We start from the raw sequence: 353,927 nt of genomic DNA, 5'->3' as shown, positions 1-353,927 counted from the left end.
CGACGGCGCGGCCAACCCTGTGTTGGCCAGCATCTACGCTGCGCTGATGAGCAAGGTCCACCGCGCGCGCGGTGCCGCCAATGCCGACATGCTGCGCTGGCAGGAGTCGCACGAAGAGCACGAGGCCATCATGGCCGCGCTGCGTGAGCCGGGCCGCCCGCGCTTGGCGCAGGTACTGCGCGAGCACTCCGAGAACACCGCCAAGGAAGTGCTGAGCGTGGTCGCGCGCAGCTTGTCCGAACCGGCCCGAACCAAAAACGAAGCCAAAGGAAACCGATGAAACTTGTACGTGTGGGCCAACCGGGGGCGGAGCGCCCCGGACTGATCGATGCGCAAGGGCGTGTGCGCGACCTGAGCAGTGTGCTGAGTGACGTGGGGCCGCAGCAATTGTCCGATGCTGCGTTGGCGCAACTGGCGCAAGTCGATATGGCGGCGCTGCCCCTGGTACAGGACGCGCGCTTTGGCGTGCCATGGCGCGGCATCGGCAAGATCATCGCCATCGGCCTGAACTATGCTGACCATGCCGCTGAAGCCGGCATGGCGCCGCCTGCAGAACCGATTGTCTTTCTTAAGGCCAACAGCGCGTTGAACGGCCCGAACGATGCCGTCATGCTGCCGCGCGGTTCGGAGAAGACTGACTGGGAAGTCGAGTTGGGTGTGGTGATCGGCAAGACGGCGCGCGATGTTTCACGCGAAGAGGCGCTGTCGCACGTGGCGGGCTATTGCGTGGTCAATGACGTTTCCGAGCGCGAATTCCAGCTTGAGCTGGGCGGCACCTGGGACAAGGGCAAGGGTTGCGACACCTTCTGTCCCGTTGGCCCTTGGCTGGTCACGCGCGATGAGGTGCCCGACCCGCAGGCGCTTGGCCTGTGGCTCGAGGTCAACGGCGAGCGCATGCAGAAGGGCAACACGGCGACCATGGTGTTTGGCGTGGCACACCTGGTGAGCTACGTCAGCCGCTTCATGACGCTGCACCCCGGCGACCTGATCTGCACAGGCACCCCCCCTGGCGTGGGTATGGGCTGCAAGCCGCCGCGCTTTCTCAAGGCCGGTGACACCATGCGCCTGGGTGTCGATGGCCTGGGCGAACAGATGCAGGCAGTGGTGGCCTACGCCAAAGGTTGACGAGCCGGTCGGCTACTGCAGTGCTCCCAGCGCCGCTGCCATCCGATCGGCCGCCAGCGCAAGCTGCGCATCCGACATTGCATACGACAGCCGCAGGAAGCCCGTCATGCCAAAGCCCGACCCCGGTACCACGGCCACGCCCTGCTCCAGCAGATAGGCTGCCAGCGCGACATCGTCATTCACCTTGCTGCCGTTGGGCGTGGTACTGCCAATGAAGGTGCGCACATCCGGAAACAGGTAGAAGGCACCCTCCGGCTTGGGCGTATGCAGCCCATCGATCGCGTCAAAGCGCTGCAGGAGGAAATCCCGCCGCGCCTGGAAGATGCCGCAGCGGCGCACGATCTCATCCTGTGGCCCGTCCAGCGCCGCCACCGCCGCCGCCTGCGACACCGACGAGGTATGCGAGTTGATCTGCATCTGGATCTTGGTCATGGCCTCGATCAGGGTGCGCGGCCCGCTGGCGTAGCCCACGCGCCAGCCCGTCATCGAGTAGGCCTTGGACACGCCGTTCACCGTCAGGATGCGTGGTGCCAGATCCGGCGCAACGGCTGCCAGCGTGGTGGCTTCGCGCCCGTCGTAGAGGATGTGCTCGTAAATGTCATCCACGAGAATGAAGAACCGCTGGTTGGCGCTCTTGCGCAGGATCTCGGCAAAGCGCAGCAATTGGTCGGCCGTGTATGCCGTGCCGCTTGGGTTGCTGGGCGAGTTCAGCACCAGCCACTTCGTGCGCAGCGTGATCGCCGCTTCCAGGGTCTCGGGCTGCAGCGCGTAGCCGGTCCCGGGTGACGTGAGCAGCGGCCGCAGCGTGCCGCCGTTCATCGAGACGATGTCGGCATACGACGCCCAGTACGGCGCGGGAATCAGGACGTCATCCCCCGGGTTCAACGTTGCCAGGAACGCCTGATAGATGACCTGCTTGCCGCCGCAGCCCACGCTGATGTCGGCCGGCGTATAGACCAGGCCGCTGTCACGCAGCAGCTTGCGCACGATGGCCTCACGCAATTGCACCGTGCCGTTGATGGGGGTATAGCGGGTCTGTCCCTCGGCTATCGCGCGCACGGCGGCCTCGCCAATGTGCTCGGGCGTGGGAAAGTCGGGCTCGCCCAGCGTCATGTCGACGACGCTATGGCCGGCTTGCTGCGCCTGACGCGTACGTTCCGCCATGACCTGGATGGGGGAGGGGCGAAGGGTGGAGACGGTCTTGGAGAACATGCGGGAGGCCTTTCGATCTGCGTGATCCATGGGAATGCGCGCTAATCTAGAATTCATGTTGTTCAATCTCAATTGAGTTTTACTTCAACATGAAGAACGCCCTTGCGCCGCACCCTCCGACGCTTCGTCAGCTGGAACTGCTGCTGTCACTGGCCGGTGCAGAAGGCATTGCCAATGCCGGCGCCCGGATCGGCATGACACCGTCCGCAACAAGCCATGCATTGCGCGCCCTGGAAACCGCGCTGGGCACGGCGCTGGTGGATCGTAATGCGCAAACGGTGGAGTTGACGCACGCAGGGCAGCAGATTCTTCCGCATGTGCGGGATCTCTTTGCCGCGCTGAACCTGATTCAGGCCACGGCCAGCGCCAGTGCCGGCCTGCAGAGCGGTGTGCTGCGGATCGGATCGTTTGGTGCCAGTTCATCGCTGCGGCTGCTGCCACCGCTGCTGGAGCGTTTTCAGGATCGCCATCCGGGCATTGAGGTGTACGTCACGGAAAAGCCCGATGCGGAGATCGAGCAAGCGCTGGTTGAGCGTCGTATCGAGCTTGCCGTTGTCACCTTGCCCAAGCCGCAGTTCGACACACTGCCGCTGGCCGTGGACGAGCTTGTTGCCGTCGTGCCGGCACAGCATCCGCTGGCGCAGGCCGATTCCGTCGACCTGCGCGCGCTGGCGCGGCATCCGCTGATCCTCACCCATGCCGGCTCGCAAGACTTGGTGGCGCGCATGTTTGCGCGGGCCAACGTGCAGCCCAAAGTCACGCATGAACTGTCGCAGTTGCTGTCGATTCTGGAGTTCGTGGCACGCGGGCAGGGTGTGTCGATCCTCGCGTCGCTGGCGTTGCCCGAGCGGCACGAGGGCGTGGTGGTGCGCAAGATCACGCCGCGCACGTCGCGCCGCGTGGGGCTGGCCTGCCTGAACCAGCGCAGGCTATCGCCGGCTGCTGCGGCGTTGTGGCGGCAAGCCCTGGCCATCAAGCTGCGCCGATAACGTTGGCGCGTGCACGCCATGCGCTATCCTCATCCGATCGAACCTCGCTCCCGATCATGTCTCTACGCGCATTGAGAACGCTCGTCACCATTGCCCGCCACCGGACGTTTGCCCGCGCTGGCGAAGCCATTGGGTTGACACAATCGGCCGTCAGCCTGCAGGTCAAATCGTTGGAAGAGGAGTTCAACGTCCGCCTGTTCGATCGCTCGCGCCGCGAACCTTCGCTGACGGAAGCGGGGCGCATTGTGCTTGCGCAGGCCGAGCAGATCCTGGCACTGTATGACCGCATTCCCGATGCACTGAGTGACGAAAAATCGCTGGTCGGCCGGTTGCGTATCGGCGCGATCCAGACCGCGATGTCCGGGCCGATGCCCAATGCGTTGCTGACCCTGCGGTGCGATCACCCCGGGCTGCGTGTGCACGTGGCGGCCGGCATGTCGGCCGAGCTTGCGCAACGTGTGGCGGACGGCGAGCTGGATGCCGCCATCACCTCGCAGCCCGTGCGGCCGCATCCGGCAGAGCTGGTGTGGTCAACGCTCTATGAAGACCGCTTCTGGCTGCTGGCACCACCGCAGTATGCGAAGTACGACGCGCGTGCGCTGCTGACGGAGCTGCCGTTCATCCGCTTTGATGCGCAGGCCTGGGCCGGTCGCATGATCGCCGCGGAATTGCGCCGTCTGGGCGTGCGGGTGCGTGAAGAGATGGTGCTCGACAGCAAGGACACCATCGTGCGTATGGTGGCGAGTGGCCTGGGCGCGGCCGTGGTAGCACTGTCCGACTCGGTGCTGACGCAACTGCCGCCCATTACGCGACTGCCCTTTGGCCAGCCACAGACGCGCCGCGCAGTCGTTCTGCTTGAACATCAGTCGCGCCCGGCACAGCGCTTCACGCAGGCATTGGCCGATGCCGTGGTCGAATCTGCCATGAGTATTTCTCGTTGATCATACGATCAATCACAATCATTGCTGCTATCACGGCGTGATAGCTTGGCGGTGTTCCTGTTTCGATCGAGCATTGCCATGTTGCCCCGCCTCTTTCCCCTGGTCTTTTCCACACCAGGCATGCATCGCCGCGCAGGAGTACGGCGATGACCGCCGCGATTCTGCTGGCGCTGGCACCCGTCGCCCTTCTGGTCGCGCTCGGTTATGGGCTCAAGCACACCGGCTTCATTGCCGATGCGTTCTGGCCGCAGGCAGAGCGGCTTTGCTATTACATTCTGCTGCCCGCGCTGTTCACACACGGATTGGCAAGTGCGCACCTGCAGGCGTTGCCTGTGCTGCCGCTGGCCGGCACGCTGATCGTTGCAACGGTGGTGGTGGCGCTGGCGTTGGTGCTGACACGGCCCTGGATGCGTGTGGACGGCGCGGCCTTCACATCGGTATTCCAAGGCGGGGTGCGCTTCAACAACTACGTGGGCGTGTCACTGGCGGCGGGGCTCTTCGGCGCGAAGGGTATCGCGCTGGCCGCCGTGTGCAATGCGGCCATTGTGCCGACGGTCAATCTGCTGTGTGTGCTGGTATTCGCGCGTTTCGGTTCGGTGCGGCTGAGCGGCAAGGCGCTCGTGCGCCAGATCGTGACGAACCCGCTGGTGGTGGCGTGTGTGCTGGGCATTGGCATGCAGATCGCCGGCCTGCAGGTTCCAGGTTTGATCGAGCCTGCGGTGCGTTCGCTCGGTGCGGCGTCGATGCCGCTCGGCCTGCTGTGTGTGGGTGCGGCGCTGAACTTTAGCGGCGTGCGCTCGTGGGTGCAGCCGGTGGCCGTGTCGTCGCTCGTCAAGTTTTTGGCCATGCCGGTGCTGACACTGATGATGGGCCATGCCATCGGGCTGACCGATGTTGCGCTGATGGTCGCGCTGCTGTTTCAGGCACTGCCGACGGCGTCGTCGTCTTACATCATGGCGCGCCAGCTCGGCGGCGATGCGCCGCTCATGGCGGGCATTACCGCAGCGCAGACAGTGCTGGCCGCCGCCGCCATACCGGCGGTGATGACGCTGCTGGTGGTGACGCGCGGGTTGCCGCAGGGGTTGGTCTCGGCCTTGTGAGCGGCCACGGTTGGCGGTGGGTGGCGGTGTGCACACACCGTCACCGTTGTTACGTTTTTGTCACGCGGGACGGGCGGTCGCGTGCTATTGGTTGTCGTGGCAACACCAACGCTGGCGCAGACGACGCCGGCTACGACAACCAAGCCCCCACGAGCTCAACATGACCCCTCTCACAGCCAACACCTGCCGTCTTGCGGCATCCGTTGCCTTGCTTTCCACCCTTGCCGCTTGCGGCGGGGGTGGTGGCGACGGAACCGCCAACGCCGCCTCCACCAGCCTGAGTGGAACTGCCAGCCCCAGCCCTGGCGTCAGCCCCGGAACAACCGCCAACGCTACGCCGCCTTATGGCGTGCAAGCCTGCGCCACCCCCAACGCCTGGGGCAGCAGCACGGCCCATAGCGCGTGGGTGTATCCGTCCAACAACTTGCTCGCTTACAAGACGCTCAACGCCAACGGCGACACGGTCATGGATTACTCGTCCGCCGGCTACATGGGCGGTGGCGTGACACTGCCCGCGCCTGCGGCCGCCGTCACCGTCAACCCGCTTGGTGGCGGGCAGGACGACACGCAGAACATCCAGAACGCGATCAACCAGGTGGCCGCCTTGCCGGTTGGCAGCAATGGGTTGCGCGGCGTGGTGTTGCTGGCGCCGGGCGCCTTCTCGGTGGGGAGCACGCTGACGATCTCGGCGTCGGGCGTGGTCTTGCGCGGTAGCGGGTCCGGTACCAACGGTACCGTCGTCAACGACACGAGTCCGCTGCAGAACGGCACGTCACCAGCCGTGCCGACGCCCGGAACGGCCACCGGGCAGACGCTGCTGCAGGTGGGCGGCGCGGGCGGCAACACCAACATGTCGACCACGGCCAGCGTGACCGACACCTACGTCCCCGCGGGCGCGCTGTCCTTCACGCTCGACAATGCCAGCGGTTTTCATGTGGGCGATGCGGTGCTGATCCAGCGCCCCGTCACGCAGGCCTGGGTGAACTTCATGCAGATGGCCAACATGGGGCCGGGCAAGAACTGGATCTCGGTCGGCTCCACGCTTAACACACCGCGCAAGATCACGGCCATCACCGGCAACAAGATCACGCTGGATGTGCCGGTGACCGATTCGTTTGATGCAACCTACCTGAACCCGCCTGGCACGAAAGTGAGCCTCTACACGCTGGGCGGCCAGATCCAGCAGGTTGGCATTGAGCATCTGCGTCTTGTCGGCGTGCCGCGCACCAGCTACACGAACAACAACATGCTGGCGATGGACAACACGTCCGATGCCTGGGTGCGCGACGTGGTGGGCGACAACTTCACCTCGGGCCTGATTCTCGGCAGCAAAGCCTCGCGCCTCACCGTTACGCAGGTCGCCCTCACGCACGAGAACAACGGTGCCGATGTGCCGTGTACCGGTGCGAAGTTTGCGGAGATCTCCGTTGGCGGCTCGCAGGTGCTGGTGGACCGCACGTCTTCAACCGGCGCAGCCGCGTCGTTCTACTACGCCACCGCAGCGCGCGTGCCGGGCCCCAACGTACTGCTCAACTTCAAGGGCACGCCCGACGGTGTGTGCGGCTCCAGCTCGATCCAGCCGCATCAGCGCTGGGCCACGGGCTTGCTGATTGACGGCGCCACGCTCGCGGCCAACCCAGTCAGCGGCAACAGCTACTCGATCGACTTGTCGAACCGCGGCACGGCGGGCTCTGGCCAGGGCTGGGCAATCGGCTGGGGCGTGGTGTGGAACTCGACCGGCACCTTCAACATCCAGGCGCCGCCGGGTTCGATGAACTGGTTGATCGGCAGCACCGGTACCACGATGCCGCAGACCACGGAAACACCGGGCGATGTCGATTCGCCCAACGTGCCTGTCGCACCGAAGAGCCTCTATCTTGCGCAGCTCTGCCAACGTAACGGGCCAACGGCATTGAGCAACATCGGCTACTGATCGCGTAGTTGCATCGGAGGGATGAGGCGTTGCCTCATCTCTCACCCTCAAAGCCGCACCACATCCAGCATCGCCTGCACAAATGCCTTCGGTGCTTCCTGCGGCAGGTTGTGCCCAATGCCACCGCCGATGTTCCGGTGCTGGTACTTGCCCGTGAACTTCTTCGCATAGGCCGATGGCTCTGGATGCGGTGCGCCGTTGGCGTCGCCCTCCATGGTGACGGTGGGCACCGTAATGGCGGGCGCGTCGGCCAGGCGTTTTTCCAATGCATCGAACTGCGATTCGCCCTCGGCCAGCCCCAGGCGCCACCGGTAGTTGTGGATGACGACGGCCACGTGGTCCGGGTTGTCAAACGCGGCGGCGCTGCGGTCGTAGGTGGCGTCGTCAAACTTCCACGTGGGCGAGGCGAGCTTCCAGATCAGGCGGTTGAAGTCTTTGCAGTTGGCGGCATAGCCCTGCGCACCGCGCTCCGTCGTGAAGTAGAACTGGTACCACCACGCAAACTCTGCCGCCGGTGGCAGCGGCTTGCGGTTCGCCTCCTGGCTGCCGATCAGGTAGCCGCTCACTGAAACCAGCGTCTTGCAGCGCTCCGGCCACAGCGCCGCGATGATGTCTGCCGTGCGTGCCCCCCAGTCGTAGCCGCCAAAGTGGGCCTGCTTGATCTTGAGCGCATCCATGAACGCGATGATGTCGACTGCCAGCGCCGCCTGCTGCCCGTTGCGTGGCACGTCTGCCGAGCGGATGCGCGTCGTGCCATAGCCGCGCAGGTACGGCACGAGCACGCGATAGCCGGCTGCTGCCAATGCTGGCGCCACCTCCGCATAGCTGTAGATGTCATAGGGCCAGCCGTGCAGCAGGATCACGGCGGGGCCGTCCTTGGGGCCAAGGTCCGCATAGCCGATGTTGAGCACGCCTGCATCAATCTGCTGCAGGGTACCAAAGGGGTTGGCCTGACTCGCCAACGATGCACTCGATGTGGAAGGCGCGGGCTGCGCATGCACAAGCTCGGTCAGCCCGAGATCAAGCACGCCAATGCTGGCAATGGTGGTGCCGAGAAGGCGGCGGCGACGGAGGTTGATGGGGTTCGACATTGGGGACGCTCTTCAGATGGTCAGGTGAATACGGTTACTGGACGCGTTGGACGAGCGGCTCGCCTTTTCTGACCACATAGGTCGCTAGCTCCGATGCCTTGCCGCTGCCGACGTTTCTTGCCGAGTGCGCGACACCGGCCGGAATGAACAGCGATTCACCGGCCTGTAGCGTCACGGGCGCCTTGCCGTCCAGCCGGTACTCAAGCGCCCCGTTCAACACGTGGGCGATCTCTTCGCCCGGATGTGCGTGGTTGGGGGCAAACGCCTTCTCATCAAAATCGACCCGCACCTGCAGGGTCTCGTAGCCATGCGCACTGAGGTCTTGGTGAACGAGGTCGGTGCGTTGCACGCCGTCTGACTGGGCCAATGCGCTGTGGGAAGCAAGGGTGCCGCTGAGCACGAGCAGGGCGGCGGCGATTCGAATCTGTTGCATGGGAGCTCCTGAATTCAAGGGTGGATGACGAGGGAGGGTCCAGGAGTGGTCCGGCCGGCCTCGTTCCCTGCATTAGGCGATCGCGGTGTATCCCGCATGTTTCACGGTTCTGCCGATTTGTATCGCTGTGTAGCAATGGGCTTCGGCGACGGGGGTTTTGTATGCGCATGTATCCGGCCAAGGCGACGGTACACGGTCAGACAAAACGGGCTGCTTGCTGCTACGTGCGGGATACGTCGGCCCGCTTAAATGCATTCCGTGGCCCGACGCTGAACCGGTACGAAGCAACGCCGGGCCGCGCAATCCCTAACCCATCCTTCTGAGGAAAACGATCATGACCCGCAATCTCGCCATGTCTTTCGCTGCTGTTGCCCTCGCCGTTGCCGCCGCCGGTGCACACGCTGCCACTTCGTTTGGCGGTGCACGCGACCCATACACCGAAGGTGCCCGTTCAGTTCAAGAAGCACGCGACGTGTACACCGAAGGCGCCCGCGCGACCGACATCTACACGGACGGTGCCCGCTCGGTCGATGCCTATACCGACGGCGCTCGCAGTGCCGACCCGTACCACGACGGCGCCCACGCCTGACGCAGCGCGTGCCCCGCAACCACCCCATCCACTGAATATCCGCTCAAAGACTCAGGAATCGACATGTTGAAACGCAACGCTGTCTCCTTCGCATTGCTCGCACTGGGCATGGCCGCCAGTGCGCCCCTCCTGGCTGCAGACGCAGACCAGCCTTCCGTGGTGATCGTGCACGGCGCCTTTGCCGATGGCTCGGATTGGGCCAAGGTCATTCCGCTGCTGCAGGCCAAGGGCCTGAAAGTCCAGGCTGTGCAAAACGGGCTGAACTCGCTGGCTGACGACGTGGCCGCCACGCGCCGCGCCATCGGTAACCAGACCGGCAAGGTCGTGCTGGTGGGGCACTCGTGGGGCGGCACGGTCATCACCGAGGCCGGCGCGGACAGCAAGGTGGCCGGGCTGGTCTATGTGGCGGCCTTTGCACCGGATGCCGGGCAGTCGACGGAAGAGGTCGGCAAGGACTATGCACCGGCGCCCGGCATCGGCAAGCTGGTAGCGGATGCCAACGGCTATCTATCGCTACCTGCCGCGGCGCTAGCGAGCGACTTTGCGCAGGATGTGCCGGCCGCGCAGGCCCGCGTGATGGCGGCCACGCAAGGACACATCAAAGCATCGGCATTTGGTGAGCGGACCACGGTGGCCGCATGGCAGAGCAAGCCCTCGTGGTTTATCGTCAGCGAGCACGACCGGATGATCCAGCCGGACTTGGAGCGTGCCATGGCCAGGAAGATTGGCGCCAAGGTGACGAGCTTGCCGACCAGCCACGTGCCGCAGCAGTCGCGGCCGCAGGATGTGGCGAAGGTCATCCTCGATGCCGTGCATGCGGTCGAGGTGCGTCACTGAGGTGCGCGTGTGGTGCGAAGCGGTGACGGCCAGCGCGTCAGCTTGGCCGCTCACCCATCGCACGCAGAAAGGTCTGCTGTGCGGCCAGGAGTTCTGGATAGGTGAGCGTGCGGTAGTCGAGGGCATGCGTGCGCGCCACCTCCGCCACGCGTGCAGCCAGCGCCGGATAGTGGCGGTGGCTGTACGTCGGAAACAGGTGGTGCGTGAGGTGCCAGTTCAGGCCGCCCAGCCAGTAGCCGACCCATGCCGGTTGCGGCCGCCAATCGCATGCGGTGTGGAAGGCATGTTCATGCCACGTGTGCGGCAACTGACCGGACTCGGGCGGCAGATAGAACGTTACGTCGGCCCAGTGCGTGCCCAGGATCAATGCCACCAGCACGCACGATGCCAACATCTGCCCGACAAAGTAGCCGAACGCCACCCAGCCCCAGCCAAGGCCAAGCCGATGCGCCACCCAGGCCGGCAAGGCCACGGCCACCAGCAGATGCAGCGCCTTGGCGCACAGAAAGGTTGCCCAGCCACGCAGGCCCGGCAGCACGCGGTCTGCTTTGAGTGCGGTGAGCCCGAGTCGGTCCGACCAGTCGTAGATCCAGTTGATGTACGGCAGCGACAGCGCAGCGATCAGCGGCCAGTAGCGATGCTGATATCGAAACTGCGGATACCACGGCTGAAACGGCGTCTGCCGCAGGAAGCGGTTGGCGGCGGTGTCGAGGTCGTAGTGCTCGATGTTGGCGTGCGCGTGGTGATAGTGCACGTGGCGCACCGTCCAGTATGCGGGCTCAATGCCGAGCGGGATGGCGGTGAGCCGGATCATGGCGCTGTCCAGCCATGCCCACGGCGACAGCGCCCGGTGCGCGCCGTCGTGCAGCACGTTCATGGCCAGCATCATCGCGAAGAACGGAAATGCGAGATACGCCAGCACGAAGACCACCGGGCGCGTGGCTGTGACCATGGCGGCATAGAGCAACGCCGCGCAGGTCGCGAGGAACAGGCCCTTGACGATCAGACCGAGGTCCGCAAAGCGGTGGTCGTCGTTTGTCTGCAGGTGATCGTGCGCGGCCCGGCGCAGGTCATCCGCCAGCGTGAATGAACGCGGCGAAGCGTAGCGGAGCTTACTGAGATTCGCCATGAGGTGAAGGTTGCAACGGTGTGCTTGTACGCAGCGCATGCCATAAGCTACAGGCGAGACCATGCACGCCAAGCGCGATGGCCAGACCATTGGAGAGCGCATCCCCCGCGCCGCACACGCCGATCATGAGCGCAGGCAACGCCAGTGCCAGCAATGCCCACAGCCAGCGGCCCCATGCGCGCCCGTCCGACAGACCACCCAGGGCGACCGTCAGCAGCAGGATGAGTGCGAACCACATGGCCTGCCAATGCCCAGGCCAGAAGCCGTCAGTGCGCACATAGTCGATCACCACGCCAAAGAGCAGCACGCCACCGGTGGCAATCCAGCCGGCCGGTGTCACGCGCGTGTCGCGCTGCAGATGCGGCGCACGCAGGCCGAGCCAGTGCAGTGCCGGCACGATGTTGGCCCAGAACGGGTTGTCGCTGTGCGTTGGCTTGTGTACGCCATAGCGGATCGGCACATCGGGCAGGGCGCGCTGGTAGGTGCCGAACAGCTTGTCCCACAGCAGCAGCGTGCCGCCGAAGTTGCGGTCGATGTATTCCGGGTTGCAGCCGTGGTGCACGCGGTGGTTGGCCGGCGTGACCATGAACTTGTCGAGCACGCCCGAGCTGCCCACCAGCCCGCAGTGGTTGTAGAACTGCACGGAGTAATGCAGGCCCGACACCGCCACAAACATCTCGGGTGTGACGCCCAGCAGCGCCAGCGGTACGAAGAACGGCAACGACGTCAGCGACGACAGCCACGCATTGCGCACGCCCAGCGACAGGTTGAAGTGCTCGCCCTCGTGATGCACCGCGTGGATGGTCCACAGGAAGCCGAACCGATGGTGCATGCGGTGCAGCCAGTAGAAGCCCAGGTCCCACGCCACGAAGGCGAAGGCCCAGCCGATGACCGGGTGCCAGCCATCGACCCAATGCAGGCTGGCGTTGGCGTACAGCCAGGTGAAGCCGGCTACCTCCAGGCCGCGGCACAACCACATCAGCACGTGGCCGGAGTTTAGGTTGAGGATCACGTCACGCCACGGTAGTGGCTGGCCGCGCCACCACTTGAGCGCAGCCAGCTCCAGCAGCACGCAGCCGAGCATCAGGGCCAGCGGCAGGGCAAATGCATTCATGTCGATACGGGTTCAATCGAGAGGGTTGGAGCGCGCCGCACCAGCCAATGGCGTACGGCTACACCGCACAGCACGCCCACCGCCACGCCGGCAGACAGATCGAGCGCAACGTGCCGGCGCGTCTGGATGGTTGCGTACAGCACACCAAGCCCCCACGCCGTCGCCAGCAGCGTGCGGACTGGCTTGCGTGCATCGGCCAGCGCCCAGACGGAGAGCACCGTGAGCGCACCATGCAGGGATGGCAGGCAGTTCTGGCTCGAATCCATGGTCATCAGCATGCGCTGCACGCTGGCCGGCAGAGATCCGTCTGCCAGCGGCGGGTAGTGCAGCGTGGTCGGCCAGAGCAGGAAGACTGCGCCGCTCACCAGGGCACTCATCTGCATGGCACGTTCCAGCCAGCGCAGCCGTTGCATGTCGGCCAGCAGATACGCCAGCGGAATCAGTGCAAAGAACGACAGGTACAACCAGATGCCCGACGTGCTGAACGGGATGGCACGGTCCAGCGCCGTTTCGGGCACCACGGTGCCTGCCCCTTGCAGCACACCGCACGTGCCGTAGACGAGGCCGACCGAGCACCAGCCCAATGCCATATGACGCAGGCGCGTAGCGAGCGGGCTCATTGGGTGGCTCCCGACGCTGCAAGCCGGACGATGCGACGCCGCTTGGTGGTGAAGTCGATCGCAATGTCTTGCGGTGCGGGGTGCCATGTCACGCGTGTCATATCGACACCCTGGCAGGCAAGGACGTCCGCCAGATGCGCCTGGCAGGCGCGGGCGATGTCGGCATCGGCGAGGTGGACGGAGAGCGCCAGCGTTTGCGCATCGGTCTGCACGAGGCGGTAGTCGGCCTGCAGCGGTAGCGCTTGCGCCAGGGCGCGCGAGCACACATCGGCAAACACCGTAACGGTGCCGCCGCCGTGTGCGGGCAGGACGAGCGTGTCGTCGCAGCGGCCTTCGATGCGCTCAATGGCCATCGCGGGGTTGCCACACGGGCAGGGCGGCAGTGCAGGGTCGCGGCGGATGAGGATGTCGTCGAGCCGGTAGCGCACGATGGGCTGCGTGCTACGCGTGAAATCGGTGACGATGGGCGCAAAGCGACGGTCGTCCAGCCACTGCGGCTCAATGTGCACGTGTGCCTCGTTCAGGTGCAGCGTGCCGTGCAAGCAGGTGGCGCCCAGGAAACCCTCGGTGGCCTGGTAGACCTCACCGACGTTGCCAAACGCCTGCGCCAGCAGCGCGCGGTCCATCGGTTCCAGCACCTCGGCGCCGGACAACACTTGCACCGGCGCGATGTGGAGCCGGCCGGCCAGCTTCTCCAGTGCCAGGGCGCGCAGCACCTGCGCTGGCCCCACGACGATGGTGGGCCGCAATGCCTCCAGCGGCGCGCGGTGCGACTCGAACGGTGCGAACAGATCGAAGAACGCAAACGTCAGCCACGGGTTGCGTACCGCCGTGTACAGATTGTTGTTGGCACGCAGGAACAGGGCGACACGTTCACCGTGCAGCAGCCCGCGCGGCAGCAGCTTGCCCAGCAGTATGCCGGCCCACTGGGCCCGTTCCCTAGGGCTGACGACAAACACGCCGCGCCCGCCCGACGTGCCGGAAGACAGGCCCACCGAATACGGCCCGACCATCGGCCGGAAGTCGCGCGACTGCTCGGCCTGGCGCGCGCAGGCCAGCACGTCGTCCAGGCGCAGGCCGGCGGTGTTCATGTCGTCGAAGTTGGCCATCATCGTGGCCTTGTCCATCAACGGCCACTCGCGCATCGGCTTCGATGCGAAGGCGCGGAAGTACGGGCTGCGTGTGAGCACACGCTGCGTGAAGCGCGCAATCTGGTGCTGCTGGTGCGCCTCCAGCGCGGCACGGTTGGCTGGCCGCAACCGGAGCGTCTGCCAGTACGACCACAACAGGCGATGAAGTACCGTCACAGCGCACCCTCGTGCGTGAGCAGGATGCGTACGTGGCCGCCTGCGTCCAGCGCGTGCAGTTTGTGCAGCGTATCGAAGTAGGCGTGGCGGTCTTCCATGATCGAATAGGCCAGCACTGACGGCCCGCGCAGTTCGCGATAGCTCAGCGGAGACCACGCCGCATCGGCCGCCAGCAGTACCCAGCCATCGTGTGTGCGGACGAAGGCGCCGATGTGTCCGGCAGCATGGCCGGGCAGCGGTACGAGCAGCACGTCGCCGTTGCTGTCGGGCACCGCCCATGCCGATGTGAACGGTGCCAATTCGGGCGGCAGCGCGACTTGCTCGAACTGCTCGACAAAGCGCGTGCGTGTTTCGAAATCTTCGGGAATCAGCCCCGGCACGAAGGCACGCCGCAATGCGGAGACACCACGCAGCGCGCGCAAGTGCATCCAGCCCTCGCCCGAGCAGATGACGGGTACCCCGGGAAAGTCGCGCAAACCAGCCACGTGATCACCGTGGAAGTGCGAGACGATCAGCCCGTCCAGATCGGCTGGCCGCAGCCCCTGCTGCGCAAGCTGCGCCGCCATCGACTCGGAGGTATCGAAGTACACCGGCGTGACCTTGCGGTAGATTGCAAACAGGCCGCTGCGCGTGTGGTCGTGAAAGTGCGAGGCGTAGCCCGTGTCCCACAGCCAACGGCGGCCAGCGACTTCGATCAGCCACGCACGTGCCGGAAACGCACACGTGCGCAGGCCTGCGCCGCGCAGCGCCACGCAGGCCGTGTGCGTGCAGTAGCCGGCTTCAAAGACGGTCAACGTTGCCATGTTCGCGTAACCAGTGGGCTGTGCGGCAGATGCCTTCCGCCATGTCGATGGGCGGCGCGTAGCCGAGTTCGGCGCGCGCACGGTCATTGGCGAGCGTCATGTCGTAGTGCAGGGCGGCGGCGCTGTAGCGCGTGAGCAGCGGCTCGCGGTGCGAGAAGTTGCCGGCCGATTCCATGAGGCGTGCCGCCAGCGCCATGGCCGGATACGGCACAGCGCGAATGCGGTAGCGCAAGCCAAGCTGCTGCCCCAGCAACTGGTCCAGCAGATCGCGCAGCGTGGCAGGCGCGTGGTTGGTGATGTTGTACGCGGCGCCACTGGGCACGTCGGCCGTGGTGGCGCATTGCATGGCGTGCACCACGTTCTCCAGGTAAGTCAGGTCCATGCGCGCGGCGCCACCGCGCGGCAGGGGCAGCGTGCCGCCACGCAGCTTCAGCAGATGCAGGATGCGCGGCAGCACCACGCGGTCGTGCGGGCCGAACAGCCCGCGCGGGCGCAGGATGACGAAGCGCGTGGTGTCTTGCGCGGCTGCCTGTTGCTGAATCGCGTCTTCCGCCAGCATCTTGGTCGCTGCATAGTGGTTGGCGAAGCGGGCGGGGCGATAGGTCTCAGGCAGGTTCGCGTGGTGCTGGTAGTCGAAGTAGATCGACGGCGTGGAGATATGTACGAAGCGCCGTACGCCGCGCTTGACCGCGCCTTCGGCCAGAGCAGCCGTTGCGCATACGTTGGCCGCGTAGAAATCGTCATACGCGCCCCACGGCGACGACAGCGCCGCGCAATGCCAGACCGTGTCGACACCTTCCAGCAGCGCATCCAGCGTGGCGGGCGTAAGACGGGCGAGATCGGCCGGCACGTAGTCGGCACCGCGCGCAAGAAAGGTTTCTCGCTGCGCGGCATCGCGCCCGGTGGCACGCACGCGCGCACCCTGTGCCAGCAACGCGTCGACGGCGTTGCGGCCGAGCCCACCCGTGGCACCGGTCACCAGTGTCGTCATGTGGTCAACACCATGCCGCCGAGTGTCAGGCCTGCCGCGGTGCCCACCAGCAACACCGGGCGCCCCGGTTCAATGCGCCCGCGCGTGACGGCTTCATGCAACGCGGTGGGAATCGATGCGGCTACCTGGTTGCCGTGCTGCGCATAGATGTCGACCACGCTGGTCTCGGGCACGCCCAGCCGCTTGCGCAAATGCTGCATGCCGAGGTGGCTGGCCTGGTGCGGCACGACCACGTGCATGTCGCGCAGTGTGTAGCTGCACCCCGCGAACAGGCGATCGAGAAAGCCATCCATCAACTGCGAGGCCAGCTTGAACACGCGTTTGCCATCCATGTGGAACAGGTAGTCCGACGGCTGCGCGCCCGTGCGCGGGTTGCGGCGCGTGCCACCGGCGGGGATTTCGCAGAAGGTCTTGCCGGCCGGGTAGGTCTCCATGCGATAGGCATGGATGCCGGCGCCGGACGCGGCTGGTGCGGCCTCGACAATCACGGCGGCCGCGCCATCGCCAAAGATCAGCGCGGTTTCCGCATCGCTCCAGTTGATACCGCGCGAGGCAAGGTCTGACGCCACCACGGCAATGCGCCGGTAGGCGCCCGTCGTCAGCAGATTGGCTGCCACGTGCAACGCGGTGACAAAGCTCAGACAACTGGCGTTGACGTCAAACGCGGGCGTGCCGGCGGGCAGCCCCGCGGGCTGCAGGATGCGCGTGGCCGTGTTGGGCAGCGCCTGCTCCTGCACGCCCGAGGCGGAGATCAGCAAGTCGATGGAAGCGGCGGGCACATTGGCGCGGCGCAGGGCATCGCGCACGGCGGCGCCGGCAAGTTCTGACTGGTGCTCGGCAAGCGTAGCGTGGTGTCGTACGTCAATGCCGGATTTCTTGCGCACGTAGCCGGCCGTGTGGCCCAGGCGGGTGTCCAGCTCTGCGGACGTGACCCGTTGCTCCGGCAGCGCCTTGCCGGTGGAAAGCAGATGAATCGGCAGCATAGATGCAGGCGCGCGGGTGCGCACCCTGTTCCCTCTTCCGGCTGCGGTGCACGATACGTGGTACGCAAGCCGCAGCGTAATGATCTTGTCTTGTTGTGCCGCGATTCTAGCGGTTGCAGGCCGCTCTATCGGATGAAGATTCGTTAACAGAGGCGGGCGCCATCAGGCGCCGTAGCTGCGCAGGCGCTCCAGGTCCACCACCGTCACGCCGCCATATTCCAGCCGCACCACACCGTCTTTTTCCAGCGCCTTCAATGACTGGTTGGCCACCTGCCGCGTCATGCCCGAGAGCAGGCCGAGCTCTTCCTGCGTGATCTCCAGATGATCGCCCGCGCCGGGGTAGAGCACCGGGTTGAACAGCGAGGCAATGCAGCGCGCCAGGCGCGGCGTGACATCGAGCAGGCGGTCGTATTCGAGCAGCGCCATGAAGTGGCCGAGCCGCTCATTGAGCTGCTTCACCAGGAAGCGGTTGAAGGCCACGCTGTTCTCGACCAGCCACATGAAGGTGGCGCGGTCCATGAAGGCCATGCGCGTGTCGCGCAGCGCAACGATGTCGTAGCGGCGCGGCTCGTTCTTGAGCACCGTGCCTTCGCCAAACCAGCCGCCGGCCGGTACGCCCGTGAACGTGACGCTGCGGCCCTCGGGCGATACCGTGCCGATCTTGATGAGGCCCGTGACCACGCCGGTCCAGCTTTCCAGCAGCGTGTTCTTCGGGCAGATGCAGGCGCCGCGCGCGTAGGTCTTCTCGACGATGCCAGCGCAGGCACGGTCGGCTTCGTCGCCGGGCAGGTCGATCGACCAAGCGGCAATATGCGCCAGCCGCGCGCGGCTGATACCGGGGCGCGAATTGGTGTCGTGTTCAGCCACGCTGGATACCCACCGGCAACGTGGTCACGCGTTGCACTTCGGGTGTGGCAAGCCAATCGGTGGTGAGGCACCGCACGAACATGTCGGTTGCGTCTTCACCCCAGAACAGCTCGCCGTGGTGCACCAGCGTGGGCACGCCAAACACGCCGAGCGCGATGGCGGTATCGGTGTGCTGGCGCAGAGCATCTTTCACAGCAGGTTGCTCAACGGCGGTGACACCTTCCGCAAAGCCGACCGCCTCGCACAGCGCTGCAAAACCCTCGGACGATGCGACATCGTTGCCATCCCGCCAGATGTGCCAGAACACCGCGCGCACGGCATCGAGCGAGCCATCCATCGCAATCGTCAGCCGCAGTGCCTTGATCGGGTTGAACGGATGCGCGGGCGGCATGCGGAACGGAATGCCAAGCTGTTGCGCGCGGAAGAGCGCATGCCGATAGGTGAACACCCGCTTGGCGCCGATCTCTGCCGGGCCCTTCTGACCCCAGTGGTTCAGCAGTGCACCCAGCACAATCGGGCGTGGGCAGATGACGATGTCGTGCTCGGCCTGCAGCCGGTCGAACTGCTCAAGCTGCAGGTAGGCAAACGGCGAGATGACATCGAAGAACCAGTCGACGGTGGTGGGCATGAACGTTCCTCAGGCCTCAAGCGGTATGGGCATCTGCAGCAGCGGCGCCAGTGTGAAGGGGGCCGCCGTCATGGCGCGAATGTCGTCGAGTGTCGCATGCGAGAGAATTTCGCGCAGCACGAGCCCCGTGTCGGTCACATCAAACACCGCATGCTCAGTCACGATGACCTTGACGCAACCCTGGCCCGTGAGCGGCAGCGTGCAGCGCGGCAGGATCTTCGAGTTGCCGTGCTTGTCGGTATGGGCCAGCGCGGCAATCACCTTGCGGGTGCCGTAGCACAGGTCCATCGCCCCGCCGATGCCGGGCCACCATTTGCCGTTGCGGTCACACGCCCAGTTGGCGAGGTTGCCCAGCGCATCCACCTGCAGCGCGCCGAGGATGGTCACGTCGATATAGCCGTTGCGCATCGCGCCCAGCGACGTAGCAAGGTCCATGATGGCTGCGCCGGGCGGCAGCGTGATCGGCTCGCAGCCGGCGTTGGTGACGTCGCTGTCGATGGCGTCCAGCGCCGGGCGGCCGCCAAAGCCGAAGGCGCCATTCTCGGTGTGGAAGATGACGCCGGCATCGGCATCCAGATAGTTGGCCGTGAGCGTGGGGATGCCCAGTCCGAGGTTGACGACTTCGCCAGCGCGCAATTCCTGCGCGCAGCGGGCGGCAATGCGTTGTTTGGGGTGCTCGGGCAGCGGGTGCATGGCGGTCTCCTTGTCGTTGTGATCGGGTGATCAGGCCTGGGCAGCGGCAGGCAGTCGCCCGAGCTTGGTCCAGTGCTGTTTGTAGAGCGCATGCTGGTCTTCCAGCGACAACCCCTGCACCACCGCATTGACGAACACACCAGGGCACCCCACGCGCTCGGGCGGGATCGTGCCCACTTCCACGATCTCGTTCACCTCGACGATGGTGTAGTCGCCCGCCATGGCGATGTCGCGCTGGTTCTGCAGCGCCGTGCCGCGAAACTCCACGTTGCCGAAGGTATCGGCGCGCCAGCCCTTGATGATCGATACATCGGCGCGCAGGGGCGGCTCCACGAAGCACGTCATGCCGTCCACCATGATCGTTGGCTTGGGGGCGCCCCGCTGGGGAAACATGCCCGGCTGGTCGAGGATGCCCACGCCCACCGGCACGAGTGCGCCGCCCAGGCCCAGCGCGCCCGCGCGCACTTTCTCGGCCCAGGTGCCCATCGGGAAGAACTCGGCCACACGCACGCTGTCGCTCAGGTAAGCCTGTGTCGATTCATCCGTAGTGCCGACGTGCGTGCCGATGTACTCCGCCAACTGGCCCGAGGCAAACAGTCTGGCCTTAAGGAAGCCGCCGCGCAGGCCAGATGTGTTGGCGATGAGCGTGAGCTGGTTGATGCTGCTGGCGAGTAGCGCCTCGATGCAGCAGGCGGGCTCGCCGGCGCCGACGAATTCGCCCAGCATCAGCCGGCTGCCGCTGCGGACGTGGGCAATGGCTTCGTCCACGGAAAGGACTTTGTTGGCGTAGCGCATGTGTTGTCTCCTGGTCTGCCCGGCGCGAGCGGGTCTGCGGCGCAGTGTAGGAGCGGCGCTGCGGCGGCGATGTCTTCTGCATGACATTTGCTTTGTAAGGTTTGCCAAGCCGCATCCCTTATAGTTGTGACGCAAGTGAACAAATCGGCACCGCCGTTGTCGCACAAGGGCCCGCAGGCCCGATCCCGCTGTTCCGCTGGTCCACCCCGTCTTTCCATCCGCCCCAACTTCACAGGAACGCATGCACGTCGACACCCCACTCATCTCCACCGTGATTGGTGGTCTCGTGCTGGCTTTCATCTTCGGCACCATCGCGCATCGGCTGCGCTTGCCGCCGCTGGTGGGCTATCTGGTGGCAGGTGTGGTTGCCGGGCCGTTCACCCCAGGGTTCGTGGCGGACCAGAGCCTCGCGCCGCAACTGGCCGAGCTGGGCGTGATCCTGTTGATGTTTGGCGTGGGGCTGCATTTCTCGATGAAGGAGCTGCTGGCGGTCAAGGCCATCGCCATTCCGGGGGCGCTTGGGCAGATCGCACTCGCCACGCTGATGGGCATGGGGCTGGCGTGGCTGCTCGATTGGAACTGGGGCCCCGGGCTGGTGTTCGGGCTGGCGCTGTCGGTGGCCAGTACGGTGGTGCTGCTCAAGGCGCTGGAAGACCGCGGCATCGACAACTCGCATGAAGGCCATATCGCCGTTGGCTGGCTGATCGTGGAAGACCTCGTGATGGTGGTGACGCTGGTGCTGCTGCCGGCGCTCTCGGGTGCGCTGGGTGGCGCAGGCAGCACGACCGTGGGCGCGTGGGACATCATCAAGGTGCTGGCCATCACGCTGGGCAAGGTGGTGGCGTTTGCCGCGCTGATGCTGGTGGTGGGCCGCCGCGTGATTCCGTGGATGCTGGAGCGCATTGTCATGACCGGCAGCCGCGAGCTGTTCCGCCTGGGGGTGCTGGCGACCGCGCTGGGTGTGGCTTATGGGGCGACGGTGCTGTTTGGGGTGTCGTTTGCACTGGGCGCCTTCTTCGCGGGCATGGTGCTGGCCGAATCCCCTTTCAGCCAGCGGGCGGCGGAAGAGTCGCTGCCGCTGCGCGACGCCTTTTCGGTGCTGTTCTTCGTGTCGGTCGGCATGCTGTTCGACCCGAGCGTGTTGGTTGACGACACCTGGGCGGTGCTGGGCACCGTGCTGATCGTGGTGGTGGGCAAGTCGCTGGCGGCATTTGCGGTGGTGCGCGCCTTTGGTCACGCCAACCGTACGGCGCTCACAATTTCCGCCAGCCTCGCGCAAATCGGCGAGTTTTCGTTCATCCTGATTGGTCTGGGCATTAGCCTGGAGATCCTGCCGGTGCGTGCCCGTGGCCTGCTGCTGGCGGCCGCCATTCTGTCGATCCTGCTGAACCCGTTGATGTTCGGCCTCATTGACCGCCTGAACAAGCGCGCTGCGCTGGCCGAGCCGGCGCGCGCGGAATAGGGCGCTGCCCCTGAGGCCGCGCAACGTTCAACGCCACCCCTGAACCTTTGTCGAGCGAGGAGTCCTCATGAGCAATCTGACTATTGGTGTCATCGTCGGTAGCCTGCGCAAGGCGTCGTTCAACCGCCAGCTGGCGCATGCGCTGATTGGCCTGCTGCCGGCAGGCGCCACTGCCAAGATCATCGAGATTGGCGAGCTGCCGCTGTACAACCAGGATCTGGACGGCAGCCTGCCCGAGCCGGTACAGCGCTTCAAGGCCGACGTGGCGGGCGTGCAGGCGCTGCTGTTTGTCACGCCGGAATACAACCGTGGCATTCCGGGCGTGCTGAAAAATGCGATCGACTGGGGTTCGCGGCCGTACGGCCAGAGTGTGTGGGGCGGCAAGCCGGCGGGCATTGCGGGGGCGTCACCGGGGGCGATCGGCACGGCCCTGGCGCAGGCGCAACTGCGCAACGTGCTCTCGGCCGTGGGCGTGCAGATCGTGCCGTTGCCGGAGGTGTTCTTCCACTTTGCGGGGGAACCGTTCGACGCCGAGGGCGGAGTGACGGAGGCGCGCACGCGCCAATTCCTGCAGGGGTTTGTCGACCGATTCGTCCAGTGGGCGGGGGCGAAGGGCGCCTGAGACGCGCCTGACGAACCAATCGACTTGAATTCCAGGCCGGGCGGGAAGGGGTCCAGCTCGGCCGTTCTTGCTTCCGGGGCGGGGCTCCCGGCTTTACCTGGGGGTTAGGCCAGGAAGGAGGCTGCGCTGATGAGCCAGCCTGCTGCGACGCAGCTTGCGATCCAGGCGGCCATGACGGCGCCAATATCCAACCATTTCATGATTGTTCTCCTTACAACACTTGCATGTATGTCCAGGCAATCGATGTCTGAACAACTGTGCGAAGTTTAGGTGTTGCAATGCGGAAGAACAATATGGTGGGGGGTGAACAGACTGTTCCAAAGGTAACAACAAATTTCAGGCCTTGCGTGGCGCGGCCTGCGCTTGTGCGCCGGCGGGCCGCCACCCGCGCAAGTGATGTTGCTACGCAACAAAATAGATTGCCTACTTCGTGCGGAAGGTGGCGGCCACCGCATCGGCAAAGCGGGCTTCCTCGGAAAATTCCGTCTGGTTGTGCCCAGCTGCCCCAAATACCCGCAACAGGTAGACGGCACCGTTGCCGAAAAAGGCATAGCCTCGGACCATCGCCGTGTGGTTGTTGGAGGTATGCCACTCGCCCTCCCAGTAGATGACGCTGTGCTCGCCCAGCCGCCGTTGCATGGGTGGTTTGCCGCGGATCAGGCGCACGGCCCAGCTCGGGCGATCCCCATGCACGCGCGACTCCATATGGTTGAGCAGGATGGCGAGATCGCGCGGGGGGATGGTCTCCAGGTACAGCGGCGCGCCTTTTTCGAAATCGGATTTGCGCACGGTCACCAGGCTAAAGCCTTCGGATGGTGTGGCCTGTTGCGCAAACACGAGCCGTGACGGCCCGAACGGCGAGTTGATCGTCCCGGCAACAGAGGGGATGGGGGCTTCCTGGTCCAACCGAGGCGGCCCCCACGTACGCGGCAGGGCAACGGTTGCACCGGCGTCAATGCGCATGGTGACCAGATTGGCGAACTTGGGGCCAGCCAGCGCAGGGTTGCATGGCGCCAGGCAAGCCAGGGCAACCCACAGCATGAAGGCGTATCCGCATCGGATGTGCCGGCGAATCCACCTGTTGAACAATGGCGCCACGCGTGAGCTCCTGAAAGAAGACAGCTGGCCGAGGCGTTGGCCGATGAACGGTGCATCTCGAATGCGGACGCTCGCTTTGCGAGCGGCAAAGCGCGTGCCCGCGCCGTTTCCTGGCGCTGTCCTCCCCCGCCGTCAACATATCGACGCATGCCGTTGGACGCTATTGCCACGTAGCGGGGCGCCGAACGGACTAATCCACATCAGGTGCTGCCGGCCGTGGTTCTATCGCGCTGAGGGGGGATGGCTCTTCTCACAGAACCATGAGGTTCGGTACGGTGGTGCTGTATTGATGTCCGGCCCCTGGTTTCGTATGACTGCCACTACCCTTAACCCTTATCAACAACCCATCGGCAACGCTTTGCCGGACTGGAGCCCCCGACCGCTACCGCCGCATGTGCCGTTGGCCGGCCGCTACTGCCGGTTGGAGCCGCTGGATGCCGCGCGCCATGCCGACGCATTGTTCGAGGCATTTGGCCAAGCGCAGGACGGCCGCGACTGGACCTATCTGATGGAAGGTCCGTTTGCCGATGCCGGTGCGTTTCGTGCCTATATCGAGCGCATCGCGGCCAAGCGCGATCCGCTGCAGTACGCGGTGATTGACGCACGCACCGATCGCGCGGTCGGCACGCTGGCGCTGATGCGCATCACGCCGGATCACGGCGTGGTGGAGGTCGGGGCAGTCACGTTCTCGCCGTTGCTGCAGCGCACGCCGGCATCGACCGAGGCGCAGTTCCTGCTGATGAAGCACGTGTTTGACGACCTTGGGTATCGCCGTTACGAGTGGAAGTGCGACACGCTGAATATGCCGTCGCGGCAGGCTGCGCTGCGGCTGGGCTTCGAGTTCGAGGGCATCTTCCGTCAGGCGGTGGTCTACAAGGGCCGCAGCCGCGATACCGCGTGGTTTTCCATCATCGATGCCGATTGGCCCCGGCTGCGCGCCATGTTTGAGCAATGGCTGCTGCCTGACAACTTTGACGCGCAAGGCCGTCAGCGGGTGTCGCTGACCGCGTTGCGCTCGGCTTAGCGCGGCGGCCTGACCTCTCCATCTCGCTGCGCTGATCGCTTGCACGCAATTTGTTGGCTTGTGCTATTCACTCCAGGACAGACGGAGGAAGACATGGGAACCGACAGCAGTGTTCTGGAAGCGATCGTGCGCGGCGTGGAAGGCCTTCGGATTCCCGCCTCTACCGATTGGCCCACGGCCAGGCAACACCTTGCAGACGACGATGGGCAATGGAAGTTTTCTGCGGTTCTGGTGCCGATCGTGGCGCGCAGCGAGCCGACGATCCTGCTGACCAAGCGTTCGTCGGGGCTCAGTGAATATTCTTCGCATGTCAGTTTTCCCGGTGGGCATCCTGAAGCATCCGACAGCACCGTTGGTGCGACGGCACTGCGTGAAGCGCTGGAAGAGGTCCGCATTGTGCCCAGCGCCGTCCAGCTGATTGGATGCCTGCCGCTGCACAAGACAAGAAAGCGCAATCACGCGATCTTCCCTGTGATTGGCATCGTGTCAGCGGCGGCCGAGTGGGCGGCTGCGCCTGCAGAAGTCGAGGAGATCTTTGAATTTCCGCTGGCCACGCTGCTCAATCCGGATCTGCCACGGCAGTACGTGGACGGGGAACGCGCTGGCTCCTGGTATTGGGCAGATCAGGCCCATGACATCTGGGGCGTCACGGCGGTCATCCTGAAATCGCTGGCGGGATTGGTGCTTGCCTCGGCGCGTGACGAGGTGCGCGCCAGTCAGTGAACCGGGGCGGGGCCTGTGCTCATGCTGGCGGACGCTCACCGCGTCATGACAAGCAGGTGCGCCGGCTGTGGCGCCAGCATGCCCCCGCACTCTAGCACTGGCTCTGCGCCCCCTCTCTCCAGAACGAATGAGATTTACAGGTCCGGGGCAGATGCAGCTGCGTACATGCCGCGCAATGCGAGTGCGCGCTCGGTTTCCGGCAGGGCCAGGATGGAATGCGCGAAAGCGATCAGTGCCTGGCAGCGCTCGGCGGGTGGCGTTGTGTGCCGCAGCGTAGGCAGGGTCAGCACGCGTTGCTCCCGCAGTGGCAAGGCCGCCACGGCCAGTTGCAGCGCGGGCAGGGCCTGCGCGCGGGTGACCACGGGTACGTGTTCCGGGTCGGCGGCCTGTACCAGATCGGAGAACAGGGTTTGCTCGCGCGCGATCAATGCACGCGGCAAACGCGCGGCGGCGGCACCTGCGTCGGCCGTGCCATCCAGGTAAGCGACGCAGGCTTCGGGGCTCAGGTTTTGCAGTGCCCGGGCTTCGTCAATGGTCAGCTGCGCATTGGCAAACAGCAGCACATCTGGCGCGGTCGGGATCAGCGCGCGATAGAGCTTGGCCGATTGCGTGCGCAGCAGCGCCGTGACCTCGGCGTCGCCGGCATTGCGCCGCAGGGCCTGCCACACGGTGTCGAGCAGGCGGCTGAAGTGTGCGGGGTATTTGCGTTCCAGCGCCGCATAGAGCGCGCCGCTGCGCAACTCGGCGGCCAGCGCATCGCGCGTGGTGAGTTGCGTGGCCATGGTCGCGTATTCCCCGCCGGGCGAGACGCGCGTGACGACATGGTTATCCAGCAACTCCTGCGCGGTGGGGAACCACATCTGCTCAAACGGCGTGTTCTGCACGTGGCGAATGAACGCATCAGACAGGCCGGCGGCAGCATAGGCGCGCCACAGCTCGCTGTCGGTGGCGCCGGGCGTCTGATCATGCTCGGCGCCGACCGCGCGCGGCCGATGGAAGCCGATGCGCGCGCCTGGCGCGGCGGCGCGGTCCTCACCCGCCAGGAAGGCGATCGTGCAGGCAGAAGCGCAAGCGCGTTCCACGTACGTGCGTAGATGGTGGCGGCGGATGACGTCAGCCACCAGCGTGCCCTCTCGCAGCCAGCCGCCTTCAGAGCGGAGCACGACGGTGGTGGCGTTGGGTGCGCGGCGCAGCGCATCTTCCAGCGCATCGGCGGCGCCGTCGTTCATGCCGCCGGTAAAGAGGACCGCGTGTCCATCGCGTTGCGGTACCACGGTAAAGGGCGAGGCGGCTTGCTCGCCGAGTGCAGTGCGCAGATGCGCCTGCAGGCGCGGCAGATCGTTGATCACGCGCGAGCTTGTGCCGATGGCGCCCAGTGCAATCATCAACTTGGCGACGAACGGCCATAGGTTGCTCATCCCCGTTAGCCGGTTGCGTGCCTGTTCATGCTCGGCCGAACGCCACGTGCCGACCACCGCCCAGATCCACAGAACGATGCCGAGCACATAGATCACCAGCAGCGCTGACGAGGCCGCGCGCGCGGGCGCGTTGTGGGCCAAGGCGTGTGTGACGCCGGCACTCAGCGCCATCACGCCAAATTGCATCAGCGCGGTGTGCAGCCAGTACGAGCGGACGAGGCTGTAGTCACCACGCCAATGACGGGCGAAGAAGTTGCGGGACGGCGCGCGCACCGGCTGCGGGTCGGTGGGTGCGTTCGGGTCTGTCGGGTGGGCGGGGGGCAGGGCGTCGCTGGCGGCGGTCATGCGGGTTCTCGATTCCGCATAGATCGCGGCGGCGCGGCGATTGTCGCTGGTGCCGATGCGCGCCGGCCTCCCCTCATTGGGAGGGTGTGACCGGTGAGCGAAGCGGAGATCGGCCGGTGCGCCATCAAAGCACGGCAGCCGCCGGGGTGCTGCCGGTCAGGCCCTGACCGAAACCAGGGGCGGCTCTGCCGGTTCGATGGCTTCGGCGCTGGCCGGGTGGGCTGCCTGGGCGGCTTTCTGCGCTTGCAGCCGGGCATCGGTCAATGACGACGAGCCGGTGATCTTGTCAGTCGTCCGTGCCTTGACTGCGACTTCCGTTTGGCTGGAGCTCGATTCGCTGTGACGGTTTTCGAGCTGGGTTTCGGCCTGCTCCAGACTCTTCTGGGCCTGCAGGCGTGCGATTTGCGCCTGCACGATCTGGATCTGCTGGCTCAGGAGCTGGGCCTGCTCTTTGGCTTGGTCGGGGGGCAGCCCTTGGTTGGGCAAATCCGCCATCGACTTCTGCAGGTTTTTGAGCTGGCGCTGCAGGCGTTCGATTTCTGTGGCCGAACTGCTTCCGCCGCCCGAGGCGCCGGTGCCCGCAGTGCTGGAAACGGAGGGGGAAGAAAGTTGCATCGCCATCTCGCTAGTCAGTACGTCCTTGAACGGGAGGCGGTCGGAAAACTTTAGGGTCGGCTTAAAAATATTTCCCGCCACCTGGATTTTTTGTGAGTTCTATTAGATAGAACTATGTTCCTTCATAAGGAATGTGAAGAGGCAAATTTCGCGTGATTCATGCGCGGGATCCAAGGTGGCTTGCCTCGTTTACGGGTTTACGCGCCTTATTCTGGTTGATTGTGCCGTATAAAATAGAACTATATTCTATCAAACAGAACGCTCAATGATCGGGCGTTCAAGGAGACGCCCTATGCTTTCTTCTTCCCAGGCCGCCAGCGGTCGGCTGCACGCCGGCTTGCCAGCGGTACAGCTCAATCAGGTATCGGTGCGGTTCGGCAGCTTCACGGCGGTGCAGGGCGTCGATCTGTCGATTGGTGAAGGCGAGTTTGTCGCGGTGGTGGGGCCCACCGGCTGCGGCAAGAGCACGCTGCTCAACGCCGTGACGGGGCTGCTCAAGCCGGCCGGCGGCACCGTCAACGTGTTTGGCGAGCCGCTGACCGGGCTCAATGGCAATGCCGGTTTCATGATGCAGCAGGACTCGCTGCTGCCCTGGAAGACGGCGCTGGACAACGTCGCGCTGGGCCTGGTGTTCCAGGGCATGTCGGTGGATGAAGCCCGCGAACGCGCCCGCCCATGGATGAAGAAGGTCGGCCTGGCGGGTTTCGAGGCGCGCTACCCGCACCAGCTCTCCGGCGGCCAGAAGAAGCGCATCAGCATGGCGCAGACGCTGATCCTCTCGCCCAAGATCGTGCTGATGGACGAGCCGTTCTCCGCGCTCGATGTGCACACGCGCCACCTGATGCAGAGCGAGCTGCTGCGCCTGTGGCAGGAAGACCGCAAGTCGCTGCTGTTCATCACGCACGACCTGGAGGAAGCCATCGCTTTGGCTGATCGGGTGGTCGTCATGTCCGCCGGGCCTGCCAGCCGCCCGGTCGGCGATGTGGAAATCACGCTGCCGCGCCCGCGCAACGTGTCTGAAATCAACATGTCCGACGCGTTCATCCGCCTGTATCGCGAGATCTGGTCGATCCTCGGCACCGAAGTGGAGAAGAGCCATGCCGTCCAGCACTAACGTCGCGCCTGCTATGAGCACGCCGCGCGCCGGTCTCGCGCACAAGACCAAGATCCGCCTGTTCCAGCTTGCCGTGGTGGTGGTGCTGTTCGGCTCGTGGGAGGGCTTTGGCCGCGCCGGCATCATCGACCCGTTCTATTTCTCGATGCCGTCGTCCATCGTCGCGCGCGTCTGGGAGTGGTTCACCGGCGGAGACATCTACACGCACCTGGCCATCACGCTAGCCGAGACGATTCTGTCCTTCGGCATCGGTACGCTGATGGGGATCAGCCTTGGGCTGTGGCTGGGTTTGTCCAAGTTGGCGGCTGAGGTGCTGGACCCGTTCATCAAGATCGTCAATGCGATCCCGCGCATCTTGCTCGCGCCCATCTTCGTGATGTGGTTCGGGCTGGGGTTGACCTCCAAGGTGGCGCTGGGCGCGACGATGGTGCTGTTCATCACCTTCTTCAATACGTACCAGGGCGTGCGTGAAGTGAACCCCGTGATCCTCGCCAATGCGCGCCTGCTCAAGGCCAGCCGCATGAGCCTGCTGCGCCATGTGTATGTGCCGTCTGCTACGAGCTGGATTCTCTCCAGCCTGCGCGCTTCCGTGGGCATGGCGGTGATGGGCGCGATCGTGGCCGAGTACCTCGGCTCCTCGGCGGGCCTGGGCCACCTGATTGCGCAGGCCGAAGGCGTCTTCGATGCCACTGGCGTGTTCTCGGGGATCGTCGTGCTGTCCGCCTTCGTCATCGCCCTGGATCGCAGCGTCGATGCGCTCGAAGGCAAGTTGCTGGTGTGGCGCCCGAAGGCTGATCCGGAAGCCGGCGCCTGACCCAATACAAACATCTACGGAGACAACCATGAAGCGATGGATTTCGGCCCTGCTATGTGCGGCCGCCTGTACGGCAGCCAATGCCGCCGAGCCGGAAAAGAAGGACGTGAGCCTGTCGGTCGGCTCGATGATCCTGAACTACATGCCGGTACCGCTCACGCAGTCGCTCGGCAACTTCCAGAAGGAAGGCCTGAACGTCAAGGTGGAGAACTTCCAGGCCGGCGGCAGCAAGGCGCTGCAGGCGCTGATTGCCGGCTCGACCGATGCGGTGGTGGGCTTCTATGACCACACCATCCACATCCAGGCGCAGGGCAAGGACATCGTGTCGGTGGCGTTGCTCAACATCACGCCGGGCATCGTGCTGGCGGTGCGGCCCGACCTCGACATCAAGAGCGGCAAGGACCTGAAGGGCAAGAAGATCGGCATCACCGCACCGGGTTCGTCCACGGACTTGTTTGCGCGCTACTACGCCATCAAGAACGGCCTGCAGGTGAACGACGTGTCATACATCGCAGTGGGGTCGGGCGCGCCGGGTATGGTGGCGCTGGATCGCAAGGAGATCGACGCGCTGGTCAACTTCGACCCCGTGGCCAGCCTGCTGGAGAAGCGCCGTGCCGCCAAGTTCCTCGTCGATACGCGCACCGATGCTGGCTCCAACGCCGTGTTCGGTGGCCGCTACCCGACCGCCACGCTGTATGTCACGCGGGACTTCATGACGAAGAACCCGGAGACCGTGCAGCGCCTGGTGAACGCCTTCATCCGCACGCTCAAGTGGATCGACGCCAGCACGCCCGAGGCCATTGCCGACAAGATGCCCAAGGAGCAGCAGGTGGGCGGGCGCGATGTGTTTGTCGATGCATTGCGCCATTCCAAGCCGATCTTCTCTAAGGACGGCCTGATGACCGATGCGGATGCCAAGGTGGCCCTGACGGTGCTCTCCAGTTACGACGAAAAGATCCGCAATGCCAAGATCGACCTGAGTAAAACGTACACTAACCGCTTCGTCGACCAAGCCTTGAAGACGGTCCAGTGAGCCGTCTTCCCCCAATCGTCATGACTGCAGAACGCCAAACCGCGCAGAACGAAACCACGCCGGCCGCCAATGAGGGCGATGCCGCTACGCCGGGGCAATCGGGCGTGGCCGCGCTGGACCGTGCGTTCTCGATCCTGTTTGCGTTTCGGCCGGGCGACTACGCGCTCACGCTGGCCGAGCTGGCCGCACGTACCGGGCTCTACAAGAGCACGATCCTGCGGCTGGCGGGCTCGCTCATCCAGCACCGCATGCTGTTCCGCCTGGAAGACGGTCGCTACCAGATTGGCGCGGCACCGCTGATGCTGGGCGCGCTCTACCAGCGCAGCATGCGTCTGAGCGATGTGGTCCTGCCGCACATGCGCGCGCTGGCTGAAATGACGGGTGAAGCCGTGTCGCTCTACATCCGTGAGCGCGACGTGCGTGTCTGTCTGCACCGCGTGGATTCGAACCACTCGATCCGTGACCACGTGCGCGAGGGCGACGTGCTGCCGCTGGAACGTGGCTCAGGCGGTCGCGTGCTGTGCGCGTTCTCGGGCATGCAGGGTGCCACGTACGACGCGATCCGGCGCGACTACTACTACGTGTCGATTGGCGAGCGCGATCGGGAAACGGTCGGTATCTCGGTGCCGGTGTTCGGTGCGCAGCAGGCGCTGCGCGGGGCGCTGTGCCTCGCCGGCCCTGCTTCGCGCATCGATGGGTCGTTGCTGCAATCGTGGCGCGGCCCGGTGCTGGAGCACGCCGCGCAAATTACCTCCACGCTGGGTGGCGACCCTGCGCCCTTGCGCCACGCCGCTCAGCTCATCCAGAAAACCTAGGTTCCGCCAACACGCCCCAGACGGCGAAGGGGCGGAGCCGCTGTAGTTGTAGGAGTTGTTTCCATGGCTTTGCCTCTTGCGGGTTTGCGCGTGCTCGACTTATCGAACGTGCTGGCCGGGCCGTTTTGCGGCTATCAGCTGGGCTTGCTCGGCGCGGAAGTCATCAAGGTCGAAGTGCCTGGCAATGGCGACTTGGCTCGCCGTCTGGGCGCCGATCCGGAACAGGCGCGCCGCAAGATGGGCGCCTCGTTCGTCGCCGTCAATGCGGGCAAGCAGTCCGTCACCGTCAACCTGAAGCACCCGGAAGGGCGGGCGATTCTGCTCAAGCTGGTGGCGCAGGCGGATGCCCTGATTGAAAACTACCGCCCCGGCGTGATGGATCGCCTGGAACTCGGCTACGACGTACTGCGCGAGGTCAACCCACGCCTCGTCTACTGCGCCATCTCCGGCTTCGGCAAGGACGGCCCGTTGAGCGGGCGACCCGCGTACGACCAGATCATCCAGGGCATTTCCGGCGTGATGAGCGTGACGGGCGATGATGAATCGGCCCCGCTGCGCGTCGGCTACCCGATCAGCGATACGGTGGGCGGCATCACGGCGGCATTGGCTGTCACGGCCTGCCTGCTCGGCGCCCAGCGCACGGGCGAGGGCCAGATGGTGGACGTGTCGATGCTGGAATCGACGCTGGCCACCATGGGCTGGGTGGTGTCGAACTACCTGAACGCCGGCGTGAGCCCGCGCCCGATGGGCAATCAGAACTTCACCGCTGCGCCGTCGGGCACGTTCCGCACGGGCGATGGGCTCATCAACATCGCCGCCAACGAAGACAAGCAGTTTGCCGCGCTGTGCCGCGTGATTGGCCAGCCCAGCTTGGTCACCGACGCGCGCTTTGCCGAGCGCCAAGCACGCAAGGAACACCGCCAGGCGCTCAACGACGCGTTGGAAGCCGCGCTGGCCGAGCGCCCCGCTGCCGAATGGGAGCCGCTGCTGATCGATGCCGGCGTCCCGGCGGGGCTGGTGCTGGACGTGCCCGGCGTGCTCGCGCACGAGCAGGTGACGGGCCGTGGCTTCGTCACTTCGTTCCCGGACGAAGGGCAGCGCGTCACGCGCGCGGGCTTCCGCCTCTCGGGCGAAGACCCGTGCCCGCAGACGCCCGCCCCGGCGCTGTCAGCCCATACCGACGATTGGCTCGCCAAGCTCGGCTACCGCCCCGATCAAATCGAAGCGCTGCGTACGGAAGGCGCCATCTAACCATGACCTCGAATCTCTCCCAAGACGCCGCCGGCCTGGCGGCCGACTACTGGCGCACCGATATCATCGACATCGAACCCGGCCGCATCCACGTGCGCGGCTACCCGATCCAGGAGCTGATCGGCAACATCGGCTTTGCCGAAATGATCTGGCTGATGCTGCGCGGCGAGTTGCCGAATAAGCGCCAGGCGGCATTACTGGAGGCGGCGTTGGTGGCGTCGGTGGACCATGGTCCGCACGCACCCTCCATCGCCATTGCCAAGATGGCAACGAGCTGTGGGTTGCCGCTCAACGGTGCGATGGCGTCTGCGTTGAATGCGCTGGACGACGTGCACGGCGGGGCAGGGCAGCAGGCGGTGGAGTTGTTCCACGACATCGAGGCGCGCATGTTCGACGGCGCATCGCTGGAGGCCGCCACGGCGGCGGGTGTCGATACCTTCATCGCCGAGCATGGCAAGTACCTGCCGGGCTTTGGACATCGCTTCCACCCGGTTGACCCGCGTGCAGGCCGCTTGCTCGCGCTGGTGGACGAGGCTGCGCAGGACGGCGTGGTCGGCGGCCGCTATGCCGCCATCGGCCGCGCCATTGAAGCACTGCTTTCGGGCCGCAAGAGCAAGCCGATCCCGATGAACATCGATGGTGCCACCGCCGTCATCTATGCGGAATTGGGCTTTGCGGCACCGCTGGCACGCGGGGTGTTCTGCCTGTCGCGCGCAGTTGGCATCCTGGCGCACGCGTGGGAGCAGAGCGGTCGCGGGGAGCGCAACAAGGGCCCGATGCCGCGCCAGGTGCCGTACCGCTATACCGGCGCCGCCACGCGGCATCTGGCAGAAACCGAATGACGTACTTCAACTGGCCTACCGTCGACACCACGGTCTTCACCGAAATGCCGGCCGAGTTGCGCCGCCCCGTGCCGACTGAATGGTCGCGCGCCAACAAGGGAGGAGCGCCGGTCGATTGCTTTCTTGAAGGCCCGTGTTGGGATGCGGATGGCAATCTGTGGCTGGTCGATATTCCGCATGGCCGGATCCTGCGGGTTTCGCCGCAAGGCAACTGGGAGGCGGTGGCCGAATATGACGGCGAGCCGAACGGCCTCGCACTGCGCCACGACGGCACGCTGCTGATTGCCGACTATAAGAATGGGCTGCTGTCCCTCGACCCGGCGACCGGCCTGGTCAGTCCCTTCCTCACCCGCCGCAATAGTGAACGCTTCAAGGGCCCGAACGACCTGGTCGTCGCCCGCAATGGCGATGTGTATTTCACCGATCAAGGCCAGACCGGCCTGCACGACCCCACCGGTCGCGTGTACCGCCTGCGCCTGGATGGCCGGCTCGATTGCCTGCTCGCCAACGGCCCAAGCCCGAACGGGCTGGCGCTCACGCCGGATGAATCCACTCTGTTCGTGGCCATGACGCGCGACAACGCCGTCTGGCGCCTACCGCTGCTAGCGGATGGCAGCACCAGCAAGGTGGGCCGCTTCGCGCAGTTCTACGGCACCAGCGGCCCGGATGGCATGGCGATGGACGCCGCCGGCAACCTGTTCGTGGCGCATGCCTCACTGGGTTCGGTCTTCGTGCTCTCTCCGCATGGCGAGCCACTGGTGCGCATCGCGTCGTGCCGGGGGCGGACCACGACCAATGTCGCGCTGACACCCGACGCGCAATCACTCGTTATCACCGAATCTGCCACGGGCACCGTATTGCTAGCCCGCTGGACCTCGCCCCGCCACACCTGAGCACACCTGCACGCGCGGGCGCTGTCCTACAGCAGCGCCCGCGTGCAATCGCAGAAATTCCGACGTTTTCCCACGGGCGGTAGACCATGCTGCACTTTCCGGCGCGGCCTTGCCAGGCAAGTGCTGCCACCATCCTTTCTCGCCCTGACAAGCTTGTCGAAGCGGTCATTTTTGTCTCTTTATAGAAGACACGTCTCTAATAGAGATACATTTTGGTAGGAGATGTCCTACAAAATCGACATTCGACTGTAGGAGTGATCCTACAAAACTGGCTGAAAAGCGGTCGGAACTGTCCTACACGACCTGTAGGACTGGGTAAGAAGTGTCCTACAAACCGTTAACCCGGCATCCCATGCTCACAGTGGCAGAAGTGCCACGCCTTCTTTGTCGATTGCAGGCTTCTTTAGGCAATAATATTGCTATTTTAAGCCGAACATTAGGGTAAAACCGTGTCAAACGACCGCTTTAGCGCATGGTCTATCCAGGCTCGCTGCGTCGGCAAGGGCTGTGTTTACAACATTTATTAACAGTTTTGTAGGAAAATGGCCTACAAGAATTTGGCTTACCTCACCCCTCCGACGTAGGGGGCCACCCTTCTTTACTTACCCCGATCGGAAACCCACAATGTGTTCAACAGAAAACAACTTCGCCATGTCTTTAGCGACGTGAGTAAGAAGGAGGCAGGAAGTGCCGGCAACGGTGCCCACTGCCAAGAACATCCGATCTGTGGGGATTGGTGACCGCCCGGCGAGGGTAGGCGTGAAACACAACAGCGCCACCGGGCAGCACCATGCGGGATTGGATGCAGGTTGTACTTTTACTGCACACGACGGGACATACATGGACACGCAAGACATTGTTTCCGAGATCAGCGAGCTGAATCTCACCTATTTGATGCTTGCCCAGCAGATGCTGGCCAAGGATCGCGATGCCGCTCTGTTTCGCCTCGGCATCTCTGAAGAATTGGCTGACATCCTGCAAACGATGTCGCCCGCGCAGATCGTCAAGCTGGCCAGCACGAACATGATGCTGTGCCGCTTCCGCTTTGACGATCACGCCATCCTGGGTCTGGTGACCCAGCCGCACCGTGACAAGGGTCTGCAGCAATCGCAAATGTCGATTCTGCTGGCGCGTCAGGCGGTTGAACAGATCAACTAAGCCATTTGCGGCGGGTGTTCCGCCGGGTTTAGCGTGATTCGGATGGGTAGCAGAAGCAAAGCGGGAGCAGTGCCATGCGTCATACCAGCGTCATGAATGAAGTTCAGCAGATCCACCTAGCAGCGGAATTGATTTCGCTCGGTGCGCGTCTGCAGCTGCTGGAACAGGAAACCACGCTCAGCCGTGAGCGTCTGGTCAAGCTGTACAAGGAAATTCGCGGGGAATCGCCGCCCAAGGGCATGCTGCCCTTCTCGGCAGACTGGTTCCTGACGTGGTCGCCGAACATCCACTCGTCGATTTTCCTGAACATTTACCGTTTTCTGGGTGAGAACAGCCGCAGCACGGGTGTGCGCCGCCTGATCTCGGCCTACAAGCTGTACCAGGAACACATTCACGTTCACGAGCAGGAAGAGGTGCTGTCCATCACCCGCGCGTGGATGATGTTGAAGTTCTTCGAGGGGAAGATGCTGCACACCGTGAAGTGCACGCGCTGCACCGGCCATTTCGTGGCCCACGCAGAAGACCTGCACCATGGTTTCGTGTGCGGCGTATGCCAGCCGCCTTCACGCGCAGGGAAGAAAAAGCGCGTCGCGGGCCAGGCAGATGCGGTCGCAGACAAGACGATCGACGCCTGAGCAGTACCAACGGGAACGTGGGACACGGGACGTACGGGAACGCTCGCCGGGGAATGACGGGAAATACGGGAACACAACAAAAATAGCCGGCAAGTCCGGCACATAACAAGACAGACCAGAACACAGAGCAGGAAAAAGCACAGGGGCTCAGACAGTACAAAAGGGGAAGGGGGTAGGCCGGTCGTCGCAGGAAGCTGCGGACCGGCATTTTTTTGCCGCCGCGCGTGAAGGCAGGGGGAAAAAAGGGACGGAAAGCGTTTTTCCGTCCCTTTTTCTTTTGTTTTGCCTCCTGCCGGGGTGGGGTGGTGCTCAAGCCGCCCGCTTTACTGCCGTTTTTGGTGGAGAAGGGCGCGGTGCACCGGTTTCCGACAGCCTTTTCCTGCGCGGAAAGGCAGCAAAACCCGGTGCCAAGCCTTCAGTAAACCGGGCTGATGCCGTTAATCCCCCTTGTATTGATCGCACGAGTTGACGTGCGGTTGCCCATTCAGGAGTTTGCCCCGTGCTAGTCGCCATCGGTTACATCGTGATCATCGCCTCGGTGTTCGGCGGCTACATGCTGGCCGGCGGTCACCTCGGGCCCCTGTTTCAGCCGACCGAACTGCTGATCATCTTCGGTGCCGGCGTCGGCGCCTTCGTGGTCGGCAATGACAAGAAGGCCATCAACGCCACCGTCAAGGCTATTCCGGGTCTGTTCAAGGGCTCGAAGTACACCAAGGCCCTCTATATGGAAGTGATGGCGCTGCTGTATGTGGTGCTGTCCAAGATCCGCCGCGAAGGGATGATGTCGATCGAAGCCGACATCGAAGCCCCGCACGAAAGCGCACTGTTTGCTAATTACCCCGCCATCCAGGGCGATCACCATGCGCTGGATTTCATCTGCGACTACCTGCGCCTGATGGTGGGCGGCAACCTGAATCCGTTCCAGATCGAAGCGCTGATGGATCAGGAAATTGACACCCACCACCACGAAGCCGAACAACCGGCCCGCATCATCACCAAGGTGGGCGACGCCATGCCGGCCTTCGGCATCGTGGCCGCGGTGATGGGCGTGGTGCACACCATGGGCTCGGTCGGCCTGCCGCCGGCGGAGCTGGGCAAGCTGATCGCCTCGGCACTGGTCGGTACGTTCCTCGGCATTTTGCTGGCGTATGGCTTCATCGGGCCGCTGGGCTCGCTGCTGGAGCAGCGCGCCGAAGAATCGACCAAGTTGTTCCAGTGCATCAAGGTGACGCTGCTGGCCAGCATGAACGGCTACGCCCCGGCCATTGCCGTGGAGTTCGGCCGCAAGGTGCTGTTCTCGACCGAGCGCCCGTCGTTTGCCGAGCTGGAAGACCACGTACGTGGCGCCAAGACGGCCTAGCCATGCACCACGATTTGAAGAGTGCGGCCAACGAGCCGCGCCATTAACGACGCAGTACTGACCGACGGGAACGGACCATGAGCAAGTCCAGCACGCCGACTTTCATCGTCATCCGGCGCAACAAAAAGGCAGCGCACGGCCACCACGGTGGCGCGTGGAAGATCGCCTATGCCGACTTCGTGACCGCCATGATGGCGTTCTTCCTGCTGATGTGGCTGCTCAGCTCGGTCACCAAGGCCGAGCTGTCGTCAGTAGAAACGTATTTCCGCACGCCGCTGAAGGTGGCGCTGTTTGGCGGCGCCGGTTCGGGCGACCAGTCCAGCATCCTGAACGGCAGCCCTGCGATCAAGCAGAACATGCCGCAGCCGAACCCGAGCCCAAGCCCGACGGTGCAGCGCCAGCGCAATATCCGCGACGAGTCTGACGACGCCGCGCTGAACAAGCTCAAGCAGAAGATTGCCGAGATGGTCGAGACCAATCCGGTGATGAGCCAGTTCAAGCACCAGTTGCTGATCGACATGACTAGCGAAGGGCTGCGCATCCAGATCGTCGACCAGCAGAATCGCCCGATGTTTGCCAACGCCAGCGCCGAGGTGCAGCCGTACATGCGCACCATCCTGCGCGAGCTGGGTTCGGCACTCAATGACGTGCCCAACCCGATCAGCCTGTCGGGCCACACCGACGCCACGCAATACGCCACCCAGAACGGTTACAGCAACTGGGAGCTGTCGGCCGACCGTGCCAATGCCTCGCGCCGCGAGCTGATTGCCGGCGGCATGAAGCCCGAGAAAGTGAGCCGCGTGGTGGGTCTGGAGGCCTCGGTGCCGCTGGACAAGACGAACATCTACAACCCGATCAACCGCCGCATCAGCATCGTCGTGCTCAACGCACGCGCCGCTGAGGCCGCGCGCTCGGGCGGGGTCGAGCCGGTGGCCGATCTGCGCAACGACGGTAAAGACACGCTGCCCGATGCAGCCGCACGTGCAACAGGAGTGGCCGATGCCGCTGCTCCGGCCAAGCCATAAGCGCCCAGGGGGAGAACGTAGCCAATGAGCGAGAAACACATCCTGGTGGTGGACGATTCCACCTCGATCCGCCGCATGATTGCCGCCTGCCTGCGGGAGTGCGGCTTTGCCGTGACGGAAGCCGCTGACGGCGCTGCCGCGCTGGAAACCGTGCGCAAGCAGACCGACGGCACCCACCACCTCGTGATTACCGACCAGGTGATGCCGGCAATGGACGGCCTCACCCTGATCCGCGCGCTGCGATCGCTGCCGGCCTACGCCGACACGCCGATCCTGATGCTGACCACCGAGGCAGACGGCACGATCCGCGAGCAGGCGCGTGCCGCCGGCGCGACAGGCTTCCTGCCCAAGCCGTTCGACCCGGAAGGCCTGACGGATTCGGTGATGCAGCTGTTTGAATGGCATGCGCAGACCCACGGGTCTGCATCGACGCATTAAACGACCGAGACGACAGATATGAACCTCGACCTTAGCCAGTTTTTCGGCGCCTTCTTTGAAGAGGCGGAGGAGCTGCTCGTCGACATGGAGCGGCTGCTGCTCAATCTCGATGTCGCCAACCCATCTTCTGATGATCTGAACGCCATCTTCCGCTGCGCGCACTCCATCAAGGGCGGCGCCGCAACCTTCGGTTTCACGCACATGACGGAACTCACGCATGTGGCGGAATCGATTCTGGACCGCGCCCGCACCGGCACCCTGCAGCTGCGCGAGAACATGGTGGATGCCTTCCTGGAAACGAAAGACGTGTTGAAAAGCCAACTTGATGCCTACCGGCAAGAGCACCCCATCGATACGGCCACGCTCGAATACATGGTGGCCAAGCTCAACAGCCTGGCTGCCGAGGATGGCGGCGCAGCTGCGCCGGCGGCGCCTGTAGCCGCACAGGCTCCGGTGGCGGTCGAACCCGTTACGGCGGCGCCCGCCGTGGTGGAGGCACCGGCCGCTGCGCCGGCGGTGGCCATCGACGGTGGCCTGGACATCAAGCTCATCAACGTCTCCAATGAAGACTGCGAGCTGATTGTCACCGAGCTCAAGCACCTGGGCACGCTGGTGAGCCACGCACGCACCGGCCGCAACAGCGACATCGTTCTGCAAAGTACCTGCACCGCCGACGACATCATTGCGGTGAGCTGCTTCATCATCGATGCCGACCAGATCATCATCACGCCGCATGTGGGTGGTGCCGCGCCTGCTGCTGTGGCGGCTCCGGTGGTGGAAGCTCAGGTTGCCGCCCCGACGCCGGCCGCCGCGCAAACCGAAGTGCATGCGCCGGCCGCCAATGAAATCGCCCCGACTGCTCCGGCCGCTGCTGTGCCGATGCCGTCGCGCCCCGCCGCCGCTGAAAAGCCGGCAGTGGCTGCCGAAACATCGATTCGCGTGGGTGTGGAGAAGGTCGACCAGCTCATCAACCTGGTGGGCGAGCTCGTCATCACGCAAGCCATGCTGGCGCAGACCGCGTCGTCGTTCGACCCGGTGTTGAACGAGCGCCTGTTCTCTGGTCTCTCGCAGCTCACGCGCAACGCACGAGATCTGCAGGAAGCCGCCATGTCCATCCGCATGATGCCGATGGACTATGTGTTCAACCGCTTCCCGCGTCTGGTGCGTGATCTGGCGCACAAGCTGGGCAAGCAGGTCGAGCTGTCGACATTCGGCAAGTCGACCGAACTGGACAAGGGTCTGATCGAACGCATCATCGATCCGCTCACGCACCTGGTGCGCAACAGCCTGGACCACGGCATTGAACTGCCTGAGGCCCGTGTGGCTGCCGGCAAGGATGCGACCGGTCAACTGCTGCTGTCTGCGGCCCACCAGGGCGGCAACATCGTCATCGAGGTGAGCGACGACGGCCAGGGCCTGAACCGCGACAAGATCCTCAAGAAGGCGCGCGAGCGTGGCTTGCCTGTGTCGGACAACATGACCGACGACGAGATCAACCAGCTCATCTTCGCGCCGGGTTTCTCCACCGCCGACCAGGTGACGGATGTGTCCGGCCGCGGCGTTGGCATGGACGTGGTCAAGCAGAACATCCAGTCGATGGGCGGCTACGTCGAGATCCAATCGCAGAAGGGCAAGGGCACGACCATCCGCATCGTGCTGCCGCTCACGCTGGCCATTCTGGACGGCATGTCGGTCAAGACCGGCGATGAAGTGTTCATCCTCCCGCTGTCGTGCGTGGCGGAATCGCTGCAACCGCGCCCCGAAGACATCAAGGCCGTGCCGGGTGGTGGCCGCCTGCTGAAGGTGCGCAACGAATACCTGACGCTGGTGCCGATGTACGAGCGCTTCCGCATCACGCCGTCTCTGCCCGATCCGTCGGAAGGCATCGTCGTCATCCTGGATTCGGAAGGCAAGAAGATCGCCCTGCAGATTGACGAGCTGGTCGGCCAGCAGCAGGTGGTGGTCAAGAACCTTGAGACCAACTACCGCAGGGTGCCGGGCATCTCGGGCGCAACCATTCTGGGTGATGGCAGCGTGGCGCTGATCGTGGACGTATCGGCGCTGATGCGCGAAGCCCGTGAGGGACGGTCGGGCCATTCAGAAAACGCCATGCGTGCCGTTAGTGCCGAGAAGCAAGAGCTGGCACAGGCACCGGGTGGTCGGTTCTCGACCGAGGCGATGGCCGCAGCATGAACCTGCTCACGATCCTGCTGCGCGCCCCGATCTTGGCCCTGTGATGCTCGCCGTACCCATGTACGGCTGCAGGGTTGGATTAACGCGTCGGACCAACCTCGGGCCGCTCGCTACGGATCGTGAACAGGTTCAAAACAGCCAAGTTGGCTTGAGCGGGATCAGCCGCTTTGCAACGAATTCAATCTAGTGGCCCGACGGGGCCGAGGGGAGCCGCAATGGAAGTCAAGGAACATGCGATCGGCGAGGAAACCGGCGGGGAGGAGTACCTGGCCTTCACGCTCGGTCGCGAAGAGTACGGCATCGATATCCTGAAAGTGCAGGAGATCCGTGGCTACGAGACCGTCACGCGCATTGCCAACGCACCCGACTTCATCAAAGGTGTGATCAACCTGCGCGGCATCATCGTGCCGATCGTTGATCTGCGCATCAAGTTCCAGCTCGACCGCGTGGAGTACAACCAGTACACCGTCGTCATCATCCTGAACCTGAAAGACCGCGTGGTCGGCATCGTGGTGGATGGCGTGTCGGACGTGCTGACGCTGCAAAGCCAGCAGATCAAGCCGGCGCCGGAGTTCTCAGGCGCGCTGGATACGGAGTACATCCGTGGCCTGGGCTCGATCGACGAACGCATGCTGATCCTGGTGGACATCGAGCGCCTGCTGATGTCGGCCGACATGGCGCTGTGCGACGAGGCCGAAGCCGCCTGATCACAACAGGAAAGTGTGGCCGGAGTACGCAAACGCGTGCATCCGGCAGGCGACAAGACACCTTGCGGCGGGCGCTCAAACGCCCGCCGTATCACAGGTGCGGCGCTGAAAGGGGAGGAAATCCATGTTCAGCAAAATGACCATCCGGCTCCGGTTGGGGCTGATGATGGCGGGCATTGGTGTGCTCGCCGTCATCGTGGGTGTGACGGGCCTTGTCGGCATGCGTCACGCCAACACACGCTTGCAGGACACGTATGCCGTGCAACTGGTGGGCGCGGTGGCATTGGCTGATTCTGATTCCAACCTGCTGAGCTTGCGCATCGTGCTGGATCGCGCTGCGATGGCACCGGGCGCACCCGGCATGGACAAGACGATCGAGCGCGCCAGGATGTTCCTCGACAAATCCGATGCGGCCTGGAAGCGTTACCGTGCGCTGCCGACGTCATCGGAAGAGCGCAAGCTGGCCGACGAGGCCGATGGGTTGCGCAACACCTTTGTGCGCGACGGCGCCGAGGTGCTGATGCGCGCCATTCAGGCTGGTGACCAGACGTCCGTCACCAAGACGGTGATGGACGTGATGCCCGCCCTGTATCGCCCGCTGGGTGACAAGGTGGCAGCGCTCAACCGCATGCAACTGGAGTCCGCCAAGTCTGGCTATGAAGCCGGCCAGCGTGAGCACGACAGCCTGAGCGCGCTGACAACCAGCCTGCTGCTGGGCGGCATCGTGGTGGGCGGGTTGTTGACGTGGGCGCTGCGCCGCTCGATCACGCTGCCGCTCATGCGCGCCATCGAGCAGGCTGAACACATCACGCAGGGTGATCTCACGCACAGCATCCAGGTGACTCGTGCGGATGAAACCGGCCGCCTGTTGCTGGCCCTGCAGCACATGCAGGAGAGCCTGCAGAAGATGGTGGGGCAGGTGCGCTCGGGTTCCGATTCGATTGCCAGCGCCACGCAGCAGATCAGCGCGGGCAATGTGGACTTGTCACAGCGCACCGAGCAGCAAGCCTCGTCGCTGGAGCAGACCGCGTCGAGCATGGAGCAGCTCACGAGCATCGTGAAGCAGAACGCCGACAACGCCCGTCAGGCCAGCACGCTGGCGGGCAACGCGTCGGACATCGCCGTGAAGGGCGGCGAGGTGGTGGGCCGGGTGGTGGACACCATGGCCGGCATCAACGAAAGCAGCAAGAAGATCGCCGACATCATCGGCGTGATCGAAGGGATTGCCTTCCAGACCAACATCCTCGCGCTGAACGCGGCTGTGGAAGCGGCACGCGCGGGTGAGCAGGGCCGCGGCTTTGCGGTGGTAGCGGGCGAGGTGCGCAGCTTGGCGCAACGCTCGGCCACGGCAGCCAAGGAGATCAAGGAACTCATCAGCGATTCGGTGGGCCGCGTTGAAAACGGCACCACGCTGGTGGCCGAAGCCGGCAGCGTGATCGACGAAGTTGTTGTGGCCGTCAAGCGTGTGACCGACATCATGGGCGAGATCAGCTCGGCGTCGGACGAGCAGAGCGCGGGTATCGAGCAGGTCAATCAGGCTGTGACCCAGATGGACGAGGGCACGCAGCAGAACGCGGCGCTGGTGGAGCAGGCAGCGGCGGCGGCCATGTCGCTGCAGGAACAGGCCGACGGACTGCGTCAGGCAGTGGCTGCGTTCCGCACGAATGCCGCCACGCAGATCGAACCAGCCCAGCCTGTTGCCAGCGCGCCTCGCATGGCCAAGCCGGCAGTGGTGAAGCCGGTTGCGCGCCGCGCGGCAACCAGGGTTGTGCCAGCTCGCAAAACGCTCGCAGCCGTGCAGCCGACCAACGAACAACCCAAGCCGGCCGCTGCGGAAGCGGCCGCAATCGAACAACAACGCGTGCGACCCGCAGTTGCCAAGCCAACTGCGCAAGCTCCCAAGTTGCAATCGCCCAAGCTCGTTGCCGCAGGCGGTGACGATAGCGACTGGGAAACCTTTTAACCATGTATGCACGGGATCTTCGCTGCTCGCGAAAGCTCTCTCGTGTGTGTTTGTGGTGTGCAGCCTGCCCTTCGGGGCAGGTTTTTTTTTGCCTGGGCAAGTCGTGCTGACGGATGAAGGGGAGATCCCCCTCTGAAGGGGCATGACCCCTCGGCGGTTCTAAAGAGCCGTCCCCTAAGAACCGATAGCGGTTACAGGGGCATATAAAAAATGAGAGGTAGACAACATGGGTTGGATCAAGCGTTTGCCGGTGTCCACGGTACTGACCGGCGGATTCCTGATCGTGGCCGCCATGGGCGCGGCCATCGGCGGGTTGGGCATTTATACGATTACGCAGTTGACCCGCGCCAGTGAGGAGCTGGCGCAAAAGCAGATGCGCGCCATCACGCAGATGGGCAGCGCAGCCAACAGCCTTGCGCATGCCAGCCGTGCGCAGACGGCACTGTTGATTGCTACCACGCTCAATGAGCGCAAGGCATTGAGCGGTGAGATCAACACCAGCATGCAGCGCCTGAAAGACGGCGTGGAGAACGTGCGTCCGCAGTTCGTGTCGGACGAAGGCAAGAAGATGATCCGCGAGGTGGATGCCATCTACCCCGTCTGGAGCAAGCGCATGACGGACTTCGTCGCGCTGATGGACAGGCAGGGCCTGGACCCGACCCAGTTCGACAGCCGCGTCACAGCAGAGAACGTGGGCTTGCTGGACGACACCGCGGCCTTTGAGAAAACGCTCGACAAGATGGTCAAGCGCGTGGAGGACGTCTCCGCAGCGTCTACCGCCCGCGCGCGTGAAGACGCGCAGCGCTCGCGCCTGTTGATGATCGTGATGGCGGCAGTGGGTGCGGTGCTGGGCATCGTGCTGGGCATCGTTATCGCACGTCGGCTGTCGCGCCAATTGGGCGGTGAGCCGTCCTATGCGGCCGACGTTGCCCGCCGCATTGCGGCCGGTGATCTGGCTGTACAGGTGCAGACCCGCCCCGGCGATCGGGACAGCATGCTCTTCGCCATGTCGCAGATGCAGCAGCAACTGACCGGCACCATCAGCAATATCAAGAGCTCGGCGGATTCGATTGCCAGCGCGACCAAGCAGATCGCTGCCGGCAATGCCGATCTCTCCCAACGCACGGAAGAGCAGGCCAGCTCGCTGGAGGAAACCGCTTCCAGCATGGAAGAGCTGACCAGCATCGTGAAGCAGAACGCTGACAACGCCCGCCAGGCCAGTGCGCTGGCCGGCAGTGCATCGGACATTGCCGTCAAGGGCGGCGAGGTGGTGGGCCGCGTCATCGAGACCATGTCGGGCATCAACGCCAGTAGCAAGAAGATTGCCGACATCATCGGCGTGATCGAGGGCATCGCCTTCCAGACCAACATCCTGGCGCTCAACGCCGCAGTGGAAGCTGCCCGTGCGGGTGAGCAGGGGCGCGGCTTTGCTGTCGTGGCCGGTGAGGTGCGCAGTCTGGCGCAGCGCAGCGCCACGGCCGCCAAGGAGATCAAAGAGCTGATTGGCGATTCCGTCGGCCGCGTACGCAACGGCTCCGCCCTGGTGACGGAAGCGGGCGGGGTGATCGAAGAGGTGGTGGTGGCCGTCAAACGCGTGACCGACATCATGGGCGAGATTTCCGCCGCCTCGGATGAGCAAAGCTCCGGCATCGAACAGGTCAACCAGGCTGTCAATCAGATGGACGAGGTGACGCAGCAGAACGCCGCGCTGGTCGAACAGGCCGCCGCTGCGGCGCTGTCCCTCGAAGAGCAGGCGCACCTGTTGCGCAACGCCGTGTCAGCGTTCCGTACCGATGCGTCTGCCGAGCTGGCGGCGACGGTGGTGCCGCATCTGCCGGTCGAGCCTGCCAAGCCGGCGGTGCGCAGTGAAGTTCACCCCGAAGGCAAGACGCAGATCGTGCGTTCGGTGGCCCGCGCGATTGCTTCGCGCAAGGCGGGGCAATCAGCCAAGCCGGCACCGGCTGTTGCGCAAGCCCCGGCTCCGGCCGAAACGCCCGTCGTTGCGTCCGATCAAGGCGTAAAAGAGAATCAAGAAGCACATTCCCCGGTTGCACCTGTCGTGGCAGCAGCTGTTTCGGTGGCCGTAGCAGCGCCAGCCCTCAAGCTGTCCGCCGCTTCTGCCGATGATGATGAATGGAGCACCTTCTGACGCCATCGCCCGGCCAGCATTACCAGCAACATCTGCGGCGCGGCACCAGAAGCCCGGTGCCCGCCAATCGACTGAAAGCGGGCGCCAAGACTCGCGCAATTACGGGGTAGTTATCTAATGGCACAAACGGCACAAACCTTGGCGCCAGTTTCGCCGACGCTCGCGTCGCGTGAGTTTTCGTTTACCGCGGCAGATTTCGCCCGCATTCGCGATCTGATCTATCGCCGCGTCGGCATTTCGCTGTCCGACCGCAAGAGCGAGATGGTCTACAGCCGCTTGGCCCGCCGCCTGCGCGTGGTCAACCTCGGCTCGTTCCGCGATTACCTGGATGCGCTGGAACACGGCCATCTGCCCGACGAGTGGGAAGCCTTTACCAACGCGCTCACCACCAACCTGACCGCGTTCTTCCGCGAGCAGCACCACTTTCCGCTTCTGGCCGAGCACGCCAAGGCCAAGCGCGCGCCGTTTACCGTGTGGTGCTCGGCCTCGTCGACGGGCGAGGAGCCGTACTCGATCGCCATCACCCTGGCTGAGACCTTCGGCACGATGTCGCCGGGCCAGGTGAGCGTGATTGCGTCCGACGTGGATACCAATGCGCTGGCCCGTGCACGCGCCGGCATCTACCCGATGGAGCGTGTCTCGGCGCTGTCCACCGACCGGCTCAAGAAGTATTTCCTGCGCGGTACCGGCAAGCAGGAGGGCTACGCACGCGTGCGGCCCGAGCTGCAGGCCATGATCGATTTCCGCCAGATCAACCTGCTCGACCGCGACTGGCCGTTGCAACAGAAGTTTGACGTGATCTTCTGCCGCAACGTGATGATCTATTTCGATAAGCCGACGCAGGCCAAGATCCTTGAGCACTTCATCGACGTGATGAAGCCCGACGGCCTGCTGTTTGCCGGCCACTCCGAGAGCTTCCTGCAGGTGACCAAGGCATGGTCGCTGCGCGGCAAGACCGTGTACGAAATCGCGCCCGAACTGCGCGCGAAGATGACGGGGGCGAAATGATCGAACTCGGCAAGAAAGCAAACGCACACGCAACCTTGCGCACCGCGGCCGACTCCGTGCGCAGCGACAGCGGCATGACGGTCGGTGCCATGGCCACGCTCGCGCAATCGGCCGCCAGCACGCACGCCTACTACGACACCACTTTCAGCCGCCGCGCCATGAAGGTGCTGCCCGGCGAGTACTACGTCACCACGGAAGACCTGATGCTGGTGACGGTGCTCGGCTCGTGCGTGTCGGCCTGCGTGCGCGACAAGATCCTCGGCATTGGCGGCATGAACCACTTCATGCTGCCCTCGCGCAACGAGGGCGAATCGATTCTCTCGCCCTCTATGCGTTACGGCACGCACGCCATGGAAGTGCTGCTCAACCAGCTCTACAAGGCCGGCGCCCGCCGCGAGCACCTGGAGATCAAGGTGTTTGGCGGTGCCGCCGTGCTGGCCGGCATGAGCACGCTGGACGTAGGTGAGCGCAACGGCAAGTTCGTGCTCGAATTCCTGCGCAACGAAGGGCTGGCGGTGGCCGCCAAGGACCTGTTCGACGTGCACCCGCGCAAGGTGTACTTCGTGCCGTCTACCGGCCAGATCATGGTGCGCAAGCTGCGCTCGCAAAACTCGGCCGCCGAGTTGGACAGCGAAGCCCAATACGCCAGCAAGCTGTCGAAGTCCATTGCGACGAAGCCCACTTCACGCCTGCAACTGTTTACGTAATTCCTGACCTTGCCCCCCAACAATATGAACGAAAAACGCAAGATTCAGGTGCTGTGCATCGACGATTCCGCACTGATCCGCAGCATCCTGAAGGAGATCATCAACAGCCAGCCCGACATGGAAGTGGTGGGTGTGGCGCCCGACCCGATCATCGCGCGCGACCTCATCAAGCAGACCAACCCGGACGTGCTCACGCTGGACGTCGAAATGCCGAAGATGGACGGCCTCGACTTCCTGGAAAAGCTCATGCGCCTGCGCCCGACACCGGTGGTCATGATCTCGTCGCTGACCGAGCGCGGCTCGGAAGCCACGCTGCGCGCGCTGGAGTTGGGCGCGGTGGATTTCGTTGCCAAGCCCAAGCTGGGCATGCGCGACGGCATGAACGAATATGCCGACCAGATTGCCGACAAGATCCGTGCGGCAGCCCGTGCCCGGTTGCGTCCGCGTGCGGCGGCACCCGCCCCGACAGCGGCTTCGGCCAACGGCGCACACGTTCGCGCGGAGCACGCACCGGCCGCTCCGGTGGCGTCCGCCCCGGCCCGTACCCATTTCTCGTCGACGGAAAAGCTCATCATCGTGGGCGCGTCCACCGGCGGCACCGAGGCCATCAAGGATTTCCTGCTGGAAATGCCGCCCGATTGCCCCGGCATCCTGATCGTGCAGCACATGCCGGCGGGGTTTACCACCTCGTTTGCCAAGCGGCTCGATGGCCTGTGCCGCATCCGCGTGAAAGAGGCCGTGCACGGTGAACGTGTGCTGCCCGGTCACGCCTACATTGCCCCGGGCGACATGCACCTGTCGCTGGGCCGCAGCGGCGCCAACTACGTCACCGAGCTGGACCAGGGGCCGCCGGTCAACCGCCACCGCCCGGCGGTGGACGTGCTGTTCCGCTCGGCAGCGCGCAACGCCGGCGCCAACGCGCTGGGCGTGATCCTGACAGGCATGGGTAAGGATGGCGCGGCCGGCATGCTGGAAATGCGCAACGCGGGGGCGTATAACGTCGCCCAGGACGAGGCCTCGTGCGTGGTCTACGGCATGCCCAAGGAAGCCGTGGCCCATGGCGGCGTGCATGAGGTCCTGCCGTTGCACCAGATCGGCCCGCACGTGCTGGCCAAGCTGTCGGCGCATGGTCGTGTGACGCGCGTGTAACCGGCCCACGATCCTACTGCGCGCCCCGATCTTGGCCCTGTGATGCTCGCCGTACCCATGTACGGCTGCAGGGTTGGATTAACGCGTCGGGCCAACCTCGGGCCGCTCGCTACGGATCGTGAACCGGTTACTCGCCCGTGTGGCGCTCAAGAAACGGCCCCAGGCGCCGATAAGACTGCCAAGGAAGCCCGAAACCCCCCAATTCAGTTAGTTTGCGGAGATTGTGTCCATGGACAAGAGCCAGTACCGATTCCTCGTCGTCGACGATTTCCCGACGATGCGCCGGATCGTGCGTAACCTGCTCAAGGAACTCGGTTTTGCCAACGTCGACGAGGCCGAAGACGGCGCCGCCGGCCTGGCCAAGGTCAAGGAAGGCCGGTTCGATTTCGTGATCTCGGACTGGAACATGCCCAACATGGATGGCCTGCAGATGCTGCAGAGCATCCGCGGCGACGCCAACCCGGTCATCAGCAAGCTGCCGGTGCTGATGGTGACGGCTGAAGCCAAGAAGGAAAACATCATTGCCGCCGCCCAGGCCGGTGCCAACGGCTACGTGGTCAAACCCTTTACCGCTGCCACGCTGGACGAGAAGCTGGGCAAGATTTTCGAGAAGCTCGAAAAGGGGGCGTGATGAGCGAGATGCATGATGGCGCGCATTCCGGCACCCAAGCGCCAGCCGCAGAAGGCGTAGACCACGGTGACATGCCGGAAATGCTCCAGCGCATCGGCCACCTCACGCGCATGCTGCGCGAGAGCATGCGTGAGCTGGGTCTGGACAAGGGCGTGGAGAAGGCCGCATCGGCCATTCCCGACGCACGCGACCGCCTGAACTACATCGCCAACATGACCGAGCAGGCGGCTACCCGCGTGCTCAACGCCATTGATGCGGCCCGTCCGGTGCAAGACGCGCTGGAATCCGACGCCGAGGCGCTGGTCAACCGCTGGCAATCGTGGATGGACCGCCAACTGGGCGACGAGGAAATTCGCGAGCTCGTCGGCCAGACCAACGGCTTCCTGCGCAGCGTCCCGGAAAAGACGCGCGACACGAACCAGCAGCTGATGGAAATCCTGATGGCGCAGGACTTCCAGGATTTGACCGGTCAGGTGATCAAGAAGGTGCTGGATGTCGTGCAGCTGATTGAAAGCCAGTTGGTTGGCATCCTGCTGGAGAACGCACCTGAGCATCTGCGCACGGAAGCATCGTCGTCGTCGCTGCTGAATGGCCCGCAGATCAACCCGGACCACCCCGACGTGGTCGGTAGCCAGGAACAGGTGGACGACCTGTTGGAAAGCCTCGGCTTCTGAGATCGGGTTACGAATCGGCTGCCAACGCTCCCCGTTTGCTGCCAGCGCCCGCCACTTTGGCGGGCGTTTTCGTTTCCGGAGGCCCTATTCAGTCGCGCAGAATCGTCCGGAACCCGATATGCGCAGCAGGCAGGTCAGCCTCCTGTGCCTCGCGTGCCGAGGCCCGATAGCGCACGCAAAAATCCGGCGAGCACAGGAACGAGCCGCCCTTGATCACCGTTGGCCGGTTCGGCTGGCTGCCATTCGGGCCGAAGCGTTGCGGCTGGTCCAGCGCCGCTACCGCGCGCGTGTCGCCATTGGCGTGCGACTGGTGCGGGCCGGTGTACGCATCGCGCGTCCATTCCCACACGTTGCCGATCATGTCGTACAGCGCGAAGCCGTTGGCGGCATAGCAGCCGACCGGGCCAATGCCGGCGCGGCCATCCTCCGCTGTGTCGAGCACGGGGAAGATGCCCTGCCAGTAGTTGGCACCGGGTTTGCCGTTACCGTCGCGCGGGGCTTTCTCCAGGTCGGCACCGTCCTGCCCCGCCTTGCCGGCGTATTCCCATTCCGCTTCGGTCGGCAGGTCGTGGCCGAGCCAGTGTGCGTAGGCCAACGCATCGGCCTGGGTGACGCGCGTCACGGGCTGGTTGTCGGCATCGACGAGCTTGCTGTCAGGCCCCGTCGGGTGCCGCCAGTCCGCGCCCTTCACCCAGCGCCACCATGCGTACGGGCGCGCCTGCAATTCCGCAGTGTCCGGCACGTGAAAGACCACCGCGCCACCCTGGCGCTCGGCGTCGGTCACGTAGCCGGTGGTGGTTACGAAGGCGGCGAACTGCGCGTTGGTGACTTCCGTCTGGTCGATCCAGAAGCCGCTCACGCGCGTCTTGCTGGCACCCTGGGCGGGGCGCTCGTCCGGGTAGCCGAGCGTTGTGCCAAAGGTGAAGCTGCCGCTGCTCACATGCACCATGCCGGCCCGCGTGTCCTGGCGCCAGCCGGGCGGCAGGCCGGCGTAGCGGCCGCAGGCATCCGCCGTGCCCAGCGGCAGGCGCGGTGCAGTGTGCGCGCTGACCACGTTGGCCGCGCGTGCCGCCATGTTGCCGCCGGCCGGGTGCAGCAGCACGGTGCCGGCTGCTGCCAGCGCCGCGCCCGCCAGCACCCAGCGCACGCGCTTGCGAAGGTTGACGCTGGCACCCATCAGTAGAACCCGCGTGGGCGCAGGGGCTCCACACCGCCGACGCTGTTCATGTACTGCTGCCATTGCTGGTACAGCGTGGCCGCCACATCCGGATACTGCGCAGACACATCGGTGGTCTCGCCGCGGTCCTTCGAGATATCGAAGAGCTGCCAGTGGCCATCCGCCACGCCCAGCGGCGGTTCGGTCCACAGCGCCTTCCAGCGGCCGTCAGCACTGCGCAGGTAGGCGCGGCCGTACGACTCGTCACCGAAGGGCTGCGTGTGGATCGGGCCTGCATCCGCAGATTGCTGGATCGATGCCAGCAGCGACACCCCCGTCACCGGATACACCGCGCGGTTGCCGTATTGCACCTTGCCCTTGTTCTGGTCGACACCGTTGCCATCCACGGCTGGTTGCGCCGGCGTGCTGGGCGGCGCAATGCCGGCCACGGCCAGGAAGGTGGCAGTGTTGTCCGTCACATGCGTGAAGCGCGTGATGGGCGGCAGCGCCTGGGTCTGGCCCGGCAGGCGCACGATGGCCGGCACGGAGACACCGCCTTCGGCTGCATGCCCCTTGACCAGGTTGAACGGCGTGGCGCTCACCTCGGCCCAGCGCAGGCCGTATTGCAGGCGTTGCGCGGCGGACAGACCGTTGTCGGAGCCGAGCTTGGAGTAGACCGGGTCGGTGGCGTTGGCTTCGTCGGTGGCTTTCGGGTCCGCGCCCGAGTCGATCGGCCAGCCTTCAGCGCCGTTGTCCGACTGGAACATGATGAAGGTGTTGTCGTACTCGCCAATGTCCTTCAGGTGCTGGATCAGCAGGCCGATGTTGTAGTCGAGGTTCTCGACCATGCCGGCGTAGATCTCCATGTAGCGCGCCTGCGCCTTGCGCTCCAGTGGCGTGAGGTCGCTCCATTTCTTGTTGACGTAACCGGGGCCGTAGTCGGTATAGCCTTGCGCGGGGCCGTGGTTGGCATTGATGTAGCGCGCGTTGGCCGTGCCGTTGTTGGGCGATGCGGGCGAACGCGTGGTCGTGCCGGGCAGGCCGGCAAACGGCGTGAAATCGGCCGGGATGATACCCAGCGCCTTCTGCCGCGCAATGCGCGCATTGCGGATGGCGTCGTAGCCCGCGTCATAGCGGCCGGCGTACTTGTGCAGCCACGGGTCCGGCACCTGCAGCGGCCAGTGCGGCGAGGTATAGGCCGCATAGGCGAAGAACGGCTTGCCGTCGCCCTTGTGCGAATCGATGTAGCTGATCAGCTTCTGCGTGTAGAAATCCGTCGAATAGAACACCGCCGGGCTGCCGCCGGTGCCGCCCGGTTGTCCCGGCTGGCCGGGTTGCACGTACGCGCCGTCTTCCGTGTAGTTCTTGGCGTTGGCGTTCTCATGCCCGAAGTGGTTGGCGGCCGCGCCCGGCAGCAGCGCGTACGAGCGCTCGAAGCCCCACTGGTCGGGCGTCTTGCCCAGGTTGGCCGCGCTGCCCGGAATGCCGTTGCCCAGGTGCCACTTGCCGGCCATGTAGGTGTGATACCCGCCGTCCTTGAGCAGTTGCGCGACCGACAGCGAGCGGTCGTTCAGATAGCCCTCGTAGCCCGGCAGCCCTGCGCGTTCGTCATTGGGCGCGCCCATCGTGCCTTCGCCGACGAGGTGGTGATCGGTGCCCGAGATGAGCATCGCGCGCGTGATGGCGCAGACGGTGCCGGCATGGTGGTTGGTCAGCAGCCGGCCCGACTGCACGAGCGCATCGAGGTTGGGCGTGTCGATCTCCCCGCCCATGGCGTGGATGTCGGAATAGCCGAGGTCGTCGGCCATGATGTAGAGGATGTTGGGCTTGCGCGCGGGTGTCGTGGGCGTGCTGCTGTCGGTTGCGCTGGCCGACGACGTGGTGGGCGGTGAATCGCTGCCGCACGCAGTGAGTGTGGCAATGGCGCCGGCAAGCAGCGCCGCCAGCGCGCGTTGGCGCAGGGGCAAAGCAGAGGAGTTGGCTCGATCGGGTGACATGACGGTTGGTCCGTTCTGGTCTGAAAAGAACGGGTCATGCTATGGATGCACCCGGTATAAGGCGACGAAGTTTTCCGCAGGTCGATATGACGCGGTAAGCGTCTTGTTGCTGCGGTGCGGGCGTGCGGCGCGATTACGAACCGCACGTCCGTTCAGTCCTGCGTTCAGTTGCGCGCCTGCTGCGATACCTGCTGCAGGATCTGCCCCGCCGCGCTGTAGCTCGTGTTCATGTAGATCTTCGCGAACGAGTGGCCCAGCACGTCCGACAGCGGGTGCCAGCCGAGCGAGTAGTTGGCGGGCAGCACCGTCTGCACCAGGCTCAATGCGCCGATCACCGTATCCGAGTGCGAGGTCAGGTAGGTCGACCCCGGCAGTTGATAACGCGCCGCATTGCCCACGTTGACCGCGCTGATCTTGCCCTGCGCTTGGTCCGGCCCCGTCACCAGCAGGTTGATCTCGAAGTTGGTGTACAGCGTGCCTTGCGAATGGCCGACCAGCACCACCTTGCGCTGCGCCTTCAGATAGTTGCGGTACTGGTTCAGGTGGTCCGGCAGTTCGGGGATGTCGTTCTTCGTAAGGAGGTCGATGTACTTCTGCTGGAGTGCCGCGTTCATGCCGCCGGCCGGCAGGCTGTTGCCGTCGATGGCGCGCCAGAAGTCGGCCGGGCTCGAGCCTTCCACGCTCTTCTGCTTGAACACCTGGTAGATGTCGCTCAGGGCGCCTTGCGTGGCGTTGTAGGCGTTGCCGTAGACGTAGGTGTTGTTCTTGTCGCGCGCGTTGAGCTGGGTCTTGAGCACCTGCAGGCTGGCCACCGCATCATCGAACGTGTTGTTGATGCCGTTGACGAACACGATGGCAGACCCTGGGGCAGCCGAGATGGCACTCAGGGGCGCGGCGAGCAGCGAACCGGCGAGCACGGTGGTGGCAAGTCTCTTCATCTTCTTCATGCAGCAGTCTCCTTGGTGGCGTGGGCGAAGTCAGGCGGGAAACTCAGTTCGGCAGCGTGGCCGGGTCAAAGCTGCACGAGGCGGCGCTGGGGTCGTCGAAGTACTGGCCGCCGGCCAACGCCTGGAAGCGCAGATAGGCCGTTGTGTCGCTGTCGTTGTCGAGCATGACGGCGCGCGCGGCCTTGATGCGGTCGAGCATCGTCTGCTGGTCGACGCCGGTCCTGGCCAGCACGCCCGGGCCCAGCGCGCAGGCGATGCCCCGAGCGATGTCGTTGCCTGCCAGCTTGGCATCCTGCGGGCCGCGCACATCGTTGACGGCCTCGCTCCAGCCGTAGGCGATCTGCGTGAGGGCCTGGCGCGTGGCGGCGGAGTTGGGGTACTCGCGGGCGAGGTAATCGGTAAAGCGGGGAGGCAGCGGGCGCTCGGGCGGCGGCGGTGGCTTGTAGGCGGGGGCGGCCTGGCGTGGTGGCACGCCGGCGGGTGTCGGGGCGGGGGAGGTGGGCGTGGCCGCAGCAGCTTGTCTTGATGGATCGGCGGGCGTGGCGTCCGCCGCATCGGCCGAAAACAGCCGTACCCCTGCAAACACCAGGACTGCCGTCGCCAGGATGGCCCCGGCCTTGACCTGCCACCGCATATCCCCTCCTGCATGACGAGGCTGGACTGCCCGACGTACGACGCGCAGCGGGTACGGCGAGTACCGCAGCGCATGTGACTGCGGCGCATGGTAGTGGCCGGTGGAGGGTGTTTTGTTAAGCCAGTGTTATCAAGCGGTTGTTTTGAGACTTTGGCGGTTGGGCGGGGCATTCGGGCGGGTCATTCCACGGAAAAAGCCTGCCTGAGGCGGTTTTCTCCACGCTTTAGCAGGCGCGTGGTGCCGGAATAATGCGAGCGTCTAGTCATCCATCTCTCGCACGCCCGGCATGTCCGACGATAGCGATCTCGAAAAAACCGAACCCGCCTCTCCGAGGCGCCTCGAGCAGGCGCGCGAAGAAGGCGACGTTCCCAAATCACGGGAACTGGGTTCGTTCGCCCTGCTGGCCGTCAGCGCCGGCGGGCTGTGGGTGATGGGCGATTCGATCGTGCGCGCAGCGTCGTCGTTTCTGGCGCGCTGCCTGGAGTTCCACCGCTACGACTACACCCGGGCGCAGGACCAGTGGACCTACATCGGGGCGCAGTTCACGCCGCTGGCCATGGTGCTGGGCGGGTTGATCCTCATGCTGATCCTGGCCGCGCTCACGCCGCTGGCAATGACGCGCGGGGCGATTTCGTTCAAGCCGCTGGAGCCGGACATCTCGCGCCTGTTCAAGCTGCAGGGCCTGACGCGCATGTTCTCGGTGGAAGGGCTGCTGGAGCTGCCCCGGCTGCTGCTCAAGCTGGCGCTGGTGGGCGGCGTCGCCTGGGGGCTGATCGTGCACTACCGGGGCGAGTTCATGGAGCTGCCCCAGCAGGACCTGCGCGCCGCCATGGGCGACGTCATGCACGTGGCCGGCGTGGCGTTCCTCTGCATGGCCGCGGTGATGCTGCTGGTGGCCGCCGTGGATGTGCCGCTGGCGCTGTGGCAATACGCCCGCAAGCACCGCATGACCAAGGAAGAGGTGCGCAAGGAGCACCGCGAGTCGGAAGGCGACCCGCACCTCAAAGGCCGCATCCGCGCCATGCAGCGCCAGGCGGCCCAGCGCCGCATGATGGCCGACGTGCCCAAGGCCGACGTGATCGTCACCAACCCGACGCACTACGCCGTGGCGCTGCGCTATTCCGAAAAGGAGGGCGGCGCACCGCGCGTGCTGGCCAAGGGCGCCGATCTGGTGGCGGCCAAGATCCGCGAGCTGGGCACCGAGCACAAGATCCCCATCCTGGAGGCGCCGCCGCTGGCCCGTGCGCTGTACCGCCATACCGAGATCGGCCATCAGATTCCCGAGGCGCTTTACGCTGCCGTGGCGGAAGTCCTGGCCTACGTCTATCAGCTGCGCCGCCTGCATCAGGTGGGCGGCCGTGCCCCTGTGCGCCCGACCGACCTGCCGGTGCCCGCCGATATGGACCCGGGGCCGCAACCCGGCCCGGAAGATGAAGAGGAGCTGGATTAAATGACGCAGAGCGCGCGTGCACCGTGGATGTTGGCAGCCAGTGATTTGAAGAAAGATGCTCTGTTTTTTGTGACAGTGGGGTTCATTTGCGGACTGATTCAGCTTCTTGGTTACCGTTATTTTGACAAGGCGAACTGGGGGGCTGATTTACTTCAAGAGCACATTGCATTCCAATCGTTGTTGCTCTTGGTCGCATTCCTGTGGCTTGCCAAAGGGTTGACTGAATGGACGTGCTCAACGCGAGAGCTGAAGCTGACGCGCGTTAGAGCGCTCATTGGTCACATCGCGGGGCGAACCGTGGCATTCGCGTCAGTCGCGGCATTTGTCGTAGCAGGATTTGCGATTGTTACCGGGTTGTCTGGCGCATATTTTCATGCCGGCGTGTTTTTGGTCTTCTGTGTTTATCTTGTCTCTTTCGCGGAGATTGCGGCAAATCCCTGGCTCCGTTCGGGCCAGTCTCGGCTCTACCGGGTCGCCCTAGTTATCGTCATCTGTGTTCCCGTTGGTGCGCGCTTATTCGCATGACGGTGGTGGGAGGGACATGTTTTGTCAGTGTGCCTGCCACCCTGGCCCCCTGAGGCGGCGCCATATGCTGCTTCCACACCCCCCGCTGGGAGGGTATTTCAAAGAAAAGCCGCCTTTTGGGCGGCTTTCTCGCTTCTTCGATTTGGCGTCTCCCCCGGCAAGATGGCATCCATCGAAAAGCCCCCCGCAGCCCCCAGCAGATCCCCACGACGATGAACGCCGCACTGCTCCGAGTCTCCAGCTTCCTGCGCCAGGGCGACTACCGCTCCGCCGCCGGCCCGGTGCTGATCATCCTGATCCTGGCGATGATGGTGCTGCCGCTGCCGCCGTTCATCCTCGACCTGCTGTTCACGTTCAACATCGCACTGTCGATCATCGTGCTGCTGATCAGCATGCACACACTGCGGCCGCTGGATTTCTCGTCGTTCCCCAGCATTCTGCTGATCACCACGCTGATGCGGCTGTCGCTCAACGTGGCCTCCACCCGCGTGGTGCTGATGGAAGGCCACACCGGCCCGGATGCGGCCGGCAAGGTGATCGAGGCGTTCGGCCACTTCCTGGTGGGCGGCAACTACACCGTCGGCATCGTGCTGTTCGTCATCCTGGTGATCATCAACTTCATGGTGATCAGCAAAGGTGCGGGCCGGATTGCCGAGGTCAGCGCGCGCTTCACGCTGGATGCGATGCCCGGCAAGCAGATGGCGATCGACGCCGATCTGAACGCCGGCCTGATCCGTGAAGACGAAGCCCGCAAGCGCCGCACCACGATCGCCCAGGAAGCCGAGTTCTTCGGCTCCATGGACGGTGCCAGCAAGTTCGTGCGTGGCGACTCGGTAGCGGGGATTGCCATTCTGCTGATCAACATCATCGGCGGCCTGGCCGTGGGCGTGCTCCAGCACAACATGGACATCGGCCACGCCGCCACCAACTACACGCTGCTGACCATCGGCGACGGCCTGGTTGCGCAGATTCCCGCGCTGGTGATCTCCACCGCGGCGGGCATCATGGTCAGCCGCGTGTCCACCGACAAGGACGTCGGCCAGCAACTGTCGAGCGAGCTGTTTGCCATGCCGATGGTGCTGATGACCACGGCGGGCGTGCTCGGTCTGCTGGGCCTGGTGCCGGGCATGCCGCACATCCCGTTCATCCTGTTTGGCGGCGGTCTGGGCTACCTGGGCTGGTATTTGAAGAAGCGCCGCGAGATTCCCGAGCCGGAACCGGTGCTGCAGGCCATCGCCCCCGTCGACACGCCCGAAGCAAGCTGGGACGACGTCTCCTGGGTTGACGTGCTGGGCCTGGAGATCGGCTACCGCCTGATCCCGCTGGTCGATAAGAGCCAGGACGGCGAGCTGCTGCGCCGCATCAAGGGCATCCGCAAGAAATTCACGCAGGACATGGGCTTCCTGGCGCCGGTTGTGCACATTCGCGACAACCTGGAGCTGGGCCCGTCGTCGTACCGCATCACGCTCAAGGGCGTGGAAATCGGGCAGGGCGAGGTGCAGCAGGGCAAGTTCCTGGCCATCAACCCGGGTGGTCAGGACGGACGCGTGGGCACGCAACTGCCGGGCATTCCCACCGTGGACCCGACCTTTGGCCTGCCAGCTATGTGGATCACCGCCGATGTGCGCGATCGCGCTCAGGCCGAGGGTTATACCGTGGTCGACTGCAGCACGGTCATCGCCACCCACGTCAATCAGTTGATTTACACCCATAGCACCGAGCTTCTCGGCCGTTTGGAAGTGCAGCAGTTGCTCGATCATTTGGCCAAGGAAGCACCGAAGCTGGTCGAAGACGTTGTGCCCAAGCTGTTGCCCGTCGCGACCGTGCAGAAGGTGCTGCAGAACCTGCTGGACGAAGGCCTGCACATCCGCGACATCCGCACCATCGTCGAGACGCTGGCGGAGCACGGGGGCAGGACGCAAGACCCCGCCGAACTCACCGCCGCCGTGCGGATCGCGCTGGGCCGGGCGATTGCCCAGCACCTGTTCCCGACCAAGAACGAAATGCAGGTCGTCACGCTCGACCCGAATCTGGAGAACATCTTGCTGCAAAGCATCGTTGGCGCGCATGGTGGCGCGCCCGGCCCGATCGAACCGCAACTGGCCGACTCGCTCATGCAAGCGGCTGCGGATTCGTCGCGCCAATACGAACAGATGGGCCAGACGGGCGTCCTGCTCGTGCCGCCCGCGCTGCGCCCCATGCTGGCCCGCTTGTTCAAGCGCGCCGCACCCAGCCTGCGCGTGCTGTCACACGCTGAAATTCCAGATCACCGAACGATTAAGGTTGTCGCCATGCTTGGAGGCCGCGCATGAAAATGCATCGATTCACCGGACTGACGTCGCGCGACGTGTTGCGTAAAGTGCGCGACCAGTTGGGCGACGACGCGCTGATCCTCTCGAACCGCGCCGTGCCGGGCGGCATCGAGGTCATCGCCGCCTCCGATACGCACCTGGATGCGCTGGTCGATACGCACTCGACCGCACCGAAGGCCGCACAACGCCGCCCGAGCATGCCGGCTCCGATTCCCGAGCCCGCACCGGTGGCCGAGGCAGCAGCTCAGGCACCCGCCGAGCCGCAAATGCAAGCTGTGGCCCAGGCCGAAGCCTCGGCCGCACCGAATGCACTGGCCCGTCTGCGCAACCGCTTTACCGCCGCGCGCCGCGCTGCCGTGCAAGCCCCGGTGCAGGAAGACGCGCTGGCTGAGCCGGCCGCCGGCCGCAAGCTGCAAGCCCGCGTGGATGACGACGTGGAGCTCGGTACATCGGAAACGCTGCTGGGTGTGGACCCGCTGGTGGCCTCCACCCGCATGCTGGCAGGCCTGTCGCTGGAGCGCGCCAACGAAGATGCCGCCCAGACGCTGGCCAGCACGGCCCAGTTCATCGCCCGCCGCACCGTGGTGCCGGAAGACGAACCCGTCGAGCAGATCAAGCGCCCGGCCGCCCGCCGTGAGCACGATGAGCAGCCGACCACGCTGCGCTCGTTTGCTGAGCGCGTGGAAGCCCAAGCGCGTGCAGCCCGCGCCGCCGAGCAGCAGATTGCCCGCCCGCAACCGCAAGTTGAGTCCGCCAAGCCGGCCGACATCTTCGTCCGCATGGAGGATTCGATGGCCAAACCTGACGCTCCGCGCGAAGACGTGAGCCTGCAGCGCTCGGCCATCCAAGCCGACATGAAAGAGAGCATTCGGGCCGAAACCGACGCGATGACCCGCCGCATGGTCAGCGAGATCGACGTGCTCAAGAGCACGCTGAACGACGCCATGTCGAGCCTGGCTTCGCTGGGTGTGAAGCTGGGCGATCCGGTGCGCACGCGCCTGTTCCAGACCATGCTGAACGCGGGTTTCTCGGCACAGCTCACGCGCTACGTGCTGGAGAACATGCCGCAGCACGACACGTATGAAGGTGCGCTGGATTTCGTGCAGCGCGCCATTGAAAAGAACCTGACCACCGTGTCGGATGAAAACAGCCTGCTCGACCAGGGCGGCGTGTTTGCCCTGATGGGCCCGACCGGTGTGGGCAAGACCACCACGACCGCCAAGCTGGCTGCGCGCTTCGTGCTGCGCCATGGCGCATCGCGCGTGGCGCTGCTCTCGACCGACAGCTACCGGATCGGCGGCCACGAACAACTGCGCATCTACGGCAAGATCCTGGGCGTCTCGGTGCATGCCGTGAAAGACGCGCAAGACCTGAGCCTGGCGCTGAACGATCTGCGCGAGAAGCACGTCGTGCTGATCGACACCATCGGCATGAGCCAGCGTGACCGCGCGGTGTCCGAACAGATGGCGATGCTGCACGCCGTGGGCCCGTCCATCAAACGCCTGCTGCTGCTGAATGCCGCGAGCAACGGCAAGACGCTCGATGAAGTGGTGGGCGCCTACCGCGATGCCAACCTGGCTGGCTGCATCCTGACCAAGATCGACGAGGCCGCCTCGGTGGGCCACGCGATGGACGTGATGATCCGCCGCCGCCTGCCGCTGCACTACGTGTCGTACGGCCAGCGTGTGCCGGAGGACATTGCAGTACCGAACAAGAAGCTGCTGATCCACCGCAGCTTCCGTGCAAGTGCCGAGCAATCGTCGTTCGCGCTGGATTCGGATGAATCGCTGCTGGTGGCGCAAGGCGCCGCACGCGGCCGCGAACCGGGCCTGGCCGCTTTCGATTTCGCATAACAAAGAGGGGCGACCATGACGACCCCATTCGCCAAGGATCAGGCCGCCGGACTGCGCCGCATGCTCGGCCAGGTGGCCAGCCGCCGCGTGCTGGTGATCGGTGCAGAAGAGCAGATCGACGACTTTGTCGACAACCTGCGCATTGCGTTGTCAGCCATGGGTCGCGACGCTGCCGTGGTGAGTGCCCAGACCATGCTGGCGGTGGCCGGCATGCTTGAGCAGCACGACGACAGCGCCGACGTCACCCTGGTGGCCGCGCATTTCGGCAGCCGTGCGCTGGGTACGGTGGCCGAAGCCTGCGATGACGTGCTGCTGGTGTTCTCCGATGGCCCGGAAGGGATCAAGAGCGCGTACACGCTGCTCAAGAAAACCGCGGGGCTGCAGGGTGGTGCTGGTATCCGCACGGTGGTCTGCGGCGCGCATTCGGTCGACTCCGCCGTACGCGTGTTCGGCAACCTGGCCAACACGGTGGGTCAGTACCTGAACACCCGCATCGACTTTGCCGGTTATCTGCCGGAAGACCGGCACGTAGAACTGGCGCTCTCGCTCGGCAAGCCCGTGGCGAGCGCGTTTCCCGCATCGCCTTCGGCCATGGCCTTCCGCCAGCTTGCCGAAGAGATGCTGAGCTGGGCCAGCGCCGAGGCCCAGGCCGCAGATGGCACCGACAGTGCTGTGGCATCGCGGGTGATGGTATCGGCGCAAGAACCGACTCAGGCTGCGCCGGATGCGGCGGCCCATGAGGCGGCACAAACAACGTCGATCCTGACGCCCCGCGCCACCGCGCGCGCGGCCGAGATGGTTTATTGAGGCGCACCATGAACGAAGCGCCAAAGGCAGGCATGGATATGTACACCGCAACCGGTCGCAAGACCAAGTCCGACGAGATGGCGACGTACGCACCGCTGGTGCGCCGCATTGCCAACCAGATGATGGTGAAGCTGCCGGCCAGCGTCGAACTCGACGATCTGATCCAGGCCGGCATGATGGGCTTGCTCGATGCGCTGTCGCGTTATGAAGAAACGCAGGGCGTGCAGTTCGAGTTCTATGCGGCCCAGCGTATCCGTGGTGCCATCCTCGATGAGCTGCGTGGCTCCGACTGGCTGCCGCGCGGCCTGCGCCGCAACGCCCGCACGATCGAGCAGGCGATCCAGAAGCTGCAGCAGCAAAAGGGCCGCGCGCCAACCGAAACCGAGATTGCCACCGCGCTGGGCATGTCGCTGGCCGACTACCAGAAGCAACTGGTCGACCTGCAAGGCAGCCAGCTCCTGTACTACGAAGATTTCGACCGCGAAGACGCCGACGCCTTCATCGAGAACCGCGCCGCCGAGAACGATTCCACGCCGCTGGACCAGTTGCTGGACCACGACCTGCGCGAATCGGTGGTGGCCGCCATCGAGGGCCTGCCCGAGCGCGAGAAGCTCATGATGAGCCTCTACTACGAGCAGGATCTGAACCTGCGTGAGATCGGCGCCGTGATGGGCGTGTCGGAATCGCGCGTGTGCCAGATCCACAGCCAGGCCATCGCACGCATCCGCGCCCGTCTGCGTGACCGTGCATGGCTGCCGACACCGACCTGATGCCGGCTTAGTCCGTAGCGTTACCTGCCAGAGTTTTACTGCGCGGCTAGCGAGTCATCTCGCGGCCGCGATTTTTCTTTGGGCAATGCGGTGACGAGGCGTTGCGTCGCGGCATCCCACACGCGTGTCTCGCCATGCTTGAAAAGGGCGAAGCGCTCTGCGGGCACATCGGCGGCCTTCAATGCATGGGCCAGATCGGCGATGGGCTGGTCGAGCGGTTCGTCCGTCAGCGCGAACGTGCCCCAGTGGATGCCCACCGCCTGCCGCGCGCCGACGTCATGCATGACCTGCACCGCCTCGGTGGGGTCGATGTGCTGGGCCTTCATGAACCAGCGCGGCTCGTAGGCGCCCACGGCAATCGCGGCCACATCAAAGTGGCCGAAGCGTGTGCCGATGTCGCGCGTGTCCTGCGAATACCCCAGATCGCCCGAGAACCAGAAGCGCAGGCGCGGATGCAGCAATGCCCAACTGCCCCATAGGGTCTGGTTGCGGTCGTACAGGCCGCGTGCGGACCAATGCTGCACGGCGCAGAAGTGCGCGGTGAAGGGGCCGAAGTTGGCCTCGTCGTCCCAGTCGAAGGCGCGTACGTTGGCGCTCATGTTGCCCCCCTCACCCGTGAGGCGCGTGCCCCGCACGTTGCGCGCGAACCAGTGGTCGATGCCCAGCGGTACGAAAAACATCGGTGCACCGCCCGGCTGGCGCATCAGCGCACGCACGCTCGCTTTGTCCAGATGGTCGTAGTGGTTGTGCGAGATCAGCACCAGGTCGATATGCGGCAGTTGCTTGAGTGACAGGCCCGGCGGCTGGTGCCGGCGCGGGCCGGTAAACGACAGCGGCGAGGCGCGCTCGGAGAACACCGGGTCGGTCAGCACGTTCAGCCCGTCAATCTGCAGCAGCAGCGTTTCATGCCCGATCCAGGTGAGCTGCGGCACGTCGGGCGGCTGGTGTACCGCGCTCAGGTTGGGTGCAATGCAGGAGAGGTCCAGCGTGGGCGGCTTGGGGAGCCCGGCCTTGCGGCGCTCACGTTGCCATTTCCAGAAGTCACCGCCGGGGCGCGGGTGAGGGTAGCGGTTGCGGAAGCCGTCCGGCGTGTGGTGGGGCTTGGCCGGATCGTAGTGAGGGTTCTTCATGGCATCGCTGGGGATGGACGAGTCCCGCACTTGAGGGAGCCCGCTTGAATATCAAGGAATATCAAGTTGTGTTGTTTCTTGAACATCGGGTTGGGCGCTGCCTAGGCTGAAACCGCCTCGCTGAGGCGCACTGCGAAGCACATTCCGCTACGGAGTGCGGCAGTCAAACCTTCCTCAAGGACCACCATGGATTCAATTCACCACTTGGCCGGGCAAACCGACGTTACGGACGCGCACGACGCGCCTAAAAAAGGGGACCGCCCACAATTTGACAGGTTGTCAGGAACCGCAGGTATGCGGGCAGCCAATCCTGCTGGCCGATGCCCGGGTTGCCACGTTTTCCACAGAATCATTGCCTGCCTATCGTAGTGCGCCACCTCGCTTCATGCTGGGCAACGGGGCACGACAGATCAGCGGCAGCGCCGCATGGCTGGCGCAATTGCCCTCGGGCGCCATCGTCGGCATCAACGACTACCGGCTGGTTGGCGACGCCGCCGAGCTGGCCGATCTTCACCACCACCGCGGTTACATGCATGGGCGCTGGACGCGCGGCACAGTGCGCTTTGGTGCGCAAACGTTAGCGGTGGGCGGCAACGCCGGGGACTACCACTACGCCGTGATCGATCAGGCCGATTTGACGCTGCGCCAGCAGACGGTGCTCGGGTGTCGCGGCATATTCACGACGCCCACCGTGGTAGGCGGATGCGGGCCGGTCGGCCGCGTGAGCGGTACGTTGGACATGATCTGGAAGGACGGCACCCTGCGCCTGATTGGCAATCTGGAGGTGCTGGCCAATGGAAACCGCGTGAATTTGTCGATCCGGCACTATCAACCCGACATTGGTGCCACCAACCACGGTGGCAGCCCGTTTGGGAGCACCACTTACCATCTCACGCCCGTGGTGGCCGAAAACGGCATGCTGCGATGTGTCGTCCTATACCGCGTGCGGCTCGATTCCGGGGTGATCTACCAGGGCGTGGCGATGTTCGAAGCGCACACGCATTTCGGAACGCAAAATATGTACACAAAAGACGGTATGAATTGTTGACATAATCCGGGCTGCGATCCAAGATGCCGGCAAATGTGTGACATCACGTCACGCAAATGTCGGCAGACGGTGGCTGTGCACCCGGCCTGCCGATGCACACCAGGCACGCCTCCGGCACGTACACGGGGGCGGCTTCAGGAGACAAGACATGCGCCAATCCCCCGGCCAACCCTCGCCGTCATCCTCGACCTGCGTCGATCCTGTCAACGAACGCCTGCCGCTGCCGCGCCTGTTTGCGCTTGGCCTGCAGCACCTGCTGGTGATGTACGCCGGTGCGATCGCCGTGCCGCTGATTGTTGGCAATGCACTCGGCCTGTCGAAGAGCGATCTCTCGTATCTCGTCAATTGCGACCTGTTTGCAGCCGGTATCGGCACGCTCATCCAGTCGCTCGGCTTCCTGATCTTCGGGATCCGGCTGCCGGTGATGATGGGGGTGACCTTTGCCGCCGTGGCACCGATGATCGCCATTGGTGTGGAGCCCGGCATGGGGCTGCCCGGCATTTTCGGGGCGTCCATTGTCTCGGGTGTGTTCGGCATTGCCATTGCACCGCTGATGGGCCGGCTGCTGGGCCTGTTCCCACGTGTAGTGACGGGCACGGTCATTATGCTGATCGGCTTTTCGCTGCTGAGCGTGGGCATCAACTGGGCCGCCGGTGGCCAACAGATGATTCCGCAGGTGGTGGACGGTGTGAAGCACATGGTGCCGAACCCCGCCTTTGGCGATCCGTTCGGCTTGGCCATCGCCGCGCTGGTGCTGGTGACGATCCTGCTGCTGACCAAGTTCGGCAATGCGCTGCTGTGCAATATCGCCGTGCTGCTGGGCATCGTGATCGGCACGCTGGTGGCCGCCGCCTTCGGCAAGGTGTCGCTGGCCGATGCGAGCGCCGCGCCGCTGATGACGTTGGTGACGCCGTTCCACTTTGGCATGCCCAAGTTCGAGCTGTCGGCCATCATCTCGATGTGCATCGTGATCGTGATCACGCTGGTGGAGTCGACCGGCATGTTCCTCGCGCTGTCGCTCGTGGTGGGCAAGCCGATCTCGCGCAATGAACTGACGAATGGTCTGCGCGCCGATGGCCTGGCGACGGTCGTGGCCGGTGTGTTCAACACGTTCCCGCATACGTCGTTCTCGCAGAACATCGGGCTGGTGTCGATCACGGGCGTGCGTTCGCGCTACGTGGCGGCGGCCGGCGGTCTGCTGCTGATCGTGCTGGGGCTGTTCCCGAAGCTGTCGTACGTGGTGGCCTCGGTGCCGCAGTACGTGCTGGGCGGCGCGGGGTTGGTGATGTTCGGCATGGTGGCCGCGGCCGGTATCCGCATGCTGGGCATGGTGGATTTCCAGCAGCAGCGCCATAACCTGCTGATCATTGCCGTGTCGGTGGGTTTTGGCATGGTGCCGACGCTGGCGCCGGCCTTCTTCCACCACTTCCCGGAATGGACGCACCCGATTACCCACAGCGGTATCGTTCTGGGCACGCTGGTGGCGGTGGTGCTCAACGCGTGGTTCAACGGTATCCGTGGTTCGCACGAGGTGATGAGCGGGGCCGCCGCAGCGCACTGAGTAGCGCAACCCGCATCCATGCAACACCCCGCTTCAGGCGGGGTGTTTTGCTTTGGCGACATCAATCTGAGCGCAAGCGTTTGCTTATCGATTTCACAGTGCCAGCTGCGCAGTTTCACGGTTCTGCAAATTAAACGCCTTAGGTTGTCCCCAATCTTCGGGGGGAAGAGGGGGGACCTATGCAAGGGCTATCTGCACGATTCGAAAAAACAGACGCGGGGCGCCGTGAAATCGCCACGCGCAACGGCGCGCTCAGCCGCTCAAGCCGCGCGCTGCTCATCATGGTGGATGGCCTGGTCACGGGCGAGGATCTTGCCGTGCGTGCCAGCCAGTTGGGTCTGCAAGCGCAGGCCGTGTTCGATCTGGTACAGGCGGGCTTCATTCAGAGCGCAGCGGATATGGCCGGCGAGCCAGCCTTTGTTCAGGTTGAACCGCAGCCCGAGGCGGCCAAGCCCGTAGCCGCCAACCGCAAGCGCTCGCTGGCCGCTGCGCGCATGTATCTGATGGACATTGCCGCACGCACCTTCAGCTCGGCAGAGCATCCGATTCGCCAGCGGCTGGTTGAGGCGACGGATCGCGCCTCGGTGGAGGGCGCGTTTGAAGCGTTGATGGCCGCCCTGCGTGAAGCCACATCGGCGTCGATGGTGGAGCAGGTCGAGGTGTCCTTCCGCGGTTTCCTGCCTGCCGAAGAGGGCGCACCAGGCTGAACGAAAACACCCCGCGCAAGGCGAGGTGTTGGCCTTGGTGAAAACGCCGCGCGATCAGGCTGCCTTCTGCGCCACTTCATCCTTGAGCAGACCACGCGCCCGCTGATTGGACTTGTAGATGTTGTCGCGCACCGGCGCTGCGCCGGTCTTCACGCTGTGCACCCAGTCCTGGGTCGACATCACCGCTGCAAAGCGCGATTGCAGCACCACGCTGAACACGCGATGGATCTCTTCCGCGCTCGCGAAACCCGCCTGGTTCTGATACGGCACGGCGCCCGACGCATCGTGCAGAAACTCCACTGCCGTACCGTTATGCAGCGCGTGGTTGATGGTCGACGCATCGCAGTTGTGGGTCATGTAGCCGACCACGGTGAGCGTGTCGATGCCGCGCGCTTCCAGCCATTGCGCCAGGTCGGTCTCCGGATACGCGCTGGGCAGCAGCTTGCGCAGGTAGTGGTCGTGCGGGCGCGCGGCCACCACCGGATGCAGCTGCCAGCCATCGGTATCGATGGCAAACAGCGGTGAGCTGGCGGGCGAGGTCTGCTGCACGATGATCACCGGAATACCCGCCTCGCGCGCCGTATCCATGGCGACGCCGACATTGGCGACGGTCTGCTGCGGGTCCGGATACTCGATCGGCAGGCCGCCGGTGAAGTACTCGTTCTGCACATCGATGACGATCAGGGCGCGCTTCGGGGTAACGGCAGGGATGGTGTTGGCAGTCATGGCAAGACTCCTCAGGATGGTTGGATCGGGCATTTGCGTGAGCCCGTGGACAGCATCTTCGTGCATGGCTATCCTTCTCGATAGTGGCCCGAAAGACATTCATCGATGAAATTGGGCCAAGTGTGCGGAGCCTCCATGCAACCCCAGGAAATCGCCGTTCTGGCCTTCAACGACATCAGCCCGTTTCACCTTTCGGTGCCGTGTCTGGTATTCGAAGACCGCATCTGGGCGGGGCTGCCTGCCTACAACCTGCGTATCTGTGCGGGTGAGCCAACCAGAAACGGCGGCCTGCGCACCACGGCCGGGTTTGCCGTGCAGACCGACCTGACGCTGGAAGACGCCGCCCGCGCGGACGTGCTGATCGTGCCGTCCTGGCGCGACACGCAAGAGCGCCCGCCCGCACCCATGGTGAATGCCGTGTGCGCTGCATACGAGCGTGGCGCCACGGTGGTCGGTCTGTGCCTGGGGGCGTTCGTGCTGGCGGAGGCGGGTGTGCTCGATGGCCGCGAGGCGACCACGCACTGGAGCGCGGTCGATGCGTTCTCACAGCGCTATCCGCGCGTGAAGCTGGTGCCCGATGTGCTGTATCTGGATGCCGATGATGGCCGGCTGGTGACATCCGCCGGCACCGCTGCGGGGCTGGATTGCTGTCTGCATCTGGTGCGTCGCTGGCATGGTGCAGAGGTGGCGAATCGCATTGCGCGGCGGCTGGTGGTGGCGCCGCATCGGCAGGGCGGGCAGGCGCAATATATTGAGCAACCGCTGCACGACGCGCCGGGCGGGGACCGTCTATCCGATCTGCTGAACTGGGCGGTCGCCAACCTGGCCGAGCCGCATACGCTCGACTCGCTGGCAGAACGTGCCGCCATGAGTCGCCGCAATTTCACGCGGCGCTTTCGTGAACTGACGGGGGCGACCGTCGGCCAATGGTTGCTCGGCCAGCGCCTGGCCTATGCGCAGCGCATGCTGGAAACCACGCGCCAGCCGGTGGAAGCGATTGCGCAACTGGCGGGCTTTGGCAGCGCGGTGTCGCTGCGCCAGCATTTCAGCCGTGCGTATCACACCTCGCCCAGCGCGTATCGCGCACTGTTCGCGCAAACCTGAAAGGGGGAAGGCTGGGTCTTACTGGCCAAGCTCGTGGCCGATGATGGCGCCGGCGGCTGCACCGCCGATCGTGCCTGCCGGGCTGTGCGTCAGTTCATGGCCCGCCACGCCGCCGGCCACTGCGCCGCCAAGCGTGCATGCAGACAGCACGGGCATCAGCGCAACAACCATCGAAACCAGCACTGTTTTCCATGTGTTCATCTGTGCTCTCCTGATAGGACCGGCGCAGTACGTACACCGGCACCTTCAGTCGAGCAAGGCGCGTGCCGCGCTCAGAACCTGTTCACGATCCGTAGTGAGCGGTCCGAGGTTGGCGCGAGAAACGCAACCGTACACGTGTACGGTGAGCATCGCAGGGTCAAGATCGGGCCGCGCAGTAGGATTGTGAATAGGTTCTCACATGAACAGCGGCGAGAGTGACAGATGCGACAGCGCGATCACCAATACCTGCGCAATCACCAGCAGGATCAGCGGAGAGAGATCCAGCCGACCGCCCAGCGGTGGCACCACACGGCGGATCGGGCGCAGCAGTGGGTCGACCAGCGTATTGAGCACCGCGCCCATGGGCGATGCCGGGCCCATCCACGACAGGATGGCCGATGCAATGGTCACCCACACCAGCACGTTGAATGCCCACTTGAGCACCGTGAACAGCGCTGCCACAAAGCCCCACGGCAGGAGCGCCATCGGGCTCACGCCCACGGAAGCCAGCAGCAGGAACAGATACACAAGCGCGGTGGCATAGGCCGCCACCAGCGACGACCAATCGATATAGCCCGTGGCCGGAATCACCCGGCGCAGCGGATGCACCAGCCAACCCGTCAACTGAAAGATGGCCTGCGACAGCGGATTGCGCGGTGACAGTCGCACCGCTTGCGTCCAGGCGCGTATCAGCAGCGCTGCGCCAAAGAGCGAGAAGATCGTGTCGAGCAGAAAACGCGTGATGTCGCCGAACATGCGTCCGGGTCTCCTATGGTCAAGTGAAGCCAAAAACAGCGGGGCGAAGGTGGATCGCCAGGGCGCGGTATTGTCGCATGGGACCCTGACGGCAAGCTGCCTGTGGTGATGTGTCGCGCGCGGCAGGCGTTGTCATGGGCCTTGGCGTATCGTGGTGGCGCATTCCACCCAAGGCCCAAGGAGACCCCCCCGTGAAACCACGATTGCTCCGCACGTTGTTCAGCGCTGTGCTGTTTGTGCTTGCAAGCCTGCCGGCCGTGTTGCAAGCGCAGGCGCAGTCAGGTGTCTTCACCATCCAGTCGCCAGCGTTTGCCGACAACGGCGTGATGGACCGCAAGTACGCCGGCAAGAACCCCGCCAACCCGAATTGCACGGGCGACAACGTTTCGCCGCCGCTGGCGTGGTCCGACGTGCCCGCCGGCACCAATAGCCTGGCATTGATCGTGAGCGACCCGCAGGGAGGCGGTGGCCTGGGCGTGAACCACTGGATGGCCTACGGCATTCCCGCGACGCAGACCGGGTTGCACGAAGGCGCCGGCACGGGCGATGCCCTGCGCATGGGGCAGAACACCCTCGGCAAGCCGGCGTACCTGGGGCCGTGTCCGCCCAAGGGCAGCGGCATGCACCACTACGTGTTCTTGCTGATCGCCACTGATCTCGCGCCAGACGCGTTGCCGAACGGCCTGACGCGCGCCGAGCTGGAAGCCGCCATCAAGGGGCACACCAAAGGCGCCACTGCGTGGATCGGCCGCTTCGGCAACTTCTGATGGTCCGCCAGCGATGCGAGATACGTCCACGGGAAGATGCCGCGCGCGTGGCCATCGCTGAAGATGAGTTGCACGCCATAGCCAGCAGGTTTGATGTGGGTGACGCGCACGCTGTGCGGAACATCGACCTGCCCGCCTTGCCGTTGCACTGCCTGGCATTCAGCGCAGCGGCACGCGCGCCGCAACGCGGCGTGGTCGATCGAGATAGCGGTATCCGCCCAGGCCACATGCAGTTGGCCCTGGGCGATGTCGTTGTCGATCTGCTCAGGCGCGCGCACGAAGGCTCCCGAGCTGCGCCAGCGCAATCCGCACGGCTTTGACGACTTCCGGATCGCCGTCGGACTCAGCGGCGTGCAGCGCGGGTAGCGCACTGGCGCTGCCGATGTCACCCAGCGCCAGCGCAGCCTCCTTGCGCAGATTGCTGATCGGGTGCACGAGCAAGGCGGCAAGGATGTCGACGGCGTGCGTGGCGCGCCAGCGGCCCAGCGCTCGGGCGGCTTGCAGGCGGACTTGCCAGTAGTCATCGGCGAGCGCTTCACCCAATGCGTGGGTGGCATCGGCGTCAGGTGCCAATGCGCGCAGCTTGCCGAGCGTGGCGGCCGCTTCCTCGCGCACACGCCAGACTGGGTCGCCCAGCGCATCCAGCAGTGCGGGCAAGACGGACGCATCGGTTGCCAGGCCCAGCGCACCGGCGGCTGCGCGGCGCACTTCTGCATCGGTATCGCTGCGCGCGCGTTCTGCCAATGCCGGCAGGGCAGCCATCTGCTTGCGCCAGCCCAGTACCGTGACGGCTTCGCGGCGCACGGCGGCATCCACGTCTTGCAGCGCGGCCAGCGCCGGGGCTTCTGCCTCGGGCACGCGCAACTCTCGCAGGCCGCGCAGCGCGGCGGCGCGCACGAAGGCGCTGGCGTGCGCAACGTAGGGCAGCAGAGCGGGTGCAGATTCGGGCTGCTTCAACTCGGCCAGGCCCAGCGCCGCCGCTTCACGCACGGCCGTATCGGCGTCTTCCAGCGCACGCGCCAGCGCGGCCACGGTGTCCGGTTGTTCCCATGTTGCAAGGACGCGCGCGGCTTCAAGCCGCACATCGGGTGATGGGTCGTCCGCCAGCAGCGCAATCACCTCGGGCAGTGCGTCGGCGTCTTCTTCATCGGCAAGCTGCAAGAGGGCGACGCGGCGTGTGGCAGCATCGGCGTCGTGCAGACGGGTCAGGGTTGTTGTCGTCATCGGAGTCTCAACGCAGCAGATAGGGGATGTCGACCTTCACCGCGCCGGTCGGGCAGTCCTGCTCGCAGGGCATGCAGTACCAGCACTCGTCGAACTGCATGAAGGCTTTGCCCTTGGTCAGGTCAATGGCGAGCAGGTCGAGCGGGCACACATCAACGCACACCGTGCAGCCCTTGTCGGCAATGCACTTGGCTTCATCAATGGTGACGGGCGCGCTGCTGCGCGAGGCGATGTCGTGGGGGGTGAATGGCATGGCGATCGCTCCTCAATCTCATGCGGCTTGTGGGATGCGCAGGTGTGCGTACGAATCCGTACTGTGCACATCAACGGGAATGACATAAGGCTCAACGGCCTGCTTGCGGCTGGTCATGGCGCCATGCGCGTCTTTGTAGAGGCGCGTGTGGCAGAACCAGTTGGCGTCGTCGCGCTCGGGGTAGTCCACGCGGTGGTGGTAGAGGCCCCAGCGGCTTTCTGTGCGGAAGAGCGAGGCGCGCGCGGCCATCTCTGCGCAGTCGCGGATGAAGCTGACTTCCATCGCGCGCATCAACTCGTGCGGGTTGCGTGCGTGCAGGTGCGTGATGTCTTCGGCAATCTCGTCGAAACGGCGCAGGCCGATCTCCATCTTGCGCGTGACCTTGGGCGGCTGCAGGTAGTCGTTCACCATGCGGCGCAGCTTGTATTCCACCTGTGCGGGGGCCAGGCCGTGGTCACGTTGCAGTGGCGCAAAGATGCGTTCGCGCTCGCGGGCGATCTGCGCATCGTCGATACGCACATCGTCTTGCTTGCCGGCGATGTAGTCCGCAGCGTTCTGCCCGGCAAACCAGCCGTACGTGAATGCCCCCAGCATGTAGTTGTGCGGCACGGCGGCCATGTCGCCGGCGGAGTAGAGACCGGGCACAGTGGTCTCGGCACGCGCGTTGACGTACACGCCCGATGCACTGTGCCCGCTGCAGAAGCCGATCTCCGAGATGTGCATCTCCACCATCTGCGTGCGGTAGTCGGTGCCGCGCCCGGCGTGGAAGCGGCCGCGGCTTGGGCGCTCGTTGGTGTGCAGGATGGTCTCGATGGTCTGGATGGTTTCTTCGGCCAGGTGGTCGAGCTTGAGGAACACCGGCCCCTTGCCGCCCTGTAGTTCCTGATAGAACTCCCACATCATCTGGCCGCTCCAGTAGTCGCACTGGATGAAGCGCTCGCCGCGTGCGTTGGCGGTGAAGCCGCCCAGCGGGCCGGTCACGTAGGCGCAGGCAGGGCCGTTGTAGTCTTTGATGAGCGGGTTGATCTGGAAGCATTCCAGGTTGGCGAGTTCCGCACCGGCGTGATACGCCATCGCATAGCCGTCGCCTGCGTTGGTGGGGTTCTCGTACGTGCCCATGAGGTAACCCGATGACGGCAAACCAAGCCGCCCGGCCGCGCCGCAACTCAGCACCACGGCCTTCGCGCGCACCACCAGGAAATCTGCAGTCCGGCAATCGAAGCCGAGCACGCCGCACGCCGCGCCATCGGTGTCCGTCAGCACGCGCGTGACGACGATGCGGTTGGTGATCTCTACCCGCGCGCGCTTGAGCTGTCGATACAGGACTTTCTTGATGTCGTGCCCTTCCGGCATCGGCAGCACGTAGCTGCCCATGTGGTGCACCTTCTTGACGGCGTAGTCGCCCGTCTCATCCTTCTCGAACTTCACGCCCCAGCGGTCGAGCTGTTCGATGGTGGCAAAGCTGTGCTGCGCATAGGCATACACGGCGGACTGATCGACGATGCCGTCATTGGCCAGCGTGATCTCGCGCGTGTACTGCTCGGGCGTGGCATGGCCGGGAATGACCGCGTTGTTCAGCCCGTCCATCCCCATTGAGATCGCGCCGCTGCGCTTCACATGGGCCTTGTCGATCAGCAGCACGCGCAATGCGGGGTTGCGCTCTTTGGCCTTGATGGCAGCCATTGGGCCGGCAGTGCCGCCGCCCACGATGACGAGGTCGTACTCCAGTTCTTGCGTGTTCATACGGTGCCTTGCGAGGGGAGAATGGATTGCGCGCGCGCTGCCACTTGCCGGTCCAGCCGCAGCCGGTACTGGAAGGCATCGCCGCGGAAATAGAGGCGTTCAAAGTCGATGGGGTTGCCGTGCGCGTCGTGCGTCAGGCGTTCTACGCGCAGGATGGGCGCGCCTGCACCCACGTCGAGAGCCGCCGCTGTGGCGTGGTCCGCCAGTGCCGCATCAATGGCCAGCGTGGCGTGGCCGAGCTGCACGCCAGCGTCCTGTTCCAGCACGAGAAACACATCGCGCGTTGCCAGATCTGCGCGGGCTACTACACGCCCAAGCGTTTCCGGCAACCACGTCACTTCCAGCGACACCGGTACGCGATCGAGCAACCGCACGCGGTGCAATTCGATAACCGGTGTGCCGGGGGCAAGCTGCAGCGCCTGCGCCACGTCGACTGGTGCGGGCACCGTTTCCAGCCGCAGCACGCGGTTGTGGATGCTGTGGCCCTGTGCAGACATCGCCTCCGCAAAGCCCTGCAGCGCCGTCACGTTCTGGAAGGCCTTGGGTTGGCTGACAAACGTGCCCTTGCCGTGGCGGCGGAAGACCAGCCCTTCGTTCTGCAGATCGGCCAATGCCTGGCGCACGGTGATGCGGCTGGCGCTGAATTGCTCGCACAGCGCAGCTTCGGACGGCAGCAGCGTATCGGGCGCAGCTTGCCCACTAAGGATGCGCTCGCGCAGCGCGCCCTTGATCCGCTCATAGAGCGGCGGCGCGTGCAGGCGGGGAGAGCGTGAGGCGGTCGTCATCTGGTGCGAACTCGTCATAACAAGTGCGTCCAGTCTAAAAAGACGACGTTGGCAGGGGAACGAAGCTTTTTCGATATGGTTCTGCGGTTTTCTTTGATGCTTGAAAAGGTTGCGCTGCGCAACTATATTGGTTGCTCTGTGCAACTTGTTGGGGCTGGCATGGACTTCATCGAGGCACCCGCCCAATCGCGGGAGCAGACCATCCGTGAGCTGCGCGAGGTGTCGCGCAAGCTTGTTCGCGAACTCGGCTTCATGCGCAATACGCTGGCCGAGAGCGATCTCGCGCCCTCGGCGGTGCATGCGGTGCTGGAGATTGCCGGGGCGCCCGGCATCCCCGCGCGTGACTTGGCCGAGCTGTTGCGGCTGGACAAGTCGAGCACCAGCCGCCAGGTCACGCGGCTGGAATCCGCCGGGCTGATCGAGCGCCGCACCTCTAGCGACGATGCCCGCTCTTCTAAGTTGTACCTGACCAAGGCCGGCCAGCAATTGCGCCGCAAGATCGACGCGTTTGCGTCGGACCAGGTCTCCAACGCGCTGCGCCACCTCACCCCGGAGGATCAACAGCGATTGGTGACATCACTATCGCAATACGTCAGCGCGCTGGCCGATGACAACGACCACAAGCCGCAGCAAGGCGCCGCAGATGCCGCAGATGCCGGCCCACAGATCGTGCAAGGCTACGTGCCCGGCTGCATTGGCGACATTGCCAGCCTGCATGGCCGGTTCTATGCCCAGCACTGGGGGTTCGGCGTGTTCTTCGAGCGCAGGGTCGCAACGGAGCTGGCCACGTTTGCGGCCGCGCTGCCTGACGACAACAAGGCGTTGTGGCTATGCGTGGAGAACGGCCGCTGCCTGGCTTCGCTGGCGATGGACGGCAACCCGCACTACCACGCTGCGCACCTGCGGTGGTTCATCGTCGACGATGCCTTGCGCGGCACCGGCATTGGGCGCGAACTCATGTCGCGCGCCATGCGCTTTGCCGACGCGCGTTTTGATGAAACCTATCTCGATACCTTCAAGGGCTTGGATGCGGCCCGCCACCTCTACGAGTCGTTCGGCTTTGTGCTCACGCGGGAAGAAGAAGGTACGCAGTGGGGTAGCACCGTGACGGAACAGCAATTCCGCCGCCGCTCGAAAGCTCGTGCATAGTCATGCCTTCGGTCATTTCGCAAGGACGTTGCACGTGACACCTTCCATTGATCTGGACGCGTACTTCAAGCGCATCGAATGGGGCGGCGATGTCCGCCCCAGCTACGACACCTTGGCCGGGTTGCTGCGCGCCCACATGCAGCACATCCCGTTTGAGAACCTGGATGTGCTGCTTGGGCGCGGCATTCGTATCGACCTCGACAGCATCCAGAACAAGCTCGTGCGTGCACGCCGCGGTGGCTACTGCTTTGAGCATTCGACGCTGTTTGCCGCGGTGTTGGAGCAGCTCGGCTTTCAGCCGGTCCGCCAGTTGGCGCGGGTGACTGTGTTGAGACCCCGCACCGAGATGGCCCGCACGCACATGTTCCTGACCGTGCCGCTGGAGGCGGGCACGTTTGTGGTCGACGCCGGATTTGGCGCGCTGGCGCCGCGCGTGCCGGTGCCGCTGGAAGAGGGCGTGCCGGCCACGATCGACAGCGAAACCCATTGGATGGTGCGCGACGCAAACCGCTGGAGTCTGCGCGCGCAAGTGGGCGACAAACCGCCCGTTGATGCCTGGGTGTCGACGTTGGAGGAGGAAGGTCCGGCCGATTTTGAAATGGGGAACCACTTCACGGCAACGTATCCGGCATCACCGTTCCGCAATCAGATCTTGCTGCGTGCGTTGACGAAAGACGGGCGCGTCTCCGTGTTGAACCGCAACGTCACCATCGTGCGTGCAGGCACGTCGCACAAGATCGAATTGGCCGACCGCACTGCGTTGCGCACGCTGCTTGCAGACCACTTTGGGTTTGATCTGCCGGAGGTCGAGCAGCTTCGCGTGCCCGACATTCCGGAGTGGACCTGATCGACGTCATTCCGCTCCGGCAGCCGTGTACGGCAGGTGCGGTTGTTCATGGGGTTGAAGGAGGTGGTGAGCCGGACGGAGGTGGTGGTGTGACTGCGCGCTCCGGCCTTGTTGCCTCGGTCTCGTAAAGCAAGCCGTATTCGCCGCTCGTTCGCTGGATGCGTGCGAAACCGGGTTCCCCCAAATGCATGCTGAGCGAAGCCCGAGGCTTGGCGCCTGAACGCAGCGTCTGACGTCTGTCCTGCGCTGGCTCGACGGGGCTGCCATGCGCCAATGAAAACGGGCCAAAAGGCCCGTTCAATCATGACGTGGATTGTCTTCGTGACGACCGCTGCAGCGCTTGAATGGCCAAGTCAGCGTGAGGTCAGTAAGTCTTCCCTGCCACGGTGGCAGATTCCAGCTCCCGCGTCACGATGGTGATCCCGCCGATATTGGCAACCGTCCTGATCATGCCGACCCCGGGGGCGAACCATTCGTCCGCTGTCGTCGTCACCGTCCGGACGGAGTTGGACGCCGTCTGTGTCGTTTGGTAGTGGCACACATTGCTGAACGACTTACCGTTCTTGAGGTTCACGGTCTCGCGCCCGATATAAGTGCGCTGCGTTGACACGGCCGATTGAAGCCCGCCGGTTGGAATGGTGGGCGCATCCAGGTAGCTGATCGATTCGCTGGTCGCAAGCCCGATCGCCTCGACATACGGAGGCGTGTACACGTCCCGCAACGCCAAGCCGCCGCCTGCGGATGCGGGCTGATACGCCTCCGAACCGTAATGCGTGCGCGTGCCATTCCCGACGAGATAGTAGTCATGGACAGGCAGCGTCGATCCCGTGCCGGTTTCAACCTGCTGTGTGAGCGACGTCCCCTGAAACGTTGTCGACGAATAGGTGCGGACAAAGACGCCACCGTCCACGACTGGGCTTGTTGCCGTTGCCTGCGTGTAGAGGTGCACGTTGACGGTATCGCTCGCCTGATACACCGGATCGCACTCAAGGTTTGAGCCCTGGGGCGTTGTGCCGCCGCCGGTCGTGCCGCCGCCAGTGCCTCCACCGGAGCCACCGGAGCCACCGGTTGAACCGCTGTTCGAGCCACTGGTTGAACCGGTGGCGGGCTGGTTATCACCACCACCACCGCAAGCCGCCAGAACCAGGCTGACCAGAATCACCACGGGAAAACCCACGAGCTGTGTCTTTTTCATTTCTGTTTTCAAAATCGAATGACTGTTGAAAAAAGGATGAGTCCAGCCAGCACACGCCAAGCGCTCGCCATACCTGCAGGCGCCACGGCGGGTTTGGAGTCTTTCGTACGGGTCTGGCGGGAGCTTCGTGGTGCGCGTGCGTTGGGTTTTCTTCAACCCTGGCCAGCGTCAACACAAGAGGTGAGGGTGAATGTATACCGATCTATCTCATTTGACAAAAGAAGGTTTGATAATAAATCTTTGGTGTTAATCAGGCTGCACACGTTGCCTAGTGCGAGGGGCGATAGGTGCTCCGGGGGTAGTCGCGCCAGATGATCTGCTGACGCCAGGGACTGGCACCGCGCAGCTGATTTGCGTGGTACTTGACTGCTTCACGCCCGGAGTCCATTGCCGCTTTTGAGAAGGCAGTGCAGAACATCTCCAGCTGCAAGACGCCATGCAGTGACCGAGGCGTTTGATGGCTTCTTGCTGACCTGCACCCGGAATTCCGAGAGCCTCATGCGGTCGCGTTTGGAGCAACTGCTGTATCTGCCAAGGCGATCAGACCTGAAATTGTTCTCTTCGCGCCTTAGTCGCCTCATGGAGACTTTGCCGCAATCTGGCCGGCGGGCCACCCGACGGTTGTAATGGTTCTCCGTCCATGCAGGCTTCCAGAGCACGCTCCAGGACATCTTGGAGGCCGTCCGCACCGCAAAGTTGGAGCCACTGGATTGCCTCCTGCAAGCATTGCCATTCGTGCAGCGAGGCCCAGCGGTCCTGTTCATCGAGTTGATCTAGTAGGCGCTCTATGACCTGCGCGATGACCTCTACTTTCTTGAGCGTAAGCAGATTCGCAAACGGTTCACCTATCGGAAGGTTTTCCGTAGCGCGTATTGGATCTAGTTGTGCGTTCATCATGTGTTTATCGGGTGGTTCGCGAGTTCAAGTATCGTACCTAGTTACCGTTTCTATTCGTAGAATTTACCTAGTGACGGGTGGGAGGGTCTGAACGCCGGGTTTCTTTGGACAATGGTGAGACGCAATTGACTTATTTGTGCATCAGAGCCGATGGGCCGTGCGGCAGCGGGAACAACTTTGTGTAGGCTGTGCTAGAGATTGGACCCAGAGGCTTCGTCGTCACGATCTGCGGATAAACAACCTGCCATAGGACGGCAATGACACCAATGGTTTTCTCGGTCATGTCGCAGCCGCGGTCGAAAAGGTGACCGTTAAATGCTGGGGAAACACCCGTCGTATTTATTGATGTAACCGGATCTCCGTTGTCCGCGAAAGCCCTTGTATGGGTGTAGGCGCAAAGGTGCTTGAAATGCGAGTATGCATAATCAACGATGTCCGTGTGGTGGGAAATATTAAAACTCTTGATGGACGGTTGATTCTGAATGACGGGTTTCATTTCTCCCCAGTTCGGGGTGTCCCGATCGCCACGATCCCATTCAGCGAAGAAGCGGTTGTAGCCTCCAGTCTTCGGGGCAGCATTCTCTCGAATTTGAAAGTATAAGGATGCAGCCGCAATGTCTAGCGCATTTCGAAGTGATGCCGCTGACGCTTTATAGAAACCTGAGGCAAGAAGCCAAATTGCGCTAGCGAAATCGGTTGACGTTTCCGAGAAAGCCCAGTTCAGGATCTCGTCATCAGTCTTTATGGCAGGGTCATTGATATGCTCATAGCCGCGAACGAATTTTTCCAGCAAAGAGATGGATTTTGCCAACTCATCCAACCTGCCAGCGCGAGCAGGGTCGGCAGTCGTCGTCTCTAGTGCGGTTCGGCAATGAGGCAAGAGATTATCCATGATTTCCGTTGTGGATGATGAATAATTCATTTTTTATATATTGGATATAAAGGGTTAAAAAGATACGCTGCTGCAGCGAGCCGAAGCAAGTGCGAATTAATAGTGCTGGCGCGCCTCCATTTATTTGCACATGTGATTCTAGATCAGGAAAACTATCCTCCCGACACTCTCTCTGCCCGTCTCGAAGAAAATAACTACACCTTTTTGTTTAACCCACCCACGCTCCAACTCCTCCAGCGTGGCGAGCAGATATACCCCGATCCCATCCAAAAAACCCACGTGGTACTCCGCCGACGTCTCGCAGGCGTAGCTTGGGAACTCGCACCGAACACCCTCGGCATCGAACTGCCGATGCAGTTTCCTTACCAATGTCTTCTCCCATCGCACAGCGCCCCTAAATTTGGGGATGTTTGCGTTCCGCCGGTTTGATATTTCTGCCCTACCTGAGCGACACCCACGTCCAAGGCTCAGGCCATATTCAGAACAGGGAGAGATAACAATGAAACGTACAAATCGGCTGGCGACCTTGCTTCTATGTGCAAGCGCCGTTTTGATAGTCGCCGCATGCGGCGGCGGTGCCGACGATGGCAGCGCCAATGCGTCCGGGTCGGGTGGTTCCCTCACCGGCGACGGCGCAAGCTGCAGCGCCGTCAAACCGCAATGCACGGTGTCCGCGTCTCCAGCCTCTACGGCAAACAGCCCGTTGCCGGCGGGAACCAACGTCGTGCTCAGCGCAAGCTGCAGCACGGGCGTGACCCAAGCCGATTGGTTCACCAATGCACAGACGTTTGCCAAAGGCCTGAACGTGACCGTCAATCCGAGCACGACAACGGGCTACGGCTTTGCCTACAGCAACTGCGCGGGCGGTGACCACGCCGGCCTCAACGTCTACGTGGGGGCGGGTTCCAATGGCGGCACGCCCGGCAATGGCGGCGGAAGCAACGGTGGTGGCGGTGGTGGCGGCAGCATCAGCACCAACTCCGGCACAAGCGCTGTCAATTGCTTGCGTATGGGCAGCAACGCGCAGGGCTCGATTACCGTGACGAATACCTGCAACGCGAGAATTGGCTATTCCTACTGCAACCTCTACGCTACGGCGCCCAGCTCAACGGGGTCACTGTTCGTTTGCCAGGGCCATGCGGCTTCCTACAGCCCCACCGGCTATGTGTATGAGCAGGGCTCCGATTCACTGGGCGCTGGGCAGACGGACATCCTCCTGGGCACGGCCGTGCAAGGCCAGAAAGCCTGGGTGATGGCATGCGCGAGTGGGAACCCGCACATCGTCGACTTCAATACGCCAACCATCAACGCCAACTCCACCGCAACAGGAATCTGCTCTTGAGTACTGAGTGCACGTACGCGCGGGCTTCGGAACCGACAACGCTCAAGACGGTGCATCAGCCGTCTGGCCCTTGAGCGTGAAGCCCGCGTGTGCACATGCTTAAAGCGATGCCCGCTCCAGAAACTTCTTGATCTCAAGCGAGTAGGCGCCAGGATGCGAGAACCTGAACATGTGGCCGGTGCGCGGCATGATGACTTCCTGCGCGCCCTTGATGCCGTTCAGAAGGATCCCCGCAGCTTCCTTGCCGATCAGCTTGTCTTCCTCGGGCGTCAGGATCAGCGTGGGGACGTTGATCTTCTTCAACAGGGCCGTGTAGTCCGCTTTCTCGATCGAGCGCATGCGGTTGACGTAGGCCTTGTGGGGCGTTTCTTTGACGAAGAAGTCGCGACTCTTTCTGGTTGACCAGGGAATCTCTCCTTCCTTGTCAAATGACGAAGCCAACTGCGCTGCGTGTATCCGAAGGGTCGTCTGCCGGTAGAACGGCCCGGGGAAGAGCGGTGCAAGCGAGGCCAGCGTCTTGAGCAAGGGCGAGGTGATCGGGCTCTTGGCAAAACCGCCCGAAATCACCAGACCCTCAAGGCCCTTCGGCTGCCGCGTCGCCACGGCGATCGAGGAGACCGCGCCGTACGAATCGCCAACCAACACGTAGTGTTCGAGGTCCTTCACCTGGTCAAGGATGAAGTCGGCCAGCGTTTCCAGTGTGTGCACGTTGTCGGGCAAGCGCAGGGTCCGCATGGTGCGGCCTCGCAAGTTGGTCAACTGGTCAAGCTGCCATGGGGCCCCGGCAAAGCAAGGGATCATGACCAAGGTGGGCGCGGTTTGCATCGGGTGCTCCTGGCTGGTTGAATCAACACGCCCCAACTCTAGGAGGACCGCGGTATCCGATCCAATGGCATCTGCACATCATGTCGATGCACGAGATGCATCGCCCCGAGGGTTCCGGTTGCGGCCAGCGCCGCCCGACGTTCAGCCGGCGATCATCATGTTCGTGATCCACTCAACGGCGGGCTCGTTGGCGCGCCCTCGGGCTCGAATCACGAACACCTCCCAGGTTGGTAGCGCCAGGGGCAACTCAAAAAGACTCAGCTGTGCGGTCTCCTGCATCCGCAATGCGACCCGTTCGGCCACAACCGCAATCGACTGTGAAGCGCCGACCATGAACGGAACCGCCAGAAAGCTGGGGCAGGTGACGCTCACCTTGCGGGTGCGGCCGAGGCCCTCCAACGCAACGTCGACTGCGCCCCGTGTATCGCCGCGTGGCGAGACCAGAATGTGAGGCAGGCGAGCAAAGTCATCCAGATCCATGTGCAGCTTCCTGCCTCGCTTGATCAGCGCCGGATGGCCCTTGCGCGCGATACCGACGAAGCGCTCCTTATGGGCAAGCTGGCAATCAAATCGCTGCGGCATCTGGAAGAACGAGCCCGACCCCACCACGATGTCGATTTCGCCGGCGTCCAACATGCGCAGAGCGGATTCGCTATCGGCCGGCCCGAGCTTCAGCACGACGTCCGGCGCGGCGGCCTGGATCCTGTCGAGAACGGGCGCGATGACGGTCAATACGGCGTGATCGGTGGCCGCCACCGAGAGGGTCGTCTGCAGACGACCTGGATCGAACGGGCCACGCGGGCTGGCGACGAGCCTGACCGACTCGAGCACCGCCTCCACTCTCGGCATCAACTCGACGGTAAGCGGCGTCGGCACAATCCCGCGGGGGTTGCGAATGAAAAGCTGATCGTCGAAGGCGGTACGCAGCCTCGACAAGGCGTGGCTGGTTGCGGACTGCGACAAATGCAATCGTTCGGCCGCGCGGCCGACGTGCCTTTCGGCCCATAGCGCCTCAAGCACAACCAGAAGGTTGAGGTCGAAACGCGTCAGATCCAGGGGCTTCATGCTGTATTCGCCTCTTTGTTCATGATCCAGAGCGGATAGACGCCGCAGCCGGCCGCCGTTGCCAGTGCGAGTTCCTCGCAGCAAACGGAACAATGTGTTCCGCTTTTGTGCATTGCAATATCCAGTGACGCTTCCTACCTTCGATGCACCGTCATTCTGCTGACGACCCAGGAGGTATGCCATGAACACTACGCTCGACACCGGACACTTGTCCGTCCGCTCCAAGGCCGACAACACGGTCACGGCCCTTCAACATCGCGACATCGTTGCCGCGTTTACCGCGCAATCATCTTCCCAGCCTATCGCCGTGCTGCACATGCTTTACCCACACACCGACGCCCGCACACACCGCAGCCTGGACCATCTGGTGGACGCACTGCATCGCCATGGGCTCCATGGGGTCGCCACGCTGGTGGAGAGTGAGGCACGCTACCTCGTGTTCGAAGACCCTTCTGAAGCATGGCGCGCGCTGCACGAAATTCGCCATGATTCGTTGGCGGTTGGCGTCCATCTCTACTACCGCGGCCTGATGGGTGGCGCTGCTGAAACGGCATTGGATGTCGACGCCCATCTCTTGCAGTGAGCGTCTGCCGCTCCCTTTGCCGTGCTTCAACAACGATGCATGCACGGCTGCCGGTTCGATGCGCTCCGGGCCATCACGCCCTCCGAAAGCCATTACTCACGCGTGCGTTTTCAAGCGCGGTTGCTGTCGCGGGTGCCTTGCCGCAACAAGTGGGCATCAACCAAGGGCGCCAGCTGCGCCGCATGCTCATGTGCCAGGTTGTGGTTGCCACCTGAGACGACGTGCAACTGCGCGTCATGCAGCAGTTCACCCAACCGCCGGCCAACCGCGACCGGGCTGATTGGATCGGCATCTCCCCAAAGCAACAGGACAGGCTGTGTGATCCGGCTCAGCGCATCCGTCAGGTCGGCCTTGAACGATGTGAACCAATCCGGGAAGGTCGGATTGGTTTGGATGAATTCGGTTTGCCAATCCGCGGCACCCAGTGCGCGTGTGTCGATTCCGCCGGAAGTCACCGTCAGAACCAGGTGGGTCACCAGGTCAGGCTTCTCCAGCGCCGCGCGAATCGCAAGCACACCTCCCATGGATTGGGCGATCAAGGCGGTGGGGCGGTCGATGCGGGATACGACCCTTCGCACGAGATCGTCGATGTCGTTGACATCGGGCGCGGCGGGCTCCTGACCGAACCCTGGATACCCAAGGAAGACCTGCGTGGCAGGGTGCGTGAGCTGACTCGCGAGCGGCTGCCAGAACGCAGTGTTGCCAGATGCCCCTGGCAGGAAGAGCAATGTCGATGGTGCGCGCAAGTTCTGGTTCTTCATGTCTTCCTGGCGGGGGTGCATCAAGCGTTTCGAAGTGTTGAATTGTCCGCGATGGGTGTCGCGTGCCTCAAGCGTATTGGGCGAGGCCGTGGTCTGGCGTGAATGGCTGCTTGTGGGAAGGGCGGATGTTGCTTTATGGCCGAAGGCCGTCGTCCGTGCGCCGACGGCCGTTCCCGACCCGAAGCAGTCAACGGTACTCGCGTGAGATCAATGGCCACTTCGCGGAAAAATACGGCCTCTCACTTCTCTTGCCGCGCTCTTGCCAATTCCAGATACCCGAACACCGCCCGTCTGACACGCTGCTTCAACGCAGCTTTATCGGATTCTCCGGCTACACCCGCCGCATCGATCATGCCTTTGCTGAGGGCGACGATATCGCGAGCCGCTACCATCTCCTCAGGAATGCCATGCCGATGCAGCAGATCGGCCACCCTTGTTTCAAGGTCGCGCTGAAGCTGATCCGCTTCGAGGTCACTTCCAATCATTGTCGAAGCATACTCAAGCGTCCGCGCCAAAGCCGGACGATCCAACTGATGCCGTACTGCAGCCTCAATAACCCGATCGATCTGCTCCTCCAGGCCCGCGCCCGGTAGCACCTGAATCGCTTCGATCACGTCGTCGGTAAGCAGGACTCGCCCCCGCCTGATTAACTCCACAATCAAGGCGAGCTTCGACGGAAAGTACTGGTAAAGGCTGCCAATACTGACGCCTGCGAGATCCGCCACCGCATTGGTGTTGAATCCGTCGAATCCCGTGGATTCGATAATGCGAGCAGAAGCTTCGAGAATGACCTCGAACGTTGCAGCGGAGCGCGCCTGGCGTGGCCGTTTGCGCGGATAAGAGAAGGGCTCGGTCATCAATGAAAAATGCGAGTACGAAATACGAGCAACAACTCACATACTGATCGAACCACCAACCTCATGCAAGGCTCAGCCCATGGATCGATCGACCTGTCGTTACAACGTATTTGTGCTGCTCAAAACCACGCCAGCGTGGCTTGCCATGTCGCGTTCTCAGCGCGACGGACTTTCTGCCGCGATCATGGAAACTGCATTGGCAGGTACCGATGTTCGGGTCAGCCATTTCGACGCCGAAGCATTCAGCGGGCGCTGTACCGATGTCGCTCAATTTGAGGCAGGTGACTTGCGCACGTTTTATGGCGTAATGGAACGTCTGCGCGATTCCGCTCTGTTTTCAGTACCTTATTTCGAGGTGGTCGATATCATTCCCTCGATCCGGAATGGGTATCGGGAAATTGACGTGGTGTGATGGTGAGCCTGGGCTACGCAACATACTTTGTCACAGGCGCTAATACTCGGCGCAAGGAACGGCCCTTCGCTGCTTGGCCGAGTCAGTTGTTGTTCGAACGGCTGCTCGTGTAACTGAAGCGGACTATCGAGTGTCCGAAGAGCGAAGAACCCGAACGGCGCTTCTTGGCCGGAAGCGGTCGGTAAGTGTGCCGACAACCAGTAGCTCCCGTCGACACGAACAGGTCACTGCTCCGAGTGCCATGCCGCCGTGGCCCCTGCGCTGATTGGGGCGGTTGTTGTCTACCTTGACGAGTGCTTCTGGAAAAAGCGAGCAAACATAGCTGTTACCAGGCTGTGGCCGATGTCGTGCCTTGGTGAAATCGAATTTGCCATAGGCCGGTCCTGCTACGCACCCAGAGCGAGGACCGCAGTGAATGTCTGCTCAGGGTGCCGTCACCGTGCCGAAGAGCCGAGCGATACGTTAGCAATGCAACATCAGGGCCTAGGTTGGCCAGCGTGAACTCATCAGACTCGATGCTCACTGCGGAAGCGGCACGCGAGGGTATTGCGGGAATAATCTCCTCGCGAGTGTACTTGCGTCCGGACACGCCGATTTCTTCAAATTCAATGTGCAGAAGCTCGCTCAACCGACTCTCGCTTAAGCGTTCAGTTTGCTGGAGCTCGAGTTCGCGAGCGACAAGGATTTGCAAAATCGAATCGTTGGAAGTCATATGTTCTCGGAATTAATGCGGGAGTCGAACCGCCACGTACCGCGAAGGCTGTTCAGGATGTAGTGAATGCGTTTTATGGAATTGGTCATTTGACTCCAAGTCCTCAGCGAATTGCTGCTTCGCCTCTGAAGGTCCGCTCTTGGCTGGGAGAGGGCGGTGATGGTACTGCCGGCGACCGTCCGCTTCCGCAAGGTACAACGGTCGCTCCTACGCTTCCGGGATTTCGATTGTCCCTTCAAGATATTGAACAGCGTGACCAGAGATATATACCCGCTCGTCTTGTACGCGACAATGAAGTAATCCGCTGCGGCGTGACACCTGCATGGCCACTAGTTCTGATCTGCCCAAACGGTCAGACCATAATGGCGCAAGCGCCGCGTGAATTGATCCGGTGACCGGATCTTCATCTCCGCCATTGGCAGGCCAAAAGTAGCGGGACACAAAGTCATGCTCATCTCCGCGCGCTGTTACGACGACATCGAGCGGACCAAGTGCCGACAGTAGATTGAGTTCAGGTACAACGGATCGTACCTCCTGTTCTGTTCCGTAGATGGCAACATAGGCTTGCTGGTTTATCAGCACTTCTTGAGGCCGTATCGAAAGCCCCTGGATCAAGTTTGCGGGTATTTCGTTCAGTTTTTCAGGCCGACGTTGCGGGAAGCTCATTTCGATCAGACCGTTACGCGCATGGCAAACGGTAAGCCGACCGACCGCTTTCGCAACAAACTCGATGACTTTCAAATCATCACATCGCTGGAAGATCACATATGCACTTGCCAGCGTGGCATGTCCACAAAAAGCGATTTCGGTAAGTGGAGAAAACCAGCGGATGTCGAATGCGCCGTCGGAATTTTTCACGAAGAATGCTGTTTCGGACAGGTTGTTCTCAGCGGCGATTGCCTGCATCAAACTATCGGGCAACCAGCGTTCGAGTGGCACTACCGCAGCGTAGTTGCCCCTAAATACCTTATCCGTAAATGCGTCAATCTGATAGATCGGCAATTTCATGAGATGTCCCTATTCGAAGCGATAGATTAGTCAGCTATCTGCAGTCTATTCGTTGAATAGGATAACAACCCGTTAAGCTGGCTAACATGTACAGTTCGCGACACTGTACAGTTTGCGACACGGTACAGTTACCGACACTGTACAGTTTGCGATGCGGCGGACGTAACGTAATCTGGGCGTGAAGGTCCCTTGCCTGAGCAGAGCCGACCCTTAACGTCCGTATGAAAACGCGGACCAACGACCGAATTTGGCCGAAAGCGGTCGTTGGCAATCTGGGTGCAGGCAGGTAACCGCACGCCGCGATGGTGGTCGCGGCTCAGCCACTGCAAAAGCCTGGTGACTCAGCGCTTGGGGCGGTCTGCAAACCAGCCGCTCTCCGCAGGCCCGGAGGCCGCGAAGACTGGATGCACTCGGCAAGGCATCACCGCAGCCCAGCTACCAACCGCAAGTTGCAACAACTGCGCTCTTACATCGACCGAGGCAATGCCCTGCGTAGAGAATTCGGCACGAGGGTTAAGCCAATCGATATTGAGGTCGTCCTCGCAGACATACGGCGTAATCGCGCGACTATAAAAGGTCAGATGGTCAAAGAGCACGAGGGACATAGCTGTCGGCAACAGTTGATTTCCCGTATCGACCGGCACACCTGACGTAACGAGTACCTCACGCACATAAGCACCAAGATGTCCGTAGCGCCCCTTTGGGCTGAGATACCCAACGATGCGTACTCGAAACGGCTTATTTCTTTTCCAGGCGTTGTCCACTCCTGCGTCGCGCCATGGCCCGTCACCGAGTGTGGTGATCCACCACTTGTCTCCCTCTGCATCGGTTGGTCGGAACGCGCTTACTTCGAAGCTGTGCGACCAAACACCTTCCCGCTCGATAGGGACGTACCCGTACGCCGCAAACATCTTGTCGCGCTCGGATGGGTAATCACGCCAATAGGTTTGACCCTGGGTATACGCGTTGTTCACCAAGTCCGATTTGGTGAGAACCCCACCGGCACCGGACGGATGGGTGAAACCGCGAAAGAACCAGACTGCATACTCCTCGCGTGGTGACAGACCGGACGAAAATTGTTCAACCTTCGTCTGCGATTGCGCGAATGCATCAGCGTACTGGCGGACAACATCGGGGACATCCCCTGCAGTCGCTTTTCCGGCGAGCGCGCCTACTATCAGAATCGTGGAGACAAGCCGAAACATCGCGTTTAATCCTTCCAAGTCTTAGGTGAACACAATGAGTGAGTCCGCTCTTGGTCGGAAGCGGCCGCTTGCAGGGATTAACGGGCGCGATTTGCAAATGTTTGTCTTTCTCGAAGGCAGATGTTCTACGACGGCCTTGCTTTTGATCGTACACATGGCCAGGAGTAAATAGTCCAGCCACAGGGAGGGGCGATCGAAAAAGCTAGCTCAGTATGAGATCTCGAAGTGCGATTCCCGCTGGATGACATGTGCCAGAGAGAGATCTCCCGCCTGGAGCAACCGTTGAAGAAAGATGGGGCGCAAGTCGATGTCAGATAGTTGTTGCAGAGAAAACCATGAGAACGTTAACCGCTTGCCCTGCTCGGAACCGAGGTGCGTAGCAGACAAATCCAGTAACGGCGATCCGGGTTCAAGACTCGCAACGATATAGATGCCGAGTTCGTGGTTAGGTTGCCCGTTGTGAGTAAAGAAGTTCTCGACAATACACAGCGTCTTTTCTGGGCAGATCGCTACGCCCACCTCCTCTTGCATCTCCCGAATAACTGTCCGTGCGGCGTGCTCGCCGGGCTCGACTCTGCCTCCGGGAAGCGTCCAAAACGTGTCCCCATCCGCCCGATGCAATAGCACGTGCTCACCGCGGAAGATGACGGCAGCCGCCCTGAGATTGAAGTGATGACTTCCAGTGTCAAACGAAATCATGATCCGGTCTGTGCAAATCTGAGCCTCATAACTGGTCGAATGATCGGAGGGCTGTACGCCGCGGTCAACGCTTGTGGCGGTCGCGTCGATTGAATCCTTATGGCTGGCAGCGGTCCCTGGCTACGGCGTAAGGAATACCAACCGACCGCTACTGGCCGGCAGCGGACTGCCGACATCATCCAAAGCAGACATCGACCACGCTCTGGGCCCTAATTCCTCACGCTGTGGAGGACCCTGGCAAGGTAGGCCTGTGTTTTACACCACGGAAGAGAACGAGCGCCACGCCGAGCATAATTCCAACGTCTGCGACGTTGAATACACCCGTTCGCAGTCGCCCGATGCCTATGTTGAGGAAATCGAAAACTCTGCCATCGTAGACACAGCGATCGAACAGGTTGCTGAGTCCTCCACCCAGAATGCAAGCTACCGCAATGACTTCGGTACGGCCGAGCTTGGACGAACGCAGCAGCCAGCCGAACAGGCCGACCAGAATTGCCAGAACGCCATAGATGAAAACAATATTGCGAGTCGCATCAGACAGTTCCGCCCCGAGGCTTAGGAACGCACCGTGGTTATAGGTGGGAAGCACCAGCAGGATTCCTGAAAGAAATGAAACGACTTCGCCGGGCGTCAATATTTGTTTGAATACAACCTTCGTCGACTGGTCGACGATGATCCAGGCGAGCGCGCCGAGCAGTGCAGTGGCAACTCTTTGTTTCGTCGTCATTCGTGAGCTCATTTGTAGCGGGTGCCACATTCTAGTCAGGATCAGATTCCGGGGGCGGGTGCACGGGGAAACCCCAAGGCTGCCAACACGAATCCCCTCCATGGTTATGGGGCCAAGAGCCGGTCAGTACGCATAGTCTGGCGACCACGTTTCTCGGTCAGCTTCAGCATTAGGAAGTTTGGCCGCTTTGCGCTGCGAGAGCATACCGGAATGTCAGCTTCTGGCCGGAAACGGCCACCGGCTACGGTCTCGAAGTAATGCGGGTCCCAATAGCAGCTTTCAGCTTGTTAAGGTCGAGAATCTCGGATTCTACGAAGTACAAGTCTTCCACGAGGGCCGTCACGTTGTCACAGATGCCAATGGCAAAGTCCCGGTGAAAACGAGCATGGAGGCGCCCCAGGTGCCGAGCAATGATTTCCACGTCTCGGAACCAATCGGGACCCTCCGTTCCCAGGTCGGGCAAAGTCAGATTCAGCCCTAGGTCCCAGTCTGGGAAGTCGCCAGCGTGCACAGTGGACACTGGCGCGCGTTGGTTGATGACTATTGGCGGCATGCCAGACCACCGTTCGGCGTCAACAAACAGCCGAAGCTGATGCTCAATAGGCTCCGCTACGTCGCTCAGGTCTGCGCCATCAACGTAGGCGAACAAGATGTGTCGAGACATTGGATTGCACCCACGAAACGTATTGCGAAAGAATACCGAACGGCCGCTTCTGGCCGGAAGCGGTCGGTGATTACACGACCTACGACCATCCGTCTCCGACCCCACGAAGGTACTCAGTGCTGTCCTGCAAAGCAGGATGTCATGATTCATTGTGTGGAACGGGATGGATCCAGTTAACACGAGGGTTGGCCTGGGTTCTTTTGAGTTTGATGTGCCGCTGAGGTCCAACTGATCTAGGTTTGGATCGAGCTTATAAAAAACTAAGAAAAAATGAGAGCGTTATTCATCACTTCACTGGGAATTGCATTGCTTATCAAAACATCACTATCCTTTGCGGATAGCGATAACGGGAAAAAGCTCTTTCTGGCAAGATGTGCCATATGCCACGGGGCAGATGCCAAAGGAACGGGGCCGTTGGCCAATAAAAGCAATCCGCCTACGCCTGATCTAACGACATCCGCTTTCAAAAAGCGACTGAGTGACTATCCGGGCGTCATCGTCTCGTCGGTAATACTGCGCCCGAACGGGGACTTGATTCCAAAAACGTTACTGGAGAACGGTGTAAAGCTATCGCCTTACCCTTGGACGGTTAAGGATTTCCGTGATCTGAACCAATATATGATTGGTTTGATTTCAAAAAATAAATAGACGAGTTCTGGCAAAAAAGCCGTCGCCTGTGCACCGAGAGGCAGACGGCTCTTCACGACTCCGAGCGGACATTGGGCGACCAGTGCGTGGATTCACCGGTCTGCGCGGTCATGCTATGGATGGAGCTTTTCGCCGTTGTTCAGCATGTCGATGAACTGAGCGATCTTCTTCGCACGCGTTTCGGCCTTCTTGACGTTCTGGATTCTGAACAGAATGGCGTACCGGTTTTGGCTATTCAGGGTAGTGAAGAATTGCTTTGCCTTCGGATTGCTGTCGAGCGCTTGCTGCAGATCATCGGGCACGACTGATGTACTCGCAGATGAATAGGCAGCTTCCCAACGTCCGTCGCGCTTGGCTAGATCGATTGCGCGAAGCCCTGTGGGGCGCATCCTTCCGGAGGCAACCAACGCCTCGGCTTTTGTCTTGTTGATCTTCGACCAGATGCTTTTGGCCGTTCTAGGCGTAAATCGCTGTAGCCAGTAGTGTTCGCTTTCCGCCTGCTTTTGTCCATCAATCCACCCGTAGCAAAGGGCGCTCTCAAGTGCCTGTGCATAAGACACGGTGGGTTGTTCGGCAGATCGCTTTGCGATGCGGAGCCAAACACCGGGCACATCCTCTGCGTTGGCTTCGAGCCAGGTTTCCCAATCGTCCTGACTGGTGAACGTGAGTGTTGGATTGTGCATCTCGCTAGGCCTCACGTACTTGTTCAGTGGCGTAGGCAGGCGTCCGCCGGAATGGATGGTGGGGCGAAGTTTGCGTATTCACGAACGCTCGCAAGCGGTCATTCCACTTTCATCGCCTGCAGGCATGCGGTATAGGCCTGTCGGGTGCCGACCAGATCCGCCGTTTGCGGATGTGCGCCAAATAAGGCTTGCAGGAACGGTGCATAGTTTCGTGCATAGCACGCGTCGATGCGCTCGAGCGGCGCGCCAATGATTCTGCCAACACAGGCAACGTGCCGTTGACGGATCTCCGCAGGAATCGCTGTCTCTTCTACTGCGTAGAGCTTTGCGATGATCTCGTCGATTTCAGGGTGGCTTGCCAACTGGTCCCGCAACTGCTCACGTAGCTGGATCAAGGTAACGCCATTCGCTCGCTGCTTGGCCATCGACTGCTCGAATGTCGAGACCGCAAGACACGGCGTGACGTGAACCCACAGCGGATCGACACCCGTCATCCGGCCAAACGCCTCGTCTGTCATATCGGCACCGTGGGCAAAGGTCGATGTGATGGTCAAGCTGGCGGCGCAAGTCAACAGTGCGAGAAGCAGGCGAGCGTAGTGCATGTTTTGTTTCACTGGGTTTCGAGTCGACATGTTCGCCAGTCGTCAGGCCACCGCCTACTCCTGGCGCCGCAGAAGAACATGCGTAGCCTTCTCTGATGCCACGGACTCCACGCACGTGTACCCGAGCGCCCGCAAGTCGAGTCCTTCGAACAGCGGTTCTCCCCGGCCGAGCAAGACCGGCGAGACCGCAATGTGCAATTCATCAATGAGGCGTTCACGAAGATACTGCCGGATGGTGTTCAGCCCGCCGCCGATGCGCACATCCTTTCCGGCAGCGGCCTCGCGCGCACGGTCGAGCGCCTCGTGGATGCCCCCGGTGATGAAGTGGAACGTCGTGCCGCCTTCCATCTCGATGGACGGGCGTGCATGGTGGGTCAAGACGAAGACTGGAACGTGATATGGCGGGTTGTCTCCCCACCAGCCTTTCCAGTTGGTGTCCGGCCATTCCCCGCGAATGGGGCCGAACATGTTCCGGCCGAGAATCCAGGCCCCGACATTCTGAAAGCCACGGGCGGCGAAATCATCGTCAACCCCGGTCGTGCCGCCTTCCTTGCCAAACAGGGTCCGCTGGAATGTGCGTGTCGGGATCAGCCACTGGTGCAGTTCGAACCCGCCAACGCCCAACGGATTGTTGATGTCTTGATCTGGCCCCGCTCCGTAGCCGTCGAGCGAGATGGTGAAACATGCAACGCGAACACGTGCCATCGTTTGCCTCCGTTTAGACGCTTAACCGCTCATCCCCGCCACTAGCAACCCACGGGCCCTTTGTCAGCCGCCCGGTAGCTTGCCCGTAAACACCGCCAATTGCGCAGCGAACGCTCGCTTGTAAGCGGGCCGCGCTTCACCGCGGGCGACATAGGCCGCCAGCTTCGGAAATTCGTCCAGCAGGCCTGATGGACGCCGCCGGAGCAGCACCGACACCATCATCAGGTCACCCGCACTGAATGCACCATCGAGCCACTCGGCATCGCCCAGGCGAGTAGAAAGCTGCTCCAGCCGATGACGGATGCGATCCATGACCAGCGGCAAGCGTTCCTTGGTCCAGGGCTTGTCGCCCTCCTGAAGCCTGGCGGTGGCGAGTTCAAGGATCGGCGGCTCCACGGTGTTGAGCGCCGCAAACATCCATGTGATCGCCCGTGCCCGGGCATTGTTATCGTCCGGCAATAGACTCAGACCCGCATGGCGCTCGGCGATATGGAGAGCGATCGCGCCGGTCTCGAACAACACGAGATCGCCTTCCTCATACGTGGGAATCTGGCCAAACGGATGCAGCCCCAGATGTGCGGGTTCCCTCATCGTCTGGAACGAAACCAGCCGAACCTTGTAGGGCTGGCCGGCCTCTTCGAGCGCCCAGCGAACGCGCGTGTCACGTGCCAGTCCCTTGCCGCCGTCGGGCGATCGTTCAAAGGCAGTGATGGTGGGGGGCATTGGAGTGTTCCGGGGGGGGGCTATGGCACCGACGATCTCTTCAACACGGGGCGTGCTTCTTGCGCTGCTTGACCTATGACGAATGCGCCGGGGCCAGTTCGATACATTTTCTGTCCGGGTGGTTGGCAGTACATCCACGCGTGGCCCCAAAACCGCCACATATCCTCAACCATCCACATTCACGAAGCGCCGCCGCGTTGTACTTTCCCCGCCCGTCCGGAGGAAAGCAACTACATCTTGCTATTGACTCCGCCTCCGCTCCAATTCCTTTAACAGCGCCCACCAATACAGCGCCAGCGGCACCCCCCCTCCAGCCTGGTGAGCTGATCAACCCCAAAGCCGTATGCGTGGGGCTCAAAGCGCGGCGTTCCAAGCAAACAAGATTCGAGGTGCCGAGCAGATCCCGCCATGAGTGCGCTCTGAACCTCAGGCGTGAGCCTCAGAGGTTCAGTTCAGAAGTGGAGCAGGAGCGCCGCGATCGCCAGCTACATCAGCCGGCTGACATCAGACCTGGATCAAGCCGATGCGCGTGACGCGTGTTCAGTTCTGCGTCAGCGGATTCAGCGTCGTGCAGAGGAACCCGCTGCAGTTGCTGGCCTTGAAGTAGTAGGACGCCGATGTGCCGAGCACGAGATCCCCAAGGTAGGCATTGCTCTGCGCACCAAGGTCGTTCAATTGCTGGATAAACGCCGCGCTTGCTGTCTGCATGGTTGCCGACTGGTACGTGAAGGTGGGCGATTGGGTCTGGTCCTTCACGTAGACCCACGCGGAGTCGGCGCCGAACCCCAATGCCCCCTTTGCGCGATAGCCGTTTGCACCTTCGCTGTTGGCCTGCGCGATGAAGCTGCTCGACGTCGTCGGCAGTGTGAGCGCATGGTAGGTGTAGGTCGCGTTCGACGCGTTGTTCTTCATGTACAGGCTCGTGCTGGCCGAGCTGAGCATGATCGGGCCGACCAGCCAGTAGCCCGACTGTCCTTGCCCGTTGGCTTGCGTGAGGAACGCGGCCTGGCTGGTCGGCCAGGCTACCGCTGCGTAGGTATAGGTGGCTGACGAGCCGCCGTCCTTGCGGTACAGGTTTCCATACGTCAGCGGACCTTCAAAGCGATAGCCGCGTGCGCCCTCGGCGTTTGCCTGCGCGAGGAAGGCCGACTGACTGCTCTGTGCGCCGACCAGTTCGTACGTGTACGTTTGCGCGGTGCCGTCGTTGACGAAGACCGAGGTCGTGGTGCCGCCCGACGCGTTGAACCGGTCGCTCAGATAGCGGAAACCCTTTGCACCTTCGCTGTTCACCAGGGCAAGGAAGCTCGCCGCATCTGCTGCGGGCGGCAGGGCTTCATAGCGCAGCGTGAGCGTGCTGCCGCCATTGGACCCCGAGCCCGGATTGGTACCCGTGCCCGGCCCCGTGCCTGTACCCGTTCCGGTTCCATTTCCTGTACCGGTTCCCGTTCCCGTGTTCGAACCCGTGGCTGAAGTGGAGGAGTCGCCACCGCCACCACAGGCAGTGAGTGCAACACAAGTCATCGCGATCAGCGCAACGGTTTTCATGGGGTCACCTCGGAAGAAAAAATGTGTGAGCAGAGCCCGCGCGCACGACGCTGCCGTGTGCGGGCAAATGGCAACAAGCCATACGAGTATGAGTAGTACCTTCGGTTGGTATGGGGCCGCCCGGGTTGGCAAGCCGCTGGCATGTGCCAGCGTTGAGCCGTAGCGAATCCATGAAACGGAAATATACCGATCTATCTCATTTGGATGATGATCGTTTGGTAATGCATGTCACTGAATGACCGGCGGGTTGAATCGCATCGGTGGCGCCGTGGTGACACTGCTGAGGCCCTGGGTTTTCTGATGGCCGGGATGCGTCACCCGCCTTGGCTTCAGCGTCTGCTTCGGTCCCGCTCCTTCATGTCGTACTGCTGGCGATTGATCTCATCCCCAGACAGGAGGGCATCGTTGAAGAGCCGGTTGTCGTGTGGCACGGGTTCAGGCCATTCGCCTTCTCCGTAAAAGCATCGGTAGATCAATTTCGTCCGGTGGTCCCATCGGAACATGACCTCCTCGAAGGGATCGTCCACGAACACGTCTCGACCCTGGAACGTCGCACCTTTTTCGACTGGCATCTGTGCCTCTTTGCAAGGGCGGGCACCGGACAAGTCAGTGCCCGGCACCAGGCGCCTCCCTTGAGCCCGAGCCCGAGGGGCTCAAGCACGCGATCGGATAGGCCGTGCCAGCTCTCGTATGTCTGGCTGCGCGGTTTGAGAGCATGGAGACCCGCCTGCGCGGCCTGACGGCATTCTACGGAGGTGCAACCTGGCAAGCGCATGCCGAGGCGGCCAACGCCACGATGCTGGATTCGGACAACGTATTGTTGTTGCGCCCCGCCTGGGAGGGGGCCAGCCTGCCAACTGACTTGGCGCGTCGCGCGAGTCAGGACGCAACGGCGGTGCCACCGGGCTTAGTCGACATCACGATCTTCTATCTGGAAGCGCCGGTGTCAGCGGAGCTTCTTGCGTTCTGTCGTGAGCGCATGGCGCGCGTGCTCAGCACCGGTGGCGCGAGCACCCAGGGGTGGTACATCACCGAGCCGAGCGAGAACGATTTCCGTCGATTGCCGGTGCGTGCGAACGAGCACGTGCTGGTGGGTGTTGCGGTGTTTCCTGACGTCACCCGGTTTGAGGCATTCGGCCGATCGAATCTGTGGGCGCGTGAGATTGCCCCGCAACTGGCGCAATGGCCGATCCGCTCGACCGAGACGCACCGGCTGGTGCCCACGGCGCGCTCGGCCATTCATGCGTAAGCCGGTTTTGAACGCACACAGGCGCCACCGCTCTAGCCGTTGGTAAACCTGGCAATCAGCACAACCGCAAAGACGGCATACAGGCTGCCGGCCACGACCAGCGTGCGCCCGTGGACCATGCCGCGCCGGAACATGGCCCAGAGATACACGATGGCGGCGGCGGTGATGATGCCGGACGCGAGCAGCGGCCCGTCGAAGCGCCAGGGCGTGAAGAAGATTCCCAGTGCGCTCGGGATGGTGGCCTGGATCATCATCGCGCCCGAGATATTGGCCAGGGCCAGGCGCTCCTTGCCTTGCCGGACCCAGATCAACGCGTTCATCGTTTCCGGCAACTCAGTGGCAACGGGGCTCAGCAGCAGGGCAACAAGGTGGGGCGGCCACTGCAGCGCCGTGCCGATCGACTCCAACTGAGACACAAACACATGTGAGGCGCCGCCAATCACCACAAGTGCAATCACGGCTTGCAATACCGCCCAGCCGAGTGCGGGCTCCGCCTGATTGGGCCGGATCGACAGGGGCTCCAGCTCCTCTTCTTCAGGCGCGGTGTCGCCATCCTTGATTTCTCGCCAGACGTAGACGGCGTACGCAGCAAGGAAGAGGACGCCCAGCCACGGCTTATAGGCGAATGCGACCAGCCCCAGGGCAACCTTGACGACAAAGACGCCGAGGAAGGCAGCCTGGTCGCGGCTCATTCGCATGTGATCGACTTTGACTTCCGTCGTTGGCCGTCCAAGGCGCTGCCGGTTCGCGATCAACGCCAGGCCAACCACGGCATAGGCGAGGGTCGCCAGCACGAGCGGGCCGCCCATTGCCGCGCCGACACCGAGGTCCTTCTTCTCGGGCGTGGCGCCGAACGCCACCGCCACGAACGTCACGGCGCTTTCAGGTAGCGCGGTGCCAAACGCGGCCAATACCGAACCCACTGCAGTGGCGCCCAGATTCAACCGCTTGCCGCACCATTCGATGCCGTTGACGAAGTATTCGCAGGCCAGGTAGATGGCGCCTGCCGACATCAGGAAAAGACCAATCGTGAGAAGCATGAAATGTGAGGGGCCGGGCGACGCGATCAACCAATGGCGCAGCAACGCACGTCGCCCAGCCCTGGGGAGCACGTTGCGGCCAAAGGTCTCGCCTGGCGGTTCCGCTTGCAGCGGACGCTGTCCACACCATGAGGCATTGGCGCCTCAAGTTTGTTGATGTGGACTTCCGAGCATTGCGCCCGGAATGGCTACTCCCCAATGACAACGGGCGCGAGTCTATCACGTGATCTGCACGCGTTCTATCGTCCGTTTACGGGGGTGATACTGCCGGCACTTCGTACTTCGGCTGCTGGGCGGCAACCGGCTCTAAGATGCGCAGATTGCCGGGCAGGTGGGCGACGCGGTGTTGTCGTCCTGACCACAGTTGCAGTCAATCCGCCCGCCCGGCGCGCAGGTCGCTCTTGCGGATGAGTTGCAGCAGCGTCTCTGCGGGCTTGGTCAAACGCCGCGCCGACAGCGTGATGAACTCGATGGCTGGCAGGGGAGGCAACGCATCGACGTTGACGGGCGGCACCAGTCCACCGCCGCTCAGGTTCTGCGCGCGCACCGTAATCCCCAGTCCGCCGCGCGCTGCGGCAATACAGCCGGAATGGCTGCTGCTGGTGCAAACCACGCGCCAGAGCCAGCCTGCTGCGGCCAGCGTGTCCAGCACCACCGAGCGGGTCACGCTCGGCTCGTTGACCAGGATGAGCGGCAGCGGTTGGCTCACATCCACCGCGGTACCCGGCCGCGCGAGCCATTCGAGCTGCCCCCGGAACAGCGGTACGCCACGCCGCCCGCCTTCGCGGCGCTTGCCGACGATCAGGTCGAGCGAGCCGTCTTCGATGCCCTCGTAGAGCTTGCTGGTCATCCCCATCGTGATCTCGAGTTCGACATCGGGGTGCGTCGCCCGGAATGCCGCCAGCAGATTGGGCAGCGGCCCCTGGGCCAGGTCTTCCGATGTCCCCAGCCGAACGCGCCCCTGTAGCCGGGGTGCGCTGAACTGCAGCTCGGCGCGCGCCAGCGATTCGAGGATCAGCTTCGCGTGGACGAGCAATGCTTCACCATCGGGCGTCAGCGACAGGGAATGCGTGTCGCGCACGAACAGCCGCCGGTTCACGCTCTGTTCCAGACGGCGGATGTGATCGCTGACCGACGATTGCGACAAGCCAAGCTGGCGCCCGGCATCGGTAAAGCTACGTGCCGCGGCCACGGTGGCGAAGGTCTGGATCCAAACAGGATTGAGCATGCGGCATTGTCATCGGAGATTCCGATCACAGTCAACGACGCTAGAGGGGTTCCCGATTGGCTAACCATGCGTAGCATTGCGGGTGGATGTCCGGAGCTTTCCGGACAGGCATTCCAGGATTCACATGCAGACCGCTTCAACCTTCAGCTCCCCACAAGATGCTTCCCAGAAGGCCATGCTGTGGATCGTCTTTGCCGGCTTCTTCATGCAGGCGCTGGACACGACGATCGTCAATACCGCGCTGCCCTCGATGGCGCGCAGCCTTGGCGAGAAACCGCTCGACCTCAAATCGGTGGTGGTGGCCTACACGCTCACCATGGCACTGCTGACGCCGGCATCGGGCTGGCTGGCCGACAAATTCGGCACGCGGCGCGTCTACTTCAGCGCCATCCTGATCTTCGTGATCGGCTCGGTGTTTTGCGCCACGGCGCACACGCTGCCGCAACTGGTCATCGCCCGCGTTCTGCAGGGCATTGGCGGGTCCATGTTGCTGCCGGTGGGGCGGCTGGCGGTGTTGCGCAATATCCCGGGCGAGCAGTACATCGCGGCGCTGGCTTTCGTGTCGGTGGCCGGGCAGGTTGGCCCGCTGCTGGGGCCGGCACTGGGCGGGTGGCTTGTGCAGAACGTCTCGTGGCACTGGATTTTCCTGATCAACGTGCCGGTGGGCCTGGTGGGGCTATTTGCCGTGCGGCGCTATCTGCCGCAGGACGCATCGAGCGCGGTGGCGCCATTCGACTGGATCGGCTGCGGCCTGCTGTCGATGTGCATGGTGGCCTTTTCGCTGGCGCTCGAAAACGGCGCGGATAGCCCGTGGAGTGCGCTGCTCATCGCTGTCAGCCTTGTCAGTGCGCTGCTGTATATCCCGCATGCAAGGCGGCGGGTTGCGCCGTTGTTCCGGCTTGCGTTGTTCCGCGAACCGAACTTCAGCGTTGGCCTGATCGGCAACCTCTTCTGCCGAATTGGTTCGGGCGCGGTGCCATTCCTGCTGCCGCTGCTGTTCCAGCTGCAGCTGGGCTACTCGCCGTTTCGCTCGGGGTTGCTGCTGTTGCCGATTGCCATTGCAGGCATGCTTGCCAAGCGCTGGGTCGTGCCCCTCGTGAACCGGTTCGGGTACGACGGGTTCCTGCTGATCAACACGTGGATTGTCGGCGTATCCATTGCATCGTTTGCCGCCATGTCGCCGGGCTGGCCGCTGGTGCTGTCGATCCTGCAGCTGTCGATTTTCGGGTGCGCGAACTCGATGCAGTTCGCGGCCATGAACAGCATCACGCTCAAAGGCCTGTCGCACGAGGATGCCGGCAGCGGCAACAGCCTGTTCTCGATGGTGCAGATGCTGGCGATCGGCCTGGGTGTGACGATTGGCGGCGGGCTCGTCAGTCTGTTCTCCGTCAGGCTCGGCATGGCTGCGCCGGCCTATCAGTTCGCATTTCTCACCATGGGCCTGGTGACGGTGGTGTCTGCGCTGATCTTCCGTCGGTTGGATGCCAAGCCGTTTCATTCCGAGGGTGCGGAACCCGAGGTCGCGCAGGCGCGTTAGCGAGGGGCACCAGTCTGCGGTGGTCGGCCCTCGCGCGCCAGCAATCAGAGCAGCGTGAGCGTCGCGGGAATTTTCTGGAAACTGATCTTGCCTTGCTGAACGACGAAGGTGTAGGAGTCGGCTCGCTCGCCGTGATGGTGGGCCAGTATGTAGCCACCAATACCGCTGCGGTGGTGGATGTTCCCGTGCGTGCCTTTGAAGAACTGCGTCATGTTGGCGCAAAGGTCAACGCGGCGTTGCGTGGGGTGGTCCGCATGAGTTGACGCCAGCTTGGTATTGCCGCCAACAACAGCGAAGAACAGGCGATATGCCGAGAGGTTGCCGAGCAACTTTGACCAGTCCCAGATGTAGCCTTCCTCTGACAGTCTGATGGAGACCGAGTCTTGGGCATGGCATTCACTTTCTGCTGTCAGGTGATGCACTCGCGCTCCGGTGGGGCCCATCAGACAGAAGTCGAGTCCCATCTGCTTCGCTGCATGGTCGTGAATGAAGCCCGAATTAACCAAGCGCGTCCAAAAAGTCGGATCCTTCTTCGTTTTTGAAACCCGAAGTGACATCGTAGCGGCGTGCTGCGGTTGGTACAGATCCACGATCGCGCGAGCAAACGTGTAATGCGCCCATAGCGTCCAATCGCTCTGCGGGGACGAAGTCACGGGCCACGAGGGCGAGGTTGGCGCAAGATGCCTCTTGGCTGCCGCATGGCTGAGAAACAACCAATCCTGCAGAAGCAGATGGGTGATTTTTTTCAAGGTTCTTTGTCTCCGACGTGAACGACGCGATCGTCCGGCCGCTGAGCGCGGCTGGCTCGGGCAGCTATCTCAACGAGGGCAGTCCCCCGCTTGTGCCGCTGGGCTCTTCTGCAGCAACAGTTGTGCGACGTCCGGATGCCCATAGCAGCGCGCGTAGGCAAGCGCGGTCAAGCCCGACGGGGACTTGGCATTGGGGTCTGCGCCCGCATCCAGAAGCCGTTTCGTCAACGGCAGGTCGCCATAGATGGCGGCGCGGACCAGCAAACTGTATCCCCGAGCATCCCGTGTAGCGACGTCAACAAGACGGCTCGGCGGTGACATTGCGTTCAACTGATCGTTGAAGCGCTTGAGCTGGACCTCGGGAATCACGTCCAACGCGCGAAACAGCACGGTTTTCATGCGCTGGTTCACATCGTCAGGAATCAGCGGCTGCGGCGAGATGCCAAGCATCATCTCCAGTGGACGGGTATCGCCCTTGACGGCAACCTGGGCGCTGCTCATGAGCGGGGATGTCCAGACGCCTGTTGAATGACGCTCCACCGGAAGCGCATAGCGGCGTTGAATCAAGGATTCGAGGATGTCCAGGCGACCGGCATGGATTGCCGCATCCCAGACCGCCATCTCGGGCGGGGCGGGTTCATGCAGGTCCAGCAAGGCTTTCACGACGTCAATCGGTGCGCGCTTGCGAATGGCGGCTGTAATATCCGCGCTCCTGAGCGGGTAGCTCACATCGGGCGCCTGCTGCCAGGTGTCGCGGCTTGGCGTGAACTGGCTGAACTTCGCCTTGAGCCGTTGCAGGGCTTCTCCTCGCTGCGGTTCCGGCAGGTCAACGACTCCCGACCAAAGCGTCGACAGGTTTGCCGTCTGCTCTGCGGGCGCCTTGTCGAGCAGGCGATCGAGGAAGATTCGCGCCACTTGCGCGGTATCTTCAGGCGTGGCGCGCCCGCTTCCCAGTATTTGCAGGAAGCGGCCAACGTCGCCCCAGGCGTACTGCCCGTCTCTCGTCGGCGTGGCACCGTCGTCAAGCATCGACTCGATCCCGCGCAGTGCGGGCTTCATGTGTAACTGGTTTGGCGCCAGGTTGATAAAGAAGGCCAGGCGCATGTTGTTCAGCGCTGCCCGATCTTCCGGGCGTGCAAGATCACGGAACGCGAGCCAGTCATCCTGTCGAAGGTTTTCCGTGGCGATGCTCCCCAGCGTGTACACGGTATGCGGGCACTTCCGGAAAGGTTGAAGCGGTTCGCTCAATGCGCGCAAGCGTTGAATATCACCATCAATGATCGCCTCGCATTGCTTTTCAGGTGCCATTTCCGATTCTGCTGAACTCGCCGCCATGGCTAGCGTTGCGCTTCCAAACGCCACGTTGAAAATGACGGACAGCCGAACCAGGCGGTGCAGGCATGCAGATGAGAATGGGGTCACTGGAACATTCCTCGACAGGTGGAGATATCGCGCCGTTTGGCCGGGGGAGTGTATGACAGGGTTTGCGCGCTTCAACTCAGCATAAAAAAAGGGGGCCGAAGCCCCCCTTTTTCGTGTTGCGGCGTATTACCCGTTCAGGGCTGCATCCTTGACCTTTTTCAGGGCACGGACTTTCACACGCACCGTTGCCGGCTTTGCTTCGAACCACTGCTCCAATCCGGTGAAGGGGTTCTTGCCAAAGCGGCGCTTGGTTGCGGGCACCTTCACGGACGTCACCTTGAAGAGGCCGGGCAGCGTGAACTCACCGGCTCCCTTCTTGTGCAGTGCGCCTGTGATGGTGTTTTCCAGGTGGAGAAGAACGGCCTTCACGGCTTTGGCGTCAACCTGTGCCTGTTCGGCCAGATGGCTCACCAGGCTCGATTTGGTGAACGTGTCCTTCAACGGCTTGACGGACACGGCGGTCGCGGCAGACTTCTTTGCCGGCGCGGCCTTCTTCGGTGCTGCCTTCTTTGCTGCTGTTTTAGCTTTGGTTGCCATGGGAGTATTCGGAAGTAGGTGAATGGGCCAGCAAGATTTGAGCGTATCGCACAGCGCGATACGCTGCAAGAAAGGATAGCAAAACTCGCGCGGATCGCCTGTAGAAATCAGCGGTCAGAGGCGCATTCGGGTTTTTTGTGTGGGTGATTCCTCCAGGTTTCCTTCCTCTTGCGAGCGCGTTCGTAGAACGGTGCGGTCGTTGTACGCATGGCCGGCACCGACTCTTTGACCGAGACCGAACTGTTCCTTCTAGGGAAACGCCCCAGCCCCAGCTACGCTCCTCGAACATTGAGCGTCAGCCGGTGACCATCCGCGCAAGGGGATTCTGGTGCCAAAGATCGACACATCTGCAACCGCCAACCTGACCGGGTTGGTCTTGCTTCTCGTCCTATCCAGCTTGTGGGGCGCGTCTTACACCTTTATCCGGCTGGGCGTGGAGACCATTCCACCGCTGACCTTCATTGCCGCAAGAACGCTGATCGCAGGTGTTCTGCTGTTGCTTTGGATGCAGGGGCGCCGCATTCCAATGCCCCGCGATCGGGCCGTCTGGATGCGTTTCGGCGTGCAGGCGCTGCTCAACAGCGTGGTGCCATTCACGCTCATCGCATGGGCCGAGCGTTCGGTGGGGGCTGGGCTGGCCACGATCCTGAACTCAACGTCGCCGGTCATGGTGTTCCTGGGTACCGCACTGATCACCCGACACGAGCCGGTGTTCGTGCGTAAGCTCGTTGGCGTGATCGCCGGGTTTTTCGGGACGTGCATGGTGATTGGCCCGAGTGCCATTGATGGGCTGGGCGGCCAGTTGATTCCGCAGTTGGCCATCGTGGCGGCGACGGCGTGCTATGCAGGTGCCGCAATCTACGGCCGATCCTTCAAGGGTTTGAACCCGGCTGCGCCTGCCGCTGGGTCGTTGATGGTCGGCGCACTGGTGCTGACCCCTGCCAGCCTGGTGATCGATCGGCCTTGGGAGATCCATCCCTCCGCGCGCTCGTTGACGGCGTTGTTTGCGCTGGCGGTGTTCTCGACGGCCTTGGCGTTCGTCATCTACTTTCGGCTCATTCAGGTGCTGGGGGCGATCGGCACCACGGCGCAGGCCTATCTGCGTGTTCCGATTGGTGTTGGGATCAGCGTGGTGTTCCTGGGCGAATCGCTGGCGCCTTCGGCCTGGCTGGGGCTGGGGTGTGTGGTCGCGGGCGTTGCCGCGATGTCGGTACCCGCGCGCCTCACGCGAGCGCAGCGGGCGTAGGTTGCAGGTCAGGCCGTTGCTGTACGGCGCAATTTGAACTGGCTCACCGTTGCCACTTGGCTGGCCGCTTCTCCAGAAACGCGTCAATCCCTTCGCCGGCATCCTCTTCCATCATGTTGCGTGCCATGACATCGCCAGCGTAGGCATACGCATCGCTCAGTGCCATTTGCCGCTGCCGATAGAACATCGCCTTGCCGTAGCGGATGGCGGTGGGGCTCTTCGACAGGATCTCGGCCGCTTTGCGGGCGACGGCATCGTCAAGCGCCGTATCGGGCACGGCCGCGTTGATGAGTCCCCAGTCTGCAGCCGTGGCTGCGTCGATGAAGCGGCCCGTGACCAGCATGTCGAACGCGCGCTTGGCCGAGATGTTGCGCGACAGCGCCACGGCAGGCGTTGAGCAGAACAGGCCGACGTTGATGCCGGACACCGCAAAGCGTGCCGTTTCCGAGGCGATTGCCAGATCGCAACTGGCGACGAGCTGACAGCCCGCTGCCGTGGCAATGCCATGCACCCGCGCGATGACGGGCACCCGTAGCGCCTGGATGGCCTGCATCACCACGCTGCAGCGTGCAAACAGTGCCTGGTAGTAGGCAAGTTGCGGCGTGCCGCGCATTTCACGCAAGTCGTGTCCGGCGCAGAACGCCTTGCCGGCAGCGGCAAGCACCACGCAGCGCACGCTGTCGTCTGCCGCTACGTCGTCCAGGGCACGCTGCAGCGCATCCAGCATGGCCTCGGACAGTGCGTTGAACTGCAGCGGACGGTTCAGCGTGAGGGTGACCACGCCTTCGCGCGCTTCGCGCAGCACCAGCGTGTCTGCTGTGGTGGGGCTGGGTTCCATAGGTGCACCTCCTACAGGGGGCGTGGGGACGCAAACCCACCACTCCGTAGCCGCGCGATCGCCAGCTTTGCAAGCTGGGCGAACAAAACCGGCTGGCTCCGGTCGCCCGATTGCTGCCCGCCGATGAGCCACAGGTGTGCGAAGCGTGCGACGAGTTCCGCGTCGGCGGGGTTGTCCATCCGTGCGCGGCAGGTCGAGATGGCGAACGACAGGCGGGTGCGATCGACCCGATCCTGGTATTCGGCAACCAGCCTGTCCCGGCGCGCCCATGCCCGAATCGCAATCTCTCGCTGCGGGTGCTTTCCGGCAGCCACCTCCAGATAGCGTGCGAGCACGTCTTCCAGGGTGAGACCTTCTGCCGCATGTGCGAGCATCCGCTCGGTGTAGTCCTGCTCCCATTGCATGAGTACGGCGCGGACAAAGGCTTCGCGGCTACGGAAGTGGTGATAGAACGAGCCCCGCGTCACATTCAGGCGCCGGGACAAGCGCTCCGCAGACACGCCCAAATAGCCCTCGTGGTCGAGGGCATCGAATGCGGCGGCAATCCATTGATCTCGCGTCAACATTGGGTGGGTACCGATAACGTACAGACTGTGTATGGTCGTGCCCGCGTCACTAGTCTGCGGCTTCGATTCTGGAGCCGCCAATGAAGCAAATCGCACTGATTGCCTTTGAGCAATTCACCGACATCGACCTGTTCCTGATGTGGGACATTCTGGGTCGCAACCAGAAAGATTGGCAAGTTCGGATTCTGGGCAAGCCACCGGAACTCCGCTCGGCCCATGGCCTGGTGATCCCCACGCACGGCCGGCTTGAAGAGGCCAACCACGCCGACGTCGTGCTCTTTTCCAGCGGCAAGGAGGGTGTGCCCGCTGCCATGTCGGATGCCGGCTTCATGGGCGCATTTCAGTTGGACCCGAGTCGCCAGTTGATCGGCTCCATCTGCGCGGGATCGTTCATTCTTGCGCGGCTTGGCCTGCTTCCCCATCCCTTGGCGACGACGCACCCTGAGGCGCGCGCGGCGCTGCATGCGGAGGGCGTGGAGCCCGACGATCGGCCCATTGTGATCGATGGCAATGTCGCCACGGCGGGAGGGTGCCTTGCTGCGCTCTATCTCGTCGGTTGGGTTGCGGAGCGCCTGTTTGGCGCGGAGAAATGCATGGAGACGCTGAGGCCGGTGCTGCCGTCAGGTCAGTACAGTGTGTACGAGAAGTTGATTGTGTCCAGCCTGGAGCAGGGCCGCATGCAGCACGCATGAGTTGCGCTGCAGGACATGTGCGCTGCTTCTTGCCGCGCGTGACGTTGATACGGCGCCAGTAGCGGGCCATAACGTCATCGGTATTGAAAGCGGGCATGCGACGTATCTGTTCATCCTGGATCAACACGAGGTGGTGTTATGCCACCGGCGCATGACTTCATCGTTTTATCTTCGTTCTGACCGGAGGGCTGCTGTCACAGACTTTCTTGCTGCTGTTCAACCACAACAACCGCAAGGAAGAAAAATGACCCCGCAGTTCTCTCCTCGTTCACCTGCTTTGTTGGCACGCTCCCTTCGCGTGGCGAGCGTTGCCGTGCTCTTTGCCGCGCTGGCCGTGCCGGTTCAGGCGGCTTCGCCATTGGCGACTGCCGATCAGGTTGCGCTCGATGCGCTGGCCGTGCAGGTCAATCGGAACAACGGCTATCCGGTGCTCAAGGCTGAAGCCAAGGCCGCCTACGCCCTGGCCTATGGCGGCAACGTCAGCGCGGAAGCCGCAAGCCGTCTGGACAACGCCATCAATGAACTGGCATTCAGCGCCATCCAGAAGTCGGTCAACGGCGATCCGTTCAATCCCAAGGTGTACTGGGTGGATGCGCCGCCGCGCAACTGGCCCGGCGTGAGCGTGCCGGGCGGCCGCTATTCCTACGACAACCCGGACAACATCTACCGGACCATTCCGATCGACGGGTCGTCGCGCTACGTCATCAAGGGCAAGCGTACGTACCCTGGCCCGACCGATGTCACGTTCTCGCTCATCAGCAATCCGAACTCGCAGCAGACCGTGGCCATCCTGACGGGGCAGGATCTGGTGGTGGAGGCGGACGGCACGTACACGATCACGGTAGACAATGCGCCGGCCAACGGCCGCGTGAACCATATCCAATCCAATGGGCAGGCGCGGCAGCTGTTCATCCGCAACAACCTCGGCAACTGGAATACGGAAACGCCCGATGCGCTGAGCGTGCAACGCGTGCCCGATGGCCGCAGCTATCCGGCCAAGGGAGCGTTCGCCATCGCTGCCGATGCGTGGCTCAACCTGCAGGAATCCATCTTCGACTACGGCGTGGGCGCGCTGGGCCTCAAGACGCATACCAATCCGGTCAACACGCTGTCGAGCCCCTCGGTCTCGTCCACCCTGGGTACGCTCACCACGCAGGCCAGCGCGTTCGGCCACTTCAAACTGGCGGACGACGAGGCGCTGGTTGCCACGGTGCAGACGGGCGGTGCAGGGTACGTGGTCTTTCCGGTGACAGACCCGTGGCTGGTGACGGTCGATCCGATTCGTCATCAGTCCAGCCTGAACAACGTGCAGGCCGCACCCAACGCCGATGGCAGCTACACCTTCGTGGTGTCGACCCAGGACCCGGGCGTGGCCAACTGGATCGACCCGGTGGGGCTGCATGAGGGCACCATCATGGTCCGCTGGCAGAACCTGCCTGCCACCAAACCGCTGGCTGGCGGCCCGGCCATCCAGACCCAGGTGGTGAAGCTGGTCAATCTTGCCGGTGTGCTGCCGGCGGGCACACGCTATGTCAGCGCAGCCCAGCGTGCCCAGCAATTGACCGACCGCGCCGCCGGGTATGCGCGGCGCGTAGCTCTCCAGTAACCCAGCGAAGAGGGGGGCGGCTACGGCCGCGCCCCTCCCAGCGCAGCTCCGCGCATTCCAGGCCAACTGGCCCGTCCTGGCGGCGCCCGCTACCCCGCATCACACGCCCGCCACGCCGCCGCTTGGGATTCGTCCCGATATGCGGCCGCCGCATACCCCGTCATCGAAATTTGTCGCTTCCCGGGTGGAATCGCACGCCGACACAATGGCCGCGCATAACCCTCTTGGACGCGACATCGCAATGACCTCCCCCATCCAGAAGCAGCTCTATATCGGCGAAGGCTTTGAAGGCCCCGGCGTCAACCTTGCGCACATCAACGTGCTGGTCGGCCCGCGCAACGGCCCCGCTGGCCAGGCATTCTCCACCGCACTGGCGACCCCCTCTGCTGGCCACGCACCGTTCGTCATCATTGCGCAGCCGGGCATTCCGACCAAGCCGCTCACGCTGTACGTGAACAAGGCGCCGATTGAGAGCGACTTCCATGGCAACGCCACGTGGGGTGCATCGCAGGCCGGTATCGCCAAGGCCGTGGCCGAAGCGCTGGAAAACGGCACACTGCCGCCCGAAGCGGAGAGCGACTGGGTGGTCGTGTCGGCCAACTGGGTGAACCCCAAGACTGACAACCTCGACGCCGTGTTCGAGAACAACTACAAGGCCTGCCGCAACGCGATCATCGCCGCCATGGAAGGCCTGCCGCGCAAGGAAGCTGTGTTTGCGGCTGCGCGTGACGTCTCCAACCCGTTCTACACCCCGAAGAAGGGCTGAGGAGACACCAGATGGAATACGTCCGCCTGGGCCAATCCGGCCTGAAGGTGTCGCGCCTGTGTCTGGGCACGATGAACATGGGCACGCCGCAGTGGAAGCCCTGGATATTTGACGAGGCGCAAAGCGAGCCCATCGTGCGCCACGCGCTGGAAGCCGGTGTCAACTTCATCGACCTGGCCGACTTCTACTCGACCGGCGTGGGCGAAGAGGTCGTCGGGCGCATCCTGAAGCGCCTCGCGCGCCGCGAAGAGCTGGTCGTGACCACCAAGGTCGGTTACGACATGGGCGACTACCCCAATGCGGGTGGCCATTCGCGCAAGCACATCCTCGACGGCATTGACGCGTCGCTCAAGCGGCTCGACATGGATTACGTCGACGTCTACATGCTGCATTTCTTTGACGTGAACACGCCCGTTGAAGAGACCATGCGCGCGATGCACGACGTCGTGGAAGCGGGCAAGGCGCGCTACCTCGGTGTGTCGACCATGTACACGTGGCAGTTCGCCAAGATCATGCAGGCGTGCGAGCGCAACGGCTGGCACAAGCCGATCAACATGCAGCTCCAGCTGAACCTCGCCTACCGCGAAGAAGAGCGCGAGATGGTGCCGTACTGCATTGATCAGGGTGTGGGCGTGTCGGTGTTCAGCCCGCTGGCCCGCGGCCTGCTGACGTGCGAGCCGACCTCGACCCGCAACCAGACCGACTTCTTCACCGCGCAGATGTACGGCGACCCGGCATCACTGGCGATTGCGGCATCGGTGGCCAAGGTGGCCAAGCGCCGTGGCGTGCCGCCCGCGCAGATCGCACAGGCATGGGTGCTGAGCCGCCCGGGCATCGCCAGCATGCTGGTCGGTGCAGATTCGGTTGCGCAATTCGATAGCGCATTGGGCGCACTCGAAACCAAGCTGACCGAAGACGAGCTGTTCGAGCTCGACCGCAACTACACGCCGTGCGACCTCATCAACGACTACACGGCCGGCAAGCGCTGCGCACGTGAAGCACGTCCGGCGCAAGGCGTGTTTGCGGCAGATTGAAGGAGCAACACACAATGAGCGAATTTCTCAAGGCCGGTCATTACATCGGCGGCGAATGGTATGCGCCGCAACCTGGCGCGGCTACGTATCCCGTGCTGAACCCTGCCACCGGCGAGACGATCGTGCAGGTCGCCAAGGGCGGCGCTGCCGAAACCCAGCAGGCGATTGATGCCGCAGAGCGTGCCTTGCCGGCCTGGCGCGCACTGACCGCCAAGGAGCGCGGCGCACGCGTCAAGCGCTGGGGCGAGCTGATGCTCGAACACCGCGACGCACTGGCTGAACTGCTGACACGCGAACAGGGAAAGCCGCTGGCCGAGGCCAAGGGTGAGGTGGCCTATGCGGCCAGCTTCCTGGAATGGTTTGCCGAAGAAGCCAAGCGCATGTACGGCGACGTGATCCCGAGCCCGAAGCCGAACGCACAGATCGTCGTCACGCGCGAGCCGATTGGTGTGGTGGCGGCCATCACGCCGTGGAATTTCCCGCTCGCGATGATTACGCGCAAGGCGGGTCCTGCGCTGGCAGCCGGTTGCACGATGGTGCTCAAGCCGTCGGAAGAGACGCCGCTGTCGGCCTTTGCACTCGCCGTGCTGGCCGAGCGCGCAGGCGTGCCGGCTGGTGTGTTCAACGTCGTTTCGGGTGATGCTGTGGCGATTGGTGGCGTGATGACCGCATCGCCGGTCGTGCGTAAGCTGTCGTTCACCGGCTCGACGCGCGTGGGCAAGCTGCTCGCTAAGCAATCCGCTGATACGTTGAAGAAGCTGTCGCTCGAACTGGGCGGCAATGCGCCGTTCATCGTGTTTGACGATGCAGACCTGGATGCAGCCGTGGAAGGTGCGATGGCGTCGAAGTTCCGCAACACGGGGCAGACCTGCGTGTGCGTGAACCGATTCCTCGTGCAAGACGGCGTGTATGACGCGTTTGCGCAAAAGCTGGCAGATGCCGTGCGCAAGCTGCGTGTCGGCAACGCACTGCAGGGCGACGTCGATCAAGGACCGCTGATCAACGCGGCGGCGTTGGCCAAGGTGGAATCGCACGTGGCCGATGCAACGGCCAAAGGCGCTTTCGTGGTCACCGGCGGCAAGCGCCATGCACTGGGCGGCACGTTCTACGAGCCGACGGTGCTGGCCGGCATGCAGCCCGACATGCTGATCGCGGAAGAAGAAACCTTCGGCCCGGTTGCCGCCTGCTTCCGCTTCCAGACGGAAGAAGAGGCCATAGCCGTTGCCAACGACACGCCGTTCGGTCTGTCCGCGTACTTCTATACGCGCGATCTTGGCCGCGCGTGGCGTGTGTCGGGTGCGCTGGAATCCGGCATGGTGGGCGTCAATGACGGAATCATCTCCACCGAAGTGGCGCCGTTCGGCGGCGTGAAGCAATCCGGCCTCGGCCGCGAAGGCTCGAAGTACGGCATCGATGAATACGTCGAGCTGAAGTACACGCTGATGGCCGGTCTCGGTCGCTAAGTCGCTCCCCCAGCGATTGCGCCGCGCGCCTTTCCCGGCCGCGCGGCGCGCCTTCCCCTCGCCGCGGCGTCTCACGCCCGCGCATCACCCATAAGAACTCAGGAGGAGCCATGAGCCATTCGAATGCTCAGTATGTGGCTGACGGCGCGATGCCGCAGTCATCCGCCGCCGAACGCCTGCAAGGTCGAGTCAACCTTGACGATGTTCCGCTGAACCGTTTTCACATCAAGATCGCCGGCCTGACGTTTGGTGCGCACCTGACCGAGGGCTACGTGATCGGCACGGTCGGCTATGCGCTCAGCGCCATGGGCAATCAGATGCCACTCGATCCGTTCTGGATGGGGATGCTTGGTGGCTCTGCGCTATTCGGCATCTTTATCGGCAGCCTCCTGTTCGGTCGCCTGTCTGACATCATGGGCCGTCAGAAAATCTTCCTGACGAGCTTCCTGATCATCACCGTCGCCTCCGCTGCGCAGTTCTTCGTGACTTCGCCAATGGAGCTGTTCCTGCTGCGTGTCCTCATTGGTATTGGCATGGGTGGCGATTTCTCGGTCGGTCACGCGATTCTGGCCGAGTTCTCGCCGCGCAAGCATCGTGGCGTGTTGCTGGGTTCGTTCAGCGTGATCTGGACCGTGGGCTATGTGATCGCCAATGTGCTTGGTATGGCCTACGCACATACAACGCCCGATGCCTGGCGCTGGTTGTTGGCCTCGGCCGCGTTGCCCGCCGCCGTCATCCTGGTCTTGCGCATGGGAACGCCGGAGTCGCCGCGCTGGTTGGCTGGCAAGGGACGCGTGAAGGAAGCGCGTGCGATTGTCGCCAAGCTCTTCGGCCCGAATGTGGTGCTCGACGGTGCGGCTGAACCGCATGCAAATGTCGGCTTCGGGCGCCTGTTTCAGCCGGATCTGATTCGTCGCACGCTCTTCAACTGCCTGTTCTTCATGTGTCTGGTGATCCCGTACTTTGCGATCTACACGTTCTTGCCGACGATTCTGTGGACGATCGGCCTGGCGCAAGGCTTTGGTACAGATCTGCTGCTCAACGCCTTCCTGGTGCTGGGTGCGTTGATCGGTATCTGGCTGACGATCGTGTTGTCGCGGCGCGGCTTTCTGATCGGTTCGTTTGCAGTGACTTGTGCCTCGTTGCTGGCGCTGCTGCCGTCAACGGCTTCGGTTGGCATGATCATCGCATTCGCAATTTTCACGCTCACGATGTCGGCGTTCAGCAACCTGGTGGGCGTGTTTCCGCCCGAGTGCTTTCCGACGGAAGTGCGGGCAAGCGGCGTTGGACTCTCAGTCGCGTGCAGCCGGTTGGGCTCCGCGGTGGGCACGTTCCTGCTGCCGGTCAGCATCACGACGCTTGGGTTTCAGGCAACGATGTTCGTACTGGCAGGCGTGCTGCTGATCGGGATGATCGTGTCGATCGCGTGGGCGCCTGAGACAAAGCATCTGACGCTCAACCAGGCAGCGGGTGACTGAGGCGTCTGAGGTAACAGCAAGTCCGTGGCGGAGCGCAGCGGGTCAGGCCCGCTCCGCCACCTGCTCCCGCAGCCACGTGGCAAACACCCGGACGTGCTCGACGACTGCGTTGTTGGGCGCAACATCCAGCCAGTAACCGAATGGGCCGACCACGTGCACCGGCGACAGCCGCATCAAGGTGCCGTCACCCATCTCTTCCTCGATCATGTTCAAGTCGACGATGGCGAGCCCAGCACCCTTGCGGGCAGCATGGATCGCTTGCTCGAGCGTCGAAAATTCAATGCCGTCGCCGACACGCGCGTAGGGGATGCCCGCTTGCGCACACCAGTCAGCCCACATCGTCAGGCGCTTGCCTTCGTGCAACACGTGCAATGGCGGCAACCTGGTGAGCAGCGCATCGAGCGGCTCGCCGGAAAACCTCGGCGCGCCCACCAGGGCATGCCGCTCCATCATCAGCAGTTCGGAGTGCATGTCGGGGTGCGCGGCACGTCCGAAACGGATGCGGCAATCGCAGTCGTCGGACGCCTCGGTGCGGATCGACAGTTCAACATCCGGCTGCGCCTCCGAGAGCGTCCCCAGCCGTGGAGAGAACCATTGCGTGGCCAGTGTGGGCGGCAGCGATACCGTGAGACGGCGCTTCGTCTCCGGAGGCTGTGCGGCAACTTCACCAACGCCGTGCTCGATGGCGTCGAACGCCCGCTCGACAAACGGCAGCAGCCGCTGACCGGCCTCGGTCAGGTTGACGCCTTTGTGGTCCCGCTCAAAGAGCTGCACGCCGAGTGCGTCTTCCAGCAAGCGGATCTGCCGGCTGACCGCGCTTTGTGTGACGAAGAGCGAGGTCGCTGCGCGGCTGAAGCTCAGGTGCCGCGCCGTTTCCTCAAAAAAACGCAGCGCGATCAGCGATGGTAGGCGTCGCATGGTGTCGGTGTCCTCTGGTTCGTCGATGCCGGTTCCGCTGGTCTGCGGGACGTCAAACTATGTCACAACGCCCAGGCAGTTTTTCGACGTCGACGCGGCGAGACGTTATGCGCTTCGCCGCCCGTCAGCATTCGGATACGTCCGAAAATTGGGGTGGTCCAGGATTGGCAATCTTTGCGGTGCTTTCACGCATCGCCTTGTTTGGCGTGCACTTGCAGCGGATCGGTCCGCTCAGCATGAGTTTTACGCATACCCGCTGTAACAATAAGTCGTTTGTCCTGCCCTGAATGCCTGAACAGAATGCGCTCCTGTCCTGTGATGCGCGATCGCTATTTGAAGTCGAAGCGATTTGCCCATCTACCCAAAGGAGCCTCTTCATGCGTACCGAGTGCAACTACGTGAACGGCCGGTTTGCCAATGCGCAAAGCGATGCGCTGATCGTTGTTCACAACCCCGCCACCGAAGCACCGTATGCACGCGTGTCGGCCGCTACGGCCGATGAGGCCATCGCCGCCGTCGATGCTGCAGCCGCCGCACAGAAGGTGTGGCGCAAACTGACGAGTGCCGAGCGTGCCGCTTATCTGCACAAGCTTGCCGACGCACTGACGGCGCGTGCGCCCGAGATTGGCGCGGCACTCGCGCAGGAGTCGGGCAAGAGCCTGCAGGATTCCTCGAACGAAGCCATCTACGCCGGCCAGATCACGCGCTATCACGCGGAGTGGGCGCGCCGGATCGAGGGCGAGATCATCCCGAGCGACACGCCCGACGAGAACCTGTTCCTGCATCGTGAGCCGATCGGCGTTGTCGCCTGCCTGATCCCGTTTAACTTCCCGGTCTATACGTTGTTACGCAAGGTTGCGCCGGCGTTGATTGCCGGCAACACGGTGGTGGTGCGCCCGAGCAACAACACGCCGGTGTCTGCGTTCGAAATTGCCAAGGCCGTTGACGAAGCGGGTTTTCCGCCAGGTGTCATCAACATCCTGGCGATGGATCACGCCACGGCCCAAGCGCTGTGCACGCACCCGGCCGTCGGCATGATCACGCTCACCGGAAGCGTGCATGCGGGCCGCCATGTGCTCGACTATTGCAAGGCGAACATCGCGAAGCCTTCGCTGGAACTCGGTGGGAAAACGCCCGCGATCATCGAACCCGATGCGGATCTGGAGCGTGCCGCCGCCGCGCTCGTCGCATCAAAGACCACGCACTGCGGCCAACTCTGTACCGCCATCGAACGTGTGTACGTGCATGAGAGCGTGCACGACCGCTTTGTCGCGTTGCTCCAGCAGAACATGCGTGCCGTACGCGTTGGCGACCGCGCTGAAGATCCATCGCGCATGGGGCCGCTCGTCAGCGCATCGGCGCGTGCCAACATCCACGCGATGGTGGAACGCGCGATTGCAGACGGTGCCACGCTGGAAACGGGCGGCAAGGTGCCGGATGGCCCCGGTTTCTTCTATCCCGCAACGCTGCTTACCAACTGCCGGCAGGACATGGAGATCGTGCAGGAGGAGACCTTCGGCCCGATCCTGCCCGTGCTGCGCTACGCAACCATCGACGACGCCATCGCCATGGCGAACGACCACCAGTTCGGCCTGTCGTCGGTGCTCTACACCGAGAACTACCGCACCGCGATGCAGGTCGCGAACGCGATCGAGGCAGGCGAGCTGTACGTCAACCGCACGCCGGCCGATCCGTATCAGGGCTATCACGCCGGCTGGAAGCGATCGGGCCTGGGCGGCGACGACGGTAAGCACGGAATGCTTGAGTTCACGCAGACGCGCCTCGTCGTCATGAAGTACTGATTGGTCATCTGAACCTGAGCCGCGCAGGAAGCCAAGTGCGCGGTGACGCTGCTTTCCCTACAGAAAAAGATCGGAGTAGCGCAACGCGCTTTCCAAGGAGACCCCGATGACGACTTCTTCGTCAACGGCGCATACCGCGCCGCTTTCCGCCGGCGGTGCGCAGCAGTCCGCTCGCGCACAACGCTATATCCAGCTGGCACTGGTCGTTCTTGCGGCTGGCACGATCTATCCGATGCTGTATCTGCGGCAGATCTACGGGCCGACGATGCAGGCATTCTTCGGCATCGACGACGTACAGCTCGGCATGCTGTATTCGACGTTGGGCACCGTCTTTGTGGCGTGCTATGTGCCGAGCGGCTGGCTGGCCGACCGCGTTGCGCCGCGCATCCTGATCAGCTTCTCGTTGCTCATGACCGGCGGCCTCGGTTTCCTGTATTCCACGGCGCCCGCGTTTCCGGTGCTGTTGGTGATCTTCGGCTGCTGGGGCATGTCGACAGGGTTGACGTTCTGGTCAGCAGTCATCAAGCGCGTGAACTCGATTGCTGCGCCGGAAGAGCGTGGTCGCTTCTTCGGCATGCTTGATGGCGGCCGGGGGCTGATCGAGGCGTCGCTCGCAACCGTCGCCATCAGCTTCTTTGCGTACTTCACGCACACCCATTCTGACGCCGCGGGCTTCCGCGTTGTACTGCTGATGTACTCGACGCTGTGCGTGACGCTTGGCGTGGTCCTGGCGTTGATCAAGGACAGGCGCGCCGAAGCTGCACCGCGCAGCGCTAAGCACAGCAGCGTGATTGCCGACCTCAAGACGTTGGCCAGGTTGCCGGAGTTGTGGATGCTGGCGGCGGTCGTGTTCTGCGGCTACCAGTTGTTCTGGTCTACCTACAACTTTGCGGCGTATCTGCGTGTGGAGGAGTTTGGCCTTGGCGCCACGGTCGCAGGCGTGATCACCACAGCCAAGATGTGGATGCGCCCGATCGGTGGCATTGGCGGTGGTTTCCTGGCCGACAAGTTCTCTCGTGAACGCGTGCTGGCCGGGGTGCTGATCTGCGGCGCGACTGCGGTGTTCGGTCTGGTGATGGTACCGGCAGGCGCGCCGCGGTTTGTGCTGATCGGCCTTGTCCTGTTCATTGGCCTGATGGCGTATGCGGTGCGCGGCCTGTACTGGTCACTGCTGGGCAAGTGTGGCGTGCCCGAGCATTGCATGGGCCTGGCGATTGGTCTGGTTTCGATGATCGGCTACTCGCCGGATATGGTCCTGCCGCTGTTCAGTGGCTACGTCACGCAGAACTATCCGGGCGCAACCGGCTACCGGATCTTCTACAGCTACATCGTGTTCATCGCGCTGTGCGGTGCCTTCATGGCGCTCATGCTGCATCGCCGCCTGAATCGCAACGAACGCCAGACTCTTAAGGACGCATCATGAAAATCATCTCGCTCGAAACGCATGTCGTTGCTGTTCCGCCGCCGCACGTGGGTGGCATGTACTGGCTGTTCGTCAAGATCAAGACGGATGATGGCATTGAGGGCGTGGGTGAAATCTACTCGGCCACGTTCCACCCCAAGGCGATGGTGCCGATCATCGAAGATGTGTTTGAGCGTTACCTGCTGAACCACGACCCGCATCACGTCGAGCGCCTGTTCCGCCAGTGCTACTCGAGCGGCTTCACGCAGCGCCCGGACCTGACGATGATGGGCGTGGTGAGCGGCCTGGAGATGGCCTGCTGGGACATCATCGGCAAGGCAGCCGGCAAGCCCGTGTATGAACTGCTGGGCGGCATGGTGAACGAGCGTCTGCGTTCGTACACGTACCTGTATCCGAAGAACACCCAGGGCGAATACGACTACGACGATCCGGACCTCGCTGCTGAGTGCGCGCTGGAGAACGTCAAGCTTGGCTTCACGGCCGTCAAGTTCGATCCGGCGGGGCCGTACACCGCGTACTCCGGCCATCAGATTTCGATGGAAGTGCTCGACCGCTGCGAGCTGTTCTGCCGACGTGTGCGCGAAGCGGTTGGCAGCAAGGCTGACCTGCTGTTCGGCACGCACGGGCAGATGGTGCCGTCGTCGGCCATCCGTCTCGCCAAGCGTCTGGAGAAGTACGACCCGCTGTGGTTTGAGGAGCCAGTGCCGCCCGGTCAGGAAGAGGCCATGGCGACGATCGCGCAGCACACGTCGATCCCCATCGCCACGGGAGAGCGCCTGACGACCAAGTACGAATTCCACAAGCTGCTGCAGGCGGGTGGCGCGTCGATTCTTCAACTGAACGTGGCGCGCGTCGGTGGCCTGCTCGAGGCCAAGAAGATCGCCACGCTGGCGGAGGTGCACTACGCGCAGATCGCGCCGCATCTCTACAACGGTCCGGTGGGCGCAGCCGCGAGCATTCAGCTTGCCGCCTGCACGCCGAATTTCCTGATCCAGGAAAGCATCATGACCTGGGGTGGTTTCCACGCAGAAGTCGTCAAGACGCCGATCCGCTGGGAAGACGGCTACATCATCCCGTCCAATGAACCCGGCCTGGGTATTGAGCTGAACATGGACGTGGTGCGCGAGCATTCGCCGTACACCGGCCAGCGCCTGCACCTGCAGATGGGCGAGAAGCCCGTCGACGTGAAGGACCTTGCGCCCGCCAAGGGCTGATTGCGCAACGGGGGCGGCATGACCTACGACTACATCATCGTCGGCGCCGGCTCGGCCGGCTGCATTCTGGCGAACCGGCTGAGTGAATCCGGCAAGTACTCGGTCCTGCTGATCGAGGCCGGAGAGCGCGACGCCTCGTTCTGGTTCAAGGTACCGGTGGGTTTTACCAAGACCTACTACAACCGCAAGTACAACTGGATGTACTACAGCGAGCCGGAAGCGGAATTGGATGGCCGCAAGCTCTACTGTCCGCGAGGCAAGGTGGTGGGCGGCTCCGGCTCGATCAACGCGATGGTGTACGTGCGTGGTCAGCGCAGCGATTTTGACGACTGGGCAGCAGCGGGCAACCCGGGCTGGTCGTTCGACGATGTGCTGCCGTACTTCCGCAAGCTCGAAACGCATGCGGCTGCCGCAACTGATCCGGAGCATCATGGTGCTACGGGGCCCATCCACATCACGTCGATGAAGGCGGATGTGCACCCGATCGTGCACGAGTTCCTGAAAGGCTGCGAGCAGTTGAAGCTGCCGCGCACGGCCGACTTCAACGGCGCCCAGTTCGAGGGTGCTGGCATCTACGACCTGAACACCAAGAACGGTGAGCGCTGCTCAAGCAGCTTCGCATATCTGCGCCCAGCGGAAAGTCGCCCGAACCTGACCGTGCGCTCCGGCACCCTCGTGCGCCGTGTTCAATTTGAAGGCAAGCGTGCGGTCGGTGTGGTCGTGGCTGCCCCCGACGGTGATGAAACGATCGACGCGTCGCGCGAGGTGATTCTTGCTGCGGGCGCAGTCGATAGCCCCAAGCTGCTACAGCTGTCTGGTGTGGGTGATCCGACGTTGCTCAGGCGGCATCAGGTGCCGGTTGTGCAGGCGCTGCCGGCGGTCGGGCGCAACCTGCAGGACCACCTGTGCGTGAGCTTCTACTTCAAGGCGAATCGCCCGACGCTGAATGACGAGATGGGCACGCTGCTCGGCAAGATGAAGATCGGTCTGCGCTATCTTTCGACCAAGCGCGGCCCGCTGGCCATGAGCGTGAATCAGGCCGGTGGTTTCTTCCGGAGCACGCCTGACGAGCAAGAGCCGAACATCCAGCTCTACTTCAACCCGCTGTCGTACCGAATTCCAAAGAGTGAGCACGCGAGCATCGAACCGGAGCCGTACTCGGGGTTCCTGATCGCCTTCAATCCGTGCCGACCGACCAGCCGCGGTTCGATCGAGATCGCCTCGAACCGTGCAGAAGATGCGGCAAGGATTCACATCAACGCGCTCACGACGCAGAAGGATCTGGATGAAGCCGTGCAGGGCAGCAAGCTGATCCGCGCGCTGATGAAGGCGCCAGCGCTGAAGGCGATGATGATCGAAGAGATTTCACCGGGGCCGCAGGTGCAGTCCGATGCGGACATGCTGAGGTACTTCCGCGAGCAATCGGGTTCGATCTACCACCTGTGCGGCTCATGTGCGATGGGCCCGGATGCCGCCATGTCGGTTGTCGACGCTTCGCTGCGGGTGCATGGTCTCGATGGCCTGCGGGTGGTCGACGCGTCGGTCTTCCCGAACATTACGTCAGGCAACATCAATGCGCCGACGATGATGGTGGCCGAGAAGGGCGCAGGCCTGATCCTGCGTGATGCGCAGCGCGAAGAGGTGGCAACGCGCAATGCCAACCGCCCGCCAGGGCAGGCGGATAAGACGCCTGCACCCGTGACAGCGTAAGCCACCGATCCGAATTGTTGATGTATCCGCGGCAGCAACTGCTGCTGCGGTGGTCTTCTTTTGCTTTTTTTCTTCGGGTGCGCGCGGATACGCGGATTCGAGCCAACACAAAAAAAACACTAACCAGGGAGTATCAGGGAATGAGGAAACACGCATTGGCGCTGGCCGTCTTCACCGTGTGCGTTGGATCAGCCGCAGCCCAGAGCAGCGTTACGCTGTACGGCATCATCGATACGGGCTTGAACTACACCAGTAACGTGAACGGCCATGCTGTGACGGAAATGGCTAGCGGCCATGTGAACGGTAGCCGCTGGGGTCTCAAGGGGACCGAAGATCTGGGCGGTGGCAACAGGGCCGTTTTTCAGCTTGAGAACGGCTTTGCCGGAGATACGGGCCGCTTTGGTCAAGGCGGCCGCATGTTCGGTCGCCAGGCTTTTGTAGGTCTGAGCAGCAACGATCTGGGCACGCTGACGCTGGGGCGCCAGTATGACGCCGTGGTCACCTACTTCGCGCCGACCACTGCGAACGGCAATTGGGCTGGATACCAGTTTGCGCATCCGCTGGACAACGACAACACCGACAACTCGTTCCGCCTGGACAACGCGATCAAATACGCGAGCCCGAACTTCGGTGGCTTGGAGTTTGGCGGCGCGTACGCGTCGAGCGACAGCACGTCGTTTTCCAACAATCGCGCCTACAGCGTCGGCGCGAAGTACACCTATGGTGGATGGCGGCTCGGTGTTGGCTATCTGCAGGCGGACAACGGGGGCACGACGGAAGGCGGCGGCATCGCCACGAGCGACGCCAGCTACATCAGCGAGCGGATGCGCATCTTTGGCGCGGGCATCAACTACACGACCGGCCCGGCCACCGTCGGTTTGGCGTATTCGAATACCTACAACAAGAACCCGTCGGGCAACGGTTACTTGGGGGCGTCGTTCATGCCGGCTGGGGCCGTCAGCGCGATCAAGTATCACAACATCGAGGTCAACGGAAAGTACCAGCTCACGCCGGCATTCTTCCTCGGCGGTCAGTACGTGCTCTCCCTGTTGAAGTACGACGCCTCGACGGGGCGGGCGGAGCCGCGAATTCATACCGTCGGGTTGATGGCGGATTACGCCTTCTCGAAGCGCACGGACGTCTACCTGCAGACGTCCTACCAGCATGTGGCCGGCGGCAAGACGGGCTCGGTCCTGGACCAGGCGTTTGTGCTCGGCTCGCAGGCGCCGTCCTCGACGGCCAGCCAGATGGCTGTGCGACTGGCCCTGCGTCACAAGTTCTGAGCGAACCGGGTTTGGGCGGGGTTTCGACAATTCGTTGAAAATACACGGGTTTGCCGTCAGGCGTCGACCTGCGGCCGCCCTCGGTCGGGATACGGCCTCTATTGGCGGCCGCCTGCCGCTTGTTGCGCCAATTGGCGTAGCAGGCAGCGGGCGGCCGTTTGCGTCATGTGCCGTTGAATACGCAACCAAATTGCACCGCCGATGGCGCAAAATAGCGGTCTTGGCGCCCTGCGCCCCCCAGCACTCCATGGAGACGGTATGAACAACGTTGTCGAATCGACCCTTTCGATCGAAAGGAACCCGAACCCCGTTCCGGCGGACGAGCGCGCGCGCCGCCTGGAGAACCCGGCTTTCGGCCGCGTGTTCACCGACCACATGGCCACCATCCGCTACACCGAGGGACGGGGCTGGCACGACGCCAAGATCGGCGCCCACGGTCCGATCTCGTGCGATCCGTCCACGCTGGTGCTGCACTACGCGCAGGAAATTTTCGAGGGCATGAAGGCGTATCGGCTGCCGGATGGCGGCGGCGCGCTGTTCCGCCCGGATGCCAATGCGCGTCGTTTCCAGAACTCCGCCAAGCGTCTGGCGATGCCTGCGCTGCCTGAAGACCTGTTCAAGGAAGCCGTGCGCGAGCTGGTCAAGCTGGATCGCGACTGGATTCCGTCGGGGCAGGGCGCGGCGTTGTACCTGCGGCCGTTCATGATTGCCACCGAGGTAGTGCTCGGCGTGAAGCCGTCGGCTGAATACCTGTTCTGTGTGATCGCCTGCCCGGTGGGCGCGTACTTCAAGGGCGACGCGTCGAAGGGCGTGACGATCTGGGTGTCCGACAACTACACGCGCGCAGCGCCCGGCGGCACGGGCGAAGCCAAGTGCGGCGGCAACTACGCCGCCAGCCTGGTCGCCCAGGCCGAGGCCACCCGCGAGGGCTGTGACCAGGTGGTCTTCCTCGACGCGGTGGAACGCCGCTGGATTGAAGAGCTCGGCGGCATGAACGTGTTCTTCGTCTTTGACGATGGCTCGCTGCAGACGCCGCCGCTGACCGGCACGATTCTGCCGGGCATCACGCGCGATTCGCTGATCACACTGGCACGCGACATGGGCATCACCGTGCGCGAAGAGCCATACTCCATCGACCAATGGCAGGCCGACGCCCAGAGCGGCCGCCTGCGTGAAGCCTTTGCGTGCGGCACCGCCGCCGTGGTCACGCCCATCGGCAAGGTGAAGGGCCGCAAGCACAACTTCACCATCGGTGATGGCGGCGCGGGTGAGCTGACCAGCAAGCTGAAGGCCGCCTTGGTCGACCTGCAAAACGGCCGCGCACCTGACCCGCACAACTGGCTCGACCGCCTGTTCTGAACCCGCAGTTCGTTCAACCGTCGGATGCAGGCGCGCGGATATGACTGAGTCGCTTTCCCTGGATGCGGTCGAGACGTGGATCACCACCGTCAACGGCCGTCTCTATGCCAAGCAGTGGGGCGGTACAGCGGATGACGCAGCGCTGCCACCCATCGTGCTGCTGCACGATTCGCTCGGCTGCGTTGCATTGTGGCGCGAATTTCCGCAGCGGCTCGCGCAGGCAGCCGGACGCGCGGTGATCGCCTATGACCGGCTCGGTTTCGGTGAATCGGATCGGTATCCGGGCAAGATCGGTGCGGACTTCATCCGGCAGGAAGCGCATACCGGATTTTCCGCGCTCATCGACCAGCTTGGCGTGGAGCGTTTCATCGTCTTCGGCCACAGTGTGGGCGGCGGCATGGCGGTGTCGATTGCCGCCGCGTATCCGGACCGTTGCGTTGGGCTGATCACCGAATCTGCGCAAGCCTTTGTGGAGGAGCGGACGCGCGAAGGCATTCGCACGGCCCAGGCGCAGTTTGCCGAGCCCGGCCAGATGTCACGCCTGGAGCGGTACCACGGCGACAAGGCGCATTGGGTCCTGGACGCCTGGGTCAGCACCTGGTTGTCCCCCGAGTTTGCTGGCTGGTGCCTGGATGAGGCGTTGCTGGGCGTCCGCTGCCCGGTTCTCGCCATGCACGGCGTGGAAGACGAGTACGGATCGACCGCGCAGCCTGAGCGCATCGTGACCTTGGCCGGTTCGCCGGCCCGGCTGGCACTGTTGCCGCGCTGCGGGCACGTGCCGCATCGGGAGCAGGAAGCAGCGGTGCTCGATGCGGTGAAGACGTTTGTTGCCGCGTCCAACTGATCCGCGATCGGCTGTCTGGCGCAGACCCATGGAACTCTATCAACTCAAAGCCATACTCGCCGTCGCGCGCACGGGACAGCTCGCGCGTGCCGCCGAGCAACTGCACCTGACGCAATCCGCCATCTCCAAGCAGATCAAGGGGCTGGAGGATGAGCTGGGCGTACTGCTGTTCGACCGCACGCCCACCGGCATGACGGTCACCGCCGCGGGCCGGCGCTTGCTGCCGATTGCCGGGCGCGTGGTGGATGCCACGCAGGAGATGACCGCGCTGGCGTCGTCGCTGCGCGGCAATGTGTCCGGCGTGCTGCGGCTGGGCACGATCATCGATCCGGAGTCGATCCGCCTGGGGCCGCTGCTGGCGGCGCTGCTGCAGTTCTATCCGCATATCGACGTGACGCTGGCACATGGTATTTCCGGCAGCGTGTTGCAGATGTTGCGCGACGGTCAGGTGGATGCCGGTTTCTACCTCGGTACCTTGCACGATCCGGAGATCACGGTGCACCCGCTGGCGGTGGAGCACTACGTGGTGGTCGCGCCTGCCGCATGGGAGGCGAAGCTGCGCGGGGCCAGTCTGCAGGAGCTTGCCGCCATGCCGTGGCTGGCCACGCCCGCTGGCAGTTCGCAGCACGGCATGGTCGCGCAGATGTTTGCCGAGCGAGGCCTGTCGTACAACACCGTGGTCGAGGCCGATCAGGAAGCGTCGATGATTGAGCTGGTGCAGTCCGGCGTGGCCCTGGGCATCATGCGCGAGCGCCTGGCCGCTGGCATGGTGCAGAGCGGTCAGGCCGTCATCTGGGATGGCGCCCGACTGCCGTGCCCGCTGTGCCTGCTGCACCGCCGCGTCAGTGTAGACAACCCCATGGTCCAGGCCTTGTTGGCGACCTTGCCGATGATCTGGCAGCCCGAGGCGGACGTCGCCTGAATCGGCCATCCCGCCCTAGGGTTTGCCCGGGAGGGAACCCCGGCTAACGCCCGCAAAGCCTTGCCCCATCAGGGGTTTCCTGAGCGTTCAGGCCGTCTTGAAGATTCTCCAATAGGCGGGTTGCACGCCACTCCGTAGACTGCCTCCAATCTGTTCCTACCGATCGAGGCCCTCTCATGCAACCCACCTCCACCGCCAAACAACCCGCGCTGCTGCGCGCCATGTTCGACGCCGCTGTGGCCAGCGCCCAGCCTTCGCTCTGCCTGGCGCAGCATCTGCCGCCGAGGCCCAAGGGGCGGACCATCGTCATCGGTGCAGGCAAGGCATCGGCCGCCATGGCGCAGGCACTTGAAGCCCATTGGCCGGGGCCGCCTGACGGACTGACGGGGCTGGTCATCACGCGCTACGGCTATGCCGTGCCGTGCGAGCGCATCGAGATTGTCGAAGCCGCACACCCGGTGCCCGATGCAGCGGGCCTGGAGGCGACGGCACGCGTGCGCCAACTGGTGTCGGGGCTGACCAAAGACGACCTCGTCATCGCGCTGATCTCCGGTGGTGGTTCGGCGCTGCTTGTGGCGCCGGGCGAAGGCATCAGCCTGGCCGACAAGCAGGCCGTGAATGCGGCGCTGCTCAAGAGCGGCGCGAACATTGCCGAGATGAATTGCGTGCGGCGCCACCTGTCGCAGGTCAAGGGCGGGCGGCTGGCGGCGGCCTGCCATCCGGCGCGCGTGGTGACGCTGCTGATTTCCGACGTGCCGGGCGACAACCCGGTCGACATCGCGTCCGGCCCCACGGTGGCGGACCCGACCACGCGTGCAGACGCTCTGGCGATCATCGAGCGCTACCGGATTGCCGTGCCCGACAACGTGCGTGCATTCCTCGCCAAGGACGAAGCCGAGAGCATTAAGCCGGGCGATGCACGCCTGCAGAACATCACCACCCGCATCATCACGGCACCGCAGATCGCGCTGGAGGCTGCGGCGAAGGTGGCAGAGGCGGCAGGCTATACGCCGTACATCCTGGGCGACAGCCTGGAAGGCGAGGCGCGCGACCTGGGTCTGGCGATGGCCGGCATCGCACGTCAGGTGGTACAACGCGGCCAGCCGTTCAAGACGCCGTGCGTACTGCTCTCGGGCGGCGAGACGACCGTCACTGTCACGGGCAGCGGCCGGGGCGGGCGCAACGTGGAGTTCCTGCTCTCGCTGGCGGTGGCGCTGGACGGGCTGCGCGGCGTGCACGCCATTGCCGGTGACACCGACGGCGTGGACGGTGCCGAAGAAATCGCCGGCGCCATCATTGCGCCGGATACGCTGGCCCGTGCATGGGCCGCCGGCATCCAGCCGCGCAAGAGCCTCGACAACAACGACGGCCACGGTTTCTTCCAGGCGCTGGGGGATTCGGTCATCACCGGCCCGACGCTGACCAACGTCAATGATTTCCGCGCCATCATCATCGATACGCCGACGGGCGCAGCGTAAGCCGAAACGTGCTGCCTGATGCGCTACCTGCGGCGCTTGTCGGGCACAACGCGCGTTTGCACTGCACCAAAATCGAACGATCGTTTGTAAAACGCCGGTTTCAATCACCAGCGTTTTTCCCGCCCGTGCGCGCCATGCCGCGGGCGTTCTTGTTTGGAAGCGCCAGCCTAAATCCAGGCGTTGGCAAGCTCCTTCTGTCGCTCCTATAAAACAGGCGTTGGGCAGGACCCGACGGCGCACCCGTGTGCGTACACAAGCCGACCGAATCAAGCGGGGCAAACAGGAGGAAGACCATGGCCACACCCGGCACCGTCGCGTCCATGGAATGGACCGACAGCAAGCGGTATCTCTGGATGCTCGGCGCGTTGACGATCACGCTGCCGATGATTGCCGCCGCCCTGGCGCTGTCGACTGGGTGGCATCCGTTATGGTGGGCCGGGCCGGTCATCGTGTTCACCATCATTCCGCTGCTGGACTACCTGATTGGCGACGACCGGGACAACCCGCCCGAAGAGGTCGTCCCCGAGCTGGAAAAGCAGCGCTACTACCGCCGCATCGTCTATCTGGCGACCACGGTGCTCTACGTGAGCTTTGCGGTGGCCATGTGGGTGCTGCACACCTACGAGCTCACGTGGTACGACTACATCGCGTTTGCGTTCTCGCTGGGCGTGGTGACGGGCATCTCGATCAATACCGCGCACGAACTCGGCCACAAGACCAATGGTTTCGAGCGCTGGCTTGCGAAGATCACGCTTGCGCCGGTGGCATACGGGCACTTCTTTGTCGAGCACAACCGCGGCCATCACGTGCGCGTGGCCACACCGGCTGACCCGGCAAGCGCACGCTTTGGCGAATCGTTCTGGGAGTTCCTGCCGCGCACCGTGGTGGGCAGCGTCAAATCGGCCTGGGCGCTGGAGAAGCAGCGCCTGGAGCGCAACGGGCACTCGGTCTGGTCGTGGCGCAATGATGTGCTCAACGCCTGGGCGATGACGGTGGTGCTGTGGGCCGTGTGCATCGCGTTTGTCGGTATCAAGGCCGTGCCTTTCCTGCTGATTCAGGCCGTCTACGGCGCTTCGCTGCTGGAGGTGGTGAACTACCTGGAACACTACGGCCTGTGCCGCAAGCAGCTCCCCAGCGGCCGCTACGAGCGCTGCACGCCGCAGCACTCGTGGAACAGTAATCACGTGGTGACGAACCTGTTCCTGTATCAACTGCAGCGCCATGCCGATCACCACGCCAATCCGACGCGTTCGTTCCAGGCGCTGCGCCACTTCGAGCATTCACCGCAATTGCCGGCTGGTTATGCCGCGATGGTGCTGCTCGCCTACGTGCCACCGCTGTGGTTTCACGTGATGAACCCGCGTGTGATAGCGCACTACCAGGGCGACATGTCGCAGGCGAACATCAAACCGTCGATTCGCGAACAGGTCGTGGCGCAGTATCCGGCGCGCGCCTGATTGGGCTTATCGCCGGCCGACCAGGTATTGCACGCCCTGCGGGCCATAGCGCTCGGTGTGCGGTGCGTTGGCACGCAGGTGGAAGATGTCGCCGGGCCGGTAGACGCGTTCGTCGTTGCCCGTGCGGATGTGGAGTTCCCCCGACAGGATGAGCGCCTTGGCCTCGAACGGGTGCGTGTGCTCATCCAGTTCACCCGCTTCGCGCGTGACGAGGACGAACTCGGCAAAGCCCTCGGCTTTCAGTGCATGCTCAAACGCTTCGCGGTTCATGGCATCTCCTTTATGGCCCCACAGGCTTTACCTTAAGCCTTGCGCGCCGGAAGAAGACGGCCCGAAGGCCGTCAGTCACATCGGTTGGCCCGGCCGAGAACCCTTAAACGTTAGGCGATCTACATTGCAACGGAGCAGGCAGGTTTTTACCGTTCCCACGGTGCGTCGTGCATGGGCAAGTGTTTGCCATAGCGCACAACCGCTTCGCGTACCACGGTGCGATCAAGCTCACCGTCGTCAGCGAGCGCCTTCAGCGCGGCGATGACGATGGATGCGCGGTCCACTTCAAAGAACTCACGCAATGCCCGGCGGGAGTCGCTGCGCCCAAAGCCGTCGGTGCCGAGCGTGACGTAGCGGCGCGGTACATGGGCCCGGATCAGTTCCGGCACGGCGCGCACATAGTCGGTTGTCGCGATGACGGGGCCATGCGATTCGCGCAACACCGTTTCCACATATGAAAGCGCGGCGTCGCCCTCGAGGCGCGCAGTGCGTTCTGCCGCGATGGCCTCGCGGTGCAGTTCCGAGAAGCTCGTCACGCTCCAGGTGGCGGCGTCGATGTTCCAGTCTTCCTTGAGCATGTACGCGGCGGCCATCACCTCGCCGAGGATGGCGCCCGAGCCGAGCAGTTGCACGCGCGCGGTCGACAGGTGTTGTGGTGTCAGCGCATACATGCCTCTGAGGATGCCTTCACGCAGGTCGTTTTCCGGTATCGACGGCTGCGCGTAGTTCTCATTCGTGACCGTCAGGTAGTAGAACGTGTCTTGCTGGCGCTCCAGCATTTCGCGCATGCCTTCGTCGAGGATGACTGCAATCTCATACGCAAACGCAGGGTCATACGCACGGCAGTTGGGAATCGTCGATGCGGCAAGGTGGCTGGTGCCGTCCTGATGCTGGAGCCCTTCGCCGCCGAGCGTCGTCTTGCCTGACGTTGCGCCGATGAGGAACCCGCGCGCACGCTGGTCTGCTGCGGCCCAGATGAGATCGCCAACGCGCTGGAAGCCGAACATCGAGTAGTAGATGTAGAACGGCAGCATCGGCAGATCGTGCGTGCTGTAGGCGGTGGCCGCAGCAATCCATGACGAGATCGCCCCGGCCTCGGAAATGCCTTCCTCCAGGATCTGTCCGCCGGTTTCTTCTCGGTAATACAGCATCGAACCCAGATCTTCCGGTTCGTACTGCTGGCCCAGCGGCGAGTAGATGCCGACCTGGCGGAACATGCTGGCCATGCCGAAGGTGCGGGCCTCGTCGGCCACGACCGGCACCACGCGCGGGCCGAGGGTCGCGTCCTTCAGCAGGTTGCCGAACATGCGCACGGTCGCCATTGTGGTGGACATCTCGCGGCCTTCGGCCTGCAACGCGAATTGCCCCCAGGACAACAACGCAGGGACGGTCAGCCCCTGTGTTGCCGCTCTCCGCCTTCTGGGCAGATAACCTCCAAGGGCAGCCCGGCGCGCATGCAGGTATTGCATCTCCGGGCTGTTTGGTGCTGGCTTGTAGAACTTCAGTTGCTCGACGTCGCTGTCAGACAGCGGCAGGCGGAATCGATCACGAAACGCCTTGAGCTGATCGACATCGAGCTTCTTCTGCTGGTGCGTGGTCATCCGGCCTTGTCCAACGCTGCCCATGCCGAAGCCCTTCATGGTCTTAGCGAGGATGACCGTGGGCTGCCCCTTGTGCTGCAGCGCTTTTGCATACGCGGCGTGGAGCTTGCGCACGTCGTGGCCGCCACGGCGCAGGCGGTCGATGTCTTCGTTGCTGAAGTGCGAGACGAGTGCGGCAAGCTCCGGGTTCTGGCCGAAGAAGCGCTCGCGGTTGTAGGCGCCGTCGTTGGCGGAAAAGGTCTGGAACTGGCCGTCGACCGTCTGCGCAAACGCGCGCAGCAATGCACCCGAGCGATCGCGGGCGAAGAGCGCATCCCAGTCCGACCCCCACAGCACCTTGATGACGTTCCAGCCAGCGCCGGTGAACTGCGCTTCGAGTTCATCGATGATGCGGCCATTGCCGCGCACCGGTCCGTCCAGCCGCTGCAGATTGCAGTTGATGACGAACACCATGTTGTCGAGCCGCTCGCGCGCTGCGAGCGACAGCGCGCCGATCGACTCCGGCTCGTCCATCTCGCCGTCACCGAAGAAGCCCCACACCTTGCGTTCTGACGTCTGCAGCAGGCCACGGTTTTGCAGATAGCGCATGAAGCGCGCCTGGTAGATCGCGTTGATCGGCCCGATGCCCATCGACCCGGTAGGGAACTGCCAGAAGTCCGGCATCAGCCATGGATGCGGATACGAGCACAGCCCCGGCCCCGTGATTTCGCGCCGATAGTGTTCGAGATGCGCCTCATCGAGAAACCCTTCCAGATACGCACGCGCGTAGACACCGGGGGACGAGTGCGGCTGGAAGTAGACGAGGTCGCCGCCGTGCTTTGCATCGTCGGCGTGGAAGAAATGGTTGAAGCCCACTTCGAACAGATCAGCCGCAGATGCATAGCTCGCAATGTGGCCGCCCAGCTCGCCGTAGGCCTGGTTGGCGCGCACCACCATGGCGAGCGCATTCCAGCGCAGCGCGGCGGCCAGTCGCTCTTCGGTGTCGATATCGCCCGGATACGGCGGCTGTGCTTCAACGGGGATCGTGTTGGCGTAAGGCGTGACGCGGGCGAGGGCGGTGCCGACCCCAAGTTTCGTGGCGCGCTCTGCCAGACGATCGAACAGGAACTGCGCGCGCGAGGTGCCGGCATGCTGGACGACGGCATCCAGCGCGTCGAGCCATTCGGCGGTTTCCCCTGGGTCGCTGTCTTCGGTGCGATGCGCGAGGGCGCGTATCGACGCGGCCCCTGTCGATAAATCCGTCATGGCGGGTCCTGTCTGAGAGGGGGCGAAGAGGATGAACGCACGGCGGGCCGCCATCACGTGATGCGGGCCCGCGCTTGGATGCGCCGTGGCTTCAGCCGTTGCGGAAGATGAAGCTGTACGCGTTGAGGGCCGGTACGCCACCCAGGTGCGCGTAGAGCACGCGCGAGCCTTCGGGGAATTCGCCGTTGCGCACCATGTCGATCATGCCGTGCATGGATTTCCCTTCGTACACGGGGTCGGTCAGCATGGCTTCCTGGCGTGCACACAGGCGAATGGCTTCCAGCGTGCCCTCGTTGGGCAGGCCGTATTCCGGGCCGCCATAGCGCGTGTCGAGCACCACGTCTTGCTCGGTGATGTTGCGGCCGAGGTCGACCAGCTCGGCCGTTTGTCGTGCAATGCGCAGGATCTGTGCGCGCGTCTGCTCGGGCTTGGCCGAAGCATCGATGCCGATCACCTTGTCCGCCCGGCCATCGGCCGCGAAGCCCACGACCATGCCAGCCTGCGTGCTGCCCGTGACAGAGCACACCACGATGTAGTCGAACTTGAAGCCCAGCTCTGCCTCCTGCTGCCGTACTTCTTCAGCAAAGCCCACAAAGCCCAGGCCACCGAGCGGGTGTTCCGAGCAACCGGCCGGAATCGGGAACGGTTTGCCGCCGCGCTTGCGCACATCTTCCATGGCCTGTTCCCAGCTCGGGCGGATGCCGATGTCGAAGCCCGCCGCGTCGAGGCGCACATCGGCGCCCATGATGCGCGACATCTCGATGTTGCCGACGCGGTCGTACACGGCATCGGAGTAGTTCACCCAGTTCTCCTGCACCAGCACGCACTTGAGCCCGAGGTGTGCGGCCACGGCAGCCACCTGGCGCGTCTGGTTCGACTGAATGCCGCCGATGGAGACCAACGTGTCGTACCCGCCGTCGAGCGCTTCCGGAATCAGGTATTCCAGCTTGCGCGTCTTGTTGCCGCCGAAGGCCAGGCCGCTATTACAGTCCTCGCGCTTGGCATACAGCTCGACTTTGCCGCCCAGATGCGCGCTCAGGCGTTTCAGCGGCTGGATGGGCGTCGGCCCGAACGTCAGGGGATAGCGGGGGAATTTCTGCAGGTTCATGAGGTGGCTCCTTCAGTGCCGCAGGTGGCGGGATGTCGGGAATCAATGGTACGCAGAACGTCGAGAAATGAGGTTGCAAAGATCGGCTAGTATCCAGAACGTAGTCGTCTGGAATTCCGAGTTTGAATCTCTTTATTTCTTTGAAATGGCAAAGAGCGAAACAAAATTGCAGGCTGCATCCAGCGACGCCGTACCTTCCGCGCGCCACGCCTTGGACCGCACCGATCGTGCGATTCTCAAGACGCTTCAGCGCGATGCGTCCATCTCCAACGTTGCGCTGGCCGCGAAGGTGAACCTCAGCCCGCCCGCCTGTTTGCGCCGCGTGGAGCGGCTCAAGGAGCTGGGCTTGATCAAGGGGATCGTTGCGTTGCTCGATCCGCGCGCGCTGGATCTGGGCTCGTTGGTCATGATTGGCGTCGTGCTGGATCGCTCCACGCCGGAGTCGTTCACGGCGTTCGAGAAAGCGGTGCAGAAGGTGCCAGGCTGTCTGGAATGCCACGTTGTGACCGGCGAGTTCGACTACTTCATGCTGGTCCGCACGAAAGACAACGAGGGCTACAACCGGCTCCATGCAGAACAGTTGCTGTACCTGCCGGGTGTGCGGCAGATCCGAACATTCATGGTGCTCAAGCAGGTGCTGTCGACCACGGAATTGCCGGTGGCTTAAGCGTGCAATGCATGGCATGGACGTGGGTGGGCACAAGACGGCGATCGGGCGCAGAATGTCGGGGCGATGATCGCGCTGCCTGCTCAAGCCATGCCCACCATCCTGCCCGTTGCCCCACCCACCTTCATGCCGGAACCCGCCCCGATCAGCCTGCGCTCGAGCGAGGGTCTCGGCTGGGACGGCTTTGCCGCCACGCTGCTCGGCATCCGCCCTGGCACCTACCGGGTGCCGGCCATGGAGCATCACCGCATCAACGTGCATGTCGGCGCACCGGTCCGTGCGAACTGTGTGTGTGACGGTCGACGCTATTCGCGCATCCAGGCGCACGGCGATGCCGACGTGATCCCCGCCGGGTTGCCCGGTATGTGGACGGACGATGGCGACTGTCGCATTCTCCGGATCGCCATCAGCGATGCGTTCGTACGCAGCATCGGTGAGCAGGTCGGGACGCCGGTGGCAGAGATCACGCCGCGTCTGCAATGGCGCGACGCACGCGTGCGCCATCTGGCCTCGGCGCTCGGTGCCGAGCTGGAGGCGGAAGACACCTCCGACGCGCTGTATGCGGAAAGCCTGTGCACGGCGCTGGTGGTCCGCCTGCTGAGCAGCAGCCGGGATGTGGCAGCTGGTGCGGCCGACCGTGCACGTGCGTTGGCACCCCGTGTGGCCGCACGCGTGATCGACTACATCGAAACCCATCTGCACCAGCGGCTGACGCTGGCCGAACTGGCAGCACAGGCCGGCTTGAGCACACCGCATTTCAAGGTGCTGTTTCGCGCCACGCTGGGCGTTCCTGTGCATCGCTACGTCGTGCAGCGCCGTGTGGAGCGCGCGAAGGCGCTGCTGCTGGAGGGCCGTCGCAGCGCATCGCAGATCGCGCTGGACGTCGGCTTCGCGCACCAGAGCCATATGACCCAGTGGATGCAACGTCTGCTTGGCGTGACCCCGCGCGAAATTGTCCGGGCAGGCCGGGCCGCTGAGGCTTCTGCCGACATGCTCGCGGCATAGCCGGTACGACCCGATCCTCCGTATCTGCCAGATTCCTCCGTTTCTGCAAGTTCGTCTTGCCGGGCCGGCATAAGCTCGCGCCTCACATCTGAAAGGAGCGCGAGCATGTACGTCATCTTTGGGGCATCGGGCAAGGTTGGGCGTGCCACCGCCACTGCGTTGCGCAACGCGGGCCGCCCGGTACGTGCAGTAGTGCGCCAGGCCAAGCAGGGCGAGGCACTGGCCAAGATCGGCTGCGAAATCGTCTGCGCCGATCTGACCGACCCCGCTACGGTTGCGTCCGTCATCAAGGGCGCTACGGCGGTGCAGATACTGTGTCCGGTGCCGGTGGGCGACGCGGACCCGGCGTCGACCATGCAACGCATGATCGACGTTGCCGCCGATGCGCTGCGCGCCAATCCGCCACCGGCCGTGCTGGCGCTGTCGGACTACGGTGCCGAACTTGACCGGGGCACCGGCCTGACGCGCTTGTTCCACTTGCTGGAAGAACGGCTCAAGCCGCTGGCGACGCAGTTGACGCTGCTGCGCTCCGCCGAGCATGCGCAGAACTGGGCGGCGATGCTGCCCGTGATGCTGGCGACGGGGCGATTGCCGAGTTTGCATGCGCCGCTGGACCGCGCCTTTGCGACGGTCTCAACGCTGGACGTGGGCGCATTGGCCGCCGAGTTGCTGCTTGAGGCGCAGTCCGCCAAAACGCTGCGTATCGTCAGCGTAGAGGGCCCGCGCCGCGTGAGCCTGAACGAGGTGGCGCGCGCGTTCAGCGCCGTTGTTGGCAGAGAGGTCGTCGCCGATGCCGTGCCGCGCGAAGCCTGGGTGCCGATGCTGCAACGTGCCGGCCTGAGCGAGAACCACGTGCATCTCCTCACCGAGCTGTACGACGCCGTCAACGCGGGGCGGATCGATGTGGAGAAGGGCGTGTCCGAGCAGCGCTTTGGCAAGACCGAGCTGACGGACGTGTTCACCGCGATGCTGGCGGCGCACATGAAATCACGTTGACCGGGTGGCGCAGCGGCCCGCGAATGCGAATGCCTCTTATGCGGATTTCTGTCTGCGCCTTCCGGTTATTCCACACAGCACCCATCTCACCCCTATGATCTCGGGATTCTCCCCGGGGTCATCATGCTGCTCACACGTGTCACACGCGCTGTCTGGGTCGCCGCTGCGCTCTGCAGCGTCGCGCTGCCCGCGCGGGCGGTCCTGCCTGATGAAATCCAGGTTTACACCGGCGACATCAACGCCCCAGGACAGTTCGGTCTGGAACTGCACCTGAACACCACGCCCAGCGGTATCAGCGAGCCCAGCTATCCGGGCGAGGTCACGACACCGCACGGGTGGCGTGCCACGGCGGAGTTTTCCTACGGGCTGACACCGTCGCTGGAACTTGGGCTGTACGTGCCGACCACACTCACGCGCGAGAACACGACCTACGTGACGGGTCCCAAGCTGCGCCTGAAATGGATGCCGGTGCGCCCCGAAGATGACGTGGGCCAGTTTGCCGGCATCAACGTGGAGGTGGCCCACGTTGCCGGGCGCTTTGAGCAATCGCAGAATGCGCTGGAGCTGCGGCCCATTTATGGGTACCAGGACGCGCGCTGGCTGTGGGCGGTCAATCCGGTGCTCGACTGGAGCCTGTCCGGTCCGGGGCGCAGCGGCGTGCCGGAGGCCGCGCCGAGCTTCAAGATCGCACGCACTGTTACGACGGGTGTGCGTGCCGGCATGGAGTACTACGCGGGGCTCGGCCCCATCAACCACATCGCGCCACTGCACGAGCAGCAGCACACGGTGTTCCTGGCATTCGACGTCGACCTCAAGCCCTTCGTCTTCAATTTCGGCATTGGCCGGGGCCTGACGCGCGCAACGGACCGCTGGACGCTGAAGTGGATCTTCGAGATCCCGCTCGGTTGAGCCTTGGCCGCACCGTCATGGTGTGCCTATGCTTGGTAGCAACCGATTGCGCCGGGTCTGCCAAGGAGGCCACCATGACGATCGATGTCCGCTGCATTGCGCTGGCCTTGTTGTTGCTCAGCACATCGGCCATCCACGCAGAAGACGACCTGCAGAACCGCGGCCACGATCCGTTCTTCCAGATTTCGTCGGGTGTGGCCAACTGCCCTGAGCCCGCCGGCCCGCGCATCAGCGAAGCCGAGTGGAAGCGCGATTCCCATCACCGCATCGAGCATGGCAACCATTGCTGGGTTGAAGGCCGTTGCCGCTTGCCCAATGCCTTTGCCTACGACGATGAGATTGCCGAGACGGCGCAGCGGCGCCTGCAGTGGATGGCGATCCACGTGCCCGGGTGGAAACAAAGCACCACGCTGTGGGTGACGGTGTGGCAGCGCTGGATGCTCGTGCAGGGTTGCGTGGCGCCGGGCTATGCGTTTGAGCCGTTCATGACCGCACTGCGCGATGTGCCAGATGTGGAGCGCTTCATCAACGAGACGACGGCGCACCCGGAGCGCGGCGTGCCGTACGCGTTGTTTCGCAAGGGGGCGGTAACCAAGCCCTGAAGCGGTTGAGATGCACGCTCAGGGCTTGTGCTTCTGGTAGGTGCCGACTAGCTCTGCCTCAGCGATGACGTGACCGCGCATGGCACGTTCCAGCGCAGCCTTGTCGGGTGCCCCCATCTCCGGCAGTTCCACGTTCAGCGCATAAAGCTTGTGGTAGTAGCGATGGCGCCCGACGGGTGGGCAAGGGCCGCCATATGCGGTGCGCTGCCAGTCGTTGGTGCCGGCGCGCGTGCCGGGCGGCAGCCCCTTGCGCGCGGCGTCTTCAGCGAGAGACGCTGCGCTGGGCGGAATGTTGTAGAGCAGCCAGTGCACCCAGGTCATCTGCGGCGCGGCGGGGTCCGGCGCGTCCGGGTCATCGACGATCAGGGCCAGGCTGCGGGTGCCCGCCGGCACGCCGGTCCAGGCCAGCGGCGGAGAGGTGTCCGAGCCTTCGCATGTGAGTTGGCTGGGCATCGCGCCGCCGGTGGCAAAGGCGGGGGAGGTCAAGGTCAGCGTCATGGCTTTCCTCACTTGAGCGGAGATGGGAGGGGCGCACAAGCTCGCCAGCAGTAGCGCCAGGATGCCCATTCGGCATATTCGGCGGGTGGCAGGTGGCATGTGTGAAGTTCCGTTGGTGATGCCGCACCCGGTGGGTGCGGACCCTTCCGACTCCTTTCAAGCTAGTGCGCAATGGCGATGCCGACAAGCGCCGCCGGGTGCGCTCCGCTCAGGCAAACCACCCCAGCACCAGTGCAGCCACTGCTGGCACCGTCTGTACGTAGAGAATGCGCTTGCTGACGGTGATCGCGCCCCAGATGCCGGCCACCGCCACGCAGATCAGCCCGAACAACGCAAACGATGCGTTGACCACCGGGTCCGGCGCGACCAGCCCGATCACCAGCGCCGCCACCAGGAAGCCGTTGTACAGGCCCTGGTTGGAGGCCATCGCCGCCGTTTCTGCAGCCTTCTCCGGCGTGATGCGGAACACCTTGGGGCCGCGCGTCTTCCACAGCACCATCTCCAGCACGACGATGTAGATGTGGATCAGCAGCACCAGCAGGTAGACGATCAGGGCGAGGGTTTTGATCATGGCGGTTGTCATGTCAGGAATGAGTGTGCCGCCATGATAGAGATTTTGCGTCGCCTGCCTGCTCCCAGAAGGAGGGGTATCAGAGCACCTTCAGAATGCGGGCATCGGCCAGGGTGCGCAGCGCCGCTTCTGCCGATGCGCTGGATGCCGGCTCGACTGCCATCAAGGCTTGGCCGCTAAGCCAGCCGATGGTCTCGCGTGCGTTGTGCACGAGTGTCTTGCCTGCGGGGCGAATGGCAATGCGGCGGCCCTCCTGTGCGCTTTGGCGTTCAACCAGGCCGATCTTTTCCAATGCCAGCGCGCGCTTGAGTACCGCTGGCCGCGGCAGCCCGAGCGGTTGCACGCATTCCACAAGGCTGGCGTGGCCGTCTGCGTTGGAGAGCAGCCAATCCAGCAGCACAAAATCAGCAAAGTCGATGCCGTAATGCGTGCCGAGTTTGTCGTCGAGCTTGAGGCGCAGGCTGGCATGTGCACGTTGCACGGCCATGCAGAACGCGAATCCGGCGGTGCTCATGCTGCGCGTTCCTCGTTCTCATAACCGGACGTGCCCTCGCACGGAATCTCCTGGCGCCAGAGCGTGACCAGCGTTTCCAGTTCGCGTGCGGCATCAAAGTCGGGCGTTTCACGGTGTTTGACCAGGTCGAGCACTTCAAACACGAAGCTCGATTCGCCGTGGTCAGCCCAGTCCTTGCGCAGCAAGGCGTTGGCGTGGCTGCCGTGCTTCAGCTCGAAGTGATGGCGGTTGAGCGCGGCCTGCGCATGGGTACTGCCGTTGACCAGGGCTTTGCCCGTGACCAAGTTGCGGATGGCGTACACGCCGGCGTGGGTTCGGGTCTCCAGGTATTGGCGCTTCAGTTCCCGTCGGTCGGTCATGGTGGGTCCTTGCGTAATGCATGTGTGTGCATGTGTGGTGGCCTGCGCTGGCGGGCAGGCGTTGTTCGGTAATTATTACCCGGGTAATAATGGTTGGTCAATAATACCCGGGTTAAATATGTGTGAGTCTGCTGACGCGCACTTCAGCCGTTGCAGCACGGCTGCAAATTTCACGGTCGGGGGCTATGCTGTGCGCTTTCGTTTCAGGCAGAGGAGCTTTTCGTATGACTGCACCGCAAGGAACCATGATTTCGTTCAAGCGCCCGGACGGGCAGGAACTCCAGGGCTATCTGGCCAAGCCGGCCAAGGCCGAGGGCGCCCCCGGCGTGGTCGTCATCCAGGAGTGGTGGGGCCTGAACGACCAGATTCGCGGCGTGGCCGACCGCCTCGCGCGCGCCGGCTACGTGGCGCTGGTGCCCGATCTCTATCGCGGCACGATGACGGTGGAAGAGGAAGAAGCCCACCACCTGATGAGCAACCTGAACTTTGGCGACGCGGCCACGCAGGACGTGCGCGGCGCCGTGCAATACCTCAAGCAGAGCTGCGACCGTGTGGGCGTGACGGGCTACTGCATGGGCGGCGCGCTCACGCTGCTGGCGCTGTGCAACGTGCCCGAAGCCGCTGCCGGTGTGGTCTGGTACGGCTGCCCGCCGCTGGAGTACATCGACGCCTCGAAGATCAAGGTGCCGGTGCAGGGCCACTGGGCCACGCAAGATGGCTTCTTCAAGATCGAAACGGTTGACGAGCTGGAAAAGAAGCTGACCGGCGCCGGTGTCGATGTCGACTTCCACCGCTACCTTGCACACCACGCCTTCGCCAACGAAACGGCCGTCGGCCCCAACCGCATTGCCGCCACGCAGTACGACCCTGTGTGGGCGCAGCATGCGTGGGACCGCGCGCTGACGTTCTTCGGCCGCACGCTCTGGCCGCGTCAGGGTTGAAGCTAAAGCCCCGTCGTCCTCAGGCGGCCAGGATGGACCGCGCCGCCTGATCGCCCCACCACGCCGCTTCTTCAAACACGGAATAGCCGGACAGATCCGCATGTGCATAGTGGATCGGCCCGGCGTTCTCGCGCAGGCGCGCAATACCCGGGCGCGAGAGAAAGCCGGGCGTGGGAATCGCCATGGCATGCCCGCGCAGGGTCAGATCGGCCCGGCGGATCTGCGTGCGCAGGCGGATGCCGTAGATCCTGTCCAGATCGGCCAGCGCGCGATCGAGCAGCACCTGAGGTGATGCGTTCAGCATCCACTCACGCGCCGCCTTCGGTGTCATGTCCGACAGCGCCACGTAGGCCGTGAACACGCTCTGTGCGGGCGGCCCCACGCGAATGTCCTGGTGATTGGCCACCACATAGCCCAACCCCGTGCCGCGATAGACCACGTTGTCCCACGCGAGCGGTGTGTCGTCGTACTCGGGCGGAAAGCCGTCGATCAGCAGGTTGGCAAGCAGCCACGGCGCCGCTTCGGGCAGTTCGGCGGCCGGCACGTCAAAGCCTTCGACGACGTGCTTGGCGACGTGCAGCGGCATCGCGCTCACCACGTGGTCGGCCAGCAGGCGCACCACGCGGCCGTTGGCCTGCAGTACGTCGGCATAGACGCGCGCACCGCCTTCGTTTGTCTTGCCGATGCGTGCAGCGCTGCCTGGGAGCAGGCGGTCGGCATCGTTCAGCTCTGCAGCTGCAAACAAGCGCTCGGCCATCCAGTCCAGCCCTTCGGGCCAGGTGAGCACGGTGCCCTGTTCGGCGTTGCTGGCCATGCCGCCGCGGCTGGCGAAGTACGCAATGCCGGCCCAGGCGGACACGTGATCCGCCGTGGCGCCGTAGTCGTCGCGGCAGCAGTAGTCGGCATACCAGTGCAGCGTAGCGGCTTGGTAGCCCTCGCGGTGCAGCCAGTCGCGGAAGGTGAGCGTATCGAGCGCGCGCCAGGCCGGGTCGGCGGAGGACAGCGCGGTCGGCACGACGAAGATGCGGCGGCCGTCGTTGCCGGTGGTCTGGCGCAGGCGGTCGATCTGGGCGAAGAAGCGGGTGTGCTCGGTGCGCTCAGCCTCGGTAATGCCTTCATGCGGCACGAAGCCGTCTTGCCAGCGGTTGCCGAGCCACAGGCGTTCATCCGGGGCGTGAACGAGTACGCGTTCGTCGTAGGTCGGGCGTAGCGCAAACGGATTGCGCTCGATCACGCCGAAGTCGGACAGCATTTCGCGCACGTGCGTCGATTCCGTTGACGGCAGTGGCAGGTAATGTGCACCCGTCGGGAAGCGTTGCGTGCCGAACGCGCCACCGGCCGCATTGCCGTAGCGCTCTGGCCCCTCCACGACCACCACGTCGCGCCGTCCGCTTTTCGCCAAGCGCCAGGCGCAGCTCAATCCGCCGATGCCGCTACCGCAGACGGCCACGCCCACGCGGCGAGTCTCCGATGGGGCAGGTAATGCCTTGAGATCGCGCAACTGGTGGCCGGCGGCCTGGCCGGGCATGCGCACGTTAGGCGTGATCTCGGTCAGCGCGCGAAAGCCGGCCCACGAGGCCGCACCGGCCGCTGTCACACCGGCGGCGGCTGCACCGATCAGAAAGCTGCGTCGTGTTGCCATCAGCGCAGCACGCCGTGCCAGTCTTCTTCAAAGTACCGCACCAGCGACTGGTTGTTCAGCCGGTTGGGCTCCACCTGCGGGCGCGGCATGTCGGGCGCGAAGCTGAACATCTGGTGCGTGGTGTCGGCGTCCAGAAAGCGTGTCGGCACGCGGTACGACGTGGGCGGCTGGAAATCCGCCCGGCCCGGCGCAGCCAGGATGAAGCCCCATTCGCCAAACGACGGTACCAGTGCGTGATACGGCCACGTGCGGTAGCCCGCTTCCTTCAAGGTCGCATCCACGCACCAGTACGAGCGCGGCGCAAAGTAGGGCGATGTGGCCTGAATGACGACCAGCCCGGTATCCGCCACGTGACGCGACAGCAGCCGATAGAACGGCACCGAATACAGCTTGCCGATGCTGAAGTTGGACGGGTCCGGAAAATCCACGATGGCCACGTCGAACATGTCGGTGGCGGTCTGCAGCCATTGCCCAGCATCTGCATTGACCACCGTCACACGCGGGTCGCTGAACGCATGCTGATTGAGCGCAACCAGCGCCTCCGCATGCGAGAACAGGTTGGTCATGCGCGGGTCCAGATCGACCAGCGTGACATGTTCGATCTGCGGGTATTTCAGAATTTGCCGCAGCGCCAGGCCATCACCGCCGCCCAGCACCAGCACGCGGCGCGCGCCGCGCACGGATTCCAGCGCGGGCAGCACCAGCGCCTCGTGGTAGCGGTATTCGTCGCGCGAGGAAAACTGCAGGTTGCCGTTGATGTACAGGCGCAGATCATCTTTCCAGCGCGTCACCACCAGCCGCTGATACGGCGAGGAAATCGCATGGATGATCTCGTCGCCAAAGAGTGCGCGTTCGGACCAGTGCGTGAGCTTGTCCGATGCGGCAAAGCCCGCCAGCAGCGCGGCAGCGACGGCGCCTGCACGCCACGCCATCGCACTGCGCATGCGAGCGGTGAGTGCCAGTTCTGCGCGAAAGTGCCAGAGCGTCCAGACCGCAATCGCCGTGTTGAGCAGCCCGAACAGGAAGCCCGTGCGCACCAGCCCCAGGCGCGGTGCGAGCACCAGCGGAAACAGCAGCGATACGGCCAGCGCGCCCAGGTAATCGAACGTCAGCACGCGGCTGACCAGGTCGGAAAACTTGGCTTGCCGGCGATGCAGCATGCGCATCACCAGCGGAATCTCCATGCCGACCAGCACACCGATCACCGTCACCAGCGCGTACAGCACCAACCGGAACGGCGCCGATTCCACCGCAAACAAGACAAACAGCGCCGCCGCCGACACGCCGCCAAACAACCCCACCAACAGTTCCAGATCGACAAAGCGGGCGAGCAACGCATCGTCTGCCACGTAGCGTGAGAGCCACGAGCCGATGCCCATCGCAAACAGGTAGGCGCCGATGATGGAGGAGAACTGCAGGATCGAATCGCCCAGCAGGTACGAAGCCAATGCCCCGGCAATCAGCTCGTAGGCCAGCCCACACGAGGCGACCACGAACACGGCCAGGACCAGCAAGGCGTTACCACGACCTTGCGGATGTTGCGGTGGCGAAGATTCAAGAACGGCGTCGGGCTGCGGCGTCGACATGCGAGGGGCGGAGGTATGGGCGGATCATGATCGGGCGTTAATAAACCACCGACGCACCGATACGGCGAGCGCGATTGTGCCGATTTTTTGCCGAACCGGCGACCCCACTGCGCCGGCCCTTATGCTGCTGCCGCGCTGGCTCCCGTCAACGCGCGCACCCGGTGCTCGTCCGCCGCCAGCTCCCGCGCGTTGCCGGCATGGACGATGCCCCCGTCATCCAGCACATAGGCGTAGTCGGCAATTTCCAGGCTCATGCGCGCGTTCTGTTCGACCAGCAGCACGGTGATGCCTGCGTCGCGCATCTGCGACACCACGCGAAATACCTCGCGCACCACCAGCGGCGCCAGCCCCTGTGACGGCTCATCCAGGATCAGCAAACGCGGGTTGAGCAGCAGCGCGCGGCCCAGCGAGAGCATCTCCTGCTCGCCGCCCGAGAGCGAACGCCCGCGGCTGAACTTGCGTTCGGCCAGTCGCGGGAACAATGCGTAGACGCGCGGGAGGGTCCACGGGCCGCTGCGCTCGATGGGGACTTTCAGGTTTTCTTCCACGGTGAGGTTGGCGAAGATCCGGCGCCCTTCCGGCACATAGCCGACCCCACTGGCGGCGATGCGGTAGGTGGGCCAACGCGTGGTGTCCGCGCCGAAGATCGTTACGCGCCCCTGCCGGGCGGGCGTCAGACCCATGAGCGTGCGCAACGTGGTGGACTTACCCGCCCCGTTGCGGCCGAGCAGAACGGTGATGCAGCCTTGCGCCGCCTCCAGGCTGACGCCATGCAGGATGTGGCTCTTGCCGTAGTAGGTGTGCAGTCCTTCTGCCGTCAGGGCAGGTTGCGAACCAACAGTCATGATGCGCTCCCGAGGTAGGCGGCCTGCACGGCCTCGTTGGCGGCAATCTGCGCCGGTGTGCCTTCGGCCAGCAGCCGCCCCTGGTCGAGCACGGTAATGCGATCGGCCAGGTCGAATACCACGCGCATGTCGTGCTCGATCAGCACGATGGTGAAGTTGTTCTCGCGGTGCAGGCGGTGGATGAGCTGCATGGTCTCGTCGGTTTCCTGATCGCCCATGCCGGCGGTGGGCTCGTCGAGCAGCAGCAGGCGCGGGTGCAGTGCCAGTGCAATGGCAATCTCGGTGGTGCGCTGGTCGCCGTGTGCCAGTTCGCCGGCCAATCGGTTGGCCTTGCCGCGCAAGCCGGTGAGTTCAAGCGTCTGCGCAACCTGCTCGCGCACGCGGGCTGTGTCGGCAGGGCTGACCCACGGGCGCAGGCGAAAGCCCGCCGCGGTCTCGGCGCTGATACGCACGTTCTCAAACACCGTCAGTTCTGGAAAGATCTCTGTGATCTGGAAGGTGCGTGCGATGCCGGCTGCCACACGCCGGTGCGCGGGCAGGGCAGTGATGTCCTGCCCTTCAAAGGCGATCGTGCCGGCAGTGGGCCGGAAGAAGCCGCTGATGAGGTTGAAGAAGGTTGTCTTGCCGGCGCCGTTGGGCCCGATGACGGCGCGCAGTTCGCCGGGCTCGACGGATAGCGACACGTCCTGCACTGCGACCAGGCTGCCGAAGTGCTTGCTGACGCGTTCCACGGCAAGCACGCTCACGATTCGCTCCTGCGCCGGATCACGCCCAGCAGCCCGCGCGGGAAGAACAGCACGATCGCCACGAACAGCATGCCGACAAACGACATCCAGTTGACGGTGATGCTCGACAGGTAGTCCTGCAGCACAACGAAGACCACCGCGCCCAGCAGCGGCCCCCAGAAGCTGCGCATACCGCCCATGACAGCCATCATCACGAAATCGCCCGACTGGCTGTAGTGCAGGCCGCGCGGATCGGCAAAGTTGTTGAGCAGCGCATAGAGCGCGCCGGCAAAGCCCATGAAGAAGCACGACAGCGTGAAGGCGATCCAGATATGCCGGTTGACCGGAATGCCGAGAAAGCGCGCGCGCCGCTCGTTCTCGCGGATGGCGATCATGGTGCGGCCGAACGGGGATCGCAGCACGCCCGCCATTACCCCCGTCACCAGCGCCAGGCAGGCCAGCACGAAGTAGTAGAACGCGTCGGCATTCGACAGGATGTCGATGGTGGTGAAGCCCAGATGCAGCGGTGCACGTGTAAAGCCACGTAGCCCATCATCGCCGCCGGTGAGTGAGCTCCACTGGAAGGCGATGTAGTAGAACACCTGCCCGAACGCGATGGTGACCATGGCGAAATACACGCCGCGCCGCCGCACGCTCAACGCGCCCAGCAGCGCACCAGCGATGCCGCCCAGCAGCGTGCCGCATACGAGCGCCAGCGGCGTGCTCTGCGCCAGGAACTTCAATGCCAGGCCCGCGCCATACGCACCCAGCCCGAAGTACGCCGCATGACCGAACGACAGCACGCCGGTAAAGCCCAGCAGAAAGTTGACCGACATGGCCGCCAGCCCGAGCACCAGTACGCGCGTGCCCAGTGCGGTGTAGCCACCCAGCAGCGGCATCCAGTCGGGCGCGAGCAGCAGCATCGCCCAGATGGCCAGCAGCCCCAGTAGACGGCGAAGCTGTGCCTGGTTGTCGCGCGCGCTCATGTCAGCATGCCTTCTTCACCCAGCAGCCCGCGCGGGCGCAGCAGCAGTACGAGCGCCATCATCACGTAGATGACTGCCTCGCTGGCCGCCGGCACGAACACCGCCGTCACGCCCGACGCCACCCCGATCAGCAGCCCACCCAGCAGCGTGCCCGTCAGGCTGCCGACCCCGCCAACGATGATGGCGATGAAGCTCGGCATCAGCAGCCCCGTGCCCATGGTCGGCTCCAGCCCGAGCTGCCCGGCCGCCAGCACACCTGAGAGGCCCGCGAGATAGATGCCCACGGCAAAGTTGAGCGAGCGCAGCCGCCCCACGTTGATGCCGAGCGCCGCCACGGTTTCCAGATCCAGCGTGCCGGCGCGGATGCGGATGCCCATGCGCGTATAGCGCAGTAGCAGAAAGAGCGCGGCCACTGTCACCGCCACAGTGCCCACCATGAACAGCCGGTAGCCGGTGATGAAGAAGAGTTCATTGGAAAGCGGCTGCGCCAGCGCTTCGGGAATCGATACCGGCTTGCCTTGCGCGCCCCAGATGAAGCGCGTGCCGTCTTCAAACACGAACGCCAGGCCGAAGGTCAGCAGCAGGCTGTAGAGCGGGTCGCGCCCATACACACGACGGATCAGCAGGCGCTCCAGCACGAGCCCGATGAGTGCCGCAATCGGCGGTGCGATCAGCAGTGCGCCCCAGAAGCCGACATACGGCGTGATGGTGTAGGCGATATAGCCGCCGATGACGAGAAAGCCGCCGTGCGCGAAGTTGATGACGTTGCTCAGGTTGAGGATGAGCGACAGCCCGAGCGCCATCAGCACGTAGAACGCGCCGATGATCAGCCCGTTGGTGATGTTGAAGAGCAGCAGCTGTGTCATGGCTCCCCGCGCGCGCATTGGTGCGCGTTGTGGGCGCAGGCAGGACGGTTCAGAAGATCAGGTCGGCCACTTGATCGTGCAGCCGGTCGCGCTCTCGGGCGGCGCGGTCTTGTCGCCGGGCACGACGTTGTCGACGCGGAACAGGTCTTCCGGATCGCCCGCCGGTTTGGTCAATGCCTCGCCCACGAACGACGACGTCATCAACTGGTGATCCCCCTTGCGGTAGTAGCACTTGTTGGGTTGCAGCTTCACGTCATCGGGCAACTCGTAGCCGCCCAGCGCTTCGGCCAGCTTGCGTGCATCGAGGGTCTTCTCGCGGTTGGCGACGCCCGCCAGCGTATGCACCGACGTATAGCCGAACCAGTGGCGCGCGGTCGGTACCTTGCCGTTGTTGACCTTGCGGATGTCGGCCACGAATTTCTCCACGTGCGGCACGCCGGGCTGCTTCCAGTACCACTCGAACATCCAGACGCCGACGCGCGCCTCGGGCGGCATCGCCTCCAACGATTCCAGCTCCTGCTGCAACCCTGCAATGTGGATCTGCTTGCCGATGCCGAACTGCGCGATCTGCTTGAGGCAGTTGACCATGTCCGAGCCCTGCGGCAGCACCAGCAGCACATCAGGGTTGGCAGCGCGCGCCTTGATGAGGAAGGATGAGAAATCGGTCGTGCCCAGCGGTGTCAGTTCATTGCCGGTCATGGTGCCGCCGAGCTTCTGCAAGTCAGCCGCCGCCGCCTTCTGCAGCGTGTGGCCGAAGGCGTAGTCCGGCGTGATGAAGTGCCACTTCTTGCCGTACTTGGTGAACAGCAGGCTGGCCACTGCGTTGGCTTCCATGCTGGTGGTGTTGCACACGCGGTAGACGTTCCACTTGCAGTCGCTGCCGGTGATGGTGTCGGTGTGCCCACCCGAGACGATGTGCAGCACCTTCTTCTCGTTGCTGACCTGGGCAATGGCCTGGGCAATGCCGGAGTTCACGTCGCCGATCAGGAACGTCACCTGGTCGCGCTCGATCAGCTTGCGCGCCTTCTGCACGCCGGTGCCGACGTCGTTGGCGGAGTCTTCCACCAGCAGCTCGATCGGCCGACCGAGGATGCCGCCGCGGGCATTGATCTGTGCCACGGCAAGCTTCGCGCCCATGACCTCGTTCTGGGCGACTGCGGCATAGACACCCGTCAGCGGGTCGACCATGCCGATGCGGATCGGGGCTTCACCGCGCGCCTTGATGATGAAGGGCGGCGCCAGTTGCACCGCTGCCGCCGCGACGGCGGTTTTCAGGACGGTGCGACGGTCCACGTGGATGCAATTCGGTGTCGTCATGGCAGCCCCCTGACAGTCTGTCGAATCGGCCAATCCCTGCCACTCACTCTAGGTGTGCGTATTGAGTTGCACAAGGCAGGTCAACCCGCGAAACGGTTGATGGGCAAGGGTTTCTGCGGGACGGGGGACTGCGGCACGGGCGCGTCTGCGGCCGCCACGACCGGAGGCTACGCGTCGATCAAAATTAAGAGGCGATAACAAATACGGCGCAAACGCTTGGCATGCCGATGCGCCGGCATCTGTGGGGGGTACGCAAGCGACCCATCAGCCGCTATAGTGGCGCCACTTGCGCACTGCCCAGGCTGATTGCCTTCTGCCCATGCCCGATATGACCGCTTCCGTGATCGCCTATGCCTCGCACCTGCTGGCGGGTGCTGTGGTGTTTGCTGGTTTCTTCTTCGTCTACCTGCGCCTGACGCCGTACGACGAGTTCAAGCTGATCCGTGAAGGCAACGTTTCCGCAGCGCTGTCGCTGGCCGGCGCGCTGCTCGGTTTCGTGCTGACCATCGCATCGAGCATCGCGCACGCCGATGGCCTGCTGCCGTTCCTGTTCTGGTCGGTGATGGCGTCGGTCGTGCAGTTGATCGTCTTCGTGGTGCTCACGCGCCTGATGCCCGACTACCGCCTGCAGATCGAGCACAACAACACCGCCGCCGGTATGCTGTTTGGCGTGAGCGCGCTGGCGGTGGGTGTGATCAACGCTGCCTGTTTGTCCTGATTGTTCCTGCACCGCGAATCATTGCGAAGGAGTTTCCTGTGAGCCTGTCCAGCTTTATCAAAAAGCAGTTTATTGACATCCTGCAGTGGACGGAGAGCGAAGACGGCGTGCTCGCCTGGCGTTTCCCCATGCAGGACATGGAAATCCAGAACGGCGGCATGCTGGTTGTGCGCGACTCGCAAATGGCGATGTTCGTCAATGAAGGCCAGATTGCCGACGTGTTCGGCGCTGGCACCTTCAAGCTGACCACGCAGACGCTGCCCGTCCTGACCTACCTGAAGAACTGGGACAAGCTGTTCGAGTCCCCCTTCAAGTCCGACGTCTACTACTTCAGCACGCGCCAGCAGCTCGGCCGCCGCTGGGGTACGCCGCAGCCGGTGACGGTGCGCGACAAGGATTTCGGCATGATCCGCCTGCGCGCCTTTGGCGTGTACGCGTACCACGTGGCCGATCCGAAGCTGTTCTACCAACAGGTGAGCGGCACGCGCGACATCTACACCGTCGATGAAGTCGAGGCCCAGCTCGGCCCCGTCATCATGGGCGCGATGGCCACAGCCTTTGGCGAATCCGGTGTGCCGTTCCTGGACCTGGCCGCCAACCAGACGCTGATGTCGAACAAGGTACGCGAGACCCTCGCACCGCAGTTCACGCAGTACGGCCTGGCGCTCGACAGCTTCCAGGTCTCCAGCGTCACGCTGCCGGATGAACTGCAGGCCGCCATGGACCGCCGCATCAGCATGGACATGACCGGCGACATGGGGCGCTTCACGCAGTATCAGGCGGCCGAATCGCTGCCGCTGGCTGCGCAGAACGAAGGTGGCATCGCTGGAACGGGCGCGGGTCTGGCAGCAGGCTTGGCAATGGGTCAGACGATGGCCGAGAGCCTGCGCACGGCTGTGCAGGGCAATGCCGGCGCAGCGCCTGCTGCACAACCGGCTGCCGCCGCACCGGTTGCTCCGGCTGCCGACGACCCCACCGCACGCCTGACCAAGCTCAAGGATCTGCTCGACAAGGGCCTCATCACCCAGGCCGATTTTGATGCCGGCAAGGCCGCAGTGCTCAAAGCGCTGACCGGAGGCTGAGCGCGGCCTTGCTGATCGGATGACCGGGCGGCGCAGCTAGCCGCCCGTTTTGCTGTGCAATCGAACGACCCGACCATGTTTCATGCCAACTGCCCGGCGTGTGGCGCGCCGGTGGAACTGAAGTCCGCCGCTGCCGTGATGACGGTGTGCAGCTTTTGCAAGAGCACACTGCTGCGCGACGGCGAAACGCTGTCCGACATCGGCAAGATGTCTGCCGTGCTGGAGGACTACGCACGCGTGCAGATCGGCACCACCGGGCGCTACAAGAACAAGGCCTTCACCGTCGTAGGCCGCATCCAGTTGCGCTACGACGCGGGCTTCTGGAACGAGTGGTACGTGCTGTTTGACGACAGCACCGACGGCTGGCTGGCCGAGGCTTCGGGCCAGGTCACCATGACGTTCTCGCGTGGCGTGCCGCACAACGCCGTGGCGTTCGAAACGTTGCGCCCCGGCCAGCTCTACGATGCTGACGGCAAGCAGTTCACGCTGTCCGATGTGCGCGAGGCGGACTGCACCGGCGGCCAGGGCGAGTTGCCGTTCCGTGTGGGCGAGGGCTGGCATGCGCGCGTGGCCGATGGTCGTCGCGAAGACGCCTTCATCACGCTCGACTACTCCGACGGCACGGCGCCTACGCTCTACCTGGGCGAGGCCACCACGCTCGAAGCGCTCAAGTGCCAGCTCCTGCGCACCGACGCCGAGATCAAGGAAACCGCCGGCCGCGTCCCCCGCAAGCTCACCAACCTCGACTGCCCGCAATGCGGCACGTCGATCCCGTTCAGCCCCGGCGTGACCGGGCACGTGCTGTGCCCCGGCTGCGGTGCGGCCATCGATGCAGCCACGCCGCGCGGCGAGATCATCGCCCGCGCCCGGTCCGTGCCGCAGGTTGTCACCACGCTGGAGTTGGGCGACAAGGCGCTGATCGACGGCCAGCAATGGCAGGTGATCGGCGTGATGCGTCGTACGGTGGTCGACGGCGGCGGCGAGTGGTTCGAATACCTGCTGTACACCCCCAAGCGTGGCTTCACGTGGATGGTGGAAACCGACGACGGCTGGTTCCGTGCCAACGTGCTCGACCGCTGGCCCACGCAGACCGACGGCCGCAAGGCCACGCTGGGCAACACGCAGTACACCCGCGACGAGGACTACACCGCGCGCGTGACCTACGCTGCCGGCGCCTTCAACTGGCGCGTGCAGGCGGGCGACCAGACGCGCGTGGTCGAGTACACGGCCGGCCAGGAAAGCCTTGCTGCCGAGAGCGATGCGCATGAACTGAGTTGGTCCAGGAGCACGCCGGTCAGCACTGCGCAGATCAAAGCGTGGTTCGGCAAGGTCGTGCCGGAACCGGTGACGGGGGCATCGGCCTCGGGCTACATGACGGTGGCGGTGGTGTCCTGCGTACTGCTCGGCCTGCTGAATCTGGTGCCGTTCTTCATGGCGCCCGGTTCGGTATTCATGATCACGTTTTTCGCAGCGCTGATGCTGATCGTACCGGCGTGGCTGGTCGCCAAGGTCGGGGGTGGGGAATGAAAGGCTGGTTTGTTTTGTATGCCGTGTGTGTGGTGATCGGCGCAACGGTCATGGACTGGAAAGCCGGCTTTGCCGCACCGCGTACGCCGTCGTATGGCAGCGGCACCAGCGGGTCTTCGTACTGGGGCGGATCGTCGGGTGGCAGCGGTTACGGCGGCGGCTTCAGTGGGGGCCACAAGTGACGCGCACGGACGCGACGCCGCATGCTGCAACCGCTGTTGCAGTGGGCGAGCATCTGCTGCTCGACCTGTATGGCGTGGCGCCCGCGCTGCTGCGCGATGCACAGGCGCTGGAAGCTGCGCTGCGCGAGGCCGCCGCAGCGTTGGGTGCCACCATTCTTCATGCGCATCTCCATCGCTTCAATTCGCTGCGTGTTGGCGCACCCGCTGGCGAGCAGGGCGGTGTGACCGGTGTCCTGCTGCTGGCGGAGTCGCACCTGTCGATCCACACGTGGCCCGAGCACGGGTTTGCCGCCATCGATGCCTTCATGTGCGGCACCGGCACAACGCATGGCGCGCGTGCCGTGTTTGAACGTGCGCTGACACCGGAGCGTGTTGACGTGCGCGTCGCACAGCGCGGCGCATCATCGGTTTAGGACTTTTGGTCTAGTTCCGATTCCCGTCCATGGGTGCTTCGCGCATGGAGGGCAGAGTGGTAGTTCGGATTGCATCCCGGTGGTGATGCAAGGCCATCGGGGTTTTCAGCAACCCGAAGAGGCCACTATGACCACACTGCCCAAGAACGTTCCTTCTTCACTAGTCCCAACGCCTCCGGTAGCTGCACCAGCACTGCCGGATTGGATCGAAGCCCGCGTGCGGCGCTATTTCGATGATCGTGTAGCGAGACTCTGGGGGGGCGGCCACCTGCTGCACGGTCGTGAACCTGGACCAGATGCTCTATTCCTGAACAGCAACGACTACCTTTGCCTGCTTGGTGAGCGTGCCTTGGTGCGCGCTCAGGCTCGCACGCTGTTGGCGAGTGAAGGAGAGTTGCTGATGTCCTCCATATTCCAGCACGGTGATACGCCTCAACATCGGCTTGAGCGCCGATTGGCAGACATGATGCGAGCGGAAGCTGGACTGATTGCCCAATCTGGTTGGGCGGCCAACGTTGGATTGATCCAGTCCATCGCCGGTCCAGGTACGCCCGTTTTTGTCGACATGAATGCGCATGCCTCCTTGTGGGAGGGCATCACCGCTGCCGGTGCTCAGCCGATTCCCTTTCGTCACAACAACACCGAGCACTTGGAGCGGCAGATTGCACACATGGGGCCAGGCGTGATTCTGGTGGACTCGCTCTACAGCACAAACGGAAGCGTTGCCCCCCTGCCTGCACTTGCTCAGGTTGCCGAGTCCAGCGGCTCGGTGCTCGTTGTCGACGAATCGCATTCATTGGGTACGCATGGCCCAGGTGGCGCCGGACTGGTCGTGCAGCTTGGTTTGGAGCAACGCGTGCATTTTCGTACCGCTTCGCTGGCGAAGGCGTTTGCCGGCCGTGCTGGATTCATTGCCTGCAGCGAGAGGTTCAAGGAGTACTTTGCAATGGAGGCGCGCCCGGCTATTTTTAGCTCGGGGTTGTTACACCATGAACTGGCTTGGTTTGATGCCGCAGCGGACTTCATTGCGGCGGCTGATGACCGGCGGCAGAAGCTCCACACGATGACACGTTTGGTTCGTACCGGCATCGCTGAACTGGGCTACAACATCGCGGATGGAACCGAGCAGATTATTGCGCTTGAAGCGGGGACGGAGCCCCAGGTCAAGGTATTGCGCGACGCATTGCAGTCGCGTGGTATTTTTGGCGCGGTCTTTTGCCCGCCAGCGACATCTAAGAATCGGTCATTGGTGCGATTGACTCTGCACGCGAAGCTCGTCTCGGCCGATATTGAGCGTTTGCTCGATGTGTTGGGTGATATTCGTGAGCAAGTGAATCTGCGCGCATGGTCTTCCACGCGCCGAGCGGCGTTAACCGACTAATCTAGCGAACCTTCTGTGACGTTATGACGATAGAGCAGGGTGGTGCATTTCGAGAAGTGCCTCGCCGATGTCTGGCTCGTGTGTGGAAGCATCTGGAGAACTCCTTGGTACATGCAGCGCTTCTTAATGACGAGAGTGCAGCGCGCTTGCAGCGCATACGCCTCTTTGGGTTGATGGGCGTAGTCGGCCACCCGCTCTATTTTTGGATCTGGACGCATGTTTTCCCGCAGCCCTATGAAAACGGCTGGCTACGGCTGGCCTGTGCATTGCTGTTTATCCCACTGTTGTTTCCGGGGCCGTTGTCCAAACGCAAATGGTTTCCCGTCTATGCCCTCTTTGTCATCACGGCGGGAATACCTTTTGCCTTTACTTTCTTCTATCTGAAGAACGCAGGGTCGATGGTATGGACGGAATCCGTGCTGATTGCAGTGATGGTCCTGTTTCACTTCGGCGTGACATTCGCCTTAGTTTCACTGGTTTCTGGAGGGCTTGCTGCGATAGCGCTGTTTTGGTTGACGACCAGTACAGAGCTTGTATTCCCATGGCATACCCTGCCGGTGCAACTCCCAATTTTCGCGTTTCTGATCGCAATGCTCGTTATCACCAAGCTGGATCGCAAGATACTCGCTGAGCAGAAGCGGCAGGGCATGGAGTTGGCATTGGGCACCGTCGCCCACGAGTTGCGCACGCCGCTGGCGAGCCTGGCACTGACTGCGCAGGGAATCCAGAATCGCTTGCCAAGCCTGGCATCAGTCAGTCATCCCGATTTGCCCATATTGCAGCAAGCGGTTGAGCGGATGCGCACCGATGTCGTGCGTGCCAACAACAGCATCGAGCTGCTGGTCGCCAACTCGAAAGCCCCGCAGACCGTCAGCATCAGCTGGTTTGATCCACATGAGGCCATTTGCGCGGCGATTGCCGTCTTTCCGTTCGAGCCCGGTACGCGGGAGCTGGTTTCGATTGCACCGGGCATGGGTGTGCGGGTGCTCGGCAACGCGAGCCTGTTCGAGCACATCGTCACCAACCTGACCAAGAACGCGCTGGAGGCGATCCAGCGCGTGGGCAAGGGTGACCTCCACATTGCCTATGAGCGGCTGCCACGCGCCTTCGAGATCGTGGTGCGCGATACGGGGTCGGGTATCTCGTCGACGGTGCTCAAGCGGATGTTCGAGCCGTTCTTTTCATACCCGGCACATCGTGGCACGGGCATCGGCTTGATGTTCTGCCGCAAGGTGTTGCGTGGCTGGGGCGCCAGCATTTCGTGCAGGTCGGTCGAACACGAGTACACCGAATTCCGGCTTCGCTTCCCGAACCCGCGCTGACGCTGTCAGCGCAGGCCTCGGGGCAGCCTGCGGCTTATCTGCCGACCATATTCTCCGGCCGTACCCACGCGTCGAACTGCTCGGGCGTGACGTAGCCGAGTGCAAGCGCTGCTTCACGCAGGCTCGTGCCTTCCTTGTGCGCCTTCTTGGCGATCTGCGCCGATTTGTCGTAGCCGATGTGCGGGTTGAGTGCCGTGACCAGCATCAGCGAGCGCTGCACCAGCTCGTCGATGCGGGCGCGGTTGGGCTCGATGCCCACGGCGCAGTGATCGTTGAAGCTGCGCATGCCGTCGGCCAACAGGCGCACGCTATGCAGGAAGTTGTAGGCAATCATCGGGCGGAACACGTTCAGCTCGAAGTTGCCCGATGCACCGCCAATGTTGACCGCCACGTCGTTGCCGAACACCTGTGCGCAGAGCATCGTCACGGCTTCGCTTTGCGTGGGGTTGACCTTGCCCGGCATGATGGACGAGCCCGGCTCGTTCTCGGGAATGGAGATTTCGCCCAGGCCGCTGCGCGGGCCGCTGGCCAACCAGCGGATGTCGTTGGCGATCTTGGTGAGGCTGGCGGCCAGCGTCTTCAGCGTGCCGTGCGCGTGCACCAGCCCATCGGCCGAGGCCATGGTCTCGAACTTGTTGGGCGAGGTAACGAAGGGCAGGCCGGTCAGATTGGCCAGTTCGGCCGCCACCTGTTCTGCATAGCCGGCCGGCGCGTTCAGGCCGGTCCCCACTGCCGTGCCACCCAGTGCCAGCTCGCACAGGTGCGGCAGTGCTGCGTTCAGGTGCGTTTCGTTGTGCTGCAGTTGTGCGACATAGCCGGAGAACTCCTGGCCGAGCGTGAGCGGCGTCGCATCCTGCAGGTGCGTGCGGCCGATCTTGATGATGTCATCGAAGTCGGCCGCCTTCTTGGCCAAGGTCTCGCGCAGCGTGCGCAGCGACGGAATCAGGTGCCGCGTGATGGCGGTGACGGCCGCCACGTGCATCGCAGTTGGGAACACATCGTTGGACGATTGGCTGCGGTTGACGTCGTCGTTCGGGTGTACGAGGCGGCTCTCGCCGCGCTCGCCGCCCAGTAGTTCGCTGGCGCGGTTGGCGAGCACCTCGTTCATGTTCATGTTGCTCTGCGTGCCGGAGCCCGTCTGCCAGACCACCAGCGGGAATTCGTTCGGGTGCTTGCCCGCGATGACTTCATCCGCCGCAGCGATGATGGCGTTGGCCTTCTCGGCCGGTAGCAGCCCCAGGCGGTGGTTGACAGTGGCGCTTGCGCGCTTGATGCGGGCCAGCGCGTCGATCAGCTCGCGTGGCATGCGGTCGCCCGCAATGTCGAAGTTCTGCAGCGAGCGCTGCGTCTGCGCGCCCCACAGATGATTGGCGGGGACTTCAATGGGGCCAAAGGTGTCGCGTTCGGTACGGGTGGTCATGGCAGGTCTGCACGAGGGTGACTGGGACGAACGCCCACCAGTATAGGCGTCCGGTGTGTGCAACTCGGTGCCCGCGTTTGCTGTAGGGTGACCGGCGCATGACATCGTTTGCGAGCCCGCGCCGCGCACGCCACAATGTCGGCTCGCCCTGTCGTACCGCGTCGTATCAAGTCCTGTTACCCCTTCCCGCCATGTCTACCTCCGTTTCCGTCGATAAATCCCTCCAACCATTGCTCTGGCTGGTGGCGGTTGGCCTCTTCATGCAGACGCTGGATTCCACCATCGTCAATACGGCATTGCCGGCCATGGCGCGCAGCCTGTCGGAAAGCCCGCTGAAGATGCAGTCGGTCATCATCGCCTACACGTTGACGACCGCCATGCTGATGCCCGCCTCAGGCTGGCTGGCCGATCGCTTCGGCACGCGGCGCATGTTCTTTGCGGCCATCTTTCTGTTCACCATCGGCTCGCTGCTGTGTGCGGAGTCGCGCAGCCTGAACATGCTGATTGCCTCGCGCGTGGTACAGGGCGTGGGCGGTGCGCTGCTGATGCCGGTCGGGCGGCTGACGGTACTGCGCGTGGTGCCGCGCGAGCAGTTTCTGCCGGCAATGAGCTTTGTCACCATTCCGGGGCTGATCGGCCCACTGATCGGCCCGACGCTGGGCGGCTGGCTGGTGGAGGCGGTGTCCTGGCACTGGATCTTCCTCATCAACATTCCCGTCGGCCTGATTGGCGCGCTGGTCACGCTCAAGGTCATGCCCGACGTGCGTGCGGGCGACGAGAACCGCTTCGATTGGACCGGCTACGCCATGCTGGCGTTTGGCATGGCGGCCGTGTCGTTCTCGCTCGATGGTCTATCCGGCTTGGGCTTTCACCATGCGACGGTGCTGGTGTTGCTGGTCTTCGGGCTGGCGGCGCTCACCGCCTACTGGCTGCACGCCGGGCGCGCGGTGGAGGGCAAGGCGGGTCCGCTGTTTCCGCGCTCGCTGTTTGCCATTCCGAGCTTCTCGATCGGCATTCTCGGCAACCTGTTCGCACGCATCGGTACGGGTGGGATGCCGTTTCTGATCCCGCTGCTGTTGCAGGTGAGTCTGGGGTATTCACCGCTGCAGGCCGGCTTGATGATGGTGCCGGTGGCAGCGGCTGGTATGGCGGCCAAGCCGTTGGGCAACTGGGCCATCAAGCATTTTGGCTATCGCCGCATGCTGTTCACCAACACGCTCATGGTGGGCCTGACGATGGCCAGTTTTGCGGTGATGACGCCTGACGTGCCGGTGTGGCTGCGCATCGTGCAGCTGGCGCTGTTTGGCACGTTCAACTCGATGCAATTCACCGCCATGAACACGCTCACGCTCAAAGACCTGAGCGGGCCGCATGCCAGCGCGGGCAACAGCATGCTGTCGATGGTGATGATGCTGTCGATGAGTCTGGGCGTGGCTGCGGCAGGTGCGCTGCTCACGGGCTTTACCGACTTTACCGTCGGGCCGGAAGGGCGCGACACGCTGGCGGCCTTCCACAAGACCTTTGTGTGCATCGGCTTCATGACCGGCGCGGCGGCGTGGATCTTCGCGCAGCTCTCGCATGCGGAGCCGGCGCAGGTGCTCAAGCGCGCTGAGGTGGACGTCGAGTGATCACTTCTGCCAGTAGCCGCGCATCTTCTTGGTGAGGTCCACCTTGGCGGCCGCGCGTGCTTCGGCCGCTGGGTCCGCACCGGGTTCGGGCGGCGGCCAGGCGCAGGCCTCGAACAACGGCAGCAGCGCAGGCGGAATGAAGCGCGTGCGCGAGGCGTAGATGTGGCGGTCCCCATTGGGGGTCTGCTGCGTGACGTAGAAGCGCTGCGGCACCAGGATGTCCAGGTGCTCGCGCGCGCGAGTCATGGCCACGTAGAGCAGGCGGCGCTCTTCCTCCAGCTCTTCATGCGAGCCGGCGCCCAGGTCGGCGGGCATGCAACCGTCCACGGCGTTGAGCACGTACACGGCTTTCCACTCCTGCCCCTTGGATGAATGGATCGTGGAGAGGATCAGGTAATCCTCATCGCGGTACGGAGCGCCGGATTCATCGCTGGTGAGCTCCGGCGGGTCGAGCGTCATCTCGGTCAGGAAGCGCTCGCGCGTGGCGTAGGTGGCGGCCATGCGGGCGAGCTGGTCCAGATCGCCCTGGCGCACGGCGGCATCGTCGTGCAGGCGCTCCATGTGAGGTGTGTACCAGGTGCCCACGGCTTCCAGTTCGCTGGCCCATGCCAGGCTGTCCTTGGGCGCGCGCAGGGTTTGCATCAGCGTCATCAGCGTGGCCCAGTCGCCAGCCAGACGGGCGGGGGGCGCGTAGGCAAGCAGCGCAGCAATCGGGTCCACCGCCTCGGCCATGGCGTCGAGCACACGTGCGGCGGTGGCAGGGCCCGCGCCCGGCAGCAATTGGATCACGCGAAACCCGGCGATGCGGTTGCGCGGGTTCTCGGCCCAGCGCAGCACGGAGAGCACATCCTTGACGTGTGATGCTTCGAGAAACTTCAGCCCGCCGTATTTCACGAACGGGATGTTGCGGCGCGTGAGTTCGATCTCCAGCGGCGCGCTGTGGCTGGCCGTGCGGAACAACACGGCTTGCGATTTCAGCGCCAGCCCGCCTTCTCGCTGATGCAGCACCTGTTCGGCCACGCAGCGCGCTTGCTCAGCTTCATCACGCACGGAGATCAGGCGCGGACGATGTGTCGATGCGCGGTCTGTCCATAACGTCTTGGCGAAGCGCTCGGTGGCAAAGCGCATCACGCCATTTGACGCATCGAGAATCGGTTGCGTCGAGCGGTAATTGCGCTCCAGCAACACCGTGTGCGCCGGCCGGGTGAAGTGGCGCGGGAAGTCGAGGATGTTGCGCACCGTTGCCGCGCGAAATGCGTAGATCGACTGCGCATCGTCACCCACCACCGTCACGCCACGGCCATCGGGGCGCAGCGCCCGCAGGACGGACGACTGCAGCCGGTTGGTGTCCTGGTATTCGTCGACGAGGATGTGGTCGAAGCGCGCGCCGATCTCGCCTGCCAGTTCGGCGTCGGACACCATCGCGTGCCAGTAGAGGAGCAGGTCATCGTAGTCGAGCACGTGCTGCGCTTGCTTGGCTTCGACATAGGCATCGAACAGCGTACGCAGTTGTGCTTCCCACATGGCGCACCATGGGAAGTGGTGCTTGAGCACGGCGTTCAGCGGGCTCTCCGCATTGATGGCGCGGGAGTAGATGGCCAGGCAGGTCTGCTTGAGCGGGAAGCGGCGTTCCTTGGTCGACAGGTTCAGTTCGTGGCGCACGACGTTGAGCAAGTCGGCGGAGTCGCTGCGGTCGTGGATGGTGAAGTCGGGCGCAAGGCCGACGCGCTCGGCGTATTCGCGCAGCAGGCGCGCGCCGATGCCGTGGAAGGTGCCGGCCCAGGGCAGGGTGGTCTGGTACGACGTGCCGGCAGCATTGAGCATGCTGTTGGTCCGTTCGCCGTGCATGGCGCGCGCCAGCAGATGGCCGGCACGATTGGATAGCTCACTCGCGGCGCGGCGCGAAAACGTCAGCAGCAGGATGCGCTGCGGATCCGCCCCGTTGGCCACCAGATGCGCGACACGCCAGCCCAGCGTGTGCGTCTTACCCGACCCGGCGCCGGCCAGCACGAGCAACGGGCCGGTCTCTGCGGCATCCGCCCCGGAAATGCCGAACTCGACCGCCTGGCGTTGTTGGTCGTTCAGTTGGGCCAGATAGCCCGGAACAGCCTGGGCGCTGGTGGTGTCAGGGGTGGGGGAGGTAGCGGGCACGGCAGAACGTCACAGAAAATAACTGTATGAATATACAGCACCGTGGTGCCTGCCCGTGAAGACGGCGACGGTGGATGCCACACCCGGGCTGTGGGCACGACATCCACCGAGGTTTTGCGCAACAAGGCGAGCTTGAGCGCGTCAGACCTGATCAATGGGTCTGTTGTACGTACCGCTGCACATCCTTGAGCGTGACCTGACCGGAATGCGTGGTGTCGATCTGGTCAAAGTGCTTGGCCACGAAGCCCAGGCCGCTGGCTTGCGCCTGTGCCTTCGTGATGGCGCCGCCCTTGCCCAGCGCCGAGTTTGTGCTCAGCCGTTCTGTCAGGCGTTGATTGGCTTCCTGTTGCAACTGCGTGCCAGTGGAAGCTGCGGCAGGCGCTGGCTTGTTGGCCGGAAAGAACGGACCATCCACGCCATGGCCGCCCTTGGGCAGCGTGACTGGCGCCACAGACTGCGTGGTAGGCGCGGCATACGCCTGACTGGCCAGCACACCGAGCACACCGAGAAGAATCGGCGGCAGCATTTTGATAGGGGACATGATGACTCCTTCAATCAAGATTAGTGCGCAGCTTGAGCTGTGAGTGTTGGCGTGCCGGCGGGGGCCTCGTCAGCCCACGGCGCGGGCAGCGTCGCCAGCGTCAATGCAGACGGAATGGACTGGCCGCCAAAGTACGCAACCAGATCATTCTTCATCTGCGGCCGGGCCACGTCGTCCAGGTAGATCATGTGACCGCCCTGGTAGAACGTGACCTGCAGGTTCGGGTTCAGGCCCGACACGGTTTGCAGACGCGCCAGTTGCTTCTCGGTGTTGAAGAACGGCGTGGCGAGGTCGTGGTAGCCGTTTGATGCAAGCACCTTCAATTGCGGGTTCATCTGGATCGCGGCAAGCAGATCAGGCAGCGTGTCCGGCAACGGCCGGCCGTTGTGGGAGAAATCCCATGAGCCAATGATGTTGTCGTTCAGCGGCATGAACGTTGCGTTGGGTGCCGTATAGCCGAGGTAGTTCGGCATCTGGGTCTGCAGTGCAGTGGTGAACGGTTGCGAGATCAGGATGTCCGACGGGTCCCCATCGCTGGCCAAACGAGAATCCGAATTTGGCAGCGATACGCGCCCGTCGTACCGGCCAATTGTGGTGCCCGGCAGGAGCGTTGTCTGGAACGGCGTCTTGCTGAAGTAACCCGTCAACGCCTGCAGCGTCAGGCCAGAAGGCGATTCCCATGAGGCCAGGGTAGACCGGGACGGGAACTTCGGCGTGCCGAGCGCGTTTGGAGAGCCGAGCTGGCTGAGCGCCCACGAGTTGGCGTACGTCTTGAACGTGCTGTACTTGTTCGTGACGAACTGCTCGGACTGCGTCGCAAACGCCGACTGGCTGGGCTGGCTTGGCGAGACCTGATTGAAGTACGACGCCACCGCGGCATAGCCCGGGTAGTAGCCCACCAGCGTATCGGTCGCGAGTTTCAACCCGGCGGTTGAATTCTCGATGGCCGTGGCTTCCACCGCATCCGCAAAATAATTCAGGATGGACGACTGCAGCACGATGCCGGTGAGGTGCACGCCCGCCGTTTCCAACGCGAGCGCCAACATGTTCGTGCGCGGTGTGCCATACGACTCGCCGTACAGATAGATCGGCGAGCTGCTGCGGCTGTTCACCGTCAGATAGCGCTGGATGAAGTCGCGCATGACGTTGACGTCCACATCGCTGCCCCAGAACGAGCTGTTGGTATTCGGCGCAATCGCTTCGGAAAGGCCGGTCCCGGGCGGATCGATGAACACCATGTCGGTGGTGGCGATCAGGCTCTCCGCGTTATCAACCAGGGTGTAGTTCGGCCAGTTGGTCAGCAGCGGATCAGGCGTCGCAACGCGCGTCGGCGCGAACGAACCCAGACGCAGCCAGATCGACGACGAACCCGGCCCCCCGTTATAGAAGAAGGTGACCGGCCGCGGCTGCCCGTTGGTGCTGGGCGCCGTGTACGCGACGTATGACATCGTTGCCTCGGGGTTGCCGCTGGCGTCCGATGCAGTCAGGTGACCGGTCGTGGTGGTGTAGTTCACCGGGGTGGCGCCGGCCGTCCACTGATAGTGCATGACCGCTGCATTCTCGGACACCTGTGACGGATCCAGGCTATCCGTCCCATTGGACGAATACGCAACCGGATCGATATAGGGCTGGTTGGTCGATACCGTTTTCGCGCTCACATCCACCTGGTTTGCGCTCGCCGCGGACGCCACGGGGCTGCCGTCATCGCCCCCGCATGCTGTGACAAGCGATATGCCGACAAGCAGCGCACCGACGCCGACCAGTCGCCCCCAAGACGGAGAAACGCCTAGGTCATTACCACTGGAACTACGGTTTGGTTTCATTTGCATCCCTTTCATTGATGAGATACGAACAAAAAAAGCCGCTTGGCGGAGAGGCAGTCAAAAAAAATGGCAAATAATCGGCGTGCGCTTTCATTTCAACGGCGAAATCAAAACGATTTCATTCCGCTGATTAAAAGGCGATAGAAGCGTCTGCCAATAATCTGATGAATGCGATCGGCGCGCTAGCGGCGGGTTTAATGCAGATCAGAAATCAGAGAAATGCATTCCTGATTTGCATTGAAAGGCGCTAGGTCCAACCACGGCCACTGGAGGGTGGCGGCTTGAGGAGGATGAGGTCGACAGATGGCTGTGGCGGCGAATTGGCGTCGCCATCATCTGCGGTAACGAGAGCAATCGGGTTGCTCGATCGTGGGGTGCCGCGTCTGTCTGACCTAACGTCAGATGCACGGCAATGGTGCAGTGCTGGCTGAATCTGGGCCCGCAACTCAGTTGTTCTTATGCGCCCAGGTTGTGCTCTTGTTTCATGTCTTTGTAGCGATCTTGCGGACAACATGCTGTCTCCCGGATCAGGATAGTTGTCGGGCCATTGTGGGTTATGTCGGCGGCCTTTTTATACACCTTTTGGGTGTTTGCTCGATTTTCGCCATCAGGATGGCGTCAAAAGAGTGGTTGAATCATAGAGGCAAAATTTGCCCTGTCAATGGAATGTCGCGTCTATTTTTTTTTTTTTTTTGGCTTTGTAATTTTGATGCGAACGTGATGTTTACGAAAACTTACACGATAAATTTTTCATCCATTTAAGCAGGTGCTTCAAGGCCTCTTTGCTTGCTGATCGACAGTGCTGACTAAAGAATCCGTCTTATCAGGATAAAGGGTTTTTCATGATTACTCTATTTGGGAGGGTCGTGCCGGGAATTTTTAACGTTTGGATAGAGAAGTTATTGTGATCTCTATTGACGCAAATTGAATCGGATTGGGGGCAGAGCTTTGTGAGAGCACGAGCGACATGCGACTGCCCACAATTGGTGCGCGACGCCCAGGCATGTGCCGCCGGGTGTGCTTGTGCAGTGTGTGCGGGAGAGAGGGGGGGTGACGGGGCCTTGGTGGCCCGTCATCGGCATCAATGGCGGCGAACGCCGTCGATGCCGATGCGAGAGAGAGGCGGGACTGAGGGCGTGCGGCGCTTAGAGTCCGTCCCGCAGGTTCTTCGGCAACTCCCGCCACGGCGTGCGGTGATTGACGGCATCCACCACTTCCGCCAGGAACCAGGGCAGGACGAGTTTGGTGTCGGGGTCACTCAGCTCGACGCGCAGTCTGTCCTGCGTGGCCGGATTCGCGTTCTGGATCGGGCTGGCTTGCGCGGGCCGGCTTTGCGCAAGCATCGCCTGAAGCTCCTGATCGGAGAACGTTGTGGACGACGTCGTCAGCGCAGAAGCGGTCATGGCTGCGGACATCAACGCCGATGCCACGAAAAGATGTTTAAGGATTGCGGCAGGCATCGGGGCCCTCCATCGACAAAAAGGACTGAATTGATGGCAACCGGCGACGGCGACTGACGGTGCGGTTGTCGGCAGCCATGATCCACCTTCCAAGCATAGCCGTGGCTTAGGATTCCGTTTTGATCAGGAAAGCGTAAATATCGCGCGCGATCGATCAAGTTGCCTGCGGTTGCAACGCAATCACGGCCATGCCGGCCAGTGCGATGGCCGCGCCGCCGATGTCCCAGCGGGTGAGGGCGACGCCATCGACAAGGCGCAGCCACACCAGCGCCACGGCGATGTACATGCCGCCATACGCCGCGTACGTGCGCCCGGCCGCCGCGGGGTGCAGTGTCAGCAGCCAGGCAAACAGCGCGAGCGACGCCGCTGCCGGCAGCAGCAACCAGATGGGCTTGCCCTGCCGCAGCACGAGCCACGGCAGATAGCAGCCCACGATTTCCGCCAGCGCGGTGACGGCAAACAGGAGAGCAATGCGCAGGATGTCCAAGGGGCGGTACCGGGGTGATCAGGAGGAGGGTGCCGATTGTGGCATGCGCGGGCGCGGTGGTTTCTCGGTATCGTTGCGGTCTTATCCAACAACAACGATATTTGGGGGACCCCATGCTCGAACTCCGGCCCACCTGCGAGCACTGCAATCGTGCGCTGCCGCCCGACGCTACCAACGCCCGCATCTGCTCCTTCGAATGCACGTTCTGCACGACCTGCGCGGATGGCGTGTTCGGCAACGTGTGCCCGAACTGCGGTGGTGGTTTTACTGCGCGGCCGATTCGCCCATCTCGGGATTGGAAGAACGGCAATTTCCTTGGCAACCATCCCGCCAGTGCAACGGTCAAGCATCGGCCGGCTGACTTGGCCGCGCACGCGCAATTGGCGGCAGCCGTCGGGTCGACTCCGCCGGAGAAGCGCTAGCGCCTGATGCGGGTTAGCGCGAAGCCGCCGGCGGCAGCACCTGTGTGACCGTAAACCCGCGCGCAGCCATGAGTGCCGGCAAGCCGTGCGGGCCGATCATGTGCAGCGCGCCCACTGCGCCGAATACACGCTGGCCGCGCGCGTGGATCTTGGCAATGTTGTCGGCCATGGCACGGTTGCGGTTCGTCACCAGGCGCTTGAAGGCGCGTTTGTCCGATGGCGTCTTCAAGCAATCGCACCACTGCGGATAGCGTTCCAGCGTGCTGAGATCGCTATCTGCCCAGGCGTTGGCGAGCGTGAGGGTTTGCGTGCGCGCCTCGCCCGATTCAATGGCGTCGAGCTCGGTGTCGAACTGCTGCACCATCTCATTCTTCGGCACGATTTCATCCAGCACACGCAGCTGATCGGTCAGGGTTTCCAGCGGCACGATCGGCAGGTGGACGCTGTTGGCGTAAGTGGTCAGGAACAGGTCGATGCCGAAATCGGGGTAGAGCCCGTCGGCACGCAGCCCCAGCGCCGACAGCGAGGCAAGCTGCATGACCGGCTGGAACTTGCGGATCTGCGTCAGTGCGGCATCAGGCAGGCATGCGGCGGCGATCAACTTGTCGAGGCGCTCGCCGCGGCGGCCGCTGACCAGGCGCGCATCGCTCTTGGTCTTGCGCGCTGCAAACGCTCTGCGGCTGCTTTCCTTGTCGAGCAGGTCGAGTTCGAGCGCGACCGCATCGCTGTGCTTGAGCGCATCGCGAATGGTGGGCCCAGGCAGCATCCAGTCGGCGCGCGCAACGTGGATCGTGCCGTACAGCCACGAGGTGCGGCCGTCTTTTTCGATGCGCCAGAGCAGGCCGTGATCGGTGGCACGCTGGGCGGCGGCGGCCCAGCCGTCTTTGGGGATGGAGTTGGAAGCAGGTGGCGGGCAAGCACTTGTGGTTTGCGGTGATGCGTCTTGCGCCGCGGCGGTGCCGATACCCGACAACAGGCAGAGCGCCGCTGCTAGCGTGCGCCACAGGGTGCGATTGCGTGCCATGACTCTTCCCCGAGAAATCTTGTGATTTTGTGAGTGTGCTGCCTGCAGTTTAGCGGGCGTTGACCACCGCGTCCCATGCCGTCATCGCGCAATCGACGGTGGAGAGCAGCGCTTCACGCGGTGCCCCATCGCGCGCCTGGATCGACAGGCCATTGAGCACCGTTGCGTAGTAGCCGCCCAGCGCATCGGCGTTGGTGGTGGCCGGCACATCGCCCTCATCGATGCCGCGGCGGATGCGGGCGCAGATGGCGTCGATGGTCTCCAGCCGGATCGCCCGCATGTCTTCCTGCACCTGTTGGTTGGGCGCTGAGCACAGCAGCGCACCGAGCACGACCATGCAGCCGCGCGGCGTGTCTGGCTGGCTGAAGGCGAGGGCGTTGGTACGCAGGAGCGCGTCGATCGATTCGCGTGCGGTGGTGGGTTCGGTCAGCGCAATGACCGTCGTGCTGCCCGCCGTCTGCCGGTACAGCGCAATCGCCTCGCGAAAGAGCGCTTCTTTTGAGCCAAACGCGGCGTAAAAGCTCGGCGCGGTGATGCCGCCCATGGCCGACTTGAGGTCGTCGAGCGTGGTGCCTTCATAGCCGCGCGCCCAGAACACGGTCATGGCCTGGCGCAGGGCGGCGTCGCGATCAAAGGTGCGGGGGCGTCCGCGTGTCGCCATGATGAATTCCGGAAATCCCTATTTGTGTACTGGTCAATATATTAATCCTTGACGCCCGTCGTGTCGCGCCCTTAATTTGTATACCAATCGATACATAAATAGGGGCACGCCTTTGAACACCACGACACAACAACATCCGGAGCACGTCGGGCGCTGGCTGGTGCTGGCGGCCGTCTGCATGGCGGGGCTGATCCTGCCGCTGTCATTTACCGGCGCGGCGGTGGCTACACCGGCCATCGGGCGCACGCTGGGCGGCAGCGCCACGGCGCTCAACTGGGTGGTCAACGGCTTCATGCTGGCCTTCGGCAGCTGTCTGATGGTGGCAGGGGCGATGGCCGATGCGTTCGGGCGCAAGCGCATTTTTGCCAGTGGCATTGCGTTGTTCGTGCTCGCGTCGATTGGCGTGGCGATGGCGCCCAGCGTGGCGGCCATCGGTTGGCTGCGTGCGCTGCAGGGCGTGGCAGCTGCGATGTCGATGGCCGGCGGGTCGGCGGCGCTGGCGCAGGAGTTTGACGGGCACGCGCGCATCCGCGCCTTCAGCCTGCTCGGCACGACGTTTGGCATAGGGCTGGCCTTCGGGCCGCTGATTGCCGGGGTGTTGATTCAGGCGGCGGGCTGGCGCGCGATCTTCATGCTGTGTGCGGTGGTGGGCGCGTTGGCCTTCGTGTTTGGCGTGCCGCGCATGCGCGAGACGCGCGACCCCGATGCGTGCGGCGTGGATTGGGCCGGCGCAGCCAGTTTCACGGCCACGCTTGTCCTGCTGACCTGGGCGCTGATGGAAGCACCCGAGCGCGGCTGGGCAGATGGCGTGGTGCTGATGCTGTTCGCGGCGGCGGTGATCGGGCTGGTGGCGTTCATCGCCATCGAGCAACGCGTGGCCCGGCCGATGCTGGACTTGTCGTTGTTCCGCTTCCGGCGCTTTGTCGGCGTGCAGTTCCTGCCGATTGCCACGGCCTGTTATGTGGTGATGCTGGTCGTGCTGCCTGCGCGCCTGATCGGCATCGAGGGACAGGGCGAGACCGAAGCCGGCATCACGATGATCGCGCTGTCGCTGCCCTTGCTGGTGGTGCCGCTGCTGGCCGTGCAACTGGCGCATCGGTGGTCTGCGGCAACGCTCACGTGCGCGGGGTTGCTGGTGGCGGCGGTGGGTTTCTGGTGGCTGGGCGAGGTCGCTCCAGGTGCATCCGCCTCTGCGTGGATTGCACCGATGTTGCTCACGGGCTTCGGCACCGGCTTCGCGTGGGGGCTGATGGATGGCCTGTCGGTGAGCGTGGTGCCCAAGGAGCGCGCCGGCATGGCGACCGGCATTTTCAGCACCACCCGCGTGGCCGGCGAGGCCATTGCGCTGGCCGTGGTGGGCGCTGTGCTCAGCGCGCTGATCGTTGCGCAAGCAAGCACGTCCGGCGCACCAAGCGCGGCGGCGTGGATGGAGGCTGCGCACCGCACGGCCATGGGCAATGTGTCTGCGGCGCTGGCGCTGCTGCCGGCAGGCTCGGGGCCGAAGCTCACGTCAGCGTACGGCGTGGCGTTTGCGCAGCTCGCGCATGCGCTGGCGGTGGTGTCCGTTGTGTCGGCTGCGGTGGTCTGGGGGCTGCTGGGGCGCTCGCAGCCGGCGCTGTCGGTTGCTACGGAATCGCTGTAGCGCTTTCCCACCCCTCCTTTTTCTTCTCACATCAAGACGAGGCACCTCATGCTCCAAGCCAGCGACACGTTGGACGGCACGTTCCCGTTCGCCCCGCACTTCACGGATGCGCCGGGTTTCCCAATGCACTACGTCGACGAGGGCCCACGCGATGCGCAAGTCATCCTGTGCCTGCACGGCGAGCCCACGTGGGGCTACCTGTTCCGGTATCTGATTGCCGCGCTGCGTGAGACGCATCGCGTGGTGGTGCCCGACCACATGGGCTTTGGCAAGAGCGCCACGCCGCAAGATCGCAGCTATTGGCTGCAAGACCACGTCGACAATCTTGAGCGTTTTGTGCTGGCGCTGGATCTGCGTGACGTCACGCTGGTCATGCACGACTTTGGTGGGCCGGTTGGGATGGGATTGGCGGCACGCCGTCCTGAGCGCATTCGCCGTGTGGTCTCCATCAATGGCCCGACGCCTTTCGGGCAAGCCAGCTTGGCCGAGCGGCTGACCGCGAACGTCCAGGTATCGCCCTGGTTCCAGTGGATCGTGAAGGCGCAATTCGAAGGGCGCCTCGAACCTGTGCTGGGCGAGCTTGGCTACAACATCCTCAGCACGCTCAAGCTCAATGGCTTCGAGAATCACGCGCGCATTAACGACACCTGGCTACGTGCCTACGGCGCGCCGTTCGCGACACCGGCCGAATGCGTCGGTGCGATTGGCTGGGCCAAGGGGTTTGCCACCGGCGCGCATCAGTTTGAAGCGCCTGATGCGGTGGCCAGGCAAGCGGTCCGGTCCAAGCCGGCGCTTGCGATCTGGGGCATGGCGGATCGCACGCTGCATGCCGAGCACTTCCTGCCGCTGTTCAGCGAGCTGTTTCCACAGGCGCCCATCCACAAGCTGGATGGGGTGGGGCACTACAGCCTGGAAGATGCGCCGGAACCGATCGCCGCGCTTGTTGCGTCGTTCCTGCAGCAGACCTGACGCCTATTCGCCTATTGGCTTAAGCGCGGCGGCACAGCGTGCGCGCCGCGCGTTTCGCGAAACCACAGCGCCAGGCTTTCGTCTTCCAGCGCATAGGCGCCGCGCGATTCCTTCCAGATCAGGTTCTTGTCGCGCAGCGCGTCGAGCGCGGCTTGCACCGTGGCGGTGGAGAAGTCGCTGTGGCCCAGGCGAGCAGCGTAGGCCTTCATCGAGTCTTCCGAGAACGGCGAGTAGCCTTGCCCGCGCTCGATCAGCACCGCCAGCACTACGCGCTGGATTTCGGTCAAGGCGCTGTACTCGCTCTCGATCTCGCCCCAGATGCGGTCACGGAAACCCTGTGCGCCGCGCTTGAGCAGTTCGCCCAGGCTGGCGGCCTCGCCCAGCTCCAGCGCGATCTCGCTGACGATGCCCTTGAGCATCTCCGGCCGGTGTCCGACCAGTTGGAAGGCGGCAAAGATGTCGTCTTCCTTGAACTGGTTGTTGGGTGCCAGGTGCTGGTTGACCCACGCGGTATAGGCCGAGACATAGGCGCGGCCCAGCAGCGGGAAGTTGGTCACGCGCGAGCCGAAGAACGGCTGCGTGCGATTGAGCAGCAGGTTGGCGAGCTTGTCGCGGTTCGAACCCGTGAAGACCAGGAACAGACGCGGCGCATCCACGCCCTGGTTCATCTGGTCGCGCGCGGCCTTGAGTGCGAACATGGCGTTGGTACCCGCCTCGGTGGACAGCGCGTGCTGCGCCTCGTCGATGATCAGCACGATGGGGCGCTGCACCGCCTTGTAGAGCACATCCAGCGCATCGGCCAGGGTGATGCCCGGCGGTAGTCCGACCTTACCCAGGTTGAAGGTGAAGGCGCGCAGTACCTCCACCTTCTCCATGCCGGTCTGCTTGGCCAGCTTGGCGATCGGCCCGTCGAATTCGGACAGCTTGGACTTGATGGCGTCGGCGATCAGCAGGCCCGGGTCGCGGGCGCGGTCGGCCCAGAGATCGACGTAGATGGCGATCCACTTGCGGCGTTCGACTTCCGGTACCAGGTCTTCGCGCAGGAACGTGCTTTTGCCGGTGCGCCGGGGTGCCGCCAGGAACAAGCCGGAGCGCGCGTCGGCCAAGCCCTTGCCCTCCAGGCTGTCGCACAGCGTGTGGGCGAGATCCTGGCGGTGGAAGTTGAAGCGGCCGGTGTCGGTGTCTGAATCCATGGAAGCCCCGTTTTAGACGCGATTATCGAAGTGGCTATAAATTATAGTCATTCCAATAATTGAGTCTAATTTCGTTCGGAATGCCCCTCGATTTGCTGTTGCGCGACAGTACGTCGCAGGCAAAACGGGGAACCATGTGCAGCGCTATACTCCCCAGACTCCATCGTCCTACCCCATGCTCCATCGCCGCTGGCTCGCTCTCGTCTGGCTTGCGATCGTACTGAATGTACTGTCGCCGGTGCTCGCTTCCGCTCGCGCGGCAGCCACGGGCACGCTCGCCGTCGACCTGTGTAGCGCAACGGCTCCGCATGGCAGTACGGTCCAAGTGGCCATCGACCTGCAAGGCGATGGCGCCGCCGATGATTCGGCGGCCCACCATAGTGTGGCGCACTGCCTGTACTGCCCGGGGTTTGCCGCCGGGTTTGCGCTGGCCTCGCCGCCGGCGCTGGATGTCCCTTCCGCCCATTTCATCTATCGCGTGCGGCAGCCGGCCAGCCCGGCGCCGGTATACGCGCGCAGTGCACTGCGCGTGGCCGAATCGCGCGCGCCACCGGTTTCTCCGTCGTTGTCGATCTGACGCGCTCGCGGGAGTGAATCTCGCGGCGCCTTCGCGTCTGGCCGTACGCATGTTCGTGTTCATGGCCGGCGCCATCGCAATCCGGAGACCACCCCGATGTCATCCCACAAGCGCACTGCGGCCGCTGGCCCCAGGCGCACGCTGGTGTGCCGCGCTGCGCTCGCCCTGAGCGCAGCGGCGCCCCTGTCCGCCTCGCTACCCGTTTTTGCTGCCGATGCTGCCGACAATCAGGCAGCCGTACCCGTCACCCAGGAACTCGCACCGACCGTGGTGCGCGCCAACGCTGCGCCCGCGCCGTTCGCCCGCAACACGCCCGCCGTGGTGCAGACCGTGACGGCCGATCAACTGGCTGATCGCAACGTTGTCACCACCGAAGACGCCGTCAAGTACCAGCCCAACGTGATGGTGCGGCGCCGTTTCATCGGCGATCGCAACTCGATCTTTGCCGGCCGCGATTTCAACGAGATTCAGAGCGCTCGTGGGCTGCTGTACGCCGACGGCATCCTGCTCTCGAACCTGCTCGGTTCCAGCTATAGCTACCCGCCGCGCTGGTCGATGGTCGGGCCGGACGATCTGGCGCGGGTCGATATTCTGTACGGGCCGTTTTCGGCGCTGTTGCCGGGCAACTCGATGGGCACGACGATTTCGATGACGTTGCGCCGCCCCGAGGCCTTCGAGGCCGCCGCACAGACGCAGGTAATGAGCCAGCACTTCAGCGATGCGTACGGCTTCTCGCGCAACGTCACCGGCAACCACGAGAGCGCATCGTTGGGCGATCGCATCGGCAAGTTCTGGTATGCACTGTCGGTCGACCGGCTGGAGAACGATAGCCAGCCGATGCAGTACGCCACACCCAATTCGAAGTTCACGGCGGGCGGCACACCAGTGCCAGTCACGGGCGCCCGGCAGGACCTCGGCCCCAACGGCCTGCCGCGCATGATTCTCGGGCCGCAGATGCTGGAGCGCACGCAGCAACTGCAAGAGACGCTGCGCATGGGCTACGTCTTCAGCGACAGCCTGGAGGCCACGCTCACGCTCGGCCACTGGGAGAACCACTACAACGATCAGGCGATCAGCTTTTTGCGCGATGCGGCCGGCAACGTTGTCACGGGCGGCAATGTGCTGATCAATGGCACGCCGTACACCATCGCCCAGAATGCCTTCGCCCCGCAGAACGGCGATCAGGAAAACTGGCTCTACGGCCTGGGCGTGAAGGGCAAGCTTGGCGGCTGGAAGATCGACGCCAACACCTCGGCCTACAACGTCACGCGCGACATCCTGCGTGCGTCCAACACGGCTGCCGGCAATGGCCCCGGCACGGTGTTCTACGGCGATGGCACGGGCTGGTCCAACTTCGATATCAAGGCGACGTCGCCCACGGTGTCCGGCCACACGTTCACGACCGGCTACCACTACGACCAGTACCACCTGCGCAACCAGACCTTCAATGCGACGAACTGGTCGGCCGAGACGATCTCAACGCTCAAATCCAGCTACCAGGGCGATACGCGGACGCAGGCCGTCTTCCTGCAAGACGCTTGGGCTTTTGCACCGCGCTGGCTGGCAACGCTCGGCCTGCGTTATGAGAATTGGCGCGCCTACAACGGCCAGTTGGGCAACGGTAGCGCCACGCTGGGCTACGCCAGCCGCACCGAAGACGCGTTCTCGCCCAAGGCCGCCATCCAGTGGCAGGCCACGCAAGACACGCTGCTGCGTCTATCGTACGGCCGTGCGGTGCGCTTCCCGACGGTGGCGGAGTTGTTCCAGGGCACGATCAGCGGCAACACCATCGTCAACAACGACCCCAACCTCAAGCCTGAACGCGCGAACGACTTCGACTTCACCGTTGAACAGGCCGTGCCGTACGGCGTGCTGCGCACCAGCCTGTTCCAGAGCGACGTGCGCGACAGCATCTACACGCAGACCAACATCCTGGTCACGCCCAACGTGACGAACGTGCAGAACGTCGGCCGTGTGCGCACGCGCGGTATTGAACTGGCGTATTCGGGGCAGGACGTGCTGCATGACGTGGGTGTGCGCGGTGTTGACGTGGAAGCCAACGCCGCCTTCACGCAGTCGAAGACGCTGGAGGATGCCGCCAACCCCACCTATGTCGACAAGACCTGGCCGCGCATGCCGCGCGTGCGCGCCAACTTGTTTGCGAGCTGGCATGCCACGCCGGATTGGACGGTGGGTGCCGGTGTACGTTATTCGGGCCGGCAATACGGCACGCTCGACAACACCGATGTCCTGCCCAATGTCTATGGCGGCACCAGCAGCTTCTTCACGGTGGATCTCAAAGCCAGCTATCGCATTGACAAGCACTTCACGCTGGCACTCGGCGTCGACAACCTGACGGATCGGAAGTATTTCGTGTACCACCCGTATCCGTCTCGCACGTTCTATGGGCAACTGAAATGGCGTCTGTAATGCACGCAATTCCTCAACGGATGGCGGGTCTGCTTTTAGTTCTGGCAAGTACCTTCGCGTTTGCACACGAAGGGCACGACCACGGTGCGATGACGGGCAAGATGGCCGCCAAACCGCAACTCGCCACCACGGCTGCGTTCGACACGGCCGGCAAGCTGTGGGTGACCTGGGCCGAAGGGCAGTACGTGGTGGTCGCCTCGTCTGATGACCTGGGCAAGACGCTCTCCAGGCCGCAGCGCGTGAACCCGCAACCCGAGCCGATCTACACCGACGGCGAGAACCGCCCGAAGGTGATCGCCAGCCCGGATGGCGCGCTCTACGTGAGCTGGTCACGCCCGCTCGACGCGCCGTACACGGGCTATGTGCGCTTCTCGCGCTCGCTCGACGGCGGCAAGACGTGGAGTGCGCCCGTGATTGTCCACCATGACCGGCAGCCGATCACGCACCGCTTCGATTCGATTGCCGTCGATAGCGAGGGCCGCATCTTCGTCACCTGGATCGATAAACGCGATCTGTTGCGCGCGCAGGCGGCCAAGCAGCCGTACGACGGCGCGGCGGTGTACTACACCGTCTCTACCGACCGGGGCGCCACGTTCGCGCCGGAGCGCAAGGTTATCGACCAGACCTGCGAGTGCTGCCGTATTGCGCTGGCGCCGGATGCGAACGGCCACATGCTGGCACTGTGGCGCAACGTGTTTGCCGGCCAGATTCGCGATCACGCATTGGCGACGTTGCCGGTCGACAAGACGCCGTTTGCCATCACGCGTGCGACGTTCTCCGATTGGCGCGTCAACGCCTGCCCACACCACGGCCCGGCGCTGGCCGTGACGGCCGATGGCGTGCGGCACCTGGCGTGGTTTTCGGTGCAACAGGACAAGCCGGGGCTGTTCTACAGCCGCCTCTCCGCAGACGGCCGGCCGATTGGCGATGCCTGGGCGTTTGCGGGTTCTGCGCAAGCGGGGGCGCAGGCATCGCACCCGGCGCTGCTGGCCGCTGATGGTGCACTGTGGCTCGTCTGGAAGCAATTTGCCGATGACCACATGCAGATCCTGCTGCGCAAATCGACCGACGGCGGCGCACATTGGACGACCCCCGTCAGCCTGGCACGCACCGATAGCGGCAGCGATCATCCGCAACTGCTCGCGCGCGATGGCCATCTCTACCTGTCGTGGCGCACGCAGGCCGAGGGCTATCGGCTGATCGACGTCACCAACGTTGTTCCCGCCAACGCAACGCTGGAGGCTGCGCGATGAACATCCGCTTGAAGACGCTGGCGATTGGGTGGGTGCTGTCTGCCGCCGCCATCGCCGCACAGGCCGCCGAAGCGCTGCACTTCCAGCCGCTGCATGCGCGCGACGTACCGGCGCTGCTGCAAACACCACGCACCCGCCCGCTCATCGTCGAGATCTGGTCGCTTGATTGCAGCTACTGCCGCGAGAACATTGCCCGCATCGCGCAATGGCGGCGCACTGCCAAACAAAACGTGGATGTGGTGATGGTGGCGATGGATGGCCCGGAACAGGCCGACATGATGAACCGCGCGCTGGCGCCGCTGGCAGGCGACAGCAAGGTCGGCCTCGCACGCATGCCGCAATACGCCAATGCCGAAGCGATGCCGGAACGCATGCGCGCCGCGCTGGACCCAGGCTGGCAGGGCGAGATGCCGCGCACCATCATCCTGCGTGCTGATGGCAAGCGCCACGCATCGAGCGGCTTGCTCACGCCGGATGCCCTGGACGCCGCGCTTGCACGCTAAGCTCTCTTAACCCAGCCGAGGAAACGCTCTGAAATAATCCCCGCCCCAATTCAACAAAAAAGGCAGGGAAATGAGCGTTCTCAATAAGGTCGAAAGCGGTTATCTGCAGCTGATGCGGATTCTGGTGCTGACGCTGGCCACGGTTGTGCTGGTGGGTGTGGTGTTGCTGGTCGTGAACGCGGTGAGCGACTACTACGCCAAGCCGGCACCCGTTTCGGAAACCATCGACATCAAGGCCGCAGCGTTCAAGCTCGATGATGAAGCGGCAGAGGGCGCGGGCGACGATGCCACCAAGCAGCATCCGGGCGCAGCCAAGCTGGAAACGGCGCTCGCCGACGTCATCAACAAGCATGGCAAGGCATTGCTGGGTGCATCGTTCCAGTTTGACAAGGCGGAAGTGCATGAACTGGTGACCGGCGCGCTGGAAGATCCTGATCAGGGCGAGCCGTTCCTGACCTCGCAAACGGCTTACCTGGATCAGGTGCTGGGACGCGCTGACGTTGCCAAGCAAGCCAAGACGAGCGACGCGTTCTACGCGATCGTCAACAAGGTGTTTGTCGATTACCACATGGCCTACGCCACCGAGAAGGCACGCATCTCAAGCGAAAAGGATGAAGCCAAGCTGGATGCGAGCGGCAAGCGCTCGGGCGTCTATATCTCGCTGTACATGATTGCCGCGTTGTTCTCGGCGTTCATCATGCTGGTGATGCTGATTGTGCAGATCCGCATCGAGCGCAGCATCCGCGTGATGTCGGAAGCCAATGCCCGCGTTTGAGGCTGTTCGACGGCTAGGTGGTTGGGCGAGGCAGCCCTGATCGGAAGTGTGAACAGTCCTTAAAGAAAACGGCGCGAACCCCCCTCGTTGTTGGGGTATGGCGGGGGGCGTGTACTTTTTATAATGGCCTCGCTTTGTGAATTCCGGCGCATTGCTCGTTCACAAAGCACACCCGACCATCTTTCGTCGTCAAAGGCTGAAGATGTTAAGCCCGCTCGCCCCCCGGCCCGCGGGCTTTTTCTTTGCCCGATCCGCGCCGCGGGGGCGGATGATAGCGTGCCTTCAGCGCGCTGTCGCGTGCGACGAAGTGGGGTATGCGGCGGCCGGGCGCTCTGTCTGGTCGGATGCCGCGCCCAGGCCGACAGCCATTGCTGCCAGCAGGATGGCAATACCGCGCGCAACGTAGAACACCGTTTGTGCGCCGACCATTTCCGGCTCGGCAGGCGTTGCTTCATCGGGCCGGGCATGCCATGCCGCGTGCGTGACGTGGCGCGGTACGTGCATCGGCACGGCATCGCGATGCGCGCGCGGTGCACGCGTGCGGTGAGTCGGATGAGGTTGCATGTCTGACATGGCGCTTCTCCTCATACTCAATCAAGCGTGGGACCAGGCGCGCCAGAACAGCAGCGCCGTCATTGAAAAACCGAAGGTCGAAATCAGCGCCCGCACAACCGGAACGGGCAGGCGCTTGCCCACGTGCGCGCCCAGATAGCCACCCAGCGCGGCGGCCACCAGCATGACCAGCGTCTGTGGCCACCAGACCATCTTAGCCAGGGTAAAGCACAGCACCGCAACCAGATTGGTGGCGCCCACCAGCAGCGTGCGCGAGGCGTTCAGGGCTTTGATGTCGTCGTGGCCGAACAGAGCCCAGACCGCCATCATCATGATCCCCACCGCGCCGCCAAAGTAGCCGCCGTAGACGGCCAGCCCGCCCTGGGCGATCAGCAGCATCGTGCGGTTGATCTGCATGCGCTGGCGTAGCCACGCCCCAGCCTGCTTGCCGAAGGTGAATGCCAGGGTGCCCACCAGCAGCAGCCACGGCACGATGAAGTCGAATGCCCGTGAGGACGTGTTCATCAGCAACAGCGCACCCGCCAGGCCACCCACCAGGCTGACTGCGACCATGGCGCGCATCGAGACCTGCTCGAACCCGCGGTAGTCGCTGCGATAGGCCCACGCCGAGGTGGCCGCGCCGGGCAACAGCGCGACCGTGCTCGACGCATTGGCTGCAACTGACGGCACGCCGGCAAACATGAGCGCGGGCAGGGTGACAAACGAGCCACCGCCCGCCAGGGCATTCATCATGCCGGCGAGCAGGCCCGCGCCAAAAAGCAGCAGCGTGGCGGATTCCATTGGGGGCGAGGAGTGTGTTGGGGTGTTGCGTTGGAAGATGCCTCAGTTTCTGCCACTGGCGACCCCACCACAATCTGCGATACATTGATTCAGCCTCAGGATGAAACTGAGGCTCAAGCCAATCTCGCCCTGCCATGCGCTTCGATCTGACTGATTTGCGACTTTTTCTGCACACCGCCGAGGCCGGCAGCATTACCGCTGGCGCTGAACGTTCGCACCTGACGCTCGCCTCCGCCAGTGCGCGCATTCGCGGCATGGAGGAGGCATTGGGGGCGCCGCTGCTGATGCGCAACCGGCGCGGCGTGGAAACCACCGCCGCCGGCCGAACGCTTGCCCACCACGCGCGCGTCGTCCTGCAGCAGATGGACCGCATGCGCGGCGAGCTGGGCGAATATGCGCGCGGGCTCAAGGGTTATGTACGGTTGTTGTCCAACACGGCTGCCATGACCGAGTTTCTGCCCGAAACACTGAGCGCGTTCCTGGCCGCCCACCCCGAGGTCGACATCGACCTGGAAGAGTTGGTCAGCCACGAGATTGTCGAGGCGATTGCACAGGGGCGCGCTGACATCGGCATCGTCAATGACGCGGTGGACCTGTCGGGGCTCCAGACCTTTCCGTTTCGCCATGACCGCCTGGTGCTGGTGACCGCGCGGGATCACCCGCTGGCGGAGCGCCGCGAACTGGCTTTCGTCGAGACATTGCAGGAAGCCTTCGTGGGCCTGACGGGTGATAACGCGCTGCAGGCCTACCTTGCCGGCCATGCGGCGCGCGCGGGTTACCGGCTCAAGTACCGCGTGCGGCTGCGCAGCTTTGATGCGGTGTGCCGGATGGTGGAGCGCAATGTGGGCGTGGGCGTCATTCCGGAACACGCAGCGATCCGGCTGCAGCGTTCGATGGGCATTCGCCGCGTGCGGCTGACCGACGCCTGGGCGACGCGCCTGCTGCGTATCTGCGTGCGCAGTTTTGACGACCTGCCGGTCTTTGCGCGGCAACTGATCGAGCATTTGCGCGAGGCCTGAAGCCCAGGCGCGTCGGCCATTCGGAGGAGGCGTGCTGTTTGAACTCGCTTGCGTTCAAACGCGTCGATACACTGCAAACACCGTTGCGGCGCGCTGATGATATGTGGCACCGCATCAACCCATCCGCTGATGGAGCGCATCATGGCTTCTGCCGGTGTTCCCCCGATTGGCCTGCTGCACGCCGCCCGTGCACTGCGCATCTATCGGCGCCACGAGATCAACGCGCTGGCCTGGATCGCGCTGGGCGTCTGCCTGCGCAGCCCGGCGCCCATGGCGGCCCTGAGCGTCGCACTGCTGATCGTCTGCGCATGGACGCTGACGCGGCATATCCAGCATCTCAAGCCCCTGTATGAACTGCCGGTGTTCAGCCGCGTGCTGACGCACAGCGGCATGGCGTTCGCGGCTGTCAATGCGGCGCTGCTGGCGGTGGAGCTGGCGACGGGCGCCGGGCGCGGTGCATGGTTCGGTGCCGACGGCTGGCTCGAGCCAGCGTGGCCGCAGATCCTGCCGGGCATGTCGGATGCGATCGAGTTGATGCTGGTCTGCGCACAATGGGTCGCTGTGCTGTGCGCGGTGGCTGCGGCCACGGCATGGGCATGGCTGAGCCTGGGCGGCGGCCGTTTTCTGCGCTTTCCGCCACGCTCGCAATGAGCCAATGAACATGCGGCTCGGGTGATTCCGGGCTGGTCTGGCGGGGCATTTCCTCCTATAAGTTGGGGTGGCAGTTGCTGGTGCGTTTTCAGAGCGCCCGGACAGAAGTGCCCACACGAGGCGCGCAATCCAACTACAGGAGACTGGCATGACCTCGCTGGATGCATTCCTGCGGTGCCGCGATTTTCTGCTCGCGCACCGTGAGGATTACGACACCGCCGTGCGCGACTTCGCATGGCCGGCGCTGGATCGCTTCAATTGGGCGCTCGATTACTTTGACGCCATGGCGCACGGCAACGACGCGATCGCCCTCTGGGTGCTCGATGACCAGGGCAACGAAACACGCCTGTCGTTTGCGCAGATGGCCGAGCGTTCTGCACGTGTAGCCAACCATTTGCGCGCGCTGGGTGTGCAGCGTGGGGACCGCATCCTGCTCATGCTCGGCAACGTGCCAGGGCTGTGGGATGTGATGCTCGCCAGCATGAAGATCGGCGCTGTCATCATCCCTGCCACCACGCTGTTGACGGCTGAAGACCTGCGCGAGCGCATCGCCATGGGTGATGTGCGGCACGTGATCGTGGGCGGGGCGGATTGTGCCAAGCTCGATGCCGTGTCGGGCAACTTTACACGCATCGTCGTCGGCACCGACAAGGCGCCTGCGGGCTGGCACCACTTTGAGGATGCGTACGGTGCCTCGCCCGCGTTCACGCCCGATGTGCCAACGCAGGCGAGCGATCCGCTGCTGCTCTATTTCACCTCCGGCACCACCTCTAAACCCAAGCTGGTGATGCACACGCACGCGAGCTATCCGGTCGGGCACCTTTCCACGCTGTACTGGATCGGCTTGGCGCCGGGCGACGTGCACTGGAACATCAGCTCGCCAGGCTGGGCCAAGCATGCATGGAGCTGTTTCTTCGCGCCGTGGAATGCCGGCGCCACGATCTTCATCTACAACTACGCACGCTTCGAACCCAAGACCGCGCTCGACGTGCTGTGCCGTGCCAAGGTGACCACGCTGTGCGCACCGCCCACCGTATGGCGCATGCTGATTCAGGAGGACCTGGCCGCCTGGAAGCCCGCATTGCGTGAACTTGTCGGTGCAGGCGAGCCGCTCAACCCCGAGGTGATCGAGCGTGTACGCGCAGCTTGGGGCATCACCATCCGCGACGGCTATGGCCAGACCGAAACCACATGCCAGGTCGGCAACAGCCCGGGGCAGTCGGTTAAGCCCGGCTCCATGGGCCGGCCGCTGCCGGGTTATCAGATCACCCTGCGCGATCCCGATGGCAACGAGGCCGAGGAAGGAGAGATCTGCATAGAATTGAAATCACGCCCGACGGGGTTGATGGAAGGCTATGCCGGCAACGCCGAAAAAACGGCCGAGGCCATGCGCGGCGGCGTGTATCACACCTCCGACATTGCCGCGCGCGATGCCAGCGGCTACCTCACGTACGTTGGCCGCGCCGACGACGTGTTCAAGGCATCGGACTACCGCGTGAGCCCGTTCGAGCTGGAAAGCGTGCTGATCGAGCATCCCGCCATTGCCGAAGCCGCCGTCGTGCCGAGCCCCGACCCGGTGCGCCTGGCCGTGCCGAAAGCCTTCCTGGTACTGCGCGCCGGACACGAGCCCGGGCCCGAACTGGCGCGCGACATCCTGCGCTTCTGCCAAAGCCGGCTGGCTTCTTACAAACGCGTGCGGCGCATCGAGTTTGCCGAGTTACCCAAAACCATCTCGGGCAAAATCCGGCGCGTCGAATTACGCCTGCGCGAAGCCACCCGCGCTGAAATAGGCCGCAACCCCCAGGAATACTGGGAAGACGATTTTCCAGCGGATTGATACCGACGCCTTTTCACCCCGTGCAGACAAACATGCGGCCCCCCGAGGCCGCATGTCTTGTTGGGTGTGAGACGGGTGTCTAGCGCGACGAACGCGGGACCAGACGCAGCTGACGTGCGCGATCCAGGTCGTACGCCGGCACACCGCCATGCGGCAGCGATGCACGCGAGGCCGCCAGATCGCGGCCGCGCACGATCACCGGTGCGAGCGCACCCGCACGGATCAAATCCGATGCGGCCTGCTCGATCCAGTCGCGGTAGCTGCGATAGACGTCTTCGGCGGTGGCTTTTTGATGCGCGCAATCGCACAACGACAGTGCTTCTGACGTGACAAAACAGCTCACGACCTTGCCGTCGACGATGGCTTGGAAGAACAGGTCCCCCACAGACCTGAAAGTCTTACCGGTGAACGAGATGTTCATGATGCTCCCCCCAATGATCAAGCACGCTGTTTGGGCGGCGTGCTCCACATGCCGCTTTCGCGGCGCATTGATCACATGCGGGAGCGTGGTTTCCGAAAGGAGGGAAGACGATGCTCCAGATGCAAATCCCATCCGGATGCAATTGACCCAGTGAATCGGGTCGGACTATCCCTCGGTGCCGTTATGCGGTCTGTCAATTCGGTGTTGACTACGGTTTTGCTCTCGCGCTGCGACCTTCCCCGTACACATTCTCTTCAATATTGTTTTGGTCACCAAAATCGCTGCAGAAGCATGCGACCAATACCGATCGCGACTGAAGTGATCAGCAGCCAGAGTAAGACAACCGGAATGCGTGTCGGCAGAATACGCGACGTTTGAAACAATCGTCGTCGCGTTGGAATGAACTGCACGATTACCTGTGAACCGGCAGTGTGACGTTCCCACCCCAAGCGGGCCGACAGTCCCGCGCTTCCCCGTTTCGTCGTTCCCATGGCTTGCTCCCGACAGCCGTATCTTTCCTGTGAATTTAGTTTTATTTAATTCTGCTTTTCTTCGGTTGCATTCTAGGACACTCTACGCGGAGCGCTAGTGCGCCTTGGCATGATTTCTCTACTCCATTCGGCTCACGTCTATGCGATCTAGGACATATTGGGGGAGCGAATATGAAAGGGTTTTCCATAGTCCAAAACACGATTAAATCAGCGCGCAAACGCTTACGCTTCAAACGTGCTTCAGGCAAACCAGACAATCATCCCGCAAGGTGGGGCGACTAGAGTCGAGCCCTTTTTCCCGGATTCGGATGTTGCAGTGCGATGGCAACGTCACGAGGTGGGAAACGCCACCAACACGCGGTAGAGTGCTGGCGGCTAGGAAACATCATAAAAAGCAGGAAACCACACATGACGGAAGCAAAACGCGCCCGGAAGCCTCGGGCGCTGGCAGGGCTTGGTCGACGTTCGGCCGCCGTGCTGGCAGCCGTGGGGGCGGTCGGAGTTGCTGGAGTGACGGGGGCGGTGCATGCGCAGGAACCCAGCCTGGCAATGCGCCGTGCCGCCGTTGAATCGACGCTGGCGCACGCCGGCAATTGCCAGCGCCTGGGCGACTACTACTGGGAAATCGGCGATGCTGGCGGCGTGCTCATGCACGGCCAGCAGGGCCAGCGCATTGGCGCCAACAAGACGGTGCGGCTGGCGTCCGCCTCCAAATGGGTATTCGGCGCCTACGTGGTCGAGCGCACGCGCGGCAAGCTCACGCAGGCAGAGGTCGAAGCGCTCACCATGCGTTCGGGCTACGACGCGCTCAACCCGTTCCTCTGCAATCGCAACGATACGGTGCAGAGCTGTTTCCGCCGCGGGCGCAACGATGCGTTTACGCCGGGCCACGTCGGCCGGTTCAGCTACAACGGCGGTCATGACCAGAAGCTGTTGGTCGACCTCGGCTTGGGCAGTGCTGATGCCGCTACGCTCAGCGATGAGCTGGATCGCGAGCTTGGCCACACGCCCGGCATGCGGGATGCCGACAAGCCGCTTGGCATCAAGTACCTGGCGCCGGAACCGGCTGGCGGCATGATCGCCACACCCGCTGCGTACGGGCAGTTCCTGCGCCGGTTGATTCGGGGCGATTACCTGCTTGGCAAGATGCTCGGCCAGCATGCCGTGTGTACCGAGCCCGGCAGTTGCCCGACCGCCGTGAGCACGCCCGCCGCGCTGCCGTGGCACTACGCTCTCAACTACTGGATCGAAGATCAGCCCGGCGGCGATCGTGCGTACAGCTCGCCCGGCGCGTTTGGCTTCTATCCGTGGGTGACCGCCGACAAGCGCTACTACGGCATGATTGCGCGCGAGACGCTCGCCCCGCGCGCCTACGTGCGCAGCGCGGCATGCGGCGCGCTGATCCGCAAGGCGTTTGCGGAGGGCCGCGCGCAGCAGTCCCCCGCTGAGAACGAGCAAGCCGGCAGCGCCGACGCCGGCGACTGATCAGCCGGGCGCGTTACCCAAGCGATCAATAGCCGCGGTAGTACGGGCGATAGTGCGGGTGGTCGTAATAGCCACCTGCCGGCACCACGACGCATGCACTCAGTGAGGAAGCTGCGGCAGCGGCAAGAATGAGCAGGGCGATGGTGCGTTTCATGATGAGGCTCCGGGTGTGTTGTTGGGCTTGGCCTCACTCTATGGAAACGTCTCGCAACCGCGCTTTACCGTTTGTAAGAAAAACTGCGATGCCCGGGCTGGCAATTGACGGCTTGTGCAGCCCTTGCTGCGCTTGCGCATTGGTCAGCGTAATTTGCCGTTACCTTTGCGAACAGACCGTGGAGCCGCTGCCGGGCGACAGGGGGCGCGTGAGGCCGACGGGGCCTGTCAGGGATGCGCCACAATGTTCTACAAACTTATCGGCAATCTATTGACAGATCGCCGTGATAGGAAGGAAATACACCAAACAGCAAACGTTGGGCATTCAAGTCCGAGAGCCCGGCGCCGATAGCTGTTCATAGAGACATGTCAGGGCGCAACGACGTCCTGCGGGGACTACGCGACGCGCACCAACCTGACCGAGCGCGTCGGCAATATGTGCTGGGGGGAACGCATCATGACGACTTTTCTGGAATCCACCGTTGCCTGGGCTGTGCCCTGCCTGATCGCCACGGCGATTGTCGTGCCGGTGATGTGGCGCAAGCTGCGTACGCGTCGCACCCTGGAAGCCCTGCATCAGGCGCGCGAGCATCGCGACGAATAGTCTGCAGGCGATTCCGCTTTTCGTTTTTTCACCTGCCCATGAAGAACGGGCGCCGCATTGCTGCAGGCGCCCGTTTGGCGTTTGAGCGAATCCTGGGCGACGCGTCCCGTTGCGTCGCGGTGGATTTCGCTTAGGCCGCCACGGCCTGGTTTACCACATCGCGCATCGCGGTGTGCGCGGCTTCCATGGCTTGGGTGCGGGCATCCGGGCCCATGGCCAGACCTTCAGCGCGCACGAATTGCACATCGGTAATGCCGAAGAAGCCGAACACCGCCTTCAGATAGGCTTCCTGGAAGTCCAAGCCAGCGGCCGGGCCGGTCGAATACACACCGCCGCGCGTCGATGCGACGATCACCTTCTTGCCGCCGGCCAGGCCAGCGGGGCCCTTTTCCGTGTACTTGAAGGTGCGGCCGGCTTGCGCCACGCGATCAACCCAGGCCTTGAGCTGGCTCGGCACCGAGAAGTTGTACATCGGGGCGCCAACCACGATCACGTTGCTGGCGAGCAGTTCGTTGACCAGCGCTTCCGAGCGGGCGTGTTCGGCGCGGGTGGCGTCGTCAAAATCGTCGCTGCCGGTGGCTCGGAAGCCTGCGGCAATGGCGCCGTCCAGGTGGGGGATGGCGTCCACGGCCAGGTCGCGGCGAGCGACGATGGCGTCGGGGTTTTCACGGCGCAGCTCGTCGACGATGGCGGCGGTCAGGATGCGCGAGGCCGAAGCGTCGCCGAGGATGCTGGAATCGATGTGAAGGACTTGCATGGTGTCTCTCCAAGAAAAAGGTGGGTTGCTGCAAAGATAGTGCGGCGCACCAAGTTCCAGTAGTGGGTCGAATCGGCACACATCGTTCTATGGGTGGGACAATGCACACGGATCTCGGAGAACAGCCATGGAAGACCTGAACGACCTCGTCCTGTTTGCCAGTGTGGTGACGCACGGCAGCTTTTCCGGCGCTGCGCGGGCGTTGGGGATTCCCAAGTCGCGCGTGAGCCGCCGCGTGGCCGATCTGGAGGCGCGGTTGGGCGTGCGGCTGCTGCAGCGTTCAACACGTGCCGTGCACGTCACCGATGTCGGCTCGGCGTTCTATGCGCATTGCGAGACCATGACCCAGGCCGCCCGCGCCGCCCTTGAAGTGGCCGAGCACGCAGGCGAGAAGCCCTCCGGCCGATTGCGCGTGAGTTGCCCCGTGGGTGTGTCGAGCCTGTTCCTGGCACCGGTGATCCCGAGATTCCTGCGCGCCCATCCGGATGTGCGCCTGGAGCTGGACGTGACCAACCGCCGGGTGGATGTGATTGGCGAGGGGTATGACGTGGCCTTGCGCGTGCGCTCGACGCTGGACGATTCCAACCTGATCGTGCGGACCTTTGGCGTGAGCGACCAGGTGCTGGTCGCCAGCCCCGAATTTGTGGCCGAACACGGGCCGTTCGACACTCCGGAATCACTGCACGGCGTAGCCGGACTGTGGCTGGGGACCCTCGGCGGTGAACGATCACGCTGGCGCCTGACCGCGCCGGATGGAGCGGCTGTCGAGATCGAATGCCAACCCGTGCTCGCCACAGACGACCTGCGCCTGCTCGGTCTGAGCGCCATCGGCGGCGTGGGGGTGGGGCGGCTGCCGTACAACGTGTGTGCTGAAGCGCTGCAAGAAGGCCGGCTCGTGCAATTGCTGGCCGACTACAAGCTGCAAACGCATCAGTTTCATGCGGTGTTTCCGTCGCGGCGCGGGCTGGTGCCGGCGGTGCGTGCATTTATTGAACTGTTGGCCGCAGAAATGCCCCCGTTAACCGAGAAAGTGCTCACCCGCTGCTACGAGAACGACGACGTCAATCTCAATCGTTGACGCTGCAACGAATTCGGATCAGCAGTATCATCACCGGTCTCGCTCCTGCCTTTGCGTGACGCCGTATGGTCTGCTCACGCGCCTTCTCATGTCTTCCCGCCCGAACCTCGAACCGCCCACCCCCGATACCGTGCCGACGCCGTCGGCCGCCTCGCTCGACGCGCCGCCGGTGCCCGAGATTCCGGTGATGGTGGTGATGAGCGGCTTGATGCTTGCCATCCTGCTGGGCGCACTGGAGCAAACGATTGTTGCGGTGGCATTGCCCGTCATTGCGGGGGAGTTCAACGGTTTTGCGCTGATGGCGTGGCTGGTGTCGGCCTACCTCGTGGCCTCCACCGTGGTTACGCCCATCTACGGAAAACTCAGTGACCTATACGGCCGCCGCGCCATGCTGACGACGGCCATTGCGCTGTTCGTGCTGGCCTCGGTGGCGTGTGCGCTGGCGACCAGCATGCCGATGCTGCTGGTGGCGCGCGTGCTGCAGGGGCTGGGCGGCGGTGGGCTGATCTCGGTGGCACAGGCCACCATTGCCGACGTGGTGCCGCTGCGCGAGCGCGGCCGCTACCAGGGCTACGTGAGCGGCATGTGGGCCATGGCCAGTCTGGCCGGCCCGGTGATCGGCGGTTACCTGACGCACTATCTGTCGTGGCGCTGGATCTTCTGGATCAACCTGCCGCTGGGGCTCGTCGCGCTGGTGGTGGTGCGCCGCGCGCTGCGGCACCTGCCGGTGGCGCATCAGCGTCGCCCGATCGACGTGCCGGGTGTCGTGCTGTTTGCCGTGGGGCTGACCGCGCTGCTGGTCATGATCACGCGTGTGGGTCAGGGCGTGCCGCTCATGCAGCCCGACAACCTGGGCCTGCTGGTGGGTGCGGTGGTGGTGCTGGGCGCGTTCGTCTGGCAGGAAAACCGCGCGGCCGAGCCGATCATTCCGCTGTCGATGTTCCGTGTCCGCACGGTCACGATCTGCTGCCTGGCGCTGTTCCTGTGCTTCTTCCAACTGATCGCCACCTCGGTGCTGATGCCGCTGCGCTTTCAGATGGTGGCGGGCGCCAGCCCGGATGCTGCTGCACTGCGCCTGGTGCCGCTCACGCTGTCGATTCCGCTCGGGGCCTTCCTTGCCGGCAAGTGGATGACGCACAGCGGCCGCTACAGGCCGTTGATGATCGCTGGCGCCTGCGTGGTGCCGTTTGCGGTGGCGTCGCTGGGTCTGCTGGATCCGCACAGCGTGTTGCCACTGACCTTGGCGATGATCGTGCTGGGCCTGGCAATCGGCGTGCAGTTCCCGACCGGGCTGGTCGCAACGCAGAACGCTGTCCCGCCGGAAACTGTGGGGCTGGCCACGGCGCTCACGGCGTTCTCGCGCCTGCTGGGCGGCGCGGTGGGCGTGGCGGTGTTGACGTCGGTGCTGATCGCGCTGCTGCGTCAGGCTGCGCCCGAGGCGCAGGTGGCGGCCGGTGGAGATCTGCTGATGGACCTGTTCCATGCGGCGCTCGCCAGCAACAGTGCCAACGCGCAAGCCTTGCAACGCGAGGGCGAGACAGCGTTCCGCCATCTGTTCTTCTTTGCTGCGGCTGTGTCGCTCGTTGCGCCGCTGTTGCTCGTGCGGCTTGAGGAGAAGGCGCTGCGCGGCAAGGTGTCGGTCGCGCACGCCGTGGTGGATTGATCGCTACGACACGCTCGGTGCGAGGGCACGGCGCCGGGCACGGCGCGCGACGCTGCCGTCGTGCAGCGCCCAGCGCAGCGTTGGCGCCACGGTACGCATGGCGGCCGCGCTGAAGGCGGCGCGCAACGGCGGCCGCTCGAGTTGCAGCATCTGCATGGCCCACGGCGGCAACAACTGGATGCCGGCGTCGAGAAAAACGCGCACCGCCGGTTGCAGCCCTGGCCGCGGTGCCTGCCATGTCATCAAGACTTCCACCACGGCGCGTGTGCGATCGCTCGCCACCAGCTCCGCGCGCATCGCATTCAAGTAAGTCTGTACCGCCGCGCGTGATTTCGGCACGTCGGCGGCGCCCAGCAGCTCGGCAATCAACGCGGTCTCCGCAAAGTAGCGGTCTTGATTGGCGCCGCTCAGACTGCCATCCACATAGCGCAGGTAGCCTGCCAGGAAGCTCGACATTTCCGCCACGTGCACCCAGGTGAGCAGATCTGGATCGTTGGCGGAATAGGGGCGCCCATCGGGGGCAATGCCCTGGATGCGGCTGTGGATGACCTTGACGTGTTCAATCAGGTTGAGCGCATCGTGCCGGCTACCGTAGGTGGTGCCGGCCACGAATTGCGCGGTGCGGCCCAGGCGCCCCTGCAGGTCTTCACGGAAGTTGGAGTGGTCCCACACGCCGGCGAGTGCGCGCGGATGCAGCGCCTGTAGCAGCAGCGCGCTGATGCCACCCGCCATCATCGAGGGGAAGTCGGCGTGGACTTGCCAGCAGACGGCATCGGGGCCGAACAGGCCAGGGTCGCCGGGGGGCGAGGCAATGTCGAGCGTGAGGCCGCCGGTGGCGCGCGTCAGGCCACGGACCTGGTTGGCGATGCGTTCGCGCAGTGTTGCAAGCGGGGAGGGCATGGTGCCGGATGGCGTGGGAGGAGGATGTCCTCATTTTACCGAGCAGATCGCCTCCGCCGTGATGACGGAACGCCGCATGATGCGCCGGGGGTGCGTGGATCGTTTGTTGCTCCCGCGTCTCCTAGAATGCAACTCACGCCCGACGAGAACGCCATGCACACCAGACCCCATTTCCCCGTCTTGTTTTGCCGGTTCCTTGGTTTGCTGATGGCCGTTGGCCTCTGCGCGCAAGTGTGGGCGGCGGAAGGCGCCCAAGCCTTGCGCGACAGGTACCAGAGCCTCGCACCGCAATTGACCGACAACGCGTTCCACCGCCCGCTGGCGCTTGAATCCACCGAGGCGCCAGACAGGCTCAAGAGCGACATCTACAGCGTGCTCGACTATCCATTCGCCACCGTCAAGGGCGCGATGGACGACCGGGAGCACGGCGCCGCCAATTGGTGCGACGTGCTGATCCTGCATCTGAACATCAAGTACTGCCATGCCACGCAGGGCGCCAGCGGCAGCGTGCTCGACGTGAACCTGGGCCGCAAGGTGGAAGAATCGCTTTCCAGTAGCTACCGGCTTGAGTTCAGCTATCACCCAGTTGTGAGCAATGCGGATTACTTTCGTGTCGAACTCAGCGCGGACTCCGGCCCGCTCAGCACCCGGGACTACCACATCATGCTGGAGGCCATTCCCGAGCCGGGCGTCGCTAATCACACCTTTCTGCATCTGACCTACGCCTACGGCTATGGCGCCGCCGGCCGACTGGCCATGCGCACGTACCTTGCCACCGTGGGCAGCGGCAAGGTCGGCTTTACCAAGACAGCGCAATCCTCGGGTGCGGAGCCCGAATACGTGGGCGGTGTGCGTGGTCTGCTTGAGCGCAACACGATGCGCTATTACCTTGCCATTGACGCGTATCTGAAGGCGCTGTCTGCGCCGCCGGACAAGCGCCTGCAGCAGCGGCTTAACACATGGTTCAGCGCCACGGAGCAATACCCGCGTCAGTTACACGAACTGGACCGACAGGATTATCTGGAGATGAAGCACCACGAGGTGGAGCGCCAGCAGACTGCGCAGTAGCGGTGCGGATGGTGCTGGTGGTGCAAGCAGCGCTTTAGGCCGGGCGATACACCTTGGCGAAGCGCTGCGCCTGCACGACGCCGTAGTCGCCGGGGGCGTATTGCAGGACCCAGTCTCCGGTTTGGCCATGCAGCACGTCGCCCGCTTCGGAGCGGGCCATCGAGAAGGGGGCGTTCATCTGCTTGGCCAGCACCACGCTCGGGCGATTGCGGTATGCGCCGGCTTGGCCGTGCGCGAGCGATGCGTCGGCCGGCAAGTACTTGGCATCGAAACGCTCGCGCGAGACCACCCAGCGGCCACCCGTTGAACCGGTGATGAGTGCATCGCCTGGCGCATAGCGGTTGGGGCCTTCGAGGCTCATCAGTTCGCCAGGCTGCGCGGCGAAATCGACCTGAACGGTCTCGTCCTTGACGAAGGGGCGGGCGGCGGGGTCGGTGCGCAGGTCGACGTGTTGCAGAGTGGGCATGAAGCGGAGACAGCGAGTGTGCGGCAGGCAGTGAGGGCGTAAGGGTAGCGCGAAATGCGCCAGGACTGCGCGGGCACTACAGCGTCGTGGGATGCCCGCTGCGGTCCAGTTCGAACACCTTGTGACGTGCCAGGCAGTCCATCAGCCATGCGCCGGCGCGGCCCATCACGCGTGACTGTGCCCAGATCAGGTCCACGCCGACCAGCCAATCGGTATGCGGATAGGCGGTGAGCTGCAGTTCGACAAACTCGCCGCGCGCGATGCCGTCGCGCACGAGTTGGCGCGGCAGCGTGGTCCAGCCCAGACCCGCGCGCATCATTTCCAACAGAACGAGGTAGTTCTCCGCCTTCCACTCCTGTGTCGATTCCAGATACTCGGTGCTCGGCAGCGTGTTGCTGTGCGCGCTGAAGGCGAGCCGCCGGTGCTGGCGCAGCGTGCCGAAATCCACCGTGGTCTCGCGTGCCAGCGGGTGATCACGGCTGACGACGTGCACGAGGATCAGCTTGCCCAACTGTCTGAATGCGAGGTCCCGCGTGTAGTGCGGCTGCGAGAAGCCGATACCGAAATCCACGCTGCCGTCACGCACCAGTGTCGTGACATCGCCGTGGAAAGGGTGGCGGATGTCCAGGTCGACATGCGGAAAGGTGGTGGCAAACGCGCTCAGCGGTTCGGTCAGCGCGCTGGCGGGAATCTCGATCGCCAGTGTGAGCGTGCGTTCGATGGTGTCGCCCAGGGCTTGCGCGTGTGCTTCGAGCGAGGCGCAGCGCTCCAGCACCAGCTCGGCTTCGAGCAGCAGGCGCTGGCCGGCCTCTGTGAGCGTGGGTGAGCGGCTGCTGCGGTCGAACAGCGCCACCCCCAGGTCGATCTCCAGATTGGCAATGGCTGTGCTGACGGTCGATTGCGTCTTGCCCAGCCGCCGTGCTGCGGCCGAAAACGATCCGGCATGCGCAATGGTGGAAAAGGTCTCCAGCTGATCGAGCGAATAACGCACGGTGTCTCCCGGGGGATCTATGTATCTAAAAAATCGATGGTTTCTAACTTCTTATATCGATTTGTGCGGTGGATTATGCGCTGCCGGTTGCAGCGTCGCAAAGAACGCCTCGCCGGACAAACCGACACAAGTGGATGGAGACAACGATATGAAGACCCCACAGCCGGTGCATCCGGTGGATGAAGTCCTGCCGCTGCGGCAGCTACTCAGTTACGGGCTGCAGCACGTGCTCGTGATGTATGCGGGCGCGGTGGCCGTGCCCCTGATCCTGGGCAGCGCGCTGGGTCTGACCCAACAGCAGATGGTGACCTTGATCAACGCCAACCTGCTGACGTCCGGCATCGCCACCCTGATCCAGACTTTGGGGGTGTGGAAGTTCGGCGCGCGTCTGCCGCTCATCCAGGGCTGCTCGTTCATCGCCATTGCGCCGATGATCATGATCGGCAAGCAATACGGGCTGGAGCACGTGTTTGGCGCCGTGATCGCCAGCGGCGCGCTGACCATCGCCATTGCGCCGGTCTTCAGCCGGCTGCTGCGGTTCTTCCCGCCGGTGGTGATCGGCAGCCTGATCACCATCATCGGTGTGTCACTCATGCCGGCGGCAGCCATCTGGCTGGGCGGCGGCAACCCGGCGGATGGCAGTTTCGGCAGCCTGCCCAATCTGCTGCTCGGGCTTGCCACGGTGGTGATCACGCTGTGTGTCTACGCGCGCTTTACCGGCTTCGTGGGCAACCTGTCGGTGCTGATCGGGCTGGTGGCGGGGACGGCGCTGGCCGCTTGCTTCGGGCTGACGCATTTTGCCGAAGTGGGCCGGGCCAACTGGTTCGAGATCAGCCCGCCGTTTGCATTCGGCCTGCCGAGTTTTGCGCTTACGCCCGTGCTGGTGATGACGCTGGCGATGCTCGTCATTATGGCGGAGACCACCGGCAACGTGCTGGCCATCGGCACCATCATCGGCCGGCCATCGACGCAGCAGACGCTGGGTAATGCCTTCCGCGCGGATGGCCTGTCGACCATGCTGGGTGGCGTCTTCAATAGCTTCCCGTACAACGCCTTTACGCAGAATACGGGCCTGATCGCACTGTCCAACGTGAAGAGCCGCTTTGTGGTGGCATCCGCGGGCGCCATCATGGTGTTGATGGGGCTGTTCCCGAAGCTGGGTGCGCTGATCGCCTGTGTGCCGCGGCCGGTGCTCGGCGGTTGCGCCATCGTCATGTTTGGCATGACCACGGTGGCGGGCATCCAGGAGCTGTCGCGGGTGCGCTTTGAGGGCACGCGAAACGCCATCGTGGTGGCCGTGTCCGTGAGCGTGGGGGTGCTGCCCATGTCGTTTCCGGCGCTGTTCGAGCATGTGCACGGGCCGCTCAAGCTGGTGCTCGACAGCGGCATCTTCCTGGGGGCGCTGACCGCCATCGTGCTCAACCTGCTGCTCAATCGCGAGCCCACGCCGCACACCGCCGATGTGACCAGCCCGGCCGCCGGCGCTGAACTCCACTGATTCCCATTCCATACAACGCTGACACCAAGGACCTCACCATGACCGCACGCGACGCCCAACCCCAACTGATCGACCGCGACATGGCGCTGCTGCGCCAGGCGATTCAGCTTGCCGACGATGCGCGCCAGCGCGGCCGTCACCCGTTCGGCGCGTTGGTGGCTGACGAGCACGGCAACGTGATCGCCACGGCCGGCAACAACTCCATGCCGCCCGAAGGCGACCCCACACAACACGCCGAGCTGGCCGCTGCGGCTGCCGCTGCCAAGGTGCTGTCGCCCGAACAACTGGCGCGCTGCACGCTGTACACCAGCGCCGAGCCCTGCTGCATGTGCTCGGGCGCCATCTACTGGTGCAACGTCGGCCGTGTGGTCTACGCGCTGTCGGAGCATCACTTGCTGGTGCTGACCGGAGACCACCCTGAGAACCCGACGTTCTCGTTGCCGTGCCGCGAGGTGTTCGTGCGCGGGCAGCGGCAGATTGAGGTGCACGGCCCGTTGATCGAAGACGAGGCCGCCCGCTCGCACACCGGCTTCTGGAAGTGACCGCCGTGCCCGGCATCTCGATTCATGTGGTGGACGTGTCGCGCGGCGTGGTTGCGCAGGGGCTGGCGGTACGCATCGAACGGCTTGTCGGCAACGAACGCGTGCTGCTGGCCGCCGGGCGCATCGGCCCGACGGGCACGTTGCGCGAGCTGGATGCGCTGGCGGCGCAGTGCGTGGCCGGCGTGTATGAGGCGACCTTCGATGTGGGTGACTACTACCGGCAGGCCGGTATCGCCTTGCCCGCCACGCCCTTTTTGGAGACGGTGCCCTACCGGTTCGGGCTCGACGACGTGGCGCAGCACTACCACCTGCCGTTCAAGATGACGCCGTGGGGGTATTCGTGCTTTCGCGGTGGCGCGTAACGCAGTGTAGGCAGGCGCGCTGGCAGCCGGGTGAGATCGCACGCACAATACCGCTGCCCAACCCTGCGGAGTGCATATGCCGATCGACTGGACCCTCATCGAGACACGTGGGGCGGATGCCTTGCACGACACCATCGTTGAGATTGAAGGTTGGGCGATGCCGCTCGATGCGGCAGCGCAGTCGGCAAGCTACTTTCTGCTCTCGGCAGACGCGCCTTGCTGTGGTGGCTGCGTGCCACGCAGTCCGGCGACGAGCATCGAGGTGTTCGCCGCGCAGCCGGTGCGCATGGATGATGACGCCGTTCGCCTGCGCGGCCGTCTGCGGCGCTTGCAGGATGATCCGGCTGGTTGGCGCTATCAACTGGTGGCAGCCGCACCGACTGCAGCTCAACCGTCGGCCCAGTCGGCACGCGTGAGCCGTCGCGTGTTCCTGGCTGCCGGCGCCGCGTTGGGGTTGGCGGCTTGCGCACCCGGCCGCTTCGCCAACTACACCGAAGGCGAGGCCGGGGCGGACACCGCGTGGACGCCGCCGCCCGGCGCACTCACGATCGACATCCACAGTCATGCCGGCCGCGTGACCGTCTCGCGTGATCCCAAGTTGGGCGCCAACCGGCCCTTCCTGCCCGTTGCTGAACCGATGCGAACGGGCGGCATGCACATCATCTGCCTGGCCATCGTCACCGATACCACTGCCGTGCACGTGGCGGCCAGCGGCAGCCGCTTCGAGGCCTTCCGTACGCCGGAGCCCGGCGAGTTGTACCAGCTTGGCCTGACCGAGTTTGCGCGTGCCCAGCGCTTGATCGACAAAGAACAACTGCACGTGGTGACGGATGCTGCATCGCTGGCGGCCATGAGCACGCAGGGACCGAGTGTCATCATCGCGTCAGAAGGGGCGGACTTTCTGGAGGGCCGCATCGAGCGCGTGGACGAAGCCTACACACAGCATTGTCTGCGGCACCTGCAGCTCACGCACTACCGCGTGAACGAGCTTGGCGACATCCAGACCGAGCCCCCCGTGCATGGCGGCCTGACGGACTTTGGCGCAGAGGTGGTGAGACGTTGCAACACGCTGGGCATCGTGGTGGACGTCGCGCACGGCACGTATGACCTCGTCAAGCGGGCAGCGGCGACCACCACCAAGCCGCTGGTGCTGTCGCATACAGCGCTCTCCGGATCACCCAGGGCGCGCAGCCGTTTGATTTCGGCCGACCATGCGCGTGCCGTGGCGGACACGGGCGGCGTGATTGGCGTATGGCCCAATGCGGCGGATTTCCCCAGCCTTGATGCCATGGCGATGGGCATCAAGCGCATGGCCGATGTGGTGGGCGTGGCGCATGTGGGGCTGGGTACCGACATGCTTGGCTTCATCAAGCCACCGGTGTTCACCAGCTACAAGCAGTTGCCCGCGCTGGCCGCTGCGTTGTTGCAGACGGGCTTCACGCAGGCAGAGGTGGGGCAGATTCTTGGTGGCAATTACCGGCGCGTGTTTGAGGCGACGGTCGGTTGATCGCGGCCCGCAAGGCAGTCAACCCTGCGGGCCGGATCACCGCGCTTTCCCCGTGTGTGCTCTGCTTTAGCGGTCGTACTCGACCGACGTGGTGAAGTTCAGGTCAATAGGATCCGCCCACGACATGTTGGTGAACGACATGTCTGTGGTGCCCGTCCAGCCCACTACTGCCGGGAAGGCCACCCCCTGGTCACCCGGCACGTTGACCGTGAGCGTGGTACCCGGCGCCGCCGGCGAGGCACGGCCCACACCATTCACGAACACCGTTGATTGGCCCGACATCGTGGAGCGAATCTGCACGTTGACGCGCTTCACGAACGGCACGCCTGCCTTGGTCGTCCACGTGACCGGCAGGGAGGCGCCGCCCGCAAACGTCGATGCCGTGCCGGGGGTGAGGATGTCGCGCGTGGCCTGTGAAATGTCCTGCCACGTGTACTGGCGCAGTGCTGTGGGCGATGGCGACGGCGTGCGCAGCCGCACCGTATAGCTGTGCGTGCGTACGGACGGCGTGCTCGTGGCCGGGTTGCCGTTCTGATAGATGTCGATCGTGTAGGCGCTGAACGGCGTGATGGTTGCCAGCTCTGATGCACTCAACTGCGGTTTGGCCCATGCGGTGTTGTTGCGCGGCGCGTCGCCAGGCCACGTGAATACGCCCTGGTTGGCGGGGTCTTGTGCCACACCGGCGAGGCGGAAGTTGTTGCGGCAGGCGCTTTGCTTGGGCAGCGCGGCAAGCTGCGCGACCGTCTGGCCTGCGCCAACCTGGGCGCGGATGTTCAGCGTGTCGCATGTGCCGGAAGACGGCTGCAGGAACACCCCGTTGCGCAGGCCCGGGCCGGTGACGATTGCAAAGTCGACCGGTGTGCCGCCTGCATCCACGCTCCCAACCTGCATGTTCATCGAGTCGACAAACGCGTTGGTGCCGGTCATTGCGGTGGCGCTGTTCAGCCAGTCCCACTTCTGCGCATTGGCGTTGACCTTTGTGAGCACGGCGCGCTGGTTGCCGACGATGCGCCAGCCGTTGTCGCCGCTGGCGCGCGAGGCGGCTTGCACGGCCACCTGCACATGCTGCTGCATGCCGTCGCGCAGGCCATCGGCGCGGGTCCAGGCGAGCTTGACCCACAGCGTATCGCCGCTGCTGGATGCCACGCGGATGATCTCCGGCAGGCTGAAGCTGGCGTTGTTCATCGCGTCGTCGGCAAACAGGCCGGGGGTACCGCCGCCGGTTGCCGGGCCGAACTCCTTGTCGGCGGTCATGCCGTTGTTCAGGTAGGCAGAAGGCACGCCGCTGATGCGCGCGCCGCTGGCCACGTCATCCACGAAGATCTGGCCGCAGACCGGTACGCTGCCGCCCGTGCGTCCGGCGCCCGTGGAGCCGGCAAAGCACTGGTTGAGCGCGCTCTGCAGCGCGGCCAGGTCGCTGGCCGTCGGCAAGCTGGAGACGGGCGCGCCGCCGATGGTTGCCACGCTCGGAAGGCTGGCCTTATCGCCTGACTGCGGGGCTACGCCCGGGGCCAGCGTCAGTTGCGCGGGGGTGTCACTCGACGCGCCCGCCACCGAGCTGATCTGCACGCTGCCGTCCGGCAGCACGTTCACTTTCACCTGATCGAGCAGTCGATCGAGCCCGGGCGCGCCAGCTGTCAGTGGGCCGGAGATCAGGTCTGCGCCCGTGTTGCCCGTGGCCGCCAGCAGGTCGGCCAGTGCAGCCGAATAAGCGGCAACCGTGCTGGACACGGCCGATGCCGTCACCTTGCTCTGCAGCAGACCGGTGTTGCCCAGCAGCTTGCTGGGGTTGTCACCCACGATGGTGGCGGCAATGGCGTTGGTGATGGGCGTGATGTTGATCGTCTGCGTGCCGGCGCTGGCGGACAGCGCGATGAGCGTGGCCTGAGAGTCCGCCACATTGCCCGAGGCCGACAGTACGAACGGCGCACTGAGGCCCGTGACGTCGCACTGGAAGGCCCCTGACGTGGCATTGGCCGGGCAATTGACCGATTTGCCGGTAGCGTCCATCAGCGTGACCGTGGCGCCTTGCATGGCGGCGCCGGTGGCCGCCACACCGCTGACGGTCAGCGTCTTGGGCGAGCCACCGCCGGGTGTCGTGTCAGTAGGGGTGCTGTTGCCCGAATCGCCACCGCCGCAGGCGGACAGGGCAAGCGTGGCCAGTGCAAGTGCAATAGGGGTGAGTTTCATGAGGTCCTCCCGGATCGTTGTGGGTTCGCCGTACATGCGGCGAGGTTGTTCTGCACACAGATTCTCGAAGGGTGCGTAATGGCCGGCATCCTTCATTTGGAGGAAAGCCCGCACCAAATGAACGATCCCGATGTGCGGGCACACGTGTTAGGTTTGCACACACAACATGCCCGGTGCCGACCATCATGGCGAGCACGACGGGCGTCATGGCCAGACAGCCATCCTTCGGGGGAGGGACGCTTGCTCAAAGACCAGCTCATCGGCGACCTGTATGAGGCCGCTGTCACGCAGGACGGTTTTCTCGAAACGTTTCACGAGGTAACCGAAGCGCTCGGCGCGAATGTCTTCCACATGTTCAGTTGGGACGCTGTTCGCAACGCCCCCCAACTTTCGACTTACTCCCCAGGTAGGGGGTGGGACGATGTCATCGCCCGCTACGACCAGTACTACGGCGCGTTCGACCCGCGACGCAGCGTTGTTGCGCGTGCAAACGTGAGGGAGTTCGTCTTCTGCCAGGACTACCTGTCCGACGCTTACGTCGAACGCAGCGAGTTCTTCCAGGACTACCAGATACCGGCGGGTTTTCGCTATCTGACGGGCGTGCGCCTGGAGCGTCCGGGCTCCGGCGACATCCTGCTCGGCATGCTCCGTGCACACGGGCGCACGCCTTTCTCAGAGGAAGACCGCTTCAACGCGGCGAGCATGACGGGCCATCTGCAGCGCACGATCAACCTCTGGCAGGACACGCGCGTGCTGCACCGCGATGCGGCGCTTGGCACGGAACTGATGCAGCAACTCGGCCTGGCGGTGTTTGCGCTGGGGCGCGACAGGCGCGTGCTGTTCGCCAACTCGGAAGCCGAGGCCATGCTGCGCACATCCACCTGCCTGCGGCTGGAGCACGGCCGTCTGAGTGCCGCACTCGCTGCCGACAACGACGTTTTGCAGACGGTGCTGGCGCGCGTGGCGAAAACCCGCAAAGGCGAGAGCTTTGCCGTGCGGCCCGCGCTGGGCGCGGCGCATGAGATCTTCCTCGGCATCTCGCTGTTGCCCGCCAATGCGGCACAGACGGCGTTTGGTGACGCAGCGCTGATGATCACGGCGCGCCGGCGTGGTGCGGATGGGCTGGTGACGGCAGGCCAGTTGCGGCAGGCATTCGGCCTGTCGGCGGCGGAAGCGGCGGTGGGCGAGGCGCTGATCGCCGGCAAGACACCCGACGAATACGCTGCTGCCGCCGGTGTTGCACTGTCGACGGTGCGTTCGCAATTGCGTGCCATCTTCGAGAAGACCTGCACACGCTCGCAGGCGGAAGCCGTTGGGGCGATGTTGTGGGTGCTGTCGCAGCGTAAGCCGCAGGCCTAGGGCTGGAACTTGCCACGCCGGCGCGGCTGCCTGGCGTGCGGACTAGGCGGTGTTGCCAACGTCTTGTTGCCGGAGCCAAGGCTGCACCGTTTGTGCCATCGCCTTGCCGAGCGCGAGATGTTGGTCCGCATCCAGATGGATGCCGTCAACACGGCTGGCGCCGGTGACGGTGTTCGCATCAAACAGCGCGCAACCCAACCCTTCTGCCACGTCCTGATACGCCTGCGTGAGGCCGGCAGCCTTGTCGGCAGCGCCCGCAAATTTCGCAGCCATGGCACCGGCCGGAATGCGTATGAGCGGTGGTACCACGATCAGCACGGGCGGTACTGGCATGCCGGGCTCGATGGGGGCTTGTCGGATGGCCGCGACCAGTTGGGCAATCCCTTGCGCGGCATCGTGGGCGCATTGCTGAAAGATCGCCTGAAAGTCGTTGGTGCCCAGCATCAGGATGACGAGGGTGAGCGGCGAATGCATTTCGATGCGCTGCGCGAGCGCCTGCAGGCCACTGCGCCCGGGGCGGACCGGGTCATCCAGTGTGGTGGTGCGCCCGTTGAGGCAGTCTTCGATAACACGCACGGCGTAGCCTTGTGCAAGCAGCGCGACCTCCATCACACCGGCCCAGCGCTCAGCAAAAGGCAGGCGCTGGCGCGTGCCCGGGACGATGCCCCAGGAGAGCGAGTCGGAATAAAGCAGGATGTGCTGCATGCGTGCGTGAATGGATTACGAAAAGACAGGGCGAAAGAAGCTGCGCTCGTAGCTGACGATGCAGCCAGTTTCGTCGGCATATTGGAAGGCGGCGATGCAGGCGGGGTCGGTTTTCGACTGCTCTCGATAGACCTCGTATGCCGCGAGGCTCGGGAACGAGAACAAGGCCAGCGCGACGTTGTTTGCGCCTTCGGACGGCAGAAAGTAGCCGTGGTGCCTGCCACCGAATTTCTCGACCAGCGGAATCCACATCTTGCCGTACGTCTCGAATTCAACAAGCCGGGCCGGGTTGACGATGTAGCGGAGGTAGCAGGTGATCATGGCATGTGCGGGCAGGCGAGAAAGGCTGTGAGCCTAAAGGTGCGCGCGCGGTGTCGTCAATCTCAGTAGTACCGCAGCTCCGTCGCCTTGCCGTGAAACACCTTGTACGAGTAGATCGTGTAGCCCACGATGGTCGGCAGCACGATGGCCACGCCCACCAGCATGAATTCGAGCGATTCCGGTGCGCTGGCAGCCTGCCAGATGTCGAGCCGGTCCACCACCAGATACGGGAACAGGCTGTAGGCCAGGCCGTTGAAGGCCAGCAGGAAGATCGCGCCGGTGCCCACAAAAGGCGCCCAGATCAGGTGTTCATCGCCCTTGGCAATCTGCTGTGGCAGGCGGCGCAGCACCCAGTCGATCAGGCCGAACAGCACGATCGTCACCAGCGGCACGGGTGCCAGCAGGATGATGTTGGGCAAGGCAAACCACTTGTCGAACACGCGCGTGCTGACCCACGGTGTGGCGAGCGACACTGCGGCCACGCCCAGCGCTGTGAACCACAGGCTGCCGCGCGCCCACTGCACCGCGCGCAACTGCAGCGCGCCTTCGGTCTTCATGATGAGCCACGTGGCGCCCAGCAGCAGGTAGCCGGCAATCAGCCCGCCCGCCGTACAGATCGCAAAGATGATGTTGGCCGTGTCGTACTGGAAGCCGGTGATGTACAGCCCCAGCATCAGGCCCTGCGCTGCCGTGGCGATGACCGAACCCGCATAGAACGCGCGGTTCCACCACGGCTTGTGGTGTGCGCGCGCCTTGACGCGAAAGTCGAATGCCACGCCCCGCAGCATCAGCCCGAACAGCATGATGGCGACGGGCAGATACAGCGCACCCAGGATTTCGCCGTGCGCAGCCGGAAACGCCACCAGCAGCAGGCCAACGCCAAGCACCAGCCACGTTTCGTTCGCATCCCAGAATGGGCCGATGGAGGCGATCATGGTGTCCTTCTCGGCGTCGTCGGCGCGGCGCAGCAGGATGCCGACGCCGAGGTCGTAACCGTCCAGCACCACGTAGGCCAGCACGGCAATGCCCATCAGGGCCATGAAGACCACCGGCAGCCAGCCGGCGGGTTGGGTGAGGTCAGGAATGGTGCTCATGCGTGGCTCGCAACGGGGGCGGAAGGTTGGGGGCTGTGCTTGGCCGGAATGTCGGCGTCAGTCGGGTCGATGGCGCCGCCGGCCTTGCGGGCCAGGTAGAACACCACGCCGATATACGAGGCGATGAGGAAGGCGTACAACGCGAGGTACATCGCCAGCGTGCTGCCGATCATTTGTGCGGGCACGGTGGAGGCGGCCTGCGCGGTGGTCAGCACGCCGTAGACGAGCCACGGCTGGCGACCGATCTCCGTCACGTACCAGCCGGCGACCACGGCCACCCAACCGGAGAACGTCATCGCCACGAGGGCGCGGGCCAGCCAGCGCGGCAGCTCACCGCCACGGCGCAAGCGCCAGGCGCTTGCCCACGACACGGCCAGCATCAGCAGCCCCACGCCGACCATCAGGCGGAAGGCGAAGAACACTGGCAGCACGGGTGGGTGCTGGTCGAACTGGTCCAGCCCCTTGACTTCACCATCGAGCGAGTGCGTCAGATATAGCGATGCGAGCTTGGGCACCGCAACTTCGAAGCGGTTGCTGCGCGTGGCTATATCTGGAATGCCGAACAGCACGGCGGGCACGCCACGCTCGGTCTGCCAGATGCCTTCCATGGCGGCCAGCTTGGCCGGCTGGTGCTCCAGCGTGTTCAGGCCGTGTGCATCCCCTGCGGCAATCTGCAGGGGGATCAACATGGCAGCCAGCACCACGCCCGTCTTGAGGGCAGCACGCACGTCGGCGCCACGGTCGTTGCGCAGCCAGCGATATGCGGAAAGCCCCGCCAGCAGGAACGACACCGTCAACCCCGAAGCCAGCAGCATGTGCGTGAACCGGTACGGAAACGACGGGTTGAAGATGATCGCCAGCCAGCTTTGCGGATGCGCGCGGCCGTCGATCATCACGTAGCCGGTGGGCGTCTGCATCCACGAGTTGAGCGCGATGATCCAGAACACCGAGATGGTGGTGCCCAGCGCCACGAGGAACGTCGCCAGCGTGTGAACGCGCTGGCTCACGCGGCCCGTGCCGAACAGCATGATGCCGAGGAAGCTCGCCTCCAGAAAGAACGCGGTCAGCACCTCATACGCCAGCAGCGGCCCGGCGATGTTGCCGACGGTATTCATATAGCCCGGCCAGTTGGTGCCGAACTGAAAGCTCATCGTCACGCCGGACACCACGCCCAGCGCGAAGGTCAACGCAAAGACCTTCACCCACAGACGGTACGCAGCCATCCAGGCCTCATCGCCGGTCTTGCGATAGCGCAGCTTGAAGAACAGCAGCACCCACGCCAGCGCAATGCTGATGGTGGGAAAGAGGATGTGGAAGGTGATGTTGGCGCCGAACTGAATGCGCGCCAGGACAACGGGATCAAGTGACATGAGACTTCTCGGGGCGGGCTACTTCGATTTGCCGCCAACGACGACGGCCAGCTTGTTCTTCATTTCCAGCAGCTTGTGCACCTTGGCGCCCATCTTCATGAGCTGCTGCAGGGATTCGGCGTCCAGCTTCTGCACGTCGTCAAACCAGTTGGTCATGAGCGTGATGAGCTGATACATCTCTTTCATGCGCGCCTGGGCGTGGCGGTCATCCGGGTCGGTGGGGGATTCGAGCATCACGTCGCGCAGCAGCGAGAGCGTGGGGTCGATCTCGCGCTTGCGGCGTTCTTCGGCCAGCGTGCGGAAGATGGTCCAGATGTCGTCGGGGGCCGAGAAGTACTCGCGCCGGTCGCCCGGCTTGTGCGAGAGCCGCACCAGCTTCCACGACTCCAGCTCCTTCAGCCCGATGCTCACGTTCGAGCGCGAGAAGCCCAGCGCCTCGGCAATCTCGTCCGCGTTGATCGGTTCACGTGCGGCATAGAGCAGGGCGTAGATCTGCCCGACCGTGCGGTTGATGCCCCAGCGGCTGCCCATCTCGCCAAAGTGCAAGACGAAGCGCTGTTTCAAGGGAGAAAGTTGCATGGTTTTGATCTTTCTCAATTTTCAGGAATTTCTGAAAGTTTAGCCGTCTTGTGCACCTGCACAATGCGGCGCGCTGTCGCGGCACCCTCCTGAGGCAAATCTCACGGCAGGCTGCAGGCCGGGTGGACAGCCTCTCCGTTTGCCGTCGTGTTTCAAAGAATATTGATGTGAGATTTTATATCAAGCAAACGTATGGCTTTTTGCGTTGACATGGCGGTCGAGCCGAAAATTGTCATAAATTAACTCAGATGAGTAATTATCAAAGGTTATTTATTTGAATGGCAGAATGAAACCATCTTGGATGCGGGTGTGGTTTCTCAAATTTTGCTTCGCCAATTACTGCAGATAGGGGATTATAAAAAGTCATATGCTAGGCTACGAGCCAGATTGTGAGCTGATCCAGGCCCGCGCATCGGGTTTCGGATGGTGTATCGGATTGCGATAGAGAAAACACACTCTCATCCCGGGGTTTCTACGGAGATTAACCCTTATGATGGCCATCGCCCTCCGAAAGGAGGGAGGATTTTCCACTTAATAAGTTCAGATTTCTGCCGAAGATGCGTTTGTAAAGCAAATCATCAAGGAGAAGCCCTGCCATGCGTGTCAATGAACCGGTCACCCAGCGCGAATACGAGTTCCCCGACAACGCCACGCTCATGTCGACCACCGACACACAGAGCTACATCGCCTACGCGAACGCGGCGTTTGTCGAGGTCAGCGGTTTTTCCCGAGAGGAGATCGAAGGCCAGCCGCACAACATCGTTCGCCACCCCGACATGCCGCCGGAAGCCTTTGGCGACATGTGGGCCACGCTCAAAGCCGGGCAGCCCTGGACGGCGCTGGTCAAGAACCGCCGCAAGAATGGCGACCACTATTGGGTGCGCGCCAACGCCACGCCGGTGGTGCGCAACGGCCGGGCGAGCGGCTACATGTCGGTGCGGACCAAGCCCACGCGCGAGGAAATCGCCGCTGCCGAGGCGCTCTATAAGGATTTCCGCACCGGTAAGGCCGGCAGTCGCAAATTTCACAAAGGGCTGATCGTGCGGACCGGGTGGATGGCCTGGCGCTCGATCTTCCAGGTGATGCCAGTGCGCTGGCGTATCCGCCTGACCTTCCTGTCGCTGCTTCCGACCCTGATCGCGGCTGCATGGGCGCTCGGCTTGTCCGGCGCGGCGCTGGGCGGCTTTGCGGGGGCGGTATTGGTTGCGTTGACGCTCGCCTCGCTGTCGTTGAAGGTGCAGATTGCCACGCCGCTCGAAAAGCTCCAGGAGTTGGCCCTGAGTGTGGCCTCCGGTGAGAGCCGGAAAGTCGCCATCGCAGACCGCGTGGACGAAATCGGCATGACGTTGCGCTCCATCAGCCAGCTTGGCCTGATGTTCCGCTGGCTGATCGATGATGTGGCCGAACAGGTGGTCAACGTGCAGTCAGCCAGTCAGGAGATCGCCAAGGGCAACGGCGACATCAACATCCGCACTGAACAGGCCGCCGCCAGCCTGGAAGAAACTTCCAGCTCGATGACGCAGATGACCGCCACGGTGGCCAGCAATGCAGAAACGGCGGGGCAGGCCAATACGCTCTCTGGTGCGGCCACACAGGCCGCGCTCAACGGTGGGCGCGCCATGGAAGAGGTGGTGGCCACGATGAGCGCCATCTCGCAGAGCGCCAAGCAGATTGCCGACATCATCGGTGTGATCGACAGCATTGCCTTCCAGACCAACATCCTGGCACTCAATGCTGCCGTGGAAGCGGCGCGCGCCGGTGAGCAGGGCCGTGGTTTTGCCGTGGTGGCGGGCGAGGTGCGTGCCCTCGCGCAGCGCAGTGCCGGCGCGGCCAAGGAGATCAAGGAACTGATCGGTACCAGCGTCGACAAGGTGAACTCGGGCTCCCGGCTGGTCGACCAGGCCGGCAAGACCATGGAGGACATCGTCGATCAGGTCAAGAAGGTCTCGGCCATGATTGCCGATATCAGCCTGGCCACCGCGCAGCAGACCGACGGCATCACGCAAGTCAGCCAGGCGGTCAACCATCTGGATCAGGTCACGCAGGAAAACGCCACGCTGGTTGGGCAGAGCGCGTCAGCGGCGGAAGGTCTGCGCATTCAGGCCACGCGCCTGGTGGAGGCGGTGAACGTGTTCCGTTGAGCTCCCCGCGTGTGCTTGCGAGGGCTGTTGCGCGCCTTCGGCAATTGCAAAAACCACGAAATCGCCACATGGCGAAAGTGTGGTCTTCGCCTACTATGCCTATGCAGCAACATCCCTCAAAACGCACATCCTCAGGAGCGGAAACATGGCCTCACACGGTTTGATTGCCTGGTTGATCATCGGCGCAGTGGCTGGCTGGCTGGCCGGCCTGCTGGTCAAGGGCGGCGGCTTTGGCATCTTCGTCGACATCGTGGTCGGCATCGTCGGCGCATTCATTGGCGGATGGCTGGCAGGGGTGCTGGGCATCTCGCTGGGTGGCGGGTGGATCGGCTCGATCATCACGGCGGTGATCGGTGCGGTGATCCTGCTGTTCATCCTCCGGCTCATCAAACGCGCATAGCGACACCGATGCGGCCAGCGCCTCCGGCGCAGGCCTGGCCGCAACGCAGCAGTCCTCATTCCCTCCAAACCGCCGGATTCCGCAACGCTCTCCATCACCTAGACTGGTTGGTACAAGACAGCCACGCCGCGCCACAAGCGCCGGTGCGGCCGGTACACGCTATACCCACGCGAGGTCACCATGTCTGACCAGCCATCCCCGCCGCAAGAACTCTACGAAGGGTTCGAGATTCACGTGTCGCCCAGCCCAATGCGGGCTGACAGCACGCGGTACACCTACACCGGTTACGTCTGCCACCCCGGCGCCAATCCGGCGCAGCCCGGCCACGTTGTGCCCTTCCATGCCGATGGCGACGACAGCTTCCGCAGCCCGGAAGCGGCGATGGAGGAAGCGGTGCACGTTGCGCGCAGCATCATCGACGGTACGCATCCGGACCTGTCTGTGCTGTCACTCGTGACACACGGGTACTGACCCCTCCATTCGACCTGTTCCTACTTGGCAGTGTGCGCATGTGATGCGCTGTTGCCTTCGGCTGCCCTGTCCACGCATGCGGCGCGATTGCTGTACCGCACCATAACGAACCACCCACGCACTGAAACCGTGCGACGTGGCGCTTGCATGTGAGGCACGCTCGCTGCGCATTTCTCCGCAAACCGCGATAGATCAAGGCTTTGCAGTCTTGGCACACCTGTTGCGTAGCACCATTGCGCGGGTCAATGGCGATTCGCGCTCTTCGTGGTGACGGCCCTGGTGCTCAGGGCTTTTTGGACAACGGCGTCCCAGAACCTGGCAAGTACAGCCCGGTTCTCGGGCGCCTTTCTTTTTTTTCGGAAGCGGGATTCGACATGACCGGCAAAGCCACCCGAATCGATCTGTTCAGCCTGCGCACACCGCAGATGCGCGCCTTTCATCTGACGTGGCTCGCGTTCTTCGTGTGTTTCTATGCGTGGTTTGCCTGCGCGCCGCTCATGCCGGTGCTCAAGGGCGAGTTTCATCTCACACCCGGACAGATCGCCAACATCAACATCGCCGCGGTGGCGGTGACGATTCTGGTGCGCCTGATTGTCGGCCCGCTGTGTGACCGGTTCGGCCCGCGCAAGACCTATACCGGGTTGCTGGTGCTCGGTGCCGTCCCCGTGCTGGGCGTGGCGCTGGCGCAGAGCTATGAGGCCTTCCTGTTCTTCCGCCTGGCGATCGGCGCGATCGGCGCGAGCTTCGTCATCACGCAGTACCACACGTCGGTCATGTTCGCGCCCAACGTGGTGGGCACGGCCAACGCTGCGGCAGCCGGCTGGGGCAATGCGGGTGGCGGCGTAGCGCAAGGCACGATGCCGCTGCTGCTGACCGCCATCGTAACGATGGGCGTGACGCAAAGCATGGGGTGGCGCCTCGCCATGGTGGTGCCGGGTGTGGCGATGCTGATCGTGGCCGCGCTCTACTGGCGCTATACGCAGGACTGCCCGGAAGGCAACTTCAGCGAGCTGCGCGCTGCCGGCAAGACCATCGACGGCGGCAAGAAGGGCGGCTGGAGCAGCTTCGTCACGGCGGCAGGCAACTACCGCGTGTGGCTGCTGTTCATCACTTACGGCGCGTGCTTTGGTGTGGAGATCTTCATCCACAACATCGCCGCCACGTACTACGTCGATCACTTTGGCCTGTCGCTGTCGGCTGCCGGCATGGCTGCGGCCAGCTTCGGTCTGCTGGCGCTGTTCGCCCGTGCGCTGGGCGGCATCGTGTCAGACCGCGTGGCAGCCAAGCGCGGCCTGGATGCCCGCACCCAACTGCTGTGCGTGCTGATGGTAGGCGAGGGCCTGGGCCTGTTCGGTTTCGCGCATGCAGGCAGCGTCACCGTGGCGGTGCTGGCCATGCTCGGCTTCGGCCTCTTCACACACATGGCGTGCGGCGCGACGTACGCGCTGGTGCCGTTCATTGATCGCCGCGCGCTGGGCGGCGTGGCCGGGATCATCGGTGCAGGCGGCAACGCTGGCGCGGTGGCCGCGGGCTTCCTGCTCAAGGGTATGGGCGATATGCAGACCACGCTGTCCATCCTCGGCGCGCTGGTGGCGCTGTCGGCCATCTGCGCCGTGGCCGTGCGCTTCTCGGCAGAACACAAGGCGCGCGAACAAGCGCTGTACGACAACACGCTGGCGGCCGCTGGCGGCGCCTGATTGCACCTACGGAGAACATCACCATGACCATGAAGATCGTCGTCATCGGCCACGGAATGGTGGGCCACAAGTTTCTGGAAAGCCTGCTGCACGCGCCGGGCCATCACCTGCAAGTGACGGTGCTGTGCGAAGAGCCGCGCCCCGCGTACGACCGTGTGCACCTGTCGGAATTCTTCGCGGGCAAGACGGCGGAGGATCTCTCGCTGGTGACCCCCGGCTTCTTCGATCGCGACGACGTGGTCCTCAAGCTCAACGCGCGTGCCACCGCCATCGATACCGTCGCTAGAACGGTGACGGCTTCTACCGGCGAGGTGCTGCCGTACGACAAGCTGGTGATCGCTTCCGGCTCGTCGCCCTTCGTGCCGCCTGTGCCGGGCAAGGACCGCAAGGATTGCTTCGTCTACCGCACCATCGAAGACCTGGAAGCGATGGCCGAATGCGGCCAGCGCGCCAAGACCGGCGTGGTGATCGGCGGCGGCCTGCTGGGCCTGGAATGCGCCAAGGCGCTGCGCGACATGCACCTGCAAACGCACGTGGTCGAGTTCGCCGGCCGCCTGATGGCCATGCAGGTGGACGACGGCGGCGGCCGCATGCTGCGCCGAAAGATCGAAGACCTGGGCGTGACCGTCCACACGCAAAAGAACACCGTCGAGATTGTCGATGGTGAAGACGGCACGCATCGTCTGAACTTCGCAGACGGTACGCACTTGGATGCCGACATGGTTGTGTTCTCTGCCGGCATCCGCCCGCGTGATGAGCTGGCACGCGCTTGCGGCCTGGAGGTGGGCGAGCGCGGTGGCATCGTGATCGACTCCGAGTGCCGCACCTCGGCGCCGGACGTCTACGCCATTGGCGAATGCGCGCTGTGGGGCGGCAAGGTCTACGGCCTGGTCGCACCCGGTTATGAAATGGCGCGCATCACCGCCAAGCAGATCCTGGCTGCCGATGATGCGACCGAGTTCAGCGGCGCGGACATGAGCACCAAGCTCAAGCTGATGGGCGTGGACGTGGCCAGCCTGGGCGATGCGCAAGGCACCACCCCGGGCAGCCGCACCGTGCAGTTCACTGACGAGCGCAAGCAGATCTACAAGAAGCTGGTGGTGTCGGAAGACGGCAAGTACCTGCTGGGCGGCGTGCTGGTGGGTGATGCCACCGAATACGGCACGCTGCTGCAGATGATGCTCAACCGCATCGAACTGCCCGAGGCGCCGGAATTCCTGATCCTTCCGCAGGCCGATGGCAATGCCCGCCCGGCACTGGGCGTGGATGCACTGCCCGACAGCGCACAGATCTGCTCGTGCAACGACGTGTCGAAGGGCGCGCTGTGCCAGGCCGTGTGCGGTGGCGCCACCACCGTGGGCGCGCTCAAGGATGCAACGAAGGCCGGCACCTCGTGCGGCGGCTGCGTGCCGCTGATGACGCAGGTGATGAAGGCCGAGATGAAGAAGCAAGGCTTGGCGGTCAACAACCACATCTGCGAGCACTTCCCGTATTCGCGCCAGGAGCTGTATCACCTGGTACGCGTTGGCCGCATCCAGTCGTTCGAGGCGCTGCTGGAAGCGCACGGCCACGGCATAGGCTGCGACATCTGCAAGCCGGCCGTGGCGAGCATTCTGGCTTCGTGCTGGAACGACTTCGTGCTCAAGAAGGAGCACGCCAGCCTGCAGGATTCCAACGACTACTTCCTGGCGAACATTCAGAAGGACGGCACGTACTCCGTGGTGCCGCGCATGCCGGGCGGCGAGGTGACGGCGGACGGCCTGATCGCCGTCGGCCAGGTCGCTAAGAAGTACGGCCTGTACACCAAGATCACCGGTGGCCAGCGCGTGGACCTGTTCGGCGCGCGCCTGGAGCAACTGCCGCTGATCTGGGAAGAGCTGATCGCGGCCGGCTTCGAGTCGGGCCATGCGTACGGCAAATCGCTGCGCACGGTGAAGTCGTGCGTGGGCTCCACGTGGTGCCGCTATGGCGTGGGCGATTCGGTGGGCTTTGCGATTGCGCTGGAGAACCGCTACAAGGGCCTGCGCTCGCCGCACAAGATCAAATTTGGCGTGTCGGGCTGCACACGCGAATGCGCTGAGGCGCAAGGCAAGGACGTCGGCATCATCGCCACCGAGAAGGGCTGGAATCTGTACGTGTGCGGCAACGGCGGCATGAAGCCCCGTCATGCCGAACTGCTGGCTGCGGACCTCGACCAAGCCACGCTCATCAAGTACGTCGATCGCTTCCTGATGTTCTACGTGCGCACGGCTGACCGCCTGCAACGCACCAGCACGTGGCGCGACAACCTCGAAGGCGGCCTCGACTACTTGAAGGACGTGGTCATCAACGACAAGCTGGGCATTGCGGCTGAACTGGAAACCGAGATGCAGCACGTGGTCGACACCTACCAGGACGAATGGAGGACCGCCGTGACCAACCCCGAGGTGCGCAAGCGCTTCCGCCACTTCGTCAACAGCGACGCGAAGGATGCGAACGTCGTGTTTGTTGAGGAGCGGGGGCAGATTCGACCGGCGACCATGGACGAGCGCAGTAAGACGCGGCCGGTGCGGATTCCTGTGGTGGCTGAGGCGGCTTGATGGTGCAGCATCCCGCATTCCCCGGAGTAACCAAGGGTGGGTGTCCACAATCCGATGTGCGCCTCGGGACGAAGGCTGAAATCGGGAACCAGCCGGTGGCCGGGTAGGTCATCGGCTGGTCACTAAACATGAGGATTTTGTGCCGGATTCTAATCTTCGATAACTGACACGGGCTTCACGATGGTGTCGATTCCTCCATCACTGTCTGTCACCGTTAGCTTCACGTTGTAGATTCTGGTCCCATCATTGAAGTTGTAGATCAGCTTGAAGCCAGGTGGCAGAACGGTATAGTCATGCGGACCTCGACCATCATCAAAGTCGTAGATCACGGAGACCAATTTGGTTCCGGACTTGGCAGTGGACGTATTTTGAAAGACAAAGCTATTCGTTCTAGTCCACTCTGTCACGATAAAGTCCGCCGCAGTGACGAGAGGTTCCGGGGGCGTTACCACCACTGGTGGCTTGGCGGTGCAATCGTTGCATACGGCCATGACCGCAGCCTTTGCGTCGAGAATGCCTGCCCCCATGGGGTAAGGAGGTGTGGTCAGGAACGCTCTAGCGGTTTGGGCAAGAATCGTTTTGACTGCCGACGTCGTCAAGGGTGTTTTTGCGACGGACTGCATTAACGCGACGACACCGGCAACATGTGGTGCTGCCATGGATGTGCCACTGAGCTGACCATAGCTGTCTATGGCAGATGAATCAGTTCCGCGTTTTAATGTTGAGTAGATTGATTCTCCTGGGGCAGAGATATCGACTTTGTCGCCAAAGTTCGAAAAGCTTGACGCTGCTCCGTATGGTGAAGAGGATGCAACGGTAATCACGTGATTACAGTTCGCGGGCTGATGTAAAGCGGTGTCCTCGGTACTATTTCCTGCCGCCACAACCACAATGGCACCACGGCTTGTTGCATCATCGATGGCGTCCTGCATGGTACGGCTACAGGTACCCGCGCCACCGAGACTCAGGTTTAGCACTTGGGCAGGATGTGGATTGATTGGAGCGCCAGGAGCGACGCCGCCTGAAGCCCAGATAATCCCCGAGGCAACGTCCGAACCGAAACCGAGTCCGCATGAACTTAGTACGCGAACCGGTACAATTTTTGCGCCCCAGGCCGTCCCTGCCACTCCCAGCCCGTTATTGGTGCTTGCGGCAAGCGTTCCTGCGACATGGGTACCATGCCAGTCAGCGCAGCTTGCTCCAGGATCGCGTCCATCTCCGGTAAATCGTCCCAACCTGATATCAATCCCAGGAAGGACATTGTCATCAAGATCGGCGTGGTGAGCGATTCCGGAGTCCAACTCCGCAATGACCACGCCAGAGCCATTTGCGATATCCCAAGCCTCTTCGGCGTTGATGCCGCCTAGATAGCGGCCTTGAGGTTTTAGGTAGGCCCCTTGAGCATAGTATTGCGGATCGTTGGGGGTCATATCCGCGTACATGGCGACATCCGGCTCAATGTATTCCACCTCTGGATCCGCATAGACCTGCTGCATGTACGCCTTCGCCTCTTCTCGCGTCAGCTTGCGATCCGTGACGATAACGTCTGCGCCCGTGGCAAGGCGGTGCGAGTGCCGCGCATGCGTGCGCATCGAACGGGTGCGCTCATTCACGCGCGCGTCGATACTCGTGGCGTCCCGGCGTTGGCGTGAATTCTCTTTGTACTTGACGATGAACCGATCGGTGTCGGCAGCCTCTGGCAAGGCTTGGACATTGAACTGATCGAATTGGCGCTCTTCTACGCTGGCCGTGGCGAGGGACGCGGCTTGCGGTTCCATGGCCGCAACAGGCGAATCGTCTCCCGATCCGCATGCCGTCAACGTGAGGGACAGCAACAATGCAATGGCCGCGCTGGTTGCCGAAAGCAATGGGCGGTGTGGTTTTCCTATCTTGGAATGAAATGGATTGTGCAATTCCTTCCCCTTCTTGTGGATTTTGATGGGGGGCAGATATTTCCATAACAAACATCAGGTGTTAATTGTGTTTTTGTTAAATTAATTCAATCGATCAAAAAAAGAATTGGCCTAATTTACAGCGCCACGCGGATTGTTTAGGTAGCCAGGTGCACTTGCACTTTGACCGTGAGGAGTTTTGGGCCAGGGCGGTGGCGTCTCACAGCACGGATGTTGTGCTGCACCACAACCGGGCGTCGATGCACCCGCGCCGTGCGCCGCAACGTTGTGTACTGCATCCATTGGGTCGACAAGCGTTCACAAACTCTCGTGGTTGCGGCATTTTCCACCCTGGCATGGGTGTTGCATTGCACGATGGCACAGGTCAACGGCGATCTGATTGTGTAGCAATAAGGCCTCGGTAGCCCGAGGCCCACTTGGACAACGGCGTCCCGGAATCGGAGCACTTCCCGGTTCCCGGACGCCTTTTGTTTTTTCGGCCCCCGTTTCTGACCAGAGATCATCATGCAAGCCAACCACTGGACCCCCATCTGTGCCCTGGACGACATCGTCCCGAATACCGGCGTGTGCGCGCTGGTGGGCGACGAGCAGGTCGCCGTGTTCCACGTCGCTGGTAGCGCGCCGCAGCACGTCTACGCTATCGCCAACTACGACCCCAACTCCGATGCGGCGGTGCTGTCGCGCGGGCTTGTCGGCAACCTGGGCGAGCGCATCGTTGTGGCGTCGCCGATCTACAAGCAGCACTTTGACTTGGCCACGGGGGAGTGCCTGGAAGCGCCGGCCAACTCGGTGCACGCGTACGCGGCGAAGGTGGAAGACGGACGTGTTTGGGTGGCCGTATGAATGCCCGGACCGTGCGCCCCAAGCTGGTCGTCATCGGCAACGGCATGGCCGGCATGCGCACGGTCGAAGAGCTGCTCAAGCTGGCGCAGGACCTGTACGACATCACCGTGTTTGGCGAAGAGCCACACGGCAACTACAACCGCATCCTGCTATCCCCCGTGCTGGCGGGCGAGAAGCAGGTCGACGACATCATGCTCAACACGCGTGAGTGGTATGCGCAGAACCACATCACACTGCACGCGGGCGACCCGGTGGTAAATATCGACCGCCCGCGCCGCACGCTGCGCTCGCGCGACGGTGTAGAGATGCGCTATGACCGTCTGCTGATCGCCACTGGATCGCGGCCGTTCATCTTGCCGGTGCCGGGGCACCTGCTGCCGGGCGTGATCGCCTTCCGCGACATCCAGGACGTGGAGACGATGCTGGAGGCGGCGCGCAACCATCGGCATGCCGTCGTCATCGGCGGCGGCCTGCTGGGGCTGGAAGCGGCGAATGGCCTGATGCGCCAGGGCATGGACGTGACCGTTGTGCACCTGCCGGACACGCTGATGGAGCGCCAGCTCGACAAGCCCGCCGCGCAGTTGCTGCAGAAGGCGCTGGAGGCCAAGGGCCTGCGCTTCCTGCTCGGCGCGCACACGGCCGAACTGCTCGGTACTGACCGCGTGACCGCCGTCCGCTTCAAAGACGGCACGCAGATCCCCGCCGACCTCGTTGTCATGACGGCCGGCGTGCGCCCGAATATTGAACTCGCCAAGGCCGCCGGCCTGCATTGCGAACGCGCCATCGTCGTCGACGACACGCTGCAAACGTACGACCCGCGCATCTACGCCGTGGGCGAATGCGTGCAGCACCGCAGCGCCACCTTCGGTCTCGTCGCACCCATCTGGGACCAGGCCCGCGTGTGTGCCGCCCACCTGGCCGGCGCCGGACACCGTCGCTACATCCAGCAGGCCACGGCGACCAAGCTGAAGGTCACGGGCGTCGATCTCTATTCCGCCGGCGATTTCATCGGCGGTGATGGCACCGAAGACATCGTGCTGCGCGACCCGCGCCGCGGCGTCTACAAGCGTCTCGTGCTCAAGGACGAACGCATCGTCGGCGCAGTGCTGTATGGCGACGTGGCCGACGGCCCGTGGTACTTCGACCTGATCCAGCGCCAGACCCCCATCACGCCGATCCGCCAGCGCCTGTTGTTTGGCCGCGCGCTGTGCGAGGCAGAAGCCGCCTGATTTTCCGCAAGAACCCAAGGCCAACCCATGACGATGACGACCATCCCCATCCTTCCGGCCACTGACACGGTGCGTACGACGTGCCCGTACTGCGGCGTCGGCTGCGGCGTGCTGGCGACCCCGCAGGCGGATGGCAGCGTCGGCATCGTGGGTGATCCGGCGCACCCATCCAACACGGGGCGCCTGTGCGTAAAGGGTTCGGCGCTGGGTGAGACCGTCAGCCTTGATGGGCGCCTGCTGTACCCAGCCATGCGCGAGCGTTCACACGATGTGGATGCGCCGCAGTTGGCAAAACCTGCACCGCTGCAGCGCGTGTCCTGGGACACCGCACTGGATACCGTCGCCCAAGGCTTTCGCCGCATCATCGACCAACACGGCCCCGACGCCGTCGCCCTCTACGTCTCCGGCCAACTGCTGACCGAGGACTACTACGTCGCCAACAAGCTCACGAAGGGCTTCATCGGCACGGCCAATATCGATACCAACTCGCGGCTGTGCATGTCGTCGGCCGTGGCAGGGCACAAGCGCGCGTTTGGCGAAGACCTCGTGCCCGTTTGCTACGACGATCTGGAAGCGGCGGATCTGATCGTGCTGGTCGGCTCCAACACCGCGTGGTGCCACCCGATCCTGTTCCAGCGCATCGCGCGTGCCAAGGAGGCGCGCCCGGAGATGAGGGTGGTGGTGGTCGACCCGCGCCACACGGCCACGTGCGAACTGGCGGATCTGCACCTGCCCATCAGGCCAGGCACGGACGTCTGGCTGTTCAACGGTTTGTTGTCGTTCCTCTCGCGGCGCGGCGTGGTGGACCGCAACTTCGTCACCCTGCATACCAACGGCCCCGACGCAGCGCTGGCCGCTGCTGGTACTGAGAGCGAAGACGTCGAAGCCGTGGCCAAGGCCTGCAAGCTCAAGCTCGACGACTTGCTCACGTTCTACAACTGGTTTGCCAATACCGAGCGCACCATCACCGCGTTCTCGATGGGCGTGAATCAATCGACGGCGGGCACCGACAAGGTCAACAGCATCATCAACTGCCACCTGCTCACGGGCCGTATCGGCCGTGCGGGCATGGGGCCGTTCTCGATTACCGGCCAACCGAATGCGATGGGTGGCCGCGAGGTAGGCGGCCTCGCCAACATGCTGGCCGCGCACATGGAGCTGAACGAGCCTGTGCATCGCGCGCTGGTGCAGACGTTCTGGAACGCCCCGCGCATGGCCGACAAGGTGGGGCTGAAGGCGGTCGACCTGTTTGAAGCCATTGAAGACGGGCGCGTGAAGGCCGTGTGGATCATGGGCACCAACCCCGTGGTCAGCCTGCCCGATGCCGACCAGGCGCGCCGCGCGCTGGCCAAGTGCGAACTCGTCGTCGCCTCCGACATCGTGGAAGCCACCGATACCACCGTGCTGGCCGACATCCTGCTGCCCGCACTCGGCTGGGGTGAGAAAGACGGTACGGTGACGAATTCCGAGCGCCGCATCTCGCGTCAGCGCGCCTTCCTGCCGGCACCCGGCGAGGCACGCGCAGACTGGGACATCATCGCCGACGTCGCGCGCCGCATGGGCTACGACGGCTTCGATTTCAAGCGCCCGCGCGACGTATTCGACGAGCACGCGCGCCTATCCGCCTACGCCAACGACGCAAGCGGCATGCAAGGTGTTCGGCGGGCATTCCACCTTGGCGGCCTGACGGGGCTCGACACGGACGCCTACAACGACATGGCGCCCGTGCAATGGCCTGTCGCCATGCCGGGCAGCAGTGAAGCGCGCCTCTTCAGCGACGGTCGCTTCGCTCATGCCGATGGCCGCGCGCGCTTCGTGCCGACGTCTGCTCGCGCACCCGCGCATAAGGCAGACGGCGAATACCCGCTCATCCTCAACACCGGCCGCGTGCGCGACCAGTGGCACACCATGACGCGGACTGGCCGCGCGCCCAAGTTGGCGGATCACGTGCCCGAACCGTTCGTCGATCTGCACCCGCACGACGCACTGTTGGCCGGCGTGCGTGAAGGCAGCCTGGCGCGCGTGTCGTCGCGCTGGGGCAGCATGGTGGCGCGTGTGCGTATGACGGGCGGTATCGCGCGCGGCAGTGTGTTTGTGCCAATCCACTGGAATGGGCAGTTCGCTTCCGACGCGCGCGTCGGTGCGGTGGTCAATCCGGTGGTCGATCCAGTGTCGGGTGAGCCCGAGTTCAAACACACGCCGGTGATGGTCGAGCCGTTTGACGTGGCGTGGCACGGCTTCGTGCTCTCGCGCCGCGGGTTGGACACCGATGACGCCACGTGGTGGACGCGCATCCAGGGCAAGCAGTTCGTGCGCTATGAGCTGGCAGGGCGCCAGCAGCTCGGTTCGGTGCGTGACTGGGCGCGCACGCTGCTCCGCGTGACGGACCCGCATGCCGATTGGCTCGAATACGAAGACAAGACGGCACGCGTCTACCGTGCCGTGCATGTGGTGGATGACCGCATCGAGGCCTGCGTGTTTCTTTCGCCCCGCCCGGACCTGCCGTCGCGCAATTGGCTGGCGGGGCTGTTCGCGCAGGCGCGTCTGGAAGACCTCGACCGCGCAGGCGTGCTGCTCGGCCAGCCGATCGAGGCCGGTGCCGACGTGGGGCCGACCGTGTGCTCATGCTTTGGCGTTGGCCGCAACACCATCTGTGACGCCATCCGCACCAAGGGGCTGCAATCTACGGGCGAGATCACGGCCTGCCTGAAAGCCGGCGGCAACTGCGGCTCCTGCGTGCCGGAACTGAAGCGCTTGCTGGTGGAGGCGTGGGTGCAGCAGGCGGCCTGATTGGCCCCGCTGCGGCACGTGATGACGCCACATGCCGCGCTACAACCTATTTCTACCCGGAAGATATTGACGTCAAATTAAACCCGGGTAGAATCGGCTCCTTTGTTCGACTGGAGCCTCTTCATGCATCCCGCATCGGTTGTGACCTGTACGGCGTTTGCCGGCGCGCGGCGCGTTGCCGCCGGCCCGCTGCGTGATGTAGCGCAAGCGGTCAAAGCCTACGTCGACCACCATGCCGATGCTGCCGTGCTCGTCTTTGACGATGCCACCAGCGATGTGGTCGAGCTTGACCTGCGTGGCTCGGTTGATGATGTGCTGGCGCGGCTTCCTGTCCAATCCGTTCCCGAGATCCCCGAAGAACCGGCGCAGCCGCGTGGCCCCGGTCGCCCGAAACTGGGCGTGACCGCGCGCGAGGTGACGCTGCTGCCGCGCCATTGGGAATGGCTGGCCTCGCAGCCGGGCGGGGCGTCGGTGACGTTGCGCAAGCTCGTGGAAGCCGCACGCCGCGCGACCGAGGCACGCGACCGTCAGCGCGCCGCAACCGATGTCGCGTATGGTTTCCTGTCGGCCATGGCGGGCAATGCGCCTGCCTATGAAGATGCGTTGCGCGCGCTGTTTTCCGGCGATGCTGAACGCTTTGCCGCTTGCACCGAGCATTGGCCTGTCGACGTGCGCGACCATGCGCGCGGGCTGGCGCAGCGCGCCTTCGCTGCAGCGGACTCCCCCATACAAGAAGAAGGACAACAAACCGTATGAGCACTCCCCAAACCCATCCCACTGCAGCGCGTCCGCTGTGGCGGACCTTCGTGTCCTTTCTCGGGCCACTGATTCTGGCCAACATCCTGCAATCGTTGTCGGGCACGCTCAACAACGTCTACGTCGGGCACATGCTGGGCGTGAAGGCGCTGGGCGCGGTGTCGGCGTTCTTCCCCATCCTGTTCTTCTTCATCGCCTTCATCATCGGGTTGGGCTCGGGTGCGGCGGTGCTGATCGGGCAGGCGTGGGGCGCCAAGAAACCAGAGGCGATGAAGACCGTGGCGGGCACCACGCTGTCGGTCGGCTTTGCCGTGGGCCTGGCCGTGGCGCTGCTGGGCGGCCCATTCGCGCAGGCGCTGCTGCGCTGGCTCGGTACGCCGGCCGACATCCTGCAGGACGCCACGCTCTATGCCAGCGTCATGCTCTACGCCATGCCGGGTCTGTTCGTCTACCTGCTGGCCACCGCGATGATGCGCGGCGTGGGTGACACGCGCACGCCATTGCGTACGCTGGCGCTGTCCACGTCGATTGGGCTGGTGCTCACGCCGACGTTCATTCGCGGCTGGTTTGGCCTGCCGCAACTGGGCGTGGCCAGCGGTGCCGTGGCAACGATCATTTCGTTCACGGTGGCGCTGGTGTGGCTGGCGTTTTTCCTGCGCCGCCGCAACCATCCGCTCGCGCCGGATGCCGTGCTGGCACGGCATCTGTGGGTGGACTTTGGCGTGCTCAGGACGGTTCTGAAGATCGGCGTGCCGACGGGCGTTCAGCTTGTGGTGATCTCGATTGCAGAGCTGGCGCTGCTGTCGTTCGTCAACAGCTTCGGGTCGGATGCCACGGCCGCTTATGGCGCCGGCACGCAGATCATCAGCTACGTGCAGTTCCCGGCCATGTCGATCGCCATTACCGCGTCGATCCTGGGGGCGCAGGCCATTGGCTCGGGCAATACGGATCGGCTCGATGCCATCACCCGCACCGGGCTGATGCTCAACGTCGCGATTACCGGGCTGCTGGTGGTGCTGGCGCTGCTGTTCTCGCGTTCCGTGATTGGCTGGTTCACCACGAATACCGAGGTGATGAGCCTGGCCCAGAGCCTGCTGCACATCTCGCTGTGGAGCTCGGTCATCTTCGGTATGGCGAGCGTGTTCTCGGGCGTGATGCGCGCCAGCGGCACGGTGATGGCGCCCACGGCCATTTCCATCGTTGCCATTGCGGCGGTGGAAGTGCCGGTGGCGTGGATGCTGAGCCGGCACATCGGCACCGATGGCATCTGGGCAGCGTATCCTGCTGCGTTCATCGCCATGTTCGTGATGCAGGGGGCGTACTACGGTTTGGTGTGGCGCCGACGCGCGCAACGCTTCGGTATCCGCCGCATGGTGTGATGCCACACTCGCCGCACCGCACTATCCAGCGGGCGGTGGGTTTTCCAGCTTTACGGTCAGCATGCCGTCGGTAGCGCTGACCGGAAAGCGCTTGAGGCATAGCGCGGCGGTGTCGCTCGCAGCCAAATCGAAGTGCAGCCCGTGTGCCGGACATTGCAGCCGCGTGCCTTCCAGCTTTCCACCGGCCAGTGATGCCCCTTGATGCGGACACGTGTTGTCGATGGCGTAGACCGTGCCATCAATGTTGAACAGCACCAGGCTGCGGCCCTCTATGAACACCAGCCTGCGCTGACCCGGCGGCAGCTCCGTCGCGGGAATCGAGACAGCGCGCGACATGTCGCCCTCCGATTCAACGCAACGCATCGATGAGCGCCTGTGCCTGCGGCCACGGCCCAAAGCCAGCGGCGGGGTTCAGGTGTCCGACATCCCCCAGATCGACCAGCCGGCTGCCCCAGTCGTCGGCCATGCCCGCGATGCGCTCGTAAGATGCCAGCGGGTCGTTGCGGCTGGCCGCGACGATGCTCGGAAACGGCAGCGGACGGCGCGGGCAGGGTAGCCAGCCGTTTTTCTGCAACACGTCATGCGTTGGATAGCCCGAGGGTAGCGGTGTATCCAGGTCGGCTGGGGTGGCAAGCAGCGCACCGTGGATGCTGCGCGCATGATGCCGCGCCCAATGCACGGTGATCATCACACCTGCGCTGTGTGCCACCAGAATCACCGGTCCATTGATTGCGGAGACCGCCTTGTCCAGCGCCGCGACACGCGCCGCGCAACTGAGCTTGTCGGCTTCCAGTGGCGGCACCGATTCAGCTTTGCATCCATTGCCTTGCAACGCGGCCTGCAGCAGCGTCTGCCAGTGGTCGGCTACGTGGTCCCGCAGGCCGGGCACCATGAGGATCGTCGGAGTGGTTTGCGTTTGCATCAACAGAGAACGAAGGTGTGGGCGTGGAAAAAAACGAGGAGGTCGCCCTCCTCGAATGCCGACCGGGGAGACGGCGGCAACCGCCTCCCGTGGTGTGGGGCGCTCAGAACTTGTGGCGGATGCCGACCGCCATGCCGATCATGCTGGTCTTGCCGGCGGCCAGGCCGTAACCCGTTGCATTGAGGTCCACCGTGGCTTGGTCGAGCGCCAACCCTGCATTGCGTGCGTAGGCGGTGCTCAGGTACAGGTCCGTGCGCTTGGAGAGCGTGTAGTCGGCAATGAAGGCCACCTGCCACGGGTTCGGCTGGGTCGATGGCGTGCTGTTGATCATCTTGATCTTCTGATACGAGTACTCGAGCGACAGCATCAGCGCATTGGTCGCCTGGTAGTTCACGCCGGCCCAGTAGTAGTCGTCGCGCAGGGCCACACTGCCGTTGGCGTTCTTGTTCTGGCCCCAGCGGTAGCCGCCCATGATCTTGATGACATCGCCAAACAGATAGCTGCCCGCAATGGCCGCCTTGCGCACGGTGCCCGAGCTGAACGCACCACCACCCAGCGGCACGCTCGGGTTGTACTGGTCGTACACGAGCGTGGCGCCGATGGGGCCGGCCATGTAGGCCGCGCCCGCACCATAGCCGCTGTCGCGGCGTGCCTGGCCGGGCACTTCACCGTTGCCGCCGCCGGTTGGATTGACGCTCGGTGCACCGGTACCGAACGACCAATGTGCCTGCGCCGTGACCGGACCAAAGGTGCCGGTGTACATGGCGGTGTTGTCCGAGCGGAAATTGACACCGGTCTGCACCGCGGCCGGTTCGTACTGCGTGGAGTACGACATCGGCTCGAAGTTGGCCAGCATCTGGAACAGCGTTGTGTACTGGCGGCCGAACGTGAATTGGCCCACCGTGCTGCTCTTCAGCCCCACGTAAGCCTGGCGGCCGAACAGGCGACCCCCTTGCTGCGATTGCCCGGTGTCGCTCGCAAAGCCGCTCTCCAGCACGAAGAGCGCGCTCAGGCCACCGCCAAGGTCTTCCACACCACGCAGGCCCCAGCGCGAGCCCGAAAGCCCACCGCTCTGCATGGACACGCGGTTGCCTGAACTGCCGGGCGTGGCGCCCGCCAGGTTGGTGGCGTATTCGATGTTGGTATCCACCACGCCATACAGCGTCACGCTCGATTGCGCGCAGGCCGCGCCGGCGCAGGCCAGCAGGGCGATCGGTGCAATGGGGGCGATGTGCTTGCTCTTCATGTTGCTGGGTCTCCTCTTTTGGTGCGATCGCCGCCGGGTGCTTGGGGTATGCCACGTGCCCCGGCGGTCGTTAGAACGGCTTGCTGCCGATGATCCCGGCGCGCTCCATCTTCCGGTGGCACGGCGGGTAATCCATGACCGCGTAGTGCTGCGTGGCGGTGTTGTCCCAGATGGCGACGCTGTTGGGCTTCCAGCGCCAGCGCACCTGGTATTCCGGGATGTACGCCTGGCTGATGAGGTAGCGCAGCAGCTCCGACGCACCACCCGTGGCGTCCTGCCCGTAGCGCACGCGCGCGGGCGTGTGGTAGTTCGTGAAGTGCGTGGTGAAGCCGTTCACGTACAGCACTTTCTCGCCGGTCTCGGGGTGCGTGCGGACCACGGGGTGTTCGGGATCGGGGTACTGGGCCTTGAGCGCGAGGCGCTTCTCGATCGGCATGGCGGCACCAAAGCTCGCTTCGATGCTGTGGCGGGCGCGCAGGTCGGCTATCTCCGGCTTCACGTCATCCGGCAGCTTGTCGTAGGCCAGCGCCATGTTGGCCCACATGGTGTCGCCGCCCACCGGCGGGCATTCTACGCAGCGCAGCACGGCGCCGAATTGCGGCGCCTCGCGCCACGTCGTGTCGGAGTGCCACGCGTTTTCGTAGCGGTCGTTCGGCTGGTCGGGGGTCTTGTAGATGCGCACGAGGCCGGGGTGCTCGGGGTCGCTGCCGGCCACGGGATGATCTTCGAGATCGCCAAAGCGGCGCGCGAAGGCGACGTGCTGCGCGCGGCTCAGCTCCTGATCGCGCAGGAAGATTACGCGGTGCTGGAGCAGCGCGGCGCGGATCTCCGCAAACAGAGCTTCGTCTTGCACTGCATCGGCCAGTTGCACGCCAGTCAGTTCGGCACCCAGCGCGTTGGTCAGTTGTTCGACACGCATGGCGCCACCTCAGATGACGAACACGGACGAGCCGGTCGTCTTGCGCGCTTCCAGGTCACGGTGCGCCTGCACGGCGTCTTCCAGTGCGTAGCGCTGGTGGATCTCGATCTGGATGCGGCCGGCTGCGACGTGGTCGAACAGTTCACCCGCCAGCTCGGCTTTCTCAGCCGGATCGGCGATGTAATCCGCCAGTGCCGGGCGCGTCATGTAGAGCGAGCCCTTCATCGCCAGCAATTGCGGATTGAACGGGGGGATCGGGCCCGAGGCCGTGCCCACGCACACCATCAGCCCGCGCCGCTTGAGCGAATCGAGCGAGGCTTCGAAGGTGCTCTTGCCCACGCTGTCGAACACCACGTTTACACCCACGCCATCGGTCAGCGCGCGCACGCGCTTGGCAACGTCTTCATGTGTGTAGTTGATGACGTGGTCGCAGCCATGTGTGCGTGCGATGTCCGCCTTGGCTTCGCTCGATACGGTGCCGATCACCGTGAGCCCGAGCAGCTTGGCCCACTGCGAGACGATCAATCCCACGCCGCCCGCAGCCGCGTGCAGCAGGATCGTGTCGCCCTTGGCAAACGGATAGATGCGTCGCAGCAGGTAGGCAGAGGTCAGGCCGCGCATGGTCATGGCGGCGGCGGTTTCGCAGGCAATGGCATCCGGCAGCTTGATGAGCGGTGCGGCTGGGATCAGGCGCTCGGTGCTGTAGGCGCCCAGCGTGTTGATGAAGCCGGTGTACGTCACGCGGTCGCCCACGGCGACGTTGGTCACGTCGTCGCCCACGGCTTCGACGATGCCGGCGGCTTCGACACCCATGCCGGCGGGGCGCGGCACGGGGTAGAGCCCGGAGCGGAAGTAGGTATCGGCAAAGTTCAGGCCGACGGCCTCGTGGCGCAGGCGGACCTGGCCGGGGCCGGGCTGGCCAACGTCGACCGTCTCGCAACGCAAGACTTCGGGGCCACCGGTTTCGTGGAAGCGGACTGCTGTTGCCATGTGTGTCTCCTGGTGTTTCTCAGATGTTTTGGGGTGCGCGCCGCCTGCGCGGCTTGCTGGGCGAGCCGCGGTCAAAGCGGAGAGGGCGTCGGGTTGCCTTGGGAGGCGGCGCGCGGTTAAGCGGAATCAGGCCGTCATGCAGAGGCCACGGCGGTTGGGGTGGCGTTGGGCGCTGCGTCCAGCGATACGTTGGCCACGCGTTTCAACTCAGCCTCGTAGCTGCGCGCGGCCAGCAGGAAGCAGCCTGCTGCAACCACACCGAAGATCGGCATGACAGCCAGTGCGGTCTGCAGGCCCCACGCGTCGGACATGGCGCCACCCACGAACGGGCCGATCGCCAGACCGAACAGGTTCTGGAACAGCGAGAGCACCGCAGCCCCTGTGGAACGCACGCCCGGGTGGACCACGTCGAACACCACGCTGGAGGCTGGCGCCACCGTGCACGTCATCAGGAAGCCACCGAAGGCGATCAGCAGGAATTGCTGGTTGGCTGGCATGGCCGTGCCGAAAGCCGTTGTGAACACCAGCAGCGTCACAATGGCCAGTGCCGCCACGGCAATCAGCCGGTTGCGCTGACGGCGTGCCGCCACCACGTCGGCCACCACGCCCCACACGAAGGCTCCCAGCGCGCCGCACAGCACGACCAGCGCGGCCTGCATCGCGGCGCGGTCCGGCGGTGTGCCGTGGTAGCGGTTCAGGTAGCTCGGCAGCCACGACCAGATGGTCGATACAACGATCAGCTGGAAGGCTGCGCCCAGGCAGGTCCACCAGAGTGTGCGTGAATTGGTGAGTGCGCCAGCCACGCGTTGCAGGAGCGTGCCAGCGGACTGCCGTGCCTGCGCCGCACCGGGTGCCATCGCCACCGTCTTGTAGTCCGGCACAAATACGTAGAGCAGCGCCAGCAGCAACCCGGGCACGCCCACCACGCCAAAGGCTGCCTGCCAGCCCCAGCGTGCCGCGATCACACCGCCGAGCAATACACCCAGCACCGAGCCCACGGATGCTGCCGCAAAGAAGGCGCCCATCAACGTGGCACGCAGGCGCTTGGGGAACAGGCTGGCGATGAGCGCTGCACCCACCGAGCCGTAGCCGGTTTCGCCCACACCTACGATGGCACGCGCGGTGAACAACTGCGCGTAGTTGCGCGTGAACATGCAAGAGATGGTTGCCAGGCTCCACACCGTCGCCATGATGACGATGCTCTTGACGCGGCTGAAGCGGTCGGCCAGCAGCGCCACCGGCAAACCGCCCACTGCCACCACGATCGAGATGACGGATACCAGCGCACCGAGCTGCTTATCCGACAGCGCCCAGGCCGTCTTCAGATGCGGGAACAGCGACACGATGACTTGCCGGTCGATGTAGTCGAACAGCATCAGTGCAAAGGTCATCGCAAACGCGAACCACGCCTGGGGTCGGCTGACGAGGTAGCCGTCGTGGTCACCTGTGTGCTGGTCGGCAGCATGCAGATTCATGGTTGTCTCCGAGTGGCGGCGCTTGCGTTGAGCGCCGCCTGTGTTGTGCCCGGTGAAAGTGCGTCTTGTAGTTTAGGCCGCGCGCAGCGGCAGGTTCTTCACGTTTGGCGCGCGGTTGGGGGCCATGCCGTGGGCTGCCAGCGTTTCTTCGGCACTGTCGTACCAGGTGCCGATGCGGTAGATCTGGCGCGCCTCCTTGCCACTGGCGATTTCGCGGCCGAGTTCCTTTGCCACGCGCACGCATTGCTCGATCTGCTGCACCGAGGTCATGCGGTTGCCATGCTGGTCGATGATCGTGTCTTCAATGCCGCAACGCGGGTGCAGGCCCATTGCCATGGCCATCATGTTGAACGGCAGCACGTTCTTGAGCAGCGATTCGGCCGTCAGCGTGCAGCCATCCGGCGCGCGGTGGATGAAGTTGAAGAAGTTGAACGGGTTGGGGCCGTCAAAGCCGCCGCCAATGCCGATCCACGTGAGGTTGAGCGGGCCTTTGTAGAGGCCCTTGCGCACCAGGCGTTCCAGCGTCTCCATCGCGTGGATGCCGGTGAGCTGGAAGTGCGGCTGCACGCCGGCAGCCTGCAGGCGGCGCAGGTGTTCCTCCAGCCATTGCGGGCCGGCCGGCACGGTCATCTCGCGGTAGGCCTGCTGCAGCGCGGGGTGTGACAGGGAGGTGCCTTCCAGATATTCCGGATACAGCAGCTCCATGATGTTCATCTGCGTGGTGTTGATGGCCACGGTCACCTGATCGGGCGTCGGGGTCAGGTCGGCCAGCATGTGACGTGTGTCGTCCGACAGCCACTTGGCGGCCTGGCCTTCGTCTTCCGGCGCAAACGAGATCGAACCGCCCACCTGGATGATCATGTCCGGCACCGCAGCGCGCACGCCGGCAATCAACTCGTTGAATTTCGACAGCCGCTTCGAGCCCTTGCCGTCCAGCTCGCGCACGTGCAGGTGCAGCACGGTGGCACCGGCGTTGTAGCAGTCCACGGCCTTCTGCACCTGTTCTTCCATCGTGACCGGGATGTCTTCCGGAAAGTCCTCCGGCATCCATTCAGGGCCGTACGGGGCCACGGTGATGACGACCTTGTCCTGGTTCTCGGGGTGCAGCGAATCATCGAGGAATTGCACGGTGTGTCTCCTGTAGGGGATGTCTCTGGTGGACTCCACTATAGGGAGACGGTAGGGTTGTATTTCTCATTTGGCGCCAAGTTTTTCTCTTTATGCGCCATTCCGTGTAAACACCAAGAGGGCCCACGCGGCCCCTGATATTGGCGGACATCCATGGAGACAATGGTGCGCGCCCGGTCGCTGAACGGCTATTTTCAGGTCGTGCGGCGGCTCGGCTTCAACCCGCAGGAGGCATTGCGGCAGGTGGGACTCGACCCCGCCAAGCTGGCCGACACGGAGCAGCTCGTGCCCGTGGTGGCGACCTGCCAGTTGATGGAGTTCACGGCGGCCAGTGCGCCATGCCCGACACTCGGCCTGCAGATGGCCGAGGCGCGGCAGGAGCTGGACTTTGGCGTGCTTGGCCTGCTGCTGGGCCACAAACGCACCCTGCGCGAGGCGTTGCAGGCCATCATCCAGTACCGCCATCTCATGAACGAGGCACTGGCGGTCTACCTGGAATCGGATGGCGACATGGTGGTCATCCGCGAGGAGATCATCACCGAGACGCCCGTGCCACTGCGCCAGGCGAACGAGTTGGCCGTGGGTGTGCTGGCCCGCATTTGCAGTGCGCTGCTGGGCACGCACTGGAAGCCGCGCGGCATCCACTTCACGCATGCGGCCCCGGCGGATGTCAGCCTGCACCGGCGCGTGTTCGGTTGCCCGATCGTGTTTGACAGCGATTTCAACGGCATCGTCTGCGTGGCAGCCGATCTGGAGACGCCCAACCCAGCCGCTGACCCGGCGCTCGTGCGTTATGCAGAAAGCCTGGCTGAACCACTCAACGTATCGGGGCCGGATGCCGTGGTGCAGGAAGTGCGGCGCGCGGTGTATCTGCTGTTGCCGCTGGAGCGTGCCTCGGTGGAGCAGGTGGCCGAGCACCTTCACCTGAGCGCACGCACCTTGCAGCGGCAGTTGGAGTCCGCCGGCGCCACGTTCTCCGAACTGGTGGAGGAGGTGCGCCACAACCTGGCTGTCCGCTACATGGCCAACCCGAGTTACCGGATCGGCCGCGTGGCGGCGCTGCTGGGGTACACGCGGCAGGCATCATTCACGCGCTGGTTCGTCGCCCACTTCGGCATGACGCCGCGTGCATGGCGCGATGCGCAGACGCCATAGCGTCAGGCTGGGTTAAGCGCGGTATCGGCGTCATCCGGGCTCGGCTGACGCGCGAGCCGGACTGCCGGCGACTGGAGAATGCACAACAACTGCAGTGCAAAGCCGGCCAGCGCCATCAGCAGGCACGCACCCATACCCGCCTGCGCCGCCAACCATGCCGCCAATGCAGCACCCACCGGCCGTGCACCGTACGACATCACGTTCACCGCCGACACGCGTGCCAGCAGCGCGGGTGGCGTGACCGTCTGGCGCAGCGTGGTCGTGCTGACCACCCATAGGATCGGCCCACACCCCAGCATGAAGAACCCCGCGTGGGCGAGCGGCGGCCACGGTTGCCAGAGCGTCGCTGCCAGCAAGGCACCGCCGGCCAGCCCGCACACGGGGCCGGTTGCCACCACATGGCCAAAGCGCCAGCGCGCCAGGATGCGTGCAGCCAGCAGTGCGCCAATCACCATGCCCGCACCGTACATCCCAAGCGTGAGCCCGATGGCCTGCGCCGACAGCCCAAGCCGGTGCGCCGCATACGGCACGAATACGGCGAGCACCATGAAAAAGGACATCGTGAAGAGACACTGCGTGATGAACACCGGCCGCAGCAGCGGGTGACGGAACACGAAGCGCGCACCCTCGGCGATGTCGCGCAGCGGATGCGCCGCACGCCGTGCTACAGGCGCGGGTGAGGGCACGCCCGTCAGCAGCGCCGCTGCACCAACGGATAACACGGCGGCCAGCACGAAGGCCGTCATGGCGCCGGTCCAGCCGATCAGCGCGCCACCGATGGCCGGGCCGCAGGCAAACGCCACGGTGCGCGCCAGTTCGATGCGCCCGTTGGCACGCGAGAGCATTGCCGGTGGCACGAGCGACGGCACCAATGCCGGTGCCGCCACGCTGAACACCACCGTGCCGCAGACCGCCACGAAGCCCAGCATCACCAGCGCTGTCAGATTCAGTTGGCCAGCGAGCAGCAGCCCTGCCACCCCGAACAGTGCCGCTGCACGCACCGCTTCTGCCCCGGCCATCAACGTGCGCTTGGGCCAACGGTCCGCCAGCATCCCAACGGGAATGGCAAACAGCACGAACGGCAGCGTGAGCGCCACCTGCAGCCAGCTCGCTGTACTGGCATCGGCATGCAGGGTGAGCACCGCCACCATCGGCATGGCGGCCAGCGCGATCTGCTCGGCGGATTGCGCGGCGAGGTTGGAACCCGCCAGCCGGTTGAAGCCGGCAGTCAGGCGGTCGATCGATGAGTCAAGGGGGGCGGACATCGCACGTCTCCTAGTCCTGAAAGTGTTGGGCTTCAGGTTAGGGACGGCGCTGCGTTGTGGCGCTCCGCTTCTTGCGGGTGAATTCGAAGCGCGGCTACAGGATCGGCGCGAACAGCTTGGCTACGTGCATGATTACGCGGCGCATCGGGTGGGCGCGCTCGTATTCGTCACGGCCGATGCGGGTGGCTTCGGCAAAGTCGGCGTCGAGCATGTGTGCAACGTCGCTGGCGAAGCGGTGGTCGGCGGTCATGACCATCACCTCGAAGTTCAGGCGGAACGAGCGGTTGTCCAGGTTGGCACTGCCCACGGCGGCAGCGTCGTCGTCGATCAGCACGACTTTCTGGTGCAGGAAGCCGGGCAGGTAGCGGTAGATTTTCACGCCCGCGCGGATGGCCTGATGCGCGTACAGCGTCGAGGCCAGGAACACCACGCGGTGGTCCGGCCGCGAGGGGATCAGGATGCGCACATCCACCCCACGCAGCACGGCCAGGCGCAGCGCGGCAAACACGGCCTCATCGGGAATGAAGTACGGCGTGGTGATCCACAGCCGCTTGCGCGCCGACTGGATGGCCTCCATGAAGAACAGCGAGCAGGTCTCTTGCTTGTCGGCCGGGCCACTGGGCACGACCTGGCAGACCATGTCTTCCACCGGACGCTGTTCGGGCACGATCAATTGCGGCACTTCCTTCGCGGCCCAGTACCAGTCTTCGGCAAAGGTGAGCTGCAGGTCCATCACCGCTGCCCCAACGATCTCGATATGCGTATCGCGCCACGGCGAGAGTGGCGGCTTTTCGCCCAGGTATTCGTTGCCGACGTTGTGCCCGCCGACATAGGCGCGCTCGCCATCCACCACCACCAGCTTGCGGTGGTTGCGGAAGTTGAGTTGGAAGCGGTTGACGAAGCCCCCGTGCGTGGCAAACGGCTTGGCGTGGATGCCGCCATCGATCAGGCGCTGCACGTAGTGGCGGGGCAGGGCGTGGCAGCCGATGCTGTCGAACAGGAAGTACACGCGCACGCCGGCGCGGGCGCGCTCGAGCATCAGCTCCGCCAGGCGGCGGCCGAGCGTGTCGTCATGCACGATGAAGAACTGCACGATCAGCACGCGGCGCGCCTGGGCCATGGCGGCAAAGATGGCCTCGAAGGTTTCAGCGCCGTTCACCAGCAGGCGCACGCGGTTGCGCGACAGGCAAGGCATGCCGGTCAGGCGCGGCAAGGCCTGCATGCTGGCGTGCTGCGGTTCGATCACACTGGATTCATGGTCGCGCAGGCTGCGCCAATCGTCCGAGAGGGTGATCTCGCGCAGGCGGGCATTATGGAAACGCCGTGCATCCACATAGCCGGCAAAGGTGCTGCGCCCGAAGATCAGGTAGGGGATCAGCGTGAACTCGGGCAGCGTGACCAGCGAGATGGCCCAGGCAATGGCGCCCTGCGAGGTGCGCACGGTGAGCACCGCATGGATGGCCGTGAGCACGCCCACGCAGTGCACGAGGAAGAGGAAGGTGGCAAAAAACGCGGTGGTACTGGTCGGCATCGAAGAAGGAGGACAGGCCCTACGCCCGGCACACGACGATGTGCGCATTCTGACATGCCCCGGGTGGCGTCGGACAAACACGGATACAGTGGCGCCGTATGGCTGGCGTAGTCTCACCAGGCATGCGGGCGTGGCACGCCGCATGCTGATGTGCAGATGCCGTCCTGTCGACCAACGGTAGCAAAAGAACACCATCGAACATGCAAGGGCACCCGCAGATTCCATCGAGCACGACTCGCCGCGCAACGCTGGCTTCGTTTGCGTGGTTGGCTGCGCTGTTGCTGGCGGGCTGCGCCAGCCTGCCTGAGCATGTCGATCGGTCTGTCAGCAACGCGCTGCCCAATGCCGAGTCGGCCACCACGCTGGGGCGTCTGGCGCAGGCTGCCGCGCCGTCGGCGGATGTGTCCGGCTTTCGGCTGATCCCCTCCGGGGAGGAGGCCTATGCCACGTTGCTCACGCTGGCTGACCGTGCAGAGCGCACGCTGGATCTGCAGTACTTCATCATCGCGAGCGACAACGCCGTGCGTGAGCTGATGCGCCACGTGCGGGCTGCTGCTGAGCGCGGCGTGCGCGTGCGCATGCTGGTCGATGACCTCCATAGCGACGGGCGCGACCTGGCCTTCCTCAAGTTCTCGTCGCACAAGAACGTTGATGTGCGGCTGTTCAACCCGTTTCCGGGCGGCCGCATGTCGAACCTGACGCGCTACCTGAGCGGCGTGGCCGAGTTCCGCCGCGTCAATCGGCGCATGCACAACAAGGCGTTCATCGCCGACAACGCGCTGGCCGTCACGGGCGGCCGCAACCTCGGCGCGGAGTACTTCACGCAGGACCAGACCACCAATTTCGTCGACCTGGATGTGCTGGCAGCCGGGCCAGCGGTGCGGCAGTTGTCGGCCGCGTTTGATGCGTACTGGAACAGCGAATTCGCCTATCCCGTAGAGGCGCTGGCGCCCGAACCGAGTACCGCACACCCGCCCGAGCAGAAGGAAGGCAACTATCCGCCGCCGGTGACAATGCCGGATCGGCCCGCTACGCCACCGCAACACATTGAGGTACCCACGCGGCCCATCGACATGGACGCCGCACCCGGCACACAGGGGCCTGTATCCACGCTGGCGGGTCAGCCGCCGACGCAGACCGATGCATTGCCCTTGCGCCCCGCCACACGCGACTGGTTCCTGGCGGACCAGATTGCCCGCAACCGCCTGCGGCTCGAATGGGCGCCGGCACGGGTGACGGTCGATCGCCCGGCCAAGGTGTCTGGCGATGATGTCACTCCCGGCGAGGAGCGTGTCGCTCAAACCCTGCTGCACGAGATCGACCAGGCCCAGCGCGAGGTGATCCTGATCTCGCCGTATTTCGTGCCGGGTGTGCGTGGCATGGCGGTGGCCAAGGGCCTGCAGGAGCGCGGCGTGCATTTGCGCGTGCTGACCAACTCGCTGGCCGCGACCGATGCACCCATCGTGCATGTCGGCTATGCCAAATACCGCAGTGCGTTGCTGGACGATGGCGTCGATCTCTATGAGCTGCGTCCCACACTGGGCGACCGGCCGAAGATGTTCGGCACATTCCGATCGGCGCAGGCGAGCTTGCATGTGAAGTCGATCATCGTTGACCGCAGCACGCTCTTTGTCGGTTCGATGAACGTGGACCCGCGTTCAGTCGGGCTCAATACAGAAACGGGGCTGATCATCCGCAGCCCCGTGCTATCGCAGGCGGTGGCGCGGCTGTTTGATGCGGCGATCCGGAGCAGTACTTACCATGTGACCCAAGTGGACGGCCATCTGCGTTGGACCACGTATGAGAACGACAAGGAAGTCATCACCGACCACGAGCCGGGCGTCGGCCTAGGCCGGCGCGTGTGGATTCAGATGCTGGCGCCATTCACGCCGGAAGAGCTGCTGTAAGCAGGGTGCGTAAAAAAACGCCACGATGTGTGGCGTTTTTTTCAGCATCTTTCAAGTCTGGCTGGGTAATCGTCCCGGCCAATCCTGCATTACATCTTCTGCTTGGTGTTGTCGGCGGCGTTCTCCAGCTTCTGGCCACCCGACTGGATGTCCTTGCCCACACCAGCCATCGTGTTGCAACCGGCCAGGACAGCGCAGCCCAGGGCCACCAGTGCAATCAGTTTCTTCATCTTGATCCCCTTTGTGAGTAGTGCGGCCTACCGCGCGATCTCGCACGGTTTCGCAGGATTGCCCACCTATCCGGTGGCGCAGACCGCATTTTAGTGCCACCCCACACGCGTTGGGTGCGCCGGGCGCATCTTTTTGACAGTCTTGCATATCACTTGCGGCGTATCCCGGACATTCGTGGGGAGGGCCTCTACTTCCGTCGCCCCCTGCCGTTAGGACATTTCAGGAGTGAAACGGGTGCCAACCAACCGGCGCGTCAACGCCGGAAAAGAAAAAGAGCACAAGAGCGCCAGACGGCCAACCAGACGGGGGAATACCTATGTGGAAGTGGATGGACACGAGCATTCGGACGCGATTGACGATGCTGGTTGCAGTATTTGCCGTGATGATCGCGGTGGTGGGCTTTGCGGGCATCTCGACTGGCCGGGCGACGAATGACGACCTGCGTGCCGTGTACCTGGAAGATGCCAAGGGGCTCGACCTGTTGGCCAAGGACACCATCAACCTGCTGTGGGCGCGCATTCACCTGACCAATTTTGATTCGGTGTCGTCGCCGGAAGAGCTGAAGAAGCTGCTGGCCGATGCGCACACGATGGTCAACACGGCCAACGACGCGTGGGCCGAGTTCATGAAGCTACCGATTCCCGATGCGGATCGCGCCCAGTTGCAAGCGGCCGACGCTGCACGCACCAAGTTCGTGAAGACGGCGCTGGAGCCGGCCATTGCCGCGCTGGAGCGCAGCGATCTCACTACCTACCGCGACCTGAACACGACCCAGGTGCCGAAGCTGTTTGTCGACTACGACACGGCGCTGGGGCCATTGGTTGGGGCGCGCTTCAAATATGGCAAGACGCGCTTTGACAACTCGCAGTCGCGTTACACCATGAGCATCTGGATTTCGGGCGGCCTGCTGCTGGCGGCCCTGGTGCTGTCGGTGGTGGCGCGTGGCGTGCTGGGCCGTACCGTGGTGCACCCGCTGGAGCGCGCTATTCAGGTGTTCGAGCGCATGGCCTCGGGTGACCTGGCCACGCGCATGGAAGGGCAAACCACGGCTGGCCGCCGCGATGAAACCGCGCGTCTTATGCACGCCGTTGCCTCGATGCAGACGAGCCTGCAGCAGATCATTGGTCAGGTGCGCACGGGTTCGGACTCGATCGCCAGTGCCACCAAGCAGATCGCCGCCGGCAATGCGGATCTCTCACAGCGCACGGAGCAGCAGGCCAGCTCGCTTGAGGAGACTGCTTCCAGCATGGAAGAGCTGACCAGCATCGTGAAGCAGAACGCCGACAATGCGCGTCAGGCCAGCACGCTGGCAGTCAACGCATCGGACATCGCCGTCAAGGGTGGGGAAGTCGTGGGCCGCGTCATCGAGACGATGACGGGCATCAACGACAGCAGCAAGAAGATTGCCGACATTATCGGCGTGATTGAGGGCATCGCCTTCCAGACCAACATCCTCGCGCTCAACGCGGCAGTGGAAGCCGCCCGTGCGGGTGAGCAGGGTCGCGGCTTTGCTGTCGTGGCCGGTGAGGTGCGCAGCCTGGCGCAGCGCAGCGCGACGGCCGCCAAGGAGATCAAGGAGCTGATTGGCGATTCGGTTGGCCGCGTGCAGAACGGCTCGACGCTGGTGGCCGAGGCCGGTACGGTGATTGAGGAAGTGGTGGTGGCCGTCAAGCGTGTGACCGACATCATGGGCGAGATTTCCTCCGCATCGGAAGAGCAGAGCAGCGGCATCGAGCAGGTCAATCAGGCCGTCACGCAGATGGACCAGGTGACCCAGCAGAATGCGGCACTTGTGGAGCAGGCGGCAGCCGCTGCGGAATCGCTGGAGGAACAGGCGGAGGCCCTGCGCAGCGCGGTTTCGGTCTTCCGTGTGCAGCACGTGTAAGCAGCGCGTTTCAGCCCTCAACAACAACGCCCTTCTGTTTGAGCAGAAGGGCGTTTGTTTTTGTGGTGGTGCTTCAGGGCATCAGGTCGCGTGCGCGCTCTGCAATCACGTCTTGCGTATCGTCGATCCAGCGTGCCGGGAAGGGTTGCGACAGCAGGTAGCCCTGGATTACGTCACAACGGCAGGCGCGCAGTGCCTGGAGTTGCGCGGCCGTTTCCACGCGTGTGGCCGTAACGGGCACGCCGGCGGCATGCGCTGCGGCCACCAGCTTCTGCAATGTGCCTTGATGGCGTGCATCGGCCACCGCGTTGACGACGCCCTGGTCGAGCTTGACCTGATCGGGGCGGAAGGCCTCCAGGCAATCCAAGCTATGCGACGTCGCGCCAAAATCTTCCACGGCCACACGCGCACCGCACGCATGCAGCGCGTCAATGGCCTGGCGGGCGGCGCCATTCACGCGCAGCAGCGTGTGCTCCGACACCTCGAACACCAGCCGCGTGGTCGGCACCGCATGGCGCGCCGCAATGTCCCGCACGATGTTGCTCAATTGCGGGTCCAGCAATTGCGCTACCGAGAGGTTGACCGCCGCATGCACGCTGGGCTGGTGCCGTTGGCCACCGCGGCCGGCCCGTTCGGACTCTTCACGCTGCAGGCCGGCGAGCATCTGCGCAGCGTTGTCGAGCACCCAGCGGCCTACCTCTCGGATATCGCCGGTCTGCTCCAGAATCGGCAGGAAATCGGCCGGCGCCACGCCGCCCAGCTCAGGCGATATCCAGCGCAGGAGAAATTCGTAGCCGACGATCTTGCCATCGGCCAGGCTCAGTTGCGGCTGCAGGTTCAGGCTGAACTGGCGGCGCGCCAGCGCGTGGCGCAACTGTGCAGCAAGACGCGGGTGTTCCGCGGCGGGGTCGGTTGCATCGTCTGCCGTTGCGGCATCGTCGGTACGCGGCGGCATCGCGGCGGGGGCATACAGTGCGGGGCTTTGTTCGCCGCCGTGCTGCACGTGGTAGAGCGCGCGATCGGCTTGCTCGATCAGTCGCGCGGCTTCCGTGGGCGTGCTCTCGAACAGTGTCATACCGATGCTGCACGAGCAGACCAATTCGTACCCCTGTGCAATGAACGGCCGTGTGAGCGCAGCGGAGATACGCCGTGCCAGGTCGTGCACCGCTTGCGCAGAGGCAAACTCAACCGAGGCAATGGCAAACGTTTCATGGCCCACGCGCCCTACGATCGGCGTGTAGCCATCGGCATCAGGCGTGCATAGCGCTTTCAGGCGCGCCGCACATTCGACGATGACCGCGCTGGCTGCCAGCGGCCCCAGCGTGGTGGTCGCCTCGGCAAAATGATCCAGGCCGATCAGCAGCAATGCGCCGATCGACCCCGTGGCGCCCGGCTGAGCGGGCTGTGGCATCGCTGCCAGCAGGTGGACGAATCGTTCACGGTCCGGCAATTCGGAGATGGGATCCAGACCCGATGGCGCGACCGATGTTGCGCGACTCATAAATGGGGATCGTCCTGCAAATACCTTTGAAACGGAAATGCACGGGTTTGCTCATGCCGTCATTTGTGTAACGTTGTTACAGCAAACCTTTGGGCATCATAAGCCGAAACACGGCGCGGGTGGCCGATTCCCGGCGGGTTTGCGTGGGAACCACATACGCCACTTTTATAAATTTAGCCTCAATTAATTCAGATAAAAATCAAATTAATATCGATCCGGCTGTATCTGCTTGCCTAGGTTTTGACTGTTGAGGCAACCATGCAGTGGCTTACACCATGCGTTGACCGCCCCACAGCAATTGCTCGTAAATAAAGCACTGCAGCAGCATCTTCTGTGCCGCGACCAGTTCGATGAATTCCACGCCGTACTGGTAAGTGTTGGGCAGGTCGGCCGGCTTTTCGCTGCGGATGAGCGTCGCGGCCACCAGTTCCGAGTGGTAGTCGCGCGTCTTCACGCGAAAGCGCATGCGCGCCGGCGCACCGCTGACTTCCAGCCGATGCGCCGAGCGGAACGACGCGCCGGTCGTGCTGATGTCGGAGATATGGACCATGCGCGGCGGCTCGCCGCTCACCAGCATCTTGCCGACCACGTTGGTGCGCACGCGCAGTGATTTGCGCAGCGTGCGGTTCTTGATCCGCCGCGGCGGCGATACCACGACGTACTCAAAGGGGATGCGGCACACCGCCATCACCGTGCATTCGAAACTGGCGATGCCCTCACCCGAGAACGCGTGGATCTCCAGCAGTTCGTCCTTGACCGGCATGACCGCGCGGCCGCTGTCGGTCGGCATGGTGATGAGCAGGTGACGCTGCGGGCTGTAGCCCATCACGCGTGCAGCGCCCTTGCTCTGGCCCGCGCCTGCGGTCAGGCGTACGGTAAGCATGCCGCCCGGGCGCAGGCCCAGCAGCTCCATGGCGATGTTGCGTTCGCCGTCGGGGTCTTCACCCACCATGTCGGGGAACAGCGTGTTCGGAAACTGCGTGTTGGCAAAAGCGGGCGCCGGCTGCGGCGAGCCGTCAGCCTGGCGGTGGGGGCGATGCAGCGTGAACAGCAGATCGATCTCCTCCGGCGAGTGGATGACGTCGCCTTTGGGTACGAGCAGTTGCCCGTCGGCGTCCAGCATCGGCCACGGCAGGGGGATAGCAAGCGGAATGTCGAGAGGTTGAAGTTCAAGCATGGCAATGGGGCACCCGCACCTGCGCGGGTCCCACGACGTTAAACGGCCAAATGTCACGCAACTTTAAGCGCAAAGCGCAGTTGGCGTCGCTTCCGGCCTGAGTGGCACAGGAGTTGCACGCACCGTTGCCATGATCCGGTGCAGTTTCCACTCAACGGCAGGCACGGCGTGACGACAATCCCTCGGCGGGGCTTCTGGGCAATGGCGGAGCAGTTCGCGCGCTATGTCGTGATTGGCGGCGGCGCGACGCTGGCACACTACGTCGTCCTATTCGGGTTGGTGCAGATGGGCGTTTCGCCCTGGCGAGCGTCCGTGGCTGGTAGCGTGATCGGTGCCACGCTCAACTACGTCATCAGCCGGCAGGCGGTGTTCAACAGCACGCGCGGGCATATCGGTGCGATGTTGCGGTTTGGCGTGGTGGCGTTCCTGGCGCTGGGGTGCAATGCCACGATCATGGCCATCGGCTTGGCGCTTGGCCTGTACTATCTCATCGCGCAGATGTTCGCCTCGGCCATCACCGCCATCTTCAACTTTCTGGTGCACCGGCACTGGACTTTCCGCGATGCGGCGGCCGTGGGCGGGCCGCCCGATGCATCGCGCTGAGCCGGTCAGTATGCGTTGCTGGTCAATGCCGGCTGGCGGCGCTGCGCAGGCCCGGGGTGCTTTCGGTGGTGAATGTGACTTCGCCGATGCTGTCGGTGGGGGGCGTCGGGCCTTGGTCGCGCAGGCGCTCGACTATGAGGTGCACATCGATGATGTCAGCCACGCCAGCGGCTTCCAGCGAGACAAGTGCCGCAAGCTGCGCAATGGCAAACGTATCCGCAAGCAGCGGTGTGTCGTCGTGCAGATCGCCGGCAATGCGCGTGGGTTGAGCGGCATCTGCAGCACGTGAAGAATGCTGCGCAGCATCGCGGGCACGATAGGCGAAGTACGCGTCGGCAAAGTGCACGCGGTGTGCGTCAAATACGCGCATGGCAGCGGTCAGCGCGTCGTCGATCCAGACCGGATCGATCGGCTCGGTGCCTTCGGGATCTTCGGGCAGGCCCGCCAGCTTCAAGGCGTAGCGGTGCGTTTGCGTGCCGGGGGCGACAAAACTCAATTCCATACAACCTCCCACTTGCCGCGCGTGCCCGATGGGCGTGCGTCGGCTCGCCGTGTTCGCTCGCCCCCCGGAAGCGATATCCAAGAATAGTAATGGAGCGCGCCCCCCTTTGGGCGTGACTTCGTTCTTCTGGATGATGCCTAACGCTTGTCTGCAAGTGGAAACATCCACAATGTGGAGAATCCCGCGCGCGTATCAGGCAAACGTATGCGGCGCGCGCTGCATCCTTTCGACCTAGCCAAATGGTTAGCTGTTCTATGCAGGGCGCAGGTGTAGAGTTGTCGGATGTCCGGCGTCGCCGGGCGGCTGTCGACAATCGACAGCGACAAACGCTGACGGGAATGACGCGGGGCGCGTTTCCTTCGCGTCGACTTCGAGTACGAGGGGGCCAGCATGCGCACGCGGTCTGTGTCCCCTCGCGGGAAGGGATTGCCCCGTTAACCAGCGGCTTCTATAGTCCGCCTCGATTCGTGCGCACGCAACGCGCGCGGACCGGTCTGCCAGCCACCGCCGGAGTTGCAGACCACGAGACCGGTTACGGGGATCACGCCGACCGCCACCGCACCCGCCCAACGCAAATCATGCGTTGTTGAGCACCTGGGGCGGAGTGGCCGTCATCACATCAGCCACCCCCGGACTGCCGCATTCGCGAAACTGCATCGCCATGCTTGAGGATCACCACTTGTACAAGGCTGCGATCGAACATTCGCCGATAGGGATCGGCCTGTGCGCGCCGGAGGGTCGCTTCCTCGACGTGAACCGTGCGCTATGCGCGCTGACAGGCCATGAAGCGCAGACGTTGCGCACGCGCGATCTGTTCGACCTCTGCCACCCCGATCACACCGAACGCGCGCGCGATAGCGTTGACGCGCTGCTCTCCGGCCAGAGCGAAGCACTGTCGATGGAAACCCGCTTCGTGCGCCAGGATGGCAGTACCGTGTGGGTGCAGGCAGATCTCGCGCTGGCGCATGAGAATAGCGGTGCCAGCACAAGCAAACACCTCATCGTGCAGGTGCAGGACGTGACCGCACGACGCCTGGCGTTGGAATCATTGCGCGCCTCTGAGCAACGTCTGGCCTACGTGCTCGATGGTGCTGGCCTGGGGACCTTCGATTGGTCGACGCGGGCGCGGCACGTGTCGTTCAACCGGCGCACGGCCGACATGCTTGGCTACGAGCCCGAGGATCTGCCCAACGATCCTGATGCGTGGTTTTCCATGGTGCATCCGCAGGATGCGTCGCTGAGTGCGCGCCGCATCTATCGCCATCTGCGCGGCGACGTCGAGAGCTTCGAAGTTGAGCAACGCATGCGTGGCAGCCACGGGCAATGGATCTGGATTGCCGCGCGCGGCCGCGTGACCGAGCGTGATGCACGCGGCCTGGCCACGCGCGTGAGCGGCACGCTGCTCGATGTGACCAAGCGCCGCGCCATGCTTGACCAGGCGCATCACCTTGCGCTGCACGACCCGCTGACCGACTTGCCCAACGCGCGCCTGCTGCGTGATCGGCTGTTCGTCGCCATTCAAACCGCACGCCGTGCACGCGGCCAGGTTGCCGTGGTCTTTATCGACCTCGACCGCTTCAAGCCCGTCAACGACGAATATGGCCACGGCGTGGGCGACCTCGTCCTCAAGGCCACGGCCATGCGCTTGCGCAGTGGCCTGCGTGCGTCCGACACGGTGGCGCGATTGGGGGGCGATGAGTTTGTCGCCATCCTTACGCACTGCGCCACGCGCGATGATGTCGAGCAGACCATCGAGCGGCTGATCGATCAGCTGCAGGCGCCGTTCCGCGTGGAGGGCCACGTGCTGTCGATGGGGGTGAGCGCGGGTGTTGCGCTGTACCCGGGCGATGGCCGCGATGCCCAGACGTTGATCCGCAATGCCGATGCCGCCATGTACGAAGTCAAGCGTGCCGGCGGCAATGGCTTCGGCTTTCATGCCTCGCTCAACTATGAGCGCCTGATGGGCATGCGATCGCGCGATCGCGATCATGATCTTGACGGCGAGGCAGATGCGCGCTGATCTGGCATCCATCAGATCCGGCGTACAAAACGAAACGGCCTGTCGCTGGGACAGGCCGTTTTGCCAAGTGCCAATGCGGGCATAGGCCCGCTCAAGCGACTTAGAACGTGTAGCGAAGGTATAGCTCGTTCAAGTCCGTACCCGGGTTCGGGCGCTTGATCGACGCGTTCGAGAGGTGCTCGAAGCGGTAGCCGACCTGGAACTGTTGCTTGCTGCCGAAGGCCACGCCCACGCCGATCATGTCGGAGAACTGGAAGGCCGTGCTGAAGTTGTGCTCATCCGACGTGCGGGTGTGGGACAGCAGGCGCGGGCCGATACCGGCTTCGATGAACGGCACCCACGAGCTGCCGCGCTTTTCAATGCGGAACAGCGGCGTCACGCCGAATTCGGTCAGGTTCTGACGGTTGGTGCCCTTGGTCGAGCGCCATTGGCCGAGTGCAACTTCCCAGTCCAGGTTTACGAACCAGCCTTCCGGGTTACCCCAGTGGAAACCCGAATCGAAATCCAGATCAACGCCGTACTTCTCGATGCCATGGCGGTTGTCCTTGCCGTAGATGACGCGCACGGACGGATCGGCCTGGGCGGGCAAGGCAGCGAACAGCGAGGCGGCGCCGAGTGCGGCAGCCATCAGCTTGGCGGAACGGGGAAGTGTCGATCGGATCATCAGAGAGAGCGGCAGAAGCGGTTGTGCAGCGCGCGATTTACGGCAACAGCAGCGGCCGGCCACGCGCGCAGCGGACATGGCGGCAGACAAACAGACGACCGTGACAGCGATTGGGCTAACGCAATTTACGCGCCCAACGCAATCAGACTAGGCTTAAAAAAGTCTGACGATTATAGGGGGAATACCCGCGCTGCGTGCGCAACCTGACGCGCAAGGGGACATTGCCGGCGGCGAAACGTCAGCCGCCGGCAACAGAGAGGAGGCAGGGATTTACTGCGCAGCAGGCACAGAAGCGGGTTGTCGTGCAGCCTGGCCAACCACCGGCACCTCGCCGTGCCAGCCGCCGCCGAGCGCCTTGACCAGCAGCACTGCCGCCGAATACTGCTTGCCCTGCAGGGTGAGCAGCGTGCGCTCGGCGTTGTAGGCGGTTCCTTGCGCGGTGATGACCTCCAGGAAACTGACGGTACCCGCGCGGTAGCGGTTGAGGTTGAGCTGTGCGGCTTCCTGGGCGGCCTTGACTGCATCGGCTTGCACGTCAAATTCCTTGGTCTGCCAGCGCAGGGCCGCCAGGTTGTCTTCAACGTCCTGGAACGCACCCAGCACGGTTTGGCGGTACGAGGCCACCGAGCCGTCGTAGGCCGCACCCGCCTTGTCCAAGGCGGCCGAGCGTGCGCCCCCATCGAACAGCGTCGCGGCCAGTGTCGGGCCGATCGACCAGATGCGGCTGGGCAGTGTTGCCAGGCGCGAGAGCGTGTTGGCCGACAGCCCGGCCGAAGCGCCGAGTGTGAGCGTCGGGAAGAAGGCCGCCTTGGCGACGCCGATCTGGGCGTTGGCGGCAGCCATGCGGCGCTCGGCGGCGGCCACGTCGGGGCGGCGCTCCAGCACGGCGGACGGAATCTCCAGCGGAACAGTCGGCAACGCCGGCAGTTCATACACGTTGGTTGCCTTTGACGGCGCCAGCGAGAACTCCGCCGGTGGCTTGCCGATCAGCACGGCAATGGCGTGTTCGAGCTGGGCGCGCGTGACTTCGGTGTCCAGCAGCAGCGCTTGCGCCTGCTTGAGCTGCGTTTGCGCGGTCAGCACATCGGAGCGCTGTGCCATGCCCACGGCGTACTGGTTCTCCGTGAGTTTCAGGAAGCGCTCATAGTCGGCCACGGTACGCTGCAGAACGGCCTTCTGCGTATCCGTAACCAGCAACTGAAAATAGTCCTGCGCCAGCGTGGCCTGTGCTGAGAGCAGGGCGGAGGACAAGTCCCCGGCACTCGCTTGCGCGCTCGCCTTGTTGGCTTCCACGTTGCGGCGGATGCTGCCCCACAGATCCAGCTCCCAGCTTGCGTTGAGCGACAGGCTTTGCGAGTTCTGCAGGCTCGGGTTGCCGACCGACAGGCTGCCATCGGAGTTGACCGTGGTGCGCACCGAGCGGCTGCGTGTGGCCGATGCGCTGGCGCCCAGCGTCGGGAAGAACGCTGCCTGCGCCGATTGCACCAGCGCCTGTGCCTGGCGGTATTGCGCTTCCGCTACCGCGATGTTCTGGTTGGCTGCTGCCACCTGCTCTTCCAGCGCGTTCAACTGCGGGTCGTTGAAGATTTCCCACCACTTGCCGCGGGCAATGGCGTCATTGGGCGTGGCGACTTTCCAGTCGCCGGCTTCCTTGTACTGCTGCGGCACCTCGGTGTCGGGGCGCTTATAGTCGGGGCCAACCGCACAGGCGGTCACCAATGCACAGGCAGCCAGCGCGAGCATGCGCGGCAGCAGGCGGGGTGTGCGGCGGGCTTGGGTGCCTCTTGTCATGTTGAGCTTCCTTGCGAATCCAATGCGGGCAACGGTGTGTCTTTGCTGCGGCCAGCGCGGCGCAGCCGCAGGCGGTCCAGCGCCAGATAGACCACCGGCGTGGTGTAGAGCGTCAGGATCTGGCTGACCAGCAGCCCGCCGACGATGGAGATGCCCAGCGGCGTGCGCAGTTCCGCGCCGTCGCCGTGGCCGAGCGCGAGGGGCAGGGCGCCGAGCAGTGCGGCCATCGTCGTCATCAAGATCGGCCGGAAGCGCAGCACGCAGGCGTGGAAGATCGCATCCGCCGGGCTCATGCCCTGGCTGCGCTCCGCCTCCAGTGCGAAGTCGATCATCATGATCGCGTTCTTCTTGACGATGCCGATCAGCAGGATCACGCCAATCAGCGCGATGATCGAGAAGTCCGTATCGGTAATGATCAGCGCCAGAAGCGCGCCCACACCGGCCGACGGCAGTGTCGAGAGAATCGTGATCGGGTGCACATAGCTCTCATACAGCACGCCCAGCACGATGTAGATGGTGATGAGCGCGAACAGGATCAGCACCGGCTGGCTGGAGAGCGAATCCTGGAACGCCTTGGCGGTGCCCTGGAAGCTGCCGTGCACGGAGGTCGGTACACCGATGCGGTTCATGGTGTCCTGGATGTCCTTGGTCGCGCCCGACAGCGACGCCCCCGGCGCCAGGTTGAACGAGATCGTACTGGCCGCGAACTGCCCCTGGTGGTTGACCGCCAGCGCGGTGTTGGTCGGTTCGTAGTGCGCGAAGGTGGACAGCGGTACCTGAGCACCGGCCGATGTGATGACGTAGATGTCGCGCAGGCCTTCGGGGTTCTGCCAGTACTGCGGCGCGGCCTCCATCACCACCCGGTACTGGTTGAGCGGGTTGTAGATGGTCGATACCTGACGCTGGCCGAATGCATTGTTCAACGCGTTGTCAATATCAGCCGGATTGATGCCGAGCGACTTGGCCTTGTCGCGGTCGATCACGAGCGTGGTCTGCAGGCCCTTGTCCTGCGTATCGGTGTTGACGTCCGTCAGCGACTTGACCGACATCAGCGCTTGCTTGATCTTCGGGTCCCACGTGCGCAGCTCTTCCAGGTCATCCGCCTGCAGCGTGTACTGGTACTGCGCATTGCTGGCGCGGCCGCCCACGCGGATGTCCTGCACCGATTGCAGAAACAGCGTGGCCCCCGGCTCCTGTGCAAGTTTGCCGCGCAACCGGTTGATGACCTGATCGGCAGAGAGCTTGCGCTCTGCCAGCGGCTTGAGCTGGAGGAACATCTGCCCGGTGTTGCGCTGGCTGCCGCCTGTGAAGCCCACCACGTTCTCCACCGCCGGGTCTTGCCGCACGATGGTGATGAAGTCCGTCAGCTTGGTCCGCATGGCCTGGAACGAGATCGCCTGGTCGGCCTGGATGAAGCCCATCACACGGCCCGTATCCTGCTGCGGGAAGAAGCCCTTGGGCACGATGATGTACAGATAGACGTTCAGGCACACCGTCGCAAACAGGATCAGCAGCGTGAGCCAGCTATGGCGCAGCGCCCATGCCAGCGAGCTGCGGTACATGTCGAGCAGGAAGGTGAAGAAGCCTTCGGTCTTGCGGTGGAACCAGCCGTACTCCTCCTCGTTGGCGGGCTTGAGCAAGCGCGCGCACATCATCGGCGTGGTGGTGAGCGACACCACCAGCGACACCAGAATCGCCACCGACAGCGTGACCGCAAATTCACGGAACAGCCGGCCGACGATGCCGCCCATCAGCAGCAGCGGAATGAACACGGCAATCAGCGAGAAGCTCATCGATACGACTGTGAAGCCGACCTCGCGCGCGCCCTTGAGCGCCGCCTGCATCGGCCGCATGCCGTTCTCGATATGGCGTGAGACGTTTTCCAGCACCACGATGGCATCGTCGACCACGAAGCCGGTCGCCACCGTCAGCGCCATGAGCGAGAGGTTGTCCAGGCTGTAGCCGCACAGGTACATCACTCCAAAGGTGCCGATGAGCGACACCGGCACCGCCACGCTGGGGATGAGCGTGGCCCGCACGTTACGCAAGAACAGGAACACCACCATGATCACCAGCGCAATAGAGAGCACGAGCGTGCGTTCCACGTCCTTGAGCGAGGCGCGGATGGTGGGTGTGCGGTCCATCATCACGTCCAGGTTGATCTGGGCGGGAATGGTGTTGCGCAGGTACGGCAACGTTTCGTTGATGGCGTCGACCGTGTCGATGATGTTGGCGCCAGGCTGCCGGCTGATGATGAGCAGCACCGAGGGCTTGCCGTTGGCCGAGCCGTAGTTGCGGATGTCCTGCACGCCATCGGTCACCTCTGCCACGTCGGACAGGCGCACCGGCGCACCGTTTTTGTAGGCAATGATCAGCGGCTTGTATTCCGCCGCCTTCTTGGCCTGATCGTTCGCGAAGATCGTCCACACGCGGTCGCCGGATTCCACCATGCCCTTGGGCCGGTTGGCATTGGTGGAGGTGATGATGGTGCGCACGGTCTCCATCGAGATGCCGTACTTGTTGAGCGCCGTCGGGTTCAGCTCCACGCGCACCGCCGGCAGCGATGCACCGCCGATGGTCACCTGGCCCACGCCCGAGACTTGCGACAGCTTCTGCGCCAGGATGCTCGACGCCGCGTCATACAGCTCGCCGCGCGACATGGTGTCTGACGTGAGCCCCAGGATCATGATCGGCGCATCGGCCGGGTTGACCTTGCGATACGTTGGGTTGCTCGGCAGGCCTGAGGGCAGCAGGCTGCGCGACGCGTTGATGGCTGCCTGCACATCGCGTGCCGCGCCGTCGATGTCGCGCGACAGATCAAACTGCAGCGTAATGCGCGACGAGCCCAGCGAACTGGACGACGTCATCTCCGTAATGCCCGCAATGCGGCCGAGCGAGCGCTCCAGCGGCGTGGCCACGGTGGCGGCCATCGTCTCGGGGCTGGCACCAGGCAGCGATGCGCTGACCGAGATGGTCGGGAAGTCCACTTGCGGCAGCGGCGACACCGGCAACAAACGGAACGCCGCCATGCCCGCCAGCGCCACGCCAATGGTCAACAGCGCCGTGGCAACCGGCCGCGCGATGAAGGTGGCGGACAGGTTCATGACTGGCTGCCGTGTTGATCGGTGCCCGGCGTGCCGCGGCCACGGGAGGCAGCACGGCGTTCACGCCAGTTGCGCAAACGCAGGCCCAGGCTGTCGAACGCCAGGTAGATGACCGGCGTGGTGAACAGCGTCAGCACCTGGCTGACCAGCAGGCCGCCCACCATCGTGATCCCCAGCGGCCGGCGCAGCTCCGAGCCCACGCCGGTGCCCAGCATCAGCGGCAGCGCGCCCAGCAGCGCTGCCATGGTCGTCATCAGAATCGGGCGGAAGCGCAGCAGGCACGCCTGATAGATGGCGTCGCGCGGTTTCATGCCTTGCTCGCGCTCGGCCTCCAGCGCGAAGTCGATCATCATGATCGCGTTCTTCTTGACGATACCGATCAGCAGGATGATCCCGATGATCCCGATGATGCCCATGTCCTTGCCGGCAACGAGCAACGACAGCAGCGCGCCCACACCGGCCGAGGGCAGCGTCGACAGGATTGTCACCGGGTGGATGGTGCTTTCGTACAGCACGCCCAGCACGATGTACATCGTGATGATGGCAGCCAGGATCAGCCACAGCTGGTTGGACAGAGCGGCCTGGAATGCCAACGCCGCGCCCTGGAAGCTGGTCGCCATGCTGAGCGGCAGACCGATTTCCTGCTCGACGGCCTTGATGGTCTCAACTGCCGCACCTAGCGACGCACCCGGCGCCACGTTGAACGAGATCGTGGCTGACGGGAACTGGCCTTGGTGATTCACCACCAGCGAGCCCGGTTGCTCGACCACCGTGGCAAAGGCGCCCAGCGGAATCTGCTGCACGCCTGATCCGCCCGCGCCGCTGGAAGGCACGTGCAAGTCGTACAGCGATTGCGGGCCGGCATGCATGCCCGGATCGTTCTCCAGCACCACACGGTACTGGTTCGACTGCGTGAAGATGGTCGACACCAGCCGCTGGCCGTAGGCGCTGTACAGCGCACTGTCGACTGCCGCCATCGTGATGCCATACACCGCTGCCTTGTCGCGGTCCACCTGTACGTAGGCGCGCAGGCCGTTGTCCTGCAGATCGCTGGCGACGTCGCGCAACTCGTGTGTTTGCTTCAGGCGCTCGACCAGCTTGGGCACCCACTTCGACAGGTTGGCCGGGTCCGGGTCTTCCACCGTGAACTGGTATTGCGTGCGGCTGACGCGGTCTTCAATCGTCAAATCCTGCACCGGCTGCATGTATAGCGAGATGCCCGCCACCTTGGCCAACTCCGGCTGCAGGCGCTGGATGATCTCGCTTGCATCGGCGTCGCGCTGGTCCTTGGGCTTGAGGTTGATCAGCATGCGGCCGCTGTTGAGCGTGGTGTTCGTGCCATCCACGCCGATGAACGACGACAGGCTCTCCACCGCCGGGTCTTTCAGCACCACCTCGGCCAGCTTCTGCTGGCGCTCGGCCATGGCCGAGAACGAGATCGACTGCGATGCATCCGAGATGCCCTGGATCACGCCCGTGTCCTGCACCGGGAAGAAGCCTTTGGGCACCACCACATACAGCACGCCCGTCAGCACCAGCGTGCCGATGGCCACCAGCAGCGTGCTCTTCTGGCGGTCGAGCACCCACTGCAGCATGCGGCCGTAATGCGCGATGACGTTGTCGAAGAACGCACCAGCAGCGTGATAGAAGCGGGTCTGCTCTGCCTCGGGAATGTGCTTGAGCAGGCGTGCACACATCATCGGCGTGAGCGTGAGCGACACCACCGCCGAGATCAAGATCGACACCGCCAGCGTGATGGCGAACTCGCGGAACAACCGGCCCACCACGTCGCCCATGAACAGCAGCGGAATCAGCACTGCAATGAGCGAGAACGTGAGCGAGATGATGGTGAAGCCGATTTGCTTGGAGCCCTTGAGCGCCGCCTCCATGGGCGGATCGCCGTCTTCGATGTAGCGGGCAATGTTCTCGATCACGACGATCGCGTCATCCACCACGAAACCGGTGGCAATGGTCAGCGCCATCAGCGTCAGGTTGTTGATCGAGAACCCGGCCATGTACATCACGCCAAAGGTGCCCACCAGCGACAGCGGCACTGCCGCAGCCGGAATGAACGTAGCCGGCACGTTGCGCAGGAACAGGAAGATCACCATCACCACCAGCGCCACAGCCAGCATCAACTCATGCTGCACGTCAGTGACGGAGGCGCGGATGGTCGTGGTGCGGTCGGTCAGAACCGCCACGTCGACATTGCCCGGCAGTGTGTCCTTGAGCTGTGGCAGCAGTGCCTTGGCACGATCCACCACCTCGATCACATTGGCGCCCGGCTGGCGCTGCACGTTCAGGATGATGGCGGGCGTGGCGTTGGCCCAGGCGGCCAGCTTGCTGTTTTCGGCACCGTCAACGATCTGTGCCACGTCGGATAGTCGGATGGGCGCGCCGTTCTTGTAGGCAACGATCATCTTGCTGTATTCCGCCGCCGATTTGAGTTGATCGTTGGCGTCGATGGTGGACGCTCGCATCGGCCCGTCGAAGCTGCCCTTGGCGCCGTTCACGTTGGCCGTGCCGATGGAAGTGCGGATGTCATCGATCGACAGCCCCAGCGCCGCCAGTGCCGACGTGTTGGCCTGGATACGCACCGCCGGCCGCTGGCCGCCGCTGATGCTCACCAGGCCAATGCCCGGCAGCTGCGAAAGCTTTTGTGCGATGCGCGTGTCGACCAGGTCTTCCAGCTTGGGCAGCGGCATCGTCTTGGAGGTGATCGCCAGCGTCATGATCGGCGCATCCGCCGGGTTGACCTTGCTGTAAATCGGCGGCATCGGCAGGTCGGTCGGCAGAAGGTTGCCGGCGGCGTTGATGGCCGCTTGCACTTCCTGCTCGCCAATGTCGAGCGAGAGCGACAGATCAAACTGCAGCGTGATGACCGAGGCACCGCCCGAACTGGACGACGTCATCTGCTTCAGGCCCGGCATCTGGCCGAACTGCCGCTCCAGCGGTGCCGTGATGGCCGACGTCATCACGTCCGGGCTCGCGCCTGGGTACAGCGTTGTTACCTGAATGGTCGGGTAGTCGACCTCGGGCAGCGCGGAGAGCGGCAGCATCCGGTACGCCACCAGGCCCGACAGCAGGATGGCGACCATCAACAGGGTGGTCGCCACGGGCCGGAGGATGAAAATTCGGGAGGGATTCATGCCAGCTCGGAAAGGACTTCGTCAGGCGAGTGCGCGAGGCACGGCTTACTGCTTAGCGGCAGGCGCACTCGCAGCGGGCGCCGAAGCGCCACCCTGGCCGCGGCGATGACGCCCACCCTGGTGGGCCTGGCCCGCGGCAGGCGCGCTTGCCGCGTTGGCCGCACCGGGTTGGATCACCTCCACCGGTGCGCCATCGCGCAGCTTGTCGGCGCCGTCAATGACCACGCGCTCGCCGGGTTGCAGACCGGAGGTGATCGAGACGCGCTCGCCTTCGGTCACACCCAGCTTGACCACGCGCAGCGTCACATTGCTGTCTGCGCCGACCACGTAGACGAACGTGCCTTGCGTGCCGCGCTGGATGGCGGCACCCGGCACGATCACCTGATCGTGCAGCGTGTCGACGCGCATGCGCACGTTGACGAACTGGTTGGGGAACAGCGCGGCATTCTGGTTCGGGAACTGCGCGCGCAGCTTGACCGTGCCCGTGGTGTTGTCGATGGTGTTGTCCACCGTCATGAGCGCGCCGTGCGCAAGTACGGTGGTCTGGGCGCGGTCCCACGCTTCCACCGGCAGCCTATCGCCGGATTTCAGGCCGGATTGCAGGCGCGGCATCACCTTGGGCAAGCTGTCTTCCGGGATGGAGTAGATGACGGTGATGGGGTCGATCTGCGTGATGACGACGATGCCGTTGGTGTCTGACGCATGCACGATATTGCCCGGGTCCACCTGACGCAGGCCGACTCGGCCCGATACCGGTGCGGTAATGCGCGTGTACGAGAGCTGCACGCGTGCATTGTTGACATTGCCCTGGTCCAGCTTGACGGTGCCTTCATACTGCCGCACCAGCGAGGCTTGCGTATCGACCTGTTGTTTGGCAATCGAGTCTTGCGACAGCAGCGTCTGGTAGCGCTGCAGGTCCAGACGTGCGTTCTGCAGCAGTGCCTGGTCGCGTGCCAGTTGGCCCTCTGCCTGCTCAAGCTGGGCTTGATACGTGCGCGGGTCGACTTCGGCAAGCAGATCACCAGCCTTGACCGTTTGACCTTCCGTAAAAGCGAGGCGCACGAGCTGACCATCAACGCGTGTCTTGACCGTCACGTTGTTGATGGGTGTGACGTTGCCCAGTGCGGAGAGCACCACGTTGATGTCGCCTTTGGCGGCGGAGGCCACCATCACCGGCATCGGCTTGTTGGCCATGGCTGCGCCGCGGCCGCTCGGGCCGCCTCGGCCTGCGCCACCGGGGCCGCCGGCATTGCGGTGCGTTGCGTGATAGACCGCATAGCCGATCAGCACCAGGATGACGAGCACCACCCAGATGATCCAGCGTCGGCGCTTGCCGCCTTCGCGCGGAGGCGGCAGCAGCGTCGGCGAGACTCCATCGCGCGTCTCGTGCGTGCCGTGCTCCGCATCTTTGTGGCCGGCATTCTTATTGTTGCCGCGTTCAGGGTCCATCGCCTCGGACATGTCGTGCTTCCTGGTTGGATCAATATGGGGACGAGCGCACATGATACTCGGCGCCCACTCCAGTCAGACCGCAGCTTAAGGGCATCGTCTTTGCGCAGAATTAGTCGCGCAGCGGGTTGTATTACGTCAGATTACAAACCCATTCTGTTGTTACCGCGAGAAACAATATGGCGTCAGTGCGTAGGCGCTTCGCGCGCGTGACAATCGTTATCATGAGCACACTTTCAAGCGTCTTCCCCCAGACATGAGCGGCACCAAGATCCTGGTCGTCGATGACGACGTCGAACTGCGCGACCTGCTGCGCGAATACCTGACCCAGCAGAGTTTTGCCGTGTCTGTCATGCACGATGGTGACGGCCTGGCCGCCCGGCTCGAGCGTGAGCGCCCGGCGCTCGTTGTGCTCGACCTGATGATGCCCAAGGTGGACGGCCTGTCGGCCCTGCGTGACCTGCGCGCCCGCAACGACGACGTGCCGGTCATCCTGCTCACCGCCCGCAGCGACGAGATCGACCGCATCATCGGCCTGGAGATCGGCGCAGATGATTACCTGGGCAAGCCGTTCTCGCCGCGTGAACTATTGGCACGCATCAACGCCGTGCTGCGCCGTCGCCAGGCGGTGCCGGCCTCTGCGCCGGAAGACCGCGACAGCTTTGCGTTCGGCCCGTTCAAGCTCAATTTCCGCATGCGCACGCTGTTCCGTGGGGACCGCGCCCTGTCCATCAGCGACACCGAGTTCGCGCTGCTCAAGCTGCTGATTGCGCATGCCATGCAGGTACTCACGCGCGAGCACATCGTCGAGCTGATGTACGGCCCGGGCAGCGGCGTGTCCGATCGCGGCATTGACGTGCAGATCTGGCGCTTGCGCCGTGTGCTGGACGAGGACGCTCAGCGCCCGCGCTACATCCAGACCGTGCGCGGCCGCGGCTACACCTTCGTGCCGGATGAGCGAGAAGAGCAGGAAACGCACGATGAAGTTCAAGGCTAGATTCGACACGCTGTTCGGCCGGCTGGCCGGGCTGATCGTGGTGGTGCTGGTGCTGAGCCATTTCTCGTGGCTTGGCGTGCTGCGCTCCGAACGGCGCGAGCGGCAGTACCAGGCGTCGGTTGATCAGATGGCGTTCCAGTTGCAGGCCTTCCAGGCGGTGATGGATGGTCACCTGCGCGCGAAGCTGCCTGACCTGGTGGTTGAAACCAGTGAGGCGCCGGCCGGCGATGCGCTGTCTGCATCGGATAAATCCACCGAGCTTGCGCGGCAGCTTGCCCGCCGCCTGCCCGCGGGCACGGAGTTGCGATTGGAGACAGCGGCCACCCCACGGGTGTTCGTGCGCTTTCCGCAGCGCGACAAATGGATCGCCATGCCGCTCGTATGGGTGCATGCGCCGCCCACGATCTCGGCTGTCGTGCCGGGAGTGATGGTGGTGCTGACAATTGCCATTGCGTTCTCATTGTTTGCGGCGTGGCAGATTCAGCGTCCGGTGCGTGCGCTGGCTGACGCCGCTGGAGCACTGGCCCGTCGACGCTACGTGGCCCCGCTCAAGGAGCGCGGCCCGTACGAACTGCGCCAGTTGACCGATCAGTTCAACCACATGGCCGCCGATCTGTCGGCCACCGATGAAGAGCGCAACACCATGCTGGCCGGCATTGCGCATGATCTGAAAACGCCGCTATCGCGCCTGCGCCTGCGCGCCGAGATGCTGGCCGACCAGAAGGCCGGCGCCGGCATCGAGCGCGATGTCGAGTCCATGTCGGCCATCGTCGAACAGTTCCTTGCCTATGCGCAGAGCGGCGACAGCGAGGCGCGTGAGGTGACAGTCGACCGGCACCTGCGCGGGTTGGTGCAGCCATTTGCCGAGCAGGGCAAGCACGTTGCGCTGGACTTGCACGCCGGAGACCGCTTCCGCCTGAAGCCGACGCACCTCGAGCGCATCGTCGTCAATCTGCTCGACAACGCGTTTGCCTACGGCGCGGCGCCCGTCAACGTCTGCACGGCGTCTGACGAGCTTGGCTTTACGTTGACGGTGGAAGACCACGGCGCGGGTATCCCCTCGGCCGATATTGATCGGGTGATGCGCCCGTTCGTCCGCCTGGACCCGGCGCGCGGCGGCAATGCGCACTGCGGGCTGGGCCTGGCGATTGTCGACCGGCTGGTGCGGCACCTGGGCGGCGACCTGTCGATCGGGCCGGCTGCAGGCGATGCACCGACGCCGGGTTTTCGCGTCACCATGCGGTTTCCCGTGCCGGCTGCGGCAGCCTGACACACGGACGAGCGATTTCGTAAGCTATCCTTAGGTGCTCATGCACGCTTGTTGCGTGCGCAGGACCAGAACCCTCGGGAGGAAAACGCATGGATCGCGCTGTTTGTCTCGCCAACGTCATCAAGGATACCGGCCAGGGCCGCAGGATTGCCGTTGTTGCTGCATTGATGCTGGCATTGGGACTGACGGCCTGTTCATCGCCCATGCCGCCCTGGCAACCGCCGCAGACCACCTTCCAGCCGGCACCGCCGCCGGTCTCGCCTCAGCCTAAACAGCCGCCGATTGCGCGGCCGGCGCAGGTGGCGCCGGCTATGCCGCCTGCCGGCACGACAACCGAGCCGCCGCGCTCCAATGTCGGCATGGCCAACCCGGCGTCGGAGTACTGCCTGCAGCGTGGCGGGCAGCTTGAGTTCTCCACCCGCGCCAACGGCGCCGAAATCGGCACCTGCGTGAGCCCTGGCGGTGACGAATGCGAAGAGTGGGCCTTCCTGCGCGGCAGTTGCACCTGGTAAGACCGCTCGCATCATGGAAACAGGGCCGCAGATGCGGCCCTTTGTTTTTGCATTGGTGAGACGTCGGGCGTGCTTACCGGCGCGCCACCACGACCTTGTCGGCAGATTCCGCCACCAGCCGCATCGGCACGCCGGCGGCCTGCAGCTTCTGCCACGTTACGCGGCGCATGAAGGCGTAGGCGGGCGGGCCATCGGTCCAGCGCTTGATCCATTCGTCGGTGGTGGCAACGACCTTCTTCGGCTCCAGGCCGGCACCCATTTCCAGCTCGTCGAAACCGGAAACCAGCGTCATCGGACGGCCCAGGTAGTAGATGGCGGTCTGGTCCAGCCACTCGACCGAGTAGAACGGCATCTCGGCGGGAATCGGCCCGACGGCCTGTTGCGTCTTCTCGATGAGGTCGCGCGCGGAGAGCGCATCGCGGAAGATCTCGGTAGCGTTGAGCACGCGATCCCAGCAGAACAGGGCGGAGAGCGACAGCACGATCACCGCCAGCGTGTGCCGCTGCCAGCGCAGGGCCAGCAACGCTGCCAGCGTGCCGACGGCCAGCATGGCCATCACGCTGCGCAGCACCGGCATGGCTTGTGCCACCTGTTCGGCCGGCATCTTGGCACCGGCCTTCGCGCCGATCAGGGGCACCGCAAACCACAGCCCGATGGCGATCAGCAGGTTGACGCCAAGCGCCCATGCCACGGCGCGGGTTGGCATCTTCTCCAGCGCCAGGGCCAGGATGATCGCCAACGCCGGGAAGGCCGGCACGATGTAGCCTGGCAGCTTGGAGCTGGAGACCGAGAAGAACAGGAAGATCATCGCCGTCCACGCGATCGACCAGCGCATCAGGTCGAACTCCCGCGTACCGACAAATAGATCGGCCACGCGACCGATACGTCTGCCCATGGCCGTGAAGAGCAGAGGCGTCCACGGTAACAGCCCGGCCGCGCCCACCGCGATGAAGTACCACCACTTGCCGCTGCGATGGTGCTCGTTGGTGAGGAAGCGCTGGAAGTGCTCGTGGATGAAGAAGAAATCGAAAAACTCGGGATTGCGCTGCTGCACGATCACGAACCACGGCACCGTGGCGATCAGGTACAGCGCCAGGCCCGGCAGCCAGTGCATGCGGCGGATCAGCGACCAGTCGCGCGTCATCAGCAGATAGGCCACGCCGATCAGCCCCGGCACCACCAGCCCGATGAGCCCCTTGGTGAGCGTGGCGCCGGCCAGCGCCAGCCAGACCACCAGCATCCAGCTCAGGCGCCCACCACGTGTCACGCCTGGCCGCTGCGCCAGCGCAAAGCCGCACGCGCCAACAGTCAGGAAGAAGCCCACGCCCATGTCGAGTGTGATCACCTGCCCGAACAGCAAGTACAGCAAAGACGATGCGAGGATAGCCGCGCCGGTTGCCGCCGCGCGTCCACCGCGATAGACCGCCAGCGTCCACGCCGTCATCAGGATGCCGCCCAGGCCAAACAGCACTGGCCATAGACGCGCGCCCCAGGCATTCACGCCGAACGCCTGGAACGTGGCGGCCGTCGTCCAGTACTGCAGGGGCGGTTTTTCGAAATACTTGAGATCGTTCAGGCGCGGCGTCACCCAATCGCCGGAGACCACCATCTCACGCGGGATCTCCGCATAGCGGCCTTCATCAGGGCGGAACAGGGTGGAGCGCTGGAACAGGTCGTCCGTCCAGAGCGCCAGAAACACGGCGATGAGCGCGACGACAATCAACACCATCCACGGTGAACGGCGGGAAGGGGGGAAACTGCGAGCAATACGAGATTCCATGCTGGGGGTAAACTTAACTTCGCGGGCACGGTCGGAAAGGCTAGGATTCTAGTTCATGCCGGGTTAGCCCATGGTTAGCCGCTGGCATATGGCTTGCATTGGCCAAATCCTTCCGAACCCCTACGCAACACGCCGCATGAGCAAGGCCAAGCTCGACACCTACCTGAACGATCGCCTCGACTGGAATTTGCTGCGCACCTTTCTCGCCATTGCGCGGGAGCGCAGCATCAGCCGCGCCGCTACGCGCCTGCACCTGACGCAGCCCGCCGTGAGCCAGGCGCTCAAGCGGCTGGAAGATCAACTCGGCCTGCAACTGATCGACCGCCAGGCCAACCCCATTGCGATCACCCGCGCGGGCGAGGAAGTCCGCCAGATTGCCGAGGAGGTATACGGCACCATCTCGCGTCTGTCGCAGGCGAGTGGTGAGGGTGGGCATGGGATCGCCGGCATGGTGCACGTGGCCATTGTCAGCGGCTTGGACTTTCCGGATTACGATGCCTTTCTGGGGCGCTTTCATCGCGACTACCCGCGCATCGAACTCGAATGCCAGGAGATGCGCAGCGCCGACGTGGTCCGCAGTCTGGAGTTGCGCACGGCCACGCTGGGGCTCTCACCCAAACGCGCGCTGCCGAAGAAGATCGAGCACCGACTGTTTCTGCGCCAGCGCTACGCCCTGTTCTGCGGGCAATACCACCCGCTGTTCGGCAAGGCCGATGTGCAGATTGCCGACCTAGCGGGCGAGAAGTTCGTCTCGTTCACCGGTGACAAGATCGGCGATCCGCTCTCCATGCTCACGTTCTTCCGCGATGAAATGGGGCTGACTGGCCCGGTGGTCGGCTCATCATCGAGCATGTGGGAAGTGCGGCGGCTGATCGTGGCAGGCTTCGGCATCGGCTGCCTGCCCGAACACGTGGCGCAGGACGATGTGGATCAAGGCCGCCTGCAGCGCTTGCCGCCCGAAGGCGGTGTGGCTGATGTCGACATGCACCTGCTGTGGATGGCCGATCGCAAGTTCAGTGCGGCGGAAGCGGCGTTCCTGGAAGCGCTGCACCACTTTATCGATGCGCGCTATCCGGAAGCGGCAAGCGGTCAGTAGCCGCGGGACACGTCGACGACGTTGGCGAGCGCCTCGCCGTTGAGCAGGCGCCGCACGTTCTGCGCGATCTGCAGGCCGATGGTGTCGGAGCTGGCGACTGAGGCCATGTGCGGCGTGACGATCAGGTTAGGTGCACGCCAGAGCGGGTCATCGGCCGGCAGTGGCTCGTTCGGGAATACATCGACGATGGCGCCGCCGAGATGGCCGCTTTGCAGCGCTTCCAGCAAGTCCGCAGCGACAAGATGCTCGCCGCGTCCAACGTGGATCAACTTGGCGCCCGGCTTGAGCCGCGCGAAGGTGTTGCCATTCAGCAGGCCGCGCGTGGTATCGGTGAGCGGCAACAGGCAGATCAGGATGTCGGTCCCTTCCAGGAACATCGGCAGACCCGCTTCGCCGCAATACACGCCAATGCCAGGCAGATCACGCGATTGCCGCGCCCAGCCTCGCACGTTGAAGCCGAGGCGATGCAGTTCTCCTGCCACGTGCGAGCCGATCTCTCCCAACCCCATCACACCAACGGTGCAGGTCGACGGGTATCGTTGTTCCGGCCGGAACCACGTTGCGCTGCGCTGGTTGGCGAGCACGCGATCCAACTGCCGGTGGAAATGCAGCACGCCCCAGGTGACGAACTCCGCCATGCCGCGCGCGTGCTGTGGGTCGACCACGCGGCACAGCGGCACGGCGGGCAGCGTCGGGTCGACCAGGATGTTGTCGACGCCAGCGGCGATGCTGTGCACGAGGCGCACGCGCGGCATGGCAGCGATGGCGCCTTCCGGCGGGTTCCAGCACACGGCAATTTCCGCGTCCTGAGCGGCCGGTTCGCCGTAGATGTGCACGTCCAGCTCGGGTGCCGCGCGCAGGATGGACGGCACCAAGTGCGACATGTCGTAGTCGCGGCTGATGAGGGCTAGGGTGGTCATGCGCATCAGCTCCGATAGTCTGAGCTGGAGGTGTCGATCAGGCGCAGCGCCGCAAGCCATGCACGGCGTGCGATGACGGGCGATTCCTCTCGATTGAACTGCGCAGCGGTGCGTTGGCGCACTTCCTCGGGCGGAAAGCGCAGCGGTGTGCCGCCGGCCAGCGCCTGAACCTGCGCCTGGCAAGCGCGCTCGAGAAAGTAGATTTCGTGGAAGGCGTCGGCGGCCGTTGTACCGCCCGCCAGCAGGCCATGGTTGCGCAGGATCATCGCCTTGTGCTGGCCGAAGTCGTGCACAAGGCGTTCACGCTCGCCCAGGTCCAGCGCGATGCCTTCGTAGTCGTGATACGCCAGCTTGCCGTAGAACTTCAGCGCGTGTTGACTGATCGGTAGCAGGCCATGCTCTTGCGCGGAGACCGCAATGCCAGCCGCCGTATGCGTGTGCACCACGAAGTGCAGATCGTCGCGCGCAGCATGGATGGCCGAGTGGATCGTGAAACCGGCTGCGTTGACGGCGTAGTGCTCTGGGTCGGCACCCGCGCGTTCGTCGATGACGTTGCCGTCCAGATCGATCTTCACCAGGTCCGATGCGCGCATCTCTCCGAACAGCACGCCGTAGCGGTTGATGAGGAAGGTCGGGCGGCCGTTCTCGTCGGGCAGGCGTGCGGTGATGTGCGTGTCGATCATGTCCGTCATGCGGAAATGGTCGATCAGGCGATACAGCGCGGCCAGATCGGTGCGGACCTGCCATTCGATTTCAGAGAACGCCGCCGGGCGGCGCGTGTGCAGCGAAACGTGTTGGGCTTCCATGGGAATACGTATGGAGGTGGACATCAGTTCGTGGCGAGCGCCGCCGCCTCTTCAGGCTGCTTGCCGTCGCGATAGCGGCCCAGGCCGATGATGCCGATCAACGAGATGGCGGAGAGCACGGTAAAGAACAGCGCCAGCGGCAGCCATTCGCCCTTGTAGCGCTCGGCCAGCATCGTGCCGATCAGCGGCGTGGTGCCGCCGGCAATCATGGTGCAGACCTGATAGGCGATCGAGATGCCGGAGTAGCGCACGCGGGTTGGGAAGGCCGGCGTCATGAAGCCCGCGATGACGGCGTACACGGCGGAGAGCGTGACCACCGCCAGCGTGATGCCCGCCACCATCGCTACCGGGTTTTGCGTGCTCACCAGCAGGAACATCGGATATGGCGTGAGCATCGAGATGAATGCAGCCCACGTCAGGAAGCGTGTGTCGCCGTAACGTTGCGCCAGCAGTGCCGACACCGGCTGCGACAGCAATTGCAGGATCGTCACGACGAACAGGCAATCGAGAATCAACGCCTTCGACATGCCCAGGTACGTGGTCACGTACGAGATCATGAAGGTGTTGGTGAAGAAGAAGCCTGCCGAGCCGATGGTGGTGGCCATGGCAGCCAGCACGATGGGGCGCCACGCCGTGCGCAGCACCTCGCCCACGGGGTTTTTGAGCACCTCATTGTTCTGCTTCATGCGCTCGAACTCGGGCGATTCCTTCACACCCATGCGGATCGCCACGCCCACGAGCAGCAGCACGAAGCTCGCCAGGAAGGGCAGGCGCCAGCCCCAGGTGATGAAGCTCTCATGGTCGAGCGACGACACCAGTCGGAACGACAACAACGACAGGATCAACCCCACCGGGCTGCCCATCTGCGGGAACGAGGCGAAGAACACGCGCTTGGCCTTGGGCGCATGCTCACTCGCCATCAGCACCGCGCCGCCCCATTCACCGCCCACCGCAATGCCCTGCAGCACGCGCAGCAGCACCAGCAGGATCGGTGCCCAGACGCCGATGGTCGCGTAGCCCGGCAGCAGGCCGATGCCCGTGGTGGCAATGCCCATCAGGAACATCGTCACCAGCAGCATCTTCTTGCGGCCGATGCGGTCACCCAGATGGCCGAACACGGCGCCCGACAACGGCCGCGCAATGAAGCCCACAAAGAACGTCGCGAACGACGCCATCGTGCTCAGGAAGTGGTTGCTGCTCGGGAAGAACACCTCGCCCAGCACGAGCGCGGCGGCCGTGGCGTAGGTGTAGTAGTCGTAGAACTCGACGGCGGTGCCGATGAAAGCGGCAGTGGCCGCGCGTACTGGCTGGTGCGTCACGGTGGGTGACTGCGATGACTGTGACATGGGGCGTCCTCCTTTATTGGGCGTGCCCGCTGCCACGCTGCCGGCGTTCGTGCGCCGGTCTGTGCCGTGGAGGCGGGGTGTCGGTCGTCAGCCGACGCCGCCATTTATGCGCATCAATGCAGATGCCGGCAAATTCGCATTTTTGATTCCCCATATTAGCCGCGCTTATGCCCTTGAGTTGGGCGCTGGCCGCTGTGATTGCGCCATCGCGGTGCGAGCGCTTGGCAGGCCCATGGCCTCACGCATGCTTCGCGCCAATGGTATTTGCCTGATTTATATGCCGGATAAACATTCGCAATTTGACGCGTCTTCTCCCGCTGCCAGATAAAGACGCTTAGAAGCGCCGAGCCGGTCGGCGTGCATGCATAGGAATGGAGACATGTTGAAGGTTAACGGGGCACGACTGTGGTCGAGCCTGATGGAAATGGCAGCAGTGGGCGGCACACCCAAGGGCGGCGTGCGGCGTCTGGCGCTCACGGAGGAAGACGCGGCGGGCCGTGCATTGTTTGCACGCTGGTGCGAAGAGGCCGGCATGACGCTCAGCACCGATCGTGTCGGAAACCTGTTCGCGCGCCGTGCGGGCAAGTCGGTCAATGCGCGCCCGGTGGCCAGCGGCAGCCACCTTGATACGCAGCCGGAAGGCGGTCGCTTTGACGGTGTGTACGGCGTGTTGGCTGCACTGGAGGTTGTCCGCACGCTCAACGACGCGCGTGTCGAGACCGACAAGCCCATCGAGATTGTCGTGTGGACTAACGAGGAGGGTGCGCGTTTTACGCCGGCCATGCTGGGCTCCGCCGCGTTTGCCGGCGTGATGCCGCTCGACCAGGCGCTGACTTCGCGCGATGCGCAGGGTGTCTCGGTTGCCGATGCTTTGGCGGCCACCGGTTACGCAGGCGAACGTGCCATCCCCGGCACGCCATTCGACGCGTACTTCGAGGCGCATATCGAGCAGGGCCCGATCCTGGAAGAGAACGGCGTGCCGATCGGCGTCGTCACGGGCGGGCAGGCCATTCGCTGGCTTGACGTGCGCGTACAGGGGCAAGCCGCGCACGCTGGCACCACGCCAATGCGCTTCCGTCGCGACGCGCTGTTCGCAGCAGCGGAGATGGCGGTTTCGCTGGAAGCGTTGGTCGATGACTTTGCGCCACGCGGCCTGGTCACGGTTGGTGAGATCGGCATCCGCAACGCCTCGCGCAACACCATTGCTGCAGACCTGACCTTCACCGTGGACCTGCGCCACCACGAAGACACCCGTATCGCCGAGATGGAAGCCACGCTGCGCGAGCGCTTTGCTGAGATTGCCGAGCGCCGCGGCCTGACCGTGCAGATCGACCAGCACTGGGTGAGCCCGGCCACACCGTTCGATGCCGCTTGCGTGAAGGCGGTGGCCGATGCGGTGGAGGCGCTCGACTACCCGCACCAGCGCATCGTGAGCGGAGCGGGGCACGATGCCATCCACATCGCCAAGCACTGCCCGACGGCGATGATCTTCATCCCGTGCGTCAACGGCCTGAGCCACAACGAAGCCGAAGACGCGTTGCCCGAAGACGTCACGCGCGGCGCCGATGTGCTGCTGCATGCCATGTTGGCGCGGGCGAAGTGAATGGCGCATTGCTTTTCCCGACCCGCCAGTAGGGTCGAACTATTGCAACTTGTTGCGGTAGCATGACGTCTGCCGGCAATCCTGCCGGTGCAGTACGTCTTCAGGGCGGGGTGGAATTCCCCACCGGCGGTATGCGGGCAATGTGTTTGCGCCCGTGAGCCCGCGAGCGCCTCGCATGCGCCTGCATGCAAGGGTCAGCAGATCCGGTGAGATGCCGGGGCCGACGGTCAGAGTCCGGATGGAAGAAGATGTGCGGAACAACACGCTCCCGCTACTGGGGCGCGCTTGGCCTTTGCCGGGTGTGCCGCTGTGCGGACGTGTTTGTCTGCTTGCCCTGGAACGTCTTGTCGCCAATCTCAGCGAGGAGCGTTTCCATGTTGTCCACTCCGCAATCCCCTGTAGTTCACCCGCCCGCATTGCCCACCGGCAATGTGATGCTCGACGCCATCGACGCCCGTTTCGATCCGGCCGACATGCCTGCGCGCATGGCTGCCGCGCTCGATGCGGTGCGCCTTGGCGTGCCCGTTGTCGTGCTCGACGACGCCGACCGCGAAAACGAGGCCGACCTCATCGTCGCCGCCGACAAGCTCACGCAGGCCAGCATGGCGATGCTGATCCGCGAATGCAGCGGCATCGTCTGCCTGTGCCTGACGGCGGAGAAGAGCGCATCGCTCGGTCTGCGCCCGATGGTGGAAGACAACCGCAGCCAGTACGGCACGGCCTTCACCGTATCGATCGAGGCGCGCACGGGCGTGAGCACCGGCGTGTCGGCGGCCGATCGCATCACCACCATCCGTGCAGCCATTGCGGAAGATGCCGATACGCAATCGGTCGTCAGCCCTGGGCACGTGTTCCCGCTGGTGGCGAAGGAGGGTGGGGTACTCACACGGCGCGGTCATACCGAAGGCTCGGTCGACCTTGCACGTTTGGCAGGCTTGCCGCCCGCTGCAGTGCTATGCGAACTGATGCTGCCCGACGGCACCATGGCGCGCCGTGACGACGCGGTGCGCTTTGCCGATCAGCACAATCTGCCGGTGCTGACCATCGAAGACATCGTCCAGTATCGGGAGCAGATGGAGCGCGCGGTCAGCTTTGTCTGACGCAAAAGCCGGCCGCGCGAGAGAGGTGAAGTCGATTTACCGCTTGAGCGCGGCCGCTTCCTTGGCGAGCGCCGTGATGCCAGCCCAATCGCCGGCAGCAACCTTGTCCTTGGGCACCATCCACGAGCCGCCCACGCACACCACGTTGGGCAGCGCGAGGTAATCGGGCGCGCTCTTGGGCGTGATGCCGCCGGTCGGGCAGAAGCGCACATCGCCAAACGGGCCGTGGATCGACTTGAGCATCGGGATGCCGCCCGCCGCTTCCGCCGGGAAGAACTTCAGTGTGGTCAGGCCAAACTCCAAGGCCGTGATCAACTCGGAAGGCGTGGCGATGCCCGGCAGCCAATCGAGGCCGACATCGGCCTGCGCCAGTGCCAGCGCAGCCGTGATACCCGGCGATACGGCAAACACCGCACCGGCTTCTTTTGCCTGCGCAAAGTGCTCCGGCCGCGTGAGCGTGCCGGCACCAACGATGGCGTCGCTGCCCAGGTCCTTGGCAACTGCGCTGATCACATCCAGCGCCACCGGCGTGCGCATCGTGATCTCGAACGTGCGGATACCGCCCTCATACAGCGCGCGGCACACCTTGACGCCTTCATCGACAGATTGGAACTGCAGCACCGGAATGACCGGGCCGGCCAGGACGACGGAATCGATACCCACAACGTTCTCCTAGATCAACTTCACATCAACAGAACAGCTTAGACGACAGTCGAGAGCGCCAGCGTGAGCAGCAGCGCCACGATCGAGATGATGGTTTCCAGCACCGTCCACGTCTTGAAGGTTTCCGGCACGGTCAGGTTGAAATACTCCTTTACCAGCCAGAAGCCGCCGTCATTCACGTGCGACAGGATCAGAGAACCCGCGCCGGTGGCCAGCACCATCAGCTCCGGACGGACAGCGGCACCCGACGCAGCAGCGATGGGGGCGACGATGCCGCAGGCGGTGGTCATGGCCACGGTGGCCGAGCCGGTGGCGATACGGATCATCACGGCCACCACCCAGCCCAGCAGCAGCGGCGACAGGTGCGCATCCGTGGCCACACCCACGATGGCCTTCGACACGCCGGAGTCGCGCAGGATCTGGCCGAAGCCGCCGCCTGCGCCCACCACCAGCGTGATGGTGGCGATCGGTGCCAGGCACTCGTTGGTGAACTTGAGGATGGTCTCGCGATTGAAGCCGCGTGCCTTGCCGAAGGTGTAGAAGCTCACCAGCGCGGCGATCAGCAGCGCCATGACCGAGTTGCCGGCCAGCTTGAGGATGTCATTGGCCAGCGACTTGGGCGTGGTGAACAGGTCCGCCCAGCTGCCGATCAGCATCAGCACCACCGGCAGCAGGATCGTGAACAGCGTGATGCCGAAGCCCGGCAGTTCGCGCTTCTGGTCAGCTTCCACAAATTGTGCGGCCAGCGGGTTGTCTTCGTTCGGCTTGACGTAGCGCGACACCAGCATGGCCCACAGCGGACCAGCCAGGATGGCGGTCGGCAGGCCAACGATCAGCGCGTACAGGATGGTCTTGCCGATGTCCGCCTGGTAGGCCGTCACGGCCAGCAGCGCGGCGGGGTGCGGTGGGATCAGGCCGTGCACCACCGACAGGCCCGCCACCATCGGCAGGCCAACCATCAGGATCGGCGTGCCAGTGCGCTTGGCCACGTTGAAGGCAATCGGAATCAGCAGCACGAAACCGACTTCAAAGAACACCGGCAAGCCGATGATGAAGGCCACCACCATCATCGCCCAGTGCGCGTTCTTCTCGCCAAAGGCGCTGATGAGCGTTTTGGCGATGCGCTCGGCGCCACCGGATTCCGCCATCATCTTGCCGAGCATGGTCCCTAGGCCCACCACCAGCGCAATGTGGCCAAGCGTGTTGCCCACGCCGGTTTCGAACGCCTTGACGATACCGCCCATCGGCATGCCGACCACCACGCCCAGTGCAAGCGAGACGACGATCAGCGTAACGAACGGGTTTAGTTTCTGGACGGCGATCAGGTAGATCAGCGCGACCACCGCCAACGCGGCGGTTAGCAATAGCGAGTTGCCTTGCATCGGGACCATCGGGTTTCCTCCTCAGGGATATTCACGGCTCTTGTTGTTGAGGCGCCCCGTCGTGCAGGGCGCCTCTTTTGAAATGCGAGTTACGGCTTCTTGTACGCCACGCAATCGACTTCGACCTTGCAGTCGATCACCATGCTCGACACCACGCACGCCCGAGCGGGCGGGTTGGCGCCGAAGTACTCCTTGAACACCTTGTTGAACGACTGGAAATCGCGCGGATCATCCAGCCACACGCCGCAGCGCACGACGTGCTCGGGGCCGTAGCCGGCTTCGGCCAGGATGGCCAGCACGTTCTTGATGGTCTGGTGCGATTGCTCGACGATGCCGTTGCCGACGACCTCGCCATTCACCATGGGCGTCTGGCCCGAGACGAACAGCCAGCCGTCTGCGCCGGCCGCGCGGGCAAACGGGAGGTGCTGGCCACCGGTGCCGGTGCCGCCTTCAACGCCAATTCGGGTAATCGTCATCGCTACGTTCCTTTCTTTCAAACAGATACAGAGATTCAGTGAAGTTCAGCGGCGGCGGCTGCCTGTGCACGCGGCCCGCGCTTGAGGAAGCGCCCGGCGCGATTCGGTTGCACGGTACCTTCGTGGTACGACAAGTGGCCATTGACCCACACGGCGGCAATACCGGCCGCCGGTTGCTGCGGATCGGTAAAGGTGGCGACATCGCGCACCGTTTCCGGGTCGAACAGCACGAGGTCGGCCCAGTAGCCTTCACGCACCAGGCCGCGCTCAGTCAAGCCAAAGCGCTCGGCGGACTGGCCCGTCATCTTGCGGATGGCAGCGGAGAGCGACAGCAGCTTGCGTTCCCGGCTGTAGTAGCCAAGCACGCGCGGGAAGGCGCCCCACAGGCGCGGATGCGGTTTCGGGTCGTTCGGCAGGCCGTCCGAGCCGATCACCGTGGCGGGGTGCGTGATGATGCGGTCCAGATCCTGCGCAGACATGTTGTGGTACACCGCGCCGGCCGGCTGCAGGCGGCGCGCGGCGTCCATCAGGTCGGTGCCCCACGCGGCGGCGATTTCCTTGAGCGTCTGCCCAGCCATGCCCGGCTCAGGCTCCGACCACGTGATGAAAATGTCGAATTCGTCCGTCACCTGCTTCAAGTCCAGCGTGGACGAGCTGGCGGTGTACGGATAGCAGTCGCAGCCCACTGGCTGATAGCGCTGGGCACCTTCGATCGACTCCAGCACTTCGCCCGCGCGGCCCCAGTTGGCGGCGCCTGCGCATTTCAGGTGGGAGATCACGATGGGCACGCGCGCATGTTTGCCCACGCGGTAAGCCTCATCCATCGCATCGAGAATCGCAGCGAATTCGGTGCGCAGATGCGTGGTGTAGATGGCGCCGGCTTCGGCCAGCGGCTCGGCCAGGCCCATCACCTCTTCGGTGGTCGAGGCGAAGGCGTTGGCGTAGGCCAGGCCCGTGGACAGGCCCAGCGCACCGTGGTCGAGCGCCTCGCGCAGTTGCGCGCGCATACCTTCGACTTCATCGGCGGTGGCGGGGCGGTCCAAGCGGTCCAGGTGGTTGTTGCGCAGCGCCGTATGGCCGATCAGCGCGGCCACGTTGACGGCCGGCTGCGCGCGTTCCACGGCTTCCACGTAGGAGGCAAAGGTCGGATATGTAAACGCATTGGCGGGCCCGAGCAGGTTCATCGGGTCCGGCGGCTCACCCTTGAGCGTGGCCGGCGACGCGCTGATCCCGCAGTTGCCGACGATGACCGTGGTGATGCCCTGCGACACCTTGCACAGCATGTCGGGCGTGCGGATGACGTTGGTGTCGTCGTGCGTGTGCACGTCGATGAAGCCGGGGGCGAGCACGCGGCCCTCGCCGGCGATTTCCTCGTCGCCCAGCCACGCGGTGGAATCCGACGTGGCGATGGCGGCGATGCGCCCATCGGTGATGGCCACGTCAAACAGCGTGGCCTCGGGCTCGTGGCCGCTGCCGTCGACGATGCGGACCTGGCGGATGACGCTGTCGTATTGTTCCATGTACTGCTCCATGTGCGGCTCTGGCTCAATCTCCGAGCGGCTGGCGATTGCCGCCGCCGCGATGCGCATCGAGCACGTACTTGATGCGCCGTAAGAGCTCCTTGCTGCGATCGGCCTGCTGCAGTGCGACCTCGGTCGCCAGCAGGTCGATCATCATCATCATGGCGTAGCGCGATGACGACGGCTTGAAGATGAAATCGGTTTCCATGGCCTGGATCGGCAGCAAGACATCGGCCAGCGCCGCCACCGGCGAACCGATCGCCGTAATGGCAACGATCTTGGCGCCGTATTCGCGCGCGATGGTCACGCTGTCGATCACCTCCGGCACGTGGCCGGTCACGGAGAACACGACCACGACGTCGTCCGGACTGAGCGTGGCCGCAACCATCCGCTGCAGCATCGAATCATGATAGGTGGAGACTGGCCGTCCCAGGCGGGCGAGGCGGTAGCGCATCTCGTCGGCCATGGTGGTCGAGCCGCCGCCCATGCCGAACACGGCAACCATGCGCGCTTTCGCCAAGGCCTCGGCAGCGTTGCGGAACGCCTCGGGCCGTACCAGGGCGCGGTTGGCTTCCAGCACGTTTGTGATGTCGGCGAGGATGCCGTCGGCGCTGGAGGGTGGGCGATCGGCGCCGCCATCCAGAAAGCGCTGGCCGACTGCGGCTGCCTGCGCTAGCTTGAGTTTGAGTTCGCGCACGTCGCGGCAACCCATCGCTTTGGCGAAGCGGGTGACGCTGGCTTCGCTTACGCCGGCGCGTTCTGCCAGCGTCTGGATGCTGCCGGCAGCCGCTTCGGCAATGTCACCCAGCACCGTCTGCGCGACCTTCTGCTCAGCAGGGCGCAACTCGGCGGCTCGCTGAGAGATTCGGGTGACGATGTCCATCGGTTCGCGCATTGGTTCAAGCATGCTGGGCTCCCGGTAGTTGTCCGGATAGCTGCTGTCGGAGTGTTTTGGTACTTTGTAACAGGCCGGCCCGGAGAATAGTTTCGCCGCTATCATTGTGTCAACCCGATGTTTACCCCCAAAGGAACGCGAGTCGATTTCTATGAGTGATACAAAGTATCAAGGAGACACCAGCGCCGTCGTCAACCCGCTCGACAAGGGCTTGGGTGCGTTGGAAGCCGCTTGTGCGCCGGAGCAGATCGCTGCCCAGCGCTGGAACGTATTGAACGAAGACTTGAACTTGCCGGTGGCGGTGCTCTCGCAGTCGCGCCTGGAGCACAACCTGGCTTGGATGCAGCGTTTTGTGGGTGAATACGGCGTCAAGCTGGCGCCGCATGGCAAGACGACGATGGCCCCGCGTCTGTTCCAGCGTCAGTTGGCGGGCGGTGCATGGGGTATCACCCTGGCAACCGCGCACCAGACGCGCGTTGCCTACGCGCACGGCGTGCGCCGCGTGCTGATGGCCAACCAGCTGGTCGGCAAGCGCAACATGGCCATCCTGGCTGAGCTGCTGGCCGATCCGTCGTTCGAATTCTTCTGTCTGGTGGATGCGGCGGATCAGGTGGATCAACTTGCGGCCTTCTTCGGCAAGGCGGGTCGCCCGATCCAGGTGTTGATCGAGTTGGGTGTGCAGGGCGGCCGCACTGGTGTGCGTGATGAGGCGCAACTGCACTCGGTGCTGGATGCGCTCACGCGTGCCAATGGCGCCGTCAAGCTGGCAGGCGTGGAAGTCTATGAAGGCGTGATCAAGGAAGAAGCCGACATCCGTGCCTTCCTGCAGCGCGCCGTGAAGACCATTGGCGATCTCGCGAGGGCCGGCCGCCTGCAACGCACGCCGGCTGTGCTGACCGGTGCTGGCTCGGCCTGGTACGACGTAGTGGCTGAAGAATTTGCCAAGACCGATATCGGCCAGCCGCTGGACGTGGTGCTGCGCCCCGGCTGCTACCTGACGCACGACGTCGGTATCTATAAAGCCGCGCAGGCGCGTATCGACGCCAACAACCCGATCGCGCACAAGATGCGCTCCAGCCTGCTGCCCGCGCTGCAACTGTGGGCCTATGTGCAATCGGTACCCGAAGGCGAGCGCGCCATCGTGGCGCTGGGCAAGCGCGATGCGGCCTTCGATGCCGGCCTGCCGTTGCCAGTGCTGCATTTCCGCCCGGGTGACAAGACGCCGTCGGCCACGCCTGCGCATTGGGAAGTAACCGGCATGATGGATCAGCACGCCTACCTGAAGATCGCCCCCGGCGACGACATCAAGGTCGGCGACATGATTGCCTTCGACATCTCGCACCCGTGCCTGACGTTCGACAAGTGGCGCCAGATCCCGGTTATCGACGATACGTACAACGTCGTCGACGTGGTGCAGACGTACTTCTGAGCGGGGCGCGCATGGCAGACATCCTCGCCTATGGCGAAGCGCTGATCGAGTTCAACCAGGCGGATTCCGGCAGCACGTCGTGGAACTTCGGTTTCGGCGGCGATACGTCCAACTTCTGCATTGCCGCGGCGCGGCAGGGCGCACGCACCGGCTACATCAGCGCGGTGGGTGGTGACCGCTTTGGTCAGGCGCTGCGTGCGCTGTGGCAAGCGGAGGGCGTCGATCACACCTACGTGCATACCGATGCGCAGGCGCCGACGGGCCTGTACTTCGTTTCGCATGACGCGCGTGGTCATCACTTCGATTACCTGCGCGCGGGTTCCGCGGCCAGCCGTTTCCAGACCGCGCAACTGCCGTTGCAGGCGATTGCGGCGGCCAAGGCGTTCCACCTGTCGGGTATCAGCCTCGCCATCAGCGATACGGCGTGCGATGCCGGCCTGGCGGCGATGGCGCATGCGCAGGCGTCAGGCGTGCTGGTGTCGTTCGATACCAATCTGCGCTTGCGCCTGTGGCCGCTGGCCCGCGCCCGTGCGGTGATGCGTGAGGCCATGCGCACGTGCGACCTGTGCCTGCCGAGCTGGGATGACGTGACCGTGCTGCTCGACTGCCACGATCGCGACGGCATTGTCGATACGCTGCTCGGCTGGGGCATCAAGCTGGTGGCACTCAAGATGGGCGCGGAAGGCTGCTACGTGGCCACGCCGGAGTCGCGCACGCTGGTGCCGCGTCATACGGTCGATGCGATTGATGCGACTGGAGCGGGGGATTGCTTTGGTGGGTCGTTTGTTGCGCGCATTGTGGCGGGGGATTCGCCGATTGAGGCGGCGCGCTATGCCAACGTTGCTGCTGCGATTTCGACGACCGGCTATAGCGCTGTTGCGCCGATCCCGCGGGCTGAGGTTGTGCGTGCGGCATTGGCTTCGACGCAGATCGCTTAGGCGGGATGTTGGTGGTGTGCCCTGTGTTTCGTCCCCTGCCGGGGCCGACTCACTTTCTTTGTCTTGCCAAAGAAAGTAAGCAAAGAAAGGCGCGCCCGATGCGGCGACCCCCTCCTTGAATTTCTGTCGCAAGGAGGGGAAGGGGAAAACTCGCTTCGCTCAAACAGTTCCCCTTCCTTTTTCCTCCTTGCAACAGAAATTCAAGGCGCCGCATAGGGCAGGGTACGGCCAAACCGTCTGGCGACCTACGTTGGCGCCGGTGACCGGCTAAAGAAAAACGCCACCGCGCTGTTCTGCTGTGGCGTTTCCTTTTGGGACCTGCTACTTACTTTGCCGGCACCAGATGCACGCGCGACTCCGTGGCAGCCTCCACCGCCTTGCGCGAATACAGCAGCGGGAAGTACTCGCCCTTGAGCCACAGCGGTGCGAGGTCGCGGTAGTGCGGGCTGTCGGGGTTGCCGGACTGGCCGGGCAGGTTGACGGCGCGGGAGTTGTCCCAGTTGCCGACATCCACCACCGTGCGGAACGACGGGCCGTTGGTCTGCAGGAAATCGCTCGCGCGGTACGTCGACTGGTTGGGTGTGTAGGGGCTGCCGCCTTCCGGTGTCGGGCCGACGTTGAGCTTGGCGCGCGTGGCCTCGTCGACGATCGCGGCAAACGGGTGGGCGTTCAGGTTGTGATGCAGCATGCCCCAGTTCCAGGCTTGCGGGTTCGCGCCCTGGCGCTTGACCATGTCGGCCCATGCGTCCTTCAGGCTGGCGAGCAGCACGGCGTCGCGCTTGGCGGCGGCCTGTTGTGGGTCTTCGCCGAACTTGCGTTCGCTGCCTTGCGGGTGTTCCAGCGTGTCGAGCATGACCGCAGTGTCGGGCGCGCCCATGGCATCGGCGCTTGCCTTGGGGAGCACCGCGTTCTTGAATGCGCGGCCCAGGTGATGCGTGAACCAGACCTCATGCAGTGCGGCCTGCGGAGAATCTGCCAGCATGGTCGCGTTCCAGCCCTTGAAGAGGTTGAGCGCGGCTTGCGTGTCTGCATCGCTGGACGACAGGGAGCTAAGCAGCGCCATCAGCCTGCGCGCGGGAATCGACACCATATCGTTCTGCAGCCGCATCGAGTCTTCGAGCGACACCTTGTCGAGCTTGGCCAGCACTTCGTCAATGCGCGCGTGGCGCGAGCCGTTGGTCCATTCGAAACCCAGCTTGCGCTCGCGGTACGGATAGTCCGCCGGCAGGTTCATCTCGTTGGACGAGGTGAAGTAGCCTGACTTCGGGTTGTAGGTGCTGGGCAGTTGGTCGCCGCGCCAGAAACCGGCCCACTCGTAGCGGCCGTCACCCGGCACGGGCAGCAGCCCGTCCCAGTTCGGGCGGATCGGGGCGAGTCCACCTGGCACCCAGCCGATGTTGCCCTTGGTATCGGCATAGACCTGGTTCTCGGTGGGGGCGCCCCAGTTCATCATCGATTGCTTGAACTGTGCGAACGTGCGCGCGCGCATGTAACCGACTGAACCGAAGTACGGTGACATCCCTGGCGACAACCACGCCGAGCGCACGGCATACGCGCGGTGCTTCTCCGCATCGATATAGATGACGGGGCCGTGGCGCGTAAACGTCAGATCGGCGGGGCGAGCCTCGCCGCCGCGCACCTTCACGGTTTCATGCAGCACCGTGAAGGGCTCCCAACTGTCCTTGTAGCGGTATTCGCTGTTGTTGGCCGGGTTCAGCTCATAGACGTAGAGATCTTCCTGATCGATGTTGAATATGGTCAGGCCAAAGGCGACGTGCCCGTTGTGACCGATCGACACGGCCGGCAGCGACGGCTCGCCCGCGCCGATGATGTCGAGCGTGGGCGTGCTGACGTGGGCGATGTAGCGCAGGCTCGGTGCGGAATACGCGCGGTGTGGGTCGTTGGCCATCACGGCGCGGCCGGTGGTGGACTTGCCCGGTGCGATTACCCAGTTGTTGCTGCCCTCCATGGTCTCTTCGAGATTGGTGGCAGCGGCGACGCGCGTGCTGTCGATGTCGACGCCCTTCAGCGATTCCGGTGTGAGTTTCACGCCTTGCGTGGCGAGCGTGAAGACCTTGAGCAGATCCTTCGGCAGGCATGGGTCCAGGCCTTCGGGCAACTGGGTTTGCCAGTCGGGCTGCAGGCCGAAGCGGATGGTGTCGTCGGCCAGGCTGGTCTTGCAGGCGACGTTGGCGCGTGCCACTTCCGATTGCAGGTTGCGCGTGAGGCCGTGGCTGCGGATGCGCACAACGTCTTCTGGTGCCCAGTGTGCAGGCGTGTAGTTCAGCTTGCGGAACTCGAACGGCATCTGTTCCGGGTGCTTGGCCAGCCAATCGACATACGCGTTGATGCCGGCGACGAAGCGCGTAGCAATGCGCTGCGCATCGGGGCTGTAGTGCTTCCACTCGACCTGCATGTCACCTCGGTAGAGGAACAGCCGCGTGGCGCGATCCTGTTCCACATAGGCGGGGCCGAACACTTCGGAGAGTTGCCCCAAGCCGCGGCGGCGCCACAGGTCGATCTGGAACAGGCGGTCACGCGCGGCATTGAAGCCCTGCGCGAAGAAGCCGTCGTCTTCGCTCTTGGCGTAGATGTGCGGCACGCCCCAGCGGTCGATCAGGATGTCGGCGGGTTTGGACAGGCCGGGCACGGTGATCGTCTGCGTGGCGGCCGAATTGATGGCTGTCGGCGCATCTTTGGCAACGGCCTGCGCAGAGATGCCGAGCGCAATGGCGGACAACACAACGGGAAGGGAACGGATGGGCATGGCGATGCAGTCTCCTCTCTGAGCCTGGAATGCCGATGCAACCCGAGATGGGCAGCAGGATTCAGGCGTTCTTATGGGTACGGCAGGCAGCCGCGCGACTGACGAATCGCGACTGATAGGAAGGGCAAGCTGGCCGATCGGTAGAGCAGGATGCTGGGAACTGCTAGGGGAGAGATGCCCACCGATCGGCACAGACGCCCAGTATGCGGATGCGTTCACACGCACGCCAATGACTTTTGTTGGGTCAACCATTCCGTCAAGGCATGGCTGCGCGCAGGTCAGGCCAACCGATCAAGTCAACGTCGCCGGCCCCATCTTGCGGCGCACGTTGGCGGCCAGCACGTGGCCCAGCTCACCGGGGAAGATCGGTTTGGTGATGACGGATTGGTAGCCGGCCTCCTTGGCCGCCTTCAGCCGGATCGGGTCGGCAAAGGCGGTGACGGCAATGGCGGGCAGGTCGATCATGCCACTCGCGCGCACGGCACGCACAAGCTGCATGCCATCCATGCCGGGCATGGCCAGGTCGCTGACCAGTGCATCGAACGGGTAGTCTGCGGTGGCTTGCGCCAGCGCATCGAGTGCGGCGGGTCCGTTGGATACGGTGACGACCTCGGCGCCATAGCGCTCAAGCATCAGCGCAATCACGCCGAGCGATTCCGGGTTGTCGTCCACGGCCAGCACGCGCATGCCGTCCAGCGCGGGAGCCGACGTGCCTGAAACGAAACCGGGCACGCGGTCCGCTTGCTCATCCGGTTGCGTGGCGTGCAGCGGCAGCGTGACGGCCATCGTGGTGCCGTGATTGGCCCCGCTGCTGGCCGCGGTGATGCGCCCGTGATGCAGCTCGACCAGTTGCTTGGCGATCGACAGCCCCAGCCCGAGGCCGCCGTGGCGCCGGGTGTTGGACAGGTCTGCCTGCTGGAATCGGTCGAAGATATGCGGCAGGAAGGCCGGCTCAATGCCGATGCCGGTATCGCGCACCGTGGCCACCACGCCTTCCGGCGCTGGGTACACCGCCAGGCGGACGTGCCCACCCTCGGGCGTGAACTTGACGGCATTGGCCAGCAGGTTCCAGAACACCTGCTTCAGGCGCCCCGCATCGCCTTGCAGCAGCGGCACGGGCAGGTACTCGGTGTCGATGCTGATCTGCTTCTGGCGCGCCATCGGCTCGATGGTTTCCTTGGCGCGCTCCATCACGTCGGCCAAGTCCACCGGCCCGACCTCCAGCGGCACTTTGCCGGAGAGGATGGCTGACATGTCGAGCAAATCGTCGATCAGGTGAACTTGCGTACGGGCACTGCGCTCGATGGCTGCCAGGCCGCGCTTGAACATGGCTTCGTCGTATGCGCGCATGTTCAGCAGCTGAGCCCAGCCCAGCACGGCGTTGAGCGGCGTGCGCAGTTCGTGGCTGACGGTGGCCAGGAAGTCGTCCTTCAGGCGGCTGGCGCGTTCGGCTTCTTCACGCGCGCGGGATTCGGCCTCAAGCAACTGCGCGCGACGTGCTTCGGCCTGGCGGCGTTCGCTGATGTCGATCACGGCATTGGTCAGGCCGACGATCTCGCCGGTGTCGTCACGCAGCGGCATGACCACCACGTCGTAGACCACGCGCTGCGTATGCCGGCGGCGGAAGGCGAATTCCACCCGCGTGGGCGTGCCGCTGGCAATCACGCGTTGGCCCGCTTCCGTCAGGCGTGCGGCGGCACGGCGGCCGAACACTTCGCGCACGGTGCGCCCCATCAACTGTTCAGGCAGCAAGCCGAACACGGGGTTGTGCACCCAGGTGAAGTGCATCGTGTTGTCGACGTCATAGACCGAGATGGGCGAGGCCTGTAGCGCCGCCAGCAGGCGCTGTTGTGACACGCGTTGCAGTGTTTCCGCCCGGGCCCGGCGTTCTGCACCGGCGCGCGCCCGGCGTAACTGCTCGCACAGCAGGCAGATCAACAGCGCGCCCGCGGCAAACACGGTCAACTGCACGGGCGTGAGGTTGGCAGGCGGCACCGCTTGCAGCTCGACCAGTCCGGCAAACAACAGGGCATACGTAACAATGGCGGCAATGCCTGGCCAGAAACCGCCGTACCAGGCAGCAATCGTTACCACCGGAAACGCCAGATAGAACGGCAGGCGGATGCCCGCGGCCGATTCCAGCATCAACCGCCCGAACGTACCGACCACTGCCGCACCAATCGCCACCAGCCAGGCGGACGGGCGAATGGCCGGCGCGACGTTCAGCCCGCTGCCGCTGAATGGCCCGGGATCGGGCACGCGCTCAGCCGGCGCGGGGGAATGCACCGTGCGCGCAGGATGCCCGGCGCGGGCAGCGCGCGCGTCCATTGGGGAGCGGGATGGAGGGTGCAGGATGAACTTCACGGTCCGGCGCAGCGGAACAGAGCAGCCAAAGGTGACTCAGCATATGAACTCGCTGCCGCCGATGCCATCGGGGTTTCGCTGACATGCCTGCCAGAGGGTGGCCGATTTGGCGCACGATTCCTGCCCGGGCCAATAGCGGCGCGAGTGTGCAGCCTTATCCCCCTGACGAGGGGGGTGTTGGGTGTGGCGGATGTGGGTCGCGCAGGCGGTCCCGATTCGTGAGGTCGGGAAACAGGCGCATCCAGATCGCCACCACCAGCAGCGTGCCGAGCGCGCCCACCACCACCGAGGCCACCGGCCCCAGCAGCCCGGCCAGCATGCCCGATTCGAACTCGCCCAGTTGGTTGGATGCGCCGACAAAGACCGAGTTGACTGCGCTCACGCGCCCGCGCATCGCATCGGGTGTATCGAGCTGTACCAGCGAGGTCCGGATCACCACGCTGATCATGTCCGAGGCGCCCAGCACCACCAGCGCCAGCATCGACAGCGGCAGCCAGCGCGAAACCCCGAACACCAGCGTTGCCAGCCCAAAGACCGCCACAGCAGTGAACATGATCTTGCCCACGCGCTGCTCCAGTGGTCGATGCGCGAGGAAGAGCGCCATCCCGAGCGCGCCCACCGCCGGCGCAGAACGCAGCAGCCCCAGCCCCCACGCCTGCGTGCCGAGGATGTCGCGCGCGTAGATCGGCAGCAGTGCCGTTGCGCCGCCAAGCAGCACGGCAAACAGGTCGAGCGAGATGGCGCCCAGCACCACAGGCCGCCCCTTGATGAAGGCGATGCCCGCGAACAACGATTGCAGGCTCACCGGCGTGCTGACCTGCACCACGCGCTCCATACGGACGAAGACCAGCAGTACGTGCGCAAGCAGAAAGAGTCCGGCTGCCGTGGCATACACCACCGGCGCTCCGGCCACATACAGAAAACCGCCCAGCGCCGGCCCCAGGATGACCCCGGTCTGCCCGGCCGAGCTGGACAGTGCCACCGCGCGCGGCAACGCCTGCGGCGGCACCAGCGATGGCAGCAGCGCCTGCAGTGTCGGTGTCTCGAATGCGCGCATTGCGCCAATCACCACCACGCACAGGAAGATCGGCTGCACGCCGGCGTGCCCATTGAACGCCATGATGGACAGCGTAACGGCCACCACTGCCTCGATAGCCTGGCACGCGCGCACCACGCGGCGGCGGTCGTAGCGATCGGCGATATGGCCCGAGGCCAGCACCAGCATTACTGACGGCAGGAACTGGGCAAGGCCCACCAGCCCGAGCACATAGGCGCTGCGCGTGAGGTCGTAGATCTGCCAGCCGACTGCTACGCCAAACATCTGATAGGCGAAGGTGGTGGACAGCCTGGTGAACCAGAACAGCCGGAAGGCGGGGTAGGAGAAGGGCGCGTGCGACAGGGTTTGCGCAGGCGCGGAAGACGAGGAAAGACCGGCTTCGCCAGACACGGTGAATGCAGCCGGCAAGCCGGCAATCTGCAAAAGTGATGAACGGAATGCCCGCCATCGTAGCGGATGTCGGCCGCCAGCGACCGGCTGTGCGGGCGCTGGATTGGTGAAACGGCCGGCAATTCATTACAGGAACTTTCACCATGGCCATTGCCCGCAAGCCGAAGGCCACTTGGTTGCGCTGTGAGCTCAGATGGTCAGCATGACGCTGAGCAGTTGACGCGCAACAGCCTTGAAGTCGCCCTGCGGCGAATAGGTGGACAAGGACTTGCCCTGGTGTTTGACCGTGACGATGCCGTTGCGGGCCGAGTAGGTGGCCTCGATGCGGCGGCCGCCACGTTCGATATGAAAGGCGACGGTTTCGGCCAGCAGGCGCGAGGTATCAGACGACGTGCCCGACGATGCAGACGTGCGGGGGAGCGGGTGCGGGGCGAGGGCTTGTTGGGCGGGGTGGCGCATAGCGCCTCCTCTAGGGGGACACGGGTGATCTACTAAAGGCACGTTCTGTGCCAGCAGTGGAACGTCGTGATGTCACACAAAAGCCGCGCAGGGTACCCGCGCAATATGACAGTTCAAGCAGGGGCTTCGGCCGGGTTTGACGCGCTGCGTCGGTCGGCGTGACAAGCTTTGTCAAATTTGTGAACGCAATTAACCGCCAGGCATTCGATGCGTCCGTAAAAAATGGGCTAGCAGAGTGGGATCGTAGCGACCATTCTGGTAAGTGACGTGGCGCACGCTCTGCCGTGGGCGCGTTCCGCGTGCAGTCTGCAGGAGACCTTCTGCACGACACCCAGACCAACATGGAGGCGATATGGGTTCTCATACCTACAAGATGATCGAACTGGTGGGGTCTTCGCCGGAGTCGAGCGATGCGGCCATCCGTAATGCCGTCGCCCGGGCCGGCGAGACGCTGAAGTACCTGGACTGGTTTGAAGTGCTTGAGACGCGCGGCCACCTCGTGGATGGCAAGATCGCCCACTGGCAGGTGACGATCAAGGTGGGGATGCGGCTGGAGAGCCTGGTGAGCGAGAAGCCTGCCGGCAAGAGGAAAGGCAAGTAGGCAAAGAAAAAGGCAGCCCGGAGGCTGCCTTTCCCATGGGAACTGCTTGCAGGCGTTATTGCGACTGCGAGAAGTCCAGCGCGTTGGTCAGGTCGCCCATCGGCTTGTTGCCGTTGGAGACGAGCGCTGCGTCGCGCTGCTTCAGGCCCGGCAGCGTCGGCAGGGCGAAACGGTGCGTGATCAAACGCAGCACCGAAGCCGTGTCGTACTGGGTGTGGTCAACGAAGCCCTTCTTGGCGAACGGCGAGACGATGATCGCCGGGATACGCGTGCCCGGGCCCCAGCGGTCAGCCTTCGGCACCGTGGCGTGGTCGTAGAAGCCGCCGTTTTCGTCATACGTCACAACGATCACCATGTTTTTCCACTGCGGGCTCTTCTGCAGCTGAGCGATCACGTTGGCGATGTGGGCGTCACCGTCAGCCACGCTGGCATAACCGGCGTGCTGGTTCAGGTTGCCCTGTGGCTTGTAGAACGTCACGGCCGGTAGCTTGCCTGCGGCAGCATCTTGCAGGAAGGCGGCGTCGTAATCCTTCAGGTGGGCTGCACGCTCGGCGGTACCGGTGGTGGTGGCCGGGTCGAAGCGCGTGAAGTAGTTGAACGGCTGGTGGTGCGGCTGGAACTGGATCGTGCCGCTGTAGATCACGCTGCGCGTGGCGTTCGGAGCGTCGGCGATGGCCGAGTTCCAGGCGCCGGCGTACCAGGCCCAGTTCACGCCCTTGGCAGTCAGCAGGTCACCAATGTTGGTTTGCTGCGATTGCGCCGGCATGGTCGATGCCTTGGTCGGGTCCGCATAGGCAGCGTTGCCGCTGGCCACGCCGTTGCCCGAAGGCTGGTACGGCGGCTGCATTGTGTTGACCGCGTAGAACACGCCCGAGCCGTCGTCGGCCGTCAGCGTGCTGTCCTTGGCGTACACAGCCGGGCCTGTCAGGACCGAGCTCGGGTTGCCCGTGCCCGCGTTGAGCACCGGAACGCCGTTGGCGTTGACCGTCACCTGCGAGATGCTGTTGGCTGCCGGCGAGTTCTTGGCGTTCGGGTAGATCGGCGCGCAGGCGCAGATCAGGTACTGGTGGTTCAGGAACGAGCCGCCGAAGGCGCCCTGGAAGAAGTTGTCGGCGAGCGTGTACTGCTTGGCAATGTTCCACATCGACATCTTGCTGCCGTCGTAGTAGCCCAACGACAGGCCGCCCGCGTCGGAGTAAGCGGCGTACATGTCGTTCTTGCCACCGTTGATCTGCATCTGGTTGTTGTAGAAGCGATGCACCAGATCACGCGTGATGACGTTCTGCCCAACAACCGTGGTCGTGCCGTTGATGCCGTTCGGGTTGTCGATCTGGAAGGGCTTGTTGGCCCAGCCAGTGGTGCTGGCTTGCGGCAGCGTTACCGTCTGGCCGGCGGCGGTCAGGCCACCCCAGGTCGGCGGCAGGCTCGGCAGCACGGAGCCGTCGAAGTCCTTCTGTGCGACGAACGAGCCGGTGGAGGTCTGGTTCACACCGGGGATGCCGTTGGCGCCTGGGAACAGGCCGTACAGGTTGTCGAAACCGCGGTTTTCTGCGTAGATCACGACGATGGTCTGCACGTTGTTGTTCAGCGCCATGCGCTTGGCAACGCCGTCGCGGATACCCTTGTTGATGTCGCCGCCGTTGGCGACGGCATCGGCGATCAGCGCGATGGCCTGATCGATTTCAGCCTGCAGCGTAGCCTTGGCGGCGGCGTCGCTTTCCTTGTTGTGGTCTTCCAGAAGCTTGTCGATCGTCACGCCCAGGCGTGCGGCCAGAGCCGTCTTGGCAGCGTTGATGTCGCCGCCGTTGCTGTCCATCAGGGCAGCCAGTTCCGTCGAGATTGCGCTGATCACGCCTGCGGCGCCGGCCGGTGCGCGGAACACCAGCGGTTGCGTGATGGCATTGTGGGCGCCCGTCGCCGGGTCGTTGCGGAAGGCGTCGGTGCCGACTTCAACCGTGACGGCGCCCGAGCCTGCGAGCGTGTATGCGCCGTTGGCATCGGTGTAGGTGCTGGTTTCACCCGAATCGCACTTGCCGTTGTTGTTGGCGTCAATACAGACCTTGGCGTGCTCGAAGTAGCTGCCGGTCACCACGCCCGAGGTGGACTGGGTGGAGGCGGTGCTGCTCGAGTCGCTGCCGCCGCAGGCGGACATGCTGGCCGCGACCAGCGCGGTCAGCGGCAGAAGACGGAATGCTCGGCTCATGATTTCCCTGGATTGTTGTGTGGGGGACGAAAGCGAGCCGGAGTCTGGTCTTCCTGTGTGACAAGTTGATGATGAAAACGGTTGCCTGAAGCGAGTCTCGGTCCAATTGACCGTGATAACCATCATCAGGAGGAGCACGGGCACCACTGAACGTTTGAAGACATTTGCCACCATGGGGGCTCTCCAAGGGCTGACGTGACAGACGTTTGACGACATCAAAGTGTCATCACTCGCATGCTAAGTTGCAAGACTCCCAACATTCCGCCCATCGCAAATGCGCCGCCTTCTGCCTGTTGCCACGTTTCGCGTGATCGCTGTTTCGGCGCTTGCGCTTGCCGGGTTGACTGCATGCGGACGCGGCGAACCTTCCTCGGCGCAGGCGGCGACAGCTGCCTCGGCTCCGCCGGCTTCTGTGCCTGCAGCCAAGCCGGTGGCCGCCTCCGCACCAGCGGTACCAGCCGCACCGGCCTATGAGAAGGCCTTCTACACGATGATGGCGACGCGCCGTCCGTCCGTGCCCGCCATGACGGCGCTGGGCAAGGCGCTGTTCTTTGATCCGGCGCTGTCCGCCTCTGGCAAGCAAGCCTGCGCGAGCTGCCACAGCCCCACGCACGCCTACGGCCCGCCGAACGATCTGTCCGTGCAACTGGGCGGCGCCGACATGCACAAGACCGGCGTGCGCGCCGCACCGTCATTGCGCTACATCCAGAATGTGCCGCCGTTCTCCGAGCACTTCTTTGAGAACGACGGCAACGATTCCGAAGACCAGGGCCCGACCGGTGGCTACACTTGGGACGGGCGCGTGTCCTCCACGCACGATCAGGCCCGCATTCCGTTGCTCTCCGCGCACGAGATGGCAAACGGCACGCCGGCCGCCGTGGTGGCCAAGCTGCGCAACGGTCGGCATGCGCAGACGTTCCGCCAAGTGTTCGGCAATGACATTCTTGACAATGACGACACCGCTTTCCGCGCGGCGTTGATGGTGCTGGAGGTTTTCCAGCAGACGCCGTCGGAGTTCTATCCATACGACAGCAAGTACGACGCGTTCTTGCGCAAGCAGGTCAAGCTGTCGCCGCAGGAGATGCGTGGCCTGCAGGTGTTTGCCGATCCGGCCAAGGGCAACTGCGCCTCGTGCCATGTGAGCGCGGTCAAGCAGGACGGCGCCTTCCCGGCGTTTACCGACTTCGGCCACATTGCCGTGGGTGTGCCGCGCAACCGCACGCTGGCGGCCAATGCCGATTCGGCGTTCTTTGATCTCGGCCTGTGCGGCCCCGACCGGACCGACCTGAAAGACCGCACCGACTACTGCGGCCGCTTCCGCACGCCATCACTGCGCAACGTGGCGCTGCGCAAGACGTTCTTCCACAACGGCGCCATCCATACGCTGGAAGACGCCGTGCGTTTCTACGCCCAGCGCGATACGCAACCGCAGAAGTGGTATCCGCGCCGGGCCGACGGCACCGTCGACAAGTTCGACGATCTGCCGCCGCAGTACCACGCCAACGTCAACATGGAGCCGCCCTTTGGCGGCAAGCCCGGCGACAAGCCGGTGCTCTCCGAGGCCGACGTGCGCGACATCGTCGTCTTCCTCAAGACGCTGACCGACGGCTATCGCCCCGTGCAGGCAAAACCGGCCGGGCAAGCCGCCCGGGTTTCCCAGACGGCCCAGCGCTGAACGCACGGACGACCGGCCCGTTTGTTGCGTTCTCTGCCGCAGCGCAGGCCATGCGTGCGCTGCGGTTATCATCGGCGGATTGCATTTGCGCTGTCACTGACTTTTCCCTATGACCTGGCTTGCTGACCCGTCCATCTGGATCGGCCTGTTCACCCTGGTGGTGCTCGAGATCGTTCTCGGCATCGACAACCTCGTTTTCATTGCCATCCTCGTCAACAAGCTGCCACCCGCGCAGCGCGATCGTGCCCGGATGATCGGCCTGGGTCTGGCGCTGGGGATGCGGATGGTGCTCCTGGCGGCCATGTCGTGGCTGATCGGACTCACCAAGCCACTGCTGACGATCGGACCAGTCGAGCTGTCAGGGCGCTCGATCATCCTGCTGTTGGGCGGGTTCTTCCTATTGTTCAAGGCCACCTCCGAGTTGCACGAGCGCCTGGATGGTGAGCCGCAGGACGAAAGCCACGGCACCGGACACGGTAAGTTCTGGAACGTGATCGCGCAGGTGGTGATCCTGGATGCCGTGTTTTCCATCGACTCCGTCATTACCGCCGTGGGCATGGTTAATGACCTGCCGGTGATGATGACCGCCGTGGTGATCGCCATGGGTGCCATGCTGTTCGCCTCGCGCCCGCTCACAGCCTTCGTCAACGCGCATCGCACCGTGGTGGTGCTGTGCCTGAGCTTCCTGCTGATGATCGGTTTCAGCTTGGTGGCCGAGGGCCTGGGCTTTCATATTCCGAAGGGCTATCTGTATGCGGCCATCGGCTTCTCGATCCTGATCGAGTTCTTCAACCAGGTGGCCCAGCGCAATACCGTGCGCTATGAGCGCCGCCGCCCGCTGCGTGAGCGCACCGCCGATGCGGTGCTGAGCTTGCTGGGCGACCGCCGTGGTGCCCCGGCCGATGCGGAAGCCCACGAAGCCGCGCCGAATCCGAACCAGCCCGCACCCGAAACCGTGTTTCGCCCCGAAGAGCGCAGCATGGTCAGCGGCGTGCTGGATCTGGCCGAGCGCTCGGTGCGCTCGATCATGACGCCGCGCCACGACATCTCGTGGGTGGATCTGGACGCCGATGTGGCGACCACGCGCAAGCTGCTGCTGGCCGTGCCGCACAACCAGTTTCCCGTCTGCCGCGGCGGGTTGGATGACCTAGTGGGTGTGGCACGCGCCAAGGACCTGATGGGCGATCTCGACACGCGCGGCACCATTGACGTGGAGCGCTCGGTGAAGCCGGCGCTCAAGGTGGCGGACAGCATCGGCATCCTGCGCCTGATGGACAAGCTCAAGCGCGCGCGCGGACGCATGATGGTGGTGACCGATTCACTGGACGTGATACAGGGCGTGGTTACCCCCATCGACGTGCTCGAAGCCATTGCCGGCGAGTTTCCCGATGAGGACGAGCGCCCCGGTGTGGTCGAGGTGACCGAAGGCTGCTGGGAAGTCGCCGGCGAGGCCGATTTGCGTCAGCTCGAAGACGTGTTGCACGTCGACTGGCTGCTCGATGAGGGCGGCGGTGCCACGAGCCTGGGCGGCTACCTGTTCAACCAGTGGGATCGTCTGCCTGAAGTGGGCGATACGCTGGTGCGCCACGATTTGCGCTTTGTCGTGCTTGAAGCCGGCAGCCGCCGCATCGTGCGCGTACGTATCGAACGCATGGAAGAGGTGACGGCGCCCGACGCCGAAGCCTAGGCCACGTATTCCGGCGCCGCCGCACTCAGCAGGCGCGGCGCCGAGACCATCATTCCGGCGGCCGTCAGCGCTGCCGCTAGCGTTTCCAGCAACGCACGCACATCGGCAGCCGCACTCGCGTGCATGCCTTCCACTACGATCAACGCGTCTGCCGTGTCCGCATGGACGGCGGAATCGCCGCTCTGACGGTGGCACCATCGGCGTGCATGCGCGTGGTTGGCGCCATCGGCAAAGATCACCTCATCCACATCGGGCTGCTCGATTTCGCCGGCGAAGGTGAGATAGCGCTCGTCACCAATGGCGCGGCGGACGGTCAGATGCCCGTCGATGGCCGCTGTATCGAACACCGCCACCGGAATCGCAAACGCCAGCGAGGCCGCGTTGCAGATGTCGATCAGCGGATGCAGTTGCGGCAGCACGTCGTCCTTCCTGAAGCGCCGCAAGAGCGATTCAGCTGCGCAGCGGTACTGCGTGGGTTTCAGGCCCATGCGAGAGAACGCCCGCCGCCACGCCTGGATTTCGGGCAATTCGCCTTCCGGCGTGTTCGCCAACCGGGCGCGGGCGACTGCCTGCAGCCGGGCGATCTCCGCATCGAAGCGGGTGTCCGGTCGGACACCCTTGACGGACAGCACACCGGGCACGAGTTCAGCAAAGTCGCGCCAGATCTGGGTGGCATGGGTGAAGTGCATGGTCAGATGGACTCCTTGGGCGCGGAAGATGCCGGTGCGGACGAGCGTGCCAGGCCGAGGCTCAACACGGCTGCCAGCACACTCGCGATACCGGCGATTTGCCGGCCGCTGACCGCCTCACCGAGCAGCGTGGCGGCAAACACCACGGCCGCCACGGGTGCGAGGGCCGTGAAGAGTGCGGCCTCCGCGCCACTCACGCGCGCTGCACCCGCATACCAGAGCACGAAGCCACCGACGGTGGGCACGATAGCGTAGTAGGCGACAGCGGCCAGGGCGTGCGTAGCCTCGGCTCCAGCATGGAGCTGCCAGGGTGCTTCCCACAGCGCGGGTAGCAAGGCCGTCAGCAAGCCGAACAGGCTCATCAGCGTCGACAGCGCCAGTGGCGGCACCGGGGTGTGCAGCCGCTTGTTGAGCAGGATGAACAGCCCTTCGCAGACCACCGCGCCAATCACCAGTACGTTACCCAGTAGTGGATGCGCAGCGTCACTGCCCGGTTGGAATGCGATGGCCAGCACGCCCGCCGTTGCCAGCGCAATGGCGCCCAATACTGCCCGCCCAGGCCGCTCGCCCAGCACAACGATGGCGATGAGCGCGGACACCACCGGCAACGTGCCGATGATGACGCCAGCGTCTGCCGCCGATGTGTGCCGAAGCCCCGAGATCAAGAGCGTCGTATAACCTACACTGCCGGCCGCCGCCTGCAGGAACAGCAGGCCCCAGTCTTTGCGTGAGAGCACCGGCCAGCGCGCACCCGTCACGCGCATGGCAACGAGAAACAGCGGCAGCGCGATTGCAAAGCGCAACGCCGTGGCCGTGAATGGCGGCAGCCCGGAGGCAATGATCTTGCTGGCCGCAACCGTGCTGCCCACCAACACCATCGCCAGCGCGAGGTAGAGGCAACCTTCGAGGCGTTTGGACATGTCGAATCCCGCATCTGTGAAAGCCGCAGGATGGCTGCGCTGGAAGCGCGCGTCTTGAACGAAATTGCAGGGGGAGGGTGGCTGGCTACCGCGCCGCTGCCACCATGCCCGGCGACACGCCGTACTTGCGTACGAACTGGCGGGTCATGTGGCTTTGGTCGGCAAAGCCGCAGGCGGCAGCGGCCTCCGCCAGCGGCAGGCCCTGGGCGATCAGGCGGCGCGCGAGGGCAATACGCCGCTGCAACTGATAGGCATGCGGCGTCAGGCCCGTGACGCGCGCAAAACCGCGCAACACCTGGAAGCGGCTGAGACCGGTTTCTTGCGCAAGGTCGAGCAGCGAGACAGCGGCGGCGGGGTCATCGTCGATGCGCGTGCGGGCGATGCGAATGGAATCGGGTGGGTTCTCTGCGCGGACATTGGGGGCGTGCAGCGCATCGGCCAGCACGGATAGCAGCAATTGCTCGCGCAGCAGCGGATCGCATTGTGCAGCGGGTGCCGTCATCTGCACGAATAGCAGACGCACGCGGCGCGCCAGGTTGGCGTCGTGTGCGACTGGTTGATCGAACTCGGCATTGCCGATTTTCAGGTCCTGTGCCAGCGCGCTGACCGCGCACGGGTCGAAGTACAGCATGCGCCAGGCGCGGCCCGCATCGCCGATCGGGGTGCCGTCGTGCACCTCAGCGGGGTTGACCGTGATGACATCACCCGCGCCGGCTTCCACCATGCCGCGCCCGCTGAAGGATTTCTGCGCGCCGCGCTCGACAATGCCAATGCCGAACTGCTCGTGCGTGTGCCGCGGGAACGTGTGGCTGGAGTCGGCGGCAACGGCCTCCACGCCCCGCATGGCGCAGCGGAGCATCGAGAACGCAGTCTGGGGCGGCCGGCTGGGCAAGGCAGTCTCCTGGGCGGAGGGCGAATGCAGCAGCATAGCGCGCTTTTCGCGGCCGGATGGGATGAGGTGACCGGCAGCGGCACGTGCGCGTGGCGCCATATCGAAACGCGGTGGAACGTGTTCTTCGCATTTCGCTCAATTTCTGGCGCCATACGGTTGTTATCCTCAAGGCATCCCGCCCGGGGTCACCCGGTAAGATGACGCCGAGCCTGGCATCCGGCTTTGCGGGAATCGTCCCCGCCGGTGCGGGCGACAGCGTGTTTGCATTGATCCATGCGCCCGTCTTTCGGCATTACCTCCAAGCTGTTCGTTGTGCTGTTCGCGTTGAGCATCGTCGTGGCGCTCGCCATGGGTGCGGCCGTGCGCTGGCGCTTCGACGCCAACTTTCTCGACTACATCAACACGCGCGAAGCCGAGCGCATGACCGTGCTCGCCCGTGGCGTTGAAGCTGCCTACGCCGAGCACGGCAACTGGGAATTCCTGCGCAATGATCGCCAGGCGTGGTTCCGCCTGCTGCGCCGTGAAGGCGCCCGTGCCCGGGCCAACGGCATGGGGGGCGAGCATCTTGACCCGCCGCCCGGCCGCCACTTTGATCCGCTGCCGCCCGACATGGACCGTGGCCTGCCACCGCCGCCCGATGTTGCGCGCGCCGGTAGCCTGCCGCCGCGCCCGCCTGGCGAGATGCCGCCGCCGATGCCCCGTTCGCCAATCTGGCTGCTGGATGCCGAACGCCACGTCATCATCGGTGATGGGCCCCCGCTGGGGCCGACCGCCAAATGGCATGAGCTCCGCCACAACGATCTGACCATCGGCTGGTTGGCCATGCCGGCGCGTATGCGCGTGCCCGAAGGTGCCGACCAGGCCTTCCTTGGGCAGCAACTGCGTGCGACGTGGATCATCGCCGGGTTGTCGGTGCTGTTGGCCGCATTGGTGGCGGTCTTGCTCGCGCGCGGGTTGCTCGCACCCATGCGCCGCTTGACGGATGCCACCCGCCGCATGGCTGACGGTGACTACGCCACGCGTGTCGACGTCCATTCGCGCGATGAACTTGGCGGGCTGGCAGCCGACTTCAACCACTTGGCCACATCGCTGGAAGCCAACCAGAAAATGCGCCGCCAGCTCACGGCTGATATCTCGCACGAGTTGCGCACACCGCTGGCCGTGCTACGTGGCGAGCTGGAGGCGCTGGAAGACGGCGTGCGTCCATTGACGGCCGCTTCGCTGGCCTCGCTGCAGGCCGAGGTGGCGACGCTCAGCAAGCTCATCGACGATTTGTACGAGCTGTCACTGGCCGACGTGGGCGCGCTAGCTTTCCACATGGAATCGCTGGATCTGGCCGATACCGTGTGCAGTGCCGTGCAGGGGTTTACGCCGCGCCTGATGGAGAAGGGCATCGCACTGCAGCTCGATCTGCCAAGCGGGCCTTCGCAAGAAGCCCTGGTGAACGGTGATCCGCAGCGCCTGCGCCAGGTCATGCAGAACCTGATGGAGAACACGCTGCGCTACACCGATGCCGGCGGGACGCTGCGCGTGCATGTCCACAAGGACGGCGCGTGGCAGCAGATCGATGTACAGGACAGCGCGCCAGGCGTGCCCGAAGCGATGCTGCCGCGTATCTTCGATCGGCTCTTCCGTGCCGACCCTTCACGCAGCCGTGCACAGGGCGGGGCCGGGCTGGGCCTGAGCCTGTGCCAGACCATTGTTGCCGCACACGGCGGCACCATCGAGGCCTGCCCTTCGCCGCTGGGCGGGCTCTGGATCCTTATCCGCCTGCCCATTCTTGATCCGCTTGCCGACCATGATTCTGATCATTGAAGACGAACCCAAGCTGGCCGCACTGACCATCGACTACCTGCGCGCCGCCCACTACGAAACCGAATGGCTGGCCGACGGTACGAACGCCGTGCAGCGAGTCCGGGAGGCCATGCCCGAGCTGATCGTGCTCGACCTGATGCTGCCCGGAAAAGACGGCCTGGAGATCTGCCGCGAAGTGCGGACTTTCAGCGAGGTCCCCATCGTCATGGTGACGGCGCGTGTGGAAGAGATCGACCGCCTGCTCGGTCTCGAGCTTGGCGCAGATGACTACCTCTGCAAGCCCTTCAGCCCGCGCGAACTGGTCGCGCGCATCAAGACGATTCTGCGGCGCGCACAACGCGGAGGCGGTGTGCCCGAGAGCGCGCTCGTGATCGACGGCGCTGCATACGCCGCCACGCTGCGCGGCCAGCGGCTGGATCTCACGCCCGTGGAGTTTCGCTTGCTGGCGGCATTGGCCGGCGCACCGGGGCGCATCCTCTCGCGTGCGAATCTGCTCGAGCAGATCTACGACGACCATCGCATCGTGACCGATCGCACGGTCGATACGCACGTCAAGAATCTGCGCCGCAAGATGGAGCTGCTGAGCCCGGGTACTGACTTGATCCACTCGGTCTACGGCGTAGGTTATCGACTCGACGCGTAGGCGCCGAGCCCGTAGCGGAGCCGTTTCTGCTCCGGCAGGGGTTCAATAAAACTCCTCCGTTTGCCCACCTTTGGTGCGACATCGATGGCTACAGTGAACGCATGGCTGGCATGGTTGACATGCGCGGCCGACGTTCTCATCAGGAGCCCTATCATGATCGCTGTTACCTCCCGCCGCCTGGTTGCTGTTACTGCCGGGCTTCTCTTGTCTTGCGCTGCGATGGCCCAGACCGCCGCGCCCGACGCTGTGCCCATGTCGCCGATGCCGGGGCATGGTCCGGGCATGATGGGTCGCGGGCCGGGTCCCGGCTTTGGTCAACCTGCGCCGCATGGTATGGGTCGCCACCACGGTGGTGAGTTCTTCCTGCGTGGCCTGAAGTTGACGGAAGAGCAACGCGACAAGATCTTCGCGATCAAGTATGCGCAGATGCCGCAAGAGCGTGAGCAGCACAAGGCCATCGAACATGCTCGCCGCGATCTGCGTCAAATGGTGACGTCCGGCCAGTACGATGAAGCGCGCGCCCGCACGCTAAGCGAAGCGCTGGGCCGTGCCGTCACCCGCGAAGCACAACTGCGCGCGCAGGCCGGCGCCAAGATCATGCAGGTGCTCACGCCTGAGCAGCGCAAGCAGATTGGTGAGCGCGAAGAAGCCCAGCGCATTGCCGAGCTGGAGCACGACGAAGGTGCACCGGAACCGGTGCCGATGTAATTCAGCGTGGGTGCGAAGGTCTACCGCCGCTAACGGTAGACCACCACCGGAACACTCGCGTAGGTCAGCACCTTGCGCGTTTCATTGCCGATCAGCAATCGGCCCATCAAGCTGCGGTGCCCGTGCGATGCCATGAAGATGACGTCGCACGCGTGCCGTTTCGCTGCATCCAGGATGCCAAGGTAGGGTTCGGCAAACTGCGAGACATCGCTGTCGAACTGGATGCCTTCTTCCCGGGCGCGCTCGGCAATGCGATCGATGCAATCCTTGGCGTAGCCGTTCACCTGCTCCATGTAGTACGCGTGCGGACATTCGCCCACCCCGGCGGAATACGCCATGTTGGGGAACTCTTCGATGCACGTGTAAGCGGTGAGGCGGCAGCCGGTGGCGCGCGCAAGCTTCAATGCGCCGTCGACTGCCTTGCGGCATTGCTCGGAGCCGTCGGTCGGCAAGAGGATATGGGTAAACATGGCGCTCTCCATGGGGAACCCACTTCCAAACTACTGCACTGCACAGGGCAGCTCCATCGTGGAAAACGCTAGTGCCCGGGATGATCCAGGCCGAGGCCCGGGGCAGATAACGCTCGATTTAGCTGCTTGCGCAGCTGTACGTTCGTTTGTCACCCAGCAATGCAGCCAGCGAGGGGGCGTGTTTGGCCTGTACCGCGCGCGCTTGTGGCGTACGTGGTGCCGTCACCTTCTTTGCCTTGGTGGGGGTGACGCCGGCGGTCAGCATCAGCGGATCGACTGGTTGGCGTTGCTCGCGGATTTCAAAGTGCAGATGCGGCCCCGTCGACTGGCCGGTACTGCCAACTTTGCCGATCAACTGCCCCTGCAGCACCAATTGGCCGACAGCCAGCCCATGCTCGAACGCGGACAGGTGTCCATAGTAGGTTTGCCGGTGATCACCATGGCGCAGGACGATGTAGTTGCCATAGAACGGGTCGGCGCCGACAAACTCCACGGTGCCTGCAGCAGCAGCCATGACCGGTGTGCCTATTGGCGCGGCCAAGTCGATACCGCTATGGACATGGCTGGTCTTGTTCAGGGGGTGCACGCGCGCGCCAAATGCCGAGGTGAGCCGGATGGTGTCAAGCGGCGCAGCAAACGGCAGATGCGCTGGGGTGAGAGTCGGCTGGGCGGGCAGGGCAGCAGGCGCGCCGGAACGTAGGTGTTCAAGTGCCTGTGCTGGTGTGGCGTACTTGGGCACTAGGTCGTCACACTGCAGCTTCGTGACGGCGGCTTGGGCTTGAAACGAGATGCCCAGGGCTACCACCAGCAGTGTCCATGCAAACCGTGGTGTTCTGTTCTTGCGGTATCGCACGCCAGTGAGGGCGGGCCGATGCATGGCGCGGCATGAGAGCGGGTCGGTCGTCATGTTCGTATCCGGTCGAATGAGTCAAAAGCAATTCGCCGGTTACGCAACGAGGCACTTATCGCTGTCAGTAGGGGGAAGATGGCGAAACGGCAATAACGCCATCGTATTGGTCACGCCTTCCTCAATAAATCGTTTCGGTACGGATTTTCATTGCCAGGGATAGGACAAGTTCTGTCGTATATCGGATTCTCCCTGTGTGGCGGTGGGGAGGCTGATCAGGCCTCTGCGGTGCGATGTTGCGGCTTTGAGAGGAGCTAACCTTGGCGGTGCGGACACGTTGGGGCGTGCGCTTTAGACACCCTGCCACGCTCGTCGATAGCATGAGGGCGATGCACCCAGTTGCATGGAAAAGCGCCGGCTGAAATGACTCGGGCTGGCAAAGCCGCAGCGCTCGGCAATGGTTGCCAGCGATAGCGTGGTTGATCGGAGCAGATCCTGCGCACGGGCGATGCGCCGCTGCAGCACCCATTCATGCGGCGCCATCCCAAACGATGCGCGAAACATCCGCGCGAAATGGAATTCCGACAGGTTGGCTTCGGCTGCCAGCGCTCCGACCGACAGCAGCAAGTGCAGCTCGGCTTCAATGCGTGAGGCAATGCGGCGACACACGTGCGGTGCCAGCCCGCCGCGCACCGCCAGTGCGCGCGTGCGGCCCTGCGTCTGCACGAGATACGACAGCGTGTCATTGGCCAGCGCGTTGGCGCGCATGCGGTCGTCAAGGTCGGTCCAGTCGAGCAGGGCGATGCGCGCGCACGATTGCGCGAGGTGCGCGTCTTCAATGAAGGTGCGGTCGTGCAGCGTAAACAGGCGCGGCTCGGCGTCGAGCAAACGCACTGCGTGTCCGGCCAACGCATCGGGGGCGAAGTACAGGTGGACAAAGCGCATTGGCTGGTCGATCACCCAGGCCGATTCGTGCTCGGCCGGCAGCATGCACACGCGGCCCGGCGCACCGAACAGGTTCGGCAGGTCTTGCCGGTGCGTGGTGTAGCCGCCCTGCAGATACACCGACAGCGTGTGGTGGCCCGGCTGAACGTAGCGGGCCTCGTCGTGCTCGTTGCACCAGATGGCGGCGGTTACGCCGTCGCCCAGATTGGCAACGCGCTCCAGCGACGCGCGCGACCCACGTGCCAGCGTACCGAAGACGCTGGCGTCTGCGGTCACGCGTGGATCAGGCGAAGTAGGATCGAGGGTGGGGCGCACGCGCCGATGTTACCAACGATCGTGCCGCCGCGGACGGCTCAGGTCGCCCCTAACCCGAGCAGAGTTCGTGCGCCACTGCACCCGCCAGGCCCACGCCGTCCACGCGTTGCCAGTTGGCATCGTTGGCGAACTGCTTCTCGGCGACCGTCATGGCGCCCTGGTACAGCTTGGCGCGCGAAACCGAGAACTGCCGGCTGCGGCAGTCGACGGTGTAGAGGAAGTCGGCCATGTCACCACGGAAGGCACCGAACATGCGCTGCAATGAGCGCATGCCCGTACGGTTGGACGCCTCCACGCGCACCCATGCACTGATGGGGCCACTGGGCATGCGCTGGATGCTGCCGGTATCGAGCGAGGCGTAGCTGTCGGGCTGATCGGGCAGCGTGATCCAGCGCTCGGCAGCGATCGCGTTGGGGACGGTCATGGCCAGTCCGGCCAGCAGGCCGGCAAGCACACCGCGCGCCATTGCGGAGCTTGTCATCGTGGCTTGGCGTTGCCCGGCACCGGAATGGCGACGGCGTCGGAGTGGCTGCAGGCCATGGTCACGCCGGATTTTTCAAAGTCGACCATCACAGCACCGGGCTTGTCGGCGCGGCTGGGCGTGCCGGCCAGGCTGCCCGACAGGCGTTGCATGATGGCTTGGCAGGTGGGGGCTTTGCCTTCCTTCCCACTCTTGGCAACCGTTGCCGAAGTCGGTGCGTGCGGTTCGGCAGCAACTGGCGCGCTGGCTGCCGCTGTGAGCGGCGTGCTCGGCTGCGTTGAGGCATGCGCGCGCGGCAATGTCGCCAGTGCGGCCAGTGTTGCTACGGCAATCAGCAATCGTGTGGGGCGTCGCAAGCCATGCGACGAGGACGACGATCGAGACGTGGGGGAAAGGGACGGCATGACGGTCAAAGCACGGGGGTCAGAATGCGCCTGTAAGGCTACGCGGGCAGGCGGGATCTCTGGAGTGTAACGGCACTTCGTGTCGAAACTTGACGCGGCAAACTGCCCCATCGCTCATCTGAACGTGATTCGCCCTGCGCAAAATGATTCATGCAATCGACATAATCGGCAGATGTCGAGCCTGATGCGGAACATTCACGCGCGTGTTCCGACCAACCAATGTGCCGGGGAGATTTATATGCGCGATCAACATCACTGTGCGGTGCATCGTGGAAGTGCCAGCGCACGCAGACGGGACAAGCAGCAAAGGGGTTCGTGCAGTGCCAAAAACAGAAACGAAAAAAATGCGGCGGATTATGAGAAGGGATGGAATACCCTGCCTTTTCCGCACTTTGTTTTTTGGGGCGGGACACTATTATTCAAAGCATGGAAGCGATGCCGCGGCAGCTATGTGCCCGTTGCTTCATGGGTCGGTTCTCCTCTCTGGAACAGATCGACACGGTCCAGAGATTTCAACCCGCGCCTCGTCAACTGAGCGCGGGTTTTTCTTTGCGCGTCGCGCCGGCATGCGGGCATGTCGCCATGTCCGCGGCAAGGTTATCGCGCAGAACGCTCTTCAGTTTTCCGCCGGCGTGCCGTTGTGGATAGGGTCGAAACGCGTGTAGGCTGCATCTCCTGTCGCAGTCGCTGACCAAGCAACCGTATCCCCGATGACCCGTTCCCATCCGGCCGACGCCGGAGCCCTTCCTGTCGACGCGGAGCAGGCCCCAGAAGCCATGCCACGTCCGGCAACGGCACCTGTGCCTGCGGCACAGACCGTGACCGAGCCCCAGGCTGCCGTAGCCGGGAAGCAGGCCATGGGTACGGGTTTCGATGCGCTGGCGCGCCTGTCGTCCGATGCCGTGCTGCTGACGATGGAGGGGCGCGTCGTGCGTGCCAACCCTGCCGCCGCGCGCTTGATGAATGCGCAAGCGCCGGAGCAGCTTGAGGGCGCCCAGCTTGCCGGTCTGATCCATCCGGATGATGTTGGCCAGGTCGTGCCGCGTTTGGCGCGCATGGTGAGCGGTGGCCTGCCAGCACAGCCCGTCGAGCACCGCCTGGTGCGTGCCGACTACACCCATGTGCTGGTTGCCAGTGAAGCCGCCGCTTGCGAGCACGAAGGTCAGCCGGCCGTGATGCTGGTGCTGCGTGAAGCCGGCTCGCGCCACGCGCTGGAGCGCCACGCCGTACAGGCCCGTGCCGAAGCCGTGCAAGCGCGTCGCCTGCTTGCCTCGGAGAACGCCGTGCTTGCGCAACTCGCTTCCAATGCGACGCTGTCGACGGTGCTGCGCCACTTGTGCCTGTACGTCGAGCAGGTCTATCCGAATGCCATGGCGGCGGTGCTGCTGCTGGATGCCGACAACCCGGACGAGGTTCAGCGCCTGCGCGTTGCGGCCGCGCCCACGTTGCCAGCGACCTACGCGGCCACGCTGGAGAACTCGCCCGTCGGCCCCGATGCCGGCGCATGCGGTTGCGCGGTCTACCTCGGCAATGCGGCCCTCATTGGCGATATCGCAACCGACCCGCGCTGGCAGCATGAACGCACCGCAGCACTGGCTGCCGGTTTTGCGGCGGCCTGGGCCTTGCCGATCCGCTCGTCGCGTGGTGACAAGCTGGGCGTGCTCACGCTGTTCTACCGCCAGCCTTGCCTGCCCAGCGAAGAAGAACTGAATTTCCTCGACGACGTGACCCACCTGGCCGGCGTCGCCATCCAGAAAGACACGATCGAGCGCGGCTTGGCCGAGAGCGAAGAACGCTATCGCCTAGCCATCTCGCACCTGAACGAAGGGGTGCTGATCCAGAACCCGGACGGCGTGGTGCTGGCCGCCAATGCCAGCGCCGAGCGCATCCTGCGCGTGCGAGCCGGGCAACTGGTCGGCCGCAACCGGCTGGATCCGCTGCAACGCGTGATTGACGAAGACGGCAACGAGATCGCGCACGATGGCCTGCCTTCGCAGCTCGTGAAGCGCAGCGGCGAGCCGATCCTGGGGCGGGTCTACGGGCTTCTGCTCAAGACTGGCGAGCTGGTCTGGATTCGCGAGAACATCATCCCGATCCGCCGTCATGGCGAGCCGATGCCCAGCAGCATCATGCTGTCGTTCGCCGATATCACCGACATCAAGCGCGCCGAGCAGCGCTTGCGCCATCTTGCCGCGCATGACGCGCTCACGGGCCTGACCAACCGCAGCTTCTTCATCGCCCATCTGGAGTCCGCCATCGAGCGCGCGCGTGACGAGAGCCGCGAGCTTGCGTTGTTCTTCCTGGATCTGGACCGCTTCAAGAGCGTGAACGACACGGCCGGCCATGCCTGCGGCGACACGCTGCTGCAGAGCGCCGCCGCGCGCCTGACCGACTGCATTGGCCCCGGCGACGTGATCGCGCGCCTGGGCGGCGACGAGTTCGTCATCCTGATTGAGCAGCGCGTTGAAGGTAAGCGCATCGCGCTGCTGGCGGAACGTTTGCTGCAGACCATGCGCGAGCCCTTCGATACCGTCAACGGGCGCTATTACTTGGGTGTATCGGTGGGGGTGGCGCTCTATCCGCACGATGGGATTTCGGGCTCCGACCTGTTGCGCTCGGCGGATGCCGCCATGTACCGCGCCAAGCAGAATGGCCGCAACCGTGCGCAGTTCTACACCGCTGAACTCAACGCCCGCCTGCAGCGCCGTTACCTGCTGGAAAACGCGCTGCGCGACGCGCTCGAGAACAACGAGCTGCAGCTCGTCTATCAGCCCAAGTACGACCTGGCCAGCCACCGCATCGTTGGTGCCGAAGCGCTGCTGCGCTGGAACAGCGCCAAGCTGGGTGCCATCTCGCCGGTCGAGTTCATTCCGGTGGCCGAAGAAACCGGCCTGATCGTGCCGATCGGCGAATGGGTGTTGCGCCGCGCGTGCGAACAGGCCGTGACGTGGTACGAGGCGCTGGGCTACGACTTCCGCATGGCGGTCAACTTGTCGGCGCGCCAGTTCCAGGCCGGTGATGTGGTGCCGATGATCGAGCAGACGCTGGCCGAGACCGGTCTGCCGCCTACCGCGCTGGAAGTGGAAATTACCGAAAGCCTGCTGATGGGCGGCGCGGATGAAGTCCGCCCGATGTTCGACGCGTTGACCGCGCAGGGCATCCGCATTTCCATCGACGATTTTGGTACGGGGTATTCGTCGCTGTCGTACCTACAGCGCTTCCCGATCAGCAACGTCAAGATCGACCGCTCGTTCATCACGGGCATTCCTGGCGACCCGGATTCTGTGGCGCTGACCGAGGCCATCGTCGCCATGGCGCGCGCCCTGGGCATGACCGTCACGGCCGAAGGCGTGGAAGATGCCGACCAGGTGGAGTTTCTCGCCAAGGCCGGCTGCCAGGAGATCCAGGGCTACTACATCGGCAAGCCCGTCACGGCGGACGGTTTCGACCGGCTGCTGCGGGCGCACCTCTCAGTGGTGGACGCCGGTATGCGCGCCGCATTGGGCTGACTGTCTGGGCTGAGCTCCTGGGCTGACCGTTCGCGCCAGCCTTCCTGCCATTCGTCGCAAACCGCTCCCATGTGCGGGAAGCGGCGCCTAAGCTGGGGTCATTCCAACAGGGAGACCGCCATGCTTGAATCGATCACCTCCATCGTGTCGCATACGCCCGCCTGGGTGTTCGTGGTGTTTGCCATGCTGATCGCGCTTGGCCTGCGCCAGACGCAGCCGCGCGTGGTATCGCGCCGCCGCCTGATCGTGCTGCCGGTGGTGGTGGCTGCGTACTCGTTCTACGGTGTGGTGATGGCCAGCCACGGCAGCGTGCGCGCGCTGGCGGCATGGTTGGCGGCCATTGCGGCGGCCTTCCTGCTGACGCGCCTGGCGCCGCCCACTGGTGCCGTCTCCGAGTCGACCGGCACCGTGCGTGTGCCTGGCAGCTGGGTGCCGATGGTGGTGATCCTGGGCCTGTTCACCGCACGCTACGCCTACAACGTGATGCTGGCGATCCATCCGGAGGTCCTGCAATCGGCCAGCTTCATGACGCTGTTCAGTGCGCTGTTCGGGTTCCTGGGTGGGCTGCTGCTCTCGCGCTCGGTGCTGCTGCATGTGCGTACGCCGCGCTTGATGGTGGCTTGAGTTCGCCCCGCCCGACGATGCGCCGATCCGCCCCCCCTTCCCCCCGACCGGCGCGATGTGCCCCGAATCGGCGTTAACATCCGCATGTTGCAATCTCCATCCAACACGAGACGACATGCTGGAACTCGACGGCACCATCTGGCTGCGCGCCGGTGAAGACAACTGGGGCGGACACGGTCGCATCGAACTGCTGTCCGCCATTGGACAGACGGGCTCCATCACGGCGGGTGCCAAGGCCGTGGGCCTTTCCTACAAGGCCGCCTGGGATGCCATCGACACTATGAACAACCTGGCCGGGGAGTCGCTGGTGGTCCGCACCACGGGCGGCAAGGGCGGCGGCGGCAGTGTGCTCACGCCGCGCGCGCAGCGCTTGATCGACAGCTTCCGCATGCTGGAAGCGGAGCACCGCCGTTTTGTGGAACGCTTGGACGCCGCTGCCCAGGCCGCCCGCGAAGATGCCACCCTGCTGCGCCGCCTGATGCTGCGCACGAGCGCGCGCAATACGCTGTTCGGCACGGTGGAGTCCGTGGCCTCCGGTGCCGTCAACGATGCCGTCACGCTGCGCTTGCCCGGCGGTCAGGCCGTGGTGGCCACCATCACGCAGGAAAGCACGCAAACGCTGGGGCTGGCGCCGGGCGTGCAGGCCGTCGCGCTCATCAAGGCGCCGGCTGTGATGCTGTTGCGCGGATCAGGTGAGTGGCGGGTCTCAGCGGAAAACCAGTTGCCGTGCGTGGTGACGGAAATCCGTGACGGTGCGGTGCAGGCCGAGGTGCGCCTGCGCCTGCTGGACACGAATGCCGCATCGGCGGGGGAAACGGTGCTGGTGGCCATGCTTTCGCGCACGGCGGTCGAAACGCTGGCCCTGGCCGAGGGTGTGGAAGCCGTGGCCGTGTTCGAGGCGTCGAGCGTGATCCTGGGGTTGGCCTGAGCCTCATGGCTGCCTCCAAGACGCTGCTGATCGTCTATCACTCGATGACGGGTGGCACCCGGCAGATGGCAGCGGCCGCGCAGGCCGGCGCCGCTGGGGAAGGCAGCGTTGTCGTACGTTTGCTCCACGCGGCGCAGGCGGGCCCCGATGACGTGCTCGCGGCAGACGGCTACGTGTTCGCCACGCCAGAAAACCTCGCCGCCATCAGCGGGCAACTGAAGGATTTTTTCGACCGCTGCTATTACCCCGCGTTGGACCGGGTCAATGGCCGTCCATATGCGTGCCTCATCTGCGCGGGCAGCGATGGCCAGAATGCCGTGCGGCAAATCGAACGCATTGCCACCGGCTGGCGGCTCAGGCCCGTGGCCGAGCCGATCATCGTCTGCACCCACGCGCAGACGCCGGAGGCCATCCTGGCAGCCAAGCAGATCGACGCGCAGGATCTAGAGCGTTGCCGCTCGCTTGGTGAGGCGATGGCGACTGGGTTGGCGCTGGGCGTGTTCTAGGCCGAGCGGTTCGCCACCGCCGTCAGGTGCGGATACGGTGACGCTGGTGCCGTATCGGGTGCGCGTACGGCATCCGCCACGACACGGCCGTCGCGCAGCTCGAACACGTGGTCACCGAAGATCTCCACGTCCGCCGGGTCGTGCGTGATCATCAGCATCGGCACATCCAGACGCCGCTGCAACGCCGACAGCTCGGAGCGCATGCGCGTGCGCAGTGCCGGGTCCAGCGCGGCGAAGGGCTCGTCGAGCAGCAGCATCGAGGGCTCGGCGATCAGCGCCCGGGCCAGTGCCACGCGCTGCCGCTGTCCGCCGGAAATCTGCGTCGGGTAGTTGGCGGCCACGGTTTCCAGCTCGAAGGTCTCGATCCATTGCTGCACGCGCGCGTCGTGCTGGCCGTGCAGACGACGCGGCGGATTGAACCACCCGCGCTTGAGCCCGAAGCCGATGTTCTGCGCCACCGTCAGGTAGTTGAAGAGGGCGTAGTCCTGGAAGAGGTAGCCAACGCGGCGTTCCTGTGTGCTGAGGTTGACGCCATCCGCGTGGTTGAACAGCGTGCGGCCGTTCAGCACGATGCGGCCCCGGTCGGGCGTCATCAAGCCGGCGATGGCACGCATGGTGAGGCTCTTGCCGGCACCCGATGGGCCGTAGAGCACCACGCGGCGGCTGGCGGAGCGCACCGCAATGTCCAGCGAGAACACGCGCGCCGCGCTGGTCAGCGTTTTCTGTACGACGAGATCCACCATCACCGCTTGATTTGCGCTCATGCCGGCTGCTCCTGCAGGCTGGGCGCGCGCCCCTGCAGCAGGCGGCTGGCCACCACCAGCACCACGATGCACGTGAGCGAGGTGATCAGCACCAGCGTGTTGGCCGTGGCGTCGTCACCGGCCTGCACCGCTTCGTAGATGGCGACTGACAACGTCTGCGTGCGGCCCGGCAGGTTGCCGGCAATCATCAGCGTGGCGCCAAACTCACCCAGCGCGCGCGCAAACGCCAGCAAGACCCCGGCGGCGATCCCACGTGCAGCCAGCGGCAGGGTCACGCGAAAGAACACGGCCGCTTCGGGCAGGCCGAGCACGCGTGCCGCGTTTTCCAACTGGTGATCCACACCTTCAAAGGCGGCGCGTGCCGACTTCATGACCAGCGGAAACGCCACCACGGTGGAGGCAATGACCGCGCCTTGCCAGGTAAAGACAAGCTGGATGCCCATGCTGTCCAGCCACCCGCCGATCGTGCCGCGCCGGCCCAGCAGCACCAGCAGGTAGTAGCCCAGCACCGTAGGCGGGAGCACCAGCGGCAAGGTCAATACGGCGTCGATCAGGTCACGCAGGCGGCTGCGCGTACGTGCCAGCGCGTAGGCGGCGGCCACGCCCAGTACGAGGTTGAGGGCAGTCGCCCAGCCGGCCACTTTCAATGAGAGCAGCAGGGGCGTCCAGACAGAAGCGGTCATGCGGATGCGTGGTGTGCCAGGGCGTTTGCCGGCGGATGAGCGTCAATATGCGCGTTTCTAGCGCAATATAGGGTCGGTTATAACGGCTGGTCAATCCATTGCACCTGATTCCGCACATGGGACGCGGGAAATACTCCTGGCCAGAGATGAGGGGACGGGCGATGCCAGATCCGCGAGCGTGGCATCGATCGAGTGGTCCTTTCGGCACTTGTGCATGTTGTCGTGCCGTAGGTTGCGCGGAATCGCGGTGGGGCATGGCACGCGCGCAGTTTTATCCGAACATCGTGCCCCGGTTTCGAGCCGCCAATGCGAAATGTCGCTCAATCAAAAGAAGATGACTCTCAATCAAAGATATTTGAATCGATAGCCCCCCGAATGGGTGGTCTTGGCGGGCTGATATCGTATTCGTATTCCGGTAAAATTCAGTCTGCTCTAGTGCGGATGAAATTGCGAGAAGCACGGCATATTCCGCTCATCGATGACATTGCTGTGGCGGCGGCACAGGAACGATTGGGCGGAGTTGGCAATTGCTTTGAGCCTCAGGATTTTTAAAGAATTTCCGCATGCCGCTTATGTCTCGCATCGTGCATTCGCCTGAATGTTGGGGTAGATGCGGCACCGGTTCTGAATCGATCCAACTGCCTGTCCCGCGTGATGGCGCGTGCCGAAGTGCGCAAGGCGGCGCCGCTCGTCAGCATATGCGCAGCGCATCAGGTACTGCAGCATGCTCCTGAACTTGTCCGGCATCGCGCCGCCGCGGTGTTTGCCCGAGTATTCAGTGCGGATTGCGACTAAACGACGCGGGTAGCGGTTTGTGGGGCGAATAGGTGGTATGGCTGCGATTTTGTTTCAACGGTCATTGCAACTGGGCGGATTTTTTGGACGTTTCCTCAAATGCCGTTCATTTTTTCATCAACCCAGTATCAGCGGGTTGTGAAGAAACGCTAACCGAATAATTAACAATTGTTGGAAAGTCAGCGTTCCCTACGGTGGATGGGCACGTACCAGGAAGTCTTGCGCTAGTATGCGCGTTGCCGTACCCGCTGAAGCGGGCTGTTGCACAGACAGCCGGGGGGTATAGCGACAATAAAAATAAGTAATCCAATCAATAAGAAGGTTTAAGCCTTGAGTTGGTGGTCGGACGATGTTGGTCTGTATCTATTGGTGACGGGGAAGTTATGAAACAACGCACTATGGTGAGGCGCGAGCATGCCCTGATGGGGATCGCGACGCTCACTTCTATCACGCAGAACGGGGCGCTGTCCCGTCTGCCGACACACCCGTGCCGCCATGGCACGCGGGTCGACGTCCTGTTCGGTCCGACCTGATTCTCAGATGCCGTTTCCCAGGCCCGGGGGCGTTGTCCTCCGGCATTGACTTGGCAGCGCGCCCTTGTGTGCCCGGCATGGTGCTTTTGCCCGGGTGTTGCACGGCGAGTTGCGCGTGGTCGAGTCAACCGATCGATTAGTGGTCGGGCCAAGCATTTCGGATGGGTGATCGGCGCAACACACGCTTGCGGGTGATGCCCGCACGTCTGCACTCCACCTTTCTGCTGAAACCGTCGTGAGCCGGGTGGCCACAGCTGGCGTTGCACGCAAACGCTGGCGCCCTGTAGTGTCGCGCCCGGCTTGGATCGTGAACCGTCGCTGTTTCGCTTCGTGGCCGTTGTCGGCCGCAGCGGTGCATTTGCAAGAGAACGAATCCTGATGCCAACCAAGATCCTTTCCATTTTCGGCACGCGCCCCGAGGCCATCAAGATGGCGCCGGTCGTCAAGCAGCTCGAGTTGACGGCGGGCGTGGAGTCCGTCGTCTGTGTGACCGGTCAACACCGCACCATGTTGTCGCAAGTGCTTGACCTGTTTGGCGTCAGGCCGCATCACGACCTTGCGCTGATGACGGGCAACCAAACGCTTAACGGCCTGGCTTCGCGGCTGATTGCCTCGATCGACGAAGTGCTCGCCAGTGAACGGCCGGACCGTGTGCTGGTGCACGGCGATACCACCACGGCCTGCGCCGCCGCGCTGGCCGCATTCCACCGGCAGATCCCGGTTGGACACGTGGAAGCGGGGCTGCGTACCGGAAATCTCGCGCAGCCGTGGCCTGAAGAGATGAACCGCCGGGTGATCGACGTGATGAGCGACCTGATGTTCGCGCCAACCGACAGCTCCCGGACCAATCTGCTGGCCGAGTCGCTGGCGGGCCGCATCATCGTGACGGGCAACACCGTGATCGACGCGCTCTATATGAGCGCCGCGCGCATCGATGCGGACGCCGCGCTGCGCGTGCAGCTCGATCAGACGCTGGCGTTTCTCGATCCGCAGCAGCCGGTGGTGCTGGTCACCGGCCACCGCCGGGAGAACTTCGGCGCAGGCTTTGCCGAGATCATTGCCGCGCTGGGCGATCTTGCCCGCAGCAACGTCGCGCAGATCGTCTACCCGGTGCACCTCAACCCCAACGTCAGCGAGCCGGTCCGGCAGGCGCTCAGTGGCGAGCCCAACGTACATCTGATTGAGCCGCTGGACTACCTGACCTTCGTGCGCCTGATGCAGCGGTCGGCCGTCATCCTGACTGACTCGGGCGGCATCCAGGAAGAGGCGCCGGCGCTGGGCAAACCGGTGCTGGTGATGCGCGACGTGACCGAACGCCCCGAGGCGATCGCAGCCGGCACGGTGCGCCTGGTCGGCACCCGGCGCGAAACGATCGTGCGGGAGACGCGCACGGTGCTGGAGTACCTGGCGATCGGCGAGACCTTCTCTGGCCGCTCCAATCCGTACGGCGACGGCCACGCATCGGCCCGCATCGTGGCGGCACTGATGGGGCAGCCGTTCCACGAATTCAATCCTGACGGGCCCGGTCGCACCGCTGTTGGTGCAGCTGCCCGCGAGCCTTTGCTGCGATAAGGCGTCATCCATCATTGCGAGACTATCGACGTGAATTCTGAACGTTCTTTTCGCTGCATGACACGCGCGTCGGCGGCAATATTTGCGGTCGCCTTGCTGGTTGCGGGCAGCGCTCAGGCGGCCCCTGATGACCTGGGTGCGGCACTGGCCCAGCTTTCGCAAGGGCGCGTCGTGGCGCGCAGCCTGTCGCTGGCAGACGTGGGCGTGCGTGAGCCGCTGGTGCTACAGGCGCCGGATGCCATCCGCGAGCTGTACCTGCCGGTGCCCGCCAACCTGCCGATCTTCGACGCAACGCTCCAGCTGGATGGCGGCTACATGCGCGCAGACGGCGGTCGCACCACCATGCTGGTGTCGCTGGACGGCGCACCGGTACTGGCGCGCGGCTTTACCCAGTTTCAGGGCGATGCAGCGGCCAGCCTGGGTGTTGACGGCGGACCACGGCCCACGGGTTTTGTCCGTCTGGGGCTGCAGTGGTCGTCCATCATCAACGACACCATCTGTACCGATCAGACCGCCATCGGCAACGTGCTGCGGATCGCCCCCACGTCGCGGTTGACGTATCGCTTTGACCCGGCTGCGGTCAACGATCTGCGCACGGCGTGGAGTGCATTGCCGACGGCGCCGACCGTCGCGTTGAGCGCAAACAAGGTGGGTGCACCCGCCTACGACGTGAGCTGGCGGACGATCGCGCTGCTCCAGGCGGAGAACAAGCGTCCGGCCGTGCGTGCATGGCCCGTGGCGGGCGATACGGTTGACCTGACCGGGGTGAGCGTGCCCAAGGCGTTGCAGGCCGTGCCGGCATTTGCCGCGCTGGCTGCCGGCGGCCAGCGCAAGCTTGCCAGCCCGGCGGAAGCGGGGGCGTTCGTGCTGCTGGCGTCGCGCTCGGCATTCGCACCGGACATCGTGGTGGTGGATGACGCATTGCGCGAGGGCCTGAAGACATCGCTCGATGCACTGCGTGCGCAGGTTGCTGCGGTATCCGCAGCGGCTGCCGCAGCATTTGACCAATGGCGTGTGCAGACCTGGGCGCCGATCACCGAGCCGCTGACGGCAGGTGAAGTGCGGCTTGCGCATCTGCCGGGGCAGGTCGTGATCGTGACGGGCGATGTTGGCGGGGTGGCGGCACTGGCGGCAGCGTGGCGCCCCATCGACACGTCCAACCGAATCGTGGTGCACCAGCTGGAAGGTGCACCGCACGCCTACGGCGACAAGGTCGCGCTGTCACTGCTGGGCGGCGAGCCCCGGACGATGGAAGTGCTGGGGCGTGCTACGTGGGATGCCAACTTCGACCTGAGCACCGTCTCCGGCCAGGGCAAGCTGCCGGGTGAGGTGGTGCTCGACATTGCAGCCGCACCGTCGGCCAGTGTGGGTGGCCAGGTTGCGTCGATCTATTTCAACGGCATGCTGATCGGCTCGGAGCTGCTCAAGCAGGACGGCCGCGTGCAGCGCATCACGGCGCGCATCCCGCGTTACGCGCTGGGCGCCTCCAACTTGCTGCGCGTGCTGTTTCAGCGCCCGCCTGAAGACGGCTGCCGTGCCCGTCTGCAAGGCTATCCGGTGGCCGTGCTGCCGAGTAGCCACGTGACGCTGGAAACCGCCAGCCTGGACCCGGATTTCACTGGCATGGTTGCGCGCTTTGCCTCGCAGGCCAATGTGATGGTGCCGACCGCCTATCTGGGCGATGCAGCCGCAACGCTGCCGCGTGTTGCACGCTTGGCCAATGCCGCCGGCATCGCGCCCACGCGCAGTCAGCTCACCGCGGTGGCTGACAACGAGGCGGCCGCACCCAAAGACACCTTCCTGGCGATCGATGTGCCGCTGCGCGACGAGACCGGTCGCGCTGTGCTGTCGAAGGATCGCCTGACGCTGACGACGACCTCCGACAAGTTGCTGGCCGATGTGTCGGGCCTGACCAACCTCGGCATCGTGCAAGTGGCGAAGGCGGGCAGTGCAACGGGTGTGGTCTATCGCACGGTCGGGCCGGTGGCACCGGTATTGCCAGCCACGCTGCGCCTGTCGCGCGGCGACGTTGCCGTGGTGGCCAGCGACGGCATCGCCCGCGTGTTCGACACGCTGCACCCCGGTGAGGTCCTGCCCAGCGACAGTGACCGCCCGCGCCTGACCAAGAGCTTCTGGTCATGGGCCGGCCCGGGCATCGTGGTGGTGGTGTTCCTGATCCTGCTGGCGGTGGCGGGCTACGCACGCCGGCGTCGTCAGTCGAAGTCGTGACACTCGACGCTATCCAATGGTATGCGGGCCACTTGCTGGCCCAGTACTACCACGGGCTGGAGTTGCTGGCCGTCGTGGTGGCGGTGCTCATCCTGATTTCGAGCCTCGACGATCTGTTCATCGACGTGTGGTTCTGGGTGCGCGAGGTCTATCGCTTCTTCACGGTCAAGCGCGTGCATACGCCGCTGACGGTCGAGCAGCTCAAGGCCCGCGCTGAGCAGCCGATCGCCATCATGGTGCCGGCATGGCTTGAGTACGACGTGATCGCGGCCATGATCGAGAACATGGTCAGCGTGATGGACTACCGCAGCTACATGGTGTTCGTCGGCACGTACCAGAACGATGCGCAAACGATCAACGAAGTCGAGCGCATGCGCCGTCGCTACAAGCAGTTGCGCCGCGTGGAAGTGCCGCACGACGGCCCGACCTGCAAGGCCGACTGCCTGAACTGGGTCATCCAGGCGATCTTCAAGCACGAGCGCGACCACAACATCGAGTTTGCCGGCGTGGTGCTGCATGACAGCGAGGATGTCCTGCATCCGCTGGAGCTGCGCTTCTACAACTACCTGCTGCCGCGCAAGGACATGATCCAGCTGCCGGTGGCCTCGCTGGAGCGCAACTGGTTCGAGCTGGTGGCCGGCACGTACATGGACGAGTTTGCCGAGTGGCACGGCAAGGACCTTGTGGTGCGCGAGAGCCTGGCCGGCACGGTGCCGTCAGCCGGTGTCGGGACGTGTTTCTCTCGGCGCGCGCTGCTGGCACTTGCCGCTGAGACCGACAACCAGCCCTTCAATACCGAAAGCCTGACCGAGGACTACGACGTGGGCGCACGGCTGGGCAAGATGGGCATGCAGTCCATCTTCGCGCGCTTTCCCGTGCAGTTCAGCATGCGGCGCAAATCGTGGTTTGGGTTCGGGCCGGAGCGCGAATTCACGCTCACCATGCCGCTGTGCGTGCGCGAGTTCTTCCCGGATACCTTCCGCACGGCCTATCGGCAGCGGGCGCGCTGGGCGCTGGGCATCGGGCTACAGGGCTGGAAGCAGACCGGCTGGACCGGCGGCCCGGCCAACCGCTATCTGCTCGCGCGTGACCGCAAAGGCATCGTCACCGCGTTCGTCGGCATTCTGGCCTATGTGCTGATCGTGCAGTTTCTGCTGTTTGCCGTGGTCGATCAATTTGGCTGGATGCCCGAGCTGATCGCCTCGCCGTTGTCCAAGTACGAATGGCTGGGCACGCTGCTGTGGTTCAACGCCATTGCGTTGACGCTGCGCGTGGTGCAGCGCGTGTACTTTGTCACGCAGCTCTACGGATGGGAGCACGGCGTGTTGTCGGTGCCGCGCATGATCGTCGGCAACTTCATCAACTTCATGGCGGTATCGCGGGCGTGGAAGATGTTCCTCACCCACCTGCTGACCGGCAAGCGGCTGGCATGGGACAAGACCATGCACGATTTCCCGTCGGAAGACGGCTTCACCGGCGAGCGTCCGCGGTTGGGCGAATTACTGGTGACGTGGCAGGCGATCGGACAGGAGAACCTGGACCAGGCGCTGCAGGACGCGCATGCCCGTCAAGCACCTCTGGGCCGCGTGCTGATGGCCAAGGGCTGGCTGGACGACGAAACGCTGGCCGAGGCCATCGCCTTCCAGGCCGATCTTGAGCGTGGTGCGCTTGACCTGGAGCAACTGCGCATACATGCAGACCTGCTGCCGCTGGATACCGTGATTCGCCACCGGGTGTTGCCGCAAGGCGATGACGCCGCGGGGCGCGCGGTGCTGCTGGTTGCCAGCCCGCTGCAGGACGCGGAGCTTGCGCGGGTGGCCGCTGAACTGCAGCGCGATGTGGTGCAGCGGATCGTGCGTGAAGGCGAAATCGCCATGGGCCTGCGCCAGTTGCGCGGCATGAGCGTGGCAGCCGCAGGCACGCTCGCGCCGCATGCCACCCAGGCGGACGGTGCGGCTTCGGCGCGTGGCGTGCCGCTGCTGGGCGACCTGCTGATCGAGCGCGGCCATGTCCTGCGCGAAACATTTGACACCACGCTACGCGACTACAGTCCGCACCGCGACGGCCGCATCGGCGACTACATGGTCAGCCGGGGCGTGATCTCGCACGCAGCACTGGAAGACGTGATCAAGGAGCAGCACCGCCTGGGCGGGGTGCTGGCGGTAGCGGCATGAGGCAACTGAACGTGAAACCCGCGCGCGCATTCCAGCAACGCATGCCGGCGCGCCTGGCGATGGCCGCGTTGGCGGGGGCGCTGTGCGCGCCAACGCTCCTGCATGCATCGCATGGCGCACAGCCACTGCCGCTGGCCGGTGCCGCCTATCGTGTCGCGCAGCAGGCATACGACGCCTGCAAGCGCCGCGCTTATAGCAGTTGCGTGGCACTGGCACGCGAGGCGATCCGGCAGCGTCCTGACGTCATGTCGCTTCACCTGTTGCTGGCTGACGCACTGGCTGCGCAACGTCAATATGCGGAGGCCGGGCGCGTGCTCAACGGCGCTGTTGGGCGCTTTGGCCCAGACCCGCAGCTTGTCGAGCAGCGCAAGCGCGTTGCCGCCTTGCGAGCACCTGCCAACGCGGCCGGGCAAGCGCTGGCCAAGGACGAGGAGGGCGGCGCACTGCTGACCGGCACAGCGCTGGAAGCGGCCAAGAATGCCTACCAGGCCTACAACGCAAAGGACTTTGCCGGTGCTGCGCGGTACGCCAACGAGGTCATTGCGCTGCGTCCGGACCTGAAGCGTTTTCGCCTGTTGCTGATCGATGCTTCCAGCGCAGCCGGCGATGACGCCGCTGCCTGGGACGCCGACATGGCCGCCGTCCGCCAGTTTGGTGACAGCGAGCCACTGCGTATCCGCCGCGAGTTCATTGGCGTCGGCTTGGGCATGAAGGTGGCCGAGGCGGCGCTCAATGCGCGCCAGGCAGGCGATACGACGCGTGCCATCGAACTGGCGCGTCAGGCTGTCGTCTATGCACCGGCGCGTTTCGATTACCGCCTGCAACTCATCGACGGGCTGCTTGCCACGAACGATCTGGCTGGCATGGAGCGCGCGATGGACGATGCCATCGCCTACGACGATACGGAAATCATGGCCTGGACGTTGCGCGGCTACGCACGCGCGGCACAGGGTAAGTCGGCGGCGGCCAACGCTGACCTGGCACAAGCGGCCAAGCAGACCGATGCCACGGCCGCTGTGCGGCGTTCGATGCAGACCATCGCCGCCGATATCTGGCTGGCCCAGGGAGAGCCGCAGCGCGTGATCGACATGCTCGGCGATCTCAAGCCGATTGACGACGACACGGATTCGCTCATCACCATGCGCGTACATAGCGCGCGCCTGCAGCAGAAAACTGCGCTGGCAGCTGCATCAGCAGCAACGGCCACACCGGCGCCGTCTGCCGAGACTGTCACGCAGCGCGTGGCCGTGGCTGCGCGCCCGGTGATCGACTGTGCCAGCAGCGAGTTCGGATCGGACTGCGATCTGTATCCGGCAGACCCCGGCTTTGCGCCGGCGCAGGCGGCTGCCCGGGCTGCCGAGGCGAAAGACACGAAGGCGGCGCTTGAATACGCACGCCAGGCCGTGCAGGCCGCGCCGCAGGATGCACAGCACCGCGTTGACTTGGTCAATGCGCTGATCGATGCCAAGCAGGAGCGGGCGGCAACAAGCGAATCGAAGGCGATCGTTGACAACGGGCTGCTCGACGCGTTGCCGCCGCTTTCGGCCGCATACATCGCGCAGCGCGCTGGTGATGACCAAACCGCTTCCGACCTGTTCGAGCGCGCGGACAAGATCACGCCGCTGTCCATCGACGAGCGTACTGATGCCGCCTATTCGGCCATGGCGGCGCGCCGCAACCAGCTTGCCATCGCGCACCTGGAACGCGCTATCGATGCCGGCCTTGCGCCGCCGGAGGGCGACGACCCGCCACCCACGCCCCAGGCCATGCTCGACATGCGCGAGGCCCATGCCGACGCCACGCGCAACTGGGGCTTCGACGCGACACTCAGCTACCGTGGCGGCGGCATGCCCTCGGGCCCGCTGCTGGCCAACACGCCCGGCGATGCCAACGCGTGGCAGCTGGGCGTGGAAGGATACTGGCGCCCGTTCGGTCCGCTGGGTGATCGGATGTTCGAGGTCTATGCCCGCGCCTTCGAAAGCTTTGGCGTCAAGGGCGGTGAAGCCAGCGGCGCCCAGACGCTGCAGGCAGCCGTGGGCGCACGCGTCAAGCCGTTTGCCGACGTCAATGCGATCTTTGCCATCGAGCGCGTGATCCCGATCGGCTCCGCCGCCAACGGCGATTGGCTGGCGCGTGCCGCCTATTCGGACGGCTTCGGCACCGAGCGCCGCATCGACGTGCCGTCGTGGTGGACGGGGCGCTTCTACGCAGAGGCCGGACGCTACTTGCAGGCCGGCACCAACTACGCCACCACCAACGCCGAGTTTGGCCGTACTTATCGCATCGATCGCGTCAGCTCGCGCTGGACGGTGTTCCCGTACGTTGTCATCGGCGCGGACTACGACAGCAGCGTCAACGGCAGCGTGCCGATCGGCGCGGGGGTGGGGGTGTCAACGCGCTATGTCTTCCGCGAGAGCAAGTACGACGCACCACGTTCGTACGTCGACGTGTCCTTGCAATACCGCTTCAAGTTGGCCGGCGACGACCGGGCCCGCGGAGTGTTCTTCAACGCCATCTATTCCTATTGATCCTATGCCACGTCGCATGACATTGACTGACCTGATGCGCGCGCTGGGCGCCGTGCTCGTGCTGGGTGTGCCCGCCGCCGCGTACGCTGCCGCGCAGGATGTTGCCGGACTCTACGGCCCGCAGCCGCCCGCCAACGCCACGTACGTCCGCGTGGTCAACCTGGCCGCGCAATCGGCCCGCGTGACCCTGCCGGGCAGCGAAGCCGCACAAACGGTGGCCGCGGGCGCATCGACGCGCCTGAGCGTTGTGACCCCGGGTACGCCGCTGCGCGTGACGGTCGATGGGCGTGAGCCCGTGCAGGCCGCTGCTGCCGATGCAGCAGGTGCGGCATCGGCCAGTGATGCCACGGCCGGCCAGGCCATCACCGTAGTGCTCACGCGCGAGGCCCAGGGCTGGCGTGCCACGCGCGTGGCCAACCCGCAGGAGCGCCTGGACGCGATGCGCGCCACGCTGCGCGTCTACAACTTTGCAGGCGCTTGCACCGCGAAGATCGTCGTGGCCGATGGTGGCCCGACCGTGTTTGCGCAGGTGCCCACGGGCACGCAGCAGGCCCGCGCCATCAACCCGATTTCTGCGCGCCTGACAGGCAGCTGCGGCACCACCACGACAGCGCCGCTGCAACTGCCCACGCTGGCTGCTGGTGACAGCTACAGCCTGTTCCTGGCGGGTGATGCCGCCAAGCCCGTGCTCACCGGCGTGCGCGACGACCTTGCCTGGCCGCCCGCCAAGAAGTGAACCTCACCACCGAATCTGAAGGCCACACCATGACCGTATTGCTTCGTTCGCCGTTCGGCGCCAACAGCCAGTCCTTCGACGCGCGCCGCCGTCGCGTGTTGTTCTCGCTGGGCGCGGCACCGCTGGCCGGCGCGCTGGCTGGGATGCCAACCCTCAGTCTTGCCGTGCAGGGCGCACAAGCGCCTGCTGCCAAGACCCAGACCATCATCGAAGGGCGCGACCGCTGGCTGTTCCCCGGTTGGGAAAGCCTGACCGATGACGACACGAATGCCTGCCTGCAGGCGCTCGACCTCATTCGCAAGGCAGCCGACAAGCTCAGTGCGAGCGACATCCGCACGGTCATCGTCATCGCGCCGCTCAAGGCGCGCGCCTACGCGGACAAGCTGCCCGACGGCACGACGCTGTCGTCCGCAGTGAAGGGCCGCTACGCAGCACTGGCGGCGCATGCCGGCAAGATCGGGCTCGACATGGTTGACGCAGAAGCCGCCATCGCCACCGTCAACCCGACCGACGACACGACGTTCATCCGCGCCGACTACCACTGGTCGGGCCGCGCCGCCGAGGCCAATGCGGCCGCCACCGCCAAGCTACTCCAGGCACGCGGCTTGTTCACGGAGCGTTCGGGCGGTGGCACGCGACTCGGCAAATGGACGGAAGAGATCAGCTACGGTGATCTGGCCGACCTGCTGCCGCCGGAGAAGAAAAAGGCCATCGGCAAGGACCATTTCTTCGTGCGTCAGGCTGGCAGCAACAAGGACTTGCTCGATAGCGCGCCTCCGCTGGTGCAGGTGGTTGGCAACAGCATGGTGCAGCCGTACCTCGGCTTTCCGCAGAAGCTCTCGAATGCGATCGACACCCCTGTTGGCCTGACCTGGACCTTCGGCAACGTCGGCCCGTGGAAGACGCTGCTGAACTATCTGGAGTCGCCAGCGTTCAAGTCCGGCAAGATCAAGGCGCTGGTCTGGCAGTTCAATGAAGGCCAGATGATGAACGGCCCGAACGCGGCCACGCAGTGGGATGCCGCCTCGATCATGGCCGAAGACGCGTGGCTTGCGCGCCTGGACAAGGCGCTGGCGCGATGAGCGACGGGCTCGCGCGCGCGCCGGCAACGGCGCTGCCTGGGCAGGCGCCGGCAGAGGCTGCGCCACCGGACCGGTTTGCGTTCTGGCATCGTGCGGTGGCGTGGTTGGTGGCGTTGCTCCTGGCTGTCGGTCTGGGCATGGCCGTGATGGCACTCGCGCGACAGGCCGATGGCGGCGAGCCGTTCAATTGGAGTGGGTGGCGTGACGGCACGCTGGGCCATCAGGTTGAAGGTGCCATCGATGTGCCGTACGCGCGCGCGCTACACCGCTGGCAGGCTGCGCTGCGTTATCGCGTGCTGGGCGATCTTGGCCAGCAGGTGCGCGAGGGCTGCCCGGGCTGGCTCTTCTACGCGGATGGATTGCGCCCGCCCCCGGCCGCGGCCGGGCAGGTGAGGCAGGCGGGTGTGCCCGGTGCCGACGCGTTGCTCGATGCGCGCATCGCGACACTGCACCGCTACGCCGACGCACTGCGCAAGGACGGTATCCGCCTGGTCGTCGTGACGGTGCCCGACAAGGCGCGCGTTGAAGCGCAGGCCCTATGCGGCTTGCATCAGGATGCCCGCATGACGCAGCGCCTGGCCGGATGGCAGCAGGCGCTGGACGCTGCCGGTGTCACGCGCGTGGAGCTGCTGCCCACGTTGCAGCAGGCAAGCCCCGCGTACTTCCGCACCGATGTGCATTGGAACGCCAACGGCGCGCAGGCGGCTGCCAACGTGATCGGCGCGGCCGTGCTGCCGTTGCTGGGCGGGCGAGGCGAGGCACGCTTCGAGCACCAACAGGCAGCAGCAGAGCCCCGCGTCGGTGATCTGCTCACGCTGAGTGGTCTGGGCGATGTGCCAGACGCATGGCGCCCGGCGCCCGATCTGGTGGCCGCGCAAACCATCAGTGCCGTGCATTCGGGTGGCCTGCTCGACGATGCGCCGCCGGTCGAAGTCATGCTGGCGGGCAGTTCGTTCTCACGGCGCAGCGAGTTTGCAGGGCGCCTGGGCGAACAGCTTGGCCGCGAGGTCTGGAACGTGAGCCTGGATGACGGCCAGTTCGACCGTGCCATGCAAGCCATGTGGGACAAGCGCGCAACGTGGCCCAAGAGTGTGCGCGTGCTGGTGTGGGAGATGTCGGAAGACGCGCTGCACCTGCCGGTCAAAACCCTCCCCAACGGCACCAGCCATTGAGGCCGAGATGCTATTCAACTCGTTCATTTTCCTGACGCTGTTCCTGCCGGTTTCGATTGCCGGCTACTACCTGCTGGGTGCACGCTCGCCGCGTGCAGCATCGGTCTGGCTGTGCGCTGCGTCGTTCCTGTTCTACGGGTGGTGGAACCCGTCGTTCGTGCTGCTGCTCACGTTGTCGATCGCGTTCAATTTTGCGATGAGCTGGCTGATCCTCAGCAACCCGGCCGGGTCGCGTGCGCGCCGCGCGTGGCTGGCCTTCGCTATCGTTGTCGATCTGGCGGTGCTGGTGCGCTATAAGTACCTGGCGGCACTGCTTGGCGTGGTGGTGAACGCGGCCGACATCATGCCGGCCGGCTGGATTGCCGTGGCGATGGAAGACGTAGCACTGCCGCTGGGCGTGTCGTTCTTCACCTTCACGCAGATCGGCTATCTGCTCGACTGCAATGCTGGCATCGTCAAGGAGCGCGATCCGCTGGGCTTCATCCAGTTCGTCACGTTCTTCCCGCACCTGATTGCCGGGCCGATCCTGCACCACAAGGAAATGATGACGCAGTTCGCGCGCCCCGAGACGTACCGGCTGCGTGCGGAGAACCTGTCCATCGGCCTGACGATGTTTACCTGCGGGCTGGCCAAGAAGCTGCTGCTGGCCGACACGATTGCGCCGTATGCCGACCATGGCTTTGCCGCGCCGCACGAGCTGCAGATGCTGGCCGCCTGGGGCGCCTGCCTGGCCTATGCGATGCAGCTGTACTTCGACTTCTCTGGCTATTCCGACATGGCGATGGGGCTGGCGAAGATGTTCGGGGTGCGCTTCCCGCTCAACTTCAATTCGCCGTTCAAGGCGGGCAGCATTATCGAGTTCTGGCAACGCTGGCACATGACGCTCACGCGCTACCTGACCAGCTACCTCTACTACCCGATGGCGATGCGTATCAACCGCGCACGCATGACCAGCGGCAAGTCGACTGGGCGGCTGGCGCAGCGCTCGGTGGGCGGCTTTGCGGCAACCGTGGCCGTCCCGACCTTCTACACCATGGGCCTGGCCGGTGTGTGGCACGGGGCGGGGTTGCAGTACCTCGTCTACGGCCTGCTGCACGCAGCCTTTCTGAGCATCAACCACGGCTGGCGGGCATGGCAGGCCGCACGCGCGCCGGCCGGTACGCCGGCACAGGCAGTACAGGCAGTGACGCCCACGCGGCTGCGTCATGCGGCCAATGTGCTGCTGACCTTCGTTGCTGCGCTGGTGGCGTTCATCTTCTTCCGTGCCCACGGCGTGCATGACGCGTTGGAGATGCTGGGCGGCATGGTTGGCCTGCGCGGCATCGAGCCGCTGGGCTGGCCCGCCTGGGGCGAGGCCGGCATGAGCGGGCTGGAGTGGCTGCGCATCGTGCTGGGCCGCTCGGCGCTGGCGCTGCAGATCGTGGTGATGTTGTCCATCGTCTGGTGCCTGCCCAACGTGCATCAATGGATGGGCCAATTCTCACCGGCGCTTGAGCGTCCTGCCAACGCCGCCGCTTCACGTTTTGCGTGGCGACCTTCGCTGCGCTGGAGCGTTGTCATCGTCGGGCTGCTGCTGTTCTGCATGGCGCAGCTGCACGGTGAGGTGCGCTTTCTCTATTTCCAATTCTGACCGCGCTTAGTCGCAACTATGACCATGACTCAAACCGAAACCCTGCTGGCTGACGTAAAGGCGCTCGTCGAGAACGTCGTACTGCGCGCGGTCGAACCCGACACGCCGCTGATCGAAATGGGGCTGGTCGATTCAGTACTGGCGGTCGAAATCGTGATGGCTGTCGAAATGCAGTTTGGCGCGCGTGTGCCGCCCACAGAGATTGCCGAGCATCTGGCCTCGGTCAACGCGCTGGCGGCGTATATCCAATCCACCAGATAGGAGAGGGCGATGCGGCTTGATCTTCATACGGGCACGTTTGTCGACACCGGGCTGCGGCCCGACCACGATGCGGTGATCGGCGACGATCGCACGCTCACCTGGCAGGCGCTCGCGCAAGAGGCCGCCGCGTGGTGCGTACAGGCACGCGCGGCAGGCTTTGCCGCTGATGTGCCGGTCATCATCCGCGGGCACAAGGAGGCGGCGTTCTTCGTTGCCATTGCCGGTGCACTGATGCTGGGTGCGCCTTTCGTGCCGCTCGACACGATCTACCCGGATGAGCGCATGGACCGCATTGCGCGCACATTGAGCGCGCATGCCTACTACGATGCGCGCACCGCAACCTTCGCACCCCTGCCGCACGCCAGCAGCCCACAACCGCTGCAGGAAAAAGGGCTCGCCTACGTGCTGTTCACCTCGGGCACCACGGGCGAACCCAAGGGTGTGCAGATCGGCCGCGAGAGCGTGCACACCCTGGTCGACTGGATGGCACACGACTTTGGGCTGGGTGCCGCACCGGTGTTCCTGAACCAGGCGCCGTTCAGCTTCGACCTGTCGATGTACGAGGTCATGGCCACACTCGCGCTGGGCGGCGGCGTGGTGCTGGCCTCGCGCGAGGCCATTACCCAGGGCGATGCCTTCCTGAAGATGCTTGCCGCACACGGTGTGACGACATGGGTCTCGACGCCGTCATTTGCCCAGCAGCAATTGCTGCAGCCGGCGTTCTCGGAGAAGGGGTTGCCCACGCTCGACACCTTCCTGTTCTGTGGGGAAGTGCTTCCGGTCACGCTGGCACGTCACTTGCGGCAGCGCTTTCCGAACGCGCGCATCATCAACACCTACGGCCCCACCGAGGCCACGGTTGCCACGACATGGATCGTGGTGGACGATGCCATGCTTGCCGGTACAGACAAGCTGCCCATCGGCTACCCCAAGCGGGGCAGCGAAGTCTTCGTGCAAGACGGTGAGTTGTGCATTGCCGGCCCGCATGTGATGCGGGGCTACCTGAACCGCGAAGACCTTAATGCCACGCGCATGTTCTCGCACAACGGCACGCGCGGTTTTCGCACCGGTGACCTGGGTGCGGTGGACGAGCACGGCCGTCTGTTCTGCCATGGCCGGATTGACGACCAGGTCAAGGTAGGCGGCTACCGTATCGAGTTGCTGGAGATCGACGCCGCGCTGGGCAGGCTGCCCGGCGTGCAGAGTGCAGCAGCGGTGCCATTGCGGCGGCCTGATGGATCGGTGGCGCGCATTGTCGGTTTTGTGCAGCCGGCATCTGGCGATGCGCAGTCGTCGTTCTTGCCGCAAGACTGGAAGGCATCGCTGGGTGAGGCGCTGCCGCCGTATATGATCCCGTCGGAGTTGATTCCGCGGCAAACGTTGCCGGTGTCCGTCAACTTCAAGATCGATCGCGCCAAGCTGGCGCAGGATTACCGTGACATGCAACTCAACCCGATCCGCCAAACCGAGGGCAAGCACAATGCCTGAACGACGTCCTTCCTGGCGATGTGCCGCGCTGGTCGTGGCCCTGGCCCTGTCGGGTACGTTGACGGGCGGGGCGGTCGCGCAGGAGTTTGCCGGCGAGCCGCTGGCCGAGGGTGTTGTCTGGCAGCCGGATGCCCTGCACAAGAATCCGAAGGGCACCTGGGACAGGCTCGGCGTCAGCAACCTGCTGGTGCAATGGACGGCGGTGGACGATGCGACCTTCGTGTCGGGCGCCCGGCCGTCGGCGGTGGCGCATGCGCCGGACTGGTCGCGCATTGCCGCCGAGCCCTGGGCGCGCAATGTCATCGTCGGGCTGGCCGGCGCGTTTGATGAAACCTGGGCGCGTGCCCACGTTGAAGAGCTTGCCGAGCGCTCACGGCACCTGGTGTCGGTGCGTCCGCCTGTCAACGTGGAGGGCTGGTATTTCCCGGTCGAGGTCGATCCCACGTGGAAGGACATGGCGCGGCTCAAGCGCGCGCTTGACCGGCTGCCGCGGCCGCTGTGGATCAGTGTGTACGACCACAGTGAACTTGGCGCCAAGGGTTTTGCCGATTGGGTCGCACGCTGGCTGCCCGCCGACGTGGGCGTGTTCTGGCAAGACGGTTGCGGCGCATTCAAGCGAGATCCAGCCACGGCGCGGGCCTACGCTGATGCACTGGCCGGGCGCTTCGGCACCGAGCGCGTACGCATGATTGCCGAGGCGTTCCGCCCCAAGCGTCGCGGTGGTTTCCGTCCCGCCACCGCCTATGAGCTGGCGCCGCAACTAGCGCGCTACCAGGGCTTCAAGGTCTACCTGTTCGACGGGCCGCACTACGTGTCGCCAACGCTCGTCGACGGACTGCTCAAGCACCCGCTGCGCAACGCACCGGGATTGGCGCTGGACGCGCCGTTGAAGAGCGACTCTGGGCAGGATTCGTAGACCCCGCTCAGCGCGCAGCGGCGTTTTGAAGACACCGCGCTTTTTATCAAACGTTAATGTTGCTCGACTGCGGAAGCCGCCAAGTGCTTCTGTAGTGACGTTGCGCGTTGTGATTAAAACGCGTTAAACCAGAATTCAAAAAGTTTCAGCTTCCAAGTAACGGAACGCTCATCTGCCAAACGCAGGCTTCCACTAGCATGCGATCCATCGCCAATCGACAACGTATCGGTTGGAAGTGCCGGGGGGATTCCGGCCGAAGACAACGGGTGTGTCTGTTGACTACGTAGTTGGCCCGGCCGGTGCAAATCGCATAGGACGATGGGAGCGGGCCCATGAGTTTCACAACAACCGGAGGCGGCAATGCGCCGTCCGGCAATTCTTTTCTTTCGACGCTGTCCGGCAGCGGGTTGCAGGCGGGCACGAGCCTGCTGACGGATGCTGCCGGCATGCTTGGCAATGTGCCAGGCGCTGGCCTGATCGGCGGTGCTGCGCGCGCGGCGCAACTGGCGCAGACGGGCATGTCACTGCTTGGGCGTACGCCGGCCTCGATTGCCGATGCCATCAACGGCATGTCGGGTGCCAAGGCGCGCCTGACGCAGGACAGCCGTTTCGTACGCATGGAGTCGCCGCTCGGGCATGACGTGCTGCTGGTCAACGCGCTGGTGGTGGACGAGTACGTCAACCGCCTGCCGGAGATCCATCTCGATCTGCTCTCGCACCAGAGCGATATCGAGATCGACAAGATCGTCGGGCAGCAGGTGTCGGTGTCGCTGGAGCCGAAGTCGAGCGGCGGTCTGTTCAGCCAGCTCGCGGGCGGGCCGGAGATCGGCCAGCGCTACTTTCAGGGCTACGTTGCATCGTTCGGGCGAGTGGGGCACCCAGGCTCCGTCACGCGCTACGAAATGACGGTGGTGCCGTGGTTCTGGTTCCTCACGCGTTCAACGGACTGCCGCATCTTCCAGAACAAGACCGCTGAAGAAATCCTCTCGGAGATCTTTGTCGAGCTTGGCTTTCATGATTTCGAATTCCACCTGAAGTCGGAACAGACGCGGCTTGAGTACATCGTCATGTACCGGGAGTCCTACTACAACTTCTGCGCCCGCCTGATGGAGCAGGAGGGCATGCTCTGGACGCACCGTTACGAGAAAGACAAGCACGTGCTCGTGATTGGCGACACCAACGACACGTTCAAGCCGCTGGAACCCGTGGATTCGATTCCGTACTACGGCGCCAGCGCCGCCAGCGAGCGCAACGGCATCGACCGCTGGGACGAAGCGTTCAACTTTCGCGTGGGCAAGATCACCTATCGGGATTTCAACTACGACACGCCATCGTCACCGCTGATGCATGTGGAGGTGCCGACCACGTTGAAGAACCCCAACATCGGCGGCACCGAGCGCTACGAATACCACTCGCTCTATGATCACGGCGACGACGGCCGCCGCTACGCGCGCCAGGCGATGGAGGCGGAAGAAGCGCTGGCGCATCGCTTCAAGGGCACGGGCTTTGTGCAGGCCATGACCACGGGCGGGCGCTTTCGGCTGACCAATCACCCGGTGTCCGCCTACGACGACAAGCCCTTCGTGCTGCTGCACGTGCGGCACCACGCCGTGAACGACTACACGCGCAACGGCACCGATCTGCCGTACCGCAACAGCTTCACGTGTCTGCCGGCGGAGGTGCCGTTCCGCCCCGAGCGCCGCACGCCCAAGCCTTACATGTACGGGACCCAGGCGGCCGTGGTGGTCGGCCCCAAGGGCGAAGAAATCCACACCGACGGTAGCCGCGTCAAGCTGCATTTCTATTGGGACAGGCGCGGCAAGTCCGATGGATCCGACTCGATCTGGGTGCGTGTCTCACAGCCGTGGGCGGGTGCGGGCTGGGGCGGCGCGGCCATCCCGCGTATCGGGCAGGAGGTGATCGTGGCCTTCAACGAGGGCGATCCCGACAACCCGGTGATCGTCGGGCGCGTATTCAACGGCGAGGCCGCCAACCCCTACCACGGCGACAACGGCCAGACCATGGGCATCCGCAGCCAGACGCACAAGGGCGGTGGGTCAAACGAGCTGCGCTTCTCTGATGTGAACGGCGCGCAGGAAGTCTTCATGCATGCGCAGAAAGACATGAACACCGTCGTGCAGGATGCGCAGAGTACGCACGTGGTCAAGGGTGATCGGACGATCCTGGTGTCGACGGGGGACCATGCAACGGAGGTGTCCACCGGCAACATGAGCGAAGCCGTGAAGGGCAACCACACCACGCTGGTAACGCAGGGCGACCACAAGACGCAGATCGACACCGGCAACATGGAAACGACCGTCGGCAAGGGCGACAAGAAGCTCACCGTTGCCAAGGGCAACTATGAGACGACGGTGTCCGTGGGTGATCAGACCCACACCGTCACCCAGGGCAATACGACGCAGAAATCGCCCGCGGGTGTGCACACGATCGAAGCCAAGGAACTGTGGATCAAGGTGGGCGGTGCGGGCGGGACGTCGATCCACATGACGGCCGACGCGATCGAGCTGCACAAGGGTTCATCCACCATCCGGCTCGATGCGGCCGAGATCAAGATCCAGGCCCCCAACACCCATATCAACCCGGATAACGGCTGACACCATGTATCAGATGCAGGAAGGTTCCCTGTCGCTCCCACCCGACTGGATCGACAAGTCGATGAACGTGTTCGTCTCTGCCGCAACCGGCACGGAGGGCGTGAGTTTTGTCGTGACGCGTGAACGTTTGCCGTGGGGCATGCAGTTTGCTGAGTACGCCACGAGCGAGTTGCAGAAGCTGGCCAAGCAGGTGCCCGACTACGAAGCCGTGGCCAGCAACGAAACCACGGTGTCCGGCCGCGCAGCCTATGCGCACGAATACAAGTGGTCGAACAACGGGCGCCCGCTGCAGCAGCTGCTCACGATGGTCGAGAACGGCAAGCAGGTGCTGATGCTGACGTTCACTGCACCCGGCGTGCTGAGCCCGAGCCAGAAGGCACTGGTGGAAGGGGTCGTGCAGAGCCTGCGCCTGAACGAGCAGGCTTGAGCGCAGCGCAGTCATGGCCGATCAAGACCCGAGCACGCCAACGTCTTCGACGGGCCCAAGCGGTACCGCCGAGGAGCGCATGGCCGCGCTCCAGAACCTGGAAGACGGCGACGCGAAGAAGCAGTCGCAGATGAAGTGGGTGGATGGCGCCAACTACGGCATGTTGGGCGCCGACGTCGGCTATGGCGCGTACGCAGCCGGCACCGCTGCCACCGCGGCAGGTGCAACGGGAGCCGCAGCGGCCGGTGCTGCTGCGCTGGCCGCCGTGCCCGCCGTTGTTGCGCTGGGCGGTGCGTGGATTCTCGGCAAGATCGGCGTCACGGGCGCCGTTGAACAAGGCGCCGAATGGCTTGGCGACAAGCTGGGGCTGAGCATCGGCAAAGGCGATCCCCACCCGGCGTGCGTGGGCGATGACATCGCACATTCATCAGGCTTCTGGGGCATGGTGGCCGGTCTCGCAATCGGGGTCGCCATTGGAGCCGCGGTTGCCGCGACGGTTGCTACCGGCGGGCTGGCCGGTGCGGTGATCGTGGGTGCATGCATGGCAGGTGGCCTGAGCCTCGGCAGCGGCTTGGCCGCAGCCAGCCAGAGCATGGGCAGCAACTGCGGCAAGATCGCCTCAGGCTCGGGCAACGTCACGTTCGAGGGCAAGGCCGCTGCGCGCGTGACCGACATCATTGCCTGCGACAAGCACCCCGGGCCCGAGCCGCTGGTGGAAGGCAGCCTGACCATCACGGTCAATCAACTGCCGATCGTGCGCATCGGCCATTCGAGCCATTGCAGCGGCAAGGTGAACTCCGGCCGCAAGAGCATCCTGATCGACAAGACCACCGGACAGTTCGGCCCAAAGAACCCGGAGTTGACGGCTGGCGAGGAATTTGTCGCCGGGTTGCTGGGCGGTCTGCTTGGCGCCAAGCTGGGCGGTATGATCGGGGGCAAGGCGCCGGGCGAGCCGAACAAGTCTGCCGAGCGGGATGGCGTTAAGGACGAGACCGCCACCAACTGCAAAGACCCGATCGACGTTGCCACCGGCGAGATGGTGGAGATCCGCACGGACGTGTCGCTGCCCGGTGTGCTGCCGCTCGTACTCACGCGCCGCTACCGCACGCGTTCGGAGGACGCTGGTCTGCTCGGCCCCAAGTGGTCGACCAATTGGTCGCAGCGCTTGCGGCTGGATGAGGGGCACCTCGTTCGCTTCTTTGATGGTGGCGGGCTTTCCATCACGTTTGAAGCGCCGGATGCTGATCTCAACGGCATCAACCTGCGCGAATCACGCTATCACCTGGAGGGCACGCGCGCCGCGCCGCGCATCCTCGACGATGAAACGCGCCGCATCCTGTGGTTCGCACCGCTGGCCGACGGCGCGACGTCTCGCATCGAGCGCGTTGAAGATTGGAATGGCAATGCCATCGATTGCGAGTACGACACCTACGGCCGGCTGACGACGCTGCGGCACACCGTCGGTGACGCGCTGGTGCTGGCGTACTCCGGTGATGCACGTACCGTGTCCAGTATCACGTTGCATGAAGCTTCGGGCGACACGCGCTGCCTGGTCGACTACGCGTACGAGGGCGGCATGCTCACGCAGGTGTCGAGCCTCCAGCACGGCCAGTTTCACTACACCTACGACGCGCACGGCTGGATGACGAGTTGGCGCGACACTGACCAGACCGAAGTGCGCTACGCCTACGACAGCACAGGGCGCGTGATTGAAACCGGTACGCGCGAGGGCTATCACACCGGCCGTTTCGTCTACGAAGACGGCCTCACGCGCGTGCTTGATGTGGATGGCGAATGGCTCTATGCACACAATGCCGAAGGGCTGGTCACGCGTGAGGTCAACCCGCTCGGGCACGTTACCCAGCGGGAGTGGCAACTCGGCCGATTGGCCTCGCAAACCGATGCGCTCGGGCGGCGCACGGATTTTGGGTATGACGAACACGGCAGGCTGGCCAGCATGGGTGACCTGGAGGGCAGCCCCACGCTGTTCAAGTACGACGCGCAGCGTCGCCTGGCCGCAGTGGTGCAGCCGAATGGCGATCGCGTGGCCCTGGAGTACGACGACAGGCATCGCCTGATTGCACGCACCGAGCCCGATGGCCAGGTCAAACGCTATCGATATGGCGAACAGGGCGAACTCCTGCGCGCAACGGAAAACGAGCAGGAAACCCGCTTCGACTATGACGCGCAGCTCCGCCTGATCAGCACGCGGTTGCCCACCGGCGCCAAGCTCGGCACGCGCTTTGATGCGCTTGGCCGCTTGCTGGAAGAAACCGATGCGGATGGCAACGTCACCCGCCATGACTACGCCACCGGCCTGGACAACCCCCGTGGCGACCGAGTGCAGACGACGCTGCCGGACGGCAGCCTGCAGCGCATCGCCTACAACACGGAAGGCCTGGCGGTTGCGCGCACCGATCCGCTGGGGCGTGTCACCCGTCATACCTATGGCCCGTTCGATCTGCTGACCGCCACCATCGATGCAGCCGGTCATACCACCCGCTTTGAGTACGACCACGCGACGCGACCGACCCGCATCACCAACGCGCACGGAGATGTGTGGGAGTACCGCTACGACGCAGCCGGGCGGCTTGTGACCGAGATCGACTGGGGTGGCCGCATCTCTCACTATGAGCGTGATGTTGCCGGACGCGTGATCAAGAAGACGTGGCCCGACGGCGGGGTATGGCTGTATCGCTATGACGCGGGGGATCGGCCTGTGGCGATCGATGCGGGCGACGTCAAGCTCGTGTATCGCTATGACGCTGCGGGGCGCATGACGGCGGCAGCGGCGCAAAGCGGCACCACCTACGTCAACCGCTTCCGCTACGACGCCAAGGGCCGCTTGATCGAAGAGGATCAACACGGGCAGCGCCTGGCGCACGCATACGACGCGCAAGGGCGGCGCAGCGCACGCAAGACACCACATGGTGAGACGCGTTATGAGTACGACGCACTGGGCGCGTTGACACAGGTTGGCGACCTCGCCATCCAACGTGATCTGGTGGGGCGCGAGATGGGGCGGCAGGCAGGTGAGTTTGTCCTGCAGCGGCAGTACGACGTGGTTGGCCGTCTGCAGCGCCAGGCTGCCGGCCCGCGCGTCGCCTTCGACGTGCTGCAATCAGCCCCCGTGGAGGCGCTGCAGCGTCTCACCCGCCAGCGCTATCGCTACGATGCTGCAGGGCAACTCACGCAAGTCGATACCGACGCCGACAGCTTGACCTACGCGCACGACGAGCGCGGGCAGGTAACGACCGTCGACAGCATCCGCCAGCCTGCGGAGCACTACGCCTACGATGCCTCGCGGAATATTGCCGCGCATGGCCGCCAAGGCCCGGTTGATCGGCACGACTACCTGGCGGGTGGCCTGCCTGTGCAGGCTGGCCATGTCCACTACCGTTATGACGCACGTGGGCGCGTCATCGAAAAGACCGTTGATCGGCCTGGCGCTCCGGCGCGAACGTGGCAGTACACCTGGGATGGTCTCAACCGCCTGGTCGAGGTGCACACTCCTGACAACGGAACCTGGGCGTACCGCTACGACGCCTTCGGCCGACGCATCGAAAAGACGCATGTCGATACCGGACGCGCAGTGCGATTCGTGTGGGATGGCTACACGCTTGCCGAACGTTGGGACCGTCGGCCAGATGGCACGGACGGTGTGGCCACGACATGGCATTTCGAGCCCGACAGCTTTACGCCGCTGGCTCAGGAGCGCGATGGGGCGCAGTACGCGGTCTTCAGTGCACCCACCGGCTTGCCGCTGGAGATGTATCGAACCACGGGTGAGAAGGTTTGGTCTGCGCGCTACAACCTATGGGGCAAGCGGCTGGATGAGACGGCGCACGATGAAGACGCCTCGCTGGACACCAGCTTGCGCTTTGCAGGGCAGTGGGCCGATGAAGAAACCGGCCTGCACTACAACCTGAACCGCTACTACGACCCGGACAGTGGCTGCTATCTCAGCGTTGACCCGATTGCGATCCAGGGTGGGCACCGTACGCAGGGGTATGTGCAGAATCCGCTGCGGGAGATGGATCCGCTTGGGTTGCAGGTTTGCCAGGAGCGGATCGACCGCTACAAGGAGCTACGCGCTCAGGGATACTCTGCCCAGGATGCGGCGAGATTGTCCAAGACCGGTGCGGATGGCACGCTGCCCAATGTGCCTGAGCGCGACGTTCAGACCGTGATGAAACACCGTGCTGGCAACAAACAGGTGGTCGTCGACGGACAGCGATGGAATCTGCCCAAAGACGAGCCGGTTAGTTCGCTTCCCGCAAAGGATACCGTCGGTGATACTCTTCAGCGTGCTACCGACGACGCCGCAAATGCTTGGAATCCAAGGCGCAATCTTTCTGTTCCCGAGCGTCGGGCAATTGCTGAAGCTAGAGCAAAGGGCGAATACTGGAGAGCGAATCTTCTGGAGCAGCAGGCGAAAGGGCGCTGGGTTGAAACGCAAGTGCGAAATAATCCGGATGTTGTCGACCTTGGGCTGGATTGGAGTCGCACGGGAGTCGATGCCACAGATCCGGTGACCGGCTTGAATTACGATGTCATGTCCGGATCGAAATCCAATATGATCAAGCACGCCAAGAGAATGCCTGACGTGATGCATAGAATGATAACGTTTTAGATTGGTTGAATATGAGAGACAAGATCGTTCGTAACGAGGTTGTTCGCCTGAGTGCGGATTTGGTCACGGTGTTGGGGCCGAATCTGGAATTGCATGACTGCACTGTTGAATCGTTTGCTGATAACAGGGGTGTGGTGATTGCTGGTGTCGTGATGAGCGGCGGCGTTTTTGACCAGCGCGTTAGGATGGCCAATTTTCATTTCGAAAAAATTCGATTTAACAACGTACAGTTTAAAGGCGAGTACGTCGGGTGTGATTTTGGAGATTGGGATGATGTAAAGGTCCCGCGGGTTTCGGATTGCGATTTTTCTGCGGCTACCTTGCATGAGTGCAGGTTCTTGAATTGCGATATGGCGCGCGTGGTCACGCCAAAGTGGCCCTGTTTTCGAATGATCAATCCCGCGGAGGCCAGGGATTTTGTGAAATCAAAGTCTTGGCCGAAAGGCGTTGGCTTGATGCTGGATATTTATACGGACACGGACCCCGAGTGTGTGGCGTTGGTGGCTAGTGCAGAGGCCATGGCTGAAGACAGCAAGGTGCCGTTGGATCAGTTGCGCGTGATGCTGGAGACAATCCCAGGCGTCGAGATTCAAGACTGACTTGCTTGCGTGCAGCTGTGACGAGCGGAAAATGACGTTTTCTCTACTTGCCCTGCTGACCGAGCAATCGCCAGTCATGTCGAACGAGTCTCTGGCCGACGAGCTGAAGGTGTACTTCGAGAACGAGGAAGACTTTTCCTTGAAATTCGAGCGGTTGCCATTTGCCAAGACGGATACGCTTGCCTTGCGCTGGGGAAACTGGCTGATGCGCGTTGCTTACGAAGAGGGAAGCCGCATTCAGGATGAGTCCGCTCAGATTCAGGAGATTCTCGGCAAGCGATCTCCGCGCGAGCTCTCTGGCATTGACCGGCGTGTACGTGTCGTCTTTGCAGATGACAATGACCGGGAGTACACGAATCAGATCGTCGACATGATGCAGTTTCTGCAGGATATCGAGGGCAGCATTGTTTTCGATCCGCAGAAGAACAATCTGATGGAATAGAGGTGGGCCTCCGATTTCCCCTTCCGCAGCCGCACCAATGTCCGAGCTGCCATATGCCATCCAGACGCGAATCGCAGCAATGTGCAGCGAAGGGAATCTTATGGTCGAGCAGGGCGACTGCGACAAGGCGACAGATAAACTGACCCGCGCCTATATGGGTGCTGGGTTGGATATCTTTCTGGAAGACGATCCGAAGTATCTGGGGTTTCTGGAAACGAAGATCAAGCTCTGAGGTGTTCGGGTAAAAAAAAGCGCGGCCGAAGCCGCGCAGAGTCTCGCTTTCCAGAGAGAGAAGAGAATCCTTACTGCTGCGCCACCGTAGCCGGCTTCGCCTGTTCTGTCGGCAAGTCACCCCAGCCGCCACCCAGCGCCTTGATGAGCCCCACCGTCGCATTCACGCGGCTGCCCGCGAGTTGCACGCCGACGCGCTCAGCGGACAGCATGTTGCGCTCCGCATCAATCACATCCAGGTAGTTGACCGAGCCCGCGTTGTAGCGCGTGCGCGAGAGCTGCGCGGCACGCGTGGAAGCGCGTACGGCATCGTCCTGCGCCTTGGATTGATCGGCCAGCAGGCGCAGGTCAGACAGGTTGTCTTCCACCTCGCGGAAGGCGACGAGCACGCTTTCGCGGTAGTTGGCGACGTTCTCTTCGTACGCTGCACGCGCCTGCTTCACACCGGCGCTGCGGGCGCCACCGTCGAAGATCGGCAGCGACAGCGCGGTGCCGACCAGCGGCCCAAGAATCCACGTGCGGCTGCCCCACTTGAGCAGGTCGCCGATGTCGTGCGACTCGTAGCCGAAGCCGCCCGTGAGCTGCAACTGCGGGAAGAACGCCGCGCGCGCCACGCCAATGCGTGCGTTGGCGGCGGCCATCGAGCGCTCGGCTGCGGCCACGTCAGGGCGGCGCTCCAGCAGAGCAGAGGGCAAGCCTGCCGGTACGCGCACGTTGGCGGCCTGCAGCGGATCGGCGCCCATCGTGAAATCGGCAGGGGCCTTGCCCAGCAGCGTTGCTAGCGCGTGCTCCAGAACCGCGCGACGACGTTGCACGCCAATGCGATCGGAGCGCGCCGTCGCCAGTTCGGTATCGGCGCGGGCAACGTCCAGTTCACCAATGTCGCCGGTCTTGAAGCGGCGCTGCACCAGCTTGAGAGCTTCTTCGCGGCCGATCAGCGTACGGGCCAGCAAGGCCTCTTCTGCGTCGAGCGTGCGCAGGCTGAAGTACGTCTGCGCCACGTCGGCTTGCAGCGACAGGCGGGCCGCGCGGTACAGCGCTTCCACCCGCTCGGCATCGGCGCCAGCCGCGTCGATGTTGTTGCGCACGCGGCCAAACAGGTCGACCTCATACGCCACCGTGGCCTGTGCACGCCAGTACGTTTGTGGCTGAACAGGCGCGCCCACGGGCAAGCCCGCCGATGCTGCAGAAGCCCGCTGGCGCGTCGGCCCAAAGCCCGCATCCAGTTCCGGGAACAGCGAGGCGCGATTGGCCTGCACGAAGGCGCGCGCCTGGTTCACGCGCGCGGCTGCAGCGGCCAACGTGGGGCTGGCCTCGGCCGCCTGTGCTTCGAGCTTGTCGAGCGTCGGATCGTTGAAAATCTTCCACCACGCGCCATCGGCGGGCAGGGAGGGCTCGGCGGTTTTCCACTTGCCTTGTTCGCCGGCGGCCAGCGGGGCATCTGCCGCGAGTTTGGACGATTCGGCGGCTTCCTTGAAAGCCGTGGGCGTGCCCACGTCCGGCTTCTCGTAGGTCGGGGCCAGCGAGCAGGCCGCGAGGAACAGCGCGGCAGCCAGTGCCAGCGGGGTCCAGCGGCCAGTCAGCGTGGCCTGACCTGTGTGTTGTTTGAACGCGTCCATAGCGATGTCTTGATTAGTGTTGACCCGACGGCACAGGCAGTGCGCCATCCAGATCCAGATCGCGATCAGGTGCATCTTCAGCGCGCTGGCCGCGGCGCGTGGCCAGCGTGCGCAGCAGCACGTAGAACACCGGCGTGAGGAACAGGCCGAACAGCGTCACCCCCAGCATCCCCGCGAACACGGCCACGCCCATGGCATGACGCATTTCCGCACCGGCGCCGGTCGATACCACCAGGGGCACCACACCCATGATGAAAGCGATCGACGTCATCAGGATCGGGCGCAGACGCAAGCGGCACGCCTCGATGGCGGCTTCCACAATGGAGCGTCCTTGCAGCTCAAGCTCCCGCGCAAACTCCACGATCAGGATCGCGTTCTTGCACGCCAGCCCCACCAGCACCACCAACCCGATCTGCGTGAAGATGTTGTTGTCTCCATGCGAGACCCACACGCCCAGCATGGCGGCAAACAGGCTCATCGGCACGATCAGGATCACGGCCAGCGGCAGCGTCAGGCTTTCGTACTGCGCAGCCAGCACCAGGAACACCAGCAGCACGCAGATCGGGAAGATCCACACCGCCGAGTTACCAGCCAGGATTTGCTGATACGTCAGGTCGGTCCACTCGAAGCGCACGCCCTTGGGCAGCGTTTCATGCGCAATGCGTTCCACAGCCGCCTGTGCCTGGCCCGACGAGAAGCCCGGGGCTGGACCACCGTTGATGTCGGCAGCGGTGTAGCCGTTGTAGCGCACCACCATGTCCGGCCCGAAGCCTTGCGACACGCGCAGCAGAGACGACAGCGGCACCATGTCACCCGCGGTGTTGCGCGTCTTCAGTTGCAGGATGTCTTCTGCATGGGCGCGGAACGGCGCGTCTGCCTGCACCTTCACCTGATACGTGCGGCCGAAGCGGTTGAAGTCGTTCACGTACAGCGAGCCCAGGTACACCTGCATGGTGTCGAACACGTCCGTGACCGGCACGCCCAACTGCTTGGCCTTCACGCGGTCCAGGTCTGCATTCAACTGCGGCACGTTGATCTGGTAGCTCGAGAAAGACGGGCCCAGTTCCGGCGTCTGGCGTGCCTTGGCCATGAAGGCCTGCGTGGCGGCAAAGAGCTGTTCGTAGCCGACCGAACCGCGGTCTTCCAGTTGCAGCTTGAAGCCACCCACCGTGCCGAGACCCTGCACCGGCGGCGGCGGGAACACGGCGATGAATGCATCCTTGATCGCGCCGTACTGCTTGTTCAGCTGGCCCGCAATCGCACCACCCGACAGATCGGCGCTCTTGCGCTGGTCAAACGGCTTGAGCGTGACGAATACGATGCCGGCGCTCGGGCTGTTGGTGAAGCCGTTGATCGACAGGCCCGGGAAGGCCACGGCGCTTTCCACGCCGGGGTGCTTGAGGGCGATGTCCGACATGCGGCGGATCACGTCTTCCGTGCGGTCCAGCGAGGCACCGTCCGGCAACTGCGCGAAGCTCACCAGGTACTGCTTGTCCTGCATCGGCACGAAGCCGCCCGGCACCTTGTTGAACAGCACGGCAGTCAGGCCGATCAGCGCGAGGTAGATGCCAAACATCACAGCCTTGCGGCCGATCACACGCGAGGTGCTGCGGCCATACGATTCCGACGCGGCACCAAATACACGATTGAACGGGCGGAAGATCCAGCCCAGGCCCTTGTCCATCGTACGGGCCAGCCAGTCCTTGGGCGCATCATGGCTCTTGAGCAGCAGCGCAGCCAGTGCCGGTGACAGCGTGAGCGAGTTGAATGCCGAGATGACCGTCGAGATCGAGATCGTCAGCGCGAACTGCTTGTAGAACTGACCGGTCAGGCCCGTCATGAAGGCCAGCGGCACGAACACGGCAATCAGCGTCAGGGCAATGGCGATGATCGGGCCGCTCACTTCGCGCATGGCCTTGTACGTGGCCTCGCGTGGCGATAACCCTTCGGCGATGTTCCGCTCGACGTTTTCCACCACCACGATGGCATCGTCCACCACGATCCCGATCGCCAGCACGAGCCCGAAGAGCGACAGCGCGTTGATCGAGAAGCCGAACATCAGCATCAGCCCAAACGTACCGATGATCGACACCGGTACCGCCAGCAGCGGAATGATCGATGCACGCCACGTTTGCAGGAACAGGATCACCACGAGCACCACAAGCGCCACCGCTTCCAGCAGCGTGTGCGTGACGGCTTCGATACTCGATCGGACGAACTGCGTCGGGTCATAGACGATGCGGTAGTCGACGCCTTCAGGAAAGTCCTGCTTCAGTTCCTCCATCGTCTTGCGCACGTCATCCGAAATCTGCAGCGCGTTGGAGCCCGGCGCCTGGAAGATCGGAATGGCGACGGCCTGCTTGTTGTCCAGCAGCGAGCGCAGGCCGTATTCCGATGCGGCCAGCTCAATGCGGGCCACGTCACGCAGGTACGTCACGGCGCCATTGGGCGAGCTCTTGAGGATGATGTCGCCGAATTCCTGCTCGGTCTTCAGGCGGCCTTGTGCGTTGACGGACAGTTGCAGATCCGTGCCTGGCACCGACGGCGAACCGCCGATCACGCCGGCCGCCACCTGCACGTTCTGGTCACGGATGGCCTTGACCACTTCGTTGGCGGTCAGGCCGCGCTCGGCGACCTTGTTCGGGTCGAGCCACACGCGCATCGAGTAGTCACCCGAGCCGAACAACTGCACCTGGCCCACGCCGCCGATACGCGCAAGGCGATCCTTGACGTTGAGCACTGCGTAGTTACGCAGGTACGTCATGTCGTAGCGGTCATTGGGCGACAGCAAGTGCACCACCATCGTCAGATCGGGGCTGCTCTTGATGGTGGTCACGCCCAGGCGCTGCACCACGTCGGGCAGGCGCGGCAGCGCTTGCGACACGCGGTTCTGCACAAGCTGCTGTGCCTTGTCCGGGTCCGTGCCCAGCTTGAAGGTGACCGTCGTGGTCATGTTGCCGTCGCTGTTGGCCTGCGACTGCATGTACAGCATGTTTTCGACGCCGTTGATCTGTTCTTCGAGCGGCGAGGCGACGGTCTCGGCAATCACCTTCGGGTTGGCGCCCGGGAACTGCGCGCGCACCACCACCGAAGGCGGCACGACCTCGGGGTACTCCGAGATCGGCAATCGCCAGATCGAGATGATCCCGATCAGCAGGATCAGCGTGGAGAGCACGCCCGCAAAGATCGGGCGGTCCACGAAAAATTTAGAGAAGTTCATGGCGTGTAAGCAATGAGGTTCAAACGCAGCGCGTTACGTTCAGGCGCGGTCGGCCGGAAGGCGTTGTGCGTTGGCTGCGGTCTTGGCGTTCGCGGGCTTGGTTTCAGCCTTGGCGGCAGGCGCAGGGGTTGTGTCGGCTTTGGCTTCGGCAGCGGGTTGGGCTGATCCTGCAGGCGCTTCAGGCTGCGCACCCGGCAACACCACGCGCTTGGTGACCAGGCTATCCATGGTCACCGCATTGGGTGCCACGGCGTCACCCGGGCGCACGCGCTGGATACCGTTGACGACGATGCGGTCACCGGCCTTCAGGCCCGACTTCACGACACGCAGGCCGTCAATGGATGCACCCACCACCACCGGGCGATAGCTCGTCTTGTTGGCCACATCCACCACCAGGACGAACTTCTTGTCCTGGTCCGTACCGATGGCCTTGTCGCTGATGAGAATGGCGTCATGCGGCGCACCCGTGCTCATGCGCACGCGGGCGTACAGGCCCGGCGTAAGTCGGCCGTCGGCGTTGTCCAGCGTGGCGCGCACGCGGATCGTGCCCGAGCGCACATCCAGCCGGTTGTCGACCGACTGGATGGCGCCTTCGCGCGTGTAGCCGTCTTCATTGGCCAGGCCGATGTAGACCGGCGTCTTGGTGCCTTGCGCGGCCTTGGCCGAGTAGCGCAGGTAGCTCTGCTCGTCCGCATCGAACGCCACGTACATCGGCGACACCGACACCAGCGTCGTCAGCACCGGCGCAGAACCACCGCTGGAGACCACGTTGCCCACGGTAATTTCTGCGCGCGATACGCGGCCCGAGACCGGCGCCACGATGTGCGTGTACTCCAGATTCAGCTTGGCGGCATCCAGCGCGGCAGAGGCGCCTTGCAGGTTGGCCTGGGCCTCGCGCGCGGCGTTTTCCTTCTCTTCGAATTCGCGGCGGGCGATGGCGTTGTCGGCCACCAGCGTTTGCGCGCGGGTCAGCTCCGATGCGGTGTAGGCCACGCGTGACTTGGCTGCCGTCAGCGCGGCTTGCGTGCGGGCCACCTCGGCAGCATACGGGCGCGGGTCGATGGTGAACAGCGGATCGCCCTTCTTGACGATGCTGCCGTCCTTGAAGTGGACCGCCGTGACGGTGCCGCCCACCAGCGGGCGGATCTCGACGCGCTCAACGGCTTCGATGCGGCCGGAGAATTCATCCCACTCCGCCACGTTGCGCGCGACGACGGGGGCTACATCGACCGGTGTGGCGGCGGGTGCGGCCGGCTGCTGCGACGCGCCGGCACTGGAAACAAGACCGTAGGTGCCCACGGCGGCAACGCCAAGCACTGCTGCAGCCGAAATGGCGATGGTGCGTTTGGACAGGCTCATGATGTCTCTCGATTTCGTTGGGTAAGCAAAGAGAAAAGACTCGGGGAAAACGTTTGGGCCGCAGCGTAGAAGCACGCGCGGCCTCGCACTCCGTTTCTTGTTGTTGTGGGTTCAGCCAGGCCTGTTGCTGGTCGGGCCGGTCGGGCCGGTCGGGGCAGGCGGCGTGCGGTCGCGGCTGTTCTTGCCTTCCGCACGTGCGCGGCGCTTGGTGCGCACCGCAGCCTGACGCGTCATGCCAAGGTGCCAGCGCAGGAAACATGTCATCTCGTCTTGCGCGACCGCACTCATGGCGATCGAGTCATGGCATGCCTCGTTCACGCGCACGACTTGTGTGACCACGCCTGCTTCGATGAGGGCACTGGCGTAGCGCTCTGCTTCGGTGCGCAACAGGTCTTGCGGGGCCGTCAGCAGCAGCGCCGGCGGCAGGCCCTGCAGACGGCGCGATTCCACCGGTGCGGCATACGGGTGCACACGTTCGGTTGGGCGGGGCAGGTACTGGCGATAGCAATCAGCGCAGACTTCGGCCGCGTTTTTACCGTTAGCGTCGGCGTTGGCCAGGTGGTCGGGGCGCACGCGGGCCATCGTCGGGTCCAGCATGGGGGCGATCAGCACCTGCGCACGCAGGTTGGGGCCGCCACGGTCACGCGCGATCATCGTCAATGCGGCCGACAGGTTGCCGCCCGCGTCGTGACCGGCCACGGCCATGCGGCGGCGGTCGATGCCCCATGCAGCGGCATGCTCAGCCATGCAGCACAGCGCGGCGTATACGTCTTCGGGCGCAGCAGGGAAGGGCGCTGCCGGTGCCAGCGAGTAGCCGACTGTCACCACCACTGCGGGCAGCGTGGCCGCCAAGTGGCGCGCAGGGGCATCCGCATCGTCAATCGAGCCATTCACGAAGCCGCCGCCATGCAGGTAAAGCACAGCCGACTGGCGCAGCGGTGCAGCCTCGTCCGCGTGAAATTCGGGGCGGAACACACGCAGCCGGATGCGGTTGGCGTAGCCCTGGGTCCAATAGTCCTCGGCCCGCACCTCGCGTGGCAGGGCATCCGCTGCAGCCGGTTTTCCGGCAGGCGATATTTGCTCAGGCAACGTGCATGCTGCACTGCGCAAATGGTGATTCCGTGCAACATTTGTGGCGCCGTTAGCGGAGAGCGAACGCTCCGCGCGAACATCGGCCGAAGCCGCTGAGGTGGCGAGCGAGCGATCCGAAACAACCAGACGCGGTGGAGAAGAACCCATGATGTCAGGCGGGGCTTACCTTTGCGGATAACCCGGATGTCGATGGGCTGAATGATGGTGATTAGACGATCGCGGATAAATGCCTATAATCGGACATCACTATTAGTCACAGCCGAACAATCAAATTTGTCGTTTGTGCTACAAAGTGTCATTGCTCGAGGCCGATCTTATTGCGCTGCAAAATCCCTGCGCGCAGCAATGTTTATTGATCGAGCCAACCGGGTGCACCCCTTCAGATTCCACAGGTCCAGCGCATTGCCGTTCTGATTCCGGCAGTGCGCCCGCCCCGTGGAGTCCGACCCTCAGGAGCCGCAGATGGATCGATTGCAGGCGATGCAGGTTTTCACGCGCGTTGTGGAAGCCAGCAGTTTCACCAAGGCTGCCGACAGCCTTCAGTTACCTCGCGCCACGGTGACGAACCTGGTGCAAAGCCTTGAGGCGCATCTCGGCGTGCGCCTGCTGCACCGGACCACGCGCCGCGTGAATGTCACTGCTGACGGTGCGGCTTATTACGAGCGCTGCGTGCGGCTGCTCGGGGACTTGGAAGAGACCGAAGCCGCGTTTTCACAGAGCGCATCGGGTGCACGCGGCACGTTGCGCATTGACGTGCCTGGGTCGATTGGCAAACGGTTGCTTGTACCGCGTATCCGTGATTTTCATGACGCGTACCCCGATCTTCAGCTTGAGATCGGCATGAGCGACCGCACCGTCGACCTCGTGCAGGAAGGCGTGGATTGCGCCGTGCGTGTGGGTGAGTTGCAGGATTCCAGCCTGGTGGCGCGCCGCATCGGCCAGTTGTCGATGGTGAACTGTGCATCTCCGGAATATCTGGCGCGGCACGGTACACCCACGACGCTGGAGGATCTGCAGGATCACACGGCGGTGAATTACTTCTCACCGCGCAACGGCCGGCGCATGGATTGGGATTTCGTCATCGATGGCCAGAAGCAGATCCACAAGGTGCGCGGCATGGTGTCGGTCAATGATGCGGAATCCGCCGTGGCATGCGGGTTGCACGGCCTGGGCCTGATGCAGACGGCGCGCTTCCTGGTGTACGAGCACCTGATGTCGGGCGCGCTGGTGGAGGTGCTGCCGGACTACATCTCGGAGTCGTTGCCGGTGTCGGTCATCTATCCGCATAACCGCCATCTGTCGCCCAAGGTGCGCGTGTTCGTGGACTGGGTGGCGACGTTGTTTGCTGACCATCCGTGCCTCCAGCTCAAGGAAAATCCGCGCTTGCAGATTGTTAGCGCCGCCTGAACAGTCTTTTTTCGGAAGCTGCATTTATCAGTCGGGGGCAACGATCTATTCTGGGTTCCAAGCGCAACAACGAGCGCAACCGAACAAGGAAACGATCATGAACTCCCGTCTCTCCTCCCTCTTCTCCCGCCGCGCTGCATTGGCCCTGGTGGCTACGCTGTCGGCTTCCGCAACGCTGCTGTCGGCCCAACCGGCCGCTGCTTCGGAGCAACCCAACTTCGATGCACCGGCCGCCACGCAGGCTGGCCGTTTCGATCCGTACACACAAGGTGCGGATCGCCAGGCAGATACCTACGGCTACCTGTCCCGCGCGGGTGATCGCTTCGACCCGTACAGCCAAGGTGCAGACCGCCAAGCCGATACGTACGGCTATCTGTCCCGCGCTGGAGATCGCTTCGACCCGTACAGCCAAGGCGCCGACCGCCAGGCCGATACCTACGGTTACCTGTCGTGGAATGGCGATACGCGCTATCCGAACGGCAGCACTGCATCGCGCGCTTAAACCGCTCCGCTGATTTCTCCTCCCTTGTTGCGGCGTGACTGAATAGGTCACGCCTTTTTTTGTTTGCGCAAAGCGTAATCCGCAGTTCGCAGGGCAATAGGCACCTGCTATCGGGGCGATCAATGTTCCGTTGAACATTCTCGTTCCGCGTCAAACGACGTCACAAAATCCGGTCCCATAGTCAATCCAACACGGGAACCGCAATGAACGTCGACCTCTCGAGCGCCATGCTCGATTCGATTCGCCAGTCCCTCAGCAGCACCACCGTCAACGACGATCCGCAACCCTCTGCAGATGGCGCGGCAGCCGGCTTCTCCGATCTGCTCAGGCACGCCGTGCATGGCACGGACGCCCAGCAACATCACGCCAACGACCTTGTGACCGCCGTGGAAACTGGCGCCAGTGACGACCTCGTGGGCGCCATGCTCGCGAGCCAGCAGGCCAGCCTGTCGTTTTCGGCGATGGTCCAGGTGCGCAACAAGCTCATGAGCGCGTTTGACGACATCATCAAGATGCAGGTTTGACGAGGACTGCCAACGTGCTCGATCAAATCAAAACGCTCACCGCGCGACTCACGCCTGAAGGTGGCTTTCGACTGCCGTCTTCCGCAGCGCTGGCCAAGTTGGCACCGATCGTCATCCTGGCGATCTGCCTGACCGCGCTGGCGATGATGCTGATGCATCACCAGAACGCACGCTACAAGCCGCTGTTCGGCGCGCACGAAACCGTGCCGGCCGCTGACATGATGGCCGCGCTGGATGCCGAAGGCATTCCCTACCGTATTCACCCCGACAGCGGCCAGGTGCTGGTGCCCGAGCAGAAGCTGGGCGCCGCGCGCATGCTGCTGGCCGCCAAGGGCGTGGTCGCCAAACTGCCCGAAGGGCTGGAGCAGGTGGACAAGAGCGACCCGCTGGGCGTGAGCCAGTTCGTGCAGGACGTGCGTTTTCGTCGTGGCCTGGAAGGCGAGCTGACGCAGAGCATCGTGGCGCTCGACCCGGTGTCGACCGCGCGCGTGCATCTGTCGATCGCCAAGTCCACGTCGTTCATTCTTTCCGATGGTGACAAGAGCTCGGCCTCCGTCGTGCTCACGCTCAAGGCCAACCGCAAGCTGAGCAAGGAACAGATCGCTGCGATCGTCGCCCTGGTGGCGGGCAGCGTGGCCAACCTGGACCCGGCCCGCGTGACGGTGGTGGACCAGGCGGGCAATCACCTTTCTGCGCAGATCGACCCCGCCGTCGGTGGTGCCTCGGCACTCGACAGCGAGCTGGGCGCGCAAACGCGCGAACAGACCCTACGCAACATCCGCGAACTGCTGACGCCCACGCTGGGTGAGGGCAACTTCCGTGCAAGCGTTGCCGTGGAACTGGACCACGACCGCGTCGAAGAAACCCACGAGCAATACGGCGAAGCGCCCAAGGTCACGCAAGAAGCCATTCGCGACGAGAAGGACATCGGCCAGGCTGCACTGGGTGTGCCGGGTTCGCTGTCGAACCGTCCGGCGCCCGCATCTGCCTCTGCCCCGGTCGCCTCCGAGCCGCCGCACTCCGCCAAGAACGCGCAAACGCGCCAATACGCCTACGACCGCAACGTCGTGCAGATCAAGCGCAGCCCCGTGCGTGTGAAGCGCATGAATGTGGCCGTCGTGCTGAACAACGGCGCAGCCCCAGGCCAAGGTAAGGCCTGGACGCCGGAACAACTCGAACAGGTCGACAAGATCCTGCGCAACGGCCTGGGCATCGATGCCGACCGTGAAGACGCGCTGGTGGTGTCGTCGCTCGACTTCCGCACCGCGCCGGTGGCCGCATCGCTGCCGTGGTGGCAGCAGCCCGACAACATCGTGACGATGGGCACGTGGGGCGCATGGGCACTGGGTGCACTGCTCGGCTTCTTCTTCATCTTCCGCCCGTTGCTCAAGGTGCTGCGCACGTGGGCCAACGGTGGGCGTGATCCGCAAGTGGTGGATGCCGTCGTTGCCGGCACGGAAGCCCCGGCCATCGAGGCCGCCGGCACCGACGCCGATACGCAGCCGCTGCTGCTGGCCGACGCCAACCTGCCACCGATCGGCTCCGATGTCGACGTGCTGATCGAACACCTGAAGCATCTGGCCGGCCAAGACCCCGAGCGCGTGGCCGAAGTCATCAAACCTTGGATTCGAGACGATGAACACACCAGCTAACGTACCCGCAACTGTGGATGCAGCCGCACCGGCACTGTCGGTGGCCGCTCCGGCCCTGAACCTCAGCACGGTGGAGCGCGCCGCCATCATCCTGCTCAGCATGGGTGAAGAAGCCGCGGCGGGTGTGCTGCGCTGCCTGTCGCGTGAAGAACTGCTGGGCGTGACGATGGTGATGTCACGCATGCAGGGCGTGAAGGTGGATGCCGTGCAGAACACCATTGAGCGCTTCTTCTCCGACTTCCGCGCGCAGAGCAGCGTACGTGGCGCATCGCGTTCGTTCCTGCAGCGCTCGCTGGACATGGCGCTGGGCGGCGTGGTGGCCAACAGCGTGCTCAACAAGATCTACGGCGATGTGATCGGCCCGAAGATGGCCCGCCTGCAATGGGCGCAGCCCCAATGGTTGGCCGACCGCCTGCGCGACGAACACGTGCGCATGCAGGCCATGTTCCTGGCCTTCCTGCCGCCCGAGCAGGCGAGCCTGGTGATCCAGGCGCTGCCGGAAGCGCAGCGCGAGCAGGTGCTGCTCGACATCGCCCGCCTGACGGAAATCGACTACGACCTGCTGCGCGATCTGGAAGCGGTGGTCGACGGTTGCATCGCCAATCTCGGCACGCAGAGCACCGCCGTGGAAGGCGTGCGCCAGGCCGCCGACATCATCAACCGCCTGCCGGGCGACCGTGCACGCGTGGTGGAACTGCTGCGTGCCCGCGATCCGGACCTCGTGGCCGCCGTGGAAGAACGCATCTACGACTTTTCCGTCATTGGCAAGCAGAGCGACGAGGTCATCGCCGTCATCCTGGAACAGGTCGACATGGAACTGTGGGGCGTGGCGCTCAAGGGTGCCGACCCGGCGGTGCGCGATACGCTGCTGCGCTCCATGCCACGCCGCTCCGTACAGGCGTTCGAAGAGATGCTGCGCCGTACGGGCCCGGCCCCGGCCAGCAAGGTCGAGGCGGCCCGCCGCGAAATCATGGACACCATCCGCGAGCTGGCCGACGAAGGCGAGATTGAGCTGCAGCTCGTTGCGGAGGACGTCCTCAAATGAAGGCCTACCGCCGCTACGCCTTTCCGCCACTGGCACGCGTGCGTGCCGCACATGAGCAGCGCGATGGTTTGTCGCTGCCGGACGAAGCTGGATTGCTCGCCACGCAACTGCACGCGCCGCCCGCAGAAGAGCTGCTCGATGAGGCACGACAGGCCGGCTACGACGCCGGACACGCCGATGGCTTTGCCGCAGGTGAACGCGCTGGCGCTGACCATGCACGCCACGATGTGCGTGCCGGTCTCGATGCGCTTGTCGCGCCGGTCGATGCGCTGGTCGCCGGCTTCAACGGTGCGCAGCAGGCCTACCGCGCCAAAGTGCGCGCCGAAGTGGCTACGCTGGTGGGCGACGTCGCCCGCCAGGTCGTGCGCGCCGAGCTGGAAGCTCGCCCCGAACAGATTCTCGCGTTTGTCGATGAAGCCATCGGCACGCTGGCCAAGGCCCCCGATGACATCAGCGTGCGGCTGAACCCGGCCGACTACGCCCGCATTGCCGAAGCCGCGCCCGAGCGCGCCAGCGGTTGGCAACTCGCCCCCGACGACCGCCTTGAACCCGGCGAATGCCGTGTGCAAGCTGGTGACGTGGAAATGGATGCCGGTTGCGGCCAACGCCTGGCTGCCTGCATCGAGCGCATCGCCGCGCAGCTCTCGCACATCGATGCCGAGGCTGCGGAAGGAGCCGCCGTATGAGCGGTTCCGTACTCGGTACGCTCGATCTAGGCGATGTGCCAGTCGCACGGCCGGTCGGGCGCTTGTCCGCCGTGTCGGGCCTGCTGCTGGAAGTGACCGGCTATCCGTTTGAAACCGGCCAGCTTGCGCGTATCGAAACCGCGTCGGGCGGCTGGCTTGAAGCGCGCGTCGTCGGCTTTCGAGAGGGCGTTTCGTACCTGATGCCGTTCCGTCCTGCTGAAGGGCTGAGCGCCGGTGCCCGCGTGTTTGCCGACGACGGCACACGCACGCTGTCCATCGGCCCCGCATGGCGTGGCCGTGTGCTTGATGGTCTGGGCGAGCCGATTGACGGGCGCGGCCCGCTGACCGGCGATGCCGTGCTCGATCTGGAGCCGCCGCGCGTCAACCCGCTGCGCAAGCAGCCGGTGGAAGGCGTGCTGGACGTGGGCGTGCGCGCCATCGACGGCATGCTCACGCTGGGCCGTGGCCAACGCGTCGGCCTGTTTGCAGGCAGTGGCGTTGGCAAGAGCGTGCTGCTCGGCATGATCACGCGGCAGACGGCAGCGGATGTCGTGGTCGTCGGCCTGATCGGCGAGCGTGGCCGCGAGGTGCGCGAGTTCATCGAGCACTCGCTCGGCCCCGAAGGCATGTCCAAGGCCATCATCGTAGTCGCCCCGGCGGATGAATCCCCGCTGATGCGCCTGATGGCCACCGAGCTGTGCCACGCCATCGCCACGCACTTTCGCGACACGGGCAGCAATGTGCTGCTGCTGGTCGATTCCCTCACGCGCTATGCCATGGCGCAGCGCGAACTAGCGCTGGCATTGGGCGAGCCGCCCGCCACGCGCGGTTATCCGCCTTCAGTGTTCGGCATGTTGCCGCGCTTGGTGGAACGCGCTGGCAACGGCGAGGGCGCGGGCAGCATGAGCGCCATCTACACCGTGCTGGCCGAAGGCGATGACGAGCAAGACCCCGTGGTCGATACCGCACGGGCGATTCTCGACGGCCACATCATGCTCTCGCGCGATCTCGCATCGCAGGGGCATTACCCCGCCATTGATGTGCTTCGCTCCGTAAGCCGCTGCATGTCGCTGGTGGCGCCGCGCGAGCAGATCGATGCCGTGCGCAAGGTCAAAGACATGATGTCGCGCCACGCCAATGTGCGCGACCTGATTCCACTCGGTGGCTACGTTGCCGGGGCCGACCCCGCCACCGACCACGCCGTGCAGATGCACGACCACATTGAAGCGTTCCTCTGCCAGCGGCAAGACGAAGCCGCCTCTCGTGACGCAACGCTCATGACCCTGAAGGAGATTGCCGCATGAACACCCAGCGTGTTGTTGCCGGGCTGTCGAAACTCGTCGCCATGCGTGCGCAGGAAGTCGACAGGCTAAGTGCCGACGTCGCCGCGCGCGATGCCGAAGGCGCACGCTACCGCCGTCACATCTCTCAGATGACCGCACTGATGCAAACCGTCGAGACCGGCGCGCACGTGCATCCGGCCCACGCCATGAACGGCGCGCGCTACCGCAGCGCCATGGCGGATCTGATCCACCAGCACGAGCGCAAGCTGGCCAACCACGAAGCCTCGGTGGCTTCGCTGCGCGCCGACTTGCGCCATGCGCGTCTGCGTCACGAGCAGATCGACGTGGTCCGCCGCAAGAAGCTCACGGCGCTCGACATCGAACAACGCGCACGCGATCGCAAGCGCGAAGACCAACAAGCTTCCCAGGCATGGCTGCGACGCCGCCTGTCGCACGGGGGCGCACTCTCTCACCCAACCTGACCAGCGAGGACAGCCATGTTCGGCAACGTATCCCCCGCGGAAAGCGCCAAGGCGTTTACCGATTTGTACATGATGAACGCGACGACGCGTCTGAAAGCCCTGAAGGAGAACAATGCGACCGCCAAAGCGGCGCTGTCCAAGCTGCAAGGTGCGTTGAGCTCATTCCAGACCGCGCTGGCGGGCCTCTCGGGCGCTAGCAGCATCGTCAAACAGAAGGCCACGCTGTCGAACCCCGCATTGGGCAACGCCACGGTGGGCAGCAGTGCGCAACCGGGCAGCTATTCGTTCTTCGTCCAGCAGCTCGCCTCGGCGCACCAGGTAGCGTATTCGGGCATCCCGTCGTTTCAAGGCAAGGATGCCGGCACGTTGAAGATTGGCGTTGGCGATGACGAATCGTTCGAAGTGGATTTGTCTTCTGCCAATACCGATGCCAGCGGCAACGTGTCGCCGGCAGAGCTGGCACGGGCCATCAACCAAGCGGAAGGCAACGAAGGCAAGGTCTCGGCGTCGATCGTCACGATCAACGGCGAGCAACGCCTGGTGCTGACCTCCGGAGAGACCGGCGAGGCCGGAAAAATTTCGCTCGACACCGACGGCGTGAACAACACCGCGTTGGCCGATGCCTTGTCGGGCAAGCCTGAAGAACTCTCTGCTGCGCAAGATGCGATCTTCCACCTCGGCGGCGAAGGTGGCATCAAGATCACGCAGGCCTCCAACACGTTTACCGGCATCCAGGGCGTTTCCGTCACGTTCACGCAGGCCATGGCCACTGGCGACGCACCGCTGCTGCTCGATGTCGCGCTCGACAAGAGCGCCACGACGGAGTCGGTACAGGCGTTTGTCGATGCCTACAACGAAGTGATGAGCGTGCTGGCCGAGCTGACCAAGGTCAACCCGGACGACCCCGCCAACGCCGGCCCATTCGTGGGCGATGCTGGCGTGCGTGGCCTGCAGGCGCGCATGAGCGAACTGCTGCGTGGCGCGGTGGGCAATGCAAGCCTGCTGGACTATGGCATCAGCGCAGACCGCAGCGGCAAGCTATCGCTCGACACCGCCAAGCTCGAAGCCGGGCTGGCCAAGAACCCCAATGGACTCGACGCGCTGTTCACGAATGCCGACAAGGGCATTGCCAAGCGCATGGACGACTACTTGAAGACGTGGACCTCGTCTGTAGACGGCCATATCAAGCGCCGCCAGGACAACACGGAGTCCGTTGAGAAATCGTTGAACAAGAAAGAGCTTTCGCTCGATGCTCAATACACTCGGATGTATGACAGGTATCTGGCGCAGTTCACACGCGTTGAGCAGCTGCAATACCAGATGGAATTCACGATGAACCTGATCGACAACATTCCCGACTTTGGGGGACCGAAAAAATGACCACGCAACACGGCTACGGCGACTACCAGACAGCGAATCTCGAAGGCCAGACGGCAAGCGCGTCGCCGGTGCGTCTGGTGGTCGTGTTGATGGATGGCCTGCTCGACGAAATGGCGCGCGCTCGCGCCCACATCGAGGCCAAGCGTTACGAAGAGAAGGGCCACAGCCTCAACAAGTGCATCGGCATGCTGCACGGCCTGACCAGCGCGCTCGACTTTGATGCGGGCGGCGACGTGGTCGTGAACATGGCGCGGCTCTACGAGTACTGCACGTGGCGCCTGAACGAGGCTGGGCTCACGCTGGACCCGGCCATCATCGACGAAGTCTCGGAGCTGATCCGCACGCTGCGGGCCGCTTGGGAAGGCGTCGACCAACGATTTGGATGACACAACCATGGACCAGTCCGACTATCTCCTGCGACTCGCGTCGCGCTTACGACAAGCCATTCTCAAGCGCGATTTTGATGCGCTCGAACGCTTGAACCACGAGGTGCACGACGTCGTCAGCGGTATGGCGACGAAACAGGTGCTGAGCGTGGCCGAGCGGGAATCCCTGACGTTGCTGCGCATTGCGCACCGTGCGGCCATTGCGCTGCTGGCGTCGGAGTCCGAGCGGCTGGTGGACGCCATGAGTGGCCTGCGCGTGCGCCGCGCTGGCTGGGACGCCTATGCCGCGCAAGGTGGCCTCCGATGAGGATGGGCATGCTGGCCATGGGCGATCTCGCACCAGCCATTGCACCTGCCGGCTTTCCTGGGCTACCAGCATTGGCGGGTGATGCCAGCGCGCCGCAGAACGTTTCGCTTGCGGAGTTTGAAGACTTGCTGACAGGCGATTTCGCCACGCAAGTCGCGGGTTCTGACGTGGATGCAGATCCGTTCGCGCAGATGGATACATGGGTAGCGCAAGCGTTGGCACAGGCAATCGAAGCGGAGATGCCGCTCGACCTCATGCCGGCTTTGCAGGACGGCGCGATGACGGCGCCCTGGTTGATGCAAGTGCTGGACGCGCATCAAGCGCAGCCCGCTTTCCATGACGACGCAACCACCCCGCAGGCCTCGGCTTTGCCGGCCCAAGTGCCCGCGCAACTCCGCGGCGCGGGGCTGGCAGCCGTGCAGACAGGGGGCGCGATTGACCTCGCCGCCTTGCAGGCCAGCACACCTGGTGCGGTGGATGCCGTACAGGCGGAGCGCGTCGTCCCCCAGCGGCTGGTGGCCCCGGCCGCCCCGCAGGCACAGGAAGGCATGGCCGCCGGAACGGCGCAGTTGCTGAACCCGCGTGTCTCTCAAGACACAGCATTGCCGGCAGGCATGCCCGCTATTGCGCCAGAAGGCCTGGCGCGTTTGAGCGGTGGCCAGAACGATTTGCCTGGAGCGCCTGCGGCGTCCGCGCCGCGCGCGCCCACTGAGCCGCAGCAGAAGTTGATCGACGCGTTGGGCGACCGCCTGAGCGTGCAGACCGCGCAAGGCATGCGACAGGCCGTGATCCGGCTCGACCCGCATCTGAATGGCTCGGTGCGCATCGAGCTGCGGCAGGACGCCAACGGCATTGCCGTTCACCTGTCCGCAACCAACGCCGATGTCGTTCGCCAGTTGCAAGCCATTGGCGAGAGCCTGCGCCAGGACCTCAGCGCACGCAACGGTGGCGACGTCACCGTGCAGGTTTCCGCCAGCCGGCAAGGCCACGCAGATGCCGATACCTCGGGTGGGGGTGAGCGCCATGCCCGCGACGACGCGGAGCAGGGCCCTGGCCGTGGACTGGCAGCCGCAGGTGGTGACGGCGCATTCGAATTTGTGTCGCGAGATGCGGCGCGCACGCAGAAGGAAACCGTATGAAAAAGAATCTGATGATGATCGCCATGGCGGCGGCAATTGCTGTGGGCGCAGCCGGTGTGACGGCATTTATGGTGACCCGCGGCGGGAATCCGGCGGGCGCGGTTGCCGCCAAGCCGGCCCGTCTGCCCATCGACGCGCAGGCACGCTATGTGTCCCTCGACAAGCTGATCGTCATGTTGCGCAGCACCGAGGGCAGCGCCCGGCCGCGCTACGTGGTGATGGACCTCGTTTTCTCCGCCACCGACGCCAAGCGCGAAAAGCAGGTGAAAGAACACCTGCCGGTGCTGCGCGCCACGGCATACAGCGTCCTGTCCGAGCGTACGGCGGCGGAGATACAGCGCATGGGGCCGATCGAGCTTGCCGCCATGCTCAACAAGGAATACGAGCACGGCTACGGCGGTGCCGACCGCACGCCCTTTGACAAGGTGCTGGTGACGAAGGTCATGATGGACTGAACGCCATGAGCGCAACGACTTACACCGAATACGACAGCGTGCAGCGCGCCGGCCAGACCCTGTCTGCTGCTGACGAAGCGCGCTGGATGGCCCAGTACGCGCCGCTGGTCAAGCGCACCGTGCGCAAGCTCGGTTCGCAAGCGGGCGGTGCGATGGATGCCTCCGACCTGGAGCAACTTGGCCTGATGGGGTTGCTGGAAGCGCTGCGCCGCTACGGCGAGCCCGATGCCGAATTCGAACACTTTGCGCTGGTGCGTGTGCGCGGCGCCATCCTGGATGAACTGCGCCGCCAGGACTGGCGCCCCCGTTCTGCACGCCAGGGTGCACATCGCCTGCGCAGCACGGAGCGCACGCTGCGCCGCGAGCTGGGCCGCGAGCCGACCAAGGAAGAACTGTGCGACGCGCTGGAGATCGACAGCGACGAGTACGAGCAACTGCAACTCGACGATTGTGCGCAGGAGTTCGTCAGCTTTGACGCGCTGCTGGAAGACAGCGGCGATGCGTATGGCAGCGACGATGGGATCGAGCGCCAGATCCTAGTGCGCCGCTCGCTGGAGAAGGCGCTTGGCGCTCTGGATGCACGCGAGCAGCAGGTGATCCAGATGTCGTATGAATTCGACCTGAACCAAGCCGAAATCGGCGCGGTGCTTGGCCTGACACGGGCCCGGGTCTGCCAGATCAACAAGAGTGCGCTGGCGAAGATGCGCAAGTATCTCGCCACGCACTGACAGTGAAAATTCGCCCGCCGGCCAGACCGCGCGGCACCTAGACGGGAAGGAATCATGCAACAGATATTCGGCATTTTCATTGTGCTCTCGTGCGTATTCGGCGGGTTCATGTTCATGGGCGGCGATTTCAGCAAGCTCTGGCAGCCGGTCGAGTTGCTGATCATCTTGGGGGCCGCCGTGGGCGCACTGGTGCTCGGCAACCCGCGCCATGTGTTGATCGAAATGGGCAAGCAGCTGCGCAAGGTCATGACGTTCCGCAAGCGCACCGTCAACAAGGAGTTCCAGCGCCAGCAACTGCTGGTGATGTACGAACTGCTGAACATCGGCCGTGACCTCAAGGCGCTCGACAGCCACGTCGAGGCCCCGCACGAAAGCCCGTTGTTCCAGCGCTATCCGATGGTGCTGGCCGATCCTGAGCTGCTTGCCTTCATCGTCGACAACTTCCGCCTGATGGCCATGGGCAAGATCAGCGCGCACGAGCTGGAAAGCGTGCTTGAGCAGGAGCTGGTCGCCATCCATGAAGACCTGGAGCAGCCTTCGCGCTCGCTCAAGAAGATTTCGGAAGCCATGCCGGGCTTCGGCATCGTGGCCGCCGTGCTGGGCGTGGTGATGGCCATGAACAGCCTGAGTGACGGCGCCGGTGCGGTCGAGCTGGCCGAGAAGGTGGCGGCCGCCATGATCGGTACCTTTATCGGCATCTTCTTCTGTTACGGCGTGCTCGACCCGCTGGCCAACCTGATCAAGCAGGTGGTGAAGGCCGAGATGTCGGATCTGGAATGCGTCAAGGTGGTGCTGATCGCCTTTGCGGCAGGCAAACCGCCCCTGCTGGCCATTGATACCGGACGCCGCCTGATGCAGTTGACCAACAAGCCCAGCTTTGCGGAGCTGGAGACCTGGATCGGCCGGCTGGATGGAGCGCGCGCATGAGCGCCGACACCATCACTGCACCGGTCGTGACGGAAGCGGCAGCACCGGTTGTACCCGCCGTGCCTCCCAAGCGGGGCGGGCGTCGCGGGGAACACGTCGACATGATCGTCAAGCGTGCCGTGCGGCGCGCCCATGACGACGACCATGGTGGCAGCTGGAAAGTCGCCTTCGCCGATTTCTGTCTCGCCCTGATGTGCCTGTTCCTGCTGTTGTGGGTAATTGGCGCACGCGACGAAGAAGAGGCCCGTCTCAAACTCGGCGAGATGGCGGACAGCGTGGTCTACGACGGCGGCTCCAGTGTCCTCAACGGCGCGCCCGTCATCCTGGACACTGCCGTGATGCCCGACGGCCTGACGCCGCGCACAGCCGGCAAGGAGGGCGACGATGCGAAGCGCACGCAACCCATGGCCGATACGCAGGACGCGCTGCATGCGCTGGCCGAGCGTGTGCGTACGCTGGGCGAAGAAGCTGGGCTGCTCGACAACCTCCAAACCATCGTCACGCCAATGGGCTTGCGCGTCATGCTGCATGACACCGATGAGCGTGGCGTGTTCGTCAGCGGCGGGGGGACGCCTTCCGAGCCGTTCCGTCCCATGCTGACCAAGCTCGGCGCGCTGATGGGCGCGGTGGGCAACCCGATGCTGGTGATCGGCCATACCGACTCGGTGCCCTATCGAAGCCTGGGCTTTGGCTCGCGTTCGAACTGGCACCTGTCGGGGGATCGCGCCATGTCGGCCCGGCGCTGGCTGCTTGAAGGCGGCATGCGCTCCGGCCAGGTCCTGCAAGTGGTGGGCATGGCGGACCGTGCACCGCTGGCGGACGACCCGCGTGCAGCCATCAACCGCCGCATTGAATTCCTGGTGCTGACGCCTGAGCGCGCCCGCACGATCCAGACCATGTTTGGACGCCCCGAGCGCGTGGTGCCCCTCGTCAACGGGGTCAACGCTGCATCGGCCGGTGAGCCCGACGCAGGGCGGGTTGGCCAACAGGTTGGCGTCGTCTTGCCCGAGGACAGTAAAAAAGATTTAACACCCGCAACCGCCCGGTCGTCTTGATGGGTTGAGTGACTGATTAACGATCTTCAAGGGCCGACCAGGCCGTAGGGTGGAACATCATGCGAATCGCAAACGTGGGCGGACACGCCGCCATCAACGAGACGGAAAGCGCACAGCGCGGCGAAGGTGCGCAACACAAGGCGGCCATTACACCGATCAGCTCGGTGGGCGAGAAGACCCGCGACCGCCAAGCACTGGATGCCGCACGTGCCGCGATGGGCGACTCGCAGGAAATCGACACGGCGCGTGTGGCGGAAATCCGCGCCGCGCTGGCAGCAGGCGACATCCGCTTCGATGCCGCCAAACTCGCTGGCATGATCCAGCGCTATCACGGAGGCCATGAATGACCGTCAAGGGCAGCTACCCCGGTAACCCGCGCCAACTGTTGGCGGATGTGGTGACGGACAGCGTCAGCTACCGCAAGCTCGCACAGTTGCTGGAAGACCAGTTTGCCGCAGCGTTGCGGCTCGATACCGCCGCGCTGGGTGCGCTGGCCAAGGCGATTGCGGTGGAAACCGACGCCATTGACCTGCGCCGCCGCTACCGCGTGGAACGGATCGGTCGCACACCCGGTGCGGTACTGGCCTTCGGCAAGCGTTTGCTGGACGGGGACAAGCATGCTGCCCAACGCGCGTCGTTCGTCGAACGCTGTACGGAACTGAAGACGCAGGCAGTCCGCTGCCAGGCCCTCACAGCGCGCAACGGTGGCTTGCTCGCCGCGCAATACGAAGCCATGCAGCGCCTGATGCACGGAGAGCGCCATATCTATGCTCCGGCCTAACGTCACCTTCAGTGCTGCAACGCCGGGCATGGTTGCCCGCCCGCCTGCTCCCGCTGCGCCCGCAAGCGCGCCGGCAGCGGGCTTCGGGTCGTTGTACAAGTCGCTCAGCCGAGATATTTCCGGCACGGTCCGCAATGGCTTTGAGCGTACGTTTGAGCCGCAACTCTCTTCGCAGGCCACGCAATGGGTCAACGCCATGCAGGCCCGTGCGGAAGCGGCGGAGGCCGCGAAAGCAGGCCAGCGCGTATCGAGCGGTGCGGGGGTGACGGTGTTCGGTTCGGTTGATCCGGACCGCCAAGCATTTCTGGCGGAGATCATGCCGCACGCACGCCGTGCCGGCGCAATGATCGGCGCAGCGCCGGAGCTGATTGCCGCCCACGCTGCACTGGAATCGGGCTGGGGCCGAAAGCCGTTGACGAACGCACGTGGCGAGACCACGCACAACGTGTTTGGCATCAAGGCCACGGCCAACTGGAAGGGCGCGTCATCGGCATCCGCTACCACCGAATACGTCGATGGCGAAGCCGTGAAGATGGTCGAACGCTTTCGCGCGTATCCGAGCTATGCCAGTGCGTTTCGCGATTACGGCACGCTGCTGCGCGATTCACCGCGCTACGTCGGCGTGCACAACGTGGGCGACGATGCCCGCGCCTTTGCCCGCGCGCTCAAGCGCGGTGGTTACGCAACCGATCCCGCATACGAGAGCAAGCTCGTACAGATGGCGGGGCAGGTGAAGGGGATGGTGCGGTGACGCTGTCTGTGTTGCCGTGCGCTATTTCTTTGCGCCAACGGGTTCGACCGTGCCGGCACTCGTCACCCGTGCGGTGATGATCTTGCCGGTGCTCGCGTTTTTCACGCGGATCACGTCGTCGATTGCGCCGTTCTGCATGGCGGTGCCCGGCACTGTCACTTCCACCGGCCCTGTGTTCGCCACGATCTGCACGGCCTGGCCTCGGCGAATCGCTTCCACACCCTTGAGCAAGCGCGCCTGAATGACCTGGCCGGCCTTTATCGCGCGCCGTGGCGTGCGTCCGATGGCAGCGGCCGCATCCGTCAGCGCATCGGGCGTTTGCGCAAAGTCACGCACGTCATGCGTGAAATCCGTTTCGCTCAGCGATTGGTTGGGTGTTAGCGCCGTTGCTGCCACGAGCACCGGCAACTCGATGCGTGCACGGACCACGTAAACCGTTGCACGCGATTCCCCCGGGCAGCGCACGGAAAACCGCATGCGCGTCAGCACCTTTGTATCGGTGATGGCAATGTCGTAGGGCTCGCCGCAGGCGGGAGCAGGCCTGCGCAGGGGCGTCGCCGTCGCCGATGCCTGCGCATCATTCAACGCGTGATCGGCAACGTAGCGTGTCAGCCAGGCCTGAGCGGCTTCCTCGACCTGCGCGGCGGCCGGATCGCTGCTAACGGCAGAGGGCTGCGCCATCGCCATCAACGGCGTCATCAACAGGCCACCGGCCATCGCCGCTGATACCAGGGGCTTCACAAGCCGTTTCGGGAAACCGGATGCAGACATGGCGCGCTTGGGTGTGAATGAAAGGTCGCCCGATTATAGGGTTGGCATCCACGCCTCGGGGCCCGATAGCGCCCGCCTATGTGCCCCATAGGTGTCCATTCAAGGTCTGTACAACATCTTCGCCGCATTGTTCGCCGGCCCGTAACCTCCGCACTGTCAATGAATCAATCGCTGCCCGGCACCCGCCGAGCGGCCCTTTGCGGAGGCAAACAGCACGATGGGACTGAATCTCGAACAAGCGCTCGGCGTGCATCCGGCGGCACTGAAAGTGCGCGCCGAACGCACCAAGCTCCTTGCGTCGAACCTGGCGAACGAATCGACGCCGGGTTACCAGGCGCGCGATCTCGATTTTCGAGCCAGCCTGGACCAGGCGCTCTCTAACAACGCGTTCGAAGCCGCCCTGCAGTTCAGCAGCGACGAGGCCAAGTACCGCGTGCCGAGCCGCCCGTCGCAAGACGGCAACACGGTCGAGCTGGGCGCCGAGCAAGCCGCGTTCTCGCAGAACGCGGCTGACTTCCAGGCCAGCCTCACCTTCGTGAACATGAAGATCAAGGGCCTGAAGGCCGCCATCACAGGGAACGTTTGATGAGCTTCAAGGACATCTCTCAAATCGCCGGTTCGGCCATGTCTGCACAGACCGTGCGCCTGAACACCATCGCCAGCAACCTCGCCAACGCCGGCACCTCCGGCACGGAAGACACGGCCTACCGCGCACGCAAGCCGGTATTTGCCTCGGTGTTTCAAAACGGCGGTGCGCGCGTACAGGTGCTGGACGTGATCTCCACGGACGACGCACTCACCTCGCGCCACGAGCCGGGCCACCCGCTGGCCGATGAAGACGGCATGGTCTTCTACTCCAACGTGAGCGCCGTCGAAGAAATGACCGACATGATGGCCGCGTCGCGCGCCTTCTCCACCAACGCCGAGGTGCTCACGCGCATCAAGGGCATGCAGCAAGACCTGCTGCGCATGGGCGAGGGCTGAACCCGATGAACATCAACAACAACGTCAACAACAACGGTTCGGGTATCGGTGACCAGATCACCCCGCCGGGTGCCAACAACAACGATGGCGGCAGCATCTCGGACATGTTCACCAAGCTGCTGATCGCGCAGATCCAGAACCAGGATCCGCTGGCGCCCATGGAGGCCAGCCAGTTCGTGACGCAGTTCTCGCAGATGAGCCAGGTGGAAGCGCTGCACACGCTGGCCAACCTGAGCGCCGCCACCGCCGCCATGCAGGAAAGCATGCTGGTGGTCACGCTGGGCTCGCAAGTGGGCTCCTTGGTGCGTGTGCGCGCGGATTCGGTTGAGCTGGACGGCGACGTCGTCAAGGGCGGTTTCAATCTGGAATCGTCGGCCTCGGATGTTGAAGTCATCCTGACCGGCCCGGATGGCACTGAACACAAGATCTCGCTGGGCGCGAAGCAAGCGGGCGATGTCGATTTCGAGATCGACCCCGAAGCCCACGGTCTGCCCCCGGGCAACTACAAGGTGCGTGTGGCCACCGACACCGGCGAGAAGCCGAACGTCGAGTTGATCGGCGAGCTGCAAAGCGTGCGCCTGGGCGCCGATGGCCGCGTGATCCTGTCGATCGCCGGCATTGGTGAAGCGGACACCGGCGACATCACCCGTTTTCTGGGCCGCGCGAACGGTGGCGGCAACGGCACCACGCCTCCCGAACTGACTCCCCCCGAGATCCTTCCCATTCCGAAGAGGTACCAGTCATGAGTTTCAACATCGCACTTGCCGGCATCAACGCCATCAACGGCCAGCTCAACCAGATCAGCAACAACATCGCCAACAGCGGCACGCTGGGCTTCAAGTCCGGCCGCGCGAACTTCGCGTCGAACTACATCAACGCCATGCCTTCGGGCGTGTCGATCGGCTCGACTTCGCAGTCGATGGACATCAGCGGCAACTTCCTGGCCACCGGCCGCGGCATGGACGCCGCCATCTCGGGCAAGGGCTTCTTCGTCTCGCGTGATACCGATGGCTCGATGGTGTATTCGCGCGCCGGCGTGTTCGGCACGGATGCCAATGGCAACGTGGTGGATTTCATGGGCCGCATGGTGCAAGGCTATGGCACGGATGGGGCGCTGGGCAGCCTGAAGGTGCCCACCGGCGCGATTCCCGCAGAGGCCAGTACCTCGCTGGAGTACGTCGGCAACATGTCCGCCGATTGGGAGGAGCCGAGCGTCACGCCGTTCGACAAGGACGATCCGCAGTCGTACAACGGCATGTCGGCCACCACCGTGATCGACTCCATGGGACGCGAGCACACCGTGACGCAGTACTTCGTCAAGGGCGAGGGCAATGAGATGCAGGTCTATTACGCCATGGACGGTGAAGACGTCGGCCTGCCCACGTTCCTGAGCTTTGACGAGAAAGGCAAGATGGTGATGCCGATCGGCAACGTGAATTTGGACCTCGGCAAACCGGATGGTGCAGAGCCGATGTCGATCGCCATCAGCTACACCGGCACGACCATGTTCGGCGGCGACCAGAGCACGGCCAAGAACCGCACGGACGGCTTCAAGTCCGGCACCGTGACGGGCGTCTCGCTGGGCGAAGATGGCTCGATCGAGGTGCAGTACAGCAACGGCAAGAAGCTGTGGGCAGGCCAACTGGCCATCGCCACGTTCCAGAACGAAAACGGTCTGATGCCGGTGGATGGCTCGGCTTGGGCAGCGAGCGCCGCCACGGGTGAGCCGCTGCTGGGCAAGGCAGGTACGGGCATGGCCGGCAAGCTGTCGGTGGGCACGGTCGAGCAGTCGAACGTCGACATGACCTCCGAGCTGGTGAACCTGATGGGCGCACAGCAGAACTACCAGGCCAACTCGAAGGTGCTGTCCACCGAAAACGAAATGATGCGCTCGTTGATGCAGGCGCTGTAACGCCATGGACGCCTTCATCTACACCGCCATGACGGGCGCAGACCACTCGCTGCGCGCGCTCAATGTGCGAGCCAACAACCTCGCCAACGCACAGACCACGGGTTTTCGCGCCGACATGGCGAGCGTCACCAGCCAGGCCGCCAGCGGCTATGGCTATGACTCGCGCCATCATGCGGCGCTCGCTTCCACGCACGTCGACCACACGCCGGGCAAGACCAGCGAAACCGGCCGCCTGCTGGATGTCGCGATCGATGGCCGGGGCTACCTGGCCATTGAAACCAACAGCGGCGTGGCCTACACGCGCGCCGGTTCCATGGTGATGGATGGCGAGGGCAACCTCACGTTGGGCGGCCACACAGTGCTGGGCGATGGCGGCCCCATCGTGCTGCCCGAGCATGACGCGTTGACGATTGGCGCGGACGGCACGATCTCCGTCGTGCTGGCTGGCGACAAAGGCATTCAAGACGTGGGTCGTCTGCTGCTGGTGAACCCCGAGCCGGCGGACCTGATGAAGAACGAGCAGGGCCTGATCGTCTCGCGCAGCGGCGCGGAATACGCGGCCGATGGCAACGTCACCGTCAAGGGTGGGCACCTGGAGAGCAGCAACGTTTCGGCCGTGGAAGAAATGATGCACACGATGTCGCTCACGCGGTCGTTCGAGATGCAGATGAAGCTCTACAAGGTGGCCGATGAAATGGCCGACGCCGGTAACCGGCTCATCCGCGGCTAAGCGGCTGGGCGCAAACGTAACGAACAAGAGGCAACCATGAATCACGCGATGTGGATCAGCAAGACTGGCATCCAGGCCCAGGACGCGAAACTGCAGGCGATCGCCAACAACCTCGCCAACGTCAACACGGTCGGGTTCAAGCGCGACCGTGCGGTGTTTGAAGACCTGTTCTACCGCGCTGAACGCCAGCCGGGCGCGCAGGTGTCGGACAACGCCACCGGCCCGGGCGTGCAGCTCGGCAACGGTACGCGCATTGCCGGCACGCAAAAGGTGTTCACCACCGGCGCGATGCAGAACACGGGGCAAGCGCTGGATCTCGCCATCGACGGCAACGGCTTCCTGCAAGTGGAAATGGCCAACGGCGAAATGGGCTACACCCGCGCCGGCCAGCTGCGCCTGAACGAGCAAGGCCGCCTGACCAATGCGCAGGGCTTGGCCGTTGCACCGGGCATCGATATTCCGCAAGACGCCACCAGCATCACGATCGGTGAGAACGGTGTGGTGTCCGTGACCACGGGCTCGAACACGATGCCCACCGAAGTCGGTCAGCTCCAGCTCGCGCACTTCGTCAATCCGGCCGGTCTGCTGGCGCTGGGCGACAACTTGTATGGCGAAACCACCGCCAGCGGTGCGCCCACGGAAGGCGAACCCGGCCAGAACGGCCTGGGCACCATCAAGCAAGGCGCGCTGGAAGGCTCCAACGTGCTGGCCGTGGAAGAAATGGTCGAGATGATTGCCGCGCAACGCACCTATGAGATGAACACCAAGGTGCTGTCGGCCGCCGACAACATGATGCAGTACCTCTCGCAGGCGGCACGCTGATGAGGGCCACCCGCTTTCTTGCCGCATGCGGTGCGCTGGCCTTGCTGGCCGGTTGCGCAACCGGGCCGCTCGATCGTCCGCTGCAGGACTTCGACGACAACACCATGCCCGAGACCGCGTTTGAAGTCCGTCGCGGCACGGCGGGCGGCGTCATGGTGCCGGATCAGGCTTGGTCACTCACGTCAGACGTGCGCGCATTCCGCGCGGGCGACGTGCTGACCGTCGAGCTGGATGAATCCACGCAGGCCAGCAAGAAGAGCGGCACGCAACTGGGCAAGGACAGCAGCCTGAGCGCCAAGAAGCCCTCGTTCTTCGGCAAGACGCTGCCGGTCGAGGCCGAGCTTGGCGCCAAGAGCGGCTTCAACGGCTCGGGCTCCAGCTCGCAACAGAACACGCTGCGCGGTTCCGTCACGGTGGTGGTGCAGCGCGTGATGCCCAACGGCCTGCTGCAGGTGCGCGGTGAAAAGCGCCTCGTCCTGAACCAGGGCGAAGAGAACGTCCGCCTGGCGGGTTATGTGCGCGCCGCCGATATCGATTCGAACAACCGCGTGTCGTCACAGCGTGTGGCCAACGCGCGCATTACCTACGCGGGCCGCGGCGCACTGGCCGATGCCAACCAGGCCGGTTGGCTGACCCGATTCTTCAACAGCCCCTGGATGCCGTTTTGATCCCGGGCTCCGAACTGAACCAAGCTGAACCAAGGATGACACGATGAAACTGAAGCGATTCGCAACCTTTGCCGCCACGTGCGCGGTGGTCGTGGTCGCGGCGCTGTTCGGTGCCGTGCCCGGTGCCCGTGCACAAACGGTCGGCAGCCTGGTCGACGTGGAAGGTGTGCGCGAGAACGCGCTGGTCGGCTACGGCATCGTCGTTGGCCTGGCCGGTTCGGGTGATGGCACGCAAGCCAAGTACACCACGCAATCGCTGGCGAACATGCTCAAGCAGTTCGGCACGCGGCTGCCCGAGAACGTCAACCTGCGCTCGCGCAATGCCGCCGCCGTGATGGTCAGCGCCACGTTTCCGCCCGGCTACCGCCGTGGTCAGAAGGTGGACGTGACCGTCTCGTCGCTGGGCGATGCCAAGAGCCTGCGCGGCGGCACGCTGCTGATGACGCCGCTGCGCGCGGCCGATGGCGAAACCTATGCGCTGGCACAGGGCAACCTCGTGATCCCGGGGCTCAATGCCACGGGCCGCAGCGGATCGAGCGTCACCATCAACACGCCCACCACGGGCCGTATCCCGAAGGGCGCGACCATCGAGCAGGAGATTGCCACCGACTTTGCCAGCACGCCCACGGTGCGCCTGAATCTCAAGCGCCCGGATTTCACTACCGCATCGCAGATCGTCGATGCCATCAATGCCAAGCTTGGCGGCGACGTTGCCAGCACGGCAGACGCAACGTCGGTGGACGTGATCGCCCCCGAGGTGCCGAGCCAGCGTGTGGCGTTTGTCGCCCGCCTGAAGGGGCTGCAGGTCAAGCAGGGCAGCGAGGCACCGCGCATCGTCTTTAACTCGCGCACCGGCACGGTCGTTATCAGTCAAGGTGTGACGGTGAAACCGGCGGTCGTTTCGCACGGCGCGCTGAAGGTCACGATTGCCGAAGGCACGATGGTCAGCCAGCCGAACGAGTTTGCAAACGGCACTACCGTTGCTGCACCCATCAGCGAGATCGGCGTCGAACAGGCCGGTGGCAACGCCTTCCAGTGGAAGTCGGGTGCGAGCCTGCAAGCCATTGTCGACACGATCAACCGTACGGGCGCCACGCCGGACGACCTGATGGCCATCCTGCAGGCGCTGTCTGAAGCCGGTGCCCTCACGGGTGAGCTGGTGGTGATCTAAGGCTAAGGAGCGCGACCATGACACTGGAACCGATGCAACCGATGCAACCGATGCAAACGCCGGGCGGCACGTCCGCCGGCGAGGCGGTCAAGCCCGCAGACCCGGCTTACCGCAAGCGCGTGGAAGAGGCCGCCGTGCAGTTTGAGGGCCTGTTCATTGCGCAGATGCTGAACGAGATGAAGAAGGCGACCGACCAGCTCAAGAGCGACGACAGCGGCACGGACCGAACGAGCGACGCGATGCTGGACTACGCCAACCGCGCGGTGGCCGATGCGATTGCGCATCAGCGCGCCTTCGGCATTGCCGACACGCTGGTGTCGCAGATGTTGCCGCCTGAAACTGCAGCCGCTGCACAGAAACAAGACTGATCGTCGCGCCACCGTATTGAACTGATTACAGGAACCCCCATCATGAGCATCTCCCGAATCGGCCTGTCTGGTTTGCTTGCCGCACAAGCGAACCTCAACATGACGTCGCGCAACATCGCAAACCTTGCGACGCCCGGCTATACCCGTCAGGGCGTGCTGCTGGCCGCGCGCGTGGGCGGCGGCGTTGAGGTGGGCTCGCTCATCCGCTTTACCGACAACTACAAGATCCAGCAGAAGTGGCTGTCGCAAGGCCCGGTGGGGCAGCACAGCGTGAAGGAGTCGTATTTCCGCCAACTGGAAGAGGTCATGGGTCTGGAAGACGGCAGCGTCAAGGCCGGGATGGACAAGTTCTTTGGCGCGCTGGATGAAGCCAGTGCCGACGTGACCAACCCCGCGCTGCGCCAGCAAGTGCTGATGGCCGCCGGTGGCCTGGCCAGCAGCTTCAACAACCTGCAGCAGATGATGCGCGGCCAGCTCGATACGCTGCGCCAGCAGAGCTCGGCCACGGCCGACCAGATCAACGGCCTATCGGAATCCATTGCCGACCTGAACCGCCGCATCGCAGACGCCGAGGCCAATGGCGGCGCCCCGTCGGAGTTGATCGACCAGCGCGACATCGCCATCGACCAACTGGCCGCATTGGCGGAAATCCGCACCGTGCGCCAGCCGGACGGCACCATCGACGTGAACCTCGCCAGCGGCACGCCGCTGGTGGCCGGCAGCCAGGTCGGCAAGGTCAATGTGGAAACGAAGGCCAATGGCGAGTTCGCGCTGAACATCGAATTTGGCGGCACGACGTACCCCATTGACGGCGCCAAGGTGGGCGGCACGCTGGGTGGTCTCTACACGTTTGCGCAAGACACCCTGCTGCCGCAAATGGAAGCCATCCGTTCATTGGCAGGCGAGATTGCCGATAGCTTCAACAAGCAGCTCCAGGCCGGCTACGGCATGGACGGCTCGGCGGGCAAGCCGCTGTTCACGTTCGACCCCGCCACGGGCCGCCTGACACTCAACGATATGAAGCCCGAAGAACTGGGCTTCTCTGGTGACCCGAAGACGCCTGGCAACAGCGACAACCTGCTCAAGCTGATCGAACTGCGCAACCAGCGCATCGATCTGCCGGGCTTTGGTGAAACGTCGCTGGGTGATGCGTACACGCTGCTCGTCGGCAAGCTGGGCTCGCAAAGCCAGCAGAACCAATCGGCGCTCACCATGGCCGGCGAGATGCGCAAGCAGGCGGAAGAGGCATGGCTGTCATCTGCAGGCATCAATAAGGACGAAGAGGCGATGAACCTCAACGAGTACCTGCAGATCTACCAGGCCAACATGAAAGTCATCTCGGTGGCGAACGAACTGTTCGACGCCACCATCAAGAGCTTCTAAGGACACCACCATGCGCGTAACCAACCAGCAGCTCAGCATGACGATGCTCTCCACGCTGCGAGCATCCACCAGCAAGACCACGGACCTCATGACCAAGATGGCCACGGGCCAGCGTGTGCAGCGTGCCTCGGACGACCCGATTGCCGCTGTGCGCCTTCTGATGCTCGAACGTGACACCTCGGTGCTCACGCGCTTTCAGAAGAACATCGACACACTGTCGGTGCGCCTGCAGAAGAATGAAGCGCATCTGGACGGCATGCTCGACACCGTGATGTCTGCACACGACATGCTGCTCGCCGCTGCCGACGGCAGCCACAGCGCCGCCGACCTGAACGCCATGGCCGGCCCGCTGCGCACCTTGCTCGACAACCTGAAGCAAGCTGCCAACGCCAAGGACGGCGACGGAAACTACCTGTTCTCGGGCACGCAAACGGACACCGCGCCCATCGCGTACGACTCCGCAGCCCCCGCCGGCAGCCGCTACAGTTTTGCCGGCAACAACGAGTTGCAGGAAGTGGTGATCGGCCACGGCGTGACGCAAACCGCCAACGTGACGGTGGACCACCTGGCCGATGTGCTCAACAAGCTGGAAGTGGCCGTGGAGGCCATGGAAGACCCGGCAGTGGACCCGAATAACCCGGCCGTGCGAGACATCCTGACCGCAGGCATCGACGCGCTCAAGAACAGTGGCATCAACGCGCTGAGCGCCAAGATATCTCACCTGGGTGGCGCACAGAACACGCTGACCCTGATGAGCGACAACCATGCGGCGCAGCTCATCGCCAACGGCCAGGCGGCCAGTCTGGTGGGCGAGCTTGACCAGGCCGAAGCGTACGACCAACTCAGCAACTACATGGTGGCGATGAAGGGTACGTATGAGACTTATGCCCGCATGACAAAGATGTCCTTGTTCGACGTCATCTGAGGTCACGCTCATGGAGATGCGACTCACCGCACCGCTGGGTAGTCAGCCG

At 64.0% G+C, this 353,927-nt stretch carries 324 protein-coding genes, 3 pseudogenes and 2 riboswitches; of the genes and pseudogenes, 186 read left to right on the top strand and 141 right to left on the bottom strand.

The features are described from left to right. Both ACS13N_RS19690 and ACS13N_RS19685 read left to right on the top strand, forming a co-directional pair. The coding region (locus tag ACS13N_RS19690; RefSeq protein WP_438933295.1) for an FCD domain-containing protein at positions 1-280 on the top strand (280 nt) is incomplete at its 5' end. Next, positions 277-1,125: a fumarylacetoacetate hydrolase family protein gene (locus tag ACS13N_RS19685; protein ID WP_438933294.1), complete on the top strand. Its 849-nt coding sequence runs from the start codon at positions 277-279 to the stop codon at positions 1,123-1,125. The genes ACS13N_RS19690 and ACS13N_RS19685, both read left to right, overlap by 4 nt. A gap of 12 nt (positions 1,126-1,137) precedes the next feature. Here ACS13N_RS19685 and ACS13N_RS19680 read toward each other — a convergent pair whose 3' ends face one another. Then, the gene (locus tag ACS13N_RS19680; protein ID WP_438933293.1) at positions 1,138-2,337 is read right to left on the bottom strand and encodes a pyridoxal phosphate-dependent aminotransferase; all 1,200 of its coding nucleotides are present in this window, start codon (positions 2,335-2,337) and stop codon (positions 1,138-1,140) included. 89 nt (positions 2,338-2,426) lie between these two features. On the opposite strand from ACS13N_RS19680, the gene ACS13N_RS19675 reads away from it, so the two are divergent. The 4 genes from ACS13N_RS19675 to ACS13N_RS19660 all read left to right on the top strand — a co-directional run bounded on the left by ACS13N_RS19675 (position 2,427) and on the right by ACS13N_RS19660 (position 7,300). After that, positions 2,427-3,326, top strand: a complete 900-nt coding sequence (locus ACS13N_RS19675) for a LysR family transcriptional regulator (RefSeq protein ID WP_438933292.1) — start codon at positions 2,427-2,429, stop codon at positions 3,324-3,326. Between the two features lie 56 nt (positions 3,327-3,382). After that, positions 3,383-4,267, top strand: coding sequence for a LysR family transcriptional regulator (locus tag ACS13N_RS19670; protein ID WP_438933291.1), 885 nt, complete (start codon positions 3,383-3,385; stop codon positions 4,265-4,267). A gap of 146 nt (positions 4,268-4,413) precedes the next feature. Beyond that, on the top strand, positions 4,414-5,367 hold the full coding sequence (locus ACS13N_RS19665; protein WP_438933290.1) for an AEC family transporter: 954 nt from the start codon (positions 4,414-4,416) through the stop codon (positions 5,365-5,367). Between the two features lie 160 nt (positions 5,368-5,527). Continuing rightward, complete coding sequence (locus tag ACS13N_RS19660; RefSeq protein WP_438933289.1) at positions 5,528-7,300, top strand: hypothetical protein; 1,773 nt, start codon at positions 5,528-5,530, stop codon at positions 7,298-7,300. Between the two features lie 47 nt (positions 7,301-7,347). Here ACS13N_RS19660 and ACS13N_RS19655 read toward each other — a convergent pair whose 3' ends face one another. Together ACS13N_RS19655 and ACS13N_RS19650 are read right to left on the bottom strand one after the other, a co-directional pair. Further along, the gene (locus tag ACS13N_RS19655; RefSeq protein WP_438933288.1) at positions 7,348-8,391 is read right to left on the bottom strand and encodes an alpha/beta fold hydrolase; all 1,044 of its coding nucleotides are present in this window, start codon (positions 8,389-8,391) and stop codon (positions 7,348-7,350) included. 34 nt (positions 8,392-8,425) lie between these two features. After that, positions 8,426-8,824, bottom strand: a complete 399-nt coding sequence (locus tag ACS13N_RS19650) for a cupin domain-containing protein (RefSeq protein WP_438933287.1) — start codon at positions 8,822-8,824, stop codon at positions 8,426-8,428. 334 nt (positions 8,825-9,158) lie between these two features. Here ACS13N_RS19650 and ACS13N_RS19645 point away from each other — a divergent pair, with 334 nt between their 5' ends. Together ACS13N_RS19645 and ACS13N_RS19640 are read left to right on the top strand one after the other, a co-directional pair. Continuing rightward, positions 9,159-9,413, top strand: a complete 255-nt coding sequence (locus ACS13N_RS19645) for a hydroxyquinol 1,2-dioxygenase (protein ID WP_438933286.1) — start codon at positions 9,159-9,161, stop codon at positions 9,411-9,413. A 63-nt stretch (positions 9,414-9,476) separates the two neighbouring features. After that, positions 9,477-10,250 carry an alpha/beta fold hydrolase gene (locus tag ACS13N_RS19640; protein ID WP_438933285.1) on the top strand — a complete coding sequence of 258 codons (774 nt, stop codon included), beginning with the start codon at positions 9,477-9,479 and terminating at the stop codon, positions 10,248-10,250. Positions 10,251-10,287: 37 nt separating this feature from the next. Here the strand turns inward: ACS13N_RS19640 and ACS13N_RS19635 are convergent, their stop codons facing one another. From ACS13N_RS19635 to ACS13N_RS19585, 11 genes are all read right to left on the bottom strand, one after another. After that, positions 10,288-11,379 (bottom strand): acyl-CoA desaturase, encoded by a 1,092-nt coding sequence (locus ACS13N_RS19635; RefSeq protein WP_438933284.1) that lies wholly within the window; start codon positions 11,377-11,379, stop codon positions 10,288-10,290. Beyond that, positions 11,363-12,493, bottom strand: coding sequence for a sterol desaturase family protein (locus ACS13N_RS19630; protein ID WP_438933283.1), 1,131 nt, complete (start codon positions 12,491-12,493; stop codon positions 11,363-11,365). The genes ACS13N_RS19635 and ACS13N_RS19630 overlap by 17 nt, the downstream gene beginning before the upstream one ends. Then, a complete protein-coding gene (locus ACS13N_RS19625) occupies positions 12,490-13,113 on the bottom strand; it encodes a phosphatase PAP2 family protein (RefSeq protein WP_438933282.1) in 624 nt (207 codons plus the stop codon). The genes ACS13N_RS19630 and ACS13N_RS19625 overlap by 4 nt, the downstream gene beginning before the upstream one ends. Next, positions 13,110-14,420 (bottom strand): F390 synthetase-related protein, encoded by a 1,311-nt coding sequence (locus ACS13N_RS19620; protein WP_438933281.1) that lies wholly within the window; start codon positions 14,418-14,420, stop codon positions 13,110-13,112. The genes ACS13N_RS19625 and ACS13N_RS19620 overlap by 4 nt, the downstream gene beginning before the upstream one ends. Then, the gene (locus tag ACS13N_RS19615) at positions 14,417-15,223 is read right to left on the bottom strand and encodes an MBL fold metallo-hydrolase (protein WP_438933280.1); all 807 of its coding nucleotides are present in this window, start codon (positions 15,221-15,223) and stop codon (positions 14,417-14,419) included. Before ACS13N_RS19615 ends, ACS13N_RS19620 begins: the two co-directional genes overlap by 4 nt. Beyond that, entirely contained in the window at positions 15,201-16,214 is a 1,014-nt protein-coding gene (locus tag ACS13N_RS19610) for an NAD-dependent epimerase/dehydratase family protein (RefSeq protein ID WP_438933279.1), read from the bottom strand. The genes ACS13N_RS19615 and ACS13N_RS19610 overlap by 23 nt, the downstream gene beginning before the upstream one ends. After that, positions 16,211-17,197 carry a 3-oxoacyl-[acyl-carrier-protein] synthase III C-terminal domain-containing protein gene (locus ACS13N_RS19605; protein WP_438933278.1) on the bottom strand — a complete coding sequence of 329 codons (987 nt, stop codon included), beginning with the start codon at positions 17,195-17,197 and terminating at the stop codon, positions 16,211-16,213. Before ACS13N_RS19605 ends, ACS13N_RS19610 begins: the two co-directional genes overlap by 4 nt. A 162-nt stretch (positions 17,198-17,359) precedes the next feature. Continuing rightward, on the bottom strand, positions 17,360-18,064 hold the full coding sequence (locus ACS13N_RS19600) for a Crp/Fnr family transcriptional regulator (RefSeq protein ID WP_438933277.1): 705 nt from the start codon (positions 18,062-18,064) through the stop codon (positions 17,360-17,362). Further along, on the bottom strand, positions 18,057-18,692 hold the full coding sequence (locus tag ACS13N_RS19595; protein WP_438933276.1) for a 2-hydroxychromene-2-carboxylate isomerase: 636 nt from the start codon (positions 18,690-18,692) through the stop codon (positions 18,057-18,059). The genes ACS13N_RS19600 and ACS13N_RS19595 overlap by 8 nt, the downstream gene beginning before the upstream one ends. Positions 18,693-18,701: 9 nt before the next feature. Continuing rightward, entirely contained in the window at positions 18,702-19,385 is a 684-nt protein-coding gene (locus ACS13N_RS19590; protein WP_438933275.1) for a 3-oxoacid CoA-transferase subunit B, read from the bottom strand. Positions 19,386-19,415: 30 nt separating this feature from the next. Then, complete coding sequence (locus ACS13N_RS19585; RefSeq protein WP_438933274.1) at positions 19,416-20,180, bottom strand: CoA transferase subunit A; 765 nt, start codon at positions 20,178-20,180, stop codon at positions 19,416-19,418. A gap of 241 nt (positions 20,181-20,421) precedes the next feature. Between ACS13N_RS19585 and ACS13N_RS19580 the strand changes: the two genes are divergently transcribed. Beyond that, positions 20,422-21,642 (top strand): cation:proton antiporter domain-containing protein, encoded by a 1,221-nt coding sequence (locus ACS13N_RS19580; protein WP_438933273.1) that lies wholly within the window; start codon positions 20,422-20,424, stop codon positions 21,640-21,642. Positions 21,643-21,709: 67 nt separating this feature from the next. Next, positions 21,710-22,264, top strand: coding sequence for an NADPH-dependent FMN reductase (locus ACS13N_RS19575; protein WP_438933272.1), 555 nt, complete (start codon positions 21,710-21,712; stop codon positions 22,262-22,264). Between the two features lie 423 nt (positions 22,265-22,687). Here ACS13N_RS19575 and ACS13N_RS19570 read toward each other — a convergent pair whose 3' ends face one another. Then, positions 22,688-23,305, bottom strand: a complete 618-nt coding sequence (locus tag ACS13N_RS19570; RefSeq protein WP_438933271.1) for a hypothetical protein — start codon at positions 23,303-23,305, stop codon at positions 22,688-22,690. A 367-nt stretch (positions 23,306-23,672) separates the two neighbouring features. On the opposite strand from ACS13N_RS19570, the pseudogene ACS13N_RS19565 reads away from it, so the two are divergent. Together ACS13N_RS19565 and ACS13N_RS19560 are read left to right on the top strand one after the other, a co-directional pair. Further along, a pseudogene (locus ACS13N_RS19565) lies at positions 23,673-24,383 on the top strand (GNAT family N-acetyltransferase); the annotation flags it as partial. A 96-nt stretch (positions 24,384-24,479) separates the two neighbouring features. Further along, positions 24,480-25,109 carry an NUDIX hydrolase gene (locus ACS13N_RS19560; RefSeq protein WP_438933270.1) on the top strand — a complete coding sequence of 210 codons (630 nt, stop codon included), beginning with the start codon at positions 24,480-24,482 and terminating at the stop codon, positions 25,107-25,109. Between the two features lie 134 nt (positions 25,110-25,243). Here ACS13N_RS19560 and ACS13N_RS19555 read toward each other — a convergent pair whose 3' ends face one another. Next, the gene (locus ACS13N_RS19555) at positions 25,244-26,872 is read right to left on the bottom strand and encodes a hypothetical protein (protein ID WP_438933269.1); all 1,629 of its coding nucleotides are present in this window, start codon (positions 26,870-26,872) and stop codon (positions 25,244-25,246) included. Positions 26,873-27,028: 156 nt separating this feature from the next. Beyond that, positions 27,029-27,487 carry a FlxA-like family protein gene (locus ACS13N_RS19550; RefSeq protein WP_438934454.1) on the bottom strand — a complete coding sequence of 153 codons (459 nt, stop codon included), beginning with the start codon at positions 27,485-27,487 and terminating at the stop codon, positions 27,029-27,031. Between the two features lie 292 nt (positions 27,488-27,779). Here ACS13N_RS19550 and ACS13N_RS19545 point away from each other — a divergent pair, with 292 nt between their 5' ends. The 21 genes from ACS13N_RS19545 to cheZ all read left to right on the top strand — a co-directional run bounded on the left by ACS13N_RS19545 (position 27,780) and on the right by cheZ (position 50,046). After that, complete coding sequence (locus ACS13N_RS19545; RefSeq protein WP_438933268.1) at positions 27,780-28,601, top strand: ABC transporter ATP-binding protein; 822 nt, start codon at positions 27,780-27,782, stop codon at positions 28,599-28,601. Then, positions 28,585-29,415 carry an ABC transporter permease gene (locus tag ACS13N_RS19540; RefSeq protein WP_438933267.1) on the top strand — a complete coding sequence of 277 codons (831 nt, stop codon included), beginning with the start codon at positions 28,585-28,587 and terminating at the stop codon, positions 29,413-29,415. Before ACS13N_RS19545 ends, ACS13N_RS19540 begins: the two co-directional genes overlap by 17 nt. 28 nt (positions 29,416-29,443) lie before the next feature. Continuing rightward, complete coding sequence (locus tag ACS13N_RS19535) at positions 29,444-30,448, top strand: ABC transporter substrate-binding protein (RefSeq protein WP_438933266.1); 1,005 nt, start codon at positions 29,444-29,446, stop codon at positions 30,446-30,448. A gap of 20 nt (positions 30,449-30,468) precedes the next feature. After that, the gene (locus tag ACS13N_RS19530; protein WP_438933265.1) at positions 30,469-31,263 is read left to right on the top strand and encodes an IclR family transcriptional regulator; all 795 of its coding nucleotides are present in this window, start codon (positions 30,469-30,471) and stop codon (positions 31,261-31,263) included. A 63-nt stretch (positions 31,264-31,326) separates the two neighbouring features. Then, positions 31,327-32,514, top strand: coding sequence for a CaiB/BaiF CoA transferase family protein (locus ACS13N_RS19525; protein WP_438933264.1), 1,188 nt, complete (start codon positions 31,327-31,329; stop codon positions 32,512-32,514). A 2-nt stretch (positions 32,515-32,516) separates the two neighbouring features. After that, positions 32,517-33,356: a citryl-CoA lyase gene (locus tag ACS13N_RS19520; RefSeq protein WP_438933263.1), complete on the top strand. Its 840-nt coding sequence runs from the start codon at positions 32,517-32,519 to the stop codon at positions 33,354-33,356. Next, on the top strand, positions 33,353-34,249 hold the full coding sequence (locus ACS13N_RS19515) for an SMP-30/gluconolactonase/LRE family protein (protein ID WP_438933262.1): 897 nt from the start codon (positions 33,353-33,355) through the stop codon (positions 34,247-34,249). Before ACS13N_RS19520 ends, ACS13N_RS19515 begins: the two co-directional genes overlap by 4 nt. 840 nt (positions 34,250-35,089) lie before the next feature. Beyond that, on the top strand, positions 35,090-35,407 hold the full coding sequence (gene flhD, locus ACS13N_RS19510) for a flagellar transcriptional regulator FlhD (protein WP_438934453.1): 318 nt from the start codon (positions 35,090-35,092) through the stop codon (positions 35,405-35,407). Positions 35,408-35,481: 74 nt separating this feature from the next. After that, positions 35,482-36,042, top strand: a complete 561-nt coding sequence (gene flhC / locus ACS13N_RS19505; RefSeq protein WP_039598371.1) for a flagellar transcriptional regulator FlhC — start codon at positions 35,482-35,484, stop codon at positions 36,040-36,042. A 499-nt stretch (positions 36,043-36,541) separates the two neighbouring features. Continuing rightward, positions 36,542-37,402, top strand: a complete 861-nt coding sequence (gene motA / locus ACS13N_RS19500; protein ID WP_039598372.1) for a flagellar motor stator protein MotA — start codon at positions 36,542-36,544, stop codon at positions 37,400-37,402. Positions 37,403-37,479: 77 nt separating this feature from the next. Further along, on the top strand, positions 37,480-38,427 hold the full coding sequence (gene motB / locus ACS13N_RS19495; RefSeq protein ID WP_438933261.1) for a flagellar motor protein MotB: 948 nt from the start codon (positions 37,480-37,482) through the stop codon (positions 38,425-38,427). A gap of 24 nt (positions 38,428-38,451) precedes the next feature. Then, a complete protein-coding gene (locus ACS13N_RS19490) occupies positions 38,452-38,865 on the top strand; it encodes a response regulator (RefSeq protein ID WP_438933260.1) in 414 nt (137 codons plus the stop codon). An 18-nt stretch (positions 38,866-38,883) separates the two neighbouring features. Beyond that, the gene (cheA, locus tag ACS13N_RS19485; protein WP_438933259.1) at positions 38,884-41,058 is read left to right on the top strand and encodes a chemotaxis protein CheA; all 2,175 of its coding nucleotides are present in this window, start codon (positions 38,884-38,886) and stop codon (positions 41,056-41,058) included. A gap of 215 nt (positions 41,059-41,273) precedes the next feature. Beyond that, entirely contained in the window at positions 41,274-41,765 is a 492-nt protein-coding gene (locus ACS13N_RS19480) for a chemotaxis protein CheW (protein WP_048933598.1), read from the top strand. A 124-nt stretch (positions 41,766-41,889) separates the two neighbouring features. Then, positions 41,890-43,728, top strand: coding sequence for a methyl-accepting chemotaxis protein (locus tag ACS13N_RS19475; protein ID WP_438933258.1), 1,839 nt, complete (start codon positions 41,890-41,892; stop codon positions 43,726-43,728). Between the two features lie 226 nt (positions 43,729-43,954). Beyond that, positions 43,955-45,877 carry a methyl-accepting chemotaxis protein gene (locus ACS13N_RS19470; protein ID WP_438933257.1) on the top strand — a complete coding sequence of 641 codons (1,923 nt, stop codon included), beginning with the start codon at positions 43,955-43,957 and terminating at the stop codon, positions 45,875-45,877. Positions 45,878-45,994: 117 nt separating this feature from the next. Beyond that, the gene (locus ACS13N_RS19465) at positions 45,995-46,885 is read left to right on the top strand and encodes a CheR family methyltransferase (protein WP_438933256.1); all 891 of its coding nucleotides are present in this window, start codon (positions 45,995-45,997) and stop codon (positions 46,883-46,885) included. Positions 46,886-46,974: 89 nt separating this feature from the next. Continuing rightward, positions 46,975-47,592 carry a chemoreceptor glutamine deamidase CheD gene (gene cheD / locus ACS13N_RS19460; protein WP_438934452.1) on the top strand — a complete coding sequence of 206 codons (618 nt, stop codon included), beginning with the start codon at positions 46,975-46,977 and terminating at the stop codon, positions 47,590-47,592. A gap of 24 nt (positions 47,593-47,616) precedes the next feature. After that, the gene (locus ACS13N_RS19455; RefSeq protein ID WP_438933255.1) at positions 47,617-48,741 is read left to right on the top strand and encodes a protein-glutamate methylesterase/protein-glutamine glutaminase; all 1,125 of its coding nucleotides are present in this window, start codon (positions 47,617-47,619) and stop codon (positions 48,739-48,741) included. Positions 48,742-48,970: 229 nt separating this feature from the next. Beyond that, positions 48,971-49,372 (top strand): chemotaxis response regulator CheY, encoded by a 402-nt coding sequence (gene cheY / locus ACS13N_RS19450; protein ID WP_048933593.1) that lies wholly within the window; start codon positions 48,971-48,973, stop codon positions 49,370-49,372. Further along, positions 49,372-50,046: a protein phosphatase CheZ gene (gene cheZ / locus ACS13N_RS19445; protein WP_438933254.1), complete on the top strand. Its 675-nt coding sequence runs from the start codon at positions 49,372-49,374 to the stop codon at positions 50,044-50,046. The genes cheY and cheZ overlap by 1 nt, the downstream gene beginning before the upstream one ends. A gap of 88 nt (positions 50,047-50,134) precedes the next feature. On the opposite strand, the gene ACS13N_RS19440 is transcribed toward cheZ, so the two are convergent. The 4 genes from ACS13N_RS19440 to ACS13N_RS19425 all read right to left on the bottom strand — a co-directional run bounded on the left by ACS13N_RS19440 (position 50,135) and on the right by ACS13N_RS19425 (position 54,780). Then, positions 50,135-51,223, bottom strand: a complete 1,089-nt coding sequence (locus ACS13N_RS19440; protein ID WP_438933253.1) for a formylglycine-generating enzyme family protein — start codon at positions 51,221-51,223, stop codon at positions 50,135-50,137. Then, entirely contained in the window at positions 51,223-53,199 is a 1,977-nt protein-coding gene (locus ACS13N_RS19435) for an arylsulfatase (protein ID WP_438933252.1), read from the bottom strand. Before ACS13N_RS19435 ends, ACS13N_RS19440 begins: the two co-directional genes overlap by 1 nt. 164 nt (positions 53,200-53,363) lie before the next feature. Continuing rightward, positions 53,364-54,137 (bottom strand): hypothetical protein, encoded by a 774-nt coding sequence (locus tag ACS13N_RS19430; RefSeq protein ID WP_438934451.1) that lies wholly within the window; start codon positions 54,135-54,137, stop codon positions 53,364-53,366. 52 nt (positions 54,138-54,189) lie between these two features. Continuing rightward, a complete protein-coding gene (locus ACS13N_RS19425) occupies positions 54,190-54,780 on the bottom strand; it encodes a hypothetical protein (RefSeq protein ID WP_438933251.1) in 591 nt (196 codons plus the stop codon). 286 nt (positions 54,781-55,066) lie between these two features. On the opposite strand from ACS13N_RS19425, the gene flhB reads away from it, so the two are divergent. From flhB to ACS13N_RS19395, 6 genes are all read left to right on the top strand, one after another. Further along, positions 55,067-56,230 carry a flagellar biosynthesis protein FlhB gene (flhB, locus tag ACS13N_RS19420; protein ID WP_438933250.1) on the top strand — a complete coding sequence of 388 codons (1,164 nt, stop codon included), beginning with the start codon at positions 55,067-55,069 and terminating at the stop codon, positions 56,228-56,230. Beyond that, on the top strand, positions 56,231-56,755 hold the full coding sequence (locus ACS13N_RS19415; protein ID WP_438933249.1) for a hypothetical protein: 525 nt from the start codon (positions 56,231-56,233) through the stop codon (positions 56,753-56,755). A gap of 212 nt (positions 56,756-56,967) precedes the next feature. Beyond that, positions 56,968-59,067, top strand: coding sequence for a flagellar biosynthesis protein FlhA (gene flhA, locus ACS13N_RS19410; protein WP_438933248.1), 2,100 nt, complete (start codon positions 56,968-56,970; stop codon positions 59,065-59,067). After that, on the top strand, positions 59,064-60,920 hold the full coding sequence (gene flhF, locus ACS13N_RS19405; RefSeq protein ID WP_438933247.1) for a flagellar biosynthesis protein FlhF: 1,857 nt from the start codon (positions 59,064-59,066) through the stop codon (positions 60,918-60,920). Before flhA ends, flhF begins: the two co-directional genes overlap by 4 nt. 15 nt (positions 60,921-60,935) lie before the next feature. After that, positions 60,936-61,727 (top strand): MinD/ParA family ATP-binding protein, encoded by a 792-nt coding sequence (locus ACS13N_RS19400; protein WP_438933246.1) that lies wholly within the window; start codon positions 60,936-60,938, stop codon positions 61,725-61,727. Positions 61,728-61,735: 8 nt separating this feature from the next. Next, a complete protein-coding gene (locus ACS13N_RS19395; protein WP_438933245.1) occupies positions 61,736-62,497 on the top strand; it encodes an RNA polymerase sigma factor FliA in 762 nt (253 codons plus the stop codon). Between the two features lie 35 nt (positions 62,498-62,532). Here ACS13N_RS19395 and ACS13N_RS19390 read toward each other — a convergent pair whose 3' ends face one another. Beyond that, positions 62,533-63,627: an MBL fold metallo-hydrolase gene (locus ACS13N_RS19390; RefSeq protein WP_438933244.1), complete on the bottom strand. Its 1,095-nt coding sequence runs from the start codon at positions 63,625-63,627 to the stop codon at positions 62,533-62,535. Between the two features lie 154 nt (positions 63,628-63,781). On the opposite strand from ACS13N_RS19390, the gene ACS13N_RS19385 reads away from it, so the two are divergent. The 3 genes from ACS13N_RS19385 to ACS13N_RS19375 all read left to right on the top strand — a co-directional run bounded on the left by ACS13N_RS19385 (position 63,782) and on the right by ACS13N_RS19375 (position 66,943). Beyond that, positions 63,782-64,675, top strand: coding sequence for a hypothetical protein (locus ACS13N_RS19385; protein ID WP_438933243.1), 894 nt, complete (start codon positions 63,782-63,784; stop codon positions 64,673-64,675). A 148-nt stretch (positions 64,676-64,823) separates the two neighbouring features. Next, positions 64,824-66,236: a nucleobase:cation symporter-2 family protein gene (locus tag ACS13N_RS19380; protein ID WP_438933242.1), complete on the top strand. Its 1,413-nt coding sequence runs from the start codon at positions 64,824-64,826 to the stop codon at positions 66,234-66,236. A 179-nt stretch (positions 66,237-66,415) separates the two neighbouring features. Next, a complete protein-coding gene (locus ACS13N_RS19375) occupies positions 66,416-66,943 on the top strand; it encodes a hypothetical protein (RefSeq protein ID WP_438933241.1) in 528 nt (175 codons plus the stop codon). 54 nt (positions 66,944-66,997) lie between these two features. Here ACS13N_RS19375 and ACS13N_RS19370 read toward each other — a convergent pair whose 3' ends face one another. Next, positions 66,998-67,669 (bottom strand): cysteine hydrolase family protein, encoded by a 672-nt coding sequence (locus ACS13N_RS19370; RefSeq protein WP_438933240.1) that lies wholly within the window; start codon positions 67,667-67,669, stop codon positions 66,998-67,000. A gap of 135 nt (positions 67,670-67,804) precedes the next feature. Between ACS13N_RS19370 and ACS13N_RS19365 the strand changes: the two genes are divergently transcribed. Continuing rightward, entirely contained in the window at positions 67,805-68,773 is a 969-nt protein-coding gene (locus ACS13N_RS19365) for a GlxA family transcriptional regulator (RefSeq protein WP_438933239.1), read from the top strand. Between the two features lie 18 nt (positions 68,774-68,791). Here ACS13N_RS19365 and ACS13N_RS19360 read toward each other — a convergent pair whose 3' ends face one another. Both ACS13N_RS19360 and ACS13N_RS19355 read right to left on the bottom strand, forming a co-directional pair. Beyond that, entirely contained in the window at positions 68,792-68,974 is a 183-nt protein-coding gene (locus tag ACS13N_RS19360) for a glycine zipper 2TM domain-containing protein (RefSeq protein ID WP_438933238.1), read from the bottom strand. Between the two features lie 195 nt (positions 68,975-69,169). Then, positions 69,170-69,730 carry a YggT family protein gene (locus ACS13N_RS19355; RefSeq protein WP_021192817.1) on the bottom strand — a complete coding sequence of 187 codons (561 nt, stop codon included), beginning with the start codon at positions 69,728-69,730 and terminating at the stop codon, positions 69,170-69,172. A gap of 191 nt (positions 69,731-69,921) precedes the next feature. Between ACS13N_RS19355 and ACS13N_RS19350 the strand changes: the two genes are divergently transcribed. Then, positions 69,922-70,497, top strand: a complete 576-nt coding sequence (locus ACS13N_RS19350; RefSeq protein ID WP_438933237.1) for a YbhB/YbcL family Raf kinase inhibitor-like protein — start codon at positions 69,922-69,924, stop codon at positions 70,495-70,497. Positions 70,498-70,526: 29 nt separating this feature from the next. Here ACS13N_RS19350 and ACS13N_RS19345 read toward each other — a convergent pair. The 5 genes and pseudogenes from ACS13N_RS19345 to ACS13N_RS19325 all read right to left on the bottom strand — a co-directional run. Continuing rightward, positions 70,527-70,775 (bottom strand): annotated as a pseudogene (locus tag ACS13N_RS19345) (DUF971 domain-containing protein); the annotation flags it as partial. Further along, entirely contained in the window at positions 70,762-71,721 is a 960-nt protein-coding gene (locus ACS13N_RS19340; RefSeq protein ID WP_438933236.1) for a HEAT repeat domain-containing protein, read from the bottom strand. The gene ACS13N_RS19340 and the pseudogene ACS13N_RS19345, both read right to left, overlap by 14 nt. 7 nt (positions 71,722-71,728) lie before the next feature. Then, positions 71,729-71,974 carry a 4Fe-4S dicluster domain-containing protein gene (locus ACS13N_RS19335; RefSeq protein WP_039598405.1) on the bottom strand — a complete coding sequence of 82 codons (246 nt, stop codon included), beginning with the start codon at positions 71,972-71,974 and terminating at the stop codon, positions 71,729-71,731. A gap of 18 nt (positions 71,975-71,992) precedes the next feature. Continuing rightward, positions 71,993-73,717: a fumarate reductase/succinate dehydrogenase flavoprotein subunit gene (locus tag ACS13N_RS19330; protein ID WP_438933235.1), complete on the bottom strand. Its 1,725-nt coding sequence runs from the start codon at positions 73,715-73,717 to the stop codon at positions 71,993-71,995. Beyond that, positions 73,714-74,520, bottom strand: coding sequence for a GntR family transcriptional regulator (locus ACS13N_RS19325; protein WP_438933234.1), 807 nt, complete (start codon positions 74,518-74,520; stop codon positions 73,714-73,716). Before ACS13N_RS19325 ends, ACS13N_RS19330 begins: the two co-directional genes overlap by 4 nt. Before the next feature lie 141 nt (positions 74,521-74,661). On the opposite strand from ACS13N_RS19325, the gene ACS13N_RS19320 reads away from it, so the two are divergent. Together ACS13N_RS19320 and ACS13N_RS19315 are read left to right on the top strand one after the other, a co-directional pair. Beyond that, positions 74,662-75,651: a bifunctional helix-turn-helix transcriptional regulator/GNAT family N-acetyltransferase gene (locus ACS13N_RS19320; protein ID WP_438933233.1), complete on the top strand. Its 990-nt coding sequence runs from the start codon at positions 74,662-74,664 to the stop codon at positions 75,649-75,651. A 34-nt stretch (positions 75,652-75,685) separates the two neighbouring features. Further along, positions 75,686-76,498: an arylamine N-acetyltransferase family protein gene (locus ACS13N_RS19315; RefSeq protein WP_438933232.1), complete on the top strand. Its 813-nt coding sequence runs from the start codon at positions 75,686-75,688 to the stop codon at positions 76,496-76,498. A gap of 364 nt (positions 76,499-76,862) precedes the next feature. On the opposite strand, the gene ACS13N_RS19310 is transcribed toward ACS13N_RS19315, so the two are convergent. The 3 genes from ACS13N_RS19310 to ACS13N_RS19300 all read right to left on the bottom strand — a co-directional run bounded on the left by ACS13N_RS19310 (position 76,863) and on the right by ACS13N_RS19300 (position 79,482). Then, positions 76,863-77,693: a hypothetical protein gene (locus tag ACS13N_RS19310; protein ID WP_438933231.1), complete on the bottom strand. Its 831-nt coding sequence runs from the start codon at positions 77,691-77,693 to the stop codon at positions 76,863-76,865. Between the two features lie 540 nt (positions 77,694-78,233). Continuing rightward, positions 78,234-78,590 (bottom strand): hypothetical protein, encoded by a 357-nt coding sequence (locus tag ACS13N_RS19305; protein WP_438933230.1) that lies wholly within the window; start codon positions 78,588-78,590, stop codon positions 78,234-78,236. 130 nt (positions 78,591-78,720) lie between these two features. Next, complete coding sequence (locus tag ACS13N_RS19300; protein ID WP_438933229.1) at positions 78,721-79,482, bottom strand: hypothetical protein; 762 nt, start codon at positions 79,480-79,482, stop codon at positions 78,721-78,723. Between the two features lie 751 nt (positions 79,483-80,233). Here ACS13N_RS19300 and ACS13N_RS19295 point away from each other — a divergent pair. Beyond that, positions 80,234-80,824 carry a hypothetical protein gene (locus tag ACS13N_RS19295; protein WP_438933228.1) on the top strand — a complete coding sequence of 197 codons (591 nt, stop codon included), beginning with the start codon at positions 80,234-80,236 and terminating at the stop codon, positions 80,822-80,824. Between the two features lie 99 nt (positions 80,825-80,923). On the opposite strand, the gene ACS13N_RS19290 is transcribed toward ACS13N_RS19295, so the two are convergent. Beyond that, a complete protein-coding gene (locus ACS13N_RS19290; protein ID WP_438934450.1) occupies positions 80,924-81,625 on the bottom strand; it encodes an alpha/beta fold hydrolase in 702 nt (233 codons plus the stop codon). A gap of 165 nt (positions 81,626-81,790) precedes the next feature. Continuing rightward, on the bottom strand, positions 81,791-82,714 hold the full coding sequence (locus ACS13N_RS19285) for a LysR family transcriptional regulator (protein WP_438933227.1): 924 nt from the start codon (positions 82,712-82,714) through the stop codon (positions 81,791-81,793). 181 nt (positions 82,715-82,895) lie between these two features. Between ACS13N_RS19285 and ACS13N_RS19280 the strand changes: the two genes are divergently transcribed. Next, on the top strand, positions 82,896-83,297 hold the full coding sequence (locus tag ACS13N_RS19280) for a hypothetical protein (protein WP_438933226.1): 402 nt from the start codon (positions 82,896-82,898) through the stop codon (positions 83,295-83,297). 110 nt (positions 83,298-83,407) lie between these two features. On the opposite strand, the gene ACS13N_RS19275 is transcribed toward ACS13N_RS19280, so the two are convergent. Beyond that, on the bottom strand, positions 83,408-84,043 hold the full coding sequence (locus ACS13N_RS19275; protein ID WP_438934449.1) for an alpha/beta fold hydrolase: 636 nt from the start codon (positions 84,041-84,043) through the stop codon (positions 83,408-83,410). A 254-nt stretch (positions 84,044-84,297) separates the two neighbouring features. After that, on the bottom strand, positions 84,298-84,915 hold the full coding sequence (locus tag ACS13N_RS19270; protein ID WP_438933225.1) for a TetR/AcrR family transcriptional regulator: 618 nt from the start codon (positions 84,913-84,915) through the stop codon (positions 84,298-84,300). Positions 84,916-84,994: 79 nt separating this feature from the next. On the opposite strand from ACS13N_RS19270, the gene ACS13N_RS19265 reads away from it, so the two are divergent. Continuing rightward, entirely contained in the window at positions 84,995-85,327 is a 333-nt protein-coding gene (locus ACS13N_RS19265) for a darcynin family protein (protein ID WP_438933224.1), read from the top strand. A 325-nt stretch (positions 85,328-85,652) separates the two neighbouring features. Here ACS13N_RS19265 and ACS13N_RS19260 read toward each other — a convergent pair whose 3' ends face one another. From ACS13N_RS19260 to lspA, 5 genes are all read right to left on the bottom strand, one after another. Then, the gene (locus ACS13N_RS19260; protein ID WP_438933223.1) at positions 85,653-86,039 is read right to left on the bottom strand and encodes a DUF4440 domain-containing protein; all 387 of its coding nucleotides are present in this window, start codon (positions 86,037-86,039) and stop codon (positions 85,653-85,655) included. Between the two features lie 207 nt (positions 86,040-86,246). Further along, positions 86,247-87,047: a PhzF family phenazine biosynthesis protein gene (locus ACS13N_RS19255; protein ID WP_438933222.1), complete on the bottom strand. Its 801-nt coding sequence runs from the start codon at positions 87,045-87,047 to the stop codon at positions 86,247-86,249. A 341-nt stretch (positions 87,048-87,388) separates the two neighbouring features. Continuing rightward, the gene (locus tag ACS13N_RS19250; RefSeq protein WP_438933221.1) at positions 87,389-88,252 is read right to left on the bottom strand and encodes a hypothetical protein; all 864 of its coding nucleotides are present in this window, start codon (positions 88,250-88,252) and stop codon (positions 87,389-87,391) included. A gap of 207 nt (positions 88,253-88,459) precedes the next feature. Continuing rightward, positions 88,460-88,951, bottom strand: a complete 492-nt coding sequence (locus ACS13N_RS19245) for an NUDIX hydrolase (RefSeq protein ID WP_438933220.1) — start codon at positions 88,949-88,951, stop codon at positions 88,460-88,462. A 217-nt stretch (positions 88,952-89,168) separates the two neighbouring features. Then, positions 89,169-89,678, bottom strand: a complete 510-nt coding sequence (gene lspA, locus ACS13N_RS19240) for a signal peptidase II (RefSeq protein ID WP_438933219.1) — start codon at positions 89,676-89,678, stop codon at positions 89,169-89,171. A 934-nt stretch (positions 89,679-90,612) separates the two neighbouring features. Between lspA and ACS13N_RS19235 the strand changes: the two genes are divergently transcribed. Continuing rightward, positions 90,613-90,990, top strand: a complete 378-nt coding sequence (locus tag ACS13N_RS19235) for a c-type cytochrome (RefSeq protein WP_438933218.1) — start codon at positions 90,613-90,615, stop codon at positions 90,988-90,990. Between the two features lie 113 nt (positions 90,991-91,103). On the opposite strand, the gene ACS13N_RS19230 is transcribed toward ACS13N_RS19235, so the two are convergent. From ACS13N_RS19230 to ACS13N_RS19205, 6 genes are all read right to left on the bottom strand, one after another. Then, positions 91,104-91,673: a YdeI/OmpD-associated family protein gene (locus tag ACS13N_RS19230; RefSeq protein ID WP_438933217.1), complete on the bottom strand. Its 570-nt coding sequence runs from the start codon at positions 91,671-91,673 to the stop codon at positions 91,104-91,106. 98 nt (positions 91,674-91,771) lie between these two features. Continuing rightward, positions 91,772-92,275 (bottom strand): hypothetical protein, encoded by a 504-nt coding sequence (locus tag ACS13N_RS19225; protein ID WP_438933216.1) that lies wholly within the window; start codon positions 92,273-92,275, stop codon positions 91,772-91,774. 54 nt (positions 92,276-92,329) lie between these two features. Then, positions 92,330-92,980, bottom strand: a complete 651-nt coding sequence (locus tag ACS13N_RS19220; protein ID WP_438933215.1) for a dihydrofolate reductase family protein — start codon at positions 92,978-92,980, stop codon at positions 92,330-92,332. A gap of 63 nt (positions 92,981-93,043) precedes the next feature. Then, on the bottom strand, positions 93,044-93,703 hold the full coding sequence (locus ACS13N_RS19215; protein WP_438933214.1) for a glutathione S-transferase family protein: 660 nt from the start codon (positions 93,701-93,703) through the stop codon (positions 93,044-93,046). Between the two features lie 540 nt (positions 93,704-94,243). After that, positions 94,244-95,248 (bottom strand): hypothetical protein, encoded by a 1,005-nt coding sequence (locus tag ACS13N_RS19210; RefSeq protein WP_438933213.1) that lies wholly within the window; start codon positions 95,246-95,248, stop codon positions 94,244-94,246. A 329-nt stretch (positions 95,249-95,577) separates the two neighbouring features. Continuing rightward, positions 95,578-95,820: a hypothetical protein gene (locus tag ACS13N_RS19205; protein ID WP_438933212.1), complete on the bottom strand. Its 243-nt coding sequence runs from the start codon at positions 95,818-95,820 to the stop codon at positions 95,578-95,580. Positions 95,821-95,963: 143 nt separating this feature from the next. On the opposite strand from ACS13N_RS19205, the gene ACS13N_RS19200 reads away from it, so the two are divergent. Next, the gene (locus tag ACS13N_RS19200; protein WP_438933211.1) at positions 95,964-96,497 is read left to right on the top strand and encodes an NIPSNAP family protein; all 534 of its coding nucleotides are present in this window, start codon (positions 95,964-95,966) and stop codon (positions 96,495-96,497) included. Between the two features lie 32 nt (positions 96,498-96,529). Here the strand turns inward: ACS13N_RS19200 and ACS13N_RS19195 are convergent, their stop codons facing one another. Both ACS13N_RS19195 and ACS13N_RS19190 read right to left on the bottom strand, forming a co-directional pair. Continuing rightward, positions 96,530-97,537, bottom strand: a complete 1,008-nt coding sequence (locus ACS13N_RS19195) for a sodium:calcium antiporter (RefSeq protein ID WP_438933210.1) — start codon at positions 97,535-97,537, stop codon at positions 96,530-96,532. Positions 97,538-97,561: 24 nt separating this feature from the next. Beyond that, positions 97,562-97,746, bottom strand: a riboswitch (yybP-ykoY riboswitch). Between the two features lie 161 nt (positions 97,747-97,907). Next, positions 97,908-98,765, bottom strand: a complete 858-nt coding sequence (locus ACS13N_RS19190) for a LysR family transcriptional regulator (RefSeq protein ID WP_438933209.1) — start codon at positions 98,763-98,765, stop codon at positions 97,908-97,910. 82 nt (positions 98,766-98,847) lie between these two features. Here ACS13N_RS19190 and mdtD (ACS13N_RS19185) point away from each other — a divergent pair, with 82 nt between their 5' ends. Then, positions 98,848-100,302, top strand: a complete 1,455-nt coding sequence (gene mdtD / locus ACS13N_RS19185) for a multidrug transporter subunit MdtD (protein WP_438933208.1) — start codon at positions 98,848-98,850, stop codon at positions 100,300-100,302. Positions 100,303-100,346: 44 nt separating this feature from the next. Here the strand turns inward: mdtD (ACS13N_RS19185) and ACS13N_RS19180 are convergent, their stop codons facing one another. From ACS13N_RS19180 to ACS13N_RS19170, 3 genes are all read right to left on the bottom strand, one after another. Continuing rightward, positions 100,347-101,051 (bottom strand): hypothetical protein, encoded by a 705-nt coding sequence (locus ACS13N_RS19180; RefSeq protein ID WP_438933207.1) that lies wholly within the window; start codon positions 101,049-101,051, stop codon positions 100,347-100,349. 69 nt (positions 101,052-101,120) lie between these two features. Further along, entirely contained in the window at positions 101,121-102,473 is a 1,353-nt protein-coding gene (locus ACS13N_RS19175; protein WP_438933206.1) for an ankyrin repeat domain-containing protein, read from the bottom strand. Between the two features lie 126 nt (positions 102,474-102,599). Next, the gene (locus ACS13N_RS19170; protein WP_039598429.1) at positions 102,600-103,010 is read right to left on the bottom strand and encodes an HU family DNA-binding protein; all 411 of its coding nucleotides are present in this window, start codon (positions 103,008-103,010) and stop codon (positions 102,600-102,602) included. A gap of 328 nt (positions 103,011-103,338) precedes the next feature. Between ACS13N_RS19170 and ACS13N_RS19165 the strand changes: the two genes are divergently transcribed. Then, a complete protein-coding gene (locus tag ACS13N_RS19165) occupies positions 103,339-104,256 on the top strand; it encodes a DMT family transporter (protein WP_438933205.1) in 918 nt (305 codons plus the stop codon). 43 nt (positions 104,257-104,299) lie between these two features. Here the strand turns inward: ACS13N_RS19165 and ACS13N_RS19160 are convergent, their stop codons facing one another. Both ACS13N_RS19160 and ACS13N_RS19155 read right to left on the bottom strand, forming a co-directional pair. Next, entirely contained in the window at positions 104,300-105,094 is a 795-nt protein-coding gene (locus tag ACS13N_RS19160; RefSeq protein ID WP_438933204.1) for an enoyl-CoA hydratase, read from the bottom strand. An 11-nt stretch (positions 105,095-105,105) separates the two neighbouring features. Beyond that, positions 105,106-105,660 (bottom strand): TetR/AcrR family transcriptional regulator, encoded by a 555-nt coding sequence (locus tag ACS13N_RS19155; RefSeq protein ID WP_438933203.1) that lies wholly within the window; start codon positions 105,658-105,660, stop codon positions 105,106-105,108. A gap of 80 nt (positions 105,661-105,740) precedes the next feature. Here ACS13N_RS19155 and ACS13N_RS19150 point away from each other — a divergent pair, with 80 nt between their 5' ends. The 6 genes from ACS13N_RS19150 to ACS13N_RS19125 all read left to right on the top strand — a co-directional run bounded on the left by ACS13N_RS19150 (position 105,741) and on the right by ACS13N_RS19125 (position 112,699). Beyond that, positions 105,741-106,352 (top strand): DJ-1/PfpI family protein, encoded by a 612-nt coding sequence (locus ACS13N_RS19150; protein ID WP_438933202.1) that lies wholly within the window; start codon positions 105,741-105,743, stop codon positions 106,350-106,352. Between the two features lie 280 nt (positions 106,353-106,632). Then, on the top strand, positions 106,633-107,958 hold the full coding sequence (locus ACS13N_RS19145) for a hypothetical protein (protein WP_438933201.1): 1,326 nt from the start codon (positions 106,633-106,635) through the stop codon (positions 107,956-107,958). A 241-nt stretch (positions 107,959-108,199) separates the two neighbouring features. Beyond that, complete coding sequence (fae, locus tag ACS13N_RS19140) at positions 108,200-108,724, top strand: formaldehyde-activating enzyme (RefSeq protein ID WP_438933200.1); 525 nt, start codon at positions 108,200-108,202, stop codon at positions 108,722-108,724. Positions 108,725-108,735: 11 nt separating this feature from the next. Beyond that, complete coding sequence (locus tag ACS13N_RS19135; protein ID WP_438933199.1) at positions 108,736-109,758, top strand: aldo/keto reductase; 1,023 nt, start codon at positions 108,736-108,738, stop codon at positions 109,756-109,758. Positions 109,759-109,772: 14 nt separating this feature from the next. Next, positions 109,773-111,221 (top strand): NAD-dependent succinate-semialdehyde dehydrogenase, encoded by a 1,449-nt coding sequence (locus ACS13N_RS19130; RefSeq protein ID WP_438933198.1) that lies wholly within the window; start codon positions 109,773-109,775, stop codon positions 111,219-111,221. Between the two features lie 110 nt (positions 111,222-111,331). Then, positions 111,332-112,699, top strand: coding sequence for an MFS transporter (locus ACS13N_RS19125; RefSeq protein WP_438933197.1), 1,368 nt, complete (start codon positions 111,332-111,334; stop codon positions 112,697-112,699). Positions 112,700-112,741: 42 nt separating this feature from the next. On the opposite strand, the gene ACS13N_RS19120 is transcribed toward ACS13N_RS19125, so the two are convergent. Then, positions 112,742-113,617 (bottom strand): LysR family transcriptional regulator, encoded by an 876-nt coding sequence (locus tag ACS13N_RS19120; protein ID WP_438933196.1) that lies wholly within the window; start codon positions 113,615-113,617, stop codon positions 112,742-112,744. A 377-nt stretch (positions 113,618-113,994) separates the two neighbouring features. On the opposite strand from ACS13N_RS19120, the gene aldA reads away from it, so the two are divergent. The 10 genes from aldA (at position 113,995) to ACS13N_RS19070 (ending at position 127,109) form a co-directional block, all read left to right on the top strand. Beyond that, positions 113,995-115,419: an aldehyde dehydrogenase gene (gene aldA, locus ACS13N_RS19115; RefSeq protein ID WP_438933195.1), complete on the top strand. Its 1,425-nt coding sequence runs from the start codon at positions 113,995-113,997 to the stop codon at positions 115,417-115,419. A gap of 106 nt (positions 115,420-115,525) precedes the next feature. Next, positions 115,526-116,842 (top strand): MFS transporter, encoded by a 1,317-nt coding sequence (locus tag ACS13N_RS19110; protein ID WP_438933194.1) that lies wholly within the window; start codon positions 115,526-115,528, stop codon positions 116,840-116,842. After that, on the top strand, positions 116,839-118,056 hold the full coding sequence (locus ACS13N_RS19105; RefSeq protein WP_438933193.1) for a mandelate racemase/muconate lactonizing enzyme family protein: 1,218 nt from the start codon (positions 116,839-116,841) through the stop codon (positions 118,054-118,056). The genes ACS13N_RS19110 and ACS13N_RS19105 overlap by 4 nt, the downstream gene beginning before the upstream one ends. Before the next feature lie 18 nt (positions 118,057-118,074). After that, positions 118,075-119,766 (top strand): GMC family oxidoreductase, encoded by a 1,692-nt coding sequence (locus ACS13N_RS19100; RefSeq protein WP_438933192.1) that lies wholly within the window; start codon positions 118,075-118,077, stop codon positions 119,764-119,766. A gap of 140 nt (positions 119,767-119,906) precedes the next feature. Next, complete coding sequence (locus ACS13N_RS19095) at positions 119,907-121,049, top strand: porin (protein ID WP_438933191.1); 1,143 nt, start codon at positions 119,907-119,909, stop codon at positions 121,047-121,049. A 258-nt stretch (positions 121,050-121,307) separates the two neighbouring features. Further along, on the top strand, positions 121,308-122,408 hold the full coding sequence (locus ACS13N_RS19090) for a branched-chain amino acid aminotransferase (protein WP_438933190.1): 1,101 nt from the start codon (positions 121,308-121,310) through the stop codon (positions 122,406-122,408). A gap of 40 nt (positions 122,409-122,448) precedes the next feature. Beyond that, complete coding sequence (locus ACS13N_RS19085; protein ID WP_438933189.1) at positions 122,449-123,252, top strand: alpha/beta fold hydrolase; 804 nt, start codon at positions 122,449-122,451, stop codon at positions 123,250-123,252. A gap of 28 nt (positions 123,253-123,280) precedes the next feature. Beyond that, on the top strand, positions 123,281-124,174 hold the full coding sequence (locus ACS13N_RS19080; RefSeq protein ID WP_438933188.1) for a LysR family transcriptional regulator: 894 nt from the start codon (positions 123,281-123,283) through the stop codon (positions 124,172-124,174). 176 nt (positions 124,175-124,350) lie between these two features. Continuing rightward, positions 124,351-125,652: a glycerate kinase type-2 family protein gene (locus ACS13N_RS19075; RefSeq protein ID WP_438933187.1), complete on the top strand. Its 1,302-nt coding sequence runs from the start codon at positions 124,351-124,353 to the stop codon at positions 125,650-125,652. A gap of 293 nt (positions 125,653-125,945) precedes the next feature. Next, the gene (locus ACS13N_RS19070) at positions 125,946-127,109 is read left to right on the top strand and encodes an alkane 1-monooxygenase (protein ID WP_438933186.1); all 1,164 of its coding nucleotides are present in this window, start codon (positions 125,946-125,948) and stop codon (positions 127,107-127,109) included. A 6-nt stretch (positions 127,110-127,115) separates the two neighbouring features. Here ACS13N_RS19070 and ACS13N_RS19065 read toward each other — a convergent pair whose 3' ends face one another. The 3 genes from ACS13N_RS19065 to ACS13N_RS19055 form a co-directional block, all read right to left on the bottom strand. Continuing rightward, positions 127,116-127,379 carry a cupin domain-containing protein gene (locus tag ACS13N_RS19065; protein ID WP_438933185.1) on the bottom strand — a complete coding sequence of 88 codons (264 nt, stop codon included), beginning with the start codon at positions 127,377-127,379 and terminating at the stop codon, positions 127,116-127,118. Positions 127,380-127,525: 146 nt separating this feature from the next. Further along, positions 127,526-130,225: an alpha-ketoglutarate dehydrogenase gene (mdeB, locus tag ACS13N_RS19060; protein ID WP_438933184.1), complete on the bottom strand. Its 2,700-nt coding sequence runs from the start codon at positions 130,223-130,225 to the stop codon at positions 127,526-127,528. 91 nt (positions 130,226-130,316) lie between these two features. Next, positions 130,317-131,333: a 1-aminocyclopropane-1-carboxylate deaminase gene (locus ACS13N_RS19055; RefSeq protein WP_438933183.1), complete on the bottom strand. Its 1,017-nt coding sequence runs from the start codon at positions 131,331-131,333 to the stop codon at positions 130,317-130,319. 145 nt (positions 131,334-131,478) lie between these two features. On the opposite strand from ACS13N_RS19055, the gene ACS13N_RS19050 reads away from it, so the two are divergent. The 5 genes from ACS13N_RS19050 (at position 131,479) to ACS13N_RS19030 (ending at position 135,512) form a co-directional block, all read left to right on the top strand. Next, positions 131,479-132,000 (top strand): Lrp/AsnC family transcriptional regulator, encoded by a 522-nt coding sequence (locus ACS13N_RS19050; protein ID WP_438933182.1) that lies wholly within the window; start codon positions 131,479-131,481, stop codon positions 131,998-132,000. 90 nt (positions 132,001-132,090) lie between these two features. Beyond that, positions 132,091-133,005 (top strand): helix-turn-helix domain-containing protein, encoded by a 915-nt coding sequence (locus ACS13N_RS19045; RefSeq protein ID WP_438934448.1) that lies wholly within the window; start codon positions 132,091-132,093, stop codon positions 133,003-133,005. A 105-nt stretch (positions 133,006-133,110) separates the two neighbouring features. Continuing rightward, complete coding sequence (locus tag ACS13N_RS19040) at positions 133,111-134,001, top strand: NmrA family NAD(P)-binding protein (RefSeq protein WP_438933181.1); 891 nt, start codon at positions 133,111-133,113, stop codon at positions 133,999-134,001. Positions 134,002-134,124: 123 nt separating this feature from the next. Beyond that, positions 134,125-134,910, top strand: coding sequence for a hypothetical protein (locus ACS13N_RS19035; RefSeq protein ID WP_438933180.1), 786 nt, complete (start codon positions 134,125-134,127; stop codon positions 134,908-134,910). A gap of 74 nt (positions 134,911-134,984) precedes the next feature. Next, positions 134,985-135,512 (top strand): BON domain-containing protein, encoded by a 528-nt coding sequence (locus ACS13N_RS19030; RefSeq protein ID WP_438933179.1) that lies wholly within the window; start codon positions 134,985-134,987, stop codon positions 135,510-135,512. An 18-nt stretch (positions 135,513-135,530) separates the two neighbouring features. On the opposite strand, the gene ACS13N_RS19025 is transcribed toward ACS13N_RS19030, so the two are convergent. From ACS13N_RS19025 to ACS13N_RS19010, 4 genes are all read right to left on the bottom strand, one after another. Next, positions 135,531-136,010, bottom strand: coding sequence for a YbhB/YbcL family Raf kinase inhibitor-like protein (locus ACS13N_RS19025; protein WP_438933178.1), 480 nt, complete (start codon positions 136,008-136,010; stop codon positions 135,531-135,533). A 208-nt stretch (positions 136,011-136,218) separates the two neighbouring features. Continuing rightward, positions 136,219-136,581 carry a DUF1304 domain-containing protein gene (locus ACS13N_RS19020; protein WP_438933177.1) on the bottom strand — a complete coding sequence of 121 codons (363 nt, stop codon included), beginning with the start codon at positions 136,579-136,581 and terminating at the stop codon, positions 136,219-136,221. 79 nt (positions 136,582-136,660) lie between these two features. Further along, positions 136,661-137,095, bottom strand: coding sequence for a MarR family winged helix-turn-helix transcriptional regulator (locus tag ACS13N_RS19015; RefSeq protein ID WP_438933176.1), 435 nt, complete (start codon positions 137,093-137,095; stop codon positions 136,661-136,663). Beyond that, positions 137,092-137,454: a GIY-YIG nuclease family protein gene (locus ACS13N_RS19010; protein ID WP_438933175.1), complete on the bottom strand. Its 363-nt coding sequence runs from the start codon at positions 137,452-137,454 to the stop codon at positions 137,092-137,094. The genes ACS13N_RS19015 and ACS13N_RS19010 overlap by 4 nt, the downstream gene beginning before the upstream one ends. A gap of 224 nt (positions 137,455-137,678) precedes the next feature. Between ACS13N_RS19010 and ACS13N_RS19005 the strand changes: the two genes are divergently transcribed. Next, positions 137,679-138,395, top strand: a complete 717-nt coding sequence (locus ACS13N_RS19005; RefSeq protein ID WP_438933174.1) for a dienelactone hydrolase family protein — start codon at positions 137,679-137,681, stop codon at positions 138,393-138,395. A 19-nt stretch (positions 138,396-138,414) separates the two neighbouring features. Here the strand turns inward: ACS13N_RS19005 and ACS13N_RS19000 are convergent, their stop codons facing one another. The 7 genes from ACS13N_RS19000 to ACS13N_RS18970 all read right to left on the bottom strand — a co-directional run bounded on the left by ACS13N_RS19000 (position 138,415) and on the right by ACS13N_RS18970 (position 146,362). After that, a complete protein-coding gene (locus ACS13N_RS19000) occupies positions 138,415-140,037 on the bottom strand; it encodes an NAD(P)-binding protein (RefSeq protein WP_438933173.1) in 1,623 nt (540 codons plus the stop codon). Then, positions 140,037-141,623 carry a polyamine aminopropyltransferase gene (locus ACS13N_RS18995; RefSeq protein ID WP_438933172.1) on the bottom strand — a complete coding sequence of 529 codons (1,587 nt, stop codon included), beginning with the start codon at positions 141,621-141,623 and terminating at the stop codon, positions 140,037-140,039. Before ACS13N_RS18995 ends, ACS13N_RS19000 begins: the two co-directional genes overlap by 1 nt. Positions 141,624-141,742: 119 nt before the next feature. Continuing rightward, the gene (locus ACS13N_RS18990; protein ID WP_438933171.1) at positions 141,743-142,468 is read right to left on the bottom strand and encodes an ABC transporter ATP-binding protein; all 726 of its coding nucleotides are present in this window, start codon (positions 142,466-142,468) and stop codon (positions 141,743-141,745) included. Next, positions 142,465-143,214, bottom strand: a complete 750-nt coding sequence (locus ACS13N_RS18985; protein ID WP_438933170.1) for an ABC transporter ATP-binding protein — start codon at positions 143,212-143,214, stop codon at positions 142,465-142,467. Before ACS13N_RS18985 ends, ACS13N_RS18990 begins: the two co-directional genes overlap by 4 nt. Continuing rightward, entirely contained in the window at positions 143,211-144,179 is a 969-nt protein-coding gene (locus ACS13N_RS18980) for a branched-chain amino acid ABC transporter permease (RefSeq protein WP_438933169.1), read from the bottom strand. The genes ACS13N_RS18985 and ACS13N_RS18980 overlap by 4 nt, the downstream gene beginning before the upstream one ends. Further along, positions 144,176-145,045, bottom strand: coding sequence for a branched-chain amino acid ABC transporter permease (locus ACS13N_RS18975; protein WP_438933168.1), 870 nt, complete (start codon positions 145,043-145,045; stop codon positions 144,176-144,178). Before ACS13N_RS18975 ends, ACS13N_RS18980 begins: the two co-directional genes overlap by 4 nt. Before the next feature lie 57 nt (positions 145,046-145,102). Beyond that, complete coding sequence (locus ACS13N_RS18970; RefSeq protein ID WP_438933167.1) at positions 145,103-146,362, bottom strand: ABC transporter substrate-binding protein; 1,260 nt, start codon at positions 146,360-146,362, stop codon at positions 145,103-145,105. A gap of 319 nt (positions 146,363-146,681) precedes the next feature. On the opposite strand from ACS13N_RS18970, the gene ACS13N_RS18965 reads away from it, so the two are divergent. The 7 genes from ACS13N_RS18965 to ACS13N_RS18935 all read left to right on the top strand — a co-directional run bounded on the left by ACS13N_RS18965 (position 146,682) and on the right by ACS13N_RS18935 (position 152,987). Then, entirely contained in the window at positions 146,682-147,080 is a 399-nt protein-coding gene (locus ACS13N_RS18965; protein WP_316682804.1) for a DUF350 domain-containing protein, read from the top strand. A gap of 38 nt (positions 147,081-147,118) precedes the next feature. Further along, positions 147,119-148,162, top strand: a complete 1,044-nt coding sequence (locus ACS13N_RS18960; RefSeq protein WP_438933166.1) for an SPFH domain-containing protein — start codon at positions 147,119-147,121, stop codon at positions 148,160-148,162. Between the two features lie 75 nt (positions 148,163-148,237). After that, positions 148,238-149,689, top strand: coding sequence for a DUF4178 domain-containing protein (locus ACS13N_RS18955; protein ID WP_438933165.1), 1,452 nt, complete (start codon positions 148,238-148,240; stop codon positions 149,687-149,689). Beyond that, a complete protein-coding gene (locus tag ACS13N_RS18950; RefSeq protein WP_199032805.1) occupies positions 149,686-149,871 on the top strand; it encodes a hypothetical protein in 186 nt (61 codons plus the stop codon). Before ACS13N_RS18955 ends, ACS13N_RS18950 begins: the two co-directional genes overlap by 4 nt. Continuing rightward, positions 149,868-150,284 carry an adenosylmethionine decarboxylase gene (gene speD, locus ACS13N_RS18945; protein ID WP_438933164.1) on the top strand — a complete coding sequence of 139 codons (417 nt, stop codon included), beginning with the start codon at positions 149,868-149,870 and terminating at the stop codon, positions 150,282-150,284. The genes ACS13N_RS18950 and speD overlap by 4 nt, the downstream gene beginning before the upstream one ends. Positions 150,285-150,411: 127 nt before the next feature. Beyond that, positions 150,412-151,665, top strand: coding sequence for an alpha-hydroxyketone-type quorum-sensing autoinducer synthase (gene cqsA / locus ACS13N_RS18940; protein ID WP_438933163.1), 1,254 nt, complete (start codon positions 150,412-150,414; stop codon positions 151,663-151,665). Positions 151,666-151,694: 29 nt separating this feature from the next. Beyond that, positions 151,695-152,987 carry a sensor histidine kinase gene (locus ACS13N_RS18935; protein WP_438934447.1) on the top strand — a complete coding sequence of 431 codons (1,293 nt, stop codon included), beginning with the start codon at positions 151,695-151,697 and terminating at the stop codon, positions 152,985-152,987. Positions 152,988-153,021: 34 nt separating this feature from the next. On the opposite strand, the gene fumC is transcribed toward ACS13N_RS18935, so the two are convergent. Then, on the bottom strand, positions 153,022-154,407 hold the full coding sequence (fumC, locus tag ACS13N_RS18930; protein ID WP_438933162.1) for a class II fumarate hydratase: 1,386 nt from the start codon (positions 154,405-154,407) through the stop codon (positions 153,022-153,024). A gap of 191 nt (positions 154,408-154,598) precedes the next feature. Between fumC and mdtD (ACS13N_RS18925) the strand changes: the two genes are divergently transcribed. Beyond that, on the top strand, positions 154,599-156,035 hold the full coding sequence (gene mdtD / locus ACS13N_RS18925; RefSeq protein ID WP_438933161.1) for a multidrug transporter subunit MdtD: 1,437 nt from the start codon (positions 154,599-154,601) through the stop codon (positions 156,033-156,035). Here mdtD (ACS13N_RS18925) and ACS13N_RS18920 read toward each other — a convergent pair whose 3' ends face one another. The 5 genes from ACS13N_RS18920 to ACS13N_RS18900 all read right to left on the bottom strand — a co-directional run bounded on the left by ACS13N_RS18920 (position 156,036) and on the right by ACS13N_RS18900 (position 162,497). Then, a complete protein-coding gene (locus tag ACS13N_RS18920) occupies positions 156,036-158,186 on the bottom strand; it encodes an ATP-dependent helicase (protein ID WP_438933160.1) in 2,151 nt (716 codons plus the stop codon). 151 nt (positions 158,187-158,337) lie between these two features. After that, on the bottom strand, positions 158,338-158,727 hold the full coding sequence (locus ACS13N_RS18915) for a 2-oxoglutarate dehydrogenase (RefSeq protein WP_438933159.1): 390 nt from the start codon (positions 158,725-158,727) through the stop codon (positions 158,338-158,340). Between the two features lie 20 nt (positions 158,728-158,747). Next, entirely contained in the window at positions 158,748-160,550 is a 1,803-nt protein-coding gene (locus ACS13N_RS18910) for a S10 family serine carboxypeptidase-like protein (protein WP_438933158.1), read from the bottom strand. Positions 160,551-161,695: 1,145 nt separating this feature from the next. Then, a complete protein-coding gene (locus ACS13N_RS18905; protein ID WP_438933157.1) occupies positions 161,696-162,010 on the bottom strand; it encodes a hypothetical protein in 315 nt (104 codons plus the stop codon). A gap of 154 nt (positions 162,011-162,164) precedes the next feature. Continuing rightward, a complete protein-coding gene (locus ACS13N_RS18900) occupies positions 162,165-162,497 on the bottom strand; it encodes a YnfA family protein (protein ID WP_438933156.1) in 333 nt (110 codons plus the stop codon). Between the two features lie 113 nt (positions 162,498-162,610). On the opposite strand from ACS13N_RS18900, the gene ACS13N_RS18895 reads away from it, so the two are divergent. Beyond that, positions 162,611-162,919 carry a DUF1272 domain-containing protein gene (locus ACS13N_RS18895; protein WP_438933155.1) on the top strand — a complete coding sequence of 103 codons (309 nt, stop codon included), beginning with the start codon at positions 162,611-162,613 and terminating at the stop codon, positions 162,917-162,919. A 13-nt stretch (positions 162,920-162,932) separates the two neighbouring features. Here the strand turns inward: ACS13N_RS18895 and ACS13N_RS18890 are convergent, their stop codons facing one another. Both ACS13N_RS18890 and ACS13N_RS18885 read right to left on the bottom strand, forming a co-directional pair. Beyond that, positions 162,933-163,943 (bottom strand): TraB/GumN family protein, encoded by a 1,011-nt coding sequence (locus ACS13N_RS18890; protein ID WP_438933154.1) that lies wholly within the window; start codon positions 163,941-163,943, stop codon positions 162,933-162,935. 49 nt (positions 163,944-163,992) lie between these two features. Then, positions 163,993-164,604 (bottom strand): TetR/AcrR family transcriptional regulator, encoded by a 612-nt coding sequence (locus tag ACS13N_RS18885; RefSeq protein ID WP_438933153.1) that lies wholly within the window; start codon positions 164,602-164,604, stop codon positions 163,993-163,995. A gap of 112 nt (positions 164,605-164,716) precedes the next feature. Between ACS13N_RS18885 and ACS13N_RS18880 the strand changes: the two genes are divergently transcribed. Together ACS13N_RS18880 and ACS13N_RS18875 are read left to right on the top strand one after the other, a co-directional pair. Next, a complete protein-coding gene (locus ACS13N_RS18880) occupies positions 164,717-166,246 on the top strand; it encodes an MFS transporter (RefSeq protein ID WP_438933152.1) in 1,530 nt (509 codons plus the stop codon). A gap of 48 nt (positions 166,247-166,294) precedes the next feature. Beyond that, positions 166,295-167,215 carry an alpha/beta fold hydrolase gene (locus ACS13N_RS18875; protein WP_438933151.1) on the top strand — a complete coding sequence of 307 codons (921 nt, stop codon included), beginning with the start codon at positions 166,295-166,297 and terminating at the stop codon, positions 167,213-167,215. A gap of 11 nt (positions 167,216-167,226) precedes the next feature. Here the strand turns inward: ACS13N_RS18875 and ACS13N_RS18870 are convergent, their stop codons facing one another. Further along, the gene (locus tag ACS13N_RS18870; protein ID WP_438933150.1) at positions 167,227-168,408 is read right to left on the bottom strand and encodes a hypothetical protein; all 1,182 of its coding nucleotides are present in this window, start codon (positions 168,406-168,408) and stop codon (positions 167,227-167,229) included. A gap of 175 nt (positions 168,409-168,583) precedes the next feature. Here ACS13N_RS18870 and ACS13N_RS18865 point away from each other — a divergent pair, with 175 nt between their 5' ends. From ACS13N_RS18865 to ACS13N_RS18845, 5 genes are all read left to right on the top strand, one after another. Then, entirely contained in the window at positions 168,584-168,985 is a 402-nt protein-coding gene (locus ACS13N_RS18865) for a DUF2946 domain-containing protein (RefSeq protein WP_438933149.1), read from the top strand. Between the two features lie 96 nt (positions 168,986-169,081). Continuing rightward, positions 169,082-171,415: a TonB-dependent receptor gene (locus ACS13N_RS18860; RefSeq protein ID WP_438933148.1), complete on the top strand. Its 2,334-nt coding sequence runs from the start codon at positions 169,082-169,084 to the stop codon at positions 171,413-171,415. Beyond that, entirely contained in the window at positions 171,415-172,668 is a 1,254-nt protein-coding gene (locus ACS13N_RS18855; RefSeq protein ID WP_438933147.1) for a sialidase family protein, read from the top strand. The genes ACS13N_RS18860 and ACS13N_RS18855 overlap by 1 nt, the downstream gene beginning before the upstream one ends. Continuing rightward, positions 172,665-173,171: a TlpA family protein disulfide reductase gene (locus tag ACS13N_RS18850; RefSeq protein WP_438933146.1), complete on the top strand. Its 507-nt coding sequence runs from the start codon at positions 172,665-172,667 to the stop codon at positions 173,169-173,171. The genes ACS13N_RS18855 and ACS13N_RS18850 overlap by 4 nt, the downstream gene beginning before the upstream one ends. A gap of 70 nt (positions 173,172-173,241) precedes the next feature. Continuing rightward, the gene (locus ACS13N_RS18845) at positions 173,242-173,946 is read left to right on the top strand and encodes a hypothetical protein (protein WP_438933145.1); all 705 of its coding nucleotides are present in this window, start codon (positions 173,242-173,244) and stop codon (positions 173,944-173,946) included. A gap of 282 nt (positions 173,947-174,228) precedes the next feature. Here the strand turns inward: ACS13N_RS18845 and ACS13N_RS18840 are convergent, their stop codons facing one another. Together ACS13N_RS18840 and ACS13N_RS18835 are read right to left on the bottom strand one after the other, a co-directional pair. Further along, entirely contained in the window at positions 174,229-174,519 is a 291-nt protein-coding gene (locus ACS13N_RS18840; protein WP_438933144.1) for a hypothetical protein, read from the bottom strand. Positions 174,520-174,540: 21 nt separating this feature from the next. Beyond that, positions 174,541-175,299, bottom strand: a complete 759-nt coding sequence (locus ACS13N_RS18835; protein WP_438933143.1) for a sulfite exporter TauE/SafE family protein — start codon at positions 175,297-175,299, stop codon at positions 174,541-174,543. Between the two features lie 134 nt (positions 175,300-175,433). Between ACS13N_RS18835 and ACS13N_RS18830 the strand changes: the two genes are divergently transcribed. The 3 genes from ACS13N_RS18830 (at position 175,434) to ACS13N_RS18820 (ending at position 178,806) form a co-directional block, all read left to right on the top strand. Beyond that, positions 175,434-176,318: a LysR substrate-binding domain-containing protein gene (locus ACS13N_RS18830; protein ID WP_438933142.1), complete on the top strand. Its 885-nt coding sequence runs from the start codon at positions 175,434-175,436 to the stop codon at positions 176,316-176,318. A gap of 141 nt (positions 176,319-176,459) precedes the next feature. Further along, entirely contained in the window at positions 176,460-176,969 is a 510-nt protein-coding gene (locus tag ACS13N_RS18825; protein WP_438933141.1) for a hypothetical protein, read from the top strand. Between the two features lie 148 nt (positions 176,970-177,117). Then, on the top strand, positions 177,118-178,806 hold the full coding sequence (locus tag ACS13N_RS18820; RefSeq protein WP_438933140.1) for an AMP-binding protein: 1,689 nt from the start codon (positions 177,118-177,120) through the stop codon (positions 178,804-178,806). Positions 178,807-178,885: 79 nt separating this feature from the next. Here ACS13N_RS18820 and ACS13N_RS18815 read toward each other — a convergent pair whose 3' ends face one another. Next, positions 178,886-179,227, bottom strand: a complete 342-nt coding sequence (locus ACS13N_RS18815; RefSeq protein WP_031328709.1) for a DUF1488 family protein — start codon at positions 179,225-179,227, stop codon at positions 178,886-178,888. A gap of 899 nt (positions 179,228-180,126) precedes the next feature. Here ACS13N_RS18815 and ACS13N_RS18810 point away from each other — a divergent pair. After that, positions 180,127-181,203: a hypothetical protein gene (locus tag ACS13N_RS18810; protein ID WP_438933139.1), complete on the top strand. Its 1,077-nt coding sequence runs from the start codon at positions 180,127-180,129 to the stop codon at positions 181,201-181,203. Between the two features lie 25 nt (positions 181,204-181,228). Here the strand turns inward: ACS13N_RS18810 and ACS13N_RS18805 are convergent, their stop codons facing one another. After that, the gene (locus tag ACS13N_RS18805) at positions 181,229-181,357 is read right to left on the bottom strand and encodes a hypothetical protein (RefSeq protein WP_438933138.1); all 129 of its coding nucleotides are present in this window, start codon (positions 181,355-181,357) and stop codon (positions 181,229-181,231) included. 456 nt (positions 181,358-181,813) lie between these two features. On the opposite strand from ACS13N_RS18805, the gene ACS13N_RS18800 reads away from it, so the two are divergent. After that, on the top strand, positions 181,814-181,960 hold the full coding sequence (locus tag ACS13N_RS18800; RefSeq protein ID WP_438933137.1) for a hypothetical protein: 147 nt from the start codon (positions 181,814-181,816) through the stop codon (positions 181,958-181,960). 130 nt (positions 181,961-182,090) lie between these two features. Here ACS13N_RS18800 and ACS13N_RS18795 read toward each other — a convergent pair whose 3' ends face one another. Next, the gene (locus tag ACS13N_RS18795) at positions 182,091-182,717 is read right to left on the bottom strand and encodes an FMN-dependent NADH-azoreductase (protein ID WP_438933136.1); all 627 of its coding nucleotides are present in this window, start codon (positions 182,715-182,717) and stop codon (positions 182,091-182,093) included. 127 nt (positions 182,718-182,844) lie between these two features. Here ACS13N_RS18795 and ACS13N_RS18790 point away from each other — a divergent pair, with 127 nt between their 5' ends. Beyond that, a complete protein-coding gene (locus ACS13N_RS18790) occupies positions 182,845-183,795 on the top strand; it encodes a LysR family transcriptional regulator (protein WP_438933135.1) in 951 nt (316 codons plus the stop codon). Between the two features lie 88 nt (positions 183,796-183,883). Beyond that, entirely contained in the window at positions 183,884-185,458 is a 1,575-nt protein-coding gene (locus ACS13N_RS18785; RefSeq protein WP_438933134.1) for an MDR family MFS transporter, read from the top strand. 3 nt (positions 185,459-185,461) lie between these two features. Here ACS13N_RS18785 and ACS13N_RS18780 read toward each other — a convergent pair whose 3' ends face one another. Continuing rightward, positions 185,462-186,358 (bottom strand): oxygenase MpaB family protein, encoded by an 897-nt coding sequence (locus ACS13N_RS18780; protein WP_438933133.1) that lies wholly within the window; start codon positions 186,356-186,358, stop codon positions 185,462-185,464. A 207-nt stretch (positions 186,359-186,565) separates the two neighbouring features. Between ACS13N_RS18780 and ACS13N_RS18775 the strand changes: the two genes are divergently transcribed. Next, a complete protein-coding gene (locus ACS13N_RS18775; RefSeq protein WP_438933132.1) occupies positions 186,566-187,426 on the top strand; it encodes a hypothetical protein in 861 nt (286 codons plus the stop codon). Between the two features lie 34 nt (positions 187,427-187,460). Here the strand turns inward: ACS13N_RS18775 and ACS13N_RS18770 are convergent, their stop codons facing one another. Together ACS13N_RS18770 and ACS13N_RS18765 are read right to left on the bottom strand one after the other, a co-directional pair. Further along, on the bottom strand, positions 187,461-187,892 hold the full coding sequence (locus tag ACS13N_RS18770) for a PGDYG domain-containing protein (protein WP_438933131.1): 432 nt from the start codon (positions 187,890-187,892) through the stop codon (positions 187,461-187,463). A 76-nt stretch (positions 187,893-187,968) separates the two neighbouring features. Next, the gene (locus ACS13N_RS18765) at positions 187,969-188,883 is read right to left on the bottom strand and encodes a LysR family transcriptional regulator (protein WP_438933130.1); all 915 of its coding nucleotides are present in this window, start codon (positions 188,881-188,883) and stop codon (positions 187,969-187,971) included. A 148-nt stretch (positions 188,884-189,031) separates the two neighbouring features. Between ACS13N_RS18765 and ACS13N_RS18760 the strand changes: the two genes are divergently transcribed. The 4 genes from ACS13N_RS18760 to ACS13N_RS18745 all read left to right on the top strand — a co-directional run bounded on the left by ACS13N_RS18760 (position 189,032) and on the right by ACS13N_RS18745 (position 192,792). Beyond that, positions 189,032-190,381 (top strand): nucleobase:cation symporter-2 family protein, encoded by a 1,350-nt coding sequence (locus ACS13N_RS18760; RefSeq protein ID WP_438933129.1) that lies wholly within the window; start codon positions 189,032-189,034, stop codon positions 190,379-190,381. A gap of 38 nt (positions 190,382-190,419) precedes the next feature. Beyond that, complete coding sequence (locus ACS13N_RS18755; protein WP_438933128.1) at positions 190,420-190,923, top strand: nucleoside deaminase; 504 nt, start codon at positions 190,420-190,422, stop codon at positions 190,921-190,923. Further along, the gene (locus tag ACS13N_RS18750; protein ID WP_438933127.1) at positions 190,920-191,285 is read left to right on the top strand and encodes a hydroxyisourate hydrolase; all 366 of its coding nucleotides are present in this window, start codon (positions 190,920-190,922) and stop codon (positions 191,283-191,285) included. The genes ACS13N_RS18755 and ACS13N_RS18750 overlap by 4 nt, the downstream gene beginning before the upstream one ends. A gap of 76 nt (positions 191,286-191,361) precedes the next feature. Beyond that, positions 191,362-192,792 (top strand): dipeptidase, encoded by a 1,431-nt coding sequence (locus tag ACS13N_RS18745; RefSeq protein ID WP_438933126.1) that lies wholly within the window; start codon positions 191,362-191,364, stop codon positions 192,790-192,792. A 66-nt stretch (positions 192,793-192,858) separates the two neighbouring features. Here the strand turns inward: ACS13N_RS18745 and ACS13N_RS18740 are convergent, their stop codons facing one another. Then, complete coding sequence (locus ACS13N_RS18740) at positions 192,859-194,982, bottom strand: hypothetical protein (RefSeq protein ID WP_438933125.1); 2,124 nt, start codon at positions 194,980-194,982, stop codon at positions 192,859-192,861. A 240-nt stretch (positions 194,983-195,222) separates the two neighbouring features. Here ACS13N_RS18740 and ACS13N_RS18735 point away from each other — a divergent pair, with 240 nt between their 5' ends. Then, entirely contained in the window at positions 195,223-196,341 is a 1,119-nt protein-coding gene (locus ACS13N_RS18735) for a helix-turn-helix transcriptional regulator (protein ID WP_438933124.1), read from the top strand. Between the two features lie 42 nt (positions 196,342-196,383). Here the strand turns inward: ACS13N_RS18735 and ACS13N_RS18730 are convergent, their stop codons facing one another. The 5 genes from ACS13N_RS18730 to ACS13N_RS18710 all read right to left on the bottom strand — a co-directional run bounded on the left by ACS13N_RS18730 (position 196,384) and on the right by ACS13N_RS18710 (position 200,410). Continuing rightward, positions 196,384-197,046: an SGNH/GDSL hydrolase family protein gene (locus ACS13N_RS18730; protein ID WP_438933123.1), complete on the bottom strand. Its 663-nt coding sequence runs from the start codon at positions 197,044-197,046 to the stop codon at positions 196,384-196,386. Between the two features lie 15 nt (positions 197,047-197,061). Beyond that, positions 197,062-197,367, bottom strand: a complete 306-nt coding sequence (locus tag ACS13N_RS18725; RefSeq protein ID WP_438933122.1) for an NIPSNAP family protein — start codon at positions 197,365-197,367, stop codon at positions 197,062-197,064. 62 nt (positions 197,368-197,429) lie between these two features. Further along, positions 197,430-198,461 carry a cytochrome d ubiquinol oxidase subunit II gene (locus ACS13N_RS18720; RefSeq protein WP_438933121.1) on the bottom strand — a complete coding sequence of 344 codons (1,032 nt, stop codon included), beginning with the start codon at positions 198,459-198,461 and terminating at the stop codon, positions 197,430-197,432. Next, the gene (locus tag ACS13N_RS18715; RefSeq protein ID WP_438933120.1) at positions 198,458-199,831 is read right to left on the bottom strand and encodes a cytochrome ubiquinol oxidase subunit I; all 1,374 of its coding nucleotides are present in this window, start codon (positions 199,829-199,831) and stop codon (positions 198,458-198,460) included. The genes ACS13N_RS18720 and ACS13N_RS18715 overlap by 4 nt, the downstream gene beginning before the upstream one ends. An 18-nt stretch (positions 199,832-199,849) precedes the next feature. After that, positions 199,850-200,410: a GbsR/MarR family transcriptional regulator gene (locus tag ACS13N_RS18710; protein WP_004627541.1), complete on the bottom strand. Its 561-nt coding sequence runs from the start codon at positions 200,408-200,410 to the stop codon at positions 199,850-199,852. 596 nt (positions 200,411-201,006) lie between these two features. Here ACS13N_RS18710 and ACS13N_RS18705 point away from each other — a divergent pair. The 5 genes from ACS13N_RS18705 to nirB all read left to right on the top strand — a co-directional run bounded on the left by ACS13N_RS18705 (position 201,007) and on the right by nirB (position 207,698). Beyond that, positions 201,007-202,551: a methyl-accepting chemotaxis protein gene (locus tag ACS13N_RS18705; RefSeq protein ID WP_438933119.1), complete on the top strand. Its 1,545-nt coding sequence runs from the start codon at positions 201,007-201,009 to the stop codon at positions 202,549-202,551. A 145-nt stretch (positions 202,552-202,696) separates the two neighbouring features. Continuing rightward, a complete protein-coding gene (locus tag ACS13N_RS18700) occupies positions 202,697-202,951 on the top strand; it encodes a GlsB/YeaQ/YmgE family stress response membrane protein (protein WP_438933118.1) in 255 nt (84 codons plus the stop codon). 180 nt (positions 202,952-203,131) lie between these two features. Then, complete coding sequence (locus ACS13N_RS18695; RefSeq protein ID WP_438933117.1) at positions 203,132-203,422, top strand: hypothetical protein; 291 nt, start codon at positions 203,132-203,134, stop codon at positions 203,420-203,422. Between the two features lie 374 nt (positions 203,423-203,796). Further along, positions 203,797-205,119 carry an MFS transporter gene (locus ACS13N_RS18690; RefSeq protein WP_438933116.1) on the top strand — a complete coding sequence of 441 codons (1,323 nt, stop codon included), beginning with the start codon at positions 203,797-203,799 and terminating at the stop codon, positions 205,117-205,119. Between the two features lie 23 nt (positions 205,120-205,142). Next, positions 205,143-207,698 (top strand): nitrite reductase large subunit NirB, encoded by a 2,556-nt coding sequence (gene nirB, locus ACS13N_RS18685; RefSeq protein WP_438933115.1) that lies wholly within the window; start codon positions 205,143-205,145, stop codon positions 207,696-207,698. 149 nt (positions 207,699-207,847) lie between these two features. On the opposite strand, the gene ACS13N_RS18680 is transcribed toward nirB, so the two are convergent. Beyond that, entirely contained in the window at positions 207,848-209,662 is a 1,815-nt protein-coding gene (locus tag ACS13N_RS18680; RefSeq protein WP_438933114.1) for a S8 family serine peptidase, read from the bottom strand. A 453-nt stretch (positions 209,663-210,115) separates the two neighbouring features. Here ACS13N_RS18680 and nirD point away from each other — a divergent pair, with 453 nt between their 5' ends. The 5 genes from nirD (at position 210,116) to ACS13N_RS18655 (ending at position 216,608) form a co-directional block, all read left to right on the top strand. After that, entirely contained in the window at positions 210,116-210,454 is a 339-nt protein-coding gene (gene nirD / locus ACS13N_RS18675; protein WP_438933113.1) for a nitrite reductase small subunit NirD, read from the top strand. Continuing rightward, entirely contained in the window at positions 210,451-211,683 is a 1,233-nt protein-coding gene (locus ACS13N_RS18670) for an NAD(P)/FAD-dependent oxidoreductase (protein WP_438933112.1), read from the top strand. The genes nirD and ACS13N_RS18670 overlap by 4 nt, the downstream gene beginning before the upstream one ends. Before the next feature lie 27 nt (positions 211,684-211,710). Beyond that, positions 211,711-214,473, top strand: a complete 2,763-nt coding sequence (locus ACS13N_RS18665) for a molybdopterin-dependent oxidoreductase (RefSeq protein WP_438933111.1) — start codon at positions 211,711-211,713, stop codon at positions 214,471-214,473. A 123-nt stretch (positions 214,474-214,596) separates the two neighbouring features. Next, the gene (locus ACS13N_RS18660) at positions 214,597-215,229 is read left to right on the top strand and encodes a DUF2239 family protein (protein ID WP_438933110.1); all 633 of its coding nucleotides are present in this window, start codon (positions 214,597-214,599) and stop codon (positions 215,227-215,229) included. Next, positions 215,226-216,608: an MATE family efflux transporter gene (locus ACS13N_RS18655; protein ID WP_438933109.1), complete on the top strand. Its 1,383-nt coding sequence runs from the start codon at positions 215,226-215,228 to the stop codon at positions 216,606-216,608. Before ACS13N_RS18660 ends, ACS13N_RS18655 begins: the two co-directional genes overlap by 4 nt. Before the next feature lie 21 nt (positions 216,609-216,629). Here the strand turns inward: ACS13N_RS18655 and ACS13N_RS18650 are convergent, their stop codons facing one another. The 7 genes from ACS13N_RS18650 to ACS13N_RS18620 all read right to left on the bottom strand — a co-directional run bounded on the left by ACS13N_RS18650 (position 216,630) and on the right by ACS13N_RS18620 (position 223,288). Next, complete coding sequence (locus tag ACS13N_RS18650; RefSeq protein ID WP_438933108.1) at positions 216,630-216,944, bottom strand: Rieske (2Fe-2S) protein; 315 nt, start codon at positions 216,942-216,944, stop codon at positions 216,630-216,632. A gap of 13 nt (positions 216,945-216,957) precedes the next feature. Then, positions 216,958-217,530, bottom strand: a complete 573-nt coding sequence (locus tag ACS13N_RS18645) for an RBBP9/YdeN family alpha/beta hydrolase (protein WP_438933107.1) — start codon at positions 217,528-217,530, stop codon at positions 216,958-216,960. Positions 217,531-217,633: 103 nt separating this feature from the next. Next, a complete protein-coding gene (locus ACS13N_RS18640) occupies positions 217,634-218,776 on the bottom strand; it encodes a porin (RefSeq protein WP_438933106.1) in 1,143 nt (380 codons plus the stop codon). 70 nt (positions 218,777-218,846) lie between these two features. Then, on the bottom strand, positions 218,847-219,695 hold the full coding sequence (locus tag ACS13N_RS18635; RefSeq protein ID WP_438933105.1) for a TauD/TfdA dioxygenase family protein: 849 nt from the start codon (positions 219,693-219,695) through the stop codon (positions 218,847-218,849). A gap of 9 nt (positions 219,696-219,704) precedes the next feature. Further along, a complete protein-coding gene (locus ACS13N_RS18630) occupies positions 219,705-220,685 on the bottom strand; it encodes a quinone oxidoreductase family protein (RefSeq protein WP_438933104.1) in 981 nt (326 codons plus the stop codon). A 134-nt stretch (positions 220,686-220,819) separates the two neighbouring features. Next, positions 220,820-222,160, bottom strand: a complete 1,341-nt coding sequence (locus tag ACS13N_RS18625) for an MFS transporter (RefSeq protein WP_438933103.1) — start codon at positions 222,158-222,160, stop codon at positions 220,820-220,822. A gap of 72 nt (positions 222,161-222,232) precedes the next feature. Beyond that, positions 222,233-223,288 carry a 3-keto-5-aminohexanoate cleavage protein gene (locus ACS13N_RS18620; RefSeq protein WP_438933102.1) on the bottom strand — a complete coding sequence of 352 codons (1,056 nt, stop codon included), beginning with the start codon at positions 223,286-223,288 and terminating at the stop codon, positions 222,233-222,235. 153 nt (positions 223,289-223,441) lie between these two features. Here ACS13N_RS18620 and ACS13N_RS18615 point away from each other — a divergent pair, with 153 nt between their 5' ends. Next, entirely contained in the window at positions 223,442-224,443 is a 1,002-nt protein-coding gene (locus ACS13N_RS18615) for an AraC family transcriptional regulator (protein WP_438933101.1), read from the top strand. Positions 224,444-224,445: 2 nt separating this feature from the next. Here the strand turns inward: ACS13N_RS18615 and ACS13N_RS18610 are convergent, their stop codons facing one another. Together ACS13N_RS18610 and cls are read right to left on the bottom strand one after the other, a co-directional pair. Continuing rightward, positions 224,446-225,708, bottom strand: a complete 1,263-nt coding sequence (locus tag ACS13N_RS18610) for an MFS transporter (protein ID WP_438933100.1) — start codon at positions 225,706-225,708, stop codon at positions 224,446-224,448. A gap of 94 nt (positions 225,709-225,802) precedes the next feature. Beyond that, positions 225,803-227,239: a cardiolipin synthase gene (gene cls / locus ACS13N_RS18605; protein ID WP_438933099.1), complete on the bottom strand. Its 1,437-nt coding sequence runs from the start codon at positions 227,237-227,239 to the stop codon at positions 225,803-225,805. Between the two features lie 200 nt (positions 227,240-227,439). On the opposite strand from cls, the pseudogene ACS13N_RS18600 reads away from it, so the two are divergent. Together ACS13N_RS18600 and ACS13N_RS18595 are read left to right on the top strand one after the other, a co-directional pair. Then, positions 227,440-228,093, top strand: a pseudogene (locus tag ACS13N_RS18600) (phospholipase D-like domain-containing protein); the annotation flags it as partial. A gap of 159 nt (positions 228,094-228,252) precedes the next feature. Then, the gene (locus tag ACS13N_RS18595; protein ID WP_438934446.1) at positions 228,253-229,146 is read left to right on the top strand and encodes a phospholipase D-like domain-containing protein; all 894 of its coding nucleotides are present in this window, start codon (positions 228,253-228,255) and stop codon (positions 229,144-229,146) included. A gap of 89 nt (positions 229,147-229,235) precedes the next feature. Here the strand turns inward: ACS13N_RS18595 and ACS13N_RS18590 are convergent, their stop codons facing one another. Beyond that, complete coding sequence (locus ACS13N_RS18590) at positions 229,236-229,376, bottom strand: entericidin A/B family lipoprotein (protein WP_048935819.1); 141 nt, start codon at positions 229,374-229,376, stop codon at positions 229,236-229,238. 317 nt (positions 229,377-229,693) lie between these two features. On the opposite strand from ACS13N_RS18590, the gene ACS13N_RS18585 reads away from it, so the two are divergent. Further along, positions 229,694-231,262 (top strand): methyl-accepting chemotaxis protein, encoded by a 1,569-nt coding sequence (locus ACS13N_RS18585; RefSeq protein WP_438933098.1) that lies wholly within the window; start codon positions 229,694-229,696, stop codon positions 231,260-231,262. Positions 231,263-231,335: 73 nt separating this feature from the next. Here ACS13N_RS18585 and ACS13N_RS18580 read toward each other — a convergent pair whose 3' ends face one another. Together ACS13N_RS18580 and ACS13N_RS18575 are read right to left on the bottom strand one after the other, a co-directional pair. Continuing rightward, positions 231,336-232,763, bottom strand: coding sequence for an EAL domain-containing protein (locus tag ACS13N_RS18580; protein WP_438933097.1), 1,428 nt, complete (start codon positions 232,761-232,763; stop codon positions 231,336-231,338). 268 nt (positions 232,764-233,031) lie between these two features. Continuing rightward, complete coding sequence (locus tag ACS13N_RS18575; protein ID WP_438933096.1) at positions 233,032-233,940, bottom strand: flagellar brake protein; 909 nt, start codon at positions 233,938-233,940, stop codon at positions 233,032-233,034. Between the two features lie 168 nt (positions 233,941-234,108). Between ACS13N_RS18575 and ACS13N_RS18570 the strand changes: the two genes are divergently transcribed. Continuing rightward, entirely contained in the window at positions 234,109-234,543 is a 435-nt protein-coding gene (locus tag ACS13N_RS18570; RefSeq protein WP_438933095.1) for a GtrA family protein, read from the top strand. A 22-nt stretch (positions 234,544-234,565) separates the two neighbouring features. Here ACS13N_RS18570 and ACS13N_RS18565 read toward each other — a convergent pair whose 3' ends face one another. Next, positions 234,566-235,045 carry a hypothetical protein gene (locus tag ACS13N_RS18565; protein ID WP_438933094.1) on the bottom strand — a complete coding sequence of 160 codons (480 nt, stop codon included), beginning with the start codon at positions 235,043-235,045 and terminating at the stop codon, positions 234,566-234,568. Positions 235,046-235,706: 661 nt separating this feature from the next. Between ACS13N_RS18565 and ACS13N_RS18560 the strand changes: the two genes are divergently transcribed. After that, positions 235,707-237,065, top strand: coding sequence for a diguanylate cyclase domain-containing protein (locus ACS13N_RS18560; RefSeq protein ID WP_438933093.1), 1,359 nt, complete (start codon positions 235,707-235,709; stop codon positions 237,063-237,065). A 100-nt stretch (positions 237,066-237,165) separates the two neighbouring features. On the opposite strand, the gene ACS13N_RS18555 is transcribed toward ACS13N_RS18560, so the two are convergent. The 5 genes from ACS13N_RS18555 to ACS13N_RS18535 form a co-directional block, all read right to left on the bottom strand. Continuing rightward, positions 237,166-237,729 carry an acyloxyacyl hydrolase gene (locus ACS13N_RS18555; protein WP_438933092.1) on the bottom strand — a complete coding sequence of 188 codons (564 nt, stop codon included), beginning with the start codon at positions 237,727-237,729 and terminating at the stop codon, positions 237,166-237,168. 270 nt (positions 237,730-237,999) lie between these two features. Then, on the bottom strand, positions 238,000-239,520 hold the full coding sequence (locus ACS13N_RS18550; protein WP_438933091.1) for an AdeC/AdeK/OprM family multidrug efflux complex outer membrane factor: 1,521 nt from the start codon (positions 239,518-239,520) through the stop codon (positions 238,000-238,002). Beyond that, on the bottom strand, positions 239,517-242,624 hold the full coding sequence (locus tag ACS13N_RS18545; protein WP_438933090.1) for a multidrug efflux RND transporter permease subunit: 3,108 nt from the start codon (positions 242,622-242,624) through the stop codon (positions 239,517-239,519). The genes ACS13N_RS18550 and ACS13N_RS18545 overlap by 4 nt, the downstream gene beginning before the upstream one ends. Then, positions 242,621-245,773 carry an MdtB/MuxB family multidrug efflux RND transporter permease subunit gene (locus ACS13N_RS18540; RefSeq protein WP_438933089.1) on the bottom strand — a complete coding sequence of 1,051 codons (3,153 nt, stop codon included), beginning with the start codon at positions 245,771-245,773 and terminating at the stop codon, positions 242,621-242,623. Before ACS13N_RS18540 ends, ACS13N_RS18545 begins: the two co-directional genes overlap by 4 nt. Positions 245,774-245,818: 45 nt before the next feature. Next, complete coding sequence (locus ACS13N_RS18535) at positions 245,819-247,234, bottom strand: MdtA/MuxA family multidrug efflux RND transporter periplasmic adaptor subunit (RefSeq protein ID WP_438933088.1); 1,416 nt, start codon at positions 247,232-247,234, stop codon at positions 245,819-245,821. Between the two features lie 244 nt (positions 247,235-247,478). Here ACS13N_RS18535 and ACS13N_RS18530 point away from each other — a divergent pair, with 244 nt between their 5' ends. The 3 genes from ACS13N_RS18530 to ACS13N_RS18520 all read left to right on the top strand — a co-directional run bounded on the left by ACS13N_RS18530 (position 247,479) and on the right by ACS13N_RS18520 (position 250,001). Then, entirely contained in the window at positions 247,479-248,219 is a 741-nt protein-coding gene (locus ACS13N_RS18530) for a response regulator (RefSeq protein ID WP_438933087.1), read from the top strand. Beyond that, positions 248,203-249,489 (top strand): ATP-binding protein, encoded by a 1,287-nt coding sequence (locus ACS13N_RS18525; RefSeq protein WP_438933086.1) that lies wholly within the window; start codon positions 248,203-248,205, stop codon positions 249,487-249,489. Before ACS13N_RS18530 ends, ACS13N_RS18525 begins: the two co-directional genes overlap by 17 nt. Positions 249,490-249,578: 89 nt before the next feature. Beyond that, complete coding sequence (locus tag ACS13N_RS18520; protein WP_438933085.1) at positions 249,579-250,001, top strand: putative hemolysin; 423 nt, start codon at positions 249,579-249,581, stop codon at positions 249,999-250,001. Positions 250,002-250,074: 73 nt separating this feature from the next. On the opposite strand, the gene ACS13N_RS18515 is transcribed toward ACS13N_RS18520, so the two are convergent. Continuing rightward, positions 250,075-251,730 carry a phospholipid carrier-dependent glycosyltransferase gene (locus tag ACS13N_RS18515; protein ID WP_438933084.1) on the bottom strand — a complete coding sequence of 552 codons (1,656 nt, stop codon included), beginning with the start codon at positions 251,728-251,730 and terminating at the stop codon, positions 250,075-250,077. Positions 251,731-251,917: 187 nt separating this feature from the next. Here ACS13N_RS18515 and ACS13N_RS18510 point away from each other — a divergent pair, with 187 nt between their 5' ends. Beyond that, positions 251,918-252,877: a LysR family transcriptional regulator gene (locus tag ACS13N_RS18510; protein ID WP_438933083.1), complete on the top strand. Its 960-nt coding sequence runs from the start codon at positions 251,918-251,920 to the stop codon at positions 252,875-252,877. Here ACS13N_RS18510 and ACS13N_RS18505 read toward each other — a convergent pair. Genes ACS13N_RS18505 through ACS13N_RS18495 form a run of 3 tightly spaced genes read right to left on the bottom strand, consistent with a single transcriptional unit; the run spans position 252,871 to position 255,949 of the window. Continuing rightward, positions 252,871-253,797: a 2-hydroxyacid dehydrogenase gene (locus tag ACS13N_RS18505; protein WP_438933082.1), complete on the bottom strand. Its 927-nt coding sequence runs from the start codon at positions 253,795-253,797 to the stop codon at positions 252,871-252,873. The genes ACS13N_RS18510 and ACS13N_RS18505 overlap by 7 nt on opposite strands. 5 nt (positions 253,798-253,802) lie before the next feature. Then, on the bottom strand, positions 253,803-254,603 hold the full coding sequence (locus tag ACS13N_RS18500; protein WP_438933081.1) for a class II aldolase/adducin family protein: 801 nt from the start codon (positions 254,601-254,603) through the stop codon (positions 253,803-253,805). Between the two features lie 23 nt (positions 254,604-254,626). Further along, the gene (locus tag ACS13N_RS18495) at positions 254,627-255,949 is read right to left on the bottom strand and encodes an MFS transporter (protein ID WP_438933080.1); all 1,323 of its coding nucleotides are present in this window, start codon (positions 255,947-255,949) and stop codon (positions 254,627-254,629) included. 379 nt (positions 255,950-256,328) lie between these two features. Between ACS13N_RS18495 and ACS13N_RS18490 the strand changes: the two genes are divergently transcribed. Together ACS13N_RS18490 and ribB are read left to right on the top strand one after the other, a co-directional pair. Further along, positions 256,329-257,552 (top strand): Zn-dependent hydrolase, encoded by a 1,224-nt coding sequence (locus tag ACS13N_RS18490; protein WP_438933079.1) that lies wholly within the window; start codon positions 256,329-256,331, stop codon positions 257,550-257,552. A 92-nt stretch (positions 257,553-257,644) separates the two neighbouring features. Next, a riboswitch (FMN riboswitch) is annotated at positions 257,645-257,806 on the top strand. Between the two features lie 120 nt (positions 257,807-257,926). Then, complete coding sequence (gene ribB, locus ACS13N_RS18485) at positions 257,927-258,652, top strand: 3,4-dihydroxy-2-butanone-4-phosphate synthase (RefSeq protein WP_438933078.1); 726 nt, start codon at positions 257,927-257,929, stop codon at positions 258,650-258,652. 36 nt (positions 258,653-258,688) lie between these two features. Here the strand turns inward: ribB and ACS13N_RS18480 are convergent, their stop codons facing one another. The 5 genes from ACS13N_RS18480 to ACS13N_RS18460 all read right to left on the bottom strand — a co-directional run bounded on the left by ACS13N_RS18480 (position 258,689) and on the right by ACS13N_RS18460 (position 263,588). Then, positions 258,689-259,315, bottom strand: coding sequence for a bifunctional 4-hydroxy-2-oxoglutarate aldolase/2-dehydro-3-deoxy-phosphogluconate aldolase (locus ACS13N_RS18480; protein ID WP_438933077.1), 627 nt, complete (start codon positions 259,313-259,315; stop codon positions 258,689-258,691). Between the two features lie 38 nt (positions 259,316-259,353). Further along, a complete protein-coding gene (locus tag ACS13N_RS18475) occupies positions 259,354-260,706 on the bottom strand; it encodes a GntP family permease (protein ID WP_438933076.1) in 1,353 nt (450 codons plus the stop codon). An 80-nt stretch (positions 260,707-260,786) separates the two neighbouring features. Further along, positions 260,787-261,173 carry a RidA family protein gene (locus tag ACS13N_RS18470; protein ID WP_009240594.1) on the bottom strand — a complete coding sequence of 129 codons (387 nt, stop codon included), beginning with the start codon at positions 261,171-261,173 and terminating at the stop codon, positions 260,787-260,789. Between the two features lie 35 nt (positions 261,174-261,208). After that, positions 261,209-262,693, bottom strand: coding sequence for a D-aminoacylase (locus tag ACS13N_RS18465; protein WP_438933075.1), 1,485 nt, complete (start codon positions 262,691-262,693; stop codon positions 261,209-261,211). Between the two features lie 25 nt (positions 262,694-262,718). Further along, positions 262,719-263,588 (bottom strand): MurR/RpiR family transcriptional regulator, encoded by an 870-nt coding sequence (locus ACS13N_RS18460; protein WP_438934445.1) that lies wholly within the window; start codon positions 263,586-263,588, stop codon positions 262,719-262,721. A 151-nt stretch (positions 263,589-263,739) separates the two neighbouring features. Here ACS13N_RS18460 and ACS13N_RS18455 point away from each other — a divergent pair, with 151 nt between their 5' ends. Together ACS13N_RS18455 and ACS13N_RS18450 are read left to right on the top strand one after the other, a co-directional pair. Next, complete coding sequence (locus tag ACS13N_RS18455; RefSeq protein ID WP_438933074.1) at positions 263,740-265,017, top strand: amino acid deaminase; 1,278 nt, start codon at positions 263,740-263,742, stop codon at positions 265,015-265,017. An 11-nt stretch (positions 265,018-265,028) separates the two neighbouring features. Continuing rightward, a complete protein-coding gene (locus ACS13N_RS18450; RefSeq protein ID WP_438933073.1) occupies positions 265,029-265,955 on the top strand; it encodes a sugar kinase in 927 nt (308 codons plus the stop codon). 325 nt (positions 265,956-266,280) lie between these two features. On the opposite strand, the gene ACS13N_RS18445 is transcribed toward ACS13N_RS18450, so the two are convergent. From ACS13N_RS18445 to ACS13N_RS18430, 4 genes are all read right to left on the bottom strand, one after another. Further along, positions 266,281-268,722: a penicillin acylase family protein gene (locus tag ACS13N_RS18445; RefSeq protein WP_438933072.1), complete on the bottom strand. Its 2,442-nt coding sequence runs from the start codon at positions 268,720-268,722 to the stop codon at positions 266,281-266,283. A 291-nt stretch (positions 268,723-269,013) separates the two neighbouring features. Beyond that, positions 269,014-271,050 (bottom strand): ATP-binding protein, encoded by a 2,037-nt coding sequence (locus tag ACS13N_RS18440; protein ID WP_438933071.1) that lies wholly within the window; start codon positions 271,048-271,050, stop codon positions 269,014-269,016. A gap of 190 nt (positions 271,051-271,240) precedes the next feature. Continuing rightward, positions 271,241-272,533 (bottom strand): MFS transporter, encoded by a 1,293-nt coding sequence (locus tag ACS13N_RS18435; RefSeq protein WP_438934444.1) that lies wholly within the window; start codon positions 272,531-272,533, stop codon positions 271,241-271,243. Between the two features lie 189 nt (positions 272,534-272,722). After that, positions 272,723-272,992: a hypothetical protein gene (locus ACS13N_RS18430; protein WP_438933070.1), complete on the bottom strand. Its 270-nt coding sequence runs from the start codon at positions 272,990-272,992 to the stop codon at positions 272,723-272,725. A 352-nt stretch (positions 272,993-273,344) separates the two neighbouring features. Between ACS13N_RS18430 and ACS13N_RS18425 the strand changes: the two genes are divergently transcribed. Then, positions 273,345-273,593, top strand: coding sequence for a dodecin (locus tag ACS13N_RS18425; protein WP_438933069.1), 249 nt, complete (start codon positions 273,345-273,347; stop codon positions 273,591-273,593). 55 nt (positions 273,594-273,648) lie between these two features. Here ACS13N_RS18425 and acpA read toward each other — a convergent pair whose 3' ends face one another. Further along, positions 273,649-275,796 (bottom strand): acid phosphatase, encoded by a 2,148-nt coding sequence (gene acpA, locus ACS13N_RS18420; RefSeq protein ID WP_438933068.1) that lies wholly within the window; start codon positions 275,794-275,796, stop codon positions 273,649-273,651. A gap of 274 nt (positions 275,797-276,070) precedes the next feature. Here acpA and ACS13N_RS18415 point away from each other — a divergent pair, with 274 nt between their 5' ends. Continuing rightward, the gene (locus ACS13N_RS18415) at positions 276,071-277,471 is read left to right on the top strand and encodes a cytochrome-c peroxidase (protein ID WP_438933067.1); all 1,401 of its coding nucleotides are present in this window, start codon (positions 276,071-276,073) and stop codon (positions 277,469-277,471) included. 109 nt (positions 277,472-277,580) lie between these two features. After that, the gene (locus ACS13N_RS18410) at positions 277,581-279,158 is read left to right on the top strand and encodes a TerC family protein (protein WP_438933066.1); all 1,578 of its coding nucleotides are present in this window, start codon (positions 277,581-277,583) and stop codon (positions 279,156-279,158) included. Here ACS13N_RS18410 and ACS13N_RS18405 read toward each other — a convergent pair. From ACS13N_RS18405 to ACS13N_RS18395, 3 genes are all read right to left on the bottom strand, one after another. Continuing rightward, a complete protein-coding gene (locus ACS13N_RS18405) occupies positions 279,155-279,847 on the bottom strand; it encodes a B3/B4 domain-containing protein (protein ID WP_438933065.1) in 693 nt (230 codons plus the stop codon). The two genes, ACS13N_RS18410 and ACS13N_RS18405, sit on opposite strands and share 4 nt — an antisense overlap. A 2-nt stretch (positions 279,848-279,849) precedes the next feature. Further along, positions 279,850-280,767: a DMT family transporter gene (locus tag ACS13N_RS18400; protein ID WP_438933064.1), complete on the bottom strand. Its 918-nt coding sequence runs from the start codon at positions 280,765-280,767 to the stop codon at positions 279,850-279,852. 85 nt (positions 280,768-280,852) lie between these two features. Next, the gene (locus ACS13N_RS18395) at positions 280,853-281,611 is read right to left on the bottom strand and encodes an AraC family transcriptional regulator (RefSeq protein ID WP_438934443.1); all 759 of its coding nucleotides are present in this window, start codon (positions 281,609-281,611) and stop codon (positions 280,853-280,855) included. Between the two features lie 321 nt (positions 281,612-281,932). Here ACS13N_RS18395 and ACS13N_RS18390 point away from each other — a divergent pair, with 321 nt between their 5' ends. From ACS13N_RS18390 to ACS13N_RS18380, 3 genes are all read left to right on the top strand, one after another. Further along, positions 281,933-283,474, top strand: coding sequence for an ATP-binding protein (locus ACS13N_RS18390; protein WP_438933063.1), 1,542 nt, complete (start codon positions 281,933-281,935; stop codon positions 283,472-283,474). Beyond that, a complete protein-coding gene (locus ACS13N_RS18385) occupies positions 283,458-284,117 on the top strand; it encodes a response regulator (RefSeq protein ID WP_438933062.1) in 660 nt (219 codons plus the stop codon). Before ACS13N_RS18390 ends, ACS13N_RS18385 begins: the two co-directional genes overlap by 17 nt. 153 nt (positions 284,118-284,270) lie before the next feature. After that, positions 284,271-284,825 carry a Spy/CpxP family protein refolding chaperone gene (locus ACS13N_RS18380; protein ID WP_438933061.1) on the top strand — a complete coding sequence of 185 codons (555 nt, stop codon included), beginning with the start codon at positions 284,271-284,273 and terminating at the stop codon, positions 284,823-284,825. Between the two features lie 29 nt (positions 284,826-284,854). Here the strand turns inward: ACS13N_RS18380 and ACS13N_RS18375 are convergent, their stop codons facing one another. The 5 genes from ACS13N_RS18375 to ACS13N_RS18355 form a co-directional block, all read right to left on the bottom strand. Next, on the bottom strand, positions 284,855-285,295 hold the full coding sequence (locus ACS13N_RS18375) for a universal stress protein (protein WP_438933060.1): 441 nt from the start codon (positions 285,293-285,295) through the stop codon (positions 284,855-284,857). Positions 285,296-285,413: 118 nt separating this feature from the next. Then, entirely contained in the window at positions 285,414-286,202 is a 789-nt protein-coding gene (locus tag ACS13N_RS18370) for a M23 family metallopeptidase (protein ID WP_438933059.1), read from the bottom strand. 291 nt (positions 286,203-286,493) lie between these two features. Beyond that, positions 286,494-287,402, bottom strand: a complete 909-nt coding sequence (locus ACS13N_RS18365) for a helix-turn-helix domain-containing protein (protein WP_438933058.1) — start codon at positions 287,400-287,402, stop codon at positions 286,494-286,496. Positions 287,403-287,451: 49 nt separating this feature from the next. Next, positions 287,452-287,883 carry a hypothetical protein gene (locus ACS13N_RS18360; protein ID WP_438933057.1) on the bottom strand — a complete coding sequence of 144 codons (432 nt, stop codon included), beginning with the start codon at positions 287,881-287,883 and terminating at the stop codon, positions 287,452-287,454. After that, complete coding sequence (locus ACS13N_RS18355; RefSeq protein ID WP_438933056.1) at positions 287,880-288,287, bottom strand: glycoprotein; 408 nt, start codon at positions 288,285-288,287, stop codon at positions 287,880-287,882. The genes ACS13N_RS18360 and ACS13N_RS18355 overlap by 4 nt, the downstream gene beginning before the upstream one ends. A 710-nt stretch (positions 288,288-288,997) precedes the next feature. On the opposite strand from ACS13N_RS18355, the gene ACS13N_RS18350 reads away from it, so the two are divergent. From ACS13N_RS18350 to ACS13N_RS18335, 4 genes are all read left to right on the top strand, one after another. Then, positions 288,998-291,796, top strand: coding sequence for an EAL domain-containing protein (locus ACS13N_RS18350; RefSeq protein WP_438933055.1), 2,799 nt, complete (start codon positions 288,998-289,000; stop codon positions 291,794-291,796). A gap of 120 nt (positions 291,797-291,916) precedes the next feature. Continuing rightward, the gene (locus ACS13N_RS18345; RefSeq protein ID WP_438933054.1) at positions 291,917-292,420 is read left to right on the top strand and encodes a DUF6622 family protein; all 504 of its coding nucleotides are present in this window, start codon (positions 291,917-291,919) and stop codon (positions 292,418-292,420) included. A gap of 115 nt (positions 292,421-292,535) precedes the next feature. Beyond that, positions 292,536-293,348, top strand: a complete 813-nt coding sequence (locus ACS13N_RS18340) for a TOBE domain-containing protein (RefSeq protein ID WP_438933053.1) — start codon at positions 292,536-292,538, stop codon at positions 293,346-293,348. Between the two features lie 5 nt (positions 293,349-293,353). Further along, complete coding sequence (locus ACS13N_RS18335; protein WP_438933052.1) at positions 293,354-293,854, top strand: flavodoxin family protein; 501 nt, start codon at positions 293,354-293,356, stop codon at positions 293,852-293,854. On the opposite strand, the gene ACS13N_RS18330 is transcribed toward ACS13N_RS18335, so the two are convergent. Further along, the gene (locus ACS13N_RS18330; RefSeq protein ID WP_438933051.1) at positions 293,851-294,618 is read right to left on the bottom strand and encodes a sulfate/molybdate ABC transporter ATP-binding protein; all 768 of its coding nucleotides are present in this window, start codon (positions 294,616-294,618) and stop codon (positions 293,851-293,853) included. The two genes, ACS13N_RS18335 and ACS13N_RS18330, sit on opposite strands and share 4 nt — an antisense overlap. Continuing rightward, positions 294,615-295,301: a molybdate ABC transporter permease subunit gene (modB, locus tag ACS13N_RS18325; RefSeq protein ID WP_438933050.1), complete on the bottom strand. Its 687-nt coding sequence runs from the start codon at positions 295,299-295,301 to the stop codon at positions 294,615-294,617. Before modB ends, ACS13N_RS18330 begins: the two co-directional genes overlap by 4 nt. Positions 295,302-295,607: 306 nt before the next feature. Between modB and ACS13N_RS18320 the strand changes: the two genes are divergently transcribed. The 18 genes from ACS13N_RS18320 to ACS13N_RS18235 all read left to right on the top strand — a co-directional run bounded on the left by ACS13N_RS18320 (position 295,608) and on the right by ACS13N_RS18235 (position 321,365). Continuing rightward, complete coding sequence (locus tag ACS13N_RS18320; protein WP_438933049.1) at positions 295,608-295,853, top strand: hypothetical protein; 246 nt, start codon at positions 295,608-295,610, stop codon at positions 295,851-295,853. 1,154 nt (positions 295,854-297,007) lie between these two features. After that, complete coding sequence (wecB, locus tag ACS13N_RS18315) at positions 297,008-298,201, top strand: non-hydrolyzing UDP-N-acetylglucosamine 2-epimerase (protein ID WP_438933048.1); 1,194 nt, start codon at positions 297,008-297,010, stop codon at positions 298,199-298,201. A 57-nt stretch (positions 298,202-298,258) separates the two neighbouring features. After that, positions 298,259-300,430, top strand: a complete 2,172-nt coding sequence (locus ACS13N_RS18310; protein WP_438933047.1) for a cellulose synthase — start codon at positions 298,259-298,261, stop codon at positions 300,428-300,430. Continuing rightward, a complete protein-coding gene (locus ACS13N_RS18305; protein ID WP_438933046.1) occupies positions 300,427-302,604 on the top strand; it encodes a glycosyl transferase family protein in 2,178 nt (725 codons plus the stop codon). The genes ACS13N_RS18310 and ACS13N_RS18305 overlap by 4 nt, the downstream gene beginning before the upstream one ends. Beyond that, complete coding sequence (locus ACS13N_RS18300; protein ID WP_438933045.1) at positions 302,601-305,132, top strand: NfrA family protein; 2,532 nt, start codon at positions 302,601-302,603, stop codon at positions 305,130-305,132. Before ACS13N_RS18305 ends, ACS13N_RS18300 begins: the two co-directional genes overlap by 4 nt. Before the next feature lie 16 nt (positions 305,133-305,148). Further along, a complete protein-coding gene (locus ACS13N_RS18295; protein WP_438933044.1) occupies positions 305,149-305,868 on the top strand; it encodes an alginate O-acetyltransferase AlgF in 720 nt (239 codons plus the stop codon). 29 nt (positions 305,869-305,897) lie between these two features. Beyond that, complete coding sequence (locus ACS13N_RS18290) at positions 305,898-306,950, top strand: alginate O-acetyltransferase AlgX-related protein (protein WP_438933043.1); 1,053 nt, start codon at positions 305,898-305,900, stop codon at positions 306,948-306,950. Then, positions 306,947-308,122 (top strand): alginate O-acetyltransferase AlgX-related protein, encoded by a 1,176-nt coding sequence (locus ACS13N_RS18285; protein WP_438933042.1) that lies wholly within the window; start codon positions 306,947-306,949, stop codon positions 308,120-308,122. Before ACS13N_RS18290 ends, ACS13N_RS18285 begins: the two co-directional genes overlap by 4 nt. 7 nt (positions 308,123-308,129) lie before the next feature. Next, positions 308,130-309,752 carry an MBOAT family O-acyltransferase gene (locus ACS13N_RS18280; protein ID WP_438933041.1) on the top strand — a complete coding sequence of 541 codons (1,623 nt, stop codon included), beginning with the start codon at positions 308,130-308,132 and terminating at the stop codon, positions 309,750-309,752. 24 nt (positions 309,753-309,776) lie between these two features. Continuing rightward, a complete protein-coding gene (locus ACS13N_RS18275) occupies positions 309,777-310,013 on the top strand; it encodes an acyl carrier protein (RefSeq protein ID WP_438933040.1) in 237 nt (78 codons plus the stop codon). A 9-nt stretch (positions 310,014-310,022) separates the two neighbouring features. Further along, a complete protein-coding gene (locus ACS13N_RS18270) occupies positions 310,023-311,501 on the top strand; it encodes a D-alanine--poly(phosphoribitol) ligase (RefSeq protein ID WP_438933039.1) in 1,479 nt (492 codons plus the stop codon). Further along, a complete protein-coding gene (locus ACS13N_RS18265) occupies positions 311,494-312,417 on the top strand; it encodes a hypothetical protein (RefSeq protein WP_438933038.1) in 924 nt (307 codons plus the stop codon). The genes ACS13N_RS18270 and ACS13N_RS18265 overlap by 8 nt, the downstream gene beginning before the upstream one ends. A 332-nt stretch (positions 312,418-312,749) precedes the next feature. Continuing rightward, positions 312,750-315,032 carry a type VI secretion system Vgr family protein gene (locus ACS13N_RS18260; RefSeq protein ID WP_438933037.1) on the top strand — a complete coding sequence of 761 codons (2,283 nt, stop codon included), beginning with the start codon at positions 312,750-312,752 and terminating at the stop codon, positions 315,030-315,032. Between the two features lie 4 nt (positions 315,033-315,036). Then, positions 315,037-315,459, top strand: coding sequence for a DcrB-related protein (locus ACS13N_RS18255; protein ID WP_438933036.1), 423 nt, complete (start codon positions 315,037-315,039; stop codon positions 315,457-315,459). A 13-nt stretch (positions 315,460-315,472) separates the two neighbouring features. Beyond that, positions 315,473-320,092 (top strand): DUF6531 domain-containing protein, encoded by a 4,620-nt coding sequence (locus ACS13N_RS18250; protein WP_438933035.1) that lies wholly within the window; start codon positions 315,473-315,475, stop codon positions 320,090-320,092. An 11-nt stretch (positions 320,093-320,103) separates the two neighbouring features. After that, positions 320,104-320,691, top strand: coding sequence for a hypothetical protein (locus tag ACS13N_RS18245; RefSeq protein ID WP_438933034.1), 588 nt, complete (start codon positions 320,104-320,106; stop codon positions 320,689-320,691). Positions 320,692-320,722: 31 nt separating this feature from the next. Beyond that, complete coding sequence (locus ACS13N_RS18240; protein WP_438933033.1) at positions 320,723-321,133, top strand: hypothetical protein; 411 nt, start codon at positions 320,723-320,725, stop codon at positions 321,131-321,133. Between the two features lie 37 nt (positions 321,134-321,170). Then, entirely contained in the window at positions 321,171-321,365 is a 195-nt protein-coding gene (locus ACS13N_RS18235; RefSeq protein WP_438933032.1) for a hypothetical protein, read from the top strand. 70 nt (positions 321,366-321,435) lie between these two features. On the opposite strand, the gene ACS13N_RS18230 is transcribed toward ACS13N_RS18235, so the two are convergent. The 4 genes from ACS13N_RS18230 to ACS13N_RS18215 all read right to left on the bottom strand — a co-directional run bounded on the left by ACS13N_RS18230 (position 321,436) and on the right by ACS13N_RS18215 (position 328,801). After that, the gene (locus tag ACS13N_RS18230; protein ID WP_438933031.1) at positions 321,436-322,983 is read right to left on the bottom strand and encodes an efflux transporter outer membrane subunit; all 1,548 of its coding nucleotides are present in this window, start codon (positions 322,981-322,983) and stop codon (positions 321,436-321,438) included. 13 nt (positions 322,984-322,996) lie between these two features. Further along, on the bottom strand, positions 322,997-326,203 hold the full coding sequence (locus tag ACS13N_RS18225; RefSeq protein ID WP_438933030.1) for an efflux RND transporter permease subunit: 3,207 nt from the start codon (positions 326,201-326,203) through the stop codon (positions 322,997-322,999). A gap of 39 nt (positions 326,204-326,242) precedes the next feature. Continuing rightward, a complete protein-coding gene (locus ACS13N_RS18220; protein WP_438933029.1) occupies positions 326,243-327,562 on the bottom strand; it encodes an efflux RND transporter periplasmic adaptor subunit in 1,320 nt (439 codons plus the stop codon). Positions 327,563-327,673: 111 nt separating this feature from the next. After that, positions 327,674-328,801 (bottom strand): alpha/beta hydrolase, encoded by a 1,128-nt coding sequence (locus tag ACS13N_RS18215; RefSeq protein WP_438933028.1) that lies wholly within the window; start codon positions 328,799-328,801, stop codon positions 327,674-327,676. A gap of 315 nt (positions 328,802-329,116) precedes the next feature. Between ACS13N_RS18215 and ACS13N_RS18210 the strand changes: the two genes are divergently transcribed. The 19 genes from ACS13N_RS18210 (at position 329,117) to ACS13N_RS18120 (ending at position 344,144) form a co-directional block, all read left to right on the top strand. Next, a complete protein-coding gene (locus ACS13N_RS18210) occupies positions 329,117-330,061 on the top strand; it encodes a LysR substrate-binding domain-containing protein (RefSeq protein WP_438933027.1) in 945 nt (314 codons plus the stop codon). A 97-nt stretch (positions 330,062-330,158) separates the two neighbouring features. Then, complete coding sequence (locus ACS13N_RS18205; protein WP_438933026.1) at positions 330,159-330,563, top strand: hypothetical protein; 405 nt, start codon at positions 330,159-330,161, stop codon at positions 330,561-330,563. A 203-nt stretch (positions 330,564-330,766) separates the two neighbouring features. After that, positions 330,767-331,087 (top strand): flagellar hook-basal body complex protein FliE, encoded by a 321-nt coding sequence (gene fliE / locus ACS13N_RS18200; RefSeq protein ID WP_438933025.1) that lies wholly within the window; start codon positions 330,767-330,769, stop codon positions 331,085-331,087. 14 nt (positions 331,088-331,101) lie between these two features. Next, on the top strand, positions 331,102-332,739 hold the full coding sequence (gene fliF, locus ACS13N_RS18195) for a flagellar basal-body MS-ring/collar protein FliF (RefSeq protein ID WP_438933024.1): 1,638 nt from the start codon (positions 331,102-331,104) through the stop codon (positions 332,737-332,739). Continuing rightward, positions 332,723-333,784, top strand: coding sequence for a flagellar motor switch protein FliG (locus ACS13N_RS18190; RefSeq protein ID WP_438933023.1), 1,062 nt, complete (start codon positions 332,723-332,725; stop codon positions 333,782-333,784). Before fliF ends, ACS13N_RS18190 begins: the two co-directional genes overlap by 17 nt. Beyond that, positions 333,781-334,470, top strand: a complete 690-nt coding sequence (locus ACS13N_RS18185; RefSeq protein WP_438933022.1) for a FliH/SctL family protein — start codon at positions 333,781-333,783, stop codon at positions 334,468-334,470. The genes ACS13N_RS18190 and ACS13N_RS18185 overlap by 4 nt, the downstream gene beginning before the upstream one ends. Next, positions 334,467-335,774 carry a FliI/YscN family ATPase gene (locus ACS13N_RS18180; RefSeq protein WP_438933021.1) on the top strand — a complete coding sequence of 436 codons (1,308 nt, stop codon included), beginning with the start codon at positions 334,467-334,469 and terminating at the stop codon, positions 335,772-335,774. Before ACS13N_RS18185 ends, ACS13N_RS18180 begins: the two co-directional genes overlap by 4 nt. Next, positions 335,771-336,235 (top strand): hypothetical protein, encoded by a 465-nt coding sequence (locus tag ACS13N_RS18175; protein ID WP_438933020.1) that lies wholly within the window; start codon positions 335,771-335,773, stop codon positions 336,233-336,235. Before ACS13N_RS18180 ends, ACS13N_RS18175 begins: the two co-directional genes overlap by 4 nt. A gap of 15 nt (positions 336,236-336,250) precedes the next feature. Then, positions 336,251-337,615, top strand: a complete 1,365-nt coding sequence (gene fliD, locus ACS13N_RS18170; RefSeq protein WP_438933019.1) for a flagellar filament capping protein FliD — start codon at positions 336,251-336,253, stop codon at positions 337,613-337,615. Further along, positions 337,612-338,001 carry a flagellar export chaperone FliS gene (gene fliS, locus ACS13N_RS18165; RefSeq protein WP_104654690.1) on the top strand — a complete coding sequence of 130 codons (390 nt, stop codon included), beginning with the start codon at positions 337,612-337,614 and terminating at the stop codon, positions 337,999-338,001. Before fliD ends, fliS begins: the two co-directional genes overlap by 4 nt. A gap of 7 nt (positions 338,002-338,008) precedes the next feature. Further along, on the top strand, positions 338,009-338,308 hold the full coding sequence (locus ACS13N_RS18160; RefSeq protein ID WP_438933018.1) for a hypothetical protein: 300 nt from the start codon (positions 338,009-338,011) through the stop codon (positions 338,306-338,308). Then, positions 338,305-339,447: a flagellar hook-length control protein FliK gene (locus ACS13N_RS18155; RefSeq protein WP_438933017.1), complete on the top strand. Its 1,143-nt coding sequence runs from the start codon at positions 338,305-338,307 to the stop codon at positions 339,445-339,447. Before ACS13N_RS18160 ends, ACS13N_RS18155 begins: the two co-directional genes overlap by 4 nt. Further along, positions 339,444-339,902 (top strand): flagellar basal body-associated FliL family protein, encoded by a 459-nt coding sequence (locus ACS13N_RS18150; RefSeq protein WP_438933016.1) that lies wholly within the window; start codon positions 339,444-339,446, stop codon positions 339,900-339,902. The genes ACS13N_RS18155 and ACS13N_RS18150 overlap by 4 nt, the downstream gene beginning before the upstream one ends. A 5-nt stretch (positions 339,903-339,907) precedes the next feature. After that, on the top strand, positions 339,908-340,630 hold the full coding sequence (locus ACS13N_RS18145) for a FliA/WhiG family RNA polymerase sigma factor (RefSeq protein WP_438933015.1): 723 nt from the start codon (positions 339,908-339,910) through the stop codon (positions 340,628-340,630). A 54-nt stretch (positions 340,631-340,684) separates the two neighbouring features. After that, complete coding sequence (motA, locus tag ACS13N_RS18140) at positions 340,685-341,557, top strand: flagellar motor stator protein MotA (RefSeq protein ID WP_438933014.1); 873 nt, start codon at positions 340,685-340,687, stop codon at positions 341,555-341,557. Continuing rightward, a complete protein-coding gene (locus ACS13N_RS18135) occupies positions 341,554-342,612 on the top strand; it encodes a flagellar motor protein MotB (protein ID WP_438933013.1) in 1,059 nt (352 codons plus the stop codon). Before motA (ACS13N_RS18140) ends, ACS13N_RS18135 begins: the two co-directional genes overlap by 4 nt. Before the next feature lie 59 nt (positions 342,613-342,671). Beyond that, the gene (gene flgM / locus ACS13N_RS18130; RefSeq protein WP_438933012.1) at positions 342,672-342,959 is read left to right on the top strand and encodes a flagellar biosynthesis anti-sigma factor FlgM; all 288 of its coding nucleotides are present in this window, start codon (positions 342,672-342,674) and stop codon (positions 342,957-342,959) included. Further along, the gene (locus ACS13N_RS18125) at positions 342,956-343,393 is read left to right on the top strand and encodes a hypothetical protein (RefSeq protein ID WP_438933011.1); all 438 of its coding nucleotides are present in this window, start codon (positions 342,956-342,958) and stop codon (positions 343,391-343,393) included. Before flgM ends, ACS13N_RS18125 begins: the two co-directional genes overlap by 4 nt. Next, positions 343,380-344,144 carry a glucosaminidase domain-containing protein gene (locus ACS13N_RS18120; protein WP_438933010.1) on the top strand — a complete coding sequence of 255 codons (765 nt, stop codon included), beginning with the start codon at positions 343,380-343,382 and terminating at the stop codon, positions 344,142-344,144. Before ACS13N_RS18125 ends, ACS13N_RS18120 begins: the two co-directional genes overlap by 14 nt. Before the next feature lie 21 nt (positions 344,145-344,165). Here ACS13N_RS18120 and flgA read toward each other — a convergent pair whose 3' ends face one another. After that, positions 344,166-344,885 (bottom strand): flagellar basal body P-ring formation chaperone FlgA, encoded by a 720-nt coding sequence (flgA, locus tag ACS13N_RS18115; protein WP_438933009.1) that lies wholly within the window; start codon positions 344,883-344,885, stop codon positions 344,166-344,168. Between the two features lie 247 nt (positions 344,886-345,132). Between flgA and flgB the strand changes: the two genes are divergently transcribed. Genes flgB through flgL form a run of 11 tightly spaced genes read left to right on the top strand, consistent with a single transcriptional unit; the run spans position 345,133 to position 353,878 of the window. Further along, on the top strand, positions 345,133-345,501 hold the full coding sequence (flgB, locus tag ACS13N_RS18110) for a flagellar basal body rod protein FlgB (protein ID WP_169338878.1): 369 nt from the start codon (positions 345,133-345,135) through the stop codon (positions 345,499-345,501). Continuing rightward, positions 345,501-345,899 carry a flagellar basal body rod protein FlgC gene (flgC, locus tag ACS13N_RS18105; protein ID WP_438933008.1) on the top strand — a complete coding sequence of 133 codons (399 nt, stop codon included), beginning with the start codon at positions 345,501-345,503 and terminating at the stop codon, positions 345,897-345,899. Before flgB ends, flgC begins: the two co-directional genes overlap by 1 nt. 5 nt (positions 345,900-345,904) lie before the next feature. Further along, complete coding sequence (locus tag ACS13N_RS18100; RefSeq protein ID WP_438933007.1) at positions 345,905-346,645, top strand: flagellar hook capping FlgD N-terminal domain-containing protein; 741 nt, start codon at positions 345,905-345,907, stop codon at positions 346,643-346,645. Further along, positions 346,642-347,811, top strand: a complete 1,170-nt coding sequence (locus ACS13N_RS18095; protein ID WP_438933006.1) for a flagellar hook protein FlgE — start codon at positions 346,642-346,644, stop codon at positions 347,809-347,811. Before ACS13N_RS18100 ends, ACS13N_RS18095 begins: the two co-directional genes overlap by 4 nt. A gap of 4 nt (positions 347,812-347,815) precedes the next feature. Next, positions 347,816-348,541, top strand: coding sequence for a flagellar basal body rod protein FlgF (locus ACS13N_RS18090; RefSeq protein WP_438933005.1), 726 nt, complete (start codon positions 347,816-347,818; stop codon positions 348,539-348,541). Between the two features lie 36 nt (positions 348,542-348,577). After that, a complete protein-coding gene (flgG, locus tag ACS13N_RS18085) occupies positions 348,578-349,363 on the top strand; it encodes a flagellar basal-body rod protein FlgG (RefSeq protein WP_438933004.1) in 786 nt (261 codons plus the stop codon). Next, a complete protein-coding gene (gene flgH, locus ACS13N_RS18080; RefSeq protein ID WP_438933003.1) occupies positions 349,363-350,031 on the top strand; it encodes a flagellar basal body L-ring protein FlgH in 669 nt (222 codons plus the stop codon). The genes flgG and flgH overlap by 1 nt, the downstream gene beginning before the upstream one ends. Positions 350,032-350,074: 43 nt before the next feature. Next, complete coding sequence (locus tag ACS13N_RS18075; protein WP_438933002.1) at positions 350,075-351,202, top strand: flagellar basal body P-ring protein FlgI; 1,128 nt, start codon at positions 350,075-350,077, stop codon at positions 351,200-351,202. A 17-nt stretch (positions 351,203-351,219) separates the two neighbouring features. Beyond that, positions 351,220-351,570: a rod-binding protein gene (locus tag ACS13N_RS18070; RefSeq protein WP_438933001.1), complete on the top strand. Its 351-nt coding sequence runs from the start codon at positions 351,220-351,222 to the stop codon at positions 351,568-351,570. A 42-nt stretch (positions 351,571-351,612) separates the two neighbouring features. Further along, positions 351,613-352,953 (top strand): flagellar hook-associated protein FlgK, encoded by a 1,341-nt coding sequence (gene flgK, locus ACS13N_RS18065; RefSeq protein WP_438933000.1) that lies wholly within the window; start codon positions 351,613-351,615, stop codon positions 352,951-352,953. Positions 352,954-352,963: 10 nt separating this feature from the next. Next, on the top strand, positions 352,964-353,878 hold the full coding sequence (gene flgL / locus ACS13N_RS18060; RefSeq protein WP_438932999.1) for a flagellar hook-associated protein FlgL: 915 nt from the start codon (positions 352,964-352,966) through the stop codon (positions 353,876-353,878). Positions 353,879-353,927 lie beyond the last annotated feature (49 nt).

It is taken from the genome of Ralstonia sp. 24A2 (assembly GCF_051783885.1).
Lineage (GTDB): Bacteria > Pseudomonadota > Gammaproteobacteria > Burkholderiales > Burkholderiaceae > Ralstonia.
The sequence above is the reverse complement of the archived record's forward strand: the minus strand, read 5'-3'. Positions and strand labels throughout refer to the sequence as shown.

Coding starts and splice junctions, on each gene's coding strand:
- ACS13N_RS19685 (WP_438933294.1), top strand. CDS start 277: ATGAAACTTGTACGTGTGGGCCAACCGGGGGCGGAGCGCCCCGGACTG.
- ACS13N_RS19680 (WP_438933293.1), bottom strand. CDS start 2,337: ATGTTCTCCAAGACCGTCTCCACCCTTCGCCCCTCCCCCATCCAGGTC.
- ACS13N_RS19675 (WP_438933292.1), top strand. CDS start 2,427: ATGAAGAACGCCCTTGCGCCGCACCCTCCGACGCTTCGTCAGCTGGAA.
- ACS13N_RS19670 (WP_438933291.1), top strand. CDS start 3,383: ATGTCTCTACGCGCATTGAGAACGCTCGTCACCATTGCCCGCCACCGG.
- ACS13N_RS19665 (WP_438933290.1), top strand. CDS start 4,414: ATGACCGCCGCGATTCTGCTGGCGCTGGCACCCGTCGCCCTTCTGGTC.
- ACS13N_RS19660 (WP_438933289.1), top strand. CDS start 5,528: ATGACCCCTCTCACAGCCAACACCTGCCGTCTTGCGGCATCCGTTGCC.
- ACS13N_RS19655 (WP_438933288.1), bottom strand. CDS start 8,391: ATGTCGAACCCCATCAACCTCCGTCGCCGCCGCCTTCTCGGCACCACC.
- ACS13N_RS19650 (WP_438933287.1), bottom strand. CDS start 8,824: ATGCAACAGATTCGAATCGCCGCCGCCCTGCTCGTGCTCAGCGGCACC.
- ACS13N_RS19645 (WP_438933286.1), top strand. CDS start 9,159: ATGACCCGCAATCTCGCCATGTCTTTCGCTGCTGTTGCCCTCGCCGTT.
- ACS13N_RS19640 (WP_438933285.1), top strand. CDS start 9,477: ATGTTGAAACGCAACGCTGTCTCCTTCGCATTGCTCGCACTGGGCATG.
- ACS13N_RS19635 (WP_438933284.1), bottom strand. CDS start 11,379: ATGGCGAATCTCAGTAAGCTCCGCTACGCTTCGCCGCGTTCATTCACG.
- ACS13N_RS19630 (WP_438933283.1), bottom strand. CDS start 12,493: ATGAATGCATTTGCCCTGCCGCTGGCCCTGATGCTCGGCTGCGTGCTG.
- ACS13N_RS19625 (WP_438933282.1), bottom strand. CDS start 13,113: ATGAGCCCGCTCGCTACGCGCCTGCGTCATATGGCATTGGGCTGGTGC.
- ACS13N_RS19615 (WP_438933280.1), bottom strand. CDS start 15,223: ATGGCAACGTTGACCGTCTTTGAAGCCGGCTACTGCACGCACACGGCC.
- ACS13N_RS19610 (WP_438933279.1), bottom strand. CDS start 16,214: ATGACGACACTGGTGACCGGTGCCACGGGTGGGCTCGGCCGCAACGCC.
- ACS13N_RS19605 (WP_438933278.1), bottom strand. CDS start 17,197: ATGCTGCCGATTCATCTGCTTTCCACCGGCAAGGCGCTGCCGGAGCAA.
- ACS13N_RS19595 (WP_438933276.1), bottom strand. CDS start 18,692: ATGCCCACCACCGTCGACTGGTTCTTCGATGTCATCTCGCCGTTTGCC.
- ACS13N_RS19590 (WP_438933275.1), bottom strand. CDS start 19,385: ATGCACCCGCTGCCCGAGCACCCCAAACAACGCATTGCCGCCCGCTGC.
- ACS13N_RS19585 (WP_438933274.1), bottom strand. CDS start 20,180: ATGCGCTACGCCAACAAAGTCCTTTCCGTGGACGAAGCCATTGCCCAC.
- ACS13N_RS19580 (WP_438933273.1), top strand. CDS start 20,422: ATGCACGTCGACACCCCACTCATCTCCACCGTGATTGGTGGTCTCGTG.
- ACS13N_RS19575 (WP_438933272.1), top strand. CDS start 21,710: ATGAGCAATCTGACTATTGGTGTCATCGTCGGTAGCCTGCGCAAGGCG.
- ACS13N_RS19570 (WP_438933271.1), bottom strand. CDS start 23,305: ATGCTGTGGGTTGCCCTGGCTTGCCTGGCGCCATGCAACCCTGCGCTG.
- ACS13N_RS19560 (WP_438933270.1), top strand. CDS start 24,480: ATGGGAACCGACAGCAGTGTTCTGGAAGCGATCGTGCGCGGCGTGGAA.
- ACS13N_RS19555 (WP_438933269.1), bottom strand. CDS start 26,872: ATGACCGCCGCCAGCGACGCCCTGCCCCCCGCCCACCCGACAGACCCG.
- ACS13N_RS19550 (WP_438934454.1), bottom strand. CDS start 27,487: ATGCAACTTTCTTCCCCCTCCGTTTCCAGCACTGCGGGCACCGGCGCC.
- ACS13N_RS19545 (WP_438933268.1), top strand. CDS start 27,780: ATGCTTTCTTCTTCCCAGGCCGCCAGCGGTCGGCTGCACGCCGGCTTG.
- ACS13N_RS19540 (WP_438933267.1), top strand. CDS start 28,585: ATGCCGTCCAGCACTAACGTCGCGCCTGCTATGAGCACGCCGCGCGCC.
- ACS13N_RS19535 (WP_438933266.1), top strand. CDS start 29,444: ATGAAGCGATGGATTTCGGCCCTGCTATGTGCGGCCGCCTGTACGGCA.
- ACS13N_RS19530 (WP_438933265.1), top strand. CDS start 30,469: ATGACTGCAGAACGCCAAACCGCGCAGAACGAAACCACGCCGGCCGCC.
- ACS13N_RS19525 (WP_438933264.1), top strand. CDS start 31,327: ATGGCTTTGCCTCTTGCGGGTTTGCGCGTGCTCGACTTATCGAACGTG.
- ACS13N_RS19520 (WP_438933263.1), top strand. CDS start 32,517: ATGACCTCGAATCTCTCCCAAGACGCCGCCGGCCTGGCGGCCGACTAC.
- ACS13N_RS19515 (WP_438933262.1), top strand. CDS start 33,353: ATGACGTACTTCAACTGGCCTACCGTCGACACCACGGTCTTCACCGAA.
- flhD (WP_438934453.1), top strand. CDS start 35,090: ATGGACACGCAAGACATTGTTTCCGAGATCAGCGAGCTGAATCTCACC.
- flhC (WP_039598371.1), top strand. CDS start 35,482: ATGCGTCATACCAGCGTCATGAATGAAGTTCAGCAGATCCACCTAGCA.
- motB (WP_438933261.1), top strand. CDS start 37,480: ATGAGCAAGTCCAGCACGCCGACTTTCATCGTCATCCGGCGCAACAAA.
- ACS13N_RS19490 (WP_438933260.1), top strand. CDS start 38,452: ATGAGCGAGAAACACATCCTGGTGGTGGACGATTCCACCTCGATCCGC.
- cheA (WP_438933259.1), top strand. CDS start 38,884: ATGAACCTCGACCTTAGCCAGTTTTTCGGCGCCTTCTTTGAAGAGGCG.
- ACS13N_RS19480 (WP_048933598.1), top strand. CDS start 41,274: ATGGAAGTCAAGGAACATGCGATCGGCGAGGAAACCGGCGGGGAGGAG.
- ACS13N_RS19475 (WP_438933258.1), top strand. CDS start 41,890: ATGTTCAGCAAAATGACCATCCGGCTCCGGTTGGGGCTGATGATGGCG.
- ACS13N_RS19470 (WP_438933257.1), top strand. CDS start 43,955: ATGGGTTGGATCAAGCGTTTGCCGGTGTCCACGGTACTGACCGGCGGA.
- ACS13N_RS19465 (WP_438933256.1), top strand. CDS start 45,995: ATGGCACAAACGGCACAAACCTTGGCGCCAGTTTCGCCGACGCTCGCG.
- cheD (WP_438934452.1), top strand. CDS start 46,975: ATGGCCACGCTCGCGCAATCGGCCGCCAGCACGCACGCCTACTACGAC.
- ACS13N_RS19455 (WP_438933255.1), top strand. CDS start 47,617: ATGAACGAAAAACGCAAGATTCAGGTGCTGTGCATCGACGATTCCGCA.
- cheY (WP_048933593.1), top strand. CDS start 48,971: ATGGACAAGAGCCAGTACCGATTCCTCGTCGTCGACGATTTCCCGACG.
- cheZ (WP_438933254.1), top strand. CDS start 49,372: ATGAGCGAGATGCATGATGGCGCGCATTCCGGCACCCAAGCGCCAGCC.
- ACS13N_RS19440 (WP_438933253.1), bottom strand. CDS start 51,223: ATGGGTGCCAGCGTCAACCTTCGCAAGCGCGTGCGCTGGGTGCTGGCG.
- ACS13N_RS19435 (WP_438933252.1), bottom strand. CDS start 53,199: ATGTCACCCGATCGAGCCAACTCCTCTGCTTTGCCCCTGCGCCAACGC.
- ACS13N_RS19430 (WP_438934451.1), bottom strand. CDS start 54,137: ATGAAGAGACTTGCCACCACCGTGCTCGCCGGTTCGCTGCTCGCCGCG.
- ACS13N_RS19425 (WP_438933251.1), bottom strand. CDS start 54,780: ATGCGGTGGCAGGTCAAGGCCGGGGCCATCCTGGCGACGGCAGTCCTG.
- flhB (WP_438933250.1), top strand. CDS start 55,067: ATGTCCGACGATAGCGATCTCGAAAAAACCGAACCCGCCTCTCCGAGG.
- ACS13N_RS19415 (WP_438933249.1), top strand. CDS start 56,231: ATGACGCAGAGCGCGCGTGCACCGTGGATGTTGGCAGCCAGTGATTTG.
- flhA (WP_438933248.1), top strand. CDS start 56,968: ATGAACGCCGCACTGCTCCGAGTCTCCAGCTTCCTGCGCCAGGGCGAC.
- flhF (WP_438933247.1), top strand. CDS start 59,064: ATGAAAATGCATCGATTCACCGGACTGACGTCGCGCGACGTGTTGCGT.
- ACS13N_RS19400 (WP_438933246.1), top strand. CDS start 60,936: ATGACGACCCCATTCGCCAAGGATCAGGCCGCCGGACTGCGCCGCATG.
- ACS13N_RS19395 (WP_438933245.1), top strand. CDS start 61,736: ATGAACGAAGCGCCAAAGGCAGGCATGGATATGTACACCGCAACCGGT.
- ACS13N_RS19390 (WP_438933244.1), bottom strand. CDS start 63,627: ATGAAGAACCCTCACTACGATCCGGCCAAGCCCCACCACACGCCGGAC.
- ACS13N_RS19380 (WP_438933242.1), top strand. CDS start 64,824: ATGCGCCAATCCCCCGGCCAACCCTCGCCGTCATCCTCGACCTGCGTC.
- ACS13N_RS19375 (WP_438933241.1), top strand. CDS start 66,416: ATGCAAGGGCTATCTGCACGATTCGAAAAAACAGACGCGGGGCGCCGT.
- ACS13N_RS19370 (WP_438933240.1), bottom strand. CDS start 67,669: ATGACTGCCAACACCATCCCTGCCGTTACCCCGAAGCGCGCCCTGATC.
- ACS13N_RS19365 (WP_438933239.1), top strand. CDS start 67,805: ATGCAACCCCAGGAAATCGCCGTTCTGGCCTTCAACGACATCAGCCCG.
- ACS13N_RS19360 (WP_438933238.1), bottom strand. CDS start 68,974: ATGAACACATGGAAAACAGTGCTGGTTTCGATGGTTGTTGCGCTGATG.
- ACS13N_RS19355 (WP_021192817.1), bottom strand. CDS start 69,730: ATGTTCGGCGACATCACGCGTTTTCTGCTCGACACGATCTTCTCGCTC.
- ACS13N_RS19340 (WP_438933236.1), bottom strand. CDS start 71,721: ATGACGACAACAACCCTGACCCGTCTGCACGACGCCGATGCTGCCACA.
- ACS13N_RS19335 (WP_039598405.1), bottom strand. CDS start 71,974: ATGCCATTCACCCCCCACGACATCGCCTCGCGCAGCAGCGCGCCCGTC.
- ACS13N_RS19330 (WP_438933235.1), bottom strand. CDS start 73,717: ATGAACACGCAAGAACTGGAGTACGACCTCGTCATCGTGGGCGGCGGC.
- ACS13N_RS19325 (WP_438933234.1), bottom strand. CDS start 74,520: ATGACGAGTTCGCACCAGATGACGACCGCCTCACGCTCTCCCCGCCTG.
- ACS13N_RS19320 (WP_438933233.1), top strand. CDS start 74,662: ATGGACTTCATCGAGGCACCCGCCCAATCGCGGGAGCAGACCATCCGT.
- ACS13N_RS19310 (WP_438933231.1), bottom strand. CDS start 77,693: ATGAAAAAGACACAGCTCGTGGGTTTTCCCGTGGTGATTCTGGTCAGC.
- ACS13N_RS19305 (WP_438933230.1), bottom strand. CDS start 78,590: ATGATGAACGCACAACTAGATCCAATACGCGCTACGGAAAACCTTCCG.
- ACS13N_RS19300 (WP_438933229.1), bottom strand. CDS start 79,482: ATGGATAATCTCTTGCCTCATTGCCGAACCGCACTAGAGACGACGACT.
- ACS13N_RS19290 (WP_438934450.1), bottom strand. CDS start 81,625: ATGATCCCTTGCTTTGCCGGGGCCCCATGGCAGCTTGACCAGTTGACC.
- ACS13N_RS19285 (WP_438933227.1), bottom strand. CDS start 82,714: ATGAAGCCCCTGGATCTGACGCGTTTCGACCTCAACCTTCTGGTTGTG.
- ACS13N_RS19280 (WP_438933226.1), top strand. CDS start 82,896: ATGAACACTACGCTCGACACCGGACACTTGTCCGTCCGCTCCAAGGCC.
- ACS13N_RS19270 (WP_438933225.1), bottom strand. CDS start 84,915: ATGACCGAGCCCTTCTCTTATCCGCGCAAACGGCCACGCCAGGCGCGC.
- ACS13N_RS19265 (WP_438933224.1), top strand. CDS start 84,995: ATGGATCGATCGACCTGTCGTTACAACGTATTTGTGCTGCTCAAAACC.
- ACS13N_RS19260 (WP_438933223.1), bottom strand. CDS start 86,039: ATGACTTCCAACGATTCGATTTTGCAAATCCTTGTCGCTCGCGAACTC.
- ACS13N_RS19255 (WP_438933222.1), bottom strand. CDS start 87,047: ATGAAATTGCCGATCTATCAGATTGACGCATTTACGGATAAGGTATTT.
- ACS13N_RS19250 (WP_438933221.1), bottom strand. CDS start 88,252: ATGTTTCGGCTTGTCTCCACGATTCTGATAGTAGGCGCGCTCGCCGGA.
- ACS13N_RS19245 (WP_438933220.1), bottom strand. CDS start 88,951: ATGATTTCGTTTGACACTGGAAGTCATCACTTCAATCTCAGGGCGGCT.
- lspA (WP_438933219.1), bottom strand. CDS start 89,678: ATGACGACGAAACAAAGAGTTGCCACTGCACTGCTCGGCGCGCTCGCC.
- ACS13N_RS19235 (WP_438933218.1), top strand. CDS start 90,613: ATGAGAGCGTTATTCATCACTTCACTGGGAATTGCATTGCTTATCAAA.
- ACS13N_RS19230 (WP_438933217.1), bottom strand. CDS start 91,673: ATGCACAATCCAACACTCACGTTCACCAGTCAGGACGATTGGGAAACC.
- ACS13N_RS19225 (WP_438933216.1), bottom strand. CDS start 92,275: ATGCACTACGCTCGCCTGCTTCTCGCACTGTTGACTTGCGCCGCCAGC.
- ACS13N_RS19220 (WP_438933215.1), bottom strand. CDS start 92,980: ATGGCACGTGTTCGCGTTGCATGTTTCACCATCTCGCTCGACGGCTAC.
- ACS13N_RS19215 (WP_438933214.1), bottom strand. CDS start 93,703: ATGCCCCCCACCATCACTGCCTTTGAACGATCGCCCGACGGCGGCAAG.
- ACS13N_RS19210 (WP_438933213.1), bottom strand. CDS start 95,248: ATGAAAACCGTTGCGCTGATCGCGATGACTTGTGTTGCACTCACTGCC.
- ACS13N_RS19205 (WP_438933212.1), bottom strand. CDS start 95,820: ATGCCAGTCGAAAAAGGTGCGACGTTCCAGGGTCGAGACGTGTTCGTG.
- ACS13N_RS19200 (WP_438933211.1), top strand. CDS start 95,964: ATGGAGACCCGCCTGCGCGGCCTGACGGCATTCTACGGAGGTGCAACC.
- ACS13N_RS19195 (WP_438933210.1), bottom strand. CDS start 97,537: ATGCTTCTCACGATTGGTCTTTTCCTGATGTCGGCAGGCGCCATCTAC.
- ACS13N_RS19190 (WP_438933209.1), bottom strand. CDS start 98,765: ATGCTCAATCCTGTTTGGATCCAGACCTTCGCCACCGTGGCCGCGGCA.
- ACS13N_RS19170 (WP_039598429.1), bottom strand. CDS start 103,010: ATGGCAACCAAAGCTAAAACAGCAGCAAAGAAGGCAGCACCGAAGAAG.
- ACS13N_RS19160 (WP_438933204.1), bottom strand. CDS start 105,094: ATGGAACCCAGCCCCACCACAGCAGACACGCTGGTGCTGCGCGAAGCG.
- ACS13N_RS19155 (WP_438933203.1), bottom strand. CDS start 105,660: ATGTTGACGCGAGATCAATGGATTGCCGCCGCATTCGATGCCCTCGAC.
- ACS13N_RS19150 (WP_438933202.1), top strand. CDS start 105,741: ATGAAGCAAATCGCACTGATTGCCTTTGAGCAATTCACCGACATCGAC.
- fae (WP_438933200.1), top strand. CDS start 108,200: ATGACCTCCCCCATCCAGAAGCAGCTCTATATCGGCGAAGGCTTTGAA.
- ACS13N_RS19135 (WP_438933199.1), top strand. CDS start 108,736: ATGGAATACGTCCGCCTGGGCCAATCCGGCCTGAAGGTGTCGCGCCTG.
- ACS13N_RS19130 (WP_438933198.1), top strand. CDS start 109,773: ATGAGCGAATTTCTCAAGGCCGGTCATTACATCGGCGGCGAATGGTAT.
- ACS13N_RS19125 (WP_438933197.1), top strand. CDS start 111,332: ATGAGCCATTCGAATGCTCAGTATGTGGCTGACGGCGCGATGCCGCAG.
- ACS13N_RS19120 (WP_438933196.1), bottom strand. CDS start 113,617: ATGCGACGCCTACCATCGCTGATCGCGCTGCGTTTTTTTGAGGAAACG.
- aldA (WP_438933195.1), top strand. CDS start 113,995: ATGCGTACCGAGTGCAACTACGTGAACGGCCGGTTTGCCAATGCGCAA.
- ACS13N_RS19110 (WP_438933194.1), top strand. CDS start 115,526: ATGACGACTTCTTCGTCAACGGCGCATACCGCGCCGCTTTCCGCCGGC.
- ACS13N_RS19105 (WP_438933193.1), top strand. CDS start 116,839: ATGAAAATCATCTCGCTCGAAACGCATGTCGTTGCTGTTCCGCCGCCG.
- ACS13N_RS19100 (WP_438933192.1), top strand. CDS start 118,075: ATGACCTACGACTACATCATCGTCGGCGCCGGCTCGGCCGGCTGCATT.
- ACS13N_RS19095 (WP_438933191.1), top strand. CDS start 119,907: ATGAGGAAACACGCATTGGCGCTGGCCGTCTTCACCGTGTGCGTTGGA.
- ACS13N_RS19090 (WP_438933190.1), top strand. CDS start 121,308: ATGAACAACGTTGTCGAATCGACCCTTTCGATCGAAAGGAACCCGAAC.
- ACS13N_RS19085 (WP_438933189.1), top strand. CDS start 122,449: ATGACTGAGTCGCTTTCCCTGGATGCGGTCGAGACGTGGATCACCACC.
- ACS13N_RS19080 (WP_438933188.1), top strand. CDS start 123,281: ATGGAACTCTATCAACTCAAAGCCATACTCGCCGTCGCGCGCACGGGA.
- ACS13N_RS19075 (WP_438933187.1), top strand. CDS start 124,351: ATGCAACCCACCTCCACCGCCAAACAACCCGCGCTGCTGCGCGCCATG.
- ACS13N_RS19070 (WP_438933186.1), top strand. CDS start 125,946: ATGGCCACACCCGGCACCGTCGCGTCCATGGAATGGACCGACAGCAAG.
- ACS13N_RS19065 (WP_438933185.1), bottom strand. CDS start 127,379: ATGAACCGCGAAGCGTTTGAGCATGCACTGAAAGCCGAGGGCTTTGCC.
- mdeB (WP_438933184.1), bottom strand. CDS start 130,225: ATGACGGATTTATCGACAGGGGCCGCGTCGATACGCGCCCTCGCGCAT.
- ACS13N_RS19055 (WP_438933183.1), bottom strand. CDS start 131,333: ATGAACCTGCAGAAATTCCCCCGCTATCCCCTGACGTTCGGGCCGACG.
- ACS13N_RS19050 (WP_438933182.1), top strand. CDS start 131,479: ATGGCAAAGAGCGAAACAAAATTGCAGGCTGCATCCAGCGACGCCGTA.
- ACS13N_RS19045 (WP_438934448.1), top strand. CDS start 132,091: ATGCCCACCATCCTGCCCGTTGCCCCACCCACCTTCATGCCGGAACCC.
- ACS13N_RS19040 (WP_438933181.1), top strand. CDS start 133,111: ATGTACGTCATCTTTGGGGCATCGGGCAAGGTTGGGCGTGCCACCGCC.
- ACS13N_RS19035 (WP_438933180.1), top strand. CDS start 134,125: ATGCTGCTCACACGTGTCACACGCGCTGTCTGGGTCGCCGCTGCGCTC.
- ACS13N_RS19030 (WP_438933179.1), top strand. CDS start 134,985: ATGACGATCGATGTCCGCTGCATTGCGCTGGCCTTGTTGTTGCTCAGC.
- ACS13N_RS19025 (WP_438933178.1), bottom strand. CDS start 136,010: ATGACGCTGACCTTGACCTCCCCCGCCTTTGCCACCGGCGGCGCGATG.
- ACS13N_RS19020 (WP_438933177.1), bottom strand. CDS start 136,581: ATGATCAAAACCCTCGCCCTGATCGTCTACCTGCTGGTGCTGCTGATC.
- ACS13N_RS19015 (WP_438933176.1), bottom strand. CDS start 137,095: ATGAGCACCGCCGGATTCGCGTTCTGCATGGCCGTGCAACGTGCACAT.
- ACS13N_RS19010 (WP_438933175.1), bottom strand. CDS start 137,454: ATGACCGACCGACGGGAACTGAAGCGCCAATACCTGGAGACCCGAACC.
- ACS13N_RS19005 (WP_438933174.1), top strand. CDS start 137,679: ATGACTGCACCGCAAGGAACCATGATTTCGTTCAAGCGCCCGGACGGG.
- ACS13N_RS19000 (WP_438933173.1), bottom strand. CDS start 140,037: ATGGCAACACGACGCAGCTTTCTGATCGGTGCAGCCGCCGCCGGTGTG.
- ACS13N_RS18995 (WP_438933172.1), bottom strand. CDS start 141,623: ATGTCGACGCCGCAGCCCGACGCCGTTCTTGAATCTTCGCCACCGCAA.
- ACS13N_RS18990 (WP_438933171.1), bottom strand. CDS start 142,468: ATGACTGTTGGTTCGCAACCTGCCCTGACGGCAGAAGGACTGCACACC.
- ACS13N_RS18980 (WP_438933169.1), bottom strand. CDS start 144,179: ATGAGCGCGCGCGACAACCAGGCACAGCTTCGCCGTCTACTGGGGCTG.
- ACS13N_RS18975 (WP_438933168.1), bottom strand. CDS start 145,045: ATGACACAGCTGCTGCTCTTCAACATCACCAACGGGCTGATCATCGGC.
- ACS13N_RS18970 (WP_438933167.1), bottom strand. CDS start 146,362: ATGACGACACCGAATTGCATCCACGTGGACCGTCGCACCGTCCTGAAA.
- ACS13N_RS18965 (WP_316682804.1), top strand. CDS start 146,682: ATGCCCGATATGACCGCTTCCGTGATCGCCTATGCCTCGCACCTGCTG.
- ACS13N_RS18955 (WP_438933165.1), top strand. CDS start 148,238: ATGTTTCATGCCAACTGCCCGGCGTGTGGCGCGCCGGTGGAACTGAAG.
- ACS13N_RS18950 (WP_199032805.1), top strand. CDS start 149,686: ATGAAAGGCTGGTTTGTTTTGTATGCCGTGTGTGTGGTGATCGGCGCA.
- cqsA (WP_438933163.1), top strand. CDS start 150,412: ATGACCACACTGCCCAAGAACGTTCCTTCTTCACTAGTCCCAACGCCT.
- fumC (WP_438933162.1), bottom strand. CDS start 154,407: ATGACCACCCGTACCGAACGCGACACCTTTGGCCCCATTGAAGTCCCC.
- mdtD (WP_438933161.1), top strand. CDS start 154,599: ATGTCTACCTCCGTTTCCGTCGATAAATCCCTCCAACCATTGCTCTGG.
- ACS13N_RS18915 (WP_438933159.1), bottom strand. CDS start 158,727: ATGTCCCCTATCAAAATGCTGCCGCCGATTCTTCTCGGTGTGCTCGGT.
- ACS13N_RS18910 (WP_438933158.1), bottom strand. CDS start 160,550: ATGAAACCAAACCGTAGTTCCAGTGGTAATGACCTAGGCGTTTCTCCG.
- ACS13N_RS18905 (WP_438933157.1), bottom strand. CDS start 162,010: ATGCCTGCCGCAATCCTTAAACATCTTTTCGTGGCATCGGCGTTGATG.
- ACS13N_RS18895 (WP_438933155.1), top strand. CDS start 162,611: ATGCTCGAACTCCGGCCCACCTGCGAGCACTGCAATCGTGCGCTGCCG.
- ACS13N_RS18890 (WP_438933154.1), bottom strand. CDS start 163,943: ATGGCACGCAATCGCACCCTGTGGCGCACGCTAGCAGCGGCGCTCTGC.
- ACS13N_RS18885 (WP_438933153.1), bottom strand. CDS start 164,604: ATGGCGACACGCGGACGCCCCCGCACCTTTGATCGCGACGCCGCCCTG.
- ACS13N_RS18875 (WP_438933151.1), top strand. CDS start 166,295: ATGCTCCAAGCCAGCGACACGTTGGACGGCACGTTCCCGTTCGCCCCG.
- ACS13N_RS18870 (WP_438933150.1), bottom strand. CDS start 168,408: ATGGATTCAGACACCGACACCGGCCGCTTCAACTTCCACCGCCAGGAT.
- ACS13N_RS18865 (WP_438933149.1), top strand. CDS start 168,584: ATGCTCCATCGCCGCTGGCTCGCTCTCGTCTGGCTTGCGATCGTACTG.
- ACS13N_RS18860 (WP_438933148.1), top strand. CDS start 169,082: ATGTCATCCCACAAGCGCACTGCGGCCGCTGGCCCCAGGCGCACGCTG.
- ACS13N_RS18855 (WP_438933147.1), top strand. CDS start 171,415: ATGCACGCAATTCCTCAACGGATGGCGGGTCTGCTTTTAGTTCTGGCA.
- ACS13N_RS18850 (WP_438933146.1), top strand. CDS start 172,665: ATGAACATCCGCTTGAAGACGCTGGCGATTGGGTGGGTGCTGTCTGCC.
- ACS13N_RS18845 (WP_438933145.1), top strand. CDS start 173,242: ATGAGCGTTCTCAATAAGGTCGAAAGCGGTTATCTGCAGCTGATGCGG.
- ACS13N_RS18840 (WP_438933144.1), bottom strand. CDS start 174,519: ATGTCAGACATGCAACCTCATCCGACTCACCGCACGCGTGCACCGCGC.
- ACS13N_RS18835 (WP_438933143.1), bottom strand. CDS start 175,299: ATGGAATCCGCCACGCTGCTGCTTTTTGGCGCGGGCCTGCTCGCCGGC.
- ACS13N_RS18830 (WP_438933142.1), top strand. CDS start 175,434: ATGCGCTTCGATCTGACTGATTTGCGACTTTTTCTGCACACCGCCGAG.
- ACS13N_RS18825 (WP_438933141.1), top strand. CDS start 176,460: ATGGCTTCTGCCGGTGTTCCCCCGATTGGCCTGCTGCACGCCGCCCGT.
- ACS13N_RS18820 (WP_438933140.1), top strand. CDS start 177,118: ATGACCTCGCTGGATGCATTCCTGCGGTGCCGCGATTTTCTGCTCGCG.
- ACS13N_RS18815 (WP_031328709.1), bottom strand. CDS start 179,227: ATGAACATCTCGTTCACCGGTAAGACTTTCAGGTCTGTGGGGGACCTG.
- ACS13N_RS18810 (WP_438933139.1), top strand. CDS start 180,127: ATGACGGAAGCAAAACGCGCCCGGAAGCCTCGGGCGCTGGCAGGGCTT.
- ACS13N_RS18805 (WP_438933138.1), bottom strand. CDS start 181,357: ATGAAACGCACCATCGCCCTGCTCATTCTTGCCGCTGCCGCAGCTTCC.
- ACS13N_RS18800 (WP_438933137.1), top strand. CDS start 181,814: ATGACGACTTTTCTGGAATCCACCGTTGCCTGGGCTGTGCCCTGCCTG.
- ACS13N_RS18795 (WP_438933136.1), bottom strand. CDS start 182,717: ATGCAAGTCCTTCACATCGATTCCAGCATCCTCGGCGACGCTTCGGCC.
- ACS13N_RS18790 (WP_438933135.1), top strand. CDS start 182,845: ATGGAAGACCTGAACGACCTCGTCCTGTTTGCCAGTGTGGTGACGCAC.
- ACS13N_RS18785 (WP_438933134.1), top strand. CDS start 183,884: ATGTCTTCCCGCCCGAACCTCGAACCGCCCACCCCCGATACCGTGCCG.
- ACS13N_RS18780 (WP_438933133.1), bottom strand. CDS start 186,358: ATGCCCTCCCCGCTTGCAACACTGCGCGAACGCATCGCCAACCAGGTC.
- ACS13N_RS18775 (WP_438933132.1), top strand. CDS start 186,566: ATGGCCGTTGGCCTCTGCGCGCAAGTGTGGGCGGCGGAAGGCGCCCAA.
- ACS13N_RS18770 (WP_438933131.1), bottom strand. CDS start 187,892: ATGCCCACTCTGCAACACGTCGACCTGCGCACCGACCCCGCCGCCCGC.
- ACS13N_RS18760 (WP_438933129.1), top strand. CDS start 189,032: ATGAAGACCCCACAGCCGGTGCATCCGGTGGATGAAGTCCTGCCGCTG.
- ACS13N_RS18755 (WP_438933128.1), top strand. CDS start 190,420: ATGACCGCACGCGACGCCCAACCCCAACTGATCGACCGCGACATGGCG.
- ACS13N_RS18745 (WP_438933126.1), top strand. CDS start 191,362: ATGCCGATCGACTGGACCCTCATCGAGACACGTGGGGCGGATGCCTTG.
- ACS13N_RS18740 (WP_438933125.1), bottom strand. CDS start 194,982: ATGAAACTCACCCCTATTGCACTTGCACTGGCCACGCTTGCCCTGTCC.
- ACS13N_RS18730 (WP_438933123.1), bottom strand. CDS start 197,046: ATGCAGCACATCCTGCTTTATTCCGACTCGCTCTCCTGGGGCATCGTC.
- ACS13N_RS18725 (WP_438933122.1), bottom strand. CDS start 197,367: ATGATCACCTGCTACCTCCGCTACATCGTCAACCCGGCCCGGCTTGTT.
- ACS13N_RS18720 (WP_438933121.1), bottom strand. CDS start 198,461: ATGAGCACCATTCCTGACCTCACCCAACCCGCCGGCTGGCTGCCGGTG.
- ACS13N_RS18715 (WP_438933120.1), bottom strand. CDS start 199,831: ATGTCACTTGATCCCGTTGTCCTGGCGCGCATTCAGTTCGGCGCCAAC.
- ACS13N_RS18710 (WP_004627541.1), bottom strand. CDS start 200,410: ATGCAACTTTCTCCCTTGAAACAGCGCTTCGTCTTGCACTTTGGCGAG.
- ACS13N_RS18705 (WP_438933119.1), top strand. CDS start 201,007: ATGCGTGTCAATGAACCGGTCACCCAGCGCGAATACGAGTTCCCCGAC.
- ACS13N_RS18700 (WP_438933118.1), top strand. CDS start 202,697: ATGGCCTCACACGGTTTGATTGCCTGGTTGATCATCGGCGCAGTGGCT.
- ACS13N_RS18695 (WP_438933117.1), top strand. CDS start 203,132: ATGTCTGACCAGCCATCCCCGCCGCAAGAACTCTACGAAGGGTTCGAG.
- ACS13N_RS18690 (WP_438933116.1), top strand. CDS start 203,797: ATGACCGGCAAAGCCACCCGAATCGATCTGTTCAGCCTGCGCACACCG.
- nirB (WP_438933115.1), top strand. CDS start 205,143: ATGACCATGAAGATCGTCGTCATCGGCCACGGAATGGTGGGCCACAAG.
- nirD (WP_438933113.1), top strand. CDS start 210,116: ATGCAAGCCAACCACTGGACCCCCATCTGTGCCCTGGACGACATCGTC.
- ACS13N_RS18670 (WP_438933112.1), top strand. CDS start 210,451: ATGAATGCCCGGACCGTGCGCCCCAAGCTGGTCGTCATCGGCAACGGC.
- ACS13N_RS18665 (WP_438933111.1), top strand. CDS start 211,711: ATGACGATGACGACCATCCCCATCCTTCCGGCCACTGACACGGTGCGT.
- ACS13N_RS18660 (WP_438933110.1), top strand. CDS start 214,597: ATGCATCCCGCATCGGTTGTGACCTGTACGGCGTTTGCCGGCGCGCGG.
- ACS13N_RS18655 (WP_438933109.1), top strand. CDS start 215,226: ATGAGCACTCCCCAAACCCATCCCACTGCAGCGCGTCCGCTGTGGCGG.
- ACS13N_RS18650 (WP_438933108.1), bottom strand. CDS start 216,944: ATGTCGCGCGCTGTCTCGATTCCCGCGACGGAGCTGCCGCCGGGTCAG.
- ACS13N_RS18645 (WP_438933107.1), bottom strand. CDS start 217,530: ATGCAAACGCAAACCACTCCGACGATCCTCATGGTGCCCGGCCTGCGG.
- ACS13N_RS18640 (WP_438933106.1), bottom strand. CDS start 218,776: ATGAAGAGCAAGCACATCGCCCCCATTGCACCGATCGCCCTGCTGGCC.
- ACS13N_RS18635 (WP_438933105.1), bottom strand. CDS start 219,695: ATGCGTGTCGAACAACTGACCAACGCGCTGGGTGCCGAACTGACTGGC.
- ACS13N_RS18630 (WP_438933104.1), bottom strand. CDS start 220,685: ATGGCAACAGCAGTCCGCTTCCACGAAACCGGTGGCCCCGAAGTCTTG.
- ACS13N_RS18625 (WP_438933103.1), bottom strand. CDS start 222,160: ATGAATCTGCATGCTGCCGACCAGCACACAGGTGACCACGACGGCTAC.
- ACS13N_RS18615 (WP_438933101.1), top strand. CDS start 223,442: ATGGAGACAATGGTGCGCGCCCGGTCGCTGAACGGCTATTTTCAGGTC.
- ACS13N_RS18610 (WP_438933100.1), bottom strand. CDS start 225,708: ATGTCCGCCCCCCTTGACTCATCGATCGACCGCCTGACTGCCGGCTTC.
- cls (WP_438933099.1), bottom strand. CDS start 227,239: ATGCCGACCAGTACCACCGCGTTTTTTGCCACCTTCCTCTTCCTCGTG.
- ACS13N_RS18595 (WP_438934446.1), top strand. CDS start 228,253: ATGCCGGATCGGCCCGCTACGCCACCGCAACACATTGAGGTACCCACG.
- ACS13N_RS18590 (WP_048935819.1), bottom strand. CDS start 229,376: ATGAAGAAACTGATTGCACTGGTGGCCCTGGGCTGCGCTGTCCTGGCC.
- ACS13N_RS18585 (WP_438933098.1), top strand. CDS start 229,694: ATGTGGAAGTGGATGGACACGAGCATTCGGACGCGATTGACGATGCTG.
- ACS13N_RS18580 (WP_438933097.1), bottom strand. CDS start 232,763: ATGAGTCGCGCAACATCGGTCGCGCCATCGGGTCTGGATCCCATCTCC.
- ACS13N_RS18575 (WP_438933096.1), bottom strand. CDS start 233,940: ATGCTTGAACTTCAACCTCTCGACATTCCGCTTGCTATCCCCCTGCCG.
- ACS13N_RS18565 (WP_438933094.1), bottom strand. CDS start 235,045: ATGGAATTGAGTTTTGTCGCCCCCGGCACGCAAACGCACCGCTACGCC.
- ACS13N_RS18560 (WP_438933093.1), top strand. CDS start 235,707: ATGCTTGAGGATCACCACTTGTACAAGGCTGCGATCGAACATTCGCCG.
- ACS13N_RS18555 (WP_438933092.1), bottom strand. CDS start 237,729: ATGATCCGATCGACACTTCCCCGTTCCGCCAAGCTGATGGCTGCCGCA.
- ACS13N_RS18550 (WP_438933091.1), bottom strand. CDS start 239,520: ATGACAAGAGGCACCCAAGCCCGCCGCACACCCCGCCTGCTGCCGCGC.
- ACS13N_RS18545 (WP_438933090.1), bottom strand. CDS start 242,624: ATGAACCTGTCCGCCACCTTCATCGCGCGGCCGGTTGCCACGGCGCTG.
- ACS13N_RS18540 (WP_438933089.1), bottom strand. CDS start 245,773: ATGAATCCCTCCCGAATTTTCATCCTCCGGCCCGTGGCGACCACCCTG.
- ACS13N_RS18535 (WP_438933088.1), bottom strand. CDS start 247,234: ATGTCCGAGGCGATGGACCCTGAACGCGGCAACAATAAGAATGCCGGC.
- ACS13N_RS18530 (WP_438933087.1), top strand. CDS start 247,479: ATGAGCGGCACCAAGATCCTGGTCGTCGATGACGACGTCGAACTGCGC.
- ACS13N_RS18525 (WP_438933086.1), top strand. CDS start 248,203: ATGAAGTTCAAGGCTAGATTCGACACGCTGTTCGGCCGGCTGGCCGGG.
- ACS13N_RS18520 (WP_438933085.1), top strand. CDS start 249,579: ATGGATCGCGCTGTTTGTCTCGCCAACGTCATCAAGGATACCGGCCAG.
- ACS13N_RS18515 (WP_438933084.1), bottom strand. CDS start 251,730: ATGGTGTTGATTGTCGTCGCGCTCATCGCCGTGTTTCTGGCGCTCTGG.
- ACS13N_RS18510 (WP_438933083.1), top strand. CDS start 251,918: ATGAGCAAGGCCAAGCTCGACACCTACCTGAACGATCGCCTCGACTGG.
- ACS13N_RS18505 (WP_438933082.1), bottom strand. CDS start 253,797: ATGACCACCCTAGCCCTCATCAGCCGCGACTACGACATGTCGCACTTG.
- ACS13N_RS18500 (WP_438933081.1), bottom strand. CDS start 254,603: ATGGAAGCCCAACACGTTTCGCTGCACACGCGCCGCCCGGCGGCGTTC.
- ACS13N_RS18495 (WP_438933080.1), bottom strand. CDS start 255,949: ATGTCACAGTCATCGCAGTCACCCACCGTGACGCACCAGCCAGTACGC.
- ACS13N_RS18490 (WP_438933079.1), top strand. CDS start 256,329: ATGTTGAAGGTTAACGGGGCACGACTGTGGTCGAGCCTGATGGAAATG.
- ribB (WP_438933078.1), top strand. CDS start 257,927: ATGTTGTCCACTCCGCAATCCCCTGTAGTTCACCCGCCCGCATTGCCC.
- ACS13N_RS18475 (WP_438933076.1), bottom strand. CDS start 260,706: ATGGTCCCGATGCAAGGCAACTCGCTATTGCTAACCGCCGCGTTGGCG.
- ACS13N_RS18470 (WP_009240594.1), bottom strand. CDS start 261,173: ATGACGATTACCCGAATTGGCGTTGAAGGCGGCACCGGCACCGGTGGC.
- ACS13N_RS18465 (WP_438933075.1), bottom strand. CDS start 262,693: ATGGAACAATACGACAGCGTCATCCGCCAGGTCCGCATCGTCGACGGC.
- ACS13N_RS18460 (WP_438934445.1), bottom strand. CDS start 263,588: ATGCGCGAACCGATGGACATCGTCACCCGAATCTCTCAGCGAGCCGCC.
- ACS13N_RS18455 (WP_438933074.1), top strand. CDS start 263,740: ATGAGTGATACAAAGTATCAAGGAGACACCAGCGCCGTCGTCAACCCG.
- ACS13N_RS18450 (WP_438933073.1), top strand. CDS start 265,029: ATGGCAGACATCCTCGCCTATGGCGAAGCGCTGATCGAGTTCAACCAG.
- ACS13N_RS18445 (WP_438933072.1), bottom strand. CDS start 268,722: ATGCCCATCCGTTCCCTTCCCGTTGTGTTGTCCGCCATTGCGCTCGGC.
- ACS13N_RS18440 (WP_438933071.1), bottom strand. CDS start 271,050: ATGGACGCGCGCGCTGCCCGCGCCGGGCATCCTGCGCGCACGGTGCAT.
- ACS13N_RS18430 (WP_438933070.1), bottom strand. CDS start 272,992: ATGCGCCACCCCGCCCAACAAGCCCTCGCCCCGCACCCGCTCCCCCGC.
- ACS13N_RS18425 (WP_438933069.1), top strand. CDS start 273,345: ATGGGTTCTCATACCTACAAGATGATCGAACTGGTGGGGTCTTCGCCG.
- acpA (WP_438933068.1), bottom strand. CDS start 275,796: ATGAGCCGAGCATTCCGTCTTCTGCCGCTGACCGCGCTGGTCGCGGCC.
- ACS13N_RS18415 (WP_438933067.1), top strand. CDS start 276,071: ATGCGCCGCCTTCTGCCTGTTGCCACGTTTCGCGTGATCGCTGTTTCG.
- ACS13N_RS18410 (WP_438933066.1), top strand. CDS start 277,581: ATGACCTGGCTTGCTGACCCGTCCATCTGGATCGGCCTGTTCACCCTG.
- ACS13N_RS18405 (WP_438933065.1), bottom strand. CDS start 279,847: ATGCACTTCACCCATGCCACCCAGATCTGGCGCGACTTTGCTGAACTC.
- ACS13N_RS18400 (WP_438933064.1), bottom strand. CDS start 280,767: ATGTCCAAACGCCTCGAAGGTTGCCTCTACCTCGCGCTGGCGATGGTG.
- ACS13N_RS18395 (WP_438934443.1), bottom strand. CDS start 281,611: ATGCGGGGCGTGGAGGCCGTTGCCGCCGACTCCAGCCACACGTTCCCG.
- ACS13N_RS18390 (WP_438933063.1), top strand. CDS start 281,933: ATGCGCCCGTCTTTCGGCATTACCTCCAAGCTGTTCGTTGTGCTGTTC.
- ACS13N_RS18385 (WP_438933062.1), top strand. CDS start 283,458: ATGATTCTGATCATTGAAGACGAACCCAAGCTGGCCGCACTGACCATC.
- ACS13N_RS18380 (WP_438933061.1), top strand. CDS start 284,271: ATGATCGCTGTTACCTCCCGCCGCCTGGTTGCTGTTACTGCCGGGCTT.
- ACS13N_RS18375 (WP_438933060.1), bottom strand. CDS start 285,295: ATGTTTACCCATATCCTCTTGCCGACCGACGGCTCCGAGCAATGCCGC.
- ACS13N_RS18370 (WP_438933059.1), bottom strand. CDS start 286,202: ATGACGACCGACCCGCTCTCATGCCGCGCCATGCATCGGCCCGCCCTC.
- ACS13N_RS18360 (WP_438933057.1), bottom strand. CDS start 287,883: ATGACAAGCTCCGCAATGGCGCGCGGTGTGCTTGCCGGCCTGCTGGCC.
- ACS13N_RS18355 (WP_438933056.1), bottom strand. CDS start 288,287: ATGCCGTCCCTTTCCCCCACGTCTCGATCGTCGTCCTCGTCGCATGGC.
- ACS13N_RS18350 (WP_438933055.1), top strand. CDS start 288,998: ATGACCCGTTCCCATCCGGCCGACGCCGGAGCCCTTCCTGTCGACGCG.
- ACS13N_RS18345 (WP_438933054.1), top strand. CDS start 291,917: ATGCTTGAATCGATCACCTCCATCGTGTCGCATACGCCCGCCTGGGTG.
- ACS13N_RS18340 (WP_438933053.1), top strand. CDS start 292,536: ATGCTGGAACTCGACGGCACCATCTGGCTGCGCGCCGGTGAAGACAAC.
- ACS13N_RS18335 (WP_438933052.1), top strand. CDS start 293,354: ATGGCTGCCTCCAAGACGCTGCTGATCGTCTATCACTCGATGACGGGT.
- ACS13N_RS18330 (WP_438933051.1), bottom strand. CDS start 294,618: ATGAGCGCAAATCAAGCGGTGATGGTGGATCTCGTCGTACAGAAAACG.
- modB (WP_438933050.1), bottom strand. CDS start 295,301: ATGACCGCTTCTGTCTGGACGCCCCTGCTGCTCTCATTGAAAGTGGCC.
- ACS13N_RS18320 (WP_438933049.1), top strand. CDS start 295,608: ATGCGAAATGTCGCTCAATCAAAAGAAGATGACTCTCAATCAAAGATA.
- wecB (WP_438933048.1), top strand. CDS start 297,008: ATGCCAACCAAGATCCTTTCCATTTTCGGCACGCGCCCCGAGGCCATC.
- ACS13N_RS18310 (WP_438933047.1), top strand. CDS start 298,259: ATGACACGCGCGTCGGCGGCAATATTTGCGGTCGCCTTGCTGGTTGCG.
- ACS13N_RS18300 (WP_438933045.1), top strand. CDS start 302,601: ATGAGGCAACTGAACGTGAAACCCGCGCGCGCATTCCAGCAACGCATG.
- ACS13N_RS18295 (WP_438933044.1), top strand. CDS start 305,149: ATGACATTGACTGACCTGATGCGCGCGCTGGGCGCCGTGCTCGTGCTG.
- ACS13N_RS18290 (WP_438933043.1), top strand. CDS start 305,898: ATGACCGTATTGCTTCGTTCGCCGTTCGGCGCCAACAGCCAGTCCTTC.
- ACS13N_RS18285 (WP_438933042.1), top strand. CDS start 306,947: ATGAGCGACGGGCTCGCGCGCGCGCCGGCAACGGCGCTGCCTGGGCAG.
- ACS13N_RS18280 (WP_438933041.1), top strand. CDS start 308,130: ATGCTATTCAACTCGTTCATTTTCCTGACGCTGTTCCTGCCGGTTTCG.
- ACS13N_RS18275 (WP_438933040.1), top strand. CDS start 309,777: ATGACTCAAACCGAAACCCTGCTGGCTGACGTAAAGGCGCTCGTCGAG.
- ACS13N_RS18270 (WP_438933039.1), top strand. CDS start 310,023: ATGCGGCTTGATCTTCATACGGGCACGTTTGTCGACACCGGGCTGCGG.
- ACS13N_RS18265 (WP_438933038.1), top strand. CDS start 311,494: ATGCCTGAACGACGTCCTTCCTGGCGATGTGCCGCGCTGGTCGTGGCC.
- ACS13N_RS18260 (WP_438933037.1), top strand. CDS start 312,750: ATGAGTTTCACAACAACCGGAGGCGGCAATGCGCCGTCCGGCAATTCT.
- ACS13N_RS18255 (WP_438933036.1), top strand. CDS start 315,037: ATGTATCAGATGCAGGAAGGTTCCCTGTCGCTCCCACCCGACTGGATC.
- ACS13N_RS18250 (WP_438933035.1), top strand. CDS start 315,473: ATGGCCGATCAAGACCCGAGCACGCCAACGTCTTCGACGGGCCCAAGC.
- ACS13N_RS18245 (WP_438933034.1), top strand. CDS start 320,104: ATGAGAGACAAGATCGTTCGTAACGAGGTTGTTCGCCTGAGTGCGGAT.
- ACS13N_RS18240 (WP_438933033.1), top strand. CDS start 320,723: ATGACGTTTTCTCTACTTGCCCTGCTGACCGAGCAATCGCCAGTCATG.
- ACS13N_RS18235 (WP_438933032.1), top strand. CDS start 321,171: ATGTCCGAGCTGCCATATGCCATCCAGACGCGAATCGCAGCAATGTGC.
- ACS13N_RS18230 (WP_438933031.1), bottom strand. CDS start 322,983: ATGGACGCGTTCAAACAACACACAGGTCAGGCCACGCTGACTGGCCGC.
- ACS13N_RS18225 (WP_438933030.1), bottom strand. CDS start 326,203: ATGAACTTCTCTAAATTTTTCGTGGACCGCCCGATCTTTGCGGGCGTG.
- ACS13N_RS18220 (WP_438933029.1), bottom strand. CDS start 327,562: ATGAGCCTGTCCAAACGCACCATCGCCATTTCGGCTGCAGCAGTGCTT.
- ACS13N_RS18215 (WP_438933028.1), bottom strand. CDS start 328,801: ATGGGTTCTTCTCCACCGCGTCTGGTTGTTTCGGATCGCTCGCTCGCC.
- ACS13N_RS18210 (WP_438933027.1), top strand. CDS start 329,117: ATGGATCGATTGCAGGCGATGCAGGTTTTCACGCGCGTTGTGGAAGCC.
- ACS13N_RS18205 (WP_438933026.1), top strand. CDS start 330,159: ATGAACTCCCGTCTCTCCTCCCTCTTCTCCCGCCGCGCTGCATTGGCC.
- fliE (WP_438933025.1), top strand. CDS start 330,767: ATGAACGTCGACCTCTCGAGCGCCATGCTCGATTCGATTCGCCAGTCC.
- ACS13N_RS18190 (WP_438933023.1), top strand. CDS start 332,723: ATGAACACACCAGCTAACGTACCCGCAACTGTGGATGCAGCCGCACCG.
- ACS13N_RS18185 (WP_438933022.1), top strand. CDS start 333,781: ATGAAGGCCTACCGCCGCTACGCCTTTCCGCCACTGGCACGCGTGCGT.
- ACS13N_RS18180 (WP_438933021.1), top strand. CDS start 334,467: ATGAGCGGTTCCGTACTCGGTACGCTCGATCTAGGCGATGTGCCAGTC.
- ACS13N_RS18175 (WP_438933020.1), top strand. CDS start 335,771: ATGAACACCCAGCGTGTTGTTGCCGGGCTGTCGAAACTCGTCGCCATG.
- fliD (WP_438933019.1), top strand. CDS start 336,251: ATGTTCGGCAACGTATCCCCCGCGGAAAGCGCCAAGGCGTTTACCGAT.
- fliS (WP_104654690.1), top strand. CDS start 337,612: ATGACCACGCAACACGGCTACGGCGACTACCAGACAGCGAATCTCGAA.
- ACS13N_RS18160 (WP_438933018.1), top strand. CDS start 338,009: ATGGACCAGTCCGACTATCTCCTGCGACTCGCGTCGCGCTTACGACAA.
- ACS13N_RS18155 (WP_438933017.1), top strand. CDS start 338,305: ATGAGGATGGGCATGCTGGCCATGGGCGATCTCGCACCAGCCATTGCA.
- ACS13N_RS18150 (WP_438933016.1), top strand. CDS start 339,444: ATGAAAAAGAATCTGATGATGATCGCCATGGCGGCGGCAATTGCTGTG.
- ACS13N_RS18145 (WP_438933015.1), top strand. CDS start 339,908: ATGAGCGCAACGACTTACACCGAATACGACAGCGTGCAGCGCGCCGGC.
- motA (WP_438933014.1), top strand. CDS start 340,685: ATGCAACAGATATTCGGCATTTTCATTGTGCTCTCGTGCGTATTCGGC.
- ACS13N_RS18135 (WP_438933013.1), top strand. CDS start 341,554: ATGAGCGCCGACACCATCACTGCACCGGTCGTGACGGAAGCGGCAGCA.
- flgM (WP_438933012.1), top strand. CDS start 342,672: ATGCGAATCGCAAACGTGGGCGGACACGCCGCCATCAACGAGACGGAA.
- ACS13N_RS18125 (WP_438933011.1), top strand. CDS start 342,956: ATGACCGTCAAGGGCAGCTACCCCGGTAACCCGCGCCAACTGTTGGCG.
- ACS13N_RS18120 (WP_438933010.1), top strand. CDS start 343,380: ATGCTCCGGCCTAACGTCACCTTCAGTGCTGCAACGCCGGGCATGGTT.
- flgB (WP_169338878.1), top strand. CDS start 345,133: ATGGGACTGAATCTCGAACAAGCGCTCGGCGTGCATCCGGCGGCACTG.
- flgC (WP_438933008.1), top strand. CDS start 345,501: ATGAGCTTCAAGGACATCTCTCAAATCGCCGGTTCGGCCATGTCTGCA.
- ACS13N_RS18100 (WP_438933007.1), top strand. CDS start 345,905: ATGAACATCAACAACAACGTCAACAACAACGGTTCGGGTATCGGTGAC.
- ACS13N_RS18095 (WP_438933006.1), top strand. CDS start 346,642: ATGAGTTTCAACATCGCACTTGCCGGCATCAACGCCATCAACGGCCAG.
- ACS13N_RS18090 (WP_438933005.1), top strand. CDS start 347,816: ATGGACGCCTTCATCTACACCGCCATGACGGGCGCAGACCACTCGCTG.
- flgG (WP_438933004.1), top strand. CDS start 348,578: ATGAATCACGCGATGTGGATCAGCAAGACTGGCATCCAGGCCCAGGAC.
- flgH (WP_438933003.1), top strand. CDS start 349,363: ATGAGGGCCACCCGCTTTCTTGCCGCATGCGGTGCGCTGGCCTTGCTG.
- ACS13N_RS18075 (WP_438933002.1), top strand. CDS start 350,075: ATGAAACTGAAGCGATTCGCAACCTTTGCCGCCACGTGCGCGGTGGTC.
- ACS13N_RS18070 (WP_438933001.1), top strand. CDS start 351,220: ATGACACTGGAACCGATGCAACCGATGCAACCGATGCAAACGCCGGGC.
- flgK (WP_438933000.1), top strand. CDS start 351,613: ATGAGCATCTCCCGAATCGGCCTGTCTGGTTTGCTTGCCGCACAAGCG.
- flgL (WP_438932999.1), top strand. CDS start 352,964: ATGCGCGTAACCAACCAGCAGCTCAGCATGACGATGCTCTCCACGCTG.